Source organism: Dysosmobacter sp. Sow4_B12 (genome assembly GCF_052116665.1).
Taxonomy (GTDB): Bacteria; Bacillota; Clostridia; order Oscillospirales; family Oscillospiraceae; genus Oscillibacter.
Genome location: NZ_JBQKKR010000001.1, coordinates 278890 through 724708, shown reverse-complemented (window position 1 = coordinate 724708; position 445819 = coordinate 278890). Strand labels below are relative to the sequence as shown.

The 445819-nt window shown below is 57.7% G+C and carries 463 protein-coding genes, 5 tRNA genes, 2 other RNA genes, 6 pseudogenes, 4 riboswitches and 4 other annotated features (2 of these 484 running past the window's edge); of the genes and pseudogenes, 271 read left to right on the top strand and 205 right to left on the bottom strand.

The features are described from left to right. A protein-coding gene (locus tag ACTQ4R_RS03815) for an ABC transporter substrate-binding protein (protein ID WP_441625970.1) crosses the window boundary here: on the bottom strand, positions 1-99 show its start. It extends 1083 nt beyond the left edge of the window; the window shows 99 of its 1182 coding nt (coding positions 1-99); it begins with the start codon at positions 97-99; its stop codon lies off the left edge, out of view. An 86-nt stretch (positions 100-185) separates the two neighbouring features. Beyond that, a complete protein-coding gene (locus tag ACTQ4R_RS03810) occupies positions 186-446 on the bottom strand; it encodes a hypothetical protein (RefSeq protein WP_441625968.1) in 261 nt (86 codons plus the stop codon). A 271-nt stretch (positions 447-717) separates the two neighbouring features. Between ACTQ4R_RS03810 and ACTQ4R_RS03805 the strand changes: the two genes are divergently transcribed. The 6 genes from ACTQ4R_RS03805 to ACTQ4R_RS03780 all read left to right on the top strand — a co-directional run bounded on the left by ACTQ4R_RS03805 (position 718) and on the right by ACTQ4R_RS03780 (position 9601). Then, the gene (locus ACTQ4R_RS03805; protein WP_441625966.1) at positions 718-2427 is read left to right on the top strand and encodes an ABC transporter ATP-binding protein; all 1710 of its coding nucleotides are present in this window, start codon (positions 718-720) and stop codon (positions 2425-2427) included. Further along, complete coding sequence (locus tag ACTQ4R_RS03800; protein ID WP_441625964.1) at positions 2424-4172, top strand: ABC transporter ATP-binding protein; 1749 nt, start codon at positions 2424-2426, stop codon at positions 4170-4172. Before ACTQ4R_RS03805 ends, ACTQ4R_RS03800 begins: the two co-directional genes overlap by 4 nt. A 526-nt stretch (positions 4173-4698) precedes the next feature. Next, positions 4699-6438, top strand: coding sequence for an ABC transporter permease (locus ACTQ4R_RS03795; protein WP_441625962.1), 1740 nt, complete (start codon positions 4699-4701; stop codon positions 6436-6438). A 41-nt stretch (positions 6439-6479) separates the two neighbouring features. Continuing rightward, on the top strand, positions 6480-7601 hold the full coding sequence (locus tag ACTQ4R_RS03790) for an ABC transporter ATP-binding protein (protein ID WP_441625960.1): 1122 nt from the start codon (positions 6480-6482) through the stop codon (positions 7599-7601). Positions 7602-7674: 73 nt separating this feature from the next. After that, on the top strand, positions 7675-8967 hold the full coding sequence (locus ACTQ4R_RS03785; protein ID WP_441625958.1) for an extracellular solute-binding protein: 1293 nt from the start codon (positions 7675-7677) through the stop codon (positions 8965-8967). 91 nt (positions 8968-9058) lie between these two features. Then, on the top strand, positions 9059-9601 hold the full coding sequence (locus tag ACTQ4R_RS03780) for a hypothetical protein (protein ID WP_441625956.1): 543 nt from the start codon (positions 9059-9061) through the stop codon (positions 9599-9601). A gap of 82 nt (positions 9602-9683) precedes the next feature. Here the strand turns inward: ACTQ4R_RS03780 and ACTQ4R_RS03775 are convergent, their stop codons facing one another. From ACTQ4R_RS03775 to ACTQ4R_RS03735, 9 genes are all read right to left on the bottom strand, one after another. Beyond that, a complete protein-coding gene (locus ACTQ4R_RS03775; RefSeq protein WP_441625954.1) occupies positions 9684-10871 on the bottom strand; it encodes a 4-hydroxybutyrate dehydrogenase in 1188 nt (395 codons plus the stop codon). A 75-nt stretch (positions 10872-10946) separates the two neighbouring features. Then, the gene (locus ACTQ4R_RS03770; RefSeq protein WP_441625952.1) at positions 10947-11918 is read right to left on the bottom strand and encodes a transketolase family protein; all 972 of its coding nucleotides are present in this window, start codon (positions 11916-11918) and stop codon (positions 10947-10949) included. Positions 11919-11933: 15 nt separating this feature from the next. Continuing rightward, positions 11934-12767, bottom strand: a complete 834-nt coding sequence (locus ACTQ4R_RS03765) for a transketolase (RefSeq protein WP_441625950.1) — start codon at positions 12765-12767, stop codon at positions 11934-11936. Positions 12768-13084: 317 nt separating this feature from the next. Beyond that, positions 13085-14653: a sulfatase-like hydrolase/transferase gene (locus ACTQ4R_RS03760; RefSeq protein WP_441625948.1), complete on the bottom strand. Its 1569-nt coding sequence runs from the start codon at positions 14651-14653 to the stop codon at positions 13085-13087. Between the two features lie 24 nt (positions 14654-14677). Further along, entirely contained in the window at positions 14678-15454 is a 777-nt protein-coding gene (locus tag ACTQ4R_RS03755) for an HAD family hydrolase (RefSeq protein WP_441625946.1), read from the bottom strand. A gap of 64 nt (positions 15455-15518) precedes the next feature. Then, entirely contained in the window at positions 15519-16256 is a 738-nt protein-coding gene (locus ACTQ4R_RS03750) for an HAD family hydrolase (protein ID WP_441625944.1), read from the bottom strand. Between the two features lie 18 nt (positions 16257-16274). Further along, on the bottom strand, positions 16275-17006 hold the full coding sequence (locus ACTQ4R_RS03745) for an HAD family hydrolase (RefSeq protein ID WP_441625942.1): 732 nt from the start codon (positions 17004-17006) through the stop codon (positions 16275-16277). A 5-nt stretch (positions 17007-17011) separates the two neighbouring features. Further along, positions 17012-17746, bottom strand: a complete 735-nt coding sequence (locus tag ACTQ4R_RS03740) for an HAD family hydrolase (protein WP_441625940.1) — start codon at positions 17744-17746, stop codon at positions 17012-17014. A 45-nt stretch (positions 17747-17791) separates the two neighbouring features. Then, positions 17792-18559, bottom strand: a complete 768-nt coding sequence (locus tag ACTQ4R_RS03735) for an HAD family hydrolase (RefSeq protein WP_441625938.1) — start codon at positions 18557-18559, stop codon at positions 17792-17794. Between the two features lie 281 nt (positions 18560-18840). Between ACTQ4R_RS03735 and ACTQ4R_RS03730 the strand changes: the two genes are divergently transcribed. From ACTQ4R_RS03730 to ACTQ4R_RS03715, 4 genes are all read left to right on the top strand, one after another. After that, entirely contained in the window at positions 18841-19845 is a 1005-nt protein-coding gene (locus tag ACTQ4R_RS03730; RefSeq protein WP_441625936.1) for a LacI family DNA-binding transcriptional regulator, read from the top strand. A 71-nt stretch (positions 19846-19916) separates the two neighbouring features. Beyond that, the gene (locus ACTQ4R_RS03725; protein WP_441625934.1) at positions 19917-20639 is read left to right on the top strand and encodes a PHP domain-containing protein; all 723 of its coding nucleotides are present in this window, start codon (positions 19917-19919) and stop codon (positions 20637-20639) included. Position 20640: 1 nt separating this feature from the next. Further along, entirely contained in the window at positions 20641-21519 is an 879-nt protein-coding gene (locus tag ACTQ4R_RS03720; protein WP_441625932.1) for a PfkB family carbohydrate kinase, read from the top strand. A gap of 56 nt (positions 21520-21575) precedes the next feature. Continuing rightward, the gene (locus ACTQ4R_RS03715) at positions 21576-21908 is read left to right on the top strand and encodes a hypothetical protein (RefSeq protein ID WP_441625930.1); all 333 of its coding nucleotides are present in this window, start codon (positions 21576-21578) and stop codon (positions 21906-21908) included. A gap of 69 nt (positions 21909-21977) precedes the next feature. On the opposite strand, the gene ACTQ4R_RS03710 is transcribed toward ACTQ4R_RS03715, so the two are convergent. Then, entirely contained in the window at positions 21978-23354 is a 1377-nt protein-coding gene (locus ACTQ4R_RS03710) for an MATE family efflux transporter (protein ID WP_441625928.1), read from the bottom strand. 158 nt (positions 23355-23512) lie between these two features. Between ACTQ4R_RS03710 and ACTQ4R_RS03705 the strand changes: the two genes are divergently transcribed. The 3 genes from ACTQ4R_RS03705 to ACTQ4R_RS03695 all read left to right on the top strand — a co-directional run bounded on the left by ACTQ4R_RS03705 (position 23513) and on the right by ACTQ4R_RS03695 (position 26897). Next, the gene (locus tag ACTQ4R_RS03705; protein ID WP_441625926.1) at positions 23513-24661 is read left to right on the top strand and encodes a hypothetical protein; all 1149 of its coding nucleotides are present in this window, start codon (positions 23513-23515) and stop codon (positions 24659-24661) included. Positions 24662-24753: 92 nt separating this feature from the next. Beyond that, complete coding sequence (locus tag ACTQ4R_RS03700; RefSeq protein ID WP_441625924.1) at positions 24754-26031, top strand: aminotransferase class I/II-fold pyridoxal phosphate-dependent enzyme; 1278 nt, start codon at positions 24754-24756, stop codon at positions 26029-26031. Beyond that, entirely contained in the window at positions 26028-26897 is an 870-nt protein-coding gene (locus ACTQ4R_RS03695; protein ID WP_441625922.1) for a radical SAM protein, read from the top strand. The genes ACTQ4R_RS03700 and ACTQ4R_RS03695 overlap by 4 nt, the downstream gene beginning before the upstream one ends. A gap of 126 nt (positions 26898-27023) precedes the next feature. Here the strand turns inward: ACTQ4R_RS03695 and ACTQ4R_RS03690 are convergent, their stop codons facing one another. From ACTQ4R_RS03690 to ACTQ4R_RS03655, 8 genes are all read right to left on the bottom strand, one after another. Then, complete coding sequence (locus ACTQ4R_RS03690) at positions 27024-27920, bottom strand: DMT family transporter (RefSeq protein ID WP_441625920.1); 897 nt, start codon at positions 27918-27920, stop codon at positions 27024-27026. A 57-nt stretch (positions 27921-27977) separates the two neighbouring features. Continuing rightward, positions 27978-28403: an aspartate carbamoyltransferase regulatory subunit gene (locus ACTQ4R_RS03685; protein WP_441625918.1), complete on the bottom strand. Its 426-nt coding sequence runs from the start codon at positions 28401-28403 to the stop codon at positions 27978-27980. A gap of 18 nt (positions 28404-28421) precedes the next feature. Beyond that, the gene (pyrB, locus tag ACTQ4R_RS03680) at positions 28422-29342 is read right to left on the bottom strand and encodes an aspartate carbamoyltransferase (protein ID WP_441625916.1); all 921 of its coding nucleotides are present in this window, start codon (positions 29340-29342) and stop codon (positions 28422-28424) included. A 122-nt stretch (positions 29343-29464) separates the two neighbouring features. After that, entirely contained in the window at positions 29465-30106 is a 642-nt protein-coding gene (pyrE, locus tag ACTQ4R_RS03675) for an orotate phosphoribosyltransferase (protein ID WP_441625914.1), read from the bottom strand. Between the two features lie 29 nt (positions 30107-30135). Next, positions 30136-30840: an orotidine-5'-phosphate decarboxylase gene (gene pyrF / locus ACTQ4R_RS03670; RefSeq protein ID WP_441625912.1), complete on the bottom strand. Its 705-nt coding sequence runs from the start codon at positions 30838-30840 to the stop codon at positions 30136-30138. A gap of 28 nt (positions 30841-30868) precedes the next feature. Further along, positions 30869-31783 carry a dihydroorotate dehydrogenase gene (locus ACTQ4R_RS03665; protein ID WP_441625910.1) on the bottom strand — a complete coding sequence of 305 codons (915 nt, stop codon included), beginning with the start codon at positions 31781-31783 and terminating at the stop codon, positions 30869-30871. Beyond that, entirely contained in the window at positions 31777-32514 is a 738-nt protein-coding gene (locus ACTQ4R_RS03660; RefSeq protein WP_441625908.1) for a dihydroorotate dehydrogenase electron transfer subunit, read from the bottom strand. The genes ACTQ4R_RS03665 and ACTQ4R_RS03660 overlap by 7 nt, the downstream gene beginning before the upstream one ends. Next, entirely contained in the window at positions 32511-33746 is a 1236-nt protein-coding gene (locus ACTQ4R_RS03655) for a dihydroorotase (protein WP_441626020.1), read from the bottom strand. The genes ACTQ4R_RS03660 and ACTQ4R_RS03655 overlap by 4 nt, the downstream gene beginning before the upstream one ends. On the opposite strand from ACTQ4R_RS03655, the gene ACTQ4R_RS03650 reads away from it, so the two are divergent. Next, complete coding sequence (locus ACTQ4R_RS03650) at positions 33627-33938, top strand: hypothetical protein (RefSeq protein ID WP_441626026.1); 312 nt, start codon at positions 33627-33629, stop codon at positions 33936-33938. The two genes, ACTQ4R_RS03655 and ACTQ4R_RS03650, sit on opposite strands and share 120 nt — an antisense overlap. Positions 33939-33940: 2 nt before the next feature. Here the strand turns inward: ACTQ4R_RS03650 and ACTQ4R_RS03645 are convergent, their stop codons facing one another. The 14 genes from ACTQ4R_RS03645 to ACTQ4R_RS03580 all read right to left on the bottom strand — a co-directional run bounded on the left by ACTQ4R_RS03645 (position 33941) and on the right by ACTQ4R_RS03580 (position 47502). After that, complete coding sequence (locus ACTQ4R_RS03645; protein ID WP_441625906.1) at positions 33941-34810, bottom strand: DMT family transporter; 870 nt, start codon at positions 34808-34810, stop codon at positions 33941-33943. A 21-nt stretch (positions 34811-34831) separates the two neighbouring features. Continuing rightward, positions 34832-35251: a NifB/NifX family molybdenum-iron cluster-binding protein gene (locus ACTQ4R_RS03640; RefSeq protein WP_441625904.1), complete on the bottom strand. Its 420-nt coding sequence runs from the start codon at positions 35249-35251 to the stop codon at positions 34832-34834. 81 nt (positions 35252-35332) lie between these two features. Next, positions 35333-36427, bottom strand: coding sequence for a tRNA 2-thiouridine(34) synthase MnmA (mnmA, locus tag ACTQ4R_RS03635; RefSeq protein WP_441625902.1), 1095 nt, complete (start codon positions 36425-36427; stop codon positions 35333-35335). A 247-nt stretch (positions 36428-36674) separates the two neighbouring features. Further along, entirely contained in the window at positions 36675-38402 is a 1728-nt protein-coding gene (locus ACTQ4R_RS03630; RefSeq protein ID WP_441625900.1) for a phospho-sugar mutase, read from the bottom strand. A 68-nt stretch (positions 38403-38470) separates the two neighbouring features. Next, entirely contained in the window at positions 38471-38830 is a 360-nt protein-coding gene (locus tag ACTQ4R_RS03625) for a hypothetical protein (RefSeq protein ID WP_441625898.1), read from the bottom strand. A gap of 44 nt (positions 38831-38874) precedes the next feature. Beyond that, entirely contained in the window at positions 38875-39189 is a 315-nt protein-coding gene (locus tag ACTQ4R_RS03620; RefSeq protein WP_441625896.1) for a hypothetical protein, read from the bottom strand. Between the two features lie 28 nt (positions 39190-39217). Beyond that, complete coding sequence (rlmH, locus tag ACTQ4R_RS03615) at positions 39218-39700, bottom strand: 23S rRNA (pseudouridine(1915)-N(3))-methyltransferase RlmH (protein WP_441625894.1); 483 nt, start codon at positions 39698-39700, stop codon at positions 39218-39220. Continuing rightward, positions 39688-40488, bottom strand: coding sequence for an MBL fold metallo-hydrolase (locus tag ACTQ4R_RS03610; RefSeq protein WP_441625892.1), 801 nt, complete (start codon positions 40486-40488; stop codon positions 39688-39690). Before ACTQ4R_RS03610 ends, rlmH begins: the two co-directional genes overlap by 13 nt. A gap of 122 nt (positions 40489-40610) precedes the next feature. Further along, positions 40611-41912 carry a UDP-N-acetylglucosamine 1-carboxyvinyltransferase gene (locus tag ACTQ4R_RS03605; RefSeq protein ID WP_441625890.1) on the bottom strand — a complete coding sequence of 434 codons (1302 nt, stop codon included), beginning with the start codon at positions 41910-41912 and terminating at the stop codon, positions 40611-40613. A 228-nt stretch (positions 41913-42140) separates the two neighbouring features. Beyond that, a complete protein-coding gene (locus tag ACTQ4R_RS03600) occupies positions 42141-42941 on the bottom strand; it encodes a hypothetical protein (RefSeq protein WP_441625888.1) in 801 nt (266 codons plus the stop codon). A 25-nt stretch (positions 42942-42966) separates the two neighbouring features. Continuing rightward, a complete protein-coding gene (locus tag ACTQ4R_RS03595) occupies positions 42967-44268 on the bottom strand; it encodes a hypothetical protein (RefSeq protein ID WP_441625886.1) in 1302 nt (433 codons plus the stop codon). Positions 44269-44390: 122 nt separating this feature from the next. Continuing rightward, complete coding sequence (locus tag ACTQ4R_RS03590; protein ID WP_441625884.1) at positions 44391-46166, bottom strand: ATP-binding protein; 1776 nt, start codon at positions 46164-46166, stop codon at positions 44391-44393. 60 nt (positions 46167-46226) lie between these two features. Next, the gene (locus tag ACTQ4R_RS03585; protein ID WP_441625882.1) at positions 46227-46931 is read right to left on the bottom strand and encodes a response regulator; all 705 of its coding nucleotides are present in this window, start codon (positions 46929-46931) and stop codon (positions 46227-46229) included. Between the two features lie 22 nt (positions 46932-46953). Beyond that, positions 46954-47502: an NUDIX domain-containing protein gene (locus tag ACTQ4R_RS03580; protein ID WP_441625880.1), complete on the bottom strand. Its 549-nt coding sequence runs from the start codon at positions 47500-47502 to the stop codon at positions 46954-46956. A 153-nt stretch (positions 47503-47655) separates the two neighbouring features. Here ACTQ4R_RS03580 and smpB point away from each other — a divergent pair, with 153 nt between their 5' ends. The 6 genes from smpB (at position 47656) to ACTQ4R_RS03550 (ending at position 51136) form a co-directional block, all read left to right on the top strand. Continuing rightward, positions 47656-48129 carry an SsrA-binding protein SmpB gene (gene smpB, locus ACTQ4R_RS03575; RefSeq protein WP_441625878.1) on the top strand — a complete coding sequence of 158 codons (474 nt, stop codon included), beginning with the start codon at positions 47656-47658 and terminating at the stop codon, positions 48127-48129. After that, complete coding sequence (locus tag ACTQ4R_RS03570; protein WP_441626018.1) at positions 48129-48656, top strand: peptidylprolyl isomerase; 528 nt, start codon at positions 48129-48131, stop codon at positions 48654-48656. The genes smpB and ACTQ4R_RS03570 overlap by 1 nt, the downstream gene beginning before the upstream one ends. A 22-nt stretch (positions 48657-48678) precedes the next feature. Next, a complete protein-coding gene (locus ACTQ4R_RS03565; protein ID WP_441625876.1) occupies positions 48679-49437 on the top strand; it encodes an SDR family NAD(P)-dependent oxidoreductase in 759 nt (252 codons plus the stop codon). Between the two features lie 220 nt (positions 49438-49657). Continuing rightward, positions 49658-50020: a transfer-messenger RNA gene (ssrA, locus tag ACTQ4R_RS03560) on the top strand. A 234-nt stretch (positions 50021-50254) separates the two neighbouring features. Then, a complete protein-coding gene (locus ACTQ4R_RS03555) occupies positions 50255-50581 on the top strand; it encodes an aldehyde dehydrogenase family protein (protein WP_441625874.1) in 327 nt (108 codons plus the stop codon). A gap of 105 nt (positions 50582-50686) precedes the next feature. Continuing rightward, complete coding sequence (locus ACTQ4R_RS03550) at positions 50687-51136, top strand: superoxide dismutase family protein (RefSeq protein ID WP_441625872.1); 450 nt, start codon at positions 50687-50689, stop codon at positions 51134-51136. 54 nt (positions 51137-51190) lie between these two features. Here ACTQ4R_RS03550 and ACTQ4R_RS03545 read toward each other — a convergent pair whose 3' ends face one another. Beyond that, entirely contained in the window at positions 51191-52018 is an 828-nt protein-coding gene (locus ACTQ4R_RS03545) for a TrmH family RNA methyltransferase (RefSeq protein WP_441625870.1), read from the bottom strand. Positions 52019-52090: 72 nt separating this feature from the next. Next, on the bottom strand, positions 52091-52933 hold the full coding sequence (locus ACTQ4R_RS03540) for a hypothetical protein (protein ID WP_441625868.1): 843 nt from the start codon (positions 52931-52933) through the stop codon (positions 52091-52093). A 105-nt stretch (positions 52934-53038) separates the two neighbouring features. Between ACTQ4R_RS03540 and ACTQ4R_RS03535 the strand changes: the two genes are divergently transcribed. After that, positions 53039-53935, top strand: a complete 897-nt coding sequence (locus ACTQ4R_RS03535) for a TIGR01212 family radical SAM protein (RefSeq protein WP_441625866.1) — start codon at positions 53039-53041, stop codon at positions 53933-53935. 134 nt (positions 53936-54069) lie between these two features. On the opposite strand, the gene ACTQ4R_RS03530 is transcribed toward ACTQ4R_RS03535, so the two are convergent. Continuing rightward, positions 54070-54885, bottom strand: a complete 816-nt coding sequence (locus tag ACTQ4R_RS03530) for a polysaccharide deacetylase family protein (protein ID WP_441625864.1) — start codon at positions 54883-54885, stop codon at positions 54070-54072. A 142-nt stretch (positions 54886-55027) separates the two neighbouring features. Here ACTQ4R_RS03530 and ACTQ4R_RS03525 point away from each other — a divergent pair, with 142 nt between their 5' ends. Then, entirely contained in the window at positions 55028-55480 is a 453-nt protein-coding gene (locus ACTQ4R_RS03525; RefSeq protein ID WP_441625862.1) for an RrF2 family transcriptional regulator, read from the top strand. Between the two features lie 50 nt (positions 55481-55530). Here ACTQ4R_RS03525 and ACTQ4R_RS03520 read toward each other — a convergent pair whose 3' ends face one another. The 7 genes from ACTQ4R_RS03520 to ACTQ4R_RS03490 all read right to left on the bottom strand — a co-directional run bounded on the left by ACTQ4R_RS03520 (position 55531) and on the right by ACTQ4R_RS03490 (position 61833). Then, a complete protein-coding gene (locus ACTQ4R_RS03520; RefSeq protein WP_441625860.1) occupies positions 55531-57225 on the bottom strand; it encodes a recombinase family protein in 1695 nt (564 codons plus the stop codon). Positions 57226-57311: 86 nt separating this feature from the next. Then, on the bottom strand, positions 57312-57458 hold the full coding sequence (locus tag ACTQ4R_RS03515) for a hypothetical protein (protein WP_441625858.1): 147 nt from the start codon (positions 57456-57458) through the stop codon (positions 57312-57314). Beyond that, a complete protein-coding gene (locus ACTQ4R_RS03510; RefSeq protein ID WP_441625856.1) occupies positions 57424-58605 on the bottom strand; it encodes a hypothetical protein in 1182 nt (393 codons plus the stop codon). Before ACTQ4R_RS03510 ends, ACTQ4R_RS03515 begins: the two co-directional genes overlap by 35 nt. Positions 58606-59355: 750 nt before the next feature. Further along, positions 59356-60273: a hypothetical protein gene (locus ACTQ4R_RS03505; protein ID WP_441625854.1), complete on the bottom strand. Its 918-nt coding sequence runs from the start codon at positions 60271-60273 to the stop codon at positions 59356-59358. Positions 60274-60848: 575 nt separating this feature from the next. After that, complete coding sequence (locus tag ACTQ4R_RS03500; RefSeq protein ID WP_441625852.1) at positions 60849-61226, bottom strand: type II toxin-antitoxin system death-on-curing family toxin; 378 nt, start codon at positions 61224-61226, stop codon at positions 60849-60851. After that, complete coding sequence (locus tag ACTQ4R_RS03495; RefSeq protein ID WP_441625850.1) at positions 61223-61465, bottom strand: type II toxin-antitoxin system Phd/YefM family antitoxin; 243 nt, start codon at positions 61463-61465, stop codon at positions 61223-61225. The genes ACTQ4R_RS03500 and ACTQ4R_RS03495 overlap by 4 nt, the downstream gene beginning before the upstream one ends. Before the next feature lie 182 nt (positions 61466-61647). After that, entirely contained in the window at positions 61648-61833 is a 186-nt protein-coding gene (locus ACTQ4R_RS03490; RefSeq protein ID WP_441626016.1) for a helix-turn-helix domain-containing protein, read from the bottom strand. 156 nt (positions 61834-61989) lie between these two features. Here ACTQ4R_RS03490 and ACTQ4R_RS03485 point away from each other — a divergent pair, with 156 nt between their 5' ends. Next, positions 61990-63138, top strand: coding sequence for an S-layer homology domain-containing protein (locus ACTQ4R_RS03485; RefSeq protein ID WP_441625848.1), 1149 nt, complete (start codon positions 61990-61992; stop codon positions 63136-63138). A gap of 177 nt (positions 63139-63315) precedes the next feature. Here ACTQ4R_RS03485 and ACTQ4R_RS03480 read toward each other — a convergent pair whose 3' ends face one another. The 3 genes from ACTQ4R_RS03480 to ACTQ4R_RS03470 all read right to left on the bottom strand — a co-directional run bounded on the left by ACTQ4R_RS03480 (position 63316) and on the right by ACTQ4R_RS03470 (position 66293). After that, positions 63316-63519, bottom strand: coding sequence for a hypothetical protein (locus ACTQ4R_RS03480; protein ID WP_441625846.1), 204 nt, complete (start codon positions 63517-63519; stop codon positions 63316-63318). Between the two features lie 938 nt (positions 63520-64457). Beyond that, the gene (locus ACTQ4R_RS03475; RefSeq protein WP_441625844.1) at positions 64458-65780 is read right to left on the bottom strand and encodes an ATP-dependent DNA helicase; all 1323 of its coding nucleotides are present in this window, start codon (positions 65778-65780) and stop codon (positions 64458-64460) included. Positions 65781-65795: 15 nt separating this feature from the next. Next, complete coding sequence (locus ACTQ4R_RS03470) at positions 65796-66293, bottom strand: hypothetical protein (protein WP_441625842.1); 498 nt, start codon at positions 66291-66293, stop codon at positions 65796-65798. 142 nt (positions 66294-66435) lie between these two features. Here ACTQ4R_RS03470 and ACTQ4R_RS03465 point away from each other — a divergent pair, with 142 nt between their 5' ends. From ACTQ4R_RS03465 to ACTQ4R_RS03455, 3 genes are all read left to right on the top strand, one after another. Continuing rightward, a complete protein-coding gene (locus tag ACTQ4R_RS03465) occupies positions 66436-66687 on the top strand; it encodes a hypothetical protein (RefSeq protein WP_441625840.1) in 252 nt (83 codons plus the stop codon). Between the two features lie 177 nt (positions 66688-66864). Further along, positions 66865-67080 (top strand): type II toxin-antitoxin system Phd/YefM family antitoxin, encoded by a 216-nt coding sequence (locus tag ACTQ4R_RS03460; protein ID WP_441625838.1) that lies wholly within the window; start codon positions 66865-66867, stop codon positions 67078-67080. Then, positions 67077-67517, top strand: a complete 441-nt coding sequence (locus ACTQ4R_RS03455) for a PIN domain-containing protein (RefSeq protein WP_441625836.1) — start codon at positions 67077-67079, stop codon at positions 67515-67517. Before ACTQ4R_RS03460 ends, ACTQ4R_RS03455 begins: the two co-directional genes overlap by 4 nt. A gap of 43 nt (positions 67518-67560) precedes the next feature. On the opposite strand, the gene ACTQ4R_RS03450 is transcribed toward ACTQ4R_RS03455, so the two are convergent. After that, on the bottom strand, positions 67561-67758 hold the full coding sequence (locus ACTQ4R_RS03450; protein WP_441625834.1) for a hypothetical protein: 198 nt from the start codon (positions 67756-67758) through the stop codon (positions 67561-67563). Between the two features lie 234 nt (positions 67759-67992). Here ACTQ4R_RS03450 and ACTQ4R_RS03445 point away from each other — a divergent pair, with 234 nt between their 5' ends. Then, entirely contained in the window at positions 67993-69096 is a 1104-nt protein-coding gene (locus tag ACTQ4R_RS03445; protein ID WP_441625833.1) for an S-layer homology domain-containing protein, read from the top strand. Positions 69097-69271: 175 nt separating this feature from the next. Here ACTQ4R_RS03445 and ACTQ4R_RS03440 read toward each other — a convergent pair. The 3 genes and pseudogenes from ACTQ4R_RS03440 to ACTQ4R_RS03430 form a co-directional block, all read right to left on the bottom strand. Next, a pseudogene (locus ACTQ4R_RS03440) lies at positions 69272-69367 on the bottom strand (alpha/beta-type small acid-soluble spore protein); the annotation flags it as partial. Between the two features lie 146 nt (positions 69368-69513). Next, positions 69514-71184, bottom strand: a complete 1671-nt coding sequence (locus ACTQ4R_RS03435) for a recombinase family protein (RefSeq protein ID WP_441625831.1) — start codon at positions 71182-71184, stop codon at positions 69514-69516. Positions 71185-71220: 36 nt separating this feature from the next. Then, positions 71221-71421 carry a hypothetical protein gene (locus tag ACTQ4R_RS03430; RefSeq protein WP_441625829.1) on the bottom strand — a complete coding sequence of 67 codons (201 nt, stop codon included), beginning with the start codon at positions 71419-71421 and terminating at the stop codon, positions 71221-71223. Positions 71422-71802: 381 nt separating this feature from the next. On the opposite strand from ACTQ4R_RS03430, the gene ACTQ4R_RS03425 reads away from it, so the two are divergent. From ACTQ4R_RS03425 to ACTQ4R_RS03405, 5 genes are all read left to right on the top strand, one after another. Beyond that, positions 71803-72282, top strand: coding sequence for a hypothetical protein (locus ACTQ4R_RS03425; protein WP_441625827.1), 480 nt, complete (start codon positions 71803-71805; stop codon positions 72280-72282). 1161 nt (positions 72283-73443) lie between these two features. Further along, the gene (locus ACTQ4R_RS03420; protein ID WP_441625825.1) at positions 73444-74523 is read left to right on the top strand and encodes a hypothetical protein; all 1080 of its coding nucleotides are present in this window, start codon (positions 73444-73446) and stop codon (positions 74521-74523) included. Continuing rightward, positions 74520-75125, top strand: a complete 606-nt coding sequence (locus tag ACTQ4R_RS03415) for a hypothetical protein (RefSeq protein ID WP_441625823.1) — start codon at positions 74520-74522, stop codon at positions 75123-75125. Before ACTQ4R_RS03420 ends, ACTQ4R_RS03415 begins: the two co-directional genes overlap by 4 nt. 51 nt (positions 75126-75176) lie before the next feature. Further along, positions 75177-76148: a C39 family peptidase gene (locus ACTQ4R_RS03410; RefSeq protein ID WP_441625821.1), complete on the top strand. Its 972-nt coding sequence runs from the start codon at positions 75177-75179 to the stop codon at positions 76146-76148. Positions 76149-76161: 13 nt separating this feature from the next. Further along, positions 76162-76509 (top strand): hypothetical protein, encoded by a 348-nt coding sequence (locus tag ACTQ4R_RS03405; RefSeq protein ID WP_441625820.1) that lies wholly within the window; start codon positions 76162-76164, stop codon positions 76507-76509. Positions 76510-76571: 62 nt separating this feature from the next. Here the strand turns inward: ACTQ4R_RS03405 and ACTQ4R_RS03400 are convergent, their stop codons facing one another. Further along, positions 76572-77483, bottom strand: coding sequence for a hypothetical protein (locus tag ACTQ4R_RS03400; RefSeq protein ID WP_441625818.1), 912 nt, complete (start codon positions 77481-77483; stop codon positions 76572-76574). A gap of 18 nt (positions 77484-77501) precedes the next feature. Further along, positions 77502-78347 carry a HipA domain-containing protein gene (locus ACTQ4R_RS03395; protein WP_441625816.1) on the bottom strand — a complete coding sequence of 282 codons (846 nt, stop codon included), beginning with the start codon at positions 78345-78347 and terminating at the stop codon, positions 77502-77504. A 206-nt stretch (positions 78348-78553) separates the two neighbouring features. Here ACTQ4R_RS03395 and ACTQ4R_RS03390 point away from each other — a divergent pair, with 206 nt between their 5' ends. Then, a complete protein-coding gene (locus ACTQ4R_RS03390; protein ID WP_441625814.1) occupies positions 78554-79468 on the top strand; it encodes a hypothetical protein in 915 nt (304 codons plus the stop codon). A 353-nt stretch (positions 79469-79821) separates the two neighbouring features. Here ACTQ4R_RS03390 and ACTQ4R_RS03385 read toward each other — a convergent pair whose 3' ends face one another. The 12 genes from ACTQ4R_RS03385 to ACTQ4R_RS03330 form a co-directional block, all read right to left on the bottom strand. Beyond that, the gene (locus ACTQ4R_RS03385) at positions 79822-80166 is read right to left on the bottom strand and encodes an ATP-binding cassette domain-containing protein (RefSeq protein WP_441626014.1); all 345 of its coding nucleotides are present in this window, start codon (positions 80164-80166) and stop codon (positions 79822-79824) included. A 244-nt stretch (positions 80167-80410) separates the two neighbouring features. Continuing rightward, complete coding sequence (locus ACTQ4R_RS03380) at positions 80411-80629, bottom strand: hypothetical protein (protein ID WP_320864485.1); 219 nt, start codon at positions 80627-80629, stop codon at positions 80411-80413. Next, on the bottom strand, positions 80545-80910 hold the full coding sequence (gene tnpB, locus ACTQ4R_RS03375) for an IS66 family insertion sequence element accessory protein TnpB (RefSeq protein ID WP_412758476.1): 366 nt from the start codon (positions 80908-80910) through the stop codon (positions 80545-80547). Before tnpB ends, ACTQ4R_RS03380 begins: the two co-directional genes overlap by 85 nt. Further along, positions 80904-81230, bottom strand: a complete 327-nt coding sequence (gene tnpA, locus ACTQ4R_RS03370) for an IS66 family insertion sequence element accessory protein TnpA (protein WP_235223304.1) — start codon at positions 81228-81230, stop codon at positions 80904-80906. The genes tnpB and tnpA (ACTQ4R_RS03370) overlap by 7 nt, the downstream gene beginning before the upstream one ends. Positions 81231-81635: 405 nt before the next feature. Beyond that, positions 81636-81995, bottom strand: a complete 360-nt coding sequence (locus ACTQ4R_RS03365) for a hypothetical protein (protein ID WP_235223302.1) — start codon at positions 81993-81995, stop codon at positions 81636-81638. 135 nt (positions 81996-82130) lie between these two features. Continuing rightward, complete coding sequence (locus tag ACTQ4R_RS03360) at positions 82131-82841, bottom strand: hypothetical protein (protein WP_235229905.1); 711 nt, start codon at positions 82839-82841, stop codon at positions 82131-82133. A gap of 169 nt (positions 82842-83010) precedes the next feature. Further along, entirely contained in the window at positions 83011-83160 is a 150-nt protein-coding gene (locus ACTQ4R_RS03355) for a hypothetical protein (RefSeq protein WP_235223300.1), read from the bottom strand. Positions 83161-83182: 22 nt separating this feature from the next. Then, a complete protein-coding gene (locus ACTQ4R_RS03350) occupies positions 83183-83317 on the bottom strand; it encodes an RHS repeat domain-containing protein (RefSeq protein WP_235223299.1) in 135 nt (44 codons plus the stop codon). Between the two features lie 105 nt (positions 83318-83422). Further along, complete coding sequence (locus ACTQ4R_RS03345) at positions 83423-83818, bottom strand: hypothetical protein (RefSeq protein WP_235223298.1); 396 nt, start codon at positions 83816-83818, stop codon at positions 83423-83425. Between the two features lie 365 nt (positions 83819-84183). After that, entirely contained in the window at positions 84184-86373 is a 2190-nt protein-coding gene (locus tag ACTQ4R_RS03340; protein ID WP_441625809.1) for a hypothetical protein, read from the bottom strand. 40 nt (positions 86374-86413) lie between these two features. Then, positions 86414-86668: a hypothetical protein gene (locus ACTQ4R_RS03335; RefSeq protein ID WP_441625807.1), complete on the bottom strand. Its 255-nt coding sequence runs from the start codon at positions 86666-86668 to the stop codon at positions 86414-86416. Then, positions 86665-87075 (bottom strand): peptide deformylase, encoded by a 411-nt coding sequence (locus ACTQ4R_RS03330; RefSeq protein ID WP_441625805.1) that lies wholly within the window; start codon positions 87073-87075, stop codon positions 86665-86667. Before ACTQ4R_RS03330 ends, ACTQ4R_RS03335 begins: the two co-directional genes overlap by 4 nt. A gap of 94 nt (positions 87076-87169) precedes the next feature. On the opposite strand from ACTQ4R_RS03330, the gene ACTQ4R_RS03325 reads away from it, so the two are divergent. Together ACTQ4R_RS03325 and ACTQ4R_RS03320 are read left to right on the top strand one after the other, a co-directional pair. Then, on the top strand, positions 87170-87562 hold the full coding sequence (locus ACTQ4R_RS03325) for a pyridoxamine 5'-phosphate oxidase family protein (protein WP_441625803.1): 393 nt from the start codon (positions 87170-87172) through the stop codon (positions 87560-87562). Positions 87563-87615: 53 nt separating this feature from the next. Beyond that, positions 87616-88173: a YdeI/OmpD-associated family protein gene (locus ACTQ4R_RS03320; RefSeq protein WP_441625801.1), complete on the top strand. Its 558-nt coding sequence runs from the start codon at positions 87616-87618 to the stop codon at positions 88171-88173. 258 nt (positions 88174-88431) lie between these two features. On the opposite strand, the gene ACTQ4R_RS03315 is transcribed toward ACTQ4R_RS03320, so the two are convergent. Further along, positions 88432-88599 (bottom strand): hypothetical protein, encoded by a 168-nt coding sequence (locus ACTQ4R_RS03315; RefSeq protein ID WP_441625799.1) that lies wholly within the window; start codon positions 88597-88599, stop codon positions 88432-88434. 12 nt (positions 88600-88611) lie between these two features. Next, complete coding sequence (locus ACTQ4R_RS03310; protein ID WP_441625797.1) at positions 88612-88794, bottom strand: putative dsRNA-binding protein; 183 nt, start codon at positions 88792-88794, stop codon at positions 88612-88614. On the opposite strand from ACTQ4R_RS03310, the gene ACTQ4R_RS03305 reads away from it, so the two are divergent. From ACTQ4R_RS03305 to ACTQ4R_RS03280, 6 genes are all read left to right on the top strand, one after another. Continuing rightward, positions 88714-88947: a hypothetical protein gene (locus ACTQ4R_RS03305; protein ID WP_441626024.1), complete on the top strand. Its 234-nt coding sequence runs from the start codon at positions 88714-88716 to the stop codon at positions 88945-88947. The two genes, ACTQ4R_RS03310 and ACTQ4R_RS03305, sit on opposite strands and share 81 nt — an antisense overlap. A 186-nt stretch (positions 88948-89133) precedes the next feature. Then, complete coding sequence (locus ACTQ4R_RS03300; RefSeq protein ID WP_441625795.1) at positions 89134-89970, top strand: DUF3991 domain-containing protein; 837 nt, start codon at positions 89134-89136, stop codon at positions 89968-89970. A 64-nt stretch (positions 89971-90034) separates the two neighbouring features. Next, positions 90035-93061 (top strand): relaxase/mobilization nuclease domain-containing protein, encoded by a 3027-nt coding sequence (locus ACTQ4R_RS03295; RefSeq protein ID WP_441625793.1) that lies wholly within the window; start codon positions 90035-90037, stop codon positions 93059-93061. Positions 93062-93074: 13 nt separating this feature from the next. Then, entirely contained in the window at positions 93075-93674 is a 600-nt protein-coding gene (locus ACTQ4R_RS03290) for a DUF3801 domain-containing protein (protein WP_441625791.1), read from the top strand. A 120-nt stretch (positions 93675-93794) separates the two neighbouring features. Then, positions 93795-95477: a VirD4-like conjugal transfer protein, CD1115 family gene (locus tag ACTQ4R_RS03285; RefSeq protein ID WP_441625789.1), complete on the top strand. Its 1683-nt coding sequence runs from the start codon at positions 93795-93797 to the stop codon at positions 95475-95477. After that, positions 95474-95785, top strand: a complete 312-nt coding sequence (locus ACTQ4R_RS03280) for a formate hydrogenlyase (RefSeq protein ID WP_441625787.1) — start codon at positions 95474-95476, stop codon at positions 95783-95785. The genes ACTQ4R_RS03285 and ACTQ4R_RS03280 overlap by 4 nt, the downstream gene beginning before the upstream one ends. A gap of 44 nt (positions 95786-95829) precedes the next feature. Here the strand turns inward: ACTQ4R_RS03280 and ACTQ4R_RS03275 are convergent, their stop codons facing one another. Both ACTQ4R_RS03275 and ACTQ4R_RS03270 read right to left on the bottom strand, forming a co-directional pair. Then, positions 95830-96132, bottom strand: coding sequence for a type II toxin-antitoxin system RelE/ParE family toxin (locus tag ACTQ4R_RS03275; protein ID WP_441625785.1), 303 nt, complete (start codon positions 96130-96132; stop codon positions 95830-95832). Beyond that, the gene (locus tag ACTQ4R_RS03270) at positions 96119-96391 is read right to left on the bottom strand and encodes a type II toxin-antitoxin system Phd/YefM family antitoxin (protein WP_441625783.1); all 273 of its coding nucleotides are present in this window, start codon (positions 96389-96391) and stop codon (positions 96119-96121) included. Before ACTQ4R_RS03270 ends, ACTQ4R_RS03275 begins: the two co-directional genes overlap by 14 nt. Before the next feature lie 79 nt (positions 96392-96470). On the opposite strand from ACTQ4R_RS03270, the gene ACTQ4R_RS03265 reads away from it, so the two are divergent. Beyond that, positions 96471-97316, top strand: a complete 846-nt coding sequence (locus ACTQ4R_RS03265; RefSeq protein ID WP_441626012.1) for a hypothetical protein — start codon at positions 96471-96473, stop codon at positions 97314-97316. Here the strand turns inward: ACTQ4R_RS03265 and ACTQ4R_RS03260 are convergent. Further along, positions 97313-97651 carry a molecular chaperone GrpE gene (locus ACTQ4R_RS03260; RefSeq protein ID WP_441625781.1) on the bottom strand — a complete coding sequence of 113 codons (339 nt, stop codon included), beginning with the start codon at positions 97649-97651 and terminating at the stop codon, positions 97313-97315. The two genes, ACTQ4R_RS03265 and ACTQ4R_RS03260, sit on opposite strands and share 4 nt — an antisense overlap. A gap of 112 nt (positions 97652-97763) precedes the next feature. Between ACTQ4R_RS03260 and ACTQ4R_RS03255 the strand changes: the two genes are divergently transcribed. Further along, on the top strand, positions 97764-98102 hold the full coding sequence (locus ACTQ4R_RS03255; protein ID WP_441626009.1) for a PrgI family protein: 339 nt from the start codon (positions 97764-97766) through the stop codon (positions 98100-98102). Here ACTQ4R_RS03255 and ACTQ4R_RS03250 read toward each other — a convergent pair. Next, positions 98033-99052: a 3-phosphoshikimate 1-carboxyvinyltransferase gene (locus tag ACTQ4R_RS03250; protein ID WP_441625779.1), complete on the bottom strand. Its 1020-nt coding sequence runs from the start codon at positions 99050-99052 to the stop codon at positions 98033-98035. The two genes, ACTQ4R_RS03255 and ACTQ4R_RS03250, sit on opposite strands and share 70 nt — an antisense overlap. A gap of 193 nt (positions 99053-99245) precedes the next feature. Here ACTQ4R_RS03250 and ACTQ4R_RS03245 point away from each other — a divergent pair, with 193 nt between their 5' ends. Then, on the top strand, positions 99246-100139 hold the full coding sequence (locus ACTQ4R_RS03245) for a LysR family transcriptional regulator (RefSeq protein ID WP_441625777.1): 894 nt from the start codon (positions 99246-99248) through the stop codon (positions 100137-100139). A gap of 62 nt (positions 100140-100201) precedes the next feature. On the opposite strand, the gene ACTQ4R_RS03240 is transcribed toward ACTQ4R_RS03245, so the two are convergent. The 5 genes from ACTQ4R_RS03240 to ACTQ4R_RS03220 all read right to left on the bottom strand — a co-directional run bounded on the left by ACTQ4R_RS03240 (position 100202) and on the right by ACTQ4R_RS03220 (position 102972). Beyond that, positions 100202-100426 (bottom strand): transposase, encoded by a 225-nt coding sequence (locus tag ACTQ4R_RS03240; protein WP_441625775.1) that lies wholly within the window; start codon positions 100424-100426, stop codon positions 100202-100204. A 51-nt stretch (positions 100427-100477) separates the two neighbouring features. Further along, positions 100478-100840 carry an adenine-specific methyltransferase EcoRI family protein gene (locus tag ACTQ4R_RS03235; protein WP_441625773.1) on the bottom strand — a complete coding sequence of 121 codons (363 nt, stop codon included), beginning with the start codon at positions 100838-100840 and terminating at the stop codon, positions 100478-100480. Then, entirely contained in the window at positions 100822-101322 is a 501-nt protein-coding gene (locus tag ACTQ4R_RS03230) for a transposase (protein ID WP_441625771.1), read from the bottom strand. Before ACTQ4R_RS03230 ends, ACTQ4R_RS03235 begins: the two co-directional genes overlap by 19 nt. An 18-nt stretch (positions 101323-101340) precedes the next feature. Next, entirely contained in the window at positions 101341-102255 is a 915-nt protein-coding gene (locus ACTQ4R_RS03225) for a transposase (protein ID WP_441625769.1), read from the bottom strand. A gap of 390 nt (positions 102256-102645) precedes the next feature. Beyond that, positions 102646-102972 carry an adenine-specific methyltransferase EcoRI family protein gene (locus ACTQ4R_RS03220; protein ID WP_441625767.1) on the bottom strand — a complete coding sequence of 109 codons (327 nt, stop codon included), beginning with the start codon at positions 102970-102972 and terminating at the stop codon, positions 102646-102648. 356 nt (positions 102973-103328) lie between these two features. Here ACTQ4R_RS03220 and ACTQ4R_RS03215 point away from each other — a divergent pair, with 356 nt between their 5' ends. Next, complete coding sequence (locus ACTQ4R_RS03215) at positions 103329-103910, top strand: hypothetical protein (RefSeq protein WP_441625765.1); 582 nt, start codon at positions 103329-103331, stop codon at positions 103908-103910. A gap of 380 nt (positions 103911-104290) precedes the next feature. Here the strand turns inward: ACTQ4R_RS03215 and ACTQ4R_RS03210 are convergent. Further along, positions 104291-104366, bottom strand: a tRNA-Pro gene (locus ACTQ4R_RS03210). A gap of 258 nt (positions 104367-104624) precedes the next feature. Then, positions 104625-105329: a metallophosphoesterase gene (locus tag ACTQ4R_RS03205; RefSeq protein WP_441625763.1), complete on the bottom strand. Its 705-nt coding sequence runs from the start codon at positions 105327-105329 to the stop codon at positions 104625-104627. Between the two features lie 19 nt (positions 105330-105348). Here ACTQ4R_RS03205 and ACTQ4R_RS03200 point away from each other — a divergent pair, with 19 nt between their 5' ends. The 6 genes and pseudogenes from ACTQ4R_RS03200 (at position 105349) to ACTQ4R_RS03175 (ending at position 108376) form a co-directional block, all read left to right on the top strand. After that, positions 105349-105612 (top strand): ATP-binding domain-containing protein, encoded by a 264-nt coding sequence (locus ACTQ4R_RS03200; protein WP_441625761.1) that lies wholly within the window; start codon positions 105349-105351, stop codon positions 105610-105612. A gap of 49 nt (positions 105613-105661) precedes the next feature. Continuing rightward, complete coding sequence (locus tag ACTQ4R_RS03195; protein WP_441625759.1) at positions 105662-106480, top strand: hypothetical protein; 819 nt, start codon at positions 105662-105664, stop codon at positions 106478-106480. 29 nt (positions 106481-106509) lie between these two features. Then, positions 106510-106767: pseudogene (locus ACTQ4R_RS03190) on the top strand (CHC2 zinc finger domain-containing protein); the annotation flags it as partial. Positions 106768-106818: 51 nt separating this feature from the next. Further along, positions 106819-107601, top strand: a complete 783-nt coding sequence (locus ACTQ4R_RS03185) for a DUF3854 domain-containing protein (protein WP_441626007.1) — start codon at positions 106819-106821, stop codon at positions 107599-107601. Positions 107602-108040: 439 nt separating this feature from the next. Then, positions 108041-108190, top strand: a complete 150-nt coding sequence (locus ACTQ4R_RS03180) for a hypothetical protein (protein ID WP_441625757.1) — start codon at positions 108041-108043, stop codon at positions 108188-108190. A 24-nt stretch (positions 108191-108214) separates the two neighbouring features. After that, entirely contained in the window at positions 108215-108376 is a 162-nt protein-coding gene (locus tag ACTQ4R_RS03175; protein ID WP_441625755.1) for a hypothetical protein, read from the top strand. Positions 108377-108470: 94 nt separating this feature from the next. Here the strand turns inward: ACTQ4R_RS03175 and ACTQ4R_RS03170 are convergent, their stop codons facing one another. After that, positions 108471-108578, bottom strand: a complete 108-nt coding sequence (locus tag ACTQ4R_RS03170; RefSeq protein ID WP_441625753.1) for a small, acid-soluble spore protein, alpha/beta type — start codon at positions 108576-108578, stop codon at positions 108471-108473. Positions 108579-108732: 154 nt separating this feature from the next. Between ACTQ4R_RS03170 and ACTQ4R_RS03165 the strand changes: the two genes are divergently transcribed. Both ACTQ4R_RS03165 and ACTQ4R_RS03160 read left to right on the top strand, forming a co-directional pair. Continuing rightward, entirely contained in the window at positions 108733-109350 is a 618-nt protein-coding gene (locus tag ACTQ4R_RS03165; RefSeq protein WP_441625751.1) for a tRNA (mnm(5)s(2)U34)-methyltransferase, read from the top strand. A gap of 80 nt (positions 109351-109430) precedes the next feature. Then, positions 109431-110624: a coenzyme F420-0:L-glutamate ligase gene (locus ACTQ4R_RS03160; protein ID WP_441625749.1), complete on the top strand. Its 1194-nt coding sequence runs from the start codon at positions 109431-109433 to the stop codon at positions 110622-110624. Between the two features lie 51 nt (positions 110625-110675). Here the strand turns inward: ACTQ4R_RS03160 and ACTQ4R_RS03155 are convergent, their stop codons facing one another. From ACTQ4R_RS03155 to ACTQ4R_RS03110, 10 genes are all read right to left on the bottom strand, one after another. Next, positions 110676-112058 (bottom strand): TrpB-like pyridoxal phosphate-dependent enzyme, encoded by a 1383-nt coding sequence (locus tag ACTQ4R_RS03155; protein ID WP_441625747.1) that lies wholly within the window; start codon positions 112056-112058, stop codon positions 110676-110678. 89 nt (positions 112059-112147) lie between these two features. Further along, positions 112148-112396 (bottom strand) — a binding site (T-box leader). Positions 112397-112554: 158 nt separating this feature from the next. Then, the gene (gene obgE, locus ACTQ4R_RS03150) at positions 112555-113838 is read right to left on the bottom strand and encodes a GTPase ObgE (RefSeq protein WP_441625745.1); all 1284 of its coding nucleotides are present in this window, start codon (positions 113836-113838) and stop codon (positions 112555-112557) included. Positions 113839-113984: 146 nt separating this feature from the next. Continuing rightward, entirely contained in the window at positions 113985-114266 is a 282-nt protein-coding gene (gene rpmA, locus ACTQ4R_RS03145; protein ID WP_441625743.1) for a 50S ribosomal protein L27, read from the bottom strand. 38 nt (positions 114267-114304) lie between these two features. Further along, positions 114305-114637: a ribosomal-processing cysteine protease Prp gene (locus ACTQ4R_RS03140; protein WP_441625741.1), complete on the bottom strand. Its 333-nt coding sequence runs from the start codon at positions 114635-114637 to the stop codon at positions 114305-114307. Between the two features lie 2 nt (positions 114638-114639). After that, entirely contained in the window at positions 114640-114951 is a 312-nt protein-coding gene (gene rplU / locus ACTQ4R_RS03135; protein WP_441625739.1) for a 50S ribosomal protein L21, read from the bottom strand. Positions 114952-115043: 92 nt separating this feature from the next. Next, positions 115044-115199 carry a hypothetical protein gene (locus ACTQ4R_RS03130; protein ID WP_441625737.1) on the bottom strand — a complete coding sequence of 52 codons (156 nt, stop codon included), beginning with the start codon at positions 115197-115199 and terminating at the stop codon, positions 115044-115046. Beyond that, positions 115192-115653, bottom strand: coding sequence for an S-ribosylhomocysteine lyase (locus ACTQ4R_RS03125; protein ID WP_441625735.1), 462 nt, complete (start codon positions 115651-115653; stop codon positions 115192-115194). Before ACTQ4R_RS03125 ends, ACTQ4R_RS03130 begins: the two co-directional genes overlap by 8 nt. Position 115654: 1 nt before the next feature. After that, positions 115655-116341, bottom strand: a complete 687-nt coding sequence (locus ACTQ4R_RS03120) for a 5'-methylthioadenosine/S-adenosylhomocysteine nucleosidase (RefSeq protein ID WP_441625733.1) — start codon at positions 116339-116341, stop codon at positions 115655-115657. Continuing rightward, positions 116310-116495: a hypothetical protein gene (locus tag ACTQ4R_RS03115; RefSeq protein ID WP_441625731.1), complete on the bottom strand. Its 186-nt coding sequence runs from the start codon at positions 116493-116495 to the stop codon at positions 116310-116312. The genes ACTQ4R_RS03120 and ACTQ4R_RS03115 overlap by 32 nt, the downstream gene beginning before the upstream one ends. Before the next feature lie 23 nt (positions 116496-116518). Continuing rightward, positions 116519-117721, bottom strand: coding sequence for an acetate/propionate family kinase (locus ACTQ4R_RS03110; protein WP_441625729.1), 1203 nt, complete (start codon positions 117719-117721; stop codon positions 116519-116521). A 199-nt stretch (positions 117722-117920) separates the two neighbouring features. On the opposite strand from ACTQ4R_RS03110, the gene ACTQ4R_RS03105 reads away from it, so the two are divergent. Together ACTQ4R_RS03105 and ACTQ4R_RS03100 are read left to right on the top strand one after the other, a co-directional pair. Continuing rightward, positions 117921-119129 carry a tRNA(Met) cytidine acetate ligase gene (locus ACTQ4R_RS03105; RefSeq protein ID WP_441625727.1) on the top strand — a complete coding sequence of 403 codons (1209 nt, stop codon included), beginning with the start codon at positions 117921-117923 and terminating at the stop codon, positions 119127-119129. Positions 119130-119152: 23 nt separating this feature from the next. Next, positions 119153-120037, top strand: a complete 885-nt coding sequence (locus ACTQ4R_RS03100; protein WP_441625725.1) for an RsiV family protein — start codon at positions 119153-119155, stop codon at positions 120035-120037. 76 nt (positions 120038-120113) lie between these two features. Here the strand turns inward: ACTQ4R_RS03100 and ACTQ4R_RS03095 are convergent, their stop codons facing one another. The 6 genes from ACTQ4R_RS03095 to ACTQ4R_RS03070 form a co-directional block, all read right to left on the bottom strand. Further along, positions 120114-123218, bottom strand: coding sequence for an efflux RND transporter permease subunit (locus tag ACTQ4R_RS03095; protein WP_441625723.1), 3105 nt, complete (start codon positions 123216-123218; stop codon positions 120114-120116). Then, positions 123218-124438: an efflux RND transporter periplasmic adaptor subunit gene (locus ACTQ4R_RS03090; protein ID WP_441625721.1), complete on the bottom strand. Its 1221-nt coding sequence runs from the start codon at positions 124436-124438 to the stop codon at positions 123218-123220. Before ACTQ4R_RS03090 ends, ACTQ4R_RS03095 begins: the two co-directional genes overlap by 1 nt. 17 nt (positions 124439-124455) lie before the next feature. Further along, a complete protein-coding gene (locus ACTQ4R_RS03085) occupies positions 124456-125757 on the bottom strand; it encodes a TolC family protein (protein ID WP_441625719.1) in 1302 nt (433 codons plus the stop codon). Between the two features lie 95 nt (positions 125758-125852). Continuing rightward, positions 125853-127112: a sensor histidine kinase gene (locus tag ACTQ4R_RS03080; RefSeq protein WP_441625717.1), complete on the bottom strand. Its 1260-nt coding sequence runs from the start codon at positions 127110-127112 to the stop codon at positions 125853-125855. Beyond that, positions 127109-127783, bottom strand: a complete 675-nt coding sequence (locus tag ACTQ4R_RS03075; protein ID WP_441625715.1) for a response regulator transcription factor — start codon at positions 127781-127783, stop codon at positions 127109-127111. Before ACTQ4R_RS03075 ends, ACTQ4R_RS03080 begins: the two co-directional genes overlap by 4 nt. Positions 127784-127910: 127 nt before the next feature. Then, the gene (locus tag ACTQ4R_RS03070; protein ID WP_441625713.1) at positions 127911-128795 is read right to left on the bottom strand and encodes a rhomboid family intramembrane serine protease; all 885 of its coding nucleotides are present in this window, start codon (positions 128793-128795) and stop codon (positions 127911-127913) included. Between the two features lie 173 nt (positions 128796-128968). Then, positions 128969-129061: riboswitch (SAM riboswitch) on the top strand. An 84-nt stretch (positions 129062-129145) separates the two neighbouring features. Between ACTQ4R_RS03070 and metK the strand changes: the two genes are divergently transcribed. The 6 genes from metK (at position 129146) to ACTQ4R_RS03040 (ending at position 133798) form a co-directional block, all read left to right on the top strand. Further along, positions 129146-130333, top strand: coding sequence for a methionine adenosyltransferase (gene metK, locus ACTQ4R_RS03065; RefSeq protein WP_441625711.1), 1188 nt, complete (start codon positions 129146-129148; stop codon positions 130331-130333). Between the two features lie 227 nt (positions 130334-130560). Beyond that, complete coding sequence (locus tag ACTQ4R_RS03060) at positions 130561-130947, top strand: hypothetical protein (protein WP_441625709.1); 387 nt, start codon at positions 130561-130563, stop codon at positions 130945-130947. Next, a complete protein-coding gene (locus ACTQ4R_RS03055; protein ID WP_441625707.1) occupies positions 130920-131093 on the top strand; it encodes a hypothetical protein in 174 nt (57 codons plus the stop codon). The genes ACTQ4R_RS03060 and ACTQ4R_RS03055 overlap by 28 nt, the downstream gene beginning before the upstream one ends. A gap of 95 nt (positions 131094-131188) precedes the next feature. Next, positions 131189-132511, top strand: a complete 1323-nt coding sequence (locus ACTQ4R_RS03050; protein WP_441625705.1) for an ATP-binding cassette domain-containing protein — start codon at positions 131189-131191, stop codon at positions 132509-132511. Positions 132512-132583: 72 nt separating this feature from the next. Continuing rightward, on the top strand, positions 132584-133468 hold the full coding sequence (locus ACTQ4R_RS03045; RefSeq protein ID WP_441625703.1) for a helix-turn-helix transcriptional regulator: 885 nt from the start codon (positions 132584-132586) through the stop codon (positions 133466-133468). Between the two features lie 135 nt (positions 133469-133603). Further along, positions 133604-133798 (top strand): hypothetical protein, encoded by a 195-nt coding sequence (locus tag ACTQ4R_RS03040; RefSeq protein ID WP_441625701.1) that lies wholly within the window; start codon positions 133604-133606, stop codon positions 133796-133798. 33 nt (positions 133799-133831) lie between these two features. Here the strand turns inward: ACTQ4R_RS03040 and ACTQ4R_RS03035 are convergent, their stop codons facing one another. Continuing rightward, positions 133832-134287: a nucleoside deaminase gene (locus ACTQ4R_RS03035; RefSeq protein WP_441625699.1), complete on the bottom strand. Its 456-nt coding sequence runs from the start codon at positions 134285-134287 to the stop codon at positions 133832-133834. A 132-nt stretch (positions 134288-134419) separates the two neighbouring features. Then, a complete protein-coding gene (locus tag ACTQ4R_RS03030; protein WP_441625697.1) occupies positions 134420-134581 on the bottom strand; it encodes a hypothetical protein in 162 nt (53 codons plus the stop codon). Positions 134582-134795: 214 nt separating this feature from the next. On the opposite strand from ACTQ4R_RS03030, the gene ACTQ4R_RS03025 reads away from it, so the two are divergent. From ACTQ4R_RS03025 to ACTQ4R_RS03000, 6 genes and pseudogenes are all read left to right on the top strand, one after another. Next, positions 134796-135812: a glycosyltransferase family 2 protein gene (locus ACTQ4R_RS03025; RefSeq protein ID WP_441625695.1), complete on the top strand. Its 1017-nt coding sequence runs from the start codon at positions 134796-134798 to the stop codon at positions 135810-135812. A gap of 12 nt (positions 135813-135824) precedes the next feature. Beyond that, a complete protein-coding gene (locus ACTQ4R_RS03020; RefSeq protein WP_441625693.1) occupies positions 135825-137369 on the top strand; it encodes an O-antigen ligase family protein in 1545 nt (514 codons plus the stop codon). Positions 137370-137497: 128 nt separating this feature from the next. Then, positions 137498-137573: transfer RNA gene (locus tag ACTQ4R_RS03015), tRNA-Pro, on the top strand. A gap of 166 nt (positions 137574-137739) precedes the next feature. After that, the gene (locus tag ACTQ4R_RS03010; RefSeq protein ID WP_441625691.1) at positions 137740-138117 is read left to right on the top strand and encodes a hypothetical protein; all 378 of its coding nucleotides are present in this window, start codon (positions 137740-137742) and stop codon (positions 138115-138117) included. A gap of 82 nt (positions 138118-138199) precedes the next feature. Beyond that, positions 138200-138448: pseudogene (locus ACTQ4R_RS03005) on the top strand (hypothetical protein); the annotation flags it as partial. Between the two features lie 23 nt (positions 138449-138471). After that, on the top strand, positions 138472-138627 hold the full coding sequence (locus ACTQ4R_RS03000) for a DUF2871 family protein (RefSeq protein ID WP_441625689.1): 156 nt from the start codon (positions 138472-138474) through the stop codon (positions 138625-138627). A gap of 113 nt (positions 138628-138740) precedes the next feature. On the opposite strand, the gene ACTQ4R_RS02995 is transcribed toward ACTQ4R_RS03000, so the two are convergent. The 5 genes from ACTQ4R_RS02995 to ACTQ4R_RS02975 all read right to left on the bottom strand — a co-directional run bounded on the left by ACTQ4R_RS02995 (position 138741) and on the right by ACTQ4R_RS02975 (position 143575). After that, positions 138741-139670, bottom strand: coding sequence for a sugar phosphate nucleotidyltransferase (locus tag ACTQ4R_RS02995; protein ID WP_441625688.1), 930 nt, complete (start codon positions 139668-139670; stop codon positions 138741-138743). 36 nt (positions 139671-139706) lie between these two features. Further along, positions 139707-140726, bottom strand: coding sequence for a UDP-glucose 4-epimerase GalE (gene galE, locus ACTQ4R_RS02990; RefSeq protein WP_441625686.1), 1020 nt, complete (start codon positions 140724-140726; stop codon positions 139707-139709). 159 nt (positions 140727-140885) lie between these two features. Further along, positions 140886-141644 carry an ABC transporter ATP-binding protein gene (locus ACTQ4R_RS02985; RefSeq protein WP_441626005.1) on the bottom strand — a complete coding sequence of 253 codons (759 nt, stop codon included), beginning with the start codon at positions 141642-141644 and terminating at the stop codon, positions 140886-140888. Beyond that, positions 141637-142671 (bottom strand): FecCD family ABC transporter permease, encoded by a 1035-nt coding sequence (locus ACTQ4R_RS02980; protein WP_441625684.1) that lies wholly within the window; start codon positions 142669-142671, stop codon positions 141637-141639. The genes ACTQ4R_RS02985 and ACTQ4R_RS02980 overlap by 8 nt, the downstream gene beginning before the upstream one ends. Then, positions 142619-143575, bottom strand: coding sequence for an ABC transporter substrate-binding protein (locus tag ACTQ4R_RS02975; RefSeq protein ID WP_441625682.1), 957 nt, complete (start codon positions 143573-143575; stop codon positions 142619-142621). Before ACTQ4R_RS02975 ends, ACTQ4R_RS02980 begins: the two co-directional genes overlap by 53 nt. 141 nt (positions 143576-143716) lie before the next feature. Between ACTQ4R_RS02975 and ACTQ4R_RS02970 the strand changes: the two genes are divergently transcribed. The 14 genes from ACTQ4R_RS02970 (at position 143717) to ACTQ4R_RS02905 (ending at position 161704) form a co-directional block, all read left to right on the top strand. After that, positions 143717-145264: a nitrite/sulfite reductase gene (locus ACTQ4R_RS02970; RefSeq protein ID WP_441626003.1), complete on the top strand. Its 1548-nt coding sequence runs from the start codon at positions 143717-143719 to the stop codon at positions 145262-145264. Positions 145265-145367: 103 nt separating this feature from the next. Next, a complete protein-coding gene (locus ACTQ4R_RS02965; RefSeq protein ID WP_441625680.1) occupies positions 145368-145661 on the top strand; it encodes a metal-sensing transcriptional repressor in 294 nt (97 codons plus the stop codon). A gap of 57 nt (positions 145662-145718) precedes the next feature. After that, the gene (locus tag ACTQ4R_RS02960; RefSeq protein WP_441625678.1) at positions 145719-148232 is read left to right on the top strand and encodes a heavy metal translocating P-type ATPase; all 2514 of its coding nucleotides are present in this window, start codon (positions 145719-145721) and stop codon (positions 148230-148232) included. A 225-nt stretch (positions 148233-148457) separates the two neighbouring features. Next, a complete protein-coding gene (locus ACTQ4R_RS02955; protein WP_441625676.1) occupies positions 148458-149219 on the top strand; it encodes a TrmH family RNA methyltransferase in 762 nt (253 codons plus the stop codon). A gap of 14 nt (positions 149220-149233) precedes the next feature. Further along, positions 149234-150415 carry a DNA-processing protein DprA gene (dprA, locus tag ACTQ4R_RS02950; RefSeq protein ID WP_441625674.1) on the top strand — a complete coding sequence of 394 codons (1182 nt, stop codon included), beginning with the start codon at positions 149234-149236 and terminating at the stop codon, positions 150413-150415. A 28-nt stretch (positions 150416-150443) separates the two neighbouring features. After that, positions 150444-152777 (top strand): type I DNA topoisomerase, encoded by a 2334-nt coding sequence (topA, locus tag ACTQ4R_RS02945; protein ID WP_441625672.1) that lies wholly within the window; start codon positions 150444-150446, stop codon positions 152775-152777. 42 nt (positions 152778-152819) lie between these two features. Next, positions 152820-154127, top strand: coding sequence for a methylenetetrahydrofolate--tRNA-(uracil(54)-C(5))-methyltransferase (FADH(2)-oxidizing) TrmFO (gene trmFO, locus ACTQ4R_RS02940; protein ID WP_441625670.1), 1308 nt, complete (start codon positions 152820-152822; stop codon positions 154125-154127). Continuing rightward, entirely contained in the window at positions 154124-155158 is a 1035-nt protein-coding gene (gene plsX / locus ACTQ4R_RS02935; RefSeq protein ID WP_441625668.1) for a phosphate acyltransferase PlsX, read from the top strand. The genes trmFO and plsX overlap by 4 nt, the downstream gene beginning before the upstream one ends. A gap of 75 nt (positions 155159-155233) precedes the next feature. Further along, positions 155234-155482: an acyl carrier protein gene (gene acpP, locus ACTQ4R_RS02930; protein ID WP_441625666.1), complete on the top strand. Its 249-nt coding sequence runs from the start codon at positions 155234-155236 to the stop codon at positions 155480-155482. Positions 155483-155535: 53 nt separating this feature from the next. Beyond that, positions 155536-156219, top strand: a complete 684-nt coding sequence (gene rnc, locus ACTQ4R_RS02925; protein ID WP_441625664.1) for a ribonuclease III — start codon at positions 155536-155538, stop codon at positions 156217-156219. Positions 156220-156375: 156 nt separating this feature from the next. Further along, positions 156376-157215, top strand: a complete 840-nt coding sequence (locus ACTQ4R_RS02920) for an undecaprenyl-diphosphate phosphatase (RefSeq protein ID WP_441625662.1) — start codon at positions 156376-156378, stop codon at positions 157213-157215. A 157-nt stretch (positions 157216-157372) separates the two neighbouring features. Continuing rightward, the gene (locus ACTQ4R_RS02915) at positions 157373-159847 is read left to right on the top strand and encodes a DNA translocase FtsK (RefSeq protein WP_441625660.1); all 2475 of its coding nucleotides are present in this window, start codon (positions 157373-157375) and stop codon (positions 159845-159847) included. A gap of 372 nt (positions 159848-160219) precedes the next feature. After that, positions 160220-161419: a pyridoxal phosphate-dependent aminotransferase gene (locus ACTQ4R_RS02910; protein ID WP_441625658.1), complete on the top strand. Its 1200-nt coding sequence runs from the start codon at positions 160220-160222 to the stop codon at positions 161417-161419. 3 nt (positions 161420-161422) lie between these two features. Beyond that, positions 161423-161704 carry a Dabb family protein gene (locus tag ACTQ4R_RS02905; RefSeq protein ID WP_441625656.1) on the top strand — a complete coding sequence of 94 codons (282 nt, stop codon included), beginning with the start codon at positions 161423-161425 and terminating at the stop codon, positions 161702-161704. A gap of 38 nt (positions 161705-161742) precedes the next feature. Here ACTQ4R_RS02905 and ACTQ4R_RS02900 read toward each other — a convergent pair whose 3' ends face one another. Further along, complete coding sequence (locus tag ACTQ4R_RS02900; protein WP_441625654.1) at positions 161743-162051, bottom strand: MGMT family protein; 309 nt, start codon at positions 162049-162051, stop codon at positions 161743-161745. Positions 162052-162063: 12 nt separating this feature from the next. After that, positions 162064-162309 carry a Smr/MutS family protein gene (locus tag ACTQ4R_RS02895; protein WP_441625652.1) on the bottom strand — a complete coding sequence of 82 codons (246 nt, stop codon included), beginning with the start codon at positions 162307-162309 and terminating at the stop codon, positions 162064-162066. A 103-nt stretch (positions 162310-162412) separates the two neighbouring features. On the opposite strand from ACTQ4R_RS02895, the gene ACTQ4R_RS02890 reads away from it, so the two are divergent. The 7 genes from ACTQ4R_RS02890 (at position 162413) to ACTQ4R_RS02860 (ending at position 170925) form a co-directional block, all read left to right on the top strand. Then, positions 162413-162865, top strand: a complete 453-nt coding sequence (locus tag ACTQ4R_RS02890) for a YjbQ family protein (RefSeq protein ID WP_441625651.1) — start codon at positions 162413-162415, stop codon at positions 162863-162865. A gap of 230 nt (positions 162866-163095) precedes the next feature. Continuing rightward, the gene (locus ACTQ4R_RS02885) at positions 163096-165675 is read left to right on the top strand and encodes a cation-translocating P-type ATPase (RefSeq protein ID WP_441625649.1); all 2580 of its coding nucleotides are present in this window, start codon (positions 163096-163098) and stop codon (positions 165673-165675) included. A gap of 207 nt (positions 165676-165882) precedes the next feature. Continuing rightward, a complete protein-coding gene (locus ACTQ4R_RS02880) occupies positions 165883-166350 on the top strand; it encodes an NUDIX hydrolase (RefSeq protein WP_441625648.1) in 468 nt (155 codons plus the stop codon). Continuing rightward, positions 166347-166727, top strand: a complete 381-nt coding sequence (locus tag ACTQ4R_RS02875; protein WP_441625646.1) for a DUF3783 domain-containing protein — start codon at positions 166347-166349, stop codon at positions 166725-166727. Before ACTQ4R_RS02880 ends, ACTQ4R_RS02875 begins: the two co-directional genes overlap by 4 nt. Continuing rightward, positions 166724-167158 (top strand): DUF523 domain-containing protein, encoded by a 435-nt coding sequence (locus ACTQ4R_RS02870; protein WP_441625645.1) that lies wholly within the window; start codon positions 166724-166726, stop codon positions 167156-167158. The genes ACTQ4R_RS02875 and ACTQ4R_RS02870 overlap by 4 nt, the downstream gene beginning before the upstream one ends. A gap of 276 nt (positions 167159-167434) precedes the next feature. Further along, the gene (locus tag ACTQ4R_RS02865) at positions 167435-168814 is read left to right on the top strand and encodes a uracil-xanthine permease family protein (RefSeq protein ID WP_441625644.1); all 1380 of its coding nucleotides are present in this window, start codon (positions 167435-167437) and stop codon (positions 168812-168814) included. Positions 168815-168934: 120 nt separating this feature from the next. After that, a riboswitch (Lysine riboswitch) is annotated at positions 168935-169112 on the top strand. Between the two features lie 73 nt (positions 169113-169185). After that, a complete protein-coding gene (locus ACTQ4R_RS02860; RefSeq protein WP_441625643.1) occupies positions 169186-170925 on the top strand; it encodes a Na+/H+ antiporter NhaC family protein in 1740 nt (579 codons plus the stop codon). A gap of 80 nt (positions 170926-171005) precedes the next feature. Here ACTQ4R_RS02860 and ACTQ4R_RS02855 read toward each other — a convergent pair whose 3' ends face one another. Next, complete coding sequence (locus ACTQ4R_RS02855; protein ID WP_441625641.1) at positions 171006-172205, bottom strand: BTAD domain-containing putative transcriptional regulator; 1200 nt, start codon at positions 172203-172205, stop codon at positions 171006-171008. A 344-nt stretch (positions 172206-172549) separates the two neighbouring features. Between ACTQ4R_RS02855 and ACTQ4R_RS02850 the strand changes: the two genes are divergently transcribed. The 11 genes from ACTQ4R_RS02850 (at position 172550) to ACTQ4R_RS02800 (ending at position 185264) form a co-directional block, all read left to right on the top strand. Then, on the top strand, positions 172550-173428 hold the full coding sequence (locus ACTQ4R_RS02850; protein ID WP_441625639.1) for a transglutaminase-like domain-containing protein: 879 nt from the start codon (positions 172550-172552) through the stop codon (positions 173426-173428). Between the two features lie 65 nt (positions 173429-173493). Continuing rightward, positions 173494-174540: a type II secretion system F family protein gene (locus ACTQ4R_RS02845; RefSeq protein ID WP_441625638.1), complete on the top strand. Its 1047-nt coding sequence runs from the start codon at positions 173494-173496 to the stop codon at positions 174538-174540. 3 nt (positions 174541-174543) lie between these two features. Continuing rightward, the gene (locus ACTQ4R_RS02840; RefSeq protein WP_441625637.1) at positions 174544-174867 is read left to right on the top strand and encodes a hypothetical protein; all 324 of its coding nucleotides are present in this window, start codon (positions 174544-174546) and stop codon (positions 174865-174867) included. A gap of 23 nt (positions 174868-174890) precedes the next feature. Next, positions 174891-175355, top strand: a complete 465-nt coding sequence (locus ACTQ4R_RS02835; protein WP_441625635.1) for a DUF4860 domain-containing protein — start codon at positions 174891-174893, stop codon at positions 175353-175355. After that, positions 175352-175777 (top strand): hypothetical protein, encoded by a 426-nt coding sequence (locus tag ACTQ4R_RS02830; RefSeq protein ID WP_441625633.1) that lies wholly within the window; start codon positions 175352-175354, stop codon positions 175775-175777. The genes ACTQ4R_RS02835 and ACTQ4R_RS02830 overlap by 4 nt, the downstream gene beginning before the upstream one ends. Further along, positions 175770-176177 (top strand): hypothetical protein, encoded by a 408-nt coding sequence (locus tag ACTQ4R_RS02825; RefSeq protein WP_441625632.1) that lies wholly within the window; start codon positions 175770-175772, stop codon positions 176175-176177. The genes ACTQ4R_RS02830 and ACTQ4R_RS02825 overlap by 8 nt, the downstream gene beginning before the upstream one ends. A 19-nt stretch (positions 176178-176196) precedes the next feature. Next, the gene (locus ACTQ4R_RS02820; RefSeq protein ID WP_441625630.1) at positions 176197-177255 is read left to right on the top strand and encodes a type IV pilus twitching motility protein PilT; all 1059 of its coding nucleotides are present in this window, start codon (positions 176197-176199) and stop codon (positions 177253-177255) included. Positions 177256-177479: 224 nt separating this feature from the next. Next, positions 177480-177923 carry a hypothetical protein gene (locus ACTQ4R_RS02815; protein WP_441625628.1) on the top strand — a complete coding sequence of 148 codons (444 nt, stop codon included), beginning with the start codon at positions 177480-177482 and terminating at the stop codon, positions 177921-177923. A gap of 68 nt (positions 177924-177991) precedes the next feature. Beyond that, positions 177992-178077: riboswitch (cyclic di-GMP riboswitch) on the top strand. Positions 178078-178113: 36 nt separating this feature from the next. Continuing rightward, entirely contained in the window at positions 178114-183117 is a 5004-nt protein-coding gene (locus tag ACTQ4R_RS02810) for a VWA domain-containing protein (RefSeq protein ID WP_441625626.1), read from the top strand. Positions 183118-183238: 121 nt separating this feature from the next. Continuing rightward, complete coding sequence (srtB, locus tag ACTQ4R_RS02805; protein WP_441625624.1) at positions 183239-184165, top strand: class B sortase; 927 nt, start codon at positions 183239-183241, stop codon at positions 184163-184165. Positions 184166-184262: 97 nt separating this feature from the next. Beyond that, the gene (locus ACTQ4R_RS02800; RefSeq protein ID WP_441625623.1) at positions 184263-185264 is read left to right on the top strand and encodes a biotin--[acetyl-CoA-carboxylase] ligase; all 1002 of its coding nucleotides are present in this window, start codon (positions 184263-184265) and stop codon (positions 185262-185264) included. A gap of 286 nt (positions 185265-185550) precedes the next feature. Here ACTQ4R_RS02800 and udk read toward each other — a convergent pair whose 3' ends face one another. Next, entirely contained in the window at positions 185551-186168 is a 618-nt protein-coding gene (gene udk, locus ACTQ4R_RS02795) for a uridine kinase (RefSeq protein WP_441625621.1), read from the bottom strand. A 188-nt stretch (positions 186169-186356) separates the two neighbouring features. Here udk and ACTQ4R_RS02790 point away from each other — a divergent pair, with 188 nt between their 5' ends. The 7 genes from ACTQ4R_RS02790 to nifJ all read left to right on the top strand — a co-directional run bounded on the left by ACTQ4R_RS02790 (position 186357) and on the right by nifJ (position 196768). Next, positions 186357-187286: an SH3 domain-containing protein gene (locus ACTQ4R_RS02790; RefSeq protein ID WP_441625619.1), complete on the top strand. Its 930-nt coding sequence runs from the start codon at positions 186357-186359 to the stop codon at positions 187284-187286. A 108-nt stretch (positions 187287-187394) separates the two neighbouring features. Continuing rightward, complete coding sequence (locus ACTQ4R_RS02785; protein WP_441625617.1) at positions 187395-189146, top strand: ABC transporter ATP-binding protein; 1752 nt, start codon at positions 187395-187397, stop codon at positions 189144-189146. After that, positions 189139-189936 carry an RNA-binding protein gene (locus ACTQ4R_RS02780; RefSeq protein WP_441625615.1) on the top strand — a complete coding sequence of 266 codons (798 nt, stop codon included), beginning with the start codon at positions 189139-189141 and terminating at the stop codon, positions 189934-189936. The genes ACTQ4R_RS02785 and ACTQ4R_RS02780 overlap by 8 nt, the downstream gene beginning before the upstream one ends. A 12-nt stretch (positions 189937-189948) precedes the next feature. Then, positions 189949-190158, top strand: coding sequence for a DUF896 domain-containing protein (locus ACTQ4R_RS02775; RefSeq protein WP_441625613.1), 210 nt, complete (start codon positions 189949-189951; stop codon positions 190156-190158). 3 nt (positions 190159-190161) lie between these two features. Further along, the gene (locus tag ACTQ4R_RS02770) at positions 190162-191322 is read left to right on the top strand and encodes a 5-bromo-4-chloroindolyl phosphate hydrolysis family protein (protein WP_441625612.1); all 1161 of its coding nucleotides are present in this window, start codon (positions 190162-190164) and stop codon (positions 191320-191322) included. 119 nt (positions 191323-191441) lie between these two features. Further along, complete coding sequence (locus tag ACTQ4R_RS02765) at positions 191442-192881, top strand: aminoacyl-histidine dipeptidase (protein WP_441625610.1); 1440 nt, start codon at positions 191442-191444, stop codon at positions 192879-192881. 365 nt (positions 192882-193246) lie between these two features. Beyond that, complete coding sequence (nifJ, locus tag ACTQ4R_RS02760) at positions 193247-196768, top strand: pyruvate:ferredoxin (flavodoxin) oxidoreductase (RefSeq protein ID WP_441625608.1); 3522 nt, start codon at positions 193247-193249, stop codon at positions 196766-196768. Between the two features lie 214 nt (positions 196769-196982). On the opposite strand, the gene ACTQ4R_RS02755 is transcribed toward nifJ, so the two are convergent. The 4 genes from ACTQ4R_RS02755 to ACTQ4R_RS02740 form a co-directional block, all read right to left on the bottom strand. Then, on the bottom strand, positions 196983-197447 hold the full coding sequence (locus ACTQ4R_RS02755; protein ID WP_441625607.1) for a helix-turn-helix domain-containing protein: 465 nt from the start codon (positions 197445-197447) through the stop codon (positions 196983-196985). Positions 197448-197468: 21 nt separating this feature from the next. Then, positions 197469-198722 (bottom strand): aminotransferase class III-fold pyridoxal phosphate-dependent enzyme, encoded by a 1254-nt coding sequence (locus tag ACTQ4R_RS02750; protein WP_441625605.1) that lies wholly within the window; start codon positions 198720-198722, stop codon positions 197469-197471. A gap of 12 nt (positions 198723-198734) precedes the next feature. Then, on the bottom strand, positions 198735-199490 hold the full coding sequence (locus ACTQ4R_RS02745; protein ID WP_441625603.1) for a hypothetical protein: 756 nt from the start codon (positions 199488-199490) through the stop codon (positions 198735-198737). Positions 199491-199622: 132 nt separating this feature from the next. Continuing rightward, positions 199623-200069: a flavodoxin family protein gene (locus ACTQ4R_RS02740; RefSeq protein ID WP_441625601.1), complete on the bottom strand. Its 447-nt coding sequence runs from the start codon at positions 200067-200069 to the stop codon at positions 199623-199625. A gap of 111 nt (positions 200070-200180) precedes the next feature. Between ACTQ4R_RS02740 and ACTQ4R_RS02735 the strand changes: the two genes are divergently transcribed. The 9 genes from ACTQ4R_RS02735 (at position 200181) to ACTQ4R_RS02695 (ending at position 211482) form a co-directional block, all read left to right on the top strand. After that, the gene (locus tag ACTQ4R_RS02735) at positions 200181-200543 is read left to right on the top strand and encodes a winged helix-turn-helix transcriptional regulator (RefSeq protein ID WP_441625599.1); all 363 of its coding nucleotides are present in this window, start codon (positions 200181-200183) and stop codon (positions 200541-200543) included. A 202-nt stretch (positions 200544-200745) separates the two neighbouring features. Then, entirely contained in the window at positions 200746-201519 is a 774-nt protein-coding gene (locus tag ACTQ4R_RS02730) for a metallophosphoesterase (RefSeq protein ID WP_441625597.1), read from the top strand. 235 nt (positions 201520-201754) lie between these two features. Next, positions 201755-203662, top strand: a complete 1908-nt coding sequence (locus ACTQ4R_RS02725; RefSeq protein ID WP_441625595.1) for a polysaccharide biosynthesis protein — start codon at positions 201755-201757, stop codon at positions 203660-203662. A gap of 18 nt (positions 203663-203680) precedes the next feature. Continuing rightward, positions 203681-204370: a cobalamin biosynthesis protein gene (locus tag ACTQ4R_RS02720; protein ID WP_441625593.1), complete on the top strand. Its 690-nt coding sequence runs from the start codon at positions 203681-203683 to the stop codon at positions 204368-204370. A gap of 16 nt (positions 204371-204386) precedes the next feature. Further along, positions 204387-205130, top strand: a complete 744-nt coding sequence (locus ACTQ4R_RS02715) for a tyrosine-protein phosphatase (protein ID WP_441625591.1) — start codon at positions 204387-204389, stop codon at positions 205128-205130. A gap of 18 nt (positions 205131-205148) precedes the next feature. Continuing rightward, positions 205149-205952 (top strand): hypothetical protein, encoded by an 804-nt coding sequence (locus ACTQ4R_RS02710; RefSeq protein WP_441625589.1) that lies wholly within the window; start codon positions 205149-205151, stop codon positions 205950-205952. A gap of 10 nt (positions 205953-205962) precedes the next feature. Continuing rightward, positions 205963-207426: a polysaccharide biosynthesis tyrosine autokinase gene (locus tag ACTQ4R_RS02705; protein ID WP_441625587.1), complete on the top strand. Its 1464-nt coding sequence runs from the start codon at positions 205963-205965 to the stop codon at positions 207424-207426. Further along, positions 207413-208888, top strand: coding sequence for a polysaccharide biosynthesis tyrosine autokinase (locus ACTQ4R_RS02700; protein ID WP_441625585.1), 1476 nt, complete (start codon positions 207413-207415; stop codon positions 208886-208888). The genes ACTQ4R_RS02705 and ACTQ4R_RS02700 overlap by 14 nt, the downstream gene beginning before the upstream one ends. Positions 208889-209175: 287 nt before the next feature. Continuing rightward, positions 209176-211482 (top strand): S-layer homology domain-containing protein, encoded by a 2307-nt coding sequence (locus ACTQ4R_RS02695; protein ID WP_441625583.1) that lies wholly within the window; start codon positions 209176-209178, stop codon positions 211480-211482. 135 nt (positions 211483-211617) lie between these two features. Here the strand turns inward: ACTQ4R_RS02695 and ACTQ4R_RS02690 are convergent, their stop codons facing one another. From ACTQ4R_RS02690 to hydA, 8 genes are all read right to left on the bottom strand, one after another. Continuing rightward, positions 211618-212280 carry a metal-dependent hydrolase gene (locus tag ACTQ4R_RS02690; RefSeq protein WP_441625581.1) on the bottom strand — a complete coding sequence of 221 codons (663 nt, stop codon included), beginning with the start codon at positions 212278-212280 and terminating at the stop codon, positions 211618-211620. Positions 212281-212296: 16 nt separating this feature from the next. Further along, on the bottom strand, positions 212297-213457 hold the full coding sequence (locus tag ACTQ4R_RS02685; protein WP_441625579.1) for a DUF362 domain-containing protein: 1161 nt from the start codon (positions 213455-213457) through the stop codon (positions 212297-212299). A 19-nt stretch (positions 213458-213476) separates the two neighbouring features. Then, a complete protein-coding gene (locus ACTQ4R_RS02680) occupies positions 213477-214919 on the bottom strand; it encodes a sodium/proline symporter (protein WP_441625577.1) in 1443 nt (480 codons plus the stop codon). Positions 214920-215075: 156 nt separating this feature from the next. Then, complete coding sequence (locus tag ACTQ4R_RS02675; RefSeq protein ID WP_441625575.1) at positions 215076-216578, bottom strand: glycine betaine ABC transporter substrate-binding protein; 1503 nt, start codon at positions 216576-216578, stop codon at positions 215076-215078. Then, positions 216575-217216 (bottom strand): ABC transporter permease, encoded by a 642-nt coding sequence (locus ACTQ4R_RS02670; protein ID WP_441625573.1) that lies wholly within the window; start codon positions 217214-217216, stop codon positions 216575-216577. The genes ACTQ4R_RS02675 and ACTQ4R_RS02670 overlap by 4 nt, the downstream gene beginning before the upstream one ends. Then, positions 217213-218325, bottom strand: a complete 1113-nt coding sequence (locus ACTQ4R_RS02665; RefSeq protein WP_441625571.1) for a betaine/proline/choline family ABC transporter ATP-binding protein — start codon at positions 218323-218325, stop codon at positions 217213-217215. Before ACTQ4R_RS02665 ends, ACTQ4R_RS02670 begins: the two co-directional genes overlap by 4 nt. A 4-nt stretch (positions 218326-218329) precedes the next feature. Beyond that, positions 218330-218959 (bottom strand): TrkA C-terminal domain-containing protein, encoded by a 630-nt coding sequence (locus tag ACTQ4R_RS02660; protein WP_441625569.1) that lies wholly within the window; start codon positions 218957-218959, stop codon positions 218330-218332. Positions 218960-219169: 210 nt separating this feature from the next. Next, a complete protein-coding gene (gene hydA, locus ACTQ4R_RS02655) occupies positions 219170-220546 on the bottom strand; it encodes a dihydropyrimidinase (RefSeq protein WP_441625567.1) in 1377 nt (458 codons plus the stop codon). Between the two features lie 220 nt (positions 220547-220766). Here hydA and ACTQ4R_RS02650 point away from each other — a divergent pair, with 220 nt between their 5' ends. After that, the gene (locus ACTQ4R_RS02650; protein ID WP_441625565.1) at positions 220767-222926 is read left to right on the top strand and encodes a 5'-nucleotidase C-terminal domain-containing protein; all 2160 of its coding nucleotides are present in this window, start codon (positions 220767-220769) and stop codon (positions 222924-222926) included. 71 nt (positions 222927-222997) lie between these two features. Here ACTQ4R_RS02650 and proC read toward each other — a convergent pair whose 3' ends face one another. The 5 genes from proC to proB are packed head-to-tail and all read right to left on the bottom strand — an operon-like array spanning position 222998 to position 227141. Further along, positions 222998-223801: a pyrroline-5-carboxylate reductase gene (proC, locus tag ACTQ4R_RS02645; RefSeq protein WP_441626001.1), complete on the bottom strand. Its 804-nt coding sequence runs from the start codon at positions 223799-223801 to the stop codon at positions 222998-223000. 25 nt (positions 223802-223826) lie between these two features. Then, a complete protein-coding gene (locus tag ACTQ4R_RS02640) occupies positions 223827-224672 on the bottom strand; it encodes a YwqG family protein (RefSeq protein WP_441625563.1) in 846 nt (281 codons plus the stop codon). Position 224673: 1 nt separating this feature from the next. After that, positions 224674-225054 carry a hypothetical protein gene (locus tag ACTQ4R_RS02635; protein WP_441625561.1) on the bottom strand — a complete coding sequence of 127 codons (381 nt, stop codon included), beginning with the start codon at positions 225052-225054 and terminating at the stop codon, positions 224674-224676. A gap of 27 nt (positions 225055-225081) precedes the next feature. Then, entirely contained in the window at positions 225082-226329 is a 1248-nt protein-coding gene (locus ACTQ4R_RS02630; RefSeq protein ID WP_441625560.1) for a glutamate-5-semialdehyde dehydrogenase, read from the bottom strand. Beyond that, positions 226326-227141 carry a glutamate 5-kinase gene (gene proB, locus ACTQ4R_RS02625; RefSeq protein WP_441625558.1) on the bottom strand — a complete coding sequence of 272 codons (816 nt, stop codon included), beginning with the start codon at positions 227139-227141 and terminating at the stop codon, positions 226326-226328. The genes ACTQ4R_RS02630 and proB overlap by 4 nt, the downstream gene beginning before the upstream one ends. A 119-nt stretch (positions 227142-227260) precedes the next feature. Here proB and ACTQ4R_RS02620 point away from each other — a divergent pair, with 119 nt between their 5' ends. The 3 genes from ACTQ4R_RS02620 to ACTQ4R_RS02610 all read left to right on the top strand — a co-directional run bounded on the left by ACTQ4R_RS02620 (position 227261) and on the right by ACTQ4R_RS02610 (position 228808). Next, positions 227261-227965 carry a ClpP family protease gene (locus ACTQ4R_RS02620; protein WP_441625556.1) on the top strand — a complete coding sequence of 235 codons (705 nt, stop codon included), beginning with the start codon at positions 227261-227263 and terminating at the stop codon, positions 227963-227965. Between the two features lie 136 nt (positions 227966-228101). Further along, on the top strand, positions 228102-228620 hold the full coding sequence (locus tag ACTQ4R_RS02615) for a hypothetical protein (RefSeq protein ID WP_441625554.1): 519 nt from the start codon (positions 228102-228104) through the stop codon (positions 228618-228620). Continuing rightward, positions 228617-228808 carry a helix-turn-helix transcriptional regulator gene (locus tag ACTQ4R_RS02610; RefSeq protein ID WP_441625552.1) on the top strand — a complete coding sequence of 64 codons (192 nt, stop codon included), beginning with the start codon at positions 228617-228619 and terminating at the stop codon, positions 228806-228808. Before ACTQ4R_RS02615 ends, ACTQ4R_RS02610 begins: the two co-directional genes overlap by 4 nt. Before the next feature lie 41 nt (positions 228809-228849). Here ACTQ4R_RS02610 and ACTQ4R_RS02605 read toward each other — a convergent pair whose 3' ends face one another. Genes ACTQ4R_RS02605 through ACTQ4R_RS02595 form a run of 3 tightly spaced genes read right to left on the bottom strand, consistent with a single transcriptional unit; the run spans position 228850 to position 230444 of the window. Beyond that, a complete protein-coding gene (locus ACTQ4R_RS02605; protein WP_441625550.1) occupies positions 228850-229053 on the bottom strand; it encodes a sulfurtransferase TusA family protein in 204 nt (67 codons plus the stop codon). After that, a complete protein-coding gene (gene yedE / locus ACTQ4R_RS02600) occupies positions 229050-230156 on the bottom strand; it encodes a YedE family putative selenium transporter (RefSeq protein ID WP_441625548.1) in 1107 nt (368 codons plus the stop codon). Before yedE ends, ACTQ4R_RS02605 begins: the two co-directional genes overlap by 4 nt. Before the next feature lie 51 nt (positions 230157-230207). Next, positions 230208-230444 (bottom strand): DUF3343 domain-containing protein, encoded by a 237-nt coding sequence (locus ACTQ4R_RS02595; protein ID WP_441625546.1) that lies wholly within the window; start codon positions 230442-230444, stop codon positions 230208-230210. 251 nt (positions 230445-230695) lie between these two features. Here ACTQ4R_RS02595 and smc point away from each other — a divergent pair, with 251 nt between their 5' ends. From smc to tnpA (ACTQ4R_RS02530), 13 genes and pseudogenes are all read left to right on the top strand, one after another. Next, positions 230696-234262, top strand: a complete 3567-nt coding sequence (smc, locus tag ACTQ4R_RS02590) for a chromosome segregation protein SMC (RefSeq protein ID WP_441625544.1) — start codon at positions 230696-230698, stop codon at positions 234260-234262. An 11-nt stretch (positions 234263-234273) separates the two neighbouring features. Further along, positions 234274-234528: a hypothetical protein gene (locus ACTQ4R_RS02585; RefSeq protein WP_441625542.1), complete on the top strand. Its 255-nt coding sequence runs from the start codon at positions 234274-234276 to the stop codon at positions 234526-234528. 12 nt (positions 234529-234540) lie between these two features. After that, positions 234541-235413 (top strand): signal recognition particle-docking protein FtsY, encoded by an 873-nt coding sequence (gene ftsY / locus ACTQ4R_RS02580; protein WP_441625540.1) that lies wholly within the window; start codon positions 234541-234543, stop codon positions 235411-235413. A gap of 45 nt (positions 235414-235458) precedes the next feature. Beyond that, on the top strand, positions 235459-236181 hold the full coding sequence (gene rph / locus ACTQ4R_RS02575) for a ribonuclease PH (RefSeq protein WP_441625538.1): 723 nt from the start codon (positions 235459-235461) through the stop codon (positions 236179-236181). Further along, positions 236181-236777: an XTP/dITP diphosphatase gene (locus ACTQ4R_RS02570; RefSeq protein WP_441625536.1), complete on the top strand. Its 597-nt coding sequence runs from the start codon at positions 236181-236183 to the stop codon at positions 236775-236777. Before rph ends, ACTQ4R_RS02570 begins: the two co-directional genes overlap by 1 nt. A 31-nt stretch (positions 236778-236808) precedes the next feature. Continuing rightward, positions 236809-237138, top strand: coding sequence for a ribosome assembly RNA-binding protein YhbY (gene yhbY, locus ACTQ4R_RS02565; protein WP_441625534.1), 330 nt, complete (start codon positions 236809-236811; stop codon positions 237136-237138). Between the two features lie 29 nt (positions 237139-237167). Continuing rightward, entirely contained in the window at positions 237168-238358 is a 1191-nt protein-coding gene (nadD, locus tag ACTQ4R_RS02560) for a nicotinate (nicotinamide) nucleotide adenylyltransferase (RefSeq protein ID WP_441625532.1), read from the top strand. Positions 238359-238373: 15 nt separating this feature from the next. Next, a complete protein-coding gene (locus ACTQ4R_RS02555; RefSeq protein ID WP_441625530.1) occupies positions 238374-239900 on the top strand; it encodes an LCP family glycopolymer transferase in 1527 nt (508 codons plus the stop codon). A gap of 15 nt (positions 239901-239915) precedes the next feature. Further along, the gene (rsfS, locus tag ACTQ4R_RS02550) at positions 239916-240278 is read left to right on the top strand and encodes a ribosome silencing factor (RefSeq protein WP_441625528.1); all 363 of its coding nucleotides are present in this window, start codon (positions 239916-239918) and stop codon (positions 240276-240278) included. Between the two features lie 295 nt (positions 240279-240573). After that, positions 240574-241386: a hypothetical protein gene (locus ACTQ4R_RS02545; protein ID WP_441625526.1), complete on the top strand. Its 813-nt coding sequence runs from the start codon at positions 240574-240576 to the stop codon at positions 241384-241386. 73 nt (positions 241387-241459) lie between these two features. After that, positions 241460-241668, top strand: a binding site (T-box leader). Between the two features lie 53 nt (positions 241669-241721). Next, positions 241722-244148 (top strand): leucine--tRNA ligase, encoded by a 2427-nt coding sequence (leuS, locus tag ACTQ4R_RS02540; RefSeq protein WP_441625524.1) that lies wholly within the window; start codon positions 241722-241724, stop codon positions 244146-244148. 358 nt (positions 244149-244506) lie between these two features. Continuing rightward, complete coding sequence (rpsU, locus tag ACTQ4R_RS02535) at positions 244507-244689, top strand: 30S ribosomal protein S21 (RefSeq protein WP_021750944.1); 183 nt, start codon at positions 244507-244509, stop codon at positions 244687-244689. A gap of 100 nt (positions 244690-244789) precedes the next feature. Further along, positions 244790-245161: pseudogene (gene tnpA, locus ACTQ4R_RS02530) on the top strand (IS200/IS605 family transposase); the annotation flags it as partial. A 111-nt stretch (positions 245162-245272) separates the two neighbouring features. On the opposite strand, the gene ACTQ4R_RS02525 reads toward tnpA (ACTQ4R_RS02530), so the two are convergent. Further along, positions 245273-246040 carry a hypothetical protein gene (locus ACTQ4R_RS02525; protein ID WP_441625522.1) on the bottom strand — a complete coding sequence of 256 codons (768 nt, stop codon included), beginning with the start codon at positions 246038-246040 and terminating at the stop codon, positions 245273-245275. Positions 246041-246115: 75 nt separating this feature from the next. Between ACTQ4R_RS02525 and ACTQ4R_RS02520 the strand changes: the two genes are divergently transcribed. The 3 genes from ACTQ4R_RS02520 (at position 246116) to ACTQ4R_RS02510 (ending at position 247827) form a co-directional block, all read left to right on the top strand. Continuing rightward, positions 246116-246628, top strand: coding sequence for a YqeG family HAD IIIA-type phosphatase (locus ACTQ4R_RS02520; protein WP_441625520.1), 513 nt, complete (start codon positions 246116-246118; stop codon positions 246626-246628). Positions 246629-246774: 146 nt separating this feature from the next. Continuing rightward, a complete protein-coding gene (gene efp, locus ACTQ4R_RS02515) occupies positions 246775-247344 on the top strand; it encodes an elongation factor P (protein WP_441625518.1) in 570 nt (189 codons plus the stop codon). Positions 247345-247428: 84 nt separating this feature from the next. Then, entirely contained in the window at positions 247429-247827 is a 399-nt protein-coding gene (locus tag ACTQ4R_RS02510) for a CD1247 N-terminal domain-containing protein (RefSeq protein ID WP_441625516.1), read from the top strand. Positions 247828-247929: 102 nt separating this feature from the next. Here ACTQ4R_RS02510 and ACTQ4R_RS02505 read toward each other — a convergent pair whose 3' ends face one another. Continuing rightward, on the bottom strand, positions 247930-248769 hold the full coding sequence (locus ACTQ4R_RS02505) for a BadF/BadG/BcrA/BcrD ATPase family protein (RefSeq protein WP_441625514.1): 840 nt from the start codon (positions 248767-248769) through the stop codon (positions 247930-247932). A 201-nt stretch (positions 248770-248970) separates the two neighbouring features. Here ACTQ4R_RS02505 and ACTQ4R_RS02500 point away from each other — a divergent pair, with 201 nt between their 5' ends. After that, a complete protein-coding gene (locus ACTQ4R_RS02500) occupies positions 248971-250419 on the top strand; it encodes a nicotinate phosphoribosyltransferase (protein WP_441625512.1) in 1449 nt (482 codons plus the stop codon). A gap of 125 nt (positions 250420-250544) precedes the next feature. After that, on the top strand, positions 250545-252104 hold the full coding sequence (gene cls, locus ACTQ4R_RS02495; protein ID WP_441625510.1) for a cardiolipin synthase: 1560 nt from the start codon (positions 250545-250547) through the stop codon (positions 252102-252104). A 34-nt stretch (positions 252105-252138) separates the two neighbouring features. Here the strand turns inward: cls and ACTQ4R_RS02490 are convergent, their stop codons facing one another. Continuing rightward, positions 252139-253122, bottom strand: a complete 984-nt coding sequence (locus tag ACTQ4R_RS02490) for an NAD(P)-dependent oxidoreductase (protein ID WP_441625508.1) — start codon at positions 253120-253122, stop codon at positions 252139-252141. 142 nt (positions 253123-253264) lie between these two features. On the opposite strand from ACTQ4R_RS02490, the gene ACTQ4R_RS02485 reads away from it, so the two are divergent. From ACTQ4R_RS02485 to ACTQ4R_RS02475, 3 genes are all read left to right on the top strand, one after another. Next, positions 253265-254137: a tRNA 2-thiocytidine biosynthesis TtcA family protein gene (locus ACTQ4R_RS02485; RefSeq protein ID WP_441625506.1), complete on the top strand. Its 873-nt coding sequence runs from the start codon at positions 253265-253267 to the stop codon at positions 254135-254137. Between the two features lie 15 nt (positions 254138-254152). Continuing rightward, entirely contained in the window at positions 254153-256510 is a 2358-nt protein-coding gene (locus tag ACTQ4R_RS02480) for a hypothetical protein (RefSeq protein WP_441625504.1), read from the top strand. 85 nt (positions 256511-256595) lie between these two features. Further along, a tRNA-Gln gene (locus tag ACTQ4R_RS02475) sits at positions 256596-256669 on the top strand. 169 nt (positions 256670-256838) lie between these two features. Here the strand turns inward: ACTQ4R_RS02475 and ACTQ4R_RS02470 are convergent. From ACTQ4R_RS02470 to ACTQ4R_RS02460, 3 genes are all read right to left on the bottom strand, one after another. Beyond that, positions 256839-257882 carry a site-specific integrase gene (locus ACTQ4R_RS02470; protein WP_441625502.1) on the bottom strand — a complete coding sequence of 348 codons (1044 nt, stop codon included), beginning with the start codon at positions 257880-257882 and terminating at the stop codon, positions 256839-256841. Between the two features lie 196 nt (positions 257883-258078). Continuing rightward, a complete protein-coding gene (locus ACTQ4R_RS02465) occupies positions 258079-258480 on the bottom strand; it encodes an Arm DNA-binding domain-containing protein (RefSeq protein WP_441625500.1) in 402 nt (133 codons plus the stop codon). Positions 258481-258516: 36 nt separating this feature from the next. Continuing rightward, positions 258517-258768, bottom strand: a complete 252-nt coding sequence (locus tag ACTQ4R_RS02460) for a hypothetical protein (RefSeq protein ID WP_441625498.1) — start codon at positions 258766-258768, stop codon at positions 258517-258519. Positions 258769-258894: 126 nt separating this feature from the next. Between ACTQ4R_RS02460 and ACTQ4R_RS02455 the strand changes: the two genes are divergently transcribed. From ACTQ4R_RS02455 to ACTQ4R_RS02445, 3 genes are all read left to right on the top strand, one after another. After that, on the top strand, positions 258895-260145 hold the full coding sequence (locus ACTQ4R_RS02455) for a hypothetical protein (protein ID WP_441625496.1): 1251 nt from the start codon (positions 258895-258897) through the stop codon (positions 260143-260145). Next, on the top strand, positions 260085-260261 hold the full coding sequence (locus ACTQ4R_RS02450) for a LuxR C-terminal-related transcriptional regulator (RefSeq protein ID WP_441625494.1): 177 nt from the start codon (positions 260085-260087) through the stop codon (positions 260259-260261). The genes ACTQ4R_RS02455 and ACTQ4R_RS02450 overlap by 61 nt, the downstream gene beginning before the upstream one ends. A 107-nt stretch (positions 260262-260368) precedes the next feature. Then, positions 260369-260620, top strand: coding sequence for a hypothetical protein (locus tag ACTQ4R_RS02445; RefSeq protein ID WP_441625492.1), 252 nt, complete (start codon positions 260369-260371; stop codon positions 260618-260620). A 165-nt stretch (positions 260621-260785) separates the two neighbouring features. Here ACTQ4R_RS02445 and ACTQ4R_RS02440 read toward each other — a convergent pair whose 3' ends face one another. Both ACTQ4R_RS02440 and ACTQ4R_RS02435 read right to left on the bottom strand, forming a co-directional pair. Continuing rightward, positions 260786-261958: a M20 family metallopeptidase gene (locus tag ACTQ4R_RS02440; RefSeq protein WP_441625490.1), complete on the bottom strand. Its 1173-nt coding sequence runs from the start codon at positions 261956-261958 to the stop codon at positions 260786-260788. Between the two features lie 12 nt (positions 261959-261970). Further along, a complete protein-coding gene (locus tag ACTQ4R_RS02435; protein WP_441625488.1) occupies positions 261971-263140 on the bottom strand; it encodes a M20/M25/M40 family metallo-hydrolase in 1170 nt (389 codons plus the stop codon). Positions 263141-263274: 134 nt separating this feature from the next. Here ACTQ4R_RS02435 and ACTQ4R_RS02430 point away from each other — a divergent pair, with 134 nt between their 5' ends. Continuing rightward, entirely contained in the window at positions 263275-263928 is a 654-nt protein-coding gene (locus ACTQ4R_RS02430) for an AAA family ATPase (RefSeq protein ID WP_441625486.1), read from the top strand. Between the two features lie 27 nt (positions 263929-263955). On the opposite strand, the gene ACTQ4R_RS02425 is transcribed toward ACTQ4R_RS02430, so the two are convergent. Further along, positions 263956-264342: a winged helix-turn-helix domain-containing protein gene (locus ACTQ4R_RS02425; protein ID WP_441625484.1), complete on the bottom strand. Its 387-nt coding sequence runs from the start codon at positions 264340-264342 to the stop codon at positions 263956-263958. A gap of 130 nt (positions 264343-264472) precedes the next feature. On the opposite strand from ACTQ4R_RS02425, the gene ACTQ4R_RS02420 reads away from it, so the two are divergent. Continuing rightward, positions 264473-264910: a WapI family immunity protein gene (locus ACTQ4R_RS02420; RefSeq protein ID WP_441625482.1), complete on the top strand. Its 438-nt coding sequence runs from the start codon at positions 264473-264475 to the stop codon at positions 264908-264910. 82 nt (positions 264911-264992) lie between these two features. Here the strand turns inward: ACTQ4R_RS02420 and pckA are convergent, their stop codons facing one another. Both pckA and rsmA read right to left on the bottom strand, forming a co-directional pair. Then, on the bottom strand, positions 264993-266561 hold the full coding sequence (gene pckA, locus ACTQ4R_RS02415) for a phosphoenolpyruvate carboxykinase (ATP) (protein WP_441625480.1): 1569 nt from the start codon (positions 266559-266561) through the stop codon (positions 264993-264995). A 165-nt stretch (positions 266562-266726) separates the two neighbouring features. Beyond that, positions 266727-267587 carry a 16S rRNA (adenine(1518)-N(6)/adenine(1519)-N(6))-dimethyltransferase RsmA gene (rsmA, locus tag ACTQ4R_RS02410; protein WP_441625478.1) on the bottom strand — a complete coding sequence of 287 codons (861 nt, stop codon included), beginning with the start codon at positions 267585-267587 and terminating at the stop codon, positions 266727-266729. 111 nt (positions 267588-267698) lie between these two features. On the opposite strand from rsmA, the gene ACTQ4R_RS02405 reads away from it, so the two are divergent. Continuing rightward, entirely contained in the window at positions 267699-268385 is a 687-nt protein-coding gene (locus ACTQ4R_RS02405; RefSeq protein ID WP_441625476.1) for a YjjG family noncanonical pyrimidine nucleotidase, read from the top strand. Positions 268386-268462: 77 nt separating this feature from the next. On the opposite strand, the gene ACTQ4R_RS02400 is transcribed toward ACTQ4R_RS02405, so the two are convergent. Continuing rightward, positions 268463-269494, bottom strand: a complete 1032-nt coding sequence (locus ACTQ4R_RS02400; protein WP_441625474.1) for a G5 domain-containing protein — start codon at positions 269492-269494, stop codon at positions 268463-268465. A 566-nt stretch (positions 269495-270060) separates the two neighbouring features. Here ACTQ4R_RS02400 and dpaL point away from each other — a divergent pair. Then, the gene (dpaL, locus tag ACTQ4R_RS02395) at positions 270061-271275 is read left to right on the top strand and encodes a diaminopropionate ammonia-lyase (RefSeq protein ID WP_441625472.1); all 1215 of its coding nucleotides are present in this window, start codon (positions 270061-270063) and stop codon (positions 271273-271275) included. A gap of 50 nt (positions 271276-271325) precedes the next feature. Here the strand turns inward: dpaL and trmD are convergent, their stop codons facing one another. The 6 genes from trmD to ylxM all read right to left on the bottom strand — a co-directional run bounded on the left by trmD (position 271326) and on the right by ylxM (position 275257). Beyond that, positions 271326-272093, bottom strand: a complete 768-nt coding sequence (trmD, locus tag ACTQ4R_RS02390) for a tRNA (guanosine(37)-N1)-methyltransferase TrmD (protein ID WP_441625470.1) — start codon at positions 272091-272093, stop codon at positions 271326-271328. Beyond that, on the bottom strand, positions 272083-272589 hold the full coding sequence (gene rimM, locus ACTQ4R_RS02385) for a ribosome maturation factor RimM (protein WP_441625468.1): 507 nt from the start codon (positions 272587-272589) through the stop codon (positions 272083-272085). Before rimM ends, trmD begins: the two co-directional genes overlap by 11 nt. A gap of 369 nt (positions 272590-272958) precedes the next feature. Next, a complete protein-coding gene (locus ACTQ4R_RS02380) occupies positions 272959-273189 on the bottom strand; it encodes a KH domain-containing protein (protein ID WP_325195574.1) in 231 nt (76 codons plus the stop codon). 15 nt (positions 273190-273204) lie between these two features. Beyond that, entirely contained in the window at positions 273205-273447 is a 243-nt protein-coding gene (rpsP, locus tag ACTQ4R_RS02375; protein WP_235221068.1) for a 30S ribosomal protein S16, read from the bottom strand. Positions 273448-273523: 76 nt separating this feature from the next. Next, positions 273524-274888, bottom strand: coding sequence for a signal recognition particle protein (ffh, locus tag ACTQ4R_RS02370; RefSeq protein ID WP_441625465.1), 1365 nt, complete (start codon positions 274886-274888; stop codon positions 273524-273526). Positions 274889-274891: 3 nt separating this feature from the next. Beyond that, entirely contained in the window at positions 274892-275257 is a 366-nt protein-coding gene (ylxM, locus tag ACTQ4R_RS02365) for a YlxM family DNA-binding protein (RefSeq protein ID WP_441625463.1), read from the bottom strand. Positions 275258-275486: 229 nt separating this feature from the next. Here ylxM and ACTQ4R_RS02360 point away from each other — a divergent pair, with 229 nt between their 5' ends. The 6 genes from ACTQ4R_RS02360 (at position 275487) to folD (ending at position 282178) form a co-directional block, all read left to right on the top strand. Further along, entirely contained in the window at positions 275487-276728 is a 1242-nt protein-coding gene (locus tag ACTQ4R_RS02360) for a DUF819 family protein (protein ID WP_441625461.1), read from the top strand. Positions 276729-276788: 60 nt separating this feature from the next. Further along, positions 276789-277763, top strand: a complete 975-nt coding sequence (locus ACTQ4R_RS02355) for a dipeptidase (protein ID WP_441625459.1) — start codon at positions 276789-276791, stop codon at positions 277761-277763. 73 nt (positions 277764-277836) lie between these two features. After that, on the top strand, positions 277837-279105 hold the full coding sequence (gene yfmF, locus ACTQ4R_RS02350) for an EF-P 5-aminopentanol modification-associated protein YfmF (RefSeq protein ID WP_441625457.1): 1269 nt from the start codon (positions 277837-277839) through the stop codon (positions 279103-279105). Further along, positions 279102-280367, top strand: a complete 1266-nt coding sequence (yfmH, locus tag ACTQ4R_RS02345) for an EF-P 5-aminopentanol modification-associated protein YfmH (protein ID WP_441625455.1) — start codon at positions 279102-279104, stop codon at positions 280365-280367. The genes yfmF and yfmH overlap by 4 nt, the downstream gene beginning before the upstream one ends. 40 nt (positions 280368-280407) lie before the next feature. Next, positions 280408-281352, top strand: a complete 945-nt coding sequence (gene lgt / locus ACTQ4R_RS02340; protein ID WP_441625453.1) for a prolipoprotein diacylglyceryl transferase — start codon at positions 280408-280410, stop codon at positions 281350-281352. After that, positions 281336-282178, top strand: a complete 843-nt coding sequence (gene folD / locus ACTQ4R_RS02335) for a bifunctional methylenetetrahydrofolate dehydrogenase/methenyltetrahydrofolate cyclohydrolase FolD (protein ID WP_441625451.1) — start codon at positions 281336-281338, stop codon at positions 282176-282178. Before lgt ends, folD begins: the two co-directional genes overlap by 17 nt. A gap of 56 nt (positions 282179-282234) precedes the next feature. On the opposite strand, the gene ACTQ4R_RS02330 is transcribed toward folD, so the two are convergent. From ACTQ4R_RS02330 to arcC, 7 genes are all read right to left on the bottom strand, one after another. Beyond that, the gene (locus ACTQ4R_RS02330) at positions 282235-282897 is read right to left on the bottom strand and encodes a phosphatase PAP2 family protein (protein ID WP_441625449.1); all 663 of its coding nucleotides are present in this window, start codon (positions 282895-282897) and stop codon (positions 282235-282237) included. A gap of 146 nt (positions 282898-283043) precedes the next feature. Continuing rightward, positions 283044-283289: a hypothetical protein gene (locus ACTQ4R_RS02325; protein ID WP_441625447.1), complete on the bottom strand. Its 246-nt coding sequence runs from the start codon at positions 283287-283289 to the stop codon at positions 283044-283046. Positions 283290-283507: 218 nt separating this feature from the next. Next, the gene (locus ACTQ4R_RS02320; protein WP_441625445.1) at positions 283508-284497 is read right to left on the bottom strand and encodes an ABC transporter permease; all 990 of its coding nucleotides are present in this window, start codon (positions 284495-284497) and stop codon (positions 283508-283510) included. Next, the gene (locus ACTQ4R_RS02315) at positions 284494-285603 is read right to left on the bottom strand and encodes an ABC transporter permease (protein WP_441625443.1); all 1110 of its coding nucleotides are present in this window, start codon (positions 285601-285603) and stop codon (positions 284494-284496) included. The genes ACTQ4R_RS02320 and ACTQ4R_RS02315 overlap by 4 nt, the downstream gene beginning before the upstream one ends. Continuing rightward, positions 285600-287159 (bottom strand): ABC transporter ATP-binding protein, encoded by a 1560-nt coding sequence (locus tag ACTQ4R_RS02310; RefSeq protein WP_441625441.1) that lies wholly within the window; start codon positions 287157-287159, stop codon positions 285600-285602. Before ACTQ4R_RS02310 ends, ACTQ4R_RS02315 begins: the two co-directional genes overlap by 4 nt. Before the next feature lie 169 nt (positions 287160-287328). Then, positions 287329-288603 carry a BMP family ABC transporter substrate-binding protein gene (locus ACTQ4R_RS02305; RefSeq protein WP_441625439.1) on the bottom strand — a complete coding sequence of 425 codons (1275 nt, stop codon included), beginning with the start codon at positions 288601-288603 and terminating at the stop codon, positions 287329-287331. Between the two features lie 246 nt (positions 288604-288849). Further along, positions 288850-289791, bottom strand: a complete 942-nt coding sequence (gene arcC, locus ACTQ4R_RS02300) for a carbamate kinase (protein ID WP_441625437.1) — start codon at positions 289789-289791, stop codon at positions 288850-288852. Positions 289792-289854: 63 nt separating this feature from the next. On the opposite strand from arcC, the gene ACTQ4R_RS02295 reads away from it, so the two are divergent. Beyond that, positions 289855-290076 carry a hypothetical protein gene (locus ACTQ4R_RS02295; protein WP_441625435.1) on the top strand — a complete coding sequence of 74 codons (222 nt, stop codon included), beginning with the start codon at positions 289855-289857 and terminating at the stop codon, positions 290074-290076. Positions 290077-290137: 61 nt separating this feature from the next. Here ACTQ4R_RS02295 and ygeW read toward each other — a convergent pair whose 3' ends face one another. Beyond that, complete coding sequence (gene ygeW, locus ACTQ4R_RS02290; protein ID WP_441625433.1) at positions 290138-291337, bottom strand: knotted carbamoyltransferase YgeW; 1200 nt, start codon at positions 291335-291337, stop codon at positions 290138-290140. Positions 291338-291376: 39 nt separating this feature from the next. Further along, complete coding sequence (locus ACTQ4R_RS02285; protein ID WP_441625431.1) at positions 291377-292789, bottom strand: YgeY family selenium metabolism-linked hydrolase; 1413 nt, start codon at positions 292787-292789, stop codon at positions 291377-291379. A gap of 233 nt (positions 292790-293022) precedes the next feature. Between ACTQ4R_RS02285 and ACTQ4R_RS02280 the strand changes: the two genes are divergently transcribed. The 3 genes from ACTQ4R_RS02280 to ACTQ4R_RS02270 all read left to right on the top strand — a co-directional run bounded on the left by ACTQ4R_RS02280 (position 293023) and on the right by ACTQ4R_RS02270 (position 295855). Further along, on the top strand, positions 293023-293634 hold the full coding sequence (locus tag ACTQ4R_RS02280; RefSeq protein WP_441625429.1) for a helix-turn-helix transcriptional regulator: 612 nt from the start codon (positions 293023-293025) through the stop codon (positions 293632-293634). Positions 293635-293778: 144 nt separating this feature from the next. Further along, on the top strand, positions 293779-294339 hold the full coding sequence (locus tag ACTQ4R_RS02275; protein ID WP_441625427.1) for a phosphoribosyltransferase family protein: 561 nt from the start codon (positions 293779-293781) through the stop codon (positions 294337-294339). 97 nt (positions 294340-294436) lie between these two features. Then, positions 294437-295855, top strand: a complete 1419-nt coding sequence (locus ACTQ4R_RS02270) for a hypothetical protein (protein WP_441625425.1) — start codon at positions 294437-294439, stop codon at positions 295853-295855. Positions 295856-295924: 69 nt separating this feature from the next. On the opposite strand, the gene ruvX is transcribed toward ACTQ4R_RS02270, so the two are convergent. Continuing rightward, complete coding sequence (ruvX, locus tag ACTQ4R_RS02265; RefSeq protein ID WP_441625423.1) at positions 295925-296344, bottom strand: Holliday junction resolvase RuvX; 420 nt, start codon at positions 296342-296344, stop codon at positions 295925-295927. 297 nt (positions 296345-296641) lie between these two features. On the opposite strand from ruvX, the gene rpmG reads away from it, so the two are divergent. From rpmG to ACTQ4R_RS02225, 8 genes are all read left to right on the top strand, one after another. After that, positions 296642-296791: a 50S ribosomal protein L33 gene (gene rpmG, locus ACTQ4R_RS02260; RefSeq protein WP_021747855.1), complete on the top strand. Its 150-nt coding sequence runs from the start codon at positions 296642-296644 to the stop codon at positions 296789-296791. A gap of 35 nt (positions 296792-296826) precedes the next feature. Continuing rightward, positions 296827-297039: a preprotein translocase subunit SecE gene (gene secE, locus ACTQ4R_RS02255; protein WP_441625420.1), complete on the top strand. Its 213-nt coding sequence runs from the start codon at positions 296827-296829 to the stop codon at positions 297037-297039. A 6-nt stretch (positions 297040-297045) separates the two neighbouring features. After that, entirely contained in the window at positions 297046-297570 is a 525-nt protein-coding gene (gene nusG / locus ACTQ4R_RS02250; protein WP_441625418.1) for a transcription termination/antitermination protein NusG, read from the top strand. Between the two features lie 121 nt (positions 297571-297691). Beyond that, positions 297692-298117 (top strand): 50S ribosomal protein L11, encoded by a 426-nt coding sequence (gene rplK / locus ACTQ4R_RS02245; protein WP_298018526.1) that lies wholly within the window; start codon positions 297692-297694, stop codon positions 298115-298117. A gap of 107 nt (positions 298118-298224) precedes the next feature. After that, entirely contained in the window at positions 298225-298917 is a 693-nt protein-coding gene (gene rplA / locus ACTQ4R_RS02240; protein WP_441625998.1) for a 50S ribosomal protein L1, read from the top strand. 88 nt (positions 298918-299005) lie between these two features. Next, positions 299006-299132 (top strand) — a sequence feature (ribosomal protein L10 leader region). Between the two features lie 192 nt (positions 299133-299324). Then, entirely contained in the window at positions 299325-299867 is a 543-nt protein-coding gene (gene rplJ, locus ACTQ4R_RS02235) for a 50S ribosomal protein L10 (protein WP_441625415.1), read from the top strand. A gap of 49 nt (positions 299868-299916) precedes the next feature. Beyond that, a complete protein-coding gene (gene rplL / locus ACTQ4R_RS02230) occupies positions 299917-300285 on the top strand; it encodes a 50S ribosomal protein L7/L12 (RefSeq protein WP_441625413.1) in 369 nt (122 codons plus the stop codon). 93 nt (positions 300286-300378) lie between these two features. Continuing rightward, a complete protein-coding gene (locus ACTQ4R_RS02225) occupies positions 300379-301782 on the top strand; it encodes a YfcC family protein (RefSeq protein ID WP_441625411.1) in 1404 nt (467 codons plus the stop codon). Positions 301783-301824: 42 nt separating this feature from the next. On the opposite strand, the gene ACTQ4R_RS02220 is transcribed toward ACTQ4R_RS02225, so the two are convergent. The 5 genes from ACTQ4R_RS02220 to ACTQ4R_RS02200 all read right to left on the bottom strand — a co-directional run bounded on the left by ACTQ4R_RS02220 (position 301825) and on the right by ACTQ4R_RS02200 (position 305702). Continuing rightward, positions 301825-302553 (bottom strand): DUF554 domain-containing protein, encoded by a 729-nt coding sequence (locus ACTQ4R_RS02220; RefSeq protein WP_441625996.1) that lies wholly within the window; start codon positions 302551-302553, stop codon positions 301825-301827. A gap of 23 nt (positions 302554-302576) precedes the next feature. Further along, entirely contained in the window at positions 302577-303296 is a 720-nt protein-coding gene (locus tag ACTQ4R_RS02215; protein WP_441625409.1) for a tRNA threonylcarbamoyladenosine dehydratase, read from the bottom strand. A gap of 83 nt (positions 303297-303379) precedes the next feature. Further along, positions 303380-304936 carry a peptidylprolyl isomerase gene (locus tag ACTQ4R_RS02210; protein ID WP_441625407.1) on the bottom strand — a complete coding sequence of 519 codons (1557 nt, stop codon included), beginning with the start codon at positions 304934-304936 and terminating at the stop codon, positions 303380-303382. 186 nt (positions 304937-305122) lie between these two features. Then, positions 305123-305322, bottom strand: a non-coding RNA gene (ssrS, locus tag ACTQ4R_RS02205) — 6S RNA. A gap of 89 nt (positions 305323-305411) precedes the next feature. Beyond that, on the bottom strand, positions 305412-305702 hold the full coding sequence (locus tag ACTQ4R_RS02200) for a DUF1292 domain-containing protein (protein ID WP_441625405.1): 291 nt from the start codon (positions 305700-305702) through the stop codon (positions 305412-305414). Between the two features lie 304 nt (positions 305703-306006). Here ACTQ4R_RS02200 and ACTQ4R_RS02195 point away from each other — a divergent pair, with 304 nt between their 5' ends. Next, positions 306007-308688 carry a transglycosylase domain-containing protein gene (locus ACTQ4R_RS02195; RefSeq protein ID WP_441625403.1) on the top strand — a complete coding sequence of 894 codons (2682 nt, stop codon included), beginning with the start codon at positions 306007-306009 and terminating at the stop codon, positions 308686-308688. Between the two features lie 60 nt (positions 308689-308748). Here ACTQ4R_RS02195 and ACTQ4R_RS02190 read toward each other — a convergent pair whose 3' ends face one another. The 8 genes from ACTQ4R_RS02190 to moaA all read right to left on the bottom strand — a co-directional run bounded on the left by ACTQ4R_RS02190 (position 308749) and on the right by moaA (position 314961). Then, positions 308749-309246 carry a MogA/MoaB family molybdenum cofactor biosynthesis protein gene (locus tag ACTQ4R_RS02190; protein ID WP_441625994.1) on the bottom strand — a complete coding sequence of 166 codons (498 nt, stop codon included), beginning with the start codon at positions 309244-309246 and terminating at the stop codon, positions 308749-308751. After that, a complete protein-coding gene (locus tag ACTQ4R_RS02185) occupies positions 309215-310303 on the bottom strand; it encodes a sulfate/molybdate ABC transporter ATP-binding protein (protein ID WP_441625401.1) in 1089 nt (362 codons plus the stop codon). Before ACTQ4R_RS02185 ends, ACTQ4R_RS02190 begins: the two co-directional genes overlap by 32 nt. Beyond that, positions 310300-310977: a molybdate ABC transporter permease subunit gene (modB, locus tag ACTQ4R_RS02180; protein WP_441625399.1), complete on the bottom strand. Its 678-nt coding sequence runs from the start codon at positions 310975-310977 to the stop codon at positions 310300-310302. The genes ACTQ4R_RS02185 and modB overlap by 4 nt, the downstream gene beginning before the upstream one ends. Before the next feature lie 71 nt (positions 310978-311048). Then, entirely contained in the window at positions 311049-311915 is an 867-nt protein-coding gene (gene modA, locus ACTQ4R_RS02175) for a molybdate ABC transporter substrate-binding protein (protein WP_441625397.1), read from the bottom strand. Positions 311916-312045: 130 nt separating this feature from the next. Beyond that, positions 312046-313065: a molybdopterin-binding protein gene (locus ACTQ4R_RS02170; RefSeq protein ID WP_441625395.1), complete on the bottom strand. Its 1020-nt coding sequence runs from the start codon at positions 313063-313065 to the stop codon at positions 312046-312048. Further along, complete coding sequence (locus tag ACTQ4R_RS02165) at positions 313062-313505, bottom strand: MOSC domain-containing protein (protein WP_441625393.1); 444 nt, start codon at positions 313503-313505, stop codon at positions 313062-313064. The genes ACTQ4R_RS02170 and ACTQ4R_RS02165 overlap by 4 nt, the downstream gene beginning before the upstream one ends. Positions 313506-313507: 2 nt before the next feature. Continuing rightward, complete coding sequence (gene moaC / locus ACTQ4R_RS02160) at positions 313508-313987, bottom strand: cyclic pyranopterin monophosphate synthase MoaC (RefSeq protein WP_441625391.1); 480 nt, start codon at positions 313985-313987, stop codon at positions 313508-313510. Positions 313988-313989: 2 nt separating this feature from the next. Continuing rightward, positions 313990-314961, bottom strand: coding sequence for a GTP 3',8-cyclase MoaA (gene moaA / locus ACTQ4R_RS02155; protein ID WP_441625389.1), 972 nt, complete (start codon positions 314959-314961; stop codon positions 313990-313992). A 140-nt stretch (positions 314962-315101) separates the two neighbouring features. Between moaA and yqeC the strand changes: the two genes are divergently transcribed. Genes yqeC through selD form a run of 3 tightly spaced genes read left to right on the top strand, consistent with a single transcriptional unit; the run spans position 315102 to position 317618 of the window. Beyond that, the gene (gene yqeC / locus ACTQ4R_RS02150) at positions 315102-315806 is read left to right on the top strand and encodes a selenium cofactor biosynthesis protein YqeC (protein ID WP_441625387.1); all 705 of its coding nucleotides are present in this window, start codon (positions 315102-315104) and stop codon (positions 315804-315806) included. Continuing rightward, positions 315794-316591, top strand: a complete 798-nt coding sequence (gene yqeB, locus ACTQ4R_RS02145) for a selenium-dependent molybdenum cofactor biosynthesis protein YqeB (RefSeq protein ID WP_441625385.1) — start codon at positions 315794-315796, stop codon at positions 316589-316591. The genes yqeC and yqeB overlap by 13 nt, the downstream gene beginning before the upstream one ends. Next, complete coding sequence (gene selD, locus ACTQ4R_RS02140; RefSeq protein ID WP_441625383.1) at positions 316581-317618, top strand: selenide, water dikinase SelD; 1038 nt, start codon at positions 316581-316583, stop codon at positions 317616-317618. Before yqeB ends, selD begins: the two co-directional genes overlap by 11 nt. Positions 317619-317658: 40 nt before the next feature. On the opposite strand, the gene ACTQ4R_RS02135 is transcribed toward selD, so the two are convergent. After that, complete coding sequence (locus ACTQ4R_RS02135) at positions 317659-318576, bottom strand: ketopantoate reductase family protein (RefSeq protein ID WP_441625381.1); 918 nt, start codon at positions 318574-318576, stop codon at positions 317659-317661. 65 nt (positions 318577-318641) lie between these two features. After that, entirely contained in the window at positions 318642-319529 is an 888-nt protein-coding gene (locus ACTQ4R_RS02130) for a hypothetical protein (protein ID WP_441625380.1), read from the bottom strand. A gap of 221 nt (positions 319530-319750) precedes the next feature. On the opposite strand from ACTQ4R_RS02130, the gene ACTQ4R_RS02125 reads away from it, so the two are divergent. Next, entirely contained in the window at positions 319751-321571 is a 1821-nt protein-coding gene (locus ACTQ4R_RS02125) for an FtsW/RodA/SpoVE family cell cycle protein (protein ID WP_441625378.1), read from the top strand. Continuing rightward, the gene (locus ACTQ4R_RS02120) at positions 321558-322925 is read left to right on the top strand and encodes a penicillin-binding transpeptidase domain-containing protein (RefSeq protein WP_441625376.1); all 1368 of its coding nucleotides are present in this window, start codon (positions 321558-321560) and stop codon (positions 322923-322925) included. Before ACTQ4R_RS02125 ends, ACTQ4R_RS02120 begins: the two co-directional genes overlap by 14 nt. Before the next feature lie 38 nt (positions 322926-322963). On the opposite strand, the gene ACTQ4R_RS02115 is transcribed toward ACTQ4R_RS02120, so the two are convergent. The 4 genes from ACTQ4R_RS02115 to ACTQ4R_RS02100 form a co-directional block, all read right to left on the bottom strand. Next, positions 322964-324343 carry an MATE family efflux transporter gene (locus ACTQ4R_RS02115; protein WP_441625374.1) on the bottom strand — a complete coding sequence of 460 codons (1380 nt, stop codon included), beginning with the start codon at positions 324341-324343 and terminating at the stop codon, positions 322964-322966. A gap of 168 nt (positions 324344-324511) precedes the next feature. Further along, positions 324512-325369, bottom strand: coding sequence for a MetQ/NlpA family ABC transporter substrate-binding protein (locus ACTQ4R_RS02110; protein ID WP_441625372.1), 858 nt, complete (start codon positions 325367-325369; stop codon positions 324512-324514). Between the two features lie 39 nt (positions 325370-325408). Next, complete coding sequence (locus ACTQ4R_RS02105) at positions 325409-326092, bottom strand: methionine ABC transporter permease (RefSeq protein ID WP_441625370.1); 684 nt, start codon at positions 326090-326092, stop codon at positions 325409-325411. Further along, positions 326085-327125 (bottom strand): methionine ABC transporter ATP-binding protein, encoded by a 1041-nt coding sequence (locus ACTQ4R_RS02100; RefSeq protein ID WP_441625992.1) that lies wholly within the window; start codon positions 327123-327125, stop codon positions 326085-326087. Before ACTQ4R_RS02100 ends, ACTQ4R_RS02105 begins: the two co-directional genes overlap by 8 nt. A gap of 577 nt (positions 327126-327702) precedes the next feature. Here ACTQ4R_RS02100 and ACTQ4R_RS02095 point away from each other — a divergent pair. Beyond that, on the top strand, positions 327703-328515 hold the full coding sequence (locus tag ACTQ4R_RS02095) for a DUF368 domain-containing protein (protein ID WP_441625368.1): 813 nt from the start codon (positions 327703-327705) through the stop codon (positions 328513-328515). A gap of 43 nt (positions 328516-328558) precedes the next feature. Here the strand turns inward: ACTQ4R_RS02095 and ACTQ4R_RS02090 are convergent, their stop codons facing one another. Next, positions 328559-329839, bottom strand: coding sequence for a methionine gamma-lyase family protein (locus tag ACTQ4R_RS02090; protein ID WP_441625366.1), 1281 nt, complete (start codon positions 329837-329839; stop codon positions 328559-328561). Positions 329840-330043: 204 nt separating this feature from the next. Here ACTQ4R_RS02090 and ACTQ4R_RS02085 point away from each other — a divergent pair, with 204 nt between their 5' ends. Next, complete coding sequence (locus tag ACTQ4R_RS02085) at positions 330044-330541, top strand: hypothetical protein (RefSeq protein ID WP_441625364.1); 498 nt, start codon at positions 330044-330046, stop codon at positions 330539-330541. A gap of 54 nt (positions 330542-330595) precedes the next feature. Here ACTQ4R_RS02085 and ACTQ4R_RS02080 read toward each other — a convergent pair whose 3' ends face one another. The 7 genes from ACTQ4R_RS02080 to ACTQ4R_RS02050 all read right to left on the bottom strand — a co-directional run bounded on the left by ACTQ4R_RS02080 (position 330596) and on the right by ACTQ4R_RS02050 (position 338898). Next, positions 330596-331495 carry a C40 family peptidase gene (locus ACTQ4R_RS02080; protein ID WP_441625362.1) on the bottom strand — a complete coding sequence of 300 codons (900 nt, stop codon included), beginning with the start codon at positions 331493-331495 and terminating at the stop codon, positions 330596-330598. A gap of 50 nt (positions 331496-331545) precedes the next feature. Continuing rightward, on the bottom strand, positions 331546-331854 hold the full coding sequence (locus ACTQ4R_RS02075; protein ID WP_441625360.1) for a hypothetical protein: 309 nt from the start codon (positions 331852-331854) through the stop codon (positions 331546-331548). Positions 331855-332005: 151 nt separating this feature from the next. Next, positions 332006-332251, bottom strand: a complete 246-nt coding sequence (locus tag ACTQ4R_RS02070) for an IreB family regulatory phosphoprotein (RefSeq protein WP_295585622.1) — start codon at positions 332249-332251, stop codon at positions 332006-332008. Between the two features lie 138 nt (positions 332252-332389). Then, a complete protein-coding gene (gene pheT, locus ACTQ4R_RS02065) occupies positions 332390-335086 on the bottom strand; it encodes a phenylalanine--tRNA ligase subunit beta (RefSeq protein ID WP_441625358.1) in 2697 nt (898 codons plus the stop codon). Between the two features lie 16 nt (positions 335087-335102). Next, positions 335103-336128: a phenylalanine--tRNA ligase subunit alpha gene (gene pheS, locus ACTQ4R_RS02060; protein ID WP_441625356.1), complete on the bottom strand. Its 1026-nt coding sequence runs from the start codon at positions 336126-336128 to the stop codon at positions 335103-335105. Between the two features lie 368 nt (positions 336129-336496). Beyond that, complete coding sequence (locus ACTQ4R_RS02055; RefSeq protein WP_441625354.1) at positions 336497-337921, bottom strand: hypothetical protein; 1425 nt, start codon at positions 337919-337921, stop codon at positions 336497-336499. A gap of 68 nt (positions 337922-337989) precedes the next feature. After that, positions 337990-338898, bottom strand: a complete 909-nt coding sequence (locus ACTQ4R_RS02050; protein ID WP_441625352.1) for a helix-turn-helix domain-containing protein — start codon at positions 338896-338898, stop codon at positions 337990-337992. A gap of 212 nt (positions 338899-339110) precedes the next feature. Between ACTQ4R_RS02050 and ACTQ4R_RS02045 the strand changes: the two genes are divergently transcribed. The 8 genes from ACTQ4R_RS02045 (at position 339111) to nrdR (ending at position 345050) form a co-directional block, all read left to right on the top strand. Further along, positions 339111-340652, top strand: a complete 1542-nt coding sequence (locus tag ACTQ4R_RS02045; RefSeq protein ID WP_441625350.1) for an NAD(P)H-hydrate dehydratase — start codon at positions 339111-339113, stop codon at positions 340650-340652. A 17-nt stretch (positions 340653-340669) separates the two neighbouring features. Next, positions 340670-341275, top strand: coding sequence for a hypothetical protein (locus ACTQ4R_RS02040; RefSeq protein ID WP_441625348.1), 606 nt, complete (start codon positions 340670-340672; stop codon positions 341273-341275). Between the two features lie 32 nt (positions 341276-341307). Then, on the top strand, positions 341308-342477 hold the full coding sequence (gene alr, locus ACTQ4R_RS02035) for an alanine racemase (protein ID WP_441625346.1): 1170 nt from the start codon (positions 341308-341310) through the stop codon (positions 342475-342477). Between the two features lie 197 nt (positions 342478-342674). Continuing rightward, the gene (locus ACTQ4R_RS02030; protein WP_441625344.1) at positions 342675-343043 is read left to right on the top strand and encodes a type II toxin-antitoxin system PemK/MazF family toxin; all 369 of its coding nucleotides are present in this window, start codon (positions 342675-342677) and stop codon (positions 343041-343043) included. Beyond that, the gene (locus tag ACTQ4R_RS02025; RefSeq protein WP_441625342.1) at positions 343040-343243 is read left to right on the top strand and encodes a hypothetical protein; all 204 of its coding nucleotides are present in this window, start codon (positions 343040-343042) and stop codon (positions 343241-343243) included. Before ACTQ4R_RS02030 ends, ACTQ4R_RS02025 begins: the two co-directional genes overlap by 4 nt. Before the next feature lie 142 nt (positions 343244-343385). Beyond that, positions 343386-343880 carry a hypothetical protein gene (locus ACTQ4R_RS02020; RefSeq protein ID WP_441625340.1) on the top strand — a complete coding sequence of 165 codons (495 nt, stop codon included), beginning with the start codon at positions 343386-343388 and terminating at the stop codon, positions 343878-343880. Between the two features lie 67 nt (positions 343881-343947). Beyond that, positions 343948-344469, top strand: a complete 522-nt coding sequence (locus tag ACTQ4R_RS02015) for a hypothetical protein (protein ID WP_441625338.1) — start codon at positions 343948-343950, stop codon at positions 344467-344469. Between the two features lie 125 nt (positions 344470-344594). After that, entirely contained in the window at positions 344595-345050 is a 456-nt protein-coding gene (nrdR, locus tag ACTQ4R_RS02010) for a transcriptional regulator NrdR (protein WP_441625336.1), read from the top strand. 3 nt (positions 345051-345053) lie between these two features. Here the strand turns inward: nrdR and ACTQ4R_RS02005 are convergent, their stop codons facing one another. Next, positions 345054-345434 carry a DUF4363 family protein gene (locus ACTQ4R_RS02005; protein ID WP_441625334.1) on the bottom strand — a complete coding sequence of 127 codons (381 nt, stop codon included), beginning with the start codon at positions 345432-345434 and terminating at the stop codon, positions 345054-345056. Then, complete coding sequence (locus ACTQ4R_RS02000; protein ID WP_441625332.1) at positions 345431-346114, bottom strand: DUF421 domain-containing protein; 684 nt, start codon at positions 346112-346114, stop codon at positions 345431-345433. The genes ACTQ4R_RS02005 and ACTQ4R_RS02000 overlap by 4 nt, the downstream gene beginning before the upstream one ends. A gap of 402 nt (positions 346115-346516) precedes the next feature. On the opposite strand from ACTQ4R_RS02000, the gene glmS reads away from it, so the two are divergent. The 3 genes from glmS to ACTQ4R_RS01985 all read left to right on the top strand — a co-directional run bounded on the left by glmS (position 346517) and on the right by ACTQ4R_RS01985 (position 351278). After that, positions 346517-348355, top strand: coding sequence for a glutamine--fructose-6-phosphate transaminase (isomerizing) (gene glmS, locus ACTQ4R_RS01995; RefSeq protein WP_441625330.1), 1839 nt, complete (start codon positions 346517-346519; stop codon positions 348353-348355). Positions 348356-348479: 124 nt separating this feature from the next. Further along, the gene (locus ACTQ4R_RS01990; RefSeq protein ID WP_441625328.1) at positions 348480-349295 is read left to right on the top strand and encodes a MerR family transcriptional regulator; all 816 of its coding nucleotides are present in this window, start codon (positions 348480-348482) and stop codon (positions 349293-349295) included. Positions 349296-349583: 288 nt separating this feature from the next. Beyond that, positions 349584-351278, top strand: a complete 1695-nt coding sequence (locus ACTQ4R_RS01985) for an S-layer homology domain-containing protein (protein WP_441625326.1) — start codon at positions 349584-349586, stop codon at positions 351276-351278. Positions 351279-351331: 53 nt separating this feature from the next. Here the strand turns inward: ACTQ4R_RS01985 and ACTQ4R_RS01980 are convergent, their stop codons facing one another. Then, complete coding sequence (locus ACTQ4R_RS01980; protein ID WP_441625324.1) at positions 351332-351463, bottom strand: hypothetical protein; 132 nt, start codon at positions 351461-351463, stop codon at positions 351332-351334. Between the two features lie 297 nt (positions 351464-351760). Here ACTQ4R_RS01980 and infC point away from each other — a divergent pair, with 297 nt between their 5' ends. The 3 genes from infC to rplT are packed head-to-tail and all read left to right on the top strand — an operon-like array spanning position 351761 to position 352890. Further along, complete coding sequence (gene infC, locus ACTQ4R_RS01975; protein WP_441625322.1) at positions 351761-352267, top strand: translation initiation factor IF-3; 507 nt, start codon at positions 351761-351763, stop codon at positions 352265-352267. A gap of 40 nt (positions 352268-352307) precedes the next feature. Further along, positions 352308-352505: a 50S ribosomal protein L35 gene (gene rpmI / locus ACTQ4R_RS01970; RefSeq protein WP_441625320.1), complete on the top strand. Its 198-nt coding sequence runs from the start codon at positions 352308-352310 to the stop codon at positions 352503-352505. Positions 352506-352539: 34 nt separating this feature from the next. Then, a complete protein-coding gene (gene rplT, locus ACTQ4R_RS01965; protein ID WP_441625318.1) occupies positions 352540-352890 on the top strand; it encodes a 50S ribosomal protein L20 in 351 nt (116 codons plus the stop codon). A 60-nt stretch (positions 352891-352950) separates the two neighbouring features. On the opposite strand, the gene ACTQ4R_RS01960 is transcribed toward rplT, so the two are convergent. Further along, a complete protein-coding gene (locus ACTQ4R_RS01960; protein ID WP_441625316.1) occupies positions 352951-353850 on the bottom strand; it encodes a class I SAM-dependent methyltransferase in 900 nt (299 codons plus the stop codon). Positions 353851-354130: 280 nt separating this feature from the next. Here ACTQ4R_RS01960 and tnpA (ACTQ4R_RS01955) point away from each other — a divergent pair. Further along, positions 354131-354608: pseudogene (gene tnpA / locus ACTQ4R_RS01955) on the top strand (IS200/IS605 family transposase). A gap of 275 nt (positions 354609-354883) precedes the next feature. Here the strand turns inward: tnpA (ACTQ4R_RS01955) and ACTQ4R_RS01950 are convergent. Then, positions 354884-355084: a hypothetical protein gene (locus ACTQ4R_RS01950; protein WP_441625315.1), complete on the bottom strand. Its 201-nt coding sequence runs from the start codon at positions 355082-355084 to the stop codon at positions 354884-354886. A 118-nt stretch (positions 355085-355202) separates the two neighbouring features. Here ACTQ4R_RS01950 and ACTQ4R_RS01945 point away from each other — a divergent pair, with 118 nt between their 5' ends. Next, on the top strand, positions 355203-356087 hold the full coding sequence (locus ACTQ4R_RS01945) for an aldose 1-epimerase family protein (RefSeq protein WP_441625313.1): 885 nt from the start codon (positions 355203-355205) through the stop codon (positions 356085-356087). Between the two features lie 53 nt (positions 356088-356140). Here the strand turns inward: ACTQ4R_RS01945 and ACTQ4R_RS01940 are convergent, their stop codons facing one another. After that, entirely contained in the window at positions 356141-356509 is a 369-nt protein-coding gene (locus tag ACTQ4R_RS01940) for a metal-dependent transcriptional regulator (protein WP_441625311.1), read from the bottom strand. A gap of 158 nt (positions 356510-356667) precedes the next feature. On the opposite strand from ACTQ4R_RS01940, the gene ACTQ4R_RS01935 reads away from it, so the two are divergent. The 7 genes from ACTQ4R_RS01935 to ACTQ4R_RS01905 all read left to right on the top strand — a co-directional run bounded on the left by ACTQ4R_RS01935 (position 356668) and on the right by ACTQ4R_RS01905 (position 360736). Then, positions 356668-357753 carry an endonuclease/exonuclease/phosphatase family protein gene (locus tag ACTQ4R_RS01935; protein ID WP_441625309.1) on the top strand — a complete coding sequence of 362 codons (1086 nt, stop codon included), beginning with the start codon at positions 356668-356670 and terminating at the stop codon, positions 357751-357753. 87 nt (positions 357754-357840) lie between these two features. Beyond that, positions 357841-357916 (top strand) — tRNA-Ala (locus ACTQ4R_RS01930). Positions 357917-358127: 211 nt separating this feature from the next. After that, positions 358128-358661, top strand: a complete 534-nt coding sequence (locus ACTQ4R_RS01925; protein WP_441625307.1) for a peptidase C39 — start codon at positions 358128-358130, stop codon at positions 358659-358661. Continuing rightward, positions 358661-358915 (top strand): FAD-linked oxidase C-terminal domain-containing protein, encoded by a 255-nt coding sequence (locus ACTQ4R_RS01920; RefSeq protein WP_441625305.1) that lies wholly within the window; start codon positions 358661-358663, stop codon positions 358913-358915. The genes ACTQ4R_RS01925 and ACTQ4R_RS01920 overlap by 1 nt, the downstream gene beginning before the upstream one ends. A 3-nt stretch (positions 358916-358918) precedes the next feature. Next, positions 358919-360103 (top strand): M20 metallopeptidase family protein, encoded by a 1185-nt coding sequence (locus tag ACTQ4R_RS01915; RefSeq protein WP_441625303.1) that lies wholly within the window; start codon positions 358919-358921, stop codon positions 360101-360103. 112 nt (positions 360104-360215) lie between these two features. Continuing rightward, positions 360216-360291, top strand: a tRNA-Ala gene (locus ACTQ4R_RS01910). 202 nt (positions 360292-360493) lie between these two features. Continuing rightward, a complete protein-coding gene (locus tag ACTQ4R_RS01905) occupies positions 360494-360736 on the top strand; it encodes a hypothetical protein (protein WP_441625302.1) in 243 nt (80 codons plus the stop codon). On the opposite strand, the gene ACTQ4R_RS01900 is transcribed toward ACTQ4R_RS01905, so the two are convergent. After that, a complete protein-coding gene (locus ACTQ4R_RS01900) occupies positions 360694-361005 on the bottom strand; it encodes a sensor histidine kinase (protein WP_441625300.1) in 312 nt (103 codons plus the stop codon). The two genes, ACTQ4R_RS01905 and ACTQ4R_RS01900, sit on opposite strands and share 43 nt — an antisense overlap. Before the next feature lie 205 nt (positions 361006-361210). Between ACTQ4R_RS01900 and ACTQ4R_RS01895 the strand changes: the two genes are divergently transcribed. From ACTQ4R_RS01895 to ACTQ4R_RS01790, 22 genes are all read left to right on the top strand, one after another. Beyond that, the gene (locus ACTQ4R_RS01895; RefSeq protein WP_441625298.1) at positions 361211-362107 is read left to right on the top strand and encodes a stage III sporulation protein AA; all 897 of its coding nucleotides are present in this window, start codon (positions 361211-361213) and stop codon (positions 362105-362107) included. Beyond that, a complete protein-coding gene (locus tag ACTQ4R_RS01890) occupies positions 362104-362601 on the top strand; it encodes a stage III sporulation protein AB (RefSeq protein WP_441625296.1) in 498 nt (165 codons plus the stop codon). Before ACTQ4R_RS01895 ends, ACTQ4R_RS01890 begins: the two co-directional genes overlap by 4 nt. A gap of 10 nt (positions 362602-362611) precedes the next feature. Continuing rightward, a complete protein-coding gene (gene spoIIIAC, locus ACTQ4R_RS01885; protein ID WP_441625294.1) occupies positions 362612-362806 on the top strand; it encodes a stage III sporulation protein AC in 195 nt (64 codons plus the stop codon). Between the two features lie 18 nt (positions 362807-362824). Continuing rightward, entirely contained in the window at positions 362825-363202 is a 378-nt protein-coding gene (locus ACTQ4R_RS01880) for a SpoIIIAC/SpoIIIAD family protein (RefSeq protein ID WP_441625292.1), read from the top strand. Continuing rightward, on the top strand, positions 363199-364272 hold the full coding sequence (locus ACTQ4R_RS01875; protein WP_441625290.1) for a stage III sporulation protein AE: 1074 nt from the start codon (positions 363199-363201) through the stop codon (positions 364270-364272). The genes ACTQ4R_RS01880 and ACTQ4R_RS01875 overlap by 4 nt, the downstream gene beginning before the upstream one ends. After that, on the top strand, positions 364269-364748 hold the full coding sequence (locus ACTQ4R_RS01870; RefSeq protein ID WP_441625288.1) for a stage III sporulation protein AF: 480 nt from the start codon (positions 364269-364271) through the stop codon (positions 364746-364748). Before ACTQ4R_RS01875 ends, ACTQ4R_RS01870 begins: the two co-directional genes overlap by 4 nt. 4 nt (positions 364749-364752) lie before the next feature. After that, positions 364753-365247 carry a hypothetical protein gene (locus tag ACTQ4R_RS01865; RefSeq protein WP_441625286.1) on the top strand — a complete coding sequence of 165 codons (495 nt, stop codon included), beginning with the start codon at positions 364753-364755 and terminating at the stop codon, positions 365245-365247. A gap of 23 nt (positions 365248-365270) precedes the next feature. Beyond that, entirely contained in the window at positions 365271-365852 is a 582-nt protein-coding gene (locus ACTQ4R_RS01860; protein WP_441625285.1) for a SpoIIIAH-like family protein, read from the top strand. A 121-nt stretch (positions 365853-365973) separates the two neighbouring features. Beyond that, positions 365974-366351 (top strand): Asp23/Gls24 family envelope stress response protein, encoded by a 378-nt coding sequence (locus ACTQ4R_RS01855; RefSeq protein WP_441625283.1) that lies wholly within the window; start codon positions 365974-365976, stop codon positions 366349-366351. Positions 366352-366398: 47 nt separating this feature from the next. Continuing rightward, positions 366399-366848, top strand: coding sequence for a transcription antitermination factor NusB (gene nusB / locus ACTQ4R_RS01850; RefSeq protein ID WP_441625281.1), 450 nt, complete (start codon positions 366399-366401; stop codon positions 366846-366848). Between the two features lie 89 nt (positions 366849-366937). Beyond that, complete coding sequence (gene xseA / locus ACTQ4R_RS01845) at positions 366938-368176, top strand: exodeoxyribonuclease VII large subunit (RefSeq protein WP_441625279.1); 1239 nt, start codon at positions 366938-366940, stop codon at positions 368174-368176. Further along, positions 368151-368387 (top strand): exodeoxyribonuclease VII small subunit, encoded by a 237-nt coding sequence (xseB, locus tag ACTQ4R_RS01840; RefSeq protein ID WP_441625277.1) that lies wholly within the window; start codon positions 368151-368153, stop codon positions 368385-368387. The genes xseA and xseB overlap by 26 nt, the downstream gene beginning before the upstream one ends. Positions 368388-368390: 3 nt before the next feature. Next, complete coding sequence (locus ACTQ4R_RS01835; protein WP_441625275.1) at positions 368391-369257, top strand: polyprenyl synthetase family protein; 867 nt, start codon at positions 368391-368393, stop codon at positions 369255-369257. 838 nt (positions 369258-370095) lie between these two features. Further along, entirely contained in the window at positions 370096-370656 is a 561-nt protein-coding gene (locus tag ACTQ4R_RS01830; protein ID WP_441625273.1) for a hypothetical protein, read from the top strand. A 27-nt stretch (positions 370657-370683) separates the two neighbouring features. After that, complete coding sequence (gene dxs, locus ACTQ4R_RS01825; RefSeq protein ID WP_441625271.1) at positions 370684-372540, top strand: 1-deoxy-D-xylulose-5-phosphate synthase; 1857 nt, start codon at positions 370684-370686, stop codon at positions 372538-372540. After that, positions 372530-373354, top strand: a complete 825-nt coding sequence (locus tag ACTQ4R_RS01820; RefSeq protein ID WP_441625269.1) for a TlyA family RNA methyltransferase — start codon at positions 372530-372532, stop codon at positions 373352-373354. Before dxs ends, ACTQ4R_RS01820 begins: the two co-directional genes overlap by 11 nt. Next, positions 373351-374235 carry an NAD(+)/NADH kinase gene (locus tag ACTQ4R_RS01815; RefSeq protein ID WP_441625267.1) on the top strand — a complete coding sequence of 295 codons (885 nt, stop codon included), beginning with the start codon at positions 373351-373353 and terminating at the stop codon, positions 374233-374235. Before ACTQ4R_RS01820 ends, ACTQ4R_RS01815 begins: the two co-directional genes overlap by 4 nt. After that, a complete protein-coding gene (argR, locus tag ACTQ4R_RS01810; RefSeq protein WP_441625265.1) occupies positions 374222-374674 on the top strand; it encodes an arginine repressor in 453 nt (150 codons plus the stop codon). The genes ACTQ4R_RS01815 and argR overlap by 14 nt, the downstream gene beginning before the upstream one ends. Before the next feature lie 56 nt (positions 374675-374730). Further along, positions 374731-376443 carry a DNA repair protein RecN gene (gene recN / locus ACTQ4R_RS01805; RefSeq protein ID WP_441625263.1) on the top strand — a complete coding sequence of 571 codons (1713 nt, stop codon included), beginning with the start codon at positions 374731-374733 and terminating at the stop codon, positions 376441-376443. Between the two features lie 142 nt (positions 376444-376585). Further along, positions 376586-376832 (top strand) — a binding site (T-box leader). Between the two features lie 66 nt (positions 376833-376898). Next, a complete protein-coding gene (gene tyrS / locus ACTQ4R_RS01800) occupies positions 376899-378125 on the top strand; it encodes a tyrosine--tRNA ligase (RefSeq protein ID WP_441625261.1) in 1227 nt (408 codons plus the stop codon). Positions 378126-378198: 73 nt separating this feature from the next. Further along, entirely contained in the window at positions 378199-379818 is a 1620-nt protein-coding gene (locus ACTQ4R_RS01795; RefSeq protein ID WP_441625259.1) for an ABC-F family ATP-binding cassette domain-containing protein, read from the top strand. Between the two features lie 90 nt (positions 379819-379908). Then, positions 379909-381033 carry a hypothetical protein gene (locus ACTQ4R_RS01790; RefSeq protein WP_441625257.1) on the top strand — a complete coding sequence of 375 codons (1125 nt, stop codon included), beginning with the start codon at positions 379909-379911 and terminating at the stop codon, positions 381031-381033. A gap of 29 nt (positions 381034-381062) precedes the next feature. Here the strand turns inward: ACTQ4R_RS01790 and dapA are convergent, their stop codons facing one another. Both dapA and asd read right to left on the bottom strand, forming a co-directional pair. Then, positions 381063-381953, bottom strand: coding sequence for a 4-hydroxy-tetrahydrodipicolinate synthase (gene dapA, locus ACTQ4R_RS01785; protein WP_441625255.1), 891 nt, complete (start codon positions 381951-381953; stop codon positions 381063-381065). A gap of 100 nt (positions 381954-382053) precedes the next feature. Continuing rightward, entirely contained in the window at positions 382054-383145 is a 1092-nt protein-coding gene (gene asd / locus ACTQ4R_RS01780; protein WP_441625253.1) for an aspartate-semialdehyde dehydrogenase, read from the bottom strand. 186 nt (positions 383146-383331) lie between these two features. Here asd and ACTQ4R_RS01775 point away from each other — a divergent pair, with 186 nt between their 5' ends. The 10 genes from ACTQ4R_RS01775 to yaaA all read left to right on the top strand — a co-directional run bounded on the left by ACTQ4R_RS01775 (position 383332) and on the right by yaaA (position 394588). Then, positions 383332-384999, top strand: a complete 1668-nt coding sequence (locus tag ACTQ4R_RS01775) for a SpoIID/LytB domain-containing protein (RefSeq protein WP_441625251.1) — start codon at positions 383332-383334, stop codon at positions 384997-384999. Between the two features lie 14 nt (positions 385000-385013). Next, positions 385014-386039, top strand: a complete 1026-nt coding sequence (gene queA / locus ACTQ4R_RS01770) for a tRNA preQ1(34) S-adenosylmethionine ribosyltransferase-isomerase QueA (protein ID WP_441625249.1) — start codon at positions 385014-385016, stop codon at positions 386037-386039. A gap of 174 nt (positions 386040-386213) precedes the next feature. Further along, a riboswitch (NiCo riboswitch) is annotated at positions 386214-386299 on the top strand. Between the two features lie 87 nt (positions 386300-386386). Beyond that, positions 386387-387271, top strand: coding sequence for a cation diffusion facilitator family transporter (locus ACTQ4R_RS01765; RefSeq protein WP_441625247.1), 885 nt, complete (start codon positions 386387-386389; stop codon positions 387269-387271). A 100-nt stretch (positions 387272-387371) separates the two neighbouring features. Continuing rightward, a complete protein-coding gene (locus ACTQ4R_RS01760; RefSeq protein ID WP_441625245.1) occupies positions 387372-387629 on the top strand; it encodes a TfoX/Sxy family DNA transformation protein in 258 nt (85 codons plus the stop codon). A 15-nt stretch (positions 387630-387644) separates the two neighbouring features. Further along, positions 387645-388778: a tRNA guanosine(34) transglycosylase Tgt gene (gene tgt / locus ACTQ4R_RS01755; RefSeq protein ID WP_441625243.1), complete on the top strand. Its 1134-nt coding sequence runs from the start codon at positions 387645-387647 to the stop codon at positions 388776-388778. Between the two features lie 113 nt (positions 388779-388891). Continuing rightward, a complete protein-coding gene (gene yajC, locus ACTQ4R_RS01750; RefSeq protein WP_441625241.1) occupies positions 388892-389284 on the top strand; it encodes a preprotein translocase subunit YajC in 393 nt (130 codons plus the stop codon). Positions 389285-390783: 1499 nt separating this feature from the next. After that, positions 390784-391668 (top strand): site-specific tyrosine recombinase XerD, encoded by an 885-nt coding sequence (xerD, locus tag ACTQ4R_RS01745; protein WP_441625239.1) that lies wholly within the window; start codon positions 390784-390786, stop codon positions 391666-391668. Positions 391669-391795: 127 nt separating this feature from the next. Then, positions 391796-392269, top strand: coding sequence for a sigma-70 family RNA polymerase sigma factor (locus ACTQ4R_RS01740; RefSeq protein ID WP_441625237.1), 474 nt, complete (start codon positions 391796-391798; stop codon positions 392267-392269). Then, entirely contained in the window at positions 392266-393711 is a 1446-nt protein-coding gene (locus ACTQ4R_RS01735; RefSeq protein WP_441625235.1) for a DUF4179 domain-containing protein, read from the top strand. Before ACTQ4R_RS01740 ends, ACTQ4R_RS01735 begins: the two co-directional genes overlap by 4 nt. A 79-nt stretch (positions 393712-393790) precedes the next feature. After that, positions 393791-394588, top strand: coding sequence for a peroxide stress protein YaaA (yaaA, locus tag ACTQ4R_RS01730; RefSeq protein WP_441625233.1), 798 nt, complete (start codon positions 393791-393793; stop codon positions 394586-394588). Positions 394589-395356: 768 nt separating this feature from the next. On the opposite strand, the pseudogene ACTQ4R_RS01725 reads toward yaaA, so the two are convergent. From ACTQ4R_RS01725 to ACTQ4R_RS01700, 6 genes and pseudogenes are all read right to left on the bottom strand, one after another. Then, a pseudogene (locus tag ACTQ4R_RS01725) lies at positions 395357-395482 on the bottom strand (IS110 family transposase); the annotation flags it as partial. 230 nt (positions 395483-395712) lie between these two features. Beyond that, the gene (locus tag ACTQ4R_RS01720; protein WP_441625231.1) at positions 395713-395934 is read right to left on the bottom strand and encodes an ATP-binding protein; all 222 of its coding nucleotides are present in this window, start codon (positions 395932-395934) and stop codon (positions 395713-395715) included. 98 nt (positions 395935-396032) lie between these two features. Further along, the gene (locus ACTQ4R_RS01715) at positions 396033-396476 is read right to left on the bottom strand and encodes an ATP-binding protein (protein WP_441625229.1); all 444 of its coding nucleotides are present in this window, start codon (positions 396474-396476) and stop codon (positions 396033-396035) included. Continuing rightward, positions 396473-397156, bottom strand: coding sequence for a Mu transposase domain-containing protein (locus tag ACTQ4R_RS01710; RefSeq protein ID WP_441625227.1), 684 nt, complete (start codon positions 397154-397156; stop codon positions 396473-396475). The genes ACTQ4R_RS01715 and ACTQ4R_RS01710 overlap by 4 nt, the downstream gene beginning before the upstream one ends. 21 nt (positions 397157-397177) lie before the next feature. Beyond that, positions 397178-397744, bottom strand: coding sequence for a hypothetical protein (locus ACTQ4R_RS01705; RefSeq protein ID WP_441625225.1), 567 nt, complete (start codon positions 397742-397744; stop codon positions 397178-397180). A gap of 13 nt (positions 397745-397757) precedes the next feature. After that, the gene (locus tag ACTQ4R_RS01700; protein WP_441625223.1) at positions 397758-397919 is read right to left on the bottom strand and encodes a hypothetical protein; all 162 of its coding nucleotides are present in this window, start codon (positions 397917-397919) and stop codon (positions 397758-397760) included. A gap of 130 nt (positions 397920-398049) precedes the next feature. Here ACTQ4R_RS01700 and ACTQ4R_RS01695 point away from each other — a divergent pair, with 130 nt between their 5' ends. From ACTQ4R_RS01695 to ACTQ4R_RS01680, 4 genes are all read left to right on the top strand, one after another. After that, the gene (locus tag ACTQ4R_RS01695; protein ID WP_441625221.1) at positions 398050-398523 is read left to right on the top strand and encodes an ATP-binding protein; all 474 of its coding nucleotides are present in this window, start codon (positions 398050-398052) and stop codon (positions 398521-398523) included. A 4-nt stretch (positions 398524-398527) separates the two neighbouring features. Next, complete coding sequence (locus tag ACTQ4R_RS01690; RefSeq protein WP_441625219.1) at positions 398528-398674, top strand: hypothetical protein; 147 nt, start codon at positions 398528-398530, stop codon at positions 398672-398674. Between the two features lie 1852 nt (positions 398675-400526). Next, the gene (locus tag ACTQ4R_RS01685; RefSeq protein ID WP_441625217.1) at positions 400527-400928 is read left to right on the top strand and encodes a hypothetical protein; all 402 of its coding nucleotides are present in this window, start codon (positions 400527-400529) and stop codon (positions 400926-400928) included. A gap of 10 nt (positions 400929-400938) precedes the next feature. After that, positions 400939-401808 (top strand): MBL fold metallo-hydrolase, encoded by an 870-nt coding sequence (locus ACTQ4R_RS01680; protein WP_441625216.1) that lies wholly within the window; start codon positions 400939-400941, stop codon positions 401806-401808. Positions 401809-402779: 971 nt separating this feature from the next. Here ACTQ4R_RS01680 and ACTQ4R_RS01675 read toward each other — a convergent pair. Next, a complete protein-coding gene (locus ACTQ4R_RS01675; protein WP_441625214.1) occupies positions 402780-403247 on the bottom strand; it encodes a helix-turn-helix domain-containing protein in 468 nt (155 codons plus the stop codon). 662 nt (positions 403248-403909) lie between these two features. Between ACTQ4R_RS01675 and ACTQ4R_RS01670 the strand changes: the two genes are divergently transcribed. From ACTQ4R_RS01670 to ACTQ4R_RS01660, 3 genes are all read left to right on the top strand, one after another. Beyond that, positions 403910-405625, top strand: coding sequence for a hypothetical protein (locus tag ACTQ4R_RS01670; RefSeq protein WP_441625212.1), 1716 nt, complete (start codon positions 403910-403912; stop codon positions 405623-405625). 214 nt (positions 405626-405839) lie between these two features. Next, positions 405840-407498 (top strand): hypothetical protein, encoded by a 1659-nt coding sequence (locus ACTQ4R_RS01665; protein ID WP_441625210.1) that lies wholly within the window; start codon positions 405840-405842, stop codon positions 407496-407498. Between the two features lie 109 nt (positions 407499-407607). Further along, on the top strand, positions 407608-408450 hold the full coding sequence (locus tag ACTQ4R_RS01660) for a hypothetical protein (RefSeq protein WP_441625208.1): 843 nt from the start codon (positions 407608-407610) through the stop codon (positions 408448-408450). Between the two features lie 165 nt (positions 408451-408615). Here the strand turns inward: ACTQ4R_RS01660 and ACTQ4R_RS01655 are convergent, their stop codons facing one another. Then, positions 408616-408819, bottom strand: coding sequence for a hypothetical protein (locus ACTQ4R_RS01655; RefSeq protein ID WP_441625206.1), 204 nt, complete (start codon positions 408817-408819; stop codon positions 408616-408618). Positions 408820-409216: 397 nt separating this feature from the next. On the opposite strand from ACTQ4R_RS01655, the gene ACTQ4R_RS01650 reads away from it, so the two are divergent. Genes ACTQ4R_RS01650 through ACTQ4R_RS01635 form a run of 4 tightly spaced genes read left to right on the top strand, consistent with a single transcriptional unit; the run spans position 409217 to position 412458 of the window. After that, on the top strand, positions 409217-410233 hold the full coding sequence (locus ACTQ4R_RS01650) for a tyrosine-type recombinase/integrase (protein ID WP_441625204.1): 1017 nt from the start codon (positions 409217-409219) through the stop codon (positions 410231-410233). A 30-nt stretch (positions 410234-410263) separates the two neighbouring features. After that, positions 410264-410659 (top strand): type II toxin-antitoxin system PemK/MazF family toxin, encoded by a 396-nt coding sequence (locus ACTQ4R_RS01645; RefSeq protein ID WP_441625202.1) that lies wholly within the window; start codon positions 410264-410266, stop codon positions 410657-410659. Further along, positions 410637-412100 (top strand): hypothetical protein, encoded by a 1464-nt coding sequence (locus ACTQ4R_RS01640; RefSeq protein WP_441625200.1) that lies wholly within the window; start codon positions 410637-410639, stop codon positions 412098-412100. Before ACTQ4R_RS01645 ends, ACTQ4R_RS01640 begins: the two co-directional genes overlap by 23 nt. A gap of 13 nt (positions 412101-412113) precedes the next feature. Then, on the top strand, positions 412114-412458 hold the full coding sequence (locus tag ACTQ4R_RS01635; RefSeq protein ID WP_441625198.1) for a helix-turn-helix domain-containing protein: 345 nt from the start codon (positions 412114-412116) through the stop codon (positions 412456-412458). A gap of 50 nt (positions 412459-412508) precedes the next feature. On the opposite strand, the gene ACTQ4R_RS01630 is transcribed toward ACTQ4R_RS01635, so the two are convergent. The 7 genes from ACTQ4R_RS01630 to ACTQ4R_RS01600 form a co-directional block, all read right to left on the bottom strand. After that, positions 412509-412697, bottom strand: a complete 189-nt coding sequence (locus ACTQ4R_RS01630) for a hypothetical protein (RefSeq protein WP_441625196.1) — start codon at positions 412695-412697, stop codon at positions 412509-412511. A gap of 371 nt (positions 412698-413068) precedes the next feature. Beyond that, entirely contained in the window at positions 413069-413296 is a 228-nt protein-coding gene (locus ACTQ4R_RS01625) for a DUF6514 family protein (RefSeq protein WP_441625194.1), read from the bottom strand. Further along, complete coding sequence (locus tag ACTQ4R_RS01620) at positions 413293-413838, bottom strand: hypothetical protein (protein WP_441625192.1); 546 nt, start codon at positions 413836-413838, stop codon at positions 413293-413295. The genes ACTQ4R_RS01625 and ACTQ4R_RS01620 overlap by 4 nt, the downstream gene beginning before the upstream one ends. Before the next feature lie 347 nt (positions 413839-414185). After that, positions 414186-414632, bottom strand: coding sequence for a hypothetical protein (locus tag ACTQ4R_RS01615; protein WP_441625190.1), 447 nt, complete (start codon positions 414630-414632; stop codon positions 414186-414188). Between the two features lie 7 nt (positions 414633-414639). Beyond that, positions 414640-415527 (bottom strand): DUF4367 domain-containing protein, encoded by an 888-nt coding sequence (locus ACTQ4R_RS01610; RefSeq protein WP_441625188.1) that lies wholly within the window; start codon positions 415525-415527, stop codon positions 414640-414642. A 53-nt stretch (positions 415528-415580) separates the two neighbouring features. Further along, on the bottom strand, positions 415581-416120 hold the full coding sequence (locus tag ACTQ4R_RS01605; protein WP_441625186.1) for an RNA polymerase sigma factor: 540 nt from the start codon (positions 416118-416120) through the stop codon (positions 415581-415583). A gap of 33 nt (positions 416121-416153) precedes the next feature. After that, on the bottom strand, positions 416154-416504 hold the full coding sequence (locus ACTQ4R_RS01600) for a helix-turn-helix domain-containing protein (protein WP_441625184.1): 351 nt from the start codon (positions 416502-416504) through the stop codon (positions 416154-416156). 642 nt (positions 416505-417146) lie between these two features. Here ACTQ4R_RS01600 and ACTQ4R_RS01595 point away from each other — a divergent pair. From ACTQ4R_RS01595 to ACTQ4R_RS01440, 32 genes are all read left to right on the top strand, one after another. Continuing rightward, on the top strand, positions 417147-417770 hold the full coding sequence (locus ACTQ4R_RS01595) for a sugar transferase (RefSeq protein WP_441625182.1): 624 nt from the start codon (positions 417147-417149) through the stop codon (positions 417768-417770). After that, entirely contained in the window at positions 417767-418852 is a 1086-nt protein-coding gene (locus ACTQ4R_RS01590; RefSeq protein ID WP_441625180.1) for a glycosyltransferase family 4 protein, read from the top strand. Before ACTQ4R_RS01595 ends, ACTQ4R_RS01590 begins: the two co-directional genes overlap by 4 nt. Positions 418853-419004: 152 nt before the next feature. Beyond that, positions 419005-420009, top strand: a complete 1005-nt coding sequence (locus tag ACTQ4R_RS01585; RefSeq protein ID WP_441625178.1) for an EpsG family protein — start codon at positions 419005-419007, stop codon at positions 420007-420009. Positions 420010-420018: 9 nt separating this feature from the next. Beyond that, on the top strand, positions 420019-421086 hold the full coding sequence (locus tag ACTQ4R_RS01580) for a glycosyltransferase family 2 protein (RefSeq protein ID WP_441625176.1): 1068 nt from the start codon (positions 420019-420021) through the stop codon (positions 421084-421086). Positions 421087-421099: 13 nt separating this feature from the next. Further along, positions 421100-421918: a glycosyltransferase gene (locus ACTQ4R_RS01575; protein ID WP_441625174.1), complete on the top strand. Its 819-nt coding sequence runs from the start codon at positions 421100-421102 to the stop codon at positions 421916-421918. A 3-nt stretch (positions 421919-421921) separates the two neighbouring features. Continuing rightward, positions 421922-423043 carry a glycosyltransferase gene (locus ACTQ4R_RS01570; RefSeq protein WP_441625172.1) on the top strand — a complete coding sequence of 374 codons (1122 nt, stop codon included), beginning with the start codon at positions 421922-421924 and terminating at the stop codon, positions 423041-423043. A 2-nt stretch (positions 423044-423045) separates the two neighbouring features. Further along, a complete protein-coding gene (locus ACTQ4R_RS01565) occupies positions 423046-424026 on the top strand; it encodes a glycosyltransferase (RefSeq protein WP_441625170.1) in 981 nt (326 codons plus the stop codon). Positions 424027-424037: 11 nt separating this feature from the next. Further along, positions 424038-425006, top strand: coding sequence for a glycosyltransferase (locus ACTQ4R_RS01560; RefSeq protein WP_441625168.1), 969 nt, complete (start codon positions 424038-424040; stop codon positions 425004-425006). Positions 425007-425017: 11 nt separating this feature from the next. Then, complete coding sequence (locus tag ACTQ4R_RS01555) at positions 425018-425584, top strand: serine O-acetyltransferase (RefSeq protein ID WP_441625166.1); 567 nt, start codon at positions 425018-425020, stop codon at positions 425582-425584. 83 nt (positions 425585-425667) lie between these two features. Further along, on the top strand, positions 425668-426585 hold the full coding sequence (locus ACTQ4R_RS01550) for a glycosyltransferase family 2 protein (RefSeq protein ID WP_441625164.1): 918 nt from the start codon (positions 425668-425670) through the stop codon (positions 426583-426585). Then, complete coding sequence (locus tag ACTQ4R_RS01545) at positions 426582-427379, top strand: glycosyltransferase family 32 protein (RefSeq protein WP_441625162.1); 798 nt, start codon at positions 426582-426584, stop codon at positions 427377-427379. The genes ACTQ4R_RS01550 and ACTQ4R_RS01545 overlap by 4 nt, the downstream gene beginning before the upstream one ends. A 57-nt stretch (positions 427380-427436) precedes the next feature. Beyond that, a complete protein-coding gene (locus ACTQ4R_RS01540; RefSeq protein ID WP_441625160.1) occupies positions 427437-428465 on the top strand; it encodes an acyltransferase family protein in 1029 nt (342 codons plus the stop codon). Beyond that, a complete protein-coding gene (locus tag ACTQ4R_RS01535) occupies positions 428466-429269 on the top strand; it encodes a 6-hydroxymethylpterin diphosphokinase MptE-like protein (protein ID WP_441625158.1) in 804 nt (267 codons plus the stop codon). It begins immediately after the preceding gene. A gap of 11 nt (positions 429270-429280) precedes the next feature. Continuing rightward, complete coding sequence (locus ACTQ4R_RS01530; RefSeq protein WP_441625156.1) at positions 429281-430138, top strand: ABC transporter permease; 858 nt, start codon at positions 429281-429283, stop codon at positions 430136-430138. Between the two features lie 13 nt (positions 430139-430151). After that, positions 430152-431474, top strand: coding sequence for an ABC transporter ATP-binding protein (locus ACTQ4R_RS01525; RefSeq protein ID WP_441625154.1), 1323 nt, complete (start codon positions 430152-430154; stop codon positions 431472-431474). Further along, positions 431471-432472, top strand: coding sequence for a glycosyltransferase family 2 protein (locus ACTQ4R_RS01520; RefSeq protein ID WP_441625990.1), 1002 nt, complete (start codon positions 431471-431473; stop codon positions 432470-432472). Before ACTQ4R_RS01525 ends, ACTQ4R_RS01520 begins: the two co-directional genes overlap by 4 nt. Continuing rightward, complete coding sequence (locus ACTQ4R_RS01515) at positions 432465-433511, top strand: glycosyltransferase family 2 protein (RefSeq protein ID WP_441625152.1); 1047 nt, start codon at positions 432465-432467, stop codon at positions 433509-433511. Before ACTQ4R_RS01520 ends, ACTQ4R_RS01515 begins: the two co-directional genes overlap by 8 nt. 109 nt (positions 433512-433620) lie before the next feature. Beyond that, positions 433621-434880 (top strand): glycosyltransferase family 4 protein, encoded by a 1260-nt coding sequence (locus tag ACTQ4R_RS01510; protein ID WP_441625150.1) that lies wholly within the window; start codon positions 433621-433623, stop codon positions 434878-434880. A 29-nt stretch (positions 434881-434909) separates the two neighbouring features. Beyond that, a complete protein-coding gene (locus ACTQ4R_RS01505) occupies positions 434910-435800 on the top strand; it encodes a glycosyltransferase family 8 protein (protein ID WP_441625148.1) in 891 nt (296 codons plus the stop codon). Between the two features lie 36 nt (positions 435801-435836). Beyond that, positions 435837-436481 (top strand): acylneuraminate cytidylyltransferase family protein, encoded by a 645-nt coding sequence (locus ACTQ4R_RS01500; RefSeq protein ID WP_441625146.1) that lies wholly within the window; start codon positions 435837-435839, stop codon positions 436479-436481. Between the two features lie 12 nt (positions 436482-436493). Next, positions 436494-438080 carry an aldolase catalytic domain-containing protein gene (locus ACTQ4R_RS01495; protein WP_441625144.1) on the top strand — a complete coding sequence of 529 codons (1587 nt, stop codon included), beginning with the start codon at positions 436494-436496 and terminating at the stop codon, positions 438078-438080. A 4-nt stretch (positions 438081-438084) separates the two neighbouring features. After that, a complete protein-coding gene (locus tag ACTQ4R_RS01490; RefSeq protein ID WP_441625142.1) occupies positions 438085-439143 on the top strand; it encodes an acyltransferase family protein in 1059 nt (352 codons plus the stop codon). Continuing rightward, positions 439136-439606 carry a KdsC family phosphatase gene (locus ACTQ4R_RS01485; protein ID WP_441625140.1) on the top strand — a complete coding sequence of 157 codons (471 nt, stop codon included), beginning with the start codon at positions 439136-439138 and terminating at the stop codon, positions 439604-439606. Before ACTQ4R_RS01490 ends, ACTQ4R_RS01485 begins: the two co-directional genes overlap by 8 nt. Positions 439607-439735: 129 nt before the next feature. Then, a complete protein-coding gene (ruvC, locus tag ACTQ4R_RS01480) occupies positions 439736-440245 on the top strand; it encodes a crossover junction endodeoxyribonuclease RuvC (protein WP_441625138.1) in 510 nt (169 codons plus the stop codon). Positions 440246-440255: 10 nt separating this feature from the next. Further along, entirely contained in the window at positions 440256-440864 is a 609-nt protein-coding gene (gene ruvA, locus ACTQ4R_RS01475; RefSeq protein WP_441625136.1) for a Holliday junction branch migration protein RuvA, read from the top strand. A 16-nt stretch (positions 440865-440880) separates the two neighbouring features. Next, a complete protein-coding gene (locus ACTQ4R_RS01470) occupies positions 440881-441093 on the top strand; it encodes a hypothetical protein (protein ID WP_441625134.1) in 213 nt (70 codons plus the stop codon). A 35-nt stretch (positions 441094-441128) separates the two neighbouring features. Further along, positions 441129-442190: a Holliday junction branch migration DNA helicase RuvB gene (ruvB, locus tag ACTQ4R_RS01465; RefSeq protein WP_441625132.1), complete on the top strand. Its 1062-nt coding sequence runs from the start codon at positions 441129-441131 to the stop codon at positions 442188-442190. 102 nt (positions 442191-442292) lie between these two features. Further along, positions 442293-443648: a phosphoglucosamine mutase gene (gene glmM / locus ACTQ4R_RS01460; RefSeq protein WP_441625130.1), complete on the top strand. Its 1356-nt coding sequence runs from the start codon at positions 442293-442295 to the stop codon at positions 443646-443648. Between the two features lie 65 nt (positions 443649-443713). After that, the gene (locus ACTQ4R_RS01455; RefSeq protein WP_441625128.1) at positions 443714-444355 is read left to right on the top strand and encodes a sigma-70 family RNA polymerase sigma factor; all 642 of its coding nucleotides are present in this window, start codon (positions 443714-443716) and stop codon (positions 444353-444355) included. A gap of 38 nt (positions 444356-444393) precedes the next feature. Beyond that, positions 444394-444675 carry a zinc-ribbon domain containing protein gene (locus ACTQ4R_RS01450; RefSeq protein ID WP_441625126.1) on the top strand — a complete coding sequence of 94 codons (282 nt, stop codon included), beginning with the start codon at positions 444394-444396 and terminating at the stop codon, positions 444673-444675. Positions 444676-444912: 237 nt separating this feature from the next. Then, the gene (locus ACTQ4R_RS01445) at positions 444913-445119 is read left to right on the top strand and encodes a DUF1858 domain-containing protein (protein ID WP_441625124.1); all 207 of its coding nucleotides are present in this window, start codon (positions 444913-444915) and stop codon (positions 445117-445119) included. Between the two features lie 65 nt (positions 445120-445184). Further along, on the top strand, positions 445185-445819 hold the 5' portion of the coding sequence (locus ACTQ4R_RS01440; RefSeq protein ID WP_441625122.1) for a tRNA (adenine(22)-N(1))-methyltransferase. Its footprint extends 82 nt past the window's final position; 635 of the gene's 717 nt are visible here — the first part of the coding sequence; its start codon is at positions 445185-445187; its stop codon lies off the right edge, out of view.

Here is a 445819-nt window from a genome sequence, read left to right as displayed (position 1 = left end):
AGCGGGGGCGGCAGGAGCTTCCTCCTTCTTGCCGCCGCAGGCGGCAAGGCCGAGTACCATGACCATGGCCATGGCAAAGCATGCGAACTTCTTTTTCATCTTTCTTTTCTCCTTTAGGAATGAAATAGATTATACAAAAAAGCGGTCCCGCCCATTAGCGGAACCGCTTTACTGTATCCAAACAGTTACAGGCGCTTTCGCATTTCGGGCGAACAAACAACGACCAATACCAACAGGACCGCCAGCAGAATCAAGCCTACCAGGGCAATATTCAGGCCCAGGGATACCAGGCGTACCAGGCCGAAAATAATAATGGACGCCACAATAATGGCGTCCATAATGGCAGTGATGGTGTTGGAAGCATGATGCGCGCAGGAGAAAGAAGCCTCTGCCTGATGGGCAGACGCCTGATGAGACATCATGCTGCAAGAGTTGAAGTACATCATGGCTGCGGCTCCTTTCTGAATGGTTTTGCCTGGAATTGTTTTTTATTGTACCTATTCAAAGGGGTAAAGTCAATGTGCGATTTACCGGAAAAGACAACGGAAAAATCGAAAAAACAGGAATATGATTGTGCAAAAATAATAAAAAAAGAGAGAACGCTGGGAAAGTGGTTGCGGATGGCAACGAGATTTCCGTTGACATGAGGGGCGGATGTGGTATCATTTGAGTAGACTTTTACAGCGCCTGTAAACGTTTGAGAGGGGAGGGGCGGCTATGGGAACAGTCCTTGGATACCTGCGGCCATACAGCCGCCGTGTCGCCTGCGGCGTGGCCATCAAGTTCACGGCTGCGGTGCTGGAGCTGATCTTGCCGTTGCTGTTGGCCTACGTCATCGACACCCTGGTGCCCGCCGGTGACCCGGCGGCTATTTGGCAGGTGGGCGGCCTTATGGCGCTGCTGGCCTTCGGCGCCGCCGGCTGCAATATCACCGCCAACCGCATGGCGGCCCGGGTGTCCATGGAGATGACCCGCACTCTGCGGCGGGACCTGTACGACCGGGCGGAGCATCTTTCCTGCGCCCAGATGGACAGGCTGTCCGTTTCGTCCCTGGTGTCGCGGCTGACCAATGACACCTATAACGTCCACCAGATGTTTGATAAGGTGCAGCGGGGCGGCATCCGGGCTCCTATGCTGGTGCTGGGGGGACTGGTGCTGACCTTTTTGCTGGAGCCGGCCCTGGCACTGGTGCAGCTGGCGGTGTGCGGCGCCACTTTCGTTACCATTTGGCTGGTGACCCGCCGGGGCATTCCCTTTTATTCCAGGGCCCAGGCGGCGGTGGACACGGTGGTCCGGGTCATCCGGGAAAACGCCTCCGGCGTCCGGGTCATCAAGGCCCTGGCCTGCCAGGGCTTGGAGCGGGAGCACTTTGCCCGGGCCAACCGGGAGGCGCGGACAGCGGAATCCACTGCCGGCACTGTCATGGCTGCCGCCAATCCCGCCACGGATTTTCTGCTGAATACGGGACTGGTACTGGTCATTCTGGTGGGCGCCTTCCGGGTGAACCAGGGGCAGATGGCCGCTGGACAGATCGTGGCGTTTTTGTCCTATTTCACCCTCATTCAAAACGCGACCCTGGGCATGGCCAAGGTGTTTGTGAAGATCAGCAAGGGTGCCGCCTCCGCCCGCCGCATTGAGGAGGTCCTCAAGGCACCGGCGGAGCAGGCGGTCCGCCCCTGCGGAGAGGTGTCCGGCTGTGAGCTGGGCATGTCCCAGGTGTCCTTTTCCTATCTGGGCGTGGAGCGGGACATGGAAAACGCCTCCTTTACCCTGCAAAAGGGGGAGACCCTGGGCATCCTGGGGCCCACCGGCAGCGGCAAGACCACCCTGGTGAGTTTGCTGCTGCGGCTGTACGACGCCGACGAGGGCGTCGTCTGGGTAGGCGGCCGGGATGTGACGAGCCTGCCCCGGCAGGAGCTGCGCAGCCGCTTCGGCGTGGTGTTCCAGAACGACGCGCTGCTGTCAGAGAGCATTTATGAAAATATCTCCTTCCTCCGGGACATCCCCCGGGCGGAGGCGGAAGCGGCGGCAAAGACCGCCCAGGCCTGGGAATTTATCTCCCGCCTGCCGGAGGGGATGGACACGAAGGTGGACATCCGGGGCGCCAACCTGTCCGGCGGACAGCGGCAGAGGCTGTTGATCGCCCGGGCCCTGGCGGCCAAGCCGCCGGTGCTGGTGCTGGACAGCGCGGACAGCGCCCTGGATTACCGCACCGCGGCGGACCTGCACGCCGCCATCCGCCGGGACTGCCCGGGCACCACGCTGGTGGTGATCTCGGAGCGCATCGCCTCGCTGAAGGACGCGGACCGTATCCTGGTTCTGGAGGAGGGCCGCATCACGGACCAGGGAACCCACGCCCACCTGCTGGCCCACTGTGACCGCTACCGCCGCATGGTGGAACTGCAGATGGGAGGCGGTGCCCTATGAAACAGCGTCTCATCCGGCGCCTGGCCCGGTTTTTGAAGCCCTACGGCTGGCGTCTGGCGGGCCTGGTGGTGTTGCTGGTGGCGACGAACCTGCTGTCCCTGGCGGCGCCCATGCTGTCCGGCAGGGCTGTGGACGCTGTGGGCATCGAGGCGGGGAAGGTGGACTTTGCCGGCGTGTTCGCCAACTGCGGCGGCATGCTGGCCTGCTATGCCCTGTCGTCCCTCATGAGCTTTTTTGTGTCCGCCGGCCTGCTCCGCATTGGCCAGGGGGTGTCCCACGACCTGCGCAAGGCGGCCTTTGACCGCATGAGCGAGCTGCCGGTGCAGTATTTTGACACCCACCCGGCGGGTGACCTCATCAGCCGCATCTGCTACGATGCGGACACGGTGAACGCCACCATCTCCACAGACCTTTTGCAGATCGCCACCAGCCTTTTAACGGTGGTCGGTTCCTTTTCCATGCTGCTGCTCCTGTCCGCACGGCTCAGCTGCGTCTTTTTCGTGACAGTGCCGCTGTCCGTGGCGCTGACCCGGTTCCAGATGAAGCGCATTCACCCCCTGTTCCGCCTGCGGTCCAAGGAGCTGGGCGCCCTCAACGGCTTCGCGGAGGAGCGGCTGGCCCGCCAGCAGTCCATCCGGGTCTACGGGGTGGAGGAGGCGGACATCCGCCAGTTTGAAACCTATAACGAGAAAGCCTCCGACGCCTATTATAAGGCGGATCGGGCCAGCGCGTCCCTGGGGCCCTCGGTGAATTTCATCAACAACCTGTCCCTGGCGGCTGTCAGCGTGTTCGGTGCGCTGATGTATCTGAACGGAAGCCTGCCTCTGGGCAGTCTGACCGCCTTCGTGCTGTATTCCCGGAAGTTCTCCGGGCCCATCCGGGAGGCGGCCAACCTCCTCAGCGAGCTCCAGGCCAGCGCCGCTGCGGCGGAGCGGGTGCTGGACCTGCTGGATGAGCCGGCGGAGGCCGGAGACGGCCCGGCGGCGGTGGCGGCGGAAAAATTGAAGGGTGACATCACCTTTGACCATGTGGATTTCGGCTATGACCCGGCCCGCCCGGTGCTGCGGGACTTCACCGCCCACATCCCGGCGGGAAGCCTGGCGGCGGTGGTGGGTCCCACCGGCGCCGGAAAAACCACCCTGGTGAGCCTGCTGCTGCGGTTTTACGCCCCCCAGGCAGGCAGCATCACCATCGATGGCGTGCCGGTGGGCGCGTACAGCCGGGACGGCCTGCGGCGCCGGCTGGCCCTGGTGCTGCAGGAGACGTGGCTCTTCGGCGGCACCATCGCGGAGAATATCGCCTACGGCACGCCGGGCGCTACCCGGGAGCAGGTCATCCAGGCGGCGAAATCCGCCCGCATCCACCGCTTCATCATGTCCCTGCCCCAGGGGTACGACACCGTCCTCACCGACGAGGGCTCCGGTATCTCCAAGGGCCAGCGGCAGCTGCTGGCCATCGCCCGGTGCTTTTTGACGGACGCGGACATCGTCATCCTGGACGAGGCCACCTCCAACGTGGACACGGAGACCGAGGGCGCCATCAACCTTGCCATGGAAAACCTGCGCCGTGGCCGGACCTGCTTTGTCATCGCCCACCGGCTGGCCACCATTCGGGGCGCAGACCGCATTCTGGTATTGGACGAAGGCGGCGTGGCGGAGCAGGGGACCCACGAGGAGCTGTTGGCCAAGGGCGGCGTCTACGCGGAGCTGTACCGTGCCCAGTGGGAGGGCTTTACAGATATTTAATAAAAACATGGTCGCGCTTTTTCATCGGGCGGCGTATGATGTTCCATCGTGGAGGTCATACGCCGCCCTCTTTCACCAGCTGGAACGATGAAAAATAGTTGCAAATGCGAACTTTTGCATGAAAGAATATACTGAAAAATAAGATTATCATGAAAGAAGCTACTGGCCATTTTAATTAAAATAGTTGTATTATAGATGGGGAACAAAACTATTCTTTGTTAAAATCAAATAAAAAAGCGGGGGCGAACTGGCGAACATATCAATTGACAAATAGTTTCTGAAAGCATTATAATTAGGATAACGAAGCGCAAACGTTTACACAAAATGGAGCCCTTGATCACGGCTCCGTACATGCAAAACGTGTGGGAATGGATGTGAGGGACGACAAAAGAATGATGATAGGCGTGATTCCCGGCAGAAAACAGAAAGAGGTGTTACCGTGTCAAAGAATGCCCTTCCCAAAAAGCCGTTGACAAAGAAACGGCTGAAGAACCTGATTCTGAACGTGGTGAAAAATCCGTTCAATATGATTGTTTTGGTCAGTTTGATCGTGCTGTTCTGCCTCATCGTGATCCCCCTGCTGACCATGATCAAGTCCACCTTTACCCTGGCCCAGTCCGAACTGCGGCGTGTGGATGGCAAGGTGGGCGATTTCACTTTATACTATTGGAAATACATGCTGGCCAGCAAGCTGAGCAAGGCCGTTTTGTGGGAGCCCCTGCTGCACTCCCTGTTCTGCGGCGCCATGACGACGCTGATCTCCGTGCCTCTGGGCTCCGTTCTTGCCTGGCTGATGATCCGCACCGACCTGCCTGGCAAAAAGGTGCTGGGCCTGTTGGTCACCGTGCCTTACATGATCCCCTCCTGGACCAAGGCTCTGGCTTGGCTGGCTGTCTTCCGCAATAAGACCAGCGGTGCTGACGGCTTCCTGTGCGGCCTGGGCATACCGATCCCAGACTGGCTGGCCTACGGCCCCATCGCCATCATTTTGTGCATGTCCATGCACTATTACGCATTCTCCTACATCCAGGTGTCCGGCGCACTGCGCTCCATTAACTCCGAGCTGGAGGAGATGGGTGAGATCCAAGGCGCCAACAAGGCCCAGATCCTGCGTCACATCACGCTGCCCCTGATCATGCCCTCCGTGCTGTCCGCACTGGTCATGACCATTTCCAAGTCCATCGGTACATACGGCGTGGCCGCCAACCTGGGCAACCGCATCGGCTACTACACCTTGGCCACCAAGATGCGTGTGTTCATCGACCAGGGTCCCCAGGGTGTTGGCTATGCCATGTCCATCGTGCTGGTGGGTCTGGCGGCATTGATCCTGATGGGCAACCAGCGCATCATCGGCGTCCGCAAGTCCTATGCCACCGTGGGCGGCAAGGGCGGCCGCAGCACGCTGATGCCTCTGGGCAAGGCCAAGAAGCCCATGATGGCGTTCCTGTTTGTATTCCTGTTCCTGGCCATGGTGATGCCCTTCTTCGTGCTCATTATGGAGACCTTCCAAATCACCACCGGCGCCGGCTACGGTCTCGACAACTTGACCCTGTATAACTGGATCGGCACCCCCGACAAGGCTGTGAAGTATACCAACTATCCCGGCATCTTCCGCCACGACGAGTTCTGGAGTGCCCTGTGGAACACCGTCCGCCTGTCCTTGATCGCCTCCATCGTCACCGCTTTCTGCGGCCAGTTCCTGGGCTATATCAGCTCCCGCGGCCGCGGCAAGTGGTACGGCAACCTCACCGAGCAGCTGGTGTTCGTGCCCTACCTGATGAGCGGCGTGGCGTTCTCCACCATGTATTTCTCCATGTTCAGCCGTCCGCATTTCGGCGGCTTGATCCCCTCCCTGTACGGCACCTTCACCCTCATCATTCTGACCTCTGTGGTCAAGCACTTCCCCTTCGCCAGCCGTTCCGGCACTGCCAACATGCTCTCCATCAGCGTGGAGCTGGAGGAGGCGGCGGATATTGCCGGCGCCAGCTTCTGGAAGCGGATGTCTTCCATCATCATTCCTCTGGCAAAAAACGGCTTTATTTCCGGCTTCATGCTGGTTTTCATCTCCATCGCCAAGGAGCTGGACTTGATCATCATCATGATGACGCCCACTACCCGGACGCTGTCCTATCTGGCGTTCACCTATTCTCAGGAGGGCTACAACCAGATGTCCGACGCCATCTCCGTGGTCGTGCTGCTGTACATCCTGCTCTGCTACATCGCTGCCAATAAGATCGGCGGCGCCGACATCAGCAAGAGCTGGTAAGCCGCGGGAACCGTGTTTATTGACAGAAAGGAAAGAACGATATGAGTCGTATTGAATTAAAGCACATTGATAAATTCTATGGCAGCAACCACGTCCTGCGGGACATCAACCTCACCATTGAGGACGGCGACTTTATGACGCTGCTGGGCCCCTCCGGCTGCGGCAAGACCACGACCCTGCGCGTGGTGTCCGGCCTGGAAAAGCCCCAGAACGGCATCATGACCATCGACGGCGTGGAGATGATCAACGCTGACGACGCCTACTATGCCGAGCCCAGCAAGCGCGGACTGAACCTGGTGTTCCAGTCCTACGCCCTGTGGCCCCATATGACGGTGTATGACAACATCGCTTTTGGATTGAAGATCCAGAAGATGGATAAGGCCGAGATCGAGCGCCGCGTCATGGACTCCTTGAAGATGATGCGCATCGACATGTACAAGGACCGCTATCCCACCGAGCTTTCCGGCGGCCAGCAGCAGCGCGTGGCCATCGCCCGCGCCGTGGCTTCCAGCCCCAAGCTGCTGCTCCTCGACGAGCCCCTGTCCAACCTGGACGCCAAGCTGCGCATCGACATGCGCGCCGAGCTGCAGCGCCTGCACAGGGAGCTGGGCACCACCATTATCTATGTTACCCATGACCAGACTGAGGCCCTGACCATGTCCACCAAGATCGCCCTGTTCAAGGCCGGCGAACTGAACCAGGTGGCCACTCCCATGGAGCTGTACAACAACCCCATCGACCTGGAGGCCGCCGACTTCATCGGCAACCCCCGCATCAACCTGATCCCCGGCAAGGCCGAGATGAAAAACGGCCAGCTGGTGGTCAAGAGCGAGCTGGGCGATCACACCTTCGGCGCCGAGTATCTGACCGAAGAGGAGAAACCCGCCAGCGGAGAGTTCGACTGCGTCCTGGCCTGCCGTCCGGAGCAGATCGTAATCTCCCGTGAGCCTGTGGAAGGCGCTCTGCCTGTTACCGTGTACGCCAACCAGCCCGCCGGCTCCGAGACCATCGTGACCCTGAAGGCCGGTGACGAGGAGTTCCTGGTGAAGGAGATCGGTCAGGTCCACTATGATCTGGACCAGCAGGTCTGGGCGATCATTGACCAGAACAAGCTCAACGTTTATAACAAGGAAACCACCCGTCTCATTAAGCGCGCGGTGTGACCGCGAGTTTATAGATGCCCCGGCACGGCAATTCCCTACATGTTTCAAAACGAAAGGAGAAGACCCGATGAAGATGAAGAAGTTTTTTGCGCTGCTGCTGACAGCGGTCATGGTTTTGAGCCTGGCTGCCTGCGGAAAGAAAGAGGAAGCCGCAGCCCCCGCGGAGAGCGGCGGTGAGCAGGCCGCTGCGTCCACCCTGCATCTGGGTGTCGACCCCGAGACCGGCGAGGAGTTCTATGGCCCTTACTATGATGAGTGGAGCGATATGACCGACGACCAGCTCTATGAGCAGGCTCTGAAGGAAGACGTCACCATCAATATTTACGCCACCTCCTCCAAGATGCTGAAGGCTGAGGAGCCCTTTGAAGAGATGTATCCCGGTCTGGATGTCGTTGTGTCCGACCTGGATTCCGACGAGGTGCTGAACAAGGCCAAGATCGAGCATGACAGCGGCAACGTCACCGCTGATGTCCTCCAGACCAAGGATGTGAACGGCAGCGTGTTCTACGAGTGGTACAACCAGGGCATCATCGAGCCCTTCTATCCCCGCGACATCTGCGCCCACATCGACGAGGGCAACCTGAAGTACAGCTATCCTCTGTATGCTTCCCAGGCATTCTGGTATTACAACACCGAGGCGTTCCCCGATGGCCAGCCCATCAACAACTGGTGGCAGATCATCGAGAAGGATGAGAACGGAAACCAGAAGTATCGTCTGTTCGCCAAGGAGATCGGCCAGGAGTCTGCGTACCTGTCCCTGTTCGCCAGCTTCATCAACAACGCTGACGAGATGGAAAAGGCCTATGAGGACTGCTACGGCGAAAAGCTGGAGTACACCTATAATGCTAATGACTTCGACTTTGAGGTTCCCGAGAACAACGCCGGCGTGGAGTACCTGTGGCGCTTCAGCCAGGCCAAGATGACCTTCATCGGCGACGGCGACGAGCTGGTGCTGGCTGTCCATAACTCCACTGCTGACGATCCCGCTTTGTGCCTGGCTTCCGCCGGTAAGATCGAGAACCAGGAGGAGTCCGGCTACAACATCGCTTGGTGCATCAACCTGGCTCCTTACACCGCTCTGCTGAACACCGAGTCCCTGTTCGCCGTCGCCGGCAGCGACAGCCCCGCCGGTGCCCGTCTGTTCATCCGCTACATCACCGGCGGCACCGATGGTGAGAGCGGCGGCTTGAAGCCCTTCACCAAGGTCGGCAACTGGCCCCTGCGTGATGACGTTGAGGACAAGAAGAACCCCGCCAAGTTGGATGAGCTGGGTGCCCGCGCCAATGACATCGATGCCATCTATGCCATTTATCCCGATGTCCAGGATATGTGGACTTACTGGTTGAACAAGAGCCCCAACAAGTGATATAATTCTCATTGACCGACAGTGAGAACGCTGTAAAAAGGTGGGCGGCTTCGCGCCGCCCGCCCTTTTTATCCAAAGGAGGAACTCCCAAATGAGCAAGGGCACCAATCCCATCAAGGAAGAGCAGTGGAATCAGAAGGTCACAAAAGCGGCGGACAGCTTTTGGTCTGCCTTTCAGATGACAGAAAACGGAAAGGTGAAGAGTACGCTGCTGCTGTACTCCTTCTGCCTTTGCTGGGTCTATATCGCCGTGTATGTGGTTGCTTTCGCGTTTTTGCTGGACCCGTTGGAGGCAATGTGCTCCGGCGCGCCCACAGCGGTGGTTTATCTGGTGGAGATCCTGGTGCCCACCCTGGTGGGAACGGCTGTCTGCTTTTTGCCCTGGCCGCTTTTCAAGGAGAAGCGGCTGATCCCGGCCAGCTACGTATGGATGTTCCTGCTGGCTGTGGCCTGTCTCATTACGATGCTGGTGCTCATGCAAAACGAGCCGGAGACCAGGAGGCTGTTTTTGCTGTTCTTCCTCCAGGCGGTGCCTGCTCCGGTCCTGTTGGGCTGCGCCCTTTCCGCCTGCCTGTATTACCGGCACTGGAAGCGCCACCCCGCCGCGGCTGTTCCGGCACAAAAAATCAGCTGAACCGCATCAAGTGAACTGCGTAAAAAAGCAGCGTGTCCATGGACACGCTGCTTTTTCGTTTGCTTTTGAGCCGCTCGACGGCTTAGTAGCACTTGCGGTAGATGGCCTCTTCGGACTCCAGATCGAAGGGATAGTAGGCGTTGGTCATGAGGCGCTGCTGGTTGGTCTCCACAGACTGGGGGAAGGTCTTGAAGTCGGCCTCGGTGAAGCCGCAGTCACGCAGGGGACGCAGAGGCAGAATGCGCTGCAGCAGGGCGTTCATCTCGGGAATGGCGTCCTTGACCTCGCAGCCCAGGATGCCGGCCACCAGCTCCTTGAACTTCATGATCTCGCCGTCGGGATTCTTCTCATCATAGTAGTCCATGATGGCGCCGAAGAGCATGTAGTTGCTCTCACCGTGAGGCACATGATAGGTGCCGCCCAGAGGGAAGCTCATGCCGTGGACAGGGCCGCAGCCGGCCTTCAAGAAGGCGATGCCGGCGTAGAAGGAGGCGGTGACGAACTCGTCCATATACTCGAAGCGGGCGTCGGGACCCTTCTCATCCAGCAGCTTGAAGCCCTTGAGGATCATGTCCATGGCCTTTTCGCTGAACAGCTCGGAGGTAATGGTCTTGCGGTGGGGGCTCAGGAAGGACTCGGTGGCGTGGACCAGCGCGTCGATGGCGGAGCAGGCGAAGGGCTTGTAGGGCAGGGTGCGCAGCAGGTCGGGGATCAAGCAGACCTTGTTGGGGATGATGTCATCGGAAACCAGGCCCAGCTTGGTCTCGCCGCCGGTGAGCACGCCGTCCTTCTCGTCCTTGACGATGGCGACGGAGATGTTGGTGCACTCGGAGCCGGTGCCGCAGGTGGTGGGAATGGCGATGACGTCCTTCTCATGCACCACGGGGAAGCGCTTGAAGTACAGGTTGTGCACGGTGTCGGGACGCTTGCAGCCCAGCAGCTTGCACAGGTCCATGATGGCGCCGCCGCCGACGGCGATGACACGGTCATAGCTGTCATAGGGGATGGCGTCGTACATGGTCTGGATCATAGCCTCGGAGGGCTCGCCGGCGCCGAACTTCTCCTGGAACACGAACTGGCACTTCAGACCCAGCTCCTCCATGAAGGGCTTGTAGATGAACTCGTTGGTCAGAACCACGTCCCGCTCATTCAGCTTGAACTCCTCAGCCATCTGGGCGAAGCTCTCGAACTTGTACACGGTGGGAGCGAAAATGATCTCGCGCTTATCGGCCATCAGAGAGGCGGAAAAAGCGTCCATTGCTTTAGCCATTGGAATCAACTCTCCTTTGAAATATAGAATTATTTGACACTGCCCCGGCGCCCGCCGGGGCAGCAGTCAACAAAATTACTTGCGGGCGACGGCTTTCTTCACGGCAGCCACGATGTTGGCGGCACGCAGACCGTACTCATCCATCAAGAAGTCCTGGGGACCCACCTGGCCGAACAGGTCCTGCACGCCAACGAACTCCTGGACGGTGGGGCAGTTCTTGGCCAGGCAGTTGGCCACGACAGAGCCCAGGCCGCAGGTGACGTTGTGGTTCTCGGCGGTGACGATGGCGCCGGTCTCCTTGGCGGCCTTGATGACCAGCTCCTCATCCAGAGGCTTCCAGGTAAACATGTCGATGACGCGGACGGCGATACCCTCGGCCTGCAGGGCCTCATAGGCCTTCAGAGCCTCGTCCACCATGATACCGGAGGTGATGATGGTGGCCACGTCCTTGTCACTCTCGTGGAGGACAACGCCCTTGCCGATCTCGAACTCGGAGCCGTCGTCATACACCTTGATGATGCCCTTGCGGACAAAACGGGTGTAGGAAACGCCCTCCACGTTCGCCAGCTGGCGGGTAATGCTGGCCAGCTGGGCATAGTCGGCGGGGTCCAGAACAGTGGTCTCGGGGATGCTCAGATACATGCCGGCATCCTCCAGGGGCATATGGGTGCCGCCGTTGAACGCGGCGGTGACGCCGGCATCGGAGCCCAGCACGCGGACGCTGAGGCCGGCATAAGCGGCGGACATGTAGATCTGGTCATAGCAGCGGCGGGAGGAGAAGGTGCCGAAAGAATGGAAGAACACCTTCTTGCCGGTGGCGGCAAGGCCCGCGGCCACGCCGGCGCCGTTGCCCTCGGCGATACCGGCCTCGAAAGCCCGGTCAGGATAGTTCTTCTGCAGCATCTTGGTGTTGATGCAGCCCATCAAATCGCAGTCCACATAGCAGATGGACTTGTCCTCCGCCATCATCTCGTTCAGAGTCAGAGCGAGACCGTCGCGGCAGGCGCGGGAATCCTTTTCATGTTTGCCAATCAGTTTCACGTTCATTGCTCTCACCCTCCTTTAAGCGTTCTTGGCGTCTTCGTAAGCCTTCTCAGCGGCGGCCAAAGCCTCAGCCCACTGTTCCTCATTGGGCTGAGAGGAGTGGTCGTGCTTGGGCTCGGCGAAGGTAGCGCCCTTGCCCTTGCAGGTATCCAGCACGATGCAGGAGGGCACGCCCTTCTTGGCGTAGGCGTTCTGAATGGCGTTGTAGATGGCGGTCACGTCGTGGCCGTCGATCTCCTGGGTGTACAGGCCGAAGGACTCGGCCTTCTTGGCAATGTCACCGTGGGCCAGAATGGCATCCGTGGTGCCGTCCAGCTGATAGCCGTTCTTGTCGATGATGTAGACAATGTTGTCCAGCTTGTGGGCATAGGCGAAGTGGAAGCCCTCCCAGACCTGGCCCTCGTCGGCCTCGCCGTCGCCGATGATGCAGAACACATGGTTGTCGCGGCCGTCGATCTTGTTGCCCAGGGCCGCGCCGGTGGCGGTGGAGACGCCCTGGCCCAAAGAGCCGGTGGTCAGATCTACACCGGGGGTCAGCTTGCGGTCAGTGTGGCTGGGGAACTTGGTGTGGGGATGGTTCAGCGTGTAGGCCTCCTCCAGGGGATAGAAGCCCATGATGCCGTAAGTGGCGTAAGCCACGGGGCCGGCATGGCCCTTGGACATGACCAGCCAATCACGGTCTTCCCAGCGGGGGTTCTTGGGATCATATTTCATGACCTCGCCATACAGGACGGCCATCAGGTCAGCCAAATCCATGGAGCCGCCCACATGGCCGAATCCACGGGAGTGGATGACCTTTAGGGTTTCCAGACGAATCTGAGCTGCCAGGACCTTGCAGTTTTTCTCATTCATCGGGGGTTTCTTCCTTTCCTTTTTAAATTGAGCGCCGGACCGTGAAGAAAAACGCCGACGCCGGATTCACTGAGCACATGGGAAACAGCGGCAGGTAATCGATTGCCATAACCATGGAACAACCAGCCTCTACCGGCAGCCATTTCTAATTGATATTTTAACCCTGCGGGCATGGTTCGTCAATGACAGTTAGGTTTTTAACAAGAGAAAATAAGGATATTGGCAACAGTTATACAAATTTCTGGAAAAAAGCTGCGTTTTTGAAGGAACACCGCCCGGCGGACAGCCGGGATGCTGACCGCCGGGCGGGAGAGAAATTATTCGTACAGGGCGCCGGTGCCCTCCACCATGGCGTCATAGGCCCGCTTGACCTTGTCGTAGTTCTTGTCGCGGTCCAGCACCACGCCGCGGCCCACGCCGTCCACGACGCGGCCAAGGCCGATCTGGTCCAGGCGCTGGTCCAGCTCCGCCAGCAGGGCGGGGGCGGAGCCGGGCTCCGTGGAGCGGCCGTCGAAGATGATGTGGAAGTAGACGTTCTCCAATCCGGCCTCCTTGGCCATCTCGCACACGGACAGGGGATAGTCGATGCAGCCGTGGGAGGACTTGTAGGTCAGATAGGCCAGCAGGTGCAGTGCGCTGCCGTTTTTCTTGGCGTGGTCGATGGCCGCCAGGAAGATGGGGTTTTTCTTGAAGCTGCCGTCCTTCACGGCGGCGTCCAGGCGGACGTCGTCCTGCATGACGCAGCGGCCGGCGCCCAGGTTGGAGTGGCCGGCCTCGGAGTTGCCGGCCTTGCCGGCGCCCAGGCCCACGAACTGGCCGGAGGCGTTCAGCTTGGACCAGGACTGCTCCGCCAGCAGGGAATCCCAGTAGGGGGTGTCCGCCAGATGGATGGCGTCGCCCTCGTCGCCGGTGCCCAGGCCCCAGCCGTCGCAGATGATGAGGAGCATCTTGCGGTTCTTGCCCCAATCCTTGCCCTCCGCCAGGGACTTTCCGTCCATCTCGGCGGGCTGGGGAATGCCCATGACGTCCAGAACGGTGGGAGCCACGTCGCCCAGGGAGCCGTCCCGCAGGGTGATGGGGGCGCTGTCGGCGGGGTCGATCATGATAAAGGGCACCAGGTTGGTGGTGTGGGCGCCATCGGGCTTGCCGGCGGCGGTGTAGAGCTTTTCGATGTTGCCGTGGTCAGCGGTGACAGCCACCACGTAGCCCTTGGCCAGGGCGTCATGGACCACCTTGTCCAGGTAATGACTCACATGGGCGCAGGCCTCCAGCTTGGCGGCGGTGTTCTGGGTGTGGCCGATGACGTCGCCGTTGGCGAAGTTGGTGACCACGAAGTCGTACTTGCCCAGGGCGTCCATGACGGTGTCCGCCACCTTGGGCAGGGACAGCTCCGGCTGCTGGTCAAAGTCGATGCCCTTGGGAGAGGGGATGCACACGTCGTCCTCGCCGGGGAAGGGCTGGTTTTCGCCGCCGTTGAAGAAGAAGGTCACATGGGCGAATTTCTCGCTCTCGGCGCAGTGGAACTGGCTCTTGCCGGCCTCGGAGAGGACCTGGGCCAGGGGCTTGACCACGTGGGAGGGAGCGAAGGCGATGGGCAGGTCCTTGAACTTGTCGTGGTACATGGTCATGATGACGAAGTACAGGTCCTCCAGCTTCCGGCGCTCCACCTTGTCGAAGCCCTCCTCGGTGAACATTTCCGTCAGCTCGATCTCCCGCTCGCCCCGGCGGCAGCAGAACACCACGGAATCATGGTCCTGGATCTTGCCGACGGGCTGGCCGTTCTCCACCAGCACCATGGGCTCCAGATGGTAGTCGTCCAGACCCTGGGTATAGGCTTTTTTTACGGCTTCCGCCAGCTGGGCGCCGCCGCGCTTGCAATCAGACATAAAGAAGTACCTCCTGTTGTGAAATTACTGCCCGTCGGCAGGCGGGATCAAATGGTCCGCGGCCACCTGGCCGCAGGCGGGGAAGATGTCCAGCAGTTGGGGGAAGGTGTATACCTTGGCATCGGGCATATTCTCCTCCGTCAGCTTCAAGGGCTTGTTTTTGTTGTACTGGACAGCCACGGTCATGCCGAAGTCCACGGCCTTGGCGCCCACGATGTCACGGTTGAGGTTGTCGCCCACGTAGCAGCAGTTTTCCGGCTGCGCGCCGACCTCCTCCATGGCGTAATAGTAGATGGCGGGACCGGGCTTGCGGACATAGGTGACAGAGGACTGCTGAACAGTCTTAAAGTAGGGGCGCAGGCCGTCGGCGTCCAGCCACTCGTCCACCTCCCGCTTGCCCACCAGGTCGGAGATGATGCCCAGGGTGTAGCCCCGGCGGCACAGCTCCTTCACCGTTTCGGCGCCGCCCTCCACCACGGTGCGGCGGCCCTTGGTCTGCCGGTACTGGTATGTCAGCTCGGAGGCGTTTTTCAAGATGCGCTCCCGGTCCATGTCATAGGCCAGCCAGCGGGTCCACAGGACCTCCTCCGGCGCCTCGCACATGAACTTCAGCGCCCACTCCCGGTACTTGTCGTACCGCTTGTCGATGACGTCGTCAAACCACTTGTTGGGGTCGTCGGTCTCCACGCCGCAGAGCTGGGCGATCTTTGCCCTGGCGGCGGAGAGGTAGGCGGGGTCCTCGTCGATGACGCGGAAGGTGCCGCCCAGGTCCAGGAAGATGTAACGGATGTCGGTATTCATAATTCATGACCTCCAGAACGCAGGACACGCCCGGGAAAACCCGGACGGCCCGCAAAAAAATGATTTAGTTAAGGGGCGGCAGCAAATCAAGGATCTCCCGGAAGTCCTTGATGACGGCGTCGGGACGGGTCTCCTCCGTGAACTCCACGGCGTGCTTTTTCTCGGGAGACTCAAAAATGATGTTGCAGCCAACGCCGGCCTTCTTGGCGCCGGGGATGTCCCGCTTGACATTGTCGGCCACGGACACGCAGTCCGCCAGCTCCACGCCCATCTCGTTTGCGCACAGCTGATAAATTTCAAAGCCGGGCTTGCGCAGGTGGCACACGGAGGAGAGAATGACGGAATCAAAATACTGGTCCAGGCCGTCCTCCTCCAGCCAGTCGGGGACCTCGGTCTCACCGATCAGGTTGGAGATGATGCCTAAGCGGTAGCCCCGATCATGCAGGCCCTTGATGACCTCCACGCCGCCGTCCACCACAACGCGGCGGCCCTTGGTCTGGCGGTACTGGTAGCTCAGCTCGTGGCACACCTGCTTGATGCGCACCGGGTCATAGTCCGGCAGCAGCCACTTGCACCACAGCTCTTCGTCGCCGGATTCCTTGAACTCGCCCAGGGCCCATTTGCGGTAGGGTTCATAGCGGTCCTCCACCAGCTGGAAAAATTCCTCGTAGGGCATGTCGGTGCCGGCGATCTCCGCCATTTTGCGGCGGGCGTGCTTCATGTAAGGCTCATCCTTCAAGGCGATGCGCAGGGTGCCGCCCAGGTCGAAAAAGACTGCCTTGTAACGCTTGTTAGTATCCATGGGACGATTCTCCTTTTCTCAATTTCTCGGAGGGAAAAGCTCCAGCAGATCGCTGAGGTTTTCGATGAGACAGTCACAGGCCTGCCGCATTTTTTCCGTCCTGCCCTTTTTGGGGTCGTCGATGAGGACCATGCAGCCAAAGCCGGCGGCCCGGGTGCCCTCCACATCCCGGTCGGGATTGTCGCCGATGTACGCGCAGTGTGCCTCCGGGGTGCCGCAGCAGCGGCAGGCCAGGTGGTAGATGGCGGGGTCGGGCTTGCGCAGCCGGACCTTGGAGGAGAGGATGGTGGTGGTAAAGCAGTGGGAGATGCTCTCCTCGATCATCCAGTCGGTAATCTCCGCCTCCGTGATGGTGTTGGCAATGATGCCCAGCTTGTAGCCCCGGCGGTGCAGCTCCCGGATGGTGTCCACGGTGTCGAACCGGGTGACGCGCCTGCCGTTGGTGCCGTCCCGCCAAAGGGTGGTCAATTCCTGGGCATGGGCCGCCACGTATTCGCCGTCCACATCCGGCAGCATGATCTGCTGCCAGAACTCGATCTCGGGGTAGTCCAGCAGCTGGACCTTGGAGACCTCCCGGTAGGCGTCGTAGCGGGCCTTCAGCTTCTTGTAAAAGACCTCCGGGTCCTCGTTGCTCTTTGCCAGCTCCGCCAGCTTCCGGCGGCCCTCCGCGATAAACGCGGGGTTCTTGTCGGTCACCCGCAGGGTGCTGCCGATGTCAAAAAAGATCGTTTGAATATCTGTCAGCGCCATATTGCTCACCCGCGGGCAGGGAAGATATCCAGCAGATCGCTCAGCGCGGTGATGACATGGTCGGGGGTGAACTCCTTGCCGGTGGCCTTCTCGTTATTTAGCGTGTCGGGCTCATCGATGCGGATCATCATGCCGAAGCCGGCGGCCTGGGTGCCCTCCACGTCGCGGACGGGGTTGTCGCCCACGTAGGCGCAGTTGGCCTCAGGGGTGCCGATGCAGCGGCAGGCCAGGTGGTAGATGGCGGGGTCGGGCTTGCGCAGCCGGACCTTGGAGGAGAGAATGGTGGTCTTGAAGCAGTCGGCCACGCCGTCAGCGGCCATCCAGTCGGGGATCTCCGTCTCCGTGACGGTGTTGGCGATGATGCCCAGGGTGTAGCCCCGTCTGCGCAGCTCCCGGATGGTGGCCACGGCATCGGGACGGGCCACCCGGCGGCCGTCATGGTCACGCCACAGGCGGGTCAGCCGGGGTGCCAGGGCATAGATGAGATTGGGATCGTAGTCCGGCAGCATGTACTGGGTCCACAGCTCGCCCTCGGACACATCCAGCAGGCTGGACTTGGAGAGCTTGCGGTACTTCTTCCACCGCTCCTCCAGCTTGGCGAACAGCTCATCGTGGGATTCCTGGGTCTGGATCAGCTCCATAAGGCCGGCCTCCGCCTTGTCAATGAAGTCCTGTTCCTTCAAAACGATGCGGAGCGTGTTGCCGACGTCAAAGAAAATCGTCTGAATATCGGGGGTCATTACAAAGTCCTCCTTTATAAAATAAAATAGCAGGCATGCAGTGGATCAAAGCGCGGCGCACCGGGCATTGTACGATTGGACGATGCCCGGGATCTCGGCCAGGTCCTCAATCAAGGCATCCGGCGCCAGGCCGGTATTCACAAAGGCGGCGTCCCGGTGGGCCATGTCGGGATTTCGAATTTGAATGGACAGGGCCACGCCGGCGTTGCGGCAGCCCAGCACGTCCCGGGAGAGGGTGTCTCCCACATAGGCCATCTCGCCGCAGGGAACGCCGCAGGCCTCGGCGGCCATCTGGAAAATGGCGGGGGAGGGCTTGCGGATGCCGGCGGTGGCGGAGACGATCACGCAGGAAAGACAGGGGGCGATGCCGTAATCCTCCATCAAGCCGGGGACGAAGGTCTGGGAGATCATGTTGGAGATGACGCCCAACACCATCCCCATGTCCCGCAGGCGGAAAATGGTCTCCTGCATATGGGGGCGGGGAACGTTGCAGGCCCGGCGGGAGTCGTACCAGAGGGACAGCTCCTCGGCGATGGGAGCGAGAAGCGCCTCGCTGATGCCAAACTGGCGGAGGTAGTATTCGCTCCAGATGCGGGAGGCGGGGAGCTCCACCTGGCTCTGTTCCGACCAGTGCTTGTATTCCTCGGCGTTCTGCCGGAGCAAAAGCATCAACTCCTGGGGCGTAACGGGAAGAGAAATGCCGCCGCTGGACAGCTTTTCCAGCACCTGCGCGCAAAAAGTAGTCTCCAGCGCCGGGTCCCGGTGCACCTCATGAAGCGTGCCGCCCACATCGAACAGTACTGCGCGGATCATGGACAGTCCCCCTTTCCAAGGGCGTAAACGTTTGCAGTCTTTGATAGTTTTTATTCTAAATTACACCGGGCGCTTTGTCAATGTGCCAAATGCCGAAGTGTGTGTTAAATTTTCGGTTTTCTGCCCAAACGCAGGATAAAAGTAAGATTGATGTTGACAATGTAGGAAAAATCGGATATTCTTTTCCTAGACAGCAGGAGAGGGACCGCAGGTCCGCCTGCTGCTTCAAAAAAAAGCGGAAACGTTTACGATTTTTCGCTGCGGAAAAAGGACGGTGCAGTATGAAAAGTGTAACGCTGAAGGATGTGGCAAAGGCTGCCGGCGTGTCTTACGCAACCGTCTCCCGAGCCCTTTCCGGCAGTCCGCAGATCGGCAGCGAGACCCGGGAGCGGATCATCAAGCTGTGCGACGAGATGGGATATACCACCAATTATGTGGCCCGGTCCATGGTCATGAAAAAGACGGACCTTATCGGCCTGGTGGTGCCCTCCATCGACAACCAGTTTATGTCGGAGCTGGCCTATTACGCGGAAATGAGCGCTCGTTCTCACGGCTACAACATCATGCTGTGCAACTCCGGTCCCGACCTCAAGCAGGAAAAGACCGTGGTGAAGCTGCTGCTGGGCCGCCAGGTGGACGGCATCTTGATCGTGCCCCAAAGCCCCAAGACCTATGAGAACATCAAGGCTTACGCGGACCAGGTGCCCACGGTGTTTTTGTCGGAGAACCTCCGGGACCAGCCCCAGAGCTATGTGGCCGTGGACAACAGCCGGGGCACCTATATCGGCACCAAGTACCTCTATGAACTGGGCCATCGGGAGATTCTCTATTTTGGACGCCGCCATTCCACCACCCACCAGCTGCGGGCGGAGGGGTACATGAAGGCCTGCCAGGAGCTGGGCCTGCGGCAGCGGTTTTTCAACAGTGAGTTCTCCCGTTCCTCCATCAATAACGGCTACCAGATGGCCAGGGAGCTGTTTTCCAAGCCCCTGGACTACACGGCTATTTTCGCCTCCACGGACTCCAACGCCCTGGGCATTTTAAAGGCGGCGGATGAGATGAACATCGACATTCCCGGACGGCTGAGCCTCATCGGGTTTGACAATATCACCGCCACCGGGATGCCCCGCATCGAGCTGACCACCATTGAGCAGCCCAAGCGGGACATGGCGGTCCAGGCGGTGGACATGCTGCGGGACAAGATCGAAAACGGCACCCAGGGCTATGTGCACCAGATCCTGCTGCCCACCCTCATCAAGCGCAGCACCTGCCGGACCCTGGACTGACAGACGGAGCATCACAACAAAACGGGCGCCCGGCGAAAGCCGGGTCCCATGATGAAAAGGAAGTAATTGATATGAATGGTTATCTCTATGACCCCCATACCCATACCTCGGAAACCAGCAAGTGCGGCCACCTGCCGGCGGCCGACGTGGTGGACCGTTATGTGCGCAACGGCTTTTCGGGCCTTGTGGTCACGGATCACCTGCATCCGGAGTACCTGTCCCGCATCGATGTCCAGCACAACTGGGACGCGGTGATGGACCATTACCTCACCGGCTACCACGCCTCCAAAAAGCGGGGCGACGAGGTGGGGCTGGATGTGATCCTGGGCGCTGAGCTGCGGTTCCCGGAAAACGACAACGACTATCTGGTCTACGGCATCGACGAGCAGTGGCTCCGCTCCAATCCCTACATGTGCTGCATGAGCGCCCAGGAGTTTTACGATAAGTTCCACGACCAGGTGCTCATCATCCACGCCCATCCCTTCCGCAAGGGCAGCGCTCCCGTCCAGGAGACCGCCGTCCACGGCGCGGAGATCATCAACGGCAACCCCCGTCATGAGAACAACAACGACAAGGCCCTGGAGCTGTGCCGCCGCCATCCGGAGTATTTCCGCCTGGCCGGCTCTGACACCCACCGGGACGGCGATGAGGCCCAGGCGGGCGTCATCCTGCCGGAGCGCGTGAAGGACTCTTACGCCTATAAGCATATGATCGAGACCCAGCAGTTCCACCTGTGGAGCCCCAAGTACCAGTCCTTTGTGGACGCGGACGAGGCCATTCGGAAGGAGAAATGACATGAGCCAGTTCGATTCTCTCATCATCGGCGAGGTCGCCCAGGATACCAATGTGGACTATGACGGCACCACGGTCCGGGCAACCGGCGGCGCGGTGTACTACTCCGGCTTTGCCGCAGCAAACATGGGCCACAAGATCGCGGTCCTGCCCAAAGCGGACACCACCCAGGTGGACCTGAAGGCCGCCTTCGCGCCGGCCCCCAACATCACGGTCTATCCCCTACACAGTACCCACTCCTTTGTTACCAAAAACGTGTACCACACGCCGGACCGGGAACGCCGCACCTCCACGGTGGACAGCGTCATCGACCCCTACCGCACCGATGAGGTACCCCAGATCGATGCTGCCATCTGGCACCTGGCGGGCCTGGTGGGCGGAGACATCCCCGATGAGATGATCCCCTTCGCCGCCCAGCACGCCATGGTGGCCATTGACGTGCAGACCATGCTGCGCTGCGTGGAAAACGGCGGCATGGTGTACCATGACTGGGCTGCCAAGCGGGAGATGCTGCCCTATGTCCGCTTTTTAAAGACCGACGCCGCCGAGGCGGAGATCCTCACCGGCCTCACCGACCGGGCCGAGGCCGCTAAGGTGCTGTACGGCTGGGGCGCCAAGGAGGTCCTCATCACCCACAATACCGAGGTCCTGGTCTATGACGGCAAGGAGATCTACACCTGCCCCATCAAGGCCCGGAACCTCTCCGGCCGCACCGGCCGGGGCGACACCACCTTTGCCTGCTACATCACAGAGCGGCTGACCCAGGATATCCCCACCGCCCTCAAGACCGCCACGGCGCTGGTTTCCTTGAAAATGGAGACCCCGGGTCCCTATATGGGAACCCGCGCCGACGCTGAGGCCTACATGAAAGAATTTTTCTAAAGCGCATCAGTCAAATGAGACAACAGCGCCTGCCGTATGGCAGGCGCTGTTGCTTTGTGAAAGAGAAGCAGATACGTTTTGCCGTTAAAACAGCCCAAGACCCGCGCTCCTGGGAAAAAGCGCGGGCCTTGGACCATAGAAGGAAAGAAGAACACCAGCGGAAGACGAGACCGGCTGCTACCACTCCACAGGATGCGCCGGTCCCGGGTGCTGACAAGCGGTTTCGAAAACGCAAACGTTTTCGAAAAACCGGAAAGAAAAGCCCCGAATACTGGGGGAGGAGGTATGGTCTTATTATGAAATATCCGAGGGAAAAAGTCAATAGTCCCGCTAAAAGTTTGGTAAATACCATAAAACAATACAAAAAAGTATGTGCGGTTTCACGATGAAATTAAACAAACGTTTGCGAGAAAAGACGAAAAAAGCTGCCCTCTCCACGGAAAGGGCGGCTGAGCGGCTTATGATTCGGCGGCAGCCAGCTCCCGCAGGACCTTTAGCTGAATGGGGACGGCGCAGGCCAGCGTCAGCACATCGGACACCGCCTGGGTCATCTGAACGCCTAAAAAGCCCAGGGAGAAAGACAAGATCCACACCAGGGGGATGAAGAAGATACCCTGGCGGGCCATGGCAAGGAAGGTGGCCGGGCCGGTGCGGCCCATGGTCTGGAGCATCATGTTGCTCATGACGATCCACCCCTGGAACCAGAAAGTGACACACTGGAACCGCAGGGCGGTGGAGCCGAACGCGATGACCTCCGGGCTGTCCCGGAACAATGCGATGAGCTGGGGGGCGAACAGGAAGCCCAAGGCGCTCACCGCCAGCAAAAACACCGTGGAGGTCCTAACGCAGAACCAGAAGCCGTCCCGGACCCGCTTATACAGCTTCGCGCCGTAATTGAAGCCGCAGACCGGCTGGAAGCCCTGGCCGAAGCCAATCATGGAGGAGGCGCCGAACATCATGATCCGCTGCACCACGCTCATAGCGGCGATGGCGGCGTCCCCGTAGGGGCCGGCGGCCCGGTTGAGGCAAATGGTGGCCACGCTGGCCAGGCCCTGCCGGCCCAGGGAGGGGAGTCCGCCCTGGATGATGCGCTTATAGTAGACCCATTTCAGCTGGACCCGGGAAAGGCGGATGCGGAGATTGCCGCCCCGGGAGCAGCCCGCCAGCAGCAGGCAGAAGCTGACCAACTGGCTGAAAATGGTAGCCCAGGCGGCGCCGGCGATGCCCATGTCGAACACGAAGATCAGCAGGGGGTCCAGGCCGATGTTCAAAACAGCGCCGCTGACGATGCCCACCATGCCGTAAGCGGCGCTGCCCTGGAAGCGCAGCTGGTTGTTGAGGACCAGGGAGGCGGTCATCCACGGGGCGCCGATGAGGATGACCCGCAGATACGCGGTGGAATAGGGCAGGATGGTGGGGGTGGAGCCCAGCAGAATGGCCAGGGGCTCCAGAAACAGCTGCCCCAGAACGCAGATCAAAAGGCCGGCGGCCAGGGCGGAGAAAAAGCCGGTGGCCGCCATGTTGGAGGCCTCCTCAAAATTCTGCTTGCCCAGCTCCCGGGAGATGAAGTTGCCGCTGCCGTGGCCGAAGAAAAAGCCCACCGCCTGGATGACGGCCATGACGGAAAACACCACGCCCACGGCGCCGGTAACGCTGTCATTTTTCAGCATGCCCACAAAAAAGGTGTCCGCCATGTTGTAAAAAGAGGTGACCAGCATACTGAGAATACAGGGGAGAGCCAGCCGGCAAATCAAGGAGCCCACCGGGGTTTCCGTCATTTGATGAAATTTTTGTTCCTGCTTTTCGTCCATAAATCGGCCCTCAAACGTTTTCATAATGATAAATACATTATAGCATGCTTTTTCGAAAAGAAAAAGAGAAATTCCGACAAAAAGCAGCGGTATAAACGGATGCCACGCATTGAAAAAGAGAGAAAAGCGCGCTATACTGGCAAAGAGAAAATTGTCCGCTCCACGGAAAAGGGGTTGAAGGTATGTTTTCCATGCAGGAGGCCGCGGTGACGGTGGCGCTTATGTTTGCCATCACGGCTTTGGGCTACGCGGTGGGAGCCGTTAAGATCAAGGGAGTCTCTTTGGGCAGCAGCGCTATTTTTCTGGTGGCGCTGGTATTCGGACATTTCGGCGTCACCTTTCCGGCGGCCATGCAGACGGCGGGCATGGTGCTGTTTATCGCGTCCGTGGGCATCAGTGCCGGTCCCACCTTCGCCGGGAACCTGCGGCGCCACGGCGCGGCCTACGTGCTGCTGTGCCTGCTGACGGCGCTCACGGGCGCGGCCTTGTGTGTGGCCATGATCCGCCTGGCCGGCATCGAGACCCCCATTGCCATGGGCCTCATGACCGGGGCCTACACCACCTCCCCCGGCTTTGCCTCCGCCAAGGAGGCCTTTGCGGGAAACGCCGACGCCGTGGCAAAGGTGGCGGCGGGCTATGGCATCATGTACCCCCTGGGGACCCTGGGGAAGGTGCTGTTTGTCCAGCTGGTGCCGAAGCTCTTGAAAACGGACATGGCCCGGGAGCGGGAGCTGCTGCGGCAGACGGAGACGGCGGCGGACCGGCGGAAGAAACTGGGGACGGTACGGCTGGAGCCCATGGGCTTTTTCACCCTGGCCCTGGCCATCGCCTGCGGTATGCTGCTGGGAGGCGTCACGGTCCCCCTGCCGGGCATCGGCAGCTTTTCCCTGGGCAACTCCGGCGGGCCGCTGCTGGTGGGACTGCTGCTGGGCCACCTGGGCCGTGTGGGTCCCCTGGACCTGCGGGTGGACCCCAAAGTCGTGGGCCCCGTCAAGGAGCTGGGGCTCATCCTGTTTTTCACCGGAGCCGGCACTGAGGGCGGCAGCCGCCTGGCGGAGATCGTGGAGCGCTATGGCGCTTCCCTCATTTTCTGCGGCCTGCTGCTGACCTTTATCCCCATGGCCATGGGCTTTTTCCTCAGCCAGCGGCTGTTCCGACTGTCCGCGCTGAACGGACTGGCCGCCATGACCGGCGGCATGACCAGCACGCCGGCCCTGGCCGCGATGATCCAAACCTCCGGCACAACAGCCGTGGCTTCCACCTACGCCACCACCTATCCCATCGCTCTGATCAACATGGTTCTGGTGATGCAGTTGCTTGCGAGGGTATAATCGTGCTGAAAAATCGGCAAAATGGTCATTGAAACTTTTGCGAAACATGATATATACTGTATCAAACGCAATTGGAGAGGATGATGTCCCATATGACCGCCTACACAAAGATGACCGCCCAGGAGCGGAAAGAGGAATACGCACGGGTGTCCGCGAAATTTGAAGAGCTGAAAGCCCGGGGCTTGCAGCTGAACATGGCCCGCGGCAAGCCCGGCAAAGCACAGCTGGACATGGTGTCCGATGTGATCTTTAATCTGATGGAAGAGCCCGGAGACTTTGTCTCCAACGGGATCGATGTGCGGAATTATGGCGAAATGTCCGGTATTCCCGCTGCGAAGCAGCTGTTCGCGGAGATTTTGGGCTGCCGGAATGAGCAGGTGTTCGTCGGCGGCAACAGCAGCCTGCAGCTGATGTACGACACCATCTCCAAGGCCTATACTCACGGCCTGCTCCACAGTGAGCGTCCCTGGTGCCGGGAGGAGAAGGTGAAGTGGCTGTGTCCCGTTCCCGGCTATGACCGCCATTTCAAGATCACGGAGAGCTTTGGCTTTGAGATGGTGAACATCTCCATGACTGCCGAAGGCCCCGATATGGACGCCGTGGAGGAGGCCGTGAAGGACCCCGCCGTGAAGGGCATCTGGTGTGTTCCAAAGTATTCCAACCCCGATGGTATTATCTATTCTGACGAAACGGTGCGCCGCATGGCGGCGCTGAAGCCTGCCGCCCCGGATTTCACCGTCATGTGGGATAACGCCTACTGTGTCCACGAGTTTGAGGGCGACTATGTGGAGTTCCCGGACATCCTGGCGGCCTGTGTCGCCGCCGGCAACCCGGATCTGGTGTATGAGTTTGCCTCTACCTCCAAGATCACGCTGCCCGGCGCAGGCGTGGCCTGCTTCGCCACCTCCGAGGAGAACCTCAAATACATTGAAAAGCTGCTGACCATCCAGATCATCAGCTTCGACAAAGTGAACCAGCAGCGCCACGTGCTGTATCTCAAGGACAAGGCCCATACCCTGGAGCTGATGAAGAAGCACGCTGCTATTCTGGGCCCCAAGTTCCACGCTGTGCTGGACGCCCTGGACCAGGAGATCGCCCCGCTGGACATTGCCTCTTGGTGCCGGCCCAAGGGCGGCTACTTCATCTCTCTGAACGCCATGCCCGGCACCGCCAAGCGCACCTGGGAGCTGTGCCGGGAGGCAGGCGTCGTTATGACCGGCGCCGGCGCCACCTTCCCCTACGGCAAGGATCCCGCAGACAGCAACCTCCGCATCGCGCCCACGCTGCCTTCCGTGGAGGAGCTGGAGCAGGCCATCGAGGTGCTGTGCGTGTGCTTGAAGCTGTCCGCACTGGAGAAGCTGGGCGTATGAGGTATTACGGCAGCGTATACCGTCCCCCCTCCGAGGCGTACAGCCTTATTGTCCAGGTGACCTACGGCTGCAGCCACAACACCTGCGCCTTTTGCAGCATGTATAAGGAAAAGCGGTTTGCCGTCCGTCCCCTGGAGGAGGTGCTGGAGGACTTCCGCATGGCCCGCCGTACCTACCGCCGGGTGGACAAGGTGTTCCTGGCGGACGGCGACGCCCTGGTCCGGAAGGCGTCGGAGCTGTATATCATCCTGGATACCATCCGGGAGCTGTTCCCGGAGTGCCAGCGGGTCACCAGCTACGCCTCTCCCGCCTCCATCCGCATCCGCACGGACGAGGAACTGCGCACCCTGCGGGAAAAGGGCTTGACCATGGTGTACATGGGGCTGGAGTCCGGCTGTGACGAGGTGCTCAAACGGATGAACAAGGGACACGGCGCGGCGGAGATCGTGGAGATGGGCCGAAAGGTCCGGCAAAACGGCATCGCCCTGTCCGTCACGGCCATCACCGGCCTGGGCGGACCGGAGCTTTTGGAGCGCCATGCCGTAGAGACCGCGGAGGCCTTCAACGCCATGAATCCCGAGTATATTGGCATGCTGACGCTGATGGTGGAGCCGGAAACGCCCCTGTACGACTGGGTCCGTGACGGCAGCTTCCGCCTGTTGACCCAGCCCCAGGTACTGCGGGAGACCCGGCTTCTGGTGGAGCAGCTGGACAGCCCCGGCAGCGTGTTCCGCATGAACCATGCCAGTAATTACCTGGTGCTCAAGGGTACGCTGAACCAGGACAAGGCGGCCATGCTCCGGGCCATAGACGCCGCGGAGCATGACATGAGCCGCCTGCGGCCTGAGGAATGGCGGGGACTTTGATGAAAAAAGAAAAAGCTGTCCCGGTCCGCGTGCGGACCGGGACAGCTTTTTTACAGCAGGCCTCTTAGACGGCTCGGAGGAAAGGGCGGCTCTGTCAGACGCGTGGGCGGGAGCGGTGTCAATGCCTCAGTCGGTTTTTGCCAGCAGGAAGATGGTGGAGATGATGCAGGCAAAACCGACGAGGTCCGTCAAAGAGAAGGCGGTGCCCAGCCACAGGGCGGAAAAGACCGTGGCGGACAGGGGTTCCGTGGCCGCCAGCATGGAGGCCTTTACCGGCCCCACGTCCTGGATGCCCTGCATGATGAGGGAAAAGGCCACGATGGTGCCCAACACCACGATGCAGCCGGCGGCCAGCCAGCCTTGGAGAGGGAGATGGACCACCATGGTCCAGCTGCGGGCGGCCAGATTGACGGCGACGCCGCCGACGAGCATGCCTAGGGCGGTGACAGGCGCCCGGCCCCACCGGGCCATGAGTCCCCGGGGGAGCAGCACGTAGCTTACCACTGCCACCGCGGCGGCAAGGCCCCAGAAAAGCCCCTGGGGAGAGAGGGACATGTGACGGATGTCGCCGCCGGTGGCCAGCAGAAAGGTGCCCGCCAGGGCCAGCACCAGGGCGGTCAGCTCCACAGGCCGGGGCAGCCGGCGGCTGCGGAGGCAGGTCAGCAGCATGATGAGCACCAGATTCAGCGTCTGGAGCACCGTGGCCGTGGCGGCGTTGGAGTAGGAGATGGCGGTCATGTAGGCGTACTGGCACATCAAAAGGCCAAGAACACCGTAGCACACCAAAAGCGCCGCTTCCCGGGGGGAGCGCCAGATGGCCGCCATAGCACGGCGGTGCTTTGGCAGCGCCAGCAGCACCATGATAGCGCCGGCAGCCAGCAGCCGCAGGCATGTCAGCCACAGGCTGCTGACGCCGAAGCGGGAAAAGAGGTATTGCCCGCAGGTGCCGGAAAAGCCCCAGCAGACGCCGCCCAGAGAGGCGCAGAGAGTGCCCCGGAGGGCATGGGGAGTTCTCTTTTGCATATGGTCCTCCTTTAAAAAGTGTCCGGCCCGGAGCAAGACCCCGGGCCGGCTGGGCGTTTAAAACTTCTTGTCGATAGCGGTCTCGCAGTAGGCGCAGCGGTAGGTGTGCTTCACCGGGTCGCTCAGCAGGAAGATGGCGTCCAGCTGAGGCTCGCTTACCGTGATGCAGCGGGGGTTCTTGCAGTGGATGATATTCACCAGCTTGTGAGGCAGCTCCAGGTGCTTCTTTTCCACCCGCTTGCCGTCCCGGATGATGTTGACGGTGATGTTGGAGTCAATGTAGCCCAGCACATCCAGGTCCAGGTCCAGGGGATAGTCGATCTTGATGATGTCCTTCCGGCCCATATGCTCGCTGCGGGCGTTCTTAATGATGGCCACCTGGCAGTCCAGCTCGTCCAGATGGAGGTACTTGTAAATGTCCATGCTCTTGCCGGCTTGAATGTGGTCCAGAACCACGCCGTTTTGGATGCTGTCGATATTCATAGATGCAGATACCTCCCCTTAGATTTCAATGCCCAGCAGCTTCATGATGAGGGCCATGCGGATGAACTTGCCGTTCTTGACCTGGCGCCAGTAGGCTGCCCGGGGGTCCTTGTCCACCGCCACGGAGATCTCATTGACACGGGGCAGGGGGTGCAGGATGGAGAGGTCGGCCTTGGCGTTCACCAGCTTCTCCGGGGTCAGGATATAGCTGTCCTTCAAGCGCAGGTAATCCTCCTCGTTGAAAAACCGCTCCTTCTGGACACGGGTCATGTACAGAATGTCCAGCTGCGGGATCACGGACTCCAGATCAGTGGTCTGGGTGTAGGGGATGCCCTTCTTCTTCAAGGCCTCCTCCTTGACGTACCGGGGCAGCTTCAGCTCTAGGGGGGAAATGAGGACGAAGTTGATGTTTTCATACCGGCTCAAGGCGTTTACCAGAGAGTGAACGGTACGGCCGAATTTCAAGTCGCCGCAGAAGCCGATGGTGAAGTTGTCCAGACGGCCCTTTTCCCGGTGGATGGTCAGAAGATCGGTGAGGGTCTGGGTGGGGTGGTTGTGGCCGCCGTCGCCGGCGTTGATGATGGGCACCTCGGCCACCTGGGCGGCGGCGTAAGGGGCGCCCTCCTTGGGGTGGCGCATGGCGATAATGTCGGCGTAGCAGCTGACGGTGTGGATGGTGTCGCCCACGGTCTCGCCCTTGGCGGTGGAGCTGGAGCTGGCGGAGGAGAAGCCAAGCACACTGCCGCCCAGGGCCAGCATGGCGGATTCAAAGCTCAGCCGGGTGCGGGTGGAGGGCTCGAAAAACAAGGTAGCCAGCTGCTTGTGGGCGCAGGCGTTCTGATACTTGGCGGGATCTGCGATGATGTCCTCCGCCGTGGCGATCAGTTCGTCGATCTCCTCCACGGACAGATCGACAATATCAATGAGATTTCTGGGCATATTGGTCTCCTTTTTGCAAAATAATTTAGGGGGCCCCGCCGCGCCTTGCGCGGTGGGGAGAGGAGAAATAAATGGAGCGGGCAGAGCTTTCGATGTTACTCGGAAGCGGAGCAGAGCGGAATTTATTTGGATGAGATCCAACTCTCGTCGGAGGGATTGGCACGGAACTTCTTCAGCCGCTCAATGTCCTCGGGGCGGATCTTGCCCTCCTCGGCGGCCACTTCGCACACGGCGTCAAAGTTGGAGAGGCTGTAATTGACCACATCCGCGGCGGCCATGCGGTCGATGCCTTTCTGCAGGCCGTAGGTGAAGATGGACACGATGCCCAGCACCTGGGCGCCGGCCTCCCGCAGGGCCTCCACCACCTCAATGCAGCTGCCGCCGGTGGAGATGAGGTCCTCTACCACGACCACCTTCTGGCCGGGCAGGAGCTTGCCCTCAATGCGGTTCTGACGGCCGTGGTCCTTGTTGCCGGAGCGGACATAGCCCATGGGCAGGCCCATGAGGTGGCCCACGATGGCGGCGTGGGCGATGCCGGCGGTGGAGGTGCCCATGAGGACCTCCACGGTGGGATAGTGCTTGCAGATGAGGTCCACCAGGCCCTCCTCTACGTGGGTGCGGACGGCGGGAGCCGTCAAGGTCAGGCGGTTGTCGCAGTAGATGGGGCTCTTGATGCCGCTGGCCCAGGTGAAGGGCTCGTCGGGCCGCAGGAACACGGCGCCGATGCTCAGCAGGTCGTGAGCGATGGTTTTTTCCAGACTCATATCGTAAAAATCCTCCTTTGAGAAAATGGTTAACCGAGAAAATCCTTCACGGCCCGGCGGTAGGCGGCCACGGGGTCGGCGGCCTGGGTGATGGGACGGCCCACCACGATGTAGTCGCAGCCGGACTTGCCCGCCTTTTCCGGGGTCATGATGCGCTTCTGGTCGCCTGCGGCGCTGTCGGCGAAGCGAATGCCGGGGGTGACGGTGACGAAGTTCTCGCCGCACTTTTCCTTCACGAGAGCCGCCTCCAGAGGAGAGCACACCACGCCGTCCAGACCGGAGTCGGCGGCGTTCTTGGCGTAGGACATGACGGTCTCCGCCATGGGCACATCGATGAGCAGCTCATTTTTCAAGGCGGCGGCGTCGGTGGAGGTCAGCTGGGTGACGGCAATCAGCAGAGGGCGGGTGCCGTCGGGCCGGGTGAGGCCCTCCAGAGCGCCCTTCATCATTTCGGAGGCGCCGGCGGCGTGGAGGTTTACCATGTCCACATCCAGCCGGGAGAGGACGCTCATGGCCCGCTTCACGGTGTTGGGGATGTCATGGAGCTTGAGGTCCAGGAAAATTTTGTGGCCACGGGCCTTGATCTCCCGGACCACATCGGGCCCCTCGGCGTAGAAAAGCTCCATGCCGATCTTCACAAAGGGCTTCTCCCCGGCGGGGAACTGGTCCAAAAAGCGGAGGGTCTCCTCCTTGGTGGGGAAATCCAGAGCAATGATGACGTCTTTCGCGCTCATATCAAAAACAGTCCTTTCTGTTGAATTCTTATCGGTGAGCGGCGCCGGTGAGGTCGGCAATGCGCTCCACCCCCAGCTTTTCGCAGACGCCGGGAAGTTTTTCCACAATGGTCTTGCAGGCGTAGGGGTCCTTCAGATTGGCGGCGCCCACTTCCACAGCCGCGGCGCCGGCCAGCATCATCTCCGCCGCGTCCTCGGCGGAGGAAACACCGCCGCAGCCGATGATGGGAATGCGGACGGCCTCATACACGTCCCACACCATCCGCAGTGCCACGGGGAACACGGCGGGGCCGGAGACACCGCCGGTGCGGTTGGCGATGATGGGCTTCCGGGATTTGAGGTCGATGCGCATGCCCAGCAGCGTGTTGATGAGGCACACGCCGTCGGCGCCGGCGTCCTCGCAGGCCCGGGCGATCTCGGCGATGTCCGTGACGTTGGGGGTCAGCTTCATGAAAACAGGCTTGCTGGTGGCAGCCTTCACGGCCTTCGTCACCTCCGCGGCGGCCTTGGGGTCGCAGCCGAAGTTCTTGCCGCCGGCGTGGACGTTGGGGCAAGAGATGTTGACCTCCAGAATTTTCACCTGCTCCACATTCTCCAGCTTGCGGCAATTCTCCACATATTCGTCGATGGAGAAGCCGCCGATGTTGGCAATGACGGGGCCCTGGAAAATGCGGGCGATGTTGGGCACTTCTTTTTCCAGAACGGCGTCCATGCCGGGGTTCTGGAGGCCCACGGCGTTGAGCATGCCGCCGGTCATCTCGGCGATGCGGGGCTGGGGATTGCCCAGGCGGGCGTTCTTCGTAGTGCCCTTCCAGGAGAAGCTCCCCAGAATGTTCAGGTCATAAGCTTCGGCGTACTCCCGGCCGTAGCCGAAGGTGCCGGAGGCGGGGACGATGGGGTTTTTCAGCTCCACGCCCGCCAGGTTCACACTGAGGTTCACCATACGATCTCCTCCTTATATAGGATGGGGCCGTCCTTGCAGACCCGCTTATAGCCGTCCTTGGTGGGCACGGTGCAGCCCATACAGGCGCCGAAGCCGCAGCCCATCCGGGCCTCGAAGCTGAACTGTCCGTCCTTGAGCTGGGGCAGGGCATGGACGGCCTTCAGCATGGGCAGAGGACCGCAGGAGAGGACGTAGTCGCACTCCGGCACGGCCCGGATGCAGTCGGTGACAAAGCCCTTCGTGCCCAGGCTCCCGTCCTCCGTGGCGATGAGGAGGCGGCAGCCCAAAGCGGCGAATTCCTCCAGGTAGAAGGCGTCCTTCCCGGTGCGGAAGCCCAGGGCCACGGTGGGGCGCATCCCGGCTTCCAGCATCCGCCGGGCAAGGCCGTACAGGGGGGCGATGCCGATGCCGCCGCCGGCCAGGACGGGGTGCTCCCCGGCCAAGGTCATGTCAAAGCCGTTGCCAAGGCCGCTCAGCACGTCCAGCTCCGTGCCGGGCACGCAGCGCACCAGCTCCCGTGTGCCCTCGCCCACCACCTTCACCAGCAGCATCAGGGCGTTATCGGTCCAGTTGCAGATGGAGATGGGACGGCGGAGGAACTTTCCGGGCAGCTCGATATTCACAAATTGGCCCGGTGCCGTGATGGCGGAGGTGTCGCCGGAGAGGACCAGCTCATAGGTGTCCTCCGTCAGCTGCCGGGCATGCTCCATGGTAAAGAGGGATTTTTTCATAAGGCATCCTCCTGGGTGTTCAGGTCGTGGTATACGATCTCACCGCCGCAGATGGTCATGGCGATGGCGCCGGATACGCCCCAGCCGTCAAAGGGCGTGGCGCGGCCCAGGGAGCGGAAGCTGCCGCTGTCGATGACGTGGGGGCGGTTGATGTCGATGACCGTCAGGTCGGCGGGAGCGCCCTCGGCGATGACGCCGCCGGGCAGGCCGAAGATTTTCCGGGGATTGACGCAAAGGGCGTTGAGAATGGTGGAAAGAGGCACGATGCCGGTTTCCACCAGCTGGGTGTAGAGGATGGGGAAGGCACACTCCAGTCCCACAATGCCGTTGAGGCTGCCGTTGAGACCGCCGGCTTTCTCCTGGGCGGAATGGGGGGCGTGGTCCGTGGCGATGCAGTCGATGGTGCCGTCCAGCAGGCCCTCCACCAGGGCGTCCCGGTCGGCGGCGGAGCGGATGGGGGGATTCATGCGGAAGCGTCCCTCGTCCTGGAGGTCGGCGTCGGTGAGGACCAGGTAGTGGGGGCCGGTCTCACAGGTGATGGGCAGGCCCTCTGCCTTGGCGGCACGGATGAGGGCCACGGATTCCTTGGTGGAAATGTGGCACACGTGGTAGCGGCAGCCAGTCTCACGCACCAGGGCGATGTCCCGCTCCACCTGCCGCCACTCACTTTCAGAGGGGTTGCCCACCAGACCGTGGGCCTTGGCGTAAACGCCGTCGTGGACGGCCCAGCCCTTGGGCAGCAGGCCCTCGTCCTCGCAGTGAGCCACGATGGGCTTGTCCAGGGATTTGGCAAGCTCCATGGCCTGGCGCATCATGCCGCCGGACTGGACGCCCTTGCCGTCGTCGGAGAAGCCGACCACATAGGGCGCCATGGCCGCCATGTCAGAAAGGGCCTGCCCCTGCTGGCCGCAGGTGATGGCACCGTAGGGATATACGTGGACCTTGGCGTTTTTGCGGATGAGGTCCAGCTGCACCTGGAGGTGGTCCGGGCTGTCCGGCACCGGCTTGAGGTTGGGCATGGCGCACACCGCCGTATACCCGCCGGCGGCGGCGGCCGCTGTCCCGGAAAAGACGGTCTCCTTATAAGAAAAACCAGGCTCCCGAAGATGAACATGGACATCAACGAAACCTGGAACAATCAAACGATCATGCAATTCAATGACGGAAACATCTTCCCGGGGAAGTGCGGAAGAAACGGAAACAATACGGCCCTGGTCAATGGAGACATCCATATTCTGGAAAACTCCATCTACGAAAACGGCCCCGCCGGTCAGCAGCAGACTCATGATCTCTCTCCTCCCTCTGAGTGTTTATTCGACACATTATATTATCGGAAAGGCGGGGGAATGTCAATGGTATTTTCCTCCAGACCAAACAAAAAAACAGCCTGCCGAAAAATGCTTTTTCGGCAGGCTGCAAAATAAGGTCAAGCGTGTCCCAGCTCATTCCAGAGGGTAAAGCCCAGGATCAAAAGACCGCCGGCCAGCTGGGACAGCGTCATGGGCTCATGCAGCACCAAAACGGAAACGGCCACCGCCACCAGGGGGTCGATGTAGCTGAGGATGGAGGCCTCCTGGCCGGTGAGTTCCTTCAAGGAGGAGAAGTACATGCAGTAGGTGATGCCGGTGTGGATGAGGCCCACCACCAGCAGGCAGGCCCAGGCTTTTGGCGGCATGCCGGCCAGGTGGCAGCCGCCGGTGCAGGCCACATAGGGGATAAGCACCGCAATGGCGGACAAGAACTGAAAAAATGTCCGGTGGATGCCGGAGACATTCCGGATAGACTTATTCAAAAGAATCACAGTGGCGTAAAACACCGCGGCACCCAGGCCAAACAAAATGCCGGTGAGGTGGGCGCCGCCGCCGGAAAGGTCCGTGACGCCGATGACCAGCACCAATCCCACCGTGGACATCACAAAGCACACGATCTGCCGTCCCGTGAGCCGCTCACGGAACAGGACCGGGGACAAAATGGTGACGATGACCGGGGCGAAATAATAGCTGAGGGTGGCGACGGATACCGTGGTGTAGCGGTAGGCCTGGAACAGCAAGATCCAGTTGAGGCCCATGGCGATGCCGGACACCAGCAGCAATAAAAGCTCCCGGCGGATACCGGAAAGGCCTGCCTTTTGCCGGGTGAGCAGCAGATAGCCGCCCACCAACAGGGCCGCCAGCACCGCCCGGTACAGCGCCAGCTCTCCGGAGGCCAGGGGGATGCTGCGGACAAAAATGGACAAGGTGCCGAAAATGGCCATGGAGGCGGAGAGCATCAGCTGGGCACGAAGGGAGTGGTTCATCGTTCTCGTTTACCCGTTGCTTTAGTGGCAGCTGTGAGAGCCGCAGCTGTGAGAGCCGCAGCTGTGAGAGCCGCAGCTGTGGGAGCCGCAGACGTGGCCCTCGTCGTGGCGGTGGTCACAGGTGGCGCCGTCGACAGAAGCCAAGGACCCTGCCAGCAGCTCGCTCACCCGGTCATCGGCACTGCCGCTGCAGCCGGCGTACAGCCGGATACCCGCCTGGGCCAGGGCCGCTTGGGCGCCGGGGCCGATGCCGCCGCAGATGAGGCAGTCCACGCCGTGGTCCGTCAAAAAGCCCGCCAGGGCGCCGTGGCCGCTGCCGTTGGTGGGCACCACCTGGGCCTTCACGACGGCACCGTCCTCTACCTGGTAGATCTTGAACTGCTCCGTATGGCCGAAGTGGCCGAACACATTGCCGTTTTCATAAGTGACCGCGATCTTCATCCTGTTCCATCCTTTCGGCGGCGCGGGAAGCCTGCCCTTTTTGAATCTGATGGCTTCATTATACGCCCCGGGGACTGGATGTCAAGGCGCGGCAGTTCTGAGCACCCGCAGGATGGTGCCGCCGCCCAGCACCGTGCCTTCCCGGTACAGTACCACCGCCTGGCCGGGTGTCACTGCCCGCTGGGGCCGGTCGAAGGTCAGCAGTACCTGTCCGTCCTCCGCCGGAGCGGCGGTAGCCCACTGGTCCGCCTGGCGGTATCGGACCTTGGCCTGCACCCGCAAGGGCCCTGTTAGGCTGGGGATAGCACCCCACACCCAGTCTCCCGCCAGCAGGGCAGTGGTGTACAGGAAATCCTCCGGACCCAGAGTGACGGTGTTGTCCGCCATGGATTTGCCGCAGACGTACAGGGGCTTTCCCGACGCTACTCCCAAACCCTTCCGCTGGCCCAGGGTGTACCGGGCAGCGCCCCGGTGGCGGCCCAGAACGGCGCCGGAGCGGTCCACGATGTCCCCCGGCGGCAGGGGCTTTTGGGTGTAGCGCTCCAAAAAGGCGCCGAAGTCTCCGTCCGGCACGAAGCAGATGTCTTGGCTGTCGTGCTTACGGGCGTTGCGGAAGCCCTGGGCCTCCGCCATGCGGCGGACCTCCGGCTTGGTGAGGCCGCCCAAAGGGAACAGGGTCCGGGACAGCTGCTCCTGGGTCATGGAGGCCAGCACATAGCTCTGGTCCCGGTCCGCGTCCACTGCCTTTCGCAGCGTCCAGCGGCCGGAGGAGCTGTCTTGCACACGGCGGACATAGTGGCCGGTGGCAATATAGTCAAAGCCCAGCACCTGGGCCCTGTGGAGCAGGGTGCCGAATTTTAAGTAACGGTTGCAGTCGATGCAGGGGTTGGGGGTAGCGCCGGAGAGGTAGCTGCGGGCGAACTTTTCCAGAACGCACTGGCGAAATTCCTCCTGGAAGTTGAACACATAGTGGGGAATGCCCAGCCGGCGGGCCACGGCCCGGGCGTCCTCCACGTCCTCCAGCGCACAGCAGGGATGTCCCTTGCGGCCGGCCGTCTCATTGTCGTAGAGCTTCATGGTGACGCCGGCGCAGTCGTAGCCCTGCTCACGCAGCAGCCACGCCGCCACGCTGGAATCCACGCCGCCGCTCATGGCGACCAATACCCGTTTTTTCATGCTGCCGCACCTCCGGAACGCAGAGCGTTTTGAAAAGGAACGCCTGCGCTGTAAAATGCAGATGTCATGTATACTGTCTCCATTCTGTTGTTGCGATTGCCGGAACAAAAGACCGCCGCGAAGCGGGGGCTCCGGCTGCGGTGCATTATAAAATTATATTCCTATTATGTCAATAGGAATAATAAGCATATAGGATATGCAAAAAACCGTCCTCCGGCATCAGCCGGAGGACGGTCTTGATATTGCATCACTTCTGCAGGGTCTCCACCCACGCGCCATACTTGGCCACGTTGGCCTGGGCATCGGCAGCGTCCTTGCCCTGAGCCAGGATGTACACCTTGATCTTGGGCTCGGTGCCGGAGGGACGGACGATGACGGAGGTGCCGTCGGCCATCTCAAAGCGCAGCACGTTGGAGCCGGAGAGCTCCATGGTGGTCTTTTCGCCGGTGGCGTTGTCAGTGACGGAGCCGTCCTGGTAATCCTTGAACACGGCCACCCGCACGCCGGAGATCTCCGCGGGGGGATTCTCACGCAGGGATTTCATCAGCTTGGCCATGTCCTTCAGACCGTCCAGACCGGGCATCACCAGGTTGAAGGTCTTTTCGGCGTAATAGCCGTACTTCTCGTACAGGGCGTCCAGAGCGTCGGCCAGCGTCATGCCCTGGGCGGCGTACCAGGCGGCCATCTCCGTCAGCATCAGGGAGGCGGTGACGGCGTCCTTGTCCCGGACGTAGTCGCCCAGCATGTAGCCGTAGGACTCCTCGTAGGCGAAGATGACCTTGCCCTCGCCGGCGTTTTCCAGCTTGTCCTTCTTCTCCGCCAGGAACTTGAAGCCGGTGAAGGTGTCGTAGGACTGGAGACCGTTGACCTCCGCCACCTTGCGGGCCATCTCGGTGGTGACGATGGTCTTGAGGGCCACGGGCTTCTCCGGCAGCTTGCCGGAGCGCTTCATGGCTCCGATCAGATAGTCCAGCAGCAAGACGCCGGTCTGGTTGCCGGAGATGACCTTGAACTCGCCGTCCTTGGTGCGGACCATGATGCCCACCCGGTCGGCGTCGGGATCAGAGCCCAGAATGAAGTCGGCGCCTTCCTTTTTGGCGATGTCCACCGCCAGATAGAAGCCCTCGGGGTTCTCGGGGTTGGGGGAGACCACCGTGGGGAAGTTGCCGTCGATGACCATTTGCTCGGGCACGCAGATGAGCTGCTTGATGCCCATGCGGCCCAGGGCCTCGGGGATGAGCTTGTAGCCGGTGCCGTGGAAGGGCGTGTACACCAGCTTGAAGGAGTCGGCAACCTTGGCCACGGTCTCCGGGTCATTGACCTGTGCCATGACATTGGCGAGGAACTTCTCGTCGGTCTCGGCGCCCAGGACCTCAATGAGGCCGGCGCTTACCGCCTCGTCATAGGGCATGGTCTTGATGTCGTTGAAAATATCGATCTCCTCCAGCCGCTTGGCGATGGCGTCGGCATGGCGGGGCGGCAGCTGGGCGCCGTCCTCCCAGTACACCTTGTAGCCGTTGTACTCCTTGGGGTTGTGGCTGGCGGTGACGTTGATGCCCGCCTGGCAGTGGTACTCCCGGACGGCAAAGCTCAGCTCGGGAGTGGGGCGCAGGGACTCGAAGATGCGGACGTGGATGCCGTTGGCGGCGCAGACCTCGGCGGCGGCACGGGCGAACTCGGCGGAGTGGTTGCGGCAGTCCATGCAGATGGCCACGCCCCGCTGCTTGCCAGCCTCACCCTCGGCGCAGATGACATCGGCGAAGCCCTGGGTGGCCCAGCGGATGACGTGAATATTCATATTATGTAAACCAATGTACATGGTGCCGCGGAGGCCGGCGGTGCCGAACTCCAGAGGGCCGTAGAACCGGGACTCGATCTCCTTGGGGTCGTCTTTGATGGACTCCAGCTCAGCCTTTTCCTCGGCGGACAGGGCAGGGCTGGCCAGCCATTTTTCGTATTCCTTCATGAAATCCATAAAATCTTCCTCCTATTGAAATTATGTAAACTGAATGAAGCAGGCCGTCACACTTGACTATACAGAAATCATTTGCTCCAATCCGGAGAAAAATAACACACGGGGCACTCATAGGCGCGCCATATAAAAGGGGCCAGGTATCTTCCGTACTCTCCATGAACGATGCGGTTTCCGCAAATGGGACAGCGGTGATACGTTAACACACAGCCGACAATGAAAGCAACCATGGACAAAGGGCAGATAGCAAACAGAAAATTTGCAATTGAGGAGTTTTCTCGAAGGGCGGTGCCGAGCAGGAACAGGGCAACGCTTAAAAGACAGCAGAAATCCGTGAGATTCGCTTTCCGGCGGAAGCGGCGGGCAATTTGACGCTTTTCCTCTGGAGAGAGGTTTTGATTGGGCATGAATTCAGGAAAAAAGTCGGACATGGCTCCTCCTTTTTGATATTATGCAAACTGAATGAAGCAGGTCGTCACGAATCAGAGATGGTATATCCGCAGCGGGTACAGGTAAAGCCCTGCAGAATCCCCTGCGCGGGGGCATTGATATGGCCGCAGTGGGGGCAGCGGCGGCAGGCGGTGTTCAGATGCTTTGCCGCGAGCCCCAAAAGCAGCCCCGCTGCCAACAGCGGCTTTCCCGCGGCGTTCTCCCGCAGGAGAAAACCAGCAATGACCAGCGCAAGCCCCAAAGCCACGCAGGGGTAAATGGCACGGCGCTTCCGCTTCCAGGACTTGGCGGCATCTTGACCGGACAGCGCGGGAGACGGCTTTGAAGCAGACTTTTTCACGGCACGGTCACTCCTTCTGTTTAGGTGCTTATTTATGATACCTCGTCCCGGCATTGATCTGGTATGCCCGGTAGATCTGCTCCAAAAGCATGACCCGGGCCAGATGGTGGGGGAAGGTCATGGGGGACATGGACAGCTTCACCGCCGCCAGGGCCTTCACGGAGGGGTGCAGGCCGAAGGAGCCGCCGATGAGGAACACCAGGTGGCTGACGCCCTGGGTCGCGCTGTCGGCCATGAGCCGGGCCAGCTCCTCGCTGGAGCGGGTCTTTCCCTCCACGCACAGGGCGATGACCATGGTGGAGGGAGGCAGCTTTGCCCGGATGGCGTCGGCCTCCTTGGAAAGGGCCCCTTCGATCTGGGCGGGGGAGGGGTCCTCCGGTAGCCGCTCCTCGGATAGCTCCGTGATCTCCAGCTTGCAGAACCGGGAAAGGCGCTTGCCGTATTCGGAAACGGCGTCAGCGTAGAATTTTTCCTTCAGCTTGCCGACGCAGAGAATGGTCACTTTCTGCATGCGCACCTCCGGGTGACGGTATGGCAGGGGCCCAGGGTATCCCGTGGGGCCACGGACAATTCCGGAGCCAGACCAGCGGCGGACAGGGCGGTCTCCACAGCGGTTCGGGCCATGGCGGGGGTGTTGTTTTCCTTGCTCAAATGGGCCAGGATGATCTCAGAAGCCCCGTTCTCCGCCAGTGTTACGGCGAAGCGGGCAGCGGTGTCGTTGCTGAGGTGGCCCCGGTCCCCCAGAATGCGCCGCTTCAAATAGTAAGGATAGGGACCGGACTCCAGGGCCTCCACATCGTGGTTGGCCTCCAGCAGGACCAGGTCCGCACCGGGCAGAATGTCCGCGGCTTCTTCCGTGACATAGCCGGTGTCCGTCAGCAGGCCCACGCTGCCGTCAGCGCCGTCGAAGCGGTAGCCGCAGGCACCGGGGGCGTCGTGGGAGGTGGAAAAGGCGGTGACGGCGCATCCGCCCAGGTCAAAGCGGCTGTTCCGGGAAAAGGGCCGCAGCCGGCCGACGCACAGGGGCAGCCGGAGACAAAGGTCCCGGGCAGCGTCCTCGCTGGCGAAAATGGGAAGTTGGCTCCGCTTCAGCAGGGTCTGCAAGCCGGCGGTGTGGTCGGCGTGGGTGTGGGTCAGAAGAATGGCGGTCAAGTCCTCCAGCGCCAGCCCCAGCTCCCGGAGGGAGGCGGTGATGCGGCGGCAGGAAATGCCGGCGTCCACCAGCAGGCGGGTATCGCCGCAGCACACCAAAGCCGCGTTGCCGGAGGAACCGCTGGCCAGAGTATGTACGGTGGTCAAACGAAATACCTCGCTGTCTGTATTGTGAAACGAAATGGCGCCCGCTGGGAAGAACGCCGACTAAGGTCGCCATTCTCCTCAGCGGACGCCACGGATACACAGATTTATGAAAGTGAACCGGATCAGCCGATGCTGGCCTTCCGCTCCTCGCCATCGTCGGGCTCTTCCACAGAACGGATCTTGGCGCCCAGGCGGCGCAGCTTTTGGATGATGTCCTCATAGCCCCGCTCAATGTACTGGACGCCGGTGATCTCGCTTTCACCGTGGGCGGCCAGCGCGGCAATGACCATGGCGGCACCGGCCCGCAGGTCGTAAGCTTGGATAGGCGCGCCGGTGAGATGGTCCACGCCCTCCACCACGGCGGTCTTTTCATCCACCTGGATGTTGGCGCCCATGCGGCGCAGCTCGTCCACATAGCGGTAGCGGTTGCTCCACACGCCCTCCGTTACCAGAGAGGTGCCCTGGGCCAGAGAGAGGACTGTGGTGATCTGGGGCTGCATGTCCGTGGGGAAGCCGGGGTAGGGCATGGTTTTCACATTGGCCTTGCGCAGCGGGCCGCTGCGGCGGACCAGAAGGGTGTCCTCCCGCTCCTCCACCTCCACGCCGCACTCCTGCAGCTTGGCGGTGATGCAGTCCATGTGCTTGGGGATGATGTTTTTCACCAGCACCTGACCACCGGTGGCGGCCACGGCGGCCATATAGGTGCCTGCCTCGATCTGGTCGGGGATGATGGCGTATGTGCCGCCGCAGAGACGGTCCACGCCGCGGATCTTAATGGTGTCTGTACCGGCGCCGCGGATGTTGGCGCCCATGGAGTTGAGGAAGTTGGCCAGGTCCACGATGTGGGGCTCCTTGGCGGCGTTTTCGATGACGGTGTTGCCCTCCGCCATGGCGGCGGCCATCATGATGTTCATGGTGGCGCCCACGGACACCACGTCCAGATAGACGTTGGCGCCCTTTAGGCGGCCGGCCTCCGATTTGGCGTGGATGAAGCCGCCCTCCACAATGACCTTGGCGCCCAGGGCGGAAAAGCCCTTCACGTGCTGGTCAATGGGACGCAGGCCGCCGAAATTGCAGCCGCCGGGCATGGCCACCTCCGCCTGGCCAAAACGGCCCAGCAGGGCGCCCACCAGGTAATAGGAGGCGCGGATCTTTCCCGCCGGATTCTGCTGGGTGCGGGTGGAGTGGATCTTCCGGCAGTCGATCTCCACCGTGTGGCGGTTCATGGTGCGGACGCTGGCGCCCAGCTGCTCCAGAATGCGCAGGCACAGCGTCACATCGGAGATCTGGGGAATGTTTTCAATGCGGCACACGCCGTCCACCATCAAGGCGGCGGGAATAATGGCAACAGCGGCATTTTTGGCGCCGCTGATCTCTACTTCACCAAACAGGGGCGTTCCACCCTGTACAATATATTTTGTCAAGTTCGATACCCTCTCTTCAAGGCACATTCTTTTGTGGCGGCAGAACTGTCATAAGACCAGTTTGCCCGGCCGGTGCCGCTTCATACCCGCAGAAAGGCTGCGGGCCGGGGGTAAGTGCTCCCGGAGAAACTCACACATTATCACTATATCATATCCGCCGTGGAAATGCAAATCATTCCTGCGTTGTTTCCATAAATCGTGGATTGGGGACGGAAAAGGACAAAGCCCTCAGCCGTGGGTGACGGCTCCCGAAGAACAGTTTACATAATATAAGCCGGTATCCGTCTGAACACACCAGGCCGGCACCAGGGTCACAGCGGCGGCGGAGCTTTGGGCCTCGTAGCAGGGATACATGCCCGTGATGGAGGAGACCACGGCACCCAGCTCCCGGTGCGCGCCCAGAAAGGCGGTCAGCGCTGACACGGCGGAGAGGCTGTCCTCGCCGGCGGCGGGCGTTAGGGTGTCCGGCAGGAACATGCCGCTGACCGACAACGTGCCGCCGTCCCAGGAGAAGGTGACGGCGCAGTTGTACACGGAAAAGCCACTGAAAGAGCGGACGGCACCGGCGGTAAAGCGGTCGTCCTCCCATTGAAGGGACAGGTCCTCATAATGAAATTGGCGGCAGACCTTCCGGCAGAGGGCTTCGGCATCCGCGCCGGAATCCAAATGGACGGCGGCATCGAAGCTTCCGCCGGAGCGAAACACGGCGGCGCCGGCGGTGCTGTCGTAGGACCAGATGCCGCCGCCCTGGTCGGAGTAGGTCAGTCCGTCCCCCAGCAAAAGGGCGGCCATCTGCCGGTCTTGCTCCGTATCTCTGGCGATGATGCCGCCGGTAGGCGGCGCCTGGAAGGATACCGCGTCCGGAGGCAGGGTGATGCCGTTGGCGGAGAACAGCTCCGCCAGCTGGCTGGCGCTCTGTTCCCTGGATGCCAGGCGGGCGTTGAAGCGGCTGAGCAGGGAGGCCAGTAAAAACACATTCACCAGCGCCAGGATCAAAATAATGATATTTTTCAATCGGGAGCTCTGCATGGGCGGGTCCTTTCTGCGGCGGCGGTCACTCCAGCAGCCATGCGGCGGAGACGGTGTCGCCGCCGCTGTCGGTGTAAGCCAGGAACAGCTCCTTCCCGGGCTGTTGGGCGGCGATGGCGATGGCCTGCTTCAGCGGCAGCAGCAGGGAGCTTTCACCTTCGGCGGTATATTGCCGGAAGCACAGGGTCAAGGCGGAAACGCAGGTGCCGCTGAGCACCACCTCGGCGGCGCAGGTTCCGTCCGCAAACTGAATAGGCACGCCGCCCGCCTGGTAGCCAAATCGCAGGACGGTGGTGTTTCCGGCCTGTTGGACGCGCTGCAGGTACAGCGCGGCATCTCCGGAGCGGCCGGCCAAAAGCTGGTTCAGCAGCTGGCCGGCACCGCGGACGGCCTCTTCCAGAGTGGGGACCTCATCCGCGGCATCGATGCTGAGCACGGACTTGCTGCTGCCTTGGTAGCGGAGGATGCCCTCCGGCAGGAGGCGGACGGTCTGGTCTCCTTCCGTGATGACCTCCGTGCCGCTGGATTCCATATAGCGGGAGTTGGTGTAGGGGTTGAAGCCCAGCTTTGTCAGCAGACTGTCAGTGTCCGCCAGGGAGTTGGCGGCCGTCAGCACCGGCAGCTGGGGCAGAGGGGTGAGGAACAGGGAACGGGAGAAAACCTGCAGGAACGCTTCGCTGGACTCTGCGTAGTCAAAGGCGAAGTAGGCGTTGCCCACCTCGTACCGGCTGACGGTATCCTCCAGGTCGCCGTAGGTGATGGCGGTACCGCAGCAAAGATAGGTGCTGCCGCCGTCCCACAGCAGAAGCTGCACCGAGCCGTCCCCGGCGGCGGAGATCACCAGCTGCCGGGCGCAGGTGGAAGCGGTGGCCGCGGTCATATCCGGCAGCGCCATCAACTCCGCCAAAACAGACAGGGGAAGAGGCTCCAGAAAATCATAGTAAATGGACAGCCGGGAAAGCGCGTCGTTGAAGGCCTCGCCGTCGCAGGGAGAAAAGCTCCGGGCGGAGCCCAGCGCCTCGCCCAAACGGGTGGCCAGGAGCACAAATTCGTCGCTGTCGGCGGTGGTGAGGGTCAGACTGCCGTACCGGCCGTAGGTGCCGGAAACTGCGATCCGAACCGGCGCGGACAGGGCGGCGGCCTCCTGTGTGGGAGCGGAGTCGCCGGCGGCGGGAGAGGCGGAGAGCCACTGGTGCAGTCCGCCGCTTTCCTGAAGGGTGGGCAGCTGCGTTGCCGCGAAGAGGACCACGGCCGAGACGGTCAGCAGCGTGATCGCGAGATTTTGGATCAAGTCCAGGCGTCCGCGTTTTTTGCGGTGAGCATCCATCCGGCAGCACCCCCTTTGCAGTCAGAGCAAGATGGAAAAGAAAAGCGTGATTGTCCCAGAAAGGCGGGAACCATCCCTTTTGAAAGGGCGCGGTAGGGAGAGCCCGAGTAAGAAAACGGGCCTTATGACGCTGGGGGACCCGCGATGGGCAGCACCAGCCGCACCGTGGTGCCCGGACCCTCATGAGGCGCCAGGGCCAGGGAGCCGTTGTGCCGCAGCACCAGCTCCCGGGCGATGGAAAGTCCCAGGCCCGTGCCGCCGGACTCCCGGGAGCGGGCCTTGTCCACCCGGTAAAAGCGGTCAAAGATGCGGTCCCGGTCCTTTTCGGGGATGCCGATGCCGTCGTCGCAGACCTCCATCCACACGTCGGTCTCCGTGGAGCCGGCGGTGATGCGGATGTGGCCGCCGTCGGGCGTGTATTTGATAGCGTTTCCGATGATGTTCATCATGACCTGCTCCAGGCGGCGGCGGTCACCCACGATGCGGGGCAGGCCGTCCAGGGAGCCGCAGGTCAGCTGGTGGCCGTGGTTTTGAGCGGCCAGGGCATTGGCCCGGCAGACGCTGGCGATGGCCTCGGCGAAGGAAAAGCGGGTGAGGGCCAGCTCCGTGTGGCCGGAATCCAGCCGGGACAGGGTCAGAAGGTCTTGAACGATGTGGGTCATTCGGTCCGTTTCCGTGATAATGATGTCCAGAAAGCTGTTGGCGGTCTCCGTGGGAATGTCGCCGTTGGCGTCCCGCAAGGTCTCCGCGTAGCTGCGGACATTGGTGAGGGGCGTGCGCAGCTCGTGGGACACGTTGGCCACGAACTCCTTCCGCCGTTCCTCGTTGCGGTGCTGCTCCGTCACGTCGTGGAGCACGATGAGCACGCCGCCCCGGGTCTGGTCGGAGAAGGGCGCCAGGTACAGCTCCAGGGTCCGGTCCTCCACCACCATCTCGCCCTCGGCGTAGTTGGGCCGCTGCAGGGCCAGCATCTCCCGGAAGGGATAGACGGCGCCGAACAGCTCCTCGTAGGTGCAGCGGCTATCCACGTTCCGGTGGAGCATGGTGTTGGCGGCGGGGTTGCAGTGGATGAGCTGGCCCTCGTGGTTGAAGGCCACCACGCCGTCGGTCATGTGGAGGAAGAGGGTATCCAGCTTGTCCCGTTCGTTTTCCACGGCGGCCAGGGTCTCCTGCAAAATGCCGGCCATCTCGTTGAAGGTGCCGGTGAGGATGCCGATCTCGTCGGTGGATTCCACCGGCAGGGCGCTGTCAAAGTTGCCGGCGGCGACCTTCTCCGCGCCGGCGGTGAGCTTTTCAATGGGGCCTACCATGGTTTTGGACAGCAGGAAGCTCAGCAGTACGGAGATGAGCAGGCCGATGACCATGGCCTGCATGATAATGGTGAACAGCTGGCTGTTCAGCTCGGACACGGATTCCTTCGTGTCCAGAATATAGATGATAAAGGCGTTTTCGCCCCCCAGGATGGGGATGGCCACGTCCATGTAGTCGGCGGTGATGTCGCTGTCGTCGCCCACCAGGGCGGGGTCGTTCTGGGCCACGGCGTTCCGGGCGGTCAGAAGATTGGCGGTCTGCTCCCGGGGCAGGCTCTCCGCTCCGGCGGAGCCGCTGAGAAATTCCCCGGTGTGGCCGTCCAGAATGAAGTAGTTGCGGCTGCGATAATCAATGCCCAGTTCACCGGCGTAGGCCTTCATCAGTTCCTGCAGCTGCTCCGCGCCGTCCTCTTGGGCAGCCTCAGCCCGCAGATCGGATACAAAGTCCCGGTGCTCCTCACCGAAAACGTCAGCCATCTGCTGGTAAAACGTGTTGATATAGAAGCTGGAAACGCTGGTGGTCAAAAACGCGCCCACCACCGCCATCAGAGAAGTGATGAGCAGCAGCAGGATCAGCATCAGCTTCATATGCAGGCTGCGGAACAAGAACGATCACCTCTTTTTGTGATAAGTGCCGCAGTGGGACAGTCACACGGAGAAATAATATCCGGCGCCCCGGCGGGTCAGGATGTACACAGGGTTGGCGGGGTCAGCCTCTATCTTCTCCCGCAGCCGCCGCACCGTCACGTCCACGGTGCGCACGTCGTCGCCCACATAGCCGTAGTTCCACACCTGCTCCATGAGGGCGATGCGGGAGTAGACCTTGTTGGGGTGGCTGGCCAGGAAGGTGAGCAGCTCATATTCCCGCTGGGTGAGGTCAATGGCCTTCCCGTCCCGGAACACCTGGTGGCTGTCGGTGTTGATGGAGAGGTCGCCGGCCACCGGCATGGCGGACGCGGCGGCGGTGGCGGGCGCTGCCATGGCGGTGCGGCGGATGTTGGCGCCCACCCGGGCGATGAGCTCCCGCATGGAGAAGGGCTTGGTGATGTAGTCGTCGGCGCCGATCTCCAGCCCCAGCACCTTGTCGGACTCCTCCTCCCGGGCGGTGAGGATGATGACCGGCACATTGCTGCCCTGGCTCCGCAGGGATTTGCAAACGTCAAAGCCGTTCATTTTGGGCAGCATCACATCCAGCAAAATGAGGTCCGGGGAGGCGGACACGGCCTGGGCAAGGCCGTCCTCGCCGTCGTAGGCCTCCAGGGTCCGGTAGCCCTCCCGCTGGAGGTTGAAGCGCAGAATGTCCACGATGTTTTTCTCGTCCTCGACGATCAAAACCGTCTTTTGGGTGTTCATGGGAACCCTCCGTTTCTGTTTTTTAAAGGTTCAGAAGGAGCTTGGCCTTCAGCACGGCGGCCACGGTCTTGGCGTCCTGAATCTCGCCGTTCATGCAGCGGTGGACCATCTCGTCAAAGGGAATACGCTCCACATTCAAAAATTCGTCCGGGTCCAGCTGCTGGTTCTCCATGTGCAGGCCCCGGGCCAAAAACAGGTGCAGCACCTCGGAGTAGCAGCCGGGGGCGGGCAGAATATCGCCCAGGGGCAAAAAGATGTCCGGTACGGCGCCGGTCTCCTCCTTCAGCTCCCGCAAGGCGCCGGCGGCGGGGGCCTCACCCGGGTCCAGCTTGCCGGCGGGGATCTCTAAAAGCGTCTTGCCGAACACATAGCGGTACTGGGTCACCGTCAGCACATTGTTGTGCTCGTCCAAAGGCAGAACGGCCACGCCGTCCACATGTTCAATGACCTCCCGGACGGAGGTGTTGCCGTTGGGCAGCCGCACCTCGTCGGAGTGGACGGTGAACAGCGGCCCGCTGTACTGCTCCTTTCGGCTGATGGTCGTTTCGGTCAGATCGGTAAATGCACTCATATCGCTGCACCTCGTGTTTATGGTTTATCTTTTGCCGTCAGCAGGCATTATTATATACCGTAATATTATACCACGGGCACTGTGAAATGCCAACCGCGACTTTCTCTTGAAGAACAGGTAAAATCATGCTATACTGATACATCCAAGGAGGAGGTGATCCACACGGAGAAGAAGGGGATCAAGATCGCGGCGCAGAACCGCAAGGCCTTCCACGACTACTTCGTGGAGGATAGGTATGAAGCGGGCATTGAGCTTTTCGGCACGGAAGTCAAGTCCATCCGGGCCGGGACGCTGAACTTGAAGGACGCCTACTGCACCGTCAAGGACGGCGAGCTGTTTGTCCACGGTATGCACATCTCCCCCTATGAGAAGGGGAACATCTTCAACAAAGACCCTGTCCGCACCCGGCGGCTCTTGATGCACAGGCGGGAGATCCGCAAGCTCCACGCCCTGATCAAGCAGGACGGCTACACCCTGGTGCCTCTGAGCGTCTATTTTAAAGATGCCCGGGTAAAGCTGGAGGTGGGCCTTTGCAAAGGCAAGAAGAACTACGACAAGCGGGAGGCCTCCGCCAAGCGGGACGCCAAGCGGGAGATCGACCGCACTATGAAAGAAAGGAACAGATGATTATGTCCAGTCCCATCGTCACCATCACCATGGAGGACGGCCGCGTCATGAAGGGCGAGCTGTACCCCGACAAGGCACCCAACACTGTCAATAACTTCATCTCCCTGGCCAACAAGGGCTTTTACGACGGTCTGACCTTCCACCGGGTCATCCCCGGCTTCATGATCCAGGGCGGCTGCCCCGAGGGCACCGGCATGGGCGGCCCCGGCTATGAGATCAACGGCGAATTTTCCGCCAACGGCTTCCGCCAGAACGATTTGAAGCACACCCTGGGCGTGCTGTCCATGGCCCGCACCATGGCTCCCAACTCCGCCGGCAGCCAGTTCTTCATCATGGTGGCTCCCGCTCCCCATCTGGACGGCCAGTACGCCGCCTTCGGCCAGATCACCGAGGGAACGGATGTGGCGGTGGACATCTCCCGTGTCCAGCGGAATATGATGAACGACAAGCCCAAAAAGCCCGTGGTCATGCAGTCCGTCCGGGTGGACACCCAGGGCGTGGACTATCCCGCTCCCGAGACCCACTGAAGCTGAAAGAGGAGGCGTTTCCATGAAGACCGCCATCATCACCGGCGCGTCCTCCGGATTGGGACGCGAGTTTGTCCGCCAACTGGCGGATGTGTTCCCGGATATCGACTGCTACTGGCTCATCGCCCGCCGGAAGGACCGGCTGGAGGAGATGGCCGAGGGTCTGCCGGACAAGACGGTGGAGTGCCTGGGCCTGGACCTGTGCGACACCATGAGCTTCGTGGCGCTGCAGGAGAAGCTGACGGCGGAGCAGCCGGAGGTGGCTATGCTCATCAACAACGCCGGCTGCGGTTACCTGGGCAACCTGGGCGAGGTGGAGACCTCCACCCAGACCCGGATGATCGACTTGAACCTGCGGGCGCTGACGGCCGTCACCAATATGGTCATCCCCTTCATGCCGGCGGGGAGCCACATCATCAACGTTTCCTCCATTGCCTCCTTCTGCCCCAACCCCCGCATGACGGTGTATTCCTCCACCAAGGCGTATGTGTCCTCCTTCACGGTGGGCCTCTCTGAGGAACTGCGGGATAAGGGCATCGCGGTCACCGCTGTGTGCCCCGGCCCCATGAAGACGGAGTTTTTGGATGTGGGCGGCATCACCGGCAATTCCAAGACGTTTTCCACGCTGCCCTACTGCGACCAGGTCCGGGTGGTGGGAGGCACTCTGCGGGCAGCCAAGGCCGGCCGGACCATCTATACGCCGCGCCTGTTTTATAAATTTTACCGCTGCCTGGCCAAGGTGACGCCTGTGAAGCTGATGGTCAAGCTGGCAAAAACTTGAAAAAGCAAAATGTCACGAAATCGTAACACATTTCGACGGCGAAATGTGTTACGATACGTGACAGCGATCCCAACTCCAAACGCACTCTTATCATCCGAGCGAAACCCAGCGAAGCGGATTCGCGAGGAAGAGGAGGGGCAGCGAAGCGATACGGAGCTTCCGCGGACAGCCGAAGGCTGCTTCGCGAAAGCGGAGTGAGCGCAGTTTGCCCCGACGATGCGGGGGTGTACCGGTTTCGACGGGGGTATGGAGGCGGGACAAGCGGGCGGCGGCGCCTGACCGCCATAAAACGGGCAATTTATAAATTAAATAACAACAACACTGTTGCTGTTGCTGCCTAATTAAGGCGGCCGTCTGAACCGGAGAGGCCACAGGCCGGGGAAGGCGTCGTTGATGTGGCGTCCGTGAGGCGGGAAAGAGTTGACCCGCCCACGCATCATGACTCTTACTTGACCTGACGGCGTGACGGTCTGCCGTCTGGAAGGGGAACAGGGAGGAAGACTCCCGCAATGATCGTCTGCGCCCGGAGAAAGTCCCGTTAAAGTGCTTTCGGACGGGGGTTCAACTCCCCCCACCTCCACCAGCTCGTCGCAAGCGTCATATCGCTTGCGACGAGATTTTTTATGCTCCGCATCAAAATCTCATCCCGCGCTCATTCTGCTGCTCCTCGCTCCCGAACCGGATTCGCTCCGCTGGATTCCGGTTCGGATAAGAGGCGAAAATATCCAAATTGTCCATGCCTTACAAGATAAGTTGACAGATTTCGACAGGAAATCTGTCAACTTTTTTTGTATAAAGAAAACCACTCGCTAAGCGAGTGTATGCTCTTCTGGCGGAAAGGCCCAAGCCCCTGGCCCTGTACCTGTTTTCCGAGGACCGGCGCCGGGTCCGGGAGGTCACCGAGCGGTGCTCCTACGGCGGCGGCTGCGTCAATGATACCATCATCCACCTTGCCACCAGTGAAATGGGCTTCGGCGGTGTCGGAGAAAGCGGCATGGGCGCCTATCACGGGAAAGCGGGCTTTGACGCCTTTTCCCACACCAAGAGCATCGTGGATAAAAAGACCTGGATGGACCTTCCCATGCGCTACCAGCCCTACCGGCGCGGCCTTTACGGAAAGTTGCTGCGGCTGTTCCTGTGGTAAGGGCGCAAGCAGCTGGGGGACTGTGCGTTTCACCTCGGTGCGCCGTAAGCGTGTGGCCTTTTTCACGAACCGGCTCACTGCCGCATACACTGGCGGCGAGGTGGTATGATGTACATTTGTCCAGCCTGCCCGGATGCCGTGGCGTGTATTCGGGGCGGCCCTGAGGCGCCGCGCCTGTCCGGAACGGTCCGGTTTTATCAAAAGCGTGGCGCCGTCCTGGTGGCCGTCCATGTGTCCGGGCTGCCGCGGGAGAGCGAAACGGGTTTTTTCGCCCTCCATATTCATGGGGGAGGAAGCTGCTCCGGAGAGGATTTTTCAGAAACAGGGGGACATTACGACCCGCGCAACGAAGCGCACCCCCAGCACGCGGGAGACCTGCCTCCGCTGCTGCTTTGCGGCGGAGGGGCGTACCTGGCGGTGCTGACCGACCGTTTTTCCGTGGCGGATGTCCTCGGGCGTACTGTGGTCATCCACAGTGGAGCGGATGACTTTCACACACAGCCCGCAGGCAACGCGGGCACAAAAATCGCTTGCGGAGTGATCCAGCGGGCATAGAAACAAGCAGAGGTTTTCCGCGGAAAACCTCTGCTTTTCCCGTGGCGGACCGCCTCACCGGGCGCGCAGCTGCCAGAAGGCCACGGCGCTGGCCGCCGCCACATTTAAAGAGTCTACCTGGTGGGCCATGGGGATGCGCACAGTATAGTCGCAGGCGGCGATGGTGTGGGACGAGAGGCCGTCTCCCTCCGTGCCCAGCACGATGGCCAGCCGTTCCTCCGCCGCAAGGCGGGGGTCCTCGATGCTGACGGAGGTGTCGCACAGGGCCATGGCGGCGGTGCGGAAGCCAAGGTCTTGCAGCCGCTTCATGCCCGGACCGGGCCAGTCGTCGGGAGTGCTTCCAATGTAGGTCCAGGGCACTTGAAACACGGTGCCCATGCTGACCCGCACTGACCGCCGGTACAGAGGGTCGCAGCAGGTGGGCGTCACCAGCACGGCATCCATGTTCAATGCGGCGGCGGAGCGGAAAATGGCGCCCACGTTGGTGGGGTCCACAATGCCCTCCAGCACCGCGACGCGCCGCTTCCCGGTACAAAGAGCCTCCACACCGGGCAGCGGCGGGCGCCGCATGGCGCACAGCACACCCCGGGTCAGAGAGTAGCCGGTCAGAGATGCCAGCAAATCCCGGCTGGCGGTGTAGATGGGGATGTCTCCGCAGCGGGCAATAATCTCCCGGGCCGGACCGTCGATCTGCCTGCGTTCCATCAAAAGGGAGACAGGCTCGTACCCGGCGTCCAGGGCCCGTTGGATCACCTTGGGGCTCTCCGCGATGAAAAGTCCCTTTTCCGGCTCCAGCCGGCGGCGAAGCTGTCCCTCCGTCAAGCGGGCAAAGGCGTCCAGGGCGGGGGAGGAAAGGTCGGAGATCTCAATGATGTTCGGCATAGGCGTCTCCTTGCAAATGATCTTTTGAAGCCATTATAGCCGTCTGGCCGAAGCGTGTCAAACAGGCGGTTCTTACGGAAATTCATATTCGAAGGAGGTGTTGGGGACCTCCAGCGCAAAGAGGGTGTTTTCACCGATTTGAAAGCGGTAAAAGGCCCGGCAGGCGGCGTGCTCATGGATGGTCCGCACCATGGCGCCGCCGGAAGGGGCCCGGAGAGGCTGGGCCGCCGGCTCCAGCAGCCTGGCTGTCAGACGGGCACGGCCTTGCCGGATGGTAACCGCACCGTCCCGGATATCCGTGGCTTTCGCCCCCAAATAGGTGGCAAGGCGGTACTGCCTGCCCTGCCAGAGGACGGCGGCGGTGACCCCTGTAACATGGAAGCCGCCCCAGGGAATATCCGCCGCGGCCAGCATCAGCGCCCCCGCCGGAAGGGCGCATTGGGTCCAGACGTATCCCTTCGGAAAGGAGCGGCCCCGGTCGCCCTCCGCGTATCCGGTTCCGTTTTGAAACACGCAGGGAACACCGTTGACCTGCAGCGTGCCTGTCACCGTGTGGCGCATACTGAATACGCTGTGGCGGCACTCCAGAAAGGGCGCATAGCGGAGGGGGCCCATGATATCGTAACGAAGGGGCGTGAAAGGGCCGAACCGGAGCGTGCCCGATGCGCGGAGGCAGGGCGCGCGAAGATGCAGGTGAAGTCCCTGGGGGCCAAAGCGGTTTTCGCCGATGGATACCTGCATGCCGTCCCCGTGGAAGGCGGAGCCGGGGAAAGGAACGCTCCAGGAGGCGGCTTCCGTGATGAGCTGGATGGAGCAGGTGGTTTTGCCGTTGGCCCTGTGAACGGCGGGGATAACGGCCAGGGTTTCTTTTTCAGACTGGCACTTATAGTACCAGCCGCAAAAATGATCGTTCATGGAAAACCTCCCGCGGCGGAAAATAAAGCGCCCCAGCCGTTCCCGCAAGGGCTTGGCAGCCGGACGAAAGTCAAGTATACTGATTAAAAAAAGAAGGAGCGGCCTATGTACTGGAACGATCTCAGCAGCCATTTAAAGGCGGCTTACGGCACAAAAGTGTATAAGCTCTCCCTGTCCTCCGGCTGCACCTGCCCCAACCGGGACGGAACACTGGGCAGCCGGGGCTGCGTTTTCTGTGATGGCTCCGGGACTTTTGCGGCAGCGGGGGATATCCGCCGGCAGCTGACGGCGGCTAAGGCCCGGGTAGCGGCCAAGGCGGGGCCGGATGCCCGCTACATCGCCTATTTCCAGTCCTTCACCAATACCTACGGCCCGGTGGACCAGCTGCGGCAGCTGTATGCGGCGGCTCTGGAACCGGAGGAGGTCGCGGCGCTGTCCATTGCCACCCGGCCGGATTGCCTGGGGCCGGAGGTGCTGGCGCTGTTGGCGGAGCTGCGGGAGAAAAAGCCCGTGTGGGTGGAGTTGGGGCTTCAGACCATCCACCCGGCCAGCGCCGCCTATATCCGCCGGGGCTATGGGCTTCCTGTGTTTGACCGGGCGGTGGCGGACCTGCGCGCCATCGGCGTGACGGTGGTGGTCCACCAGATCCTGGGCCTTCCGGGGGAGGACCGGGAGATGATGATGGAGACTGCCCGGTACATTGGGCATTCCGGCGCGGAGGGCATCAAGTTCCATCTGCTCCACGTGCTGCGGGGCACGGACCTGGCCGCGGATTGGCAGTCGGGCCGGGTGGTGCTGCCGGACCTGGAGGAGTATATCAGCCTTCTGGAGGACTGCGTCCGCAGCATTCCACGGGAAATGGTCATTCACCGCCTCACCGGGGACGGCGCCAAGCGGGACTTGCTGGCGCCGCTGTGGAGCGGAGACAAAAAGCGGGTGCTGAATGCCATCCATGCCGCTTTTCTGCGGAATGATGTGGAGCAGGGCAGTGCTTTTTGGTAACCGTTCGACGGCATGGATGCCATGACGCTTCGCCTGCTGGACATCCTCTGTATGCTGGTGTATTTTCTGTTCTCCTTGCTTCGGTGACAGGTCCGTTGGGGCCGCCTTCTTTGGGAAGGCGGCCCTCTTTTCGGTTATTGGGCGGCGGGCAGTTGGTCCAGAGAGGCAAAGGTATAGCCCATGTCCTCCCATTTGGTCAGCAGGTCATCCAGGATCTCGGCGTTGGTACGGGAGGTGGAATGCAGCAGCACGATGGCGCCGCTGTGGATGCGGGGCAGCAGCTTGGCATAGGCCTGCTCCGCCGTGGGCTGGTTATCCACATACCAGTCCACATACGCAAGGCTCCACAAAACAGTCCGGTAGCCCAGGGCCTTGGCTTGACGCAGGTTTTCGGTGTTGTATTTTCCCTGGGGCGGGCGGTAGTACCGGGGCAGTTCCTCCCCGGTGGTCTCCCGGTACAGCGCCGCCAAGGAGTCCAGCTCCTTCTGGAAGGACGCCTGGTCGGCGATGCTGGACATATCCGGGTGGTGGTAGGTGTGGTTGCCTACGATATGGCCCTCCTCCGCCATGCGGCGAATGATGTCCGGTGCCGTTTCAATCATGTTGCCCACCACAAAGAAGGCGGCGGGGGCGTTGTGCTTTTTCAGCGTGTCCAGAATGGATGCCGTATAGCCGTTTTCGTAGCCGCAGTCAAAGGTCAGGTAAATGACCTTTTGGCTGGTGTCGCCCAGATACCAGGTATCGTACTGGGCCAGCTCCTCCACGGTGGCGTTGCCCACCGGCGACTGCCCTTCCACGGGAAAGGACAGCCCCCAGTTGTCGGTGGAGGCGGGGACGGCCGCGGGGGCCGAGGCGGAGAGAGAATCCTCCTGGCCGGATACCTTCCAGACCAGCAGGGCGCAGACCAGCGCAAGCGCTGCCGCGCCCAGCGCGCGGGATAAGCGAAGCATGGACAGACCTCCTTTGAAAATCCTTGTGGATAGGTTGGCGGCATCTGAAGAAAATATGCGGCGCGGCATTTTTTTCAAAGGGGGACGCTTGCAATCCTGCTTTTCCTATGGCAAAATAGGAAATAAAAAGGGGGTGCGGTGTATGAGGATTTCCACGAAGGGGCGCTATGCCCTGCGGCTGATGCTGGATGTGGCCGCCAGCGGCGGGACGGGATATGTGTCGCTGAAGGATGTGGCGGCCCGGCAGGAGATCTCCGTGAAATATCTGGAGCAGATCGCCGGCAGCCTCAGCAAGGCCGGTATGCTCCGCAGCAGCCGGGGCTCCCAGGGCGGATACCAGCTGACCCGGCCGCCGGAGGCGTATTCCCTGGGGGAGATCCTGCGGCTGACGGAGGGAGACCTTGCGCCGGTGGCCTGCCTGGAAGGGCCGGAAAACCACTGTGAACGGTGCGATGAGTGCCCCACCCTGGATTTTTGGTCCGGTCTGTACGCGGTGGTGAACGACTATATCGACCGTTTCACCTTGGCGGACCTGCTGGCGGAGCAGCAGCGCAAGCGGTACGGCCCGGCATCCGGCACCGGCGGTGAAAAATAATATAAAAGGAGAGGCGGCTTATGCCGCCTCTCCTTTGCACCGGGGATACGTTACAGGTTCTTCTCGTAGGACTCGATCATTTTCTTGAACGTGTGTCCCGTACGACTCCTGAGATTGGAAAGATACTTATCAACGGTTTCACCTGTAAAAATCTTGATTTGAAGCCGCATAGTGCCATTTTCCTCCAGGGTAACAAAAATTCTGTCGATATATTTATCCACGAACTCCTTGTTAATGATGCCCTGGGCGGCGTCCCGCTTAGCATCATGCAGCACCCGGCGGATGGTATCAATGTGCCTTTTGAAGTCGTCGGCGGAGTCCCGCTGCTGAGTCAGCTCCATCAGCTCCTTCTGCGCCGCGTCAATCTCTTGTGCGCATTGCCTGTTCATGGAGAGAAAGTCCCGGTCGGACAGTTCGCCCAGAGCGTTGAATGTTAGCAGCTTCTGCTTTTTCTTCTCCGCCGTTTCAATCGTCTGCTCCAAAGCTGCAATGCGTTTTGCCAGGTCGCCGCTCTGGTCCAGAGACTTGTACATTTCCACATACTCCTCAATCAGCGCCTCGGCGTCGGCTTCCGTTTCACTGAATACTTCGAACAGCAGAGGCTTTAATTCGGCCTCGTAGATCGGAAAGGAAGGACAGGAGTCCGCGCCGTTTTTGATTTTTCCGGAGCAGACCCACTTGCTGTTTTTGTTTCCGGCCTTATCCACGGAATCCCGGCGGTAGTAAGCCGTGCCGCAGTGAGTGCAGTACAGCTTTCCGGTGAGCAGGTTGGCATGGTTGCAGATCCCCTGGCGGCTCTTCACATCCTCGCTGCGGCGCTTCAGCACCTTGTTGGCCTGTTCCCACAGCTCCTCGTCTACAATGGCGGGAACGATTTCGCCCGTTTCGTCCTTGAACATGACCCATTCCTCCGGTGGGAGGAACTTCTGCTTCTTGGTAAACAAGTCGATGACCTTGACTTTATTTCCCACATAGTAGCCTTTGTACTTGGGGTTGGAAATCATACCGGACATGGTGGTGTGAGCAATTTTCTTGCCGTTGTGGTTGCGGTAGCCCTTCTCCCAGAACAGGCCCTCAATCTGCTTCATGCTGTACTGGCCCGTGGCATAAAGTTCAAAGAGTTCCCGCACCATGGGGGCCTCGTCCTCGTCAATCACCAGCCGGCCGCCGTCTTTCCGGTAGCCGAAGATGCGGCTGTTTCCCAGGACCACACTGTTTTTGATGGCCTGCTGGTGTCCGAACTTCACGCGGCTGCTGAGCTTTCGCAACTCATCCTGGGCGATGCCGGACATGATGGTCAGGCGCAGTTCCGAGTCCTCGTCCAGGGTGTTGATGTTGTCGTTCTGGAAGAATACACCCACCCCGGCGTTCAGCAGCTCCCGGGTGTACTGGATGGAATCCAGGGTGTTACGGGCGAAACGGGTGATCTCCTTGGTGATGATGAGATCAAACAGCCCGGCCCGTCCAGCCTCCACCATGCGGTGGAAGTTCTCCCGTTTCTTGGTGGTGGCGGCAGACAGCCCCTCGTCAACATAGCCCTCCACATAGGTCCAGTTGGCGTTTTTGCTGATCAGTTCTTCGTAGTAGGCGATCTGGTTGCCCAGGGAGTTGAGCTGCTCGTCCGACTCACTGGACACGCGGGCGTAGAAGGTCACCCGCAGCGGAATGTCGTAGATAGACCGTGTTTTCAGCTGCTGGCGTATGTTGTGGATGTCCATGGTGCCCTCCAAAGTTCGTAAAATCATGTTCTGATTGCAGAAACTATTATATAGAACTTTGAAAGAAAAAGCAAGACGGCGATGGCAATCTGCCATCGCCGTCTTAAAAGGGCCTACAGCTGGGCCTTGGCGGCCCGGATGCGGGACTGCATCTGCAAGTATACAGGCTCGGAGATGATGCCCCGCTCATACAGATACTGGTTGTAATACAGCAGCCAGATTTCCTCAGCAGCCCTGGTCTTCCTGTCCTGCTTGACCATGATGCAGCCCCCCTTCATCCCAGTCTCCTTCGGCCAGCTCGAGGAACTTCTGCTCGACGACTCTGGCAATATAGCTGACCGGCTTTTTAACAACAGGTCTATTCGCAGGATGGTAAATGCGGTCGTAACACTCTGCGGAAATCTCTTCCACGACAATGCACAAAGTGCTATCGCCATCGGTCAGATGTTCCGCGATGATCGCCTGTACCTCATTGTTCCCTTTATATAGATGGAAAATACACTGGATGACCTCGTTGTATACAGACTGTTCCAGTGGTTCGTCATAGCGGTTAGGCAGCCATTCACACTGCTTGAGGATTACTTCTTCTAAAGAAGGAACCGGCTCTTGATTTGATTTTGTCCTATTGAAGATAGTCTCCGTCAAGTTGATCTCATTAAATTCTGGGGTAATGTCGTCTCCGGCTTCTACATCTCCGGAATTTTCATTTCTGGCTTTTTCGTCTCCGGCCTGTGCATCCCGACGGCAGAGACTGCTGCGAACGCTCTCTGAGGTGGGATGGATGATATAGCACTGTTTAAAGCGCCCAGCGTCATCGTGAGTCATCGATACCTCTACGAGATTCAGGCTTCCCAACACGCGGATATAGCGCTGGATGGTCTGGATATTACACTTGAGTACTTTAGCAACGGCCCATGTATGAATGTCAAAGTTGGGGATGGTGGTAAGGGATGCTAAGTAGCAATATATGATTTTGGCAGCAGCGGAAAGTGCTCCGGATTGTATGATACTGTTGGAAATGGCTGTATAGTTTGAGGTGGGCGCTTCATACATGTTCTTTAAGTTTTCGTTTTTGCTCGCTGTTATTATTTTCGCTGACCTCAAAATTGAGGATAGCGGAGAACTGTGAAGAACATAGAACCATCGCCAGGAATTGCGCCCGGGGACACGGTACTGCGATAAATACCCATGCTCACGGAGCTCCCTAAGAGCCTTAGCAACGCGATCGTGGCCGAGACCACAGCAACGCTGGAGCACGAGACTGGTGATGATAAAGCCGGGGATGTTGAGCAGACTGGCCAGGAGGCAGAAGAGCGCCCGGGCCAACCAAGACAGGGTGGTGTCCTTGATGAGCTCATTGGGAATTTTTGTAAAGTTACTCTTGGGGGAACTATTGTTTTGAATCATAACTCTCAATCCTTTATCTGATTGGGAGAGAGTTGCCCGTGTACGCGCGGGCTGCCTTATTCGTGCTCTCTACTCTGCCTCGCGTATCCTCCTCATACGCGGCTGGGAATTAGTAAAGAGCGTAAACGGTCTCCGTATGTGCCGGGAACTTCCAGCGATGAATCAATATATCGGCATGCATGCCATGTCCTGCGATGTTAGCACTCCCGCTACTTGCTCTCCGTCGCAAGAGACAAAAAAACCTATCAACCCCAAGTAGCTGTTACAAGGGATTAATAGGCTCAAGTCATCGGTCTGAGTTCGTGTTTTGGTATAAACTTCATTGTATATCAAAAGCTTACCAGCAAACAGAATTTTTGTCAAATTTATTCCAATGTGTAAAACGCAGAATTATTCATGGTCAGTGCTTGCTGTATTAAAGATTTTCAGCCCCTCTTGCTGGGCATACCGCAGCGTATAGGCTGTTCCTCCGCTGTCTCGGGTACAGTAGGCGATGCAGTAGGCAGACCCGTCTACGAGATGCCGCCCCTTGTAAGATATGCCTCTCTGCTGGCTCTCTGAGTCACGCAGACGGCCTTGTCGTACAATGGGAGTCCTAGCGGCATGCTCCGCCTGCTACTTGTCGCTCCAGCGACTTGTATAGCCCTAGAAGGGGTAAACGAGGATGACCTTTATCTGCGGGTATTCCGTCGCTCTGAGACAGAGCAGCAGCTTAGCGACCTCGGTATCATACTCCTTACTTTATAATCTTTATCTAAAATAATGTGCCACAGTCACGTCGGCTCTCCAGTGTGCCAGATGAAACACGCTGACCGCCATCAGCGCCAGGCGGTCGTAGCGGATGGGGCGACCATTTTGCATCATGTTCCGCCGGATGCTGCCCCGGCAGATGTACGGGGAGTTAATGCGGCGCATATCTGGATTCCGGCGCCAGTCCTCGCCAGCCCGCTCAAAGGCCGCCTGGACCTCAGCGAGCAGCTGTGCGCGATAGGTAGGGTCCGCTGCCATCCGGGAGATGTAAAGACTGTACATCTCCTGGATGTGTTGCCGCCGGAGGGCGTGCAGGTTGAGCTTGTTCCGCAGTTCGCTGCCGGAAAAGACCTTGTCGTTTTCACGGAGTCCATCAAAATAACCTTTGACAAATTCAACGTCCTCCGGCGCAATGCGCTGAAGCTGACGCTTGCCGCCCTTGCCCTTTTCCACCACGACGTAAGTATCCCCGTCCACGGTGATGAGGTCCCGCCCCAGAAGGGCGGCGTATTCCGCACGGCGGATGCCGACCCGCTTGGCGAACTCCACCAGCCGCCGATGCTCCTTACCAGTGGCGTCTGCATCGGCCCGCCCAGCCAGGGAGGAAGGGATGCTACGGCCCTTCTGAGGAGCGCTGGTCCGCCGGGGCTTGTCAAAGTCGGCCATCCGTACTCCAGTTTCCATGAGAGCCTTGCAGATAGCGGCAGCAGCGGTATGTATGGTATTCTCGCTCTTGCCGCTCTCCGCTAGGGCGTCGAGATAAGCCTGGATATGCCGGGCGGCCTCCTCGTCAGAGCAGCGGCTCTTGACACCCTGTTCCTTCAGCCAGACAGCAAATTTCTTCGTTTCTCTGAGATAAACGGTCAGCGTGCTGGAACTGTGGATGTAGAGGTTATCGGGGTCCTCCCGACGTTTCATTCCCCTGCCTTTTCGGTACATTTCATGCAGCGTGGACTGCATCCTATTTTGTAGATTTGCCATCTTCCAGACCTCCTTTTTATATCAACAACATCAGATCAGACGCTGATGTGCCGTCCCCGGACTAGAAAGTCCTGTTCAGTATAAGTAACAATTTCTCGGTTTCCCGATGCCGTTGTCATCCGGCCTTGACGCTGGGGTAAGTGCTTTTTTGCTGTTTTCCTCCTTTCCTAAAATCGAGTTGCCGGGTTATTTTCCAACCTTTGGCCGGAAAATAACCCACAACGAACCGGACTGACAGCCTCACTGAAGGGGTGAGGCTGTCAGTCCGTGAACAGGCAGAGACTGTCGGCGATACGCTATGCGTTCTCGTCGGCAGTCTCTGTCATGGGGCCGGGTGCGTATGCTCCTTGCTCCTTTGGAGCTATGGTGAATACGACAACACGGCATAATTACGTTTTCGATATAACTTCTTTATCTGCCTGAAGTATACACTCGAACAGATTTATTGTCAAATTTGAATTGGATGACAAAGGGACTTCCACAGACGAAATGTCCATGGGAGTCCCTTTGATTCATATTTCATGGTCAATTAACCACTGGAGGATTTCTGCATAACCGCATTCATCAGCGGCAACAGAAAGAATCAGGTCAGATAGTTCCTTCTGTTCATAGTTCAGCTCCACACCGTTCAAGGCAAGGAATACCAGCATAGTGTGGGCACCGATACGCTTGTTTCCGTCGATGAATGGGTGGTTTTTTACCAGCCCAAAAGCCAGTCGAGCAGCTTTTTGTTGGAGAGATGGGTATGCATCTGTTCCACCAAAACTCTGAAATGGTGCAGATAATGCGGATTGAAGCATTCCTTCATCCCGTAAGCCTTGAGACCCTCCCGTCTCCTCACATAACTGCTTATGCAAAAGAAGAATTTGTTGAGTGGTTAGAATCTTCATTTTGCCAGTTCCTCATAGGCTTCTCTGTTCTTTGCGATGAGCCTCTCGGATATTTTCAAAACATCTTCGTCCGGGGCTGACTGCACCGCCTCTGCCTGATTGAATTCTACAATCAGGTACTTCGGGACGTTGTTTTTGAGAATGACTACAGAGCCGTTCTTATCCACCATTCTGGCGACCTTTGAAAAATTTTGATTCGCTTCTGTGATGGATATTAAGTTGTCGGTATTTACCATCATATAGCTCACTCCTTCTGCTTTATTATACGCCATAAATAGGATAAATACAACCTATTTTTAGCTCTTGCAGAAGCTGTACTTTTCACCTTTTTAATAGCAAAAAAAGTGTGGCGGCCACTACAGCAACCACACTTTTTCCTCTTTGAAGGGTTGAAATAATAACCCCTAAAACCACTCCAGGCTCAGTTTAGACTTGTATTTTCCTCATCAATATATTCTATGATATCGCAAACCGGGCATTGCAGTATCCGGCAGAGCTGATTTATCGTATTAGTAGAAATACTGTTCCCCTGCTTGATGCTATAATATGTTGCTCGGGAAAACCCGGCTTTTTCAAGTCCATATGAGGTGACACCCTTACGTTTCATTGTTTCAAACAGCGGTTTGTAACTTATCATCTCAGACCTCTTGCGCATAATGATTCTCAAGAGTATTATTTGATAATAAGTATATTTGTCGTTTTTTGTCTTGAATATGTATGAATATCCGAGTATAATTTGGAGGGTAAAAAAGGGGGAGTTATCATGCTCAAGAAGATATCAAACAAATTTTCGCTCATTTTAGCTTTTATGATGATTTTGTCCATCTGTCAAATTCCGGCTGTTGCATCGGGTGATTTCACCGATGTTCCCAGTACCTTCTGGGCATACACGGAGATTACCGAGGCAGTCAACAAAGGCATTACCAACGGTTATGCCGACGGCACCTTCAAGCCCCGCAACAGCGTCACCAACGCCCATTTCTGCGCATTCCTGGCCCGGGCGTTCTATGCAGATGAGTACGTAGATGGCACAAAGAGCCCTTGGTACAAAGTCTACACTGACGTGTTGGATGAGCATGGTATCCTGGATGAGACTACGTTGAGTAAAGACTTCAACAGCAACATCAACAAGCCCATCAATCGGTACGATATGGCCCAGATGATGTACCACATCCTCAAGGATAAGAATGCCAAGATGCCTTCCAATGCTGAAATGGCCGCAGCCAGAAATGCTATCGGCGACTGGGACGGTGTTCCTGCCGAATACCGTGGCGCTGTGTCCCTCTGCTACGCTATGGGCGTCCTGAACGGACAGAGTGATGGCAACTTCGGTGGTAACAACCTGATGAACCGTGGCCAGGGTTGTGTGGTCGTGTATCGACTGACTCAGAAGATTGAGACCGGAAGCACCGGAATTGAGCCTTCTGTGCCGGAAAAGCCGGAAGAGCCTAAGCAGCCCAGCAAGCCTTCCTCTGGTACACAGACGTTGTCCAATGGCAAGGCTGTTACCGAAGAAAATGTCGCTGCGCTTCTGGAGGAGTTAAAGGATAAATACCCACATAAGGGATACTATGATGTTTCTAAAAGTTATTATTTCGCAGCTATGAATGCAAATGGACATGATTGTGCAGCACTTGCATTCATGGTAAGCGATGACATTTTCGGTACAGAAGCAACACTTTATTCCCATCAGAATTATGAATCCATTAAACTTGGTGATATTATTGAGCAGAAGGATGAAAATGGTAATTCTGTTCACTGGGCTGTGGTTAATGAATTTGGAGTAGAACCGAGTGGGAAAAGGTATGTGACAACGGTAAGTGGTGGTCCCACAGGGAAAATTAGCTGGACTTACACTTATTACCCGGAAAACATGGACAACGAAACTATCTGGTCTCGGTATAATAAGTGACAGAAAAGCACTCCCCATGCATAGCATGGGGAGTGCTTTATTTTTATTGAATTAAACTATCTAAATAAAAGAAACTGCAAATGTATATCCCCAATATATTTGACAGATTTTTAAGAACTGGGTATTATTCAAAAGAAAAGGATGTCCCCTCGGATTGAGGGGACATCCTTTTGAAAATTATGCAGGCTGAGGTGTCTGGCGCAACTGGTCAATGCGCTCCAGTAGCCTGGTATCTCGTGCGGGCAACGGGGTTGTGATGGCTTGCTCAAACACAGTCCGCATACCAACCAGTATCAGAGACTTTCTGGCACGAGATGCAGCTGTGTACATCATGTTGCGAGACCACATATGGAGATGTTCGGGGACAATGGGGACAATCACATAATCATATTATAGCGATAGGTAACCATTTGAAATTATCGCCAGGTTTTCCCCCGCTCCACACCGTGCATGCGAGTTTTCCCGCACACGGCGTTCCATCGTTTCGCTTAATAACACTTTTACATCATAGATTAGAGTTGAATTTCACTTCTGGCGGGATTCTTACCTCTTCGCTCTTCTTCACTGGCTCATCACCTACATTTCGCAATGTCGGTGCCTCTTTTTGGCTTACTCAACATCCAATGTAAAATGATGTGTAGTGTTTATTAGTGTAACGACTTGTGGCCATTCCTCCATCCCTGTTACAGGGACTTCTCTGGTTCGACCACTACTTTTCAGCACCAGTTCGGCGACTTATTATTCTTCGTTCGCCTATTCCCACGAGGGGAACCTGATACCTTTCCTCGTTCCCTTATTCCTATCTTTGCATATTCTCTTTTAGGTCTCTGCTATGAGCCTGTCGGATTCATGCACGCCTGCCGCACATAGGGTATTTCATAGTAGCAGATTCTTACTTTACCCCACCGACGCCCCCTTTGGGGGAACTCCATGTTTCCATGTATCGCCAGTTTAGACCCGTACATTCGCAGATTCGTCAGTGTTCTTCACACATTCTAACCATGAGAGATTTATAGACCCCCGGCATATCATTTCCCATATCTTTTACTCTAAGTTTTCCAGACAGGTGGGCTCTAACCGCTTTTGAACCAATCCGTACTTACCTATTTCATTGACTTAGGTACTCTTTCTGCCGACTTCACCGAGCTTCTGACCGTTAGACTTTCGTCTTATACAGCCAGTCGGAGGATTAGGGACAGTCCTTCAAGGGGGTTGTCCGGTTTTATCCGGCCCTATCATTTGACTGTTCGGATTAAGAGTTCTCCTTAGATACTTCTCAACTTTCGTTGATTCGACTTCTAAGTGCCTAACCTTTTCAGTTAGGAACGAGTCGCACCACTGCCTTGAGCCTTGTGAACTGTCAGAGCATACGCCAAATCCAGCAGAGCAGACTCTTGAATTTCCGAGCGGCTGTATGTGACCACATCCCCAAAGCCAAACAGGACTGTAATGTAAACTTCACCATTACAATTACTGATGTTAGTGATGCGGCCTATATCTCCATTACGAGCATACTCATTGTTTTTGGTTTGAATCACTCTATCTCCAAGGCGGAACAAAGTCCCACCAATAGGAACCTCTAACTTTTCGGGGTTAGCTGGGTTAACGATTGCCTGGGCCGAATCATTCATAACCGCAGTGCTGCACACTCCGCCAGCACTGCCTATCGGAGACAGGAGTTGTACTTTTTGCCCCTCCATTGTTTTACTGGCGAAAATTGAAAGCGCAAGCATCTCAGCATCGCGAGATGAAAGTGTTTCTAATAACTGTAAAGAATCATCCAGAGGAATATCTGTCCGCCCATCCCGAATATATCCAATGGCCTGAGCAAGACAACCGCCATTTACTTGACGGAAATTATCAGTCAGCCGATGCACAGGCAGTCCGCTGGCAATCAGATCCGCCAGGATTCGGCCTGGTCCCACGGCGGGAAGCTGGTCTGGGTCTCCTACCAGCACAATGCGAGTCTGGGTGGAGACGGTACGAAGCAGGTCTGCCAACAGATTGGTCGATAACATAGATGCTTCATCTACAACAACAAGCTTGGCAGCCAACTCGCCATCAGCATATCGGCGATAGCCACAGCCGGTGTACAGCACCGAATGGATTGTTGACGCCTCCCTGCCTGTTTGCTCACTCATGCGGTGAGCCGCTTTTCCTGTGGGGGCCATCAAAAGGGTGCTATTGCCCAAGGCCAGCTCTGCGGCGGTACACAGCACATCAAGCATCGTGGTTTTCCCGCTTCCAGGCCCGCCTGTGATAATACACAGGCGGGCCTGGAGTCCGCCTATGGCGGCACTCCGTTGGGAAGGGGAGAGCTGGATACCCAAGTGCTCCTCAGCATCTCGGACGGCTGAGACAACATCAAAGGGATTCAGGGGGGCATGGTTGGTAATGTATTCTGCACATTTCCAAGCAAGATATTGCTCATTGTTCCCGGTTACGGTCAGCGCATAGGCATCCCCGATGTGCAGCAGGCTCCCATTGCCAGAAAGCTCTCCTAATGCTCCTAAAATGTGGCTTTCAGGCAAATAAGGGTAAGCGGCTTGACAGCGGGCAACAATATCACATTCTTGCTGATAGACGTCTCCGTTCTTTTCAAATTTGAAAATAGATTCCAATACTTTTTCTGTGGTTTTCACATTAATTTTCCTCCTTTAATAGTTATCAGTTTTTTTGAGGTGCATATCATCCTGAATATTTTTCATGGAGTCGACCCAAGAGGCGAACGAGCCAGAACCCGCAGTGCATCTATTCAGGGTCGGATGCTTCTTTGCGTATTCCCAGGCGTCTGCCGCCGCATATTCCGGGGTATGGCCTGCGAGGAGAGCATCTCGGCCAATATCCATGCACTGCACATAGTCCTTTAAGGTTTCAGGTACGTCCGGGAGACGCATATCGAAAAATACGGCTTCTCCGCCACAGGGTAAATCTACCCGCTCGGGGGGCTTAGGCCCAGTTTGGTCATACCACAGGTAGAGCACTTTTCCGTGGTTCCAGTCGAGTTCAGGACTTTTCTTGGAACCCCAGTGTAGCGCGGCTTCTGCCGTTTCCAGCGTTTCCGACGAGTATTTTCCAAACTCGCTGAGGATGACAACCGGAATGGTGGATTCCTGATTAATTTTGATTGTAAGTGTCATAACAATAGCTGCCATATTGGTTTCCTCCTTAAAATAAGTGTTTTTTGTGTTGTATATTTAAAGAGACGGCTTTCACCTATAAAGGGCGCAGCTGTCTCGGATTTTATTGAGTGGAGGTTCATCTCCTTTTTCCTCTGCCTTTTCCGGACAGGAGGTATTGACAAAAGAAAAAGGACCCAGCTTCCGCATTGGCGGAGTTGAGTCCTTCCTGTGTCGTATGAATTATTATGTTCGGCGTAACTTCATTTTCTGCCTATATTTTACCCACTATCAAATTTGTTGTCAAATTAGTGTGAGAAACGGGCATTTCAAATTTGGCGTGGTTTTGGGTTTGATTTTTCTCCTTCTCCAAAAAGAAAGCGGCGAGGGCAACGCTTCGCAAAATCGGCTCATTCAAGAAGACGAATGACCTTGGCTGCGAGCTGACTTCCGCTGGGACGAAAAGGAGTGAAGGAACAGACTGTACAGCGCTTTTCCATCGTCGAAGATATCGAACGATTTTTTCACAATTTCGTCCAACTGTATTGCATAATTCGCTCGATTCAAATATACTATATATAGAGAATTCGAAAGGAGGAATTAAATCATGTCAATCACTGCAACTGAATTAAAAAGCAATCTTGGGAAGTATCTGATGCTTGCGGCGACAGAGGATATTTTTATCACCAAAAATGGCAAGGTCGTTGCGAAGCTGTCTAATCCACATCAGGACAGAGTAGACATGGCAAAATCTCTGTTTGGAATTCTGCCTGCTGACATTACCTTGGAAGAAGCAAAAACAGAAAGGTTAAACCAGATATGAGAGTTGTTATTGACACCTGTATTATTGTGGATGCTCTTCAAGCTCGTGAACCGTTCTATCAGGATGCGCAGTCGATTTTCCTGCTCTGTGCAAACCAGCAATTCGAAGGTTTTTTGACGGCAAAGTCAATTACCGACATTTACTACCTGACTCATCGGCAGACACATAGCGATAAAGATACGCGAGATGTTCTGTCTAAACTTTGCGCTTTGTTCGGGTTACTTGACACAACAGAGCTTGACATTCGCAAGGCAATTTCCTCTGAAATTTCTGATTTTGAAGATGCTGTCATGGTAGAAACGGCTATGCGCTCTGATATGGATGGTATTGTGACACGAAACACAAAGGATTATAAAAAATCACCACTCTCCGTTTACTCACCGTTAGAATTTGTAAAATTACTGACAGAGGAAACAACCAGCGATTGCGAGGATTGATTATTGAGCAGATGCCGCCTTTCGGGCGGCATCTGCTTTTTCATTATTCCTTTATCCGAAACTGCTCCACTTCGTCATAAGACAAATCGGAAACCTTTTTGCCTACTTTTTTTGAATAATCCATCATAGCTGAAAGATTAAATGGGCACGGCGGAGGGCTTTTGCATGGGTCGATAGGAGCATAGAAACTCGGCGGCGGTGTTCTTCCTTCCCAATATTTTGCTAATTTCAGTTCACTCATAATCTGGACTCCAGAGCTGCTTTATAGTTTCATCTATAATTTTATTATACCACATATCAGCCATTGTGAGAAGTTTTCTTACATCTGGTTATGTCCCTTTTTGTAGTAAAGTGATATAATAAAACCAGAAGATGAATGGGGCGAGTGTTTTGAAGTGAAAAATTGAAAGCTGTTGCTGTTATTTCACAATCTAATATATCAATCTGCGTTTATTTACAGAGGAGGTATTTCAAAATGAAGCGAATTCTATCTCTATTCCTCATATTCATCCTATCCCTGTCCCTTTGTGTCCCAGCCATGGCGGCTGTGTCTGGCTTCAAAAAAATCAACACCTATACTGTAGGGCAGTTCATGGATGTTCCTGCTGATAGCTGGTGTGCTGACAACGTGAAGACTGTTTATGAATACGGCATCATGGGTGGTAAATCCACTACATATTTTGATATAACAGGAAATTTGACGATTGCTCAGACCATTGTGATGGCCGCCCGCCTGCATAGTTCCGCTCACGGGAAGGGCGTTGAGTTCGAGTCCAGCACCCCCTGGTATCAGTCCTGTCTGGACTACGCCAAGCAGAACGGCATTTACTGTGACTACGAGCGGTTTGACGTTCCTATCACCCGGGCTGAATTCGCCCGTATTTTGAACAGTACCTCCCCTTACATCGGATTGCCCGAAATCAGCAAAATCGAAGACGGCGCTATCCCCGATATCACTATGGATTCTCCCTGTTACGATGCCGTGTACCGCCTATACCGTGCCGGAGTTTTGACTGGAAATGATAAAAAGGGCACATTCGCTCCAAACAGCAATATCTCCCGTGGAGCAGCGGCGGCTATTATCGGACGTATGGCAGACCCCAGCCTGCGGAAATCTATCGCCCTCGAAAAGAATCCTTTTGAGCCCGTCCCGATGGACCAGCTTGCGAATTTAACCAGCCTCAAAAAGAAATGCACGGATGCCGAGTTGCAGCAGGCTTATGATAAAGCCCTGGAAATCGTCACTCCTCTGGCAAAAAAGAGCCGTGAGGAACAGCTCAAGGGCATCATGAAGGCGCTCCGAAAAATGTACGACGACGGGATGTCTTACTCCACAGATTCTCCCCATTATAATGACCCTTACGGCTATTTCGTACTCGGCGTGGCTTCCTGTGCAGGATGTGCCCGGGCTACCGGACTGTGCCTGAATATCCTCGGCATCCCTTACGAGCACGTCAATGAAAATCAGTGGTCCCACCAATGGTGCCGGGTCAACATCGACGGTACTTACTGGATTTGTGATGCTTATGGACTGTATGCCGGACCTGAGCCCGGCCCGTATCAGCATCCTTATGTCTGAATTGAAAGGAAGATTGTCATTGTACGGTAAAGAAGTCCAGGATGCTTTAACATCCTGGGCTTCTTTATGAGTTGTTGCCCTACTAAATCTGCAAAGAAGCAATGTATCGAATGGTAACGCTGTGCCCAATTGCGGTTCTGTCAGCCCGCTGATAGTTCATAGTTCGTACGGGCGCCATTTTCTTGACCATCTGGCCGCCGACAGAGCCGGCCTCACGGGAGGTCAGATCGCCGTTGTAGCCTTCCTTCAGATTGACGCCGACCTCCCTTGATGTTCCCACTACATCTTAAACTCGCCTTTTTCGGTGAGAATAAGATGTTCGAGGTACGCCGACCTGGGTGTGAGTCTCCATAACATCAAAGGGGATGATCATTTGTTTGTGGAACAAGAGAGCATATAGCTTTCAATCACAACAAGTCAGGTCACGGCCTGTGCCGGCAAATCACGAAGTGAGAAATCATCAAGTTCACCGATGAACTTATAAAAGATGCGAACACTTTGCTGAAAGGGCTGATTCCGATGCGTTGCTTTCACAGCTCCATCAGGAAGGATTTTCGGCCCTACCTCGATTCGCTTTACGAAGGTAACCAGCGTATCCCGATCGAGTTCCTCAATATGCGTGTATTTGCTTGTCAGATTGAAAAATGCTTTGTAGCTTTGCTGAGCTTCGCTGACAGGGTCGATACCACTCAGACTGGCAACAGTCTTTTCAAGTCCGCAGGACTCCTTCTGCAGATCCTCCAGCATTCGCTCCAGCCGATTATCATCAATTTTGCCCTCCGCATTATCTGTGTAGAGCTTTGTGATGATCTTATCGATTGTTGCCAGACGCGTTCTGGCCTTTTGCAGCTGGATCTGCCTTGCTTTGATCAGATTGTCATCGCCGGCTTTCCGCATTGCTTCGCGGATGACTGCCTCTTTGCTCTCAGGGCTCAGGTCTATCAAAGCGTTCAAATCCTGCCGGACTACTTCAACAAGATCGCTGTACCGGATTCTGACGCCGGTGCAGGGATTGGCGATATCTTGACGCTGCTTTATACATGAGAGATACCAGTACTTTTCGCGTTCTCCCTTATAGACTGTTCCGCATGAACATAGCGCATGTCCGCACTTCGCACAAAATGCGATTCCGGAGAAGATACTTCGGCGCACCTGGTCATACTGCCGGAAGTCAAGTGAACCTTTCCCCAAATTGATCTGAGCAAGTTCAAATTGCTCCTGAGATACTATTGGCGTGTGCGTATTTTCTGTTACTGCCCACTGATCTTTCGGCACATGGAGCTTCTTTTTGGATTTGACACTGGCTTTCTTGGTCTTACCCAGAAGCGTATGCCCAAGGTAAACAGAGTTCTTCAGGATCCGCTTTACTGTCGTATAGTTCCAAAGATCCGAAGCTCTGGCAGCCCCATTTTCCGAGAAGTTTCCTTGATAGAGCACCTTATACTTCAACGGAGGAATGATGCCATCATCATTCAGATCCATTGCAATCTTTCGACTTGAGTCGCCTCTTGCGGCACAATCGAATATCCTCTGAACAATTGGAGCGGTTTCCTCATCCGGGATCAGTCGGTTCTTGTTTCGGGGATCCTTTTCATAGCCATACGGAGCAGCTGCACAATACAGCCCCTTCTCACGCTTAGCTTTCAGGACCTCTTTCACTTTTCTTGACCCATCCCGCAGGTAGACTTCATTCATGGCAAATTGGAACGGTGCCATAATGTTCTCTTGCTCAGTGTCAAAGTTATCTGCTACTGTCAGATACCGAATATTTCTCTCTGGGAAAAACTGCTCAGCATAGTAGCTGGCCTCTCGCATATCTCTGCCGAGTCGCGAAAGGTCTTTTGTAATGACGATATTTGCCTTGCCCTGTTCTAAGAGTGCAATCATTTCCTGGAATGCCGGTCTATCAAAGTTGCCGCCAGACCATCCATCATCAGCGAATACCCGCGCCAAAATGATATCATTCCGGTCACAATAATCCTGAATGATCATACGCTGGTTCTTAATGCTGGAAGACTCACCCTCAGCCGCTTCCTCGTTGGAAAGTCGCAGGTAGGCAAATGCAATTCTGCGAATGTCGGTTCTCACATTAACCTCCTTCGACGAACCGACCCACTAAGGGTATTATACGGCATCGTCTGTACTTTCGTCAAAGGTAGTCTTTTCTTTTTTTTCGTGGACAAGACGATCCACAATGAGGTCAGAGACTGTCCGGTCTCCGGAAAAAGTGCGGTGGACAAGGTAAGTTGCATCACCCAACTTGATTTCGTTCATTTGAGTTGCTTCGCCTCCACCGCTATTTTGTACTGTTTCAGTGGCCATCATGCAGGCCCCCTTCTACTAGACTAAAGAGCTCTTCATAATGAATGTAGAAAAGAGGGGGGCTTTGACCACCCTTCAAGAAAACTTTTTTTGATAATATATCTTGACCAAGCCTATGACATTATCACTCTGTTATCCAATCAGACTAAGAAAATACCTCTTGCCAAGTTCAAGTACAAGCCTATCTCTTTTGACTTGAAAGGCTTGTTGGACTGACAAATATTTTAAATTTCGTTTTTTGGAATGAGACAAATAAACCGAAGTATGCTACAATATAGCCATAGTTCGGAACTTTTTGCTGTCCTTTTCGTCTATATAGACAAGGAACAGTTAGACAAACTTGAATTTGTAGAGGTTATATTGTGATAAGAACAGTCAAGGAAGATGAAAGGACAGTACACAATGAAAATCAAAGGGGTTTTAGCACTCGCAACAGCAATTCTGATTTTGTGCGTTATTTATGCAGCAAATGTCCAAATGTTTCATATCAACGAAGAAGGTATCGATGTAAACGGAATTCGTTTTCCACTGTTCTATGAGCGAATCGATGCAAAAATTCCAATATCTAATGAGGAAACGGTTTATATTGAACTCAAAACAACGCCTTTTAGCAAGAGCACCTATTATGAATGTGGAACCGAATCTTCCTATGCAAAATTAAATTGTTCTTCTGGCGAATTTCATATCAAAACATCATCTTTAAGTGAAAACAACACATGGGATGAAATTGCTGAGGGCACAAAAGCGAGAGAAGAAGTCGGTTCGGATTTTTATTCTCCACTTTTGCATCACTCAGCTGAAGGATATGCATCGGGTGAGGGATTACGTCTGAACACTGATTTTGGCTTATACGAAATTCGTTAAAAAGAATTATGCCCACACACAGGGAGATGACTTAACGTCATCTCCCCATTTTTAATATATGGGATGGGCAATGGCGGGAGATTTGTTCCTGCCCCATTGCCTTTTCTCTCCTTGCATGCCTCAAATTAAATGTCCATTGCTCGATAATTCCAATTTGTTGAACTGAATAGCATATACTGACCGATAGGAGCAAGGTTGAAACCCACCTTGCTCCTATTCGTTTGTCAATGAGCATTCATACAAAATGAATAAAAAGGTCAGTTATACATACCAATACTTATCTCGGACAGAGACTAATATAAAGAAAAAAGGCGGAGGCCCTGAATCTCTTTGCAGGGTCTCCGCCTTTTTTACGTTTTTAATGCTTGGAAAGTAAGGAGCTTGTTTTGGCGATTAGTGATTGTATTTCTTTTCCGGTCTGAACTGAATCCCGAAACTCCGGAGCAAGAAACAGCAGAGCGCTTCTGATGTTTAATAAATCCGTCCTGTCAATAGTCTCCTCTTGAAGATGTTTGTGCGTCTTAAAATATCTTAGTCTGATTGGCTCACTGACAGACTGTGGTGCGAAATACGAGACGATGATCCCATCGATCAGAGCCGTTTCTTCAGCAGTAAAACACATGATACTCCCTCCCAATTCCTACATATGGTAGCACAAGTATGCCCACCGTACAAGATAGTCAGCGAGAGAGAAATAATTAAAAACCTCGTATGATTTCACGCATTGACAATTAGCAAAATCTGTGCTAAGGAACCTCACCTTCTGATACCAAAACAAGGTATCAGAAATTTTTTTATTTTTTTCTTCTTGGGAGGGTGGTCAAAGAGGGGGTCATTTCTACATTCATTACGAGAGGTGCATTTGAAGTGTTTTACATCTTCTCAACCGCAGTCTCTCACTCTATCCCCTGGCAAGTGTACCTTGAAAAATGAATACGACTCCAAGACATCACCGTGTTCGAGCCACTATGAGCAAGTGAAAGAAGATCGGTCAATCTTCGTTGCGACAACAGCACGGGAAAATAATGGTACTCTCGTCCGGCTAGGTCACAAGCCGAGGGACGACGCACCCACAAGCATGGGCCGAGGCTGAAATGCCTGTGCCCCCGCGACCAGGGGGCTTGGAGTCGATTTTATATTTCGTGAAGGGAGGTGTATGAGATGAGCTGCACACAAAAGAGACAGTTGGTTCGATTCCCAAAAGTCCGGATTCTGAAGCAGTGGTTCAGACATTTCAATGATCATAAAGAGTTCCATAATGAAGGGAACCTTCATCTTTTTAGCCTGATGGCACTTTTCAGTTATGCGAACTTCAGGTCGAACGAGCGAGTCATCAATGGGGTGAGATACATGGAGTCACCCGGCCAGTGGGTCTGCAAATTAGGCTCTTTGCCGAGAATCCTTCGAGTCCACTCCAAAGCACAGGCACTGGATCTGATGAAGTACTTTGAGGAAAAAGGCTTCCTGCAATTCGAAGTTATTGATGAAGATCAGGAGATCATCCGGTACACCATCAATGACTGGAAACGCCACTGTACGCATTTGGCGTATAACTACTACAGTTACAAAGGATCTGGTTTCTTTTTCTTCCCGCTGCCGATAGGCCGACTTCTCCTAAGAGCCGCAAAAACTGAGGGACGAATTGTGTTCAGCGAGTTAGACGCACTCATGGACATGTGGCTTCACACGATTGTCAATGACCCGTCTGTGAAAGGATCGGAATACATGCCGGTCGTCTACTACTCCAATATGCACGGTATGCCGCTCCTCTCATATACCTACCTTGCAAAGCGCTGGGGTTGGTCTAAATCCCGAGTCGGTCGATTTATGATCAAAGCCGGTGAATATGGAATCATCAGCCGCGTGAGCTTTTCCAGTTCTCGCGGCTCTGTTATTTCTGTATGTCGGTATCGCGAGATGATCTATGGAGATGCCTGTGAAGAACTGGAGTTCCATGGAATCGGAGAAATCATAGGAATTGGCAAAGCGATTGATGTGGTCAAAGAGGGCCATGAGCAGATCAATGTCAGCATCGAAACCCGCGTCCCACCGGCAAAAACAATCGGTCGAGCGAGGAAAGCCTTGAAAATACAGGTGTTTCTCGTATCTCGATCCTCTTTTTTTGCGCGGCAGATTCCTTTAGTCTTCTATACGGCTTTAGACTGGGAAGTGTGTAAAGAAGAACAGGGTAATCGTGACCCGCCCTTAAACGCAGCAGAAAGAAGGGAGATGAAAGAATGAAATCTGATAGCATGCCTGCATTCGCACTTGAAAAGGAAGCTCTGAAAACTGAGATTGAGGCTGGTATCCAGACAGGTGTTGAGCAGATGGAGTCTGGTCAGAAAGGCAAGAAACCAGTGGAGAAATATCACAACACCCGGCACCTTCTCAGACAGTATCGTAAGGTAGCCTATGCTGTAGAAATCTCTGAAACTGACATGAATGTCAGAATGGAGATGGAGCATGGTACCAGGTTGTCCACACTGAAGGTCAATGCAGAATTGGCTGGAGTAGATTTGTCCGGCTCCAAGATTGAGAGTTATGCGAGGACTGTCATCCGAAGCAAGAATATGCTTCAGATCATTGAAAATGCGTTGGATGCCGTGAGAAAGGATCCGGATCATGGGGAATTGATGTACCAGATTCTCTATCTCACATACTTCACAAAAAAACGACTGCCTAATCGAGATGCCATTTTGGTTGAGCTCGATCGTCTGGGTTTTCCTATGTCGATGGTGACTTACCACAGCTATCTCAACATGGCCATCCAAGCAATTGATCGTATTTTGTGGGGTTACACAGCTCGCGACTGCATGGAAATCATCAAAGAATTTCTTCCCTGAACTATAATTGAACTGTTTTCGAACTAAATCTGAACTGATGAAGAGCGCGAAGTGACATCCGAATCCTCTTTTGAGGATAGTGAGGCGGAAACGAGTGAGGACGGTTCATCCGAGGGTGAAACTTCCGAAACCACTTACGAGACGATTCGAGTTTACACCATCGCCTATAATGGCGAGGCCTACTTTGCCGACCAAGTGTTTCACCTTTCTGACGCTCAGAAACTCCTGGCAAGTCAATATGCACAGAACCTCACAGTCCTTCTGGGCGATGGCGTTTATCAGGGTCTCAGCGACACCGAGTTCTCTGCCATGGGCCTTTCCTATGATGGAGTTGTATTTTCAGATGGCTCCACGCAGGTTGTGTATTACAACCAGCTGGACGAGCGTTGGAAGTATGAGCCCTATGGTACAGATACGATCGGAGGCTATGCATGTGGGCCTACTTCGATGTCTATCGTTGTCTCCAGCCTTACATCCGAGACCGTTGACCCACCGCACATGGCCCAATGGGCTTACGAGAACGGCTACTGGTGCAGCGGCAGTGGTTCCTACCATTCACTCATTCCCGGGGCTGCTGAAGCTTGGGGGCTGACTGTCGAAGGATGTACGGCATCTGAACCGCAGCGCATTGTGGATGCCCTGACGGACGGGAAACTGGTTGTGGCGCTTATGACAGAAATCGAGTTAAACGAGCAAATCGAGAGCTTGCTGACTGAGCCAGATTCACAACCCCTTTCCAGACAGACTGGTATGGCTTATCGACGAGAAATGAAAGTGCGGAAGAACGATCGACTTAGGCGGATTGTCACCAGAAGCTATGTGCCGCATGCAGGGTACATTGACTACGGATTCGACGGAGATACCCTGCTCCATTCCGGGAAGTACATCAAGTACCCAAAGAACAGTAATTGCCAGCGCTGGATAAAACGCGAAACCAGCAGACGATTTCGAAACTGTAAGGAACTGCCCCCAAAGGGCAACTACTATCGCCGCCTTTTCGACTACTGGTGGACCATGTATTAGGAGGTTAAGAGATATGGGCTATGTTGTGATCGAGTTGACCTGCGCCGGTATCCCAGAGGAGAAGCTGGAGGCAGAACCGTTTACCGTTGATCAGGAAAATGTGCTCCTCCAACTGGATGCCGGAATCCAGACAAAGATCCGCAAGGGCATCCCTTATGCCGTAGTCGATCTGGAAAGCAGAGAGACCATCTGCAGATTCAATCAGAAAAATGTGAAAGCATCCGACTTCGATATCCGAATGCTGTCCAGGACACTTTATGAGAGTGCTCGCAAATTCTACGAAGATCCTGAGAATGTGAAGGCATTTGAAAAGTGGAAGCGGGAACAAAACCAGAAGAAAGGCAAGGCACCACGAAAATGATCGTGGTGCCTTTTGACGTAAAGGGCATCTCTTACTTTTAAGGAAGCTCAAAGGCGGCGAACCTACTTCGCATTCTCGGGTTGGATTTCCTTCAGGCGCCTGTAGAATGTGGATCTGGATGCGATTCCTACTCGGGCCATGGCCTCATCTTCTGTGATTTTTCGTTTTCGGAAGTCCTTAGCCACTTGACGGAACAGGTTTTGATCCACAGCAATTTTCTTTCGCCCAGCATACTTTCCGTCGTGCTTCGCTCGATTGACGCCGTCCTGATGACGCTGCTTCTTTTGATTGCTCTCCATGGAATCCTGAAGCATAAGCAAATTCAGCAGCAAGCTGCATTCTTCTTCGGATAGCTGATGCTCCTCGGTTTCATCCAAAATCCTTGCTCCGCTCCTCAAGATCTGCAAGAGGTTCTTGCGGAGCTGATGACTGGTCGATGCAATGCTCTGAAAACCCTTGATGGACACGCAGTCGTTAGGTTGAAGATTAGCAGGTAGGCTCTTAGCGGATTCAAAGGCGATATGCCGAGATGCTTCTGCGCGCTCGACAATCAGATTGTCTGTACCGCAGCGCATATTGGTTCGAAGAAGCCATTCAAAGCGGTCATAGTAGTCAAGACCGACCTCTTCAAGAAGATCCCATAAATCCTCACGGCTCTCACTCGGAGTTCGTTCAGAAATAAAGTAAGGCGTCATATTGACACGATAGTACCGTTCCAGGCGTAGGGACATGTCAAGTCCAGGGATCCCTTGGAAGATGGAAGGGGGCAGGGTATCAATTACACTCCACTCCGGAGAGAAAATATACTGGAAATTCTGATCGTCATAGCGTTCGAAATCAACGCGGCTCACAGCATACTTACTACCAATGCGATCCACAGCATAGATAATGCCGCTATTGCGATAGTAGGGCTTGCCCTGCAGGGGGAGGGTATATTCGTTTTGGCTTTCGTAATAACGAGTAACAGGCCTCATGAGCCACTCCTTTCCATGTTACAGTTGCCGGTATGCGCACATGAGGATCTTCTCATACCGTTGCTGCAGCATTACTTTGTAGAAGTGCTTACGCACCTCGGATATCCCCTCAATCTCATCGATGATGGCATTGATCCGTTCAAGATCGATGCGGGGAACAATTCGCTTCAATGCGTCGTTGCAGGCCTCAAACTGCAAGCTGTTAATGACCTCAAAATAGGAACTCTTGCGATTCTTCACCTTGATGTGGGATGTTGGGAATTTGTATATTCTCTCGTTGATCTCGTTTTCAGAAGCGAGAACAGCCTCCAATTTATCATCGGTGTTTAGCTTCGGATAGAGACTGGAACCGTTGTCATATACCGGTGCGATCCGATACTTGTTGTCTCGCTTGATAAAGCCCCAGTTCCCGCCATGTCGGTCAAAGTTACCGATCAGCGCATCTACAATGAACATATCCCAGAAGCGATCGATTGTTTCCTCAACATTGGTAGACTTCATATTCTCCCGAAGCATCGCCGTGATATCCTCATAGGTGTACTGATAGAGTTCCTTATCTCTTTCCAGCGAACTCTCACCAACGCCATTAAAGGCTACAAGGGCATCCTCGGGCTCGAGGAAGTTCTTCATAACAACGACATTTTTACCATCGTAAGTTCCCAAGAAAGTTTCCTGAACAGGGATGCCAATCGACTGAAAGATATGACTTCCGAGATATTCAGAGACATGATTGAAGATGAGGCCGACTTCGGAGTTTTTCTGAAATTTCACGATATATCGGTGCCCTTCAATAATGATCTCAAACTTCTTTTCAGCACCAGAGAACATCACAGGCGTCTTTTCATACATGGAGTAATCTCTCATTATCTCAAGCCTCCTAACGCTAATATCATTATATTCACGCAAATCGATTGTGTCAATAGAACTATGTTGAATTTTGGCACAATCAAAGTCAATGCCACGATCACATGATGAATTTTCCTGTCCGTTCTATTGGACAAGCATTGGAGTAAAATACATATCAACATGGGGAAAAAGAAGCCCCAGAATATTGAAAGGATGGTCTGGAAATGAAAAGAGTAGTATCGCTTGCCCTTGCTTTGATCCTTGCTCTGTCCCTCGTCGGATGTTCCGGTAGTAAACCGGACACCGTTGTGACAACTTTCTGCAGCGCCGTTCAGGCGTTTGACTTTGAGAAAGCTGCCACCTGCATGGAAAACGGTTCTGAAGACCTGGAGGATCCGTATGACGATGCGGAGATGGAGGAAGACCTCTCATCCGAGCAGGTCATGACCTATAAGTTGGACTATCGCTGGCTTTCCACAGTGTATGAGTCTGTTCGTCCCACTGACAACACTGGCCACTTGATCTGGTCTGCACTTGGTCCAAAGACTTTGGAACTTGTTCAACAGAATGTTACTGCTATCGGTATTGCCGGCAATGTTGAAGTCCTCGAAACAGATGCTGATCTCATTGAACAGTTGATCAAGGGAGCTACCGGAGATCCTCAAAAACTGTCAAAAAAAATTCAGATCAACTTGGAGGCTATTATTCGAGGGGTTATCGATGATCCAACATTTGTTGAGCTCGGAGAGCGATTGGAAAAGCTGAAGGAAGAGCACGAAAAAGGTCTCATGACCAGTGTCATCTTCTTAAAGAAACTGCTGGAATTGGCTCGTGACACAGTTGCTGCAGTCAAAAAAGCGAATGCTGCACAGCCTGAACCTACTCGCGAGGAAAAAGGGAAAGCGGCTCTCACAGAGCTTTTCAAAGAAGCAAGGAATGCAAAAACCCCAGTTATCGTGGAACGCATTGTCGATGAGATTGATGGCATTGTGCGAATTGTCCGCTTCCCTGGATGGCAGGATACTGAGACAGGACGCAGAGAAATAAGCATGGAGTTGTACGGCATTTTCGCTCGAAAGAAACTATTTGACAAGGATTTAGTTGAGAAAGCCTATAAGTATGTTGAGCAGTATTATTAAGAAGTATCCGTAACCTTGTTCAAAATGTATGGATGAATAATGACACGCCCCAAAAGTAAACGCCAGCGTTTTGGCGCACTTTTGGGGCGTGCTTTTCATATGGAATTGAGCCTGTCAAAAGGTATGCTATTTGACATGAAAAAAGAGATGAAATAAGTTCCAGATTAACTGTGCTCTTTGGCGCAAAGTGATTTGCCGAGGAAAGCGCACCACTTTTCTATAGGGTTTATATCTGAAAGAAATACTACTGTGAGAACTATTGGGATTAGTAATTGATATTTAGCTGATACTTTGGTATCGACAAAATTGCATTGTTAGAACAGGAGATTCAGTAAGTGTGAGCCAATCTTATTCTAAAGTTCAAATGAAAATGTTTTTGAGTCTTGGTGGAGTTTTATTTTATTGCCGTATATCTGCTTGATATTGCGGTCAGATAAGATTTCATTTGATGGACCATAAGCAAAGATGTGTCTATCGTCTAGTAAGCATACCGTACCATTACTGCTTAACGCATGAAGTGGGTTGTGGCTCACCATAAGGAGTGTTTTTCCTTCGGATTTTATGCTCATCAGCAATTGTAGAATATCAGCTTGGTTTCCTAAATCTAACGCCGACATGGGTTCGTCCATGATAATTATGGGGGTTTCTTGCACTAAAGCACGAGTAATCGCAACTAATTGTTTTTGACCGCCGGACAGGGTTTGAAAACTCTTATATCATCTGCACCTGCGAAAACCAGTCGCTGCCCTTTTTCAGGATTACCAATGCATACCCAGCACCATACCGGATTCCATATTCGGCAATTTGGTCATATTGGGTGTCATCATGAATTACCGGGAGTTTTCGTTTCATAGCATCGCGGATTCGTTATTTATTGTAGTTATATTGCATTGAAGTCCTCCTGCTTGGCTTAGGCAAGTTGGCCGATCAGCTGTCTAGTATTCAAGTATTTTGGGATATGAAACGCTTGAGTTTATCCTCCAGATCTTCTTCGCGGAGAAGTCGTTCCTGTGCGGCGATAAACCATGCTTTTCTTTCAGGATTATCTTCCATCATTATTTTCAATCTAACATCTTTTAGTTCATTTTCGGAATCATGCAAAGCTTCGGAGCCCTCCGAATGGCTTTTGGCTGGTCTATTTTCAACCCCTCCATCAGCCATCGAAAGGTCTGTGGATCCAATAACCGCAGCTGCGCTTCACTTCTGGGCCATTGAAATGAGCCGTTGTTCAGTCGCTTATACAACAGGATATATCCATCGCCGGAAAAGTATAACGCCTTGATGCGGTCTGTGCGTCTTCCGCAAAACAGGAACAGGCTTTCTTCACTCAGCTCCTGGCCAAATTGTTGGGTCACGATTGCAGCTAAGCCCTCTATTCCGCGGCGCAGGTCCGTATACCCACACGCAACATAATAGTTCCGTACTCGACTTAGATCTAACATAGTTGCTGTAAGGCCCGAAGAATGGCTGCCACCGCTTCCGCGTCCGTGTTTGCCGGCAGTCTCAAATCTGCCTGCCCAATCTGGATCCGAAGCATATGTTCTCTTTTGTTGACAGGATCTTCAAGGCGCACAAAATGTGGCGAGGCCGTTTCCACAACCGTTTCCCGCAATTTTTTCAGCCAGTAGTAATATTGCCGTTCAGATATCCCATTTTGTCTACAGAACTCTCGCTTACTCAGCCCACTGTTTTGCCCCGCCTGGATGATCTGGCTCCATTCCTGCAGCCGATACTCATCCCGGATTGCTAACACATCTTCCATTTCTTACACGCACTCCCTTTGCATTCGAAAACTTACACGCAGTTTTTGTTGACTACGTATCATTTTCTCATACTTACTTGACCTTGGAAATGCGGGTGGTTATTGAGCACTTACTGTGAAACAGGGATTTGGTACCACACTTGAAAGTTCGAAGGACTGCATGGGTGAAGGCTGTACCACATCCCCTAAAACGGGAAGTTTGCAACATTAGGAGTCAGCAGGGGCCATTTAATCTAGAGACGTAAAGAAATCCGTGTGGCATAAAACGATATGTGTTTTCATCAACTCTACTTTAGTGGTTTATAAACAGCATCAATGGGATTATCTAAATAGTGATTACTCAGATTATATACATCACAATACAGATATTACATGATAGCCACATGAAAAAGTACAAGCGTCATTCTAACCATAGATATCATAATTTCCAAAATCCGTATACAATCGAATATTGGACGTTATGTTGCCGCTATGCAACAGCGGTGTATAATAATTTGAACTTCTAAAAAGAACACCATCCACTTCTTCTGATGAAATCAGATTCCCATCATTTATATTGTATATTTTGACAAAAAATCTTTCTGCAAATGGATCATATTTTACAATAGATTCGTTTTCATCATTTTGGCAGTATGTTATGGTTGCAAAGGGCGTCTTTGTCAATTTAATAACATCTATAGTGAAAGGAAATTTAGAATCACCATACGAATACACTTCTATATGTTCATAAAAAGGTGATAATTTTACTCCCTTTACTAGTCCCAAACGATCCTCGTCCTCAAAATATTCAACATGCATCACCAAATATAGCATTAAGAAGCTTACAACTCCAACGCATATATAAAGAGTTTTTCGGAAGCGTTTAGAGCATTTTTTATTAAGATTTAGGGACATAGGGTATTAAGAACCGTAATTAGGGGAAGTATCCCTATTCGAAAAATTAAATGCAAAAAACTCCCCTGATGGGTCATTTCCGTAAACAAGCACATCATTTTTGTAATCACAATTTGATTTGATATCAGTCACACTATCTTCCGAAATAGAAAGGAAATCCGCATCTGTATCTGTTTCTACTTGATACGCAATAACCTCGTTTGTCTCACAGTCAATAACTTGAGATGTTCCAACAAGTAGCTTGCATTTCCTCCCATAAGGCCAATCCCCTTCGGTAACAGACAGGAAAAACATACTATAATAAAGGATTGGTGCTCCACCAAACCGCAATCCAACAGCACAGCTTCCGCCCCAAGCCCCTATTCTTGCATAAGAGGGGGAATACATGCCATCTAATACATCTTGATAATTCATGCTCGCAAATGCAATGCGACCTTCCTCTGTCAATTCACTAAATAACTCAGGATTTGTTACACAAATAAAATCCAGCATAGTCGAATCCGAATCATTGTAGATTTCATTTAGTTGCTCAATATTGGGGTAACTCTCTCCAGCATCATTAAGTTCATCCATACTGTTATTTTCTGTAGAACTATCTACATCTACCATGGGAATAGTGCCATAATCATCGCTTTCAATTTCTGCAGCTATAGCAGGAATACATAAAGTAAGACACGCAATTACCGCCAAAATGAGACCCAAAATTCTTTTCTTCATTAGTTATACCTCCTAATAGCAAATGAATTGATAATTTCGCGTTTGGGAAAAATGTGCTCTTTCTTTGTCATCAGCTCTTGTATACTGTGGATTTGGATAGAGTATATTTGCTGGTTGAGATTATTGTAGATGTAGTCGCAGTTGTGGCTGCCGATGCCCGTCTCGTAGGTCAGTTGCCCAGGCTGTCGTAGGTATAGGTGCAGGTGGAATTGCCGTAGTTGTCGTGGGCAGTGATGAGGCGGTTCAGCGCGTCATAGGTATAGAGGGTTTCATTCTTTGCCTGGCCCGTGCCGTTGCCTCGCATGTACTCATAGGTCATGTTGCCGTTGGCGTCATACTTATTAAGTACGCTTCTGGTTTTTGGCGGGTTTCTCGCTGGGATGGGTGTCGTCTACCGCCAGCAGGCGGCCAAGTTTGTCGTAGGTGTAATACTCCACCCAGCCGTTGGGATAGCGCATCTCCGTGACGCGGGCCATGCGTCGTAGGCGTAGGTGGTGACGCCGCTCTGGGCGTCGGTGATAATCATGACCCAGTCCATGGTGTCAAAGCAGAGTGGTGCCGTTTGGGCACCGCTCTGTGTATTATTTTTTATGCTTGTTTTCTCGCCTTAATAATAGAATTGTTAAGATGAGGTGCATAATAACAGCAAGAATGGCTATCCAGCAGGTGGGTCTGAGTCTTTGCATTGTATATTTCAGATTCGGCTTGCCCATTAAATTCATGCGAACCGTGAATTGACTCATAGCAATAATATAGGAAACCACCACTAAAAGATGGGCAACTATGATCCCCCAGTTCTTTTTTAGAAATAACATCACATAATAGAGGGCTATTGCAAAATAGAACTCACCCCTTACCAGGTAAATCCCTCTGCATGGAGGGCGTATTCCTGGACTTCCCACTCTAAACCATTCAAGGAAAACCGGAAGTAATGCCAACAGAAAACTAAAATATAGAATCCTTCTTGATTTCATCATATGCCTTATAATACCTCCTTTATTTTTCTGGGAACTACTAAAATAACCTCCTTTCTTTGTTTGTTATCTCACGTGCAACATAGATCTTTGTAAATACATGGACATCATATTGCACTCAGAGTTAGAGGCTTTAACTACTTCATAAACATCGTCTAGAAAGTCATTGGAATTAAATACTTTTCTTATTTTTCCCAATATGTTGTTGTATTCAGCAAACGTAGCAAGGCCAAATGAATCAATCCAATTAACAGCATCATCCTTAGCATATAGATACTGCACCAACTGCATGGGATCGATAACATACTCACGCAGGTCATACTAGCTGCGGTCAAGGATAGAATCAACAATCACTCGCTGTAACTGGTTCAGGAGATGACCTTGCTGTTGACAGCGGAGGTCAAGTAATCCGTGGTGCCAAGATAATCGCAGTGGTAATAGGCGTGCAACTCGCCGCGGCTATCCAGCAGGGACGCGGAGCCGTTCTCAATGCCCTGGACCACGACAGACAGACGAGCCTTGTCGCTGTACACATAGCGGTAATCCAGGCCGTTCACCTCATGCTCCATCAAGGGCTTGTAGGTCTCGGAGCTGAAGTCCACCACGAACTGCTTGACCACCGTGCTGGTCTTTTTCACATCGCTGCCGGTGGGCTTGTCCTGGTTGCCGTTGCCGTTCCCGTTGTTGCCGTTATTTCCGTTGCCCGCATTTCCGTAGGCTACCAGGGAAGCAGTCAGGGTGCCGGCGTCGGCGGCAGCGGTCTCGGTAGAATCGGCACTGTTGCTGCCCTTGCCGTTGCCTTTACCATTGCCGTTTCCGTTGTTGCCGTTTCCGTTGTTGCCGTTTCCGTTGCCATTCCCATTGTGGTTGCCGTTGTTCCCATTGTTATTGCCGTTCACCTCGTTGTTGATGTCGGGATCGGTATCGTCCCCGTCGTCAGGGGTATCGGGATCGGTGGTCTCACCCGGATCAGGAGTATCGGGATCGGGCGTATCGGGATCGGTAGTTTCACCGGGATCAGGCGTATCCGGGTCAGTGGTCTCGCCGGGGTCGGGGACATCGGGCGTGGGATCGGTGGGGGACGTGGTGTCCTCCTCGCCGCTGGCATCGTGATACCCGTAGCCGTTATTGGCGATGATCCAGGTGTTTTCCATGAGAGCGCCCAGGCCGTTGTAGGTGTAGATGCTCTCCTCGGCGTTGCCGTTGACGCCCCGGACCATCTTGTTGGTCTCGTCGTAGGTGTACTCGCCGGCAGTCTCCAGCTTCTTGTTCTTGCCGTACTGCTCCAGGATCAGGTTGCCCCGGTTGTCGTAGGTGCTGGCGGTGTGGGACTTCCAGTTGTCGGAGGAGCGGTCCACCTGCTGGTTGAGGTTGTTGTAGATGTAGTCGCAGTTGTGGCTGCCGATGCCCGTCTCGTAGGTCAGGTTGCCCAGGCTATCGTAGGTATAGGTGCGGGTGGAATTACCGTAGTTGTCGTGGGCGGTGACGAGGCGGTTCAGCGCGTCGTAGGTATAGAGGGTCTCGTTCTTCGCCTGGCCAGTGCCGTTGCCCCGCATGTACTCATAGGTCATGTTGCCGTTGGCGTCATACTTATAAGTATGCTTCTGGGTCTTGGCGGGCTTTTCGCTGGGATGGGTGTCGTCCACCGCCAGCAGGCGGCCCATCTTGTCGTAGGTGTAATACTCCACCCAGCCGTTGGGATAGCGCATCTCCGTGACGCGGGCCATGCCGTCGTAGGCGTAGGTGGTCTCGCTGCCGTCGGTCTCCGTCACCTTGGTCTGGTTGTGGACCAGATCGTATTCATAGGTGGCCTTGGTGCCGTCGGGATACAGGATTTCCGTCTGGTTGCCCACGCCGTCGTAGGTGTACTCCACCCGGTTGCCCTTGTGGTCGGTGGCGGCGGTCAGCTGATGCAGCAGATCCAGCTCGAAGGTGGTGGTGCCCAGCCAGTCGGTCATGGATACCAGGTCTCCGGTCTTGTTGTATCTGTAAGAAACTTCCTTGGCATCACTGTAATTGATTGCCGTGACCAAATCAAGGGCGTTGTAAGTGTATTCCGTGGTGTAGCCGTCGGGATCGGTTTTGGAGACCAGGTTGCCGTTGCCGTCGTAGGCGTAGGTGGTGACATTGCCCAGGGCGTCCACCTGCTTGGTGACGAGGCCCCGGCCGTCGAACTCGTACAGGGTGATCTCCCACTCGTCCACGTTGTCCTGGGTATCCACCCGGTGGAGCTTGGTGGCGGTCAGGCGGCCCATCTCGTCGTACTCAAAGAAGGCAGAGGTGCCCAGCGCGTCGATGGTCTCCACCACATTGCCCACGCCGTCGTAGATGTACTGGGTGGTATTCCCGTTGGCGTCGGTGGAGCTGGTGATGTTGCCCACCCCGTCATAGGTCATGGATGTACTCTCACCGTCCGGTGTGGTGGTCTTGATGAGACGGTCCAGAGGATCGTACTCATAGAGGGTGTCGCCGTCCACGGTGGTCATTTTGACGCAGTTGCCGTTGCCGTTATACTCGTAGGAGGTGACGTAACCCTCGGCGTCCGTCTTGGTGGCCACTTCACCGCGCTTGGTGTTCTGAGTTTTGCAATTTTTTATACTAAGAATCTTTGACGACCAGCCTGTTCTTACGCGGGCGCCCTGGCTTCCCTTTATTTGTCCTGCGGACTGCATATTCGGGGGAGCAACCATCAGGAATATCGAAGCCAATAATAAGACGCTCATCGGATGTGACTGGCGAAGTATCGCCCGCCTTGATGCGGTCATTCATGCTAAGAAGCTCGTCGCACAGGGCGACCGCGATACGCTCTGCGATGTACTGGCTGTTCCCGGTGCCGCTGAAATACAAAATCATATCAAAATGCCCTCGCAGTGGTCGATCTCATGCTGGATAATTTCCGCAGTCCAGCCGGTAAAGGTCTTGATTCGCGTCTGGAATTTCTCATTCTGCCATTGCACCTTGATGGTCTGGAACCGCTTTGTCTTCCGTGTACCGGTGAGGGACAGGCAGCCCTCCTCTGCCTCATACGGCCCGGACTGCTTGACGATGACGGGATTGAACATGACCATGTATTCACCCTCGTTGTCAAAGGCGATAATGCGTTTGTTCACGCCAATCATATTCGCTGCCATGCCCACACAGCCATCCTTGTGGGCAGTCAATGTGTCCAGCAGATCCTGCGCCACAACCAGATCGTCCGCTGCGGCGGGCTCTGCCTTTTGGGCGAGAAATGCCTCGTCTTTGCATATTTCACGAATCATGACTATGCTCCTTTTTTGCCTTTACATGAGATGCTTATTTCTGTATGATATAAGCATCAGAGGAATAAGTCAAGAAACGAAGGATGAATCCAATATGCAAAAAGTATGTGAATTTCTGAAGTCTGCAGAAACTTATTATCTGGCCACCGTAGAGGGCGATCAGCCTCGTGTTCGTCCCTTCGGCACCGCCCATATCTTCGAGGGCAAGCTGTATATCCAGACCGGCAAATCCAAGCCGGTGTCCAGGCAGATCGCTGCCAACCCCAAGTGTGAGATCTGTGCTTTCAAGGATGGCGTGTGGCTCCGCGTTGCCGCCGAGCTGGTGGAGGATGACCGCGTGGAAGCCAAGAAATCCATGTTGGACGACTATACTAGCCTGCGGGCCATGTACGATGAAAATGATGGAAACACCCAAGTTCTGTATCTGAAGAACGCCGTGGCCACTTTCAGTTCCTTTACTGCGGCTCCTGAAGTTCATGAATTCTAAAAGATAGCCCGCTCTGTAATAGGGCGGGCAGTTTTTCGTCAGGTGGTGGTTTTTTGAAACTGTTTTACTCGGTTGATCGACAGGAATGGCGAAGATATCTCGAAGATCATTTTGAGACCGATGATGAGGTATGGTTTGTATTTCCCATGAAAGAATCCGGCGAAGAAAGCATGAGCTACAATGATGCCGTAGAAGAGGCCCTCTGCTTTGGCTGGATCGACAGCACCATCAAGCATACGGATGAACTTCACCGCGCCCAGCGCTTCACACCCCGAAAAAAAGGAAGTCTATATTCACAGCCGAATATCGAAAGACTGATATGGCTGGAATCGCAAGGAAAGATCCATCCAAAGATCCGCGAAAGTATCCTTCCGATCATCACGGCACCTTTCGTTTTTCCCAAAGACATTTTGGATGAACTCCGGAAAGATGAATCGGTATGGGAGAACTATCAGAAATTCAGCGAGCCCTACAAGCGCATCCGGGTTGCCTATGTTGATGCAGCAAGAAAGCGTCCGGACGAATTTCAAAAGCGCCTGAAAAGCTTTATCGATAAGACGCGCCAAAACAAGATCATCAGGGGCTTCGGTGGGATCGAAAAATACTACTGAAAAAGAAAGTGCTATCCATTCAATAGAAATTGTTAACACCCCGCTATCCAACTGGACAGCGGGGTGATGTAATAATTTAGGAGCACTTCCAAAGGGTATAAGAAATCCGAACACATCACCCATTAGGATAATGTATTCGGATTCTGAATTATAACGCATGTTTTGATACGGGTTGCATTGGGTTGCAAAAGTTGCATTTTTGATTTTGGGTTCCATTACAATGCAACCTTTTTGCTTTATGCAACTTTTGGAGTTTTACTAGTCATCTTCCTCGTCATTGCGTCGGCGTTCTTCTTCCTCTTTTTCCTCACGGCGATATTCGCTGTCATCCCAATTGTAGACATACTCGCCCCGATCGATACTGTAACCATCTTTGCCTATGTATTCATACTCACCGGACTCGTAATTGAAACACCATTTTGTCATAAGCGCACCTCATCAATTCTTGAGGACATACTGCAGCATTTTGAATGCGGCAGATTTCTTGGCGTCTTTTTTTGAGGACGATTTTGCCGAGAAAGATTTGCTTTCTTCTGCAATATGGCAAACGCTTTTCCAGATGGGGTTTCCATTCTGGCATTCAAAATCGATGAGGAACTCTACCAGCGTATCAAAGCGCACCTGGTCCGCGAGAGCGCCCGTACCGGCAAGAAGCTGACCCAGCAGGGATTCGTCCTGGGTCTCATTGGAGAAGCCCTGCAGCAGTCAGAACGGCAGGCAGCAGAAGAAGCAGGGGGCAACCCCGCCGAAGTCGATCCCACCGAACCCACATAACAGCTCCATACACCGACTTCTGCCCGCGACATCCGCTCAAGGATGCCGCGGGCAAGTCTTTCTCTTTGAGAATCGAGGTGAGTAACCATCCGAGCAAAACCCGCCGAGAACCGTTTCTCCGAACATGAAATAGAGATCGCCTGCAGCACAGACCTGCCGGACCTGCTGACAGCCCTTGGCTACCAGGTGATACGGATCGGGCGCTATCACACCACCAAAGAGATGGATAGCCTGCGCATCAAAAACCACCGCACCTGGTACCGCTATTCCGAGAAGGTTGGCGGGGACGCCATTACCTTCCTCCAGCATTTCTGTGGAAAGAGTTTCCCGGAGGCGGTGGAGTATCTGCTGGTCTTCCATGGCCGCACACGGGACTCTCCCGCCGCGCAGCCGGAACATCAGCGCCCCACTGCCAGTGAAGAATTCTCCAAACCCTTTAAACTGCCTGCTGCCCATGGAGATCAGCGTCGCGTCTTTGCCTATCTGCGAAAACGCGGCATCGCATCTCAGGTCATCCGGTCATTCATTGCCGACGGCCTGCTGTATGAGGATGCTCAGCACCACAACTGTGTGTTCGTGGGCTATGACGAAACCGGCAAAGCCGTCTTCGCCAACCAGCGCGGGACCTATGACCAGGGCGGCAACAGCTTCAAGGGCGATGTCCCCGGCAGCGACAAGTCCATCGGGTTCCGCCTGCCATACGATTCCGACAGCGATACGGTGTTCGTGTTTGAAGCTCCCATCGATCTGATGAGCTACTGCACACTGCACCGTAGTCTACGCGGAAATGCAGTGGCGCTTTGCTGCCTCCATGACGGTGCGCTGGCAACCTATCTGCGGGAACATCCCCGGCTCCGGCACATTGAACTGTGTCTGGACAATGACCGCTGGGGCCAGGCGGCCGCAAAGCAACTGCAGGAGACCTATTCGGCCAAGGGCTTCACCGTATCCCGGCAACTTCCGCCCCAGGGCAAGGATTGGAACGAATATCTGCAAAAAAGAACACCGGAAAGGGGGCGGTGATCAAGAACTGAAATCATATTCTGCGTGAAATCAAAACCAGAATCTATAAGGAGGACCAACTGAATTGAAAGAAAAGACAAACCTTCAGCATTACAGCCATAAGCGCCTGCTGGCCGCGCTGCTCACGGTGGTCATGCTGTTCTCCCTGATGCCCACGGCCTTCGCCGGGCAGGTCAACAGCTATCATGACCCCGCCGAACACTGGATGCAAGCCAGCAACCGCACCAATGAGCTGGACATCAACTCCGTCGTGACCCATGAGACCTTCTACTGCGCCACCTGCAAACAGAACGCGGACTTCACCATTTGGCGGGTACCGGAGTACACCCGCTCCGGTGAGACAGCCCTCAATCGGAACGTGAAGTATTCCAACGGAATGTGCATTGATGAGGAGACCGTGGGGAATCTGGACGCCGGTATCCCCGGCGAGAACGCCTACTACACGGGGTATCACTGGACCAAATCCGTCTGCTCCAACTGCGGCGCATTCAACTCCAACGAAACCGCAGGCGCTCCCTATGCGTGGAACAAGAATGTCTATGTTCTGCATGACTGTGCCGAGCGGTTCATGGAGGACCTGCCGGAAACTGTGACTTACGAGTACACCGACAGTAAGTACCACACCGTCACCACCAAGAGTGGTGAGTACTGCGTGTTCTGCTACGGAACCAACTATGAGACCTCCTCTCGTCTGGAACGGCACGATCTGGAAACGGACATTCTGCCCCAGCCTGCCAACGGCCGCTTTGCCGTCGTGGACCACTGCACCCTCTGTGATTACCGGAAATATGAGTACATCACCGCCAAGAGTGTTGTGGCCGACTATTACGGCGTGGTAGACGGCCAGCCCCATACCCTCACCGTCACCGATCTGTCTGAGGCGGGTGTGCGGACGCAGATCCGCTATGGTAGCAGCGCCGACGCCTGTACCCTGACCTCCGCTCCCAACTATACGGAAGAAGGCCAGTACACCGTTTACTATGAGATCACCTACACCTACGACGGTGTGGATATGACCGAAAACGGCGTGGCCTATGTCTGGCTCCGTGACACCCAGCCCAGCGAGGATGGCTCCTGCGGCTGTGGCTGCGGCGACCCTAACTGCGGCTGTCAGGATAAGGACTGTGACGGAAACTGCTGTTCTGACAAGGGCTGTGGCGAGGATCACCACTTCATCCTGCTGGACAGCACCCCTGCCACCTGCCTGTCCCTGGGCTATGACCGCTACCTCTGCACCGAGTGCGGCAAGATTGAGAAGCGGGACTATGTGGACTCCCTGGGCCATGCATGGCAGGGCGTTGTTGTCCGGGACGCCACCTGCGAGACCGATGGCAAGCTGCTGGAGATCTGTTCCCGCTGCGGCCAGGTCAAGGTGACGGCCACCCCCAAGGACGAGCATGACTTTGTGACCTACACCGTATCCGCCACCTGCACCAGTCCCGGCTACACCGTCCGGGAGTGCGAGAACTGCGGTGAGCGCCACATTGAGGACATCACCCCGGCTCTGCCCCATAACTACAAAGCGCACACCATCCCCGCCGCCTGTGAGACCGGCGGGCGCACCATCCATCTATGCGATGGCTGCGGCAGCTCCTTCGTTACCGACTACACCGATCCTCTGGGCCATAGCTGGGATGAGGGGACACTTATCACCAACGCCACCTGCACCGGCGAGGGCGTGATGGAATACCGCTGTGTCCGCTGCGGCTATCACCGCCTGGAAGGTGACGCCGCAAACGGCCACGTTCCCGGCGACCCTGCCACCTGCACCCAGCCCCAGCTCTGCGCCAAGTGCGGAGCTGTCATTGAAAACGCGCTGGGTCATGATTATAAGAGCGAAGTGACTTCGTCCACCTGCACCGAAATGGGCTATACCACCTATACCTGTTCCCGCTGCGGCGACACCTACAAGGGCGACTACACCGACGCCGTCGGTCATAAGCCCAGCGACTGGATCATCGACAAGGAACCCACCACCAGTTCCGAGGGCAGCAAGCATATCCATGCTCACATGCTGTTCAATTCCATCAATACCATGACGGGCGAAAAGTACCACAGCAATGCCCAAAGCTACTACCAGCAGATCCGGGCCATCTCAGACCGCCTTTGCCGCGAACACGGGCTATCTGTCATCATGTCCGGTGAGCCTGCCAAGGCGGTCAGCTACGTTGAGTGGCTTCGGCAATCCAAAGGCCAACCCACATTCCGTTCTATGCTGGAGGCGGATCTCCGGGAGGCCATTGAGGATGCCAATGACATCGGCCACTTCTTCCTGCTCATGGAACACAAGGGCTATGAGATCCACCATGGTAACCGCCTTGGCTTTCGCCTGCGGGGACAGGAACAGTTTATGTACCCGGAGCGAAAGGACAGGCAATTTTCAGAGGACGGCATCCGCGCCGCTATCGCAGGAAATCTGGAGGCCATTGAGGATGGTAAGCGGCCTGCCGTGATTTCCCGCCCCAGGTACCAGCCATACCGAAAGCGTCCGAAGTACACCGGCTTTCTGGCGCTCTATGTCCATTACCTCTATCTGCTGGGCAAAATCGGGCAGCGGCAGTACCCACCCAGGATGACGCCGCATTTACGGAAAGCCGCCATGGAATTTGACGCCTACCGGGGGCAGTTTGCATTTCTCCGTGAAAACGGCATTACCACGCCTGCGGATATGGATGCCTTTCAAGCCCGCACAGAGGAAACGCTGGCCAAACTGATGAAGCAGCGCACCATCCTCAATGTGCGGAAAAAGGAGCGCCGGAGCCTGTATACGGCATTGGCAGACGCGGATGTTCTGGCCCCCAGCAAGGCGCTCTATCAGGACGGGCTTACAGGAATGGAAAATGAGTTTGAAAAATACATGGAAGCTGTGACATTGCTGGAAAACCGCGGTATTCCCAGAGAGCGTCTGACTGCTGAAAAGGCGGAGCTGTATAAACAGCTTGCTGAAGTAAACCGGGAAATCCGCACCCAGCGCCGGAAACTCAAGCTGTGCCAAGAGATCCGGCAGGGCCTTCCCCAGATGGAGCAGGACATTGAAAGAACAGAAACGAGAGAAAGCGGGGTGAAACGAGATGAACATTGGAGGCGGTGAAGCAGCCGATCAGATGGTACGGATGATGCTCTCCGGCGGAGAGGTAGCCGTCCGGCTGTCCGGATCGGCGGCAAAGAACCTGCTGGCCATGTCGCTGGCTTTGGCGAAAAGCCATAAAAAGCTGTCCGGCAAGGTTCGTATGGGTAAAATGCTGCAGGAAACACGGGACATCCGTGTGTTCCCTATGACCCCGGAACAGTATCATGCATTCCGCAAGACGGCTGGCCGTCAGAAACTGCTGTATGCGGCGATCAAGGATATGGATGACAAAGGTAGGCTGGTGGATGTGGTCATGCCGGTGACGGAACTGGATCGGGCCAATATGATTTTCAAGCGCATGCTGTATCAGCTGGAAAAGCCCAAGCAGCAGCGAGAGGAACCGTCACAGGAAAAACAGCCCGAAACGCCAAAAAAAGATTCTCGGTCGGAACGAGACTCGCCCGCTACCAGCATCAGCTCTCCTACACGCGCAGAGAGCGCGGCGAGGATGACGAGTGAGCGGCCCTCGGTGGAAGGGCGGCTAAAAGCCTATCAGGCGCAGCTCGACAGACAGCGGCAGTCCGCTCCGGCCAGGCAGAAGGAAAAAAACAAATCTCAGGGAAAAGCAAAATGAAACCAATCAAGGGTCGCACCGAAGTCGGTGCGACCCTCCTCATTATTTAGGAGGTGACAGCCACTGAAGCAATCCCCCAGAGCAGGCGACCGGATTGTTGGCCAGTTTCTGTATATTCCTGTGGTCTGGGCGGCGCTGCTCATTGCACAATCTCTCGGCGGCGGCCTGCCGGACCTTATCAAAAACCTGACCTCCGCCTTGCAGTCGCCATTGGATATTCACTGGACGCAGTACAGCATGATGTCCATTCTGGCCTGTAGCGGTTTGTATATCATGGGCATCTGTCTCTATCAGTCAACTCAGGGCCGCACCCGTGACGGTGAGGAACACGGCTCCGCGCAATGGGCGTCGCCCAGGCAGGTCAACGCCATGTTCTGCCAGAAACAGAGCAAAATCCTGACACAGCACGTCAAGCTGGGACTGGATACACACAAGCACCGGCGTTCCCTGAATATTTTGGTCATCGGCGGTTCCGGAGCAGCCAAGACCCGCAGCTATGTCCTTCCCAATATTCTGGAAGCAAACACCAATTATGTAATCACTGACCCGAAAATGGAGATCCTGACCGCCACAGGCGGGTATCTGAAACAAAAGGGCTACGATGTCCGCGTTCTGAATCTTGTGAATCTGGAACAGTCAGATGGGTATAACCCCTTCTGTTACCTGCGGGACGAAAAAGACGCCCTTCGGTTGGTGAACAATCTCATTCAGGCTACCACGCCCAAGGGAAGCCATGAATCCGATCCGTTCTGGACCAAAGCCGAAACAGCGCTGCTGCAGGCCATCATCCTCATGCTCTTTCAGGAAGCTCCGGAACAGGAGCAGAACTTCTCCATGGTCATGCGGGTGCTGGAATATGCGGAAGTGAAGGAAGAAGATGAAGAATATGTCTCTCCGCTGGATCTGCTGTTCAATGCCATAGAGCGGGAAAACCCGACCAGCGTGGCGGTGCGGCAGTACAAGGTATTCAAAATGGCGGCCGGCAAAACAGCCAAGAGTATCCTGGTAAGTACAGCAGTCAGACTGGCGCCCTTCAATCTGCCCCAGATCCAGGCCATCACGGATCACGACGATATGGACCTCTATACCCTGGGCGAAAAGAAATGCGCCCTGTACGCGGTGATCCCGGACAATGATACGACGTATAACTTCCTGGTCAGCCTGCTCTATTCGCAGGTGTTCCAGACGCTGTACTACTGTGCCGATCAGGTCCACCACGGCCCGCTGCCCCAGCATGTTCACTTCGTACTGGACGAGGCGCCCTCAGTCAACCTGCCAGGGCTGCCCCGCGAGCTCAGTACCATGAGATCCCGCAATATTTCGTGCAGCACCATCATCCAGAACATGGCGCAAATCAAGGAATTGTTCAAGGACTCATGGGAAACAATCCCAGGAAATTCAGACAGCCTGCTGTATCTGGGCGGCAACGAATCCAGCACCCATAAGTACATCTCAGAAGCCCTGGGCAAGTCCACCATTGACACGAAAACCCACGGCGAAACAAAGGGCCGCTCCGGATCGTGGTCCACCAATATGCAGATCAGCGGAAGGGAACTGCTGACGCCGGACGAAGTGCGGCGTCTGGACAACCGCTATGCGATCCTGCTGATTCGGGGGGCGGGGCCTGTTATGGACCTGAAGTATGACCTGAACAAGCACCCTGCCATCCGATACACCTCGCTGGGCGGCGGACCGCCCTATATCCATCATGGAACGAGCAATACACCGGCGATTACTGGACATGAACTCTTCGCGGCATTTTCCGCCGATGAAAACAACGATAATAAGGAGAATGTAGCATGAACCATAAATTTGAAAAACGGGTAAAGCGCATCTACGCACTGTTTGCCTGCTTTGTGCTGGCTATGGCCGTAACTATTTGCCCTGCCTTTGCCGCGGACGATCCTCTGACGGTGGTCAATAATCTGAGTGATTTCATTTTTTCGCTCATCCGCGCTATCGGCATGATCCTGCTTGGCTTCGGCATTTTGCAGATCGGCCTGTCCCTCAAGAGCCACGATCCCTCTCAGCGGGCCAACGGCATGCTGACCGTGGCAGGCGGCATCGTCATCACCTTTACCAAGGAGATTCTCACCCTCATCACCGGCTGAAAAAAATGGCCGGGTGCATCAAACCATGCACCCGGTCATTCGTTTTACAGTAAAGACCGATAGTCCCTGCGGGCATATAAAATTCTGCGGATCTGTACGGTATCTCCGACAACCACATAAAAAACCAAATAGTTCTTGACGATAAGATAGCGGTAACCCTTGGCAGCCAGTGCCAGATCCTTCGGCTTTGGGCAGCGTTCCGGCATTCTTGACAGACTGGCGATCTCTTCAACCAGCAGATCATAATATTTCAGAGCGGCATCCGGGGACAATGTATTCAGATACCCGATGACTTCCTCCAAGTCCTGCTTGGCCGTGGGAAAAATCTTGACTTTATAAGCTTCCATGGACACGCCCCCGCAAAGACTTGGCCAGCGTCAGGAAGTCCTCACCCTCTGCGCCGGAGGCAATTTCCTGTTCGGCTACCGCCAGCTTACCATAGAGGTCAATAAGTGCTTGCTGACGCTCATACTCCTCCATGCTGATGACCACCATATCGCCGGTTCCGTTGCGGGTAATGTAGACCGGCTCACCGGTCTGACGGCAGAAGTCTGAAATCTCGTTGGCACTGTTGCGCAGATCGGAAATGGGACGAATACTCGGCATAAAAGCACCTCCTTGTTTCAATCATAGTATAGCAAAATTATGAGTAAATATCAACACGAATTACAAAGAAGGTGAAATCATAGGAAGTGGAAACTGGATCATAGACAATCTCAACTCCGCCCTCGCCACATGGAATGATAAACTGGCCGAAATCTGGACGCTCCTCTCCACATCGCCCGAGAATTTCAAAGGCGGTGGAATCTGGACGGTGATCGTAAACATCAACGACGCACTGAAAGCCATTGGCTATGCGCTGTTGGTGCTGTTTTTTGTAGCAGGCGTTGTGAAAACCTGTGGCAGCTTTACGGAACTGAAACGGCCGGAGATGGCCCTCAAGACCTTTGTGCGGTTCGCGCTGGCGCAGGCAGCGGTCACCTACGGCATGGATCTGATGATGTCCCTGTTCAGCATTGCCCAAGGCACCATCTCCACCATCATGGGCGCATCCGGTCTGACAACCATGTCCGTCACTGAACTGCCGGATGAAATGGTGACCATCATTGAAAATGTGGGCTTTTTGGAGAGCATCCCACTGTGGGCGGTGACGCTGCTGGGGTCCCTGTTCATTTGGGTGCTGTCGCTTGTCATGATTCTGACGGTGTACAGCCGATTTTTCAAGCTCTACATGGCCACGGCCATTGCTCCCATTCCACTGGCCAGTTTCGCAGGACAGCCCTCCAGCAGCATTGGCGTTGCTTTTGTAAAAAGCTACGCCGCCATCTGTCTGGAGGGCTGTGTCATTGTTTTGGCCTGTGTCATTTTCTCGCAGTTCGCCGCAAGCCCGCCCGCCATTGCGGACGATACGCTGGCTGCGGCCACGATTGTGTGGAACTATATCGGAGAACTGATTTTCAACATGCTGGTGTTGGTGGGGGCAATCAAGATGAGTGACCGGCTGATTCGGGAACTGATGGGGCTGGGTTAATCCCAAAGGCTGTCCATGCGGACAGCGGACTCGCCATTTCTACGGGCCTCCCGCACCCGGTCTGCAAACAGCTCCATATCTGTCCGGTCACAGCGGAGCCGGCTGATGATGGCCGAGATCTTCCGAATCAGGGAGATCACCCAAGACAGCAGCACCAGTCCCAGCAGGACATACCAGATGCCTTCGGCCAGGGCCTGATGGCTGTAAAACCAGTCGTGGAGCAGCGTAGGAACGATGAACGCGTACAGTAGCGGGATCGCCAGCCGGAATACAGCGGCCAGGCGGAATGCAACAGAGAGCGCAAGGACTCCCGCACCGAGCATGAAATACAGCATTGTCACAACCTCCTCTATTTCCCTGATGGTTTGTGGCATGTTAGCATACCCCGGCAGAGATTGCAAGTCTCTGTCTGGCGATAATTGAGAACGAAAATGGAGGTGAACTCATATAGAGGTACGCATCAACAAGGAAGTCAGAAATTATCAGGAGAGCCTGTTTTTCGGGCTTTCGCTCCGTCAGCTCATTTTCGCCCTGCTGGCCGTTGCCGTGGCTGTGGGCGTTTACTTCGGCCTGCGCACAGTCGTCGGCACCGGCGAGATCGGCTGGGTCTGTGTGCTGGCGGCCTTTCCCTTCGCCCTGGGCGGCTTTTTCCAGTACAACGGCATGACACTGGAGCAATTCATTCTTGCCTATATTCGTTCGGAATTTTTATATCCTCACAGGCTCGTCTTCAAATCGGACAATTTATACGCAAAAGTCTTCCCATCCTCGCAGGCGCAACCGTAAACCGCAAGGATCGGCACCGCATCGGGCATGCCGGAGCAGTCGATGACCTGGCTCTTGAGGTACTTGGTGCCGGTCACGCGGAAACCGCCATCGACCTCTTCGACGGTGCAGCCGGCCTTTTTCAGGACGTTGATGAATTCCTTCTCGCCTGCGTAGTCGTTGATGTTCAGGTTCAGGAAGGTTGCCGTGGAATTGGTAATAGCAGTTGCAAAGGCGGGATAGCCGCTGCTGCCCCAGTCGCCGGGGATCACAAAGTCGGTGGCGTGGTACTTTTGGCCACCCAAGATCTTGTAGTGGCGGAAGTTATCATTGACTACTTCGACGCCGGCCTGCTTCATCATGCCCATCGTCATATCCACATAGGGGATCTCCAGAGTCTCACCATCGATGTCGATGTCGATGTCACCCTCCATCAGGGAGCCGATCATCATCAGGCCGGTGTACCACTGGGAATTGTGGCCCGGGAAGGTCAGCCGCTGGCCTCCCTTGATGCCGCCCTTGATCCAAAGGGGAGCCAGGCCGTTGTCGCGGGTGGAGACGATGGAGGCTCCGAGCTTGTTTGCGGCCTCAACCAGGGGACCGGCCGGACGATAGCAGATCTGATAGTCGCCGGTCATGACGCACTTGGAAGGGATGCTGGCAGCGAGCCAGGTGCAGCAGTAGTAGCCGGTGCCGGAGTTGCCTGCGTTGAGCACATTGATGGGCTGCTTGAGCTTGCCGCCGGTGCCTTTGACGCGCCAGAGGTTTTCGTCGGAAGTGTCAAACTCTGCGCCCATATCCTCCAGCATGTGCAGGATGGAGTAGCTGTCCAGATTGTGAAGGGGATTCTTGATGGTAGACTCGCCGTCGGCAAGCGCGCCGAGGATCAGGCCCCGGGCCGTGCCGGATTTGTTGCCCGGAATGGTGATGGTGCCGCTAAGCTTATCAGTCTTGTTCACTAAGAATTTCATGTGCATTACCCTCCGTTTATATTGTTTTTCATAGCTACAGTATAAAGGAGGAAACGCAAAAAGAGAAACTGTTTTGATATATATATATTTATAACAAATGCCTATAAATATCTGAAGGCTTGCTTTAAAATATCGCAATTCAATGGTATAATATAAAAAATTATAGAAATCTTTCTGTTTGGAGGCTGACGGGATGGACATCAATCAGATTCGAAGTGCCGAAATGATCGCGCGTTGTGGAAACTTCTCCAAAGCGGCGGAACGCCTGTATATCACCCAGCCGTCCTTATCCCAGCAGATCCACCGTCTGGAAGAGGAGCTTGGCTTTGTTCTGTTTGATCGCACCACCCGATCTGTCAAAGTAACGGAGAAGGGCGAGACTTTTTTGCAGCATGCCTCCGCACTGCTGAGCGCCTACGAGCGCCTTCTCGAGGAGGTCGAGCACCTGCGCGGCTCTACAGGCCGATCCCTCCAGGTGGGTGTCCTGCCAACCTTCACCCATCTTAACCTGCTCGATACGCTTCATCAGTTTCAGACCCATCAGGAGGATGTTTCGGTCAATCTTCAGATTTATAACAGTAGCGCTTTGATCGACCACCTTTTGTCCAATCAGCTTGACGTCGTGATCGCAAACATCTTTTCCGATCAGTTGCAGAGCCTGGGCAAAAACACGGTCCTGACGCCCCTTTCCCGGGACTGCATTCACGTGGTGCTTCATGAAAAGCATCCTCTCGCAGATCGTTCCGCCATTCGGATTGAGGATCTGAATCATCGCAACATCATCATGCTGAATAAAACATCCAGCATTCGCAGGCACATGGATACCGCGCTGACGGAGGCAGGAGTCGTCCCCGCCAGGGTGTATGAGTGCCCTGCGATCCACAGCATGGAAGGTATGATCCAGTCCAACGTCGGCGTCGGTTTTCTGTCCTCCCGCGTGGCGGCACGGTATGCGGTCCCGCCAATTATCAGCCGCCCTCTCCTGCCGGAGATCCCCACCATGACTGCTGTGCTGTATCGAAAAAACGCCCAAGAGATCGAGCTTTTGGACGAATTCTGCCGCTTTATTCTGGACTCGGCAAGATAGGAAACATCGGGGACGCCCCATAAGCTGGAGCTTCGAGGAAGTGGACGAGAAGTTGCACGGCATCATGAAGGGCAGATAATGGATGGGTCAAGCCCCGCGTAAACCAGCAGTTGATCCAAGGAAGAGAACCGGGAGATATTGCCGATTTCGCTCAAAATCGCTGCTGTCAGGCCAGTGCCAATTCCAGGGATGGATGTCAGCTGGGGATCAAATTTTTTGAGAAGTGATGCAATTTGCTTTTCCAGCGAATCCGCCTGGTCAGTCAGAGACAGGATATGTTCTAGCAACAACAACGATGAATTTTGGATTCGGCAGGGAAAATTTCCTTGCCGGATCCGTTATTTTTCCCGGATCAAGATACGAGGGTACAGGCTGAGCAGATAGCCGTCCACACCGTCGGCTGTATAGTAGACAGAATCAGCCGATTTCTCGCTTGCCCGGACTGCTGCCCGGAAATTGACGGCACAGCCGTTCTGGATGCTGCCGTCCCGGTTGTGCTGGACGGGGTTCTCGTACATGCCGGTCATAGGGTAGCCCGAATCTTTTCCCAGAGTAATCCCCAATATTTCAAACTGCTCCGGGCAGTATTTTTGCAAAAAGGTGATGGGTACCCCCATCACGCCGTCGTAGTCGGCGGGGATGGCGTCGGAGAAGGGCACCTCAAGAGCGTCATAATTAATGACTACTGAACAATGGCCCATTTTTGTTTAGGTGAGAGAAGTGCTGGCAAAAACGCAAGTAGTTGCAAAATGGCGCACTGAATCTTGCGGAGATTCAGCACCAGAACGGACATGGCAATCACATGGGCAGCGGTTTCCCGCAGTTTTGCGGTGACCAGCCCCATGCCGCATTTGCGCTTTGCCAGACTGAACCTGCGCTCCACTTCCACACGCTCGCACTCATCCCGGTAATCCTGAGCTTTGTCTCTGGTTTCTCCCTTCCTGGGGCGACCCAGTGCCGGACCGGAGAGCCGGATTCCGTGCGCCTTGCAATAGTTGAGATTCTCACGGTTTCGGTAGATCTTGTCCGCCAGAATGCGGCTGGGGTAATGCCCTTCCCGCTCCCGGACCGGTTCTGCCATCTCCTGCAGATTTCCAGCTTCGTTGTAGGCATCAAAGGAGCAGCATTCCAACCGTGTCCACCCATCCACAACACTGATGTCCAGCTTTGCGCCAAACTCCACCGGCTTGCCTGCTTTTCCTCATACAATGGGACGAATAAAGGGCTGGTTCACACTGACGATTCTGTCACTCACACGGTGGGTGTTGTTATCGTACATGTACTTCTGCTGTTCATAGATGGTGCGGATCGTATTCAGACGTTCCACCTGTTTTATGGTCAAAGATTTTCCAAGAGATAGTTTTTCATCAACGGCATCAAGGTCACGCCGGAGGTAGGCCAACTGTTTTCCAATTGCTTTGCGGGTCATCTTGGCAGTATGCTTGCGGCATCTTGTGTATTTCAGGTAATCTTTCCGGGCACGCTGGCGGTAAGTCCGGGGCTTCTTTCCGCCTGCGGGATCATGGAGAACATCCAGAAGCATCTCGGCGTTCTCTCTGGCCTCATTGAGTAAAGAAACATCCTGGGGATAACGGATATTGGACGGCGCGCAGGTGGCGTCCACAATCATAGTGCCGCTGTTTCCGCCAGTTCCCGGGTGGTCATCAGAGTCATCACCATCATCCTTGGATTCTGCCTCTTTTGCCTGACGCTCCTTTGCGTCCCGCACGATCATCTCATTGATCTCACCCAGAACTTCCGGCGTCAACCGTTTGCGGAAGTACACCATCAGGGATGGGTCAAAGGGCAGTTTTTCGTCATCATAGCCGGGATAGCCGCAGAAGTACTGCAGGTACGGGTTCTCCTGGATTTGCAATGCAGTCTCCTCATCGGAATAGCCATATTCCGCCTGAATGATGCAGGCACCCAGAGCCAGGCGCAGCGGTTTGGCTACGTTGCCCTTGCGGTTGGTAAACAGCGCAGCGTACCGCTTCTCAATCTCCAGCCACGGGATTGTCTGTGCTTTTTTCACCCACCGGTTGCTCTCTTTCAGATTCATGCCGACTGGCTGCTTGAAATCTGCCAAGCTGATCTGACCATTGCTGTAACGATACATAGCTGTCCTCCAAGTGCAAGGTTTTTGCCTGATTCTTGCGTTTTTTGATACTCTTATTATATCACAAATCAGCCTCAACAGCTTGCACTGTAAGGATTTTTCAATTATTCAGCAGACATTAATTAGGGTCTACTGAACGGGGCGAAAAGCAGAAAAAATCCAGTAATATCAATGGATTGAGGCTCATAACCAGTGGGTCAACTGCAAGCCTGTTTTTGCTTTGCTTGAAAATAATCTTGCAGATACCAAAGTCAGTACAACAGGCTACATTTTTACAGGTGTGTAAAGCTCCTGTTTATCTTCGCAATTTTGTTGATTTCGGCATATTTTTTTGGCTATTCTGACATATAATTTGCGATTCTCTCAAAATAGTCAGTCATTCAGTAGGCCCTAATTATCATAATGGAGGTAGCCGTTCACCCGGATTTTCCTGTGTCGGCTGAATTGAAGATTCTCCGCTATGGTCCGCAACACCAGCAGTTGGTGCCGCCGCCCGTAATCCAGGTTGGTAAACCACAACACTCCAGGGATGCGCATCAGCCCCGCCTGATGTTCCGTGGCCGCGGAGGTGTCCGGACAGGGGCTCTCAAAATACCCGGCGTTCCGTTGAAATCCCTTTCCCAGCCAAATCTTGTTCGCTTGGATGAGAGGGAAGATCTCTTTGCAGGTCAAGGCGTTCTGATCCCCGATGATGAGGAACTGCTTGTCTGCCTCCATGATCCAGGCCAGAAATTCCCGAAATAAGGAAAAGGCGGGGTTGGTACCGCTTTTCCAAAATTGCCTTTTTCTCAGGCGTCAGGTAGAGAGCGAATTTTTCTTTCTTGCTCAAAATAGCTCCTTTCCGGGGCATGACCCCTATTTTTTTCTTGTGGGAGTAGGCTTTCTGGGATGACGACCGCAGAAGTGATAGCCCCCCTTCGATTTTGACCCCACTTTGGAACTCCCCGAAAACTCCCGCAACTGCCCGCACTGCGGGCAGAAGTGACCGAACAGGGCGTCGCGCTTGACGCCTGTTTTTTATCCCGCTATACGCAGGAGCGAACTTGCTCCGCATCCCGGAGAAGCCGATTCGTGTGCAGACCCTCCTGCGGAATATTTTCGAGATGACTTTTGACAAGATGGATCGTGCCACGCAGGAGGAACGTTTTGAAAAGCTGCGGAGAGTATATCCTGACATCGCGGAGGCCTGCGATCCGGCTCGGCTGAACGGCATTCCCGAACGTGGTCGGTCCTTTGTGGTCTCTTCGCTGCTTGACCTTCGACTTCTGGAACTGACGCTCTACTTCCAGCAGGACACACAGCGGATCGCCCGGTGCGAATACTGCTGGGGTTACTTTGTCCCGAGAACAAAAAAACTCAACCTGTACTGTGACAGAGTGACTGACGGTTATCGCTGCAAGGATCGAGGCTCGAGATTTAGCAGAAATCGAAAAAAGGACCAGGACGAGGCGCTTCTGATCTGCGACCAGATGCGTGACCGTATGTATGAGCGCTTCCTGCGCTACCAGGAAGCCGCGCCAAACGAACGCGGCAGCTTACTTCCCATGGACCATGACCAGTACAACGCTTGGAGTGAGAACGCCCGCTTAAGTTGGTCAGCCAAAGCATATGCAACATGCCTTCCGAAGTCGCCGCTGATGCAGAGAAAAAGCTGAAGGCGTTTGAGTAATTCAATCGCGATAGCGCTACATGTAATAAAAGCATTACAATAGCATACCAGAAATAGGATGTACATGATACCTATCGTATTCTCTGATTTACTTCACGCACATTCGATGGAATATCCAAAACGCTTTTAAGCTAATCCTAACTGTATTTCAAAAAAGTGATTACAATTGTGGTCAAAGCATTGAGCTCAAATTATTCCTGATTAGCTTAAACAAAATGAAATTCTCTTCCTTTTTCTTGTGTGAAGTACAGAAAAAGCAGTTTTTCCGAAATGATTCACATGTGGTCAAAATAAAGGCGTAGCGTTAAAAAGTATTGAAAAAGTTATAAAAACAGCCATTTTCAGGAGAAAATAGCTGTTTTTTTATGGTCCGAGATGGGAGACTCGAACTCCCGGCCTGATGGTCCCAAACCACCCGCGCTACCAACTGCGCTAATCCCGGTTATTGACTTTTTTCGTTCTTAGAAAGTTTTTCTTGTCTGTGGTCATTTATGTGGTCAAAGCGGTTTCTTGGTCCGGTTTCGCAGCCGGTGCAAATCCCGCAAACGCCCGTGTTGCAAGGGCTTCCGGGCTTTGGCTGTTCCCATCGTGGATAGAAAGACCTATGCTCCCAAAGCAAGCGCGCTACCAACTGCGCTACACCCGGATACATCCAATTATTATAGCAGGTGATTGCGCGTCTGTCCAGTCTGCAATTGTACTACTCTTCGAGTACAATACAGTTTACAAACCCAGTCTTTGATGTGCAGGCATCTAATGCAATAATGCCGTTGCCATAAAACGGGGTGAAAACTGCATCGGAGCCGAACTCGGAGCCGTTATGATCGATCTTGGAATGACCATATGAAGTGTGCCAGTGTCCACATACGATCACCTTATCTTCTTCATAGACCGTAGCGTAAGCTGCCATGCCGTTCACCCAGCGGGCATTCTTCCATAAATCATCTGAGGCTTTGCGCCAATCACTGATGTGACTATATCCATGGCGCTCTCGGAAACAAGGAATCCAGCCATGTACGAAGACATAGTGTTCAGTCTCATAGAAATCACGCATTGCAGGGATGATTTTTTGATAATAGATTGTCTGCTGAGCTGCCTCCGCAAAATCGTAGTGACGGATTGTGGCGATCACAGGATCAAACCCGGACAACTGAAGAGCGGTATCATAGGTTCCATTGCTTATATGATGATTTAATCCAATCCCTTTATCAACAGTTACGAGATCTTCATACAGATCCTCATGATTACCCCGTATGAGTATGACAAGGTCCTTGTCCATGAGATCGGATATGAATGCTTCTAATTCTTTGGCCTCTTTACCGCGATCAAAGAGATCCCCAAGAACAATGAGTTTATGTGGTTGCTGATCCGCAAAAAAGCCGGCCTGATTCAGAGCGGCAATCAACTGCGAATGAAAGCCATGTATGTGCTTTGAAGAGGAAATCACCTGCGATGAAAGCGGAGACCTCTTCATTATTGTGCCGCTTCTGAAGGAGCACTATATCATGCTGCGTCGGAATCTGCTTTACACGGCAGTGACCAGAGCGAAGGCGAAAGTGATCCTGATTGGGCAGCGACAGGCAGTTTACATTGCGATCCACAAGTGTGATGTGGGTCAAAGGAATACCGTCCTTGCTGATCGAATCGTGGCGTACTATAACCGCGAGATGAGCAAGCGAGTGGCGTAATTTTTTGGGAAACGGGGTGGTCACAAGCCACCTCGTTTCTACATTTATTATGAAAGGGCGAAATAACGTGAGTGAATTGAATGTAAATGCGATCCCTGCTATCAATGCTGTCGATGGCTTCAACCCGGCGGACTTTGTAAGGATTACGGTGGGCGATGAGGGTGAGAACGATCTCTACCTCGATGTAAAATACCGCCTTTTGTGGTTCCGACTGCACCGTCCGAATGGGAAGATCGAGCCTGAGATCGTGCAATTGGACGATAAGAGTGCAGTTGTGTGCTGTAAGGTCTACGCGGACAAAACCGATCCTGCCGATCAGTTCATTGGGAAGGCGTACTCACAGCGTTTCTCGACAGAGGAACGCTTCGGGGACCGGTTCCTGGAGATTGCGGAGACGGTTGCCAAAGGCAGAGCCCTGGCAGATGCGGGATATGGTACTCAGTTCTGTATGAATGGTGAGGCCTTAACCAGCATTATCGCTGATGCACCTATCAAGATGCCGCCCGATGAGGAAGAGGATCATCCTGGTAGCGTTGCGGTGAGTTTTACAGCAGCGCAGCCGGCTACTCCGATCCCTGCTCCAAAGCAGCAGGTAAAGCCCCAAGCGCAGCCTCCTGCTGAACCACCGAAAGCACCTGCACCGGAGCCCCCGAAGACTGTGGATGAGTACCTGCAGGTCATGACTGTAGATCAGGCTAAGATGGTGAAAATCGACTTTGGGAAGTTCTCCGGCTGGACGCTCGGGGATATTGCAATGAAGAGCCCTGGCGATTTGGCTTGGTATGTCAAGAACTACTCTGGTCATAATCTCGCGCTGAAAGCGGGAGCAATCAAGCTCCTAGAGGCGGCAGGCCAAATGGCAAGCTGAAGAATCCCCAATGAGGGAGGTGGTCTTTGATGGGCAGAATACCTGATCTGCCATGTGATATTGAGCAGGTAGTGGACTTGCTTGGTATCGAGGTCATACGGGATACCGGCACACAGTTACACTGCCGATGCCCATTTTGCGCAGACCGAAAAGCTCATTTGAATGTGAAGATCCGAGACAATGTGTTTCGATGCAATCGCTGCGGGAAAGGTGGAGGTATCCTCCACCTTTACGCAGAGTTCTGCGATGTCTCACTCCATACTGCCTATGAGGAACTCTGCAAGGTATTTGGCTCCGAGAGTGGAGAAAATGCCCGAGTGCATAGTCCGAAGCGAAGAGTGATTGAGACGGTGGAGTTGCCAATTGCATCAGCCGAAGTCCGGGATAACACCTACTCCAATCTCCTTTCTCTGCTTTCTCTGTGTCCTACGCATCAAGCCTCCTTACGAGAGCGCGGCCTGACCCTTGATGAGATTGAGCAGTTGGGCTATCGCACAACTCCGACAATAAGGCTCAAACGCATTGTAACGGAGTTATTAGAGCGTGGCTGTGTTCTGGATGGTGTCCCGGGATTCTATTGCCAGAAAGAGACTGGACAATGGACTCTGGACATCAGAGGGTCTGGCATTATGATTCCCGACCGCAATTTTAATGGTCAGATTGAGGCAATACAGGTTCGGCTGGATCGGGTTTATAATCAGAAATTCTATAACTTGACCAGCGTGGATAAGTACTATGGAACCCCAGCCAGATGCTGCCCTCATTATGTCGGAGTTCAAGAAGGCGACGAAGTCGTCTGCGTGACTGAGGGTGTAATGAAGGCGGATCTTGCCTATCACTTCGCACTTGGAAGCCAATATGAGTGTGGTTTTGCAGGCCTTACTGGTGTGCCGAGCTATTCTCAGTACGAGAGGCTTCTTCAGGAACTAAGTGAATTGGGGGTTCAAAGGTTGAATATCATGATCGACTCTGACTATCAGGACAACGACAAGGTAAGAACAGCGCGGGATCGCTATATCGAACTCGGAGCTGAAGCTGGCTTTGAAGTGGCTCCCATTACTTGGAGTCGGAGGCAGAAAGGAATTGACGACTTATACAAGCATCTATTTCGAAGTAAATGATTTGATGGGGCTGCAGTGCATGAGTACTGCAGCCCCAGGCGTTAGGAGTGATTGAGAATGATACCAAAAATCCAGCAAGAACGGCCCAACGTAATAAAGCGCTATTACTGTTCAGCATGCGGGACAAAGTTACAGCATAGTGAGGATGTCAATCAAGAGTCGTGGCGGTTCTGCCCAATGTGTGGGGAACAGATTGAGTGGGACAAAGTTGCAGATGTGGTCTGGGAGGAAAAGTCCTGTGACATCTGTGGAGGATGGCTCATCAAGAAGCACCCTTTAGGCTTTTGGTATGCTTCCAGTGACTACATCGGCGAAAACACATGCCGTACATGTTGGTTGGAGGAATGCTGTACCACCAATTGCCTATCCTGCCAACGCAGGCATTATCCGGACTGCGAATGGGTCAATTTGAAACAGTTTTATCTTGAGGAGGAGCAGCATGGAGATTGATATTTACTTAGATGATTTGAAGCCGGAAGTTCAGAAACGAGTTCTTCGTGAGTTGGGACTCAAGTCTGCGAAGGATGGTAACTACGATGTGTTCCCTCTGTTTACTTTAGTGAGTGCTCAGACGGGGCAGGACGAGTGATCAGGATATATCGGAGGATAGAAGATGGAAAACAGAAATGAAGTAAAAATCGGAGAAGGCACCTATATCGTGGAGCGATCCTTCACGCCTGGTAAAAGCGTAAAGGATTTGCTTGTCCAGCGTCTGATTTCTGAAAAGAAAAAGGACGATGCGAAGAAAAACGATGACTTCACCGAAATTGCATAAAGGCATAATCGCCCCCAAAGGGCAAAAAAGGCTGAACACCGCTGGTGTTCAGCCTTTTTTAGTAGTGGGTCATGTATCGTCTGTGATATAGTATTTAATATGAACTGGGTACATCAACCTCAGCGGCAGCTTCCATCTTGAACTTATCCATAGCGGCGCGGGCCTCGGGAACGTTGATCTTGTTGGAATTCTTGCTAGACATAATCTGTTTCTCCTTTTCATCAATCATACTTGCTGGTTCTCTGGGTATCGCGAGCATAGTTTGACTCGAAAAAAGGGGGAATATGCTGTTTTTTCGTTGGAAATTTTCTCCGCGAATATGCAGCGTCAGACAAAATGAAAAAGGAGCGAAAGAGATGCAGCGCAACACGCTGGGACTGGTGCATGAATTTTTGCGGCGGCACGTGAAAGAGGGAGACTTCTGCATCGACGCCACGGCGGGCCGGGGCCGGGACACCGCCCTGCTGTGCCGCCTGACCGGGGAGCGGGGGACGGTTTTGGCCTTTGACATCCAGCGGGAGGCGGTGGAGGAGACCCGGACCCTGCTGGAGCGGGAGGGGCTTTCCGCCCGGGTGGTGCAGGACAGCCACGCCAATATGGAGCGGTACGCCCGGCCGGAGAGCGTGGACTGCGTGGTGTTCAACTTCGGCCGCCTGCCGGGAGGCGATCCCACTATTTTCACACTGGCGGACAGCTCCGTGGCAGCCATCGACGCGGGGCTGCGGCTGCTGCGGCCCGGCGGCGTCATGGCCATTGCCCTCTATTACGGAAAGGAGAACGGCTATGAGGAGCGGGACGCCGTGCTGGCGCACCTGGCGTCCATCGACGCCCGGGCGTACACAGTGCTGTGCTGCCAGTGGAGCAACCGCCGCGGCGAGCCGCCCATGCCTATTTTCATCTGGAAGGAGAGCGGGACCGCTGAGACGGAGAAAACCGCAGGGGCCTTGTCCGAGACCCGATTTACAAACGCGTGATTTCTTGGTATGCTGGTAGAGGCAAGAAAACAGCATCACCGCATCTATTGAGAAAAGAAAAAGAAAGAGAGTGTTTGTCTATGAGCCGAATGGTTGGTACTGTATCCAGGGGCATTCGCGCCCCCATCATCCGCAGCGGGGATGACCTGGTGGAGATCGTCACTGCCTCCGTGCTGGAGGCTGCCGCTGACGACGGCTTCACCATCCGGGACCGGGACGTGGTGGCCATGACCGAGGCCATCGTGGCCCGTGCCCAGGGCAACTACGCGTCTGTGGACGATATTGCCGAGGATGTCCGCGCCAAGCTGGGGGGCGAGTGCGTGGGCGTCATCTTCCCCATTCTCAGCCGTAACCGCTTCGCCATCTGCCTGCGGGGCATCGCCAAGGGCGCCAAAAAGATCGTTTTGATGCTCAGCTATCCCTCTGACGAGGTGGGCAACCATCTGGTCAGCCTGGACGCCCTGGACGAAAAGGGCGTGGACCCCTACCGGGACGTGCTGACGCTGGAGAAGTACCGGGAGCTGTTCGGCTATGAAAAGCATCCCTTCACCGGCGTGGACTATGTGGCGTATTACGAATCCCTCATCCGGGAGTGCGGAGCGGAGGCGGAGATCATCTTCGCTAACGACCCCCGGGCCATCCTGGACTACACCAAGGATGTCCTCTGCTGCGACATCCACACCCGCGCACGCACCAAGCGGCTGCTGAAGGCCGCCGGCGGCCGGCGGGTGTTCGGCCTGGATGAGATCTTGAACGCCCCTGTGCACGGCAGCGGCTGCAACGAGCGTTACGGCCTTCTGGGCTCCAACAAATCCACGGAGGAGCAGGTGAAGCTGTTCCCCCGGAACTGCCAGCGGCTGGTGGAGGAGATCCAGGAGCGCCTGCTGGAAAAGACCGGCAAGCACGTGGAGGTCATGGTGTACGGCGACGGCGCCTTCAAGGACCCGGTGGGCAAGATCTGGGAGCTGGCGGACCCGGTGGTCAGTCCCGCCTACACCGCCGGCCTGGAGGGCACCCCCAATGAGCTGAAGCTGAAATACCTGGCGGACAACGACTTCGCCCACCTGTCCGGCGAGGCGCTGAAGGCGGCTATCAAGGAGCAGATCCAGAAAAAGGACGGTGACCTGGTGGGCAAAATGGCGTCCGAGGGCACCACGCCCCGCCGCTTGACGGATCTGATCGGCTCCTTGTGCGACTTGACCTCCGGCTCCGGCGATAAGGGAACGCCCATCGTTTATATCCAGGGATACTTCGATAACTATACCACGGAGTAAAGCGGCAAAGCCCCCGGCACCATGCGGTGCCGGGGGCTTTTAAGGATGTGGTCAGTCTTGACCGGGGACCTTGGGCAGTTGGGCGAAGCTGGCGGCCAGCTCCTCATCCGTGGGGACGTAGTCGCTCATCTGGCCGTTGTGGAACTTTTCATAGGCCACCATGTCGAAATAGCCGGTGCCGGTGAGGCCAAAGACAATGGTCTTTTCCTCGCCGGTCTCCTTGCATTTGAGGGCCTCGTCGATGGCGATGCGGATGGCGTGGCTGGACTCGGGAGCGGGAAGGATGCCCTCCACCCGGGCGAATTGCTCCGCCGCCTCAAACACCTTCGTCTGCTCCACGGAAACGGCCTCCATGTAGCCGTCGTGGTAGAGCTGGGAGAGAATGGAGCTCATGCCGTGATACCGCAGGCCGCCGGCGTGGTTGGGGGAGGGAATGAAGCCGCTCCCCAGGGTGTACATCTTGGCCAGGGGACACACCATGCCGGTATCGCAGAAGTCATAGGCGAACCGGCCCCGGGTGAAGCTGGGGCAGGAGGCGGGCTCCACGGCGATGATGCGGTAATCCTTCTCACCCCGCAGCTTCTCACCCATGAAGGGAGAGATAAGGCCGCCCAGGTTGCTGCCGCCGCCGGCGCAGCCGATGATGATGTCGGGGACGATGCCGTACTTATCCAGAGCCGCCTTGGTCTCCAGGCCGATGACGCTCTGGTGCAGCAGCACCTGGTTCAAAACGCTGCCCAGCACGTAGCGGTAGCCGGGATTGCTGGTGGCCACCTCCACCGCCTCGGAGATGGCGCAGCCCAGCGAGCCGGTGGTGCCGGGATGTTCCGCCAGAATCTTGCGGCCAATGGCGGTCTCCATGGAGGGAGAGGGGGTGACGGAGGCGCCGTAGGTCCGCATGACCTCCCGGCGGAAGGGCTTTTGCTCATAGGAGCACTTCACCATGTACACCTTGCAGTCCAGGCCCAGATAGCTGCAGGCCATGGAGAGGGCGGTGCCCCACTGGCCGGCGCCGGTCTCGGTGGTGACGCCCTTGAGACCCTGCTGCTTGGCGTAATAGGCCTGGGCGATGGCGCTGTTGAGCTTGTGGGAGCCGGAGGTGTTGTTACCCTCGAACTTGTAGTAGATTTTGGCTGGGGTCTGGAGCTTTTCCTCCAGACAGTAGGCCCGCACCAGGGGGGAGGGACGGTACATCTTGTAGAAGTCCCGGATCTCCTGGGGGATGGGGATCTCACGGGTGTCGTTGTCCAGCTCCTGTCGGATGAGCTCGTCGCAGAACACAGGCCGCAGGTCCTCAAAGCCCATGGGCGCGCCGGTGCCGGGATTCAGCAGCGGGGCGGGCTTCACCTTCATGTCCGCCCGGACATTGTACCAATTTTGGGGCATCTCGTCTTCAGACAGATAGATCTTGTAGGGGATTTTTTCGGTAGTCATTGTGTTTGCTCCTTTCATGCCGCTGGGGTCCCGGGACAGAGGCAAACAAAAAAAGACCTTCATCCCTCCGGGACCCATTCCAATGGTTCCTTTGGGACAAAAGTCTGAAAACTTCTGCGGTGCCACCCAAATTGACGATCACTCGTCCGCTCGGCGACGTGCCAACACACGTCTTTCCTTGGTAACGGGGGAAAAGCCCGTCGGTACTTACTGGGGAAAGCCCCGTTCAGCCCGCCCTCCGCAGTCCATTCAGCAAAGTCCTCTCTGCCGCCATCCCACCGCCGGCGGCTCTCTGGGAGAGATTCGTTCTGCCTACTCGTCTGCGTCATCGGTTTTGTTCCTTTGAACTTAGCGCAGGTGTACTCCGACAAAATCCATTTGTCAATGACCTGCGGCCAAATTTTGAAGATATGACACAAATTTGAAAATAGGAGCGGAATATATTTGTGGAATATGGAAAAGGCGGGAAGAAGATACCTCCTTCCCGCCGGTGCCGTCAGCGCTGATATTCAAATTCAAAGTCGTACATGGACACGGTGTCGCCGTCCTGGATGCCCATGTCCTCCAACTGCTGGAACAGGCCGGACTCCCGCAAAGTCTTGTCGAAATACATCCGGCTTTCGTAATCGGAGAAGTTGACGTTGCCCATGAGCCGCTGCAGCCAGGGACCCTCCACCAGCCAGGTGCCGTCGTCGGAGCGGTGGATGTCCAGAGGGGCGGAGGTGTCCACCACCGCCGGGCGGGGCACATACTCCGGCTCGTAAACCGTGACAGGCGGGAGCACGGACAGCATCTGGGCCACCTTGCCCACCAGCTGCCGGGTGCCCTGGTGGGCCGCCGCGGAGATCTCCACCAGGGAGTAGCCCTTGCCCTCCACATGGGCGCGGAGGCGCTCCAGGTTTTCCGGGTCCTCCATAATGTCCACCTTGTTGGCAGCCACGATCTGAGGCCGCTCCGCCAGCTCCGGGCTGTACTGCTTGAGCTCCTCGCAGATGGCGTCAAAATCCGCCACCGGGTCCCGTCCCTCACTGCCGGACACATCCACCACGTGGACCAGCAGGCGGCAGCGGTCAATGTGCCGCAGGAAGTCGTGGCCCAGGCCGGCGCCCTCGCTGGCGCCCTCAATGATGCCGGGAATGTCCGCCATGACGAAGGAGACGCCTTCGTCCACCCACACCACGCCCAGGTTGGGGAACAGGGTGGTGAAATGGTAATTGGCGATCTTGGGCTGGGCCTTGGAGACCACGCTCAAGAGGGTGGACTTCCCCACGTTGGGAAAGCCGATGAGGCCCACATCCGCCAGCAGCTTCAGCTCCAGAATAACATCGTGGCTCTCACCGGGCAGACCTGCCTTGGCGAAGCGGGGCACCTGCCGGGTGGGAGTGGCGAAGTGGATGTTGCCCCAGCCGCCCCGGCCGCCCTTGCACAGGACAAAGGGCTCCTTGCCGCTCATGTCCTTGATGATCTCGTTGGTCTCGGCGTCCCGGACCAGAGTACCCCGGGGCACCCGGATGACGAGGTCGGCGCCGTCCTTGCCGGACTTGCGGGCGCTCTGGCCGTCCATGCCGTTGGGGGCCACGTACTTGCGCTTGTAGCGGAAGTCCATCAGCGTGGACAGGTTGTCGTCCACCTGCAGAATGATGGAGCCGCCCCGGCCGCCGTCGCCGCCGTCAGGGCCGCCGGCGGCCACGTATTTTTCCCGGTGGAAGGCCACCACGCCGTTGCCGCCGTTGCCGGCCTTGACGGTGATGCGGGCCTTGTCGATGAAAGAAGTTGCCATAAAAGAACACACCTCCAAAACTGATTCCTAGTATACCCGTAGAGGCGCGCACATCCCAGGATACGACCCGGTCATATGCTCGGATGCGGACGCCTTACCGGAAAAAGAGCCCCGAACAGCATTGTTCGGGGCTCTCCAGTGACTGATTACTCAGCGGCGTAAACAGAAGCCTGCTTACGATCCTTACCCAGGCGCTCAAAACGGAGCACACCGTCCACCTTGGCGAACAGAGTATCGTCAGTGCCGATACCAACGTTCACACCGGGATGGATGTGGGTGCCGCGCTGGCGGACCAGGATGTTGCCGGCCTTGACAAACTGACCATCAGCGCGCTTGGGACCCAGGCGCTTGGACTCGGAGTCACGGCCGTTCTTGGTGGAGCCGCCGCCCTTCTTGTGGGCGAAGAACTGAAGACCAATACGAATCATGATACGGACCATCCTTTCTTTAGAATGATGGAGAGGAGTTATTCTTCCTCCAAAACTTCAATGTTGTCGGGGAACTCGTCGTGGAGCTCGGCAAAGTAGACCATCAGTCCCGTCAGAAGTGCCTGACAGGTGCTCTCCGCCGTGGGAGCCAGGCCCCCGGGGAGGCGGAGGGAGATGGACGCGTCACTTTCCCGGACCTTCACAGATGCCGCCAGACCCAGCACGTCGTTGATAGTGGCCTCCACCAGGCGGATGGCGCTGGTGATGCCCGCGCAGACAATGTCCGCGCCCTCCTCGGCGTAGCCGCTGTGGCCTTGGGAGTCAAAGCCGGTGATCCGGTCGCCCTCCATGCGGAATGTGACAGTGGTCATGCTCAGACAGAGATCTTGCCGATCTCAACCTTGGTGTAAGGCTGACGATGGCCCTGACGCTTGCGGTAACCCTTCTTGGCGTTGTACTTGAAGATGCGGATCTTCTTGCCCTTGCCGTTCTTGACGATCTTGGCCTCCACGGAAGCGCCCTCCACAACGGGGGTGCCGAAGGTGGCCTTGTCACCGTCCAGGATAGCCAGGACCTGGTCGAACTTGACGGTGTCGCCGGCTTCCTGGTCCAGCTTCTCGATGTAGACCACGTCGCCCTCAGCGACCTTGTACTGCTTGCCGCCGGTCACGATGATTGCGTTCATTACTTGATTCAACTCCTTCATTTGCGGGCTCGCTGTCGGGGGCGGCGCCTGGGCGCACTTGTAGACCCATTCAAAGCGGCTTATCAAGTATATCAATGCAAAGAGAATTTGTCAACGGCTTTCGAGGGAAAAATGCGGAAAAATGATAAAAAGATCAAAAGAGAGCAATCAAGCGGAGCACCTGCCGAAAAGTCCGCTGCTCCGCCAGTGCTTTTTGCCGGGATCGCAGCTTTTTCCCAGTCAGTCATAAGAGAGCTTTTCCACAGTCCAGTCCCGGATCAGCTCCGCGTAGAACTTGCAGACAGGCTTGCAGGCATTTATATCCAGGTTGATGTAGTTTCCGCACTCCGCGGCGCTCTTGCCGGGGATCTCACCCTCGTAGGCCGCGGCAGCGGAAAACACCTCTTTCAACAGCTCAATGGCCCCCTCCAGAGACAGCAGCCGATTGTCAAACAAAAAGTAGAAGCCGGTCTGGCAGCCCATGGGACCAAAGTAGAGGACAGCCTCCTTGTCCTCGGAATGATGCAGCAAGGTGGCGATGAGATGCTCGGTGGAGTGCATCTCGCTGTTGGTCAGCAGATCGCCGGTGTTGGGCCTTTTGAACCGCAGGTCAAAGGTGACGACGTCGCCGTCACGGCGGGAGTAGTACAGTCCGGGTACAAGCTTGGTGCGATCCACGGTGAAGCTGGTGATTTGATCCATGTCAAGCTTCCTCCTTCTGCAGGGCCAGGGCAAAGGGGAGAACGACCTTGCCCAATTCCTTCAGCGCGTATCCAAAATCAAAATATTCCTCCGTCTGATTGTCAGAAAACAGATGGTCGGAAACAGATTTTACTGCCGCGAACTTCACGCCGTTTCGCAGGCAAACCTGGGCGATGGCGCCGCCCTCCATTTCCACCAGCGTGGGATGGAACGTGTCGGCGATCCACCGGGCGCGGTCACCCTTGACGGCGAACCAGTCGCCTGTGGCCACCCGGCCGGTAACGGCGGAATGTCCCAGAGATTGCAGCAGCGCCGTGCAGCGCGCAGGCTCCCAGGTGGGGAAGGCTACCCGGTTGACGGTGGATACCAGGCCGATGGGGTCTCCGACGGCGGTGGTGTCCACATCGTGCTGGATGAATTCAGAGGCCACCACCAGACTGCCGGTGGGCAGGTCTGTGGCGCAGCCGGCCACGCCTGCGTTGAGGATCATGTCCATCCCGAAGCGCAGGCAGAGGATCTCGGCCGCCATGGCGGCGTTGACTTTGCTGACGCCGCCTACGCAGGCGGGAATGCCGGGGGCAATTTCAAAAAGGGGAACTCCGGAAATGGTTTTCATAGGTGCGAGGTCCTCGGCTCCGGGCAGGGCGCGGAGCTCTTCAGGCATGGCGAATTGCAGGGCGATCTTCATAAATGTGCTTCCTAAATGGCAATGAAACGGCGTGGAAAAAAGCGCCGGCAGAAGCGGTGTTTTCAACAGCATAACATAGATCTTTCGCTCCGGCAATTCTTTCTTCCCGGATACAGGCGAAAATCGAAAAAACCGGGATGGACGTTTCGTCCATCCCGGTTCGGTCACCTTGAAAAATCAGCCTTTGACGATGGCGGCGGTGTCCATGGCGATCATGAGCTCCTCGTTGGTGGGGATCAGCAGGACCTTCACCTTGGAGTCGGCGGCGGAGATGACGGTCTCCTTGCCCCGGACATTGTTGGCCTCGGCGTCCATCTTCACGCCCATGAATTCCAGGCCGCTGGCGATGGCCAGACGCTGGTTGGCGGAGTTCTCACCCACGCCGGCGGTGAAGATGATGGCGTCCACGCCGCCCATGGCGGCGGCATACGCGCCGATGAGCTTCTTCACGCCGTAGTTGAACATATCCACGGCCAGACCGGCGCGCTCGTTGCCCTCCTTGTGGGCGTTCTCCAGGTCACGGAAGTCGGAAGAAACGCCGGACACGCCCTGCACGCCGGACTTCTTGTTCAGCACGTTCAGCATCTCGTCGATGTTCATGCCGTACTTGTTCATGACATACTGCAGGATACCGGCGTCCAGGTCACCGGAGCGGGTGCCCATGGGCAGGCCAGCCAGGGGAGTGAAGCCCATGGAGGTGTCCACGCTCTTGCCGCCGTCGATGGCGGTAACGGAGGAGCCGTTGCCCAGGTGGCAGGAGATGAGCTTCAGTTCCTCGGGCTTCTTGCCCAGCATGGCGGCGGCACGGCCGGCCACGTACTTATGAGAGGTGCCGTGGAAGCCGTAGCGGCGGACCTTGTCGTTCTCATAGTACTCGTAGGGCAGGGCATACATGTAGGCCTTGGCGGGCATGGTCTGGTGGAAGGCGGTATCAAACACAGCCACCATGGGCACGCCGGGCATGACCTGCTGGCAGGCGCGGATGCCGGTCAGGTTGGCGGGGTTGTGGAGAGGAGCCAGGGGGATGCAGTCCTCAATGGCCTTCATGACCTCGTCGGTGATGAGGACGGACTTGTTGAACGCCTCACCGCCGTGCACCACCCGGTGACCCACGGCGTCGATCTCCTTCATGGAGCCGATGACGCCGTTCTTGGCGTCCACCAGGGCGTTCAGCACCGCCTGGATAGCCTCGGAATGGGTGGGCATGGCCACGTCAACGGCATCCAGAACTTCCTTGCCCTCCACCTGGGGCTTATAGGTAAACTTGCCGTCGATGCCGATGCGCTCGCACAGGCCCTTGGCCAGCAGCACGCCGGTCTCGGGATTGAGCAGCTGATACTTCAAGGAAGAACTGCCAGCGTTGATGACGAGAATGTTCATGATTCACGACTCCTCTTTTTTCTTCTTTTGGGGAAGGCCTTGCGGCGATCCCGGAATTGATATAAAATGGGCACAAGAAAATTCCACTGTAACCGGGCGGAATCCTACACAATAGTTATTATAGCAGAGATTTTCCAGGTTACAACTACCATTTTTACCGAAATGTCACTTTTTTGTCACCGAATCGAGGGTGAAATCTATGCAAATTGCAGGTATCATTATAGAATACAATCCCATGCACCGCGGACACCGCTATCTGCTGGAGCAGACCCGCGCCCTTCTGGGGGCGGATACCGCCGTCATCGGCGTCATGAGCGGCAATTTCGTCCAGCGGGGGGACTTTGCCCTGGTGCGCAAGCACGCCCGGGCCCGGGCCGCTGTGGAGAGCGGCATGGACCTGGTGCTGGAGCTGCCCTTGCCCTGGGCGGTGGCGTCGGCGGAGCGGTTTGCCGACGGCGGCGTGCAGGTGCTGCTGGGAACGGGCCTTGTGACGGAGCTGGTTTTCGGCAGTGAGTGTGGGGATGCTTCGGCCCTCCAGCGGATAGCCGGGGCCCTGCTTCGTCCGGAGATGGACGGCCTCATCCGGCGGGAGCTGGACAAGGGCGACAGCTTTGCCGCCGCCCGGCAGCGTGCCCTGGGGGCACTGCTCCCGGCGGAGGAAGCGGCGCTGCTGGAGGACCCCAACAATACCCTGGGCATCGAATACTGCAAGGCGCTTCGCCGGAGGAACAGCGCTGTCCGTCCCATGACCGTGGCCCGCAAGGGCATGCACCACAGCGGCCGTGACCCTGGCGAGGGTCCCGCTCCCGCCACCCTTATCCGGGAGGCGCTGCGGCGGGGAGAACGGGACTGGGCCCTGTCGGAGATGACGCCCGCCATGAGAGCCGTCTACGAGGCCGAGGAGGCCGCCGGCCGGGCGCCGGTGTTCCGGGAGAATTGTGAACGGGCCGTATTGGCCCGGCTGCGGAGCATGCGGGAATCGGACTTTGCCGCCCTGGACGAGGGGCGGGAGGGCCTGTGGCACCGGCTGTATGCGGCCGCCCGCACCGCCGTTTCCGTTGAGGAGGCTTTGGAGGCCGCCAAGACGAAGCGATATGCCTATGCCCGCCTGTCCCGGATGATCCTCTGGGGCTACCTGGGCTTGACACCTGTCGACTTTCCGGCTGAAGTGCCGTATTTGCGGGTGCTGGCGGCCAATGAAACGGGCCGCTCCCTGCTGGGACGCATGCGAAAGAACGCGGCGGTGCCTGTTTTGACCAAACCGGCGGATGCCCGGCTTTTGCCGGAAGCTGCCCGCGGCCTCTTTGAATGGGAGGCACGGGCAACGGACCTGTATACCCTGGCGTATCCCGATCTGACTGTTGCGCATGGCGGTGCGGAATGGCGGGAGGGCCCCGTCATTTTGTAAAAGCCAAGAAAAGGAGCATGGATATGGGAGCTGTGATCGCGCTGCTGCTGGTGCTGAGCACCTTGACTGCCTGTAGCGGAGGGACCGTTACGGATGTGAAAAACGCCCTGCCCGCCCTGGCGGCGGTGCCGGAGGAGACCACGGTCACCTACACAGTGAAAGTGACGGAATATGCCGACATCATCCGCGATGACGACGGCACGGAGCTGGTGGAGTACAGCTACCAGATCCCGGTGCTCCTGGCGGTCCGAAGCGACGGCTCCCAGGTGTTGGACGCCGCCTCTCCCGCGGAGAAGGCCGCCCTGGAGGCCGTGGAGGTCTTTAACAGCCGCTTTTCCGACTGGATGGAGGAGGGGCGTCTGGTGGAGCTGGCGGACTATGCCCGGTCAGACCGGGCCTGGCGGGAAGAGTACGGAGAAACTTGGGACGAAAGCGATATGTATACGGAGAGCTTGACCTGCCGGGTCTATGCCACGGAGCATCTGGTCAGCATTTGCGCCGTGTGTGACAGCTATACCGGCGGCGCCCATCCCAATCAAGTGCTGCTGAGCTGGAATTTTGATTTGACGGCCGGCAAGTTTTTCTCTCCGGCGGCTCTGGCCACCGACAGCCAGGAGATTGGAGACCTGGTGACAGAGGAGATCATCCGCCAGGCGGAGGCCCGGGCGGCGGAGGACGGCACCGCGCCGGAGGAGTTCTTCTGGGAGAATTACCGGGAGATCGCCGCCGACTGGGGAAGCTATGCTGTTTCCTTTGATGAGACCGGCATGACCGTTGGTTACTCGCCCTATGAGATGGCTTGCTATGCCGCGGGACCCCAGGTGTTTACATTGACCTATGAGCAGCTGCTTCCCGGCCTCAGCGACCACGGAAAAGAGGTCCTGGAGCTGACGGACACCGTGGAATGATCCTTTTGCCGGACCGCCGCGGGGCAGAATATGGAAACAAAAAAACCGGACCTGCGTTTTGCAGATCCGGTTTTTCTTATACCGCCGCGGGCTCCTGCTTAGGCGTGTTCTTTTTGGACTTTTTGCCGAAGCGGGTGGACAGATTATCCAGAACGGAGTAGTACACAGGCGTGAATACCAGGGTGACCACGGTGGAGATGACCATGCCGCTGATCATGGTAATGCCCATGTCGCTCATCATTTCGTTGGTGCCGCTGATGCCCAGGGCCATGGGCAGCATGGCCAGGACGGTGGTGAGGGTGGTCATCAGAATGGGGCGGACACGGAGGGGGCAGGCGTGCAGAATGGCTTCCTCGCGGCTCTCACCCATGCCGCGGCGGATCTTGATGTACTCGATCAAGATGATGGAGCTGTTGACCACGGTGCCGGCCAGCATGATGATGGCGACCAGCGCCATAATAGACAGGTCCCGGCCGGTGATGGGCAGGGCGAACAGGGCGCCGGTGAAGGCTACAGGCAGGATCATCATGACCATGGCGGGCATGACGAAGGACTCAAACTGTACCGCCAGCACGAAATACACCAGCAGCAGGGCTACCAGCAGGGCAAAGCCCAGGTCGCCGAAGCTCTCCATCATGTCCTCGTTGGCGCCGGCTGTTTCTACGGTGTACCCGTCGGGTACGGGATAATCCGCCAGGATGGCGTTGATCTGTTTGGTCATGGCGGTGGTGTCGCCGCTGACGGTGTCGCCGGTGATGGTCACCTGGCGGTTTTGATTGTACCGGGTGATGGTCTGGGGCGCCTGCTCAATGACCACGTCCGCGACGGCGCTCAAGGGAATGGTGCCGCCGTAGTTGGAGGCGATGGGCATGGACCGCAGGGCGTCCAGGCTGGTGGAGGCGGAGCCGTCGCCCTTGACCACGACATCCAGCTCTTTGTTGTTGATGGTGACGGTGGTGGCCGTGGAGCCGGTCAGCTCCGCGCGGACCGCGCCGCCGATGGCCGCTGCGGTCAGACCGTACTGGGCGGCTGTCTCACGGTTCAGCTTCACCCGGACCTCCGGCACCTGCTCGGACAGGGTGGTGTCCACATTCACAGCGTCGGGCAGCCGGGAGATCTGCGCCATCAAATCATTGGAGATCATGGTTAGGGTGTCCATGTCATCGCCGGTGATCTCCACGCTGATATCATTGCCGCTGAGAGAGGAGGTCATGCTGGAGGCGGAGACAGTGATCTTGCAGCCGGCGATGTCCTGCAGGGATTTGCGCAGGTCGTCCTCAATGTCGAAGGAGCTGCGCTTCCGTTCACTTTTATCCACCAGGCTCAATCCCAGTGTTACGGATTCATCCTGGGCCAGATAATACATGTCCTCCAGCTCCGGAACATCCCGCTCCACAATGGCGGCGACCCGGTCGGCAATGGCGGAGCTTTCGTTCAGACTGGAGCCAATGGGCATTTCAATGCTGACGGAGACTTGGCCTTGGTCCATATCCGGAATCAAGACCATGGTCGTGCTTCCCAGCGTCAGACAGAAGACGATGATCAGACCCAGGGAGACCAGCATGCCGGCTTTCAAATGGTAGACGAAGTAGTGCAGCAGCCGCATATACAGGTCATTGAGCTTTTTGAACCAGCCGGAGCACTTGACCGCCAGCGCGTTGGGCTTTTTGCCGGCGGCCTTTTTGGCCTCCAGCTTTGCCTGGTACTTTGCCACCTTTTCCTCGCTCAGCGTGAAGTAGCACAGCAGAGGCACCACCGTCAAAGAGATCACCAGGGAGGCGGCGATCAAAGAGACGATGGTCAAGCTGAAGTCCCGGAACATGTCGCCCACCATACCGCTGACCATGCCCAGAGGGACAAACACCGCCTCGGTGGTCAGGGTAGAGGCGATGACGGAGGAGGTGACCTCCTTGGTGCCCTCCACGCAGGCGCTCATGCGGTCACGGCCCTCAGCGGAGAAACGGATGATGTTTTCCAGGACCACGATGGAGTTATCCACGATCATGCCAACGCCCATGGCGATGCCGCCCAGGGACAGCATGTTCAGCGTCAAGCCCAGGGCGTTCATCAAAATGAACACGGCCAGGATGCAAATGGGCATGGACAGGCAGATGGTCAGCGTGGAGCCGCCCCTGCGCAGGAACAGGAACACCACAACGGCGGCCAGGACGATGCCTTGGAGAATGTTCTGGAAGGCATTGTTGACGGATTCACTGATGTAGTCGCTGGCGGAGTAGGGGACCGTGTAGGAGATATTGCCGTTTTCGGCGGCCAGCTCCTCCATCCGGTCCAGAACGGCCTGGGCGATCTCCATCTCATTGGAGTCGGACTGCTTGGAGATCTGCAGGAGCACGCAGGGGGAGTCACCGACCTTGGCGATGCCCTCCATGTCCTGGTTTTCCAGAGATACATCAGCGATCTCCGACAAGCGGACAGTGCCGCCGGTGGGCAGGGAGATGAGCATGTTGGCCACATCCTCCACGGTCTGGAACTTGGCGTCGGTGGAAACGGTGAGGGTCTTGCTGCCGTTGTCCATGTCGCCGCCGGGATACACCAGGTTCTGCCCGGCCAGGAACTGGGCCACATAGCTGTTGGACAGGCCGAAGCCGGATACCTTGGCGGAATTCAGCTCCACAGAGATCTGCTGCTGCACGCCGCCCATGACTTCCACCTGGGCCACGCCGTCGATGCGCTCCAGAGCGGGGGAGACTATATCATCCGCCACAGCCTGGAGCTCTGACAGCTCATCGCCCATCAGAGCGATCATGACGGTGGGCATCATATCGCTCATGTTCATATTGATGATGACAGGATCGTTGGCGTCATCCGGAAGCGACACGAGGTCGAATTTTTCCCGCAGCTTGGTGGCGGCGATATCCAGGTCCGTGCCGTCCACATATGTAATTTGGATCATGGCGACGCTGTCAGAGGATTTGGACGTGATCTCGTCCACGCCGGAGACCTGCATGACAGCGGATTCCAACGGTTTGGTAACCAGCTCCTCAATGTCGCTGGGTGTGGCGCCGGCATACACGCACATGACCAAAGCCATGGGCATTTCAATATCCGGCATCAGGGCCATTTGCAGCTGAGTGCCGTACATGACACCGAAAATTGCCACCATGATGACAGCCAGGATCGTGGCGACCCGGTGCTGGATACAAGCCTTCGCAGTATTCATTAGCCCTGCTCCTCCCCGGAGGCGGTATCCTCCGCCGCCTCATCGGCCAGGGCGGCGTCATCCGTGCCGCTGACAACGCGGACGGCATCGCCGTCGGACAGGTAGGACTGTCCCACGGTCACCAGCTGCTCCCCGGCAGTGAGGCCGGAGGTGATCTGGGTGACGCCGCTGCCGGTGATGCCGGTGGTGACCTGCACATACTTGGCGGCACCGTCCTCCACCACATAGACGTACTGGGTATCGCCGCTGGTGAGGATGGCCTCGGTGGGGATGACCACGGTGTTGTCGTTATAATCCGTGCGGAAGGTCACATCGGCGAACATGCCGGTGAGGAGGCCGCTGACATCGCCGGGCACGGTGACGGTGACGGAGTACAGCTTTGTCTGCATGTTGGCGGTCTGGTCCACGGAGCGGATGGCGCCGGTGAAGGTCTTACCCAGGGAGGACACGGACACCTCCACCGGATCGCCGATGGAGAGCTTGGGCACCAGGGTCTCGGACACCATGACGGTGACCTTCATCTGGGTGGGGTCGTCGATGACGGCTACGGGAGCGCTGGCGCTGGTGAAGCTGTTCTCCGTGACGTTCAAGCTGGCCAGCACGCCGCTCATGGGGGCGATGACGTTGCCGCTGCCGTCCACATGCTCCAGGGCGGTGTTCAGCTGATCCACACCGGACTTGGCGCTTTCAATGCCGGCCTCCAGCTGGGCCAGGGCGGAATTGCGGCCCGCCACGGCGGACTCGTAATTCAGTTCCGCCTGGTCCACCTCCAGCTGGCTGGCGGCGCCGATCTCAAACAGGGCCTTGGTGTTTTTCACGTTGTCAGCGGCCAGAGCTACCTGCTGGTCCAGCACCGTCTTCTGATCTTGATAGCTCTGGACCGTGGAGTTGTAACTGATACTGGCCGCGTTGTAGGAGGCCAGGGTGCTGGCCAGGTCCAGGGTGCAGAGGATGTCGCCGGCCTCCACCGTGTCTCCGGCGTGGAAATAGACGGCGGTGCATTTGGCGGAGGTGGCGATGAGGACCATCTGCTCATTGTCCGAGGATACCTGGCCGGAGACGGTGTTTTCCGTGCCGATGGCGGACATAGAGACCTCCTGGACCTGCACGGGAGTGCCGGAGGCCGCTTCCTCAGCCTGCTCTTCTTTTTTGCCGCAGCCGGCCAGGGCCAGCAGCATCAGCCCAGCCAGCAGAAGGGAAAGGTAACGTTTATGATTCATGATCGCTCGGTCCTCCATCAGTTCAAAATACCGTATTCAACAGCCCACAGGTAGGTGTGGTAAGCGGAAAAGAGATTGTGCTTGGCGGTGGCTACATCCGCCTCGGCGGAGGCCAGGGAGTCCCGGGCCTCCAGCAGGGCGTTTTTGGAAATGCTGCCCTGCTGGTACTTCAGCTCCGCAGCGGCGCAGGCGCTGCGCTGATAGTCCAGGGCGGACTGGGAGGCCTTCAGCACCTGCTGGTAATCCGCCACGGCGTCGTACATGGTCCGGAAGCTCAGCTCGAAGGACTGGACGGAGGACTGGTATGTGTATTTCGCAGCCTCGTAGGTGTGGGCGGCGGTTTTGTAATGGTAGCTGTTTTTGCTGTATCCCTTGATATTGTCCTTGTAGGTTTCCTCCGCGTCATCCAGCGTCCGCTGGGCGGCGAACAGGTCGTAGCTCTTTTCCTTGGCGGCGGCCAGGGCGGTGTCATAGTCCATTTCCGCCACCTGCTTGTCGGAGACCTGGGGCGTATCCCGCAGGGTCAGCGTGCCGGTCTGCTCCAGACCCAGCATGACCTCCAGCTGGCGGGTGTAGTTGCCGATGTTCATGTCCAGGGTGGCGATGCCGCTGGATAGCTGCGTGCGGCCGTCCTTTACCTGCTGCAGCGTCAAAGCGGAGATCTGACCCAGCTTGTAGCGCAGCTCCATCTCCGCCACGGTCCGGTCCAGGGCGTCCAGCTGCCGCTGGAGGCTGCCGCGGGTGTTGTGCATTTCCAGAAGGGCCATGTACAGCGTTTCCGCCCCCATGACCACCTGGTTCTCCGTGTTTTCCAGCTGCCGCTTGACAGCGTCATAGTCGTCTTGAAGCTTACCCTCTTTTAAATCATCAAAGGTGTCCCGCAGGGAATCGTACTGGGCGTCCAGGTTGGAAAAGATGTATTCGGAGGTAAAAGCGCCGGAGACGCTGGGGACCATATCCATCTGTCCCGCCTGGAGCAGGGCCCGCTGGGTGCCTGCGATGAGCTTCAGACCGTCTTTCAGCTCGTCATACATCTTTTCATAGTCCACCGCGTCGATGGAGGCAATGGACTCCTCCAGCATCCGGATGGTCAGGTTATTCTCCCGCACCCGTCCTTCCAGGTTGGCAAAGGAGACCGTTCCCTCCGGGTCCACGGTATACAGTTCCTTCTGTGTCACCGCCTGGCCGCCCGCGGTGCCGGCGGCTGCCATAGCCGCGCCTGTGGAGGCGTTGGGCGTTTCCGCGGCCAGCGCTGTGGCGGACAGGAGGGAACCGCACAGAGCCAGGCTTAACGCCATGGCTGTGATTTGTTTTCGCATATGCAATCCTCCGTTTATTTCTGATATGACTTCCCTACATTACGGGGGCAAGTTTAAGTCAAGATTGAAACTTCCTAAAAGAACTGTGAACAAATTTAAAATTCGGTATCCCGCAGGCTCACCCGGAAGCGGGCCCAGCGGCCATATTCGCTCTCCGCGGTGATCTCGCCGCCGGCGGCCTCCACGGCGGACTGGGCGATGGCCAGGCCGAGGCCGTAGCTGCCGTTGCCGGTGCGGGCCTTGTCGCAGCGGTAGAAGCGTTCGAAAATGTGGGGCATGTCCTCCGGTGCGATGCCGTCGCCGGTGTTGTAGACCTCCAGGAGGATGCGGTGCCCCTCTTGATGCAGCCGCAAGGATACCTCACCGCCGGGGCGGGAGTATTTGAACGCGTTGTCCAGCAGGATGCCCGCCACCTGGCGCATGCGCTCCGGATCGCCCCGCAGGGTGCAGTGCTCCTGGATATCCGTTGTGTAGCGGATGTTCTGCTCGAAAGCCAGACTCTCAAAGGGCAGCGTGGCCTGGTAGACCACCTCGGACAGGGAGAAAGACTCCCGCCGCTTGGAGGGCTCCAGGTCATCCAGACAGGCCACCTCCAGCAGCTGCCGCACCAGCACGTCCATGCGCTGGGTCTCGTACTGGATGCAGTCCATATATTTGTTGGGACCGATCTCCGAGTCCAGCACCGCCGCGTTCACCGCGATGGTGGAAAGCGGCGTTTTCAATTCGTGGCCGGCATCGGAGATGAACTGCTTTTGCCGTTTCAAGGCGTCCACGGCGGGGGAGATGGCAGAGCGGGACATCATGACGCTGATAAAAAACAGCAAAAGCAGCACCGGGAGGCTGACGCTGAGGCTCACCCGCAGCAAATGGCGGCCAATGCTTTGAGAAAAGCCCAGTCCGTTGTCCGCCAGAATGACAAAATAGCCGTAGGGCTTTTCCTCCTTATAGTAACGGAAGCCGCCGGCACTGCCGCTGCCGGCCTCCCGCTGGCCCACGGTGCGCAGCACCGCCTCCATGTCGTCGGGGTCCAGGGGAGAGGTGCTCCGCAGGTCCTCAAAGCAGAGAAGCGTGCCATCGGGGGCCATCTCCGCCGCGTACAGGGGGGTGGTCAGGAGACTGAACAACTCTTCCTTTGTGACGGTCAGTTTGCCAATGATCAAGTCCTCCACCAATTGACTCTGCTGAGAGCTTCGAAGGACCTCCTCGTTTTCCGCCAGACTTCTTAAAATGTGGTCCGTCATCTGGCCGCACACCCGCACCACCGCCACATGGACCAGAAGATTTCCAAGGACCACAAGAATGGCCAGGGTCAGCGTGGTGGTCAGCACGATCTTCCTTTGCAGCTTCCGGATCATGGCTGGACCTCCAGATGGTAGCCGGCGTTGCGGATGGAGAGGATCTGCACGTTGGAGTGGAGGGCACGCAGCTTTTTCCGCAGAAAAGAGATGTAGACCTCCACATTGTTGTACTCCGCCTCACTGAGCAGTCCCCACACCTTCTCGCACAGCAGCGCCCGGGGGATGATTTGGTTTTTGTTCAGCAGCAGGCACTCCATCACCTGGAATTCCTTGGGCCCCAGCCGCAGCCGCTCATTGCCACGGCACAGCTCCAGCTTCCGCCGGTCCAGCCGGATGTCGCCGAAGGAGGGCTCTTCCTCCAAAGGTACGCCGTTGCGCCGGGTCAGAGCCCGGACCCGGGCTAGAAATTCCCCGGTGTCAAAGGGCTTGGTGAGATAATCGTCGGCGCCGTGGTCCAGTCCCTGGATGCGGTCCGCCACGCTGCTGCGGGCGGTGAGCATCAAAACCGGCGTTTCAACACCGTCCCGGCGCAGCTCCTTCAGTACGGAAAGACCGTCCCGTCCCGGCAGCATGATGTCCAGAATGATGAGGTCGTACAGCCCGGTGAGGCCGTTGTCCAGGCCGCTGTCACCGTCAAAGGCCAGGTCGGTGGCATAGCCCTGCTTTTCCAGAAGGCCCTGCAGGCCCTCCGCCATGCCTTGTTCATCCTCCACGATCAAAAGCCGCATACACGCACCTCCAAAGGAAAAAAGGAAAAATTCACAATTAACTACTATAACAAATCGACTGTTGTATTTCCAGATAAAATGTGTAAAAAAACCGGCGCCGGAGGAATTCCGGCGCCGTGGAAAACGTTTATTCCGTAAAATGCACGTGGTTGAAAATATGGTCCTGGCAGAAGCAGTGGTAGCCGGCACAGCGGGAGCAGTACCGGAACTCCAGGTCGGGATAATCCGCGTCCGTGCGGCCGCAGACACAGCACTTATGCCGGTAGCCCTGCTGGGACTCTTTTTTCTGCTGCTGCTTCACGGCGGACTTGAACTGGATGGTCTGGTGGGAGTTCCGGTGGCGGGCTGTCTGTCGCCGGGAGCCAAACGCCTCCGCCAGGTCGTTCCAGAAGAACACCAGGAAGTTCAAAAGGGCGATGATGGGGATCAAGGCGCTGATGATGTCCAGCCGCAGCAGCGCCGCGAGAATGTCCACGGCGAAGAGGGCCGCGTCCAGAAAGGCCAGCCACTTGATCTTGATGGGGATGATGAAAAACAGCAGCACCTGGGCGTCGGGGTAAAGAGCGGCGAAGGCCAGGAACATGGACATGGTGACGTAATAAGCGCCGTAGATGGTGGAGCCGGAGGTGTAATAGCCGATGATGCCCACCAGGATGGTCAGCACCACGCCGGAGAAGTAGTAGAGGTTGAACTTGGGCGTGCCCCATTCCCGCTCCAAAAGATTGCCGATGAAGTAATAGAAGTACAGGCTGATGATAAGGTAAAAGGGGGCGCTGAAGGAGCTGGAAAAGCAGGCGTCCGACACGAAGATGAAGCTCACCAGCCGCCAAAGCTGCAGGTGCAGCACCTGCCCCCAGTTGAAGCCCAGATAGGGCAGCAGGCCGAAATTGGTCAGCCGCACCAGCAGGAATACGAGCACGTTGCCGGCCACGATGTATTTCATGAGATTGGGGATGCCGAAATTGGGATGGCTGTATGCAAAGCGGTCCACGGCATCGGTCAGTTTTTTCAAGTTAGAACCCTCCAACGTTTCACGGATACTGGACATTATACCCGCTTCCTGGAAAAAAGTCATGTATAATTTTTAAACGATGGAAAAAAAGGAACCTTTTTGCAAGAATAGAGGGAAAAGGCCCCTTGACAATCCGATAAAACATGTTAGTATATTACGTGAAAATTTTATATCCCTTATCAAGAGTGGCGGAGGGAACGGCCCAATGAAGCCACGGCAACCTGCGTTGTAAGGTGCCAAATCCGGCGGATACCGACAGATGAGGAGCGAGAAAGAAGTTTTCTGCGCGTTTCGTCGTCGAAACGCGCTTTTTTTCGCCTCTTGAAAGGGAAGAAAAAAGGAGAACGAGTATGGCAAGACATTATTTATTCACTTCTGAGTCCGTTACCGAGGGCCATCCTGACAAGATCTGCGACCAGATCTCCGACGCCGTTCTGGACGCCATCCTGGCCCAGGACCCCCAGGGCCGCGTGGCCTGCGAGACCACGGCCTGCACCGGCCTCATCCACGTCATGGGCGAGATCACCACCAGCTGCTACGTGGACATCGCCAAGGTGGCCCGGGAAGTGGTCCGGGACATCGGCTATGACCGGGGCAAGTACGGCTTTGACTGCGACACCTGCGGCGTCATCACCTCCATCGACGAACAGTCCGCGGACATCGCCCTGGGCGTGGACAAGTCCCTGGAGAGCAAGAGCGGCGCCGACGCGGAGCTGGGCGAGGGCGCCGGCGACCAGGGCATGATGTTCGGCTACGCCTGCGACGAGACCCCCGAGCTGATGCCCCTGCCCCTGTCTCTGGCCCAGAAGCTGTGCAAGCGCATGGCCGAGGTCCGCAAGAGCGGCCTTCTGAACTACATGCGGCCTGACGGCAAGAGCCAGGTCACCGTGGAGTATGATGAGAACAACCGCCCCGTCCGGGTGGACACCGTGGTCATCTCCACCCAGCACAACCCCGATGTCACCCTGGAGCAGATCCGCCGGGATATGATCGAGCAGGTGGCCAAGGTGGTCATCCCCGCCGACATGCTGGACGAGAATACAAAGTATTATGTCAACCCCACCGGCCGCTTTGTCAAGGGCGGTCCCGCGGCGGACGCCGGCCTCACCGGCCGCAAGATCATCGTGGATACATACGGCGGCAGCGCCCCCCACGGCGGCGGCTGCTTCTCCGGCAAGGACCCCACCAAGGTGGACCGCAGCGCGGCTTACGCCGCCCGCTGGGTGGCCAAGAACATCGTGGCCGCCGGTCTCGCCCGCCGCTGCCAGGTGGAGCTGGCTTACGCCATCGGCGTGGCCCAGCCCGTCAGCATCCTGGTGGATACCTTCGGCACCGGCACCGTGGGTGACGACAAGCTGGAGGCGGCTGTCCGCAAGGTGTTCGACCTGCGTCCCACCGCCATCATCCGGGACCTGGACCTGCGCAAGCCAATCTACCGCCAGCTGGCCGCCTATGGCCACATGGGCCGGGAGGACCTGGGCGTGGCCTGGGAGAAGACTGATCGGGTGGACGCGCTGAAGGCCGCTGTGGCGGAGTAAAAAGCGCGATATGCGGGGCTAAAAAAACCATAAGCGTATCGAAAAAGCCGGCGTCCGCGTGACGCTGGCTTTTTTCATGCGCGGTCCGCTTACCTCCGCAGCTATAAAACTGACACATCTTCCTGCAGAATCCGCCTATCGTGGAAAGCTGCCGCCTTGTACAATGAGGATGAAAAAAGCGTGTTCCCGGCACAGGCCGGCGGGACACCTGCGGAGGAGAATGAACGATGAAGAGCTTACAGACTATCCAAAAAACGTTCCGGGTCTTTCAGACCCTGGTTAGGATCGCCATGGTGGCGTCCTTTGTATGGGCGGGATTGTCCGTGCTGGGGCTGCTGTGCGCTTTTGCGTGGCACAGCGGCGTCACGGTGGTGGGACTGAGCCGGGAGGCCCTGCTCGCCCTGACGCTGACCGGCAGCCTGAGCCAGATGGTAGGCGTGCTGCTGGCCGACGCCGCTTTCGCACTGACGGATGGCGTGTTGCTGCCTTCCGGTATTTCAAAGCGGAGCAGGAGGCCGGCACGCCCTTTACCCGTGATGGCGCGGACGCGATCCGGACATTGGGCATTCGCACCATTGTGCTGCTTTTGGCGGCGGCTGTTTTTTCCACGCTGACTTATGAGTTTTTTGGCCTGGCCACGGCTATGGTGGTGGACTGGGACAACCTGGTCAGCGTGTCGCTGGGCCTGGTGATGATCCTGGCGTCGCTCATCTTCCGCTACGGCGCGGAGCTGGAGGGGGAAGCGGTGACACAGGGCTGAGAAGCGTGATGCTTCCTCTGCCGTTGGGCAAGGAACGTCGAGAAAGCGTCCCCGCAGCCGGTGTATCATCCTAACAACGGAAGGGAGGAACTGTTATGACGCAGCAAGATACGATCATCATCCGAGGCCTCAGACAAAACAATCTAAAAAAAGTATCCCTGGACATTCCCAAAGGGAAGATCGTGGTATTCACCGGCGTGTCCGGCTCCGGAAAGTCCAGCATCGTGTTCGACACCATCGCCGCCGAGAGCCAGCGGCAGATGAACGAGACCTACACCGCCTTCATGCGGGGGCGGCTGCCCAAATATGAAAAGCCCAGGGTGGAGCGTATTGACAACCTCTCCGCCTCGGTCATCGTGGACCAGTCCCGTCTGGGGGGCAACGCCCGGTCCACGGTGGGCACCATCAGCGACATGTACGCCGCCCTGCGGCTGCTGTACGCCCGCGTCGGGGAGCCCCACGTGGGGACGGCTTCCTATTTCTCCTTCAACGACCCCAACGGCATGTGCCCGGAGTGCTTCGGCATCGGCAAGGTGATGACGGTGGACATCGAGGGCCGCATCGACCCGGAAAAGACGTGGAACGAGGGCATGGCGGACCTGCCGGCCTTCCACGTGGGCAACTGGTACTGGAAGCAGTACGCCGAGTCCGGATTGTTCCCTCTGGACAAAAAGTGGAAGGATTTCACGGAAACGGAGCGGAATCACCTGCTCTACGGCGCGGATACCCCTGACGGCAAACGGCTCAGCAAAAAGGTGGACGGCGTGTCCCACTACCTCCACCGGATGCTCATCAACCGGGACACCTCCCAGCTGAAGGAGGCCTCGGTCAAGCGGCTGATGTATCTGGTGGAGGAGAAGCCCTGTCCGGTGTGCCGGGGACGGCGGCTGAACGAAAGAAGCCTTGCCTGCAAGGTGGCGGGGTACAGCATCGATGAGATGTGCGCCATGGAGTTCACGGAGCTTGTCAAGGTGCTGGACACCATCCGGGACCCCCGGGCCAGTACCATCGTGGAGGCGCTGACGGCGTCGCTGAACCGGATGATCGACATCGGCCTTCCCTACCTCTCCATGGACCGGGAGTCGTCCACCCTCTCCGGCGGCGAGCGTCAGCGGGTGAAGCTGGCAAAGTACCTGGATAAAAAGGGAAATATTTACGTACTGGACGAGCCCACCACCGGCCTCCACGCCGCGGATGTGGAAACGGTGATGTCCCTGCTGGACAGCCTGGTGGACAAGGGCAACACCGTGCTGGTCATCGAGCACAACCTGGATGTGATGAAGCGGGCGGACTATATCATCGACGTCGGCCCGGACGGCGGCACGGCGGGAGGCGAGGTGGTCTTTACCGGCACGCCCCGGGAGATGGCGGAGCGTGGCCGGACCATCACGGCGGATTATCTCAGACAGGCGCTGTGAGAAAAACAGCAAAAAAAGCGAGAATCTGGCACGAAAATGCGGTAAACTGTATGCTGTGAGGAGGTGGGGCGCATGAAAGAGCAGACGCTGGCCGTTCAGCGGATGCAGGACTATATCGGGGAAAACCTGTCCAGGGACATCAGCCTTTCCGACCTTGCGCGGGTGTCGCTGTTTTCTCCCTGGTATTCCTACCGGCTGTTCCGGGAGTATCTGGACATGACGCCCACGGAGTATGTCCGCTCCCTGCGGCTGTCCCGGGCTGCCCTGCAGCTGCGGGAGGAAAAGTGCCGGGTCATCGACGCCGCCCTCGATGTGGGCTTCGGCAGCGTGGACACCTTCACCCGGGCGTTTTTCCGGGAGTTTGGACTGAATCCCAGTGATTACGTAAAAGACCCAGTGCCTATCCCGCTGTTCATTCCCTACGGCGCGAAATACCGGGAACTGCGAAAGGAGCAGATCGACATGTCAGAGCTGCAGACTGTTTTTGTCCGGCCCGTCCGCAAGCCGGAACGGCTGTGTATCATCAAGCGGGGCGTCCATGCGGAGGATTATTTCCCATACTGCGAGGAAGTGAGCTGCGATGTGTGGGGCATCCTCATGAGCATGCGCTCGCTGTGTGGGGAGCCGGTGTGCATGTGGCTCCCGCAGCGGTATAAAAAGCCCAACACCTCCACCTATGTGCAGGGTGTGGAGGTGGAAACGGATTATCTGGGAGCAGTCCCCGAGGGGTTTGACACCATTCGCCTGCCCGAGGAGGAATACCTGCTGTTCCAGGGGCCGCCCTTCCGGGAGGAGGACTACTGCCAGGCCATCCGGGCCGTGCAGCAGGCCATAGACATGTATGACCCCACGGTCGTCGGCTACCGTTGGGACGACGAAAATCCACGCATCCAGCTGGAGCCCCGGGGAGAGCGGGGCTACATCGAGCTGCGGGCGGTCAAGAAGCGGGAAAAATGAAGGGACGGTCCGGTTTTTCAAATGGGAGTGACGCTGTGAAAAAACCGCTGCCTGCTGGCAGCGGTTTTTCGTTTCCAGACATTGCACGGCGCTCCCGGTCCGAAACCGGGCAGACTATGGCCGGAGGTGAGGAACATGGACCACGGATTACCCGGCTATCTCTGCTTGACGGACCTGCTGGACCAGGACCTGTCCGCCTACGAGTTTTTCCAGACCCTGTCGCCGGAGGAGCAGAGCAATCTGCGGCGGTACGACAGCGAGATCGCCACATTTTCGGAGCTCCAGGCCCAGGCGGCCCGCCTGCGGGCGGAGGGAGAACCGGAGTGGTAAAGGAACATCCCCGGAGACCTCCGGGGATGTCCTTTATTTTCCAAAATAAGCGGTCAGAACCGCCAGAGCCTCCTCCCGCAGGACCCCGCCGGTGACAGCGGGCCGGTAGCCGGACCGGCTGAACACGAGCTGGCAGCACTCGCTGCCCTCCTGGCCGAAAATGCGGCACAGGTCAATGTCGCTGGCGCCGTACACCAGCCGCCCCAGCTTCGTCCACACCATGGCGCCGCAGCACATGAAGCAGGGCTCACAGCTGGAGTAGAGGGTGTAGTCCCGCAGGTCCGTGACGCCGGTCTCATGGCAGAAGCGCCGCAGTAGGCCCAGTTCTCCGTGGAAGGTGGGGTCGCTCTGGGTGAAGATCTGGTTTTCGTTGGTGAACACGACCTGTCCTTCCTTCACCAGTACGGCGCCGAAGGGCTCGTTGCCGTGCTCCACTGCCTGGCGGGAAAGGCGGATGGCCTCTTTCATAAACTGTTCGTCCTGTGTCATGGCGGGACCTCCCATGTCAGATTTTGAATAGAGTATACCACGCTTCCCGAAAGTCCACAAGCGGCGGGGGAGGGAGGAGACCGGAGCAAAGAAAGGGCACCAAAATGGGACTGCCTAATAAACTGGAAGTTATTATGTATCCTTCCCTTTGTTTTTTGTCGATAAGAGCAGTCCTGCGGCTACGACATAGCAAAAAGAATAGGTGTAGTTTTGCCCTTTTATAGAAAAATACAGCGCAGCCATGAAAGCAGCAAATACAGCTGTCCAAAACAAGATTTTACCAACCTTCTCCATAATCTTTTCCACCTCAAATTCCGCCTTTATTGAATCCATCATATCATAGCGCGGAACCGCCTGCAAGAAAGCCGGTCGGGCAAATCACCGAAGATGATTTCACCAACGCTCCGGCTAAAAGGGACCATATAAATCCCATGTTGACCTTCCCGGCGGAATCGGGTACAATACTTCTGTTATGGAGGCGCGAAAACGCGCCCAAAGGAGTGGTAGTATGCCAAGTATTTCTGTGATCGTGCCCGTCTATCAAGCAAAGGCCTTTTTGCAGGGCTGCGTGGACAGCGTGCGGAGCCAGACGTTCGCGGACTGGGAGCTGCTGCTGGTAGACGACGGCTGTACCGATGGCTCCTCGGAGCTGTGTGACCATCTGGCGGCGGAGGATGACCGTATCCGGGTGTTCCACGTCCGCAAAAACGCCGGCGTCAGCAAAGCCCGGAACCTGGGCCTGCGGGAGGCCAAAAGCGAGACCATCGCCTTTTTGGATGTGGACGACCGCTACGAGCCCCAGGCGCTGGAGACCCTGTGGTGCCTGCGCCAGCAGACCGGGGCGGACACGGTGGGCTGCGCCCATCTGAACCTGGTCCCCGGCGGCGGACAGGTGCCGGAGCTGCTGCTTCCCGCCGGCGTATATGAAAAGGAGGGCATCCGGGAGGGCATTGTCTACCCGCTGCTGGGAGACCGGCTGAAGGTGCCCGTGTTCAACGGCTTTATCTGGCGGTATCTGTTCTCCGCAGGCATCATCCGCAAGGCGGGCATCACCTTCGAGGGGGCCTATCTGGAGGACGAGCTGTTTTTGATGGAGTACTTCTGCAACGCCCGCAAGCTGGCGGTGACGGAGCAGCCTTTGTACCGCTACCTGCTGAATCCCAACTCCGCCACCCACAAGTACATGAAAGACCTCATGAAGGTCTACGACCGCTTCATGGAGCGGAAGGAGGACCTGGTCAAGCGGTATAATCTGGAGGAAGCCCGGCCCCAGTGGCGGGAGTATACCAACTGGGCGGGTCTGCTCATCGCCATTGGCAACGAGTATGCCAAGGGCAGCCCAAAGAACATCCGCCAGCGGCAGCAGGCGGTGCAGGCGCTGTGCGCCCGGCCGGATATGGCCCGGGCCATCGCCCAGGTGCGGCCGGAGGGCTTGAGCCCCAACAAGCAGATGGTGGCAAACTTCGTGCGGGGAGGCCACTTCTTCATGCTGACCCAGCTGTACCGGCTGAAAAATCGGATCTGAGGAACACTGTTTATGACACTTTTAAAAGAGAGCTTGCTTTACCGCCTGTGGCTTTGGCTGCTGGGCACCTATGAGGAGAGCACTGTGCACCGCTTTTTGACGGCCTGCGGCGCTTGGTGCAACCGCCAGATCGACGGCAGCGCCGTCCTGGGTGTTTTGTGCCGGGAGGGGATTGTCGCCCGGGCCTGGCCGGAGAGCCTTCTCTGCCGCGGTTTGACGGCTCTGGTGAATCTCCCGGCCCAACTGCTGCATATGCTGTACAGCGCCCTGTCCCGGACCTTTGAGGACAGCTTTTTCGCCCGGCTGGCGTTCCGCATGGGCGATGAGACCGTCATTGCCCAATCCTGGCTCATCATGCTGCTGTGGGTCATCCCATTTCAGCGGTGGAACAACGCGTACAGCCTCATGGGCTTCACGCTGCTGCTGGTGCTGTTCCATGCCGGCGCCATGCACCGGGGAGAGGACTTCCGGCTGGACCTGCGGTCTGTGGGCTTTTACCCGCTGGCGCTGTTCGGCGCCATGTTCCTGGCGGTGGCGTTTTCCTACGCGCCGTCCCTGTCCCTGCGGTTTTTGATCTACCACATCTCCGCGGCCTTGTGTGTGCTGGTCACCGTCAGCGCCGTCCATTCCGGCGAGGAGCTGAAGCGGCTGGCTGCCGGCAGTTCCGTGTGCGTGCTGGTGTCCTCCCTGTACGGCGTGTACCAGCGCATCCAGGGCGTGGAGGTCAACGCCTCCTATGTGGACCTGGAGGTCAACGCCGGCATGCCGGGCCGTGTGGAGTCCTTTTTCGATAACCCCAACACCTTTGCGGAGGTGCTGATTTTGCTGCTGCCGTTGACCCTGGCCCTGTTTTTGTGCGCCAAGCGGACCGTTTCCCGGCTGGCTGCCGGCGGTGTGTTCGTAGTGGGCGTGGTGGCCCTGGGCATGACCTATTCCCGGGCCAGCTGGGTGGGCATCGCCTGCGCCATGGTGGTGCTGGTATTCCTGTGGCGGCCGAAGCTCATTCCCGCCTTCGCGGTGGCCTGTGTGCTGTGTGTGCCTTTCATTCCCACCACCATCTGGAACCGTATTTTGACCATCGCAAATCCAAATGATACCTCCACCGCCAGCCGGATTCCCCTGTACCAGGCGGCACTGAACGTTATTAAGGAATCACCTGTTTCCGGCGCGGGCCTCGGCACCGCCGCCACCCAGGCATTCATCAAGGATATGAACCTCTACCATGGGAAAGCGCCCTTCGTCCACGCCCATAACTTCTACTTGGAGGTGTGGATCGAGGCGGGACTGCTCGGCATCGTGGGGTTCATCAGTTCCATGCTGTGGAACATCAAGCGAGCCGCCCATACTGCTCGCCATTGCGGCGACTCCGCCGCCCGGACCCTTACCTGCGCCGCCTGCGCGGCCATGTGCGGCTCCATGGTGTGCGGCCTGGCGGATTACCTGTGGCACTATCCGAGGGTCATGTGCATCTTTTGGTTCGTGTTCGCCATAGCGCTGGCGGGCGTGAAGGTCTGCTGCCAGGAAGAGGAAAAGGGGCGCACATCTGAAACCACTTGACTTTACGGTATAAATCGGTAAAATAATATGGGTTAGGATGATTCCTAACCCATATTCTCCTCGGATGCATGTACGGGTGTATGTATATGTTTGGGAGAATACGCCCAGCCGGATAAAAAACTGAATAACCGGGTGTAACGCAGTTGGTAGCGCGCCTGCTTTGGGACCAAGGTCAGGCTGGTTCGACTCCAGTCACTCGGACCAAAAGTCTCTGAAATCAACGATTTCAGAGGCTTTTTCTTTGTTTATTGCGGCGCAAATAAGACGCCTCATAAGCTGTCACTGATTGATCTCGTTTTTGACATGGTTGAAGGCTATAATTTAGCCAAAGACATCATTTCAATTTAATCAGAATGCGAGATGATCATTGGTGATAGAGTTAAAAGACATTGATAAAGCGCTCGCTGCGTTTTTACTGGAAAACATCCAAAAAAGGCAAGGGAAACCTTCATATAGCGACGTAGCTAAGGCTTTAAGCGTACAGTTGGAACGAAAAATCAATCCGCACTATAATTTGGCTGCCCCGCTCGGGAATGTATCTACCCTTTGCCACGAATTAGGACTTCCTCTTATTTCTGCTCGCGTTATCTATTCTGGAGCAAATAATCTCAAGCAAATTGGTGAAGGTTTTTATCCGCTCGCATGTGAGCTAAAGCCAGAATACAAAGGCATGGATCCTGTTGCTGTATGGAAGAAAGAACTCAGGCTTATTGAATCTTGCGCAGACTGGTCAAGATTTGCAGAGTGATCTACGAATAACAGAGGCCCGCCGGAGGGCGGGCACTCTTTTTCAATAAAATGAACATTGTTTAAATTGGGAGGAACGAACCATGCAGGCTATTTTTGAGACACTCTTTGACATCGTGTATCTGGTGACGGTCATTACCCTGGGTATCCGTATGATTCGGAACAGCAGGGGAGAGAGGCAATACCTGCTGTACGGTGTCATGGCGGTGACGCTGGGCTGCGGCGATGCATTCCATATGGTGCCCCGGGCGATTGCCCTCTGCACCACAGGACTGGAACACTATACAGCGGCACTCGGCATCGGCAAGCTGGTGACCACTGGACCTATAACATCGGCGTTCCGCTGACGGCCATCATGCTGGCGGTACGCGGCGTGGCCCAGGTGCGGGGAACGGCTCTGTCCGCCGCCGCAAATGCCTCGATTTCGGGAATCGCGGGCGTCGGCCATATTTTGACCGGAGCCGGTATCATTCTTCTGCTGCTATCCTTCAAAAAGATGACAAAGAACTGAAGACGGACTTATGAGCGCGCCTTCTGCTTTCCACGTCAAAAAGCGCACCGAGCGGCTTAAGGGACACCGGGAAGGGGACCTTCTCCCGGCTCATCGTATTGTATGAGGAAGCTTCAACCCTTTGCCCACAGGTGATCGGGATAGATGCCGGCGGCGGTCTTTTCGGCGATGGCCGCCACCACCGCGGGTTTGTCCGCCTGGTAGGTGACGCCGTACCATTTGTCAGTGCTGCGCAGGACCTTGGCCCGGGCCTTGCCCTCGGTGATCAGCTGGCTGACGACGCTGGGCAGGTAGAACTCACCCTTCTGGGGGGCCTCCGCCAGAGCCTTGTCCAGGAAGGCGGGGAAGCGGCTCCAGGCCTCGTCAAAGAAGCTGCTGGTGAGGCCCCACAGGTTCATGGACACAATGGTGCCGCCGGGCAGGGGGAACCAGGTGGCGCCGCCGTCCTCCGTGTAGCGGGCATTGGCGCCGTCCTTTTCAATGTGGGTGCGTTCCGTGACGGTCTGGAGGAAGTGGTCATCATCCTCCACGCACACGCCCCGGGACACGTGGCCGTTTTCCGTGACGGTATTGCCCAGCAGGTAACCCACCATGGCGTATTCATAGCAGCCGGGGCGGTCGGGGGTGCGGCTGAGATAGTCGTAGATCATGCGGAAGGCATCGGGACCGTAGTAGTCGTCGGAGTTTACCACGGCAAAGGGCCCGTCCACCAGCTTGCGGGCGGCCAGGATGGCATGGCAGGTGCCCCAGGGCTTTTTGCGGCCCTCGGGAACAGTGTAGCCCTCCGGCAGGTCGTCCAGCTCTTGATAGGCGTATTTTACGTTGATGACCTTGCTGAGGCGGTCGCCGATGGCGGCCTTGAAGGTCTCCTCGATCTCGCGCTTGATGACGAATACCACGGTCTCAAAACCGGCGCGGCGGGCGTCGTAGATGGAGTAATCGATGATGAGCTGGCCATGACCGCCCACAGGGTCCACCTGCTTCAGCCCGCCGTAGCGGCTGCCTGCGCCGGCGGCCATGACCACCAGAACGGGTTTGTTCACGACAGCTTCTCTCCCTGCTCTTTCCATGCCGGCATCTCAGCTCCGGTAGCCGTTGGGGTTCATGGACTGCCACTTCCAGCTGGAAGCGCACATGTCCTCAATGCCCCGCTGGGCCTTCCAGCCCATTTCGTCAAAGGCCTTCTTCGGGTCGGCGTAGCATTCGGCGATGTCTCCGGGCCGGCGGGGGTCCACCACATAGGGCAGGGTTTTGCCGCAGGCCTTTTCATAAGCGTGCAGCACGTCCAGCACGCTGTACCCGATGCCGGTGCCCAGGTTGCAGATGAACAGGCCGCACTTGCTCTCCAGCTTCTTGAGGGCGGCCACGTGGCCCTTGGCCAGGTCCACCACATGGATGTAGTCCCGGACGCCGGTGCCGTCGGGAGTGGGGTAGTCGTCGCCGTAGACGTGGAGCTTTTCCAGCTTGCCCACAGCCACCTGGGCGATGTAGGGCACCAGGTTGTTGGGGATGCCGTTGGGGTCCTCGCCGATGAGGCCGCTTTCGTGGGCGCCAATGGGGTTGAAGTACCGCAGCAGGGCCACGTTCAAGGTGGGGTCCGCCTTGCAGTAGTCGGTGAGGATGCGCTCGATGAACAGCTTGGTGGTGCCGTAGGGGTTGGTGGTGCCGCCGGTGGGGAAGTCCTCCCGGATGGGGACGCTGGCGGGGTCGCCGTACACGGTGGCGGAGGAGGAGAACACGAAGTTCTTCACGCCGTGGTCCCGCATGACATTCAGCAGCGTCAAGGTGCTGACCAGGTTGTTGGTATAGTATTCAAGAGGCTTTCTGACGCTCTCGCCCACAGCCTTTAGCCCGGCGAAGTGCATGACGGCGTCAATGTCGGGATACTGGGCGAACAGGGCCTCCGTGGCGGAGGGGTCGCACAGGTCGGCTTTCACAAAGGGAATGGCCTTGCCGGTGATCTGCTCCACCCGGCGCACCGCCTCTTCGCTGGCGTTGCACAGGTTATCCACCACAACGATGTCGTAGCCCGCCTCCAGCAGTTCCACACAGGTATGGCTGCCGATGTATCCGGCGCCGCCGCTGACTAAAATGGACATAGAAAACACTCCTTTTTTAATAATGAACACAATGCCTGTTATTACGATCATACCAGAAAAAGCAAAAAAGGGAATGGACGATTCGTTACAGAAGCTGTACGATCGTCCAGTACCGCGAACAGCATCCCCGCCGGCGGCACGGCAATTGCAGGCGAAGGCTCACCGCTCCGGCGGCAGGAAGTAATAGGACCCATCCGGCGAGCGGCGGGAGCGGATGGAGAACACCCGGTCCAGCTGTCCGCCGGCGTACAGCGCCTCCGGCGTGCCCTGCTGCACCAGCCGTCCCTGCTCCAGCAGGACCAGCCGGTCACTGTACCGCAGGGCGTGGGCCAAATCGTGGAGGACCATGACCACAGTCTTGCCCCGGCCCGGCAGGGAGGCGATGAGGTCCAGCAGCTCAAATTGGCGCCCCGGGTCCAGGTAGGTGGTGGGCTCGTCCAGGAGGATGAGGTCTGTGCCCTGGGCCAGAGCCATGGCGAGGTACACCCGCTGGCGCTCGCCGCCGGAGAGCGAGCGCAGGTCCCGGTGGGCCCATTCCGCCACGCCGGTGGCCTCCATGGCTGCCTGGACGGCGTCCCGGTCCTCCGGACGGAGCCGCCGGGAAAATCCCAGGTGGGGAAAGCGGCCATGAGACACCAGGGCGCCCACCGTGATGGCGGGGGCGGAGCGTACCTGGGGCATGAAGGCGGCCTTTCGGGCAAACTCCGTCCGCCCATAGGCGGAGATCGGCCGTCCGTCCAGCAGGATGCCGCCTCCGGACAAAGGGAGCTGCCGGGCGGCGGCCCGCAGCAGTGTGGTCTTGCCGCAGCCGTTGGGGCCGATGAGGGCGGTGAGGCTCCCGGCGGGGACGGAAAAGGTGACATTCCGCAGAACCGGCGTGCCGCCGTAGCCGGCGGTGACGTCCCGCAGCTCAAGCATAGACACGGCCCCCCTTCCGGCGCAGCAGCAAATACAGGAAGAACGGCCCGCCCAGCAGGGACATGACGATGCCCACCGGCAGCTCAAAGGGGGCAAAGAGCACCCGGGCCAGCACGTCGCAGAGCAGCACAAAAGCCCCGCCCAAAAGCGCGGCGGCAGGCAGCAGCCAGCGGTTGTCGCTTCCCACCAGCCGCCGGGCCATGTGGGGCACCAACAGCCCCACGAAGCCCAACAGCCCCGAGAAGCTGACGGCGGCGCCTGCCAGCAGGGCGGCGGCCAGAATGGCCAGCAGCCGCACCCGGCCCACATGGAGCCCCAGGCTGGCGGCGCTCTCTTCCCCCAGCTGGAGAACGTTCAGCTCCGTGGACAAAAACAGGGCCAGCGCGGCGCCTGCGGCCAGATACCAGCCGCTGCGGCCCACGGCAGCCAGTGTCACGCCGGAAAAGCCGCCCAGCATGAAGTTGGAGGCGCCGGCAAGACTGTCCGGCGCCAGCAGGGTGATGGTGTTGCTGGCGGCGGTGAGGATGCTGCTGACGGCCAGACCCGCCAGGATGAGGGTGGTGCGGGAAAGCCCCGCCCGTACCGCCAGCAGATAGATGAACAGCGCCGTGAGAAAGGCCCCCAGGAAGGAGGCCATGGGCATGCGCCCGGCGCCGGGGAACAGCGTCACCGCCAGCAGGGCGGCAAATCCGGCCCCGGCGTTGACGCCGATGACGTTGGGGCTTGCCATGGTATTGTTTAAAACCGCCTGCATGAGGGCACCGGACAGCGCCAGGGCGCCGCCGGCCAGTGCCGCCGCCGCGGTCCGGGGCATGCGGACGAACAGCAAGGTGCGGCGGACAGGGTCGCCGGCCCCGGCGTGCAGGGCGCCCAGCAGCTGGGCGAGGGTGTAGTCCCGGCTGCCGCACCGCAGGCTCAGCGCGGCCGCGGCGCAAAGAAGCAGGGCCAGCAGGCCAAGGGCCGCCGCCCGCCCCTCAGGGGAGCTTGGCGGCCAGGTCCGGGTATAGGATTTTGGCGAGGTATGCATAGCTCTCCCCCCATCGGGCATTGGGTTTGTAGTGGAACAGGTCTCTGGGCAGCAGCACGTACCGTCCGTTCCGCACGGCGGAAAGCCCCGTCCAGGCGGGATTGGATTCGAAAGTGTCCGCCATGAAGGCCATGGCGGCTTCGTCGCTGGCGCCCATGGTGGTCACCAGGATGAAATCCGGGTCAGCGGCGATGATCTCCTCCAGGCTCAGATCCTCCAGCAGGCTCTCATGCCGGGTCACCAGGTTGTCCGCCCCCAAATCCCGCAGGATGACGCCGGCCAGATTGTCGTCCCCCTTGGCCTTGGCGCCGGAGGAATAGGCGCGGATCAGCAGGGCCGTGGGCTGAGACTGGCCGGCCACGGCGTCCAGCACCGCGTCGATCTGCTCCTGGACCGCCAGCCCATTTTTCTCGTACAGGTCCTGCCGCCCGGTCATGGAGCAGAACAGCTCCAGCATGGAAAGGTACTCATCAAAGGTGTCCGTCCGGAAATAGGCGTGGGGAATGGAGGCGTCCGCCAGGGCCTGGTGCAGCGCCGCCTGCCCGGCGATGTCCGCCGCCAGAATGACGAAATCCGGGTCGGCGGCGATGATCTCCTCCAGGTTGGGGGATTTTACGGTGCCTACCACCGCGACGCCCTCTCCCGGGTCCAGCTGCCGCTCCTCCAGGGCGTCGCTGGTGGTGCCCACCAGCGCTCCGCCGGCCAGCATCCATGTCTCGGCGAAGCTGCCGTACAGGGACACCACCCGTTCCCAGCTCTCAATGGCGGCCTCATAGCCCAAGGCGTCGGTAAAGGTGACAGTCTGAGGCGCGGGGACGTCGGTTTCCGTCGGAGCGGGCGCGCCGCAGGCGGTCAGCAGCGCCGCCGACAGGACGGCGCATAATACAGGCTTCCAGTGTTTCATGCCATGCTCCTTTTCGATTGTGCTTATAAAAAGTGTACCCAGCCGAGGAATTTTGTCAAGGGTGGGTTGCGCGGAAAAGTACGAATGTGATACAATGCCCCTGTCAAAAATATACCCGGTTAGGGAAAGGGGCATTCTATGATGAATCAGATCGATCCGCAGAGCTGGAAACAGGACCTGCCGGCTTTCCAGGCGAAGACGGCGGAATTTTATAACGGCACCTTGGATAAAGCGGCCTACAAGGGCTTTTCCGGCCTGTACGGCAGCTATGCCCAAAAGGGCGGACAGGCCAGCATGCTGCGGCTGCGGATGACCGCCGGCCGGGTGACAAAGGAGAAGCTGGCCTTCACTGCCAAGGCCATCCGGGAATACGGCGTTCCCAGGGCCCATTTTACCACCTGCCAGACCATTCAGCTCCACGACCTGGACCAGGCTGCCGTCTGCGCCATCATGGAGCAGGCGCTGGACGTGGGCATCGTCACCATGGGCGGCGGCGGGGATTTCCCACGGAACGTCATGTGCTCTCCCCTGTCCGGTGTGGAAAAGGATGCGTATTTCGATGTGCTGCCCTGGGCGGAGGCCGCCGGAGAGTACCTCATGCACTTCATCAAGGCGGAGAAAATGCCCCGGAAGCTGAAGGTGGGATTCTCCAGCTCTCCCAAAAACCTTACCCACGCCACCTTCCGGGACCTGGGCTTTGCCGCCCGGCCCGATGGGACCTTTGATGTGTACAGCGCCGGCGGCCTGGGCAACAATCCCCGCTTCGGCGTACTGGTGGCGGAGGCTGTGGCGCCGGAGAAGATCCTGTACTATATCAAGGCCATGTGGCTGACCTTCCGGGCCTACGGCAACTATGAAAACCGCGGCAAGGCCCGCACCCGCTATATGCAGGAGGCCTGCGGCGGCCCCGAGGGCTATGCAAAGGCCTATCGGGAAAAGCTGGCGGAGGTGCTGGCAAGCGGCGAGGACCTGGACATCCATCCCGAGACCCCGGTGTGTGAAAAGGAGGGCGACGGCGTCACGGTGGCCGGCCCCCGTGTGCTGGAGCAGAAGCAGTCCGGCCTTTACACCGTGGCGTGGCATCCCCTGGGCGGCCAGCCGGCGGTGGAGACCCTGTGCGCCCTCAGCGACGCCATCGCGGACATGAAGGACGTGGAGATGCGGCTGGCGCCGGACGAGACCGCCTATCTCATCAACCTCACCGGCGTTGAGGCCCAGAAGGTGCTCTCCGTTACGGCGGACGGCGCCCGGAGCCTGTTTGAGACCTCTGTCAGCTGCATCGGCGGCAAGACCTGCCAGGTGGGCACCCGGGATTCCCAGGGCCTGCTGGCCGCCTGCGTGGCGGCGGTGCGGGAGGCCGGCCTGCCGGACGGCGCCCTGCCCCGGATGCACATTTCCGGCTGCCCCTCTTCCTGCGGCACCCACCAGACCGGCGCCATGGGCTTCCGGGGCGCCAGCAAGCTGGTGGACGGCAAGCCCCAGCCCGCCTTCACGCTGTTTGTGGGCGGCTGTGACGCCCAGGGCCGGGAGGCCATGGGCAAGGAGGCGGGCGTCCTGCTGGAACAGGACATCCCGGCCTTCCTGGTGGAGCTGGGCAGGACCGTGGCCGCCAGCGGCATGGATTACGCCGCCTGGAGCCAGGCCAATCCCGACGGCGCGGCGAAGCTGGCCGCGGCCTACATGGGCTGAGCTTTTTGATGATGAAAAAACGGCTGCTGTACAGCAGCCGTTTTTCATGCCTTGACATATACCCAGTGGGGGTATATAATACGGCTGAAAGGGAGGGAACGACATGGACGATTGCTGCCATAAAACGAAGGAGCGCTCCGAAGAGGAGTACAAGCGCCTCATTCACCGGCTCAACCGCATCGAGGGCCAGATCCGGGGCATCCGGGGTATGGTGGAAAAGAGCGCCTACTGCACGGACATCCTGGCCCAGGTAGCCGCCGCCAACGCGGCGCTGAACGCCTTCAGCAAGGAGCTGCTGGCAAACCACATCCGCACCTGTGTGGCCCAGGACATCCGGGCGGGGAAGGAAGAGACCATCGACGAGCTGGTGGTCACTTTGCAAAAACTCATGAAATGACATCCCCGCGGGAATCCTGTTGGCAGGAAAACCGCGGCATCATCAACGGAGGAAGCAATGGAACAGTATACGGTAACGGGCATGAGCTGCGCCGCCTGCAGTGCCCGGGTGGAAAAGGCGGTGTCCAAGGTGCCGGGGGTCACCGCCTGCTCGGTGAGCCTTCTGACCAACTCCATGGGCGTGGAGGGCAGCGCCGAGCCCCAGGCGGTCATCGCCGCCGTGGAGGCGGCGGGCTACGGCGCCGCGGTGAAGGGCGCGCCCTCGGAAACGGCACAGCCCACCACAGAGGATGAGGCCTTGAAGGACCGGGAGACGCCGGTTTTGAAGCGGCGGCTGCTGGCGTCCTTGGGCTTTTTGGCGGTGCTCATGTACCTCTCCATGGGGCATATGATGTGGGGCTGGCCCCTGCCCGCCTTTTTTGACGGAAACCACGTGGCCATGGGCCTTGCCCAGCTGCTGCTGGCGGCCATCGTCATGGTCATCAACCAGAAGTTTTTCATCAGCGGCTTCCGGGGCCTTGCGCACCGGGCACCCAATATGGACACGCTGGTGGCCCTGGGCTCCGGTGCCTCCTTTGTGTACAGCACCTACGCCCTCTTCGCCATGACCGGCGCCCAGGCCCGGGGCGACATGGACGCCGTCATGGGCTATATGCACGAGTTCTACTTTGAGTCCGCGGCCACGATCCTGACCCTCATCACCGTGGGCAAAATGCTGGAGGCCCGGTCCAAGGGCCGCACCACCGACGCGCTGAAAAGCCTCATGAAGCTGGCCCCCAAGACCGCCACTGTGGTGCGGGACGGCGCGGAGACGGAGGTCCCCATCGGGCAGGTCCGCCGGGGGGATGTGTTCGTGGTGCGTCCGGGGGAGAGCATCCCCGTGGACGGCGTGGTGCTGGAGGGCGCCAGCGCCGTCAACGAATCCGCCCTCACCGGCGAGAGCATCCCGGCGGACAAGGCACCGGGAGACCCGGTGTCCGCCGCCACGGTGAACCTGTCCGGCTTCCTCCGGTGCGAGGCCACCCGGGTGGGGGAGGACACCACCCTCTCCCAGATCATCCGCATGGTCTCCGACGCGGCGGCCACCAAGGCACCTATCGCTAAGGTGGCGGACCGGGTGTCCGGCGTGTTCGTGCCGGCGGTCATTGCCATTGCCGCCGTCACCACCGCCGTTTGGCTGCTGGCGGGGCAGACGGTGGGCTTTGCCCTGGCCCGGGGCATCTCTGTGCTGGTCATTTCCTGCCCCTGCGCCCTGGGCCTTGCCACGCCGGTGGCCATCATGGTGGGCAGCGGCATGGGCGCCAAACACGGCATCCTGTTCAAAACCGCCGTCTCCCTGGAGGAGACGGGAAAGACCCAGATCGTGGCCCTGGACAAAACCGGCACCATCACCTCCGGCGCGCCCAAGGTGACGGACTTGCTTCCGGCCGCGGGTAATACGGAGGACAGCCTGCTGACCTTGGCCGCCTCTCTGGAGGGTCCCTCCCAGCACCCGCTGGCCGCCGCCATCGTGGAGGAGGCCCGGCGGCGGGAGCTGCCCCTCACCTCTGTGGGAAATTTCACCGCCGTCCATGGCCGGGGCGTCCGGGCGGAGATGGGAGCATACGCTTTCATCGGCGGCAACCGGGCCATGCTGGAGGAAGCGGGCATCGACACCAACGCCCTGGCCGTCCGGGCGGATGCCCTGGCCGCCCGGGGCAGGACCCCCATGTTCTTTGCCAATGAAACGGAAAAACGGCTCCTGGGCGTCATCGCCGTGGCGGATGTCATCAAGGAGGACAGCCCCCGGGCGGTGCGGGAGCTGCGGGACATGGGCATCCGGGTGGTGATGCTCACCGGCGACAACGAGCGCACCGCCAAAGCCATCGGCGCCCAGGCCGGTGTGGACGAGGTCATCGCCGGCGTCCTGCCGGAGGGGAAGGAGCAGGTCATCCGGAAGTTGAAGCGGCAGGGAAAGGTGGCCATGGTGGGCGACGGCATCAACGACGCCCCCGCCCTGACCCGGGCGGACATGGGCATCGCCATCGGCGCCGGCACAGACGTGGCCATCGACGCGGCGGACGTGGTGCTGGTGAAAAGCCGCCTTTCCGATGTGCCGGCGGCCATCCGCCTCAGCCGAGCCACCTTGAAAAACATCCATGAGAACCTGTTCTGGGCGTTTTTCTACAATGTGGTGGGCATTCCCCTGGCGGCGGGCGTGTGGTATCCCCTGCTGGGCTGGAAGCTCAACCCCATGTTCGGCGCGGCGGCCATGAGCCTCAGCAGCTTTTGCGTCGTCACCAACGCGCTGCGCCTGAACCTGTTCGACCTGCGCAAAGCAGGCGGGCAGAAAAAAATAAAACAGCAAAAGGAGAACAAGACAATGGAAAAGACCATGAAGATCGAAGGCATGATGTGCGGCCACTGCGAAGCCCGGGTGAAAAAGACCCTGGAGGCAATCCCCGGCGTGGCCGGCGCCGAGGTCAGCCATGAGAAGGGCACCGCTGTGGTGACCCTCAGCGGCGACGTGTCCGACGAGACACTGAAGACCGCCGTGGAGGCCCAGGACTACAAGGTGGTCTCCGTCCAGTGATAAAATGCCGGGGCTTCCATCGGAAGCTCCGGCGCTTTTCTTTTTGAAAATGTGGTGAAAGTTTACGGAAAATTCACGTTCTTTTGGGGAAGAAGGGCGCAAAACGGGGGAAAGCATGGCTTGACAACGGGTAGCGATACATTTATTATATAGAACACATGAACAGCCTGTGAAACAGAAGGGGGACACTGTCCCCCTTTTTCCCACGGAAAGGAGCCGGACCGTATGGAAATTATCACCAGCCGCCAGAATCCCCTGTGCACCCATCTTAGGAAGCTGGCCGCCTCCGGTTCCTACCGCCGCAGAAGCGGAGAGTTTCTCTGCGACAGTCCCAAGCTGCTGGAGGAGGCCCTGCTGTGGAAGGCGGACCTCCATACGGTGGTGGCTACGGAGCAGGCGGCGCTGCCCCCCATCCCGGCAGGCATCCGGGTGGTGCAGGTGCCCGCCGATGTGATGGCCTCCGTCTCCCCGGCCCAGACGCCCCAGGGCGTCCTGTCCGTCTGCGGCCTGCGGCCCGCCGCCCTGCCGGAAACCCTCGCGGGGAAGCGGTACATGGTGCTGGACGGAGTCCAGGACCCCGGCAACGTGGGCACCATCCTCCGTACGGCAGACGCCTTCCGGGCGGACGGGCTGTTTTTGGTGAACGCCTGCGCGGACCTTTATAACCCCAAGACCGTCCGGGCCACCATGGGAGCGGTGTTCCGCTGCCCGGTGTGGTCCTGCGGCGTGGCGGAGCTGCGTGCCCTGCTGAGCGCCAGCGGTCTGCCCCTGTACGGCGCCGCCCTGCGGTCCGACACGGTGGACGCCCGCTCCCTGGACTTTGGCCGCTGCGCCATGGCCATCGGCAGCGAAGGTAAGGGCCTTTCCCGGGAGATGCTGGCGGTGTGCGACCAGACGGCCCTCATCCCCATGAGTGAGCACTGCGAATCCCTGAACGCGGCGGCGGCCGCGGCGGTGCTGCTGTGGGAGGCCGCCCGGAACGACTGATTGGAGGCGGGAGCATGCTGAAATACTGGCTGTGGCTGACGAACCTGCGGGGCCTGCGGAACCAGACCCGGCTGGCGCTGCTGCGCCATTTCGGCACGCCGGAGGACATCTATTACGCCGACGAGGGCGAGCTGCTGCTGACGGAGGGCATGACCCGGGAGCAGGCGGCGCTGCTGGCGGACCATGACCTCTCCGCCGCCGACCGCATCCTGGCGGACTGCCAGCGGCTGGGACTGACGCTTTTGACACTGCAGGACGCCGCCTATCCCGGACGGCTGAAGAATATTTACGACCCGCCCTGCCTGCTGTACGTGAAGGGCCGGCTGCCGGCCTTTGACGAGGAGGCGGCGGTGGCCGTGGTGGGCACCCGGAAGTGCACGCCCTACGGCGTCGCCGCGGCGGAGAAGCTGGGCTATGGCCTGGCCCACGGCGGCGCGCTGGTGGTCAGCGGCCTTGCCTCCGGCATCGACGGCGCGGCAGCCAGAGGCGCCCTTCGCGCCGGCGGCACCGTGGCCGGCGTGGTGGGCAACGGACTGGATGTCCAGTACCCCTATGAAAACCGCTACCTCTACGAGGATGTGGCGGCATCCGGCGTGCTCCTAAGCGAATATCCCCCGGGGACCCGCCCTGCGGGGAGCCATTTCCCCGTCCGCAACCGTATCCTCTCCGGCTTGTCCCTGGCAACACTGGTGGTGGAGGCGCCGGAGCGCAGCGGCGCCCTCATTACCGCCGGCACGGCGCTGGAGCAGGGGAGAGATGTCTTCGCCGTTCCCGGTCCCATCGATGCACCCAACAGTGTGGGCTGCAACCAGCTCATTCGGGACGGCGCGGGACTGGTGAGCGAGGCGTGGGACATCCTGCGGGAATACGAGGCCCGCTTCCCGGAAAAGCTGCGCAGAACGCAGACACGGTCCCATCCGGAGGTGACGGGCTACCAGGCCCGCCAGCGGGCGGAGGCAAAGCCGGTGCCGCCCGCGGTGGACCCGGCGGACCCGGCCCTGGGCCTTACCGACGATCAGATCGTCCTGCTACGGGCGCTGCCGGCGGAGGAGCCCATCCAGGTGGACGACCTCATCGAAGCCACCGGCATCCCCACCCGGCGGGTGCTGTCCGCCTTGACGGTATTGGAGATTGAGAATCTGGTGATACAGCACAGCGGCAAGCGCTATACCCGCGTGGTATCCATTACAGAATAACACGCCCGAAGGGCGTATGGAGGTAACTATGGCAAATCACAGCCTGGTCATCGTGGAGTCTCCCGCGAAGGCCAAAACCATCGGCAAGTACCTGGGAAAGGGCTTTGAGGTGAAGGCCTGCATGGGCCATCTGCGGGACCTGCCCAAAAGCGTTTTGGGTGTGGATCTGGAGCATGACTTTGAGCCGGTCTACAAGCCCATCAAGGGAAAAGAGGAGATCATCAGCGATTTGAAAAAGTCCGCCAAAAGCGCGGACATGGTGTATCTCGCCACCGACCCGGACCGTGAGGGAGAGGCCATTTCCTGGCATCTGAAGCAGCTTTTGGACCTGCCGGACGAAAAGACCCGCCGGGTCACATTCAACGAGATCACCAAAAAGGTGGTCCAGGAGAGCATCCGGGAGCCCCGGGACATCAACCAGGACCTGGTGGACGCCCAGCAGGCCCGCCGCATCCTGGACCGCATCGTGGGCTACGAGCTCAGCCCCCTGCTGTGGAAGAAGGTCCGCCGGGGACTGTCCGCAGGCCGGGTCCAGTCCGTGGCCACCCGCATGGTGGATGACCGGGACCGGGAGATCGAGGCCTTCCAGCCGGAGGAGTACTGGACCCTGGACGCCAACCTTCTGGGCAGCGACGTGAAAAAGGTCCCCTTCGCCGCCCATTATCACGGCAAGGGCGGCAAAAAGGCGGAGCTGAAGTCCGCCGCGGAGGTGGATGCTGTGGTGCGGGAGACGGAAAACGCCGCCTTCCAGGTAAAGTCCGTAAAGCGTACGGACAAGCAGCGCAGCCCCTCTCCGCCCTTTACCACCTCCACTATGCAACAGGAGGCCTCCCGCAAGCTCAGCATGACCCCCCGCCGTACCATGGCCATCGCCCAGCAGCTGTATGAGGGTGTGGACATCGAGGGGGAGGGCACCGTGGGCCTCATCACCTACATGCGTACCGACTCTCTGCGCATTTCCGAGGAGGCCCTGGCCTCCGCCAAGGAGTTTATTCTGGGCCGCTACGGCAAGGAGTATTATCCTGCCCAGACTCACCGCTACAAGGCCAAGGCAAACGCCCAGGACGCCCATGAGGCCATCCGCCCCAGCAACGTCAATTGGACGCCGGAGATGCTGAAAAAAGACTTGACCGGCGAGCAGTACCGGCTCTACCGCTTGGTGTGGAGCCGCTTTGTGGCCTGCCAGATGGCCAACGCCGTGTATGACAGCGTGGCGGTGGATATTGAGGCAAATGGCCACAGCTTCCGGGCCAGCTCCTCCAGCTTGAAATTCTCCGGCTACACCGCCGTGTACGAGGAGGGCCGGGACGAGGAGAAGGAGGAGAAGGAATCTCCCCTGCCCGCCCTGCGGGAGGGTGAGATTCTAACGCTGAAGGATTTCTCCCGGGACCAGCATTTCACCCAGCCCCCCGCCCACTATACCGATGCCACCCTTATCCGCGCCATGGAGGAGCAGGGCATCGGCCGTCCTTCCACCTACGCCCCCACCGTGTCCACCATCCTGGACCGGGAGTACGTCATCAAGGAGGGCAAATACCTGCATATCACCAACCTGGGCCGGGCGGTGACCGCCTGGATGAAGGACTGGTTCGCGGATATTGCCGACTTGAAGTTCACCGCCAACATGGAGCGGAAGCTGGACTCCGTGGAGGAGGGGACCACCCCCTGGAAGGACGTGCTGCGCAATTTCTACGGAGATTTTGACCAGGGCGTCCAGAAAGCGGAGGAGGGGCCCCGCATCAAGGTGCCCGATGAGGTCAGTGAGGAAATTTGCCCGGAGTGCGGCCGCAACCTGGTGGTGAAGTCCGGCCGGTTCGGCCGGTTCCTGGCCTGCCCCGGCTATCCCGACTGCAGCTTCACCATGCCGCTGGTGGTGGAGATGCCCGGCCGCTGCCCCAAATGCGGCGGCAGGCTCATGAAGCGCACCGGCATGAGCAAAAAGACCAACAAGCAGTACACCTATTACTGCTGCGAGCACCTCAACAGCAAAAACGAGGCGGAGAAGTGCGACTTCATGTCCTGGGACGTGCCTGTGAAGGACGATTGCCCGGTGTGCGGCCAGACCATGTTCAAAAAGGCCGGCCGGGGCTTTAAAAAGCCCTTCTGCATCAACCCCGCCTGCGAAAACTTCCTGCCGGAGGAGAAGCGGGGCTATCCGAAGAAAAAGACCGACGGAGAGGAAAACACGGAGGCCGAGGCGGAAGCATCCGCGCTTGCCAAAAAGCCGGCGGAAAAGAAGAGCGCCTCCAAAAAGACCACGGCGAAGAAGACCTCCACAGCCAAAAAAACCACGGCGGGGAAGAAGACCGCCACTAAGAAGACCGCCGCTAAGAAGACCGCCTCCAAAAAGGCAGAGGTGTGACGCACCGGGCCGCGGGGCACATCAAAATAAAGGAGTATCCCTATGAACGTTACCGTCATCGGCGCGGGCCTGGCCGGCAGCGAATGTGCCTGGCAGCTGGCCCAGCGGGGCATCCGGGTCACCCTGCGGGAGATGAAGCCGGAGAAAAAGACCCCTGCCCACGTCACAAATGATTTCGCGGAGCTGTGCTGCTCCAATTCCCTGCGCTCCGACCAGCTGGAAAACGCCGTGGGGCTTTTGAAAGAGGAGCTGCGCCGCCTGGGAAGCCTCATCCTCACCTGCGCCGACGCCACAAGGGTGGAGGCCGGCGGCGCCCTGGCGGTGGACCGTTACGGCTTTGCCGCCATGGTGACGGAAAAGGTGAAGAGCCACCCCAACATCACCGTGGTCCCCGGAGAGGTCACGGACATCCCCGAGGGAGAGGTGGTCATCGCCTCCGGTCCTTTGACTTCCGACGCTTTGGCGGAGCGGCTGCAAAGCCTGCTGGGAGAAGACAGCAACCTCCATTTTTACGACGCGGCGGCGCCCCTGGTGTCCGCTGAGAGCGTGGATATGGACAAGGCCTGGTTCGGCTCCCGGTATGACCGGGGGACGGATGATTATGTAAACTGCCCGATGAACAAGGAGGAATATGACGCTTTCTGGGAGGCGCTGACCACCGCCCAGGAGGCGGAGGTCCACGGCTTTGAGGACAGCTTGGTGTTTGAGGGCTGCATGCCGGTGGAGGTCATGGCCCGCCGGGGCCACGACACGCTGCTGTACGGACCTTTGAAGTCCCGGGGACTGGATGACCCCCGCACCGGCCGCTGGCCCTATGCGGTGGTGCAGCTGCGGCGGGACAACGCCGACGGCACCGTGTACAACCTGGTGGGCTTCCAGACCCACCTGCGCTTTCCGGAGCAGCGGCGGGTGTTTTCCATGATCCCCGCCCTTCACGACGCGGAGTTCCTGCGCTACGGCGTCATGCACCGCAATACCTTCTTGAATTCTCCCCGGCTGCTGGACAGGTATTACCGGCTCAAGGCGGAGCCCCGCATCTCCTTCGCCGGACAGATGACCGGCGTGGAGGGATACGTGGAGTCCGCGGCCAGCGGCTTTCTGGTGGGCGTGGAGACCGCCCGCCGCCTGCTGGGTAAGCCTCCCATCGACTTCCCCCAGGAGACCGCCATCGGCGCCCTGGGATTGTACGTCAGCAACGAGTCGGTGACGGTGTTCCAGCCCATGAACATCAATTTCGGCATCATACCGCCCCTGGACCACAGGGTCAAGGGCAAGCGGAACAAAAACGCGGAGCTGTCCGCCCGGTCCCTGGCTATCATCGACCGGCTGAAAGAAGAGGTGTGCCAATGAAGATCATCGTAGATGCCATGGGCGGCGACAATGCCCCCCAGGCAATTGTTCAAGGCGCTTTGGACGCCCACCGGGAGTACGGCACGGAGATCCTGCTGGTTGGACGGGCGGCGGAGGTGCTGCGGGCTGTGGAGGCCTGCGGCGAAAAGACGCTGCCGTCCGGCGTGGAGATCCGGGACGCCTCGGAGGTGGTGGAGATCGCCGACGACCCCGCCATTGCCTTCAAGGTGAAAAAGGACTCCTCCCTGACGGTCGGCATGAACCTTTTGAAGGCGGGGGTGGGAGACGCCTTCGTCTCCGCCGGCTCCACCGGCGCCCTGCTGGCGGGGGCCACGCTGCTGGTCAAGCGCATCAAGGGTATCCGCCGGGCCGCTCTGGGCCCCAGCGTGCCCATTCTGGGGGGACACATCACTCTATGCGACTGCGGCGCCAACGCCGAGTGCACACCGGAGTACCTGCTGCAGTTTGCGTTTCTGGGCAGCTTTTACGCCCAGAAGGTCCGGGGCATCCCGAGCCCCCGGGTGGGCCTTTTGAACATCGGCGCCGAAGAGGAGAAGGGCGATGTTCTCCGCCATGAGACCTTTGCCCTGCTGCGGGAGGCCGGCGAACAGGGCCGCATCAACTTCGTGGGCAATGTGGAGGCCAACGACGCAGTGCTGGGCAAGGTGGACGTGGTGGTGGCGGACGGCTTTACCGGAAACGTCATGCTCAAGACCCTGGAGGGCACCGCCAAGTTCCTCATGAAGGAGCTGAAAAACGTGTACCTCACCAACGGCAGAACGAAGCTGGGCGCCATGATGGTAAAAAGGGAGATGGCCGGCCTAAAGCGGAAGGCGGACCCGGCGGAGATCGGCGGCACGCCCTTCCTGGGCATCTCCAAGCCCGTCATCAAAGCCCACGGCGGCTCTGACGCCAACGCCATCAAAAATGCCATTCTGCGGGCCAAAGAGTACGCCGAAAGCGGCTTTATCGAGGAGATCGAGAAGAATATCGACTATATGCGGGTGAAGCCCGCTCCGGAAAAAGTTTGATTGCCTATTGACACCGGCGCGGTGGTTGCCGTATGATTACCCCAACAAGTATTTCCATAAGGAGTGGATTTGGATATGTCGACCGAGGATATTTTTCAGACGATGCAGGAGCTGGTGGCGGACCATTTTGAGATGGACCCCGAGCAGGTTACCATGGACACGGAATTTTTTGACGACCTGGGTGCCGACTCCGTGGATGTTGTGGAGCTGATCATGAGCGTGGAGGATGCGTTCGAAGTGGGCGAGACCTCCGAGGAAGTGGTGGCCACCCTCAAGACTGTGGGCGATGTGGTGAACTATATCGCCAGCAAGGTCGGCGACTGAACAACGGACGAAACGCCCCGCCCTGTGCGGGGCGTCCTTTTGGAGTGTGCAGCATGCAGGAGTTAGAGAAAAAACTGAATTATACGTTCCGTGACCCCGGCCTCCTCAGCGAGGCCCTGAGCCACAGCTCTTACGCCAACGAGCACCGCTCCGCCGGCCTGCGCAGCAACGAGCGGTTGGAGTTCCTGGGGGATTCCGTACTGGGCTTCGTGACAGCGGAATTTCTCTTCCTCCAGCACCCGGACCTGCCGGAGGGGGACTTGACCCGCATCCGGGCGGCCCTGGTGTGTGAGCAGAGCCTGTACGAGGTGGCGCGGAAGCTGGACCTGGGCCGGTATTTGAAGCTGGGCCGGGGTGAGGAGGCCGGCGGCGGCCGGGAGAGGACCTCCATTCTGGCGGACGCCACGGAGGCCGTGTTCGCCGCGGTGTATCTGGACGGCGGGATCGGCGCCGCCTCCGCCCTCATCCACCGCTGCCTGCTGGACGCGGAGAAGGAGGAAGTGGTGGAGGAGCGCCGCCGGGATTACAAGACAGCTCTCCAGGAACTGGTCCAGCGGCAGGCGGACCAGGTGCTGACCTACCGGATGATCGGCGAGGAGGGACCCGATCACGACAAGACCTTCCTGGCGGAAGTGCTGCTGAACGGTGCCCAAGTGGGCACCGGCTCCGGCCACAGCAAAAAGGAAGCGGAGCAGTCTGCCGCCAAGGCGGCCCTGCGGAAGCTGGAAACGGAATAAACCAGGCAGGAGCCGTGACAGCGGCTCCTGTTTTGTCGTTTTTTGCGGAAATCGGCCTGCCGCGCCCCGGGAGAGGCCGGCGGCTGTTGTAAATATTTCTGGAATTTTCCCCGCCGGCATGGTATACTATCTCAATACGAGCAATTTTTTAAGAAGGTGAACCACTTGTCACTGCTTTCATCTGTGATTTTGGGCTTGATTCAAGGCATCGCGGAGTTTCTGCCCATCTCCAGCTCCGGCCATCTGGCCATTGCCGAGCACCTGCTGGGTATGAAGGGCCTGGAGGTCCCGGAATTTTTCGACGTGCTGCTGCACCTGGGCACCCTGGTGGCCGTGTTCGCGGCCTACTGGGAGGATATCCGGGACATGGTCCTGGAATTCTTCGCCGGCGTCGGCGATCTGGTACATCACTCCACGCCCAATCCTGTCCCCCCCGCCCGGCGGCTCATCCTGCTGATCATCGTGGGCACGCTGCCACTTTTTTTGGTGCTGCCGGTGCAGGACCTGGTGGAGGGGCTGGCGGACAACATGTACTTCGTAGCCGCCGCCCTGCTGGTCACCGGATGCCTGCTTTATGCCAGTGACCGGGTGAAAAAGGGCCGCAAGACGGAAAAGACCGCCACCATGCTGGATGTGCTGCTGGTGGGCGTGGCCCAGGCCCTCGCCACCTGCCCCGGCATCTCCCGCTCCGGCACCACCATCACCGCCGGATGCTTCGTGGGCTTTGACCGCAAGTTCGCTGTCCGCTATTCGTTCCTGCTGTCCATCCCCGCCATTCTGGGGGCCAACGTTCTGAGCCTGAAAGACGCCATGGACACCGTGGTTTGGGGAGAGGTGCCGGTGTACCTGGTGGGCGTGGCGGTGGCTGCCGCCGTGGGCTACGCCTGCATCCGCCTGCTGAAAATGATCGCTGACAAGGGTAAGTTTGGCGCCTTCGCCTATTATTGCTGGATCGTAGGCGCCCTGACGCTGGTGTTGACCGTCATTCAAAAGTAACCATTACCTGTAAAATTTCCAAGGAGGTGCGGGCGTGGCTGCCGCGACACAAAAGAAATCAACAAGCACAACAAAAAAGAGTGGCTCTTCAGCCAAGGGCGGTTCCACCCGCGCAAAGAAGCCTCTTGAACCGCAAAAGCGCCCCATCCGCCGGGAGGTGTGGGGCGTTATCCTGCTGGTGCTGTCCCTGTGTGTGGGCGTCAGCTATTTCAACATCCGGGCCATTTTCATCGACTGGTTCGCCCTGCTGCTGAAAGGCCTGTTGGGCTACGGCTACTGGCTGGCCTGCCCGGCGCTTTTGCTGGCGGCGCTTATTTTGCTGTTCCATCACGGCCGTCCGGTGCAGCTGCGGGTCATCTGCACGCTGCTGATCCCAGTGCTGCTGGGCGCTTTGGGCCACATGGTGCTGTGCCAGGTGGAATTCCCCTCCTCCGCCGGGGCGCTGAAGCAGTTCTGGCTCACCGGCACGACCCTTCAGTCCGGCGGCGCCATCGCCGGTGCCTTGGCGGAGGGCTCTGTCAAGGTGTTTTCCAAGGTGGCCTCCATCATTGTCTTTACCGCGCTGCTGGTGATCGTCGTGATGGTGTCCCTGCGGCTGACCGTTGGCGCCCTCATTGAAAAGCACCGCAGCCGGCCTATGTACGAAGAGGAGCCGGAAAAGCCCCATGTCCGGGTGGTGCCCCTGGAGCCTGCCCGCCGTCCTGCCGCGGAGCAGAAGCCAAAGCCCCAGATCGACTTCCCCTTGGACGACGACCCGGCCCTGCCGCCGGCCAAGGCGAAGGAGAAGGAGCCCGGCATTTTCACCAGCTTCTTCCGCCATAAATCCGCCCAGCAGAAAACCCCCGACCAGGTGCTTGCGGAGCACACGGAAAAGGCCGCGCCGGAACGGAAAAAGACGCCGGCCATCCCGGCGGACAAGAGCGCGGAGACAGCGGCTCCCGCCGCTGTGAAGGCTGCGCCGGAGCCTATCCGGCCGGAGATGCCAGCCAGCCAGACGCCGCCGGAGCAGCCTGCCGTGTCCGCCCGAAAGGAAAAGGCCAGCACCGCCCGGGAGGTGGCGGAGCAGACCGCCGCCGTCACGGCGGAGATCGAGCAGAAGCTCTCCGCGGAGGAGGACGCCTACCAGTTCCCGCCCATCACCCTGCTGCAGGCCAGCCGGGGCGAGAACTACACGGAGACTGGCGCCGAGCTGCGCAATAACTCCCGCCGCCTGGCGGAGACCCTCACCAGCTTCGGCGTGGACGCCACACCCGGCGACGTGGTCCACGGCCCCTCTGTCACCCGGTACGAATTTGTGCTGGACCAGGGCGTGAAGCTCTCCAAGATCACCAACCTGGCGGACGATATCGCCCTGGCCCTGGGTGCCACCGGCGTCCGTATCGCCCCCATCCCCGATAAGATCTCCGTGGTGGGCATCGAGGTGCCCAACAAACAGGTGACCCCGGTGCTCATCCGGGATGTCATCGAGTCCCGGACCTTTACGGAGCACAAGTCCAAGGTGGCCTTCGCCCTAGGCAAGGACATCGGCGGGCAGTGCATCGTGGGCGACATCGAAAAGCTGCCCCACGTGCTGATCGCCGGCACCACCGGCTCCGGTAAGTCCGTGTGCACCAACTCTCTCATCATCTCCCTGCTGTACAAGTCCACCCCCGACGAGGTCCGCTTCATCATGGTGGACCCCAAGATGGTGGAGCTGGCCCCCTACAACGGCATCCCCCATCTGCTCATCCCGGTGGTGACGGACCCGAAAAAGGCCGCCGGCGCGCTGCAGTGGGCGGTGTTTGAAATGATGAAGCGGTATAAGACCTTCTCCGAGCACGGCGTGAAGAAGCTGGAGGAGTTCAACCGTCTGGCCCGTGCCAGCGAGGAGCTGGAGCCGCTGCCCAGCGTGGTGGTGGTCATCGACGAGCTGGCCGACTTGATGCTGGTGGCGGCAAAGGAGGTGGAGGAATCCATCTGCCGCGTGGCCCAGATGGGCCGCGCTGCCGGCGTGCACCTGGTCATTGCCACCCAGCGGCCCTCCGCCGACGTTATCACCGGCCTTATGAAGGCCAATATCCCCAGCCGCATCGCCTTCGCCGTGGCCTCCTCTCTGGAGTCCCGCATCATTCTGGACAACACCGGCGCGGAAAAGCTGGTGGGCAAGGGCGACATGCTGTACGCGCCCCTGGGAGCCGGCAAGCCCACCCGTGTCCAGGGCTGCTTCATCTCCCCGGAGGAGATCGAGCAGGTGGTGGAATTTGTGAAGCAGTCCGGCGAGGTCCATTACTCCGACGAGGTCATGGCCAAGATCGAGGAATCCCTCCAGGAGAAGGACAAGGGCGGCGCTAAGGGTGCCGCTGCGGAGCCCTCCGCCGAGGACGAGGGCGACGAACTGCTGCCCGCCGCCGTGGATGTGGTGCTGGAGACGGGACAGGCCTCCGTGTCCATGCTGCAGCGGCGGCTGAAGCTGGGTTACTCCCGGGCCGCCCGCCTGGTGGACCAGATGGAGGAGCGGGGCATCGTGGGCCCCTTTGAGGGCTCCAAGCCCCGGCAGCTGCTCATCACCCGGGCCCAGTGGCAGGAGATGCAGATGGGCGGCACCGGCGGTGCCGCCGATGAAGCCCCGCCGTTTCCGAATGAGGAACCATGAAATTTTGTACTACCGGGCTTGACAAATTCTTTTGAAGCCGTATAATGAGAAACCAGTAAAAGCGATGACAAAGCCAGCCTCGTGAAACCGGCTTTCAGCGAGAGGGGTCCGGTGCAAGCCCTCAGCCCACGCCGCGAGGCAAGCCACTTTGGAGCAGTCCGCGATGAGCGGAACGGCCCATCCCCGTTACAGGATGACGTGAGATGCCGCCCAATGGGCAGGCAGATCAGGGTGGTACCGTGGAAAGATCCTTTTCGCCCCTGACGCAGGTCGGGGGCGTTTTTTTATTCCCTCCGGTGCCGGCGGCCTTCGCCGCTGTGACACGCGCCAAGTACATCGTGATTTCATTGAGACAGATGGAGGAATACAGTCATGAAGTTTTCCAGCAAGATCAAGCGGTGTGAGCTCTCTCCCGTGCGGAAGTTTTATCCCTATGAGATGGCGGCGGTGGAAAAGGGCCTGAAGGTCCGGCACTTGAATATCGGACAGCCGGATATTGAGACCCCCAGAGTGTTTTTCGAGGCCATCAGCCGCTTCAGCGACAGCGTTCTGGAATACGCTCCTGCCCCCGGAGTGCCGGATTTTTTGACGGCTACCCAGAAGTATTATGAGAGCCTGGGCTTCCCCATCTCCCGGGATGACATCCTGGCCACCTACGGCGGCAGCGAGGCACTGCAAATCGTCATGTCCTGCATCCTGGAGGAGGGGGACGAGGTCCTGGTGCCCGAGCCCTTTTATCCCAACTACACCACCTTCATCAACATTACCGGCGGCAAGATCCGCCCCATCAAGACCAAGGCGGAGGAGGGCTACCGCTTCGCCACCCGTGAACAGATCGAGCCCCTCATCAACGAGCACACCCGGGCCATCCTCATGACCAACCCCGGCAACCCCACCGGCGTGGTGCTGAGCCGGGAGGAGATGCGCCTCATGGCGGACATCGCCAAGGAGCACGACCTGTTCCTCATCAGCGACGAGGTGTACCGGGAGATCGTTTATACCGGCGAGAAGGTCACCTCTATGCTGGAGCTGGAGGATGCCGCCGAGAACGTGGTGGTCATCGACTCCGTGTCCAAGCGCTTTTCCGCCACCGGCGCCCGGGTGGGTGCCGTCATCTCCCGGAACCACGAGCTGATGGACGAGGCCATGAAGCTGTGCCAGGGCCGCCTGTGCACCGCCACGCTGGACCAGGTGGGCGCCGCCGCCATGTACAATGAGCTGCCCGCCAACTACTATACCGAGGTGCGGGAGGAGTACCGCCGCCGCCGGGACGCCATGGTGGCTGCCCTTTCCAAGATCCCCGGCGTGGAGTTCCGCTGCCCCGAGGGAGCTTTCTATCTGATGGTGACGCTGCCGGTGGATGATGCGGAAAAGCTCCAGTATTTCCTGCTGGAGGAATTTGAGGATAATGGCGAGACTGTCATGGTCACCCCTGCCGACAGCTTCTTCACCGATCCCGAGCTGGGCCGCAACAAGGTACGCATCGCCTATGTCACCAACCCCGAGGATGTGACCCGTGCCATCGAGCTGCTGGGGCTGGGCATCCAGGCCTACAACGCCAGAAAGGGCTGAGCCATGATCCGGCATATTGTCATGTGGAAGTTCCGCCCCGGCACGGAGGCGGAGCAGGAACGGTTTTTAGACGGCCTGCGGGACCTGCAGGGCGTCATTCCCCAGCTCAAGCGCAGCGAGGTGGCTGTAAACGTGGGGGAGGGAAATTACGACGCCGTGCTGGTCAGCGAGTTTGAGAGCCTGGAGGCGCTGGACGCCTATAAAAACGACCCCCGCCACAAGGCGGTCTCCGCCCTGTGCAAGTCTATCCGTACCGACCGGGTGGCTGTGGACTATGAATTTTGAAAAAAGATGAGAGAGGCATCGCCTCTCTCATTTTTACGCTATGGCTCCCACCGGCATTTGTCCAGATCCACCGTGCCGTTCGGACGGAAGAGGACACCCTCCGCCTCCAGCAGCGCCCTCTGGGTGCCGGGGGCGAAGATGTCAAAACAGGCCTTTGTGCCGCCGAAGCGGTCTACCACCCGGTGACAGGGGACCGTGGGGTCCGTGCAGCTTGCCATGGCGTAGCCCACGGTCCGGGCGCACCGGGGCATGCCCGCCAGCCGGGCCACCTGGCCGTAGGTGGCAGCCTTTCCGGCGGGGATGCGGCGGACAATATCGTAAAAGGCCGCGAAAACATATCCGCTCATATGCCTACCTCCTCAATATTCCCGCAGCACCAGCTCCGTGGCGCCGCCGTCGGGGGAGAGAAGGAGCCGCTTCACCTTCGGATGATGGCCGTATTCCTCCCGGAGAAAGTCCCGCAGCTCCGTGCCGCCGTGGCAGCCGTGGATGAGCCGGATGCGGTAGGTGGCACCGCCAGCACGCCGCAGCAGGGCATCCACCGTCACCCGGGCCTGGTATTTGGTTTTGCCGTGGAGGTCGGCTGTGACAGTGCCGGGACCCATGAAATCACCTCAACTGATATTGTATCACGGCTGTGAGTATGGTACAATGCAAAAAATATGACCGCGGCTGAGCAGCGGCGGATGATACCGGGAGGAAACAAGCATGGCAGTATACACGCAGACCAAGACCTACCACACCAAGGCCCACATGGGCATGATCGACGTGACGGGGGATTTCCAGAACGCGGTGACGGAGGCCTGCAGGAAATACAACATCACCGCCGGCACCGTCACCGGCTTCACCACCGGCGGCGTGGCGGGCTTGACGACACTGGAATTTGAGCCGGGCATGGTGAACCACGATCTGAAGGCGGCGCTGGACGTGTTCTCCCCCTATCTGGACGAGCAGGGCAGGGTGGTGCCCTACTGGCACCATGAGACCTGGCACGACGACAACGGCTCCTCCCACATCAAGGCGGCGCTGCTGTCCCCCTTCATCACGGTGCCCTTCGTGGAGGGGCGCATCACCGTGGGGCCCTGGCAGAACTTGACGCTGGTGGAATGTGACACCCGCAACCGGGTGCGGGACATCGTGTTCCAGGTAATGGGGGAGTGAGGGACAGGAAGATTCACAGATTCTTAACAGGCCCATCTCTTGACTTTTCCCGCCGCGGCGCATAAGATACCCAGAAGAAAAGGGAGTAGCTGGCACAGAGTTGTGTATCCGCAGGCGTCAGTACGGGCTTGGCCCCGCTTCGGATTGAAATGGCGAGACTTTTGCATCATGCGTATGGCATGGCGCAAAGGCCTCGCCTTTTTGCGTCCTGCCAGGAAAGGAAGAACGAAATGAAGCAAGAGAAGAACCTTTGGCAGAAGAGCCGGATGGAGCTGCTGCGGGACCTTGGCTGCACCGGAGAGGGACTGTCGGCGGTGGAGGCCGCCGGCCGGCTTGCAAAGTTCGGACACAACGAGCTCCAGGGCGGCAGGCAGAAGAGCACCCTGCGGATATTCTGCGAGCAGTTCGCGGATTTCCTGGTGGTCATTTTGATCCTGGCGGCGGTGGTGTCCGCCATCCTGGGTGATGTGGAGAGCGCTGCCGTCATTCTGGCGGTCATCACTATGAACGCCGTTTTGGGTACAGTCCAAACCGTAAAGGCCGCCGCGTCCTTGGATAGCCTCAAGCGGATGTCCGCCCCCACCGCCAAGGTGGTGCGTGACGGCCAGGTCCTCCAGGTGCCGGGCCGGGATGTTGTGCCCGGGGATGTGGTGGTGCTGGAGGCTGGCGACAGCGTCTGCGCCGACGGCCGCCTGTTGGAGTGCGCCAGCTTAAAGTGCGATGAGAGCGCCCTTACCGGCGAGAGCCTGCCAGTGGAGAAAATCGTGGACGAGATTCCGGAGAACGTGCCCCTGGGGGACCGGAAGAACATGGTGTTCTCCGGCAGCTTCGTCACCTACGGCCGGGCGAAATTCCTGGTGACCGGCACCGGCATGGACACGGAGATGGGAAAGATCGCCGCCCTGCTGAAAGGCACCCAGGAGAAGAAAACGCCGCTGCAGGTGAGCCTGGACCAGTTTGGCCGCAAGCTCTCCGTGGGGATTCTGGTGATCTGCGCCGTGCTGTTTGCCGTCAGCGTTTTTGTGCGGGGCGAGAATGTTATGAACGCTTTCCTCTTTGCCGTAGCTCTGGCGGTGGCGGCCATTCCGGAGGCACTTTCCTCCATCGTCACCATCGTGCTGTCCTTCGGCACCCAGAAAATGGCCCGGGAAAACGCCATCATCCGCAAGCTCCAGGCGGTGGAGGGCCTGGGCAGCGTGTCCGTTATCTGCTCCGACAAGACCGGCACCCTGACCCAGAACAAAATGACCGTCCAGAAGCTGTATGTGGGCGGCAAGATCATTCCGGCCCGGGAGGCGGATTTCCGAGACCCAGTCCAGGAGCCCCTGCTGCGGACGGCTCTTTTGTGCAGTGACGCCACCGTCAACGAAAACGGCGAGGTGGGAGACCCCACGGAGACAGCCCTGGTGCGGCTGGGGGAGGACAACGGCTTTGACGAGGAGGTCACCCGGGAACGCTGGCCCCGCTTGACGGAGATCCCCTTTGACTCTGACCGTAAGCTCATGTCCACGGTCCACCGGCTCTCCGGCGGACTGATGATGGTCACAAAGGGCGCTGTGGACGTGCTGCTGGACCGCTGCGTCATCTCCCTGGAGGAGCGGAAAAAGGCGGAGCAGGCCAATGAACAGTTTTCCCGGGAGGGCCTGCGGGTGCTGGCCTTTGCCTGCCGTCCCATGGACCGGGCGGAGGTGAGTCTCGCGGATGAAAACGGCCTGGATTTTCTGGGGCTCATCGCCATGATGGACCCGCCCCGGGAGGAGAGCCGCGCGGCGGTGGCCGAGTGCATCGCCGCCGGCATCCGGCCTGTCATGATCACCGGCGATCACAAGGTCACCGCCTCCGCCATCGCCCGGGAGGTCGGCATCCTCACGGAGGACACCGAGGCGGTGGAGGGCGCTGTTTTGGATGGGATGAGCGATGAAGAGCTGCGGCGGCTGGTCCCCCGGGTATCCGTTTACGCCCGGGTGTCTCCGGAGCACAAGATCCGCATTGTGAAGGCCTGGCAGGACCTGGGGAGCCTGGTGGCCATGACCGGCGACGGCGTCAACGACGCCCCGGCGCTGAAGCAGGCGGACATCGGCGTGGCCATGGGCGTCACCGGCACGGAGGTGGCCAAGGACGCCGCCGGCATGGTGCTGACGGACGACAACTTCGCCACCATCGTCAAGGCAGTCAAAAACGGCCGCAACGTATATGCCAACATCAAGCGGGCCATTCAGTTCCTGCTCTCCGGTAACGCCGCCGGCATCCTGACAGTGCTGTACGCCGCCCTTTTGGGGCTGCCCGTACCCTTTGAGGCGGTGCACCTGCTGTTCATCAACCTGCTGACAGACTCCCTGCCGGCCATCGCCCTGGGCTTGGAGCCCCATACGGACCTGGTGATGCGGGAGCGGCCCCGTCCCCGGGACGAGGGCATTTTGACAAGGCCTTTCCTCACCAGTGTGGCGCTGGAGGGCCTTGTCATGGCCGCCGCTACCATTGCCGCTTTCCACCTGGGCCTCAGCGCCGGCGGCGCGGCGGCGGGCAGCACCATGGCTTTCGCCACGCTGTGCCTTTCCCGCCTGTTCCACGGCTTCAGCTGTAAATCCCAGCGGCCCGTGCTGCTGACAAAGAAGCTCTGGAACAACAAATACCTGCTGCTGGCTTTCGCGGCGGGAGCGGTGCTGCTGGGCGGTGTGCTGCTGGTGCCGGCGCTGGAGCCGCTGTTCCGGGTGGCGCCGCTGTCCTGGGGCCTGGTGGGCGCCGTCGTAGGGCTGTCTTTCGGCTCCATGGTCCTCATCCAGCTTTTGAAGGTCTTTCGGAGCAACTGAAGAAAGAGCAAGGACTGCCCACGGCAGTCCTTGCTCTTTTACAGTCCCAGCCAGGCCAGTACGGCGGCCTTCAGCGCCGCCCTGGACGAAATCAAGCGCTATTTCAAAAAAAATTCAATACCAGCATGGCATGGCGCACTTTTGCCGGCAAGGCACTTTTCTTTTTCCGCCGCTGCGGGTATAATGGTGCGCAAAGGAGAGATGCCTATGATCAACTCCACCCTGTGCTATCTGGAGCGGGGAGACCAGTACCTCATGCTCCACCGGGTGAAAAAAGCCAACGACATGAACCACGACAAGTGGATCGGTGTGGGCGGCAAATTTGAAGAAGGGGAGAGCCCCGAGGACTGCGTCCTCCGGGAGACCTTTGAGGAGACAGGCCTGCGGCTGACGCAATACCGCTACCGGGGGCTGGTGACCTTCGTCTCCGACCGCTATCCCACGGAGTACATGCACCTGTTCACCGCCACCGGCTGGACCGGCACCCCCCACGAGTGCGACGAGGGAGAGCTGGCCTGGATCAAGAAAGCGGATCTTCTGTCCCTGCCGCTGTGGGAGGGGGACAAGATTTTTTTGCGCCTGCTGGATACGGACACGCCCTTTTTCTCTTTGAAGCTGCGGTATGAGGGAGAGCGCCTTGCCCAGGCGGTATTGAACGGAGAGGAGATCGTATGAAAAAACTGCTGCTGTTTGGATTTGATTCCCTGCTGAATGTTCTGGCGCTGGAGACAGCGGTGAGCCCCCTCGGCGTGGAGCTGGTGCCTGTGGCCCGCAAGGATTACAACAAGCCCCTGGCGGTGCTGGCGGGGATGGATACCGCTCCCGGCCCCATGGCGGACTACGCCGGAGGGCCGCTGGGCGGGCGGATGATGGTGCTGTGCGGCCTGGAAAAGCAGCTGGACACGCTGCTGCCTGTCCTGGCGCGGTCGGGGGCAGGACCGGAGTGCCTAAAGGCGGTGCTGACGCCCCACAACCGGAACTGGAGCGGCGTGATGCTGTGGGCGGAGCTGCAAAAAGAGCACCGGGCCTTTCAGAAAGGCGGGCGGCAATGAACATCCTGGTCTCAGCCTGCCTGCTGGGGGTCCGCTGCCGGTACGACGGCGCCGAGAAGGCGCATCCGCTTATCGCCGCTCTGGCGGAGCGCCACACCCTGGTGCCCGTGTGCCCGGAGCAGCTGGGAGGCCTGCCGACGCCCCGTCCTCCGGCGGAGCGCCGGGGTGAGCGTGTGGTGACGGAGACCGGAGCCGACGTGACGGAGCAGTACCGGCGGGGCGCGGAGGAAGCGTTGAAGTTATGTAAACTATTTGACTGTCAGGCCGCTGTACTGAAAGAGCGCAGCCCCTCCTGCGGCCGCGGGCAGGTGTACGACGGCACCTTTACCGGCGCCTTGACCACCGGCGACGGCGTGACGGCGGCGCTGCTGGCCGCCCATGGCATCCCGGTTTACGGAGAGTCCCAAATTCCGGAGCTGCTGGAAGCATGACACCGGACGGAGCGCCCCAAAGGGCGCTCCGTCATTTTTTACAATTTCCGACACTTTTTTTATCCGAGGGTCATGGAAAAGGAATCTTGCAATGCGTCATACCTTTCTGTATAATAAGGCAAAATAGAGAAGGAGGGAACGTGAGATGCTGTATTTGATGCGTGGAATGTCCAAGGCGGTCGTTTCTTCCTTTTTGAATGGTTCCCCTGTTTGACCGGCATTGGTGCCGGTATTTTTTTTGCCAAAATTTTGTGGAGATATGAGAGGAGAAGCAACATGAAAGAAACAAAGACCCCCGTGGGCCAGCAGCCCATCCGGGATGCCCGTGCCCTGGGCGTACCCAAGATGCTCATTCTGGGCCTGCAGCACATGTTCGCCATGTTCGGCGCCACGGTGCTGGTTCCCATTCTGGTGCAGAGCTATGGCCTGCCCCTGTCCATCCAGACCACGCTGTTCTTCGCCGGCTTCGGCACGCTGTTTTTCCACGTCTGCACCCGGATGAAGGTCCCCGCCTTCCTGGGCTCCTCCTTTGCGTTCCTGGGCGGCTTTGCCGCCATGGGTGCCATGGACAGCGGCATTTACGCCGCCATGGAGCCTGCTGAAAAGCTGCAGTACGCCTGCGGCGGCATCGTAGTGGCAGGCCTTTTGTACGTGCTTCTGGCTGCCATTATCAAAGCGGTAGGCGTCCACCGGGTCATGCACTATCTGCCTCCCGTGGTCACCGGCCCCATCATCATTCTGATCGGCTTGAATCTGGCCCCCTCCGCCGTGTCCAACGCCTCCTCCTGCTGGTGGCTGGCCCTGCTGTCCATCGCAGTCATCGTGGTGGCCAACATCTGGGGCAAGGGCATGATCAAGATCATCCCCATCCTGCTGGGCGTGGTCATCTCCTATGTGGTGGCGCTGGTGTTCCGCATGGTGGATTTCTCCGGCCTGGATGTGCAGGGCCTCTTCGGCGGTACCACGCCCCTGCTGGGCTTCCAGCCCTTTGTGACGAACTTCTCCGGCAGCGTGGCCAAGTTTGATGTCTCCGCCATCCTGGTGATGGCCCCCATCGCCATCGCCTCCATGATGGAGCATATCGGCGACATGTCCGCCATCTCCGCCACCGTGGGCGAGAACTTCATCGAGGACCCCGGCCTGCACCGCACCCTCATCGGCGACGGCATCGCCACATCTCTCTCCGCCATGTTCGGCGGCCCCGCCAACACCACCTACGGTGAGAACACCGGCGTGCTGGTGCTCTCCCGGGTCCATGACCCCAAGGTCATCCGCCTGGCCGCCCTGTATGCCATCATCCTGTCCTTCAGCCCCGCCTTCGCCTATCTGGTCAACACCATCCCCACGGCCATCATCGGCGGCGTCAGCTTCATCCTGTACGGCATGATCTCCGCCATCGGCGTGCGGAACGTGGTGGAGAACCAGGTGGACTTCACCAACAGCCGCAACCTCATCATCGCCGCTGTCATTCTGGTGTGCGGCCTGGGTTTCACCGGCGGCCTGACCTTCCAGGTGGGCGGCGCCTCCATCACGCTGACCTCTCTGGCCATTGCCGCCATCGCCGGCATCGTGCTCAACGCCATCCTGCCCGGCAACGACTTCCACTTCGGCAAGAGCGCCAACTCCGACGCCTCCGCCAATCTGGGCCAGTATTGATCCCACGTTTCCGCCGGGGCGCCGTGAAAGCGGCGCCCCGGCTTTGTTTTCCAAGGAAAAACAGCGGAATTTGGAAAAGCCGGTTGACTTTTCCAAAAACTTTTATATAATGAACACACCAAGCATGATAGAGGCGCGGACGTCAAGAGTAGTCCTTCCCATATGGACAGGTCCTGGGAGAGAGGAAAGGGACTTTCGCCGAGGCTGTGTGGTGCCGCCTGTGGCGCACGGAGCCGGGCCGTGGGAGAATATCCCGCGGACTGTCGTCCCCTTCCCGGGACGGAGCGCTGTCGTGGGTCCATACGTACTGCTGAGCGTATGAAGTCATGACAGAAGTCATGACTTCATTTTTTATGAGGAGAGAGAACGTGATGAGAAATCTAAAGCGACGGCTGCTGCCTTTGCTGACAGCGGTGCTTCTGCTGTGCACGGCCATGACCGTCACGGCCTTTGCCGCGGACCCCACCGAGGAAACCGGCACCAAGATGATCGAATGTCCCGACTGCGGCACTCTCGGTGTCGTCCTGACGGACGAGGGAACTGTCGCCGCGTGCGAGAGCTGCGGGGGAAGCGGCTATGTGGAATCCCCCAGCCGGTTCTTCAACACCGTCTGGTCCCTGCTGCCTCCCATCATCGCCATTGCCCTGGCTCTGATCACCAAGGAAGTGTACAGCTCCCTGTTCATCGGTATCCTGGTGGGCGGATTGCTGTATTCCAACTTTGCCTTTGAGAGCACCATCCTGCATGTGTTCAACGACGGAATCGTGGCTTCCGTTACCGACAGCTATAACATGGGCATTCTGATCTTCCTGGTGATCCTGGGTACCATGGTGTGCTTGATGAACAAGGCCGGCGGCTCTGCCGCCTTCGGCCGCTGGGCGGAGAAGAACATCAAGAGCCGGGTGGGTGCGCAGCTGGCCTCCATCCTACTGGGCTGCTTGATCTTCATTGACGACTATTTCAACTGCCTGACCGTGGGCAGCGTTATGCGTCCCATTACCGACAAGCACAACATCTCCCGCGCCAAGCTGGCTTACATCATCGACGCCACCGCCGCCCCCGTGTGCATCATCGCCCCCATTTCCTCCTGGGCCGCCGCCGTGGCCGGCTTTGCTGAGGACGGACAGGGTTTCAACCTGTTCCTGCGGGCTATCCCCTATAACTACTACGCCCTGCTGACCATCGTGATGATGGTGGGCCTGGTGGTGATGAAGGTGGACTTCGGCCTGATGAGCACCTTCGAGCGCAATGCCATTGAGACCGGTGACCTGTTCTCCGGACCTAACCCCTATGCCTCCGCTGATGAGAGCGTAGAAGAGGGTAAGGGCCGGGTGCTGGACCTGGTACTGCCCGTGGTGATGCTGATTATCTGCTGCGTTATCGGCATGATCTACTCCGGCGGTTTCTTCGAGGGTGAGGACTTCATCACCGCCTTCTCCAACTCCGATGCCTCTGTGGGCCTAATGCTGGGCTCCGCCTTTGCTCTGGTGTTCTCGTTTATTTACTTCCTGATCCGCCGCTCTATGAAGTTCAAGGATATGATGAGCTGCATCCCCGAGGGCTTTAAGGCCATGGTGCCCGCCATCTTGATCTTGACCTTTGCCTGGAGCCTAAAAGCCATGACCGACTCCCTGGGCGCCAAGTTCTTCGTTCGGGACTTCGTCCGCACCTCCGCCACCGGCGTGCAGATGCTGCTGCCGGTTATCGTGTTCGTCATCGGCTGCCTGCTGGCCTTCGCCACCGGCACCTCCTGGGGCACCTTCGGCATCTTGATCCCCATCGTGCAGAACGTGTTCTCCATGGATAACCCCATGGCTATCATCTGCATCTCCGCCTGCATGGCCGGCGCCGTCTGCGGCGACCACTGCTCTCCCATTTCCGATACCACCATCATGGCCTCAGCCGGCGCCCAGTGTGACCACGTGAACCATGTGTCCACCCAGCTGCCTTATGCCGTCACCTGCGCGGTGGTGTCCGGCATCACCTATCTGATCGCCGGTATACTGGCCCAATTCGGCGCTCCCGGCATCCTAAGCCTGCCCATCGGCATCGTGCTGATGCTGGCGACTCTGCTGGTCATCAAGACCCGCCACAGCAAAAAGAAAATTTGAAAAAAGTCCGGTGCCGCGAAGAGCGGCACCGGACTTTTTGGGAAGAGCCGGGTGTGCGGCAGGCACACCCGGCTCTTTTTTCATAGATTGGGCTCCAGCGGCTGCACGGAGTAGTGCAGCTGGGCGGGAGAGTGGGGATACTGGCGGCAAAAGCCCTTGATGATGCGCTCACAGACCTTGCAGCTGTTTTCATAGTTGGCCTGGGGCAGCAGCAAAATGTACTGGGACACGCTGCACCGGGCAGCCACGTCACCCCTGCGGAGGCTGAAGCGGATCAGCTCCTGAAGGTTTTCCATGCAGCGGTCCAGGCTGCGCTTGGAAAGGTCGCCGCCCTGCTCGTCTGTGACAGACAGCAGGCAGATGTGAACGGCGGCGCCGCTGCGGGCGATGGACCGGGCTTCGGCGTGATAGATGATCTTGAAAAAATCGTAATCGCAGAACAGCGCGCCGCTGGCACCGTCCGGCTCCCGCAGCTGCTCGCGGATGGTGCTGATGGACACGGCCCGGTCATTGACGGTGCGGACAGCTTCCCGGTACAGCGCCCGGGACTCATCCGACGGCATGATGCCAAAGCTGTCAAACAGCAGCTGGCTCATGTTCTCGTACACCGTGATGGCGGCCCGCTGCTCCCCTTGATCCATGAGACTTCGCATCAAGTGCTGGTAGAGCAGCTCGTTATAGGGCTCTATTTCCACTCCCTTGCGGCAGAGGGCCTCGGCCTCGTTTAGGCGGCCCTTCTCCTCCAGCAGAGGCAGGGTTTCCAACAGTGTCTGCACATACAGGTTGTGGAAATAGGCGGCAATGGGTACCACCCAGGGCTCCGAGGAGAGCTTTTGCAGGAAGTCGCCCTGATACAGCGCCAATGCCTGGAGAAAAATGTCCAGCCGTTCTTCCTTGTCGGAAAGAGCGGAACCGGAGCGGCACAGGCGCTCAAACTCATCCACATCAAAGACGAAGGGAACAGCGGTGTTCCAGGCATAGCTGCCCTCCCGGCGGATGATCAGCGTGTGTCCGGCGGAACTGTCCAGCTGGTTGAGAGATGTGCGGACCCGGTGGAACATGGTCTTTAACGCGTTGAAGGGATTGGAGCTGCTCTCGTCGCCGTTCCAGAGAAGACCCACCAGCTCCTCCTGGGAAATGGACCGGCTGCGGCAGTAGATCATGTAGGCCAGCAGGAGCCAGACCTTTTTAGAGCGGTTGTCGCTGTCGTTGATCTCCTGCTCTCCCATGCGGATGGAAAAGCTGCCGAGCATACGGACCTGCAGAATATTGTCCTCCATGATAGTGCCACCACCTTTGCCGGAGATACTGAAATTTGTGGAGTTTCATTTATCTTATACATATGTAACATAACACATCCAGCAGGACAATTCAATGCGAAAACGGAAAAAGTTACATTAATTTTTGAAAAATGAAAAAATTTTTGAAAAAATACTTTTCAATTTGGAGCAGGCCTGCTATACTGATAGCAATGTGGAAAAATAGGGCTGAAAATTGTCTGAAAAGAGGGGAAGTGAGCCCATTGTTGAGGATTTTTCATCGTATTTTGCCGTTGGCGGCGGCAATTTGCCTGCTGAGCGGCTGCGGACATATCGCCGGTGCCAGTACGGAGGAGCCGGTTTTTGTGGATGCGGTATCACCGGGGGTGGTGTCTTTGGAGGAGGAGGCGGTGGCGCTGGCAGGCGCTCCCGCCCCGTCGGATACGCTGCTGGAGCCGGAGGCCCCCGGTGTGCTGACCAAGGAAAACCAAAAGGCGGTCATCGACTACTCCAACACGGAGGATGGCTATGTGATGGTCCGCTATTCCGCTGCCACGAGCAAGCGCTTGAAGGCCCAGGTAAAGGGGCCCAATACGACCTATACCTACAATTTGTCGGTGGGGGAGTGGGAGACCTTTCCCCTGTCAGATGGAAACGGCAGCTATCAAGTGGTGGTGTACGAGAATATTTCCGGCACGAAATATGCCACGGTCCTCTCCATCCGGTTCAATGTGACCTTGACGGATGAGTTCGCGCCTTTCCTGCGGCCCAACCAGTATGTGGATTACGGCGTGGCACCCAACACGGTGGCGAAGGCGCGGGAGTTGACGGAGAATCTGACGGAGCCTCTGAAAAAGGTTCAAGCGGTGTATGATTTTGTGGTGAATAACATCACATACGACTATCAGCTGGCACAGACTGTTCAAAGCGGGTATCTTCCGGTGCTGGACACGGTGCTGGCCAGCAAAAGCGGTATCTGCTTTGATTACGCATCCTTGATGACCGGCATGCTCCGCAGCCAGGGCATTCCCTGCAAGCTGGTGGTGGGATACGCCGGAACAGCGTACCACGCCTGGATCAGCGTCTGGTCCGAGGAGACCGGCTGGGTGGATGGCGCCATCTACTTTGACGGCGTCTCCTGGCAGCGGATGGACCCGACCTTTGCCTCCAGCGGACGGCAAAGCGCCGCCATCAAAAAGTACATCGGCGACGCCAGCAATTATACGGAAAAATATTTGTACTGAACACAAAAGCGGAAAGCGGGCCCGCGGCTTGCGTGCGGGCCTTCTTTTCACGCAGAGGGATACAGATGAAACGAAACAAGCTGAACAGTGAACAGATCTCGGCGCTGTGCATGGAGCTGTCCCTGCTGGTCCATGCCGGCGTGGGCGTGGGAGACGGGCTTTCCCTGCTGGCGGAGGAGGCGGACTGTCTGGAGGACCGGGCTATGCTGACCCGGATGGCCGGACAGGTGGACGAGGGAGCTTCTTTGGCGGAGGCGCTTCGAAGCTCTGGCTGCTTCCCGGATTACGTGGCCTCCCTGGCGGAGGTGGGACAGCGCTCCGGCCACATGGAAGAGGCGCTGACGGCCCTGGCGGATTACTACGACGGGCGCTGCCGGATGGAGCACCGCCTGCGCAGCGCACTGCTGTATCCGGCGGTTTTGCTGCTGCTGATGCTAGCGGTGCTCGCGGTCCTGTTGACAAAGGTGCTGCCGGTGTTCAATGATGTCTATGCCTCCTTGGGCGGGCAGCTCACCGGCGTGGCCGGCGGCCTGCTGGCTCTGGGCCAGATGTTGGACACGGCCTTGCCGTGGCTGTGCGCGCTGCTGACGCTGGTAGCCGCGGCGACGGCGGCTTTTGCCGCCAGCCCTGCCCTTCGGGAAAAGCTGCTGGGTCTGTGGCGGAGGCTCTGGGGCGACCGGGGCCTTGCAAGACAGCTGCAGACGGCCCGCTTTGCCCAGGCGCTGGCCATGGGGCTGCGCAGCGGGATGCCCCTGGAGGAAGCGCTGACGCTGGCCGGCGGCCTGCGGGACAACACGCCGGCGGCCAATGCCCGCTGCGGCGACTGCCTTGCACGGCTGGAACAGGGCGAGGAGCTCTCCGGTGCCCTGAGCGCTTCCGGCGTTATGCCGGCGGTCGCCTGCCGCATGCTGGCCCTGGGCCAGCGCAGCGGCGCGGGGGACACCGCCATGGAAGAGGTGGCCCGGCGGTTGGACCAGGAGAGCGCGGAGGCACTGGAGCGCAAGGTGGGACAGGTGGAGCCCGCCCTGGTGCTGGCCACCTCGCTGCTGGTGGGTGTGATCTTGCTGTCGGTGATGCTGCCGCTGCTGCGCATCATGACAGCCATCGGCTGAGCTATGCGGCGGAAGAGAGAATGGATGGCGGCGCTGCGGGGGCTGCTGCTGCCGGCGGCAATTTTAGCGGTGCTGTTGGTGTTTTTCACGGCGGTGGACCGGCTGGAGCGTAACCGGGAGACCACGGATCAAAGCCGCCTGGAGGATACGCTCCGCCGGGCCGCCGCGGCCTGCTATGCCGCCGAGGGCGTTTATCCGCCGGACGTGGCCTATTTGGAAGCACACTACGGCGTTCGGGTCGATTGGGACCATTACACGGTGGATTATCAAGTGTTTGCCTCCAATCTGATGCCGGACATCACGGTTTTGCGGAGCGGAGCGGAATGAAAAGATCCCTGAGACAGCCGCATATGGAAAGCCTCATGGCGCTGGCGCTGTTCGGCGTCTTCGCGGCCTGCATCACGGCGGTGCTGCTGACAGGCGCCGGAGCCTACCGCCGCTTGACGGAGCGGGACAACAATGCCTATGACCGGCGCACTGCCCTGCAGTATGTGGCTGCCAAGGCGCGGCAGGGGGACAGGGAAGGCGGCATCGCTGTGGGCCGCTTGACGGAGCGGGACGCCCTTGTCCTGGCGGAGACCATCGACGGGTCCTGCTATGAGACCTGGATCTACTGCTATGACGGTTACCTGCGGGAGCTGTTCACGGAGCAGGGAACTGACCTGGCGCCGGAGGACGGAGAAAAAGTGCTGCGGGCGGAAGATTTCCGGGCGCGCATGGAGCGGGGCGGCCTGCTGCGGCTGGACATTTTGACGGCCACGGGCTGGGAGACAGAGGTACTGAGCCTGCGGAGCGGAGAGGGGAGCGGAATATGAGGAGCAAAGCGCCGCTGGCGCTGATGGAGCAGCTGGTCATGGTGGTGGTGTTTGCCCTGGCCGCCGCTCTTTGCGTCCGGATATTCGCCCTTTCCGACCGCTTTTCCCGGGAGTGTGAGATCCGGGACCGGGCGGTGAGTGCCGTGCAGAACGCGGCGGAGGCCTTGAAGGCCTGCCGGGGCGATTACGCGGAGGCATCCGGCATCCTGGGAGGGACCTGGGACGGCAATGCCTGGAGCATCGCCTATGACGACGGTTGGACGGTGCTGCGGGCGGGGGAGGAAGGCTCCTACCGCCTGTTGGCGGTGCCGGCGGACAGCGGTCATGAGCTGCTGGGTACGGCGGATGTGACCGCCTGCAACCGGCAGGGGAAAGAGCTTTACAGCCTCTCAGTGGCCTGGCAGGAGGTGCCCCATGAATAAGCGGGAGCGGTTTGCCCCGCCGGTGGTGGGAGGCAGTTCCCTGCTGGTGATTTTCGCGGTGCTGTGCTTGACGGTGTTTGCCTTACTGAGCCTCAGCACTGTCCAGGCGGACGGCAGACTGGCCGACGCCTCCGTGGAGGCCGTCACGGCCTATTACCGGGCGGACTGCCAGGCGGAGGCGGTGCTGGCTTGCCTGCGGAGCGGCCAGATGCCCCAAGGCGTCACCGCCGACGGGGATGGTTATACCTATACCTGTCCCATCTCCGACACCCAGGCCCTGGAGGTCCGGGTCCGTTTGGAGGGGGACGATTGGACCGTCCTGCGGTGGCAGGCGGTGTCTACCGCCCAGTGGGAGGCGGAGGAGAGCCTGGACCTGTGGTCCGGCGACCTGGCGAATTGAGCGTAGGAGGAATCCGTATATGAGAGAATTGCTGGATTATCTGGAACAGGCGGTGGCGGAGCAGGCCTCCGACCTCTTTATCGTGGCGGGCGGCCCGGTCTCCGTGAAGTCGGAGGGACGCCTGCGCCCCATCAGCGGGGAAAAGGTGTTTCCCGCCGAGACGGAACGGCTGATCATGGGCTTGTACAACATGGCGGACCGTTCCATGGATGCATACCGCGCCACAGGCGACGACGATTTTTCCTTTGCCGTGCCGGGCTTGGCCCGCTTCCGGGTGAACGCCTACCGCCAGCGGGGTTCCCTTGCGGCGGTGGTGCGGATGGTGGCCTTTGACATCCCGGACTACCGCACCCTCCATATCCCGGAGGCGGTCATGGACCTGGCGGACCTGGCCCACGGCATGGTGCTGGTCACCGGCACCGCCGGCAGCGGCAAATCCACCACCCAGGCCTGCATCATCGACCGCATCAACCGCACCCGGGAGGCCCACATCATCACGCTGGAGGACCCCATCGAGTATCTCCACAGGGACCGGCGCAGCATCGTCAGCCAGCGGGAGATCGCCATCGACACCACAGACTACCTCTCCGCCCTGCGCTCCTGCCTGCGGCAGGCGCCGGACGTGATCCTGCTGGGGGAGATGCGTGACCACGAGACCATTCGCACCGCCATGACGGCGGCGGAGACCGGACATCTGCTCATCGCCACGCTCCACACCAACGGCGCGGTGAATACCATTGACCGCATCATCGACTCCTTTCCCAGTACCCAGCAGTCCCAGATCCGGGTGCAGCTGAGCATGGTGCTTCACACGGTGGTGTCCCAGCGGCTGCTGCCGGACGTGGAGGGCGGCCTGGTGCCCGCCTATGAGATCATGCACATGAACGCGGCCATCCGCAGCATGATCCGGGACTGCAAGAACCACCAGATCGACAATGCCATCGCCGCCGGCGGCGGAGAGGGCATGAAGGCCATGGACCAGTCTATTCTGGAGCTGTATCAGGCGGGGATCATCACCCGGGAGACGGCAATGGATTACGCCGACCACCCGGAGCAGATGCTGCGCCGGCTGGGCTGACGGAGCTGAAGTTACAAAATGCGGTATCCCACGGGGCAAGGGAAAGGCCCCGTGGGGTATTTTTTTGCGCGAAGCTGGTTATTATTGACAATATGCACAAAAAACGAGCCTTCTTTTTGTTTGACATTTTTTTAAAATCTGAAAGGGAAATATGAAAATATAACCGTCTGTGTAACCGCGGCGTGATATACTGCCGGTATAATCAGAAAGGGAGGTGGACACTGGTGCAGGGCAGAGCCTGGGGCAACGAGTTTCAGACGACGACGGTCTGCGTGGACGAGTACGACGGCCAGGTGCCGAAAGGACGTCTGTATAATCCCTACTGGGGCATGGTGCCGTTCAGCAGTCTGATGGAGTTTTTGCTGAGCATGGAAGAGCTGCTGGACAGCATGAATTTTCCCCAGTCCTTTACGGCGGCCCGCAGCTTTTCACAGCCGCGGGAGGGTATGGAGTATATACCGTCCGAGGGCGAGATACAGGCCGGAAAATGCGGCACCTTCGCGGTGCGGGTGTATTTCCGGCAGAATGCCAGCTGGCAGGGGTCCGTATCCTGGCTGGAAGGGGGCCGGGAAGAGCGGTTTCGCAGTGTGCTGGAGCTGGCGTTTTTGCTCAACAGCGCACTGAGCGGCGAGGGGCCACCCCAAAAGGCGAAGCGGACGTCCGCTTAGACGTTGTGCACAGCATGACAGAATGAGAATCGTATACCCTGCACGGCGGAGCCGTGCGTACAGAGATGACTGAAAAACGGCAAACCGGCGGGAAACCCCGGGACGCAAAGCCAGGGAGCTAAAGCCGAAAGGCCAGGCCAGCCCGGCTGCCAGGATTTTCGTTTTATTTCAGAAAGGAGAGAACGAAAAGATGGCAAACAAAACACGACTGAAACACGCGGGAAAAAGAGGGCTTTCCTTTTTCCTGGCGCTGGTGATGTGCATCAGCCTGGTGCAGATCACGGCGTTCGCGGCGGACACCAGCCAGATCATGGCAGGCAACTATGAGATTGGCGCAGATAACCAAATCGTCACGAATGAGCATGGCGCGGCCAATATCGTTGGCGATACCGTTACGGAGGATGGATTTACCCTGACGAAGAAAATCTCCGCAGCCAGCGGGGATAATCAGTTCAACGTGACCCTGCAGGTCGTGACCCAGCAGGTTGTGACCACCAAGGACGCGGCGGTCATGATCATTATCGATAACTCCGGCTCCATGCGCTACTGCGCCAAGTGCGGAGCCGAGGAAGAGCATACCGAGGAATGTGAGTATTATGAAGACGGCGATGATGTGAAGTCCAGCCAGAGCCGAATGACCGCCACCATCGATGCCCTGAAGAAAGAGGGCGGCTTCATCGACACTCTGGTATCCAACAACAAGAAGAATAACGGCGGCCGGATCTATGTGTCCGTGGTGAAGTTTGATACGACCGCGGAGACGATCTGCGGCTGGACCGACATCACCTCCGATACCGGCGCGGCGACTGTCAAGGACACCATCAACAGCAAGAATCTGGACGCTGATGGCGGCACCAACCTGGAGGCCGGCCTGCTTCTGGCCCGGAACCGCCTGGGCATGAGCGATATCTCCGGCGTTGCCGCGGAGAACAAGTACACGGTCCTCCTCACCGACGGCGCTCCTACCTACCGCGTGAGCGATAACTCCAAGGCTACCAGCACGGAAGAGGCAGGAACACCCGGTAAGCAGGGTCAAGCCGGTACCGGCGGAAACACGAATGACGGCAGTGGCAGGCAGACCTCCGAAGCCGAGCGCAACGAGGCCAAGGATGTGGCCACTGAGGTCAAGGACCTGAGCAAGCTGTACACCATCTGCTACGGCGTCAGCGGCGATACCCTGTACACAGTCGTCAAGTGTGCGAATTGCGGCAAGACCGAGGCCCAGCACGTGGAGCTTTGCTCCAACTGCGGCAAGGCGAAGAGTGAGCATACCTACAAGTATCATAACTATTACTGCAATGGTGTTTATATAGGGGCACCCAAATACAATGGCAGACTTTATTGCGACAGCACCCGCGCGAACCAGTACAAAGCCACGACTGTCACCGTCACCGTTGGTGATTATCTGAGAAACGAGATTGCCACGCCTGCTACCGGCGACGTAACCTATGCCTTCGACGCCGGTGATGACGATGAGATCAACAAGGCTTTTGAGAGCATTTCCGAATCCTCTACCTCCGGCATGACCGGCGGCGGCACCACCGTCACCGATCCCATGGGCGATTACATCATTCTGGGTGATGTGTCCAACCTGGCCGACCAGGGCGTGGTAAAGAACGGCAGCAACGGCATCACCTGGACCCTGGACCCTGAGAATGCCTCGAAGACGACTCAGGATGGTGTGACGACCTACACCTATACCATTACGTATCCCATCACCCTGGACACCGCCGCCGAGGGCTTCGAGGAGGACGTCTATTATCCCACCAACAAGTACACCTACCTGCAGGTGGGCGACAAGAAGCTGGCTTTCACCGTCCCCGGCGTGAAGGGTGACAAGCCCCTGGTCAGCTATACCATCGAGTATTACAAGATGGGCGAGGATGGAACCTATCCTGATAATCCCACTGACTCCGAGACCTATGATAACGTTGAGCTGTGGAGCAAAGTAACCGCCCCCGACGGCTATGAGACCAAGTACGGCGAAAATTACACCGTTTCCGGCGACACGGTCATGACCCTCAGCTGGGACGGCATGACCATGAAGCTGTACTATGCGCTGACTCCCGTCTCCGTGGTCGTGAACCACTATGTGGTTACTGAGACCGAGACCGATGACGACAAGGTTGTCACCGGGCCCGCGCTGCGGAACACCAAGACCTATCCCGAGGAAACCGACAAGCTCTGGAAAGGCGCCAAGTTTACCAATACGTATTTCCTGAATCTGCAAAACTGCGAGCAGGTCGATGAGGTTACTGTGGGGGGAACCACTTATACCACCGACAAGTTCGAGAATGTTGAGCTGAAGGATGACCGGACTGTCATCAACATCTATTATTTCCAGAAAGTGAATGCCCGCACCCCCGCGGACTATGAGGTCCATTACTTCTATCGCGACAGTGCCTGGACCCTGGTGGACGGCAAGTATCAGCTGACCTATGGAGACTACACCGAGGAGCTCAGCCAGAAGATCGGGAGCAAGGGTTATCTGAATGACCAGGTTTCTTTCCCCGATTACTCTAAGCTGAATACCGCTTACAGCCTGGATGAGATCCGCTTCAATGGTGACGACAACGATGACAAGTACACCATTACCCTGGGCAGCGGCGCAAATGTGGTCAACGTGTACTACACCAAGGCTTCTGAGGATACCCGGGTTCCCGCTGAGCTGACCATCGTGCACCTGTACTATAAGAAGACCATCTCCGGCGACGTATTTGAGAAGGCTTACTTCGAGGAGAACAACAAGAAGGTCTACGTGGGTGAGACCTACACCGCCAGTGATTTGAACGAGAGCGGCACCTACACGCGGCAGACCGCGGATCTGAGCATCACCATCCAGCGCGGCTCCAACTTCAAGGAGGTCGTATACCTCCGCGACGCCCGGGTGCCCGTCACCGTCATTGAGAACCACTACTACACTGACTATGAGTGGACCGTGGACCGCGAGACCGGCGAGGGCGAGTGGGTCGAGAAGACCACTTCCAAGCAGCCCGACATGGAGGGCCTGAGAGTTACCGGCAAGTACGAGGGTGAGACCTACGTTCCCCGTCAGATCACCGCGGGCTATACTCTGAACACCGACTGTTCCGACGAGGAGGGCAGAGTCCTGACCGCTGGCGAGAACGTGTTCAACATGTACTATGAGAGCTATGTGGGCGAGGAAGTCGTGGCCGACGTCACCGTCAACCACATCTATCAGACCTATACCACCTACATCAACAGCGACGGCGAGATCGTCCGTGAGCTGAACTCCAAGACTGTGTCCGAGGACACCGTCTACGGCGTGCCCGGCGATTCCTTCACGGCTAAGATCGAGAAGGTGGATGACTTTAAGTTCGTCACCGCCGACACCAGCGACCTGAAGGTCACCCTGGTGGGCGAGAACGGCCAGTATAACATCTACTATGAGAAGGAAGAGGACCTGCGTGAGGTCACCAATGTGGTGGTGCAGCCCGTCTACAAGACCTACACCACCGAGCTGGACGGCACCGTGGTCCTGAGCGACATCGAGAAGTCCGAGGCTGTGAATCTGGAGGGCACCTACTACGTGGGCCAGAAGGTCACCGTCGCCACCAGCGCCTACGCCAAGGACGGCTTCACCTATGACCCCGACGACGCGGAGAACACCCCCAACGCCACCATCGAGCACCTGGGCGCCGGTGACAACGGCATCCTCCTGGTCTACAAGGAGATCAGAGATGACCGGGTCCCCGCCTCTGTGGTCATCCGCAACTATTATACCCTGGTGACCAAGACCAGCGACGAGAACGGCGTGTACAGCGAGAGTGAGGACACCTGGCACAATACCGGTGCCGTCACCGGCGGCTACTATGTGGGCCAGACCTTTGACACCACCGGCAAGGGCACCAGCAACGGCTATGACGTGGATACCCGGGAGGGGATCACTCAGCCTGAGGACACCATCACCCTGAGCCAGCAGATCACCTACGTGGACTTCTACTGGTACAAGGAAGTGGACCAGACCAACCCCGCCAAGGTGGAGGTTGTCCACCATTACACCATCGAGGACGCCAACCCCAACGGCCAGGACATCACCTGGACCGAGGGTGCCCATCTGGACCAGCTGGGCGACGTGTTCTATGTGGGCCAGCACTTCGTGGCCACTCCCAACTACCAGGGCGGCATCTTTGACGAGAGCAACATCACGAAGGTCACGCCGGAAGGCGCCATCGAGGGCACCGGCATCGTCCTCGGCAGCGGTGAGAACGTTATCGATATCTACTATGTGAAGAATATCGATACCCGCGTCTCCACCACTGCCACGGTCATCCATAACTACTATCACGATGGGGATGACCTGACTGAAGGTAAGACCGAGGCTTCCTACACTGAGACCGCCAGCGTTCTTGAAGCCGATTCCTACACCGCTACTCTGCGCACCGAAAACGGCGGCCTGGCCTACACCTTCGACAGCGCCGATCCCGCCAACTACACCATCACGGTCAATAAGGACGCTGCGAAGAATGTCATCACCATTAATTACGTCCGCACCGAAGCTAATTATAGGGTGGTCCACGAGTATTACACCGATGGTAAGCTGGACGGCAGTATTTTCACGAGAGTAGGCGCCAAGGTGGGCGACGTAATCAGCGCTGCCGATATCACCAAGGTCACTGCCTATGAGGGCAAGTCTTACGACTACACCAGCGCCACCCCCGCATCCATCACTGTGACCGACGATTTCGAAGCGACCATCACTCTGCGCTATGACCGCGAGACCAAGCATGTTACCACCAAGTACTATGATGTCACCGTGAACTACTTGGATAAGGAAACTGGCGAGAAAATCGCTGAGAGCCACGAGGAAAGCATCCGTAAGGGCCGCACCTACGATGTGACTGCCTACGATGCCATTGAGATCGAGGGTTATACCTACGACAAAACCACCGGCGATCCTCTAAAGGGGACTATGAACAAGGATAAGGTCATCAACGTGTACTACGTAAAGACTACTGACATCTCCGAGCCCGAGGTCCCCGGCGAGGAACTCCCCACCATTCCCACCGATCCTGACCAGCCCTCTGACGTGGAGAACCCGGATGTCCCCAGAGCGGACGCACCCAAGACCGGCGACGCGACCTGGCTGTGGGCCATGGCTGCCGCTGTGTCTGGAATGGGCCTGGTCTGGCTGACCATCTCCGGCAAGAAGCGTAAGGAAGAGGACGCTTGATTTGACGTAAACTGAAAGGCAAAATGCTTGCAAGGGGCCCGGACAACTGTCCGGGCCCCTTGTATCGAAGGGCGACAGGCGGTATAATCAATGTGTGAAAATCACCGGAGGGGGGAGACATATGAAAAAAACGCGGCTTGCGCTCATTGCCGGCCTGGCGCTGGTGCTGGTCGTCAGCGTGGGGATGCTGATCCGCCGGAATATCCAGTACCGGGAGGGGGAGGAGGCCTACGCCGAGGCGGAGGCCCTGGTGGAGCTGCCGGATCTCAGCCAGCTGCCGCAGCCGGAGCCCGTGCCGGAGGAAGTGCCTGCCGGCGGAGAAACAGAAGGGGAACAGCAGCCGGTGTATGTGGACCCCTACGCCGACGCCCTGCGGGCCATGGACTTCACCGCCCTGCGGGAGGTCAACAGCGATGTGCTGGGGTGGATTCTGATCCCCGGTACGGCGGTCTCCTACCCGGTGGTCCAGGGAACGGACAATACGTATTACCTAAACCACACCTGGAAAAAGTGGTCCAGCGTGGTGGGCTCCATCTTCCTGGAGTGCCAGAACAGCCGGGACCTCAGCGATTTCAACACCATCATCTACGGCCACCGGATGAACAACGGCTCCATGTTCGCCTCTTTGAAAAATTATAAAAAGCAGGGCTGGTGGAGCGCCCACCCCTGCGTGTACATCACGGACGACGCCGGCAGCCATACCTATGAGATCTTCGCCGCCTATGAGGTCAGCACGGAGGGGGATACCTACCGCCTGGGCTTCCGGGATGACGGGGAAAAGCAGGACTTCATCGACTACTGCCTTTCCCGGTCCGTCATCGAAACCGGCGTCACCCCCCAGGTGTATGACCGGATTTTGACGCTGTCCACCTGCACCGGCAGGGGCCATGATACCCGCTGGGTGGTGCAGGCGGTGCTGCGGGGCGAAGCGCCGCCGGAGCCGGAGGAGACCGCGGAGCAGGAACCGGCTGCGGAAGAGGAAGCGCCCTCCGTTCTGGACATCGTTCTGGGCAGCGCCACGGGAAAAACGGCGGAACCCGCGTCATGAAGCGCCGGCCCCCGGAGAGACCTCTCCGGGGGCTGTTTTCGTTTACAGGGCGGGAAAAACGTGGTACACTCGCCTTATCAACAAAGGAGGGACCGCTATGAGCCGGCAGGCTGTTTTGACCTATCTGCGCACCCGGGAAGGAGAATTCCTCTCGGGAGAGGAGCTGAGCCGCCAGCTGGGGCTCAGCCGCACCGCCGTGTGGAAGGCGGTGGACGCCCTGCGGAAGGAGGGCTACACCATCGAGGCCCGGACGGGCCTTGGCTACCGCCTGGCGGCGGCGCCGGACGCCTTGACGGAGGCGGAGATCCGAAACCATCTGGGGCCGGTGGATACAGTGGGCCGGACGCTTTTGTGCTTTGATGAGATCGACTCCACCAACAACTACGCAAAAAAGCTGGGCATGGCCGGCGGGCAGGACGGGACCGTGGTGACGGCCAACTGTCAGACGGCGGGCCGGGGGCGGATGGACCGCTCCTTCCAGTCTCCCCGCGACAAGGGTATATACTTGACAGCACTGCTGCGGCCAGATATCCCCATGGACCGCCTCCTCTGCGTGACGGCCCTGGCGGGGGTGGCGGTGTGCGATGCGGTGGAGCGGGTCTGCGGTGTGCGGCCCGGACTGAAATGGCCCAATGACCCGGTGCTGAACGGGAAAAAGCTCTGCGGCATTTTGACGGAGATGTCCCTGGAGGCGGAGACCGGGCGGCTGCAGTCCCTGGTGGTGGGCATCGGTCTGAACGTGGGCCAGACGGCGGAGGATTTCACGCCGGAGGTGGCGGCTATGGCTACGTCCCTTGCCCAGGCGCTGGGGCGGCCTGTGTCCCGTCCGGCCCTGGCCGCGGCGGAGATCGAGGCCCTGGACCGGCTGTACACGGCGCTGCGGAGCGGGGACCTCACCGCGTATCTTGCCGTTTACCGCCGGGACTGCGTGAATCTGGGTAAGACCGTGCAGCTCATCAGCCCCCTGGGCCGGGAGACCGTGGAGGCCGTGGGCATCGACGAACAGTTCGGACTGGTGGTGCGGACGGCGGACGGCACGGAAAAGACCGTCCGCTCCGGCGAGGTCTCCGTCCGGGGAATGTACGGCTATGTGGAGTGAAAAACGGCGCCGGAGGCGAAAGCCTCCGGCGCTTCAGCTTGTCGAAAAACCTCAGTTTGGAGAAAAAGCGTTCCGTTTCGCAGGGGGAGTACGAGGGGGCGGGAGACCCCTCGTGTTGAATCGAATGCCTGCAAACGCCTGCCGCAGGCGTTTGCGCCGCACAGCGGCAGCTTTTTGGACTGCGAAGCAGACAAAAAAGCGAGGCATTGTGTAGGCTGTCGAAAAAGTCCGCCGGGCTTTTTCGACAGCCTACAGCGCCGGAGGCGAAAGTCTCCGGCGCTTAGGCTTATGCATTGTCAATGTGGTTTTGAATGCGCTGCATGATCATCTCCAGGGCCACCAGGTTGTGGCCGCCCTCCAGCACCACGATGTCCGCGTACTTCCGGGAGGGCTCCACATACTGCTCGTGCATGGGCTTCACGGTGGTCAAATACTGGGTCACCACGGACTGCAGCGTCCGGCCCCGCTCCTCCACGTCCCGGAGTGCCCGGCGGAGAATGCGGACGTCGGCGTCCGTCTCCACGAAGATCTTGATGTCGAACATGTCCCGCAGGGCGGGATTCTGGAAAATAAGGATGCCCTCCACGATGATGACCTTGTTGGGCTGGACCGTTACGGTCTCGTCAGTGCGGTTGTGGTCCACATAGGAATACACGGGGCACTGAATGGCGTGTCCGGCCTTCAACTCATTTAGATGCTGGATGAGCAGCTCCGTGTCGAAGGCGCTGGGGTGGTCGTAATTTACCCTGGCCCGCTCCTCGTAGGTCTTGCCCTCCTGGCGCTTGTAGTAGCTGTCGTGGCCGATCACGGTGACGCTTTCCCCGAAATGCTCCTTTAAATGCCGGGTCAGCGTGGTCTTGCCGGAGCCGGTGCCGCCGGCGATACCAATGAGAATGGTGCCCATCTGCCTCAATCCTTCCGTGTCCTCAAGTGTGGTTCTGCGCTTTATTATAAAAAATAAACTGCCCAAAAGCAAGGCGCTGTGACAGTAAAGTGTGAAAATCCTGAAAATTCGACAACCCATACTTGACGGCATGACGGAAAGTCGATATTATGTAAAGTACAATGAAACTTTCGGAAGGAGTGCCGGCGATGGCCTTGAAACGTTGCCCCCACTGTGGGGAAAAATATTCCGATACGTATAAAAATTGTCCCTTCTGTGAGGAAGAAGAAGCGCTGCGGGGCGGCCGTAAGATCCGCCGGAGCGGAAAGCGCACCGGCGGCAAACGGCAGATCAATCTGCTGACCCCCACCCTCATTGTGCTCATCCTCATCATGGGCGCGCTGCTGCTCTACCTGCTCTTCGGCGACCGGTTCCAGAAGGACCCGGCCCGGGAAGAGAACAAGCCCTCCGTGGAGGAAGTGAAGCCCCAGCAGCCGGAGGTGGAGGAGCCCGACGTCACAGCGCCGGACGGCACCCAGATGCCCGAGGATCCCGATGTCACGGAGCCGGACCCCGGCACCACCACGGCGCCCACCGTCAGCGAGTACGAGAAGGCCTCCAAGCTGCCTGACGGCCTGACCCTCAGCACCACGGACTTTACGCTGAAAGCGGCGGGGGAGACCCACACCATCCAGGCCTCCGGCGGCAGCGGCGGCTATACCTGGCTCAGCGAGGACGAGGGCGTCGCCTCCGTGGACCAAAGCGGCAAGGTCACGGCCGTTTCCCGGGGCACCATCAACGTGCTGGTCACCGACGGCAGCAAAAAGGCCGTGTGCATCGTCCGGTGTAATTTCAACGGCACGTTGACCACGCAGCCCTCCGGCGGCAGCGGCTCCGGCACCGGGACCGGCAGCGGTTCCCTGCAGCCCGGCTCCGCGGTGGTCATCAACGGCGGCAACGGTGTGCGAGTGCGTCCCGACCCCAGCACGGACCATGATCCTCTGGCCACCGTCCCCAACGGTGCCTCTGTCCGGATCATAGGCAGCGCCGGGGACGGCTGGTATCAGATCACCTTCTCCGGTGTGGGCGGCGTGGAGACCACCGGCTACATAAAGGGCGAGTTCCTGAAGAACGACTGACCATTTTCAAATCTCCCCGGATGCCGAAGCATCCGGGGAGATTTCGTTGCATGGAAGGAAAAACCGTGATATGATGTCTATGATTGCAAAGAGATAAGGAGCATGACCATGACCACCAAAGACTTCCAGCAAAAATCCGCCCTGCGGATCTTCCTTTCCTATTTCAAGCCTCACCGGCGGCTGTTTTTTATGGACCTCTGCTGTGCGCTGATGATCTCCGTCATCGACCTGGCGTTTCCCTATGTCTCCCGCTGGTGCATGTATGAGCTGCTGCCCCAAAGCGCCTACGCTACCTTCTTCGCCGTCATGGCGGTGGTGTTCGCCGCCTTTTTGCTGCGGGCGCTTTTGACCTACGTCATTTGCTACTGGGGGCATACCTTCGGCATCCTGGTGGAGGCGGATATCCGCCGGGACCTGTTTTGCCACATGCAGGAGCTCTCCTTCGATTACTTTGACCGCAACCGCACCGGCCAGCTCATGAGCCGGCTGACGGCGGACCTGTTCGACATCACGGAGCTGGCCCACCACGGTCCGGAGGACCTCTTTATCTCCGGCGTCACCATTGTGGGCGCCCTCATCATCATGTTCACCATCCAGTGGCGGCTGGCCCTGGTCATCGCCGTCATCCTGCCCATTTTCATGCTGGTGGTGTGGCGCAGCCGGAAGTCCATGCAGGACGCCTCCGCCCGGGTGAAGCAAAAGACCGCCGTCATCAACGCCGACATTGAGTCCGGCCTCTCCGGCATCCGCACCGCCAAGGCCTTCGCCAACGAGGAGGCGGAGCTGAGGAAGTTCGAAAGCTCCAACGACAGCTTTAAGACCTCCAAGCGCCAGTTCCACAAGGCCATGGGCCGGTTCAACGCCACCATGGAGTTTTTCCTGTGCATCCTGTCCGCGGCGGTCATCGCCGCCGGCGGCTTTTTCATCATGCGGGGCCAGATGGACACAGTGGACCTCATTACCTTCAGCCTGTATATCACCACCTTCGTAAACCCCATCCGCAAGCTCTCCACCATGGCGGAAATGTTTGCCAACGGCACCGCCGGCCTCTCCCGCTTCATTGAGCTCATGCGGACGGAGCCCGCCATGCAGGACGCGCCGGATGCCAAGGTCCTCCAGCGGGTGGAGGGCCGCATCGATGTCAGCCACGTCAGCTTTGCCTACCAGGATGACCTGGCGGTGCTCCACGATGTGGACCTTCACATCCGCCCCGGTGAGACCGTGGCGGTGGTGGGCCCCTCCGGCGGCGGCAAATCCACCCTCTGCCAGCTCATCCCCAGGTTTTATGATGTCACAGAAGGCGCCATCTCCATCGACGGCCAGGATGTGCGCTCCGTCACCCAGGAGTCCCTGCGGCAGAACGTGGGCGTGGTGCAGCAGGAGGTGTTCCTGTTTGCAGCCAGCATCCTGGAGAACATCCGCTACGGCCGTCCCGGCGCCACGGAGGAAGAGGTGGCCCAGGCGGCGAAGCTGGCGGAGATCTACGACGACATCGTGGCCATGCCCGACGGCTTCAACACCTACGTGGGCGAGCGGGGCGCTCTGCTGTCCGGCGGACAGAAGCAGCGCATCTCCATTGCCCGCATTTTCCTGAAGGACCCGCCGGTGCTGATCCTGGACGAGGCCACCTCTGCCCTGGACAGCGTCACGGAGGCAAGGCTCCAGCAGACCTTTGAAAAGCTCTCCAAGGGCCGCACCACCATCATCATCGCCCACCGCCTGTCCACGGTTCGCAACGCCGACCGAATCGCCGTGGTGGAGGATGGCCGCATCGCGGAGCTGGGCAGCCATGAGGAGCTCATGGCGAAAAACGGCGCCTACGCGGCGCTGGTCCGCACCCAGGAGCTGCGCCATGGATAAGGCAAAGCTGCTGGACCGGCTGGGCGCCACCGGGGAGGACCGGCTGCTGCTGGCCAAGGTCCTGGACCGGGCCGGACAGGCCCAAAACCGAAATATCCCGGCGGCCACGGACTTTTTAAGCCCCCAGCAGCAGGCGCTGGCGTCGGACCTAATGCGCCTGGCGGGCATCCCGGAGACGGGGGCGGTCCTGCTGGGCGGCTATGACGGGGCGGAGCGGAATATTCTGCTGTTCCTGCCGGACTGGCTGGACGCCGACAGCGCCGGAAGCCAGAGCCCCATCCGCTGCCTGCGGGCATCATTCCGGGAGGAGGAAAAGCTGACCCACCGGGATTTTCTGGGCAGCCTCATGGGCATGGGCATCGTCCGGGAGAAGGTGGGAGACATTCTGGTGGGCAGCGGCAGCGCGGACCTCATGGTGCTGGACACGGTGGCGGAGTTTCTGCTGCAAAGCTGGAACAGCGCCGGCCGGGCGAAGCTCACTGTCACGTCCATCGAGCCCTGGGAGGTCCGGGTGCCGGAGGTCAACTGCCAGGAGGTGCGGGACACCGTCTCCTCCCTGCGGCTGGACGCCGTGGCGTCCACGGGCTTCCGCATGGCCCGGGGCAAGGCGGCGGAGCTCATCACCTCCGGCCGCGTCCAGGTAAACTGGCGGGCGTGCACGAAGCCGGATAAGCTCCTGGCGGCGGGAGACACTGTCTCCGCCCGGGGCTTTGGAAAATTTGAACTCACGGAGGTGGGGGGCGTCACAAAGAAGGGCCGCACCTCCATCGTGGTGAAACGATACGTCTGAGGAGGATGGAACATGGATCAAAAGCAGATCGACCGCATCAATGAGCTGGCCCGGAAGGCCAAAAGCCCCGAGGGACTGACGGAGTGGGAGGAGGCCGAGCGGGCCGCCCTGCGGCGGGAATACGTGGATTCCGTGCTGGGCAGCCTGCGGGGCCAGCTGGACAACACCTATATCGTGGATGAGAAGGGTCAAAAGCGCAAGCTGAAGAAAAAGGGGGAGTGAGCCGTGGCCGCACAGCAGAAAAAGGACAACGACTGGCTCTCCTGGGCGTTGATTGTGTTTTTGTTCGCCGTGGGGCTGTCGCCCCTGGCGTTGCTGCTGCTGTTTTTCAAGCTGTTCGCCAGCGACGGAAAAAAGAAGCAGGCGGCGCCTCCGCCTCTGCGGACGGAGAACCGGACAGCCCAGGCCGCGCCGGCGGACCGGCAGCCCAGCAAGGCCCGGGAAGCCGTGGGGAAGATGACCAAGTCTCCCGCGGCGAAACGCTCCACCGCATTCTGGCTGAAGCTGTCCGGCGCGGTGCTGGCGGCGGTGGGCATCATCGCTTGTGTGGAGCCCATTGACATGATGGCCTGGCTGGGGAGCGCCACGAGCTATTATATCGAGGACCTGCTGACGGCCCTGGCCATGACCGTGGGCGGCGGCGCCATGTTTTACAGCGGTCTTTCCATGGACCGCCAGCTCAAGCGCCACGCCAAGTACCTCTCCGTCATGGGTGACCGGGAGGCGGTGTCGGTGGAGGAACTGAGCCGTGTTCTGGGCTATCCCAAAAAGCGGGTGGAGAAGGACCTCCAGAAAATGATCGACAAGGGGTATTTCGGCGGCAAGGCCTATTTGAACATGGAGCTTGGCTACCTGTTCCGCAGCGGCCAGGCGGACGCGGCGTTCCAGAAACAGCGGCGGGAGGCCGCCGCCCAGGCGCCCAAGGAGGCGGAGGAAGGGTATTCCGGCATCCTGCGGAACATCCGCCGGGCCAATGATCGCATCGCGGACCCGGTGCTTTCCGCCAAGATCGACCGGCTGGAGGACATCACCGCCAAGATCTTCCGGGCGGTGGAGGAGGACCCTCAAAAACGGAGCCGGATCGACACCTTCCTAAATTACTATCTGCCCACCACCCAGAAGCTGCTGGACTCCTATGCCGAGTTTGAGGCCGCCGGTGTGGAGGGGGAGAACCTGCGGCAGGCCAAAAGCCGCATCGAGTCCACCATGGACGCCATTGTCAAGGGCTTTGAGCACCAGCTGGACGAGCTGTACAAGGCGGACGCCATGGATGTGGACAGCGACATCCGGGTCATGGAGACCATGCTCCACCGGGACACCGCCTCGGCGGAGCGGGACTTTGGCCTGGGCGGGACCGCCGCGGCCCAAGCGGAGGAAGAGCCATAAATTTGACCGGCGCGCCGCGAGGCGTGCTGGTTTTTTCGGCTGCAAACCGGGAAAGTACTTGCGGGACGGACAGGGAATCGGGTATACTGTGAGAAAATCAAAAACAAGGAGCGAACAATATGGCAGTATTGGACCAGCTGGAACCCAAAAACGTATTCCGCTTTTTTGAGCAGATGTGCGCCATCCCCCACGGCTCTTATAACACCAAGGCCGTCAGCGACTGGTGCGTGGCATTCGCCAAGGAGCGGGGCCTGGAGTACTATCAGGACGCCGTGAACAATGTCATCCTCATCAAGGAGGCTTCCGCCGGCTATGAGGACGCGGAGCCGGTCATCCTCCAGGGACACCTGGACATGGTCTGCGAAAAGGCGCCCGGCTGCCCCAAGGACATGGCCCGGGAGGGCCTGGACCTGGCGGTGGAGGGTGATTATGTCTATGCTAAGGAGACCACTCTGGGCGGCGACGACGGCATCGCCGTGGCCATGGCCCTGGCGGCTCTGGACGACGACTCCCTGCCTCATCCCCGGCTGGAGGTCATCCTCACCACCGAGGAGGAGGTGGGCATGGACGGCGCCATGGCGCTGGACGTGTCTCCCATCCGGGGGCGGAAGCTGCTGAACCTGGACTCCGAGGCGGAGGGCGTGTTCACCGTCAGCTGCGCCGGCGGCGTGATGGCGTCCTGTGGACTGCCGGTATGCCGGGAGCCCTTTGGGGGCGCGGTGCTGTCTCTAACGGTGGACGGCCTCATCGGCGGACACTCCGGCGCGGAGATCCACAAGGCCCGGGGGAACGCGGACATGCTCTTGGGCCGGGTGCTGCGGGCCGCAGCGGCCCGCACGGACCTGCGGCTTATCTCGGTGGACGGCGGCTTGAAGGACAACGCCATCCCCGTATCGTGCACCGCCCTGGTGGCTGCGGCGGACGCCGCTGCTGTTTATACGGCTGCGGCCGATATGGAGGCTGTATTCAAAAATGAACTGCGGGCAACAGACAGCGGCGTGTCCGTCAGGGCGGAAGCGGCCGCGGCGGAGCTGCTGCCCATGGACGCGGTTTCCACGGAAAAAGCCGTGTGCCTGCTGGCCTGTGCCCCCAACGGCGTGCAGACCATGAGCCAGGACATCCACGGCCTGGTGCAGACCTCGCTGAACCTGGGTGTTTTGAAAACGGAGGAGGCTTCCGTAACGGCGTCCTTCTGCATCCGCAGCTCCGTGGACAGCGAAAAGGAGATGCTGAAGGACCGGCTGACCTGCCTGCTGGCCCAGCTGGGCGGCGGGGTGTCCTTCTCCGGCGAGTATCCCGGCTGGGCGTATAAACCTGATTCCGCCCTGCGGGAGCTGATGGTGGAGGTCTACCGGGACCAGTATGGCCGGGAACCCAAGGTGGAGGCTATCCACGCGGGGTTGGAGTGCGGCCTGCTGGCGGGCAAGCTGCCGGGGCTGGACTGCGTGTCCATCGGCCCGGACCTGCTGGACATCCACACGCCCCGGGAGAAAATGAGCATCTCCTCCGTGCAGCGGGTGTGGGCATTCGTGTGCGAGGTGCTGAAGCGTTCCAAGTGATACGGAAAACGAAAAACACAGGGGGCCTGCGGTGCTCCCTGTGTTTTTTTGCGGCAGGCGCAAAAAAGCGGACATGTCCGCTTAAAACGGACAAATTTGCGGCAAAAAAGAGCGGATGTGAAAAGGAGATGCGGTTTTTTGGTGAAAAACACAACGAAAAAAAGTAAAAACTTGTAACTTTTGCGGAGGGCTGAACAAAACCACCAAAATGCTCGGCTGGATTTCTCTGCGGCGATTCTTTGTTAGATAATTGACACAATGCCCGGGAAAAGGATATACTGAGGATGCTAACAAGCGTCTCCAAAAGGGCGGAAAGCCGCCATTTTGAACACTGTGAAACAAAAAAATAGGGAGGAATTAAGTTTATGTCAAAGAACAAAGTGTTCAAGACGATGGACGGTAATGAGGCTGCCGCGTACGTGTCTTACGCGTTTACCGAGGTAGCTACCATTTACCCCATCACCCCGTCCAGCCCCATGGCTGACCACGTGGATGCGTGGGCTGCCAACGGCAAGAAGAACCTGTTCGGTCAGCCCGTGAAGCTGGTCGAGATGCAGGCGGAATCCGGCGCGGCCGGCGCGATGCACGGCTCTCTGGAGACCGGCTCCCTGACCAGCACCTACACCGCTTCCCAGGGCCTGCTGCTGATGATCCCTCCCATGTACCGGATCGCCGGTTCTCAGCTGCCCGGCGTTATGCATGTCTCCGCCCGTACCGTGGCCACCCACTCCCTGTCCATTTTCGGTGATCACTCCGACGTCATGGCCTGCCGTCAGACCGGCTGGGCGCAGCTGGCTTCCTCCAGCGTGCAGGAGAGCATGGACATGGCCGCCGTTGCGCACCTGTCCGCCATCAAGGGTTCCATCCCCTTCCAGCATTTCTTCGATGGCTTCCGGACCTCTCACGAGATCCAGAAGATCGAGGTTCTGGACTATGAGGACCTGGGCAAGATGCTGGATTGGGACGCCGTTCAGAGATTCAAGGATCACGCGCTGAGCACGGAGCATCCCACCCTGCGCCACACCCTGCAGAACCCCGACACCTTCTTCCAGTCCCGCGAGGCCTGCAACTCCGCCTATGATGCGCTGCCCGCCATCGTTGAGGAGTACATGGGCAAGATCAACGAGGTCACCGGCCGCAACTATCAGCTGTTCAACTACTACGGCGCCCCCGATGCTGAGCGCGTTGTGGTCGCCATGGGCTCCGTCTGCGAGACACTGACCGAGGTCGTTGATTATCTGGTGGAGCGCGGTGAGAAGGTCGGCTTCATCCAGGTCCACCTGTTCCGTCCCTTCTCCATGGAGCGTCTGCTGGAGAAGATCCCCGCTTCCTGCAAGTGCCTGACCGTTCTGGACCGCACCAAGGAGCCCGGCGCTCCTGGCGAGCCTCTGTACCTGGACGTGTGCGACGCCCTGTGGGAAGGCAAGCGCACCAACATCGAGGCCCTGTGCGGCCGCTACGGCCTGGGCTCCAAGGATACCACTCCCGCCCAGATGAAGGCCGTGTTTGACAACATGAAGGGTGAGAAGAAGAACCACTTCACCGTCGGCATCAACGATGACGTCACCCACCTGTCCCTGCCCGTTGGCGAGAACATCGTCACTGCCGGCAAGTCCATCATCTCCTGCAAGTTCTGGGGTCTGGGCTCTGACGGCACCGTGGGCGCCAACAAGAACTCCATCAAGATCATCGGCGACCACACCGACCAGTACGCCCAGGCTTACTTCGAGTATGACTCCAAGAAGTCCGGCGGCGTCACCAAGTCCCACCTGCGCTTTGGCCATGAGCCCATCCACAGCACCTACTATGTCACCATGGCTGACTTCGTGGCCTGCCACAAGCCCTCTTACATCAAGGACTTCGACATCGTCTCCGAGATCAAGCCCCACGGCACCTTCCTGCTGAACACCAGCTGGAGCGGCGCTGAGCTGGAGGCGAACCTGCCCAACCGTGTGAAGCGCCAGATCGCCGAGCGTGAGATCAACTTCTACACCATCGACGCCACCGCTATCGCCATGGAGCTGGGCTTGGGCAACCGCACCAACACCGTGCTGCAGGCTGCCTTCTTCAAGCTCTCCGGCATTATCCCCATCGATGACGCCGTGGGATACATGAAGGCCGCTATCGTCAAGTCCTACTCCAAGAAGGGCCAGAAGATCGTCGACATGAACAGCGCCGCCGTTGACAGAGGTGTTGACGCCGCCGTGAAGATCGATGTTCCCGCGTCCTGGAAGACCTTGGCTGACGACACCCAGGCTCCCGACCCCAATCTGCCTCACTACATCCGTGCGATCCAGATCCCCGTCAACAAGCAGGCCGGCGATGCGATCCCCGTGAGCGAGTTCATGCCTTATGCTGACGGCGTCACCCCCTCTGAGACCTCCAAGTACGAAAAGCGCGGCATCGCCGTGAAGGTGCCCCAGTGGCTCCCCGAGAACTGCATCGGCTGCAACAAGTGCGCTCTGGTCTGCCCCCACGCCGCTATCCGTCCCTTCCTGCTGAACGCGGAGGAAGAGGCTGCGAAGCCCGAATCCTTCGTCACCAAGGCAGCCAAGGGCAAGGGCTTTGAGGGCCTGACCTTCCGTATGCAGGTCGATCCTCTGGACTGCCAGGGCTGCGGCGCCTGCGCCAATGCCTGCCCTGCCAAGGAGAAGGCTCTGGTCATGGAGCTGCTGGATACCCAGATGCCCGAGCAGGAGAACTGGGACCATGCGTTGACCCTGTCCACCAAGACCAATCCCATGGACAAGTTCACCGTCCGCGGCTCTCAGTTCGAGCGTCCTCTGTACGAGTTCAGCGGCGCCTGCGCCGGCTGCGGCGAGGCTCCCTACATGAAGCTCATGTCTCAGCTGTTCGGTGATCGGATGTTCGTTACCTCCGCCACTGGCTGCTCTTACGTCGTGGGCTCCTCCACGCCTTCCTTCCCCTACGCGGCCAACGAGAAGGGCCACGGTCCCGCCAACTCCAACTCCCTGTTCGAGGATAACGCCGAGTATGCGCTGGGCATGAAGCTGTCCATCGACCAGATGCGCCGTCAGATGGCTGCCCACGCCGAGGCTGTGGTGGCTGCCACCTCCGACGCCGCACTGAAGAGCGCCATCGAGGCCTGGCTGGCCGAGGGCGATAACGGTGATAAGACCCGTGCTCTGTCCGAGGCGGTTGTGGCCGCTCTGGACGCCACCACGGAGACCTCCGATGACATCGCCTTCATGAAGGCCAACAAGGATGTTCTGCCCAAGAAGAGCGTCTGGATGTACGGCGGCGACGGCTGGGCTTACGATATCGGATTCGGCGGTCTGGACCATGTCCTGGCTTCCGGCGCTGACGTGAACATTCTGGTGGTCGATACCGAGGTGTACTCCAACACCGGCGGCCAGGCTTCCAAGGCCACCCAGCTGGGCGCTGTGGCGCAGTTCGCCAACGCCGGTAAGAAGACCGGCAAGAAGGATCTGGGCGCCATCGCCATGACGTATGGCAACGTCTATGTTGCCCAGGTTGCCATGGGCGCCAACGAGCAGCACCTCATCACGGCTTTGAAGGAAGCCGAGGCGCATCATGGTCCCTCCCTCATCATTGCTTACGCACCCTGCATCAACCACGGTATCTCCAAGGGCATGGGCCAGGCCCAGCTGGAGGAGAAGCAGGCCAGCGAGTGCGGCTATTGGCCCCTGTGGCGCTATGTGCCCGAGCTGAAGGACGAGGGTAAGAATCCCTTCATCCTGACCAGCAAGGAGCCCAACGGCCAGCTGCTGGACTTCATGATGGGCGAGACCCGGTTCGCCTCTCTGACCAGAACCTTCCCCGAGACTGCCAAGGAGCTGTTCGAGGCGGCCCAGGAGTTCTGCGCTGATCGTTACGCCAGATACAAGAAGCTGGCTGAGCAGTAATTGCAGGCCAGGACTGTACGAAATTGGCAGAATTGTTGAACGCCTTGCCTGACAAAGTACAGCAGTTTCTGCTTTTGTCCGGCTGCGTCGAGACAACATGAACGAAGAATGAGGCCCCGGGGTTTCTCCACGAGAAACCCCGGGGCCTTTCACAAATGAAAAGCGAGTGAAAAAATTCCGCTGCCCCATCATCACAAGAGCAGCGGAATTTGCATTATTTGCCCAACTCCTTGCGGACGGCCTGCCGCAGCAGGGCCTGCCCTTCGGGGGAGCGGAGCACATCCAGCACCGCCGAACGGACCACGCCCTGGAAGGACTTGCTGTTTAGCAGAGCGTTGAACACGGCGCCGTCCTCCTGCCCACCGCCGGAGGATTGGACCACCACCGGAGCGGTGGGACGCCTGGGCGCCGGCGCGGGAGCAGGTGCCTCCTCGGCGTAAGCCCGCTCCAGCCAGGTGCCCTGGCCCTCCTCACGGACGTCGACCTCGCCCCGAAGGTAGGACAGGGTGACGCCGAAAAACTCCGCCAGTTTTTTCTGCTGGTCCTGGGAAGGCGTCTGCCGTCCGGTCTCAAATTTCTCCGCCGCGTTTTTGGGAAAGCCCAGAGCGGCGGACAGGGCAGGGCGGCTGAGGTTCTGCTCCGTCCGCAGGGCTTCGATACGCTGTGCCATGGTGACCATCGTGTGATTCCTCCTAAAAACTCAATCTTTGGGGTGCCGCTGCCGGACGACGGAGAACGCCTCCTCCGCCACAGCAATCGTCTCGGCGATGTCCTCGTTCGAGAGGGCGTAGTTGATGAAATGATTGTGATGGGTGGTGAAGAACACGCCCCGCTTCACGCACTCGGCGATCCATTCCTGGTGGAGCATCAAGCTGGGATCGTCCGCGAGCCGCAGATAGAACAGGCTGGGCATACCGGAGACATGGAGGTCAAAACCGTACTTTTGCCCGGCGGCAATGAGGCCGTCTCCTAATTTTTTGCCCTTTTCGTTCAGTATTTTGGGCAGATCCAGCTTCTTCATTTTTTCCACGCAGGCGATACCGGCGGCGAAGGGGACGGCGGAGAGCCAGTAGCTGCCGGTATAGCTGATGCCGGAGACTGTGTTTTTTAAGAAGGCCTTGCCGCATAGGGCGGAGACATTGTAGCCGTTGGCCAGGGCCTTGCAGAAGCAGATGAGGTCCGCCTCAAAGCCAAAGTAGTGGTCGCTGCCTTGAAGGTCCAGCCGCCAGCCGGCCCGGACGTCGTCCACGATGAGAACGGCACCTTCGTCGGTGCACAGCTTGCGGACCTTCTGCCAGTACCCGTCGGCAGGGAGCTCGTTATCTTTGAAGTTGCCGTGCATGTAGGGCTGGCCGATGACGGCGGCGATCTGTCCCTTGTAGCGGTCAAACAGCTCCGCCAAAGCGTCGAAATCGTTCCACTCCACGTACAGGCTGTGCATCACGTCCTCCTCCAGTACGCCGGAGTAGTCCATCTTCTGGGTCCAGGGGGAGACGCCGTGGTAATAGCCTTTGAAAAAGACGATTTTCTTGCGGTGGGTATAGGCTCTGGCGGTCATCACCGCCAGGGTGGTGACGTCGTTGCCGTTTTTGGCGAAAAAGGCCCAGTCGGCGGAGGCCACCGTCTCCACCAGCAGCTCCGCGAAATCGATCATCTTGGTGGAGGGAATGGTGACACAGTCCTCCAGCTGTCGCTGCTTGGCCGCGGCGGCGTCCACATCCGGGTCGTGGTAGCCCAGAACGTTGGGGCCGTAGCCGCACATGTAGTCGATCATGCGGTTGCCGTCCACATCCCAGAAATAGCTGCCCTGGGCCCGGGAGGAAAACAGGGGCCACGCCTCCACAGGCGTGTAGCAGCCCTCGGCGGGGCCCTGGTGGCCGTAGATGCCGGAAGGGATCACCTTACAGGCCCGGAGGTACTCCTCCCGGCTTTTGGAATAGTCGTTGATCTTCATATGGCGCCCTCCTTACGCAAGATATACCGCTACCCGGTCCAGGATGCGGTTGATGTTGTCCACCTGGGCGATCATTCCGCCGATGCGGACCTGCCCCAGTCCCACGGCGGCGATGGCGTTCACCTGGCCGTCAAACAGGTCCCGGGCCAGGTGCATGCCCTGGAACTCCATGTAGGAGAGGAACTGCTCCGGTACCTGGTGGACGGCGGTCAGGCGGTGGTCCCGGCAGCAAAGGGCAGCGGCGGGACCGCCGGCTATGGCCAGCTTGACGGTGCCGTCCACGATGTTGGAGGCGGAGAAGCGGCCGATATTGTCCTCATTGCCCACCTGGGCGATGGCCTCCGCAATGACATGGAACATCAGCGTGGTGGAGATGCGGAAGAACTCCGGGTCGCTGAGGGCGCCGGGCTCCGGCTTCAAAAAGGCACTGAGCCGGTCTGTCAGCTTGGTGAAGGGACCCAGCAGGAAGCCCACCTTTGTAAAGCCCTTGCTGGGAATGGGGGTCACGGTGCCGTCAATAAGGCCATTGAACTTTTCACAGGAGGAAAAGGGGAGCTTCACCTGGCACCGCTCCACACCGGGGACCATGCGGCATTGGTCGCCGCCGAAAAACAGCGTGGCTTCCGGCCCGCCCTTTACGGCGAAGCCAACGGAAACGGACTTCCCCGTGATGAGTTTCGCGGACTTCGGGTCCAGCTGACAGAGGTAGGGAATGGCGCCCAGCACGGCGAAGAGGTTGATGTAGGCCATGGTTCTCGCGTCTTTCATATGGCTGCCTCCGATTCGCATTTGATGATTCAGTATACAGCGAAATGGAGGAAAGTGCAAGAAAAGGCCGCTTCCGGTTTGCGGAAAAAAAGAGACATCCCCTGTTGGGATGCCTCTGGCGGGAAATGCCCCTCAGCCGGTGATGCTTTCATAAAACCGGACCGCGCCGGCCAGCTCCTCCCGGTCGGGATGGCCCTTCGCAATGCCGCCGACCAGCCGGAAAGGACCGAAGGTATCAAACCCCAGACAGCCGTATTCGCCGAGAGTATCGGCGTTTTTGGCACGGGCGATTTTGGAAATGGCGGCTGTGTAACCCTGCTTCTTTGCTCCGCAGGTGTAAAGGAAAAATACCGGCTTTCCGGCCGGCAGGCTCTTCTCGGCGAACTGCAGGACACTTTTGTGAAATTTGGAGTAGTAGATTCCGGAGGCGAAGCCGACCCGGTCGTAGCACTGCAGGTCGGCGTCCGGGACCGCGGCGGCGTCGATCAAGTCAATGCCGTCAAATGCTTCCGTGATGGCATCCAAAAGCTGCTTGGTGTTGCCGTGGTGTCTGGAATAATAGATGATCGCTGCTTTCATGGACCATTCTCCTTGCATTTTGTTGGTATAGAAATTATACTATAGCAGAAAAGTTTCAGCAAGTACGCAGAATATATGTACCTGGTCGTGTGAACTGTACTGGAGGGGACGATGAAACAGGATATGACGGCGGAGAAATATCTGCAGACCGTATTGGAAAGCGACGCCCGGGAGGACTGCTCTGTGAGGCGGACGCTGGAATTGCTGAGCGGAAAATGGCGGACCCATGTGATATACGAGCTTTGCAAGCAGCCGGTGTGCCGGTTCGGCGATCTGAAAAAGGCGCTCCCAAAGATCACGAACACCATGCTGACGACCACGCTGCGGGAGCTGGAGAGACTTGGGATCGTCCGAAGAGAGCAATTTAACGAGATCCCGCCCCGTGTGGAGTATTCGCTGACCGAGAAGGGCAGGGCACTTCTGCCGGTATTTTTTGAGTTGGCCAAGTGGAGCGAGGCCTATCCCGCGGAATAACGGCGTGCTCGTCGAAAACCGATGGATTTCAAACCGGGACCATGATAAAATCATACAATTCTTTTGAGAGCGGGAGGCGGACATGCGGTACACGGGACGGAGAAACCGGAGACTGAGGCAGGCGGGGAGCGCCTGCCTTGTATTGCTGACCTGTTTCGCCCTCTGGTGTGCTTGGGGGATCTGGCGGTCTTATCACTATCCGGTGGTAAAAACGTGGACGGCGGACCTGCCCCGCTTGGACGGTCCGGTGCGGATCGCGGTCCTGTCCGACCTCCATGACCGGGCGTTCGGCGGGAATCACCGGCAATTGGCGGATCTGTTGGCTTCCGCTGGGCCGGATCTGATCCTGCTGGACGGAGATATGCTCAACAGCGATTCGGAAAACAGCGGACAGGTGTGCTCTCTGGTGGAGCAGCTGGCGGCTGTCGCGCCGGTGTATTACGCCTGGGGCAACCATGAGCTGGACTATATGGACCGGGAGACCGGAAACCTGCAGGCAGAGCTCACAGCCGCCGGCGCCACTGTGCTGGACCGCGCTTACGTGGACCTGACGGTGTGTGGACAGCACATCCGTCTGGGCGGACTGTACGATTACGCCTTCGCCGCAGATGACTTCAACACCTGTGACCCCGCCCACATGGACCCGTCGGTGTACGGCTTTTTGACCCGCTTCCAGGACACGGACCGCTGCCGCATCCTTCTGTCCCACCGGCCGGACAGCTTTGCACTGGGAGAGGCCTCCGTCACATGGAACGTGGAACTGGTCATTAGCGGTCATGACCACGGGGGACAGGTTGTCCTGCCTATTCTGGGCGGTGTGTTCGGCGGAGACCAGGGGTTGTTCCCGGCGTATCTCCACGGCCTGTATGAAAAGGACAACATCCGCCTGGCAATCACCAGCGGCCTTGGCTCCCACGGGCAGAAGCTGCCCCGGATGTGGAACCCGCCGGAGATCATGGTCCTGGACCTACGTTGAAGCGGACTGGACACGGCAGGAGAGCGTTGGTACAGGAACGGGGCAGACAGCGGCAGAGACACACTCTCTTCCGCTGTTTGCCAGCTGTGGACTCACCTTTCGCATAGTTACAAAAATATATCCCGTTTGAATGAAATTGTATAATATATATTTGACTTTGCCTAAGTGCGGAGATATAATAAACCAAATACTGGCGTATTAGAATGTTTTCTGGAAAGGGAAGAGGAGCTTGACTTTGTCACGATATCGCGGGCAGATCATTCTGCTGCTGGATGTCTGCTTAATTTTTGCATTTAATTTTCTCCTGTTTCTGCCGGCGCTGCTGCGCGGTGACATCCGGCTTTTGAACCTGCTGCTTCACATTGGCCTTTTGACCGTCTGCGTTTTGGTGTTTCAGCTGGCCTTCCGGACGTACAATACCCTCTGGCGCTACGCGGAGAGCCGGGAGTATTTCGTCCTGCTGCTGGGCATGAGCCTGGGCTTTTTGCTGTACAGTGCCGTGAACTTCCTGCTGGACACCAATCTCATCTGGATCACCCAGGCACTGACAGGCACCTCTCTGGCGCTGCTGGCCATGCTGGTGATGCGCTTTGTGTACCGTACATACCGGAAGCGGACCACCGGACGCACTGCCGAAGGCCGCAGCTATGTGGCCATCATCGGCGCGGGGACCGTGGGCGTGTCGCTGCTGGGGGAGTTGGTGAACAACCCTAATGGCCGGTATATTCCCTACTGCCTAATCGACGACGCGGTGGACAAAATGGGCAAGCGTGTGCTGGGCGTGGCTGTTCTGGGCCCCATCGACAATCTCCTGGAGCTGCTGCAGAACACGCCGGTGACGGAGATCATCCTGGCCATCCCCAACCTGCCCGCCCCGCGGCGGACGGAGATCCTGCGCCTGTGCGCGGCCACCAACTGCCGCCTCCATATCCTGGAAGACCCGGTGTCCCAGCTGCGGAGGGAAAAGACATCCCTTGCGGCCAATGTCCGTGAAGTGCAGATCGAGGACCTGCTGGGCCGGCAGTCTGTACACCTGGACAACCGCCGCATCGCCGATTTTATCCGGGGCAAGACCGTGCTGGTCACAGGCGGAGGCGGTTCCATCGGCTCGGAGCTGTGCCGGCAGGTGGCGGGCTACGGTCCTAAGCGGCTGGTGATCCTGGATATCGCGGAGAATACCACCTATGAGCTGCAAAACGACCTGGTCCATCTCTATGGCGCGGACTTCCCCCTGTCGGTGGAGATCGCGTCGGTCCGGGACCGGAAAAAGGTCGACAAAATTTTCGAAAAATACCAGCCCCAGCTGGTATTTCACGCAGCGGCACATAAGCATGTGCCGCTGATGGAGAACTGCCCGGAGGAAGCCATCAAAAATAACGTGTTCGGCACGTACAACACGGCCTCTGCGGCCCAAAAATACGGGGCGGAAAAATTTGTCCTCATTTCCACGGACAAGGCGGTGAATCCCACCAATATCATGGGCACCACCAAGTTCCTGTGCGAGCAGGTGCTTCAAGGACTGCGGACGGGGAACCGCACGGAGTTCGCCGCGGTGCGCTTCGGCAACGTCCTGGGCTCCAACGGCTCCGTCATTCCCCTGTTCAAAAAGCAGATTGCCTACGGCGGCCCCGTCACCATAACGGACAAGCGGATCATCCGCTATTTCATGACCATTCCCGAGGCGGTGCAGCTGGTGCTGGAGGCGGGCTCCTTCGCCCGCAGCGGCGAGGTGTATGTGCTGGACATGGGAGAGCCGGTCCACATCCTGGACCTGGCGGAAAAGCTCATCCGCCTGTCGGGCTACACGCCCTATGTGGATATTCAAATCGAGGAGATCGGCCTGCGGCCCGGCGAAAAGCTCTATGAGGAGTTGCTGACCAGCAGCGCGGACCTGCGCCGGACGGAGAACGAGAAGATTTTCGTGGAGGAAAAGCCGGCCATTGAGGAAAGCGATCTAAAGGACTGGCTGGAGAAGCTGGCGGCCGTTGTGGAGCGGGGCAGCCGACGGCAGATTTTCCAGGTCCTTCACGAGCTGGTGCCCACCTTCCGCGATCCGGAGGATGTGAACCGGGAGGCTATCCGGGCTGTCCGGGAGGGACAGGCCGCCCAGCTGGAGGATTTGGCTCTGACCCGGAACGTGTAAAAAAGTGAGGATAAAGCAATGAAAAAAGGCGCGAAGATCGCATTGGGCGTTGTAGGCGTTCTGGTCGTGGGCGGCGTGGCCGCGGCGGCATGGCAGTGGAACAACCTCAATGCCCTGCGGTATGGCTTGACCATGGACAGCGGGACCATTGAACAGAAGCTCCAGGAGAACGAAAAGGCTCTGCAGGACGCCATGACGGAATACAAGATTCCCCAATATACCTTCTCTCAAGAGGAGATCGCCCAACTGACGGACGGCACGCTCTCCACGGAGGAGGCGGCGAAAAGGCTTCTGGAGGCGCAGACGCCCTTGGCGGCGGCACCGGAGGGGCAGGCGGACGCGCAACAGGCGGCCGAGCCCCCATCCGAAGTGGACCAGGCCATCCAGGAGCAGATCGCGACCATGTATGTGCTGCGCAGCACCTATGTAGGGAAGCTGGAGGCCATCGCCCAGTCCGCCATTGACGAGTACAGCGCCGGTGCCCACACGGAGGAGAACCGCAAGCAGGTGGTGTACGATAAGCTGGACCAGCTGACAGCGCTGGAAAAGGAGTGCGACGATCAGGTCGCCCAGGTGGTGGCCCGCCTGCGGGAGCTTTTGAAGGAAGCCGGCAGGGACGACTCCCTGGCCAAGCAGGTGGAGCAGACCTATCAAGAGGAGAAAAGCCTGAAAAAAGCGGCCTATCTGGAGGCGTTCCAGAACGGCTGATGAGCCGGAGGACAGTATGATCGACCTGCACTGCCATATCCTGCCGGGAGTGGATGACGGCGCGGCCACGGAGGATGAGAGCTGTATGATGGCCCGCCTGGCGGTGGACAGCGGCGTCACCGCCCTGGCCGCCACGCCCCACTGCGGCGTGCCCGGACAGTTTGACAATTTTGTTGATGAGCACTTTCTGGCCCGGTTCGGCGCCCTAAAGGCGATGCTGGAGCGGGAGCACATCCCCCTGCGGCTATACACGGGCATGGAGGTGTTCGTGACGGAGGAAACGCCCCGCCTTCTTCGGCAGGGCCGGCTTTTGACCCTGGGGGGCAGCCGGTATCTGCTGGTGGAGTTCGGCTTCGACGAGTCCCTGGACTTCGTGGAGCGGATGCTGGGAGAGCTGCTGGAGGCCGGCGTGGTGCCGGTGGTGGCCCATCCGGAGCGGTATCATTTTGTCCAGCCCCAGCCGGCGTGTCTGCTGCGGTGGGTGGAGCTGGGCTGCGCGCTGCAGGTCAACAAGGGCAGCCTCCTGGGCCGATTCGGCCGGCGGAGCGCCCATACGGCCCGCTGGTGCCTGGGGGAGGGATGCGTCCACCTGCTGGCCAGCGACGCCCACAGCCCCTGGCGCAGGACTCCCCGCCTAAGGGAGGCCTGGGAATACGCGGCGGATTTCGATTCGCCGGAGATCGCGGATTTTTTGCTGCGGGGCAATCCGCGCCGCATCCTGGAGGACCAGCCTATCCGGCCGGTCCTGGCGGAATTTTGACCATCCCGAGGAGAGTTTATGAGACGACTTCGCATCATCACCCTGGTGTGCTTCCTGCTTTCGGCAGCGGCGCTGGGGGCCTCTACGGCCTATCAGGCCTGGAGCGAGGATAAGACCATCCCGGTCATCGACTGCCCGGAAACGCCGCTGGTGCTGTCCGTCAAGGACAGCGGCGAGGAGGCGCTGCTGCAGGACATGACCGCCTATGACGAAAAAGACGGCGACTTGACAGACAAGCTGCTGCTGGAGGGCATTGACCGCTCCGCGGAGGGGGACATCACCGTCACCTACGTGGTGGCCGACAGCGACCACCACGTGGTCAGCCGCAGCCGGACGCTGCAGTACACGGATTACGCGCCGCCTCGGTTTGCCCTGTCCAAGGACCTGCGCTATTCCATGGGCAGCAGCATCCGCATCAAGGACCGGCTGACAGCCGCGGATGTGGTGGACGGCGACCTGTCGGACCGGATCAAGGTGAATTCCAACGACCTCTCTCCCTATTACGAGGGCACATATCCGGTGACCTTTGAGGTCACCAACAGCCTGGGCGACACCTCTTCCATTACCATGGACGTGGTGGTGCGGAACTACGCCGCCGGCGAGCCCCGCATCAGTTTAACGGAGTACCTGGTGTACCGGGAGGCGGGGACGCCCTTTGATCCCCGCGCCTATCTGGACTCCGTCAGCGGCGGAGCGGTGGGGGATGTCTCCATCCAGCTGCCGGAGGGTGGTCTGAGCACCGGTGTCAGCCGGGTGACCTATTCCTGTGTGGGACAGAACGGGACCGTGGGGTCCACCGTTCTCTACGTTGTGACCGAGTGAGGAAACGAGCATGGATGAACAACAGACATTTCGCTGGACAGACTTGAATCCCCTGTGCCTGCTGCGCCGGCTGGGCCGTGACATCCTGCTGGTGGCGGCGGCGGGACTGATCGCTGCCATGCTGACCCAGGTGGCCATTCAGAACCTGTACAAGCCGGAGTACACGGCCAGCGCCACCATGGCGGTCAGCGTGAAAAGCGGCGGATATTCCTCCGTCCTGTCCAATTTGAGCCTGTCCTCGGAGATCGCGGATACCTTTACCAAGCTGTTTGAGAGCAATATGTTCGGGGCGCTGGCCAGCAGCAAACTGGGCACCAGCAGTCTGCCGGGCAAACTGACGGCCTCCGTCCTGCCGGAGACCAACCTTTTGATGCTGCGGGTGACGGCGGATTCGCCGGAGGATGCCTTCCGGACGCTGCAGCTGCTGCTGGACAATTACGACACCGTTTCGGAATATGTGTTCCAGAACGTGATCTTGAAGGAGCTGGACAGTCCCACTGTGCCGGTGAAGCCGTCCAACCCCGTGAACCGCTTCCGGCTTCTCAAGCTGGCCTTTATCGCCGGCGCCGGCGCCATGGTGGTACTGCTGCTGGCCATTGCCGTTCTGTCGGACACGGTGCAGACCTCCGAGGCTGTGCGGCGGAAGCTGGATGTGAAGCTTTTCGCCACGATCCATCATGAGGAGAAGAACAAGACCCTGCGCACGAAGCTGAAAAAAGCCAATAAGGGCCTGCTCATCACCATGCCGGTGGCCAGCTTCTATTTTACGGAGGAGATTTATAAGCTGGGGACGAAGGTGGACTACGCCGCCCGCCACGGAGAGCGGAAGGTCATTTTGGTCACCAGCGTGGCGGAGAACGAGGGCAAGTCCACCGTGGCGGCCAATCTGGCCCTGGCTTTGACCCAGGGCGGACAGCGGGTGCTGCTCATTGACGCGGACCTTCACAAGGCCGCCCAGTACAAGCTGTTCCAGTACAGGCCCACGGTGGAACTGGCGGATATGATCCGGGGCGCGGCGCCCTATGCGCCGGAGCGGCTGGAAGAGCAGAGATTGTACACGCTCTTTTCCACCAAGTCCAGCGACAGTGCCGCGGAGCTCATCGCCTCCGCCGGCATGGGGGATCTGCTGGAAAAGGCCCGGGAGGAAATGGACTATATTGTCATCGACTCGCCGCCCATGGCGCTGTTTTCCGACGTGGAGGCGCTGGCGGACCGGGCGGATATGTCCCTTCTGGTGGTGCGCCAGGATGTGACGCCTGTCCGCCGCATCAACGACACCGTGGACATTCTGAACCAGTGCCGGGCGGAGCTGCTGGGGTGCGTGTTCAACGATGTGCGGGGCATGCCCTTTGCCAACGACCACCACAGCTACGGCTATGGCTACGGTTACGGCTATGGCTATGGCGGCTATTACGGACAAAAGAGCGGTAAAATGACGGACAAGCAGGCGGAGGGCACCCATGGAAGAGGTTAAAAAAGACCAGGAAGAGCTGGAAAAAATTGATATATTCCGGGTCCTTCAGGAGTTCTGGAAATCCTTTGGCCGCCTGTGGTGGCTGCCGCTTTTGCTGGCGGTGGCCTGCGGCGGGCTGATGGGCTTGCGGGCCTGGCGAAGCTATACGCCCATGTACGAATCCCAGGTGACCTTCACCATTCAGACGGTGGATTCCTCCTTGACGGATATCGGCGGCAGCACCAGCTATTACAACAAGGCCACGGCGGAGCAGCTGGCAAAGACCTTTCCGTACCTGGTCCAGTCGGATTTGATGAAAAGCAAGCTGCGCCAGGCCATGGGCGTGAGCTGGATCAACGGGACCATCACGGCCCAGACGGTGGCAAACACGAATCTGTTTTCCCTGCGGGTCACCAGCACCTCCGCCCAGGATGCCTATGACATCTTGGTGGCGGTGACGGAGGTCTATCCCCAGGTGGCGGATTATGTCATCGGCAACACGGAGATGCAGCTTTTAACGGTGCCGGAGGTGGCGTCTGCATCTTATAACGCGTTTCGTCCCATCTGGACCATCTGCAAGGGTGCCCTGCTGGGTGCGTTTTTGGGGCTGCTGGTCATTCTGCTGTATGCGTTTACCCGGCGCAGCATTCGAGACCCGGAGGACATTCACCGGCGGCTGAACCAGACCTGCATCGCAACGCTGCCCAAGGTCACCTTCAAGCGCCGGGGCAATACCATTGACAAAAACGTCTCTATTTTAAACCAGCGGGTGGACGGCGCGTTCCGGGAGAGCGTGCGGAGCATGCGCATCAAGTTCCTGCGGGAAGCCCAAAAGCAGAAGGCCCGGGTGGTCATGGTCACCAGCACCCTGCCCGGGGAGGGCAAGACCACGGTGGCGGTGAATTTGGCGCTGACGCTCAGCCAAAGCGGCTCCAAGGTGATTTTGGTGGATCTGGACCTGCGCAAGCCCTCAGTTAAAAAAGCGCTGGGTGTGCGAAAGGCGTCCAAAGGCATGCCGGAGCTGCTGGCGGACTCCGCGGCGGAGCCGGAGACGGCTTTGCTTCGCCTGGAGAACAGCAACCTGTCCCTGCTGGCAGGCGACAGCGCCGCGGCGGACCCCCGGCAGCAGATCAACTCCCAACGCTTGCGTGCTGTACTGGGCAAGCTGCGGCAGGAGGCGGATTACGTCGTGCTGGACACGCCTCCCTGCGGCATCCTGGCGGACAGCGCCGGCGCGGCCCGCCTGGCGGACTGCACGCTGTACGTTCTGCGCGCCGGCGCCGTGGAGGTCTCCCATATCATGGACAGCCTGCAATTCCTGGCGGAGAGCGGCACCAAAATGATCGGCTGCGTGCTTAACGGTGCGCAGGCCGGCCAGGGCGGCTATGGCTACGGCTATGGGTATGGCTACGGCGGCTATGGCTACGGTTACGGAAAATACAACAGCCACCGCAAAAGCAAGGCGGCGGAGGAAGAAATCTAATTACGCTGTCGAGCCGCCCGGAGTATATCCGGGCGGCTTTTTCTGCGCCGCCGGAGGAAAAAGCGCAGGCCGGGGATGTCTGACAGGGGCGGAACAGGCGTAGAATTGTCGAAAAAATGAAAATTAAAATGAAAAAATTATCCAATTCTTCGCGGTTTTAAGGTTGCCGTTGAAATCGTGCTGTGCTATAATTTACTTACTTATATATGGGCCTATGCCCTTGGTGGGCTTCCTGGCGAAGTGATGCTCCGCGGGTGCCGCCAATCGTGTAAATGGAGGTATCAATCATGCGAAAACACAGAGTCTTAGCGGGGATTCTGGCTGCCATCATGCTGCTTGGCATGGTGCCGTCCGCATTGGCGGCGGATACGGGAAAATCCTGCCACGATCCGCATCCGCAGGAGGTCAGCTTTGACAATCTTCGGTTGGCCAAGTTTGCTGAAAGTTTGAACAATAGCCAGGAAACGACCGTGAACTTGATCGTTTCTGCGCCTTCTGACCAGAACCAGGTGGCGGTGGAGTTTGTGCTGGATGGAACCAGCAGTCTGCATGAGGAGGGAGACCTCGGCTTGATCAAGCAGACGGCCGCCGCAATTAAAAATACATTCAGCAAGAGCGAGAATGTGTATGTGGGCATCACGGTGTTTGGCCGCAAGGCAGAGACCGTGCTTTCCATGAAGTCTGTTGATGCGATCACAGAAAATGCCAATGAGATGGCGGAGACTTTGGCTGAGCAGCTGAAGAATCTGGATACCTGGTTGGGCTCCAACGTGCAGGCTGGTATCCATAAGGGTCTTGCGGACCTGCAAAAGGCCCCTGAAGGCTCCAAGAAGTACATGGTTCTGGTGACCGACGGCGGCAGCTATTGGTGGCTCGACGGCGAAGAGCCCGCCAACAACACCTATTACACCGGCGCGGGCGCGGAAACGGCGCCTCTGATGAACAACGACGCTGCCGAGGGCGGTTATGACGAGCTGACTCCCTTTGAAGAACTGATAGAGCTCGACCTTGATTCCAAGCCTGAGACCTATGGTGATGCCAGCGCCCATGAGCCTTTGGCCGCCGCGGTCCAGCAGATCAAGGAGAAGAAGGCCTCCAAGGAGGAGGCATACACCAACTTTGAGACCGGCATTTACTGGGCCGCCAAGGAGCTGGAGAAGATCCCCGGTGATGTGAATCTGATCACCGTGGGCAAGGAGTATTATCCCAATAAGGGCATCAACGCCTTGACGACGTTGGCCGGTGATTTTGTGGATATGGCCATTGAGAAGGATACCACTGGCTTCTCTGAGAGCCTGCGGGGTCTTTCCCTGGATGCTGCAATGGATGAGATCGCCGCAAAGCTAAGCATTGCTGTGCCTGCCGGCAGTGTCATCGTTGACCGCATGGGCAAAACTGTGGCGGAAAAGGGCGACACGGAGAAGTACGACTTCAACCTGCGCACCGATGCCATGTTTACCCTGCGGGTAGACGCCAAGGGTGTTGCAACACAGACGTATGAGGCCGCCATGGTCAACAATGTTGTGGCATTTGCGGATGGTTCTACTTTGGAATATGTCTCCGGCAGTGATGAGCATTTTGTCTTTACCCTGGGACAGGATATTTATACCGGCGGCCAGATCACTTTGATCTACAAGGAAAAGCTGGTGAATTATGATACTTCCAGCGGACACCATGATGTTCGCACCAATGTGGATGCCATCCTGGATACGGTGCCCGTTGCCGAGAACGGCAAATATGAGGGCGTGGCGTTCCCGGAGCCGATCCTATCTTACCGTGAAGGCAGCGGCAGCAACGGCGGCGGCACCATCATCCCCGATGATGAGGTCCCCAAGGCTGAGCTGAATGAGACCGACCACTACGCCTATATCATCGGCCGCAAGGACGGCTTGGTCCATCCCGAGGCCAATATCACCCGCGGCGAGGTAGCCACCATCTACTTCCGCATGCTCACGGATGAGTCCCGCAATGAGCTGTGGAGCCAGAGCAACCCCTACACCGATGTGCACCCTGACACCTGGTGCAACGCCGCTGTGTCCACCATGTCCCGCGCCGGTGTGATCCAGGGCTTCTCTGACGGCACGTTCCGTCCCTACGCTCCCATTACCCGTGCCCAGTTTGCCACTATCGCGGTCCGCTTCTTCGAAGTGGTCTATGCCGGTGAGGATAAGTTCACCGATATTGCCGACCACTGGGCCAAGGACTATATCAATAAGGCTGCCGAAGCCGCTCTCATCAACGGCTTCTCTGACGGCACCTTCCGTCCCAACCAGAATATTACCCGCGCCCAGGCCATGGCCATCTTCAACCGTGTGCTGGGCCGTGCTCCCGAGAAGGATCACCTGCTGCCGAACGATATGATCACCTGGCCCGACAACATGAATAAGAGCGCCTGGTACTATGCCAACATGCAGGAGGCCACCAACTCCCACGAGTACGAGGTCCGGTATGACGCGGAGGGCAATCCCTACGAGGTCTGGACCAAGATCCTGCCTGTCCGCGACTGGGCAGCCTTTGAAAAGGAATGGTCCACGGTGAACTCCGCCGCCAACCCCGGCGAGGTCATCTCCGTTCCTGTAAACGTCAAGAAATAATCCAAATGGAAAAGCCGCCGTGGGGAAAACCACGGCGGCTTTTCATATCTATTGCGGCGCTCATACGGCAGACTGAAATATGGACGGAAAAAATCTCCCCCGGCCTTGCGCCGGGGGAGATTGCTTGTATGCGATTCAGAGCTCCAGGCTTTCGCCGGGACGCAGGACCTTAGCCTGGAAGCCGGCTGCCTGTACCGCGTCGGCAAATGCCGCCGGGTCCTGGGCAATGGGGGGGAAGGTGTCGTAATGCATAGGTACGACCAGCTTGGGGCGGATCATTTTCACTGCTCGCAGAGCGTCCGCCGGGCCCATGGTGAACACATCGCCGATGGGCAGCAGAGCTACGTCGATGTCCTCCTCCGCCAGCAGGGCCATATCCGTCATTAAGGCCGTGTCACCGGCATGGTAGATTTTTTTGCCGCCCATTTCAAAAATGAAGCCGCAGGAGAGGCAGCCTGGAACACCGCTGCCGTGAATAGCCTGGAAGAACTTGGCGGAGCCAAAGGGCATGGGAATGGTGCCGCCCAAATTGCCCACTTGGACCCGGACACCGGCGGGGCCGAATACTCCGTCCGCCAGGTCCACGGTGCAGCAGACCGTGGCGCCGGTGCGCTGGGCGATGGCCTGGGCATCTCCGGTATGGTCGCTGTGACCGTGGGTCACAAAAATGAAGTCTGCCTCCACCTGGTCTGCCGCAGCGGCCGCCAGGGCGTTGCCCGTCAAGAAGGGGTCCGTCAGTACCTTGTGGGCGCCGTCGTCCAGCAAAAAGCAGGCATGGCCTAAAAATTGCAGTTTCATGTGTCAAACCTCCGTTTCAGTCATCCAATGTGGTCCCGGCGTCAATGGTACGGGCGATCTGGGAGGGGACCGGCGGACAGCCCTTGCAGAAAGCGCGGCCCTCGCCCCGGAGCTTGGCGGTACAGTTGCCAACCAGCACCACCCGGCTGCCCAGGCAGTCCTCCGCCGTGGCGTCGCCGCCGAAAACCAGCGTGGCCTCCGGGCCGTTTTCATATTCCTGGTGGTGGTAGCGGAAGAACTGCACCATGGCCGCGTGGCAGGCGCTGCAGGCGCCCCTATCCACCACACGGGGATTGGGATAGTTCAAGTGCAGGTCATGCTCCGACGCCAGCTGGAACCGGCGGGCCCATTTCAAGTAATCCGCGGGATAGACATGAATGTCCGCCGGGTCCAGGCCCCGGTGCTCCCGCACCAGATTCAGATGCGGCACAGCGTCCACCGCCATCCCCATCAGCTGGATGGCCGTCAAGTCCGCCGACAGGGCATCGTCCGATGCCAGAACCAGCCCCAGCTCCACCGGCGTGCCGCCGGAGGGGCCAAAGCCTTCCATGGCCACCACGCCGTCGATGACCACGTAATTAGGATAACAGACTTTCGTCAAATCCACAATCCCGTAATCCAGGCATTTGCCCTTGTGGATATCCGGCGGGGCTTGGTTGATACGGTGAAGGCGGGTCTTGTCCTTTTGGAACAAACATCCCTTCATGTTTTTGATGCTGAGGGTGACGCCGGCGTACATATGGGTCTTGATCACCGGAACGGAAATGACCCGGTCCACCTCGAAAGGCAGGTTGGACATTTTCAGCCGGGACACCATGATGGGGTCCGGGATCTCCTGCTCCCGCATGCCGCTCTCGTCCAGGTTTAGGCACTCCACGCCCTCTTCTCGGCAGACGTCCCAAATGCCGGCGGACTTCAGAGCCTCCACACTGTCCACACCCACGATGGAGCTGTCGCCCACGTAGATCTTTTTGGTGTTTCGCTCCTTAAAATAGCGGATCAGCCCCCGGACTACCTCCGGATGGGTGCAAAGACCGCTGGCGGCAGGGCCTTTGAAGCCGGTGTTCACCTTGAGGAGGACGGACAGGTCCGCCGGGTCCTCTTGGAACACCTTGGAAATGGCGTCATAGGCCATCTGGGCAGGGGTGCCGCCCTGTACGACGTATACGTCCGGCATAGTTACGCTCCTTTGAAACTCAGTCTTTCTTGTTCAGCTCTTCCACCATGCTCTGGATGCGGGCGGGGGGAGCCGGCGTCAGCAGGCTCACCAGCACGTGCACTACGGCGGTGACGGTGAAGGCCACGAAGGTATAGTGCAGGGTAGTGTTCAAGCCGGCCTTGTACCAGGCGTACACCGCCACGAAGCCCACGATCATGCTGACCATGGCACCCTCCCGGGTGGCACGCTTCCAGTAGAAGCCCAGGATCAAGATGGGGGCAAACACGGACAGGCCGCCCCAGGCCCACCAGTTGACCCAGAGGATGCTGTCAAAGGGATTGAACGCGATGTAGATGGCGAACGCGCCGATAACCACGGAGGCAATACGGGCAACCAGCAGGACCTCCTTGTCGGTGGCCTGACCTTTTTTCAGCATCTTGTTGTAGAAGTCCTGGGTCACGGCGGTGGTGGCCACATGGAGCAGGGCGTCGGCGGAGGACATGACGGCGGCCAGAATGGCGGCGGTGACGATGCCCACCAGCCAGCCGGGGGTATACTGGGTGATCATCTGGATGAAATTGGTGCTGGTGTTTTCGCTGTTGGGGAAGAGCACAATGCAGCACAGGTTAATGAGGAAGGAGCCAAACAGCAGGAACACGCCGGTAGTGCCGGCGATGACGGCGCCCCGCTTGGAGGAGCCGGGGTCCTTCATGCCCATGAACATCTGCACGATCTGGGGCTGGCCCATGTAGCCCAGCCAGCCGGCGGACAGCAGACCCACAATGGTGATGGGATTGATCCAGGGAGAGGCCAGGGAGGGATTCACGGCGGCAATCTCGTCCATGACGAAGCCGAGGCTGCCGGTGTTGCCGAAGGCCACGAACAGACCCACGATGACGGCAAAGATCATCAGCATGCCCTGGACAAAGTCCGTCCACGCCACGGCCAGCAAACCGCCGGCGGAGGTGTACAGGATGACCACCACGGCGCCAATGAGCACAGACACCCGGTAGTCCAGCCCCAGCACCGCCTGGAAGGTGGTGCCGGCGGCCATGAGCTGGGAGCTCATGTAAACCGTGATGCTGATGGCGATGATGATGGTGGCGATGGTCCGGATGACCTTGCGGTCCTCATCATAGTACCGGGCCTCAATGAGGTCGATGAAGCTGCGGGCCTTGGTCATGATGGTGAATTTCGCGACCCGCTTGGCCATGACGAAGAAGTTGATGAAGGGGGCGAAGCCGGAGGAGAACGCCGTCCAGATGGCGCCCAGGCCGGAGCCGGCCACCTGCTGGGACCAGGCGATGAACAGCCAGCCGCTGAGGCCGGCGGCCTGGTGGGCAATGGCGGTGAGAACGGAGCCGAAGCGGCTGCCGCCGATGAAGAAATCCGCGGAACTTTTCACGCTCTTTTTGGCCCGGTAGCCGATGAAGAGCATGCTGGCCATGTAAATGGCGATGACTACAAGAATCACTGTCATATGAGGTCCTCCTGTCAAACACGCGTCTTTGCCCATTTAAAGCTTTAAATGGACATGTTTATTATAGCATGCAGACGAAAAAAGTAAATCCTCATTTTGACAATTTTCGAGAAAAAGCAGGCGCCGGTGGATTCCGCCGGCGCCTGTCCGCAGCGATTATCCCTGCAAAAGTCCCAGGGATTCCAAAAATTCCCGGGCCACCTCGTCCACGCCGCGGCCCACCACGTCCACTTGATAAGTCAGCTCTGCCATCTGCTCCGTCGGGATGCGGCCCGCCAGCTGGTTCAAAATACCCTCCAGCTCCGGGCAGCGCTCCAGCACGTCCCGGCGCACCAGGAAGGCGCCGTTGTACTCCGGGAAAAAGCCACGGTCGTCTTCCAATATCTTGAGATTCGCCTTGCGGTTGAGGCCGTCAGTGGCATAGACCACGGTGACGTCAAAATTGCCGCTTTCCACGGCGGTGTATTTGAGCCCCAGGTCCACGGAGATGGCGTCCTTGAAGTCCAGACCATAGAACTCCACGAAGGGATAGTACTTCATGCTGCCCTCCCGGGTGAAGAAGCCTTGTTCCGCCCCAAAGGTCAGCTGGTCCGCTGCGCTGATGAGGTCGCTGATGGTCTCCAGCCCGTATTGGTCGGCGATGCTCTGCGGCACAGCAATGGCATAGGTGTTGTCAAAGCCCAGCTTTTCCAGAAGGCGAAGGTCGTGCTCCTCTGCGGCAAGTTGGTTGACATAATCATAAAGAGACATATCCTTCGGCACATCGGTGGTGTCCAAGCCCAAAAAGGTGGTCAGCAGCGTGCCATCATAGGAGATCATCAAATCGCAGGTGTGACCGTCGCCGATGAGGGCCTTGAAGTTGTTCACCTGGGACATCTGGTCCCGAATCGTGACAGTCAAGTCCGTTTGGTCCTCCACCAGCAGCTTGACCATGTGGTGCATCAGCTGGGTCTCGGAGTAATCTCCGTCATAGAGGATCAAGTCGCCGGAGCTGCCCCGGCCATAGGGCAGCAGCAGGCAGAAGGCCAGCAGAACGGCAAGAACGGGCACCCACATTTTCCGGGAGCCGCCCCGGGCTTTGCGCATCTGGCTTTCAAACCATCCCATCAGCAGGTCCAGAACCACGGCAATGACCATGAGGACGGCTGTGGCGCCCAGCAGCAGCTTCATGTCCTCCACCCGAATGGCCTGGGTGATGACGCGGCCCAGGCCGCCGCCGCCCACGTAGGCCGCGAATACGGCGGTGCCGATGGCGTTCACCACGGCAATGCGGATGCCGGTGAACACAGTGGGAAATGCCAAGGGAAACTCCACCATCAGCACCCGGTAGGGCTTGCTCATGCCCATGCCCCGGGCCGCCTCCTTCACGCCGGGGTCCACCTCCTGGAATCCAAGGCAGGTGTTCCGCACAATGGGGAGGAGGGAGTACAGCGTGATGCCGATAACGACGGTCAGCTTGCCGGGGTCCAGGAATACCATGATGATGCCCAGCAGCGCCAGGGATGGAATGGTTTGCAGCAGGTCCACTGCCCGCAATATCACCGCCCGGGCCTTCGGGGATACATAGGCCCAGATGCCCAGGGGCAAGCCCACGCAGATGGACAGGATGCTGGCCGCCAGCACGATGAACAGGTGTTCAAGAACGAGTGACCAGCTCATTTGCCCACCTCCTTTTTCAACCCCCGGGGCGTGACCTTCTTTTGCAGCAGGTCGATGGCCGCGCCGAACACGATGGCAAGAATGGCCGCCGGGATGGCGCCCAGGAGGATGAGGGTGTTATTGTTGGAGGCCACCCCTTGATACACGAAGTCTCCCAGGCCCTTCAAACCGATCATAGCGGCCAGCACCGCCCAGGAGACGGTGTAAATGGCGGCCATACGGAGACCGGCGATGATGGTGGGCATGGCCAGAGGCAGCTCTACTTTGAAAAGGGTCTGGAAAGCGGACATGCCGCAGCCCTTGGCGGCTTCGATATACCGCTGTTCCACGCCCAGAATGCCGGTATAGGTGTTTTTCAGCACCGGGAACATGGCGTATACACTGAGGGCCACGATCACCGTGGGGTAGACGCCGCCCCACCAGATATACAGTACGCCGATGAACACCAGGCCGGGGATGGTCTGGAACACGGAGAGCACCGGCAGGATGAGGCCGGACCACTTGGGGACACGGGACAGGAGAATCCCCAGCACCAGACCCAAGGCAAAGCCCACGGCCACGGATACCAGCACATAGAGGGTGTGGATGCAGATGTCCTTGGCCAAAGCTGCGCCGTACAGCGCAAACAGCGTCCTCATGATCCCGCCCCCCACAGGTTCTCCGCCACGGAGCGGGCCACGCTGGTCTTGGTGACGATGCCGGCGATGGTGTCATCCTCGTTCAGCACCACCACGTAAGGCGCGCCGGAGTCCAGCAGGTAGTCAAAGCTCTCCTTGGCGTCATCCCCCACCCGGACGGTACGGGCGGTCTGGCGGACCAGGGGTTCGATGCTGGTGAGCCCCTGCCCCCAGTGGCGCATGTCGCCGATGGAGACCGTGCCGGCGTAGCGGCCGGCCTCGTCGGTGACCAGGAGCGTGTCCACGCTGCCCCGGGCCATGCGCTCGGCGCACTCCAAAACACCCCGGTCCCGCTTGACAGTGATGAGGTTGGTGCGCATGAAGCTCTCCACCTTGGAGGGGGCGGGGGCATCCGGGGCGTGCTTGCCCAGGAAGTTGCGCACCAGGTCATTGGCGGGATGCTCCAGCATCTCCTCGGGAGAGGCCATCTGCACGATCTCGCCGCCGGCCATGAAAATGATGGTGTCCGCCAGCTTCAGCGCCTCGCCCATGTCATGGCTGACGAACACGATGGTCTTGTTCAGCTTCTGCTGGAGATGTTTCACCTCGTCTTGAAGGGTCTCCCGGGTCATGGGGTCCAGGGCGCTGAAGGGCTCATCCATCAGCACGATGGGAGGAGACGCCGCCAGGGCCCGCAGCACGCCGATGCGCTGCTGCTGACCGCCGGAGAGCTCTGTGGGATATTTGTCGGCGTACTGCTCCATGTTTACCATTTTTAAAAGGTCCCGGACGATCTCGCCGCACCGCTGCTTGTCGTATTTCAAGAGCTTCGGCACCACGCAGATGTTCTGGGCCACGGTCATGTTGGGAAACAGGCCGATCTGCTGGATGACGTAGCCGATATGCCGCCGCAGCTCCACCTTGTCCTGGCTCCGGATATCCCGGCCGTCAATGGAGATGGTGCCGCTGTCCGGCTCAATGAGGCGGTTGATGGTTTTCAGCGTGGTGGTCTTGCCGCAGCCGGAGGGACCGATAAGCACCACAAACTGCCCGTCGGGGATGGTGAAGCTCAAGTCCTTCAGAATGGGTGTTTTTCCGTAGCTTTTGGTGACGTGTTCAAACTGGATCATTTCTTCACTCCTTTGCAGTGACCAGATGGTGGGCGGCCTCCGCCGCGGCGGGAGTACCCACCAAAACGATGATGTCTCCGCCGTACAGCTCCGCGTAGGGCCCCGGGGACAAGATGACGGTCTGGCCCCGCCGGATGGCCACGATGGTGCCGCCGGTGGACTGCCAGAATTTTAGGGCGCCGATGCTCTTGCCGGTAATGGGGGAGCCTTTCGGCACCGGCACCTCATAGTTGGGAAGCGGCTCGCCGGCTGCGGCAAAGGTCTCCCGGCTTTTCACCAGGGCGGCGATGGTGTCGGCAATGCGGTGGTGGAGGTCAGTGGCCTCCTCCATCATGTCCTTCAGCTGCCGCCGAAGGACACGGACGTCGGCGTTCTCCTCAAAATTTGCGATGTAGCGGCGGGCGCTGTCTGCGGAGAGGACCACAGCGCCGCTCTGGGGCTTGATCTCCACCACCTTCATATCCGCCAGCAGCCGCAGCGCCCGGCGGATGGTCTCCGGCGAGACATTATACTCCGACGCCATAACGGACCGGCCGTAGATCCGGCTGCCCTCCGGCAGCTCGCCTTTGGCGATGCGGGTGGCCAGGTCCAGGGCGATTTGGAGATATTGAGAGAGAACAACAGACTGTTTCATGATGCATCTACCTTTCCAACCTATGGCTGTATGCGTCCATTATATACTGACAACTTTTACTTGTAAATTAAGATGGCAGTTAAGTTTTTGTGAACAAATTAAAATTTCATGAAGAAACTTGCCGTTTTCTGACTTCCGAGTAAAAAAAGATGCTAAAAAATGAAAAAAGGGCGGACGCACAAGCGTCCGCCCTTGAAAAGGGGAAATGCTTTACAGAGAGTTTTTGCCCCGGGCCATGTATTTGCCCTGGGGTGCCTGGTCCAGAACGGTGCCGTTTTCCACGGCCAAATGGCCCCGCAGCCATACCTGGCGGATGCCGCCCGCTGTGACAAAGCCCTCATAGGGATTGTAGTCCACGTTGGCCACGCAGTCATCCGCCCGGATCACATGGCTGGCCCGGGGGTCGTATACCACGATGTCGGCATCGCTACCACGGCGCAGCAGGCCCTTGCGGGGATACAGGCCATACAGCCGGGCGGGGTTTTCGCACAGAACGCGGCACATCTGGGCGGCATTGAGCTTTCGCTTGGCGACGCCGTAGGAATAGAGAAGCTCGCCCCGGGTCTCCACGCCGGGCAGACCGCCGGGGATCTTGGTGAAATCCTCCCGGCCCATGTCCTTCTGGGCCAGGGTAAAGGAGCAGTGGTCCGTGGACACCGTCTGGATGTCCCCACGGCGCAGGGCCTTCCACAGGTACTCCTGCTCCGCCTTCTCCCGCAGAGGCGGAGCGCAGACATAGCGGGCGGCGGAGGAGTAGTCGTCGCTGAAATAGACGCTCTCGTCCAGCAGCAGGTACTGGGGACAGGTCTCCACGTATACGATCTGGCCCCGCCTGCGGGCGTGCTCCACTTCCTTCAAAGCCTCGTGGTTGGTGAGGTGGACGATGACCACCGGGCAGTCCGCCGCCTGGGCGATGCGCAGCAGCCGGCTGACAGCCTCCGCCTCCAGGTAGGGGGGACGGGTGACGGGATGGGAGCCGGGGCCCAGCCTGCCGCTGTTTTTCCGTTCGGCGATCATGCCGTCGATAACGCCGGCGTTCTCGCAGTGGACGCCGCAGATGCCCCCCAGCCGCCGCAGCTCCTTCAGCGCCCAGTACATATCCCGGTCGCCGATCATCATGGCGGGGTAGGTCATATACATTTTAAAAGAGGAGACGCCCTGGGCGAACATGTCCGGCAGCTCCGCCCGGATACCCTCGTTCCAGTCGTCAATGGTCATATGGAAGCCGTAGTCGCAGAAGGTACGCCCATCGGCCTTTTGGTGCCACAGCTCCAGACCGTGGTGGAGAGTCTCTCCCTTGTTGGGACAGGCGAAATCGATGACGGTGGTGGTTCCGCCCCGCAGAGCCGCCCGGCTGCCGGTGTAAAAATCATCGGCGGTGGTGGTGCCGGCCACGTCCAGGTCAAAGTGGGTGTGGGCGTCGATGAAGCCGGGGAACAGCAGGCAGCCGGACACATCCGTCACCGTGTCGGCGGCGTCGGTGAGACCGCGGCCCACCCGGAGGATCTTTTCACCGTCCACCAGCACGTCGGCCCGCTTCACACCGGAGCCGGAGACCACAGAGCCGCCCTTGAGCAGTGTTTTCATAAAAACCAACTCCTCTTTGTCATATCAAGGCCAGTATAGCACCGAATCTTTCGGATTACCAGAGGCGGGAGTGAAAAATCGGCGCCATGGAAAAGCATACAAAAATGAGGGAGCTTTTTCTCAAAGTTCGCGGAAATTATACCTGCTTATTTTACCGGAGTATGGTATACTGTATTTCAGAAGAGCGATCTGCTCTGCGATCACAAAAGGAGGTAAACGAATGAAGAAGAAAGTTCTGTCCCTGCTCCTGGTGTTGGCCATGATGTTCTCCCTGGGCATCACCGCCGGCGCCGAGGAGCCTGCCCAGGACCTGAGCGATTCCATCATCATCCTGCATACCAACGATGTGCACGGCGCCATCGACGGCTATGCCAAAGCGGCGGCTTTGAAGAAGACCTATGAGGATATGGGCGCCTATGTCCTGCTGATGGACGCCGGTGACTTTATCCAGGGCGATCCCACCGTCAGCACCAGCGAGGGCGCCACCGCGGTGGAGCTGATGAACATGGCCGGTTACGATGTGGCGGCTCCCGGCAACCACGAGTTTGATTACGGCTATGCCAACCTCAAGGACCTGGCCGGCAAGGCGGAGTTCCCCATCGTGGCGGCCAACGTGCTCTACGGCGGCAAGACGGCTTTCACTGACAATGTGACCTTCACCGCCCCTGACGGCACCAAGATCGGCGTGTTCGGTCTGGACACCCCCGAGACATCCACCAAGGCTCACCCTGCCAAGATCAAGGGCGTTACCTTCCTGGCGGACGACGATTTGGTGGCCTGCGCCCAGGAGCAGGTGAATGAACTGGAGGCTGAGGGCTGCGACATCATCGTCTGCCTGGGCCACCTGGGCATCGACGATGAATCCACCGGCAACCGCTCCATCGACCTTTTGGAGGAAGTGGACGGCGTCGACCTGTTCATCGACGGCCATTCCCACTCTGATTTAAACGACGTTTTGGAAGCTGTGGGTGAGGACGGCCTGGTAAACGGCACGCTCTTGACCTCCACCGGCACCAAGTTTGAAAGCATCGGCGTGGTGGTCATCTCCGACGGCGTCATGCAGGCCATCAACATCCCCACGTCTGACATCGTTGTGAAGCCCGACAAGACCGTGGCCGACCGGGCCGCCGCCATCCAGAAGGAGATCGACGACGAGTACGGCGCGGCGTTCGCCAAGACCGAAGTGGAGCTCAACGGCGTAAAGGCCGAGGTCCGCACCGGCGAGACCAACCTGGGCAACCTTATCACCGACGCCCTGGTCTGGGGCGCCGCGGAGGCCGGCACCAAGGTGGACGCGGCTGTCACCAACGGCGGCGGTATCCGCGCCTCCATCGCCAAGGGCGGTATCACCAAGAAGGACGTCAATACCGTCCTGCCCTTCGGCAACACCTTGAGCATCGTGAAGGTCACCGGCGCTGAGTTGCTGGAGGCCCTGGAAGCTTCCACCTACTGCACGCCTGAGACCATCGGCGGTTTCCCCCATGTCTCCGGCATCGTGTTCACCGTGGACACCGGCAAGCCCTACGACCAGGGTGAGCAGTATCCCGGCTCCACCTATTATGCCCCCAAGAGCATCCAGCGTGTGACCATCCAGTCCGTGGGCGGCAAGGCCTTTGACCCCAAGGCCACCTACACCATCGCCACCAATGACTTCCTGGCCGCCGGCGGCGACACCTATTACGCCTTCAAGACCGCCAGCGTCAACTATGACCTGGGTGCTCCCATGGATGAGGTGGTCATGGACTACATCACCGAGGAGCTGGACGGTGTTGTCACCGCCGAGGAATACGGCGCCGCCGAGGGCCGCATCACCATCAAGAAGGGCCTGCCCTTCACTGATGTGGCCGCTGACGCCGCCTATTATGACGATGTGATGTATGTCTATGAAAACAGCATCTTCAACGGCTTCACCGCCACCACCTTCGGTCCCGACGCCACCATGACCCGCGGCCAGATGGTCACCGTCCTGTGGCGGATGAGCGGCTCTCCCGAGCCGGAGAAGGACTGCTCCTTCACCGATGTGGCGGCCACCTCTCCCTACCGCAAGGCCATTGCCTGGGCCGTGGAGAACGGCTTGAGCAACGGCTACTCCACCACCACCTTCGCCCCCGGCCAGGCCATCTCCCGCCAGCAGTTCCTGGCCATTTTGTACCGTTACGCCCAGTTCCAGAAGTATGATGTCTCCGTGGGTGAGGACACCAACATCCTCTCCTATACTGACGCTGAGAGTGTCAGCACCTATGCCATTCCCGCCATGCAGTGGGCCTGCGGCGCCGGTATCGCCTACGATATTGACGGCAAGCTCATGCCCACCGCTCCCGCGCCCCGCTACCAGGTGGCGGAGTTCCTGGCCAGCTTCTGCCAGAACGTGGCTGCCTGAGCGGTTTTGCAAACAACGCATAAAAAATTCCCGCCGCCGGATATCCGGCGGCGGGAATTTTTATGCGTTGTTTACCGCAGGGCCTTGCTCTTTTCGTAGGCGGCGATGACCGCCTCCATGACGGCGCCCCGGAAGCCGGCGTTTTCCAGAGTCCGCACGCCCTGGATGGTGCTGCCGGCGGGGGAGCAGACGGCGTCCTTCAGCGCGCCGGGATGCTTGCCGGATTCCAGCACCAGGCGGGCGGAGCCCACCATCATCTGGGCGGCGAATTCCAAGGCCTGGGCCCGGGGCAGGCCGCAGGCCACGCCGCCGTCCGCCATGGCCTCCAGGAAGAGGTCCACGAAGGCGGGACCGCAGCCGGATACGGCGGCGCCTACATCCATGTGTCCCTCCGGAATGGCCGCCAGGCGGCCGGCACCGGCCATGGCGTCCAGAAACAGCTTCTCTTCCGCTTTGGTGACGCCGTCGCCGCAGGTGTACAGGATCATTCCCTCGCCGATGGCGGCGGGAGTGTTGGGCATGATGCGGATGACGGGGTAGCTGCCGCCGGCCATCTTTTGGATGTCGGCAATGGTGAGGCCCGCCGCCATGGACACCAGGATGAACCGGGTCTCCCGCTTTTCAAGCAGGGGGGCGATGTCCGCCAACATGTCCGCCATCATCTGGGGCTTGACCCCCAAAAAGATAAAATCCGCGTTTTCCGCGACGGCGGCGTTGTCCGCCACCCGGCAGTCCAGCTCCTCCGCCAGAGCCCGGGCCTTTTCCACTGTTCGGTTGGCCAGGAACACCTGGTCGCTGGGGATGCTCTTGCAGGCGGCGCGGGCCAGAGCGCCGCCCATGCTGCCGCAGCCGATAAAGCCTAAAGTTGCCATGATGTATCACATTCCTTTGTCTGAAAAGTCAGCCGCACTGGAGGATGAGCCACGCCCGGTCAAACCGCCGGGCGGCCAGGTCCTCCTTACGGATGCAGAAATAGACGCGGCCGCAGTCGCCGAACATCAGCTGGAAGCCATCAGCCTCCACGGTGTCCAGCTGGAACAGCAGCTGCCAGTTTTGAACAGCGTCCCGTTCCGCCTGTGCCTCCTCCGGAGAGAGGTCCGGGCATAAGCCGCCCAGATAGAGGCCCCGGTCCGTCAGCTCGCACTCCCGGAAAAAGCTGCCCTGGATCAGATCCGGCCAGCCCAGCAGGCAGGAGCGGTTGTCCGGGTCCTCAATGCCCAGCATGGCACGGGCCTCCCAGTACGGCTCCCAATCGCCGATTTCATCCTCCCGGCCGGCGTAAAAGTCCTCGGCGCCGGGGTAAGAGGCCTCCGCCGCCAGGGCCATCCCCATGGCGGGCAGACAGTACTCGGCAGGCAGGTCCTCCGGCGGAGATGCCGGGGACAGGGCGTCTGTCTCCGGGAACCAGAACACCCGGGCGCAGCCCCGGTCCGCCGGATCAAAGCCCCACCGCTGGGAGCCCAGCTCGTAGAAAAAGGACAGTACGCCTTCTTTTGGCAGCAGGCCGTCCGTATCCAGCGGAGCCAGACAGGCACAGTTGAACTGGGCCAGGAACGCCAGCGGCCGGGGGCGTACATCATCGTCGTCATAGGTAGCTGTTTCAAAAACGGGCCAGACGAACTCCGCGGGCACGTCCGGTACACCGCCGAAGCGGCTGGCGCCCACGCCGGTATCCGGCTGACCGCCGAAGCGCAGGCGGATACCGTTTCGCGCCATGGCGCGGATGGCAGCTGTAAGGTCCGCCATGTCAGCCCTCCTGGTCCGGCTTCGGCGGCTGGGATTGCTCCGCCTTGGCCTTCTTCTCCTGGGCGGCCTTGGCCTTGGCGGCAAGCTTGGCGGTCTTTTCCGCACGGAGCTTCCGGCGGCTGAGGGCGGCCACGGCCAGGCTGAACAGCGCCACCAGAACATAGATGCCGCAGGGGGCGTACAGCTGCGTCAGCTCCTGGCCGGCGTCGGGATTGCCGTTGGCCCGCTGCATCAGGATGAAGAACACCATGGACGCCACGGCGGCCGCCGCCGTCAGTATGCCCAGCAGCAGCTTGATATGCCCCGGCTTCCGGGTCAGCATGAGGAGAAGCAGCAGTACCGTGATGACACTCAGCGCGATGGTCTCAAACAGCATTTCCATTTTCTTTTCCTCCTTCAATGGCGGTGGTCAGCGGACCTGGCCCTCACCGTAGATGACATATTTGCAGCTGGTCAGCTCCTCCAGGCCCATGGGGCCCCGGGCGTGCATCTTCTGGGTGGAGATGCCGATCTCGGCACCCAGGCCGAATTCGCCGCCGTCGGTGAAGCGGGTGGAGGCGTTGACATACACCGCTGCCGCGTCCACCCTGTCCAGGAAGTGCTGGGCCTTGAAGTAGTTTTTCGTGATGATGGCCTCGGAGTGCCCGGTGCCGTGGCGGTTGATGAAGGCGATGGCCTCGTCCATGTCCTTGACGGTGCGGACCGCCAGGATGTAGTCGTCATACTCCGCGTCCCAGTCGGCCTCGGCGGCGGGGACGCCCCGCTTGCCGACGAGCTTGAGGGCCTTTTCGTCGCACCGCAGCTCCACCTGGTGTTTGTCCAGCAGAGGCACGGCCTTGGCAAGGAAGTCCGCCGCCACGTCCTCCTGGAGGAGCACGCACTCCACCGCGTTGCACACGGAGGGACGGGAGCACTTGGCGTTGTATAGAATATTGGCGCCCATGTCCAGGTCCGCCTCGTCGTCGATGTAGATGTGGCACACGCCCTCGCCGGTGCGGATGACGGGAACGCTGGCCTCCTTGGCGACCGCCCGGATGAGGCCCGCGCCGCCCCGGGGGATGAGAACATCCACGTATCCGTCCAGATGCATCAGCTCGTTGGCCGTCTCGTGGCTGGTGTCCTGCACCAGGGAGATGCAGTCCTCCGGCAGGCCCGCGGAGCGGAGAGCCTCCCGCATGAGGGCCGTGACGCAGCGGTTGGAGCGGATGGCCTCCTTGCCGCCCCGGAGGATGCACACGTTGCCGCTTTTCAGGCACAGGGCCGCCGCGTCCACGGTGACGTTGGGCCGGGCCTCAAAGATGATGGCGATGACCCCCAGAGGCACCCGCCGCCGGCCGATGATAAGGCCGTTGGGCCGGGTCTCCACCTTGGTGACCTGGCCGATGGGGTCCGGCAGGGCCATGACCTGCCGCACACCGTCCACGATGTCCGCTACCCGATCCGGCGTCAAGGTCAGACGGTCCAGCATGGCCGGACGCATACCCGCCTCCTTCGCGGCGGCCACGTCCTCCGCGTTGGCGGCGAGCCACGCATCCTGCCGCGCGGTCAACATGTCGGCGATGGCGGCCAGCGCCGCGTTTTTCTTCGCTGTTCCGGCGGTGGCCAGAACATAGGTGGCGGCCTTCGCGGCCTCACCCTGCTGCTGTAATGCGGTCATAAGCGTTCCTCCTTACCGTGGGCAACGAACCTCGTCCCGATGTTCTGCCCCTCCACAATGCCGTACAGGTCCTCCGTGCGTTCCCCGTTGGTGATGACCATGTCGCATCCGGCGTTCATGGCGATGCGGGCGGCGGAGAGCTTGGTGGCCATGCCGCCGGTGCCGCGCCAGGTTCCGGCGCCGCCGGCCATCTCCAAAATCTCCGGTGTCAGCGCCTCCACCCGGTGGAGCAGATGGGCGCCGGGATATTTCTTGGGGTCGGCGTTGTATAATCCGTCGATGTCGCTGAGCAGAACCAGCAGGTCCGCCCGGCACAGCTCCGCCACGATGGCGGAGAGGGTGTCGTTGTCGCCCAGGACCTTGTGGCGGCCGGTCTCGATCTCGGCGGAGGAGACGGAGTCGTTTTCGTTCACCACCGGAATGACCCCCATCTCCAGCAGGGCGGAGAAGGTGCCCCGCAGGTGCTCCGCCCGGGAGGGGTCCTCCACGTCATCGCCGGTCAGCAGGATCTGGGCCATGGAGCGGTTGTATTCAGAAAACAATTTATCGTAAATGTGCATCATGCGGCACTGGCCCACAGCGGCGGCGGCCTGCTTCATCCGCAGTTCCTTTGGCCGCTCCGAGAGACCCAGCTTTGCCGTGCCTACGGCGATGGCGCCGGAGGTCACCAGAATGACCTCATGCCCCATGCCGTGGAGGTCTGAAAGCGTCCGGACCAGGTGCTCCATGCTCCGAAGGTCCAGACTGCCGGAGTCATGGGTGAGGGAGGAGGTGCCCACCTTCACCACGATGCGCTGATTTGTGTGATCCACTTGGAAACCCTCCCGACTGTATTGTCAGTTTTTCTCAGTATAGCACGGCGGAGCGCAAAAGAAAACCCTGTGTAATTTCTGAAAAACTGCGGAAAATACCGGGGAAAGGGAGGAGATTTATGACAGAAACCACAAACCCCAGCCAACCGGACCGGGACGGCGGCAATGAGACCAGCCAGTCCATCCTGGATTTTGGCTCCGCCATGACCCGCACCGCCCACGGCAGCGTCTACTGCCTGACCATCATCGGGCAGATCGAGGGACATACGGCTGCCTCCAGCACCGCAAAGACCACCAAGTACGAGCACGTCCTGCCGCTCCTTGCCAAGCTGGAGGAAAGTGAGGAGGTGGACGGCGTGCTGTTCCTGCTGAACACGGTGGGCGGTGATGTGGAGGCGGGCCTTGCCATCGCCGAGCTCATCGCCGGCATGACCAAGCCCACGGTGTCCATCGTCCTGGGAGGAAGCCATTCCATCGGCGTGCCCCTGGCGGTGGCCGCACGGCGGAGCTTTGCCGTCCCCTCCGCCGCCATGACCATCCATCCTGTCCGCATGAGCGGAACCGTCATTGCCGCCCCTCAGACCTACAACTACTTCCAGCGGCTCCAGGAGCGCATCGTGGCCTTTGTCTCCGGCCACAGCCACATCAGCCCGGAGAAGTTTCAATCCCTCATGCTGCAAAAGGACGATATGGCCGCCGATGTTGGCAGCGTCATCTACGGCGAGGAGGCCGTCCGGCTGGGCATCATCGACCATGTGGGCGGCCTTTCCGACGGCCTGACCTGTCTGTACCGGCAGATCGGGGAGCGCAAAGGGACCAACTGATGAAAGCAGCCGCCCAGTCAGGCGGCTGCTTCAAATTTTTATGATATTTTGTAAAATATACTTGACAAATAGACTGTATGAGATTACACCGACCTCACAAAACAGACGTCGGGAGGAACGACATATAAATCTTTCTTTGGGATATAACTTTGGTATGCTGGCGGCGGTGCTGGCAGGGGCGCTGGTGGGTGTCGGTATCGTGGCGCTGTTGTTCCGACTGAAGATCATGGACTTGACCTTTGACGAACGGCAGGAGCGGGCCCGGGGACAGGCCTACAAATACGGATTCTGGACGCTGATGACCTGTCTGCTGCTGTACGGCTTTTCCGATATGGTCCTGGGCCGCTGGTGCGATGTCATCACCGGCGTCATGCTGTGCGCCGCCGCGGCGCTGATCGTATTCGGCTCCGTCTGCATCGTGAAGGACGCCTACCTGAGCCTGAAGGAGAAGCCCTGGACCATTATGACCCTGCTCATCGTCGTGGCATTGCTGAACCTGGCCATCGGCGCCATGCATTGGAAAAGCGGTCGGATGGTGCGGGACGGCGTTTTGACCTTCGGCGCGGCGAATCTCATCTGCGGCCTCATGGTTCTGGTGATCATGGTGGTCTATGCGGTGAATTACCTGCTGGTAAAGCGGGAGGACGGAGAATGAAGAACCTGCGGCTGAAATCCGCCCGGGCGGCTCTGGACATGAGCCAGCAGCAGCTGGCGGACGCGGTGGGGGTTTCCCGCCAGACCATCAACGCCATTGAAAAGGGCGATTACAACCCCACCATCAAACTGTGCCTGGCTATTTGCAGGGCATTGGGGAAGACCCTGGACGAACTGTTCTGGGAGTAAAAAACAGGGCTGGCTCATTTTTGAACCAGCCCCGTTTTTTGTTATTTTTTCAATGTCAGCTTGAAGTCGGGGCCATCGGCACAGACCTCTACCTGATAGCCCTGAGAGTGGGCGTAGCGGGTGATGTTCTCCACGGAGACCCGGGCGTCGGACAGCACCTCCAGCACGGCGGGAGCGTTTTTCTTCACAGCGGCCTGTACCATGACCACAGGCGTGGGACAGGAGAGCCCACGGGTATCGATCATATGGTTTCCTCCTTTCCGGGAAGATGTGTCAGCGTGATGGCAAGCAGTACGGCGAAGCCCAGTACCACAGCGGCCATACCGGCGGCGCCGATGCCGCCGACGGTGTACACGCCGTCTTTCACACTGTCAGCGTTGCCTGCCAGTCCGAAATTGTGAGCCACGGCGGCGCCGGTGATCATGCCGAACACAGCCACGGCGGAATCGCCGTTGCCTTCGCCGGCCAGGATCAGTTGGCGCAGGGGGCAGCCGCCCAGCAGGATGGAGCCCCAGCCAGCCAAGGCCATTCCCAGGAAGGACCACAGGTACTGGCTGTGGGCGATGGGCTGGGACTGGGCGGAAAGATGATAGCTGCCAAGGATCAGATTACCGGCGGTGACGGTTGCCCAAATGGCCAAAAATCCGCTGAGCAGCTTGAAATCCCGAAGCATAAAAGCGTCCCGCAGGCCGCCGGCCATGCACAGGCGGCTCCGCTGGGCGAAAACACCCACCACCAGTCCGGCGGCCAGAGAGACCGCCCAGAAGGCATGCATGGAGCCGGGGCCCTCCTGGGAAAACTTCAAAAGACCCGGTGCCGCCAGCAGCAGGACCAGCAGGAGTACCATGATGCCCGGCAGGATCAGGCCCTCACCTGCGGGAACGGGGTAGGCGCGTCCCAATGAGAAACCCTTGCGCAGACAGACGATGCCCACCAGAATACCGGCCAAAAAGCCCAGCAGACCTGCTACCGCCGTCAGATCACCGCCGCCCAGGCGGATGACCATGCGCAGCGGGCAGCCCAGAAACACCAGGGCGCCGATCATCACAAACAGGCCCAGCAGGAAGCGGCAGGCGGGGGAGGAGCCGGCTTTTGCACGGAACTCCTTTGCAGTCAGAGCGGCTGCCAGGCTGCCCAGTACGATGCCGATGATCTCCGGACGAATGTATTGGACCTTGGCGGCGCTGTGGAGACCTAATGCGCCGGCAATGTCCCGCTCAAAGCAGGCAATGCAGAAGCCCATGTTCTTGGGGTTGCCCGCGGCAGTCAGCACCAGGGCCGCGATGCCTACAACTACGCCGGTCAGCAGGATGGGACCGTATTCCCGCAGCCAGTCTTTCTCTCTCATAAAAACACTCCTTGCGCTATTTTTTTAAAAGAATAATGAACGTCAAAAAAATTACAGCATCAGCTGGTAAAAACCTGCGGCCTCAATGCCAGCGGCGTCAAGGGAGCTTTCCAGCGTCTGCCGCAGTTCCGGCGGAGCGGACCAGGCGATGCCGCAGTCGGAGGTGATGCTCCGGGGGACAGAGATCAGTTTCCCGTCCAGACCGCGCTTTCGGCACAGATGTTCCGTAGCCATGGCACAGGCGGTGGTGTGGAAGGCGATGACCAGTCGCAGTTGCTTTTGGCGCACACTGCCCCTCCTCTCTATCGTTATTTTTTTAAAAGAATAGCAGGGAAAATGGAAATTGTCAAGAAAGAGGTCAACCTTTCCTGAAAAGGAGAAAATGAAGAAAAAATTTGTATAGATTAACGGACTTTTCCGGCGCTTTTGGCAGAAGCATCCGCTCACATCACTGTTTTCAAATCTTGCACCTTGAAAATAAGCAACTTCTCTGCTATATTATTCTAGTTATAGTATGTAAAGCTGTGAGAGGTGAAAGCGTGTATTTAAAAGCATTGGAGATTCAGGGCTTCAAATCCTTTCCGGATAAAACGGTTCTGAACTTTGGCGAGGACATCACCGCCATTGTGGGGCCCAACGGCTCCGGCAAATCCAACATTTCCGACGCCATCCGCTGGGTCATGGGCGAACAGAGCAGCAAGAGCCTCCGGGGAGCCAAGATGGAGGATGTCATCTTCGGCGGCACCGCCAAGCGGGCTCAGGTGGGATTTGCCCAGGTGACGCTGGTGATCGACAACACGGAGCACATTTTCCCCTCTATGGAGGAGTCGGAGGTCTCCGTCACCCGCCGTTATTACCGCAGCGGCGAAAGCGAATATTACATCAACCGCCAGTCCGTCCGCCTGCGGGACGTGGCGGAGCTGTTCATGGACACCGGCATGGGCAAGGAGGGCTACTCCATCATCGGCCAGGGTAAGATCGACGAGATCCTCTCCGCAAAAAGCGGCGAGCGCCGGGAGATCTTCGAGGAGGCCGCCGGTATCTCCAAGTTCCGCCACCGCAAGGAGGACACGGAGCGGAAGCTGGAGCGGACGGAGGAGAACCTGGTCCGTATCAACGACAAGATCGCCGAGCTGGAGCTGCAGGTGGAGCCCCTGCGGGACCAGGCGGAAAAGGCGAAAAAGTATCTGGTCCTCCGGGACGAGCTGCGGCTTCTGGAGATCTCTGTTTGGCTGGAGAATTTGGATGCCCTAAAGGCAAATGCCCGGAAGCTGGAGGCGGATTTCCGCGTCGCCGGGGCCCAGCGGGACGAGGCCAAGACCCGGCTGGACGCCCTGTACGCCGAGGGTGAGAAGTTCGGTGCCCGGATGCAGGAAAAGGACATGGAGGCCGAGCGCATCCGGGGCGAGGCCGGAGAAGTGGATGGGCGGATGAAGGACGAGGAGTCCGCCGTGGCGGTGCTGGAGAGCACCATCGCCCACAACCGGGAAAACATCGCACGCGCCCAGGCGGAGCTGGCGGAGAGCGACACCCGTGCCGGCGGCCTTGCCCGCCAGGCGGAGGAGCAGAAGGAGCTTGCCCGGCAGCTGGAAGAACAGCTGGCGGAGCTGCGCGGAGCGCTGGAGAGCCTGCTGGACCAGGCCCGTACCGCCGCCGATCAGGCCGGTGGCGCCCAGATCCAGGCGGAGGCCCTGCGGGGCCAGGAGGCCATGGCCGTGGCCGCCGCGGCGGACCAGCGTGCCGAGGCCGCCGCCATTGCCGCGGAAAACGGACAGATCGCCCAGCGCATCGCCGCCGTGGAAGCGGACAAGACCGCCACGGAGGAGCAGCTGGAGTCCAGCCGCCAGGAGGCCAAGACCAACCGCCGTGCCCTGGAGGATGCCAGGGACGAGGCGGAAGCCGTGGGCAACATGATCGCAGGTCATAGCCTGCGCATGGAGGAGCGGAAGAAAAAAGCCGCCGCCGCCGGTGAGCGGAAGGTCCAGCTGACCATGGAGGTCGGGGCCCTGGATAACCGCATCCGTCTGCTGACGGAGATGGAGAAGGACTACGAGGGCTTTTCCAAGGCCGTCAAGGTGGTCATGCAGGCGAAAGGAAGCCTGCGGGGTATCCACGGCCCTGTGGCGAACCTCATGAAAACGGATCAGCAGTATTCCCTGGCTATTGAGATCGCGTTGGGAGCGGGCCTTCAGAACATCGTGGTGGACCGGGAGGAGGACGCCAAGAGCGCCATCAACTTCCTGAAGCAGCGGGACGGCGGCCGGGCCACCTTCCTGCCCCTCACCGCCATCCGGGGCGACGAGCTGCGCCAAAACGGCGTGGAGCAGGAGTTCGGCTTCGTGGGCCTTGCCTCCCGCCTGGTGAGTTATGACCCGCGGTATCAGAATATTTTCCACAGCCTTCTGGGCCGCACCGTGGTGGTGGAGGACCTGGACTGCGGCATCGCCATGGCCCGGAAGTACCGCAATGCCTTCCGCATCGTCACTCTGGACGGCCAGGTCATCAACCGGGGCGGCTCCATGACCGGCGGCTCCACCTCCCGCAGCGCCGGCGTGCTGAGCCGGGCCGCGGAGCTGGAAAAGCTCAACGGCAGGGCCGCGTCCATGCACGAAAAGCTCACCGCCGCCCAGCAGGCGGAGGAAGCTGCCAACCGGGAGCTTTCCGCCGCTCGGTACGAGCTGGAAACGGCGGAGAGCCAGCGCCGGCAGGCGGAGGACGATGTGCTGCGCCTGGAGGGCGCCAAGAACCACTTTGACATTCTGCTCCGCTCTCTGGAGGAGAATCTGGAAAACCTGGAGGGCGAGCTGGAGAGCCTGCAGGGGCGCTTGACGGACAACCAGGCCCGTGCCGCCCAGGCGGAGGCGAAGGTGGCGGAGCAGGAAGCGCTTGCCGCCTCCCTACGCACGCAAGCGGAGGAGGCCCTTTCCGGCCAGTCGGAGCTGCTGGCAAAGTCCAACGCCCTGGCGGAGGACATCACCGCCAAAAAAAGCGCCATCGCCGCTCTGGAGGCCCAGAAAGAGGCCACTCTGGCCCGGGCCGCCGACCTGCGGCAGCTGGCGGAGAGCCTTACCGGCGACCGCGCCCAGAAGGAGGAGGTCCTCCGGTCCTATCAGAACAATATCGACGCCGCCCAAGGGGAGATCCTACGGCGGCAGGAGGCTCAAGCCGCTCTGCGCGCCCAGGCGGAGACCTTCCGGCAGCGCCTGACGGCGCTGAACCGGGAAAAGCTGGAGCTGGAGGCCCAGCGCACTGCCCAGAACCGGGAATTGAAGGACATGAACGAGCAGTACGCCGATCTGGAGCGATCCGCCTCCAAGCTGGAGCAGAAGATCGCCACCTCCGCCATGGAGGAAAAGCAGATCCTGGACCGGCTGTGGGAGCATTACGAGCTCAGCCACAGCGACGCCCAGGCCCAGCGCATGGAGCTGGAGAGCATTCCCAAGGCCACCCGCCGCATCGGCGAGCTGAACCGGGACATCAAGGCCCTGGGCACCCCCAACATCGGCGCCATCGAGGAGTTCGACCGGGTGAACGGCCGGTATACGTATCTGACGGACCAGCGCAACGATGTGGAAAAGGCCAAGGGCGAGCTGGAGGGCATCATCGAGGACATCACCGCCGAGATGACCCGCATTTTCTCGGAGCAGTTCCGGCTTATCAACGAGAGCTTCCAGACTACCTTCACGGACCTCTTCGGCGGCGGCCAGGCCACGCTGGAGCTGGAGGATGAGCACGACATTCTGGGCTGCGGCATCGAGATCAAGGCCCAGCCCCCGGGAAAGACGCTGAAAAATATCTCGCTGCTCTCCGGCGGCGAGAAGGCGTTCGTGGCCATCGCCCTGTATTTCGCCATTTTGAAGGTCCACCCCACGCCCTTCTGCGTCATGGATGAGATCGAGGCCGCCCTGGACGAGCCCAACGTCATCCGGGTGGCCCGGTACATGCGGCGCCTGGCGGGAAAGACGCAGTTCATCGTCATCACCCACCGCCGGGGCACCATGGAGGAGGCCGACGTCCTCTACGGCGTCACCATGCAGGAACAAGGTGTCAGTAAGATTTTGACCATCAATTTGAACGACATGGCGAAGGAATTGAATATCAAATAAGGAGATCGCCGATGAGCAGCAAAATGAAAAACTTGATCGTCCTGGCTGTGGGCGCTTTCTCGGTTCTTCTGATTCTGCTGGCTGGCTGGTTAAGCGGGGGAAACGGTGAAAGTTACAGGTTGCTTGTGGTGATTGGGAGCGCCTGTTTCATCCTTGCGCTGGTTTTGGAACATTTGCTGTTTCGCTGCCCGCACTGCGGACAGTATCTGGGAAGAAAATTTGTGCCGGGTGGGTATTGTCCCCATTGCGGTAAAGAACTTGACTAAAGGACGAATGTTATGGGCTTTTTTGACAAACTGAAAAAAATCACCACCAACCTGTTCTCCGGCTTCACGGAGGCGGACGAGGCCTTCTTCGAGGAACTGGAGGAGACCCTCATCCTGGCGGACCTGGGCATGGACACCGCCCTGGAGGCCGTGGAAAAGCTGCGGACCAGGGTCCGCAAGGAAAAGCTTCGGGACCAGGAGGAGGTCAAGGCCGCCCTGCGGGACATCCTGGTGGACATGATGGATGTTGGCGGCACGGCCCTGGACCTGTCCACGCCCCCCTCCGTGGTGCTGTTCATCGGCGTCAACGGCGTGGGCAAGACCACCTCCATCGGAAAGCTGGGCAGCCGGCTGAAAAGTGAGGGCAAGCGGGTCCTGTTCTGCGCGGCGGACACCTTCCGGGCCGCCGCCGCCGACCAGCTGGAGATCTGGGCCCAGCGGGCGGGCTGCGAGCTGGTCCGCCAGCATGAGGGCGCCGACCCCGGCGCCGTGCTGTTCGACGCCCTCCAGGCCGCCAAGGCGAGAGGCGTGGACGTGGTACTGTGCGACACCGCCGGCCGCCTCCACAACAAGGCCAACCTCATGGCGGAGCTTTCCAAGCTCTCCAAGATTATCGACCGGGAGTGCCCCGGCGCCGCCCGGGAGACCCTTTTGGTGCTGGATGCCACCACCGGCCAGAACGGCCTCATCCAGGCCAAGCAGTTTAAAGAGGCAGCGGGCCTCACCGGCATCGTCTTGACCAAGCTGGACGGCACCGCCAAGGGCGGCATTGTCATTGCCATCGCCCGGGAATTGGGCGTGAGCGTGAAGCTGGCCGGCGTGGGCGAGGGCATCGACGACCTAAAGCCCTTCGACGCCCGGGAATACGTGGAGGCCATCATCTGATAAAAGAGCCCTGGACATTATAAAAAGATATAAAGAGGAACGACTATGACCAGAAAAGACGGACGGGCGTTTGACCAGCTGCGCCCCATCAAAATAACAACAGACTTTGTGAAATTCGCGGAGGGCAGCTGCCTCATCGAGTGCGGCGATACGAAGGTCCTCTGCTGCGCCAGCGTGGAGGACCGGACCCCGCCCCACGTCCCCGAGGGAGCGGGTTGGGTCACCGCCGAGTATTCCATGCTGCCCCGGGCCAACCGGGAGCGCAGCAAGCGGGACGTTTCCAAGCTGAAGCTCAGCCCCCGCAGCGCTGAGATCCAACGGCTGGTGGGCCGGTCTCTCCGGGCCGCCGTGGATATGAGCAAGTTGGGGGAGCATACCATTACCATCGACTGCGACGTGCTCCAGGGGGACGGCGGCACCCGTACCGCCTCCGTCACCGGCGGCTTTATCGCGCTGTGCCTGGCCTGCCGCAAGCTGGTGGAGGAGGGAGCGCTGGCCTCCAGCCCCATCCGCCACTATGTCACCGGCGTCTCCGCCGGCATCGTGGACGAGCAGCCCATGCTGGACCTGCAGTACAGCGAGGACAGCCGGGCCCAGGTAGACTTGAACTGCATCATGAACGAGCAGGGGGAGCTCATTGAGCTCCAGGGCACCGGCGAGGGCCGGGCCTTCACCCTGGCGGAGCAGCAGGAGCTGGTGCGCCTGTGCGCCAAGGGCAACCGGGAACTGCTGGCCATTCAAAAGCAAGTGCTGGGAGGGAAGCTCTGATGTCTGAAAAATTTGTCCTTGCCAGCCACAACCCCGGCAAGATCAAGGAAATGAGCGCCATTTTGGCGCAATTTGGTGTGGAAGTGGTGAGCCCCAGGGAACTGGGCATCACCGTGGACGTGGAGGAGACCGGCACTACCTTCGCGGAAAACGCCATGCTGAAGGCCAAGGCCATCTGCGCCGCTTCCGGCCTGCCCGCCATCGCCGATGACTCCGGCCTCTGCGTGGACGCCCTCAACGGCGGCCCCGGCGTGTATTCCGCCCGCTACGGCGGCGAGGGCCTGGACGACAAGGGACGGTATACGCTGCTTTTGAACAGCCTGCGAGGCCAGACCACCCGGGCGGCCCATTTCACCTGCGCCATCGCCTGCGCCTTCCCCAATGGCGACACCTTGACGGCGGAGGGGCGCTGTGACGGCACCATCGCCTTCGCCCCCATGGGGGAGGGCGGCTTCGGCTACGACCCGGTGTTCTTTGTGCCCGCTCTGGCCAAGACCTTCGGCCAGCTGACGGCGGAGGAGAAGAGCGCCATTTCCCACCGGGGCAAGGCCCTGGCATCTTTTTCGGAAAAGCTTGCAACTTATTTGCGGAAATAAACGTCTATTAAAAGTAATTTAGGAGAATCAAATGGAACTGACAAGCAAACAGCGGGCCCAGCTGCGGGGTCTTGCCAACAGCATCGACACCATCGTCCACATCGGCAAGGACGGCATTGGCGAAAACCTGGTGAAGCAGGCGGACGATGCCCTGGAGGCCCGGGAGCTCATCAAGGGCCGGGTGCTGGAGAACAATATGGAGTATGACGCCCGCCTTGCGGCGGAGGAGCTGGCGAAGGCCACCCGCAGCGAGGTGGTCCAGGTCATCGGCACCAAGTTCGTGCTGTACCGGGAGAGCCACTCCAAGCCCAAGGACAAGCGCATCCAGCTGGTGAAGGCCGCGAAAAAGAAGAGCATCTGACCGCTGGACAAAAAACAGGAGATGAGACCGTGAAAATTGGCATTTACGGCGGCACATTCAATCCGCCCCACCTGGGCCATGTGACGGCGGCCAGGGCGGCGGCGGAACTGCTGAAACTGGATAAGCTGCTGTTGGTCCCCGCGGGGCTGCCTCCCCACAAGAATCTTCCCGCCGGCTCTCCCACGCCGCAGCAGCGGCTGGAGATGACCCGCCTGGCGGCGGAACAGACCGGCCTTGGCGGCAGGGTGGAGGTAGCGGACCTGGAGGTGCACCGGGAGGGGAAGAGCTATACCTCCGACACTCTGGCGGCGCTGAAGGCCCGGTATCCCGATGACGAGCTGTGGCTTTTGATGGGGACGGATATGTTCCTCACCCTCCAGGCCTGGCACGCGCCGGAGGAGATCTTCGCCCTGGCGGGCATCGCCGCCTTCGGCCGGACGGAGGAGGACACGGAGGCGTTGTTTTCTCCCCAGCGGGATTACCTCTATAAAACCTATCCCCAGGCCCGCATTTTTACCATGACCATCCCCGGGGTGGTGGATGTCAGCTCCACGGAGCTGCGGGCGCAGCTTGCAAAGGGCGGCGGCGGACACCTGCTGCCCCCCGCGGTGTACGGCTACATCCTGCGCCACGGCCTGTACGGCACCCACGCGGACCTCAAGCACCTGCCTCTTGCCCAACTGCGGCCGGTGGCCCTCAGCTACCTCAAGTACCAGCGCATCCCCCATGTGCTGGGCACGGAGCAGGAGGCCATCCGCCTGGCGGAGCGGTACGGCGCCGGTGTGGAAAAGGCCCGGGTGGCGGCGCTGCTCCACGACTGCACGAAGAAGCTGAATATGGAGCAGCAGCTGGAGCTTTGCCGCCGGTACGGCATCGTATTGGACGAGCTGGAGCAAAAGGCGCTGAAGCTGCTTCACGCCAAGACCGGCGCCGCCGTGGCCCGGGACGTGTTCGGCGTGGACGATGAGATCTATCACGCCATCTGGTGGCACACCACCGGGCACGCGGATATGACCTTGCTGGAAAAGATCATATATCTGGCGGATTATATCGAGCCCTCCCGGGACTTTCCGGGCGTGGACAAGCTCCGCCGGACCTGTTACGAGGACCTGGACAAGGGCCTGCTCCTGGGCCTGGAAATGACGGTCCGGGAGATGACGGATATGGGAAACCCGGTGCACCACGCCACCATTGAGGCGCGGGACGCCTTGAGACGATAAGAAGGGTTAAAGCAAATGTGGGATAAACAACAAAAAGGAAAGCGAGTGGCCGGAAGCCACGCGGAGAAAAAAGCGAAAAAGCCCAGCCGTTTGACCCGTCAGCAAAAGATCCTGATGGCCGTGGCGGTGGTGATGGCCATCGTGCTGGCAGCGGTGGTGGCCTGCCAGCGCCTGTTTGTGGAGCCGGAGCTCATCAGCCGGGAGGAGGACCCGGCGAAGGAGGCCATCGACTACGGCGAGGGCACCCAGCCCCGGGCCGACGGAGAGCGGAAAAGCGACAACTGGTACACAGTCCTCATTCTGGGCCGGGATACCGGCGGCGGCGGCAACACGGATACCATCCTGCTGGCCAGCTACGACGTGACCAATCAGAAAGCCACCGTTATGTCCATCCCCCGGGACACCATGGTGAACGTCTCCTGGGACATCAAGCGCATCAATTCCGTCTATAATATGAACGGACAGGGTGAAAAGGGCATCACCGCTCTGTACCGGGAGATCGCCCAGCTGGTGGGCTTTGAGCCGGACTACCAGGTTGTGGTGGAGTGGGACGCCGTGGGCGAGATCGTGGACGCCATGGGCGGCGTGTACTTCGACGTGCCTCGGGACATGAATTACGACGATCCTTATCAGGACCTGCACATCCACCAGGAGAAGGGCTACCGCCTCCTCTCCGGCGACGACGCCATGCAGGTCATCCGCTACCGCCACGACAACAACATGAAATACGGCTATCCGGACGGTGACCTGGGCCGCATCAAGACCCAGCAGGCGTTCTTGAAGGCTGTGGTGGAGCAGCTGCTCCAGGTAAAGAACTTCACCAAGATCAACCAGTTCGCCAAGGTATTCCAGAATAACGTGGAGACTGATTTGAGCTTCAGCAATATCTGCTGGTTCGGCCAGCAGGCCGTCACGGGCGGACTGAAGGTGGAGAATGTGAAGTTCGTCACCATGCCCAACACGCCGGTGCCCTGCTGGAGCCGCACCTACCGGAACATGCAGTCCTACGTGGTGCCTAACGCCCGCGAGCTGCTGGACCTGGTGAACAACGAGCTCAGTCCCTTCGTGGAGACCTTTACCCTCAGCGATCTGGATATCATGTCCGTTAATTCCAATGGCTCTGTCAGCTCCACCACCGGCCATGTGGAGGACAGCAGGGCTGCCCTGCCGCCGGTAAAGCCCGCGCAGACCACAGAGGAGCCGGCGGAAAACAACGAGGAGCCGCTGGTGGATGAAAACGGCAACGTGCTGGACCCGGAGACCGGCGAGATCATCGTGGTGGCCCCCGGCACGGAAACGGACCCCGGTACGACTGGTTCTGGAGATGCGGACCCCGGCGCTTCCGCAGCGCCGCCGGACACTTCGACGGAGACCAAGCCGGAGACAGAACCGCAAACGCCTGTGGCGACACCGGCGGAGCCGGAACCGCCTGCCGCCCAGACAGAGCCTGCGCCGGAGACTCCGGCGCAGCCCACCGCACCCACGGAACCCACCACGGAGGAACCGGGCTTCGCCATCATCGACCCGGCTCCCGAAGGATAAGAAAGGATGGATCATATGACACCGAAAGAATTGGCCATTATCGCCGCCAAGGCCCTGGACGAGAAGAAGGGCAAAGAGATCTCCGCCATCCAGGTGACGGAGCAGACCACCCTGGCGGACTATTTCGTATTTGCCACCGGCAGCTCCAACACCCAGATCAACGCCTTGTGCGGCGCCGTGGAAAAGGCGCTGGCGGAGCAGGCGGGAGAGAATCCCCTCCGCCGGGAGGGCTACCGGGACGGCACCTGGGTCCTGCTGGACTACGGCTGCGTGGTGGTCCACGTGTTCTCCCCCGAGGCCCGGGAGTTCTACTCCTTAGAGCGTTTGTGGAGCGACGGCACGCCGCTGGACCTCAGCGGTGTGCTGACGGCGGACTGAGCTGGGCAAGGCGCGCCCGGTGGCGCGTCCAAGCGTTTCGCCGCAAGGCGAAACCTTGAAATGGGCGGGCTTTGCCTGCCCATTTGAGTCAAATCGCGGGGGTCCCCACAAAATCGGAGATTTTGCGGGGCGGCGTTTGTGGAGCGACGGCACGCCGCTGGACCTCAGCGGTGTGCTGACGGCGGACTGAGGAGCCGCCTGTAACTTTTTGTTGTCAGTTTGCAACAGAAAAGTAGTAGACATAATATTTGACCACCCCTATACTGTTGACAAAACAGTGTAGGGGTGGATTTTTATGAGAAAACAACCGATGCTGGTCGCCGCGCTTCTGACGCTGCTGGCGGCTTTTTTTCTGACGGCCTGCGGTACCCGGGAGGAAACGGCGCCCGTTCCCACGGAGCCCTCACCGCCGGCGGAGGTGGAGGAGACGGAAGAGATGCCGGAGGCTTCCGCGCAGCTTCTGGCCTCCGTGGACTTTGCTGCCCTGCGGGACACCATGTCCCCGGAGGAAAGGGAGGGACTTTCCCGCTATCTCCCGGTGCTGGAGGAGGATGCCGCCTTTCACTGGATCAACGGAACGGAACTGACAGAGGACGCGCCTTACCACAAGACCAGCGAGGGCGTTCGGGAGCAGGGGACCGTGACTCTGGCGGAGTTTCACAAAGCCGTATGGGCATGGAACGGCGAAGCGCCGGAGGAGCTGGCTTTGAACCGGCTGGCGGTGCAGGACGTGGACGGAGACGGCGTGCCGGAGCTGGTGATGCTCTTTGAGGAACTGGGGTGGTACTATCTGATTTTCCACCAGGAAGGCGAGGCTTTTTATGCTGTCGTGTTTCCCGTCCGGTGGTTTGAGGACCTGCGGCAAAACGGTGTCTATATCGGCTCCGGCGGCGCCGGCAGCAGCTGGTATTACCGGATGTCCTTCCGGGACGGTGTGTTTGAACAGCAGGAGCTGGGCCACCGGGAGGAGTGGGCCACCGGCGGCGAATATGAGCTGGGCGGTGAAGCGGTGGCAAAGGTGGATTTCGACGCCTGGCTGGCGGAGAATTTGGCGGCTGGCGTTACTTGGTATGCCCCCGATGGCACCGTCATCCCGGCGAATACGTGACGCAGGGCGAAAAAGCGGAAGAATTTCCGCTTTTTCCTTGACAAACACCCGAAACACTCATAAAATAGACCTGTTAGCGACTTTGATGGGAAGAAAGCCCGGGCGTCCCGCCCAAAGAGAGCCGGCGGCTGGTGTGAGCCGGTGGGGGAGCCTGCGGTATACTGGTCCCGGAGTCTTTTGCTTGAATCCACAGTAGGGCAAAACGGCTGGCCCCGTTACAGGCCGAGAGGGCCGCGTATGGCGGCTGAAGCAGGGTGGTACCGCGTTTTCAACGCCCCTGACCAGGTTTGGTCGGGGGTGTTTTTTTGTAAATCACATCCGAAAGGGAGAAAAATATGAAGTACGATTTTACAGCCATTGAGAAAAAGTGGCAGCAAAAGTGGCTGGAGGAAAAGCCCTTTACTGCCGTCACCGGGGACACCACCCGGGAGAAATTCTTTGGACTCATCGAGTTCCCCTATCCCTCCGGCCAGGGACTCCATGTGGGTCATGCCCGTCCCTTTACCGCCATGGATATCATCTGCCGCAAAAAGCGGATGCAGGGCTATAACGTCCTGTTCCCCATCGGCTACGACGCCTTCGGCCTGCCTACGGAGAACTACGCCGTCCAGCACCACATCCATCCCGCCAAGGTGACCCACGACAATGTGGAAAACTTCCGCAAGCAGCTGCATATGCTGGGCTACTCCTTTGACTGGGACCGGGAAGTGAACACCACCGACCCCAGCTACTATAAGTGGACCCAGTGGATCTTCCTGCAGATGTTCAAGAAGGGCCTGGCCTATAAGGCCTCCATGCCTGTTAACTGGTGCACCAGCTGCAAGATCGTCCTGGCCAACGAAGAGGTCGTGGAGGGCGTGTGCGAGCGCTGCGGCGGCGAGGTCATCCGCAAGGAGAAGAGCCAGTGGATGCTGGCCATCACCAAGTACGCCGACCGCCTCATCGACGACCTGGAGGACGTGGATTTCATCAACCGGGTCAAGATCCAGCAGCGCAACTGGATCGGCCGCAGCGAGGGCACCGAGGTGGACTTCACCGCCACCAACGGCGACAAGCTGACGGTCTACACCACCCGCTGCGACACGTTGTTCGGCGTGACGTATATGGTCATCTCTCCCGAGCATCCCTTCCTGGAGCAGTGGAAGGACCAGATCAAAAACTGGGACGCCGTGGCCGCCTACCGGGAGGAGGCCGCCCACAAGTCTGACTTCGAGCGCGGCGAGCTGAACAAGGAAAAGACCGGCGTCCGCCTGGACGGCATCGAGGCCATCAACCCCGCCAGCGGCAAGCATGTGCCCCTGTTTGTGTCCGACTACGTGCTGATGGGCTACGGCACCGGCATCGTCATGGGCGTGCCCGGCCACGACCAGCGCGACTGGGAGTTCGCCACCAAGTTCGGCCTGCCCATCATCGAGGTGGTCAAGGGCGGCGACATCACCAAGGAGGCCTTCACGCTGAAGGACGACACCGGCATCATGGTGAACTCCGGCTTCCTGGACGGCATGACCGTCAAGGAGGCCATCCCCGCCATGAAGAAGTGGGTCACCGAGCAGGGCATCGGCCGTCCCAAGACCAACTTCAAGCTCCGGGACTGGGTGTTCTCCCGCCAGCGGTACTGGGGCGAGCCCATCCCCCTGGTGAACTGCCCCAAGTGCGGCTGGGTTCCCCTGCCGGAGGAGCAGCTGCCCCTGCTGCTGCCGGAGGTGGACAGCTATGAGGTCACCGATACCGGCGAATCCCCCCTGGCCAAGATGACCGACTGGGTGAACACCACCTGCCCCAAGTGCGGCGGTCCCGCCCAGCGGGAAACGGATACCATGCCCCAGTGGGCCGGCTCCAGCTGGTACTTCCTGCGGTATATGGACCCCCACAACGACAAGGCCCTGGCCTCCAAGGAGGCGCTGGAGTACTGGTCTCCCGTGGACTGGTACAACGGCGGCATGGAGCACACCACGCTGCACCTGCTGTACAGCCGGTTCTGGCATAAGTTCCTGTATGACATCGGCGTGGTGCCCACCAAGGAGCCCTACGCCAAGCGCACCAGCCATGGTATGATCCTGGGTGAGGGCGGCGAGAAGATGTCCAAGTCCCGGGGCAACGTGGTCAACCCCAACGACATCGTGGCCCAGTACGGCGCCGACACCATGCGCCTGTATATCATGTTCGTGGGTGACTTCGAGCAGGCGGCTACCTGGTCCACCGAGGCCGTGAAGGGCTCCAAGCGCTTCCTGGACCGTGTGTGGAACCTGGCGGAAAACGCCAAGGAGAGCTATGAGGTGAGCCCCGCCAACGAGGCCATCGTCCACAAGACCATCAAGAAGGTCACGGACGATATTGATAACTTGAAGATGAACACCGCCATCGCCGCCATGATGACCATGGTGAACGAGATGTCCGCCAACGGCGTCACCCGGGGCGACATGAAGTACCTCATCCTGCTGCTGAATCCCTTCGCCCCCCACATCACCGAGGAGCTGTGGGAGAACCTGGGCTTTGCCGCCCAGACCGGCAAGATGTGCTGCCAGGCGGAGTGGCCCGTGTACGACGCCAGCAAGACCGTGGCCTCCACCGTCAACATGGCCGTCCAGGTCAATGGCAAGCTGAAGGGAACCATCACCGTCCCCGCCGACAGTGAAGAAGCCGCCGTGGTGGAAGCCGCCATGGCTGTGGAGAAGGTGGCCAAGGCCGTGGAGGGCATGCAGGTGGTCAAGACCATCCTGGTGAAAAACCGTCTGGTGAACCTGATCGTAAAGCCCCAGTGAGCGTTCGCACCAAGTGGCGCGTACAAGCGTTTTTGCCGCAGGCAAAAACCTTGAACCGGGCGGGCTTTGCCTGCCCGGTTGCGTCAAATGCGGGGTCCCCGCAAAATCGGGAGATTTTGTGGGGTGCCAAGAACCGTCTGGTGAACCTAATCGTAAAGCCCCAGTGAGCTGAAAACCCCGCTCACAGTGGAAGTTTTTGCGACCGGATTCCTTTCGCGGAAAACAGAATCTGCGGATTTTTCATAAAATCCTTGACAACTCCCCAAAAGGTCCGTATAATAGCTTTGTTAACGCCATGTAGTATGGCCCTTAAAGTATCCTGGATTGAGCCGGATACCTCGGAGGGAGGGAAATATAGATGTCTGAAATTCATGTGAAGGACGGCGAGTCCATCGACAGCGCACTGAAGCGTTTCAAGCGCAGCTGCGCCAAGGCTGGCGTCATTGCCGAGGTTCGTAAGAGAGAGCATTACGAGAGCCCCAGCGTCAAGCGCCGCAAGAAGTCTGAGGCTGCCCGCAAGAACAAGAAGCGTTATTATTGATGCGTAAAAGATACCGCACCGTTTGGTGCGGTATCTTTTTGTATAAAGAAAACCACTCGCTAAGCGAGTGGTTCAAAAGAGCTTAAGCGATGAATAAGAATTCTACCAAGAAAAGCGAGTAGAGATAGGAAGAATATTACGACAGTTATGTGAATGGAAAGGGGTGAAGATTATCGAAGCAGAGGCATGTCCAGACCATATTCATCTATTTGTAGAAATACCACCGAAGATTGCAATATCGAAATTTATGGGATACCTAAAAGGAAAAAGCAGCACGATGCTGTATGAGCAATTCGGCGAACTGAAATGTAAATTTCGGAATCGGGAAATTTGGTGCAGAGGATACTATGTGGATACGGTAGGAAAAAATGAGAGCCGAATTGCGGAGTACATCAAGAATCAACTAAAAGAAGACGAGCTGGGCGAACAGCTAAGAATTCCGTCGCCCAGCCCGTTTACGGGTAGCAAGTAACAGTCCTCACGCAATTGGCAGACCGTATTACGCGTTAACGCGTCCGCGAGGAACAAAGGGCTATGCCCGTCTAATGACAACCACCGGCTACGCCGGTGGTTGTGTTTTTCTTTACCGCAGGCCCAGCTGTCCCGCAATGTCCCGCACCTCCGGCCACATGAAAAAGGCGGCGGAAAAGCCCATGGCGGCGCCCACCTTCAGCTTTTGCCGCAGGGTGTCCGCGTCGTCGAACAGGACGAAGTGGGCCTCGCCGTCCCGCATGTAGGTGAAGTACCGGGCGCACAGCTCTTGAGAAAAAAAGACCGCGGGGGAGCACTGATCCTTCAAGGCGCGGAACTCGTCGGGGGATAGGGGCGTTCCCTGGCCGGTCCTGGCAGGCAGGCAAAAATCCATCCGCAGCCGCTGTACATCCAGCGCCAGCTGTCCAGCGCCGCCCCGGGCGTCGGCGGCCTCCTGGAGCCGCTGGCGGAAGCTGCCGCCGGAGAGGGCGGTGCAGATGAGGGGAACGGCACCGGAAACGGCGTCGGCGTACCGCTCCGGGATGTACAGGACCCGCCGGGTTGCCCGCAGCTGGGCACTGAGAGTCTGGGCGAAGCGGATGCGGTCCCGGCGGGGCGGCTGCTCAAAATCCAACAGCACGCCGCCGCAGCCCCGGCGTCCGCACTCCCGCAGCACCGCGGCGCAGAGCGCCTCCGGCTGTCCGATGTCCGGGGCCTCCCGGTCACTGACGGACAGCAGTCCGCCACGGGCCTTCAGCAGCACGCTCTGCCGCAGCAGCGTGGACCCCGGACCGATGCGGTAGGCCACATGGGCGATGGAGCGGCAGTACCGGGAGGCCTCTTGATAGGCGTCCGGCGTTACCGCCAGGTAGATCTGCACAGCCAACTCCCCCCTTGTATGATCCGCGAAAAACTGCTATACTGATTTTATCAGTATGCAAATGAGGAGCCTGCTATGCCCTTTTCTCTCATCCCAGACCGGATATTTGACTGTTATGCCCAGGTCACGCCGGAATATTTGCAAAGCCGTGGGATCACCCTGCTGCTCAGCGACCTGGACTTTACGCTGGCGGCCAAAAAGACCCGCCGGCCCGACCAGCCCCTGCGGGACTGGATCGCCGCCCTGGACCGCGCCGGCATCCGTTTCATGATCGTCTCCAACAACCGCTCCGGCAGCCGGGTGACGGAATTTTGCGCAGACTTGGGGGTTTCCTACCAGGGCCGTGCCGGCAAACCCTCCACCCGGGGATTGGAGGCCGCCATGGCCCGGGCGGCCACGGACCGGACCCACACCGCCATGCTGGGAGATAAGCTGCTGACGGACGTTTTGGCCGCCCGGCGGGCCGGTGTGCTGAGCTTGATGGTGGAGCCGGTGGGCGGCGCCGTCACCGCCTGGCAAAAGGTGCTGCACGCCCTGCAAGCGCCCTTCAAGGCCTTGAGCCGCCGGAAAATGGCGGGCGGCATCTGAAAAAAACCAAGAACTGGGTGAAAAACCCTTGCATTAGTGGGCAACATACGGTAAAATATCTTCGGTAATTCACCAGATATGAAAAGACAGAGAAAATGTCCTTCCACAGGTCGTTTTCTCATAAGATTTGTGAGGAGGAAAATACTATGCCTACCATTACTGCCGGCGATTTCCGGAAGGGTATGATCTTTGAGATGGACGGAAAGCCCATGGTGGTCGTGGACTTCCAGCATGTGAAGCCCGGCAAGGGCGCCGCTTTCGTGCGCACCAAGTACAAGAATGTCATTACCGGCACCATCCGTGAGGAGTCCTTCAACCCCACCGCCAAGTTCGAGCAGGGCGCTGTGGAGCGTAAGAACGCCGAGTACAGCTACAACGACGGTGACCTGTACTACTTCATGGACCCCGAGACCTTCGACATGACCCCGCTGAACGCGGACGTTCTGGGCGATGCGTTCCAGTTCATCAAGGAGAACACCATGTGCACCCTGGTCAGCTACAAGGGCAGCGTGTTCACCGTGGAAGCTCCCAACTTCGTGGACTTGGTGGTCACCGAGACCGAGCCCGGCGTGAAGGGCGACACCGCTACCAACGTCACTAAGAGCGCCACCCTGGAGACCGGCGCCGTGATCAAGGTGCCCCTGTTCATCAATGAGGGCGAGAAGATCCAGATCGACACCCGTACCGGCGAGTATCTGGGCCGCGTGAAAGAGTAATACTTGAAAAGGGGGGAGCAACGTCCCCCCTTTCTGTCACAATCATCAAACCGCTACTTTTAAATGACGAAAGGAGCTACCGCTATGGAAATCATTGAGAAGGTCGCTTATCTGAAGGGCCTGGCTGAGGGCATGGAGCTGGACACCGAGAAAAAGGAGGGCAAGCTGATCGCCGCCATCATCGACCTCCTGGACGACATTGCCCTGGAGCTGGAGGATCTGAAGGACTACGCTGATGAGCTGGGCGACGGTCTGGATGCTGTCAGCGACGACCTGGAGGACGTGGAAGATGTCATTTTCGGCGAGGACGAGGATGACGAGGACTGCTACGCCACCACCTGCCCCACCTGCGAGGAGACCATCTATTTTGACGAGTCCATCCTGGAAGACGGCGAAGTTATCTGCCCCAACTGCGGCGAAAAGCTGGAGTTTGACATGAGCAGCCTGGAAGACGAGGCTGACGAGGGCGACAGCGAGGAATAAGCACCATCTGAAGCAAAGAATCTCCCGGACCGTGTGAACGGTCCGGGAGATTTTCTGCTTTATGGAATCTGGCGGATATGTGGGGGCACTTTCAGAGGGGGCTTATTCCACGGCCCTTTTCTTCAAGCTGCAAAGACCGGCGCCAATGGCGGTGGCGAAGGTGGCGTTTTCGGGCACGATGTAGTGGATGCCGTACAGCTTTTCAAAATTTTCAAAGTTGGGCTTCACCTGGGAGAGGGTGGTCATGGAGCCGGTGAGGACCACCGTCCGGGTATCGCAGCACTGGCAGGCCAGCACCGTCATGGTGCCGATGGCCTGGAGCACCAGATTCACCGCGCCGGCGGCCAGGTCGGCAGGGGCGGCATCCTCCGCCAGGTTGCCGAAGTTGGCGGCGGTGAGGGTGGGGTCCAGGGTAGGAGCCGGGTGGCAGGTGATGTCGGAGATGGTCAGATCCACCTGGCTGAGGTCTCCCTTTTCCGCCAGCTTTTTGATCTGGCCGAACCGCTCCATACCCACCAGCTTCCGGCACAGGCCACCCAGGGTGCCGCCGCCGATGCCGCTGCCGCACAGGTGGCGGACGGCGCCGCCGCGCTCCGCCCACAAAAAGGCGGTGCCGGTGCCCATGGTGACCACCACCGCCTGCTCCTGTCCGGACAGGGCCAGGGCGCCGGTGCCGCTGGCGGAGAACTCGTCCACCTTGCAGGTGGGCAGGCCGAAAATGTCCCCCTCCACATAGCTGGCGCCCACGCCGGTGAGCACCACCCGCTTCACGTCCTGCAGCGTCAAGCCGTTGCTGGTGAGGTAGTTGCCCAGGGCACCGTACAGGCTGGTCACCTGGTCCTCCGCCCGGACCCGCAGCATGGATACCACGGTTCCGTCGGTCCGCAGGCCCACGACCTTTGTGGTAGAGCCGCCGATGTCAATTCCTAAGATCACATCCATGATGAGTAATTCCTTTCTGCTGGGCTTTGCTGCCCGATATTCCCATCATAGAAGCGGAGGGGAGGCTTGTCAATTGGAATTTGATAAATTTTTGACATGTTTTTTGAAAAACGATTGCTTTTCCGCTGCTCCGCGCTTATAATCAAGTCAAGTGACAAGACACCGCTTGGCGGGGTCAAAACGTAAGCATCGAGGTGCGCTATGAAAACCGAACAGAAACTGAACATGACCATGCTCTGCGATTTTTATGAGCTGACCATGGGCAACGGCTATTTTCAAGCTGGCTATCAGGACCGCGTGACGTATTTTGACGTCTTTTTCCGGGATGTGCCGGACAAGGGCGGATTCGCCATCTGCGCCGGCCTGGACCAGCTGATCGACTATATTTTAAACCTGCATTTTGACGAGGAGGACATCGATTACCTTCGGAGCAAGGGCCTGTTCTCCGAGGAATTTTTGGAGTATCTGCGAAACTTTAAATTTACCGGCGACATCTGGGCCATCCCCGAGGGCACGCCAATCTTCCCCCGGGAGCCGGTGGTGACGGTCCGGGCCAAGGCCATTGAGGCCCAGCTCATTGAGACCTTCACCCTGCTGACGATCAACCACCAGAGCCTCATCGCCACCAAGGCCAACCGCATCTGCCGGGCGGCCCAGGGGCGGACGGTGCTGGAGTTCGGCTCCCGCCGGGCCCAGGGAACCGACGGCGCCATCTCCGGCGCCCGGGCGGCTTATATCGGCGGCTGCAAGGGCACGGCCTGCACCATTTCCGACCAACTCTTCGGCGTTCCCGCCGGCGGCACCATGGCCCATTCCTGGGTCCAGATGTTCGACAGCCAGTACGAGGCTTTCAAGACCTACTGCGAGATCTATCCCACCAACGCGACGCTCTTGGTGGATACGTACAATGTCCTCAAGTCCGGCGTGCCTGACGCCATCCGGGCCTTCAATGAGGTCTTAAAGCCCCTGGGCATCAAAAAGTGCGGCATCCGGCTGGACTCCGGCGACATCGCCTATCTCAGCCGGGAGGCCCGGAAGATGCTGGACGAGGCCGGCTGGACCGAGTGCCAGATCTCCGCGTCCAACTCCCTGGACGAGTATATCATCCGGGACCTTTTGCAGCAGGGCGCCAGGATCGACATGTTCGGCGTGGGCGAGCGGATGATCACCGCCAGCAGCCAGCCGGTGTTCGGCGGCGTGTACAAGCTCTCCGCTGTGGAGGATGCGCAGGGCAATATCGTGCCCAAGATCAAGGTCAGCGAAAATGTGGACAAGATCACCAATCCCCACTTCAAGAAGGTCTACCGCATCTTCGACAAGAAGAGCGGCAAGGCGGAGGCGGACTACATCACCGTGTGGGACGAGACCGTGGATGAATGCCAGCCTCTGGAGCTATTTGACCCCCGGGCCACCTGGAAGCGCAAGACCTACACGGACTTCACCGTAAAGCCCCTGCAGGTGCCGGTGTTCCAGGGCGGCAAGCTGGTGTACAGCCGTCCCAGCCTCCAGGAGATCCAGGCCTACTGCGCGGAGCAGGTGGACGCCCTGTGGGATGAGGTGAAGCGGTTCGAAAATCCCCACAACTACTATGTGGATTTGAGCGAAAAGCTGTGGGATATCAAGCAGGACCTGCTGCGCCGGAAAAAATGAGAAAACAAACTGGCTCCGCCGGCAGGCGGAGCCAGTTTGTTTACAGAATGTTGGTTGCAGGAATTGGCAATTTTGCGTATAATACTGGCATGGAAGAGGATGCTTTTTCTTAGGAGGTGGCATTTATGGGGAAAAACCGCACCAAGACGCCGGAGCGCACCGAGCGACGCATCTCAGCCTTTACCAGCCTGTCCATGTGTGTTCTGACGGTGATTGCCCAGATTGCCACCACGCTTTTACTGACCCACTTTCTGCGGGAGAAAGCCAGTTATTTTTACGCTGTTTTGGAATTTATCGGCGCTGTGGCGGCCATTCGGGTGTATCTCCGGCCGGGCAGCCCCAGCTATAAGCTGGTGTGGATGTGTTTGCTGCTGGCCCTGCCGGTGGCGGGGATGATCCTGTTCTGCCTGTGGGGCGGCACGCACCAATCAAAAAGCTTGAGCTTGAAGAAGGTCCCTCCCATTCGGGAGCGGGAGAGCGCCCGCATGGAGTGTGAGAACAACATCGCCCGTCTGCGGCGCCAGTCCCCGGAGTGGGGGCGGTTGGCGTCCTACCTGCAAAAAAAGGGCTTTCCCCTGTACCGCAACACCACCGCCCGGTATTTTGACGACGGCGCAGCGTTTTTTGACGACCTGACAGTGCGGCTACGGCAGGCGGAGGTCTACATTTTCCTGGAATACTATATCCTGGCGGAGGGACAGGTCTGGGACCGTATCTTTTCCGTCCTGCGGGAGCGTGCCGCCGCCGGCGTGGAGGTGTGCATCATCTTCGACGATTTCGGCAATCTCACCCGGCTGTCTGACGATACCCTGCAGGCTATGCAGAGCGCCGGCATCGAGGTGCAGGTGTTCAATCCCGTACACCGCTATGTGAACCGCATTTACTTTAACTACCGGGACCACCGGAAGATCGCCGTCATTGACGGCACCACCGCCTACACCGGCGGCATCAACGTGGCGGACGAGTATGCCAACCTGTATGTCCGCTTCGGCCACTGGAAGGACTCCGCCGTCCGCATCGACGGTGACGGCGCCTGGGGCTTCGCGGTCCAGTTCATCCAGATGTGGAAGGAGATGGGCCGGACGCTGCCCAATGAGGACGACTATTACCGGCCCCGCCACAGCGGCATGGGCGTTGGCTACTGTCAGCCCTTTACGGACGGTCCTGTGAATAATCCGGACAATCCCATTGAGGAGACATATCTCCAGCTCATGGCCTCCGCCAAGCGGTTTTTGTATATCACCACGCCTTATTACGCCGTGGAGGATTCCATGCAGAAGGCGCTGTGCATGGCGGCGGACGCGGGGGTGGATGTGCGGCTGCTGGTGCCCGCCGTGCCGGACCACAAGCTCACCTACCTGGTGGCGGAGACCTACTGGGGCGAGCTGATGCGTCACGGTGTGAAGATCTACAAGTATACCCCGGGCTTCCTCCATGCCAAGAGCGTTATGGTGGACCGGGAGGTAGCTTTGATCGGCAGTACCAATATGGATTACCGCACCTTCCAGCTCCACTATGAATGCGGCGTACTGCTGTACCACATGCCGGTGGTGGAGGAGCTTTTGGAGGACCTGGACAACATTATGGGCCAAAGCACCCGCTACACCCTGGAGGAGTGGGAAAAGCGCCCCTGGTACCGCCGTATCTTTGCCTCGTTGCTGCGGCTGGGAGCCATCTGGCTGTGAAAAAACCGGCGGGATAGACGTCCCGCCGGATCAGTCATTTTACTTCGCAGGGAGTGGGGATGCCCCGGCTGCCATCCAGGACGGATCGAAGGCCGCAGAGGACCATGGATTCCGTGGCCTCCTGGGTGAAAAAGGCGTAATGCTGGGTATAAACAACGTTGGGAAACTGCTTGAGGTACAGCAGAGAGCGGTTGTCGATGATGCGGGTGCCCACGTGGACGTGCATGACGCCGGATTCTTCCTCCAGCGTGTCGATACCGGCGCCGCCCACCTGGCCGCTCTCCAGAGCGGCGATGAGGCTCTCTGTGTCGATGAGCTGGCCGCGGGCGGTGTTGATGAGGATGACGCCGGGCTTCATTTTTCCCAGGGCTTCCGCGTCGATCATATGGTAATTGGCCTGGGTCAAGGGCACGTGGAGGGTGACGATGTCGCTCTGGGTGTACAGCTGGTCCAGCTCCACATATTCCGCCATGCCCGCCAGGGACGAATCGGGGTGGTGGGCACAGGCCAGCACCCGGCAGCCGAAGCCGCTGAGGTTCCGGATAACGGCGGCGCCGATCTTGCCGGTGCCGATGACGCCCACGGTCAAGCTCCGCAGCTCCCGGCCCATGAGGCCGTCCAGGGAGAAGTCGTTCACCAGAGCCCGGCAGATAGAGACTTTTGCCTTGCGCAGCAGAATGAGCATCATCATGACGGTGAAATCCGCCACGTTGTTGGGGTCGTAGTGGGCATGGTACACATGGACGCCCAGGGCCTTTGCCGCCTCCGCATCGATGTGGTCGTATCCGATGGTGCGGGTGGAGAGATGTCGGATTCCCGCCTGGGCCATGGCCTCCAGCAGGGGGCGGTCCACCCGGGAATAGCCCAGCACGGAGATGCCGCCGCAGCCCTCCGCCAGAGCCAGAGTATCCGCCGTGAGGGGACCGTGGACCGGGACCAGCTCCACATCCAGTTGCTGCTGGAGACGCTTTAAAATGGGCTCTTCATAGTCGAGGATGTCGTACACGCAGATCTTCATTTGTTTTAACCATGCCTTTCCGGTCAAAATAAAAGCGCCTGGCATGTCCGCCGGCGCCATTGCTCACATATGATATTATACTACGCCGCCGGCGGCATTTCCATCTTTTTTTGCACCGGCTGCCGAGCCCACGGAGGAACCTATGTCCAGAGAGCTTTCGCCCCGGGAGATTGCCGAGCGCAGTCTCATCAAAAAGTACAGAAAAGAGCTGTGGAATCCTTTCATCGCCGCTGTGAAGCGGTACGAGCTGGTGCAGCCCGGCGACCGCATCGCCGTGTGCATCTCCGGCGGAAAGGATTCCATGGTGTTGGCCAAGCTGATGCAGGAGCTGCAGCGCCACACCGACCACCCCTTTGAATTGACCTTCCTGGTGATGGACCCCGGCTACAACCCGGAAAACCGGGCTCTCATCGAGTCCAACGCGGCGCTTTTGGGCATCCCCATCACCATTTTTGAAAGCGACATTTTCGACGTTACCGTCCAGGTGGAGAAAAACCCCTGCTACCTCTGCGCCCGCATGCGCCGGGGCTTTTTGTACAGCAAGGCCCAGGAGCTGGGATGCAACAAGATCGCTCTGGGCCACCATTTTTCCGATGTGGTGGAGACCACGCTGCTGGGCCTTTTTTACGGTGCCCAGCTCCAGGCCATGCCCCCTAAGCTCACCAGCAAAAATTTCCCCGGCATGGAGCTGATCCGGCCGCTGTACTGCGTCCATGAGGATGACATCATCGCTTGGAAGAACTACAACCACCTGCGCTTCCTCCAATGTGCCTGCCGCTTCACGGAGGCCCGGGACACCGCCGGCGACGGCGTGGGGGAGAGCAAGCGGCAGGAGATGAAAGTTCTGCTGCGGGAGCTGAAAAGGACCAACCCCAATATTGAAAAAAGCATTTTCCGCGCCATCCACGGCGTGCAGCTGGATACGTTTCCCGGCTTTAAATACCGGGGCGGAGAGCACTCCTTCCTGGAGTTCTACGGTGACCGGCGGGACGTGTTTGGCGGCAAGGATACCTAAACAAGGAGAACGAGCATGGATTACTATCGCTGTGAAAACTCGGACTGCGGCTTTCTGGCCGGGGAGGAGCCGGATATATGCCCCCGGTGCGGCGGCACCTTTTTCACGCCGCTTTTGGAGGAGGACCTCTCCGGCGGCGATTGGGTGTGGCTGGGCAACCAGGCGGTGGATGAAAAGCGGGACACAGATGCCCTGGCCTGCTATCAGCGCGCCGCGGCCTTGGGGGATGATGCCGGCCTTACAAACCTTGGCTGGTGCCTGGAGGCGGGCATCGGCGTTTCGGCGGACCCCAAACAGGCGGTGGTGCTGTATGCCCAAGCGGCGGCCCGGGATTACCTGCCGGCTCTGACCAACCTGGGCTTCTGCTATACATACGGCATCGGCGTGGAGCGGGACTACGGCAAAGCGCTGGAGTGCTTCCGCCGGGCGGCGGAGCGGGGCTTTCCCAGGGCGCAATTTCAGCTGGGTGAGGCATACCGGCGGGGCTTCGGCGTGGAGGAGGACGACGGCGAGGCGGTGAAGTGGTATCAGTCCGCCGCCTGGCTGGGCTATCCCGCCGCCCAGACGGAGCTGGGCCGCTGCCTGGAATTTGGCACCGGCATCCCGGAAAACCTGGCGCAGGCGGTGAAATGGTACCGTGCCGCGGCGGAGCAGAACAACGCGCCGGGACAGTGCTGTCTGGGCTTCTGCTATGAGAGCGGGCGGGGCGTGGAGCAGGACTGGGCAGAGGCTGTCAAGTGGTATGGAAGAGCGGCGGACCAGGACTATGCCCGGGCCCAGTGCAACCTGGCCTGGTGCTATGAAAACGGCAAAGGCGTGGAGCAGGACTGCGGTGAGGCGGTACGGCTGTACCGCGCAGCGGCGGAGCAGGGGTATCCCCGGGGTCAGCTGTGCCTGGGCTTCTGCCTGGAACGGGGCAGAGGCGTGCCCATAGACCTGCGGCAGGCTGCTGAGTGGTATCGCAAGGCGGCGGAGCAGGGGGAGGAGGATGCTTGCTGCTGCCTGGGGTATCTGTATGAGTCCGGCGAGGGCGTGGAGCAAAGCTGGGAGGAGGCTATCCGGTGGTACCGCCGGTCAGCGGAACTGGGCTCCGCCCGGGGCCAATGCAATCTGGCCTGGTGCTGCGAAAACGGCAAGGGTACGGCAAAGGACCTGGGAGAGGCTTTCCGCTGGTATCACGCGGCGGCGGAGCAGCAGTTTCCCCGGGGGCTTTTCGGCGTGGCCCGGGCCTATGACTACGGCGTCGGCGTGGCGCGGGATGTCGGTGAGGCCTGCCGGTGGTATGAAAAGGCGGCGGAGGCCGGTTCAGCCGCCGCCATGTGCGACCTGGGCGTCTGCTATGAGCGGGGCGAAGGCGTGGAGCAAAGCTGGGAAAAGGCGGCGGAGCTGTACCGGAAGGCGGCGGACGGCGGTAATCCGGCGGGCCAGTGCAACCTTGGCTATCTCTATGAAACCGGGCGGGGCGTCCCTCAAAGCTGGGAACTGGCGGCAAAGTGGTACAGCGACGCCGCGCAGCTGGGCTTTGCCCGGGCCCAGTGCAACCTGGCCTGGTGCTACGAAAACGGCAAGGGCGTGGAGCGAAATCTGACCCGGGCGGTCCACTGGTACCGCAAGGCGGCGGAGCAGGAGGACCCCAGGGGCATGTACTGCATGGGTGTTTGCTGCAAGCGGGGCCTGGGCGTGGAGCAGGATTTGACCCAGGCGGTCCGGTGGTACGAAAAGGCCGCGGAGGCAGGCCTGCCGGCGGCTATGTGCAGCTTGGGTGTCTGCTATGAAAACGGTGAGGGCGTGTCGGAGGACCTGGAACAGGCGGCGGCGCTGTATCGGCGGGCTGCCGAACAGGGCGACGCGGCGGGCCAGTGCAATCTGGGCTACCTCTATGAGGCGGGCCGCGGTGTGTCCCAGGACTGGGCCCAGGCGGCACAGTGGTACGAAAAGGCGGCGGAGCAGGGGTATCCCCGCGCCATGTGCAATTTGGGCGTCTGTTTTGAGTTTGGAAACGGCGTCACAAAGGACACTGGCCGGGCGGCGGAGCTGTACCGTAAAGCGGCGGAGCGGGGAGACCAGACAGCGGCCTGCAATCTGGGCTATCTCTATGAAACCGGAGTAGGCGTGGGACAGGATTGGGCCCAGGCGGCCAAGTGGTATGCTGTGTCGGCGGAAAAGGGCCTTGCCCGGGCGCAGTATCACCTGGCCTGGTGCTGCGAGCATGGTAAGGGCGTGCCAAGGGACGCGGAAAAGGCCCTCCGGCTTTACCAGGCTGCGGCAGAGCAGCAGTATGAAGACGCGGAGCAGCGGGCCTCCCGTTTGCTCCGGGGCCGGGAAAAGGGAGGCCTTTTCCGGGGAATTTTCGGAGGACGAAAGGAACGGTAAAAAAAGAAAGCTTTTTTTAAAAAACCTATTGACAAAAAACTGCTTTTCTGTATAATAATATCTGTTCGCTGCGGCGGACAGATATAGCGGGTTTGTGTAAAGGTAGCACAGCAGACTCTGACTCTGTATGTGAGGGTTCGAATCCTTCACCCGCTGCCAAATAGAAAACCTCGGAACTTCAATGGTTCCGAGGTTTTTCTTTTATTTCCAATGGTTTGAGGTCCATTGACGGCTTTCGAGTGCTGTTATCTGTATGTTGCAAATACAACCCGTGTGCAATTTTTACAACCGTAATTGCACACGCCGTTGCACACGAAAAACACCCCTCTCAGGTGTCCGGCGCAAGCGCTTTGAAGTATTCGTTGATCTTTTCATCAGCGATCTGCTTATCGCTGTTGAAAACGTGCTGATAGATATTTTGAAGCGTCGATTCATTGGACCATCCACCGCGGGCCATCGCCAGCTTCGTTGTGATGCCGATAGAAAGCATGATTGAAGCATTGGTATGCCGCAGACCATGAATCCCGACGAACGGGATTTTATTTTTTTCACACAGGACCTTGAAATGGTTGTAGATGTCGTTCGGATTCATATTGGTTATTCTACCAGCACTCTTCCCGCATTCCTCCTGAATAGCATTCAAACGCGCTGCCAGATAGTCCGGCATTTCCAGAACGCGTCGTGACTTTTCTGTTTTCGTGGTGTTTTTGATAACATACTCGTTCTTCTCATTTGGAACAAGAGCCTTCGTGACGCTTACCGTCTTTTTATCAAAATCAATGTCCGTCCATTCCAGAGCGCATATCTCAGATCGACGTAGTCCGAGCAGAAGCGCAAACAGAATAGGTGCTTCGATCCGGTCTCCCCTGCACACATCCAGCAGCTTGGCGATATCTCCCGCCTCCAGAAATGCGTGTTCCTTCTTTGCTCTTGCAGGGTATGTCAGCTTCCTGGCGTCAATCTCCGTATAATCAGAAAGAACGGAAAGCAAGAGAGCAATAGCATTCTTGATCGTCTTATTGGATTTATCAGATGCAAGGGAATTGATCTCTTTCTGGATATCCGATCTCTTAATGGAAACCGCTTTTTTCGACATCAGGCTTTGGAAGTAATTCTCCTGAATATTCTTATATGATTTTATCGTTGATGGAGACAGGATATTGGAACGGGAGGACACATATTCCGCAAAGGCCCTCTTTACAGTTACTTCTCGTCTTGGAACGTCCTCCTCGATTGATCTCGTTTTAATTCCGGAGGCCCAGTATTGAGCCTCTTCCGGCGTATCAAACGTGGCTCCGTGCCGCTTCCCGTCAATCATGATCTGAATTCGCCACTTCCCAGATGGAAGTTGTTTCGGCTCTGGAAGTTTCACGTGAAATCCCCCTTTACCGTATCAGGCTGGTAAATGCTACGGCCTAACACTTATTTTTTTCCTTGTACCATTCTATCCGAATCAGTTTTTATATATTTTCCAGAAGAAACCAAATCGTCAGCGTATCCGTACAATTTCTCTTTTCCTTCTTGGTTCAGCTCGCGGTATAGATTCAATAGAGATTCTTCATCATCGTTTATGGAACGCTCATTTGCTGGAAACGAAATTCCTCCGCCGGTTTCGGCGGGGGTTTTTTCTTTTTCTTCCCTCTCATCATCAAAAAACCGCATGGCATTACCTGAGCCTTGTAGTGCTTGATGGTGGACCATTTTTTATCGCCCATATATTCCGCCAGCCAAATGGTCATCCATTCTTCCAGCGTCATCTGACAGGGTTCTATATAGGTCCCTTCATCGATCTCAACCGTGACCTGCGCGAGCTTTTCCCGGACCTCTTTCTGCGTCTTTCCATAAATTGATTTTTGCTTCTGCTTTCCGTTGACGGGATCGAAGCCGATTGTAAATCGTGCTTCCCACCGGCCATCAGAACGCTTGCGGATGGTCCCTGCTCCCTGCGCATTTTTCTTATTGCGCTTCATAATACTCCTTTCCGAGCGTAGGCCAGTCCACCGTGTTTAGGGTGCTTCTATACCGTGAGCGTGCAGTTGATGATACAATGAGTAACCGAGACATCCTGCCTCGTAACCGCAGACAATGCGACAATCCCTGCTCTGTTGCTTTTCAATGCGAGCGAGGTATTTCAGAATATTTTTCGCATCCGGTTCGACCTGGACCTCGGCAAAAAAGCGGTCATCCTCCATGCTGTAGCAACAAAGCGTGTAATTTGTGGTATGGACATCCATTCCTACATAGATTATACTTGTCATGATGACTCCTCCTCTTGTATGTGGTAATTCCTGTGTGCTTTTTGTTTGCACTTTAAGTATGACAGGTAAATCCACGCTTTACAAGCGAAGGGGTCATTTCATATTGTCTATCCGCTCATCGATGAGGTGCTGTTTCGTCCCCTGACGGCCCGTCAGCGGGAATTTCTGGTGCGGCTGGGTGTGCCGGATGATTTCACGATGGAAGAGGCAGCGTTCCTATGGCTGGAAGATGACACTGCGGCGCTGCTGAGCCAGCTGACAGAACAAAATGCCTTTATCACCTGTACCGACGGTGTGTATCGCTATCACAATATGCTGCGCTCCTGCGCTCGGAAGAAGTTCCTGCTGCTGCCGGAAACGGAACAGAATGCCACCCTGCTCCGCCTGGGACAGTGGTATGAGAAGATGGGGGAGTGCTGCCTTGCCGCGGAGTGCTATGAAAAAACCGGCAGCTGGGACGACCTCCTGCGGACGGTGGGACAGGACCGGGGTCTGAGCTTCGGCCCCGAGCGGCTGCCGCTGATGCGCCGCTGGATGGCAAATTGCCCGGAGGCGTGTCAGCTGCGCCATCCGCGGGCGCTGCTGGTATTTATGCTGCTGCTCTTTTACGGCCGGGACATCCCGGAAATGCGGCGGTGTCACGCGCTGTTTCAGCGCAGCATGGCCCTTTGCACCGACCTTTCCCAGCAGGAGCGGGATCAGCTGGAGGGAGAGGCCCTGCTGCGCCTGCCTTTCCTGTACTTCAACGACATCTCCGCTATGAGCGCCTATCACCGGCGGATCCGCGCCCTGATCCCCGCAGACTGCAACCCATGGACCCAGGGTTCGCCCTCCGTTTTAATGCTCTATCACAGCAAAAGCGGCAGCCTTGACCGCGAGAATGCCGAGATGCGGGAATGTATGCCCATTTACAGCCGTGTCGCCAGCGGACACGGCAGCGGCGCGGCGACAATGATGCAGGCCGAAACGGAATTGATGCGGGGGAACCTTACCGATGCCGACATTCTCTGCCGCCAGGCGGAGGAGCAGGCGCTGGAGGTAGGGAAATACAGCATTTATACCGCTGCTGCCTTTCTCTCCGCCCGCCTGGCGCTGTATGAGCAGCCGCCCCGGAATGATTTTTCCCCGCTGGATCGCGCGGCGGACACCCTGCGCCGTGCGCATCAGTACCGTTTGCTGACCACCGTGGAGCTGGGCCGGGGATGGCTCAGCGCCCTGCTGGGGCAGACAGAGCAGCTTCCCGCGTGGCTGACGGCGGAAGGCGCCAGCATGGCACAGGTGTTCCCGCTGATTGAGCCGATCTTTCAGAGCGGGAAATGGAGATCGCCGCTCTGGCGGCTCAGCGCAAGAGCAGCCGGGAGATCGCCGAGATTCTGAACGTTTCCGTCAAGTCTGTCAACAACCGTCTGAACGCCGTCTATGAGAAGCTGGGGCTGGGCGGCGAGGGGAGGAACAAACGCCAGGCACTGGCCAGGCTCTTAAAAAACGCATAATGGAATCCGGTAAATTGGGGTAATCATTACCCTACCTAATTCAAAAACGCCACTGTATAGTCAAACTATACAGTGGCGTTTTTTTATAGAAAGGAAGGTGACGACCGATGACGGGGCCTCCCATCAAGTCAGTGGCGGCACACAGGGGCTATATTCTGCGGGTGGAATGGAGCAACGGCAGTGCCACGCTGCTGAACATGCGTCCCAGACTGCAAAGCCCACGTTTTGGCGTGCTGCGGGATAAAGCAGTCTGGAAGTCTGTGACCACGGATGAACGGACCATCCGCTGGATCGATGACATGGGCTTTTCCTACGAGATGGCGGAGTATGAGGTCAATCAATTCGCCAGTGGGCTTTGAAGAAAAAGAACGAAACTGACAGCAAAAATGGCTGCCCCCGGAGGGGGCTGCCAGTGAATGATGAGTGGTTGGCGAATCATTCGAGCGCCTTAAAGCGCAGACGCATAATAGGGCCCCATAGGGCCTGTGCAGGGCCGCCGGCAAAGTGTGCCGGTGATCTTGGCTTTAAAAGCTGTCCGGCAGAGCCAGAATGGCTGCTGTCAGCCGCTTGGCCTGGGTCAGCAGGGAATCCAGGCGGGCGTGCTCGTTTTGAGAGTGCTGCCCCGCACCCAGAACGCCAACGGCGCAGAGGGTGGGGATGCCTAAGGCAGTGGTATAGGCGCTGTCGGAACAGCCGGCGCTGTACACCGTGCCGGGAGTGCCCAATCCCAGGGCTTCGCTGGCGGAGCGGTAGACCGCAAACAGCTCCGCTGTCCGCTCCGTCTCCTCCATAGCGGGAAAGCCCACCAGGGGACCCAGGGTGCAGTGGGTGCCGGGGGTCTCCACGGTATCGCAGATGGTGCGCAGCTGTTCCATGGCCTCCTGACAGTCCCGGTTGGTGTGGAAGCGGATGGCAACGGATACCTCACAGTGGTCTGGCACCACGTTGGCGCTTGTGCCGCCGTGGATGATGCCGCAGTTGTAGGTGACGTGGGCCGGGTCCGACAGGGCGTGGATGGCCACGATTTTTTTTGCCGCCTCCAGCACGGCGCTGGCGCCTTTTTCCGGGGCGGTGCCGGCGTGGCTGGCGATGCCCGACACCGTCAGCTTCATGATGCCGCCGCCCTTGCGGCGGGTCACCACGCCGCCGTCCGGCAGGCCGCTTTCGAAGGTAAAGGCGGCGCCGCAGCCTTTGGCGGTGGTCTGGAGATATTCCACCACCTGCCGCTTGGAGAGGGTGTGGGCGGTCTCCTCGTCGCTGGCCAGGGCCAGCTTCAGCTGCCGGCGGTCATAGCCGGCGTATTGCAGCGCCCGGATGACGTACAGGGCGATGACCAAGCCGCCCTTGCAGTCGTGGACGCCGGGGCCGTAGACGCAGCCGTCGTCCTTTACGGTCCAGGTACCGCCGGGAAAGCTGCCGGTGGGATGGACGGTGTCCATATGGCCCAGCAGCAGTACAGGGGAAAGCGCCCGTTCCGCCGTCCAGGCGGAAAGGCAGGTGCCGGCGCCCTCGGGGCGGAATTTCTCCGTTTCCATGCCCAGGGCGTTGCAGTAGGTATCCAAATGGCTCGCCAGCTTGTCCACGGCGGCGGGGTCGGCGCTGGGGGTCTCCAGCCGCACCACAGTCTCCCACAGGCGCAGCATCTCGTTCTGGCACCGGTCCAGGTAGGCCAGGGCCACATCCAATTGGGTCATCATGAGGCCGCCTCCTCAGAATGTCTCCGGCAGCGTGAGGATGGAGGCGGCCAGCCGCTTGGCCTGGGTCACCAGGGAGGCTGGGTCAGCGTGCTCGTTGGGGGAGTGCTGCCCCTCGCCCCGGACGCCCACGGCGCAGAGTGTGGGGATGCCCATGGAGGTGGTGTAGGCGCTGTCGGAGCAGCCGGCGGTGCCCACGGTGCCGGGCCGGGGCAGGTCCAGGGCCTCGCTTGCGTCCTGGTAGACCTTCACCAGTTCCGCCGTGCCGCTGATCTCCTCCATGGCGGGGAAGCCTGTGAAGGTGCCCAGGGTGCAGTGGGTCTTCGGGGTCTCCACCTTACCGCAGATGTCCTGGATCTTGGCAATGGTGGCCTCCCGGTCCTGGTTGCTGTGGAAGCGGAAGCACACGTCCACCACGCATTTGGCGGGGATGGTGTTGACACTGGTGCCGCCGCTGATCTTGCCGCAGTTGCAGATGACCCGGTCCAGGTCCGTCAGGTCCTCGATGGCCACGATCTTTTTTGCCGCCTCCCGGATGGCGTTGGCACCCTTTTCCGGGGCGGTGCCGCAGTGGCTGGCAATGCCGTCCACTGTCAGCTTGAACACGACGGCGCCCTTGCGGCGGGTCACGATGTCGCCGCTCATGAGGCCGCTTTCAAAGGTGAAGGCGGCGCCGCAGCCCTCCGCATGGCGGCGGAGAAAGTCCACGGACTGCATCTGGGACAGAGCGTGGCCGGTCTCCTCGTCGCTGACTACGGCCAGCCGCAGCTGGCGGCGGTCGAAGCCCGCGTGCTGGAGAGCCCGGATGGCGTACAGGGCGATGACCAAGCCGCCCTTGCAGTCGTGGGCGCCGGGGCCGTACACAAAGCCGTCGTCCTTCACGGTCCAGGCGCCGCCGGGAAAGCTGCCCACGGGATGGACGGTGTCAATATGGCCCAGCAGCAGTACGGGAGAGAGATCGCCGGACGCCGTCTGGGCGGCCAGGCAGGTGCCGGCACCCTCGGGGCGGAACTTTTCCGTTTCCATACCCAGGGCGCGGCAGTAGGTATCCAGATGGCTTGCCAGCTTGTCAACGGCGGCGGGATCGCTGCTGGGGGATTCCAGCCGTACCAGATTTTCCCAGAGCCCCATCATTTCACCCTGGTACTGGTCCAGATAGGCCATTGCTTTTTCCATTTGTGTCATGAGCATCGCTCCTTTGCCGAAATATGGTGTATGATACCATGTTTTTTGAAAGCTGTCACGCTGCTTTGCACTTTCGTTTGACGATTTGGGCAAAATGCGCTATAATAAATTTACCAAAGAGAGGAGTGATCTCGATGAAGACCATCATTACCATTGGACGTCAGTTCGGCAGCGGCGGCAAGGAAGTGGGTATCCGCGTGGCCAAGGAGCTGGGCATTCCGTTTTACGATAAAGAGCTTTTGCAGGAGGCGGCCAAGAAAAGCGGCCTGTGTGAGAAGATCTTCGAAAACTTTGACGAGAGGCCCAAGAGCCTTCTGTACTCCATCGCCATGGATTCGTACATGTTCGCCCTGCCCGGCACCGGCGCCGGCGATTCCCTGGAGCAGCAGGTGTACCTGGCTACCTTTGATACCATCCGCCATATTGCCGCCCAGGGCCCCTGCGTCATGATCGGCCGCTGCGCGGACTATGCCCTGGCGGACGACCCCAACCACCTGAGCCTGTTTATCCACGCTCCCATGGACGTGCGCATTCAGCGGGTGGCCAAGCGGCAGAACATCTCTCCGGAGGAGGCCCGCCGGCTCATCATCAAGACTGACAAACGGCGCGCCTCTTACTATGAGTACTATTCCTCTCAAAAGTGGGGCGCTGTGGAGAGCTACGATTTCTGCATCGACTCCAGCTACTTAGGCCTCGGCGGCACCGTGGAGCTCATTCGGGCCATGGTGGCCCACAAGGAGCATCCCATTCCCAGCCCCACCGAGGAAGACCCCACCGCGAAGAATTGAGCGAATATCATACAAAAGGACCGCCGTTCAGCGGTCCTTTTGTATGCATTCTTGTTCCAGTTCCCGGTAAAATCCGAAGACTGTCTCGAATTTGCTTTGGGCGTAGGCGGTCACATCAGCCACATACGCCTCATACGCAGCCAGCAGGCGTTCCGCCTCGGGAGTCAGAACCGCGCCGCCGCCGCCTCTGCCGCCGATGGTGGAATCCAGCATCTTGCAGCCGAACACCTCCTCCGCCGTGCGGATGATGCGCCAGGCCTTGGAGTAGGCCATGCCCATGGAGGCCGCGGCGGAGCGCAGGGACTTATGCGCACGTACCCGTTCCAAAAGCGTTGCAATCCCCGGACCGAAGCAGCGCTGGTTGTCATCGGTATAAAGCCGTACTGTCAGCTTTAAATGCAGTTCCTTGTCCATGTGTGCGCCTCCTTGTTCCGCTGCCGGCGGATGCCGGAATTTTCTTTATTTTATCACATCCGCTCCGGTTTGCAAACAGGAGAAAGTATGCTACAATAAAACAAACACCAATGAAGGAGACGACCCCGCCATGCTTTTTAAAAATGAAGAAGCCAGCCTGCGCCTGGATATTGTAAACTACGAGTTTCCCGCCGACGGCGGCGACCCCACCAGTGATGACCGCAACTGGCTGGTGCTTCGCTGCGGGTGGAAGGATGAGGACGGAAATGTGGTAAAAGATTCCAACAGCTGCCTGCTCACCTATGAGCTGCGGGAGATGACCGCCGGATTGAAGGTCTTGAACGCCGGCATTAGGGACTATTATGTGAGCACATTTGTGGAGCCCTACTTTGAAATAGGTGTCCAGGCGGTAGACGGAGGCTTCCAGGTGGATGTGTCTTTCTACCTTCCCAATACCATGGACGGCAACGACACCGCCGAGATCGAGGCGCAGATGAGCAAGGAGGAGATGGCCGCTCTGATTGACGAGCTGGACGCCCTCTGCGCCAAATACCCGGACCGGAGTTGAGGAGTGATCAGAGCCTGTCCGGACTGGAACGCGAAAAGCCGCCCCCCAGAGCATATCAACTGCTCTGGGGGGCGGAAGCTTATCAATCCGCTTTGGGACCGGCGGCGACCACCTCAGCGCTCATGTGGGTGTACTTCTTGAAGTTCTCCGCAAAGCTGGAGGCCAGCTTCTTGCAGCTTGCCTCATAAGCGGCCTTGTCCTCCCAAGTGTTGGCGGGGATCAGCAGCTCAGAGGGCACGCCCTCGATGGCGGTAGGCACCTGCACGCCGAAGGTGGGGTCGGTGACGAACGCACCCTGCTCAATGGCGCCGGTGAGGGCGGCGGTGACCATGGCGCGGGTATAGCTGAGCTTCATACGCTTGCCGGTGCCGTTCCAGCCGGTGTTCACCAGATAGACGTGGGCACCGGATTTCTCCACCTTTTCCGCCAGCATGGCGGCGTAGACAGAGGGGTCCAGGGGCAGGAAAGGCTCGCCGAAGCAGGTGGAGAAGGTGGGTACAGGCTCGGTGATGCCGATCTCCGTACCGGCCACCTTGCTGGTGAAGCCGGAGACGAAGTAGTACATGGCCTGGTTTTTATCCAGCTTAGAGATGGGAGGCAGCACGCCGTAAGCGTCCGCCGTGAGGAAAATAACGGTCTTGGGGACGCTGGAGCTCATGCCGGACAGCTCCGCGTTAGGAATGTACTCCACGGGATAGCCCACCCGGGAGTTGACGGCCAGGGAGTCGTCGTCAAAGTCGAATTCACGGGTCTCCTCGTCCATGACCACGTTTTCCACCAGGGAGCCGAACTTGATGGCGTTGTAGATCTCCGGCTCGCCCTCGGGGCTGAGGTTGATGCACTTGGCATAGCAGCCGCCCTCGAAGTTGAACACGGAGTCGTCGGCCCAGCCATGCTCGTCATCACCGATGAGCAGGCGGTTGGGGTCGGCGGACAGGGTAGTCTTGCCGGTGCCGGACAGGCCGAAGAACACGGCAGTGTCGCCGCCCTTGCCCATGTTGGCGGAGCAGTGCATGGGGAACACGCCCTTCTTGGGCAGCACGTAGTTCATGACGGAGAACACGGACTTTTTGATCTCACCGGCGTACTGGGTGCCGCAGATCACCACCATCTTCTCCTCGTAGTCCACCAGGATCGCGGCCTCGGAGCGGGTGCCGTCGATCTCGGGGACGCACTTGAAGCCGGGGGCGGCGATGATGGTGTAGTCAGCGGTGAAGCTCTCCAGCTGCTGGGTGGTGGGACGGCGCAGCAGCTGGTGGATGAACAGGTTCTGGGAAGCCAGCTCATTGACGATGCGGAAGGCCTGGGTGTACTTGGGGTCGGCACCGGCGAAGCCGTCGAAAATAAAGATCTCCTTGTTCTGCAGGTAGGCCAGCACCTTGCCCTTGATGGCCTCGAACTTGGCCTTCTCGATGGGACGGTTCACCTTGCCCCAGGCGATCTCGTCATGGACGGCGGGAGTGTCCACAATGAACTTGTCGTTGGCGCTACGGCCCGTGTACTTGCCGGTCTTGACCACCAACGCGCCGGTGTTGGAGAGCTTGCCCTCACCGCGGCGAAGGGCATGCTCCGTCAGCTGGGCGGGGGTCAGGTTGCGGTAGACGGCAGAGGCATTGACGATGCCGATATTTTCCAAACCGTAGGTTTCCATGAAGAGGTCCTCCTTTGAGATTGTGAGATGAGATTTCTTACGCATACAGTTGACTGCCAATTTGTTTCCAGAAAAACGGTTGCGGAAACTTTTTTGGCTTATTTTAACCCAACTTTGGGAGAAAAGCAAGACGGAAAAAGGAAATTCAAATACATGGGGCGGAAATCAGCTTTTTCGGGCAAGAAGACAGCTTGACAGCCTGCTGAAGTCCTCCAACGTCAGCTGCTCGCCTCTGACAGACAGGGAAAGGCCGCATTCCGTTACAGCAGCTTGGATGTCCTCCTTGCTGTACTCGGCAAGCGCGCTGGAGAGGCTGTTGACCAAAGTCTTGCGCCGCAGCAGGAAGGCTCCCCGCATGCAGCGGAAGAAGAACGCCTCGTTGCCCACGGAAACAGCGGGCTTTTCCCGCCGGACACACCGTATAACGGCGGAGGTCACCTTGGGGGCCGGCAGGAACTTTTCCCGGGGCACCTCGAACAGCAGCTCGGTCTCCATGTAATACTGCAAAAACAGTGAGAAGGACCCGCCCTCGGAGGAGCCTTGGGCGGCGCACAGCCGGCGGGCTACCTCCCGCTGGATGAGGACCGTGATGGACTGGAAGCAGGGGGTCTCCACCAGCTTTTCCAGGACCGGCGTGGTGATGTTATAGGGGAGGTTGGCGCAGACGATGGGCGTCAGCCCCTGGAATTTTTCCGTCGCCAGGGCGTTGAGGTCCAGCTTCATCACGTCGCCTGGCACGATCTCCACGTTGGGATAGGACGCCATGGTCTCCGCAAGGACCGGCAGCAAAGAGCGGTCCAGCTCCACAGACACCACCTTGCCGGCCCGCTGGGCCAGTTCCGCCGTCAAAGGGCCGATGCCGGGTCCGATCTCCAGCACGCCGCAGGTCCGGCCCGCCCGGGAGGCCGCGGCGATGTCATAAGGCACTTGGGGGTCAATGAGGAAATTCTGCCCCATGGATTTGGAAAAATGGAATCCGTGGCGGCCCAGCAGGGCCCGGATGGAATCATAATCACAAAGGTTCATGGAAGTACCGCCTTTCCAAGCAAGTGCAAATAGTATATCAAAAAAACGGCGCCTTGCAAACCCCCGGACCATCCGTTACAATGGAAATACAACGGGAAAGGAAAGACCGCCATGATCAAACATGTTTTTTTGGACCTGGACGACACGCTGCTGGACTTCACCCAGGCGGAGGCCATTGCCTTGAAAAAGGCGCTGACGGAGATGGAAGCGCCTGCCCACCGGGCGGTATTGGAGCGTTATCACGAGATCAACCAGCGCCAGTGGGAGCTGCTGGAGGAAGGAGTCCTCACCCGGGAGCAGGTGCTGGTGTCCCGGTTCGAGATTTTGTTCCGGGAACTGGGGCTGGACCGGGAGGCGGCGGAGACCTGCGCACGCTATGAGGGTCATCTGGCGGAGGGACATATTTTTCTCCCCGGCGCACTGGAACTCCTGGAGGCATTGGCCCCCCGGTACAGGCTGTACCTGGCCTCCAACGGCGCTGCCGCCGTTCAGAGGATGCGGCTGAAGAGCGCGGGCATCCTGCCGTATTTCCAAAATATATTCATCTCCGAGGAGATGGGGGCCGATAAGCCCAGCCTGGAATTTTTCCGCCTTTGCTTCTCCGCCATCCCGGGCTTTGATCCGGCGGAGGCCGTCATGGTGGGGGACAGCCTTACCTCCGACATTCGCGGCGGCCGGAACGCCGGCATCCGCACCTGTTGGTTTAACGCAAAAGACAAGCCATCCCGGCCGGATATCCTGCCGGACCACACCATACGGACGTTGGCGGAGCTGCCGCCGCTTCTGGAAACATTGTGACAGCATGAAAAACTCCCCCGGTACGACTGTACCGGGGGAGAAACACGTTTACATGATTTCAAAGGGAAGGAGCGGCCTCACTCCAGAATATAGACCGTGCAGGTGCGGCGGCCAAAGTTGATGCACTGCTGGTAGGTGTCGTAATAAAGGTCCACCTTATTGCCGCGGACGCCGGTATCCTCAGCCACGGCCATGCCGTAGACCACACTGCCGTCGCTGGCGACGATATACATTTTCGTGCCCAGCGGAATGACATTTTTGTCCACGGCCACCACGCCCTTGCGGACGAAAGTGCCGGTGGCGGTACAGCTGTCCGCGCCGCCATGACCGGCGGTATATGCCGTGGCGGTCATGGATTTGGCGTTGGAAAAATTCAGCGTGGCGCCGGACTGGAACACCAGAGTGCCGCTTCCGTCGCTGTTTTGGTTGATGCTTGCGATGCGGTCCTCGGTGGTAACGTCGGAGGATGCGGTGCCATATTCAACGATCTCATTGACGGCGGTGCTGTCCACTTCCTCTACGAAATGGCGGGAGACCTGCTCACCGCCGGACCAGATGACCTCGTAAATGGCGGTGCGCTCACCGTTGACGCCGGACTGCACCAGCCGCTCCGTGCCTTTCGGCAGGTCGGGGTTGGCGACCCGCTCCGTCTCATAGGCCACGGTCTCCCGGACCTGGTCATAGTAGGTGAGCTGATCGGAAATGGTCAGCTCCACGCCGGGGACAGACAGGTCCACAGCCACCATGTCCATGGGGCCGGGCTCAATGTGCAGCCGGTTCAGCAGGGCGGAGATGGTCTCCTTCCGGGACTGGACGGAGAGAATGGAGTCTTGATAGTTAACCGTGACGGTCTGGCCGGCGGCCAGTGTCACATCATAACCCTTGCTGCTGGTGGTCACGTACACCAGTCGGGAGGACAGGTCGGGCACTTCCCGGGTGTCCTCGTCCAGGACGATAGCCGTGTCATCCACGCCGGTGAGAATGTAGAGGGCGGCGGCCTGGTCTGTGGAAATCCAGCTGACAAAGAGCGTCATGACCAGTCCGGACAGGAAGAGCCCCCGGCGCCTCCAGAAATCATGCAGTTTTTTCTGTCGGTTTTGCTTGTTCAAAGTGTACCTCCTAAAAAGTCGATAGGCGGTTTTTGGCTGGTCGGAAAGCGGAAAACCGCGGTTTGTTTTTTGAGGAAAAACAACTTGTAACTTTTGTTACCGATCGAAAAACTGGACACAGTATACACCTAAGACCCACTTGTGTCAAGTTTTCCGGGCAAAAATGAAGTTATGTCTCCCACTTTCGGCAAAAATACGACAAGAAATAAATGGAGATAACTGGAAAACAAAACAAAGAGTTACAAAATGGTAACACAGTAGCGGCGTGAAGAGAAAGTGAAATAAAAAAAGCTTTAAACTACGGGAATTTTAAATAAATTGAAGAAAACCGGAATGTTTAATGAAGGAATAAAGAGGCTTGTGAAAATTGCACATACCAAAAAACGACCGTGAACACGCTTTTTCTCAACTGGCGAAAGCCGTCTTTTTTTCGTGGAAAAAATCAGAGGAAAAGAACCTTCGAAATTTCAAGAAAGCCCTTGACTTCCGGCTGTGCTATGGTATGATGAGAACAGAAAACTAATAAATTTTTTGGGTATCTAAAAAATTTTAGGAGGTCGGACTTTATGAGAGAAACCATCAAATGGGCGGCTAACACGATGCCTGCCAGTGATGACCGGCAGCTGCCGGTCATGTCCACTGACAATGTGGCCAAGGCCCGCGCCTTCCACCGCAGCTTTCCCCAGTATTCCATCACGCCTTTGGCAAAGCTGGATGGAATGGCCGCGCGCTTGGGGTTGGGCGGCGTGTATGTGAAGGACGAATCCTACCGCTTTGGTCTCAACGCCTTCAAGGTGCTGGGTGGTTCTTTCGCCATGGGCCGGTATATCGCCCAGCAGATGGACCGGGACGTGGGAGAGATGACCTATGCGTATCTGACCAGCGCCGATTTCCGCCGGGAGTTCGGGCAGGCCACTTTCTTCACCGCCACCGACGGCAATCACGGCCGGGGCGTGGCCTGGGCCGCCAACAAGCTGGGCCAGAAGGCTGTGGTCCACATGCCCAAGGGCAGCAGCCGGTCCCGCTTTGACAACATCGCCAAGGAGGGCGCCAAGGTCACCATTGAGGAGGTGAACTACGACGACTGTGTCCGCATGGCCGCCGCCGAGGCCGCTGAGACGGAGCACGGCGTGGTGGTCCAGGATACCGCCTGGGAGGGCTACGAGGAGATCCCCGCCTGGATCATGCAGGGCTACGGCACCATGGCCGCCGAGGCGGCCCAGCAGCTGCGCCAGCTGAGTGTCAACCGGCCTACCCATGTGTTCGTGCAGGCGGGTGTGGGCAGCCTGGCCGGCGCCGTGGTGGGTTACTTCACCAACCTGTTCCCCGATTGTCCCCCTAAGTTTGTGGTCATGGAGGCCCGGGCGGCGGACTGCCTGTACCAAGGCGCCGTGGCCGCTGACGGCGGTCCCCGCATCGTCACCGGCGACCTGCAGACCATTATGGCCGGTCTTGCCTGCGGTGAGCCCAATATCATCTCCTGGGACATTCTGCGCAACCACGTTTCGGCTTTCGTTTCCTGCCCCGACTGGGTCAGCGCCCGGGGCATGCGGATGCTGGGTGCTCCGGTCAAGGGCGATCCCCGGGTCATCTCCGGCGAATCCGGCGCCGTGGGCATGGGGCTGCTGTCCGCCATCATGGGGGATGAGGCGTACAAGGACCTGCGGGAGCTGCTGGAGCTGGACAAGAACAGCCAGGTCCTCATGTTCTCCACCGAGGGCGACACGGACCCCGACAAGTACATGAGCATCACCTGGGACGGCGAGTATCCCACGGTGTAACGTACAAGCGGAGCAGCGGCACAGCCGCTGCTCCGTTTTTCATGTGGAACTCAAGATTCTTTTCTTTCCTCAGCCAGCTCTGCCTTGGCCTCCGCCAGGACCCGGCGTTCCGCCTTGGTGGTCAACTGGGATTCATCGAACTTTTCAAACATGTCCGGCCGGCGGCGCATGGTGCGCTTGTAGCTCTCCTTCTTCCGCCAGGCAGCCACTTTGCCGTGGTCACCGGAGAGGAGAATGTCCGGCACGGCCCGGTCATGCCACACGGCGGGGCGGGAGTATTGGGGATATTCCAAAAGGCCGTTCCAGTGGGACTCCTCCTCAAAGCACTCCGCGTCCGGCAGCACACCGGGCACCATGCGGCACACGGCGTCCGCCACGGCCATGGCGGGGATCTCGCCGCCGGTGAGGACGAAATCGCCCATGGAGATCTCCTCGTCCACACACTCGTCAATGAACCGCTGGTCAATGCCCTCATAGTGGCCGCACACCAGAATGAGGTGGTCATAGCTCTCCTTCAGCTCCCGGGCCACCGCCTGGGTGAAGGTGCGGCCGCAGGGGGACATGAAAATGGTCCGCCCGGGGCCGTAGGTCTCCACGATGTGGGCCCAGCAGCGGTACAGGGGGTCCGCCTGCATGACAGCGCCCCGGCCTCCGCCGTAAGGGTAGTCATCCACCTGCATCTGCTTGTTGGTGGTGTAAGTCCGAATTTGGTGGGAGCGGATGGTGATGTAGCCCCGCTCCTGGGCCCGGCCCAGGATGCTGACGTTCAGCATGGCGTCCACGGAGTCGGGGAAGAGCGTCATGATGTCAATCTTCATCGGTGGCCATTCCCTCCCATACCTGGACCTCCATGCGGTCACGGTCCAGGTCCACAGACTTGATGAAAACATCCTTCACGGCGGGGATGAGGTACTCCTTTTTCCCTTTCACGGTGTAGACCTTGTGGGCGGGATAACTTTCCACCGCCGTCAGCTGGCCCAGCTCCTTGCCGGTGGCGGCGTCAAAGACGGTCATGCCCAGCAGCTCGTCGTCAAAGCACTCGCCTTCGGGCAGGCGGGCGTCCGCGCGGCGGATATACAGGTCCTTGTCTTTGTAGGCCAGGGCGGCGTTCATATCCTCCACGCCGGGGAACTTCATCAGCACCAGGGTCTTGTGGACGTGGTTGGCGGTGGGGCAGACAGGCTGTCCATCGATATAGAAGGTTTTAAAGCGGGTGAGAAAGGCCGGATCGCCGTCCCGGGGCTGGACCCGGACCTCGCCCCGAATGCCGTGGGCGTTGACGATGCGGCCGACTTTGATGGTTTCCAGTTTCATGGAGAAAGCTCCTTTTTCTTGATGGCAACAGTATACCCTGTTTCCGGGAAAAGGGCAAGGGGGAGACAAAAAGAGCGGGGAGCCTTGCGGCTCCCCGCTCAGTCTGTCGAAAAAGTCCATTGGACTTTTTCGACAGACTGCACAATGCCTCGCTTTTTGTCTGCTTCGCAGTCCAAAAAGCTGCCGCTGTGCGGCGCAACGGGCTGCTGCCGCAGGCTTTTGCAGGCATTCGATTCAACACGAGGGGACTCCCGCCCCCTCGTACTCCCCCTGCGAAACGGAACGCTTTTTCTCCAAACAGAAGTTTTTCGACAAGCTGAGCGGGGAGCCTTGCGGCTCCCCGCTCTTTGCCTTCCCGGGGGGAAGTGTTCAGTCCACAATGTCCACGGAAACCTTGGTTCCGGTGCGCTGGGCGTAGGAGCGGATAACGGTCCGGATCTCCTTGGCGATACGGCCCTGGCGGCCGATGACCTTGCCCATGTCGTCGGGGGCGACACGCAGCTCCAACGTCAGTTCCTGATCGCCCTGGATCTCCGTAACGGAGACGGCATCGGGATCATCCACAAGGTTTCTGGCGATGTAGAGCAGCAAGTCCTTCATGATCCGCCCTCCGGATCAGAGGACTTCCACTTTTTTCAGCAGAGCTCTGACGGTGTCGGTGGGCTGGGCGCCGGACTTGATCCAGGCCTGAGCACGCTCAGTGTCGATCTTGATCTCGGCGGGAGCCACGCAGGGATTGTAAGTGCCGATCTCCTCGATGAAGCGGCCGTCGCGGGGGAAGCGGGAATCGGCCACCACAACGCGGTAGAAAGGAGCCTTCTTGGCGCCCATGCGGCGCAGTCTGATCTTAACCATGATTTGTACCTCCAAAAATTTTAAAGTTGACTGTTATATCTATAAATGCTGTGCACTTATATACAAAAATGTTTCGCGCTTACTTGAAGCGCTTCTTGCGGCCGAAGCCGTGCATCTTGCCGCCTCTGCCACCCATCATGCCGCCCATGCGGCCCTTGGACATCTGGCGGGTCAGCTGCTGCATCATATCGAACTGCTTCAAAAGCCGGTTTACATCCACCACTTCCAGTCCGCAGCCGGCGGCGATGCGGCGCTTGCGGCTGGCGTTTAGGATCTGGGGATTTTCCCGCTCCAGCGGCGTCATGGAGAGGATGATGGCCTCCGTGTGGGCCATGGCCTTTTCGTCAATGGTGGCGCCCTGTAATTGCCGGCCCATGTTGCCGGGCAGCATGCCGGCCAGCTGGCTCAAATCGCCCATGCTGCGGATCTGCTGGAGCTGTTCGTAGTAATCCTGGAGGGTGAAGCGGTTTTTCCGCAGCTTTTCCTCCAGCTTGGCCGCCTGCTTTTCATCGTAGGTGGCCTGGGCCTTTTCGATGAAGGACAGCATGTCGCCCATGCCCAGGATACGGGAGGCCATCCGGTCGGGATGGAAGGGCTCGATCATGTCCAGCTTTTCGCCGGTGCCCACGAATTTGATGGGCTTGCCGGTGGCAGCCCGGATGGAGAGGGCGGCGCCGCCCCGGGCGTCACCGTCCAGCTTGGTGAGGATGACACCGTCGATGCCCAGCGCCTCGTCGAAGGCGGAGGCGGCGTTGACGGCGTCCTGGCCGGTCATAGCGTCCACCACCAGCAAAATTTCGTTGGGATGCACGGTGGACTTCATGCGCTTGAGTTCGTCCATCAGCGTCTCGTCCACATGGAGGCGGCCAGCGGTATCCAGGAACACCATGTCGCTGCCGTGGTCCTTGGCATGACGGATGGCGTTGGCGGCGATCTCCACAGGATCGCCCTGCCCCTGCTCAAATACCGGCAGGTCCAGCTGTCCGCCCACTACCTTCAGCTGCTCGATGGCGGCAGGACGGTACACGTCACAGGCGGTCAGCAGGGGCCGCTTGCCGTACTGGCGGCGCATGAGGCCGGCCAGCTTGGCGGTGGTGGTGGTCTTGCCGGCGCCCTGGAGACCCACCATCATGACGACGGTGGGGCCGCTGTTGGCCATGGTCAGCTTGCTGCCGGCGCCGCCCATGAGGTTGGTCAGCTCTTCGTTGACGATCTTGATGACCTGCTGGGCGGGGGTCAGGCTGTCCAGCACGTCGGAGCCGATGGCCCGCTCCGTGACGGTAGCCACGAAATCCTTGACCACCTTGTAGCCCACGTCAGCCTCCAGCAGTGCCAGACGGACCTCCCGCATGGCCTCCCGGACGTCGTTTTCCGTCAAGCGGCCCTTACCCCGGAGCTTTTTGAACGTCGCATTCAGTTTTTCGGTCAATCCTTCAAATGCCATAGCTTATTCCTTCAGCGCGGCGGCTTCGTCGCGGATGCGCTCCGCCAACTCCGTGAGCCGCTGGTCCTCGTACTGGCGGTAGTTGATGGTCTTGATCTCGGCGGCGGCGGACTGGATGGCGTCCAGATGGCTCCGCATGGCTTCAAACCGCCGGATGAGGCCGGTCTTGTCCTCCACCTCCTGCATGATGCCCTCCGCCCGGACGATGACATCCCGGACGCCCTGCCGGGAGATGCCCGCGTTTTCCGCAATCTCTGCCAGAGACAGGTCCTCATTATAATAGAGGTCAAAGAACTCCTTTTGCCGGTCCGTCAGGAGTTCCCCGTAAAAATCGTACAGCATGGTCATGCGATAAGTCTGATTTTTCATCCCGAACTCCCTTTCTGTAAAGTTTATCACCTTTACAACACGAAATAGTTTACAGGAATTTGGTGAAAAAGTCAAGGGAAATTTGCAAAGAAATTCGGGAAAATATAGGCCTTACAGAATATTTCGAATGAAGACAGCAATCATGAGGCGCAGGTGGGGCTTGCGCGGAGGACGGGGAGGGGATATACTGAGAAAAACTGTGTGTTTGACAGGAAGGAAGAAGAATATCATGATGACGAACCTGTTTCAAAGCTGGCTGGGCCGCCCCACGCTGATTGCGGCGGAGGACACCTGGTCTCTGCTGGCGCTTTTGCTGGTGTCTGTGGCCCTGTCCATCTGGTTGGAGCAAAAATACGACTGGGCTTCCAAGATCTCCGGCGCCATCATCGCCCTGTGCATTGCGCTGCTGGCCTCCAATCTCTCCATCATCCCCACCAGCTGCGTGCTGTATGACGAGATCGTTTGGGGCTACGCGGTGCCTTTGGGCATCCCCTTGCTGCTGCTCCAGTGCAACATGAAGAAGATCTGGCGGGAGACCGGACGGATGATGGTCATTTTCCTCATCGGCGCCGTCGGAACGGTGGCGGGAGCCTTCCTGGCCTATGGCCTGCTGCATTCCTACATCCCCGGACTGGAAGGCGTGGCGGCCATGATGACCGGGTCTTACATCGGCGGCGGCGTCAACTTCGCGGCCCTGGCCAAGGAGTTTGATGTGGGCGAGATCAAGGCGGCGGCCACTGTGGCGGACAATCTGCTGATGGCCCTGTACTTCTTTGCCCTCATTTTCATCGCCGGCATGCGCTTTTTCCGCAGCCGTTACACCCATCCCCACATCGATGCCGTGGCCAAAAGCGGCGACCTGGAGGGCGCCAAGACCCAGGCGGCGGCTTATTGGAGCCGCAAGGACATCTCTTTGAAAGACATCGCCATGAATTTCGCCTACGCCGTGGCGGTGGTGTACATCGCAAAGCTCATCTCCGGCTTTGTGGACGGCCTCATCCCGGACACCGGCGTGGCGCTGCACATGCTGAACACCTTCTTCGGCAGCGAATACGTGTGGATCACCACGGTCTCCATGGCCTGTGCCACCTGGGGCGAAAAGCAGGTGGCGCAGCTCTCCGGCTCCCAGGAGATCGGCACCTATCTCATTTACCTGTTCCTGTTTGTTATCGGCGTGCCGGCCTCCATCGGGGAGATCATCCGGAAAACGCCGCTACTGCTGGCTTTCACCGGCATCATGGTGGCGGTGAATATGCTGTTCTGCTTTGTGGGCGGCAAGCTGCTGCGCTTTGACCTGGAGGACATCATCCTGGCCTCCAACGCCAACATCGGCGGCCCCACAACCGCCGCCGGCATGGCCATCTCCCAGGGCTGGAGCGCTCTGGTGGGGCCTGTGATGCTGGTGGGCACCTTCGGCTATGTCATCGGCACCTACCTGGGCATCCTGGTGGGCGGCCTTTTGGGAGCGTAACAAAAACCGGCCGGCGCGTCTTTCCTGGACGCGCCGGTTCTGCTGTCGGGAGGAAACAATATGATTTTTGACGCACATTCCGACCTGTGGAGCGACGTGACGGCCCGCCGGGAGGCGGGAGAGCGGGACGTGCTGGCCCGGCGCCATCTGCCTGCCATGGCCGAAGGCGGGGTGGAGGGCTCCGTGTTTGTGCTGTGGGCGGACCCCATCGGCGGTACGGACTATGTCACCGCCACCGCCCGGCTGCTGGCAGGGGCGAAGGCGGAGCTGGCCGGGTGCGGCCAGGTACGGCTGGTACGCACTTGGGCGGAGATCGAGGAGGCCCGCCGGCAGGGGAAATTTTATATTGTTTTGGGTGTGGAGGGTATGGCCGCCATCGGGGACCGGCCCTCCGGCGTGGACTGGTACTATGCCCGCGGTGTCCGCTGGGGCATGCTCACCTGGAACGAGGAAAACGCCCTGGCTACCGGCGCCGGCGGTCCTGCCGGCAGCGGCCTTACCGCTGCGGGGCGGCAGGCGGTGCGGCGGATGGAGGAGCTGGGCATGGTAGTGGACGTATCCCATCTGAACGACGGCGGCTTCCGGGATGTGGCGGCCCTGGCCCAGGGCATCGTGGTGGCGTCCCACTCCAACTGCCGGCGGCTGTGCGATGTGCCCCGGAATCTGACAGACGACCAACTGCGCGCCATCCGGGACAGCGGCGGCGTTATCGGCGTCAACGCCTACCACGGCTTTGTCCACAAGGAGCGGCAGCACCAAAATGTGGAGATGCTGGCCCGCCATGCCGCCCATATCATTGATGTGTGCGGCGTGGAGCACCTGGGCTGCGGCTTTGACTTTTGCCAGTACTTAGGCCCTGGCAACGACCCCATCCCCGACATGACCGGCCCCGCCCAGGCGCCCCGGCTGCTGGACGCCCTGCGGCGCATGGGCCTGCGGGAGGACGAGGTGGCCCTGGTGGCCCGGGACAACTGGCTGCGGGTGCTGCGGACTGTACTGGGCGGAAACAACGCCGTGGTACAAAATAGAATTTGAATTATATGGGGATATATACTATAATATCCCCAATATCTATTTTTTAATTGTACCTGCCAAAGGAGCTGAGAATGTGGAAGTGACCAGAATCCAGCTGGGGGAGGGTGTATACCTCACCTACCTGCCGGCCCGGAAATTCAAGACCAGCCTGCTGTCCGCCCAGTTCGTGACGCCGCTGCGGCCGGAGACTGTCTCCGGCAACGCGCTGCTGCCGGCCATTCTGCGCCGGGGCACTGTCAGCTGCCCGGATTTGGGGAGCCTGTCCGCCAGACTGGATACCCTCTATGGAACCCGGATCGACTATACCGTCCGCAAAAAAGGCGAAAACCAGTGTGTGGGCTTCGTGGCCAGCTTCATCGACGACAGCTTTACCCCCGGCCGGGAAAAGCTGCTGGAGCCGGTGGCGGAGCTGTTAGGTGAGCTGGTCTGTGACCCCGTCACCCAGCACGGGCGCTTTGTGCCCGCCTATTTTGAAAGTGAAAAGACGAATCTAATCGACGCCATCCGCAGCATCGTCAACGACAAGCGGGACTATGCCGACGCCCGGCTGCTGCAGGAGATGTGCGCCGGGGAGCCTTACGGCATCAGCCGCCTGGGCAGCGAAAAGCAAGCGGAGCGCCTACAGCCTCAGAAGCTGTACGCCCAGTACGGTAAGCTCATCGCCACCAGCCAGCTGGAGCTGTTTTACAGCGGCAGCGCTGCGCTGGAGCGGGTGGAGCGGGCGCTGCGGTCCGCCTTTTCCACCCTGCCCCGGGAGGGCATCCGGGAGATCGCCCTGGCGGCGGACCACCCCAAGCCCCCGGCGCCGAAGCTGGTGGAGGAGGAGATGGACGTGACCCAGGGGAAGCTGGGCATGGGCTTCACCTGCGGCAGCGACGATACCGCCGCCCTGCTCATGGGCAACACCCTCTTTGGCGGCAGCAGCAACTCCAAGCTGTTTTTGAACGTGCGGGAGAAGCTGTCTCTTTGCTACTTTGCCTCCTCTGTCTATCACCGGCAAAAGGGCATCATCACCGTGTCCTCCGGTATTGAATTTGAAAATTATCAAAAGGCCTATGACGAGATCATGCGCCAGCTGGAGGCTGTACAAAAGGGCGAGCTGGAGGACTGGGAGCTGGAAAGCGCCCGCAGCGTCCTGCTGAGCGCCTACGCCTCCATGGGAGATTCCCAGGGCAAGATGGAGAACTTCTATATTGGACAGGCCGCCACCGGCCAGGAGGAAACGCCGGAGCTACTGGCCCGCCAGGTGCGGGAGGTATCCCTTCAGCGGATCATGGACGCCATGGCCACCGTGTCTTTGGACACGGTGTACTTCCTAAAGGGAAAGGAGGCGCAGGCATGAAACAGACCTTTTATGAGCGCATCGGCGAGGCGGTCTGCCGGGAGACGCTGCCCAACGGCCTGCGCATCAACATTGTGCCCAAGCAGGATTTTGCCAAGAGCTACGCGTTTTTTGCCACCCGCTACGGCGGCATGGACACCCGCTTCTGCCTGAACGGAAAATGGCTGGATACTCCGGCGGGCATCGCCCACTATCTGGAGCACAAGATGTTCGACACTAAGGAGGGCAACGCCCTCCAGGAGCTGGCGAAAAACGGCGCGGAGCCCAACGCCTTCACCTCCAACGCCATCACCGGCTATTACTTTGATTCCACCACCCATTTTGAGGAGAATCTGGAGATCCTGCTGTCCTTCGTGTCCGTGCCCTATTTCACGGAGGAGAGCGTTGCCAAGGAGCAGGGCATCATCGGCCAGGAGATCCGCATGATCGAGGACAACCCCGACTGGCAGATCTACACCCGGATGATGAAGGCTCTGTATTCCACCAGCACTGCCCGGACCTCCATCGCCGGCACGGTGGAGAGCATCTCCCACATCACGGCGGAGACCCTGTATGACTGCCACAAGGCCTTTTACACCCCGTCCAACATGGTGCTCACCGTGGTGGGCAACGTGGACCCGGTCCATGTGGTGGATATTGCCCGGCGGGTCCTGCCCCGGGAGGGGGGCCCTGTTATCCCCCGGGATTACGGTACGGAGCCTGCGGCGGTGGCGGAAAAGGAAACCAAGCTCACCATGGAGGTGTCCTGCCCCCAGTTTTTGACGGGCTTCAAGTGCACCCCCGTGGATGATGGCGAGGATTACATGCGCCAGAGCCTCATCGGCGACATGGCCTGTGACATCCTGCTGGGCGATTCCAGCCCCCTGTACCTGCGGCTCTATGACCAGGGCCTCATCAACACCAGCTTTGGCGGTGCCTTTGAAATGATGCCCGGCGTGGCGTACCTGTATGCCGGCGGCGACAGCAAGGATGCCCGTGCCGTTGCGGCGGAGATCCAGAAGGAAGCGCGACGGCTGACGGAGGAGGGCATCAACGAGGATTTCTACCAGCGGGTGCGGCGGGCGTCCTTCGGCTCCAACCTCCGGGGCTTGAACTCCTTTGAAAATATTGCCGTGTCCCTGTCGGAGGGATACTTCCATGGGTATGACCCCTTCCGGTTCCCCCAGGTATTCGACACCATCACGAAAGAAGACATCACGGCGTTCCTGCGGGAGAACCTGACCGAGGACCGGGCGGTCCTCAGCGAGATCGTGCCCAAGTGACCCAAGAAAGGAAGTAACCCAATTGACAGCTTTGAGTAATATGCCTATCAGCTTTCCCGGCCTGTTCGGCGACTGGGAGTGCAACATCGACCCCATCGCCATCCACATCGGCCACGGTGTGTACTGGTACGGTATCATCCTGGCCCTGGGCATGCTGGCGGGACTGCTGCTTTGCATGAAGCAGGCCAAGCGCTTCGGCTTGACGGAGGACAACGTGCTGGACATGGTGCTGTGGGCGGTACCCGCCTGCATCGTCGGCGCCCGGTTGTACTATGTACTGTTTTATCTGGACCTGTACCGCAGGGCGGACGGCAGCCTGGACTGGGGCAGCATGATCGCCGTGTGGGATGGCGGCCTCGCCATTTACGGCGCCGTTATCATGGGCTTTGTGGTGGCGGTCCTGTATACCCGGAAAAAGAAGATCAAGCTCTGGGCCATGACGGACCTGTGCGTCCTGGGCCTGCTGATCGGCCAGACTATTGGCCGGTGGGGCAATTTTGTCAACCGGGAAGCCTTCGGCACCGAGACGACGCTTCCCTGGCGCATGCGCCTGTGGACCAGCGCCTACCAGTATATCGAGGTCCACCCCACCTTTTTCTATGAGAGCTTGTGGAACCTTATCGGACTTTTGCTGCTGCTGTTTGTGATCACAAAGGGCCGTCGGTTCGACGGGGAGAACACCTGCTTTTATTTCCTGTGGTACGGACTGGGCCGCACCTGGGTGGAGAGCCTGCGGACGGACAGCCTGTACCTGTTCGGCTGGACCTTTATGGGCTCGCCCATTCGGGTCTCCCAGGCGCTGAGCATCGTGATGGTGCTGGTATCGGCCTGCGCACTGCTTGTCAACCTGCGTTTTCGGCATCACGACCCGGCGGAGCTGCTGGTAAACCAGGTGGCCGCAGCCGCGGCGGAATCCGCGGAAGAAGAGGAATATCCGGCCCCTGCGGCGGAACAGGAGGAAACAGACAATGGCAGTGAGAATTGACGGCAAGGCCCTGGCGGCCAAGGTAAAAGCCCGGGCGGCGGAGGGGGCGAAGGACCTGCCCCGAAAGCCCGGCCTGGCGGTGATCCTGGTGGGGGACAATCAAGCCTCCCGGGTGTATGTCACCGGAAAGGAAAAGGACTGCACCGAATGCGGCTTTTTGAGCTTTGAGCACAAGCTCCCGGCGGAGACTGGCCAGGAGGAACTGCTGGCCCTCATCGACCGGCTAAACAGAGATGAGGCGGTGGACGGCATCCTGGTGCAACTGCCTCTGCCCAAGGGACTGGACGAGGACCAGGTGCTCAACGCCATTCGTCCGGATAAAGACGTGGATTGCTTCCATCCCTTCAACGTGGGACGTCTGGTCATCGGCGACCCGGTATTCCTACCCTGCACGCCCGCAGGCGTCATGGAGATGCTGAAGGAGTATGACATCCCTGTGGCCGGAAAGCACTGTGTGGTCCTGGGCCGCAGCAACATTGTAGGTAAGCCCATGGGCGCGCTTCTGCTGCAGCAAAGCGGCACCGTCACCACCTGTCACTCCCGGACGCCGGACCTGGCTTCCTTTACCCGCCAGGCGGATATCCTGGTGTCCGCCGTGGGCCGGGTAGGCCTAGTCACCGCTGACATGGTGAAGGAGGGGGCTGTGGTCATCGACGTGGCCATGAACCGCAACGCCGAGGGAAAGCTCTGCGGCGATGTGGATTACGCCTCCGTGGAGCCCAAGGCCTCTTACATCACGCCGGTTCCCGGCGGTGTTGGCCCCATGACCCGGGCCATGCTGATGGAAAACCTGTTGGCCGCCGCCCGGCGGCACCAGGGCTGCTGAGCTTTAAATGCGAAAACCTCCGTGCCGCTTTACGGCACGGAGGTTTTTCACGATACTCAATCCCGGCCAAAGGCGGGGCGGAAACGGCGGAGCCTGTGCTGGCTGTACAGCGGCAGCCCTACCGCCAGGGCAAGCCCGATGCCGCTGGCCACATCCAGCACGGTATGCTGCTTGATCAAGAGGGTGGAAAGGCAAATGAGACACGCCAAAAGGGAGACTGCCTGCTGAAGAAGGGGCCGGTCCCGCAGGGAGGGCGTCTTTCGCACAGCCCAGGCGGCGCCGATGGCGCCCACCACATGGACGGAGGGGAACACGTTGGTGTTGGTGTCGATGGCGTACAGACTTGCTGCCAAACGGGTGAAGGGGTTATCCCGGGGCATGACCGCCGGCCGCAGGTCCTGTCCGTTGGGCACCAGCAGCCAGATGACCTCGCTGAGGAAAAAAGTTAAGGCCAAAAAGCGCATATACCGGCGGAAGCCAGCCCGGTCCTTCCGCAGCAGCCACAGGCCCACCGCCACCAGCAGCGGATACCACAGGCAATAGGGGATGACAAACCACTCGCAAAAAGGAATATGACTGTCCAGCCAGGTCTGAGTAGGCCAATAGCCGGTGACGACCACCCGCTCCATCATCAGAAACGACAGCAGGTATACCGGAAGCCACAACACATATTTCAGCTCTCCCCAGGGAAAGCGGTGTAAAGTATCTCGCAGAGCCAAGCTGCTCACCTCGTATACGGTTTTGTAATTAACGGGTAGCATAGCACACAGGCCCTGTCGAATCTATGGACAATTTGAAAACAATGTGTAAAAAAATGTGGGGAGTAAAAGGCGCCGCTGCTTTCGCAGCGGCGCTGGGAAAAGTGTCAGCGTTCTTCGCGGAAGTACGGCAAACCTAAGCTGGCAGGCGGCTGGTTTGCATCCCATACGGCGTGGCCGTATGGGAACCCTGCATGAAACTCAAATCGCCGGGCAAAGCCCGGCGATTTCAAAGCTTTGCAGGGCAAAGCGTTTGACGCGGCAAAGCCGCGGGCGGGAAAACCAGCCTGCGAAAGGAAAAAAGGCGCCGCTGCGAAAGCAGCGGCGCCGGGAAAAGTGTCAGCGTTCTTCACGGAAATACGGCAAACCTAAGCTGGCAGGCGGCTGGTTTGCATCCCATACGGCGAGCCGTATGGGAACCCTGCATGAAACTCAAATCGCCAGGCAGAGCCCGGCGATTTCAAAGCTTTGCTAGGCAAAGCGTTTGACGCGGCAAAGCCGCGGGCGGGAAAACCAGCCTGCGAAAGGAAAAAAAGGCGCCGCTGCTTTCGCAGCGGCGCCGGGAAAAGTGTCAGCGTTCTTCACGGAAGTACGGCAAACCTAAGCTGGCAGGCGGCTGGTTTTCCCGCTTTTTCCGCAGGGAGATACCGATGAGCACGGCGATGGTCACCAGATAGGGCAGCATCTTGAAAAGCTCGATAGAGTCACGGCCCAGGTCGGGAATGACCAGATACACCCAGAACAGCAGGCCAAACAGGTAAGAGCCCCAGATGGCGTTCACGGAGCGCCAGGTGGCGAAGATGACCAACGCCACGGCCAACCAGCCCAAGGACTCGATCGTGCCGTCATTGGCCCAGGTGCCCTTGATATAGTCCATGGTGTAATACAGTCCGCCAAGGCCGGAGATACCGGCGCCCACACAGGTGGCGACGTACTTATAGCGGGTGACGTTGATGCCCGCCGCGTCGGCTGTGGCGGGATTTTCGCCCACGGCCCGGAGGTTCAGGCCCTTTCGGGTGCGGTTTAGGAACCAGTTCATGGCGATGGCCACCACAATGGCAAGATACACCATGAAGCCGTAGTTAAACAGCAGGGCTCCCACAGTGCCGAGGTTGGAAAGACCGGGGATCGTGGCCCGGTACACGGCGCTGGTGGTAGCGACGGAGATCTGGCCCACGCCGCCGGCCATGGTGTTGAGGCTGCCGCCGAAGAAGTTAGCAACGCCGCCGCCGAAAATCGTCAGCGTCAAGCCGGTGACATTCTGATTGGCTCGGAGGGTGATGGTCAAGAAGCTGTACAGCAAGCCGCCCAGGGCAGAGGCCAGGAAAGCGGCAATAAAGCTCAGCAGCAGGCAGATGACAGGGGAGGGATTCGGGTTGTTGAACTCATAGAAGAATGAGGCCGCCAGACCCGAGATGCCGCCCAGGTACATGATGCCGGGAACGCCCAGATTCAAATTGCCGGACTTTTCCGTCAAGATCTCGCCAACGGAGCCGTACATAATGACGGTGCCGAAACAGACGGAGGATTGCAGCAGACGAATCAATTGTGCCAGTGTCATTTGTGCTCGGCCTCCTTTCCGCTCCGCAGGATGACGCGGTAGTTGATGAAGAACTCACTGCCCAGAATGAAGAACAGGATGATGCCGGTGATGATGTTGGAGGCGTAGTCATTCAGATTGAACTGGGAGGCGATCTGGATGGCGCCCTTCTGCAAAAATACCAGCAGCAGCGAAATGAGGATCATCACGAAGGTGTTGAACTGAGCCAGCCACGCCACGATGATGGCGGTGAAGCCGCGGCCGCCGGCGGTGGAGGTGGAGATGGTATGGCTGGAGCCGGCCACGGCGATAAAGCCCGCCAGACCGCAGATGGCGCCGGAGATAGCCATAGTGCGGACGGTGACTTTCTTCACGCTGATGCCGGCGTAGCGGGCGGTGTTCTCAGAGTCGCCCACCACGGTGATCTCATAGCCTTGCTTGGAGTATTTGAGATAGATATACATGCCGACTGTCAGCGCCAGGACCAGAATGATGTTGAGGCCGTATGCCTGGCCGAACACCTCGGGGAACCAGCCGGCTTTGGTGGCCTGGTTGATGACGCCCACGGTGTTGGAGCCCTTGGGATTTTCCCACAGGGCCACACAGTAGCTGGTCAGCTGGATGGCCACATAGTTCATCATTAGAGTGAACAATGTCTCGTTGGTGTTCCAGATGGCCTTGAAGGTGGCGGGAATGACGCCCCAAAGACAGCCGCCCAGGATGCTGGCGACTGCCATCAGCACCAGCAGCGCTGGCGTGGGGATGCTGGCGCCAAAGGCCCGCATGAAGCCTGCGGTGATGATGCCGCCGATGAGCACCTGGCCCTCGGCGCCGATGTTCCAGAATTTCATTTTAAAGGCGGGCGCCAGGCCCACACCGATGCACAGAAGCATCATGGTGTCCCGGATGGTGACCCAGGAGCGCTTGGATGTACCGAAAGCACCGTTAAAAATGGCCTCGTATACCGCCACGGGATTCAGCTTGGTAACAGCGAAAATGAAGATGCCGCTGACCACCAGGGACAAAAGAACGGCCACAAGGCGGATGGCATAGGCCTTCGGGCGGGAGATACCGTCCCGCTTGGCGATGCGGAGCAGAGGCTCCTTGGAGTTGTTGACAGTGCTCATGCCTTCTCACCCTCCTTTTTGAAACGGGTCATCAGCAGGCCCACTTCTTCCTTCGTGGTGGTGCGGGCGTCCACAACGCCGCTGACCTGGCCGCCGCAGAGGACCAGGATCCGGTCGCACAGCTCCAGCAGCACGTCCAGGTCCTCACCCACATACACCACGGCCACGCCCTTCATTTTTTGCTCTGTCAGCAGATTATAAATCGTATAGGAGGTGTTGATGTCCAGGCCCCGGACGGCATAGGCCGTCATGAGGACAGAGGGCTCCTGGGCGATCTCGCGGCCCACCAGCACCTTTTGCACATTGCCGCCGGACAGGCGGCGGACAGGGAAGGAGACGCTGGGTGTCACCACTTCCAGCTGCGCCATAACATCTTCAGCCAGCTGCTTGGGGGCTTTCCGGTCCGTAAAGGCGCCGTGTCCCTTCCGGTAGCTGCGCAGCAGCATGTTGCCGGTCATGCCTAAAGAGCCCACCAGTCCCATGCCCAGGCGGTCCTCCGGCACAAAGGCCAGGGAGACACCGGACTGCTTGATCTGCAAAGGCGTCTTTCCCACCAGCTCGATGCCGTCCTTTTCCTCCGGGTGGCCGATGGGGCGGTAGCGGATGGAGGCGCCGGGGGAGATGGGCTGCAGTCCGGCGATGGATTCCAGCAGCTCCTTCTGGCCGGAGCCGGCAATACCGGCGATGCCCAGGATCTCGCCGCCCATGGCGGTGAAGGACACATTGTCCAGCCGCTTGACGCCCATGGCGTCGTATACCGTCAAGTCCCGGACCGACAGGCGGGGAGTGGGGTCCTTGGGCTCCGGGCGGTTGATGTTCAATGTGACGGCGTGGCCCACCATCATATCCGTCAGCTTCTGGGGAGAGGTGTCACAGGTGGCCACGTCACCGATGTACTGGCCCTTCCGCAGCACCGCCACCCGGTCGGACACATCCATGACCTCGTGGAGCTTGTGGGTGATGATGACCATGGCCTTGCCGTCGGCTTTCATGTTGCGCATGACGTCGAAGAGCCGGTCCGTCTCCTGGGGCGTCAGCACGGCAGTGGGTTCATCCAGGATCAAAATGTCAGCGCCCCGGTACAGGACCTTCACGATCTCCACCGTCTGTTTTTCAGAGACGGACATATCGTAGACCTTCTTGCCGGGATCAATGACAAAGCCGTATTTCTGGCAAATGTCGGTGATGCGGGCGGAGGCGGCTTTTAAATCCAGCTTTCCCTCATCCTCCAGGCCCAGCACAATGTTTTCCGCGGCGGTGAACACGTCCACCAGCTTGAAGTGCTGGTGGATCATGCCGATGCCGCAGGCAAAAGCATCCTTGGGGGAGGCGATGGTGACAGGCTTGCCATTTACCCGAATTTCGCCCTCGTCGGGGAAATAAATGCCGGCAAGCATGTTCATGAGGGTGGTCTTGCCGCTGCCGTTTTCGCCCAGCAGAGAGAGGATCTCACCCCGCCGGATCTCCATGGAGATTCGGTCATTGGCCACCACCTTGCCGAACCGCTTTGTGATGTTTGTTAATTGAACCGCTGCAACAGTTTCCAAAAAGACCATCCTTCCCGCCGCAATGGCATAGAGTGGGAACAGCGCCGAAGACGCTCCGGCGCCCTTGAGGGATTATCTGTCGACAGTATATCATAAGTGGACTGGAATGTAAATTGAATTTACCCGGAAAGGAAAAGACGGGACTGCCAATGGCAGTCCCGTCCTTGGAACCGGGGTGTTAGTTGTTGTTCAGCTCGGTGATGCCGTCAATGCGCAGGGCAAAGTAAGGAGCGGAGCGGAGCACAGACTCCATGAAAGCGCCGCCCTCAATGGCCTCGCCGGCGTCGTTGACCCAGTCGCCGTTGGTGTCCAGACCGAAGGCGGAGGTGACGTGGCCGTCGGCGTCCACCTGATAGGAGCCGTCAGCGGCGGGCTGGCAGGTGAACTTGGAGGTATCGAACACCTTCAAGCTGCCGTCCTTGATGCCGGCCCAAGCGGCGTCCACGGCCTCCTGGGTGCCCTCAGCGCAGCTGCCGCCCAGAGCGGAGATCATGACGGCGCCGTCGGCATAGCCGCAGGCGAAATCGGTGGGGAGTTCTTCACCGGCCATGAACTCCTCCAGCATGTGCTTATACAGAACAGACCAGTTGTTCTGGGCGGAGGTCAGCGCGGCGTCGGGAGCCACGGACAGCATGTCGATGTTGTAGCCCACGGAGTAGGCGACAGTGCCCTTCTCCAGAGCCTCCTGGACAGCGGAGGGAGCGCCGGTGGAGTCAGCGTGCTGGCCGATGATGACGCAGCCGCGGGCCATCAGAGCGTTGGCGGTCTCAGCTTCCTTGGCGGGGTCATACCAGGAGTTGGTGTACTGCACGTCCATATGGGCCTCGGGGACCACGGACTGGATGCCCAGCAGGAAAGCGGTGTAGCCGCAGACCACCTCGGCATAGGGATAGGCGCCGACATAGCCTACATAGGGATCGGAGATCGTACCGGCGTCCATCAGCTCCTTGAGCTTCATGCCGGCCACCACGCCGGAGACGTAGCGGGACTCATAGGTATAGGGGAACATGTTCTTGTAGTTGCTCAGACCGGAAGAAGCGGCCAGGTCGCCGGTGCAGGCCACGAAGGTGACGTCGGGATACTCCTCGGCGGCAGCCTGCATGTGCATCTGGTGGCCATAGGAATCGGAGAAGATGATGGTGCAGCCCTGCTCCGCCAGGTCGACGGCGGTATCCTGGCAGGTCTCATCCTCGGGGATGTTGTACTTCATGACGATCTGGGACTCGGGGATGCCCAACTCTTTGCAGGCAGTCTGCAGGCCCTCGATGTGGGCGGCGTCGTAGCCGGAGTTGATGTCGTGAACGCAGATCAAGCCGATCTTCACGGCACTTTCTTCGGCGGGAGCCTCAGCGGGGGTCTCGGCAGGGGCAGGGGCCTCTTCTTTTTTCCCGCCGCAGGCGGCCAGGGCCAGGACCATGGTCAGGGCGAGAAGCATTGCAAGGAACTTCTTCATGTGCAAATCCTCCTTCAAAAAATCAAATCCTCTGTTTTTCGCGGGTGGAATGACCTTATCCACTGTCATCATACAGGGTTGGGGACAAAAATTCAACCTGAAATTTATTTTTCCGTCAGATGGAAGCAATAAAATTTCACAGCAAGCTGACCTGTTTTTCATTTAAAAATACAACAGGGGAGAAAGTGTACCAAAAAGGAGCGCGGCACTGCCGCGCTCCTTTGGGGAAAATATCCAAACAAGTGCTTACAGGGAGATGGAGGTGCCGGTGCGGCCGGCAATACCGTCCCGTGCCTTTTCCAGCAGGGTGATGAGGGCGGAGCGGCCGGGCTTGCTCTCGGCGAACTGAACGGCGGCCTGGACCTTGGGCAGCATGGAGCCGGGAGCGAACTGGCCCTGGTCCATATATTCCCGGGCTTGATCGGGGGTAAGGCTGTCCAGCCAATGCTGGTCGGGCTTGCCAAAATTGACGGCCACCTTCTCCACGGCGGTGAGGATCACCAGGTAGTCCGCGTCCAGCTGCTGGGCCAGGACACAGGAGGCGAAGTCCTTGTCGATGACGGCGGCCGCGCCTTTGAGGTGGTGTCCCTGGGAGCGGAACACAGGGATGCCGCCTCCGCCGCAGGCCACCACTACGAGGCCGGCTTCCACCATGTCCCGGATGGAGTCGATCTCCACGATGGAAACGGGCTTGGGGGAGGCGACCACACGGCGGTAGCCCCGGCCGGCGTCCTCCACTACGTCGTAGCCCCGCTCCGCCACCAGCTTTTCAGCCTCCTCACGGCTCATGAAGGAGCCGATGGGCTTGGTGGGGTGCTGGAAAGCGGGGTCCTCCGGGTCTACCTCCACCTGGGTCAGCACGGTGGAAACGCCCTTGACGATGCCGCGGTCCAAAAGCTCTTCCCGCAGGGCGTTCTGCAGGTCGTAGCCGATGTAGCCCTGGCTCATGGCAACGCAGACGGACAGGGGGCAGGGAATGTATTTTTCGGGGTCGGAACGGGTCAGCTCGGTCATGGCGGCCTGGATCATGCCCACCTGGGGCCCGTTGCCGTGGGCCACCACCACCTCGTGGCCCTCTTCGATGAGGTCGGCGATGGCGCGGGCCGTCTGCTTGACGGCGGCCATCTGCTCGGGAAGGTTATTGCCCAGGGCATTGCCGCCCAGGGCGATGACGATGCGTTTGCCCATGATAAAATTACCTCGCAGAAATATAAAAGTTGGGAGATAAGCGCGGCAATGCCGCCGCGCCTGATGGCGCGTACAAGTATTTTGCCGAAAGGCAAAATCTTGGCGAAGGCGGAATTCACTTCCGCCGAGCAGGATGAATCACGAGGGGCCCCCATGGGACGCGCAGCGTGCCATGGGGAGATTGCCGCCCAGGGCGATGACGATGCGTTTGCCCATGATAAAACTACCTCGCAGAAATATAAAAGTTGGGAAAATACGGTATTAAGCCGCGTTTGGAAACAGTAAGCCCGCCTGAGACGCGAAAAACACATATCAGGCGGGCTGCTGAAAACGAAAATGGGGCTGCTTACTTGGCGAACTCGCGCTTGGCGGCACGCTCCTCCAGAGCCTTCAGCGTGGCCTGGGGGTCCTTGCACTTGGCCAGGAAGATCATGGCGGCGATGATATAGGGCTTGAAGGAGGCCTCCTTGTACAGGGGGGTGCGGTAGCGGTCAAACACGGAGGCGTCCACCTCGCCGCTCTCGCAGGAGACGCCGGTGATGTCGGCGGGCAGGCAGTGCAGGTACAGGGCCTTGCCGTCCTTCGTCTTGGCCATCATCTCCTCGGTGCAGGCCCAATCCTTGTGCTGAGCGTTCTGGGCCAGCAGCTCCTTTTCCAGAGCCTTGATGCCGTCGAGATCGCCCTTGCCGTACAGGTCGGTGCGCTTTTCCATGGCGGCGAAGGGAGCCCAGCTCTTGGGATAGACGATGTCAGCGTCCTGGAAGGCCTCTTCCATGGAGTTGGTCTTGGTGAAGGAGCCGCCGGTGGCCTCGGCGTTCTTGCGGGCCACTTCCTCCACCTCGGGCATGACCTCATAGCCCTCGGGATGGGCCAGGACCACGTCCATGCCGAAGCGGGTCATGAGGCCGATGACACCCTGGGGAACGGACAGGGGCTTGCCGTAGGAGGGAGAGTAGGCCCAGGTCATGGCGATCTTCTTGCCCTTCAGATTTTCCACGCCGCCGAACTCGTGGATGATGTGCAGCATATCGGCCATGCACTGGGTGGGATGGTCGATGTCGCACTGCAGGTTCACCAGAGTGGGCTTCTGCTCCAGCACGCCGTCGCGGTTGCCCTCGGTGACGGCATCCACCACCTGGTGCATATAGGCGTTGCCCTTGCCGATGTACATGTCGTCCCGGATGCCGATGACGTCGGCCATGAAGGAGATCATGTTGGCGGTCTCACGGACGGTCTCGCCGTGAGCGATCTGGCTCTTGCCCTCGTCCAGGTCCTGGACCTCCAGGCCCAGCAGGTTGCAGGCGGAGGCGAAGGAGAAGCGGGTGCGGGTGGAGTTGTCCCGGAACAGGGAGATGCCCAGGCCGGATTCGAAGATCTTGGTGGAGATGTTGTTCTCCCGCATGTAGCGCAGGGCGTCAGCCACGGTGAACACGGCCTCGATCTCATCGTCGGTCTTTTCCCAGGTCAAGAAAAAGTCGCCGTTGTACATGTCCTTGAAGTTCAAGGCGTTCAGCTTGTCAATATACATCTGAAGAGTCTTATCCATGGTGATTTCTCCTTATCTTTCTGTCAAAATGTGTACGGCTTACTGGATGACGTTGTCCGTCAAGCTCTGGCGGAACTCGGTGACATCGGCGGTCTTGTTCTCCTCCTTGTACAGGCCGGGCACGGCGGCGTACAGGGCGGCGCAGGTGACCAGGTCCTGCTTCCAGGTGATCTCATTGGGAGCGTGGGCCTGGGACTCGGCGCCGGGACCGAAGCCCACGCAGGGGATGCCGTAGCGGCCCTGGATGGACACGCAGTTGGTGGAGAAGGTCCACTTGTCCGTCAGAGGACGGCCGTCACGCAGATGCATGGCGTCCAGTTTGGGGTCGGCGTCGGCATGGCCGATGCGCTTGTCGCCCCACAGGGCGTGGTGGGCGTCCACCAGGGCCTGGACATGGGCGGCGGTCTCCTTGTTGATCCAGGTGGGGAAGAAGCACTCGGTCTCATAGACCTCGCCGGTCCAGGAGGGCCGGTCATACATGTACATGCTGACCTTCACATCGTCGCCGTACTTCTTGACGCTGGGCAGGTTGCGGATCTCGTCCAGGCAGGAATCCCAGGTCTCGCCGGCGGTCATGCGGCGGTCGATGGAGATGGAGCAGCCGTCAGCCACGGCGCAGCGGGAGGGAGAGGTGTAGAAGATCTGAGAGACGGTGCAGGTGCCGCGGCTGAGGAACTGGGCGTCCTCGTAATGCTCGGGGTTGAATTCCGGGTTCAGCATCTTCACCAGGCCCTTGACCTCGTTGGAGGGACCGTCGCCGTTTTCGTTCAGAGCACGGACGTCCTGGAGAATGTCGGCCATCTTATAGATGGCGTTGTCGCCCCGGTGGGGAGCGGAACCGTGGCAGGAGATGCCCTTCACGTCCACCCGGATCTCCATGCGGCCCCGGTGGCCCCGGTAGATGCCGCCGTCGGTGGGCTCAGTGGAGATAACGAATTCGATCTTGCTGCGGGCGTCCTCCTGGCCGGCGAAATACTTGTTGACGATGTACTGCCAGCACATGCCGTCGCAGTCCTCCTCCTGAACGGAGCCCACCACCATGATCTTATAGCCGGCGGGGATGAGGCCCAGATCCTTCATGATCTTGGCGCCGTACACGGCGGAGGCCATGCCGCCCTCCTGGTCGGAGCCGCCGCGGCCGAAAATGATGTCCTCAGTCTCGTAGCCTTGATAGGGGTCAGCCTCCCAGTTGTCGATGTTGCCGATGCCGACGGTGTCGATGTGGGAATCAATGGCGATGATCTTCTCGCCCTCGCCCATCCATCCGATGACGTTGCCCAGGCCGTCGACCTCCACCTTGTCAAAGCCAAGCTTTTCCATCTCGGCCTTGATGCACATGACGACTTCCTTCTCCTCGCAGCTCTCACTGGGATGGGAGATCATATCCCGCAGGAAACGGGACATATCCGCCTTGTAGCCTTCTGCAGCTTTCTTGATCGCTTCAAAATCCATAACTCTGCCCTCCGTTATATCATTGTGATCCGCATGATGTTTAGGACTCCATGTTGTTCTCTGCTTCTATCATAGCATAAGAATCCCACTTGTCAAACAAAAAATTAGAAAACCAAAAAATTTTTTTGAAAAAGCGGTTGATTTTTCAAAAAACTATGGTATGATGATACTGGTGAACTAGATATTTTTGACGAAAAAAGGAGGGGTGTCCCACGGAAAGCAGTAAACTGGAATTGCTGAAGCAGGTGGCGAAGGGCATTGCCGCCCAGTTTGGCAGCAGCTGTGAAGTGGTGGTCCATGATCTGAGCCGCCACCCGGACCATACCATCGTCGCGATTGAAAACGGCCATGTGTCCGGCCGGAAGGTAGGCGACGGTGCTTCCCACGTGGTCATTGAGCAGATGGAGACCAACGACCCGGAGCCCAAGGACCATCTGTGCTATCTGACCAAGACGCCGGACGGCAAGATATTGAAGTCCTCCACCGTGTATATCCGCAACGGAAAGGGCAAGGTATCCGGCATCCTGGCCATCAACTATGACATCTCCCGCCTTTTGATGGTGGAGAGCGCAGTCCAGGAACTGATCTCCGTCCAGGAGAGCACCCAGTCGGAGCCGGAGAAGATCGTCAACGTCAACGACCTGCTGGAGGAGCTGATCCAGAAGTCCGTGGCGCTGGTGGGGAAGCCCGTGGCGCTGATGAACAAGGATGACAAGGTGAAGGCCATTCAGTTCCTCAACCAAAACGGTGCCTTTCTCGTCACCAAGTCCGGCGACAAGATCGCCAAATATTTCGGCATCTCCAAATACACGCTCTATTCCTATATCGACGCCAAGCAGTCTTGAATCCAGCCTGAAACGGCCGGCCTTGTGCCGGCTGTTTTTTTCGCGCTTTGCCGGCGCTTATTGACTTTCCGGCGCCGGATTGTATAATACAATTGTTGAGATTCTTCGAAAGACCCCACGTAATTTGATGAGGGAGGCAATCATATGCATTATACGCTGGAAGTGGCGGGTCTGAAGCGGGACCTGCCGATCTGCAAGGTGACAGACGATCTGTATATCGGCGCTTTCGTGGTGTTCGGGGACGCGGAGTTGACCGTGGCCTGCGCCCGGGAGCTTTTGAAGCTGGTGGACCCCGGCAGCTATGACTACATGCTCACCGCCGAGGCCAAGGGTATTCCCTTGATCCATGAGATGGCCCGCCAGTCCGGTGCCAAGAAGTACATCCTGGCCCGTAAGGGCGCCAAGGTCTACATGCCGGACCCCCTGTGCGTGGAGGATGAGTCCATCACCACCGCCGGCAAGCAGCGGCTGTATCTGGGCCGGGATGACGCGGACCTCATCCGGGGCAAGCGCATCCTCATCATGGACGACGTCATCTCCACCGGCGGCTCCCTCCATGCGCTGGAGACCCTGGTGAAGGCGGCCGGCGGTATGGTGGCGGACCGGGTGGCTGTCCTGGCCGAGGGCGGCGCCAAGGACCGCACGGACATCAAGTTCCTGGCGCCTCTGCCGGTGTTCAACGCCGACGGCACAGTCAAGGGCTGAGTACATCTAAAAAAGCGTTCCGTTTCCAGAAAACGGAACGCTTTTTTGTGGGCTTTTCCATTGCAAAACAGTCAAAACATGGTAAAATGATACTGCTATGAAAAAGAAAACTGCCTATTGGGTCCCACGGGTCACCGCCCTGGTGATCCTGTCGGCGCTGTGTATGGTTTGTTCGGCAGTGGTGCGCATTGTCTGGGCCTGCGGGGAGGACGCGATCTCCCGCCCGACATTTTGGCTCCAAATCCTCCTGCCCATCGCGGCAAACCTGCTGTTCGCGCTGATGGCCTTGACGGACTGCCGGGAGCGGCTGTACCGGACCGCCATCCCCGTGTGGATGGGCTGCGTGTTCTTCGCTGTGAAAGCGCTGGGCTTTCCCTCCAGGCTCCACACGGTGCTGTGCCTGCTGCTGTACGCGCTGGTGGCGGTGCTGTATACCGCCACGGTGACGGGATGGGTGCCATCCCAGGTGCCGCTGTGGTTTTTGTTCGGCCTGCCCATGGCATACCATATTATAATAGAGGACCGGCAAAAGGCCGGTTGGCCCCTCCATGACTGGCTGCCGGAGGTGTCCGTGCTGCTGTGCATGGCCTCCATGCTGCTTTTGAGCGTGGCGATGAAAAAGCGCCCGGTGGAGGAGGGGGCCTATATCCGCCGCTTCGGCGACCGGATGGACGGCCGGCGCCTGCGGACGCTGTCCCCCATTTTCGCTGTGTCTCCCTACATCATGAAGACCCGGAATACCTCCCAGAACTTCATCCAGGACCACATCGAGATCACCAACATGGAGCGCTACATCATCGAAAAGCGCCGGGCGGGCATGAAGAGCTTCGGCATCCTTCATGTGCTGTTGGCCTCCTATGTCCGGGCCTGCGCCCGGTATCCGGGACTGAACCGCTTTATCGCCGGCCAGAAGATCTACTGCCGGGACCGGGAGATCCAGATCAACATGACCATCAAAAAGGAGATGTCCAACGAATCTCCCGACACGGTCATTAAAGTGACCTTTGACCCCGCCGACACGGCGGAAACGGTGTACCGCCGCTTCAACGAGAAGGTCCAGCAGGTGAAAAGCGCTCCTTCGGACACCTCTTTTGATACGCTGGCCCGGGTGTTCAACTTGATCCCCGGCCTGGTGCTGAAGTGCTTTGTGGGACTGCTGCAGGCGGCTGATTACTTCGGCCTGCTGCCCCGGGCGCTGACGGACCTGTCTCCCTTCCACGGCTCCCTGTACATCACGTCCATGGCGTCCTTGGGTATCCCGCCCATTTACCACCATCTCTATGACTTCGGCAACGTGCCGGTGTTCTGCTCCTTCGGCAAAAAGCGCCGGGTGTACGAGCTGCAGCGGGACGGCTCCGTGGCCCTGCGCAAATACGTGGACTGGAACCTGGTGACGGACGAGCGGGTAGTGGACGGCTTTTACTTTGCCTCCGCCCTGCGGTACATCCACGCCCTGTTCCAGGACCCCTGGCAGCTGGACCAGCCGCCGGAAGAGGTGCGGCGGGACCAGGATTGACATTTCCAAAAAACCACCGCCCGAAAGGGGAGGGAAGATGTCCCTTCCGTCTTTCGGGCGGTATCCTGTTTAAGGGTGGCTCTTCTTATAAGTGAGGTATCCCTCCAGGATGAGGGAGGCCGCCACGGCGTCCACCACCTTTTTCCGCTTCTTGGCGTTTTTGCCGCTGTTGAACAGGATCTGGTGGGCGTCGATGGTGGTGCGGCGCTCATCCCAGAGGACCACCGGAAGGCCGGTGGCCTCCTTCAAAAGCTCCGCCATGGCCCGGGCCTTTTCCGAGCGGGGGCCCCGGGTGCCGTCCATATTGATGGGGTGGCCCAGCACCAGCTCTTCCGCGCCGTGCTCTTTGGCGAGGGCTGCGATCTGCTCCGCCACAGCCTCGGGACGGTAGGCGTTGATGACAGTGGTGAAGCCGGTGAGAAAGCCGGTGGGGTCGGAGATGGCGATTCCGGTGTGGGCGTCGCCGTAGTCGATGGCCATGATGCGCATAAAAGCCGCTCCTTATCTGGTGAAATGTAAGCTCTGTCCCTCATGATAGCACATGCGCTCCGGCGGTGCAAGGCGAAAGGGCGGACCATGAAAAATCCCGGGATTTTTTCGTAAAAAACAGTTGACCCAAGCTTTGACTTATGCTACAATCTTTCTTACCTGTGAAAAAGGGCTTTTTTGTCGTGCGCTTTTTTCGCTTTTCAAGCGCCGGCGAAGAAGTCTTTCCAAAAGGCAGGGAGGCAGTCGGTATCCCCGGCGGAGCCGTGCTGGATACCAATAATAAGGAGGTGCCGTTAGATGCGCGTAAAAGTGACCCTGAGATGCAACGAGTGCAAGCAGAGAAACTACAATACGATGAAGAACAAGAAGAATACCCCGGACAAGCTTGAGCTGAATAAGTATTGCCCCTTCTGCAAGAAGCACACGCTCCACACCGAGACCAAGTAATGGTCAACAACGAATAAGAAAGGGCGTGTAACGTAATGGCAGAAGAAGCGAAGAAGAAAAAGGACCGCGGCCTGTGGTTCCGTGAAATGAAAAGCGAGCTGAAGAAAGTCGTGTGGCCCAATCGCAAGACCGTGATCGAGAACACCGGCACTGTGCTGATGTGCTCTTTGCTGATCGGCGCCTGCATTTGGATCTTCGACGGCGTGCTGGGTGCCGCTCTGGATATGCTCCTGAGCGTTCTGGGGTAAGAAGAGATGGCAGACAGCGCGAAGTGGTATGTGATCCATACCTATTCCGGCTATGAAAATGCCGTCAAGACCAGCATTGAAAAGTTCGTGACCGGCCGCGGCATGGAGGATATGATCCTGCGGATGGAGATCCCCATGGAGACCGTGACGGAAGTCACCGATTCCGGCGCCACCAAAGAGGTGGAGCGGAAGGTGTTTCCCGGTTATGTGCTCATCAAGATGGTCATGACAGATGACACTTGGCACCTGGTGCGCAATGTCCGCGGCGTTACCGGCTTTGTCGGCAGCGCCAACAAGCCCATCCCCCTCACGGAGGAGGAAGTGCTGGCCATGGGCATGGAAAAGCACGAGATCGTTGTCAAGTACGGCGTGGGCGACCATGTCCGCATCATGGACGGCCCGCTGGCCAGCTTTACCGGCGTTGTGGAGGAGATCGAGCCCGAGAAGAACCGGGTCAGCGTGATGGTCTCCATGTTCGGACGCGAGACGCCGGTGGAACTGGAACTGGACCAGGTAGAGGTCCAGGACTGAAAACCGCACCGTTGGGTGCCGCCGCACCGGGCGTTTCCGGCGCAAGTGGGAGGGACCTCTCGTCCCGCCAAAGGCGGCTGCACAGCCGTCACCACATTTATGATTTAGGAGGTGCTACTCCGTGGCACAGAAAATTACTGGTTATGTGAAACTGCAGATCCCCGCAGGCAAAGCGACTCCCGCCCCCCCCGTTGGCCCCGCTCTGGGCCAGCACGGCGTCAACATCGCCGCCTTCACCAAGGAGTTCAACGAGCGCACCAAGAATGACATGGGCATGATCATCCCCGTCGTCATCACCGTGTACGCTGACCGCTCCTTCTCCTTCATCACCAAGACGCCCCCCGCGGCTGTCTTGATCAAGAAGGAGTGCAACATTGAGTCCGGCTCCGGTGTGCCCAACAAGAACAAGGTGGCCACCATCTCCAAGGCCTCCATCCAGAAGATCGCTGAGATCAAGATGAAGGACCTCAACGCCGCCAGCCTGGAAGCCGCCATGAGCATGATCGCCGGCACCTGCCGCTCCATGGGCGTTGTCGTGGGTGACTGATCCCCACGCCCAACTGACTGACATTTCACAACAGCCGAGCGGCTGCAAGGCCGCTCCATACAGTGGGAGGATTAATTCCGAAGAACCACTATGAGGAGGAAGTAACATTGTTTAGAGGCAAGAAATATAAGGAAAGTGCCAAGCAGATCGACAAGAACACTCAGTACGAGGCTGCTGAGGGCTTGGCTCTCATTTGCAAAACCGCCAGTGCCAAGTTCGACGAGACCGTCGAGCTGCACGTGAAGCTGGGCGTTGACTCCCGTCACGCCGACCAGCAGGTCCGCGGCGCCATCGTGCTGCCCCACGGCACCGGCAAGACCGTCCGCGTCCTGGTGTTCGCCAAGGGCGACAAGGCTGACGCTGCCCGCGAGGCCGGCGCCGATTATGTCGGCGATATGGACCTGGTGGAGAAGATCCAGAAGGAAAACTGGTTTGAGTTCGACGTGGTCGTCGCCAGCCCCGACATGATGGGCGTTGTCGGCCGCCTCGGTAAGGTCCTGGGCCCCAAGGGCTTGATGCCCTCTCCCAAGGCCGGCACCGTGACTCCCGACGTGGCCAAGGCCGTGAAGGAAGTCAAGGCCGGTAAGATCGAGTACCGCCTGGACAAGACCAACATCATCCACTGCCCCATTGGCAAGGTGTCCTTCGGCCCCGAGAAGCTGACCGAGAACTACAACGCTCTCATGGGCGCCATCGTCAAGGCCAAGCCCGCCACCGCCAAGGGCCAGTATATCCGCTCCTGCGTCGTTGCCTCCACCATGGGCCCCGGCGTGAAGATGAGCACCGCGAAGCTGATCTGATTTTTGGGGAACGCTTCGCTCCGCCTGGTTTTCGGCAGAAAATTAGGTAAAACGATATTTGAGTATTGACTTTTGTCAAATACTTGAGTATACTATCAGATGCGTTCCAAAGACAGCAGGTGGCGAAAGCCGTAAATCCTGCCGAGGGCGGCAAACATGCTTTGCTATCCGTCCTTGTGTGTCTTTGCGCACAAGGACGGTTTCCTTTTTGAACGCACCTTTGGGTATATCTGAACACCGTCGAAATGCTGTCTGACAGGTCTTTTCCGCCGTGCCGCGTTGATTTCCCTTGAGATCCGACAGGATTTCTGCGGAAAACCACCTTGCCTGGCGAAAAATCCCTTGTCATCCTGCATTCCGCCGATATTCAGATACACCCCACAAATTTCCTGGAGGTGAAAACAAGAATGCCTAACGCAAAGGTCTTATCTGAAAAGCAGGCTATCGTGGCCCAGCTGACCGAGAAGATCCAGAAGGCCACCGCGGGCGTGATTGTCGACTACAAGGGTATCACCGTTGAAGAAGACACCGCTCTGCGCAAGGAGTGCCGTGAGAGCAATGTGGATTACGCAGTCGTGAAGAACACCCTGCTCCGCTTCGCTTTCAACAACACCGGCCTGGGTGACCTGGACGATCTGCTGAACGGCACCACTTCTCTGGCTCTGTGCGATGACCCCGTGGCTCCCGCCCGTGTCATGGCCAACTATGCCAAGAAGCTGGACGGCAAGTTCGAGATCAAGGGCGGTTTCATGGACGGTAAGCCCGTGGACCTGGCCACCATCAACTCTCTGGCTTCCATCCCCGCTCTGCCCATCCTGCAGGCGCAGGTCCTGGGCAGCATGCTGGCTCCCATCACCGGCCTGGCTGTCGTCCTGAAGCAGATCGCCGAGAAGAACGGCGCTCCCGCCGAGGATGCTGCTCCCGCCGAGGAAGCCCCCGCCGCCGAATAATTCGGACGGCCCCCACATTTTAAAAATTTACTATTAGGAGGCAAATACAATGTCTGAGAAAGTTACCGCTATGATCGAAGAGATCAAGGGTCTGACCGTTCTGGAGCTGAGCGAGCTGGTGCACGCTCTGGAGGAAGAGTTCGGCGTATCCGCCGCCGCTATGGCCGCTCCCGCTGCCGCTGCCGCTCCCGCCGAGGCTGAGAAGACTGAGTTCGACGTGGTTCTGACCGGCTTTGACGCCGCTGCCAAGATCAAGGTCATCAAGGCTGTCCGTGAGATCACCGGCCAGGGCCTGGCTGAGGCCAAGGCTACCGTCGAGGGTGCTCCCAAGACTCTGAAGGAAGCCGTGTCCAAGGACGAGGCCGAGGCTCTGAAGAAGCAGCTGGAAGAGGCTGGCGCCAAGGTCGAGCTGAAGTAATTTTACTTCTGTTTCCGAGCGAAAAGCCCGGGGTAATGTACAATTACCCCGGGCTTTTTTAGGCCAAGATCAAATGAGAGAGGATTGCTCCCTGTGAAAGAAAAAAGAGAGAGAAAACTGGCATTTCCCCATACCTTTGTTATTTTGTTCTGCATCATCGCCCTTATGGCGGTATGCAGCTATGTGATCCCCGCCGGCAGTTATGAGCGCATCTTCAATGAGACTGCCAACCGCAAGGTGGTGGACCCGGATTCCTTTACCTATGTGGCCCAGAGCCCGGTGAGCTTTTTCAGCTTCCTGCACGCCATTCCCAACGGTATGGTGGAGGTAGCCGACATCATGGTGTTCATCTTTGTGGTGGGCGGCGCCTTCAATATCATCACCCAGACCGGCGCTATGGAAAACGGAATTAAAAAGCTGGCCTACCGGCTCCAGGGCCGTGAAAAGATCATCATCCCCTTGATGATGTTTGTGTTCTCCCTGGGCGGCGCCACCTTCGGCATGTCTGAGGAGACCATCATCTTCATCCCCATCGGCATCGCCCTTGCCCGGGCGCTGGGCTATGACGCCATCGTGGGCATGGCCATGGTCACCTTTGGCGCCGCCATCGGCTTTTCCTCCGGCTTCCTAAACCCCTTCACCGTAGGCGTGGCGCAGAAGATCGCCGAGCTGCCCACGTTCTCCGGCATGCCCCTGCGCATTGCCGTGTGGCTGGTGATGGTGGTCGTGGTGCCCCTGTGCATCCTGCGGTATGCCAACAAGGTCCGCAAGAATCCGGAATGCAGCTATGTCCGTGACCTGGAGCTGGCCCAGAAGGACAAGAAGATCACCATTGAGGATGTGCCCCTGCGTAGCCGGGATATTCTGGTGCTGCTGACTCTGGCCGGCGGCCTCATCATCATCGTGGTGGGCGTAATGAAGTTCGGCTGGGGCGTTTTGGATATTGCAGCCGTGTTCCTGGGCATGGGTATCCTGGGCGGAATCCTGGGCGGTACGCAGCCCAACCAGATGGCCCGGGACTTTATCGCCGGCGCCAAGGACATTGCCATGGGCGCCCTCATCGTGGGCATTGCCCGTGGAATTCTGGTGGTCATGAGCGAGGGTCAGATCCTGGACACCATCGTTCACGCCTTGGCCACCCTTATTTCCGGCCTGCCCAAAGCCGTTGCCGCTGAGGGTATGCTCATCGTCCAGTGCGTCATCAACTTCTTTATTCCCTCCGGCTCCGGCCAGGCCTCCACTACTATGCCCATCATGACGCCTCTGGCGGATATTGTGGGCATCAGCCGCCAGACGGCGGTGCTGGCCTTCCAGTTCGGCGACGGCTTCACCAACGCCATCATCCCCACCCACGGCACCCTGTGCGCGTCCCTGGGCGTTGCGGGTATCCCCTTCAACAAGTGGTTTAAGTTTGCCCTGCCCGTGGTGGCGGTGGAGCTCCTCATCTGCTCCGCCTTCGTCATCTTCGCGGCGGTCACCGGCTACGGCCCCTTCTGAGATACAAAACCTCCCCGGTCGAAAGACCGGGGAGGTTTTGTATTACATCACCATGCAGAGGAAAATCGGCAGGAAGATGGCGGGGACCAGGTTCATGACCTTGATCTTTGTGACGCCCAGCATGTTAAGAGCCAGGGCCGCGATCATCAAGGACCCCACGCAGGTCATCTCCGCGATGACGCTCTCCACCAAAAAAGGCTCCAAAAAGGAAGCGGCTAAGGCGATAAGCCCTTGGTAGAGAAACACCGCTACGGCGGAGAAAGCCACGCCGATGCCCAGGGAAGCGCCGTAGACGATAGAGCTGATGCCGTCCAGCAGGGACTTGGCAAACAGGGTGGAGTGGTCTCCGGTGAGACCGTCGTTGAGGGCGCCCACAATGGCCATGGCACCCACGCAGAACAGCAGGGAAGCGGTGACAAAGCCCTCGGACACAGAGGCCGATTGGCCGCCGTGGACCAAGTGGGCGGTGCGGGCCTGCACCCAGTCACCCAGGGAGCGCATCCGCTTGTCCAGGTCCAGCAGCTCTCCGATGATGGAGCCGATGACCATGGACAAAATGGCAATGAGGGCGTTTTCCCCTTTCAGACATCCGTCGATGCCGATGTAGAGGATGCACAGGGCCACGCCCTGCATGATAATAGTCTGGAGGCGAAGCCCCAGACTGCTGGCGTCGTCCAGGGACGCGGAAAACTTGCCGGCCAGCCGCTTGAGCAGTATGCCGGCCACGGAGCCAGCTAAAATGGCCAGTGCGTTGACGATTGTACCTGTCAGCATATATTCTCTTCTTTCTTTATTCACAGGCGGGAGACCAGGTCCCGGACCACGGCGCTGCCCAGCAGCAGACCGGCTGTGGCCGGCACCCAAGGGGTGCTGGCGGGGACGCTGCGGCGGCCGGGAGGTGGGGCCTCCAGCTGCTGGGCGGGAGCAGGCTCCTCCGGGCTGAATACAACTTTCAAATGGTGGATACCCCGGCTGCGCAGCTCCTTGCGCATGACCCGGGCCAGGGGACAGCCGTACGTTTCAGAAATGTCCGCCAGCCGCAGGAGGCTGGGGTCCAGCTTGTTTCCGGTGCCCAGAGCCATGACCAGGGGGATGCCCAGCCGGAGGGCGGTCTCCGCCAGGTCCAGCTTGCAGCTGACCAGGTCAATGGCGTCCACAATATAGTCATACCGGCAGCCGGCAGGGAAAAAGCTGTCCCGGTGGGCGGCGTCATAGGTGCCGCAGATGGGGTGGAGCTTCAGCGCGGGGTTGATGTCCCGCAGCCGCGCCGCCACCGCGTCGGTCTTGTTCTGCCCGATGGTGGAGTGCAGCGCCTCCAGCTGGCGGTTGAGGTTTGTGAGGCCCACGGTGTCGTTGTCCACGATGGTCAGCTCTCCCACGCCGGCCCGGGCAAGGCACTCCGCCGTGTAGCTGCCCACACCGCCGAGTCCGAAGAGGATCACATGGCTTTCCGCCAGACGGTGCTGGCCCTCCTGTCCCCACAGCATCTGGTTGCGCAAAAATTGTTGTTCCATTGGTCACATTCCCCTCAGATGAAGCCAAAGAGAGCCGGCTTTGGATCGCAAAGCCGGCTCCATGGCCTTATTTCGGAACTTTCTCAGCCAACGTAGCGAATGCCGCTCTGCTGTTCGGCGGTATAGCCGGCGGTCAGATCCGTGTACCAGGTGGTCATGTCATCGCTCACCAGGTCGTCCCGCACCTGGCTCTTCCAATAGGGAAGGTCCGTGCTGACGAAGTACATGATATGATAGCCCTTATAGCTGGTGCTTTCGCCATAGACGATGCCGGTGTCACCGCTCTTGCGGATGGGGTCAAAGCTCCAGTCGTTGAATTCCTGGACCATCTGGCCCTTGGGGAAATCACTGTACAGGCCGCCGGTGGTGTTGGAGCCGGGGTCCTCGGAATACTCATTGGCCATGGCGGCGAAAGAATCCTCAGTGGCCTCGCCGGCTTTCCACTGGGCCAGCAGGTCCTCAGCCTGGGCCAAGGTCTCGTCCTTCAGAGCCTGGAGATCGGCCTCATAGGTCTCGGATTCAGAATCCAAGTCGCTGTCGTCAACTTTCAGCAGGATATGACGGACGGACACGGTGTTGTAATCGTCCCGGAAGCGCTCACCGAAGGAGACCACGTAATAAGCGGAAGAGGCGGTATCCTCCAGCACGGCGGAATCGCCGGCCTTGCGGGCACTGTCGAACAGCCAGTCGCCCAGGGTGTCAGCGCCATAGGAGGTGCCGTCGGAGTTGGTGTAATAGGTGTCATCGGTGGACAGGGACTCCAGGCTCGCGCCGGCCTGGAAGGCGGCGTAGATGGAATCGGCGGTCTCCTTGGCCTGGGCCATAGCGTCGGCCTTCATGTCATCCGTGACCTCGACGGTGTTGCCGTCGGCATCGGTGGTGGGAACAGAGCCGCTGACGCGGATGGACTGGTAGGCCACCTTGTCATAATTGTTGGGATTGGCGGCGTATGCCTCATCCAGCTGGGCGTCGGTATAGGTGAGGCTCTCACTGTGGGCGGTGGCGTAAGCCTGGGCCAGGGAGGTGGCCTTAACCTGCTGGGTAAAGACCTTCTCCGTCATGGTGGAGCCGTAGTTGGCGGTGAGGTACTGCTTGAAAGAAGTGTAGTAGCCGGAGGAGGCGACATTTTCCTTTAGGGAGGAGATGCTACTGTCCAGCTGGGACTGCATCTCATCGGTCCAGGTGAAGCCTTCCGCCGCGGCGCTGTCGTTCAGAGCCTTGACGGTGATCATCTGCTGGAGGGTCTGGTCCATGAAATAGTCGAACCAGGTCTGGCCGTCCTCACTGCCGGGATAGGTCTGCTCCCGCAGATCCGTGCTGGTGTCCAGACCCATGTAGCTGAGGAAATAGTTGTTCTGGTTCACAAAGTTCTGATAGGTCTGCTGGAAATAGTAGCTCACTTCAGCGGCTGTGTACTTTTCACCGTCGATGACAGCGGCGGTAGCCTTTTTCTGAATGATCTGAGACTTCCATACCAGAGATACCACGGCGACCAGGACGAATACCACAGCGATGGCGGCATACACCATGTTGCTGCGCTTTTCGGCCTTGCGCTGCTGGGCCTCACGGGCAGTCTTGGGATCGGTCCAGTCGGTTTTGGACAGATCCTGACGGGTCTTTTTTTCTCTTGATGCGCTCATTTGTTGTTTCAGTCCTCTCAAATATTCGGTGCAGGTTTCAAACCAGTTGGTTACGCACTTGTTCATTATACTGGATATGAGCCTAATTCGCAAGAGTTAATTCGTTTCTTCCACAATAATGCACCAAGCTGAAAATTTTCTGAAAAAACGGACAGAGCATTTCTGCTCTGTCCGTCAGACGGTTCCAAGGACCCCGCGGTGGCCGTGTAGACCTCGTTATAACCTGCACCTTTACGGACAGGTGGGTCGCCTCCAAGGCGCTTTATCGCTTCCAACTTCCAGCCGCAGAAGGCAGCCGGGAGGCCTGCGAACCACGACTTGATCCGGCATCCCGTATAACGAAATGTGGGTTAAAAAAAGATCTATCACGAACCACGCAGGGTGGACCGAAGTCCTGCTACAACGGTATCACATCGGGAAAAGAAATGCAATCGAAACTCTGTTCGCCCAGGCTGGAAATTTTAGGGCGAGGAGATCACTCCTCATCCTCGTCGTCGAACAGCTCTTCCATGAACAGCTGGTAAACGGCCTCGGCCTCCTCCTCAGTGTCCGGGGTGGAGAGCAGGTCCTCGCCGTCCTCGTGGATGACCTTCAAGATCACAAGGCCGGTATCCTCCTCGTCCTGTTCCTCTCCCTCTTCCTCGGCGGGGAAAAAAGCTTGATACTGCTGACCATTATACTCCAGCATGGAGACGAACTCCAGCACGGTCTCCTGTCCGTCCTCGTCGGTGACGGTGATAAAAGTGGGGCCGAAATCTTCAGACATAGCAGCGGGCTCCTTTTTGTTAGGTTGGTTCTATTGTACCCGACTTCCCCGGTGATTGCAAGGGGAAGAAGTTTTCAAAATGTGGGAAAGTGAGGCGGATTTCAAATCTTTTACATGGAGCTAAATAAAAAAATGATGGTAAACGGGAACTTTTTCTGCGGTAAAGACGACTTTTTCAGTGTTGACAGGGGATGTTACAATAGTAAGTATTATGGCGTATCATGAGCCTCTGCCTCCGTTGAAGTAAAAACGGCACGGCAGACCGCTTTTGCGGACATTTTGAATGAAAAAGGAGGTGCCTGCGTTGGAACACGGAAGACGGGAACCGGCGCCGGATCGGACGCCCCGCAGTCACGAGACCAGGCAGCGTAAAAGCACCAGGAGGAACCGGGGAAGGAGCGTGGGGTTTGCCCTGGGGACCCTTGTCCTCATCGGCATCTGCACCGCGGCGATGATCGTGGGCATTTTTATGACCTACGTAAAAACCACCTTGACGCCCACCCTGGAGGTGCGGGCGGAGGACTATACCATGAACCTCAGCTCCCACATCTATTATCAAGACAAAGAGAGCGGGGAGTGGGTGGAGTACCAGACCCTGTACGGCAAGGAAAACCGCATCTGGGTGGACATTGAGGACGTGCCGGACGCCATGTGGCAGGCAGTGGTGGCCATCGAGGACCACCGCTTCTTCGACCACCACGGCGTGGACTGGAAGCGTACCGCCGGCGCCACGCTGAATATGTTCATCGGCATGAAGGATACCTTCGGCGGCTCCACCATCACCCAGCAGCTGCTGAAAAACATGACCGGCGACGACAGCCCCACGGTGAACCGCAAGGTCCGGGAGATCTTCCGGGCCCTGGAGTTTGAGAAGAATTACACCAAGGAGCAGATCCTGGAGCTGTATCTCAACACGATTTATCTGGGCAAGGGCTGCTACGGCGTCCAGACCGCCGCCAACTACTACTTCGGCAAGGACGTTTCCCAGCTGAGCGCGGCGGAGTGCGCCTGCCTCATTGCCATCACCAACAACCCCTACCAGTATGGCCCCATGTCCACCCTGGTCATCACCCGGGAGGACGGCACCAAGGTCACCGCACGGGAGCTGAACAAGTCCCGGCAGGAGCAGATCCTGGACCGTATGGCCGGCGGCGGCGACACGGGCTTGACCTATCTGACAAAGGAAGAGGCCGAGGCCGCCAAGGCGGAGGTCCTGCATTTCACTGACGGTACCACTTCCGCGGAGGACCTGGTGGCGGAGGCCAGCGGCGGCGTTAAGATCAACTCCTGGTTCGTGGACCAGGTGTTCCTGGATGTTGCCAACGACCTGGCGGAGAAGGAGAAGATTTCCGTGGAGGCCGCCAAGCAGAAGATCTACAACAGCGGCTATAATATTTACACCACCCTGGACCCGGACATCCAGGAGATCGCGGAGTCGGTCTATGAGGACCGGAGCAATTTGGATGTGACCTCCCGCAGCGGCCAGAAGCTGCAGTCCGGCATCACCATCATCGACCCCTACACCGGCGATATTGTGGCTATGGTGGGCAAGGTGGGGGAGAAGGAGGCCAACCTCATCTGGAACTACGCCACCTGCCGCCGGCAGCCCGGTTCCTCCATCAAGCCTCTGACGGTGTACTCCCCCGCACTGGATGCCGGCGTCATCACCATGGCGTCCACGTTTGACAACTACCCGGTGCGCCTGCTGAACGACAATCCCTGGCCCAAGAACTCCCCCAACCGCTACACCGGCTGGACCACGCTGGCCCGGGGCGTTGCCAGCTCCATCAACACCGTGGCGGTGCAGGTAGTGGAAAAGCTGACCACCTCCGCCTCCTATGCCTTCGCTACGGAAAAGCTGGGACTGAACCTGGTGGCTGACGACATCAATACCGCGGCCCTGGGTCTGGGCGGCTTGACCCACGGCCTGAGCACCGTGGAAATGGCGGCGGCTTACGCCTGCTTTGCCAACGGCGGCGTGTACCATGAGCCCCGGACCTATGTGAAGGTCACCGCCTCTGACGGTGTTACCACCATTCTGGAAAATGAGAGCGAAGAGCATGTGGCCATGAAGGAGACCACGGCCTATTTCATGAACACCCTGCTCCAGGGCGTCGTTACCGGCGGCACCGGCAGCAGCGCCCGGTTCAGCGGCATGACCATCGCCGGCAAGACCGGTACCACCAGCGAAAACTACGACCGCTACTTTGTGGGCTATACGCCCTATTATGTGGCCGCGGTGTGGACAGGCTATGACCAGAACGAGAAGATCAGCTATTCCGGCAACCCGGCCATCACCATGTGGAAAAAGGTCATGCAGCAGGTCCACCAGGACCTGCCCAACAAGTCCTTCTCCACGCCGGAGACGGGGTTGGTCAGCGTTAAGGTCTGTGCAGACAGCGGCCTTTTGCCTACGGAGGCCTGCATGGCGGACGTGCGGGGCGAATCCCGGGTGCGGACCGTCAGTGTGGTCAAGGGCACGGAGCCGACAGAGCAGTGCACGCTCCATACCTTCGTGGACTATTGCACGGAGGGCAAATGCCTGGCCGGCGAGAATTGCCCGGCGGAGAGCGTGAAACAGGTGGGTGTGCTGGATTACGTCCGGGAGGACTACGGTGAGACCATCCAGGCGGAAGACGATCCCTACCTCTTGGTGAACTTGCAGAAGGCTGTGGAGCCGCAGCCGCCCACGGAGGAAAATCCCGCCGGTACGGCCGGCGGATGCCCGGTCCACAACCAGGCGCCCGTGGTGCCGGATGTACCTGTGGTCGATCCTGACGATCCCAATTATGATCCCAGCGGCGGCTTTGGCGACGCGGGTATGGAAAAACCCGGCGGCGAAACAACACCCATCATCCCGGCGGAGCCCGAGCAGCCCACGACACCCACGGAGCCCACGCAGCCCACAGACCCCAGCGGCGGCTTTGGCGACGCCGGCGGTGACTGGTGGCAGGGCTTCTGGGAGGAGCAGCCCTCCAATCCGTGAATCCGTTAAAAAACCAGCGTTTCCCGAAAGGGAAACGCTGGTTTTTTAATGGTTGGCGCTTCAGCCCGGAAGCTTTGCGCAGTCAGCTCGCCGGCCCGACAGCATTTCCAGCCCGTGGCGCAGCGCCGGCAGCACGGCCTCCAGGTTTTCCCGGGCGGCTTTGGGAGAACCGGGCAGATTGATGATGAGAGTCCCGCCCCGGATGCCCGCCTGGGCCCGGGACAGCATGGCCCGGTTGGTCACCTGCATGGAGGCGTAGCGCATAGCCTCCGGGATGCCTGGCGTCAGCCGCTGGCACACCGCCAGAGTAGCCTCCGGCGTCACGTCCCGGGGGGCGAAGCCGGTGCCGCCGGTGGTCACCAGCAGCTGTGCCACCTGGCGGTCGGCGGTGTCCTTTAAAAAGGCTTCAATCTGGGGCTGTACATCCGGCACAATGGCGGTGCATACCACCTGGTAGCCGGCCTCTTCCAGAAGCTGCGCCACCAGGGGACCGGCTGTGTCGGGGCGCTCACCGGCAAAACTGCGGTCACTGACCGTCAGCACAGCGGCGTGATACATCATCGCTACCTCCTCGTTTCAGTAAAAGCAGGTCATTTGGCGCCACGGACACCGTGCAGCCGGCCTTGTTAGGCAAAGCGGCCCAGGCATCCTTGTCCAGTTCCATCCGCAAAAGGGGCGCTTCCGGGCTGGCACCGGCGGGCCGCAGCAGCACAATGACCGCGAACACATCGTCAATGACCCGCTCCACTGTGCAGAAAAACGCGTTTTCCGTACCGGGAAGGGCGGGATGGACACGGTGGGAACGGATGCCCACCGTGGTGGTATCTTCCGGCACCGGACAGCCGCAGGTCAGGGTGATGCCCCATGCCGGAAGGGTGACGAAGGTGCCGGAGGGAACGGCGGCAGCATAGTTTTTGCAGCCGGAGAGCCGGGCTGCAGCCTCCGTACCGGGGGCGTGGAACAGCTGCTCCATGGTCATCACCGGCTCTGTTCGGCCCCGGTCAATGACGCATACCCGCCGGCAGCTCCGCCAGGCCTCGCCCCGGTCATGGGTGACCCAAACCACCGGGCCGGGAAAGCGGGACAGGGTATCCTGCAGCTCCAGCTCCAGCTGGTACTTCAAATAGCTGTCCATGGCCGACAAGGGCTCATCCAGCAAAATGGCCTTTGGGCTGGACGCCAGAATACGGGCCAGGGCGCAGCGCTGCTGCTGGCCGCCGGACAGCTGCCGGGGACGCAGGGCAGCCGCCTCTTCCAGCCGGAATCGCCGCAGCAGGTCCGCTGTGACGGCCAGGGCATTTTGCCGGTCCCGGACCGCGGCGGCGATGTTCTGGGCCGCCGTCATGTTGGGGAACAGAGCGTACTGCTGGAACAGATACCCGACATTCCGCCTTTGCGGCGGCAGGTCGATGCGGGCGGCACTGTCAAACAGCGTTTCCCCGTCCAGACGGATCACACCCTCGTCCGGCCGCAGGATGCCGGCGATACAGCGGAGCGTGATGCTCTTCCCGCTGCCGGAGGCGCCCAGCAGGGCCAGCGCTTCTTCCTCCGCTTGAAACTGAGCTTCCAGCTGAAAATCTCCCAGCTGCTTGCGAATATCCACGGAAAGGGTCATTGGTGCCTGCCTCCTTTCTGCCGTTGGCGGGTCTCCAGCAGGTTGACGGTCAGGAGAAACACCGTTGAGATGGCGATGTTCACCAGCACCCATTTCAAAGCGCCAGTGTCATCGTTGGTGCGCCAGAGCTGGTAGACGGTGGTGGAGATGGTGGCGGTGCGGCCGGGGGTGTATCCGGCGATCATGGAGGTGGCGCCGTATTCACCCAGGGCCCGGGCAAAGGCCAATACGGTGCCCGCCAGGATGCCCTGGCGGCAGACGGGCATCTGCACCCGCCAGAATACCCACGTGTTGGACCGCCCCAGGGTCCGTCCGGCATCCGCCAGGGTTTGGTCAAAGCTTTCAAAAGCACCCCGGGCGGTGCGGTACATGAGGGGAAAGGCCACCACAACGGTGGCGAAAATAGCGGACCACCAGGTCATGACCAGCTTGACGCCAAAAACAGCCTGCACCCAGGCTCCCAGGGGCCGCTTTGGCCCCAGCAGGCACAAAAGCAGCCAGCCCACCACCGTGGGGGGCAGCACCAGCGGCAGCGTCAACACCACGTCCAGGATGCCCTTTGCCAGCCGTGGAAGCTTTGCGATGTAGTAGGCGGCGAAAATGCCCAGGAAAAATACCACCACCGTGGAAATGGCGGCGATGCGCAGAGAGTTATAAAGGGGATACCAGTCCATGGAAGATCACCTGCCTGGGCGGAAATTTGGGAAAAGCTGTGCCTGCTTTCAGAAACGGGACGGCTCCCCGGTCAGACCAGGGGAGAGAAGCCGACAGCTTCAAAGCATGCCAGGGCTTCGCCGGTGCAGAGGAAGTCCAGAAACGCCTGGCCGGCTTCCGGAGCTTCACCGCAGCTCAGCACGGTGGCGGGATAGATGACCTGGCCGCACATCTCGGCAGTGGCCTCGTCCACAACGGTGAGGCCGGCGGAGAAGGCGTCGGTGCCGTAGATGATGCCGCAGTCCACCGCGCCCTCGCTGACCTGGGTGGTGACCTCCTTCACGTTGGAGCCGTAGGTGAGCTTGCTGGCGGCTGCTGCTTCATCAATGCCATAGTAATCAAAAATTTTCAGCGTATACTGTCCCACGGGCACGTCGCTGTTGCCCATAGCCAGCATGACATCGCCGTTTTTCAGCAGCTCCGCCAGCTGGTCGAAACTCTCAATCCCGGCGGGATTTCCCACGGGAACCGACAAAGTGACCTTGTTTTCCAGCAGGTTCAGACGGGAGCCCTCCACGATGTAATCCAAACCGTTGGGATTCTTCTCGGCGTTATCCTTCAAGGAGCCGTCCAGGGCGTTCATCTGCTTGGGAGCGGCGGAGATAAAAACATCGCAGACAGCGCCTTCCTGGATCTGCTTGAGCAGGGTCCCGGAGGAATCATAAGTGGTCACCACGGTGACATTGGGATTCGCGGCTTCGTAGAGCTGGATGGCCGCGTCCAGGGACTCCTGCATGGAGGCGGCTGCAAACACACTGATCTCAGCGGTTTCGAGGGCTTCCGCCGGGGCTTTTTCTTCGGCTTCGGCAGGCTGGGAGGCAGTCTCATTCTTGGCACCGCAGGCGCTCAGCGCCAGCACCAGGCTTAGGGACAGCAGCAAGGACAAATACTTTTTCATGGGATTCATCCTTTCTTATGATACAAGATTTATCAGGGCTCCGCAAGGAGCAGATAACGTGATACTCAAACAAGGTTAACGATGCTTAAAAAGCTGTGCCGGGATCTCCGGCGCGCTTTTTTGAACATGCTCAGCGCCCAAAGGGGCAGTTGGGCCAGTGGCAGGGCTTGCAGCCCAGGCACAGTCCGCCCTCGCCCATGGCGGCAAAGTCCGCCCGGGTCATCTCCACCCCAGCGGCGATGCGGGGCAGGGCCAGGTCAAAGATGGTGGCACCGGCGTACATGACACAGCCGGGCAGGCCGCACACCGTGGTGCCGTCGTCATAATATCCCAGCAGGAACATAGCACCGGGCAGGACGGGAGCGCCGTAGGTGACGATGCGGGCGCCGCTTTGCTTGATACCGCCGGGAGTGTTGTCGTCCGGGTCCACGCTCATGCCGCCGGTGCAGAGGATGACTTCCGCTCCGGTCTTCCGCATGTCCGCGATGGCGGCGGCCACGTTTTCCACGCCATCGCCGGAATAGGTGACGGCAAGGGTCTCCATGCCGTAAGACGCCAGCTTGTCCCGCACCACCGGGGTGAAGGTGTCCTGGATGAGACCCTTTTTCACCTCGCTGCCGGTGGCCACGATGGCGGCGGTTTTTTTGATGTAAGGCAGCAGCTCCAGCAGGGGGGCCTCTCCGGCGGCCTGCTCGGCAGAGCGCAGCTTCTCCTCCTCAATAATGAGGGGGATGACCCGGGTGCCTGCCAGCTTGTCGCCCTGTTTCACGGCGGTATTGCCGTGGCGGGTGGCGATCATGACGTCCGGGACGGAGTTGACGGCGATCAGTCTTTCGCTGTTTACCCGAAAAAAGCCGTCGCAGGCGGCGGTCAGCTCGATCTTGCCCTCGCTGGCCTCGCTGCGAAGCATGTGATCGCCCCGGCACAGGGTGCATAGCCGCTCCGCCGCGTCGTTTTCGTGGACCATTCCCGACCTCATCTCCCAGACGTACAGGTGCTCCTTGCCCATGGAGAGCAGCACGGGGATGTCCTCGGCAGTCACCACATGGCCCTTGCGGAACCGGGGACCTTTGAACTGGCCCCGGATGATCTGGGTCATGTCGTGGCAGAGCACGTGGCCAACGGCCTCCTCAGTTTTTACCAGCTTCATTTGGATACCTCCAAGATCTTGATCTCATCGCCGGGCCGGATAATGCCCTCCCGGACCACTACGGCGAAGATGCCCTCCGTGGGCATGACGCATTTTCCAACGGCTCTTTTGATGGCGCAGTCGCTGTGGCACTCCTTGCCGATCTGGGTCACTTCCACCTCGGCTTCACCAATACACAAATGTGTCCCCACCGGCAGGTGCTTGAGGTCGATACCCGTGGTATTGATGTTTTCGGCGAATACGCCGGCATCCAGCGGGATGGGACAGGCGGCGCGCATGGTGTCCACGCTTTCCTCCGCCAGGAGGCTGACCTGGCGGTGCCAGTCACCGGCATGGGCGTCGCCCACGATGCCGTGGCGCAGCTTCAGCGTGACCTGCGGAACAGGGTGCTTTTGCTCTCCCTTCCGCGCACTGATGTTGACGGATACAATGTTTGCCATGGTCATTCCTCCGCAAGATAGTTGCCGCTTTTGCCGCCGGATTTTTCCAGCAGGCGGATGTCGGTGATGCGCATATCCTTCTGGACGGCTTTGCACATATCGTAAATAGTCAGAGCGGCCACGGATACGGCGGCCAGGGCCTCCATTTCCACCCCGGTGACGCCGGTGCAGGTGACGGTGGCCCGGATCTCCACCATACAGGGCTCATCGGACAGGGAAAAGGTGATATCGATACCGGTGAGAGGCAGGGGATGGCACATGGGAATGAGCTCCCAATTGTGCTTGGCCGCCTGGATACCAGCCACCTGGGCCACTGCCAGCACGTCGCCCTTTTTCATGGTGCCGGCCTTGATGCGCGCCAGAGTATCCGGCAGCATGTGGACACAGCCGGCCGCTGTGGCGGTGCGGCGGGTGACAGCTTTGTCTGTCACATCCACCATCCGGGCGCGGCCTTGTTCGTTGAAGTGGGTCAATTCCGCCATGGTTATCCTCCGATCTGGTTCATGGTGCGGGGGGTGTCGCTGGGACGGGAATCCAGGTGGTGCCGTCTGGGCTTTTGCAGAATGCCCCGGCGGATGGCAGCCTCCAGCGCATCTCCGTGGAGGCCCCGCAGGGGAAGCTCCTCCGCTGAGTGGAGACAGCCCTTCAGCCTGCCGTCCGCTGTCACCCGAATGCGGCGGCACTGGCCGCAGAAGTCATGGCTCATGGGAGAGATGAGGCCCACGGTGCCTGCGGCACCCGGCAGACGGTAGCGGCGGGCCACGCCCTGGGACTCGATTTCCTGTAAAGTGGGATGCCTTTCCAGCACGGTTTCGGCTGCAAGAAAACAGCTCTTTTCCCAAGCGGCGCAGGGCCCCATCGGCATGAGCTCAATGAACCGCACCTCCCAGGGGTGTTCCCGCGTCAAGTTTAAAAAGTCACCGATTTCATCGTCATTGAATCCGCCGATCAAGACGGTGTCCAGCTTCAAATGGGAAAAACCCGCCTCTTCGGCGGCGGAAATCCCTGCCGACACATCCTCCAGCCGCCCCAGACGGGTCATGGCGGCAAAGCGCTCCGGCCGCAGGGTGTCCAGGCTGATGTTCAGCCGGTCCACACCCGCCTCCCGCAGCGGACGCGCCATCTGAGGAAGAAGGGCGCCGTTGGTGGTGAGACACAGCTCTTCCAAGGCAGGGATTGCCCGGAGGAGGCGGCAAAGCTCCAGAAGTCCCCGGCGGACCAGGGGCTCCCCGCCTGTTAAGCGAATCTTCTTTACACCGCATTGAACCGCCGCTGATCCGATCTCTGCCAGCTCTTCAATGGACAGCATCTCCCGGTGGTCCCGTTTGGCAATGCCTTCAGGGCTCATGCAGTAGCGGCAGCGGTAATTGCAGAGGTCTGTCACTGACAGGCGCAGATAATCGATCGTGCGGCCGCAGCCATCCGTCATGACAGACGCCTCCTTCGTGATACTCAATTGAGATAAACGACAGTATCATGATACCATTTTCCAAGGAAAAGTCAATAGCGGAAAGGCTGACCTTTCAGAGCGCGTCCCTTGACGGTTGCTGCGGCAGATGTTATTCTATGAAAAGAAGAACGAAAGGGGGGGCGGCGATGACACTTGCACGGCTGTTGGACATCCGTCCCGGCGTCACCGCCGTTATCGGAAGCGGTGGGAAGACCACTCTGCTGCGGATGCTGGGTGAAGAGCTGTCGGAGGCGGGAGGCCGGGTGCTGCTGTGCACCACCACAAAGATACTTCCTTTCCCGGGCTTGCCCTGTGCCTGTGACCGGGCGGAGCTGGACGACTTGGCGGCCAGCCGGCTGCTGTGTGCCGGAATGCCCTTGGAAAACGGCAAGCTGACAGTGCCGGAGATCCCCATGGCGGAGCTGGCGGCCCGGTTCGACTATGTGCTGGTGGAGGCGGACGGTTCCGCCCGCCTGCCCTTAAAGGCCCACGCTTCCCATGAGCCGGTCATTCCGCCGGAGGCCAACCAGACCATCTGCTTGGTGGGGGTATCCGGCTTTGGAAAACCCATTCGGGAGGCGGCGCACCGGCCGGAGCGGTTCGCCGCCCTGGCGGGTGTGGAGGTCAAGGATAATGCCACACCGGAAAATACCGCCCGGGTGCTGCTGGCGGAGGCGCTGGCAGACCGCTGCCTGTTCAACCAGGCGGATACGCCGGAACGGTGGGAGTGGGCCCGCCGGTGCGGGGAGTGCCTGCCTTGGCCCTGGGCAGGGGCGTCACTGAAAAACGGCGCTTATTTTGATGGATGCGCCCATAAGGGCGGAGGGGGAGAAACGATATGTTGGTTGTGATTCGCGGCGCGGGGGACCTGGCCTCCGGCATTGCCCTGCGGCTGTGGCGGTCCCATATCAAAGTGGTCATGACAGATGTGGAGCGGCCTACCGCTATCCGGCGGACCGTCTGCTTTTCCCAGGCGATCGTCCACGGAGAGGCCGCGGTGGAGGGTGTGACCGCCCGGCGTGCCGCTTCCCCGGCGGAGGCGCTGGCTCTGCTGCGGGAGGATGTGATCCCGGTGCTGGCGGACCCGGAGGGAAGCTGCATTCCGATGCTGCGGCCGGATGCCGTGGTGGACGCCATTCTGGCCAAGCGGAACCTGGGCACAAAAATCACCGACGCGCCGGTGGTCATCGGCGTGGGACCCGGCTTCACGGCGGGGGAGGACTGCCACGCTGTGGTGGAGACCATGCGGGGCCACTACCTGGGCCGTGTCATCCGAAAAGGCGCCGCCATTCCCAATACCGGCATCCCTGGCCTCATCGGCGGCTTCGCCGGGGAGCGGGTGCTGCGGGCTCCGGCGGACGGCGTGTTCCATCAGCTGCTGGACATCGGCGCCCAGGTGAAAATGGGCGACATTGCCGCCACGGTGGACGGCCAGCCTATGGTTTGCACCCTGAACGGTGTGCTCCGGGGCATCCTGGCGGAGGGAACGCCGGTCCATAAAGGGATGAAAGCGGGGGATATTGACCCCCGGTGCGCTGTGGAGCACTGCTCCTGCGCCAGCGACAAGGCTCTGGCGGTAGGCGGCGGCGTGCTGGAGGCGATCTTGGATTTGACGGGAGCACTGTATGGAAAATGAAGTAAAGCTGACGAAGCTGGCCAAATGCGCAGGCTGCGGCGCCAAGGTGGGGGCCGGCGTGCTGGCCCAGCTGCTGGAGGGCATCCGGGTCCATGAGGACCCAAACCTCCTGGTGGGTTTTGACAAAAGCGACGACGCCTCGGTATACAAGGTCTCCGACGACCTGGCACTGGTGCAGACGGTGGACTTTTTCCCTCCCATTGCGGATGACCCATACCTCTTCGGTCAAATTGCGGCCACCAACGCCCTCAGCGATGTGTACGCCATGGGCGGGGAGCCGAAGCTGTGCCTAAACATCATGGCCATTCCGGAATCCATGCCCAAGGAGGCGGTGCACCAGCTGCTGCGGGGCGGCTACGACAAGGTGTACGAGGCGGGGGCCCTCATTACCGGCGGCCACAGCATTCTGGATGACGAGCCCAAATACGGCCTGGCGGTGACAGGCTTCGTCCATCCGGACAGGGTGCTGACCAATGCCGGGGCCCGCCCGGGAGACGTGCTGCTGCTGACAAAGCCCCTGGGTATCGGCGTGCTGACCACCGCCGCCAAGGCGGATATGGCGTCGCAGGAGGCCATTGCCCTGGCGGAGCGGCTGATGACCACCCTCAATAAGTCCGCCCGGGACGCCATGGTGAATTACCGTGTCCACGCCTGCACGGATGTGACGGGCTTCGGCCTGCTGGGTCACGCCTGTGAGATGGCCCAGGGCAGCGGCGTGGAGCTGGAGCTCCATGTAGGGGATATCGACTTGATCCCGGAGGCGGTGGAGCTGGCCCGCATGGGTATCCTGCCAGCCGGCATGTACCGCAACCGTGCCTTTGCGGAGGGAGAGGTGGATGCCGGGAACACGGAGCTGTGCCGCCAGGACCTGCTGTACGACCCACAGACGGCCGGCGGCCTTTTGATGGCGGTGGACCCGGCGGACGCGGAGGCACTGTTGGCGGAGCTGCGCCGGTGCGTCCCCAGCGCCCAGCGCATCGGCAGCGTGGGCGAATACCGGGGCGGCAAGCGCATATTCTTGAAATAACGAAAGCCCTCGCGGCATTTGCCGCGAGGGCTTTCGTGCTTTAATATTGGCGCTCCATTTCCATCACTTTTTCATACAGCCAGTCGTTCACCGGCGTGGGGATACCGTGTTTGGCGCCCAGGCGGCGGATGGTGCCGGCAAACAGGTCCACCTCGCTTTTCCGGTGGGCCTTGCCGTCCTGGCGCATGGAGGGTTCCCCCTGGTCGGGAAAGCCGTCGATGAGCTCCACCCAGCCCTGGATGTCCGCCTGCGTCAGATGGATGCCCTCGGCGTTGGCAACGGCCATGACCTCTTCCATGGCGCCCACCATGGTATCGTGGGCGGGCTGGCCGGTCTTGAGGCCGCCGTAGCCGCACTGAAACACCATGGCCGCCTGGTTGCAGCCGGTGTTCACCAGCAGCTTGCTCCACATGTGTCGGAGAATATCCTCCGGCAGCACATAGGGAAAGCGGATGCTGTCCATCAACCGGAGCAGAGCCTCCAGCCGGCTGCGGTCCATGCCGGCGGGAACACCCAGAGCCAGCTCGCCGAAGGGGGAGATGACGGCGTGGTTGCCCTCCTTCACGGCGGACATCTTCTGGGCCACGCACCACACGAGCTTTTCCCGGCCAAAAGCTTGGGCCAGCACCTCTTCGCTGGTGATGCCGTTGAGAACGGAAATAATGGTGGTGTCCGGTCCCACCAGATGGCGGCAGGTGGAGATGGCGCCCTCCAGTCCGCTGAACTTCACGGCAAACAGCAAAAGGTCCACCGGCTCTGCAATGGCGGCAGCGTCCGTATAGTTGAAGCCGCATAGCTGGCCGTTGAGGTACACACCGTCCCGCTTGTAGCGGGCGATGCGTTCTCCGTCCGCCAGGACCAGCACACGGTCCTGGCCCAGGCCCTGGGTGAACGAGTGACTGTACAGCACTCCCAACGCGCCCAGGCCGATGATACCCACGGTTTTGATGTCTTTCATGATAAAGGTCCTCCAAATATGCGATGAGGCGGCGGAAGATTTTCTTCCGCCGCCATTGACGTTTATTATGCGATGCGGGCCAGCCACTTCAAGTCGTAGGGCTCGAACACCACATGCTCATAGGCGTCCACATCCAGCAGCACGCCGGTCCAGTCGGAGTGGATATCGCCGTTTTGCTTGATGAGGATATCGTAAAGAATGTCGTAGGTGACGCCGTCCTTGGGATCGGTCTCCACGATGGTGGAGTAGGGCAGGGTCTTGTGGTAGGTCAGCTCCATACCCTTGTAGTCAAAGTGGAAGCCGCAGCGCATCCGGCAGCCGTCCAGGCCGGTGTACTTTGCCACCTGCTTCAAATCGTGGAGGATCTTGTCATCCTCCTCGTCATACAGGTTTTCCGGGGTGGTGGCGGTGTAGTCGAAGCGGAACTGGATGGAGGCGCCGGGGATCTTCAAAAACCGCTCCATGTAAGGCACCAGGCCCTCGGCGGGATAGTTCTTGTACAGTACGCAGTTCACCCGGAAGGGCACCGGCAGCCGGGCCAGCAGGCCGTCGTTGGACTCCACCACGTATTTCTGCATGTGGCGGGAGACATTGATGCAGGTGATCTTGTGCTTGTTGCGCTCAGCAAAAGCCAAAATGTCCTCCTCGGACTGGTGCTCGGACACAGGAAGGGTGGTGTTGATGTACACCTTGTGGGTGGTGGGGATCTGGTCCAGCATGATCTGCAGCTTTTCAATGTCCGCGAAGGGCTCGCCGCCGGTGAAAACGAAGTCGCAGTTCGGTGTGATTGCGTCCATGCGCCGGATGCTCTGGCAGATCTTCTCCAGAGAGAAGCCCGTCAAGTCCGCGTATTCCCCTTTGTTAATGCAGAAGGGGCAGTGATTCTTGCAGTCGTAGGGGACGAAGATCGTCACTGTGGCGCCGCCTTCCCGGGTCTTGTAGGGATGTTTCATGTTGATCGGCCTTTCAGAAAAAATAATAAAAGGGTCAAAACGGCGTAAAACCGTTTTAAAAGCTCATGGTCGATTAACTATTGTAATGGATTTTTGTTGACAGGTCAAGAGTAAATCGGAAATTCCGGCGGTTCCGCCGCCAAAATTCGCCGGGACTGTACATCGGCGGCGAATGATGATATAATACACTCTAATTTTGAACATGAAAGGAGGCGGACGGGTTGGAACAGCTTTCCGCGTGGCTGCGCGCACCCCTAAACGCGCTGACGGCGTTTCTGTCGAAGTATCCCCTGACAGGGGAGTGGTATATGGCCTTTGTCCGCTTTTTATTTCCGGTATTGGCCTTTTTTGTCCTGTACCGGGCCATCCGGTCTTTGATGCGCATTCCCCACACGCCGGAGATCTGGGGCCAGCTGAGCCTGCCCAACGGCGCGCCCATTCTGCTGACCCACTGGGAAAATATTATCGGCCGCAGCGCCGCATCGGATGTGCGGCTGAACTATCCCAGCATCTCCCGCCAGCACGCGGCATTGTGCCGGGGCGAGGATGAGCAGTGGACTATTTATGACCTGGGCTCCAAAGGCGGCACCGCTGTGAATGGAGAAGCCGTGGAAGGGTCCGCGCCGGTGAAGCTGGGGGACACCATCACCCTGGGGGGCGTGCCCCTGCTGTTCCTTCCCCAGACGGTGGCGGAGCGGGAGGAGCTGGACGAAAAGCGCCGGGCGGAGCGTCCCGCCGCTATCTGGCCTTCCTTTTTGTGGCTGACGCTGTTCCAGGTGCTGGCCTGTTTGCAGCTGATCGCCGCCACGGGGGCGGAGGTCTCCGTGCAGGTGCCCCTCTCTTTCCTGGGTCTGACGGCGGCCATGTGGCTGTATTTCGCGGTGCTGCGGTGCACCCGCTGCGTGGGCTTTGAGCTGGAGACCATCGCCTTTTTCCTCTCCACGCTGTCTTTGGCGGTGACGGCCTCCAGCGCGCCGGAGAGCCTGCCAAAGCAGTTTTTGGCCATTTTGCTGGGACTGGGACTCTTTATAGTGCTGGGGCTTTTCCTGCGGGACCTGGACCGGGTGAAAAAGATCCGCTGGCTCATGGCGGCGGGGGCCATCGGCCTTTTGGGCATCACTCTGGTGCTGGGCCAGGCCAAGTACGGCGCCGTTAACTGGATCAGCATCGGCGGCCTTTCCTTCCAGCCCTCGGAGATCGCAAAAATTTGCTATATTTTTGCCGGCTCCGCCACGCTGGAGCGGCTGTTCCGCAAGCGGAACCTGACGCTGTTCATCGTACTCACCGGCGTGTGTATCGGCTTACTTGGCCTCATGAGCGACTTCGGCACAGCGGCCATCTTCTTTATTACCTTTCTGGTCATCGCCTATCTCCGCTCCGGAGACTTTGCCACCTTGGGCCTTATCTGCGGCGGCGCGGTGTTCGGCGCCGGCATTATTATCAAATTCAAACCCTATATTTTAAGCCGCTTTGCCTCCTGGGGCCACGCCTGGGAGGCTGCCTCCACCACCGGCTACCAGCAGACACGCACCATGTCCGCCGCCGCCTCCGGAGGCCTCATCGGCATGGGCGCAGGCAACGGCTGGCTCCATAGGATCCCCGCGGCGGACACGGACCTGGTGTTCGGCATGCTGTGCGAAGAGTGGGGACTGCTCATCGCTTTGCTGGCGGTGTGGTCCATCATTACCCTGGCGCTGTTCGCGGTCCGTGCGGCACGGGCGGGGCGCTCCAGCTTTTACACCATCGCCGCCTGCGCGGCGGGGTCGCTGCTGGTGTTTCAGACCTGCTTGAACGTGTTTGGCTCCGTGGACTTGCTGCCCCTCACCGGCGTCACGTTCCCCTTTGTGTCCAACGGCGGCTCCGCCATGATGTCCGCCTGGGGGCTTTTAGCCTTTTTGAAGGCCACGGACACCCGGGAAAATGCCAGCTTTGCCATCCGGTGGGGGCCCCAGCGGCAGCTGACGGAGGAGGCCCGCCGCCGGACGGAGCCTGTGGAGCAGACGCTCTTTGACAGGGAGGAGGCGGACTATGAAGAAGATTGAACGGCGCATGCTCATTTGCCGTGTTCTGGCACTGCTGCTGGCTGTGGGCATGGGTGTGTTTTTGGTGAAATACGCTCTCCGCGGTGGAAGCTGGGCCTCTTCGGCCTTTAACCGCCACCTCTATAACAGCGACGGCCAGCTGGCCAGCGGCACGGTCCTGGACCGGGACGGTGATGTGCTGTCCACTGTAAAGGACGGCAAGCGTGTGTATTATGACAACGCCACCGTCCGCAAAGCGACCCTTCACGCGGTGGGAGACCTCCAGGGCAACATCGGCACCGGAGCCTTGAACGCCTTTGCCGATAAGCTGACGGGTTACAGCCTCTTAAACGGCGCCTTTGGGGCGGAGCAAGGCGGGGAGCTGTATCTAACCATTGACGCCCGGTATCATTATGAGGCGTATCAAGCTCTCAACGGCCATGCCGGCACCGTGGCGGTATACAATTATAAGACCGGCGAAATTTTATGCATGGTCTCCGCCCCCAGCTATGACCCGCTGAACGTCCCCGGTGACATCGAGACCAGCAGCCGCTGGGAGGGAGCGTATCTCAACCGTTTTCTCTCCTCCACCTTCACGCCGGGGTCCGTGTTTAAGACCGTGACGCTGGCGGCGGCTATCGAGAACATTCCTGACCTGGCGGAGCGTACCTGGGACTGCCAGGGCTCCGTCCAGGTGGGGGGCGACACCATCGTCTGCTCCGGCACCCATGGCCAGCAGCACATCGGCGATGCCTTTGCCAACAGCTGCAACGTGGCCTTTGCCCAGTTGGCAGCGGAGCTGGGAGCGGATACCCTGGCAAAATATACGGAAAAGGCGGGCTTGACGGACAGCTATTCCGTCAGCGGACTGCCCACAGCCAAGGGCTCCTTTAACTGGGACGGCATTGCGGAAAATCAGTTGGGCTGGGCTGGTGTGGGCCAGTTCCACGACCAGGTGAATCCCTGCGGCCTCATGGTGTATATGGGCGCCATCGCCAACGGCGGCCGGGCGGCGGAGCCCTACCTTATTAAAAAGACCGTCTCCGCCCTGGGCATCCCGTCCCTGCCGCACTTGACCAATCAGACCGTCCGGCTGCTGTCCGCCTCCACGGCGGAAGCACTGTCGGACATGATGGCAGACAACGTGGAAAAGACTTACGGCACCAAACGCTTTCCCAATATGGACATCTGCGCCAAATCCGGTACGGCGGAGGTTGGGGAGGGCAAAACGCCCCACGCGTGGTTTGCCGGCTTCCTGCGGAATGAGGAGACGCCCTACGCCTTTGTGGTCCTGGTGGAAAACGGCGGCGGCGGAAGCTCTGTGGCCGGCACGGTGGCCGGCAGGGTGCTGGACATTATGGTAAATGGATATTGAAAAAACCGCTGTGTACCTTTAGTACACAGCGGTTTCTATTAAGATGCTTCCGGCATCATGCGGCGCTTTAGGTGGCGCATGGCGAAGAAGATGCATATAAAGTGGGCGGCGCCCGTAATAATCCAGGAGATGGGATAGGACCAGTAGACGGTCTCGATGGTATGGAAGGCAGGGATTTGAAAAATGGTGGCGATCCACACCAGCCGCAGTCCGCAGGCACCTACCAGCGTCACGATCATGGGCAGCACGGAATAGCCGATGCCCCGCAGGGTGCCCACGGCCACGTCCATGATGCCGCAGATGGCGTAGGGCAGGCACACGATGTACAGCCGCTGCATGGCGCAGTCGATAACGGCGGGGGAGTGGGTGTACAGCCGCAGGAGCCGGGGACCGAAGAACACGGTGCTGCAGCCCATGAGGAGGCCCACCACGATGACGCAGCACTGGGCCAGCGCCAGCACCCGCCAGATACGGCGGTAGTTGCCGGCCCCCAGGTTTTGACTGGTAAAGGAGACATTGGCTTGGTGGAAGGCGTTCATTGCCACGTACACAAAGTTCTCCACGCTGGAGGCGGCGGAGCCGCCGGCCACCACAGTCTCGCCGAAGGTGTTGATGGAGCTTTGAATGACCACGTTGGAAAGAGAGAACAAAATGCCTTGAAAGCCCGCGGGCAGACCCACCCGCAGGATCTGGCGGAGCTTTGCGGGGTGGAGCTTCAGAAGCCGCGGCTCCAGACGGATGGCACCGCTCTCTTTCATGAGACAGCGGACCACCAAAAAGGCGGAGATGCACTGGGAGATAACGGTGGCCAGGGCCACACCGGCCACATCCAGCTTCCAGACGATGACAAACAGCAGGTTCAAAGCCACGTTGATGACACCGGCGGCTGACAGGTAATATAGAGGCCTGCGGGTATCGCCCACTGCCCGCAGCAGCGCGGCGCCGAAGTTATAGAGCATGGTGGCGGTCATGCCCAGAAAATAAATGCGCAGGTACAGGACGGAGAGCTTCAAAACCTCCGGCGGCGACTGCATCCAGGTGAGGATCTGCCTGGCGCCAGCCACGCCCACCGCCGTCAGCAGTACGCCGCTGAGAACGCTCAGCAGCATGGAGGTGTGAACGGTCTTGCTGAGCTCCTCGTCCTCCCGGGCGCCGAAGTGTCTGGCGGCCAGAATGTTGGCGCCAATGGACAGGCCCAGAAACAGATTGGTCAACAGGTTGATAAGAGCGGTGGTGGAGCCCACAGCGGCCAGGGAGTTATCTCCGGCAAAGCGGCCCACCACAATGACATCCGCCGCGTTGAACAGCAGCTGCAGCATACTGGAGCACATAAGCGGAATGGCGAAGCGCAGCATTTTGGGTAGGATAGGACCGCTGCACATATCGATGGAATAGCGTTTTACCTGGCTCTGCGCCATAGAAGCAAGCCCCCCATTGGACCTGGATTCGCCCGAAACCGGGCGGCGGTTCCTATTCTAGCACGGCTTTCCCGGAAATACCACCGGAATCTGCAAATTTTGCTCACAGGGGTAGAAAGCCGACAGGCGGAGAGAATTCTCCGCCTGCCGGCTGATGAAAAGAGAGGATCAGAATGCGGGGACCACGGCACCGCCGTAGGTCTCATTGATAAAGTCGCGAACGGCGTCGGACTGCAGGGCGTCTACCAGGGCCAGGATGGCGGGATTGTTCTCATTGCCTTCCTTCACAGCCACGATGTTCACGTAGGGGGAGTCAGCGTCCTCAATGGCCAGGGCGTCCTCGGTGGGGTTGAAGCCGGCCTCCAAGGCGTAGTTGACGTTGATGACGGACAGGTCCACTTCATCCACGGCGTTGGGGATCATGGCGGCCTCCAGCTCCTTGAAGGTCAAGTTCTTGGGATTCTCCACGATGTCGTTGGGCGTGGCCTCCAGGTTAGAGCTGTCGGCCAGCTTGATGAGGCCCTGGGCCTCCAGCAGCAGCAGGGCACGGCCCTCGTTGGTGGGGTCGTTGGGAATGGCGATCTCGGCACCGTTAGGCAGCTCTTCCAGAGAGGCGGTCTTGCCGGCGTAAACGCCCATGGGCTCGATGTGGATGCCTCCAACGCTCACAAGATGGGTGCCTTCCTTCTCGTTGAAGCTCTCCAGATAGGGGATGTGCTGGAAGTAGTTGGCATCCTCCTCGCCCTCTTCCACGGCGGTGTTGGGCACCACGTAGTCGCCGTACTCATGGATCTGCAGGTCGATGCCCTGCTGGGCCAGCACATCCACCACCTGCTCCAGGATCTCGGCGTGGGGGGTAGCGGAGGCCGCCACGTTCAGCACGACGGGCTCAGAGGTCTCAGCGGGGGTTTCGGCGGGAGTCTCAGCGGGGGCCTCAGCGGGGGCCTCTTCCTTCTTGGCGCCGCAGGCGGCCAGAGACAGGCTCAAGGTCAAAGCCAGAGCCAGGGACAAAAACTTCTTGTTCATTGTTGTTTCCTCCAGTTTCTTTTATTGAAATGTAGTGGTTTATTTCAAACGCTTGTCAATGCGGTTCGACACGCGGCTGAAAACGGATTGTATGACCTGCACCAAAACGATCAGCAGCACCGCCGCCACCCACATTTTGGCGGGCTCCCGGCGCTGGTAGCCGTAGCGGATGGCCAGGTCGCCCAGGCCGCCGGCACCAATGGCGCCGGCGATGGCGGTGTAGGCCAAAATGGTGATGATGGAGATGGACCCACCCAGGATCAAGGAGGGCAGGGCCTCCGGCAGGTAGACCTTCCAGACGATCTGGAACGTGGACGCGCCCATGGATTGGGCTGCTTCCACCACGCCGGCATCCACTTCGCTGAGGGAGGTCTCCACCATGCGGGCGATGAAAGGCGCGGCGGAGATGACCAATGGCGGAATAGCGCCCAGAACGCCGATCTTCGTGCCCACCAGCAGCTTGGTGAAGGGCATGACGCACACCATCAAAATGATGAAGGGAAGGGAGCGGCCCACGTTGATGACCCATCCCACGCAGCGGTTCAGCGTCTGGTGTGGACAGATGCCGTGGTCCCCGGTGAGCACCAGCAGCACCCCCAGGGGCAGGCCCAGTAGGTAGGCGAACACAGTGGATACAACGGTCATCACCAAGGTGTCCCGCGTGCCGGTCAGCAGCAGGGGACTGAAGTAGTCCCAGAATTCGGCGGTAAACAGTTCACCCATGATATTCCACCTCCTCTGCGGTAACATTGGGTTGCGAGCGGATGTAGCTGAGGGCCTTGGCGGCCTCATTGGGGTCCTCCGGCAGGCTCAGAAGCATGGTGCCGAAGGCGTGGCCGTTGATGTTGCGGGTGTCGGCGCCGAGAATGTTCACCTTCACGCCGCAGTCGATGGCGAGAGACGCGATGAGAGGCTGATATACGGTGCCGCCGTTAAAGGAGATGCGCACGGCCCGGCTGCTGGCGGGGACCTGCTCCACCCGGACGCCGCCGGGATAGACCAGGCGCCGGGCGGCGTCGGTGGAGGGATTGGAGAAAATGTCCTGCACGCTGCCCTGCTCCGCCACCACGCCGCCGTCCAGAATGGCCACACGGGAGCAGATCTCCTCGATGACGCTCATCTGGTGGGTGATGACCACCACGGTCACACCCAGCTTTTCATTCAGGTCCTTTAAAAGGGACAGAATGGAAACGGTGGTGGTAGGGTCCAGGGCGGAGGTGGCCTCGTCGCAAAGCAGGACCTTGGGGTCTGTCGCCAGGGCGCGGGCAATGGCGACCCGCTGCTTCTGACCGCCGGAGAGCTGGGCGGGATAGGCGTCAGCCTTGTCCCCCAGGCCCACCAGCTCCAAAAGCTCGACGGCCCGCTTTCGGGCCTGGGCGCCAGGGATGCCGGCCAGCTCCATGGGAAAGCACACGTTTTTCAGACAGGTGCGCTGCATGAGCAAGTTGAAGCTCTGGAAGATCATGGTGACCTCCCGCCGGGCCAGCCGCAGGTCCTTTTCACTGACTGTGACCAGCTTTTCCGCGTCTCCGTCCGGCTCCATCCAGGCTAACCGCTGGCCGTTTACGGTGATGCTACCGGAAGTAGGCCGCTCCAGCAGGTTCATGCACCGGACCAGGGTGGATTTGCCGGCGCCGGACAGGCCGATGATGCCGAAGATCTCGCCCTGCCGGATATCCAGGCTGATGTCCTCCAGAGCGTGGACAGCGCTGGGGCCGGTGCCGAAGGTCTTTGTCAGATGCTCGATTTGAATAATGGAGTCGTTCACGGTTGTAAAGCTCCCTTTCTGTGGATTTCAACAAAAAAACGTCCTTGATGCATTGCATCAAGGACGTACGTAATACAATTACGCCGTGGTACCACCTTGCTTCGCACGCTCCCTCGCGGAAGCGGCCTTATAGAGTGCCAACACACCCCTGCGCTGTGACGTGCGCTCACGTCGTGACCTATGCGTTCCGCGGTCGGCCACGCAACTCCGAGACCATGTTCGGCAGGCCCTTCCGTACCTCTTTCCACCACCCGAGGCTCTCTGTGACGTATCTTCCTGCGTACTCTTCTCTTCATCGTCTTTGCGGTATTCACTTTTGCTATCTGTCACGTAGTTTACACGCTATCAATTTTTTTGTCAACAGAGAAAAGCGACTATGAAATAAGTAAGAAAAGAAAAAGAATTGTACACGCTGCACAAACAAGCATAGTAAGTCGCTGGGAAATCAAAAATTTTCGACCTTTTCCAAAGTATCGGATTGAAAGTGAAGGGCAAAACTGCTACCATGGAGAAAATATGTGAGGAGGGACCGTTACTGAAGCCGCGCAGAGATCAAAATTTCATCATGCATTGGCTGCGGAATCTGCTGTGCGGCCTTCTGATCGGAGCGGGCGCCATTTTGCCGGGAGTGTCCGGCGGTGTTTTGGCAGTGGTGTTTGACATTTACCGTCCCTTTATGGAGATATTGACCCATCCCCGGCGGGCCATTCCTCAATACTGGCGGTGGTTTTTGCCCCTGGCCCTTGGCTGGTGCGTGGGGTTTCTGGGACTTGCCAAAGGCATTTCCGCCTGCCTGGAGTGGTCTGAGGCAGCTACCACCTGGCTGTTCATCGGCCTCATTGTGGGCACGGTGCCAGCCCTGTTCCGGGAAGCGGGAAAAGAGGGGAGGAGCCCCGCCGCCTGGGGAAGCCTGGCAGTGTGTGCCGCCGGCGTGTTCGCGGGCCTTTTTTATGTGGGCCGCATTGCGGAGGTGACTGTGGCACCTAATTTTTGGTGGTACAATTTCTGCGGTGTGCTGTGGGGCATGGGCATCGTGATTCCCGGCATGACGACCTCCTCGGTGATGATGGCCCTGGGACTTTACCAGCCTATGCTGGAGGGCTTGGCACACCTGGACCTGCTGGTGCTGTCCGCGTGTCTTCCGGGACTGGCGCTGTCCGTTGCGCTGCTGGCCCGGGGAGTCAGTTGGTTTTTCCGCCGACATTACGCCGTGGCCTTCCACGGCATAATGGGCATGGTGCTGGCCTCCACGGCGGCCATTGTTCCCACGTCTTATCTAGGTGTGGGCGAGGTGGTACTGTCCGTCCTGTGCTGCGCCGGCGGCTTCGCACTGGCATTCTTCCTGGAGCGCCTGGACCGTCGAGGCAAGAAGGCTTGAGCAACAGGAAACCGCAGGAGCCGGCAGGCTCCTGCGGTTTGATTTACAGCTTGACGATGCCGGCCTCCACCAACTTTTGCAGGCTCATGAGGATACCCAGCTTCGCGTGATACCAGGTGAGGCCGCCCTGGAAGTAGACAGCGTAGGGCTCCCGGATGGGGCCGTCGGCAGAGAGCTCGATGGAGCTGCCCTGGACGAAGGCGCCCGCAGCCATGATGACATCGGAGTCGTAGCCGGGCATGGCCCAGGGCTCCGGGGTCACGTAGCTGTCCACCGGCGCGGCGGCCTGGATGCCCTTGCAGAAGGCCACCATGGCCTCCCGGCTGCCCAGGGTCACCGCCTGGATGATGTCGTGACGGCTCTCCGTGGCATCGGGGACACAGGCGAAGCCCAGCTTTTCGTAGACATTGGCGGCGAAAATGGCGCCCTTCAGTGCGCCGGCCACCACCGTGGGAGACAGGAACAGTCCCTGGTAGAAGGCGGGCATCAGTCCCAGGTTGGCGCCTACCTCCTGGCCAAGGCCGGGAGCGGAAAGGCGGTAGGCGCACCGCTCCACGCACTCCTTCGTGCCGCAGATGTAGCCGCCGATGGGAGCCAATCCGCCGCCGGGATTTTTGATGAGGCTGCCCACCACCATGTCGGCGCCCAGGTCGGAGGGCTCGATGCGCTCCACGAATTCGCCGTAGCAGTTGTCCACCATGACCTTTACGTCCGGCTTCACAGACTTGCAGAAAGCGATGAGCTCTCCGATCTGGTCCACGGAGAAGCTGGGACGGGTGGCGTAGCCCTTGGAGCGCTGGATGGTGATGAGCTTGGTACGCTCGTTGATGGCGGCACGGATGGCGTCGTAGTCAAAGCTGCCGTCGGCCTTCAGGTCTGCCTGGGCATAGGTGACGCCGTATTCCTTCAAGGAGCACTTGCTCTCCCGGATGCCGATGACCTCCTCCAGCGTGTCGTAGGGGGCGCCCACGGGGGAGAGCAGCTCATCTCCCGGCAGCAGGTTGGCGGAGAGGGCCACCGTCAGCGCGTGGGTGCCGCAGGTGATCTGGGGCCGCACCAGGGCGGCCTCCGTGTGGAACACGTCGGCGTATACCCGCTCCAGATTATCCCGGCCCTCGTCGTCGTAGCCGTAGCCGGTGGTAGCGGCGAAGTGGGTGGCGTTCACCCGGTTTTTCTGCATGGCGAAGAGGACCTTGCTCTGGTTGTACTCCGCCGTCTGGTCGATCTCATCGAAACGCTGCCGCAGGTCCCGCAAAACGGTCTCACCGTATTCATACACAGCCCGGCTGACGCCCAGCTGTTCATACATGTTTTCAATTTTCATTGGTAAACCCTCTTTTTCCGGTATTTTTCACACAAAATGGAATTATAGCAGGAGCGGCGGGAAATAGCAAGGGGGAAGTCTCGCTTCACCGGAAGCACTGTGGAGAGAAGGCGGGCGGCCTCATCAAGCCGGTTGAAAAACCGGATGGCCTCTGCTATCCTAGAGAGGAAAAGACCGATTGTGGTTTGAAAGGAGATAACTACCATGAAACGATGCCGTGGGCTGGTTGTTTTGGGCCTTTTGACCGCCCTCTGCGCAGGCGCGGTCTGGCTGACCTTGCGGGTCACGGCGCGGTATCCGGCCTGGGGGGAGCCTGTTACCTATCCGGTGAACCGTGTGGAGGGGTTTGCACTGTCCATAGAGGAGACCACATGGTCTCCTTTTCGGGGATATACGCTCCGGTATGAGATCCAAATGGATTCTGAGGAGATTTATCATCTGGTGGAGGACGGATCGGCCTTTGCATATTTGGAGAGACTGGCAGATGGTCAATGGTATCGCCTGGACTGTCAGAGGGAGCAGGCGGGGCACATCACCTTTGACCTTGGCGGCAGCGGAAGTGCCGCTTTTTATGGCAGCGTTGTCCAGAAATATGAGGGTTATGGAACCCGTTTGGAGCCGGGGACCTACCGACTGACCATGAAGCTGACAGACCGCATCGGAGGGGCTCATTACCTGGCGGCTGAATTTGATGGTGTATAGGCGAAAAACGAAAAAAGCGGCACGCTTATGCGTGCCGCTTTTGATATGCAAACCTCAGACGTGGATGCCGCCCACGAAATATGTATTGTAGTAGCCGCTGGTCAAGTCACTGATAATGACGCCGTTGCTGCGGGAGGAAGAGGAGTGGATGAACTGACCGCCGCCCACATAGATGCCGGCATGGGAGCAGGCCTTGCCGGCGTTGCGGCTGGGGTCGTTGAAGAACACCAAGTCACCGGGCTGCAGTTCGCCAATGGAATACACCCGGCTGCCCAGGCCGCTCTGCCACTGGCCGGTGGCGGTATGGGGCAGGGAGTAGCTGTGCTGGGAATAGACATACATGGTAAAGCCGGAGCAGTCAAAGCCCTTGGGGGAGGCACCGCCGTAAACATAGCGGGTGCCCAGGTGCTGCATGGCGGTATCCACGATGCCGCTGCCGGAGGAAGCGGACGTGGTGGATTCCTTTGTCAAATCCAGGAAATCGCTGCGGATATAGCCTTCCGTGCCATACTGGCAAGTGACATCATACCAGCCGTCCACCAAGCCGTTGATGGTGACGATGGTGCCAGTATCCACGCTGGCCAAAATCTCCGCGTCCGTGGAGGCGTCCGCACGGACATTGACACCGTCGCCGTTGACGCGGCCATAGGTTTCAAACACGTTGTCCTGGTCTACCCGCAGGTAATCGGCGGACACATAGCCGGTTTTACCGTTGTAAGCGACTTTGAACCAGCCGTCAGTGGTGTCGTCCAAAATGGCGACAGCCACGCTTTTATCCAGCGTAGTGACAATGTCAGAGGAAGTGGAGGCCTCGGTGCGCATTCTCAAGGCAGAGCCAGTGGTGCAGCCGGCACCGATGGCAATATCGGCGGCCATGGTGTGGGCGGTCAGCAGCAGGGTCATGGTGCCGGTGAGGAACAGGACCTTTGCCGCCTTGCCTGCGAAGTGTGTCATGGTGTACGCTTCCTTTCGTGATCTTTTGTAGAATGGGGGACAGGGGGAAGTTATTTCTCCTTGCCGGCCAGAGCGCGGTCCAGCCAGATGGCAGCCACGTCCATGGCAGCGTACAGACTGTCTTTTTCGCTCTTCTTCACCACGCGGTCACGGGATTTCAAGTTGGGATCGGTCAGCTGCAGCTGAACGGAGACTCTGGTGGCCACGTTCAAGTCCTGCTCTTTCTTGCTGTCCAGTACCTGCATCATGATGATATATTTCTCAGCCATCGTACCGTAGTAGATCAGATTGTCGACCCGGCGGAGAGGATGGCCCTTGTACATAAGACCTTCCGCTTTAGCGGACTTGGTTTCAGGCATGAAAACACTCCTTCAAAAAAATTGTAACCAAATTGTAACAGATTTTATCCACTTTGTCAACGTTTGGTGACAAACAATTCGCGGTAATTCCTGGGAAAGGCAAAAAAACGCCCCGCGGGAGAAGTCCCCGCGGGGCGTTTGGGTCATCACATCACTGTCCCAGGTACTTGCGGACCAGGACCTGCAGCAGCTCATCCCGGTCGATTTTACGGATGAGGGTGCGGGCATTGTTGTGATTAGTGATATAGGTGGGGTCCTCGGAGAGGATATAGCCCACGATCTGATTGATGGGGTTATAGCCCTTTTCCTCCAATGCCTGATAGACAGTGGTTAGGATGTGGCGGATCTCCGCGTCCTTCTCCATTGCGATGCTGAATTTCCGGGTATAATCGTCCATGCAGACACCACCTTTCTTTTCCGTAGAAAAACCTGGAATACAGAAATAGTATACTCGTTTTTTCCCAAACTGTAAAGCGTTTTCCCAAAAATCTTTTGCTCCCCGCCAAAGCGGCGGGGAGCAAAAGGAAGGGCTTCATTACCGCAGGACGGCACCCAGCTCAGCCTTCAGCAGGTCCAGGATGCTCTTCACATCCGCGTCAGCTTCTTCGGCGGTGAGGTTGCGGTCGTCGGAGCGGAGAGTCAGGTTGAAAGCAACGCTCTTTTTGCCCGCGGGGATACCGGCACCCGTGTAGATGTCAAACAGGGAGACCTCTTTCAAAAGACCCTTGGCGCCCCGGCGGATGCAATCTTCCAGCGCACCAACGGTGACGGTCTGGTCACAGACCACGGCGATGTCGCGGGTGACGGCGGGGAATTTGGGCAGAGGCTGATAGACAGGCTCGGGCCCGATGCTTTCGTACAGGGCGTCAAAGCGCAGTTCCGCGGCGTAGAGCTCGCAGTCCACACCGTAGTTGGCTGCCACGTGGGGATGGACCTGGCCCAGCACGCCCAGCAGCCGGTCGCCGCAGAAGACCTTGGCGCAGCGGCCGGGGTGGTAGGAGGGGTTGGCCTTTTCCGCCTCATAGCGGACGCCGGTGATGCGCAGGCCCTCCAGCACCAGCTCCACGGTGCCCTTCAAGGCGAAGAAGTCCATGTCGGGACCGTAGGCGCCCAAAGACAGCACCTTGGGCTCATTGGCCATGCCGGAGCCGTCGTTCTTGGCGAAGTAGGTGCGGCCCAGCTCATAGAGCTTTACTGCCTTGTTGCGGAAGTTGTAGTTCCGGGTCAAAATCTCCAGCATGGAGGGCAGGGTAGTGGTGCGCATAATGGAGGTGTCCTCGCCCAGGGGGTTGAGGATCTTCAAGGAATCCCGCAGGGGGGAGTCCTTGGGCAGGTCGATCTTGTCGTAATAGGTGGGGCTGATGAAAGAGTAGGTGATGATCTCGTTATAGCCCGCGGTGCGGCACAGGGCGCCGACGGCGATTTCCGCCTTCTGGACGGGAGAGAAGCCGCGGTGTTCGTTCATGCCGGCGTTGAGGGTGTTGGGGATGTTGTTGTAGCCATAGAACCGGGCTACTTCCTCGGCAATGTCGGAGTAGTGCTCCACATCGCTGCGCCAGGAGGGCACCAGGATGGTGTCGCCGTCCAGCTCAAAGCCCAGGGACAGCAGGATGCGGCGCATCTCCTCTTCGGGCACGTCGGTGCCCAGCAGGCCGTTGACCTTCTCCGGCTCCAGCTTCACGGTAGTGGGGTAGGCGTCCTTGGCGATAACGTCCATAACGCCGTCCACCACCTCACCGGCGCCCAGCAGCTCCACCAGCTCGCAGGCACGCTGGACGGCCTTCATGGTGTTCATGGGGTCCAGGCCCTTTTCATACCGGGCGGAGGCCTCGGTGCGCATGTTCAAAGCCACGGCAGTGCGGCGGACGGAGGCACCGTTAAAGTTGGCGGATTCGAACAGGACCATAGCGGTGTCGCCGATGATCTCACTGTTGGCGCCGCCCATGACGCCGGCCACGCAGACGGGCTTGTGTTCGTCGCAGATGCACAGCATGTTGGGCGTCAGCTTGCGCTCATTGCCGTCCAGGGTCTGGATCGTCTCTCCCTCCCGGGCGGTGCGGACCACGATCTTGCCGCCCTCCACACAGCTGAAGTCGAAGGCGTGCATGGGCTGGCCGTACTCCAGCATGACATAGTTGGTGATGTCCACGATGTTGTTGATGGGGCGGACGCCGGAGTTGCGCAGCCGCTCCCGCATCCAGGCGGGGGAGGGGCCGATCTTCACGTTCTTTACCAGGCGGGCGGTGTACCGGGGGCACAGGTCGCCGTCTTCGATCTCAATGTCCACATAGTCGGCGATGCTTCCGCCGCAGCCCTTGATCTCCGGCGTGTGGAGCTTCAGCGGCTTGCCGAAGGTGGCGCTGGCCTCCCGGGCAAGGCCGATGACGCTGAGGCAGTCAGGCCGGTTGGGGGTGATCTCGAACTCCACCACGTGGTCATCGGCGCCGATGACGGCGGCCATGTCGTCGCCGGGCTTCACACCGTCCTCGTGGAGAACGAAGATGCCGTCGGCGATGCAGTGGGGGAACTCCTTCTGGTCGGCGTGGAGGTCGGAGAGGGTGCAGATGTGGTTTTTGCCGGTGTCATAGGCCACCATGTCGCCCGCATGGATATTGGCGCAGTCGGTGGAGGCGGCGGCCATGCCGCTGCCGGTGTCCAGAGCGCAGGCCCAGACAATACCATCCTCAGAGCTGACGCCGGTGACCCGGGCGGCCACCACCTTGCCGTAGATCTTATGGCCGGGCTGCACATCAGCGGGGATGGAGGGCTTGTCCTTGTCCAGGGGATGATAGTCGTTCAGCAGGGCGGCGGGCTTGATGACAGCGTAGGGATAGTCGTGCTCGGCGGTGAGATTCAGCTCCTTCAAGGAGCACAGCATGCCGTTGGACACCACGCCCCGCAGCTTGCCCTTTTCGATCTTCACGCCGCCGGGCAGCAGGGACTTGTGCCGGGCCACAGGCACCAGATCGCCCTCGTGGATGTTCCAGGCGCCGGTGACGATCTGGGTGGGTTCGGCTTCGCCCACATCCAGCTGGCAGATCCACATATGGTCGGAGTCCGGGTGGCGCTCCATCTTCACGATGCGGCCGGCCACCACGTTTTTCAAGGATTCGTTCAAGACCTCGGTGACCTCCACCTTGGAGCCGGAGAGGGTCATGGCCTCCGCGAAGTCGCGGTCGCTGACAGGCCCGATGTCCACAAATTCATTCAGCCATTTACGGGATAATTTCATCGTTTTTCCCCTCCTTTTAGAACTGCTCTAAGAAGCGAATGTCATTCTCGAAGATCAGCCGCAGGTCGCTGATCTTGAAGCGGCCCATGGCCATGCGCTCCAGGCCGAAGCCAAAAGCGAAGCCGGAGTACTCGTCCGGGTCGATGCCGCAGCCCCGCAGCACCTTGGGGTGCACCATGCCGGCGCCCAGGACCTCGATCCAGCCCTCGCCCTTGCAGGTGGGGCAGCCCTTGCCGCCGCATTTGTGGCACTGGATGTCCACCTCGCAGGAGGGCTCGGTGAAGGGGAAGTGGTGGGGACGGAATCTCGTCTTCGTCTCGGGCCCGTAAATCTCCCGGATAACGGCGTTCAGAGTGCCCTTCAAGTCCGCCATGGTGACGCCCTTGTCCACTACCAGACCCTCGATCTGGTGGAACATGGGGGAGTGGGTGGCGTCCACCTCGTCCTTGCGGTACACCCGGCCGGGGGAGATCATGCGGATGGGCACACCGTGCTCCTCCATGGCCCGGATCTGCATGGGAGAAGTCTGGGTCCGCAGCAGGATGCTGGAGTCCTCGGTGAGATAGAACGTGTCGGACCACTCCCGGGCGGGGTGGTCATCCGGGGTGTTCAGCTTGGTGAAGTTGTATTCCTCTTGCTCCACCTCGGGGCCGTCAAAGACCTCAAAGCCCATGTTGATGAAGATATCCTTGAACTCATCCAGGGCGGTATACATGGGGTGCTTATGTCCCACCTGGGGGCGCTTGCCGGGGATTGTCACGTCCACGGTCTCGGCTTCCAGCTTGGCTTCCAGGGCCTTCTCCGCCAGGACGGCAGCCTGGGCCTCAATGGCCTTTTCCAGCTCGGCCCGGACTTCGTTTGCCAGCTGGCCCATGACGGGGCGCTCCTCGGGAGAGAGCTTGCCCATCTGCTTCAAGACAGCGGTCAGCTCACCCTTTTTGCCCAGATACTGGACACGGACGGCTTCCAGCTCACTGCCGGCCTGGGTGAGCGCAACGGCTTCCAGAGCCTTAGCGCGAATGGCTTCCAGTTGTTCCTTCATAGTCAATGCTCCTCATTATAAAATATCAATTGATTGTAAGAACGGGACAAAACAAAAGACCCCTCGTCCCGGACGTTGGGACGAAAGGCCATTCCTTCCGCGGTACCACCCACATTCGTGCCTGGCGGCACGCACTTGCGGCCCCTGTAACGGTGGGCATCCGGCCGTGTCTCCACGGCGGCTCCCGGGCGAACCAAACCGGGCGTCCGCAGTCTGGCTCGCAGCCGGTGACCAGACCTCTCTTGGCGGCGTTTCGCGGTTATTTTCCCGTTCATCGCTGATATCAAATACCACTTATAACACACAAAACCGGGAATTGCAAGAGAAAAATCCCCATTCCGGCGGATTTCGCCGGAATGGGGATTCCCTCAGCAGGGAATGTGTTCCATGACAATTCGAACGACACGCCCATCCTCCATGCAGAAGGTGATATGGCTTCCTAGCATCTCTCCGTCTCCCGGATAGACCCAGGCGTCACGGCGGCCATCCCAGTCCGGGGCAAACGCAGCCGTGGGATATGCGGCCAGGATGTCCTCCTCCGTATCGCCCACACCCACGCCGGCGATGGTTCTGACGCCGGGGGTGCTGCTGTCGATGAGATAGAGGAACTCTCCGCTTTCACCGGCGGTATTGTAGCGCAGGGTGAGCGTGCCGCAGTCCACGGTATAAACGGTGCCGAAGCCGTCTTCGCCGCCGGTCTCCCGGGAGACCTCATCCAGTGTGTGACCCCAGGGAAAGGCGCCTTCCTGGGGACCCAGCGTCAGATATTGTCCCTCTGCCACCATGCAGAAGGGAGCGTAATAGACGTCCTCCCAGGTATCCTCATAGGCCGCCCGCATCCGCTCCAGCACGGCTTGCTCTGCTGCGGTTTCCGCCTGGCAGCTGTCCAGAGCTTCCCAAAATTCCGCCTGCTCCTCTTTGGAGAGCCATGCCGCGTGGTATCCGGGACTGGCCGTGATGGCGTCTGCTTGGGGATGGCTTTCTTGATAAGGAGAGGTGTCCAGCATGGTCAAGAGCTTTAAAATCTCATCCGGCCGCTCCACAAAGCGATGGTACAGCAAATCTGAGGGTGCTTCAGCGTAAGCCCCGTCGGCGTGGAGCAGGTACAGCACCAGCCGGAGGTCGGAATACGTATCAAAATCGGTGGAGTCAAAGGTGTCGGGATCATAAGAAAACGTGAATACCGTGTCCGCCTCCAGGTCCAGGCCGTCAGAGGGGCAGAAGGAGGTGAAGCGCCACTGGCCGTCCGCCTGCCGCTCATAATCCAGAACCTTTTGCGAGTAGCCGACAGTGGCGCTGGGACGCTCCCACGCCCAGCTGTCCGCCCAGAAGGTGAGGGTCACGGCCCAGTGGCTGTCATCCACCGGCTCCGCTGTCACCGTTTTGTCAAGCAGGTAGATATTTGTCCCCCGTGCTCCCGGCTGGGCATACAGCTTACCGCCGATATCCCGGTAGTGGTCCGGGGAGAGGGAGAACAGGTATTCCGCAATGTCCGGGGAAAAAACATCCTTCACCCGTTTTTGTAGGGCGCTGAGGTTGGACAGCTCGGGATAGACGGTCGAGTTTACCCGGTAATAGGTGCCCTCCGGGGTCTCCTGGGCGTCGCTTTCGTCCAGGGGCATGGTGGTCAGGTCGAACCAATCATAGACCTGGGCAGCGGCGGCGTAGAACTGCTGCACATCCTCTTCCGAAAGAGGCTTCTGCTCCGGCGGTGGAAGGGCGGGACAATCCTTCTGGGCGCAGCCCGTCAGCAGGAGGGCAATGATCATAAAAAAGGAGAAAGACCGCTTCATGGGAACACCTCCTAATGTCCCATGTTAGCAGGGACGGGTGGAAAAATCATAACAAATCCGTTACAGAATCACTCGTCCTCGCCCTTGTAGGGGTCCAGAACAACGCTTACCACGCCGCAGAGAATACCGCCCACGGCGAAGAGCCACCAGGCGGTGCCCCAGGTGTTCCGGGTCAGACCCAGACCCACGTAAACGGCGGTGGCGGTGAGCATGATCCCGCCGCAGAGGGCACCGATGAGGCCCAGGCGGCGCTTGGCCTCCGGGGCGGGGGTGTTGTCCCGATTGTACTTCCAGACCTTGTATTTGTCCTCCTGCATCCCGCCGTAGATAAAGGAGAACACCGCGCCGGCGATCAGCAGCAGAAAGACCGCACAGGCCAGGGATTCGTAAGGCTCCCGCTCCGGCAGGAAAGCAAACGCGCCGATCAGCAGCACCACGCCGAACAAAATGGCGCCGACGCCGCCGGCGATGTACCACACGAATTTCTGATGGAAAGCGTCCTTTTCCTCTTCAGAGTAGAAATCCTGGATGACCGGATGCTTTTTGCGGAAGCTGTCATATTGTATGCCGCTGGCCACAATGACCACCACGGAAACGGTAACGATCAGCATAAACAGCGCCACTGTCAGCATTTTAAACGACTCGGAAGAGGTGAGGGCGCTGAGGAATATCATCAGCGCCACGCCGGCGATGATGGCGGAAACGGACGATGCCATCCGCAGGGCGAAGCGGTCCATGAAATGGTCGTACCGGGCGGTGTCGCTGCCCCGGGATTCCTCTACGCTGCCCCGCAGCAGCGTGTCCAGATTCACATCATAGAGGTCGCAGATGCGCAGCAGCGTGTCCATTTCCGGGAAGCTGGCGCCGCTTTCCCACTTGCTGACAGATTGACGGGAGACATTCAGCTGTTCTGCCAGCTGCTCCTGGGTGACGCCCGCCTGGGCGCGGATGTATTGCAGATTATCTGAAAAAGCCACGGTGAAATCCTCCTGTTATTTGATGGCCCTATCCTACCGGAGCAGGCGTGTCAATACCAGCGATTTGGTGTTGCGTTTGAAGAAAATGATGTAACGTTTCGGTTGCGAAGCCCATTATATCAGGGATTTACGGAGTTTGGAAGAAAAATGAAATTGCATTGGGGCGGTGTTCTTTCTATAATAAGAAAAAACGACACAGGGAGGCGTGGACCATGAAGCTGGCAACATCGGCGCAGATGAAGGAACTGGACCGGCGGGCCATTGAGGAGCGGCACATCCCCTCCATCGACTTGATGGAGCGGGCAGCGGAGGGCGTAGCGGAGGCGGCACTCTCCCTGCTGCCGGGCCGTCCCGGGAAGTGCCGTGCGGCGGTGTTCTGCGGTAGCGGCAACAACGGCGGCGATGGCATTGCCGCGGGCCGGCTGCTATTTTTGAAGGGAATGGCCGTCCGGGTGTTTCTGGCGGGCAGCTATGAAAAGCTGACGCCTGACGCCTTGGAGGAGACCCGCCGCCTCAGCGAGTGCGGCGTGGAGCTGGAGCCCTGGGACCCGGAGGACCTGGGCCAATCCGCCTGGGCCAGGGGGAGCCATGTGATCGTAGACGCCCTGTTCGGCGTGGGGTTGTCCCGGGATATTGCGGAGGGGTCCGTTTATGCCCGGGCGGTGGAGCTGATGAACCAATGCGCCGCGCCGGTGGTAGCTGCGGATATTGCCAGCGGCGTGGAGGCGGACACAGGCAGGGTCCTGGGCTGTGCGGTGCAGGCTGACAAGACTATTACCTTTACACTCGGTAAAGTAGGCCAGTTCGCGGGAGATGGCGCCTTGTGCTCCGGAGAAGTGACAGTGCGGGATATTGGCATCCCGGCAGACCTGGTCCGCTCCGCCGTCTGCCCGGTGCAGACAGTGGAGGCGGACTTCGCCCGGGCGGCGCTGCCCCGGCGGAAAGCTGACGGCCACAAGGGCGATTTCGGCAAATTGCTGGTGGTGGGCGGCTCCGTGGGTTACACGGGGGCGCCATATCTCACGGCCAGCGCCGCTGTACGGTCCGGCTGCGGGCTGGTGTTTTTAGGCGTGCCGGAAGCTATCTGGCAGGTAGAGGCATCCAAGTGCGTTTCCGCCATGCCATTTCCTTTGGAGGATAGACGAGGACTGTTAAGTTATCGAGCTTTACATACGATCCGGGAAAAGCTGGCTGCCTGTGACGTGCTGGCTCTGGGCCCGGGCCTTGGAAAGAGCGAGCAGGTGACCCGGCTCGTTCTGGAGCTGCTGGCGCAGACGGAAAAGCCCGTGGTGCTGGACGCAGACGGCATAAACGCCCTGTCGGGGCATATGGATGTACTGGATGCCCGGAGGGGCCGCATCACCGTTCTGACGCCCCACGATGGGGAGTTTGCCCGCCTGGGCGGTGACTTGAGCGGCGGGGACCGGGTCCAAGCTGCCCGGGATTTCGCGGCGGAGCACGGATGTGTGCTGGTGCTGAAGGGCCACCGGACCGTAACGGCGGCCCCGGAGGGGAACGTCCTGGTGAATACCACCGGAAACTCCGGCCTTGCCAAAGGCGGCAGCGGAGATGTGCTGACGGGTGTGATCGCGTCGCTGATTGCCCAGGGTGTGCCGGCGGTCCAGGCGGCAACTCTGGGAGTCTGGCTCCACGGCCGGGCGGGGGATTTGGCGGCGGAGGATTTGACCGCCTACGCCATGACGCCGGAGGATGTCATCGGCCGCCTGCCGGCGGCGTTCCGGGAGATTTTATAATATTTAATATTGGAGGAATGACGGTGCGCAAATGGCTGTGCGTACCAATGATGGCCCTGCTGCTGCTTTCGGCCTGCGGCGGGAAAGGAGAGCAGGAAGCGGCGGACCTGCGGGACCGCTATCACGACATGGATGGCTGCGTGATGGAAGCCGCCGTCTCCTGCTCCCAAGGAGACCGGGCATGGCAGGCGGAGCTGCGGTGCGAATATGTGCCGGATGGAAGGACCACGGTGGAGGTGCTCTCACCGGAGACCATCGCCGGTGTCCGGGCGGTACTGGAGGGGGAGGAGCTGACTTTGGAATATGAGGACCTGTGTCTGAACGCCGGGACCCTCAGCAGCCAGTCTGTCAGCCCAATGGCCTGCCTGCCCCGGCTCATGAGCGCCCTGCGGGACGGGTGGCTTCTGGAGGAAAACGAGGAGCGTTGGAACGATGTGGCCTGCCGGCGGCTGCTGGTGGACCAGAGCGGTGTGCAGGACGGGAAGATCGTCTCCGCCGTCTGGCTGCGGCTGGACGACGGAACGCCGCTGCGGGGCGAGATCTCCGTGGACGGGGAAAATATTTTGACGGCGGAGTTTACGAGTTTTGCCTTTTATGATACAATCGACCAACAGGGCAAGTGAGCTCTGAATGATGAGAAGGTGACCCAAGCTACATGGAAGATACGATCCTGCGGCGTACCTGGGCGGAGATCGACCTGGACGCCCTGGCCCATAATTATGAACAGGCCCGCAAGCGCATCGGGCCCAATGTAAAGTACCTGGGCGTGGTGAAGGCGGACGCCTACGGTCACGGCGCCCTTCAAGTGGCGAAGAAGCTGGAAAAGCTGGGCGCGGACTATCTGGCGGTCTCCAGCCTGGACGAGGCCCGGGAGCTGCGCCGGGGAGGCGTCGGCGCCCCCATCCTTATCCTGGGGCATACGCCGCCGGAAATGGTGCCCCAGCTTATTGAATACGGCATCACCCAGGCGGTGTCCGCCAGAGCCAAGGCGGAGGAGTACAGCGCCGCGGCCGCCGAGAGCGGCGGTACGCTGAAGGTCCATATCAAGGTGGACACCGGCATGTCCCGTCTGGGCTTTCTGGTGCGGGACGGCCATTTTGACGGCGGCGTGGAGGCCATTGCCGCCTCCTGCGAGCTGCCGAATCTGGAGGCGGAGGGCATTTTCACCCACTTTGCCGCCTCCGACGCCGATGACGCCCCCAGCGAGGACTATACCCGCCGGCAGTTTGCGGTGTTCCAGAAGGTCATCGCCGCCCTGGCGGCCAGGGGGCGGACCTTCGCCATCCGCCACTGTGCCAACAGCGGCGCCCTGGCCCGGTATCCGGAGATGTATCTGGATATGGTGCGGCCCGGCATTGCCCTGTACGGCGTGGGCGACGACGCGGAGCGGCTGGGCCTGCGGCCGGTCATGCGACTGAAGTCCTCTGTGTCCACCATCAAGGTCTTTGACCCGGACACGGATATCAGCTACGGCAGGACCTTCCACACCACGGAAAAGACGAGGGTGGGCGTGCTGCCCATCGGCTATGCGGACGGCTTTTTCCGGGGGCTTTCCAACCGCGTGTCCGTCATCACCGCCCAGGGACCGGTGCCGGTCCGGGGCCGCATCTGCATGGACATGTGCATGGTGGATCTCTCCGGCCTGCCGGATGTCCACGTGGGCGACACGGTGGAGATCTTCGGTGAGGGCCAGCGGGTGGACCGCCTGGCGGCCATGCTGGACACGATCCCTTACGAATTGACCTGCGCCGTCAGCAAGCGGGTGCCCAGGCTGTATTTGGAAAACGGCGAGGTCGTGGAGCGGAGCCTGCGTCTGCTGCTGTGACAGAATACGATTCCAAAGAACACGAACCTTTTATGAACACACGCCGTCCTTGTCCCGGCCATAGGATGATACGGGGCGGCAGCGGCGGAATTTGCGGCCCTGGCCGGTATAAATTCCGCCGCCGCGTGGGAGAATGAAAGTGGCCTCACCGAAGGGGCTTCGGTGATGGGTACTTCTTTCGGCGGAGTGTGAACTTTGTGGATACGAGTGTCAAGCGCGGCGATATTTACTATGCCGATCTGTCCCCAGTGGTGGGCAGTGAGCAGGGCGGTGTCCGGCCTGTTCTGATCATCCAGAACGACACCGGGAACCGTTACAGTCCCACCGTCATTGCGGCGGCCATCACGTCCCAGACCGGGAAAGCGCGGCTGCCGACACATATTGACCTTCCCGTGGCCCAGAGCAGCGGTCTCAGCCGGGATTCCGTGGTGCTTTTGGAGCAGGTGCGGACCCTGGACAAAAAACGCCTGCGGGAGCGAATGGGCCATGTGGAGGAGGATGTGATGGAAAAGGTGGACCTGGCCATCGCGGTCAGCTTCGGCCTGCCTCACGACCAGCTGGTATGAAGAACGGCACGGCTTTTGCGAGAGCTTTCCAGCGGGAGGACCGCGGCCGCCGCGAAAGCGGCGTCAAGTGTTTTGCGCGGCAAAACCTTGAAATCGGCGGGATTCATTCCCGGCGATTTGAGTCAAATAAACAGGGCTCCCGCACCGTCAAGGACGGTGTGGGAAACAGCTTCGGCCTGCCTCACGACCAGCTGGTATGAAGAACGGCACGGCTCTTGCGAGTGTTTGTCGGCGGCAAGTGTTTTGTGCCGGCCGCCATGAGGGCATCGGACAATTGCGCTTCCCGGAGAGGTCCGCCTTTCCGGGAGGCGCTGCACCAAAGAGTTTGGAGGGTACATACACATGAAGAAAAACAGATGGCTTTTGCGGGCGGTGGTCCTGGTGCTGTTCTGCGGCGTCATGACCACGACGGTGTCCCTGGCGGCGGAGGCCGGCTCCTCCGGCGACCCGCTGGTGACCCTCAGCTACCTAAACGAAACATTTATGGACAGCATCATGGACCGGGTGGATGAGAAGATCGCCCAGCGGAACAGCCAGCTGTCCGGCCAGACCGGCGTCGGCGGCACCGCGGCGGATACCTTCACAGTGGTGACGCTGTCAAACGGCCAGACCCTCACCGGCGGCATCGGCTGCGAGGTGATGCTCCGGGTGGGCACGGCGGTGTGCGTGTCTCCCTCCAGTCCCGGCCTTATTGACGAGTCCTCCGCCGCTACGCTGAACAACAGCGGCGCTCTGGTCACCAACCATTTATATATGATGACCATTGAGGGCCGGGGCGTGAAAGCCACCGCCGCCACTGTGAAGCTGCTGGTCCGGGGCAGCTACACCATCGCTTAAACACATAAGGAAGCCCGTCTGCGCATATGGTTGCACAGACGGGCTTTTTTCGGGAGAGGAGGGCGGTATGGACAAGTATCCGCTGCTGTGGCAGGAACAAAGCGCTGGGGAGCTGACGGTGACGGAGGAGGGGCTGTACACCTGCTTTGACTGCACCTGCCGCCTGCCGGGAGATGGCATCTGGTGCGCCTGGGCCGTGGGGGAAGGAGGGCGGCTGCGGCTGGGAGTGCTGGAGCCGGACGGCCGCCAGGGCACCATCCGCCGCCGGTTCTCCCACCAGATGACGGCGCCGGTCGGGAAGCTGTTGCGGGGCGAGGTGCGCCCGGCGGCGGACCGCGCGGAGGAATGGGAGCCGTTTTCTCCCCAGAAGCATGCCCTGCGGACGCCCTGGCTGCGCCAGGCGTTGGCGGGGACCGGCGGTGTGCTGACCCGCTGGGCGGACGGAAAACGGTGGCTGGCGGTGCCTTGGGACCCTTCCAGGCCCTTTCCCCTGGTGCCCATTGTCTGCTTCGCTGTTCTCCGGCGCATCCGGGACCGGGACTACGCTGTGTTTGTGCTGGACGGGGAGGAGTGGCCGCAATTTCCTTAAATGGGAAAAAATCTCCCGGTGAATTGAAAATTTGGATACCATATTTCGCGGCGGCGTGATATAATACCCGCAAATCAAGATACCAGCCGCCTTTGGCGGCAGAGAATCGTATCGGGAGGTTCGCTATGAAATGTCCATATTGTGGTTACAGTGAGAGCAAGGTCATTGATTCCCGCCCTGCCGATGAGGGCGCCAGCATCCGCCGCCGCCGGGAGTGTTTGTCCTGCGGTAAGCGGTTTACCACCTATGAGACGGTGGAGAGCCTGCCCATGGTGGTGGTGAAAAAGGACGGCAGCCGCCAGAGCTTTGAGCGCCGGAAGGTCCTGGGCGGCATGATCCGCGCCTGTGAAAAGCGTCCCGTGCCTCTGGCGGAGCTGGAAAAAATCGCGGAGGAGATCGAGCAGGACCTCCAGAACTCCATGGAGCGGGAGGTCAGCACCGAGGACATCGGTGAGAAGGTCATGGACCGTCTGCGCAGCGTGGACCAGGTGGCCTATGTGCGCTTTGCCTCCGTGTACCGCCAGTTCAAGGACATCGATACTTTCATGGCGGAACTGAACAAGCTGCTCAGCGAGAAATAAACGTCACAAAATGTTGCGGATGCTGCACTTTTCCATCTCCGCCAGCAGCCGCATCTGGTCCCGCAGGTCGCTGAGCTCCGCCTGGAGCTCAGACGGTTCCCGGGCGGCGGCAAAGGCCTGGGAGCGGCGGTACATGGCCTCCGCGTCGTCCACGGCGTCGTGCTCCGTGACGATGTGGAGATAGGTTTGGCTGCGGCTCCAGTCTGAGTAGCTATCCGTCAGAGCGGCCTCCGCCGCCTGCCAGCGCTCCGCCACGGCCAGCTCCCGCACCTGCTGCAGCTGTGCCTGCCAGCGGGAGGTGCGCCGCTCCATGACGCGGCCATTCCACAGGGACAGGACCAGAATGGCCGCCAGCACCGCCAACGGCGGAAGACACCGCTTCATTCCACATTCTCCTTTTTGACACACAATACGCTGCCCTTTTCGTCCACTGTCAGCAAAAACACTTGGCGGGGCGAGGAGAGGCGGCGTTTTTTCAGCTCCTTTTGAAGCCACGCTTCATCCAACCCACAGGCAGTCAGGCGCTTTCGAAGCAGCCGCCCGTCGTTGATGAGGACCACCGGCAGCGTTACATCGTCCTCCGGCTCCAGCCCCAGCTGGGCCGCCGTGGGCGGCTTTTGGGCCGTTACCGGCAGCACGGACAGCTGGCCGGAGTTTTCCAGCACGGCGTACTTTACGTCGGAAAGGGAGGTGATGCCTTGACTCCGCAGCTCCTCCAGCAGCTCGTCCAGGGTATAGCGGTTCTTCGCCATGGCTGCTTGCTGGACCTTTCCGTCCCGGATGAGGACTGTGGGGGAGCCGCACACCAGCTCCCGGAACCGGAGGCTGCGCAGGGACAGCTGGCTCAGCAGCAGAGACAGGGACAGCAGCGTCAGAATGGGGATGACGCCGGAGAGTAGGGGAATGCCGAAATCCTGCATGGGCACGGTGGCCAGGTCCGAAATCATCATGGTCAGCACCAGCTCCACCGGCTCCAGCTGGGCGATCTGCCGCTTGCCCAGCAGCCGCAGGCCGGCGGTAATGAGGATGTATAAAATAACGGTGCGTACAAATGCTGTGATCATAGGCGTGTTCCCTCCGTTCCAACAGTGTTTCCGGCCTGGGGGGGAACTATTCTTGTGCAGGGCGGGTATTGCGCTTTCCGGCGGCTTATCATATACTAGGAACATACGCAGAGGTGAAAGGAGGCTCATGGGTTCGGCCCATCACAAGCGCCATGTGCCCGGAAGCAGCGGCCTTCGGGACGACGAGGCGGGGGGAACCGGCTTGCGGATACGCGGCCGGTCCGCGGCTTTGCCGTGGGATCGAAGAATTCGGCGGATGCCCCTCCGTGGCCGCGGACATGTGACACAGCTGACAAATATGCGGGTGACCGCAAAACAGAGAGGCTGTGACCGCGGAAAAAGAGACAAGTGACTGCGCATTTGTCCTTTTGGTAATGTATTATCAGGAGGAACTTTTTTATTATGTGCGGAATTATCGGCTATGTGGGCCGCCAACAGGCGGCCCCGATTTTGCTGGACGGATTGGAGCGGATGGAATACCGGGGCTATGACTCCGCCGGTGTGGCGGTGCGCTCCGGGGAACAGGGCCTGCAGGTGAAAAAGACCAAGGGCCGTCTGAAAAACCTCGCGGACATGATCCACGGCGGCGCCGACCTGGAGGGGTGTCTGGGCATCGGCCACACCCGCTGGGCCACCCACGGCGAGCCCAACGACATCAACGCCCACCCCCATGTCAGTGAGAACGGCTCCATCGCCCTGGTCCACAACGGCATCATTGAAAACTATCTGGAGATCAAGGAGCACCTGCAGAAGCTGGGTGTCACCTTCACCTCCGACACGGACTCCGAGGTGGTGGCCCAGCTGCTGGAATACCACTATAATGAGTGCCATAACATGCTGGAGGCTGTGGGACGGGTCCTGCGGCGCATCCAGGGGTCCTACGCCCTGGGCATCATCTGCTCTGACTATCCCAACGCCCTCATCGCCGCCCGGAAGGACAGCCCGCTCATCCTGGGCTACGGCGAGGACGGCAATTTCATCGCCTCCGACGTGACGGCCATCATCAAGTACACCCGGAACGTTGCTTATATGGATGACGGTGAGATCGCCGTTCTGACGGCGGACAGCATCGACGTGTTCGACGACGAGCTGGTGCCGGTGGAAAAGAGCCGTCACCAGGTGGACTGGGACGTGACTGCCGCCGAGAAGGGCGGATATCCCCACTTCATGTTCAAGGAGATCCTGGAGCAGCCGGAGGCCATCCGCAAGACGGTGTCTCCCCGTATCCGGGACGGCCGGGTGGTGCTGGACGATTTCAGCTTGACGGCGGAGCAGGTCCGGGACATCTCCCGCATTTTCATCATCGCCTGCGGCTCGTCGTACCATGTGGGCATGGTCAGCAAGTACAACTGGGAGCGGCTGCTGCGGCGGCCGGTACAGGTGGACCTGGCCTCGGAGTTCCGGTACAGCGACCCGCTGGTGGACGAGAGATCCCTGGTCATCGTCATCAGCCAGTCCGGAGAGACGCTGGACACTATGGCCGCCATGCGGGAGGCCAAGCGCCGGGGTGCCCGGACGCTGGCGGTCGTCAACGTGGTGGGCAGCTCCATTGCCCGGGAGGCCGACGACGTGCTGTACACTTGGGCCGGCCCAGAGATCGCCGTGGCCACCACCAAGGCCTATTCCACCCAGCTGGTGCTGATGGACCTCATCGGACTGTATCTGGCGGATCTGCTGGGCACGGTGGACCAAAGCGAATACGGCGCCATCCTGGCGGAGATGCAGGTGCTGCCGGAGAAGATGAGCCGCTTTCTGGAGCATTTTGAGGACGTCCAGTATTTCGCCTCCCGCTATTTCAACCACAATTCCATTTTCTTCATCGGGCGGAACCTGGACTACGCCATGGGCCTGGAGGGTTCCTTGAAGCTCAAGGAGATCAGCTATATCCACTCGGAGGCCTATGCCTCCGGTGAGCTGAAGCACGGCACCATCTCCCTTATTGAGCCGGGCACCCTGGTGGTGGCCCTGGGAACCTACGCGCCGCTGTTCGATAAATTCATCAGCAACGTGGTGGAGGTGAAGGCCCGGGGCGCCGAGGTGCTGGCCTTGACTACCGAAAGCTTCCGGGAGAAGATGGGCAAGACGGCGGACGCCGTTATCGCCGTGCCGGAGACCCATCCCTTTCTGAAGCCCTCCCTGGGTGTGGTGCCCCTGCAGCTGTTTGCCTATTATGTGGCGCTGCAGCGAGGCTGTGATATTGATAAACCGAGGAATCTGGCGAAGAGCGTCACGGTGGAATAAACAAAAAAATTCCTGCGCTATAGGGCGTGGGAATTTTTTTGTAAAAGCTCCTTGACTCTCCCACTGTGGCAGGGCGTATGCTGTACCTGAGCTCAAAAATCACATCGGTGTGGAGGAAGCGAATATGCTGAAAATCGGAGATTTTTCAAAACTGTCCAGAATCAGTATCCGCATGCTGCGCCATTATGACGAGCTGGGCCTTTTGACGCCGGAAACCATCGACCCCTTTACCGGCGACCGCTATTACAGCGAGGCCCAACTCTTCGCGGCAGGCCGCATCAGCGCCCTAAAGGACATGGGCTTCAAGCTCTGCGACGCGGCGGAGGTGCTCCGCTGCTGGGAGGACCGGGAGGCGCTGGAGGGTTGCCTGCTGGCCCAGCGGGAGCTGTCCCGTCTCCGGGCGGAAGAGGCGGCGAAACGGCTGCGGCTTCTGGACACAGCCTTGGAACGGCTGAGAAAGGATGAACCTATGAAATACGATGTGACGGTCAAGACCATTCCGGAGCGTTATGTTGCCAGCGTCCGGCAGGTCATTCCCAATTACGACCAGGAGGGCAGCCTATGGAGCATTTTTATGAAGGAGACTGCCCACCTGCGCATCCAGGACAGCGCCCCCTGCCTGTGTGTGGCGCTGTTCCACGACGGGGATTATAAGGAATCCGACGTAGATGTGGAGATCCAGAAATCCGTGAAAGGCGTTTACCCCGACACGGAGCACGTGAAATTCAAGACCATGCCCGCAGTCCAGGTGGCCTCCGCTGTCTGCAAGGGCAGCTATGACCAGATGGGCGATGTCAACGCCGCCGTGGCGTCCTGGGTGGAGGCCAATGGCTACACCTTTGACGGCACCGCCTTCAATATCTACCATGTCAGCCCTCACGAGACCGGGAACCCCGATGACTTTGTCACGGAGGTCTGCTATCCTGTGCGGAAAAAGTGAAGGGCCGGGTAGGACCATGTTTTGTTTATTTCACTGATTATTTCCCGGAAAGGAACAAAAACACGGCAAGACGCATCTTTATTAAAAAACATTCGGCGGGAGCACTTTGCCGCGGCAAGGTGACATAATATTTTCAGAAATTCTTTTCCTGGATATTGACCCTGCCGGCTTGGTTTTGTATAATGACGCTAGGCGCTGTTATAAAGGTGACATAACACCGCAGCCACCACCGGGCTGCGGTGTTTTTTTGAAATTCTCTTCGACAAGATCAGACAGAAAGGAATTGCCATGGGATATTTTCGACTGCCGAAAAAACTGCTGGCTGTTGTTTTGACGGGAGCACTGGCCGCCGGCCTCGCCGTCACCAACGCCGCCGCTTTTACCGATACGGAGGGCCACTGGGCCGAGAACGCCATCAGTAAGTGGAGTGAGAATTACGGGCTCATTACCGGCTATGAGGACGGTACCTTCCGCCCGGACAATTCTATCACCCGGGGAGCGTTCGCCGGCATCCTGGACCGCTTTTTGAAGTTCCGCACTGCCTCCTCCGCCGATACCTTTTCCGACACGGCGGGCACCTATTGGGAGGACGCCATTTTGAAGCTCCACGCATCCGGCGTCTACCTGGGCAACAACGGCAAGGCTCTGGCGGGCAGTTCCATTACCCGCCAGCAGGCGGTGACCATGATCGCCCGTGCGTTCGGCATCACAGCCAGCGAATACGCATACATGCCTTATTCCGATGCTGACCAGATCGCCTCCTACGCCCAGGAGGCGGTGGGGGAGATGACAGGCCGTGGCTTCATCACGGACTGCTTTGACGGCCGCTTCCGCCCCACGGACCCCATTACCCGGGCGGAGATCGTGAACATTATGAACAACATGGTCCAGGTGCTGATCCAAACGACGGACGCCTGTTCCGGCAATGTCTCCGGCACTGTTATGGTGAACAGCGCAGAAGGTGCCTCTCTCGTGGACATGCATATCACCGGGGACTTGATCCTGGCTCCCGGCGTGACAGGAGAGGTGACGCTGACCAACGTGGTGGTGAACGGCAGCATCCGCAACTTCAGCGGTGTGACGCCTACGGTGGTAAAGACGGAGGAGACGCCCAGCCCGGAACCGGAGCCGGAGGAGCCGGACATCATCGACCCGGAGGCGCCTTGGGAAGAGCCGGCGCCCGGTATCCAGCCCAGTGAGGTCTATACCCCCGGAGAGACCACCGGAGAATACTTGATGTATAGCGGAAAGCCCTATCCCGTGTACGCCGACGCGGAGCCCAGCCGCCTGTATGACGGGGACTTTTATTGGGAGGGTGACCGTTTGGTGTACGCTGGAGACGAGTTTGAGACCCGCTTCGGCATTGACGTGTCCGCCTACCAGAACCGGGCCAGTGAAGATGGGACCATCGACTGGGAGGCCGTGGCCGATGACGGTGTGGAGTTCGTCATGGTCCGGGTGGGCCTGCGGGGCTACTCCAGCGGCTCACTGAATCAAGACGCTTTTTATAAGGAAAATATCCGCGGCGCCATGGAAGCGGGACTGGAGACAGGCGTGTATTTCTTTGCCCAGGCCATTACCGTGGAGGAGGCCATCGAGGAGGCCGAGTACGTACTGGAGCTGCTGAAGGATTGTGACTTTGACGGCCCCGTGGCTTACGACTGGGAGATGCACGACGCCTCCTACCGGGTGTACGGCACTTCCCCGGAAATGGCTACCGCATGCGCCGTGGCCTTCTGCCAGCGCATCGAGGAGGCGGGCTACGACGCCATGGTGTACGCCGGGCAGTACGTCAGCTACATTAAATATGACCAAGGAGCCCTGGCACCGTATTTGTACTGGTATCCCGAGTACAAGAGCGCGTCCTCGGAGAAGCTGAGCCCCAGCCTCTATTATCAGATGGACTATTGGCAGTTCTCCAGCAACTGCTCCGTAAACGGCATCGGCGGCCGGGTGGACGGCAATTTGCAGTTCATCCGCTAAAGCCGGTATAGTGGAAAAGCAGCCGCCCAGGGGCGGCTGCTTTTCCAAGAATGTTATTTGCGGTTTTCCTTCTGGCTGCGGTTCTGCTGGTCCTGCTTGTTGTCGCGGTTGTTCTGCTGCTGGTTTTGGTTCTGGTTCTGATTGCGGTTGTTCTGCTGGTCCTGCTTGTTTTCACGATTCTGCATAGTGCTCGAATCTCCTTTCGTGACTTGGTACGGCTGTATTGTGGACGGAATGGGGAAAAAGTATACGCCGGCTTTCAAAAAAATAAAAAATGTGGTTGACAAAGCCGGAATGGACTGGTATACTAAATCAGCAAAACAAAGAAGGCGCGCATCCGCCTCACCTCCAGCCCCTGGCAAAGAGGTCAACAACGTTGTTACCAGGCCGCCGGTTTCGGTGGTTTGTTGTTGCGCGGATGCCATTAGGTATCCGCGTTTTGTGATTTTTTGGATGGAGGTGCTTCGACCATTAGTAAGCAAGTGCATGAACTGAATGAGGAGATCAATGACAAGGAAGTCCGCTTGATCGGCTCCGAGGGAGAGCAGCTGGGCATCATGCCCCCTGCGGAAGCTCTGAAGATCGCCGATGAGCAGGGTTTGGACCTGGTCAAGATTTCGCCCCAGGCTGTCCCCCCGGTGTGCAAGCTGATGAACTACGGCAAGTTCCGGTTCGAGCAGAGCAAACGGGAAAAGGAAGCCAGAAAGAACCAGCACGTGGTCGAGATCAAGGAGATCCGCATGTCTCCGGGCATTGATGTTGGCGACTTCAATACGAAGCTCAAGAACGCCCAAAAGTTCATCGCTGACGGCAACCGCGTGAAAGTCTCCGTCCGCTTCCGCGGCCGTGAGATGGCCCACACCGACATCGGTAAGGACCTGCTGGACCGTTTCGCCGAACAGTGCGCCGAAACCGCCAATCTGGATAAGCCCGCCAAGCTGGAGGGACGGATGATGTCCATCTTCCTGTCTCCCAAGACCGGCAAGTAAATCATCAAGATTTTTCAAACACACGGAAGGAGCAACTACTATGCCTAAGCTGAAAACCCATAGCGGTGCCAAGAAGAGATTCAACCTCACCAAGACCGGCAAGGTCAAGCGCGCCAAGGCCTTCAAGAGCCACATCCTCACCAAGAAGGATACCAAGCGTACTCGTCGTCTGCGCGCTGGCGGTTATGCTGACGCCACCAATGCGGATGTCGTCCGCAAGATGATCCCCTACAAGTAAGACACGATACGTTTAGAATAGGAGGCTTTTTACAATGGCTAGAGTTAAGGGCGCGATGATGACGCGCAAGAGAAGAAATAAAGTAATGAAGATGGCCAAGGGCTACTGGGGTTCCAAGTCCAAGCACTTCCGTGTTGCCAACCAGGCTGTCATGAAGTCCTTGACTTACGCTTACACCGGCCGCCGGCTGAAGAAGCGTGACTTCCGTTCCCTGTGGATCACCCGTATCTCCGCTGCCTGCAAGATGAACGGCATGAATTACTCCACCTTCATGCACGGACTGAAGACTGCCGGCATCGAGATCAACCGCAAGATGCTGGCTGAGCTGGCTGTCAACGATGCCGCCGCTTTCACCCAGCTGACCGAGATCGCCAAGAAGGCTTGATCGTACCAATCAAAAAGCAGCGCTTCGGAACTCCGAAGCGCTGCTTTTTGATCTGCGCCCTTACTTGCGGACCGCGAGACAGTAATCAACGCCCTCCGGGGCGGAAATAGGCCGGCCTGGACAGGCGCGGCTGCAGGGATCGAAAAAGCGAGCGGTGATGTCCGGCGGCGTCAAGTGCTCATAAATAAGAAAGCCGTGCTTTGCCAGAATCGTCTCCATTTCACTGTAAGACCAGTGCGACTGCATGGGCTCTCCGGCGGCGGCCGCCAGCTGCGCCTGCTTTTGGGTGCCGTTTTCCGCCTGCCTTACCGGATAGTCGAACACCAGACTGCTGCCCTCCGGGAACAGACTGCCCAGCACGGCCAGCAGCACGTCGAAATCCCGGGCAGAGAGGTAGTATACCAGCCCCAAAAGGCTGCAGAAGCTGATAGACCGGGTGGAGAAGCCGGGGCAGCGGAGCAGCGCGTTCTGCCAGCCGGGCTGTGCCAGGTCCGCGGAGATGTAGCGTACGTTGTCCGGGGGAACAAGGCCCGCCCGCTTCAGCCGAAGCTGCTTGTCGGACGCGGTCGCCGGGTGGTCCACCTCAAAGATGCGGAGGCCTTTTGCCCAATCGGGCTGGCGGCAGGCGAAGGTGTCATAGCCCGCACCCAAAATAACGTATTGCCTAGCGCCGATGGCCGCCGCCCGTTCCAGAGACTGTTCGGCGAAGGCGGCGCGGCCCAGGGGAGAAGGGGAGAGCTGCCGGTCCACCATATGGCCCAGGGCTTCTTCCGCCGTGCCATGGAAGTCCGGCGCGAAAAAGGAGATGCCCTGTGCCAGATACCCGGCGATCTGCCGGTATTCTTCATCTGTCAGCAGCTGTTTCGCCAAAGGATCGTCAAATGCTTTTGTTTCGCGGGTCTGCGTATGGTAGGCCCGGGCAAACAGGCACATCCGCGCCGTCATGCTTGCGTTGTTCATTTCAATCACCTCATATAGGTATATATACCGATTAAAAAAACACTGCAAGACTTGAAAAAATGCCCATTTTGTGGTATAATAAAAGCGGAATTTAAAAGAAATTTCAAAAAAACATCCCTTCCGCGCAGCGGAAGGGACGTTTTTTATTGGCGCTTTAGCGGCAATAAAACCCCCAGTTGAACTGGGGGTGGAAAAAATACTTTAGTATATGCGAGAGAAACCTCCTGTGATACTCTAATGCTGGTCTGGCAACCACAAAAGAAAACACAGGAGGTTTGTCATGCAAGATGACTTAAAAAGCTTATCACATAGTAAATGGAGGTGCAAGTATCACATCGTATTTGCACCGAAATACCGTCGGCAAATTGTATATGGAAAGATAAAAGCCGATGTGGGGAAAAATATTGAGAGAATTAAGTGAGCGAAAAGGGGTGGAGATACTGGGGGCGGAATGCTGTCCGGATCATATCCACATGCTTGTGGCAATCCCGCCGCACCTGAGTGTAGCTCAGTATATGGGATACCTCAAGAGTAAAAGCAGTCTGATGATATTTGATCGGCACGCGAATTTGAAATATAAATATGGGAACAGGCATTTCTGGTGCAGAGGCTATTACGTCGATACAGTAGGAAAGTACGAAGGGGCAATCAAAGAGTACATCCGGAATCAATTACAGGAAGATATCGCAAATGACCAGATCAGCCTGAAAGAATTTGTAGACTCGTTTACGGGTGAGCCGGTGAAACAGGGCAAATAATGGCAGCCCCCGAGTAGGGGGCTGCCACAAGAGATAGGCCCTTATAGGGCCTGTTCAAACCACCGGTTCAACCGGTGGTTTTGATTTAGCAGGGGAAAACCTGCTCAAATTGATAAAAAGCGCGGGGCTTTCAAACACTGCACGATTCTTCATGGCGGAACTCTAACGAGAACGAGATAGACGTTTTGTCACAGAGACATGAAAGACTTTCCACCTGCTTAAAGTTGGCTGAATCGTTCCACGAAAAACGTCCGCCTCTTTTGAGGCGGGCGTAGTTAAGGCTCCGTGTCTCCAACGGAGCCGTCACCTTTCAGTTTGTGATAAACCTTTAGGTTGGGACCAGAAGAGGGCTTGATGATGGGCTTTGCGTGGGCCTTTCCGCTTTTGGCTTTTCCCTGTAGCTCTGGAACAGGCGGGACGTCATTACGGGGCTGCGTGTGGGTCCAGTCTGGCCGGGCCATTCCTTTTTTCGCCATAAAATCACCTCCCGGATAGGATGTCCGCACAAAGCGCTGTTTATGTACTGCGGACTGCTTTACGGCGGGAGTGTCTGTGTGGTATAATCATTAAAAGCTGAGAAAGGGAGGAGCATCTATGCGGATTAAGCTGCTTTACGGCGGTTGGGTGGCCGAAGCGGATACCAAGGGCGGTGAGCTGGTATCTCTGCGAGACCAGCAGGGGTTGGAATACATCTGGCAAGGGGACCCGGCCTATTGGTCTGGACAGAATCCAGTATTGTTTCCCATTGTGGGAGGATTAAAGGATGGCAAAGTTGCTATCAACGGCAGAAAATATGAGATGAACCGCCACGGCTTTGCGCGCAAAAGTGAATTTTCCGTAATTGCTCAAGGAGAGGACTTTGTGGAATTTGAATTGCGGGAAAGTGCGGACACGCTGCGGCAGTATCCATTCCCGTTTGCTCTGCGTGTCTGTCACCGTCTGCTGGAGGATGGCTTTGCCACCAGCTTCACCGTCATCAATACCGGCAAGGAACCCATGCCTTTCTGCATTGGCGCCCATACGGCGTTTCGCTGTCCCTTACGGGCAGGGGAGGCGTTTGAAGATTACCGCTTGGTGTTTGAGCAGCCGGAGAATGTGGATTCCATTCTGCCGGGAGCCAGTGGCTGCTTGTATCATGACTGGCGGGAACCGGCGCTGCGGGGAACGGATATGATTCCGCTGGACCACAGAGTATATGACCGGGTGGATACGCTGATTTTTGAGGGACTGAAGTCCCGGACGGTGAAACTGGTCCATAAGGACAGTGGCCGGGGAGTTCAAGTGGACTTTTCCCAGTTCCCCATGCTGGCCTTCTGGACAAAACCCAACGTTCGGGCACCGTATCTTTGCATTGAGCCTTGGCAGGGCTGCGCCGCTTATGACAACGAGAGCGGAGACTTTACGGATAAACCCTATTGTGTGATTTTGGCGGCGGGGGAGAGCCGAACACTGAGCTACACGGTTTCGGTCCTGGCGTGAACACGCAAAAAGGAAAGCGCTGCCAAGCGCTTTCCTTTTGTGTAAAGATGCTTTCAACTGTGAGTGGATACAAATTTTTGTATCTGAAGATAGGTCTCATCGCTGAGGTCATGTTCTACCTTGCAGGCATCCTCGGCGGCGACCCCGGGGGAGACGCCTAGCAGCGTAAAAAAAGCGGTGATGGTCTTGTGACGGTCGTAGACCCGGCTGGCAATGGCCAGACCGCTTTCATTCAAGGTAATGCTTCCGTCAGGGTCCATGGAGATATAGCCGTTTTCCCGCAGCTTTTTCATGGCGATGCTGACGCTGGGTTTGGAAAATCCCAGTTCGTTGACAATGTCAATGGAACGGACCACACCGCGGCGTTCCCGCAGGACCAAAATGGACTCCAGATAGTCCTCCGCGGATTCATGGATCACCATGCTGTTCACCTCGCTTGATGCATTATATATGAATTCCATGGTAGCAAGGTTAAGATGAGATTGCAAGTAAGATTTTGACCCGATTCCAGGAGAAGAGGGCTTGCGCGCCAGACGGTTTCAAGCTAAAATTTGCATGGAAACATGAAGGAGAAGCATCTGTGAACAAAACAAAGAAAATTGCAATTTACATGGCCGTGGGGCTGTTGGCGCTCCTAATGGGGTACTGTACTTATGTGTTCATCGCCTATGACCGACTGGAGGACCGGATTCCTCTGACGGTGGAAACTGCCATCGAGACGGAAGCCGAAACGGAGAGGCTCTATACGGTCGTCACATATAATCTGGGTTTTGGGGCATACAGTGCGGATTATAGCTTTTTTATGGATGGCGGGACGGGGTCCAGAGCGTATTCTGCAGATGCGGTTATGGAGAATATTGGTGGCGCCATGGATACGGTGGCCGCTCTTGAGCCGGACTTTCTGTGTTTTCAAGAGGTGGACCGGGATGCCACTCGCAGCCACCATGTGGATGAAGTGGCTCTGGCGGCGGAGCGGATGTCGGAGAAAACGTGGGTGTATGCTCAAAACTATGATTCTCCGTACTTGTTCTGGCCGTTGAAAGAGCCCCATGGCGCGTCAAAATCGGGAATCGTTACGATGTCTTCCTATCGAATAGAGAGTGCTCTGCGCCGCAGCCTGCCAGTGGCGGAAAACGTCAGTTGTATTCTGGACTTGGACCGCTGTTACAGCGTTTCGCGGGTCCCAGTGGAAAACGGAAAAACCCTTTGCTTGTATAATGCCCATCTTTCTGCGTATATCTCCGACGAACAGATAGCCCGGGACCAGTTGGACATGCTGCTTTCGGACATGGCAGCAGAGTATGCGGCGGGAAACTATGTGATCTGCGGCGGTGACTTCAATAAGGACCTGCTGGGTGATTCTGCGGCCCGCTTCCAAGTGCCGGAGGGGACGAAAAACTGGAGCGCACCTTTTCCTGTGGATATGCTTCCAGAGGGAATCAGCCTGCCGGACTCTTTCGATGCGGCTAATCCGGTGCCGTCCTGCCGGAACGCAGATGCTCCTTATGATCCGGAGATATCCCTGGTGCTAACAGTGGACGGCTTTTTGGTTTCAGACAATGTGCATGTGGAGCGCACCTACGTGGTGGATACGGCCTTTGCCTGGTCGGATCATAATCCAGTGGCGATGACATTTTCCCTGGCGTGTACGCCTGGTGAGAACTAAAAAATATTTGGGAAAAATGAAATTTGGTGTTGACAAGTAGTGCTTTGACTGTTATACTATCAAATGTTCCGATGAGGAAAACGCCTTGGGGGTATAGCTCAGCTGGGAGAGCGCTTGACTGGCAGTCAAGAGGTCAGCGGTTCGATCCCGCTTATCTCCACCAAAAAGAAAAGCAACCGCTTATGCGGTTGCTTTTCTTTTTTGCCAAAACCATCGCAATCTGTTGACAGAGATAATCTTTCATGCTACTATAACCTATAATCATACTATGTTAGTATAATTTATTGAGCGGATCAATCAAATCTGTGTGGCCAATGTCTTCCGCGGAGATACGGGGTTACAGGGAAATGGACTTTGCCGGAAGGGACGATGTGATGAACAATCCACTGCGCTACCAAATGACAGAATATGACTGCGGTCCTACTTCCATGCTCAACGCCGTGAGCTATCTATTTCGTCGAGAAGAAATTCCACCGGAGATCGTCCGTAGCATCATGCTTTACTGCTTGGACTGTTTTGGAGCGGATGGCGTCTGTGGTAAATGCGGTACGTCCTGCATGGCTATGATGTTCCTCAGCAATTGGCTCAATGGCTTTGGCCAGGCAGGCCATCTGCCCATTTCCAGCCAGCACCTTTTCGGACAGGAAGTGGATTTTTCACAAAACGGACGGCTGTGGGATGCACTGTGCCGGGGCGGGACAGCGGTGGTACGGGTGGATTTTGAGGGCTGGCATTACGTATTGCTGACAGATATCCGAGAAGGGCAGGTGTACCTGTTCGACCCCTATTACCGGGCAGTAGCCTTTGATGATCCGGAACTTAAAATGGTGGGCGACCATCCGACCGCGTATAATCGGATTGTACCTGTTCGTTATTTGGAGCGGACGACACGGGATATATATGCGTAATGCGGGGCGAGCGTGATGAAGAGACCTGGAAACGGGAACTGCGGGAGAATATGGAAAAGGCCTATGCGGAAGCATACCGTCTGGGAGGCGTGGCCTCCGGCGAGCACGGCATCGGAACCGCCAAACGGCACTACTTCCTGCGGGAGACCCCTCAAGAGAATTTGACGACCATGAACAGGCTCAAGGACGCTTTGGACCCGCTACACATATTGAACGATCAGAAAGCTTATATTGAGACGAAGAGAAGAGGATGAGAAATGGCGGATTTGAAAAGCGGACTGAAACGTGAAGAGGCATACTTGACCGCGCTGCGTCGGGATTTTCACCGGCACCCCGAACTGGGACTGCGGGAGTTTCGTACAGCCCAGCGTATTGAGGAGGAATTGGACCGATTTGGGATCTCTCATACCCGAGTGGGGGAGACCGGCGTACTGGGGATTCTGCGGGGAAGCGGCACCGGAGAGGGAGTAGTCGTTTTACGGGCTGACATCGACGCTCTACCTATCCAGGAGACCAATGAAACGGAATATTGCTCCCAGACGCCGGGGGTCATGCATGCCTGCGGCCACGATGTTCATACCGCCTGCCTACTGGGAGCAGCAAAGTTACTGGCGGAATACAGAACGGAATTCGGCGGAGAGGTGCGGTTTATTTTCCAGCCCGCCGAGGAGATTGGCCAAGGTGCGAAGCCGTTTGTGGAGGCTGGGGCTCTGGATGGCGCGGAGCGTGTATTTGGCCTCCATACTGCGCCGGACTTGACCGTCGGTACAGTGAGCTTGACACCGGGGCTGAACAATGCGGCTGCGGATCATTTCCGAATTGCTGTCCGGGGAAAGTCATCCCATGTGGCCACACCGCAGCTGGGAGTGGATGCGCTGTATATAGCCAGCCAGATCGTGGTGGCGCTCCAGGCCTTGGTTACTCGCTTGATTTCTCCGGTAGAACCAGTCATCATCGGAGTGGGCAAGCTCACTAGTGGGACTACCTATAACGCATTAGCGGAGTCCGCTGTGTTGGAGGGAACTACCCGGACGATTTCCCGGGAAAGCCGGGACAAGATACGTCAATGGGTCTCCAAGACGGCCTGGAATATCGCGGATATTTACGGCGGCGCAGCGGAACTCCAGTGGACGGACTTTGCCGCTCCGCTGGTCAATGACCCACAGGTATGCCTGGAGGCGGCCGGCGTCATAGAAGCTCTGTGGGGGAGCGGTAGGGTTGTCACAGACAGAAAGCTCTCTATGAGCGGCGACAACTTCGCGGAATTTCTGCAGCATGTCCCGGGGGCATATGCGTATTTGGGGACGGGCAACCCATCCCTGCCGAATACACTGCTGTCAAATCACAATGGTGAGTTTGATGTGGACGAGGAAGCACTGGCCCTGGGAGCGGGGCTCTACGCTGGGTATGCGCTTTCAAGATTGGAAGACACTAGGGAATGAAATATTCTTTCCTGTAGAGACAATAAAATGAAAAATAGGTGTTGACAATTCCGGCTCTCCCTGCTATACTAACAACTGTTCTGCGCGAGACAGCTCCGCAGATTCGTCCTTTGGGGGTATAGCTCAGCTGGGAGAGCGCTTGACTGGCAGTCAAGAGGTCAGCGGTTCGATCCCGCTTATCTCCACCAAAAAAAGCAACCGCTTTAGCGGTTGCTTTTTTTGTTTGCGGGGGACCGAAAGGCGAAAAGACAGGTTCCTCTGTCACATTCATTCCTGGTAGAACACACGCTGCGGTGTCTGAATCGGTTCCTCAATCTGAATAGGAATGGGCTTGGAGAGAATCTGTTCATGCCGCATTCGGCGGCAGATCTGCGGTCCTCATCAAAGGCATTGGCCTACCTGGACCAGCATTTTGGTGACGCTGTTGCAGGTATTGAAGTCATCATCTACCACCAGGGCCTTCAGCCCCTCCAGTTTCTTGATCTTTTACACACTGTGATGCTCGGACTGGAGCCGCAGCGCCAGATGGATCACGAACTCGGTACATTTGCCCTGTTAGGTATGTACCTCGATGGTGTCGCCCATCATGTTCACAATGTTCTAGAGATTGCCATTTCAAGACCGGTGCCTTGAATTTTGCTGACGGTAGAGGTGCGCTCCCGCTTGAAGGGCTCAAAGATGCGCTGGGAAAATTCCTGGCTCATGCCGATACCGGTGTCCTTAATTCGAATTACGTACAGACCCTTGCCCTCCGGCGCGTTGGGCAGCTGTGCCACCCGGACAGACACTGTGCCGCCCGGAGAGGTAAACTTGATCGCATTGGACAACAGGTTCAGCAGCACTTGATTCAGACGGGTCTTGTCACAGTACACATCCTCGTCGGTGACATCTATGATGTCCATGTACTGCTCCAGCTGTTTGGCATGAATCTGCCCGCTGATGATGGTCTTAATATCATGGAAAATATCGGACAGGTTGACTTCCTGCTCCTCTAGGTTAATATTGCCGCTCTCAATACAGCTAAAAAGTGTGTCGCCTTTTTTGCTGTCATAAGGCCGGACGGGCTGTCATAGAGTGGGAACAACTAAAGAAAGGGGGGCAGCGCCCTTGGAAAAGGACAAGGATATCCTGCGCTATGAGGAGGCAGTGACCATTTTGCCCGTCCGGCTACGAAGAGCGGCTTTGGCTGTGACGGAGGAGGAAAAGAAAACAGCGGAGGAGCTGCGGCTCCGGGCAGGGCGACCCATGACTGTGCTGCTGCCGCAGGGAGAACGGGAGCTTGACGCCGTGGTGGAGCCGGAGGAGCTGGAAACCCTGTGCGACCTGGCCACGGAATTTTCCCGGTATGCGGCGGCGGAGACGCTGCGGGAAGGCTTTCTTCCGGTGCGGGGCGGCTTCCGGGTGGGACTGTGTGGTACGGCGGTCATGAAAGACGGTGCTAATACAAATCTAAAAAATCTTTCCTCCGCTGCCATCCGCATCGGTCGCCAGTATCTGGGAATTGCCAGGGACCTGGTGCCCCAGCTCATGCGGGAGGGACGGTTTTGGAATACGCTGCTGCTGTCAGCTCCGGGAGGCGGCAAGACTACGCTGCTGCGGGACCTGGTACGGTGCCTTTCCCGACAGGGACAGCGAGTGGCTCTTATTGACGAGCGGGGAGAGGTGGCGGTCATGGTGCGGGGGGAACCGCAAATGGATGTTGGCCCCCGGACGGACATTGTGGACGGCTGTCCCAAGGCCCTGGCCATCCCCATGGTGCTGCGGGCTATGAATCCACAAATCATTGCGGCCGATGAGATTACCCTGCGGGAGGACCTTAAGGCTATGAGCCTGGCTGTGGGTTGCGGTGTTGGGCTGCTGGCGACGATTCATGCCGGCAGCGTGGGGGAGCTGTTGGAAAAACCCTTGTACAGGCAGTTGCTGGAGGACCGGGTGTTTCGCCTGGCGATTTGCATCCGCTGCCAAGGCGGTGAGCGGACTTACGAAGTGGAGGAGCTTCCATGAGAAAATTGCTGGGGGCGGTGTGTGTGCTGTTGGGCGGCGCCCTGGCGAGGTGGGTCCAGCTGTCTGCTGCCCGTCGCCGGCGGGACACCCTGGCGGGTTTGGCAGGAGGATTAGAACAGATGGCGGAGGAGATCCGAATGGCAAGGACCCCTATGCCGTCGCTGCTGGACTGTCTGGCCCGCAGCCGCCGGGGACCGGAGCGAACTTTTTTCCGCTTGGGAGCGGAGACACTGGCCCGTGGTGGGGAGCTGCCGGAAGCATGGCAGCGGGCTGTGGATATCCTGGACCTGCCATCCCAGGCCTTGGTCGTACTGGAAGAGCTGGGACAAAACCTGCGGGGCGATGAAGAGAAAGTCTGTAAAGCACTTTCACTTGCTGCTTCCCGACTGGAAAAACAGTTGGCGGACTGGGACGAGCGGCAGCCGGAAGCGGAAAAGCGGACTACGGCACTTTGGTTTTCCGCCTCGGCGCTGCTGGTGATTTTACTGATATGAGGACTTGGCTATGGATGTGGATTTGATATTCAAAATCGCCGCCATCGGAATTTTGGTGGCAGTGCTGAACCAACTGCTGGTGCGCTCCGGCCGGGAGGAGCAGGCTATGATGACCACGCTGGCGGGTCTGGTGGTAGTACTCATGATGATGGTGCGGCAGATCAGTGATTTGTTTGAGCTAATCCGCACCCTGTTCCATCTGTAAGTAACTATGGAACAGGCTATGCAGGCGACATGTCTGTGTGTACTGGCGGCGGTTCTGGCCCTGGTGGTAAAACGGGGTAGCCCGGAAACAGCGCTGCTGCTGGTGCTGGGGGCCGCTGTGGCGGTGCTGTTGTCCTTGGGACAGGCTCTGGAAGAGGCCGTTGCCTTTTTGGAGGAACTGGGGCGGCGCAGCGGCATGCCAGAGGGACTTTTGATACCGCTGTACAAGGTAGCGGGTATCGCACTTGTGGTGAAGGTTGGCGGCGGTCTCTGTGCCGATGCCGGAGAATCTGCCCTAGCTGCGGTGGTGGAAACAGCAGGCTCTGTTTGCGCCCTAGCGGCGGCCTTGCCGCTACTGCGGACGGTGCTGGAACTGCTGATGGAGCTGATGGCATGAGAAAATGGGTGATCCTGCTGGCAGCGGCCTTGCTGCTGTTGACGGTCCGTGTTCGTGCGGCAGAGTTTCCGCGGGAGATGGAACAGGCTCTGCCGAAGGAGGCGGAGTCTGTATTAGACAGTGTGGAGTTGGAGAAGGACGGCGCCCTAGCGGCGGGACTGGGCGTTATTTGGGAGAAACTGGCGGGAAAAGCGGGAGACGTGGTGCGCCGGCAGGTACGGGGCGCCGCCGGCGTGCTGCTGGCAGTGGTGCTGTGTGGTGCGGCGGAGGGGGCTTGGCCGGGGGAAAAGGCATCAGCGGCGCTCTCCATGGTAGGAGCGCTCAGCGTGTCCCTGGCCACCGCAGGGAGCCTGGAGGATTTGATGGGCCTGGGGGTGGAGACTATGCGACAGCTAGGTACATTTTCCACAGTCCTGCTGCCAACTTTGGCGGCGGCCACCGCGGCTTCCGGGGCGCTATCCGCCGCGTCGGCTCAGCAGGTGGCGGCTATGTTTTTTGTAGATGTGCTGCTCCGGCTGGTGAACGGACTGCTGGTGCCGCTGGTATACCTGTATGTGGGGGTGCTGACAGCGTCTGCCTGCCTGCCGGAAAATCGGTTGGGTGCCCTGGCAGCGGGATTGAAGAAAGCAGCCACTTGGCTTTTGGCTACGTCCCTAACAGCGTTCACCCTGTATTTGACGGCGGTACGGGTCATTTCCAGCGGGGCGGATGCTATGACTGTGAAAGTAGCCCGGGCCGCTATTTCCGGCGTGGTGCCTGTGGTGGGCGGCATTATCGCAGAGGCTTCGGAAACTGTGCTGGCAGGAGCTGGTGTTCTGCGGGGCGTGGTGGGACTCGGGGGATTGCTGGCGGTGCTGGCTGCATGCGCTTATCCTTTTTTACAGTTAGCTGTGCAGTATCTTTTGTACAAGCTGACAGCGTATCTCGCTTCGCTGGTGGGACCTGCGGGACTGTACAAGCTGATTGACGGCTTGGGCGGAGCTTTTGGGCTGGTGCTGGGCATGACCGGCGCCTGCGCCATGCTGCTGTTGGTGTCCATTTTGACTTTTGTGGGGGCGGTCGTGCCATGATGGAGCATGTGCGCCAGTGGCTTACCTCGATTGTGACGGTGAGCCTGCTGCTGTCTGTGATCCAGAGCCTGGTGCCCCAAGGAAGTCTCCGCCGGGTTTCTTCTTTTCTCGGCGGGCTGGTACTGCTGGCAATATTGCTTGCTCCCTTGCCGGGACTGGACTTTGCCGGGCTGGAGGTACCAGACTGGCAGAAGGAAACGGAAGAGGTGCGCCGGAAGCTGGAGGCGGAGGAGGAATCAGCTCTTGCCGCAGGCATAGCGGGACAGACGGAAGCATATATATCGGACAAAGCCGCCTCGTTGGGGCTGACGGCCGAGGTCCGGGTGGAGACCGTGACCGGCGCGGACGGCGTGCCTGTGCCCTGGCGGGTTGAAGTAGAAGGCGGGTACACGGAGGAACTGGCACAATGGATGGAAACAGAGCTGGGCATCCCCCGGGAGAGGCAGGACTGGCATGGACGGGAAGGCGAAAACTGAAGGAGTGGAACGGCTATGGGACAAGTACAAATTCGCAGCTTTGGTGATGCTGATCGGCGCCGTGCTGCTGTTATGGCCGAGTGGGAAGAGCTCCACCGGGAAGAGCGACGGACAGCAGGCGGACATAGTCACGGAAGCGGCGGACGTGCAGCGGGAAATGGAGGATATTCTTGGAAAGATGGCCGGTGTGGGCCAGGTACGTGTGATGCTGACCCTGGAGCAAAGCGGCGAGCGGCAGCTGGCGCAGGATGGAGAACTGTCGTACAGCGGTTCGCCCCAGGAGCCAGAGGACTATTCTCGTCGCTGGGAAACGGTTCTGGCGTCCGACAGCGGGGAGGATGTGCCTCTAGTGACCCGGCAGACGTATCCTGTGTACCGGGGAGCTCTGGTGGTATGTCAGGGCGGGGACCGGGCGGAGGTGCGTCTGGCGGTGACACAGGCGGTGACGGCCCTAACCGGCCTTTCCGCAGACCGCGTCACCGTGGCCCAATGGCAGTGATCATTTGGAGGAGGAAAGGACCCATGAGTACAAGACTGAAACGAAATGCCGTGGTGGTGACTATGGCGCTGCTGGTATGTGCCGCGGCGGCACTGAATTGGAAATACACCGGAGAGCAGGCGGAGAAGGCGGCACAGGCCCAAGCGGGGGAGACCGCTCCGGAAAACGGTACAAAAATTCTGGGAGAGGCCACACTGGTTTCCGGCGGGGAAGGCAGCGAGACCGGGGGCGAGGAGACGGTATATACGGGCTCAGACTACTTTGCCTCCGCCCGGCTGACCCGCCAGCAGGCCCGGGACAATGCTGTTTCCCTGCTGCAGGAGGCGGCAGAGCAGGAGGGAGCCGATCAAGCGGCGGCCACGGAGGCCTCCCGGGGCATCCAAGTGCTGGCGGGCTATACCATGAAGGAGGCTCAAATTGAGAGTCTGGTCACTGCCAAGGGGTATGCTGACTGTGTGGCCTTTATGGGAGAGGACGGTGTCAGCGTGGTGGTGTCCACAGACAGCGGAGAACTCACCGGGGAAGACGTAGCCCGTATCACGGACATTGCCATGAAGGAAACGGGCTACGATGCCGCCGGCATCCGTATCATGGCGGCAAATTAAAGGTTGTAATTTCCCTAATACCATGGTAAAATAGCTATCTAGGAATGTAATGCGGAGGGAGATCCCTTAAAGAGAAATCTCCTGTTTACCAAGGATAGAATGATTTTAAGGAGAAGATACCATGGGCGAAAGCAAGGAATACATGACCCTGCCGGAGGAAAACGGCAGCATCAATATCTCCGAGGAGGTCATCGCCGCCATTGCTGTGGGCGCTGTCCGCGAGGTGGAGGGCGTCTCCGGCATGATGACCAACCTGGGCGGCAGTGTCACCGATTTGGTGAACAACAAGAAAAACGCCCAAAAGGGTGCCAAGGGCGTGAAAATTGACATGGCCGGCGCTGCGCTGACGCTGGACCTGTATTTGACAGTGGAGTTCGGCCATCCCATCCCCGAGGTGGCGGAAAACGCCCAGAAGGCTGTCAGCTCTGCGGTGGAAGCCATGACGGGCTGCCCTGTGGGTGCAGTGAATATTCACGTGGGCGGTGTGACACTGCCTTGAGCCAGACGGCCGTGTGTTGAACGAGAGAGAAAAGGACGATTTGAATTATGGTACGGAATACCGCACGGGAAATTGCTATCCATCTGTCTTATGAACTGAGCTTCACGGACCGCAGCGTGGATGCCCTTTTAGATGACCGCTTGACGGCGGAGACATTTGCCACGCTGGCGGGGGAGGATGCCATTTACGCCGAGGCACCCAATGCCAAGCAAGCGGAATATATCCGCCGCTTGGTGAAGGGCGTGGATGAACACGCCGCCGAGTTGGATGGCTACATTGCCAAATACGCCAAGGGCTGGAACTTTGCCCGCATCCCCCTGGTGGCTTCCGCCATCATGCGGGTGGCCATGTACGAAATTTTGTACATGCCGGACATTCCCAATGGTGTGTCCATCAACGAGGCGGTGGAGATTGCCAAGAAATATGAGACACCGGAGACGGTGAAATTCATCAACGGTATCCTGGGCAGCTTCGTGCGGCAGGAGATCTCTGAATAAAAAGCGGCAGAGCGGGGCCGGGGAGTTTCCCTGTCCGGCTCTGCCTTTTTTAGTGCTATCCAGTGCTGCCATGAAGAAGGAGGCCTATTGTGGAAAACCACATTTTTACCGTCACGGAAGTGAATAACCTGGTCAAGCGCCTGCTGGACAATGAGCCCATGCTCCAAAACGTCTGTGTCCGGGGTGAGCTGTCAAACTATAAAATGTATCCCTCTGGACATCATTATTTCACACTGAAGGACCCGGAGGGCGCTATCCGCTGCGTCATGTTCAAGGGCAGCGCCATGAAGCTGCGCTTCCGGCCAGAAAATGGGATGAAGGTCGTAGTGACAGGCCGGGTGACGGTATTTCCCCGGGACGGCGCCTATCAACTGTACTGCAATACCATGATTCCGGAGGGCGTGGGTGACCTGGCGGTGGCATTTGAGCAGCTGAAGGCAAAGCTCTACGCCGAGGGACTGTTTGACTCTGACCACAAAAAGCCCCTGCCTCCGTATCCGGAGAAGATCGCCATTGTTACCTCTTCCGCCGGAGCGGCGGTCCACGACATGATCCGTATTCTGCGGCGGCGGTATCCCATCGCAAAAGTCATCTTGCTGCCTGTCCGGGTCCAGGGGGTTGAAGCGCCTCCGGAGATTGCCGGCGCCATCCGCTACGCGGACAAGTGGCATATCGGCGACGTTATCATCACCGGCCGGGGCGGTGGCTCTATAGAGGATCTGTGGGCCTTCAACGACGAGAGGGTGGCCAGGGCAATCTACCAATGTGAAACACCCATCATTTCTGCCGTGGGCCACGAGCCGGATGTGACCATTTCCGACTTCGTGGCGGACGCCCGGGCATCCACGCCTTCCAACGCGGCGGAGATTGCCGTGCCGGACCAGGGGGAGCTGCTGCGGTGGCTTCGTGGGGCCGGAGAGCGGATGGAGCAAAATGAAACAGCGCGGCTGGAAACTTTACGGCAGAGGCTGGAAACCTTGGCAAAGAAACGTTGTATGACAGACCAGCTGGCCTATGTCCAGGACAAACGGATGGAGCTGATTCACGTCCAGCAGCGGCTAGGCGACCTGGCCGCCGGGCATTTGGCAAAGAAGAAGCAGGGCTTCTCCGCGCTGGCGGCGTCTTTGGACGCCATGAGTCCCCTAAAGGTCTTGGGGCGGGGTTACGCCATGGCCCAGAGCGGGGACGGAACGATTTTAAAAAGCTGGCGGGACGTGACAGTAGGAGAGCAGGTGTCCGTTATGCTGGGAGAAGGCGGATTCACCGCTACCGTGGACAAGCCTTTGGAGGAGGTAACAAAGCATGCAGGAACAAAAGGCCACATTTGAGCAGAATATACACCGCCTGGAGGAGATCGTGGCGGCTTTGGAAAAGGGAGACGCTCCCCTGGCAGATTCCCTGGCCCTGTTTGAGGAGGGAACGGCGCTCATTGCCGCTTGCTCCGTGGAACTGGACCGGGCGGAGCAGCAGGTGGTCAAGCTCATGAAGGGGGCTGACGGCGCTCCGGTAGAGCTGCCTTTTGGGGAAAAGGAGGAGTAAGGTATGGAGACATTTGAAAGCCGGTATGAGGAATACCGGAAAGCGGTTGAAGCGTATTTGCAGGGCCTGTTCAAGGGGAAACCTCATTGGAAAGACCTGTACGAAGCCATGCGGTACTCTCTGCTGGCGGGGGGAAAACGCATCCGTCCGGTGTTGACACTGGAGTTTGCCCGCTTGGCGGGCATGGATTGGCAAACTGCCCTTCCGGTGGCCTGCGCTCTGGAGCTGGTGCATACCTATTCCCTCATCCACGATGACCTGCCCTGTATGGATGACGACGACCTTCGCCGGGGTAAGCCAACCAATCACAAGGTGTTCGGCGAGACGCTGGCCGTTTTGGCGGGCGATGCGTTGCAGCCGGAGGCTTTCCACTTGATTCTGACGGCTCCGGGCCTGCCGACGGAGAGAAGGGCGGCGTGTGCCCTCATCCTGGCACAGGCTGCCGGGGCTGACGGTATGGTGGCCGGACAGGTCATCGACACGCTTCATGCCCCTTCCACCCAGGAGGAGCTGACGGAAGTCCATCGCCTCAAGACCGGCGCCATGATTGCCGGTGCCTGCAAGCTGGGCGCGGCTGCCGCCGGGGAAGAGGCGCTGCTGGCCGCCGCAGAGGAGTACGGCTATCAGCTGGGACTCGCCTTCCAGATCCGGGATGACATGCTGGATGTTATCGGCACCGACGAGTTCGGCAAGCCCATTGGATCCGACAAAGAGGAGGGCAAGGTGACCTTCGTGGACCTGCTGGGCCTGGATGGGTGTGACAGGGCCGTTCTGGCGGCCACGGAGCGGGCCAAGGCCGCTGTGTCGGAATGGGACCGTGGGGGCTTCCTGGGGGATCTGGCGGACTCTCTGGCGGAGCGGAACAAATAATAACAAACGGAATCTGCGGGCAGCGGAGGGTGAACCTTCCGCTGCCTTTTTTGTGGAACCGGAAAAGCCGTTCTCTAAAAAATTCACACTTTGTATATACGGAATATGTTGTATATTTATTAGAACCGTGCTATACTAAGCTTCGCTAACCGGCGGCGCAGTATTCTAGTCAGATCTGCCGTTTCCTAGGGAGGGCCTAAAAATCCTCTGAAGGGCATACCGATGAAACCCGTGGTGCCTGCTTGATACGCCCAGTTTCGGGTGGGTGCTGGGGGGAAGCGTGCTCGGCACGCTTGCGGACTCAGGGCGCTTTCCAATGGCATGGTTATCCCGACCCTGTTTCCGTGGAGACCTGTTCTTGTGCACAGACGTACTCCCGTAGTGGTATTTCCGGCCTGTGTACGAAACAGATTATGAACCTGCAATGCGGTGCATCGGCCCTCTTAGGGGCCGTAACGCTGTGTGCAGATGTAGCCTGCCTTGCGTGGGGCAGGTGGATGGGGGAACAACGCGGTGTTTCGCTCTGGCCAGAGCAGCTGGCCGCGATCGCCCCTTGAAACCTGTTCTGCAAAAGAGGCTAAAGAAACGGACGGACTGTGGTGGAAATCACCTAGGCTGTCATCCCGGGCGAAAAAAGGATTGCAGTGCGGACTAAGTGGCAGTCGGGTCGCATGGACGGCGACGCCTTGCCGCGGCACTGAAAGGGGAACCGCCCCCATCGGCAACGAGGGGTGTGTCGCGGGGAAATCCAACCCGTACCTAAGCCGTAAGATTTACTTTTTTCGCCGCCGCCGCGTTAGCGAAATTTTTATCTTTTACCTTCTGTGGAGGGAATTTTTTGAAACAGTCACAGACAAAAAAAGCGGAGAAGAAAAAGAACGCCGGCCCATACCAGTGGGCATTGACGGTATTCTGCATGGCAGTTGGATTGTCAGCTGTACTGAGCCTGGCGTCAGAGACTATGATGGAGGGCACCGGTATGGCGGTGGCCCTCTTGATTTTGACGCTGTTCATTGGCCTTGGCATTGTGTTCGACGTGATCGGCGTGGCCGTCACGGCGGCGGACGCCAGGCCGTTTCACTCTATGGCCGCCCATAAAGAAAAAGGCGCCAAGGAGGCGTTGAGCCTTTTGAAGAATGCCAGCCATGTCTCCAGTGTCTGCAACGACGTGGTGGGTGACATCTGCGGCATCGTCAGCGGCTCCACCGGGGCGGTCATCGTGGCCCAGCTGCAGCGCTCACTGGATACTCGCAGCGTGCTCATTTCCGCGGGTATCACTGCGTTGGTCTCAGGCTTGACCATCGGCGGCAAAGCACTGGGAAAGACCTTTGCCATCAAGCAGAGCACGAAGGTCGTTTACTGGGCGGGATGTTTTTTGCACCTGTTCCACCGCTCCTAAGGGAGTCTTGAGAGGAGATAGAGATCCATGATATTGGAAAATATCCATTCTCCGGAGGATGTGAAGGCGCTGGACAATAGCCAGCTGCCCCAGCTTTGTGGAGAACTCCGGGAATTTTTGGTGGAGAATGTGTCTCAAACCGGCGGGCACTTAGCTTCCAATTTGGGAGCTGTGGAGCTGACAGTTGCCATTCACCGGGTCTTTGATACCTCCAGGGACCGGCTGGTGTTCGATGTGGGGCATCAGTGCTATGTGCATAAGGCTCTGACGGGCCGAAAAGAGCTGTTTTCCACCCTCCGCCAGTTCGGGGGGCTTTCCGGCTTTCCCAAGCCCTACGAGAGCGTTCACGACGCGTTTATCGCCGGACACGCTTCCAACTCCGTGTCCGTGGCGCTGGGCATGGCACGTGCCAGAACATTGAAACAGGAAGATTACAGCGTGCTGGCCCTCATCGGAGACGGTGCCTTGACAGGCGGTCTTGCCTACGAGGGACTCAACAACGCCGGTGCCTCCGGGGAACCTATTATTGTCATCCTTAACGATAACGGCATGTCCATTAATCCCAATGTGGGTGCCATGCCGGATCATTTGAGCCGCCTGCGCTCCAAGCCCGCCTACTACCATTTTAAAAAGTGGTACAGAAGCCTTTTCGGCAAGCAACCGGAGAAAAACGGCCTTTATCGATTTAACCACCGGGTGAAATCCTTTTTGAAAAAAAGCATCTGGCCCCGCAGTACCCTGTTTGAGGACATGGGCTTTACTTACCTGGGCCCCATTGACGGCCATGACCTGCCTCGTTTGTGCGACATGCTTCAGTGGGCCAAGGAACAGGGTGGCCCTGTACTGGTTCACGTCCATACGGTGAAAGGAAAGGGATACTCCTTTGCAGAGCAGAACCCCGGTAAGTTCCACGGAATTGCTCCTTTCGATCCTGTCACGGGCCTTTTGAAAAAGCCCGGCGGGGAGAGCTTTTCCTCAGTATTCGGTAAGATCCTGGTGGATTGCGCCGCCCAAGACAGCCGGGTTTGCGCCATTACCGCCGCCATGGCGGATGGCACGGGACTGGGTCCCTTCGCCAAGGAATTTCCGGATCGCTTTTTTGATGTGGCCATTGCTGAGGGACATGGGGTCTCCATGGCAGCGGGACTTGCCAGCCAGGGCATGATTCCAGTGTTTGCTGTGTACTCCACGTTTTTGCAGCGGGGCTATGATATGCTGGTCCACGATGTGTCCCTTCAGAACCTCCATGTGGTGTTGGGAGTGGACCGGGCGGGCCTGGTGGGCGCCGATGGCGAGACCCACCACGGCTGCTTTGACTCACTGTTTTTGTGCGCAATCCCGGGTTTCACAGTGCTTTGCCCCAGTAACTTTGCGGAACTTCGAACCATGTCGCGTCAGGCCCTGTTTGACATCCCTGGACCTGTGGCCGTCCGCTATCCCCGGGGCGGGGAAGGGGCTTTCCGAGAGAACAAGGCGGGACCGGCTGCTGTCTGTCTGCGGCCGGGTACGGATGTGACCCTGGTTGCTTGCGGCATTTTGATCAACAACGCCCTTTCTGCGGCGGAGCTGCTGGAGAAAAAGGGCATCAGCGCGGAGGTCGTGAAGCTCAACCGCATCTCTCCCCTGGAGATCCGGGACATGGAGGGCTGCTTCGGGCATACGGATACGCTGCTGGTGGTGGAGGATTCTTTTGGTGCCGGCTGTGTGGGCCAGCGTCTGGCCGCCAAGCTGGCGGAGCGGGGCATGGCGCCTAAGAAATTGATTTTGCGGAATCTCGGCAAGACCTACGCCCCCGAGGGAAGCGTGACGGAGCTGGAGCACAGCTTCGGTCTGGATGCGGAGGGCATTGCGAAAGCCGTGGAGGAGGAACGACATGAGCAATAAAACACGGCTGGATGTGCTATTGGTTGAGCGTGGCCTCCAGGAAAGCCGCCAGAAAGCCCAGGCCACCATTATGAGCGGTTTGGTTTTTGTGAAGGGTCAGCGGGTGGACAAGCCCGGCACAGCCGTTCCCAATGACGCGGAGATTGAGGTCCGGGGCAATGCTTTGAAATACGTCAGCCGGGGGGGACTGAAGCTGGAAAAGGCCATGGCGTCCTTTCCTATTGACCTTCACGGCACCGTTTGCGGCGACATTGGTGCCTCCACCGGCGGCTTTACCGACTGCATGTTACAGAACGGCGCACGTAAGGTATACGCCGTGGACGTGGGCTATGGCCAGTTGGCCTGGAGCCTGCGCAGTGACGAGCGGGTGGTGTGCATGGAGCGTACCAACGCCCGATATCTGACTCATGAGCAGATTCCGGAGGAGTTGGACTTCGCATCCGTGGATGTGAGCTTTATCTCACTAAAGCTCATCCTGCCGCCTCTTTGCGGCCTGCTGCGGCAGGGAGGACACGTGGCGTGTCTGGTGAAGCCTCAGTTTGAGGCCGGTAAAGAGAAAGTGGGCAAAAAGGGCGTGGTCCGGGACCCGGCTGTTCATCTGGAGGTGCTGGAACACTTCTTGGAACATGCAAAGGAATCTGGCTTTACAGTCCTTGGGCTGACATACTCTCCTATTCGGGGGCCTGAGGGAAACATTGAATACCTGGGGTATCTGGAAAAAGGTGAATGGCAGGAGCAGACATTTGATCTAAAGGCTTTGGTTGCGGAATCCCACGAGACGCTGAAGGAGCACGGAGAGGGGAGCGGCCTATGAATCCAAAGAAAATTATCCTCTGTCCCAACCCTAGCCGGGACCGAGGGATGGCGGCCACCAAGGCGGCCCAGAAAATTCTCCATGAGATTGGTTTTCGCACGGTGGTGTGTTCTCCTTTCCGGGACCAGCGGGACGGAGCGTTTGCGGACTTTGACGTGCATCCTCTGCAGGCGGAGCTGCGGTCTGCGGATCTGCTGCTCACCTTTGGTGGCGACGGCACGATTTTACACCTAGCCAAGCTGGCGGCTCTCAATAAGATTCCCGTACTGGGCGTCAATATGGGAGGCCTTGGCTTTATCGCGGAACTGGAGGCCGGCGAGCTGGAGCTGCTTCGGAAGCTGGAAAACTGGGATTTCGAGCTGGAACAGCGGATGATGCTGGACGTGTCCGTCATTAGGGACGGCAGGCAGATTTACACGAATCTGGGGTTAAACGAAGCTGTCATCCGGGAGGGCCCCATTTCCCACGTCATCCATTTAAAGATTGCCTCTGACGGCCGCCATCTGGCGGACATCGCCGGCGACGGTGTTATCATTGCCACTCCCACGGGTTCCACGGCGTATTCTCTCTCTGCCGGTGGACCGGTGGTGGAGCCGGTTGCCCAGACCATGGTGGTTTGTCCCATCTGTATCCACAATATGCGCTTTTCCTCTTATGTACTCTCGCCGGAGCATACCCTCTCCATCGAACTAGAGCGCAATGGCCGTAAGCCGGTCTATCTGTTCGTGGACGAGAGCCGGGCTTTCGCGTTGAAGTCCGACGACCAGGTGCTGGTCCGTAAATCCAAATACACCACAAAGCTGGTCCGCCTGTCGGAAAAGAGCTTTTGTGAGATTTTTGCCCAAAAAATGCTTCCGGGAGGATTCCATGATGAAAAATGACCGCCAAAACATGATTCTGGAGATCATCTCTCAAGAGAATATCGAGACCCAGGAGCAGTTGCTCTCCCGCTTGCAGGAGCGGGGCATCACCAGTACCCAGGCTACGATTTCCAGGGATATCAAGCAGATGCACCTGGTGAAGGAGCCTGTGGGGCAGGGGGTGTACAAGTACGCTGTGTCCGGCAACCGGACGAAGCTGAACTTTGCTGAGAAGTTGCGGACTATTTTCCGTGAGAGTATCACCAGCATAGACTACGCCCAAAACATCGTGGTCATCAAAACCATGCCCGGTCTTGCCAGCGCTGCCTGTGCGGCACTGGATAACATGGAGTTCAATTTCCTGGTGGGTTCCCTGGCCGGAGATGACACTGCTTTTTTGGTAATGCGGGACACGGACTCCGCCGCAGAGTTCTGCGAAGAGATCAAAGAAATGCTTTGATGAGCGGTCCGCATCCCAGAATTTGCCTCTATTGAGGCCAAAAGGAGCAAATGCAGATGCTGGAATTGCTTCACATTGAAAATATCGCCGTTATTGAGGAGGCGGACATTCGGTTTCTGCCGGGCTTCAATGCCTTGACGGGTGAAACTGGCGCCGGTAAGTCTATCGTTATTGACGCCATGGGTGCCGTGTTGGGAGGGCGCACCTCCCGGGAAATCATCCGTACCGGGGCGGATAAGGCATTTGTCAGCGCGGAGTTCTCTGCTGTTCCAGCAAATCTTCCTGGACTTGTGGAGACCGGTGCGGCGCCAGACGAGGATGGAAACCTTCTTTTGCAGCGGGAGATTGGAGCTGACGGCAAAAACACGTGCCGTGCCAATGGACGGCCCATTACCGTCAGCCAGCTGCGCCAGATCGGTGCGGATCTTTTGAATATCCACGGCCAGCATGACGGCGCGGCCTTGTTGGACGAGGAGCAGCACCAGACCTATCTGGATCGTTTTGGCCGAACGGAGGAGGCCATGGCGGCTTACCGGAAGGAATATGATGCCATGGCGGACCTGTTGGGACGTATCCGGGCACTGAAAATGGATGAGGCGGAAAAGGCCCGGCGTATGGATAGCCTGCAATTCCAAATCAGCGAGCTGGAGCGGGCGGAACTGGTGCCCGGCGAGGAAGAAGAACTGCTCGCTAGGCGCAATCTGCTGCGCAGCGGAGAGAAGTATCTCTCTGCCCTGGCCGGTGCGGACTACTGCCTTTCCGGTGATGAAGAATCCGGCGGTGCTCTAGCGTCCATTAGGGACGCGGAGGAGGCCATCTCTGGCATCCGCACCTTGAGCGACGACTTAGGTGAGTTGTATAAACGATTGGAAACACTACGGTGTGAAGCTTATGACCTTGCTGAGATTATCCGGGACAAGCGGGTGGAATTTGACTTTTCCCCGGCAGAGTTGGACGCAGTAGAGAGCCGGACGGACCAGCTGTATCGTCTGAAAAAAAAGTACGGTGCCACTGTAGAGGATATGCTGGAATATCTGGACAGGTGCCGGGCGGAACTTGAAGCCATAGAAACTGCGGATGATACCTTGGCCCGCCTGGAGGCCAAGCTCGGGAAGGTCCAGCAGGCGGTAACTGTTGCTGGTGCGGCGCTAACCAAGGTTCGGATGGAAGCTGCCGCTGTTCTGGAACAGCGCATTCAAGCGGAGCTGCGGGACTTGGATATGCACAAGGTCCGCTTTGCCATTGACTTTGCGGAAAAGGAGCCCGGTCCAGATGGCTGTGACACCATCCGTTTCCTCATGTCTGCCAACGTGGGAGAGGATCTGCGGCCAATTGCAAAGATTGCTTCCGGCGGTGAGCTGGCCCGTATTATGCTGGCATTGAAAAACGTGCTGGCGGAGCAGGAAGCGGTGGCGACTTTGGTGTTCGATGAGGTGGACACCGGCGTTTCCGGCCGGGCGGCCCAAAAGGTGGCGGAAAAGCTTGCACAGGTAAGTCGACGCAAGCAGGTGTTGTGCGTGACCCACCTGCCGCAACTGGCTGCCATGGCAGACACCCACTTTTCCGTAGAAAAAGGGGAACGGAACGGCCGCACGTACACGAAGGTGGTCCTTCTGGACCGGGAGCGCCGTAAGGCGGAGTTGGCCCGCATCACCGGCGGCAGCCAGGTGACAGAGGCACTGCTGAGAAGTGCTGGGGAACTGCTGGACCAGGCGGAAAGGTATCGGGAAACGTTACCTTCGGCGAACGAGAGGCCTCTTGCTTATTGACAGTATCATTTGCATGCTGGGAAGCTGTCCGCCGCAATCTTCGGCTTTTGCCGGGAAAGCGGGGGCGGCTTCCTTTTTTCGGAGGCAGAAACGAAGGAATTTGTGTTGACAAACCCATGTTTATCGGATAGAATAACCCCTGTATATAGCGAAGAAACGGAGAAGTACGTGGAGACGCCTTGCCAAGAGAGCCCCTGGCCGGTGGAAAGGGGAGAAGGACGCCTGCGGAATACACCGTGGAGCTGACACCCAAACAGCGGCTTGACCGCTCAGTAGGCGTGTTCCGGGAGCGCCCGTTACCGCGCGGGAGTGTGTTGGCACTCCGCGAGGCTGTTTTCGTGAGGAAACGGCGAATCAGAGGTGGTACCGCGAAGAAGTTCGCCCTCTGTCCCTGCCGGGACGGAGGATTTTTTTGTTCTGTTCCGCAAAAATTATTTTGAACAGGAGAGACTACTATGCAGATCTATGAGGAACTGAAAGCCCGTGGACTCATTGCACAGGTAACGGATGAGGATGAGATTCGGGACCTGGTGAACAACGGAAAGGCCGTGTTTTATATCGGCTTTGACCCCACTGCCGACTCCCTTCATGTGGGCCACTTCATGGCGCTGTGCCTGATGAAGCGGCTGCAGATGGCTGGCAACCGGCCCATCGCCCTCATCGGCGGCGGCACCGGCATGATCGGCGACCCCTCCGGCCGTACGGACATGCGCCAGATGCTGACCCCTGAGACCATTCAGCACAACTGCGACTGCTTCAAAAAGCAGATGGAGCGGTTTATTGAGTTCGGCGAGGGCAAGGCCATGATGCTGAATAATGCCGATTGGCTCATGAAGCTGAACTATGTGGATGTGCTCCGCGAGGTGGGTGCCTGCTTCTCTGTCAACAACATGCTGCGGGCCGAGTGCTACAAGCAGCGGATGGAAAAGGGCCTTTCCTTCCTGGAGTTCAACTATATGATCATGCAGTCCTACGACTTCTACCACATGTTCCAGACCGTGGGCTGCAACATGCAGTTCGGCGGCGATGACCAGTGGAGCAACATGCTGGGCGGCACGGAGCTCATCCGCAAGAAGCTGGGCAAGGACGCCTACGCCATGACCATCACCCTGCTGCTGAACTCCGAGGGCAAGAAGATGGGCAAGACCGCCAGCGGTGCCGTGTGGCTGGATCCCAACAAGACCTCTCCCTTTGAGTTCTACCAGTACTGGCGGAACGTGGGCGACGCGGATGTGCTTAAGTGCATCCGGATGTTGACCTTCCTGCCTCTGGAGCAGATCGATGAGATGGATAAGTGGGAGGGCAGCCAGCTGAACACCGCCAAGGAGATTCTGGCCTACGAGCTGACGAAGCTGGTCCACGGAGAGGAAGAGGCTGAAAAGGCCCAGACCGCCGCCCGCGCCCTATTCGGCGGCAGTGGTGTGTCCGAGCATATGCCTGCCACGGAGCTTTCCGCCGACAAGTTTGAAAACGGAGCCATCGGCGTTATCAACCTGCTGGTGGCCTGTGGATTGTGCGTCTCCAACGGCGAGGCCCGGCGTCTCGTCCAGCAAGGCGGCGTTAGTGTGGACGACAAGAAGGTAACGGATATCACCGCCGCTTTCCACCAAGAGGACTTTGCTGGCGATGGTGTCATCATCAAAAAGGGCAAGAAGGTTTTCCACCGCGCTTTTGTAAAATAATCAAATAGCTTGGCAGGCAGACGCAGTGCTTCGGCATTGCGCCTGTTTGCGCGTTTAGAAAGGAATTGAGAACATGATCACAGTCAATGACGTCAGCATGAATTTCAGCGGACAGACGCTGTTTAAACATGTGGACCTAAAGTTCGTCCCCGGTAACTGCTACGGCATCATCGGCGCCAATGGCGCAGGAAAGTCAACTTTCCTGCGCATCCTCTCCGGCGACCTGGAGCCCACCACCGGCGAGGTCATCATTCCCAAGGAAGAGCGCATGTCTATTTTGAAACAGGACCACTTTCAGTATGACGCCTACTCTGTGCTGGACACCGTCATTATGGGCAACCAACACTTATACGACGTGATGAAGGAGAAGGACGCTCTGTACGAAAAGGAAGACTTCACTGACGAAGACGGTGTAAAGGCCAGTGAGCTTGAGGCGGAATTTGCTGAGATGGGTGGCTGGGAGGCTGAGAGCGATGTTTCCCGCCTGCTCCAGGGCCTGGGCCTTTCCAATGATATTTTGTACAGCGAGATGAGCAGCCTTACTGCCAAAGAGAAGGTAAAGGTGCTTCTGGCCCAGGCGCTGTTCGGAAAGCCGGACATCATCCTTCTGGACGAGCCTACCAACCATTTGGACATCCAGGCTATTGAATGGCTGGAGGACTTCTTGATGGATTGCGAAGCGCTGACCCTGGTAGTCAGCCATGACCGCCACTTCCTAAATACCGTGTGCACCAGCATCGTGGATGTGGACTATGGCCAGATTAAGATGTATGTGGGCAACTACGAGTTCTGGTACGAGTCCAGCCAGATGGTCCAGCGGATGATCCGGGACCAGAACCGGAAAAACGAGGAGAAGATCAAGGAACTGCAGCTGTTTATCCAGCGCTTCTCCGCTAACAAGTCAAAGAGTAAGCAGGCCACCGCCCGCCGTAAGCTCTTGGATAAGCTGACAGTGGAGGAGATGCCCGCTTCCTCCCGGCGCTATCCCTTTGTGGGATTTACCATGGAACGGGAGCCAGGCAAGGAAATCCTGACGGTGGAAAACCTTTCCAAGACTGTGGACGGACGGAAGGTGCTGGATAACGTCAGCTTCCGGGTGAACAAAGGGGATAAGATCGCCTTTGTAGGTGAGGATGAGATCGCCAAGACCACACTCTTCAAGATCATCATGGGCGAACTGGAACCGGACGAGGGCAACTACAAATGGGGCACCACCATTACCACCAGCTATTTTCCCCTGGATAACTCTGCCTTTTTCAACGACTGTGATCTGAACCTCCTGGATTGGCTGGCTCAATACACAGGTAATTCGGCAGAAGAAAGCACTGAGTCCTTCAAGCGGGCCTTCCTGGGACGGATGCTGTTTTCAGGCGATGATGTGTTCAAGCCGGTGAAGGTCCTCTCCGGCGGCGAGAAGGTCCGGTGTATGCTGTCCCGGATGATGCTGTTCGGCTCCAACGTACTCGTGCTGGACCAGCCTACCAACCACCTGGACCTGGAGTCCATCACTGCCGTTAACAACGGCCTAATCGATTTCAAGGGCGTTGAGCTGTTTGCTTCACACGACCATGAGTTTGTCCAGACTATCGCCAACCGAATCATGGAGTTTGTGGATGGGAAGCTCATCGATAAGATGTGCACCTACGACGAATATATCGAATCCCAGCGGGCGGACATGCTGACGCGGCTGTGAGCCCTGGCGCTGAACTGTTACCAAATTGCAGTTGACATAAAAAATGCCATCCTTATACTGCTTGTATAACAGCATGAGGATGGTATTTTTATGCAAAAACAGCAGCTTTTGGGAGCCGTGGCTCTGCTGGCGGCGACGGCAATTGTGGCCTGCATAGCGGGCCCGGGACCTGTAAAAGAGCAAAGCACGCCGCCGAAAGGAGAAGCAGTCCAAGTACTTTGCTCCACGCCTGTGGCCCGGGTGGAAGGGGAGCTCCGCTCCCCGGACGGACGGTTCCAGGTCCAGGCGGCGGGAGCCAGCGGCCAGTATGTCAGCGGCGTCCAGCCGCCGGAATTCGTCCAGGTGGTGGATGCAAAGACCGGAGATGTTTTGTGGCAGGACCAGGGCTGGGTTACCCAGACTGCTCTGTGGTCGCCGGACAGCCGGTATTTGGCCTTGGCTTACGGAGCCCGGATCTGGCAGGCGATCCGGGTTATTGAGACCAACACTTGGACTGGCTGGGATTTCACCCTGCCGGACGGCTCCCCCATCCCGGAATACACGTTTCTGCCGGATAATTGGGGAGACTGGCCGGAAGAGGACCACCTGCGGGTGACGGTAGGCCGGGGCGGTGACGCCGGAGAGCAGCACACCTACGCCTGCGCACTGGTTATGGACCAGGACCGCCTGACCGGAGCTTCCATGGAAGTGGTCCGGGAGACCCTGCCGGGGACATACGATTTTGACCACGACGGAGCGCCGGAGACCGTGGAGCGGTGGACATATGTATACCCCTCGGGAGGAGCGGAGCTCTATGAGCTGCGCATCTGGAATGCAGCCGAAGATCTGTGCTGGAAAGAGGAAGCGGGGGCTTCCCATACGGGGGAGAACGCCGTATACACTCTGAAAGTGGACGGACAGGATTATCTATTGCGTTATGTACCTTTTATGGGGCAAGGGTACTGTACGTATCATTACCAACTGTTTTCTTTGGATGAAAAGATGCAGCCAGTGGTGCTCTGGGAGGACCGTGTGGAGTTTGACATCAATTGGGGTTCTCCGTACCATAGCTTTGATTCAGAAACTGTGGCCGCGTTTTTATATGAGGTACACGGCTGGCTGGATAACGCCGAAGTACTGATAGATACCACTTTTGGTGAAGTGTACATTGGAGATGTGGATTATCAGGACTTGGATGCCATAGAGCTATGTCTGCGGGCCATGGAACAGCAATAAACGGCGCCGCCCTCCCCAAGCAGCGTTTTTCATGCATCTAACAGGCCGTACTGCACCAGTGCCCTCCGAATACGATCTCGGTTGGCGGGGGAGGGCTCACACAGGGGAAGCCGCAGGTCTCCAGCTTCCATGCCCATGAGATTCAGCGCCGTCTTTACGGGAATGGGATTTACCTCGCAGAAAAGGGCATCGCACAGTTCTTTCAGCTCCAACTGCAGTTTCCCCGCGGCGGCGAAGTCGTTGTCCAGGCATAGCGTTACCAATTCGTGCATTTTATCCGGCACCACGTTGGCCGCTACGGAGATGACTCCCACGCCGCCCAAGGCGCAGATAGGGACGGTCTGGTCATCGTTGCCGGACCAGATGGAAAAATCCGCCGGGCAGAGGTTTCGGGTCCGCTGAACGGCGCCAAGGTCACCGCCTGCCTCCTTGACGCCGTTGATGTTGGGGTGTTTCGCCAGTGCGGCATAGGTCTCCGGTGCAATGGTGACGCCGGTGCGGGAGGGGACGTTGTATAGGATGAGGGGCACAGTCACCGCGTCGGCGATAACGCCGAAGTGGTGGATGAGCCCCGCCTGGCTGGCTTTATTATAATAAGGCGTCACCAGCAGCAAGCCGTCCGCCCCGGCCCGCTCCGCGTCCCGGCTGAGGGCCAGGGCGCTTTCCGTGGAGTTGGAGCCGCTGCCGGCGATGACCGGCACCCGGCCGTCCACATGCTCCACGCAGTACTCGATGGTCCGCATCCGCTCCCGGTAGGTCATGGTTGCGGCTTCGCCAGTGGTGCCACAGACGATAATGGCGTCAGTGCCGCCAGCAAGCTGAAAGTCCAGTAGCCGTCCCAGGGCCCGCAGGTCTACAGCTTCCCGATTAAAGGGCGTGACAATCGCCACACCAGAACCTGTAAAGATAGATTCCTTCACAGAAAATCCGCTCCTTTTCAACATGATAGCGGTTTGGAGGACAAGAGAAAAGCAGATGCCCGAGCTTGGGCATCTGCTTTCTTTTGTAACGGAGGGGGAATTATTTGGCCTGGATGTAGCCCTTGGCGCACAGCAACTCCGCTAGGAGTACGGCGCCGCCGGCGGCACCCCGGAGGGTGTTGTGGCTGAGGCAAACGAACTTGTAATCGTACTGGGTGTCCGGGCGCAGACGGCCAATGGACACGGCCATGCCATGCTCCAGCATCCGGTCTAGCTTTGTCTGGGGACGGTTCTCCTCCTCGAAATAGTGGAGGAACTGCTTGGGGGCGGAGGGGAGGTCCAGCTCCTGGGCGGGGCCTCGGAAGGCGGCCCAGTCAGCTTTGATCTGATCCATGGAAGGTTTGCAGCCATCTTTGAACTTCATGAACACGGCAGCCATGTGACCGTCCTGGCAGGCCACCCGGAAGCACTGGGCGGTGATGGAGGGACCGTCGGCCTTGACGATTTTGCCATCCTCAATGTGACCCCACAGTTTCAAAGGCTCCTGTTCGCTCTTTTCCTCTTCGCCGCCGATGAAGGGGATGCAGTTATCCACCATTTCCGGCCAGCGCTGGAAAGTCTTTCCGGCGCCGGAGATAGCCTGGTACGTGCATACCAGCGCTTGCTCCAGACCATATTTTTTCAGCGGGTGTAGGGCGGGGACGTAGCTTTGGAGGGAGCAGTTGCTCTTCACGGCGATGAAGCCCCGCTTGGTGCCCAGACGCTTACGCTGGGCGTCGATGACAGCGATGTGGTCAGCGTTGATTTCGGGCACTACCATGGGCACGTCGTCGGTCCAGCGGTGGGCGGAGTTGTTGGAGACAATGGGACATTCCAGTTTGGCGTACTTTTCCTCCAACGCCCGGATGTCCTCCTTCTTCATATCCACGGCGCAGAAGCAGAAATCCACCATAGCGGCCATTTTTTCAGCATCGGCCTCGGCGTCCAGTACCACCAACTTTTTGGCCTCCTCCGGCAGGGAAATGTCCAAAGCCCAACGGCCCTCCACAGCTTCTTCATAGGTTTTCCCGGCGCTGCGGGCACTGGCGGCGAGGGCGGTCAGCTGGAACCAAGGGTGGTTTTCCATAAGGGTGATGAAGCGCTGGCCCACCATACCGGTGCAGCCGATGATACCGACTTTGTACTGTTTCATAATCGTTTCCTCCTGGGAGGGGGCGCCGCGGGGGGCCTCCGTCGATTTTGGTTGAATGTACCGTGAAATTGTACTATAATATCTTTTATTAGAGAAAAAATCTTTTTGTACATCTGTGACGGACATTTGTATGTATGATAGCATACTTTCGCGTGACCGTCAACGCCGGAACCATAGGGAGGATGCATGAAAAAAGGGTTGGCTGCCTTGCTGGGCGTTGTGACATTTTTCACTTTAACGGCGGTTTCTGCCGAAGCGGCAGAGCGGGACACCCTACGGGTGGGACTGCGGTACGGCACTTCCGCCCTGTTTTCCGCCAATTTGGAAAACGCTGTGGGAGAGGGCTATGAATTTGGTTATTTTGAGAATGGCCGGGACTTTGTGGCGCTGGGCTGGACGGAGGAGACATGCATTTCCATGACTGCCGCAGGCACAATATATGTAGATGAGGCTGGCAATTATTCCTCTGTGGGCGGTAGGGAGGTCATGGGACCGTGGCATGTTCAGCTGGACGGTATATATGATGACTACGACCAGTGCGCGGAGGAGGCTTGGGATCTGGGAGGCTGGCCTGCTTATATCGACGGGGAATTCGTGGTCCGTTTTGGATGCTATGAATCCCGGGGCGATGCCCAGGATGCATTGGAGGATCTGGGACTGGACGGTGAGGCGGTAAAATCCTCCTCCGCCGGTGTGATAGTGACCCGCACCCGCACTACCGAGGTGCTCTTTGAGTTCCAGAATGGCTGGGACCTGTCTTTGGGTGTCATGCCACAGGCGGGACGGCGAGAGGAGCCTGTCACTTGGTTCAAGGGCTACAAATACAAGGGCGGTTTTGAGTATGTCCGACCCAGCGGTGGCGATCTGCGAGTCATCAACGTGGTGGACCTTGAGGATTACGTGAAGGGCGTGGTGCCCTATGAGATGAACGGTGACTGGCCCTTGGCTGCGCTGGAAGCCCAGGCAGTCTGTGCCCGGACTTTTGCTTGCCGTAATACTAAGCATCAAAATTACGACTTTGATGTGTGCAGTGGAACCTGCTGCCAGGTGTATAACGGCACCAATACCGCCACGGATCTCTCTGACGAGGCGGTGGAAAACACGGAGGGAGAGTGCCTGTATTACGATGGGGAGCTTATTGAAGCGGTATATCACTCCTCCAACGGCGGTGCCACTGAGGATGCAGAAAATGTCTGGGGCGGACGGGTGCCCTATCTTCTGGGAAAAGAGGACCCTTATGAAGAGCTGACCTCCATTCCCAATTACAACTGGTCCGTTACGTATACGGCAGACCAACTGACTTGGATTCTGCAGCAGAAAAACTATACCATTGGAGATATTGAGGACGTGTATGTCTCGGCTGTTACCGATATGGGGAATGTAGCTGCTGTCACTTTTGTGGATACAGACGGTGAGATACTGACGTTGAAGGGAGATACTGCCCGCACGGTGTTTTACAGCAGCACCTACCAAAAATCTGTTCCCAGTTTGCGTTTTTCCATTAATGGCAAGGGTGGCGGAACGGTGACAGCAGGCAGCGGAGGCTATTACGTCAATGGTGCTCAGAAACTCTCTTCCTTGGAGGGCGCCATCGCCATTGCCACCGGCGGGAAAAAATCCGAGCTGTCTGACGGGAGCTGGTATGCCATCACTGCCGATGGTGTTACAAAGCTCTCTACCGGCACAGTCTCCCGCAGGGTGAACACCTCCTCCAATGGTACCTTCACCATCACCGGCTCCGGCAACGGTCACAACGTGGGCCTCAGCCAGTACGGTGCCCGGGCCATGGCGGAGGATGGATATGATTATGAGGAAATATTGGAATTTTACTATACGGATATTACCATCAAGTGAGGAACCTAACAAACATGAAAACCAGTGACTTTTACTATGACCTACCTCAAGAACTCATTGCGCAGACTCCTTTGGATAAGCGGGACACTTCCCGTCTCATGACACTGGACCGAGTCACCGGGGCTGTGGAGCATCATCATTTTTACGAGCTTCCGGACTTTTTGAACCCCGGCGACTGCTTGATTCTGAACAACTCCCGGGTGCTACCGGCCCGTCTTCTGGGCCAGCGTCTGCCTGGCGGCGGAGCCTGTGAGATCCTGCTTCTCATTGACCGGGGGGACAAAGTGTGGGAGTGTCTGGTGCGGCCCGGCAAAAAACTGCGTCCCGGTGCCAGGGTTTCCTTTGGAAACGGAGAACTGACAGCGGAGATCGTGGGTGAGGTGGAAGGCGGCAACCGTCTGGTTCGTTTCGACTATGAGGGTATTTTTCTGGAAGTGTTGGAACGTTTGGGAAAAATGCCTCTGCCTCCCTATATCAAAGAGGAACTTCAAGACCAAGAGCGGTATCAGACGGTGTACTCCAAGGTGTTGGGTAGCGCGGCGGCTCCCACGGCGGGGCTCCATTTTACGCCGGAACTGCTGGAGAAGATTGCCTCCAAGGGCATCGGCATCGGCTATGTGACCCTTCATGTGGGCCTTGGTACTTTCCGCCCTGTGAAGGAGGAAGAGATCACCGACCACGAGATGCACAGTGAATTTTGCACCATTCCACAGGAGACGGCGGATCTCATCAACCGGACAAAAGCCGGCGGCGGACGCTGCATCTGCGTGGGTACCACCTCCTGCCGGACCTTGGAATCCTGGGCGGCGGAGGATGGACACATGGAAGCCAAGGCTGGGTGGACCAATATCTATATCTACCCCGGCTACCACTTCAAGGTCATGGATGGCTTGGTGACAAATTTCCACCTGCCGGAAAGCACACTTATCATGCTGGTGTCTGCTTTTGCCGGACGGGAGCATGTGCTGGCAGCCTATGCGGAGGCAGTTAAGGAGCGCTATCGGTTTTTCTCCTTCGGCGATGCTATGTTTCTGCGCTAAAATTTGAAAAACCGGATTACGGACGCCCTGGGTGTGGACCTGGGGCGTTTTTCACTAAAAAGTTTGCAGTTTTTTAGGACAAACGTTTGCAAAACAACTTGACGTTAGGTGCTGCGTATGATATTCTCATGATAACCTCTTTGCACTGCATCACGCTTTAACAAGCGCCGGACAACAGTACAAACTGAGCAGGCGGTGGACCATGTCCATGCGCCGGGCCGCTTCGGTGGCAGCGGATGACGCCCATCCGCGGGACAGTAGGACTCTGTGCCGCGGGTGTTTTTTTGCACCCTTTTTTGTGAAGCAGGGGAGAGCTATCTGCCAAAATATTTTATGGGAGGTAACTGATGGACCCTAAACAACATGAAAAGGTGGCGGTCAGCGTTTCTGCCGTGACGATTGCCATCAATCTGGCCCTGGCGGCCTTCAAATTTCTGGCGGGCTTTCTGGCCCATTCTGGCGCCATGATCTCCGACGCTGTTCATTCGGCCTCGGATGTTTTGGCTACATTTATTGTTATTCTGGGGGTAAAGCTGGCGGGCCGGGACGCAGACCGGGATCATCCCTACGGCCATGAGCGGCTGGAGTGCATCGCCGCTTTGGTCCTGGGTGTGATCCTGGCGGCTACCGGATTGGGTATCGGCATATCCGGTATCCGAAAAATTGCCGGTGAAGAGGCGCTGGTGGTGCCAGGAGCCTTGGCCCTCATTGCCGCAATTGTTTCCATCGTGGTGAAGGAGGGTATGTTCTGGTACACTTGGTTGGCCGCGAAAAAAATTAATTCTAGCGCATTGAAAGCGGAGGCCTGGCACCATAGGTCTGATGCCCTTTCCTCTGTGGGCAGCTTCGCTGGTATTCTGGGTGCCCGCCTGGGGTTCCCAGTGCTGGACAGTGTGGCCAGTGTGGTCATCTGCCTATTCATACTGAAAGCTGCATGGGATATTTTAAAAGATGCTCTTTCCAAAATGACAGATCATGCTTGCTCGCCGGAGCTGACGGCGGAAATGAAAGAGACCATTCTGTCTCAGCCGGGTGTACTAGGACTAGATACTTTGAATACCCGCCTTTTTGGAGACCGGGTGTATGTGGATGTTGAGATTCAAGCGGACGGAGACTTGCCCCTGCGGGTGACCCACGCCACGGCACAGGCAGTCCACGACACGCTAGAGGCCAAGTTCCCTCAAGTGAAGCACTGTATGGTCCACGTGAATCCGGCGGAGGAGACCGCTTAAACCGACAGCCGCGGCAAACTGCCGCGGCTGCTGTTTTTTCGTCTTGCGCCGGAGGGGCGGGTATACTATAATGGACAAAAGATGAAAGGGGGAAGCGCCTGTGGAATTGACCGGTCTGCCTAACATTGGGACTGTCCTGGCGGAGAATTTGCGCCGGGTCGGCATTACCTCGGCAGAGGAGCTGCGTGCTGCCGGCGCCTGTGAAGCTTGGCTTCGTATTCGCACGCAGGTGGACCCTGGAGCATGCTTTCACCAGCTCACCGCTTTGGCGGGAGCAGAGGTGGGCCTTCCTAAAAAAGAACTGCCTCCGGAACGGAAAGCGGAACTGCGGGCTTTTTTTGACCGCGCAAAAACATAAGAAGCGAGAGAAAATATGTTCAAAATCATCAAAACCGAAGGCCGCGCCCGCCGCGGCGAGTTTTCCTGTGCCCACGGCGGCGTGGTCCAGACGCCGGTGTTTATGAATGTGGGTACCCAGGCTGCCATCAAGGGCGGCGTTTCCGCCCACGATTTGAAGGAAGTGGGCTGCCAGATCGAATTGTCCAATACCTACCATTTGCACCTGCGCCCCGGTGACCAGCTGGTGCGGCAGATGGGAGGCCTCCACAGGTTTATGGATTGGGATGGCCCCATCCTAACAGACTCCGGCGGATTTCAGGTTTTTTCCTTGGCGTCCCTGCGGAAGATCAAGGAGGAGGGGGTCTATTTTTCCTCCCACATTGACGGACGGAAGATTTTTATGGGGCCGGAGGAATCCATGCGCATCCAGTCCAACCTGGGCAGCGACATCGCTATGGCTTTTGATGAGTGCGTGGAAAATCCGGCGGCCTACGAATACGCCAAGGCCAGTTGTGAACGTACGCTGCGGTGGCTGGAGCGGTGCAAGGAAGAGCATGACCGGCTGAACAGCCTGCCGGAAACAGTGAATCCTCAGCAGATGCTCTTTGGCATCAACCAGGGTGCCACTTACGCGGATCTGCGTGCCTGGCATATGCGGGAGATTGCAAAAATTGACTGCGATGGTTTTGCCATCGGCGGCTTGGCGGTGGGTGAGCCAGCGGAGGTCATGTACGAGATGATTGACGTGGTGGAACCTTTTATGCCAAAGGAAAAGCCCCGTTACCTCATGGGAGTGGGTACACCCAGCAACATCATTGAGGCTGTCAGCCGGGGCGTAGATTTCTTTGACTGCGTGATGCCTTCCCGGAACGGTCGCCATGGAAAGCTTTTCACCTGGGAGGGTACTGTGAATATCTTGAATGAAAAGTATGCCACAGATGACCGTCCCATCAGCGAAAGTTGTGGCTGTCCTGTGTGCCGCAGTTTCTCCCGCGCGTATCTGCGGCACTTGTTCAAAGCAGACGAGGTGTTGGCCCTACGGCTTGCTGTGCTCCACAATTTATATTTTTATAACGACTTAATGGCAAAGATCCGACAGGCTTTGGATGAAGGAACCTTTGCCGAATTCCGGGGTCGGTATAGTGGGCAGTTGGAAAAACGGGCGTAACAGACTCTGCGGGCCTTGAAATTTGCGGATTACAAGAAAGTTCTTGCAAAACCTGTTGGGTTTGGTATAATAGTTCCGTTCTGAATACACAAAAGAAAAGGAGTTTTCTAAAAATGGAAGGTAGCACCTATTCTATCGTAATGCTGGTTGTCATGCTGGTAATTTTCTACTTCCTGCTGATTCGTCCTGAGAATAAGCGGAAGAAGAAAGCGCAGGAGATGCGTGACAGTATCAAGAAGGGCGACACCATCACTACCATTGGTGGTATTGTTGGCCGCGTGGTCCAGGCTGGTAAGGACACTCTGGTCATTGAGACTAGCGAGGACCGTGTCCGCATGGAGATCACTCGCTGGGCTGTTTCCACCACTGGCGTTCAGACCACTGACCAGCCCACGGAGGAGAAGTCTGATAAGTCCGATAAGAAGAAAAAGAAGGAAGAGCCTGCCGCTATCGAGGAAAAGGCTGCTGCTTCTGATGAGGCTCCCGTTGAGGAAAAGAAAGACTGAACCATTCATAAACATGACCTCCCTGGTCATATATTCCATTAGGAATGTATGACCGAGGAGGTATTTTTATGTCGAAAAGTCGGAAACAGGTGCCCTCGTGGCGGGTCTTCATATGGGGCATACTGGTGTCTCTTGGCGTGTACTTGGGCCTTTTGATGTTGCTTACGCTGCTGGCTGTACGAGGCGTTCTGGGAGAAGGGGGGATATTCCCTACTATTGCCGTGGCGTGCGGAGTGTCCGCGCTGACTGGAGGACTGGTGTGTGTGTGGAATGCGCCGATGGACCGTCTTCCGGCGGCCCTCCTATGTGCTTTTGGGTTTGCGGTGATATTGTCACTGGCGTGTTTGCTGTGCTGGGAGGGAGGAATCACGGTCCGGGGACTCGTGCTGCTGGGGTGCTTGATGGCTGGCGGGCTGCTGGCTGGTGCGATAGGTGGTAGGCGGGGACGCCGAGTGAAGGGACGCGCCCGACGCCACGGATAGAGAGTTGTCATTTTTACCAAAAATGTCCGGTGGGCACCGGGACTGTCCACATCCCGGCGCTTACTGGATAAAGTGGGGGAGAAGGGAAGGCTAATACGTAAATATGGGGCATTTTGTGGGGCAAGTCTACAAGATATAGCCTTTGCGGAACTACAGTGTTCCTAAAAAAACGTCGCGGTTCTGTTGGTTAACATAATGATGTTAACATAATAATTTGTAATAAATAACAAAAAGAGAGAAGTTCTGCCAAATTTCTTGATAAAGCGAGCCATTTGAACTATATTAAATAAGTACTTGGTTTACGTTAACCGCCTATCATAAAACACAACTCCCCGGCATACGGTGGGTCAGTGAGGTGAGGCGGTTGAACAGGAAAAAGGCGGTCCGTGGACTTGGCGGACAGGCAGGTGTCCTTTCAAGGACGGTGCTGTTGGCAATCTTTTTTGCTGGGGGCATTCTGCTGGGACAAGCGTTGGCTGGGCAGGTGCCAGAGAGCACTGGGGCGGAGCTGCGCCGGTACTTAATGGATTTCCTACAACTGGAAGACAGCGTTTCTGAGAATGCGAGAGCCGCTGTATCCGCTGCAGTGATCTACTTCCGGTATCCCATGGCGGCTTTTTTGCTGGCGTTTACAGCTGTTGGAGCGGTGTTGCTTCCGTGCGTTACTGTGCTCTACGGCTGTTTGCTCTCCTTTTCTGTCAGTTGCTTCACCGCGGCTTTCGGGGCGGAGGGGACAGCGCTGGCGTTAGCAGTATTGGGGCCAAGATGCTTGGTGAGTATGCCCTGTTATTTTTTATTGGCATCTCCCGCCTGGGGAATGTCTGCGGCGCGTCTGCCCATTGGGAGGGGTAGGCGGACGGCGCCTGTGACCTGTGGTAGAGAGTGGTGGCGTTTATGCGGCGCGGTATCCTTGGTACTGCTGGTCGGTGTGTGTGTGGAACTTGTTTTAACGCCTCGTTTGGCGTATTTAGCATTGCGTCATATTCTAAGTTGACAAAAGAGGGGGAGGGTGATCCCGTGAGCGGTGATATTGACCGTTACGGAACGTATCTGGCGGAGGAGAAGCATTCCTCTCAGAACACAATCAGTTCCTATCTGCGGGATGTGAATCAGTTTGCGGATTATCTGGCAGAGCACCTGGATTGTGATTTACGGGATGCTCAGCCGGATATGATTCGAGACTATATGAACTGGATGCAGGGACACGGCAAATCTGCCGCTTCTGTTACCCGTTTCCTGGCCTCTGTGAAATCCTTTTACAATTACTTGGTGGCGCAAGGTGATTTGACGGTTAACCCTGCTAAAGGCATCACTGCTGATCGGGCTGAGCGAAAGTATCCGGAGATCCTTACCGCCAAGGAAGTAGAGCTGTTTTTGGACCAGCCACAGTGTGTGGATGCTAAGGGCTTTCGGGACCATGCCATGCTGGAGTTGTTGTATGCAACTGGTATCCGAGTTAGTGAGCTGATCTCTCTGAACTTGGATGATTTGAATCTGGCGGCTGGTTTTATCCGCTGCGCTAGTCGGGGCAAGGAGCGCATTATTCCCCTGTACCACGGTGCTGTGAAGGCAATTCAGGACTATGTTCGAGACATTCGACCTCAGTTGGTGGCTGACCAAGAGGAAAAAGCTCTGTTTGTTAATATGAACGGCGAGCGTATGAGCCGTCAAGGTTTTTGGAAGATCATCAAGCACTACCAGGAGAAGGCGGGCATCCAAAAGGATATTACGCCCCATACGCTCCGTCATTCGTTTGCCGTCCATTTGCTGGAAAACGGCGCGGACCTGCGGTCTATCCAGGAGATGCTGGGCCACGCGGACATCTCATCTACACAGATCTATACCCATGTAGTAAAGCGTCAGCTGAAAGATGTATACAATAAGGCCCATCCTAGGGCCTAACAAAGTCAGCACGGCGATAAGCCGTGCTGATTTTTTGCTTTGCTCGAAAAAACTTTTCTCCGCAGGCAATCAAAACGGTTTCACGAAGGCTCTAATCCGTAAAGAAACCGGAAAGGAGGCCCCGCCCATGGACCATGAGGAATTTGCCGCCAGGACCCAGGCGGTCTGGCAGCGGCTGTACCGCACCGCGTATTTGTATCTTGGCAGCGAGGCCGATGCCCTGGAGGCGGTGGACGAGGCAGTGTACCAGGCCCTGCGGGCCTTGAAGAAGATGCGGCAGCCGGAGCTGCTGGAGACCTGGCTCACCCGCATCCTCATCAACACCTGCCACAAGGAGCTGCGCCGCCGCCGGTGGGTGACAGGGGAGGAGAGCCTGCCGGACTCCGCTGGACCGAACGCCTACGACGGCCTGCCCCTGCGGGAGGCCATCCGCCGTCTGCCGGAGGAGCTACGGACCGTGGTCATCCTCCGCTACTTCGCCGGATATACCCTGGAGGAAACGGCCCAAAGCCTGGACCTGCCCCGAGGCACCGTGTCCACCCGCCAGCGGCGGGCATTGCAGCTGCTGCGCCTGGAACTGGGAGAGGAGGGAACGCCATGAGCCGCAACGAGGAATACAATGTCTTGCTGAAAGAACTGGAGACCACTCCGCCTCAACTGGAATATGCTGCGCAAAGAGCGTTGTCAAGGGAAAAAACTTCACAGAAAAGAAAACGGCTTTTTGGTGTCCCTATGGGCGGTCTGGCTATTTGCTTTACAGCATTTGTGCTGCTGGTGAACCTGTTCCCGCCTTTTGCGGCTGCCTGCGAGGACGTGCCGTTGCTGGGTGCTCTGGCGGAAGCGGTCCGCTGGTCGCCGTCATTGTCTGCCGCTGTGGAGCATGATTATGTCCAGCCTGTGGAGCAAAGCCAAAGTGCCGACGGTGTCACTGCCTCCGTGGAGTATCTTATCGTGGACCGCAAGCAGGTGAGCATTTTCTATTCCCTGGATACGGACCGGGACATCTCCCATCTGGACGCAGACTATGACATCCGCCTACCTGGTGATCTTCATGGCTATCATTCCACCACCGGCAGCTACGGCTTGGAAAACGGCGCCCTGCGGCGCATCGACGTAAATTTCGTGGATATTGATGTGCCGGAGACATTGGAACTGGAATTGCAGGTCTACGACAGCACGGACAACTGGGAGCCCGGTGCGGAACCGGCGGAAGCGGTGGGTGATTACGGTGATGAGATGCTGTCGGATCAGAGGCAGCCGGAGAAACTCTACCTGGCGGAGTTTACATTCCCGTTGTCCTTTGACCCGGAGTTCACCGCCCAGGGAACAGTAGTGCCGGTCAATCAGACCTTCCGACTGGATGGCCAGCGGTTTACACTGACGGAGGCGGAGGTGTACCCGACCCACCTGCGGGTAAATATCGACGACGACGTCGGCAACACTGCCTGGCTGAAGGGCTTGTCATTGTACCTGGAAAACGAATATGGAGAGCGGTTTGAAAGCTGCGTCAACGGTATTTCCGCCAGCGGCGACCCGGACGGAGAAGGATACGGCACCTTTTGGCTGGACAGCCCTTTTTTCAGCCAGGGCGAGCATCTGACACTCTGCATCACCGGGGCGGAATGGCTGGACAAGGACCGGGAGAGTATCCGTGTCGATCTGACGGAAAAGACAGGAGAGAACCTGCCCACAGGCGTCCGCCTGGAGTGGGCGGAACGGCGGGAGAATGGCTGGCTGGTATCCTTCAGCGCCCCTTACCGCTGGGGCAATACGACCTTGTACCAGATCTGGGGCCATACGTATCATGACGGTGAAGGCCGGGAATACGAGTTCGGCAGCCGCAGCGTTACCACCACGCCCATGGTCCTCGGTGCCCTGTCCGGGGAGGCTCTGGAGGTCCACGAGGCTGATGCCGCTGAAAACCGGGACCGATATTTTGAGTCCTTTGCCTTGAAAGGGTATCAGGAGGATCAAGTGTGGCTGGAGCCTGCCTGGACCCGGGTGACAGCCTATAAACAGCCGGTAAAAATCACGATCAAATAATGAGGAGGTCCGCCCTGATGGAGGGCGGACCTTTTCTTGACTTCTCAGCATTTGAAGCTTACAATGACAAAAACCTGCGATGAAACGGAGAAGCAATATGCGTATCATTATCTCGCCTGCGAAAAAAATGCGTGTGGACCGGGACAGCTTTCCCGTCCGCGACCTGCCGATACTGTTGCCCCGGGCGGAAGTCCTGGCAAAGAGGCTCCGTTCCATGTCCTATGAGGAGCTGAAAGACCTGTGGAGATGCAATGACCACATTGCGGCTGTGAATGTAGAGCGCTTGCAAAACATGGACCTGCGCCATGGCCTGACCCCCGCTATTTTGTCCTATGATGGTATCCAGTACCAATACATGGCCCCTGGTGTATTTACGGAGGAAGAACTGGAATACGTGCAGGGACACTTGCGTATCCTATCCGGCTTTTACGGCGTTCTGCGGCCCTTTGACGGAGTGACACCATATCGCCTGGAGATGCAGGCGCAACTTTCGATATGTGAATCAAAAAACCTTTACAGCTATTGGGGAAATTCGATTGCGGAAGCTATTTGGTCAGAGACAGACTATGTAATTGATTTGGCTTCCAAGGAGTACAGCCAGTGTGTCTCTCGCTACCAGCCGGCGGACAAGCGGCTGATCACCTGCGTATTCGGAGAGCGCAAAGGCGGCAGGATCATCGAGAAGGGGACCTTGTGCAAGATGGCTCGGGGAGAGATGGTGCGGTACATGGCAGAGCTTCAGGTGGAAGATCCGGAGGCGCTCCGGGATTTCGACCGCCTAGGCTATCGCTTCTCCGAGGAGGAGTCCGGCCCTTCTGTTTACGTATATTTGAAGGAAAGCACAAAGCAGAAATTAGATGCGGCATGGGCTGAATAACTTGTGCCCGCTAATGCTCCAGATGAGTGCAAGTTACCAAAAGATTGAAGAACTCTGGCCCAGCAGGATTGCTGGGCCAGAGTTCTTATGCACCGGGAGAATGACGATTACAAACTTTCGATGAAATCTTATTTTGAACAGATCACATTTTCATTTTTAAAAAAGAAAAAATTGCTGAAATGCCGACCATACCTGGAAAAGCATTCATATCCTCATCGGCTTTTCGTGTAATTTGTAATCGAGTATGTTTTTGCAAAATTTCAAAATACATTTGTTGTGAAGATTATTATTCTTTGCATACAGGGATATGACAAATACAGAAATTGTGCCGTATATGTGTATTTAAACTTTTTACTTCCTTTTTATAAATGCGGGGCTCAAAAACTATGTGCTTTTTTGCGTGTCGGGTAAAGGCAAAATAGCTCCAATTTAAATATTGGATGCTAGAGGCAAAACAAATTATACGCGTTTTTCTTTGCTAAAGTTTTGTATTTTTGACGTCGGAGAATGATTTGGTTGCTTTTCGGCGTTAGCGCCGGGCGGAATTAGCCATTCCGGGCCAGACGGAAATCGCCTTTTGGCCGGATGAAAATAGCCAATCAATCTCATGAAATCCTTTACACTTAGAGGGTAGCTAGCCCTCGGTGAAAGACTAACTATTAGAAGTCAAGTCTGAAAATGTGGATTGGCATAAAATCGCAGATGGTTCAAAAAGGGTATAGCAAAGCTGGTCCGCATGGACGCCTGCTTGAACTTATGCAAGAAAGCTTATGCAGGGCTGTTGTATGGCCGCTTGGATTTCTCCATAGCGTAGATCACCCTGACTAATTTCTTGGCAGCATGCGAGAGCGCGATGTTGTAGTGCTGTTCCTCCGCGTGTTTCTTCGTCAGATAAGATATTTGAACATCTAAAAGCAAAGAAAGACAGCTCTACTGTTGACGTCTTACTGCGGACAAGCCGGCTGCGAATTCCAGTCAAACGGTGCGCCCATTCCAATACAAACGGCGTGTCTGTTCCATTCCAAACGGCGTGAAGCTCCGCCAGTCTGTCCTGAGCTGCCAGCGGCCGCAATTCCGCACAGAGTTGAGGCCGCTGGTCTCCTGAGAAAGCCACCCAAGGAATCTTACTTGACTGCGTCTCTCATGCTAATGTCATTCATCTCCAGACGGTAGCTGTGGCGCTTGTCCGTGATGCGCGCAAGGCAGGCATCAGCATAGGTGTGCTCCTGGAACAGGTCAAACCATGTGTGGATTGGGAACTGTGAAACGATAATGGTGGACTTCCTGCCATCGCGTCTATCAATAACTTCAAAAAGGTCACGGCATTTATCCAAGTCGAGATCCATAAGGCCGAAGTCATCAACGCCAGTAAGTCCAGCTTGGCAAGAGATGAAACATAATTAAGATAGGTTTGTCTGCAGGCGAGCCTGTTCCAGTTCCAGCATCAGAGCGTTGGCGCGGATATAGCGCACAGTTTTACAAACTGCTGGATGGCTGAGACACAAAGGGCATTGCAGAGATAGGTATTTCCACTGCTCGTCATGCCAGTAATCAGGAGGTTTCTCCCTTCATCAATCCAGTGGCAGGTAGCCAGACGCTCAATAGACGCGGTATCCAGCTCGCGGACTGGGTCATAGATGGTTTCATCCAAGACGGCATCTGGATAGCGCAGTTGAGCCTTCTTCATAAACTTCGAAAACTTCTTGTTGTACCGAATCTGCCATTCTTGGTTCATAATAGTAGAAAAACACTCCATAAATGGAACAAGGTCTGCATTCGGATCCATGAGTTGAGTCTCAAGGGCATCGGCCATGCCGGATAACTTGAGGCTGCGGAGCCGCTCACAGAGAGCAATTTCTTCCGCGTTAAGAGTGGGGGAAGGCATCATTTGTAGCTGTCCCTCCCTCTAATGTTTTCATGTTCCGAAAGCCGGCCACGAGTATCACCTGAGGTCTGCTTGTGGTTCATAAGGCGGCTGAGAGCCTTCTGGAAATAGAAGTATTTACAGGCAGACGCGTCGATGCAGGTCTGCGCTGCCTCGTCCACGATATGGCGAGGGACATCATTGAGGATACCCTTGCAGCTGTTGTAAGCCTGCTCCTCGTGTTTCACGCCGCGCAGAATGCGGTCAATAAGCGTCACCATGGCATGGCCATACACCGTTGCCCAGCGACGATAATAGGCTCCGCCGTGCGCATTCAGTTCCTTATTGTACTGGTGCTCAGGCGGCATGTGGGCATCGTCCGTAATATACCGGGGAAAGTCCTTGTAAGACCTGACGTGCGTGCAAAGGAGCCTGTTGTTCTCATCGCAAATGCGGATTTCACTCATGGCGGCCTTGAGCAGAGCCGGCTTACCGTGCATGGTATACGCGACAGAGCAGTAGTGGCCGTCGCATTCAAGATGATAATTGTCCGGCACACGGAGGAAATATTTGTAATCACAGACGGTGAAGTGCCCTGCGGGAAGTGCCTTCATGCGCGGCTTGTCATAGGTCTCAAATGCATGACTGTCTGGATTTGCGGATGTCGCGCTGGTTTCGGGAGTTGCGATGGTTGATATCAGCAATGATGCGTTCGGCCTCCATGTTCAGAGCTTCAATACTCGAATAGGGATCGTTTCTTTCTGCTTCTCAATTAGATGGGGCTCCAGATAGCGCACATGGTTTTCAACCGTTGGCTTGCCCTTGGGCTTGCGTGGAGGAGATGGAAGGACAACGGTATCGTAGAAGTCCTCCAAATCCGAGAAAACGGAGCTCAGGACAAACTCATCCTTTGAGTGCTTTGAAATCGCACGCTTTAGATTGTCGGGGACGAGGTACTTCGGCACAGACCCGTAAAAGGACAGCGCATGTACCACGCCCAAAATAAAACTGGCAAGATTCTTGTTCAAGAAGATTTCGGCATCCACGCAGCTGCTGAAGCCGAGTGTCGTAGCGAAGACATGCACCTTTTTCACTTCGCCTGTCGCCGGGTCAAGGAGAAGCTCCGGCTGGTCGCCTACCCAGTCAATATACATACATTCGCCGGGGATGCGTTCCACTGGCATCGTGACGGATGTCTGTCCGAAGTTCTCAGCGAGGAACGCGCGGTACAGCGCATAGAACTGAGAGAGCTGGTATCCGTCAGGGTTTCTCCTTGTGCTCCAGCCAGACAAACGCCAGATCTGGCTACTTCATGGCCGACATACGCGCGTGGATCTTGGCAAAGTCCAACATGGGCTTCTCGCTGCGCTTCAGGTTTTCGGGCGGATAGAACGCCACCTCGACGGCTTTCGGCAGCATAGCTCTCAGTTCTTCGAGCGTAAGACCGAGCTCCTTAAATCGTTTCATGATGAGCGTGACGGTACTGGAGCCAACGCTGTACCGTTTCTGGGTAGTGGCGTATCCGACATTTTGCTGCCGGAGTCTATTACGCCGATGATAGTGAGTAGTTTTGCATAGGGTACTCCTTCCTTTATAGATGGCGGCGATATGCCGCAGCACCATTATAAAGGAAGGCACGCCGTTTATATCGGAATGGACACTCCGTTCACTTTGGAACGGCCACGCCGTTTATGTCGGAATGGGCACTCCGCTCATTTCGGAATGGCTACGCCGCTCGGCCGGAATTGCAAGCCGACTGCCGCTGAAGGTTCCAAAAACCTTTGACAACTTCGATTTCAGCTGCATCATTGGGAAGAACATTGACAAGTTGCGTAACCTCTCTACGCTGTTCGCCCTCTACGCCCACAAAACCCTCGCCTTCATAGGGAAAACGGGAACTGGCAAAACTCACTTGGCACAGGCTATTGGCCGCGCCTGCTGCGAGCACGGCATGAAAGCATACTTCATTAAGATGACTGAGCTGCGTGACCGAATGACAGATGCCAGACATGCTGGCTGTGAAAGCACGCTCCTCGCAGCTCTCGTCCGGCCTTCCTACCTAATTTATTGATGAAGTGGGGCATTGCGAGTTTGACAAGGAAAGCACATGGCTGTTTTTTGATATGGTGGACCGCCGCTACCAGAAGGACGGCTACTACAACATGATTCTTACCAGCAACCGTGATCCTGCACAGTGGCAGGAGTTCTGTGAGAATGACTAGCCCCTGTGTGCGCTTGACCGCATCTTCGATGATGCGATTGTGTTTTCGATTAAGGGCGAGAGTTTCCGCGACCGCCGTCTTGAGACAGTTTCCCTGTGGTCGTCTGCAGCGTCTCCGGCCGCCGCTCCCAGCCAAAAGAGCGGCTTTTAAAACCCACTTTCAAACTGGGGCTGGCAACACCCTTCCGGCCCGGATTGGCGATTTCTGTCTGGCTGAAATTGGCTGTTTTCTCCCAGCGCTAACATCGGCTATTCTAAATAAGAATATTATTAGGATTGCTCAATAAAGCAGTGCTATGAAACTGTCTACAGATAAGGCCCAGATCTTGACTGCATATTGCGGTGGCGAACAGCAGTCGGTGCGCTAACCAACGGCAGTGTGGCGGTGTCAGCGGTAGCCACATAGATGGTCGCTTTTTTGCAAGCAGATTTATACCTAAATCTGCTTAATTACCCTTACTTTCAAAGAGATTTCTGGGTCAATGGGGCGCATTTTGCGTCGGCAAGGCCTTTACCATTGACACGGGAATACCTTTGAAATACCCCTGCCGTTCACGGCGCAGAGCTGCCGTTCAGCAACGCACCAGCTACCGTTGATCGCCGCAGAATGCACTTGACAGTACAAAAACTGTTGCGGATATAAATTAAGACAAGCTCCTAATTCTAAAATTAAGAGCTTGTCTACTAGAGAATACTGGATTTGAGTTGGGGGTTCCAGCACGTGCGGGATGCATTGCCACTTAAGGTTATTCCTGTTTAATGATTTTAAACCGCTTCTTTATGAAAACTTTTTCACAATATGATAAGATAGAAACATAGGCTTAGAATCATCAATCGAATTCATCAAGGCTGGGGACCGAAACGATGTCCAGCAACCCCTCAATCTTCTCACGCGAACCATTGATATCGGATTGCAAAACGCATTGGTATATGCGATTATGGAGGTCGTTTTCTCCCAACGGCGGACGGCCCCGTTCTTGCCTGAGATGAGAGCGTTTACTAATCATCTCTGTGATATGTTAGTCGTCAGAGGATGATAGTAAGGTAATAAAATTATCTGGAAACAGCCGGCGTTGCTGATGTTGGCTGCGGATCCATAGAAATGCCGAAGAAAGCAGCACAAGCTTAAAGCGCCATTGATACCAGGCTGAATATAGCATTTTAAGCAAACGAGCCCAGCTGGCTACAAAATAGCCTGTACGGCAATTAATTGACTTATAGATTATAGAAATCCTTTGTAAATGGTTTTATGATAGGGGAGGAGGGGAGACTGTTTCATAGTATTGCTTTGCAAAGTAATCTAAAATTGCAATGTTTCTGGTTGAAGCAGCCCAAAAAGCAACAAAGTTATTCTCCAGCGTCGAGAATACGAAACTTTGGCGAAGAAAAACGGGTATTATTTGTTTTGCATTCAGCATCTAATATTCACATTTGGGCTATTTTGCTTTTAACAAACACGCAAAACGGCATATGTTTTTTGAGTTCAGTATTTATGAAAGGACGAAAAAAGTTTAGATGCACATTTGCGGCGTAATTCCTGCTTTTGTCATATCTGTATATACGAAGAGTGATAATCTCCGCCACAGATATATTTTGAAACTTTGCAAAAATATACTCGATTGCAAATCACAAAAAAAGCCGATGAGGATATGAGTGCTTTTCCAGGTATGATGGGTTTTTCAGCGATTTTTAGTTTTTTAAAAATGAAAATCTGATGCAGTTAAAAATGAGATTCCATCGAAAGCTTTTGCAAGATTCAGAAAGTCTTAAATAAGAAAAAGCAGAAGTCCTAAGACCGAAACGGTTTTAGGACTTTATCTAGTTCTTGTAGTGAAATTTGAACTCGCGACCCATTGCCCCCAGTTAAAGTGCGCTACTACTTCCCGTATATCACCTATCTGAAAACCGACGCCGCCGAGGCCGAGATCCTAACTGGCACAGCCGACCGCCGGGAAGCCGCCCGGCTTATGGTGGAGTGGGGCGTGAAGGAAGCTCTCATCACCCACAATACCGAGGTGCTGGTCTACGACGGCAAGGACTACTACACTTGCCCGTTGAAACCAAGAGGCCTGGATGGCCGCACCGGCAGGGGAGACACTACGTTCTCCGCCTATATCACTGAGCGGGAACGGGCACCAATTCCCCAGGCTCTGGAGTATGCCTCCGCGCTGGTCTCACTAAAGATGGAGACGCCGGGGCCATTCAAGGGCAAGAGGGAGGATGTGGAGGCCTTTATCCACGAATACTACCGGTAAAAGCAGGAGCATGAATGAACTGTACATTTTAAATGTGGGCCGTGCCGACTGCATCGTAATGCTTCTGGATACGCCGCAGGGACGAAAATGCATCGTAATGGATGCAGGAAGCTGCACTTATCAAGGGAAAACACCCCTGCTGACCCTGCGGAGCAAAGGAATTTGTGAAGTTGACTTGGCAATCTTAACGCATCTCCACCAGGACCATTTCGGAGGTTTCCACCAGCTCATCGGCCAAATTCCCATCAAGAAGTTGCTGACGCCCTGCGGTGACTTGGTGTTCACCAAGAGGATCTATCCGCTTTTCGGAGACCGGGAGTATTACCGGGAGTACCATCAAATCTTCTCTTACCTGGCGGACTGCGGCACAGAGTTGTGCTTTCCTAAGGACTATACTGGGAGAACTTTTGTCTATGGAAATTGCGGGCTGCAATGCCTATTTACCAAGATGTCCAGTGCAATGGAATCTGTCCTTTGCGCGAAACTGCTATGCAGTTCCAGTTTAAGCGATGATGAAATTGCGAAACTGCTGGAGCGTTACAAGCAGGCCTGCAACGCGGATAGTAGCATTTGGGCTCTGCAGCAGGGTAGGGAGGTCATTGCTTTGCTGGGCGGTGACAGCACGGACCAGAGTATGCAGCTTGCTCTCGACCGTGTCGGAACATTTCATCCCATCGTACAAAAACTTTCGCATCACGGCCTCGGCAATAGCTATTTCTCTGCGGAAATCCAGGCCCGTCTGAAACCGGGCACACTGGTAGTAAGCACCGATTCCGTCCACTGCGATGAAACTGTACAAGAACGGGTGTCTGCTTTGTGTAAAGCCGGCGATTCAAAGCTGCACTATACGTTTCATGGCGATTATTCTCTGGCCTTTTAAAATACCACGTTTTTTAAATATGCTCACTTCTGTACTGCCTCCCGGGCAAAGGTTGTATTAATACAGAATACAAGATAATACTGTTCAGAGTGGCTTTTCGGTGCACGCAAAGCACATGCCTTATTTCGCAACATTGTGACTACAGGCTTGTTTTCATATAAAAGCCAAAAGAAGGAAAAGCGTCTTTTGATTAACCATTATATTATAAATGTATCCTTGTAGGTGATCTTCTGGATTGGCTGGACGCGGAGACGAAATATGATCTATTGGCGGCGGAAGAGAGCATCTGCGATTTGTTGGACGCTTCCGGAAAGCATGCGTTTTTTAAGTGCATGGAATCGAAAAAATGACAGGGAAGGAAAGGGAGTGCCGCTAACGCAGCGCTCCCTTTTTCCATACGCAGGCAATGGAACTTTTAACTGAAATCATGGACTTGTAAGGTATCTTGCGGCGGCTCCGTACAGTGCTTACTGTTTCTTTTCTGCTTGATGTGCAGACCATAGTTTCTGTGCTTTCGGGGTCCAGTGCGCAGCATATTGGTCGCGCTTCCTGCAAAGGTGCTCCGCTGTCTCCTAAGACAACGGACCTGTGGAATCGGCGTCGCTTTCGGACACCATCTTCCGCAGATGTTCCAGATTTTCCAGCATGGGGCAGGGGAGTAGCATGTTATCATGGAAAGGCATAGGGGGAAGAACGAAATCTTCGCTAACACACCTTGCGGTGCGCAGGGCAGAAGTGTGATTTACAGCTTGGTTGAAGCGGCGAAAGGAAATTCTCTGGATCCATACCGATACCTGCTCTGGATTTTACGGAACGCACCTACCCTAAGCCAGAAAGATACGGCGTGGGCGGAACAGCTTACATCCGCCAATGCGCCGCAGGAATAAAATACTACAGATACACATCATGCCATCCCGCCGGGATGGCATGATGTGTATCTGCTGCCAGATTTGATGGTTACTAGTGTTCTGCTATTTTTCAACTTTTTCTGATACACAGTTTTTCGGATCGAGAACAAGAAGCCGGGCGTATTTTAGAAGTTCTGCCTCTCCCTTTATATTGAGAGTATGAGATATTAGGGTGAAAAGTTCCCTTGCATATGGGTCTTTGTCAATTCGTTCAGCAATAGCTTTAGCGCGTTCCGGAAATGCCTCATAGTAATCTGTTCCAAATTCTAACGGTTCTCCGGTATTGCCATTCCAAATTACATATGAAAGAGATTCATACGCATTACGAATCTCTTTTCTTCCATAGAGATAATCCATATCAACATTATAATGGTCGGCGATTGCTTCCATTGTTTCAAAGCCAGGTTCCCTTTCCCCCCGCTCATACATGTTTATGCTACTCTTTGACACACCTACGCTACATGCGAGATCATTTTGTGATTCTTTATGTTCTTGTCTGAGCTTTTTTAGCCTTGTTGAAAATTCTCCCATCGTAATCCCTCGTATCATATATTTCAGAGAGTTTAAATGGTGTTCCCTGTAACCACCAAATCAACAGATGCGAACAATGCTGTTAGGTCAGTAGGATCAAGATATTCTCCATCCATTGGCATTAATGTGAGAACTTAGAAGAACATTTCACATTTAATGTGTTAGCACCGGGAGAAAATCGAATGGATAATTCCGCCCAACGCTAACAAATGGAATCGGATGGCACGAAGTAATGACTTAACACCATTGGACGTTTTCCTTATTATACATATTTTAGTAATGTAAATCAAATATAAAGTGCACAATTTGTGCTTACATATTCTGTTGATTTTGTCAATTGCTTGTAGAATGCAAATGGGTGCATAATTAAAACGAGCACAAATAGTGCACGATAAGAAGACGAGAAAAATAGATCGAAAAAGATTGGGCATATTCGTCGATATCACAAGCTGTATGATGTGCCTTGAAGAAGTTTTCCGTACGGAGGAGAACGACTGCGGAGTCCGTGTAAGACTCAACCTCGGGGGGCAGTGAACAGAGAAACAGTAATTGATAAATGGTGGGTATATTTATTCTCGCTGTCAGAGAGCGCCCATAAGTTTAACCACACGTTTTGTCGAATACCCGATTTTTCAATAATAACAAGAAAAGGATAAGATAAAATGCCAACAAAAATCAAAAACGATAATCACACGAAGCAAAAATTCAAGCATGAAGTAAAAGTCCTGCAAATCAAAGTCCCTGGGGTCAGCGCGAAGATCAACTGCCAGTATTATACCGATGGTTCTATCGCATTAAGCGGGTATCTGATTGATAGCAAAACGGGAATTCGCCATGATTCCGACATTCACTTGACTACAAAAGCTGTTGTGGGTGAGCAGCTGCCTGAAAAAATGCAGTTCCTGGCTGGCCGCTTGACCAAAAAATATCAGGAGACTGCCAAGAAGGTGGCCCCTATGAAATTGACAAACAAGCCCTTCAGTCAGGCTTATGAGTCCCTGACTGATGAGGAACGTATTTCTCTCTGCCCTCCAACTTGGCGGGCAGAGTCCACCAGAAAGCAAGGACTTGCATACTTCTCAAGCACGATGCTTCCCTTGCTGGACGCCATCGGTCTGGAGATCGATGCCATTGACCGAAACAAAATTCTGGAGGCCATGCAGCGCGCGGCGGAGAGAAACGGTAATTTCAGCGGTAATCCGCTGGCTACTTCTGGAAAAGTAGCACAGCATGTCAAGGACTTCAACACGCTCTATCCTCGGCTTTGCAATTTGCGCCCTGAGTATGGTTTGCCTGAAGTCGTACTGCATGTTCCAGGTCAAACGAAGAATGTGCAGGCTGAGCAATGCAAAGCGTTACCGGAGGAAATCCGCATCCAGCTGGCAGCCATCCTGCTGCGACTGATTCCCAACGGCTTAGCTCTTGGCGGAGTTCTGATGCTGACAGCTATGACCCGCACAGCGGAAGCCTGTGCACCAACTTTTGGTAACATCGTATTCTTTGACACATTCGCGGTTTTTGGGGTGCTTTGGCAAAGTGATGGCAAAGTTCGTATTCCCGATTTAAAGACCGAATCCTCCTACCGCGTCGTCATTCTCCCACGATTCGCCGTAGATGCTTTTCGGATGCGGATGTCATGGCTGCGTGATCAAGGTTTTTCTGATGAAGAAATTCTCAAGATGCCGGTTGTTTCCGCACCCAACGATCCAACCCACATGGCTTCTCCCAATGATCTTTCCTCCTTTTTGCGGGAGCTGTTTTCTCTGCTTGGATTCACGTCCTCTTACTGGGAGACTGTTGATTCTATAATGCGGCTTGAGCCGGATCTCAATGATGATAAAACGCCTCTGCAGGATCCTACAGCATATGTACTGCGCCGCAATGGCTGTACCATGTGCTGCAACGTCTGCGGCATGGACCCGGATCTGGTGGATGCGCTGATGGGACATGCTCTTTCTCATCGATGCGCAACAGCCTGGGATCGTCATATCCGCCGTCCGGACTACTGGCCCCACATTGCTGAGCAGATGGAAAAAGTCATCTACCATCCTGACCACAGTGCAAATCCGGCGTTTTCTCCAATCTACATCCATTCTGACATGGACGTTTTTTCCCCGGAATCCGGTAACCCGTGCTACCAGTTTGTAGCTAAGTCCGACAGAGCAATCGATGTCGAGATTCAAGTCGATACGATGGAAGCTGGCGATTCTATCATCTTTTTTTCCCCGTCCAAAGAAGTCCAAGCATCATCGGAAACGCTGTATCTGGATCAGCCCAATAATGCCATTCCTATTTTGGGAGTAATCCATGAACGGAGTTACTACGAAGCATTGTTTGACGCAGCGGATGCTATTGATCTCAGCAGTTTCTTACCCTAAAACTAAGAAGAACCTTACGTTATTAATGGTATCAGCTGAAACGAATGATGCATTGCACCTTGAAAACAACGAAATTCACTGACTTAAGTAATGTTGATTTCCCTTAGGGTTTCACCAAAAGGGCTTGGATAAACACATTACTATGAAAAGGAGGATAGGCGAGGGATTCCTCCACCCACTTGTGGAAGTGGAGGGATCCCTGCCCAATTATCTGATGAAGAAGAAAACAATCAGCGCAACTGATCTCTCTCGTTATCACGGAGATATCAGTTTGAATGAAAAAGGGAAAATGACTGGAACCTACCAGTTGGAGGATGGCTGTATCGTCAAATACAGCCTCACCCTGCAGCAGCCCACCTCACAGTATTTAGTGCGGGGTTCCATCAGCCTGTTGGACCCATCCAGCGGTGCAATTCTGAGGATAAAGGATCGCAGTGGCATTGCAACAAAACCCGCTAAAAATCATAAGGCAACCGACGCTGCACAAGAGGATGGCTCTGCCGAGACGAGCAATCAAGTACAAAGCAAATCCGTCATCAAGGATGCGCGGGTTGCTGTCGTATCGTATAGCAGCGACCCTGAAAATCTTCGCAAAATTATTTCCGAAAAGGCCAAGGCTCTGTGCAATCAGTATCAGCTCTTGCTGCTGGACAGCGCAGATAAGTCTGTTCCTACAGAGCGGATGACCTTTTCTTTGGCGAGCGCTCTGATGAGCGCAAACTATACAAAAAGCTCCAGTAAAAATCCTGAAACACAGCATCGTAAAGAACTGCGGCTGAAGAGGATGGCAAACGTTCTCCCCAAGACAGAAATTGGGAAGCTGTCCTTGAATGATGTGAAAATGGCGTGCAATGAACTGGGCCGTCAGTGGCTCACATATGTGCGGGAGGCCTGCCGTTTTCTGGATTTCATTTTTCAAATGCGCCGGGATTCATCCGGATACAATGTTTTCTCTGAGTATTTAAGGAGAAATCCTACTAGAAGCAAGCGGGATACCCTGCGCCTGCAAAAAGATGCCTCCAACTCCGACATTCTGTCTCTGAAAGAAGAAAAGACGCTCAACCAAATCATTTCTGATGGCATAGATAATGGCCTTCTGATGGGCGTTTTACTGATCAAAGAAGCCGGTTTCTCCTCCACGGAAGCGTGTGCTTTGATGTGGAAACACGTGCTGCCTGTAGCAGATGCACCGGACGTCTTGCTGATCCGCTATCGGCGCAATGAGATTGCAGGTGCAGTCCACGACTACTCTTTCCCTATTACCGGCTTTCCCGTAGAGATTCTGTTGGCGCGGAAAAACTGGCTTCTCAATCAAGGCTTTTCCGAGGAAAAAATTGCAGACATGCATGTTGCGTCAGAACAGAAAGATCCATCCATTCCGTTGGCCCCAAGGGTTCTGACAGCCACCTGCAGGAATCTTCTGCACAACGCTGGTGTTGGTTATGCCAAGCTGGCCGGTCTAACGGATTACCAGCAGGGTGCTGGGATTACCTTACTTCTGCAAACATTTCAGCATCATCTGGAAAATGCGTGCCATTTGAAAAATGATCCTGCCGCCGTATTGTTTCTGCAGCACAAGTCCCTGGTCAATATGCTGCAGGCTAACCACTATCGCTGTTTTACAGACACCACCGCACGCCATTATTTGATAACTGCTCTGCGCCGGGACAAGCGGTTCCTGAAGGAAGAACGGCACGCAAAATGTATCAAGAAGAAAAAGAAACAATCCGGTGAGCAAATCGAGATCATTCCCGAAAGCTCTAAATATCGGACTCATGCCACATTTCGCGTACATTTGGAGCCGGGCCAGTCTGTAATGATCAGTGCACCGAATGGGTGCTTTGTAGCTGTTAAGAACTTGGCTACGGCATAACCTGCTTTCAAGTTCGACATGGCATTTCCATAAACAACGTGACAAAAGGCTGGGGCTCTGTTGAGTCTCAGAGTCCCAGCCTTTTTATAAATTAAGGGAGGTTGATTCTATGCCTTTATCCGCATATCGTGACTCTGACAGAACTCAAACTGCATTTGCAAAAGAACTTGAACTGAACGGCTCGCCGGAAGAAAAAGCTGGGCGCTTTTACTGCCAGTCCCCTGAGTGCTCTGCCTCTATGATTTTTGTGGTATCCAGTTCTAGCCACTGCGCCCATTTCCGGGCATTGCCCTCTGTCCCCCATACCGAGAACTGCGTTTATGGTCGCTTTTCTGAGTATGATCCGAACAAGTTTGATGAAAGAAGCTTCGATTTTAAAAATTTCATCCAGTATTTGGATCAAGAACAGAAGACTCCGAATCAGCAAACAGCGGGATGCGGGAGTGAGGGGCTCAATCAAAATAAAAAGCCTCTGACCACGTTGCATCAGGTCTACGGCATGCTGAAAAATCATGATCCTAAAGAGCGGCTGGGCGGCCAGAAAGTGAGCAGCATGCTGCTGGATGATCGTAGTTTTGATGAGTATTATGACCACTTTTACGGAAGTCATATCATCGAAGCAAAAGTAATTGACCGTTGGTCTTTTGCAGAGGAAAGAACTGTGCCTAACGGGGTTCAATTGAATTCTTTAGAAATACCAGAAAGACAGAAGTATTATTCAAAACTGCATCTGACACTTCGCGTAAAAGGTAAAGCTATTATTTTTAGTGTGTGTTTTAAAGATGCTGAGCTGTTCGAAACTTTGAAAAACCAGATTAAAGGAAGCAATACAGACTATAAAGCATTTGATAAGCCCTTTGTAGTCGTTGCTGGGAATTGGAAGCTGGTTCCTGGCACGCATCATCACTATACCACGGTCGTTAAAAACAAAAAGCAGATCTTTTGCTTTTAAAAAGTAAAGAGGATCGCCATAATAAAAACGCTACCACGTGGTAACGAATGCTTTTTGCATTTAGGTCATCTTAAAGTAGAGGATACAAGAAAACACGCCTCAACGTGAGCTAATTCAGCTTACGTTGAGGCGTGTTATTTTTAATTCTACGATTTTTTTAGATTCTTATTCTGGATTCCGTTTATTTTGATCCCGAGCCATGGTTTCATCTACAGCGCGATTTAAAAAAGCATTGATAGACTCTCCGTGTTTGGCGGCGTGTGCCTGTATGACTTCCTTTTTTCCCTTGGGCACTCGCATGGGAATGCGATCAATTTTCTCTCGATCATATTTTTTTATAGCGCGTTTGAGAGCGTCTGAACTCGACATATTGTACCTCCAAGTAGCACTACTTGAAAAAATTATACATTTAAAAGGAGAACTCGTCAAGAAAATATTAGGTGCCATATATTTTGCATAAAAACATTAGCAAAGTTTGTGGAATATATCCATTGATATATGGCACCTTATATAGTAAAATGCGTATTAGAAAATAGAACAGCGGCAGTGTAAAGAAGTTGGCGCTTCTTTACACCTGCGCAGGTGCTACAACCACCTACACAACGGACTTAGTCCGCACCGCGGAATTAGTATACCCTTTTTTATATCAAGACGCAAGGGAAGCTTTTCTTCGGGTGACCAACTTTGTCTATTTGTCTTACAGACACCGTGTAGGCTTATGCCCTGCATGGTGTTTTGTTTTCAAATAGTAAAGGAGTTGACCATTATGAAAAGCTCTGCGCTTCCTAAGAATCGCAGGCCTGGCCCTTCCAACGGCCAGATTCCAACGTCGCCGATTCTCGGCGGGCGTGCTATCACGCTGGGTAACTGGGGTGACATCTGGTATGAGGGTTACCGCTCCCAGGTGCCGCCCTCCACCCATGATGGGTATCAGTTCACCTTGCGGATCATCAATAGGTGGCTGGGTGATGCCCCTGCGGAGGATATCCTGCCCAGCCGTATCAATCTCTTCATGACAGAACTCACGGAGAGCGGCTATGGGACGCCTCAGATCCACGAGAGCCGTTCCTTTCTGATTCAGCTGTTCGATGCAACTAAAGACAATGGCTTGGCCTCCAGAAATCCGGATCGGCAGGCGGTAAAGATCCTTTGCGACCTGGGTGGATCTTTGAGCCAGCTGTGGTATGAAGAGGATGTCTTTACCGATGAGAAAGTTGAGACGCTCAGTCGTGAACTTCCGGCTGATCTTCTGGGAAACAACATCCGCCTGTTGATGGACACTGGCCTCCGGGTCCAGGAGCTGATTGCTCTGGACCCTAAAGACATCTCCGAGAACAGTTCCTCCATTGGCATGGACAAGGCTATCAAGATGGCCTCGAATATTCCGCAGATGGATTCTTCCAAGAGCCAGCATGTCTATCGAATGATTCCTGTCCCAAAGGAAAGCCGTGCCTGTGTGCTTTCTCTCAAGTACCACGGTGGTAAACCGCTGATTTGGAGTATGCCAGACAGAAATCCGTATTACAGCGTGCGGCGTTTTCACCATCGCTATTGCAATGCCCTCAACCATATTGAAAGTGTTCGTTGCCTCCCGTCCCACTGCTACTACCACACCTATGGGATCAGACTTCGAGCCAGAGGTGCATCTTTGGAAATGATTGCTCGTTTGGCCGGTCACTCTACTGCCTCTGAGACGGAAGTCTATGCCTATCCGTTTCTGAAAACGCTGGCTAACGCCGTCAATGCGCTGTATCAGAAACCGGATGGTCGCGCTTCCGCATGATCTCTCACAAAACAGAAGGAGGAATGATTCATGAAGCGCTCTGAAATCTGGATGGCAGACTTGCCGTTCTTGAAGGAAAGTACGTTGAAGTGTGGCCGCCGTCCTGTGGTCATCGTCTCTGATGATCAATCCATTGAGGATAACAGCTGCGTCAGCGTCGTGCCTCTCACTAAAAACCTGGAGAGCCGTCAGCTCCCCACCCACGTGCTGCTCTGCAGCCGGTATCTGGATTATCCCAGCCGTGCTCTTTGCGAGCAGGTTACCACGCTGGATAAGACCCGACTGGTCCGCTGCATCGGTTATGTGGAGGACCCCTTCGACCGTTTTGCAATCAATCGCGCCTTGTCGGCGCAGTTCCATCTGGCGTCTACCCAGATGATTTATGTACAGGAGGATGACAACTATGGCTATTATTGGAACGTTTAAGCTCAATAACACCCCTAACGCTACTGCGCTCTGGGGGGATCTGGGCAGCAATTTTCATGACCTGTCTCAGGCTATCTGCGAGTTCTGCGATGACGCTGTCTCCAACTTCAACGGCAACGAAGCAAATAGTACTTTGAACCGGGTCATTCGGATTCAAGTCATGCCGATGAACGGCATGGTGGATATCACTGTTGAGGATGGCGGTACCGGCATCCGGGATTTGAACAACGCCCTCACGTTGGCTGGCCTTGCCCAGCAGGAAACTCCCTTGAATGAACACGGCTATGGCCTCAAGCACGCCCTTGCCTATGTGGAAGGGAAGGGGAGTTACTGGGAAGTATCCACCCGTACCAGTGAGGATGCAGATCTGAATCAGTACCGCATGGTGCATACTCCGTACAGTTTCAGCGGTAACGGAGAGTACCACGAAGGCTGGATTGGCAGCCTCGGCAAGACGGGTACGGTCATCCACTTCACCTGCCCGATGAACGTGTTTGAAACACTGAATCCCGATACCCAGAAGGAGCTGCCGTTTGACGAATTGCTGGATATTCTGAAAGAGCATCTGCGCTATACTTACGCAAATATCTTGCAGACTGGAAAGGTTCGAATCGAGTTCATCTCGATTGAAAACGGCCATCCCCGCTGGGAGTCCCTGCAGGCACTGGTGCCTCAGTGGATCGGCGGTGCCTGGGTGTCTATTCCCCAGCAGGAATATGACCTGGGCACCGGCATGGTGAAGATTAGCTGTGAGTACGGCTGCATTGTACCCAGCAAGGAAAATCATTGCTACTATCTCGGTAACATGGAGACCAGCGGCGTGGAACTTCGTATCAACGGACGTGCTGTTGAACACGGCTTGATGAAGGCAATCTGGGGGCGGAAGGTTCACAACTCCCAGAATGCGTTCTTGGTCCGCGTAAACTTGGAGACAAACGACTTTGACGTGCTGCCTAGCACGAAGAACGCAAAGAACGGCTTCCGGGAGGAAGACCCGCGGCTGCGGGAACTGTATAAGTGGATTCGATCCAATGTACAGCTCCCCAGTACCTGCCGTGAGAGTAAGGAACGTCAGCTCTTCCGCCTGCTGGCTGAGCGCAAGAAAAAGCTGCCTGGTATGACCAGGGTTTCTCTGGAAGAAGGAACATTCCGGACCATTGGTCTCCACGAGCGGGTGGACCTCTTCACCTGTCAGAATAATAAAGTCACCATTTACGAGGGGAAAGTGAAAAAAACGAAGGCTGTTGATGTCTATCAACTCAAGATGTATTGGGACGGCTGCATTCAAGATGGCGTTCCGGCTGAGGAAGGAGTCTTGATTGGCGAGTGCCACTCCGCCGAGACGATCAACTTGATTCAGTATATCAACCGGATGACCGGTCCCGATGGGCGTCGTTACAATTTCCGGGCAACGACCTGGAAGGACGAAGGAATTGCGTAAGGAGGCGTGCTGTATGGAATACGATCCGGATTTTAAGGAAATCGGTCGTAGGATTCAGAGGCTCCGTAAGGAACACAGTCTAACGCAGGAAGCTTTGGCGGAAAACGCCAGTGTATCCGTGCCCTATGTGAGCTACATTGAACGCGGGATGAAAAAGCCGAGCCTCAGCACCTTGTTGCGGTTGTCTGCAGCACTGGGTGTGACAGTAGATACGCTGCTGCGGGGCAATCAGCCTGCAGAGGAAAATGCCTATTATAGTGACCTGCAAGTTCTTTTGGGCGACTGCAGTCAAAAGGAGCGCAAGGTGCTTCTGGAAATTGCCTCGGCAGCCAAGCAGATTCTTCGGAATGCGGCGTAAATCAATAGAATTGGAGACAGCAGCCTATGTCGGCTGCTGTCTCCAATCAGTTATCTATGGCAATAGTCTTCAATAAAGCGGATCATTTCATCCTCCTCTGGGAAAAATGGATCCCTTCCTTGTGCCATCATCTCACTTAAGATATTTACCATAAGATGGCCAAACCGCCAATCAGGATAGTTCTCCCAAGCCTTTGCGAGCCGTTCACAAAACTTGTCAATTCTTTCTGGATCTCTCATACTGCTGCGCCTCTCTCAATTATACGTATAGAAACTTTTGGTGAATTACTTGGAAGAAATTCTTTCGTAATTTTTGTGCCCGATTTATGATTTACATTACTTTAAAGGAAAGCGGCTTATCAAATCCATCTCTGACAAGCGCTTACTACCGGAAGAGAACTTTTGTTTTTAATTATAAATAATATACAAGAAAAAGGAATAGCCCATAGGTCAAGCAATTGGCCTGTGGGCTATATCAACACGATTCGTATTTTTACGAAAATGATTCCAATTGTAAGTTGTTTTTTAATTCTAGAGCAGTCATTTTCAGCAGCGCATTAGCCATCAAGGCTAAGTACTGCTTTAGGCAAGATAGTAATTGGTACTGATGGTTACGAAATGGCATCCAGAATCACATCCATAAAATGCAAATAGTCCAATTGCAGTCGTTGGCAGCGTTCTGCAAGTTGAGTGACGAAATATTTGTCGGAGGAGATGTCTTCGACAGAACAGACCATGTGCATTTGGCCATCTTTCCGCTGCAGGACCGAGATTCCATATGTGGTGACTCCGAACTCTGTGTTGAAGATTTCATTGATGCGATAGTCATATACATTCACTTGACAGCGTCTCCTTCCACCTTTCCCGGAAACCTGTCGCTAAAAAACAGGTCCTGGAAGTACTCCAAAGGCACGTGTGAACTGTTTAATATGCGAATGAGAGTGGTTATTTTTGCCTCATCTGCATAAAAGGGAGCAACGGCAAGCCAGTGGCCTTCCCCTGGGACCTTGGCGATGATTCCACATTTTCCTGTGGATTCCTCTTTCCAAATACGGTATTCCGCTGGCTTTTTCATGGCTTGTGCCAATTTTAAAATGAGCTCTCTAGGCGATGGCTTTGTTTGAAACCCGTATGTTTCCTCCAGCACCCTGCGGCCTCCATTTTCCCAGGCATCCTCGGTTGCTCGGGCCAATGCCCGGGATACTGCCCCAGCACGTTTGATTGGCTGTGACCTAGCAGAGACTGCTGCTACTATGTCTTTCATGAGGGGGTGGACCGGAAGTCGTTCATACGTGATTTCAACTGCAAGGCAAAGATCTTGGTAGCATGCTAGGTATGGTCTCCCGCTGATCTCAAATACAACGCCTTCTGCTCCCGTCATTAGGACAACTCCCTTCATACAGTTTATGATTTTGCTGCTAGAGACATGGTACCTTGTGATTTCATAACGTCAGTGTGGTTTGACAGATTCATCATACGACGAGATTCGACAGATGTCACCATACCAGACATAAGTAGACGGCGCTGGGACAGAATTAGACACAAAAAAGACACGAGACGGAGATTTGCTATAATTGAAAAAAACCACGTCCTCTGCGTGTCATCTGTTAAATAATGACTGCTGAGAGACGAATATTCACGGGAACCTAGTAAAAATTTTCGTTGACGGGAGAGAAAAAGCAAAACGGCCGCCAATGGCGGCCATTTTGCTGAGAAAATATGCGTGAATTAGGGAACACTGACAGCAGTAACTACATTGGTATCGCAGTACAGGGTCTCGTTACCCTCACTGTCCTTCGCATAGAAAGCGATTTCCGCGTAGTATTTTTTTCCAATGGTGCCTTGATAGGTGATACTTTTAAAGTGTTCGTAGTTGTTGGTCCTAATCATGCCGGAAGTATTATTCCGAGTATAGGTCTTCACATCATCATAATAACCATCGGACTGTTTTTCATAAATGGTGATACTCTTGACACCAATCTCGTCCATCATACCTGTTGCACATACGTCAGCTTCAATTAAAATTTTCCCGTTTTCCTCCGCATAGGCCACGGCGTCGGTAAAAGCAAAATATGCACTGGCTCTAGCAGCAGCACAGGCCATAGGAACCAATAGAACTACGGCAAGAATAAGAGCGGCAGTTAGACTGTAAAAACGGCGGGAAAACTGTTTCATGAATTATCTACTCCTCGTAAATTGAATCAATCATCGCTTTCAGTTCCTCCATGCTTAGGTCCCCTTGAATTAAACACTCTACATTTTCATTTGTCCATGCCACTGTGGCTGTTTCAGTATTGCATACGATATCATGACGAATTCCGCTTACATTATAGGGAAGCACGGTTTGTGTGGCATCCCATTGATAAGAGCCTGTATAGTCCACTGAAAGAGTATTGTAGATCCGAATACGAATAAGGAATTGCCGTGTTCCAACTTGATAAAAACCCGAAAGACTTACGGATTCTCTACGTTCAGTTGTTTGCACACCGGTATTAGGAGTTTTGTTCGTCCCCTCGGGTGCCCAGTTTGGAATCACGGGAAGATCTGTGTACTCAGCAACGGCAGAACGCAGTCTAATATATGGGTCCTCTTGGATGGCTGCTTCTGCAGAAACTGTTTCCCCATAAGGAGACTCAAAACCAAAAGTCTCAGCCGTCCAGTTGACAACGGCCTGGAAGACTCGACCAAATCCAGAAGCCGTGCCGCACAGAAGGGCAATCATGACCGCAGCAATGAGCAAAATGCGGAGCGTATGGGATTTTTTAGAAGAGGGAGATGTGGAGGAAGTCTGGTTGCGATGCGATGAGTCGGTCTCACAGTTGTTGGAACGGTCAAAAGCAGCAGCTTGTCCCTGGTATTGTTCTTGAAACTCTTTCCACGCCGCATCCACATCGGTCTGGTGCTCTGCGGCCTGTTCTCTTTTGTTGATCACCTCCATTATTGCCATGATGTAGTCGACATCGGGACCTTCTTCATCCATGGCGGCAAAATCCTGGGCAAGCAGGTTATTTAATTCTTCTGTACTCAGTTGTTCAAAGATGGGATATTTCCGTTTCTCTTCACGTTCCATCCCCGTGAACCTCCTCTACAATGTAATGTCCGCCCAGAGGGAAATGTTCACTTCTATTTTGAAGAAATTTTTTGATCTGTTCCATAATCATTCATAAAGCGCTCCTTGATACGCTTGACACGCATGGCTAGGGCGGATTTCTTCAGCCCTGTCGCCTCGCAGATTTCTGTATATGTATAGCCGTCCAGATATAAATGCTTCAGCAAAAGATAGTCCTCGGGAGAAATGAGGGCCTCCAGTTCTGCTTTTAGATAAAAGTCATGCTCACCTTGCTCACTGTGTTGCTCAGAAATCTGCAGGATGCGCTTGGCCCAGAGACGGTCCTCCCGGAGCAATTCCTGCACTTTGAAAGCCAAACACTTGTACAGCCATCCTAAGGGAGAAGGGGATTGGAACAATTCTTCCCGTTTTTCCCAGGCAAAGGCGAACATTTCTTGAACGGCTTCCTCTGCACGGCCACTTGCCGACACATAGCGGGAACCATGGGCATCAAAAATGGCTTTTGCATATTGCAGAAAGAGTGCGTAGTTTTCTTGGTATATTCGCTCAAACTCCTCGCTTAAGCGCATCATGTTAGGAATTTCGGTTGGCATAGTCCACCTCAATCAATGTCTTACGCGCGGCTTTTATTTTTCTGGAAGCTCGTAGCCACAGGCAAGCAAAAGATTTTCCATAATGGCCAGGGCAGACTTGCGCTGCTCTTCGTTCAGCTGAGACACCAGCTTGTTGATATATTGCCGTTCCGAAGGCTGCATGGCCCCAGTCAACAGATAATCTGCGCTGATCTCAAAGGCTGTGCAGATCTTCAGCAGGCTGTCGGCACCGACCCCTTTTTCACCTCGCTCAATGCAGGCGTAAAAGGGGCGGGACAATCCCGCAAGGTCGGCGGCGCGTTCCTGCGTTAATTTCAATTCGATGCGCCTTGCGGCAATACGCTTTGCAATCGACATCGTTAGTTCTGGATTCCTTTTGGCCACAATATCACCTCATTATATACCTATGGAAATATTGTAGCCAAATGGTATTATGGCAACTACACTCTAAAGAATCTAATTTTATCAATACTATACCCTAAAAGGATATTTGACGAAGATAGGTGGTATAAAATTGGATCAACAAAGAAGTAAAATATCCTACGGAAGATAGAGTGAAAGATAAATTCTGTTACAAAGTGTCATCACCTAGAAGCCCACAACAAAAGGTCCAGGCAGATTTTATTTGAGGAGATAGCGCTGGGGTCCCCAATGAGGTTTGTAAAATCTGCACATTCTTTGGTATACCTCATTTTAAAAATTAAAAGATCAATTTTGCAATGAGATATTCTGATTGAATTTTCTGACCAGAACCATTAAAAAGATATATAATGTAATAATGAAGTCCACAGTTCCTATCGTTGCAATGCCATATACCTTTTAAAAGCAGCATCTATCCTCGTTAACTTGTGATATAGTATTTTATATTTCTCATAAAGCCTTTCACATATTGATTTCTCATTAAATGCAGAGTAAAATTAATAATAACTTTTACGCTCATAACTTTCATTTTCGGAATGTAGGTGTACCTTAAAACATTTAAGAATGTACATAGCAGAAGTGCTCTGCTATAGGGGAGTATAAATTATGTACCGGCGTTTTTTTAAAAGGTTTTTGGATATTGTTTTATCTCTTATTGGATTAGTTGTTTTGGCAATTCCCTTGTTGGTGTTTGCCCTTATTGTAAAACTGGATTCCCCTGGTCCGGTCTTGTTCTGGCAGAAGCGGGTTGGTGCACACAAGGAACTGTTCATGATGCCTAAGTTCCGGACGATGTATACCAGTGCCCCGGCCAATATGCCCACACATCTTCTCACGGACCCTGCCAAGTGGATCACCCGCTCCGGAAACTGGTTTCGAAAGTTGTCCATTGACGAGTTGCCCCAGATTTTCTGCATTCTTACGGGAAAGATGAGCATTATCGGTCCCCGGCCTGCGCTATGGAATCAAGATGACTTAATCGCAGAGCGTGACAAGTGCGGTGCCAACGATGTGCGCCCTGGACTTACCGGCTGGGCTCAGATCAACGGGCGGGATGAACTTGAAATTCCGGTAAAAGCCCGCTTGGATGGTGAGTATGTCCAAAATATTAGCTTTCTCTTTGACTGCAAGTGCTTTTTTGGCACCATTTTCAAAGTCTTGCGGCATGACGGCGTTGTGGAAGGTGGTACCGGAGTACTTCACGAAGATAAGGAGCCTGCACGGAAATGAGCGAAGTCCTAATTCTTACCAATCACTCATATATGCTCTACCGCTTCCGCTTGGAGCTAATCCAGGAGCTGATGAAAAAACATGAAGTCGTACTGAGTATGCCTTTCGTAGGGCATGAGGATGATTTCCAGGCACTGGGACTTCGATGCATCAAGACGGATGTAGACCGCCGTGGCATCAACCCTGCCACGGATTTGAAGCTGTTCCATACATATCAAAGGCTGCTGAGAAATGAACAACCCGATTTGGTGATTACATATTCCATCAAGCCCAATATTTATGGTGGACTCGCCTGCGCAATAGCGGGAATTCCATACTATGCCAATGTGCAGGGCCTGGGGACTGCGTTTCAGCGAAAAGGGCTTGCGCAGTTTGTAACCGTGCTCTATAAGCTGGCGCTGGGAAAGGCAAAGACTGTTTTCTTTGAAAATAAAGCGAATGCGGAGGAATTCTTCCGTCGAGGGATCATTTCCGCCGAGAAAGCGACAGTCCTTCCCGGTGCTGGCATCAATCTGGAGCAGTATCCGTATACCCCTTATCCGAAAAATGAGACGGTCCATTTCTTATATCTGGGCCGAATTATGAAAGAAAAGGGTATGGACGAGCTGTTTTACGCGGTCAAGCGCCTCCATGACGAGGGCGCGGCCTTTACACTGGACCTGGTGGGTTTTTTTGAGGACGCATATAAGGAGCAGGTGGAGGCGCTGGAAGCGGCGGGAATTGCCGTGTTCCACGGCTTCCAGCAGGACCCGCGGCCTTTTTACGCTGCCGCGGACTGCGTGGTCATGCCCAGCTACCATGAGGGCATGAGTAACGTGAATTTGGAGGCAGCCGCCACAGGGCGCCCCGTCATCACCACGGATATTCCCGGCTGCCGGGAAGCGGTTGAGGACGGCGTGACCGGCCTTTTGTGTCGGGCTGGGAGCGGAGAGGACCTGTACGGGGCCATGAAGCGCTTCTTGGAGCTGCCGCCGGCGGCGCGGACGGCCATGGGCCGGGCGGGCCGAAAAAAGATGGAGCGGGAGTTTGACAAGAAAATGGTCGTGGCCCAGGCGCTGGGAACGCTGGAGTTTGGCGGCTGAAAATCATTGGATAGGGAAAACACATGAGAAACAACTGGGCATTTTTGATCTGGATCGGCCTTACTTCTCTGGCGTGTAATTTTGCGCACGGAGAGCGGCGGGAACTGGTCAACGGAAAAACCGAATGGCGGGTCAAATTGCTTTGGGCAATCGTGATCTTTGCACCCGTGGCAATCTGCGCCGCGATGCGGGGCTTTCACGAAGGGGATACAGGCACCTATAAAACCATGTTTGAGGCGTGCCCGACGGCCTTGGCCCAGATCCCGGGATACATCATGGATGCCTCCCGTGACAAGGGCTATGTGCTTTGGGAGATCGTGTTCAAGCTCATATTCGGAAACAATTACCGGTTGTTCCTGACATTCAACGCGCTGTTTTGCTCCGTCATCATTGTCTGGGTCTACCGGAAGTACTCCTGCTCGTATGTGATGAGCATGTTCCTCTTTGTGGCGGGCTTTGAATATTACCAGTGGATGTTCAACGGAATGCGGCAATTTATGGCGGCGTGCATCGCTTTTGGATGCCTTAATGACCTGGTGCATAAGCGGTACCGAAAGATCGTTGTTCCATTTATCATCGCGGCGTCGCTGCACATGTCGGTGCTGATTATCATACCTTGTTTGTTTTTCGTACAGGGAAAGGCTTTTAACCGCCGGACTTGGCTGTTTACCTTCGGCGTGATTTTTGTGGGCTTAGTCCTGGCAAAGGCGGGCTATCTGAATGATATCATTGCGAATTTGATGCAGTCCACCCAATACGATTCCGTGCTGAATGAGTTTTATGAGACCATGGATTCCGGCACGAATGCGCTGCGGGTGCTGGTTTATATGATCCCCACGCTGCTGGCGGTGTTCGGCCTGCAGTATATCCGGCATGAGAATGACCCGGTTATCAATTTCGCGGTCAACATGTCCGTCATTTCCTCCGGCATCTATGTGATTTCTATGTTCACCAGCGCCGTCATGATCGGCCGCCTGCCCATCTATTTTTCACTCTATAATTACATCCTGCTGCCCTGGGAGATCACCCATATTTTCACGCGGCGCTCCGCCCGTGTGATCACCTGGGCCACGGTGGGGTTTTACCTGCTGTATAACTACTACCAGGTGGCCATCGCATACGGACAGGCATTTACACTGGGATTCTTTTCACTGTGAGGGAAGGCAATGGACGTCAATCAAAAAAAACCTCTGGTTTCCATCATCGTTCCGGTCTACAAAACAGAAGAGTATCTGGACCAATGCGTCCAAAGCCTTTTGGGACAGACTTATGAAAAGATTGAGATCATTTTGGTGGATGACGGCTCCCCGGACAGCTGCCCCGTCCTGTGTGACGGGTATGCGCAGCGGGACAGTAGGGTGAAAGTGGTCCACAAATGCAACGAGGGAGCCGCCTTTGCGAGAAAAGCGGGAATCGTGGCGTCATCGGGTCAGTACCTGCTGATGGTGGACAGTGATGATTGGCTGGATGTGGATACGGTGGCATGCTGTGTGGAAACTGCACTGAGAGATGACGCGGGGTGTGTGCAATTTTCCTATATTAAAGAATATCCAAACAAAAGCATCGAGAACCCACTATTTGAAGCGAATTTTTCCTATGATGAGACAACTTCGGAAGCAAAGATCCACCGCCGTTTGGTGGGCCTGCTCGGCAGGGAGCTGTGCCATCCCGAGAAGATCGACAACCTATCAACGGTTTGGATGAAGCTCTACCGGGCCGATGTGGCCCGAAGGGGCCGCATCGTCAGCGAGCGGGTAGTTGGCACTTCCGAGGACACAATCTTCAACCTCTATGCGCTGGAGGGCTGCCGGGTCAGCTACGTCAACCGCTGCTTCTACCACTACCGCAAGAGCAACGCCCAATCCATCACCACCCAATACAAAGCCGACCTGGCGGAGAAGTGGGATGTGCTGTACCAAATCTTTCAGGAGTATATCGACGGCTCCGGGCGGGCGGAGGAGTACCAACCGGCCTTTTTGAACCGGGTTGCCTGCGGCATGATCGGTCTGGGATTGAACGAGATCAGCAGCCCGGTCAGCATTTGGAAAAAGGCGAAGCGGCTCCGTATGATCCTGAAAAAACCCTTGTATGCGCAGGCTTTCCGGCAGTTGGACATTTCTCCATGTCCGCTGAAGTGGAAAGTGTTTTTCCTGCTTTGCAGGTACAGGGCGGCCCTGATTTTGGCGCTGCTGCTGGGGCTTATGAATCGTCTGCGGTCCCGTATGGCCGCGTAGGAGGTTGTCTGCCATGGCCAAGGTTTCCATCATCATGGGCATTTACAACTGTGCCCCCACGCTGCCGGAGGCTGTGGACTCTATCCTGGCCCAGACATTTACCGACTGGCAGCTGGTGCTGTGTGATGACGGCTCACTGGACGACACCTATGCCGTTGCCGCCCGGTATCAGGCGGCGTATCCGGAGAAGATCGTCCTGCTTCAAAACGAGTGCAACATGGGTCTGAACCACACACTGAACCGCTGCCTGGCGGCGGCCACGGGAGAATACGTGGCCCGCATGGACGGGGACGATCTCTCGCTTCCCACCCGTCTGGAAAAAGAAGCGGCCTTTTTGGACGCGCATCCGGAATACGCCATCGTCAGTACGCCTATGATCTTCTTTGATGAAAACGGCGACTGGGGCCGGAGCTATTCCATTGAAAAGCCGGTGAAAAAGGATTTCATCAAACACAGCCCGGTCCACTGTCACGCACCCTGCATGATCCGCCGTGAGGCGTATCTGGCGGTGGGGGGCTACACAGAGGACAAGCGGATGCTCCGTTTTGAGGACGTGAATCTGTGGTACAAGCTCTACGCCAAAGGCTACGCGGGATATAACCTACCGGAGCCCCTTTATAAAATGCGGGACGACCTGGCGGCCACCAAGCGGCGGAGCCTGAAATCCCGGATGAACGGTGTGTACGTGACCTATGTGGGCTTCAAGCTGTTTCAATTTCCCTGGTATATGTACATTTATGTGGTCATCGACTTTTTAAAGCATTTCATCAAGGGGATTATCCCCGAAAGCCTTTATATGAAGTTTCACAAGAAGGCAGTCAGGCAGTGGTAGGTTATGACGAAAATATTGTTCCTGATCCACGACCTTGGCCAGGGCGGCGCTGAAAAGGTGCTGGTGAACCTGGTCAACCATCTGGACCGATCAAAATTTGATATTTCCGTGACAGTGCTGTTCGGCGGCGGTGTGAACGAGCAGTTCCTGACGCCTGATATCCACTTTCACGCGGTGTTTCCCAGAGAGGTCCCCGGCAACAGCAGGCTCATGAAGTTGCTGACGTCGGAGCAGCTTCATGCTCTCTGCGTCAAGGAGCGGTACGACATCGAGGTGTCCTATCTGGAAGGGCCCTCCGCCCGGGTCATCAGCGGCTGCCGGGAACAGGGAACGAAGCTGGTGTCCTGGATCCACGTGGAGCAGCACACCATGGAAAAGCTGGCAGGTTCCTTCCGCAGCGAGGCAGAGGCCAGGGCTTGCTATGACCGCTTTGACCAGACAGTCTGTGTCTCCCGGTATGTCCACGACGATTTTTGCCGCATCCTGGATTTTCAAAAGCCCTGCCGGGTGCTTTACAACACGGTGGAGTCCGACAAGATTCTGCGGGAAGCGGCGGCGGAGGCACCCCACCTGGCGGCGGACGGCGCGGTCCACTTGGCGGCGGTGGGGACCTTGAAGGCCTCCAAGGGCTATGACCGGCTGCTGCGGGTCATGAAGCGCCTGCGGGAGGAGGGCTATCCGGTCCACCTGTATATCCTGGGCATCGGCCCGCTCCAACAGGAGCTGGAGCGGTATATCGCTGAAAATTCCCTGTCAGACGCCGTCACACTGCTGGGCTATGATACGAACCCCTACAAATACGTGGCCAAGTGCAGCCTGTTTGTCTGCGCCAGCCATGCGGAAGGATTTTCCACCGCCGCCACTGAGGCACTGATTGTGGGGACCCCGGTGTGCACCGTGGAGGTTTCCGGCATGAAGGAACTATTGGGAGAGCACAACGAATACGGCCTCGTTACGAAAAACAAAGAGACTGCGCTGTACGAAGGAATCAAACGCTTGCTTGATGACCCGGCGCTGCTGGCTCACTACCGGGAGATGGCCGCCCTGCGGGGACAGGCTTTCGGAACCCAGGAGACGGTCCGCGCCGTGGAGGAAATGTTTGAGGAGCTGCAAAGGGAGGGATAAGGATGGCGGACCTGGTCAGTGTCATCGTTCCTGTCTATGGTGTCGCGGCCCAGCTGTCCCGCTGTCTGGACAGCCTCTTGGCACAAACCTGCGGGAACATGGAGATCATCGCGGTGGATGACGGTTCCCCGGACGAGTCCGGCGCCATCCTGGACCGGTATGCCGCAGAGCACGGCAATCTCCGTGTGATCCACCAGGAGAACGGCGGCGTTACTTCCGCCAGACTGCGGGGCATTCAGGAAGCGGATGGCGACTGGATCGGCTTTTGCGACGGCGATGATATGGTGGAGCCGGAGATGTATCAGCGGCTGCTGAATAACGCACATGCGTACGATGCGGACATTTCCCATTGCGGCTACCGGATGGTTTTTCCGGACGGCAGGGTACACTGCTTTTATAATACAGGCAGGCTTGTGGAGCAGGACCGGAGTAAGGGGCTTTCGGATCTGCTGGATGGCTCCATGGTGGAACCTGGCCTTTGCAATAAACTGTATCGCCGGGAGCTGTTTCTGGGGCTGGCGGAACGGATGGACCCGTCCATCCGCATCAACGAAGACCTTTTGATGAATTATTACTTGTTTGCGGGCGCGAAGCGGTCTGTTTTTGATGACTGGTGCCCTTACCACTACATGGTGCGCGGCGCCTCGGCCTCCCGCGCAAAGCTGAATCAGCACCAGATCTACGACCCGATCCGGGTCAAGGATATCATTCGCCGGGCGGCGGAGGAGGATATCCTCCGGGATGCCCAGCGGGCCTATGTGAGCACCTGCCTCAATGTGTACCACAGCCTCATCTCCGCCGGACCTGGCTATGAGCAGGACGCTGGGCAGGTGCGGGAGTTGCTGCGGCAGGAGGCCCCGTCCTTTCCGCTCCTGGGGAAAAAGCGGGCGCTGATGGCGCGGTTCGCCGTCCTCGCTCCCGGCATGTATCAGCCGGTCTACGGCGTTTACCGCTGGTTCCTGCAAAAGAACGTCTATTCCTGATGGAGGTAATCATGGAAAACCAGCCCCTGATCAGTGTGATCGTTCCCGTGTACAAGGTGGAGCCATACATGGACCGCTGTGTCCGGTCCATTGTGAACCAGACCTACCGGAACTTGGAGATCATCCTGGTGGATGACGGCTCTCCGGACAACTGTCCCGCCATGTGCGACGCCTGGGCAGAAAAGGATTCCCGCGTCAAGGTCATTCACAAGGAAAACGGCGGCCTGTCCGACGCACGGAACGCGGGGCTGGCTGCGGCGGCGGGGGAGTACATCGGTTTTTTGGACAGCGATGACTGGGTCAGCCCGGATATGTACCGGCTGCTCTATGAAAATCTGACGGAGCATGACAGTGACATCTCTGCCTGCGGCGTGGAGATGGTGTGGGAGGACGGAACGCCGCCCCGGCTGCTAACAAAGCGCGGCTGCTGCGTGCTGGACCGGGAGGAGGCCATGCGGGCGGTCATCGAGGAATCCTGGCTGAAACAGCCTGTTTGGTACAAGCTGTATAAAAGAGAATTGATACAGGAAATTCCATTTCCTGTTGGAAAATACCACGAAGATGTGTTTTGGACCTATCAGGCGGTGGGAAATGCCCGAAAGGTGTCGGTTTTTGATATGCCGTGCTATCATTACACACAGCGCAGCGGCAGCATCATGGGAGAGGGATATTCCATAAAACGGCTGGACAGCCTGGAGGCAAAGATGTTGCGCATCCAGTATGTGCAGGAACGCTACCCGAGCATGGTGGTGGATGCGAAATGCGATTTATGTTTTTTCTGCATCTGGTCTGAGCAGAAGGTGCTGAGATGCATGCAAGGAGCTGAGAAACAGCTTGCTCTGGCGAAAATACATCAGGTTTGGTGGCAGATTCGGGATGCCGAGCCGCGCAGCTTGAAGGAACGGGTCTGGCTGACACTGGCCCGTATATCATTTCACGGCACGGCCCATCTGCGGAACTTATTCCATATTGGAGTGTAAATGGAGGAAAGATGATCACCTCAAAAGAAGAATTGCGGGAATATATCGCTGCGGACAATGCGTGGTACTGTCCCAGCGGGGCGAAGGAAAAAATAGCCGCCGCCATTGTCTGCTACCCTCAGCGGGAGCTGAAGCGGTATCTGTATTTTCTGCGGAAGCAGGAGTATTACATCAACACAGCCCGCGGGAATAAGGTCAAGGGCTTACTGGGACTTTATTACGAACGCAGAAAAAACTTGCTGGGCATCAGACTGGGCATCGAAATTGGTCCCAACTGTTTTGGAAAGGGCTTGTGCATTTACCATGGCGGGAGCATCATCGTGAATACAGCCGTTCGGGCAGGGGAGAACTGCAGTCTTCACGGAGGAAACTGCATTGGAAACAAAGGCTATCGTGGCGCGGTTCCGCGTTTGGGAAGCAATGTGGACATCGGCTACGGGGCGGTGTTGATCGGTGATATTCAAATCGCGGACAATACGGTGATTGGGGCCAATTCTTTAGTGAATCATTCCTTCGCGGAGCCTGGAAGCAAAATCGCAGGTATTCCGGCAAAAAAAATCGATATGTACCAGGAATAAATATCATCTGCAATACCGCTTTTATTTACAATATATGCTTTAAAGCGTTTATTGTGGATCAGAACCTGCTGATGAGGTAAAAAATGGAAATTACTGTTTTTACACCAACGTATGATCGGGCATATACATTGCCGCAATTATATGAGTCATTGAAGCGTCAGACATCGTTTGATTTTGAATGGCTGGTCATAGATGATGGCTCTACGGACGATACAGAAGCTCTTGTAGAGGAGTGGTGCACGCAAAATAATCCATTCCCCATCCGATTTTATAAAAAGGAAAATGGCGGAAAGCATCGGGCAATCAATATGGCACTGCCACTAGCCCGGGGAAAGTTCTTTTTCATTGTTGATTCAGACGATTATTTGACGGATACTTCCATAGAAACCATCATTCGCATATGCCGGACACTGCCCCAGGATAGCAAAGAAAAATTTGCCGGTGTAGCTGGGTGTAAAGGAAAAAATGCACACCAGATTTTTGGTACGACTTTTTCCGGTGAAATTTTAGACTGCTCAACGCTTGATAGAGACAGGAATGGAATCAGCGGAGATAAGGCGGAAGTTTTTTATACGGAAGTGCTCAGGCAATATCCGTTTCCTGAATTTGACGGCGAAAAATTTGTTACAGAAGCTGCTGTGTGGGACCGGATGGCTTTGGATGGGTATGTATTGAGATACTTTAATGAAGTCATATATGTCTGTGCGTACTTGGAAGACGGGTTGACCCACCAAGGCCTTGGCTTGTATTACAAAAACCCAATGGGTTTCGGCTACTATTTAAGGCAGTCCAGGAAAGCTGGAAAATTTCCGAAAGCTGTCCAAAGATATTATGATGTCGAATGCTACTTGCATTGGCGAAAAGAAATGAATGTAAGTGAAGTCGCCAGTTTGATCGGCACAGACGAAGTGAAATTGATTTCCGATGTGATCCTCTATCAATTGCGGCAATATGGAAGCCGGTGCAAAAAAACACTGTTAAAGAGGGGAAAAGATAAATGAGTATTCCCAAAGTGATCCATTACTGCTGGTTTGGCAAGGGAGAAATACCCGAAAGAGATCAGCGGTGCATAGAGAGCTGGCGGAAGTATTGTCCTCAGTACGAGATCATTGAATGGAATGAGGATAATTACGATGTCACGCAAATTCCATATATGAAAGAGGCCTATGACGCCCGCAGATGGGGCTTTGTTCCTGATTTCGCAAGAATGGATATTGTGTACCGCCATGGCGGAATTTATATGGATACGGACGTGGAATTACTGCGGCCATTGGATGATCTGCTTGAATACAGCGGATATGTCGGATTGGAAGCAGATTCCAATTGCATTGGATTTGGCTCGGGCTTTGGCGCGGAGAAAGGGTCACCGGTTTTGAAAGAACTCTGCGACTATTACCGTACCTTGCATTTTACCAGCGCAGACGGGACACAGAATCTTTTGCCAAATCCGGTGATTGTAACAGAGCATCTCAGAAATAAAGGCTTTGTATTTCCGCAGGGAGAAATCAGCCGGATAGAGGACTTCACAGTTTTCCCCGCAGAATATTTTTGCCCACAAAATTTTACCAGTGGAAAAAGTGACATCACAGACAAGTCCTATTCGATTCATCATTATCACGCTTCCTGGCTGACAGAGAAGGAAAAAGAGGAGCTTCGGAAATACCATAGATATACGAAGCTTTTTGGTGAGCGGAACGGCGAATTGGTATATCAATTTCGTAAGACCATGGATGAGGGTGGAATTCGTCTGGCAATCAAAAAGGCAGAGGAGCATCTGAAGAAAAAGAACAGGTAGAGGGAGACGATTTGGTTTATGCGTCAATGTGAAAGAGCATTGGGAGATCATAAACGGTTGGATGAGATCGATTGTGCAAAAGGAATCGGAATATTGCTAGTCGTTGTTGCGCATCATTTGCAGAATGCGGATAGTATACGCCATTGGGCCTTTTCCTTTCACATGCCGCTGTTTTTTATCATGACAGGATACCTTTTTGCGCATAAGCAGAGCACAGCCTCTGCCAGACAGGCAATAGCATCCGGCGCAAGGAGTTTGCTGTATCCATATTGTACATTTAGCGTTATCATAGTCGCTTGGCTGCTTGGGTTCAAAACTGTATTTCATGCCGCCTTAGAGGAACCAGTTGCAGAAGTGATCGTACGTCTGCTGACGACCTATGGCTATCATGCGCTTTGGTTTTTGCCGGTGATGTTTTTTGCTTCCGTGATATGCAAGACCTGCAAACCGGAATATCGCAGATACTTGCTGGTTGGTGCTGTGGCAGGCGGCTGTGCAATGTCTTATGCTGCTTGCTCAGCGTCTTTGGCGAATAGCTGTGCGCGGTATGCCGCGATCATTGCCGGCCGCATTTTACTTGCGATCTCTTTTGTTGAGATCGGGCGTTTTGTATATGCACTGCTCCAAAAGCTGAACGCAAATGTTGAGTGGATCGTCATGATTGCCGCACTCGTCTTGTCGCTCATGCTCTATCATGCAAATATTTGGGTTTCTATGGTATTTTCAAGAATTGGTAACCCGGTGCTCTACTATGTGAACGCCTTATCCGGGAGCATATTTGTCCTGCTGCTCAGCAAAAAAATATGCATCGGCTTTCATACCCTGCGAATAGCTTTGTGTTACTGGGGACGTAATTCTCTGATCGTTCTGGCGTTACATATGGATATATCTATTGAGATCGCCTGGATGATTGTGGGAGCCATGAAATTGACACAAGTGCTCTCGTTTCGAGCCGCGTCGATATGTGCAATTTTCATTGAGCTGATCATATTGATGATTTTGATACAATTGATAAATAATCATGCGCCATTCCTTGTTCACATTCCGAATCTGCAAAATCAAAAATACAGCGGAGAGGTAAGTTAAATGAAGGCAGTAGACCGCTTTGCTCCCAGTGTACAAGCGCGCTTTGTCCAGCCCTGGCAGCAAAAGCACTTTGAAAAAACTAGATACGGAAAGAGAATAGCGGCGTATGAAAACGCATACGCCGGCCGGCGGTGCTTCATCGTGGCCAACGGCCCCAGCCTGCGGGCGGAAGATCTGGACCTGCTCCAGGACCGGGGAGAGGTCACCTTCGCCATGAACCGCATCTACAAGCTGTTTGACCAGACCCGGTGGCGGCCTACCTTTTACGTCTGCGAGGATGAACTCATCGCCGGAGGCCAGCAGGCGGAGATCAACGCCATCCCGGCAAAGGCGAAGTTCATCCCCATCGAGCTGAACTGGTATCACAATGTCCGCATTGAGGCGGCTGATTATTTCCACTTGAACTACCGGGAGGAGGAACGGTATCCCTTCAGCTTTTCCACAGATGCTGCCCATCAACTGGACTGCCGCGGTACAGTGACCTTCACCTGCATGCAGCTGGCATCTTACATGGGCTTTTCGGAGCTCTACCTGCTAGGGGTGGACCACAATTACCAGCGCACCATCGACATCAACGGCAATGTGGTGGTAGACCCCAACGCGAAGGACTATTTCTGCGAAGGCTATGACGCCGACATTAAGGACATCGTCGTCCATGACATGGGCAATAACACCAGGGCCTACCTGGACGCGAAAGCGTACTGCGCCGCCGCGGGCGGAAAGGTGGCCATTTACAATGCCACCCGAGGCGGCAAGCTGGAAGTGTTCCCCCGTGTGGATTTTGACGCCTTATTTACAAAGTGAGGGATTTGCCAATGGCTCAAGCAACAAAGCCTACCTATCACACCCACATTTCGGCCAGACACCGCTGGTTTGACCTAAACCTAAAAGAGGTCTGGCAGTACCGGGACCTGATCGCCCTGTTCACCCGACGTACCTTCGTGCTGACCTACAAGCAAACGGTATTAGGCCCTGCGTGGATCTTCTTGAATCCGCTGATCAGCAGTATCATTTACGCCTTCGTGTTCGGCGGTATTGCGGGCATCGGTACCGACGGCGTCCCGACCATTTTGTTTTACCTGTGCAGTAACGCCATCTGGATCTTCTTTTCCAGCTGCGTGACGAAAAACGCCAGCACTTTTACCGCCAACGCGGGAGTCTTCGGCAAGGTCTATTTTCCCCGGCTGACCATCCCTGTGTCCAATGTGCTGGCCTCTATTATCCAGTTTTTCGTACAGATGCTGTTGGTGGTAGTGTTCCTGGCCTACTTTGTTGCCGTGGGCGCGGTGCATCCCCATTGGGAGGCCTGGCCGCTGGTCCTGCTGGTACTGGTGCACCTGGGGCTGCTGGGCCTTGGCTGCGGCATCATCATCTCCAGCCTCACCACGAAATACCGGGACCTGGCTATTTTGGTGACATTTGGTGTGCAGCTGTGGATGTACGCCACGCCCATCGTCTATCCTATGTCCCAGCTGGGGGCGGGGTGGATGCGAACGGTTTTGATGGTCAACCCCGTCACGGCGCCTGTGGAGGTATTTCGCTACGCCGTTCTGGGACAGGGTACCATTATGCCCGGGTATCTGGCTCTGTCCTGGGCCGTCACAGCGGCGGTGGTGGTCATCGGCGTCATGATCTTCAACCGGGTGGAAAAGACCTTCATGGACACGGTGTAAGGAGGCGGGGAGCATGGACAACAAGACCGAGCAGCGGGAGGTAGCCATCCGGCTCTCCGGCGTGAAAAAGATGTATAAGCTGGGCCAGATCGGCGGCGGCACCCTCCAGGGGGACCTGCAAAGCTGGTGGGCCCGGGTCCGGGGCCGGGAGGACCCCAACACGAAGATCGGCACGGACCAGCGACTGGTGGGCCAGACCTTCATGGCCCTCAACGGCATCGACCTGACGGTGTACAAGGGGGAGGCCCTGGGCATCATCGGCGGCAACGGCGCCGGCAAGAGCACCATGCTCAAGCTCCTCAGCCGCGTCACCGCCCCTACGGAGGGGGAGATCGACATCTACGGCCGCATTGCCTCCATGCTGGAGGTGGGCACTGGCTTCAACGGCGAGATGACCGGCCGGGAGAATATTTACATGAACGGCACCATCCTGGGCATGACCAAGGCGGAGATCGACGCCAAGATGGAGGACATCATCGACTTTTCCGAGGTGCGGGAGTTCATCGACACCCCGGTGAAGCGGTACTCCAGCGGCATGTACGTGAAGCTGGCCTTCTCTGTGGCTGCCCACCTGGACAGTGAGATCATGATCATGGATGAGGTTTTGGCGGTGGGCGACATGGCCTTCCAGAAGAAGTGCCTGGACAAAATGCGAGACGCCGCCAAAAAGGAGGGCCGCACAGTCCTGTACGTCAGCCACAACATGAACACCATCCGCCAGCTGTGCGACCGCTGCATCGTGCTGGACAAGGGCAAGGTAGTGTTCGAGGGAGATGTGGAGGAAGCGATCTCTCGTTATATGCAAGAAACAAAAAGCAAGAATACACGTATTGATTTTTCAGAAGTAGTACGTGCAGATTGGTTAAAAGATCCTTATATTAAATTATTATCTGCGGAGTATGTCGGAAAGGATACGATCGCTTTCGAGCAAACAGAGAGAATACATCTGAAATTAGAGTGGGAAAATTTGAAAGATGTAGTAAACGCAGGGCTTAGAGTTGAAATATGGAGCATGGATAGAACAGCAATAGCAACCTATGTTTTATATGAGTGCTATAGCGGAAAAGCGGGCGAGCATGGTTCGTTTCTGCTTGAACTAGATATTTCGCAATTGGCGGAAGCTAGCTATCAAATGATATATACATTTTTTAGCCGGAGTGAGCTGGGTGGAAATCAAGATTTGGACTGTGTTGATGGGCTGTGTTTTGATATTGCAAATGTAAAAAAGAGCGAAAAATTGCTTTGGCGACCGAAGTACTGGGGGTACATTCGCATGCCATCACCCAAAGTTATTGAGAAAAAGATTGACAGTGAGGGGAATAAAACGTGGCAATGATCAGCGTTATCGTCCCTGTCTATAAGGCGGAGCCCTATCTTCGGAAATGTGTGGACAGTATTTTGGGGCAGACTTTTGCCGATTTTGAGTTGATCCTGGTGGATGATGGAAGCCCGGATGGCTGTCCGGTAATTTGTGATGAATACGCTGAAAGAGATAGGCGGATTCATGTCATTCACCAGGAAAACGGCGGCCTTTCCGCTGCACGGAACGCAGGAATAGACTGGGCCTTTGCTAACAGCGACAGCCAATGGCTCAGTTTTATCGACAGTGATGACTGGGTCCATCCGGAATATCTGAAACGCTTGCTAGATGCGGCACTGGAGCATCAAGTTTCCATTAGCATTTGCGGATATGCAGAAACCGAGGGAGAGGAACCGTTAATCAAGAAGGAAGATTTTGCGGTAGCTGTTTGGACTCCGGAAGCATTTTTTTCTGAACACAATATCAATGCTACTGTGGCTTGGGGAAAGCTATATCGCAAGAAGAGTTTTGAGAAAATTCGGTACCCAGTCGGAAAAATTCACGAGGATGAATTTATCACATATCAGATCCTGTTCAGATGGAGCACGGTTGTGGTTGTTCCGGCCCCTCTTTATTATTATTTTCAGAACAAAAATGGTATTATGAAATCACCGTGGACTCCAAAACGCTTGGATTCTGTTGAGGCAAAGGAGGAACAGAAAAAATTCTTTCAAAAGCATGGTTATTGGGATGCTTATAGAGTGGTTGAAAAATGGTTTGTACTTGAGTTGACTCACTGTATTCAAGAATTAGAGCAATTTACCATGGACAATAGAGAAAAGAGCCGACTTTTATATGCTTTGAGGCAAAAACTGCGTAGTGCGCTGGTTGAAAGCAAAGAAATATACCCCTTTGGAAAGAATAAATGGATTTACGAGATGGCCTTTCCCGGGGTGATGCATTTCTATTGGATTGTGAAAGTGATAAAGAAGAAGCTATGTGTGCTGTTCAGAAAGGGGGAGGGGGATGATTAGCGTAATTGTACCAGTGTATAATACCGAAGCATTTCTCTGCGACTGCATAGATAGCATTCTTGCCCAAACCTATACGGACTTTGAACTGATTTTAGTAGATGATGGCTCTCAAGATGCTTGTGGAGCAATTTGTGATGATTATATGCGGCGCGATAATCGAGTACGGGTGATACATCAGGAGAATAAAGGGCAGTCTGTTGCGCGTAATAATGCTGTAACTCAGGCAAAAGGAGAATGGGTCTGTTACGTGGACAGTGATGATTTGGTCCATCCCCAGATGCTTGAATTGCTGTACCGAGCAATGATTGAAGGACATGCCGATATCGCGATGTGTTCTGCAGTAGAGTCACTATATGTTCCAGATTGGTTCAAGGAAAGCAAAGAAGGAAAAATTTTATCCGCAGAATTGAACGAAGAAAAATTAGAGCAGCTTTACGAGCTGGGCGGGCATCGGGCCTGGGTTGTATGGGGAAAAATCATTCGAAAAGAAATCGTTCAAAAAATTCCATTTACAGAAGGACGAATCTATGAGGATAACGCGGTCGTTTGCCGCTGGTTAGTGGAAGCAAAGAGGGTTTCTGATGTAGATGCGCCACTGTATTTTTACAGGTTTAACCCTCTAGGAACCACCAAAAAAGATTTTCAAATCAAACAGCTGGATTGTCTGTGGGCAATTGAAGAGATAGTCAATTTTTTTAAAAGTATTGGCTATCAAAGTCTGAGAAAGCGATTTTGTTCCAGGTACATGACAACAGCAGCAGGCTTTTATTGGAAAGCAAAAAATGAATTGCAATCGCCGGATATAGCGGAAACTATTAAAGAGCAGATGCAAGAGATGAAATCTCAAAACAATTCCTATATCAATCTTTCAAAAGCACAGCTCCTTTCCGTATATGATATTTTATATCCTCGTAGGATGCAGGCATATTGGCTTTTTAAGGCTGGTTTAAAGGAACTGAAAGAAGCAGGTGTCCTTGGATTCATACATGGGACTTTGAATTTTCTGCATCGAGAAGGAAAGAAAAAAGTACGTAAATAAAGCAATACAAGGTCAAAAGAGGCCCTTAAATAGGTGTATTATTGCGGCGCTTTAATGAAATAAAAACGCAAAATACAGCTTACGCTATATCACGAGGGGGAAAATGTAAATGAATACTGAGAAAAAGAGAGTCATTATGCTACTGCCCCCGACGGTATTCCCGATTCCAGCTGTTTGTGGCGGAGCGGTCGAACAGCTGATCACCCATCTTCTTGACGTCAATGAAATTGAAAACCGAGCGACATTTATTGTGGTTTCAAAGTATGATGAACGTGCTGCAAAGATCAAATATCGTAATTCTGACGTGAAGTATTTGAACCAGAATGGATTGGTCATTGGTTATGAAAAGAGATTTAAGTTAATGTGGGTGCTATACTGCGTATGGTTAAAAATATTCCATAACCACATCGCAGAAAAACTGCTTCGCCGCCCACACAACAGGATGGATTTGTATTCGTTTCAATGTGCCTTGATTGCAAGGATGCAGCATGTTGATTTTGTTGTAAATGAGTTGCATGGTTTCGGAGTGGATGCTCCGCTGATGGTATTTAATTCGATCGTCGGGAGAGATAAATTTTATAATCATATTCATACGGTGCGAGATGAATATTTAGTTTCTCGAAAAATCATCAACAATTCAATATCCATAAGCGAATATGTGAGAAATCATTGGGTAGTAGATCGGACAATTCCCGGCAAAAATGAAGTTTTATATAATTGCATTGATGTCGATCGATTTCGTCATACGATGACAGAAACAGAGCGAGCAATTTTAAGAAAAAGCTTGGGAATTAAAGATGCTGATTTTTTAGTGATTTTCTGCGGCAGATTGATTCCGGAAAAGGGCATAAAGGAGCTTCTGCAAGCGTTTGATCTGATAGATTCACATGCAGAAAAAAATATAAAGCTTTTGTTAATTGGCAGCGAGGCGTTTTCAAATGGCAATCTAACGGATTTTTCCAGAGAAATGATGAAAAAAGCCAACGAAGCCCAAAATGTGATCCCCTTGGGATATATCCCGAATTCGGAACTGCCCGCATATTATGCACTTGCGGATGCTCAGGTCATTCCGTCGATTTGGCAGGAGGGAGCTGGGATCGTAGCCATAGAAGGGATGGCGGCAGGCCTTCCGCTGATCATTACAAAATCCGGTGGGATGCCTGAGTATGCTGGACAGGGAACATCCATACAAATCCCGATCGATCCTCAGCTTCCGGAACATATAGCGGAGGCAATCATCCAACTTGCTGAAAACCCTGATTTGTGCAAAAAAATGGGAAAAGCAGGTCAAAAGCAGGCTCAAAAATTCAGCAGAGAGGCATACTATTCTAATTTTTTAGAAATTGTGGAACGAGCGTTTTGCGAATAAATACTGACTGGGCAAAAAAGGAAAGAGATATGAATATTATCATTGCAATTAATGAAAAGTACATAGAGCCGGCAAAGACCATGCTCTATTCCTTGGCTTGCCAGCAAAAGGAATACCTGACAGTATATTTGCTGCAAAGCTCGATCTCCAAAACCAAGTTGGATGATTTTCAGGAGTTTGTAAGCCGGAAATGCCACGGAGAACTGGTCATCGTCCCAATCGAACGGGAACGCTTCGCAGGCGTTCCGACCCTTAAATGGTGGTCGGAGGAGACGTATTATCGGCTGATTGCGTTTGAAATTTTGCCGAAGCGTGTGGAGCGGGCCCTTTGGCTGGATGCGGATATGGTGGTAAAAGGAAACATCACCGAATTGTATACCCAGAGCTTTGACGGAAAGTATGCGGTCGTTTGCGCGGAAGACACCAAAAAAAACCACCAGCGTTTGGGGCTGAGCGAGGAACACCGCTATTTTAACGCAGGAGTTGTTTTATTTGATTTCCATGCGATCCGGCGGGATTTTACAGTCGAGGATGTTTTCCAGTGTATTGAAACCCACCGGGAGCATCTGGACGCGCTGGACCAGGATGTACTGAATCTTTTGTTTGAGAACAAAGCCAAATACATAGATGCGTCCATTTATGACAACGAAACATTCGGATTCAATGTTTTGAACAAGGAGAAAATGACGGAGCTGCGGGATACGGCGAAGATCATCCATTTCACCGGTTCCATGAAACCCTGGAATTACAAGGGAGCCAACTGGGCGGATGCATATTGGTGGGAGTACGAGAGGGGACGCGGTGGCCGAAGGGCTGCGTTTATCAAGTACCGCCTGCTCAACAGTCCTGTAAAACTGTGGCATTGCGCACGAGAGGTATACTATTTTGTATTGGGCCAAATAAACAAGAGAAGACGGTAATCTTTCTCGTACCATTCATCAAGTGAGGTAGTTCATGTGAAAACGATTGCAATCATGCCCATTAAACTAAGCAACGAACGCCTGCCCGGCAAGAACACCATGCTCCTGGGGGACAAGCCCTTGCTCCAGCATGAGCTGGTGACCCTACGGAAAACGGGCCTGGCGGATGAGATCTACGTATATTGCAGCGACGAGGCCGTCTGCCCATACCTGCCGGAGGGCGTCAAATTTTTGAAGCGCCCGGCGGAGCTGGACCTGCCCACTTCTAACTTCACCCAGATCTTCGCGGCCTTTTCCAGCGCGGTGGAGGCGGACATTTACGTCTATGTCCACGCCACTGCGCCCTTCATCACCGGGGAGACCATGGCGGAGTGCATCCGCGCGGTCCAGGGCGGGGCGTACGACTCCGCTTTCTGCGCCGTCAAAATCCAGGACTTCCTCTGGAAGGACGGGGAGCCCCTAAACTTCGACGCCGCCAACGTTCCCCGCAGCCAGGACTTGGAGCCCATCTACCGGGAGACCTCCGGTGTCTACGTGTTTACGAAAGAGGTCTTCGCCCGGTACCGCCGCCGCATCGGCAAAAAGCCCTTCGTGAAGGAGGTATCTTTCAAGGAGGCGGTGGACATCAACAATCCGGAGGATTTTCGCCTGGCGGAGGCCATGGTGGGCCTGGACCTGTGAGGAGGGGAGCAGATGAATTCCATCAAAGTGCTGGATGTCACCCTGCGGGACGGAGGATGCGTCATCGATTTCAATTTCGGACAGGCCTACATGGACCAGATATTGGAAGGCCTGGAAAAGTCTCAAGTGGATATTATCGAGCTGGGATATCTGGACGAAAAGAAGGGCTCTGCCCAGGAGCGGACGCAGTTTTGCGATGAGCAGGTCATTAAGCAGCACTTCCTAAAGGCCAAAAAGCCCGGCACCACCTATGTTGCCATGTTCGACTACGGCAAATTCGACCCGAACACTTTGGCTCCGTATGACGGCACCGGTATTGACGGATTGCGGATTGCCTTCCACAAAAAGGACCGGCTGAACATGGTCCCCCTGGCCCGCAAGGTGCTGGAAAAGGGATACCAGCTGTACATCCAGCCCATGACCATCATGCGCTACACCGACGCTGAGCTGCTGGAGCTGCTGGACACCGTGAACACGGAGCTGGCGGACGCCACCGCCTTTTACGTGGTGGATAGCTTCGGCGAGATGCGGATGAACGATCTGAACCGCATCGTGCATCTGGTGGACCACAACCTAAAGACTAAGATGACCATGGGCTTCCATTCCCATAATAATCTGCAGCTGTCCTACTCCAATGCCGTCACGCTGCTGCAATTTTTCAGCGGCAGAAATATGATTATCGACAGCTCCGTTCTGGGCATGGGGAAGGGCGCCGGCAATTTGAATACGGAGCTGTTCTTGGAGCACTTGAACCTCTATTACGGCAAGCACTACCGCATTGCGCCGCTGCTGGAGGTCATTGACCAGGTTTTGAACACCATCCGGGCGGAGCATTACTGGGGCTACTCCATCGAGTATTACCTCTCATCCATCAACCACTGCACTCCTAGCTATGCCGGACACTTCTACAAAAAACACATGCTGCCGGTGGAGCAGGTGGCAGAGCTGTTAAGCCTTATCGCCGAGGAGAAAAAGATATCCTTCGACAGGGACTATGCCGAGCAGTTGTACCTTTCTTACAATGCCCGCCGCCACCAGGACGACGACCCCGCCGTCCGACATCTGACGGAGGTCATCCGGGGAAAGCGGGTGCTGCTGCTGGCTCCGGGCAAGCGCTTGGAGGAGGGAGCGGAGGCTATCCGCGAGGCTTTGACGGACCCCGGCACCGTCAGTGTTTCCTTGAACAGTTTCGACCGGTTTGACACAGATTATGTGCTGACCACCCGGGCGGATGCCTTCTGCAAGGCGCTGAAAAGCGGGAAACGCATCATCGCCACCACCGGCGTCTGTGACAAGCCCACGGAAAACGTTCTAGTGCTCGATTACGAAAAGTGGGTTACCATGGAGGAGGGGGTGCAGGATTCCTCCGGCATTGTGGCGTTGAAGCTCATGACTGCTTGCGGCGCGTCGGAGCTGCTGCTGGCGGGCTTTGACGGCTTCTCCGTGGACATCAATAAGAACTACTATGACAAGACCATGCGCCACCCCGTCACAGAGGAGCAGGCCCGCCAGCGGAACGCGTATTTCCGCACGTATGTGCAGCGGCTACGGGCCACCGTCCCGGTTCGATTCTTGACCAGATCCCTGTACGAGGCATGAGCTTGTGCAGCAAAATGTGAACAATATGGGAAAAACAGACAATCGAATTTCTTGGATTGACAGTGCAAAAGGTATAGGGATTCTATTGGTAGTTTTAGGACATACCTATGGAATTCCTACGTGGCTGTATGGCTTGATTTATTCGTTTCATATGCCCCTGTTCTTTCTGTTATCAGGCATGACATATAGAGACCCATCTGATAATCTTCTAAATGGCATCAAACATTTTGCAAAAAGATATCTTGCTACATATTTTATATTGGCTTTTACTAATCTTTCTTTGCATAGTTTCTGGCTGCTGCTTCAGAAAAAGCTGTCAACTAAACTGCTTGCAAAATATTTGTGTGGTATTTTCTACTGTTACGCAAGCATGGATTGGATGCCGAACTGTTCACCGATTTGGTTTCTTCCCTGCCTTTTTGTCGCAAAGGTTTTCTTCTTATTTATCGGAAAAATAAGAAGCAGCAAAGGACAGTTCATGATAATCTTGTTATGTGTCGGTATTAGTTCTTTTTGGGCGGAATTGAGGCTTCCCCGACTTCCGTGGAACATTTGCTCTGCTTTTATGGCTGTTGTCTTTTTGTGGCTTGGTAAGCAGCAGATTCGGTGGATGAATGATCCTTTGCATAATAAGGCTTTTAAGTGGCTAATGTGCAGCTGTATGGCTGCCACGGTGGTTTTATTGAAGAAAATTATCGAAAATGGCGTTAATGTGGGAATGAATGGGAATAAATATGGGAATTTATGGATATTCGGAATTGGGGCAATTGGGCTGAGCAATATTGTTTTTATAATCGCTAAAATGTGCTTAAAAACAAACCGCTTATTCATCTTTTTGGGACAATCCACATTGCTTTTTATGGGATTTAATTATTTTGCGCGGTCATTTTCTACTGAGGTGTATTATCTGATTCCGCTTGTACGGAATATTCCTCTGGCATGGGGAGTTTCCTTCACGTTGACATTAATTACACTCATATTTATAGTGGCATTATCAAAAATTTTTATGCATACAAAGCTACTCAAAAAAGTGATAAATAATGAGGGACTTCAAAATGATTAAACTATTTGTCATGGACGTGGATGGCACGCTGACGGACGGACACATCTACATAGGTGCCCAGGGGGAGCTGATGAAGGCTTTTGATGTGAAGGATGGCTACGCTATTGCCCATTTGCTGCCCGCAGCGGAGATCGTGTCTGTCATCATCACCGGTCGCCGGTCGGCTATCGTAGAGGAACGGGCCAAGGAGCTTTCTATCACGGAACTGCATCAAGGCGTGAGAGACAAGCTGACCTGTCTGAAAGCTATTGGAGAGAAATATGGGGTAAAGTCTAAGGAAATCGCCTATATTGGCGATGACTTGAATGACTTAGATTGTATCTATTTCTGTGGTATGACGGCTTGCCCGGCGGATGCGGTGGAGGAAGTGAAGGCGTCTGTGGACTATGTGTGTACCCACAATGGTGGGAGCGGGGCGGTGCGGGAGTTTATTGCCTGGCTTCTGGCACAGAATCAAGACTGAACGCCCAGCCGGCGGAGGAGGACCTCCGCCGGCTATTCTGGTTGAAGATAGGGCAGCAAAACTATCTGTTGCACCACAGCCGTAAATTTGCTATACTGACTTAGTATATAAACTGGAAAGGGGAGCGCCATGCGCATCTTAGGGATTGATCCCGGCTATGCCACTATTGGATTCGGACTGGTGGAAGCGGAGAGAGCACAAATGAAGATGGTTACTTACGGCGCTATTACTACTCCGGCAGGGCTTCCTCTTTCCAAACGGTTGTATCAGATTGGTACAGACATGGAGGATCTCATCAGCCAGTTGAAGCCGGATGTTATCTCCATTGAAGAGTTGTTTTTTAATACCAATATCACGACAGGCATCGCCGTAGCCCATGGACGGGGGGTTTTGTTGTATTCCGCTGAGAAGTGCGGCATCCCTTTGTACGAGTACACCCCTGGCCAGGTAAAGTTGGCGGTCACCGGATATGGAAAAGCGGAAAAGCGTCAGGTCATGGATATGACGAAACGGCTTCTGCAACTGAAAACCGTTCCCCGCCCGGACGACGCAGCGGATGCATTAGCTCTGGCCCTGTGCCATGCAAGGAGTTTTACTTCACGGCTTCCCAAGACTGGAGATGTAAGGGAGACCATTTGAGGAGGACACTATGTTTTATTATCTAGACGGCACTGTGGCGGAGATCCTACCGTATCTGGCTGTTGTGGACTGCGGAGGTGTGGGGTATGCCTGTAAAACTACTAACACTACGCTGGCGGCTTTGAAAAAGGGCCAGCGTGGCAAGCTCTATACATATTTGAATGTGGGGGAGGGCGTATTTGAGCTGTACGGCTTTGCCACACAGGCGGAGCTGAACAGCTTCAAGCTGCTCATTGGTGTTTCCGGCGTGGGACCGAAGGCGGCTCTGGCCATCTTGTCTGTGGCCACGCCGGACACGTTAGCCATGGCGGTCATCACCGGGGACGAAAAGACCCTTACTGCCGCGCCGGGCATCGGCAAGAAGATTGCCCAGCGCATCATTCTGGAGCTGAAAGATAAGATGGCCAAGGAGAGTGCTACCGGCGGGTTGGATTTCTCCGGTCCCAAGGGTGCCGCAATCCCGGCAGCTCTGACCAATAAGGCTACAGAGGCTGCTGCCGCTCTGGCGGTGCTGGGGTATACCAGTCAAGAGACTGCTGCCGCTTTGAAGGGAATTGATGTAGAAAATCTGCCTCTGGAGGAGATCATCCGCCAGAGCTTGAAAAAGATGGTGAAATAAAATGAGCAAAACAATTATGGGGTTTATCTTGGCATTGTGTGCTGCCGCTCTGGCGCTGCCCGCTGCTTTGTTTGGCCTGCGGTACCAGGCACTGCGGCAGAAAAAGCGTCAAACTGGTAGCTTGACAGAGGAGGAGAAAAAGCGTCAGCTGAAGAATGTGGTGCTTTTCGTAGTGCTGCTGCTGGCAGTGTACCTGCTGGGCTTCTCCAGCATTAACTGCTTCCGATAAGAAAAGCGGATCTGGAGAGCAAAGGAAGTGACGATTTGAGCATTGACTTTGGAAACGATATTTACGAGGAGCCTATCGTGGCAAAGACGTTCCTTCAAGAGGATGCCCAGGAGGGTTCTCTGCGTCCCAAGACGCTGAAGGAGTACATTGGCCAGGAAAAGGCAAAAGAAAATCTGGCCGTGTTTATCGAAGCTGCCCGCAAGCGGGAGGAGGCGCTAGACCATGTGTTGCTTCATGGCCCTCCGGGCCTGGGCAAGACGACCCTCGCCGGTATCATTGCCCAGGAGATGGGAGCCGGTATCCGTATCACTTCTGGTCCGGCCATTGAAAAACCTGGAGATTTGGCGGCGCTGCTGACAAATCTGAATGAGGGCGATATTCTTTTTGTGGATGAGATTCACCGTTTGAACCGCTCCGTAGAAGAAATCCTTTATCCTGCGATGGAGGACTATGCTCTGGATATTATTGTAGGTAAAGGACCATCGGCCAATTCCATCCGGCTGGACCTGCCGAAATTCACACTCATCGGAGCCACCACTCGGGCAGGGCAGCTGTCCGCACCTTTGCGGGACCGCTTCGGCGTGACGCTGCGTCTGGAACTGTATACCCCGGAAGAGCTTGCGAAGATCGTGACCCGGTCCGCTGGTATTTTGAGCGTTGATATCGTGCCCGAGGGAGCCTATGAAATCGCCCGCCGCAGCCGGGGAACACCCCGCATCGCCAACCGGATGCTGCGCCGAGTGCGGGATTTCGCACAAGTTAAAGCTGACGGCGTCATCACAAAAGATGTGGCGGATCAAGCCCTGTGTGCACTGGAAATTGATTATCTGGGATTGGACCCGGTGGACCGGCGGATGCTGGGAGCCATCATCGATAACTATAACGGCGGTCCTGTGGGGTTGGAAACCCTGGCGGCCACCATTGGTGAAGAGTCCGTTACGTTAGAGGATGTATATGAGCCGTACCTCATGCAGTTGGGATTCTTGACTCGGACACCTCGTGGCCGGTGTGTGACGCAAAAGGCGTATCAACATTTGCATAAACCAATCCCTGGCGGCGCAATGCCAGAGGGGGAGATGGAGCAGCTGATGCTTTGACACGTATTCTTGCATAGTGTCAAATCGCAAGTTCGGATCGCAAGTTATGATACAAAATTACAATTCATATAAACTCATACAATTAGAAGGGAACCATTATTTATGGGTAAATTATTTGGTACAGACGGCATCCGCGGTGTCGTGGGTGAGAATCTGACTGCGGATCTTGCCTATCGGGTAGGCCAGGCGGTAGCTACGGTCCTCATGGAAGACAAGGGAAGCCGCCCCGAGGTCCTTATCGGTAAGGACACCCGTGTTTCCTCAGACATGCTGGAATCCGCTCTCATGGCAGGTATCTGCTCCGTGGGAGGTGATGTGAAGCCCGTGGGTACCATCCCTACTCCTGCGGTGGCATACTTGACCATTAGGGAACAGGCGGACGCGGGCATCGTTATTTCGGCCAGCCATAATCCTTATGAACACAATGGCATCAAGGTTTTCAGCAGCCAGGGCTACAAGCTCTCTGACGCAGTGGAGGCCCGCATTGAGGAGCGTATCCTCTCTGATGCACCCATGAAGCTCCGCACGCGGGGAGAGATCGGCCGCCGCCACCACGGGATGCGGCAGCTGAAGCGGGAGTATATTGACTTTGTGGCATCTACCATTGAATCTGACTTGGCTGGTATGCGAATCCTGGTGGACTGCGCCAACGGTGCCGCCAGCGCCACAGCGCCGGAACTGTTCGGCCGGTTTAAGGCCAGTACGGATTTCATCCATCGAGACCCGGACGGTGTCAATATCAACAACCGCTGCGGTTCCACCCATTTGGAAAGTCTTGCAGATGCTGTTGTGAAAGGCGGATATGACATCGGCGTGGCCTTTGACGGTGATGCAGACCGCTGCTTGTTGGTGGACGAAACCGGCGCTACTATTGATGGAGACAAGGTCATGGCTGTGTGCGCTGCGGATATGAAGCGCCGCGGCAAGCTCAACGGAAACACCATCGTGGCCACCGTGATGAGCAATCTAGGACTTCATGAATTTTGCCGCAACGCAGGACTGAACTTGGTCTGTACCGCTGTTGGTGACCGTAATGTATTGGAGAAGATGCTGGAGTGTGATTACCGTATCGGCGGTGAGCAGTCTGGCCATACCATTTTCACGGAACTGGAGACCACCGGTGATGGGGAAGTGACAGCTCTGCAGTTTTTGCAGGTGCTTTCCATTTCCGGCAAAAAGGCTAGTGAACTGGCTTCCTGCTGTGCCGTGTATCCCCAGGTGCTGGTGAACGTGGAGGTGCCCCACAGCGGAGGTGTGAAGGAGAAAATCATGGCCTCCCAAGTTTTGGCAGACGCTGTGCGGGAGGAGGAAAAGGCCTTGGGTGGAAGCGGCCGGGTGCTGGTCCGCGCCTCCGGCACCGAAGCCCTCATCCGGGTTATGGTAGAGGCAAAGACGGAGGAAACTGCCCAAGAGGTTGCTGATCGTCTGGCGGATTTTATAAAATCACTAAAAATCTAAGGCTTCTAAACGGAATTTTTGATAATTTGCTTGACATTTTATGGGATAGACGGGTATAATAACATATGTTCAAGGTTAAAGATCAACCATTCCAACAGATGGAGACGCGAAGTGACGAAGACCTTTGCCAGCTGGCTGCTCAAGGCAGCCGGGAGGCGGAAGAGATTTTGGTTTCACGCTATAACCGGCTGGTTCGTACCTGTGCCCGTCCTTTTTTCCTAATCGGCGGTGACAGTGAGGACTTGACGCAGGAGGGAATGGTGGGCCTCATCAAAGCAGTCCGGGAATATGATGCCGGTAAGGCAGCTTCTTTTCGGACCTTCGCAGAGATCTGCATACGAAGCCGACTGTATTCCGTACTCCGCGCCGCTGCGCGGGATAAGCATCTTCCGCTCAACCAGTCGGTTCCTCTGGATACACCCTTCTTTGATAGCAATTCCTACACCTCTGGCTCCGGCGATTTGGCGCAGGGCAACCCCGAGACTTTTTTAATCGAACGGGAACGCACCGCGGCTCTCCTGGCTGGTGTCCGGAAACAGTTGTCCGAATTTGAAGCGAAGATTTTGGGGTACTATTTGGACGGTCTTTCATGCAGGGAAATTGCCGAGACGGTAGGCAAGCCCCCAAAGTCCGTGGACAACGCTGTGCAAAGAATCCGCCGTAAGGTGGCACAGCAACTTCTTTCCGGCGAATTCAGCGAGAGCTGAACGCAATATATTTTTCTTTTCAAAGAGAGGGTAAAATCATGTACGAAGACAAGACTTTAGTGTGCAAAGAGTGCGGCCAGGAGTTCGTGTTCACCGCTGGTGAGCAGGAGTTCTATGCTGAGCGCGGCTTCCAGAACGAGCCCCAGCGCTGCAAGGCCTGCCGTGATGCTCGCAAGAACGCCGCCCGCGGCCCCCGCGAGTACTTCACCGCTGTTTGCGCTGCTTGCGGCGGCGAGGCGAAGGTTCCTTTCGAGCCCAAGTCTGACCGTCCCGTTTATTGCAGCGAGTGCTTCGCCAAGATGCGCGATCAGCAGAGATAACAAGCCGGTCTTCGGTTTTTATAATTGCGATCAGAAAAGAACACCTGCCCATATGGACAGGTGTTCTTTTTCATACCTAATTCGTGTATTTGGAGGCGTTATCTGAACTTCATGTGCCAAATGCTTGGCGAATCTCCATGTCAGCGAAAAAGCAAGATTTCGCGCATTTTCTATTGAATTCGTGAAGAGAATAGAGTATAATACCCATGCTGAATTTTTGATTGGAGGAATATTCCCATGATTACGATTACCAAAGACACCATTATCGGTGATATTCTTGACATTGCTCCTCACACCGCACCCATTTTCCTGTCTATTGGCATGCACTGCCTGGGTTGCCCCTCTTCCCGGGGCGAGACCGTGGAGGAGGCCTGCATGGTCCATGGCGTGGACTGTGACAAGCTGCTGGCCCTGGTGAACGAGGAAGCCAATAAGGCTCAGTAAACACCTGGCAGGACGCATACGGGGCGAGCCCGTATGCGTCCTTACAACGATTGCCGGAGGAACCTATGGCAAAACGAGAAATGGAGCTTTCCCCCAGGCTGCGTCTTTTGGCAGACTGGGTGCGCCCCGGTTCAAAGGTCGCTGATGTTGGCACGGATCACGCCTACCTGCCTGTGTGGTTGGTGCTCCATGGGCGCGTGAGCTCTGCCATTGCCAGTGACCTTCGCAAAGGTCCTATCCAGCGAGCCAGGGAGAACTGTCGTCGTCACGGTACAGACGGTGTGGACTGCCGTTTGTGCGATGGCTTGAGTGGTATTGAACCCGAGGAGGCAGACACTGTCATTATTGCCGGTATGGGCGGAGAGAATATCGCTGCCATCTTGGCGGCCGCTCCTTGGACGAAGGACGGCGCCCACACGCTATTGCTCCAGCCCATGAGCCGGGACGCGGTGCTGCGGCGCTTTTTGGCGGAGAACGGTTACGTGATCCTGCGGGAAGCATTGACCTGCGAGCGGGGCAGCTACCTGCCTGTTATGGAGGTCACCGCTGGCGAGATGAAGCTGACAGAAGGGGAATTGTATGGCGGTGTAAAGATGCTGCACGATCCTCTGGGAGATCGGTATCTCATACAGGCGATCCTGCGCTTCCAGAGCGCCGTGGCCGGGCTGAACCGCTCGTCCAGCCCGATGGACCGGGAGAA

Coding starts and splice junctions, on each gene's coding strand:
- ACTQ4R_RS02045 (WP_441625350.1), top strand. CDS start 339,111: ATGAAGCTGGCAACATCGGCGCAGATGAAGGAACTGGACCGGCGGGCC.
- ACTQ4R_RS02740 (WP_441625601.1), bottom strand. CDS start 200,069: ATGAAAGCAGCGATCATCTATTATTCCAGACACCACGGCAACACCAAG.
- ACTQ4R_RS02620 (WP_441625556.1), top strand. CDS start 227,261: ATGACAGAAACCACAAACCCCAGCCAACCGGACCGGGACGGCGGCAAT.
- ACTQ4R_RS03640 (WP_441625904.1), bottom strand. CDS start 35,251: ATGAAGATCGCGGTCACTTATGAAAACGGCAATGTGTTCGGCCACTTC.
- rsfS (WP_441625528.1), top strand. CDS start 239,916: ATGACACCGAAAGAATTGGCCATTATCGCCGCCAAGGCCCTGGACGAG.
- ACTQ4R_RS03710 (WP_441625928.1), bottom strand. CDS start 23,354: ATGAAAACGTTTGAGGGCCGATTTATGGACGAAAAGCAGGAACAAAAA.
- ACTQ4R_RS01655 (WP_441625206.1), bottom strand. CDS start 408,819: ATGTCGAGTTCAGACGCTCTCAAACGCGCTATAAAAAAATATGATCGA.
- ACTQ4R_RS03490 (WP_441626016.1), bottom strand. CDS start 61,833: ATGAAACGTAAGGGTGTCACCTCATATGGACTTGAAAAAGCCGGGTTT.
- ACTQ4R_RS03750 (WP_441625944.1), bottom strand. CDS start 16,256: ATGGATACTAACAAGCGTTACAAGGCAGTCTTTTTCGACCTGGGCGGC.
- ACTQ4R_RS03245 (WP_441625777.1), top strand. CDS start 99,246: ATGGACATCAATCAGATTCGAAGTGCCGAAATGATCGCGCGTTGTGGA.
- ACTQ4R_RS03350 (WP_235223299.1), bottom strand. CDS start 83,317: ATGGCCCGCGTCACGGAGATGCGCTATCCCAACGGCTGGGTGGAGTAT.
- ACTQ4R_RS02860 (WP_441625643.1), top strand. CDS start 169,186: ATGAGAAATCTAAAGCGACGGCTGCTGCCTTTGCTGACAGCGGTGCTT.
- ACTQ4R_RS02955 (WP_441625676.1), top strand. CDS start 148,458: ATGGAAATTATCACCAGCCGCCAGAATCCCCTGTGCACCCATCTTAGG.
- ACTQ4R_RS02425 (WP_441625484.1), bottom strand. CDS start 264,342: ATGGACAAGGAACTGCATTTAAAGCTGACAGTACGGCTTTATACCGAT.
- ACTQ4R_RS01695 (WP_441625221.1), top strand. CDS start 398,050: ATGGCGGCGATATGCCGCAGCACCATTATAAAGGAAGGCACGCCGTTT.
- ACTQ4R_RS03395 (WP_441625816.1), bottom strand. CDS start 78,347: ATGAGAGATTACTCCATGTATGAAAAGACGCCTGTGATGTTCTCTGGT.
- ACTQ4R_RS03810 (WP_441625968.1), bottom strand. CDS start 446: ATGATGTACTTCAACTCTTGCAGCATGATGTCTCATCAGGCGTCTGCC.
- rpmG (WP_021747855.1), top strand. CDS start 296,642: ATGCGCGTAAAAGTGACCCTGAGATGCAACGAGTGCAAGCAGAGAAAC.
- ACTQ4R_RS03050 (WP_441625705.1), top strand. CDS start 131,189: ATGACGCAGCAAGATACGATCATCATCCGAGGCCTCAGACAAAACAAT.
- pheS (WP_441625356.1), bottom strand. CDS start 336,128: ATGAAGGAACAACTGGAAGCCATTCGCGCTAAGGCTCTGGAAGCCGTT.
- ACTQ4R_RS03705 (WP_441625926.1), top strand. CDS start 23,513: ATGTTTTCCATGCAGGAGGCCGCGGTGACGGTGGCGCTTATGTTTGCC.
- ACTQ4R_RS02120 (WP_441625376.1), top strand. CDS start 321,558: ATGAAGAAGATTGAACGGCGCATGCTCATTTGCCGTGTTCTGGCACTG.
- ACTQ4R_RS02715 (WP_441625591.1), top strand. CDS start 204,387: ATGATCGACCTGCACTGCCATATCCTGCCGGGAGTGGATGACGGCGCG.
- dxs (WP_441625271.1), top strand. CDS start 370,684: ATGATATTGGAAAATATCCATTCTCCGGAGGATGTGAAGGCGCTGGAC.
- ACTQ4R_RS03720 (WP_441625932.1), top strand. CDS start 20,641: ATGAGCCAGTTCGATTCTCTCATCATCGGCGAGGTCGCCCAGGATACC.
- ACTQ4R_RS01765 (WP_441625247.1), top strand. CDS start 386,387: ATGGACCCTAAACAACATGAAAAGGTGGCGGTCAGCGTTTCTGCCGTG.
- ACTQ4R_RS01560 (WP_441625168.1), top strand. CDS start 424,038: ATGGAAAACCAGCCCCTGATCAGTGTGATCGTTCCCGTGTACAAGGTG.
- ACTQ4R_RS02490 (WP_441625508.1), bottom strand. CDS start 253,122: ATGAAGATCTGCGTGTACGACATCCTCGACTATGAAGAGCCCATTTTA.
- ACTQ4R_RS02665 (WP_441625571.1), bottom strand. CDS start 218,325: ATGATCCAGTTTGAACACGTCACCAAAAGCTACGGAAAAACACCCATT.
- ACTQ4R_RS02545 (WP_441625526.1), top strand. CDS start 240,574: ATGAGAAAACAACCGATGCTGGTCGCCGCGCTTCTGACGCTGCTGGCG.
- ACTQ4R_RS01880 (WP_441625292.1), top strand. CDS start 362,825: ATGCAGGCGACATGTCTGTGTGTACTGGCGGCGGTTCTGGCCCTGGTG.
- ACTQ4R_RS03000 (WP_441625689.1), top strand. CDS start 138,472: ATGCTGGCGGTACGCGGCGTGGCCCAGGTGCGGGGAACGGCTCTGTCC.
- ACTQ4R_RS03105 (WP_441625727.1), top strand. CDS start 117,921: ATGCAAATTGCAGGTATCATTATAGAATACAATCCCATGCACCGCGGA.
- ACTQ4R_RS03345 (WP_235223298.1), bottom strand. CDS start 83,818: ATGATGAAATCAAGAAGGATTCTATATTTTAGTTTTCTGTTGGCATTA.
- dprA (WP_441625674.1), top strand. CDS start 149,234: ATGCTGAAATACTGGCTGTGGCTGACGAACCTGCGGGGCCTGCGGAAC.
- ACTQ4R_RS02405 (WP_441625476.1), top strand. CDS start 267,699: ATGATCAAACATGTTTTTTTGGACCTGGACGACACGCTGCTGGACTTC.
- ACTQ4R_RS03595 (WP_441625886.1), bottom strand. CDS start 44,268: ATGGATGCTCACCGCAAAAAACGCGGACGCCTGGACTTGATCCAAAAT.
- ACTQ4R_RS02675 (WP_441625575.1), bottom strand. CDS start 216,578: ATGAGCTGGTCACTCGTTCTTGAACACCTGTTCATCGTGCTGGCGGCC.
- ACTQ4R_RS01925 (WP_441625307.1), top strand. CDS start 358,128: ATGAACAATCCACTGCGCTACCAAATGACAGAATATGACTGCGGTCCT.
- ACTQ4R_RS03225 (WP_441625769.1), bottom strand. CDS start 102,255: ATGTATCGTTACAGCAATGGTCAGATCAGCTTGGCAGATTTCAAGCAG.
- ACTQ4R_RS03195 (WP_441625759.1), top strand. CDS start 105,662: ATGAAAGGGCGAAATAACGTGAGTGAATTGAATGTAAATGCGATCCCT.
- ACTQ4R_RS01740 (WP_441625237.1), top strand. CDS start 391,796: ATGGACCATGAGGAATTTGCCGCCAGGACCCAGGCGGTCTGGCAGCGG.
- ACTQ4R_RS03515 (WP_441625858.1), bottom strand. CDS start 57,458: ATGGTCAAGCAGGACAGGAAGACCAGGGCTGCTGAGGAAATCTGGCTG.
- ACTQ4R_RS02855 (WP_441625641.1), bottom strand. CDS start 172,205: ATGGAGGACAATATTCTGCAGGTCCGTATGCTCGGCAGCTTTTCCATC.
- trmD (WP_441625470.1), bottom strand. CDS start 272,093: ATGAAGATTGACATCATGACGCTCTTCCCCGACTCCGTGGACGCCATG.
- ACTQ4R_RS02700 (WP_441625585.1), top strand. CDS start 207,413: ATGGAAGAGGTTAAAAAAGACCAGGAAGAGCTGGAAAAAATTGATATA.
- ACTQ4R_RS02295 (WP_441625435.1), top strand. CDS start 289,855: ATGGCGCGTACAAGTATTTTGCCGAAAGGCAAAATCTTGGCGAAGGCG.
- ACTQ4R_RS01455 (WP_441625128.1), top strand. CDS start 443,714: ATGTTCAAGGTTAAAGATCAACCATTCCAACAGATGGAGACGCGAAGT.
- ACTQ4R_RS02610 (WP_441625552.1), top strand. CDS start 228,617: ATGAAGAACCTGCGGCTGAAATCCGCCCGGGCGGCTCTGGACATGAGC.
- ACTQ4R_RS03535 (WP_441625866.1), top strand. CDS start 53,039: ATGTACTGGAACGATCTCAGCAGCCATTTAAAGGCGGCTTACGGCACA.
- ACTQ4R_RS02450 (WP_441625494.1), top strand. CDS start 260,085: ATGGAGATCGCCGCTCTGGCGGCTCAGCGCAAGAGCAGCCGGGAGATC.
- pyrE (WP_441625914.1), bottom strand. CDS start 30,106: ATGAGTCTGGAAAAAACCATCGCTCACGACCTGCTGAGCATCGGCGCC.
- ACTQ4R_RS03355 (WP_235223300.1), bottom strand. CDS start 83,160: ATGACCTATGAGTACATGCGAGGCAACGGCACGGGCCAGGCAAAGAAT.
- folD (WP_441625451.1), top strand. CDS start 281,336: ATGGCAGTGAGAATTGACGGCAAGGCCCTGGCGGCCAAGGTAAAAGCC.
- ACTQ4R_RS03730 (WP_441625936.1), top strand. CDS start 18,841: ATGAAAAGTGTAACGCTGAAGGATGTGGCAAAGGCTGCCGGCGTGTCT.
- ACTQ4R_RS01615 (WP_441625190.1), bottom strand. CDS start 414,632: ATGAAACAGTTTTCCCGCCGTTTTTACAGTCTAACTGCCGCTCTTATT.
- ACTQ4R_RS02780 (WP_441625615.1), top strand. CDS start 189,139: ATGGATAAGGCAAAGCTGCTGGACCGGCTGGGCGCCACCGGGGAGGAC.
- nusB (WP_441625281.1), top strand. CDS start 366,399: ATGGTACGGAATACCGCACGGGAAATTGCTATCCATCTGTCTTATGAA.
- ACTQ4R_RS03505 (WP_441625854.1), bottom strand. CDS start 60,273: ATGAAACGTCGGGAGGACCCCGATAACCTCTACATCCACAGTTCCAGC.
- rpsU (WP_021750944.1), top strand. CDS start 244,507: ATGTCTGAAATTCATGTGAAGGACGGCGAGTCCATCGACAGCGCACTG.
- ACTQ4R_RS02435 (WP_441625488.1), bottom strand. CDS start 263,140: ATGACACAAATGGAAAAAGCAATGGCCTATCTGGACCAGTACCAGGGT.
- ACTQ4R_RS03785 (WP_441625958.1), top strand. CDS start 7,675: ATGAAGAAGTTTTTTGCGCTGCTGCTGACAGCGGTCATGGTTTTGAGC.
- ACTQ4R_RS02170 (WP_441625395.1), bottom strand. CDS start 313,065: ATGAAGCTGGTAAAAACTGAGGAGGCCGTTGGCCACGTGCTCTGCCAC.
- pckA (WP_441625480.1), bottom strand. CDS start 266,561: ATGGAAACCTACGGTTTGGAAAATATCGGCATCGTCAATGCCTCTGCC.
- glmM (WP_441625130.1), top strand. CDS start 442,293: ATGGGTAAATTATTTGGTACAGACGGCATCCGCGGTGTCGTGGGTGAG.
- ACTQ4R_RS02970 (WP_441626003.1), top strand. CDS start 143,717: ATGAATCAGATCGATCCGCAGAGCTGGAAACAGGACCTGCCGGCTTTC.
- ACTQ4R_RS01735 (WP_441625235.1), top strand. CDS start 392,266: ATGAGCCGCAACGAGGAATACAATGTCTTGCTGAAAGAACTGGAGACC.
- spoIIIAC (WP_441625294.1), top strand. CDS start 362,612: ATGGATGTGGATTTGATATTCAAAATCGCCGCCATCGGAATTTTGGTG.
- ACTQ4R_RS02110 (WP_441625372.1), bottom strand. CDS start 325,369: ATGAACAAGAAGTTTTTGTCCCTGGCTCTGGCTTTGACCTTGAGCCTG.
- ACTQ4R_RS03180 (WP_441625757.1), top strand. CDS start 108,041: ATGGAGATTGATATTTACTTAGATGATTTGAAGCCGGAAGTTCAGAAA.
- ACTQ4R_RS02355 (WP_441625459.1), top strand. CDS start 276,789: ATGATTTTTGACGCACATTCCGACCTGTGGAGCGACGTGACGGCCCGC.
- ACTQ4R_RS03335 (WP_441625807.1), bottom strand. CDS start 86,668: ATGATTTTGTATTTCAGCGGCACCGGGAACAGCCAGTACATCGCAGAG.
- ACTQ4R_RS01645 (WP_441625202.1), top strand. CDS start 410,264: ATGAAGCGCTCTGAAATCTGGATGGCAGACTTGCCGTTCTTGAAGGAA.
- ACTQ4R_RS02440 (WP_441625490.1), bottom strand. CDS start 261,958: ATGATGACCCAATTGGATGTGGCCCTGGCCTACCTGGACCGGTGCCAG.
- ACTQ4R_RS02880 (WP_441625648.1), top strand. CDS start 165,883: ATGATCAACTCCACCCTGTGCTATCTGGAGCGGGGAGACCAGTACCTC.
- ACTQ4R_RS03425 (WP_441625827.1), top strand. CDS start 71,803: ATGAAAGGACAGTACACAATGAAAATCAAAGGGGTTTTAGCACTCGCA.
- ACTQ4R_RS02900 (WP_441625654.1), bottom strand. CDS start 162,051: ATGAGCGGATATGTTTTCGCGGCCTTTTACGATATTGTCCGCCGCATC.
- ACTQ4R_RS03795 (WP_441625962.1), top strand. CDS start 4,699: ATGATTGTTTTGGTCAGTTTGATCGTGCTGTTCTGCCTCATCGTGATC.
- ACTQ4R_RS01960 (WP_441625316.1), bottom strand. CDS start 353,850: ATGAACAACGCAAGCATGACGGCGCGGATGTGCCTGTTTGCCCGGGCC.
- ACTQ4R_RS02480 (WP_441625504.1), top strand. CDS start 254,153: ATGGATTACTATCGCTGTGAAAACTCGGACTGCGGCTTTCTGGCCGGG.
- ACTQ4R_RS03175 (WP_441625755.1), top strand. CDS start 108,215: ATGGAAAACAGAAATGAAGTAAAAATCGGAGAAGGCACCTATATCGTG.
- ACTQ4R_RS03380 (WP_320864485.1), bottom strand. CDS start 80,629: ATGGCTGATGGAGGGGTTGAAAATAGACCAGCCAAAAGCCATTCGGAG.
- ACTQ4R_RS03110 (WP_441625729.1), bottom strand. CDS start 117,721: ATGAACATTCTCGTCATCAACGCTGGCAGTTCTTCCTTGAAGTATCAG.
- ACTQ4R_RS03420 (WP_441625825.1), top strand. CDS start 73,444: ATGAGCTGCACACAAAAGAGACAGTTGGTTCGATTCCCAAAAGTCCGG.
- ACTQ4R_RS02135 (WP_441625381.1), bottom strand. CDS start 318,576: ATGAAAGACATCAAAACCGTGGGTATCATCGGCCTGGGCGCGTTGGGA.
- ACTQ4R_RS03140 (WP_441625741.1), bottom strand. CDS start 114,637: ATGACCACTGTCACATTCCGCATGGAGGGCGACCGGATCACCGGCTTT.
- ACTQ4R_RS01820 (WP_441625269.1), top strand. CDS start 372,530: ATGAGCAATAAAACACGGCTGGATGTGCTATTGGTTGAGCGTGGCCTC.
- ACTQ4R_RS02305 (WP_441625439.1), bottom strand. CDS start 288,603: ATGAAGAAGTTCCTTGCAATGCTTCTCGCCCTGACCATGGTCCTGGCC.
- ACTQ4R_RS02430 (WP_441625486.1), top strand. CDS start 263,275: ATGAAGACCATCATTACCATTGGACGTCAGTTCGGCAGCGGCGGCAAG.
- ACTQ4R_RS03765 (WP_441625950.1), bottom strand. CDS start 12,767: ATGAATGAGAAAAACTGCAAGGTCCTGGCAGCTCAGATTCGTCTGGAA.
- ACTQ4R_RS02460 (WP_441625498.1), bottom strand. CDS start 258,768: ATGACAAGTATAATCTATGTAGGAATGGATGTCCATACCACAAATTAC.
- ACTQ4R_RS03585 (WP_441625882.1), bottom strand. CDS start 46,931: ATGAACACCCAAAAGACGGTTTTGATCGTCGAGGACGAGAAAAACATC.
- ACTQ4R_RS02075 (WP_441625360.1), bottom strand. CDS start 331,854: ATGCCTGAAACCAAGTCCGCTAAAGCGGAAGGTCTTATGTACAAGGGC.
- rph (WP_441625538.1), top strand. CDS start 235,459: ATGACCAGAAAAGACGGACGGGCGTTTGACCAGCTGCGCCCCATCAAA.
- ACTQ4R_RS01450 (WP_441625126.1), top strand. CDS start 444,394: ATGTACGAAGACAAGACTTTAGTGTGCAAAGAGTGCGGCCAGGAGTTC.
- ACTQ4R_RS02200 (WP_441625405.1), bottom strand. CDS start 305,702: ATGTCTGAAGATTTCGGCCCCACTTTTATCACCGTCACCGACGAGGAC.
- ACTQ4R_RS01775 (WP_441625251.1), top strand. CDS start 383,332: ATGAAAAAAGGGTTGGCTGCCTTGCTGGGCGTTGTGACATTTTTCACT.
- tgt (WP_441625243.1), top strand. CDS start 387,645: ATGTTCAAAATCATCAAAACCGAAGGCCGCGCCCGCCGCGGCGAGTTT.
- ACTQ4R_RS02695 (WP_441625583.1), top strand. CDS start 209,176: ATGCGAAAACACAGAGTCTTAGCGGGGATTCTGGCTGCCATCATGCTG.
- ACTQ4R_RS01715 (WP_441625229.1), bottom strand. CDS start 396,476: ATGATGCCTTCCCCCACTCTTAACGCGGAAGAAATTGCTCTCTGTGAG.
- ACTQ4R_RS03800 (WP_441625964.1), top strand. CDS start 2,424: ATGAAACAGCGTCTCATCCGGCGCCTGGCCCGGTTTTTGAAGCCCTAC.
- ACTQ4R_RS03160 (WP_441625749.1), top strand. CDS start 109,431: ATGAGCCGAATGGTTGGTACTGTATCCAGGGGCATTCGCGCCCCCATC.
- ACTQ4R_RS03525 (WP_441625862.1), top strand. CDS start 55,028: ATGAGGATTTCCACGAAGGGGCGCTATGCCCTGCGGCTGATGCTGGAT.
- ACTQ4R_RS03665 (WP_441625910.1), bottom strand. CDS start 31,783: ATGGTGAACCTCAGTGTGAACCTGGCGGGCGTGGAGCTGAAAAACCCC.
- ACTQ4R_RS02210 (WP_441625407.1), bottom strand. CDS start 304,936: ATGAGCGCATCAAGAGAAAAAAAGACCCGTCAGGATCTGTCCAAAACC.
- ACTQ4R_RS02980 (WP_441625684.1), bottom strand. CDS start 142,671: ATGCATACCTCGCCAAAATCCTATACCCGGACCTGGCCGCCAAGCTCC.
- yaaA (WP_441625233.1), top strand. CDS start 393,791: ATGAAACGGAGAAGCAATATGCGTATCATTATCTCGCCTGCGAAAAAA.
- rpmI (WP_441625320.1), top strand. CDS start 352,308: ATGCCTAAGCTGAAAACCCATAGCGGTGCCAAGAAGAGATTCAACCTC.
- ACTQ4R_RS01595 (WP_441625182.1), top strand. CDS start 417,147: ATGTACCGGCGTTTTTTTAAAAGGTTTTTGGATATTGTTTTATCTCTT.
- ACTQ4R_RS03415 (WP_441625823.1), top strand. CDS start 74,520: ATGAAATCTGATAGCATGCCTGCATTCGCACTTGAAAAGGAAGCTCTG.
- tnpB (WP_412758476.1), bottom strand. CDS start 80,910: ATGTTAGATCTAAGTCGAGTACGGAACTATTATGTTGCGTGTGGGTAT.
- ACTQ4R_RS03025 (WP_441625695.1), top strand. CDS start 134,796: ATGCCAAGTATTTCTGTGATCGTGCCCGTCTATCAAGCAAAGGCCTTT.
- yajC (WP_441625241.1), top strand. CDS start 388,892: ATGGAAGGTAGCACCTATTCTATCGTAATGCTGGTTGTCATGCTGGTA.
- ACTQ4R_RS01815 (WP_441625267.1), top strand. CDS start 373,351: ATGAATCCAAAGAAAATTATCCTCTGTCCCAACCCTAGCCGGGACCGA.
- acpP (WP_441625666.1), top strand. CDS start 155,234: ATGTCGACCGAGGATATTTTTCAGACGATGCAGGAGCTGGTGGCGGAC.
- ACTQ4R_RS02840 (WP_441625637.1), top strand. CDS start 174,544: ATGCGGCGGAAGAGAGAATGGATGGCGGCGCTGCGGGGGCTGCTGCTG.
- lgt (WP_441625453.1), top strand. CDS start 280,408: ATGCCTATCAGCTTTCCCGGCCTGTTCGGCGACTGGGAGTGCAACATC.
- ACTQ4R_RS03580 (WP_441625880.1), bottom strand. CDS start 47,502: ATGAGTGCATTTACCGATCTGACCGAAACGACCATCAGCCGAAAGGAG.
- ACTQ4R_RS02790 (WP_441625619.1), top strand. CDS start 186,357: ATGGCCTTGAAACGTTGCCCCCACTGTGGGGAAAAATATTCCGATACG.
- trmFO (WP_441625670.1), top strand. CDS start 152,820: ATGAACGTTACCGTCATCGGCGCGGGCCTGGCCGGCAGCGAATGTGCC.
- ACTQ4R_RS02635 (WP_441625561.1), bottom strand. CDS start 225,054: ATGGAAATGCTGTTTGAGACCATCGCGCTGAGTGTCATCACGGTACTG.
- ACTQ4R_RS03165 (WP_441625751.1), top strand. CDS start 108,733: ATGCAGCGCAACACGCTGGGACTGGTGCATGAATTTTTGCGGCGGCAC.
- ACTQ4R_RS03045 (WP_441625703.1), top strand. CDS start 132,584: ATGAAAGAGCAGACGCTGGCCGTTCAGCGGATGCAGGACTATATCGGG.
- ACTQ4R_RS01900 (WP_441625300.1), bottom strand. CDS start 361,005: ATGGACATCATAGATGTCACCGACGAGGATGTGTACTGTGACAAGACC.
- cls (WP_441625510.1), top strand. CDS start 250,545: ATGGGGAAAAACCGCACCAAGACGCCGGAGCGCACCGAGCGACGCATC.
- ACTQ4R_RS03775 (WP_441625954.1), bottom strand. CDS start 10,871: ATGGCTAAAGCAATGGACGCTTTTTCCGCCTCTCTGATGGCCGATAAG.
- yqeC (WP_441625387.1), top strand. CDS start 315,102: ATGACACTTGCACGGCTGTTGGACATCCGTCCCGGCGTCACCGCCGTT.
- ACTQ4R_RS01920 (WP_441625305.1), top strand. CDS start 358,661: ATGCGGGGCGAGCGTGATGAAGAGACCTGGAAACGGGAACTGCGGGAG.
- ACTQ4R_RS01555 (WP_441625166.1), top strand. CDS start 425,018: ATGATCACCTCAAAAGAAGAATTGCGGGAATATATCGCTGCGGACAAT.
- dpaL (WP_441625472.1), top strand. CDS start 270,061: ATGAGAGAAACCATCAAATGGGCGGCTAACACGATGCCTGCCAGTGAT.
- plsX (WP_441625668.1), top strand. CDS start 154,124: ATGAAGATCATCGTAGATGCCATGGGCGGCGACAATGCCCCCCAGGCA.
- ACTQ4R_RS03315 (WP_441625799.1), bottom strand. CDS start 88,599: ATGACAAAATGGTGTTTCAATTACGAGTCCGGTGAGTATGAATACATA.
- ACTQ4R_RS02650 (WP_441625565.1), top strand. CDS start 220,767: ATGAAGAAGAAAGTTCTGTCCCTGCTCCTGGTGTTGGCCATGATGTTC.
- ACTQ4R_RS03805 (WP_441625966.1), top strand. CDS start 718: ATGGGAACAGTCCTTGGATACCTGCGGCCATACAGCCGCCGTGTCGCC.
- ACTQ4R_RS02705 (WP_441625587.1), top strand. CDS start 205,963: ATGGATGAACAACAGACATTTCGCTGGACAGACTTGAATCCCCTGTGC.
- ACTQ4R_RS03250 (WP_441625779.1), bottom strand. CDS start 99,052: ATGAAATTCTTAGTGAACAAGACTGATAAGCTTAGCGGCACCATCACC.
- ACTQ4R_RS03120 (WP_441625733.1), bottom strand. CDS start 116,341: ATGAAGATCGCCCTGCAATTCGCCATGCCTGAAGAGCTCCGCGCCCTG.
- ACTQ4R_RS02835 (WP_441625635.1), top strand. CDS start 174,891: ATGGAAAGCCTCATGGCGCTGGCGCTGTTCGGCGTCTTCGCGGCCTGC.
- ACTQ4R_RS03445 (WP_441625833.1), top strand. CDS start 67,993: ATGAAGCGAATTCTATCTCTATTCCTCATATTCATCCTATCCCTGTCC.
- ACTQ4R_RS03600 (WP_441625888.1), bottom strand. CDS start 42,941: ATGCAGAGCTCCCGATTGAAAAATATCATTATTTTGATCCTGGCGCTG.
- ACTQ4R_RS02465 (WP_441625500.1), bottom strand. CDS start 258,480: ATGAAGCGCAATAAGAAAAATGCGCAGGGAGCAGGGACCATCCGCAAG.
- ACTQ4R_RS02000 (WP_441625332.1), bottom strand. CDS start 346,114: ATGATCACAGCATTTGTACGCACCGTTATTTTATACATCCTCATTACC.
- ACTQ4R_RS01605 (WP_441625186.1), bottom strand. CDS start 416,120: ATGCCAACCGAAATTCCTAACATGATGCGCTTAAGCGAGGAGTTTGAG.
- arcC (WP_441625437.1), bottom strand. CDS start 289,791: ATGGGCAAACGCATCGTCATCGCCCTGGGCGGCAATGCCCTGGGCAAT.
- ACTQ4R_RS02215 (WP_441625409.1), bottom strand. CDS start 303,296: ATGGAACAACAATTTTTGCGCAACCAGATGCTGTGGGGACAGGAGGGC.
- moaC (WP_441625391.1), bottom strand. CDS start 313,987: ATGGCGGAATTGACCCACTTCAACGAACAAGGCCGCGCCCGGATGGTG.
- ACTQ4R_RS03625 (WP_441625898.1), bottom strand. CDS start 38,830: ATGTCCGACTTTTTTCCTGAATTCATGCCCAATCAAAACCTCTCTCCA.
- ACTQ4R_RS02765 (WP_441625610.1), top strand. CDS start 191,442: ATGGCAGTATTGGACCAGCTGGAACCCAAAAACGTATTCCGCTTTTTT.
- ACTQ4R_RS03630 (WP_441625900.1), bottom strand. CDS start 38,402: ATGGATTTCATGAAGGAATACGAAAAATGGCTGGCCAGCCCTGCCCTG.
- ACTQ4R_RS01545 (WP_441625162.1), top strand. CDS start 426,582: ATGAGTATTCCCAAAGTGATCCATTACTGCTGGTTTGGCAAGGGAGAA.
- nifJ (WP_441625608.1), top strand. CDS start 193,247: ATGTCAAAGAACAAAGTGTTCAAGACGATGGACGGTAATGAGGCTGCC.
- ACTQ4R_RS02015 (WP_441625338.1), top strand. CDS start 343,948: ATGGACAAGTATCCGCTGCTGTGGCAGGAACAAAGCGCTGGGGAGCTG.
- ACTQ4R_RS01915 (WP_441625303.1), top strand. CDS start 358,919: ATGGCGGATTTGAAAAGCGGACTGAAACGTGAAGAGGCATACTTGACC.
- ACTQ4R_RS02975 (WP_441625682.1), bottom strand. CDS start 143,575: ATGAAACACTGGAAGCCTGTATTATGCGCCGTCCTGTCGGCGGCGCTG.
- ACTQ4R_RS03030 (WP_441625697.1), bottom strand. CDS start 134,581: ATGGAGAAGGTTGGTAAAATCTTGTTTTGGACAGCTGTATTTGCTGCT.
- ACTQ4R_RS01575 (WP_441625174.1), top strand. CDS start 421,100: ATGGCCAAGGTTTCCATCATCATGGGCATTTACAACTGTGCCCCCACG.
- ACTQ4R_RS02500 (WP_441625512.1), top strand. CDS start 248,971: ATGAAAACCGAACAGAAACTGAACATGACCATGCTCTGCGATTTTTAT.
- ACTQ4R_RS02020 (WP_441625340.1), top strand. CDS start 343,386: ATGAAGAAAAACAGATGGCTTTTGCGGGCGGTGGTCCTGGTGCTGTTC.
- ACTQ4R_RS02775 (WP_441625613.1), top strand. CDS start 189,949: ATGGATCAAAAGCAGATCGACCGCATCAATGAGCTGGCCCGGAAGGCC.
- ACTQ4R_RS02115 (WP_441625374.1), bottom strand. CDS start 324,343: ATGGCGCAGAGCCAGGTAAAACGCTATTCCATCGATATGTGCAGCGGT.
- nrdR (WP_441625336.1), top strand. CDS start 344,595: ATGAAATGTCCATATTGTGGTTACAGTGAGAGCAAGGTCATTGATTCC.
- tnpA (WP_235223304.1), bottom strand. CDS start 81,230: ATGGAAGATGTGTTAGCAATCCGGGATGAGTATCGGCTGCAGGAATGG.
- ACTQ4R_RS03550 (WP_441625872.1), top strand. CDS start 50,687: ATGATGTACATTTGTCCAGCCTGCCCGGATGCCGTGGCGTGTATTCGG.
- ACTQ4R_RS03360 (WP_235229905.1), bottom strand. CDS start 82,841: ATGAAGAAAAGAATTTTGGGTCTCATTTTGGCGGTAATTGCGTGTCTT.
- rplL (WP_441625413.1), top strand. CDS start 299,917: ATGTCTGAGAAAGTTACCGCTATGATCGAAGAGATCAAGGGTCTGACC.
- ACTQ4R_RS02605 (WP_441625550.1), bottom strand. CDS start 229,053: ATGATCGATACCCGTGGGCTCTCCTGTCCCACGCCTGTGGTCATGGTA.
- ACTQ4R_RS02505 (WP_441625514.1), bottom strand. CDS start 248,769: ATGGATGTGATCTTAGGAATTGACATCGGCGGCTCTACCACAAAGGTC.
- ACTQ4R_RS03260 (WP_441625781.1), bottom strand. CDS start 97,651: ATGCTGTATTTCATGCTCGGTGCGGGAGTCCTTGCGCTCTCTGTTGCA.
- ACTQ4R_RS03460 (WP_441625838.1), top strand. CDS start 66,865: ATGTCAATCACTGCAACTGAATTAAAAAGCAATCTTGGGAAGTATCTG.
- ACTQ4R_RS03100 (WP_441625725.1), top strand. CDS start 119,153: ATGGGAGCTGTGATCGCGCTGCTGCTGGTGCTGAGCACCTTGACTGCC.
- rplT (WP_441625318.1), top strand. CDS start 352,540: ATGGCTAGAGTTAAGGGCGCGATGATGACGCGCAAGAGAAGAAATAAA.
- ACTQ4R_RS03305 (WP_441626024.1), top strand. CDS start 88,714: ATGGCAAACGCTTTTCCAGATGGGGTTTCCATTCTGGCATTCAAAATC.
- rplJ (WP_441625415.1), top strand. CDS start 299,325: ATGCCTAACGCAAAGGTCTTATCTGAAAAGCAGGCTATCGTGGCCCAG.
- glmS (WP_441625330.1), top strand. CDS start 346,517: ATGTGCGGAATTATCGGCTATGTGGGCCGCCAACAGGCGGCCCCGATT.
- ACTQ4R_RS01485 (WP_441625140.1), top strand. CDS start 439,136: ATGATTAAACTATTTGTCATGGACGTGGATGGCACGCTGACGGACGGA.
- ACTQ4R_RS01675 (WP_441625214.1), bottom strand. CDS start 403,247: ATGGGAGAATTTTCAACAAGGCTAAAAAAGCTCAGACAAGAACATAAA.
- ACTQ4R_RS01870 (WP_441625288.1), top strand. CDS start 364,269: ATGATGGAGCATGTGCGCCAGTGGCTTACCTCGATTGTGACGGTGAGC.
- ACTQ4R_RS03130 (WP_441625737.1), bottom strand. CDS start 115,199: ATGACTGACTGGGAAAAAGCTGCGATCCCGGCAAAAAGCACTGGCGGA.
- ACTQ4R_RS01720 (WP_441625231.1), bottom strand. CDS start 395,934: ATGGATCTCGACTTGGATAAATGCCGTGACCTTTTTGAAGTTATTGAT.
- ACTQ4R_RS01505 (WP_441625148.1), top strand. CDS start 434,910: ATGAATATTATCATTGCAATTAATGAAAAGTACATAGAGCCGGCAAAG.
- ACTQ4R_RS02870 (WP_441625645.1), top strand. CDS start 166,724: ATGAACATCCTGGTCTCAGCCTGCCTGCTGGGGGTCCGCTGCCGGTAC.
- ACTQ4R_RS02520 (WP_441625520.1), top strand. CDS start 246,116: ATGCCCTTTTCTCTCATCCCAGACCGGATATTTGACTGTTATGCCCAG.
- ACTQ4R_RS01665 (WP_441625210.1), top strand. CDS start 405,840: ATGAAGAAGAAAACAATCAGCGCAACTGATCTCTCTCGTTATCACGGA.
- ACTQ4R_RS01530 (WP_441625156.1), top strand. CDS start 429,281: ATGGCTCAAGCAACAAAGCCTACCTATCACACCCACATTTCGGCCAGA.
- ACTQ4R_RS02095 (WP_441625368.1), top strand. CDS start 327,703: ATGCATTGGCTGCGGAATCTGCTGTGCGGCCTTCTGATCGGAGCGGGC.
- modA (WP_441625397.1), bottom strand. CDS start 311,915: ATGAAAAAGTATTTGTCCTTGCTGCTGTCCCTAAGCCTGGTGCTGGCG.
- ACTQ4R_RS02310 (WP_441625441.1), bottom strand. CDS start 287,159: ATGGTCTTTTTGGAAACTGTTGCAGCGGTTCAATTAACAAACATCACA.
- ACTQ4R_RS02710 (WP_441625589.1), top strand. CDS start 205,149: ATGAGACGACTTCGCATCATCACCCTGGTGTGCTTCCTGCTTTCGGCA.
- ACTQ4R_RS02890 (WP_441625651.1), top strand. CDS start 162,413: ATGGCAGTATACACGCAGACCAAGACCTACCACACCAAGGCCCACATG.
- ACTQ4R_RS03095 (WP_441625723.1), bottom strand. CDS start 123,218: ATGAATACTGCGAAGGCTTGTATCCAGCACCGGGTCGCCACGATCCTG.
- ACTQ4R_RS02755 (WP_441625607.1), bottom strand. CDS start 197,447: ATGGTCACCATGGCACAGCGTATCGAAGCCCTGCGGACGGAGCAGAAC.
- ACTQ4R_RS02275 (WP_441625427.1), top strand. CDS start 293,779: ATGCATTATACGCTGGAAGTGGCGGGTCTGAAGCGGGACCTGCCGATC.
- ACTQ4R_RS02830 (WP_441625633.1), top strand. CDS start 175,352: ATGAGGAGCAAAGCGCCGCTGGCGCTGATGGAGCAGCTGGTCATGGTG.
- pyrF (WP_441625912.1), bottom strand. CDS start 30,840: ATGAGCGCGAAAGACGTCATCATTGCTCTGGATTTCCCCACCAAGGAG.
- ACTQ4R_RS01660 (WP_441625208.1), top strand. CDS start 407,608: ATGCCTTTATCCGCATATCGTGACTCTGACAGAACTCAAACTGCATTT.
- ACTQ4R_RS03060 (WP_441625709.1), top strand. CDS start 130,561: ATGAAGAGCTTACAGACTATCCAAAAAACGTTCCGGGTCTTTCAGACC.
- ACTQ4R_RS02555 (WP_441625530.1), top strand. CDS start 238,374: ATGTGGGATAAACAACAAAAAGGAAAGCGAGTGGCCGGAAGCCACGCG.
- ACTQ4R_RS01890 (WP_441625296.1), top strand. CDS start 362,104: ATGAGAAAATTGCTGGGGGCGGTGTGTGTGCTGTTGGGCGGCGCCCTG.
- xseB (WP_441625277.1), top strand. CDS start 368,151: ATGCAGGAACAAAAGGCCACATTTGAGCAGAATATACACCGCCTGGAG.
- ACTQ4R_RS03330 (WP_441625805.1), bottom strand. CDS start 87,075: ATGATTCGTGAAATATGCAAAGACGAGGCATTTCTCGCCCAAAAGGCA.
- ACTQ4R_RS02055 (WP_441625354.1), bottom strand. CDS start 337,921: ATGAAGCGGTCTTTCTCCTTTTTTATGATCATTGCCCTCCTGCTGACG.
- ACTQ4R_RS02570 (WP_441625536.1), top strand. CDS start 236,181: ATGTCTGAAAAATTTGTCCTTGCCAGCCACAACCCCGGCAAGATCAAG.
- ACTQ4R_RS03405 (WP_441625820.1), top strand. CDS start 76,162: ATGGGCTATGTTGTGATCGAGTTGACCTGCGCCGGTATCCCAGAGGAG.
- ACTQ4R_RS03645 (WP_441625906.1), bottom strand. CDS start 34,810: ATGAACCACTCCCTTCGTGCCCAGCTGATGCTCTCCGCCTCCATGGCC.
- ACTQ4R_RS03660 (WP_441625908.1), bottom strand. CDS start 32,514: ATGAAAAAATCCCTCTTTACCATGGAGCATGCCCGGCAGCTGACGGAG.
- ACTQ4R_RS01950 (WP_441625315.1), bottom strand. CDS start 355,084: ATGGCGAAAAAAGGAATGGCCCGGCCAGACTGGACCCACACGCAGCCC.
- ACTQ4R_RS01700 (WP_441625223.1), bottom strand. CDS start 397,919: ATGAAACGATTTAAGGAGCTCGGTCTTACGCTCGAAGAACTGAGAGCT.
- ACTQ4R_RS02670 (WP_441625573.1), bottom strand. CDS start 217,216: ATGAGGACGCTGTTTGCGCTGTACGGCGCAGCTTTGGCCAAGGACATC.
- alr (WP_441625346.1), top strand. CDS start 341,308: ATGGAAGATACGATCCTGCGGCGTACCTGGGCGGAGATCGACCTGGAC.
- ACTQ4R_RS03545 (WP_441625870.1), bottom strand. CDS start 52,018: ATGCCGAACATCATTGAGATCTCCGACCTTTCCTCCCCCGCCCTGGAC.
- ACTQ4R_RS03790 (WP_441625960.1), top strand. CDS start 6,480: ATGAGTCGTATTGAATTAAAGCACATTGATAAATTCTATGGCAGCAAC.
- ACTQ4R_RS03400 (WP_441625818.1), bottom strand. CDS start 77,483: ATGAGGCCTGTTACTCGTTATTACGAAAGCCAAAACGAATATACCCTC.
- ACTQ4R_RS02630 (WP_441625560.1), bottom strand. CDS start 226,329: ATGACCGCATTACAGCAGCAGGGTGAGGCCGCGAAGGCCGCCACCTAT.
- ACTQ4R_RS03685 (WP_441625918.1), bottom strand. CDS start 28,403: ATGAATATCGACAGCATCCAAAACGGCGTGGTTCTGGACCACATTCAA.
- ACTQ4R_RS02720 (WP_441625593.1), top strand. CDS start 203,681: ATGAAAAAAGGCGCGAAGATCGCATTGGGCGTTGTAGGCGTTCTGGTC.
- ylxM (WP_441625463.1), bottom strand. CDS start 275,257: ATGAAAAATCAGACTTATCGCATGACCATGCTGTACGATTTTTACGGG.
- ACTQ4R_RS03745 (WP_441625942.1), bottom strand. CDS start 17,006: ATGGCGCTGACAGATATTCAAACGATCTTTTTTGACATCGGCAGCACC.
- hydA (WP_441625567.1), bottom strand. CDS start 220,546: ATGAAAACACTGCTCAAGGGCGGCTCTGTGGTCTCCGGCTCCGGTGTG.
- ACTQ4R_RS01635 (WP_441625198.1), top strand. CDS start 412,114: ATGGAATACGATCCGGATTTTAAGGAAATCGGTCGTAGGATTCAGAGG.
- ACTQ4R_RS02485 (WP_441625506.1), top strand. CDS start 253,265: ATGTCCAGAGAGCTTTCGCCCCGGGAGATTGCCGAGCGCAGTCTCATC.
- ygeW (WP_441625433.1), bottom strand. CDS start 291,337: ATGGATAAGACTCTTCAGATGTATATTGACAAGCTGAACGCCTTGAAC.
- ACTQ4R_RS03655 (WP_441626020.1), bottom strand. CDS start 33,746: ATGGATGTCTCCATTGACCAGGGCCGTATTGTTTCCGTTTCTTCCGCA.
- obgE (WP_441625745.1), bottom strand. CDS start 113,838: ATGGCAACTTCTTTCATCGACAAGGCCCGCATCACCGTCAAGGCCGGC.
- rpmA (WP_441625743.1), bottom strand. CDS start 114,266: ATGATTCGTATTGGTCTTCAGTTCTTCGCCCACAAGAAGGGCGGCGGC.
- ACTQ4R_RS01835 (WP_441625275.1), top strand. CDS start 368,391: ATGGAGACATTTGAAAGCCGGTATGAGGAATACCGGAAAGCGGTTGAA.
- recN (WP_441625263.1), top strand. CDS start 374,731: ATGCTGGAATTGCTTCACATTGAAAATATCGCCGTTATTGAGGAGGCG.
- ACTQ4R_RS03270 (WP_441625783.1), bottom strand. CDS start 96,391: ATGCCGAGTATTCGTCCCATTTCCGATCTGCGCAACAGTGCCAACGAG.
- srtB (WP_441625624.1), top strand. CDS start 183,239: ATGAAAAAAACGCGGCTTGCGCTCATTGCCGGCCTGGCGCTGGTGCTG.
- ACTQ4R_RS01630 (WP_441625196.1), bottom strand. CDS start 412,697: ATGAGAGATCCAGAAAGAATTGACAAGTTTTGTGAACGGCTCGCAAAG.
- ACTQ4R_RS03740 (WP_441625940.1), bottom strand. CDS start 17,746: ATGACCCCCGATATTCAGACGATTTTCTTTGACGTCGGCAACACGCTC.
- ACTQ4R_RS02845 (WP_441625638.1), top strand. CDS start 173,494: ATGAAACGAAACAAGCTGAACAGTGAACAGATCTCGGCGCTGTGCATG.
- queA (WP_441625249.1), top strand. CDS start 385,014: ATGAAAACCAGTGACTTTTACTATGACCTACCTCAAGAACTCATTGCG.
- ACTQ4R_RS03040 (WP_441625701.1), top strand. CDS start 133,604: ATGGACCACGGATTACCCGGCTATCTCTGCTTGACGGACCTGCTGGAC.
- ACTQ4R_RS03455 (WP_441625836.1), top strand. CDS start 67,077: ATGAGAGTTGTTATTGACACCTGTATTATTGTGGATGCTCTTCAAGCT.
- pheT (WP_441625358.1), bottom strand. CDS start 335,086: ATGAAATTATCCCGTAAATGGCTGAATGAATTTGTGGACATCGGGCCT.
- yedE (WP_441625548.1), bottom strand. CDS start 230,156: ATGAGAGAGAAAGACTGGCTGCGGGAATACGGTCCCATCCTGCTGACC.
- pyrB (WP_441625916.1), bottom strand. CDS start 29,342: ATGCCCAGAAATCTCATTGATATTGTCGATCTGTCCGTGGAGGAGATC.
- selD (WP_441625383.1), top strand. CDS start 316,581: ATGGAAAATGAAGTAAAGCTGACGAAGCTGGCCAAATGCGCAGGCTGC.
- ACTQ4R_RS02825 (WP_441625632.1), top strand. CDS start 175,770: ATGAATAAGCGGGAGCGGTTTGCCCCGCCGGTGGTGGGAGGCAGTTCC.
- ACTQ4R_RS02285 (WP_441625431.1), bottom strand. CDS start 292,789: ATGGATTTTGAAGCGATCAAGAAAGCTGCAGAAGGCTACAAGGCGGAT.
- ACTQ4R_RS03530 (WP_441625864.1), bottom strand. CDS start 54,885: ATGCTTCGCTTATCCCGCGCGCTGGGCGCGGCAGCGCTTGCGCTGGTC.
- ACTQ4R_RS03770 (WP_441625952.1), bottom strand. CDS start 11,918: ATGAACGTGAAACTGATTGGCAAACATGAAAAGGATTCCCGCGCCTGC.
- ACTQ4R_RS03220 (WP_441625767.1), bottom strand. CDS start 102,972: ATGGAGGCAGACAAGCAGTTCCTCATCATCGGGGATCAGAACGCCTTG.
- ACTQ4R_RS01990 (WP_441625328.1), top strand. CDS start 348,480: ATGCTGAAAATCGGAGATTTTTCAAAACTGTCCAGAATCAGTATCCGC.
- ACTQ4R_RS02810 (WP_441625626.1), top strand. CDS start 178,114: ATGGCAAACAAAACACGACTGAAACACGCGGGAAAAAGAGGGCTTTCC.
- ACTQ4R_RS01985 (WP_441625326.1), top strand. CDS start 349,584: ATGGGATATTTTCGACTGCCGAAAAAACTGCTGGCTGTTGTTTTGACG.
- ACTQ4R_RS03590 (WP_441625884.1), bottom strand. CDS start 46,166: ATGAAGCTGATGCTGATCCTGCTGCTGCTCATCACTTCTCTGATGGCG.
- ACTQ4R_RS02025 (WP_441625342.1), top strand. CDS start 343,040: ATGAAGAACGGCACGGCTTTTGCGAGAGCTTTCCAGCGGGAGGACCGC.
- ACTQ4R_RS01790 (WP_441625257.1), top strand. CDS start 379,909: ATGCAAAAACAGCAGCTTTTGGGAGCCGTGGCTCTGCTGGCGGCGACG.
- ACTQ4R_RS03760 (WP_441625948.1), bottom strand. CDS start 14,653: ATGTCTGATTGCAAGCGCGGCGGCGCCCAGCTGGCGGAAGCCGTAAAA.
- ACTQ4R_RS03565 (WP_441625876.1), top strand. CDS start 48,679: ATGAAGACCGCCATCATCACCGGCGCGTCCTCCGGATTGGGACGCGAG.
- ACTQ4R_RS02785 (WP_441625617.1), top strand. CDS start 187,395: ATGACCACCAAAGACTTCCAGCAAAAATCCGCCCTGCGGATCTTCCTT.
- ACTQ4R_RS02690 (WP_441625581.1), bottom strand. CDS start 212,280: ATGAAACTGCAATTTTTAGGCCATGCCTGCTTTTTGCTGGACGACGGC.
- ACTQ4R_RS03200 (WP_441625761.1), top strand. CDS start 105,349: ATGTGCTTTGAAGAGGAAATCACCTGCGATGAAAGCGGAGACCTCTTC.
- ACTQ4R_RS02985 (WP_441626005.1), bottom strand. CDS start 141,644: ATGCTTGAGCTGCGGGACGTCACCGCCGGCTACGGCGGCACGCCGGTT.
- ACTQ4R_RS03280 (WP_441625787.1), top strand. CDS start 95,474: ATGAACCATAAATTTGAAAAACGGGTAAAGCGCATCTACGCACTGTTT.
- ACTQ4R_RS03325 (WP_441625803.1), top strand. CDS start 87,170: ATGCAAAAAGTATGTGAATTTCTGAAGTCTGCAGAAACTTATTATCTG.
- leuS (WP_441625524.1), top strand. CDS start 241,722: ATGAAGTACGATTTTACAGCCATTGAGAAAAAGTGGCAGCAAAAGTGG.
- ACTQ4R_RS02380 (WP_325195574.1), bottom strand. CDS start 273,189: ATGAAGGACTTGCTGCTCTACATCGCCAGAAACCTTGTGGATGATCCC.
- ACTQ4R_RS03170 (WP_441625753.1), bottom strand. CDS start 108,578: ATGTCTAGCAAGAATTCCAACAAGATCAACGTTCCCGAGGCCCGCGCC.
- rplU (WP_441625739.1), bottom strand. CDS start 114,951: ATGAACGCAATCATCGTGACCGGCGGCAAGCAGTACAAGGTCGCTGAG.
- ACTQ4R_RS02085 (WP_441625364.1), top strand. CDS start 330,044: ATGAAACGATGCCGTGGGCTGGTTGTTTTGGGCCTTTTGACCGCCCTC.
- ACTQ4R_RS02745 (WP_441625603.1), bottom strand. CDS start 199,490: ATGAAAGACGCGAGAACCATGGCCTACATCAACCTCTTCGCCGTGCTG.
- ACTQ4R_RS03725 (WP_441625934.1), top strand. CDS start 19,917: ATGAATGGTTATCTCTATGACCCCCATACCCATACCTCGGAAACCAGC.
- yfmH (WP_441625455.1), top strand. CDS start 279,102: ATGAAACAGACCTTTTATGAGCGCATCGGCGAGGCGGTCTGCCGGGAG.
- ACTQ4R_RS01795 (WP_441625259.1), top strand. CDS start 378,199: ATGATCACAGTCAATGACGTCAGCATGAATTTCAGCGGACAGACGCTG.
- asd (WP_441625253.1), bottom strand. CDS start 383,145: ATGAAACAGTACAAAGTCGGTATCATCGGCTGCACCGGTATGGTGGGC.
- ACTQ4R_RS03695 (WP_441625922.1), top strand. CDS start 26,028: ATGAGGTATTACGGCAGCGTATACCGTCCCCCCTCCGAGGCGTACAGC.
- ACTQ4R_RS02910 (WP_441625658.1), top strand. CDS start 160,220: ATGAAGTTTTCCAGCAAGATCAAGCGGTGTGAGCTCTCTCCCGTGCGG.
- ACTQ4R_RS02360 (WP_441625461.1), top strand. CDS start 275,487: ATGATGACGAACCTGTTTCAAAGCTGGCTGGGCCGCCCCACGCTGATT.
- ACTQ4R_RS03650 (WP_441626026.1), top strand. CDS start 33,627: ATGGACATCAACGAAACCTGGAACAATCAAACGATCATGCAATTCAAT.
- ACTQ4R_RS02680 (WP_441625577.1), bottom strand. CDS start 214,919: ATGACAGTGATTCTTGTAGTCATCGCCATTTACATGGCCAGCATGCTC.
- ACTQ4R_RS02315 (WP_441625443.1), bottom strand. CDS start 285,603: ATGAGCACTGTCAACAACTCCAAGGAGCCTCTGCTCCGCATCGCCAAG.
- ACTQ4R_RS02660 (WP_441625569.1), bottom strand. CDS start 218,959: ATGAAACAGTCTGTTGTTCTCTCTCAATATCTCCAAATCGCCCTGGAC.
- ACTQ4R_RS02960 (WP_441625678.1), top strand. CDS start 145,719: ATGGAACAGTATACGGTAACGGGCATGAGCTGCGCCGCCTGCAGTGCC.
- ACTQ4R_RS01550 (WP_441625164.1), top strand. CDS start 425,668: ATGGAAATTACTGTTTTTACACCAACGTATGATCGGGCATATACATTG.
- ACTQ4R_RS02750 (WP_441625605.1), bottom strand. CDS start 198,722: ATGAAGATCAACGACTATTCCAAAAGCCGGGAGGAGTACCTCCGGGCC.
- ruvX (WP_441625423.1), bottom strand. CDS start 296,344: ATGCGCATCATGGCCATCGACTACGGCGACGCCCACACCGGAATCGCC.
- ACTQ4R_RS02585 (WP_441625542.1), top strand. CDS start 234,274: ATGAGCAGCAAAATGAAAAACTTGATCGTCCTGGCTGTGGGCGCTTTC.
- ACTQ4R_RS03235 (WP_441625773.1), bottom strand. CDS start 100,840: ATGGGCCATTGTTCAGTAGTCATTAATTATGACGCTCTTGAGGTGCCC.
- ACTQ4R_RS01580 (WP_441625176.1), top strand. CDS start 420,019: ATGGACGTCAATCAAAAAAAACCTCTGGTTTCCATCATCGTTCCGGTC.
- ACTQ4R_RS01940 (WP_441625311.1), bottom strand. CDS start 356,509: ATGGTGATCCATGAATCCGCGGAGGACTATCTGGAGTCCATTTTGGTC.
- ACTQ4R_RS02895 (WP_441625652.1), bottom strand. CDS start 162,309: ATGGGTCCCGGCACTGTCACAGCCGACCTCCACGGCAAAACCAAATAC.
- ACTQ4R_RS03780 (WP_441625956.1), top strand. CDS start 9,059: ATGAGCAAGGGCACCAATCCCATCAAGGAAGAGCAGTGGAATCAGAAG.
- ACTQ4R_RS03500 (WP_441625852.1), bottom strand. CDS start 61,226: ATGAAGATTCTAACCACTCAACAAATTCTTCTTTTGCATAAGCAGTTA.
- ftsY (WP_441625540.1), top strand. CDS start 234,541: ATGGGCTTTTTTGACAAACTGAAAAAAATCACCACCAACCTGTTCTCC.
- ffh (WP_441625465.1), bottom strand. CDS start 274,888: ATGGCATTTGAAGGATTGACCGAAAAACTGAATGCGACGTTCAAAAAG.
- nusG (WP_441625418.1), top strand. CDS start 297,046: ATGGCAGACAGCGCGAAGTGGTATGTGATCCATACCTATTCCGGCTAT.
- ACTQ4R_RS01980 (WP_441625324.1), bottom strand. CDS start 351,463: ATGCAGAATCGTGAAAACAAGCAGGACCAGCAGAACAACCGCAATCAG.
- rnc (WP_441625664.1), top strand. CDS start 155,536: ATGCAGGAGTTAGAGAAAAAACTGAATTATACGTTCCGTGACCCCGGC.
- ACTQ4R_RS03290 (WP_441625791.1), top strand. CDS start 93,075: ATGGTACGGATGATGCTCTCCGGCGGAGAGGTAGCCGTCCGGCTGTCC.
- ACTQ4R_RS03470 (WP_441625842.1), bottom strand. CDS start 66,293: ATGGCAGCTATTGTTATGACACTTACAATCAAAATTAATCAGGAATCC.
- ACTQ4R_RS02905 (WP_441625656.1), top strand. CDS start 161,423: ATGATCCGGCATATTGTCATGTGGAAGTTCCGCCCCGGCACGGAGGCG.
- yhbY (WP_441625534.1), top strand. CDS start 236,809: ATGGAACTGACAAGCAAACAGCGGGCCCAGCTGCGGGGTCTTGCCAAC.
- ACTQ4R_RS03085 (WP_441625719.1), bottom strand. CDS start 125,757: ATGCGAAAACAAATCACAGCCATGGCGTTAAGCCTGGCTCTGTGCGGT.
- ACTQ4R_RS01445 (WP_441625124.1), top strand. CDS start 444,913: ATGATTACGATTACCAAAGACACCATTATCGGTGATATTCTTGACATT.
- efp (WP_441625518.1), top strand. CDS start 246,775: ATGCCTACCATTACTGCCGGCGATTTCCGGAAGGGTATGATCTTTGAG.
- ACTQ4R_RS03700 (WP_441625924.1), top strand. CDS start 24,754: ATGACCGCCTACACAAAGATGACCGCCCAGGAGCGGAAAGAGGAATAC.
- ACTQ4R_RS01610 (WP_441625188.1), bottom strand. CDS start 415,527: ATGGAACGTGAAGAGAAACGGAAATATCCCATCTTTGAACAACTGAGT.
- ACTQ4R_RS01520 (WP_441625990.1), top strand. CDS start 431,471: ATGATCAGCGTTATCGTCCCTGTCTATAAGGCGGAGCCCTATCTTCGG.
- ACTQ4R_RS02685 (WP_441625579.1), bottom strand. CDS start 213,457: ATGCCGGACGTATACGTCGTACAGGGCGGCACCCCTGCCCAGATGGCC.
- ACTQ4R_RS03430 (WP_441625829.1), bottom strand. CDS start 71,421: ATGATGGCCACTGAAACAGTACAAAATAGCGGTGGAGGCGAAGCAACT.
- ACTQ4R_RS02510 (WP_441625516.1), top strand. CDS start 247,429: ATGGAAATCATTGAGAAGGTCGCTTATCTGAAGGGCCTGGCTGAGGGC.
- ACTQ4R_RS02090 (WP_441625366.1), bottom strand. CDS start 329,839: ATGAAAATTGAAAACATGTATGAACAGCTGGGCGTCAGCCGGGCTGTG.
- ACTQ4R_RS03020 (WP_441625693.1), top strand. CDS start 135,825: ATGACACTTTTAAAAGAGAGCTTGCTTTACCGCCTGTGGCTTTGGCTG.
- ACTQ4R_RS02735 (WP_441625599.1), top strand. CDS start 200,181: ATGAAACAGGATATGACGGCGGAGAAATATCTGCAGACCGTATTGGAA.
- ACTQ4R_RS02105 (WP_441625370.1), bottom strand. CDS start 326,092: ATGGGTGAACTGTTTACCGCCGAATTCTGGGACTACTTCAGTCCCCTG.
- ACTQ4R_RS03690 (WP_441625920.1), bottom strand. CDS start 27,920: ATGCAAAAGAGAACTCCCCATGCCCTCCGGGGCACTCTCTGCGCCTCT.
- ACTQ4R_RS03450 (WP_441625834.1), bottom strand. CDS start 67,758: ATGAGTGAACTGAAATTAGCAAAATATTGGGAAGGAAGAACACCGCCG.
- ACTQ4R_RS03125 (WP_441625735.1), bottom strand. CDS start 115,653: ATGGATCAAATCACCAGCTTCACCGTGGATCGCACCAAGCTTGTACCC.
- ACTQ4R_RS03540 (WP_441625868.1), bottom strand. CDS start 52,933: ATGAACGATCATTTTTGCGGCTGGTACTATAAGTGCCAGTCTGAAAAA.
- ACTQ4R_RS02080 (WP_441625362.1), bottom strand. CDS start 331,495: ATGACACACTTCGCAGGCAAGGCGGCAAAGGTCCTGTTCCTCACCGGC.
- mnmA (WP_441625902.1), bottom strand. CDS start 36,427: ATGAAAAAACGGGTATTGGTCGCCATGAGCGGCGGCGTGGATTCCAGC.
- ACTQ4R_RS02865 (WP_441625644.1), top strand. CDS start 167,435: ATGAAAGAAACAAAGACCCCCGTGGGCCAGCAGCCCATCCGGGATGCC.
- ACTQ4R_RS01535 (WP_441625158.1), top strand. CDS start 428,466: ATGAAGGCAGTAGACCGCTTTGCTCCCAGTGTACAAGCGCGCTTTGTC.
- ACTQ4R_RS02445 (WP_441625492.1), top strand. CDS start 260,369: ATGACGGGGCCTCCCATCAAGTCAGTGGCGGCACACAGGGGCTATATT.
- ACTQ4R_RS01670 (WP_441625212.1), top strand. CDS start 403,910: ATGCCAACAAAAATCAAAAACGATAATCACACGAAGCAAAAATTCAAG.
- modB (WP_441625399.1), bottom strand. CDS start 310,977: ATGGACTGGTATCCCCTTTATAACTCTCTGCGCATCGCCGCCATTTCC.
- ACTQ4R_RS01640 (WP_441625200.1), top strand. CDS start 410,637: ATGGCTATTATTGGAACGTTTAAGCTCAATAACACCCCTAACGCTACT.
- ACTQ4R_RS02420 (WP_441625482.1), top strand. CDS start 264,473: ATGCTTTTTAAAAATGAAGAAGCCAGCCTGCGCCTGGATATTGTAAAC.
- galE (WP_441625686.1), bottom strand. CDS start 140,726: ATGTCCATTTTAGTCAGCGGCGGCGCCGGATACATCGGCAGCCATACC.
- ACTQ4R_RS01860 (WP_441625285.1), top strand. CDS start 365,271: ATGAGTACAAGACTGAAACGAAATGCCGTGGTGGTGACTATGGCGCTG.
- secE (WP_441625420.1), top strand. CDS start 296,827: ATGGCAGAAGAAGCGAAGAAGAAAAAGGACCGCGGCCTGTGGTTCCGT.
- argR (WP_441625265.1), top strand. CDS start 374,222: ATGATGAAAAATGACCGCCAAAACATGATTCTGGAGATCATCTCTCAA.
- ACTQ4R_RS01495 (WP_441625144.1), top strand. CDS start 436,494: ATGAATTCCATCAAAGTGCTGGATGTCACCCTGCGGGACGGAGGATGC.
- ACTQ4R_RS02320 (WP_441625445.1), bottom strand. CDS start 284,497: ATGACACTGGCACAATTGATTCGTCTGCTGCAATCCTCCGTCTGTTTC.
- ACTQ4R_RS02070 (WP_295585622.1), bottom strand. CDS start 332,251: ATGGACGATTATACCCGGAAATTCAGCATCGCAATGGAGAAGGACGCG.
- ACTQ4R_RS02640 (WP_441625563.1), bottom strand. CDS start 224,672: ATGGCGGACCTTACAGCTGCCATCCGCGCCATGGCGCGAAACGGTATC.
- ACTQ4R_RS03080 (WP_441625717.1), bottom strand. CDS start 127,112: ATGATCCGGAAGCTGCAAAGGAAGATCGTGCTGACCACCACGCTGACC.
- ACTQ4R_RS03090 (WP_441625721.1), bottom strand. CDS start 124,438: ATGAATCATAAACGTTACCTTTCCCTTCTGCTGGCTGGGCTGATGCTG.
- ACTQ4R_RS02005 (WP_441625334.1), bottom strand. CDS start 345,434: ATGAAGCGGTGTCTTCCGCCGTTGGCGGTGCTGGCGGCCATTCTGGTC.
- rimM (WP_441625468.1), bottom strand. CDS start 272,589: ATGAAACTGGAAACCATCAAAGTCGGCCGCATCGTCAACGCCCACGGC.
- ACTQ4R_RS02270 (WP_441625425.1), top strand. CDS start 294,437: ATGAAAAAGAAAACTGCCTATTGGGTCCCACGGGTCACCGCCCTGGTG.
- ACTQ4R_RS01515 (WP_441625152.1), top strand. CDS start 432,465: ATGATTAGCGTAATTGTACCAGTGTATAATACCGAAGCATTTCTCTGC.
- ACTQ4R_RS02965 (WP_441625680.1), top strand. CDS start 145,368: ATGGACGATTGCTGCCATAAAACGAAGGAGCGCTCCGAAGAGGAGTAC.
- ACTQ4R_RS01680 (WP_441625216.1), top strand. CDS start 400,939: ATGAATGAACTGTACATTTTAAATGTGGGCCGTGCCGACTGCATCGTA.
- ACTQ4R_RS03075 (WP_441625715.1), bottom strand. CDS start 127,783: ATGCGGCTTTTGATCGTGGAGGATGAACAAGGCATGGCGGAGGGCCTG.
- rlmH (WP_441625894.1), bottom strand. CDS start 39,700: ATGCAGAAAGTGACCATTCTCTGCGTCGGCAAGCTGAAGGAAAAATTC.
- ACTQ4R_RS01650 (WP_441625204.1), top strand. CDS start 409,217: ATGAAAAGCTCTGCGCTTCCTAAGAATCGCAGGCCTGGCCCTTCCAAC.
- ACTQ4R_RS02875 (WP_441625646.1), top strand. CDS start 166,347: ATGAAAAAACTGCTGCTGTTTGGATTTGATTCCCTGCTGAATGTTCTG.
- ACTQ4R_RS03510 (WP_441625856.1), bottom strand. CDS start 58,605: ATGATTCAAAACAATAGTTCCCCCAAGAGTAACTTTACAAAAATTCCC.
- ruvC (WP_441625138.1), top strand. CDS start 439,736: ATGCGCATCTTAGGGATTGATCCCGGCTATGCCACTATTGGATTCGGA.
- ruvA (WP_441625136.1), top strand. CDS start 440,256: ATGTTTTATTATCTAGACGGCACTGTGGCGGAGATCCTACCGTATCTG.
- ACTQ4R_RS02820 (WP_441625630.1), top strand. CDS start 176,197: ATGAGAGAATTGCTGGATTATCTGGAACAGGCGGTGGCGGAGCAGGCC.
- ACTQ4R_RS02165 (WP_441625393.1), bottom strand. CDS start 313,505: ATGGCAAACATTGTATCCGTCAACATCAGTGCGCGGAAGGGAGAGCAA.
- ACTQ4R_RS02040 (WP_441625348.1), top strand. CDS start 340,670: ATGACGGTGCGCAAATGGCTGTGCGTACCAATGATGGCCCTGCTGCTG.
- ACTQ4R_RS03735 (WP_441625938.1), bottom strand. CDS start 18,559: ATGATCCGCGCAGTACTGTTCGATGTGGGCGGCACGCTTCATGAGGTG.
- ACTQ4R_RS03755 (WP_441625946.1), bottom strand. CDS start 15,454: ATGAATACCGACATCCGTTACATCTTCCTGGACCTGGGCGGCACCTTC.
- ACTQ4R_RS02130 (WP_441625380.1), bottom strand. CDS start 319,529: ATGAAACATCCCTACAAGACCCGGGAAGGCGGCGCCACAGTGACGATC.
- ACTQ4R_RS03275 (WP_441625785.1), bottom strand. CDS start 96,132: ATGGAAGCTTATAAAGTCAAGATTTTTCCCACGGCCAAGCAGGACTTG.
- ACTQ4R_RS01945 (WP_441625313.1), top strand. CDS start 355,203: ATGCGGATTAAGCTGCTTTACGGCGGTTGGGTGGCCGAAGCGGATACC.
- udk (WP_441625621.1), bottom strand. CDS start 186,168: ATGGGCACCATTCTCATTGGTATCGCCGGCGGCACCGGCTCCGGCAAG.
- topA (WP_441625672.1), top strand. CDS start 150,444: ATGGCAAATCACAGCCTGGTCATCGTGGAGTCTCCCGCGAAGGCCAAA.
- ACTQ4R_RS02885 (WP_441625649.1), top strand. CDS start 163,096: ATGAAGCAAGAGAAGAACCTTTGGCAGAAGAGCCGGATGGAGCTGCTG.
- ACTQ4R_RS01565 (WP_441625170.1), top strand. CDS start 423,046: ATGGCGGACCTGGTCAGTGTCATCGTTCCTGTCTATGGTGTCGCGGCC.
- metK (WP_441625711.1), top strand. CDS start 129,146: ATGGCAAGACATTATTTATTCACTTCTGAGTCCGTTACCGAGGGCCAT.
- ACTQ4R_RS01875 (WP_441625290.1), top strand. CDS start 363,199: ATGAGAAAATGGGTGATCCTGCTGGCAGCGGCCTTGCTGCTGTTGACG.
- ACTQ4R_RS03495 (WP_441625850.1), bottom strand. CDS start 61,465: ATGATGGTAAATACCGACAACTTAATATCCATCACAGAAGCGAATCAA.
- ACTQ4R_RS01855 (WP_441625283.1), top strand. CDS start 365,974: ATGGGCGAAAGCAAGGAATACATGACCCTGCCGGAGGAAAACGGCAGC.
- yqeB (WP_441625385.1), top strand. CDS start 315,794: ATGTTGGTTGTGATTCGCGGCGCGGGGGACCTGGCCTCCGGCATTGCC.
- rsmA (WP_441625478.1), bottom strand. CDS start 267,587: ATGAACCTTTGTGATTATGATTCCATCCGGGCCCTGCTGGGCCGCCAC.
- ACTQ4R_RS03485 (WP_441625848.1), top strand. CDS start 61,990: ATGCTCAAGAAGATATCAAACAAATTTTCGCTCATTTTAGCTTTTATG.
- ACTQ4R_RS02800 (WP_441625623.1), top strand. CDS start 184,263: ATGAGCCGGCAGGCTGTTTTGACCTATCTGCGCACCCGGGAAGGAGAA.
- tyrS (WP_441625261.1), top strand. CDS start 376,899: ATGCAGATCTATGAGGAACTGAAAGCCCGTGGACTCATTGCACAGGTA.
- ACTQ4R_RS03520 (WP_441625860.1), bottom strand. CDS start 57,225: ATGATTTTACGAACTTTGGAGGGCACCATGGACATCCACAACATACGC.
- ACTQ4R_RS01510 (WP_441625150.1), top strand. CDS start 433,621: ATGAATACTGAGAAAAAGAGAGTCATTATGCTACTGCCCCCGACGGTA.
- ACTQ4R_RS02190 (WP_441625994.1), bottom strand. CDS start 309,246: ATGTATCACGCCGCTGTGCTGACGGTCAGTGACCGCAGTTTTGCCGGT.
- ACTQ4R_RS01620 (WP_441625192.1), bottom strand. CDS start 413,838: ATGACGGGAGCAGAAGGCGTTGTATTTGAGATCAGCGGGAGACCATAC.
- ACTQ4R_RS03035 (WP_441625699.1), bottom strand. CDS start 134,287: ATGACACAGGACGAACAGTTTATGAAAGAGGCCATCCGCCTTTCCCGC.
- ACTQ4R_RS03115 (WP_441625731.1), bottom strand. CDS start 116,495: ATGGACGAAACGTCCATCCCGGTTTTTTCGATTTTCGCCTGTATCCGG.
- ACTQ4R_RS03390 (WP_441625814.1), top strand. CDS start 78,554: ATGAAAAGAGTAGTATCGCTTGCCCTTGCTTTGATCCTTGCTCTGTCC.
- ACTQ4R_RS01525 (WP_441625154.1), top strand. CDS start 430,152: ATGGACAACAAGACCGAGCAGCGGGAGGTAGCCATCCGGCTCTCCGGC.
- ACTQ4R_RS01470 (WP_441625134.1), top strand. CDS start 440,881: ATGGGGTTTATCTTGGCATTGTGTGCTGCCGCTCTGGCGCTGCCCGCT.
- ACTQ4R_RS02185 (WP_441625401.1), bottom strand. CDS start 310,303: ATGACCCTTTCCGTGGATATTCGCAAGCAGCTGGGAGATTTTCAGCTG.
- ACTQ4R_RS01570 (WP_441625172.1), top strand. CDS start 421,922: ATGACGAAAATATTGTTCCTGATCCACGACCTTGGCCAGGGCGGCGCT.
- ACTQ4R_RS03155 (WP_441625747.1), bottom strand. CDS start 112,058: ATGACTACCGAAAAAATCCCCTACAAGATCTATCTGTCTGAAGACGAG.
- ACTQ4R_RS01590 (WP_441625180.1), top strand. CDS start 417,767: ATGAGCGAAGTCCTAATTCTTACCAATCACTCATATATGCTCTACCGC.